Consider the following 437,500-nt stretch of genomic DNA (forward strand, 5'->3'; position numbering starts at 1 on the left):
CTACGGACGATGCCACGCCATGAATGACCAACCCCGCAGCCTATCCTCGACCCTGTTCTCGGTTGGCCTGCTATTAATAGCCATGTCGTCGATTCAGTCTGGAGCCTCCCTGGCGAAAAGCATGTTCCCTATTATTGGCGCACAAGGGACCACTACCCTGCGTCTCATTTTCGCTAGCGTGATCATGATGATAATACTGCGCCCTTGGCGGGCGAAGCTCACTGCGAAGTCCCTACGCACCGTCATCGTCTACGGAACGGCGCTGGGCGGCATGAACTTCCTATTTTATATGTCCTTGCAGACAGTGCCATTGGGTATCGCGGTAGCGCTAGAGTTCACCGGGCCATTGGCGGTAGCCATCTATGCCTCACGTCGCGCGATCGATTTCTTGTGGATCGCCCTCGCCGCTGTGGGCCTGCTGCTATTAATACCTACTGGTGCAACAGCGGCGAGAATCGACTTGGCAGGTACCGGTTATGCCTTGGGCGCCGGTGTTTGCTGGGCCCTGTACATTCTGTTCGGTCAAAAAGCCGGTGCCGACAATGGGATACCAAGCGCGGCACTGGGGGTAATTATCGCGGCCCTGTTCGTAGCCCCTATCGGCATCGTCCATGCTGGTGCAGCATTGCTGACACCTTCGCTGATTCCAGTGGCCATTGGTGTCGCCCTTCTCTCCACTGCTGTGCCTTATACGCTGGAGATGGTCGCGCTCACTCGAATGCCGGCCCGAACCTTCGGCACGCTAATGAGTATTGAACCTGCGATTGGTGCATTGTCAGGCCTGCTGTTCCTCCACGAGTACCTCGCACTGTCACAGTGGATGGCCATCGCGTGCATCATTCTGGCGTCCGTTGGAGCGACTATGACCATGGGGAGTACCGCGAAGCCTGCGGTCGCAACCGATTGATACAGGATTTGACTAGGGTCTGGTATTTAACGCTCAATTAGGCCATGTTTACGCCGAGATCCAGTGTCAGACATGGACTTTTCAGGAGAGGGATCTCAGAACGCGTCAAGCAAAAGCGAAAACAGGCAAACCCGGGCGCTAGATCCGGGGACGCTAATAAGGACAGCAATGAAACGAATTTTGGTACTGATCGCTGTATTGACCGTTGCGGGCTGCGCGGCGACATCAGATACGCATACGAAGCGTGGCAAGAAAGGACTTCATATCAACTGTTCCGGGCTGTCGTCATCCTGGGACAAGTGCTACTCCAGCGCAGCCGATTCATGTGCCCCCAAGGGATATAAGGTTATCGCCAAGTCAGGCGACGCTGTGGAAGAACCAGGCGATTATCCGTTTGGCCTCAATCCTGCCGGCTATACCAGCCGCAGCATGATCGTCATCTGCAAATAGGTTGTGCCGCCCTGTCAGGTTCGTGGACTTGAGATCTGGCGGCCAATCTCATCGTAACTGGACTTCAGCACCCTGCGCTGAATGTCCGGAGTGGCCAGCATTCTCGCTACCACCAATGCACCAATGCATTGCGACAAAATCGCCCAAGCCAGGCTGTCGCTTTCCAAAACCCGTGCCCAACTCTCCTGAAGTCGACAGATCCAGCTTTCCGCTTGCTGACGAACCATCACATCGGAGCGAGCAATTTCGGCGCCTAATGTCGGTAAGGCGCAACCGGATTCCGGGTGCTCGACATGAGCCATGGTCAGGTAGTGCTTAAGGCAGCGCTCGAGTTTGTTGCGGTCCTGGTCGGCCCCCAATCGAGCCAGGCTTTGGCCCAGTTCGCGCTCGACAATTGAAGCAAACAATTCGTCCTTCGATGAAAAGTGGCTGTAGAAAGCCCCTCCGCTCAAACCGATAGCCTTCATCAAACCGTCGACACCCACTGTCGAAAATCCGCATTTCTTGGCCGATACCGCACTGCTTTCCAGCAACTTCTCTTTGGTTTCCAGCTTGTGATTGGCCGAGTATCGCATTGCCTTGCCCTCAGGATTGTTCGCCTTGACGCTTGCCGAATCGTAGCATAACGTTCGTTTAGTTAACGATCGTTTAGCAAAGGGATCTACCGATGAATAATAAGAAGGTCGTATTGGTTGTCGGCGCTGGGGATGCCACAGGCGGCTCCATTGCCAAGCGTTTTGCACACGAAGGATTTGTCGCCTGTGTCACCCGGCGCAGCGCGGACAAACTCCAGCCGCTGGTAGATGCCATCAAGGCTGAAGGTGGCCAAGCCTACGGTTTTGCCTGCGATGCGCGAAAGGAAGAAGATGTGATTGCTCTGGTCGAGCAGATAGAAAGCGAAATTGGCCCCATCGAAGCGTTCGTCTTCAATATCGGCGCCAATGTGCCATGCAGCATTCTCGAGGAAACCGCCCGCAAGTATTTCAAGATCTGGGAAATGGCCTGCTTCTCAGGATTTCTCAATGCCCGTGAAGTGGCCAAGCGCATGGCCAAGCGTCAACGAGGCACGATCCTGTTCACCGGTGCCACCGCCGGCATGCGGGGTGCCGCGGGTTTCGCGGCATTCGCCGGAGCCAAGCACGGCATTCGTGCTCTGGCCCAAAGTATGGCTCGCGAACTGGGCCCGATGAATATTCACGTCGCCCACGTAGTCGTCGACGGAGCCATCGATACCGACTTCATTAAAGACACCTTTCCCGATAAGTACGCGACCAAGGATCAGGACGGCATCCTCAACCCCGAGCACATCGCCGAGAATTATTGGTACCTGCACAGCCAGCCCCGAGACGCCTGGACCTTCGAGCTGGATCTGCGCCCCTGGAGCGAACGCTGGTAAGCCCTCCCCCACAACAATCAGCAGAGCGTATCGACCATGAGCAAAACCGTGGAGTTCTACTTCGACCTCGGCAGCCCAGCCACTTACCTGGCCTACACCCAACTGCCAAAAATCTGCGAGCAGACCAACAGTCAGCTGATCTACACCCCAATATTGCTGGGTGGCGTCTTCAAAGCCACTGGCAATGCCTCCCCGGCGACCATCCCGGCCAAGGGCCGCTATATGTTTCAGGACCTGGACCGCTTTGCCAAACGCTACGGCGTACCGCTCAAGTTCAATCCGCACTTTCCCATCAACACCCTGATGCTGATGCGCGCCGTGACAGGCATGCAACTGCGCCATCCGGAACGCTTTCAGGCCTTTATCGACTGCCTGTTTCAAGCCCTTTGGGTTGAAGGCCGTAGCCTCGATGACCCGGCAATCGTCACGATAGTGCTGACGCAGAACGGCTTCGACCCCAATCAGATAATGGCCCTGACCGCCGATGAGGAGGTCAAAGCCACGCTCAAGAACAACACCGAGAAAGCCGTGCAACGAGGTGTATTCGGCGCACCGAGCATGTTCGTCGATAATCAACTGTTCTTCGGTCAGGATCGACTGGACTTCGTCCTTGAAGCCCTGCGTTAAATCTCGACGACCAATCGCCCCTGTGCTGCTCCGGACATAAGCAGCTCATGGGCGGCTTCGGCGTTTTGCAATGTGAATTGCCGAGGGTCTACCAACGGTTTCAACTTGCCCGCCTCGATCAATTGCGCCGTTTCTCGAAGAATTTGTCCATGATGCTCAAGCCCCTGAGCCTGTGGCGAACACCTCTGCACCCAACGCGCGAGCTATTTGCACAGCAACGTGCCCGACACCACCCGCGCCGCCATGAATCAATACTTTCTGACCCGCTCGCACCTGAGCCCGGTCTACCAATCCCTCCCATGCTGTGATCAGCACCAACGGCAACCCTGCTGCTTCGCGCAGACTCAGATTGCGCGGTTTACGCGCCAACAAACGGGCATCAACCACCGCGTACTAAGCCAGCGACCCCTGCGCACCGCCAATTCCGGTCGCCATCGCGTAAACCTCATCGCCCGGCAGCCATCCGCTGACACCCTCCCCCAACGCTTCAACAACGTCCGCAAGATCAATACCCAATACCGCGGGCAACGGCTGCCGTGCATGGTCAGCCTGGCCCGCACGAATTTTGCCATCCAGAGGATTCACCCCGCAGGCCCTGATCCTGACCAAAACCTGACCAACTGCAGGCGCAGGACGTTGGATTAAGGCCAAGCGTAACGGCCTGTTGGCTGAGTCAACAATCAGTGCGCGCGTGCTGGGGGGATTGGGGATTGCGCAGTCGCCGGTGTGGCTGTTCAGCGAGGATCTGAAAGCCGGTCGAGTGACGACAATTTTGCAGGACGACACCGCAGAGTCGCTGCCAACTCATGCCGTGTCCCCGGCCAATCGTCGCCAATCCGCCAGGGTCAAAGCCTTTGTCGACTACATGAGCCAGGCGCTGGAAACAGCGCCTGAACTCAAGCCGATCAGATAGCGGCGGTGCGAGTGTTGAGCCATTCAAGGGCTGCGCCATCGAGCAATGGGCTCAACCGTTCGCGCACTTCGGCGTGGTAGGCGTTGAACCACTGCTTCTCGTCCAGCGTCAGTAGCGATGGCTCCAGGCAACGAGTGTCGATCGGGCACAGGGTCAGGGTTTCGAACTTCAGGAATTCACCGAATTCGCTGCTGCCTGCCTCGCGGTTCAATGCCAGGTTCTCGATCCGCACCCCCCAACGACCCGGGCGGTAAGTACCCGGTTCGATCGAGGTAATCATGCCGGGTTGCATCGCGGTTTGCGGCGTCGCAGTGGCCTGATAGGCGATGACTTGCGGACCTTCGTGAACATTCAGGAAATAACCAACGCCGTGACCGGTGCCGTGACCGTAATCGACGCTCTCCGCCCAGATCGGCGCGCGAGCGATGGAGTCCAGCAATGGCGACAGAATGCCCCGAGGGAATTGCGCCCGGGACAGTGCAATCACGCCTTTGAGTACCCGCGTGCAATCGCGCTTCTGCTCATCGGTTGGTGTACCGACCGGTACCATCCGGGTGATGTCGGTGGTACCGCCCAGATACTGGCCGCCGGAGTCGATCAGCAACAGCCCGTCGCCTTCGATCACCGCGTGTTCTTCTTCGGTGGCGTGGTAATGCGGCATTGCACCATTGGCGTTGAACGCGGCAATGGTATTGAAGCTCAGCGATACATAACCTGGACGTCGAATACGCGCAGCCGTCAGGTGTTCGTCGATGGTCAATTCGGTGATGCGCTCACGCCCCAGCGCGGTGTCGAGCCAGGTGAAGAATTCGCACAGCGCTGCGCCGTCCTGCTCCATGGCCTGACGAATGTGCTCGGCATCGGCCAGGCTTTTCTGCGATTTGGCCAAGGTGGTCGGGTTCAAGCCTTCGACCAGATTCACGCCACTGTTCAGGTTATCCAGCAAACCCGCGGTGACCCGGGCCGGGTCGACCTGCAAGCTCGCCCCACTCGGTACCGCGCTCAAGGCTGCCGCCACTTCGCTATAATCGCGCAGGGTCACGCCGTCTTGTTCAAGGACCGCACGCAACTCGGCGTCGACCTTGCTTAGCGCCACAAACAACGTCGCCTGCTGCTGACTGATCAAGGCAAAGGACACGAACACCGGGTTGAACGACACATCAGCGCCGCGCAGGTTGAACAGCCAGGCGATGTCATCCAGGGTCGCGATGAAATGCCAGTCGGCGCCACGTGCCTGAAGTGTTTCACGTAGTTTGGCGAGTTTTTCAACACGGCTGACCGTTGCCTGTGGCGGCAAGTGTTGATAGATCGGCTCATTCGGCAACGTCGGACGATCACTCCAGACCTCGCTCAACAGATCGAGGTCAGTGCGCAGACGTGCGCCGCGCTCCTCGAGCTTGCCGCTCAACGTACGTGCCGACGCCACGGCCATCACCGCACCATCTACCGCAACGATGCCGCCTTCAGGGGTTTGCTCGGCCAGCCAGTCCAGCGGACCGGGCTGACCCGGTTGCAGCTTGACCAATTCGATGCCGCTGCCTTTGAGCTCCTTGCTCGCTTGCTCCCAGTAACGGCTGTCAGCCCAGACGCCGGCAAAGTCCGGCGTGACAATCAAGGTGCCGACCGAACCGTGGAAACCCGATAGCCATTGCCGCCCTTGCCAATAGCCCGGCAGGTATTCCGAGAGGTGCGGGTCGGCCGACGGCACCAGCAAGGCGTGAATACCCTCCCGGCTCATCAGTTCGCGGGTTTGCGCCAGGCGCTGGGGCACCGATCCATTGATCGAAGGCTGCGTACTCATCGTGTCTCCTGCTAACCACTTCATCATTATTGTTGAGTGCCGATACGGGTCGGCGCTTTAAGGCGCTACTGCCAGAATGCCGGAGCACTGGCGCAGGCCGCTTTAATCAGATCTACGGCTTGGTCGATGTCCTGCTCGGTGGTGAAACGTCCGAGACTCAAGCGAATGGTTCGACCGGCCGAGCGCGCGTCATGCCCTAACGCCAGCAGCACATGGGACGGCGCATTGCTCGCGGAGTTGCAGGCCGACGTCGCGGAAAACGCGATCGATGTGCTCAACGCCGCGGAATTGAACTCGCCTTCATCGAACGTCAGGCTCAGGGTATGGGGAATCCGCTGGATCGGGCTGCCATTGAGGCGAACGCCGGGAATGCTCAGCAGCTGTTCGAGCAAACGCTCACGCAGCCGCACAATCGTGTCTTTTTCTTCAACGAACAATTGCGCTGCCAACGCGAAAGCCACGCCCATGGCGACAATCTGGTGAGTCGCCAATGTACCCGAACGCAACCCGCCCTCGTGACCACCGCCGTGAATCTGCGCCTGCAAACGCTGTTGCGCGCGAGGGCCGACATATAGCGCGCCAATGCCCTTGGGGCCATAAATCTTGTGCGCCGAGAACGACATCAGATCCACCGGCCACTGAGCCAGGTCAATCGCCACTTTGCCCGCCCCCTGGGCCGCGTCGACATGGAACAACGCATCGCGATCACGCACCACTTGGCCGATAGCCGGAATGTCGTTGACGGTGCCCAGTTCGTTATTGACCAGCATCAGCGAGACCAGAAAGGTGTCCTCGCGCATCGCCTCGCTGACCGCTTGCGGGGTAATCAACCCCTCGGCGTCAGGCACCAGATAAGTCACCGTAACACCCGCGTCCTGCAGTTGTTTTGCCGTGTCGAGAATTGCCTTGTGTTCGATCTGACTGGTGATGATGTGGCCGCCGGAAATACCGCGAGCCTGGGCGACGCCCTTGAGAGCGAGGTTATTGGACTCAGTGGCACCAGAGGTCCAGACGATCTGTTCCGCTTGGGCACCGACCAGTCCGGCCACCTGACGCCGCGCGTGCTCGACCGATTGCCGGGCCTGTTGGCCGAACGCGTGGGAGCTGGACGCCGGGTTACCGAAGTTACCGGTAAACCCCAGACACTCGACCATGACCTTGATGACCCGCTCATCCACCGGCGTGGTGGCGGCGTAATCGAAATACAACGGGCGTTTATTCATAAAAGTCTCGCAGAGCTTGTTCCGGGATCAGGTGCTGGAAACCACCGAACCAGCAATACCCTGATCGGATGCGTTAAAGAAGTACGACTTCATTTCAAAGTGCGTAGGAACGCTCCTGAAGTCGAGCTTAACAGGCATCGGGCAACCGGTTGTAGCAATGCGTCAGCTAAAGCTTTCAAGCAACAACGGATACAACGAAACCACCAGTAGTGCGGCCATGCCCCAGTTGAACAGGCGCAACCAGCGGCGATCCTTCAGCACATTGCGCAATAGCGTGCCACACGCGGCCCAGACGCCGACGCTCGGCAGGTTGATCAGGGCGAACACCGCGGCAATTACGATCACGTTGGTGAAATAGCCCTGCATAGGTGTGTAAGTGCTAATGGCACCGATAGCCATGATCCAGGCCTTAGGGTTGACCCACTGGAACGCGGCGGCACCGAGATAGCTGATCGGTTTGCTCTTGCCTTCGTCACGGTCGGAAACCGGTCCGGAATGGGCGATTTTCCATGCCAGGTACAACAAATACGCCGCCCCGACGTAACGCAGCACGCTGTAGAGCAACGGATAGGATTTGAACACCGCGCCCAGACCGAAACCCACTGCCACGACCAACACAAAGAAACCGCAGGTGATGCCCAGCATATGGGGGATGGTCCGGCTAAAGCCGAAGTTCACGCCCGATGCCAGCAACATGGTGTTGTTCGGGCCTGGCGTGATCGAGGTGACGAGGGCAAACAGGGCGAAGCCCAGCAGCAGATCGAATGAGAGCGTCATAAGCGGCAGTCCATCAGGGTCAGTCAGGTATTGACCCTATCGCACGCCCTGCGGGAAACCCATGGACAGTTGAGTGAAAGTTCGAGCAGTACAGTCTCAGCTAGGGTGGCCGTGACGCTGTACTGCGCGTTCGGCGTTCATCTCGCCATGGTTGTCAAACGTGAACGACTTCTGCGGTTGACCCAGCAATTCGGCTTTTTTCGCCTCGTATTCGTCGAAGGACAAACCGCGACGATTCAGGTTCTCCAGTGCCAGTTCCCTGGTTTCTTCCGCGGTGTATGGCCGCAGTTCCGGTGAAACATGGCTCGCACATCCGGCGAGAACGGAGACCGCTAGCAGCAAGAAAGTGGCGAGTAGAGGTTTCATGTCTGGCGTCCTGACAACTGTGTTCGGGGCAATAAACACAGGCTACGCCGGGCCTTGGATCAGTAGAAATCAACGCGCTCGATAGTGGGTATCACGATCAAAAGATCGTAGTCAGCCGGGTTTTTATATTCATTTATGGTCTATTAATATTTTTTAACGATATTTTACGGAATAAGAGAGAGCCTTTATAACCATTCCGTCGTAAATCGCTTAAGGATTTCTTCATGAATGCTTTCTGGTTCCGGCCCCTCCCCACCAAAGCCACGGCCTGACAAATCGTCCCTGTGGGATCGCGCCTGCTCGCGAATGGGTCTGGAAGCCACCATGAGTGTCAACTGTGCGGAGGTCTTCGCGAGCAGGCTCGCTCCCACAATGGAATGCGTTTCCCTGTGGGAGCGAGCCTGCTCGCGAAAGCCGCGCCTCGGTCTCCCACAAGGATGATTTGTCAGGCGGCCACGAACCAGCCCCTGCCGATCCCGACTTTTTATTCATAGCCTTATTCATGGAACTTGCCCCATGCAACTGCTGACCTTACCGCCCTCGCCCGCACTGGCCACTTCAATCCGCGCCACGGCCCAGGTGTTCGAAGACCCGAAATCCCAGGCCTTGCTCGCGCATTTGCAGCAGGTCGCGCCGAGTGAAGCCAGCGTACTGATCATCGGCGAAACCGGCACTGGCAAGGAGCTGGTCGCCCGACATATCCACAACCTCAGCGCACGACGCAACCGTCCGTTCGTCGCAGTGAACTGCGGCGCGTTCTCCGAATCCCTGGTGGAGGCTGAATTGTTCGGTCACGAAAAAGGAGCCTTTACCGGGGCACTGAGTGCCAAGGCTGGCTGGTTCGAAGAGGCCGACGGCGGCACATTGTTCCTCGATGAAATCGGCGATTTGCCGATGGCGATTCAGGTCAAGTTGCTGCGAGTGCTGCAGGAGCGCGAAGTCGTGCGACTGGGTTCACGCAAGAGCATTCCCATCGATGTGCGCGTGCTGGCCGCGACCAATGTGCAATTGGAAAAAGCCATCAACGCCGGGCACTTCCGCGAGGATTTGTACTATCGCCTCGATGTGGTCAACCTGGAATTAAGTCCCCTGCGCGATCGTCCCGGCGACATCCTGCCACTGACCCGACATTTCGTCGAAACCTACAGCCAGCGCTTGGGCTACGGCAGCATTACCATCAGCAAAGGAGCTGAACTGAAACTGCGCGGCTACAGTTGGCCGGGTAACATCCGCGAGCTGGAAAATGTCATTCATCACACCCTGCTGATCTGCCGCAATGGCGTGATCGAGCGCGATGACCTGCGTCTGTCGAACATGCGCATCGAGCGTCAGGACGACTGCCAGACGAACATCGACGATTCAGCGCAAGCCTTGCTCGACCGCGCCTTTCAAAGACTTTTCGAGGAACAGGCCGGCGCACTGCACGAGAAAGTCGAAGATGCTCTGCTGCGGGCAGCGTATCGCTTCTGCCACTACAACCAGGTCCACACGGCAGCACTGCTGGGACTGAGCCGCAACGTCACCCGCACGCGCTTGATCAAGATCGGTGAGCTGGCGGTGAACAAGCGCCGCCCCACGGAAAATGTGCAGGGTGAGCGCTTGATGCAGTTGTCGATTTAACCCACCAGATTGCAGTGCAGCGCGTTGTCGTGGCTGCGTTCCAGACTGTGCAGTACCTGGAACGAGCCGAAGGTCACGGTTTTCGCCTGATGGGCGCAGATCAGCTGCCAGAAATCCTGCTCGCCGCTTTCAAAACGCTGAAACGCGGCGTCACCCGCCTCGCGAGATTGCCATTGCAGGTAGTTGAGCACTCGCCGGCCGTCGTCGCTGGCCTGAATGCTGGCGCTCAGAAAACCACTGTTGTCTTGGGCCAGTCGCTCAGTCTGTTTCGCTAAGGCCGACACCAGTTCAAGTTGTTGATGGGGTTCGATCTCGAATTCGATCAATTGGGTGAAGCTGCGATTTTTCTCTAGTAATTGCATGAATAGTCCCCACTCACGTGTAAGCCGGATCTTGCGATCCGAAGGCCTGCAGGGTAAAACCTCTAGTTAACTTGAGGTCAAGGGGCATTTTTGAAATGGTCACCTCGGAAAATTTGCATAAAGAACTCACCGTCGGCCAATTGGCCGCACGCAGCGGCGTGGCAGTCACTGCCCTGCACTTTTATGAATCCAAGGGCCTGATCAACAGTAATCGCAATCAGGGCAACCAGCGGCGTTACCCACGGGAAGTATTACGGCGGGTGGCTTTGATCAAGGTGGCGCAGCGGTTGGGGATTCCGTTGGCGGAGATTGGTGAGGCGTTGAAATCCCTGCCGGACAACCGGGCGCCAACGGCGGCGGACTGGAAGGTGTTGTCGGCGCAGTGGAGCCGGGAACTGGATGAGCGGATCAATCAGCTTGTGCTGCTGAGGGACCGGCTCAATGGCTGCATTGGTTGTGGGTGTTTGTCGATGGAGGCGTGTCCGTTGCGTAATTTTGGCGATGTATTGGGGGAGCGTGGGCCGGGGGCGCAGCTGTTGGAATCGGGAGTTGATCCGGAATAGCGGCGCGGCCATCGCGAGCAAGCTCGCTCCCACATTTGATCTGTGGCGTTCACAAATTCTATGTGGGAGCGAGCTTGCTCGCGATGGCGTCCTTAAGGCCGACCTAAGGTTAGAACCCCGGCGCAATCTGCCCTTTGTAGCGGGTCAAAATGAACTGCCGGACCTCATCGGAATTCAACGCCTTGGCCAGTTTCTGCAGGCCAGGGTCGTTGATGTTGTCCGGCCGTGCGACAAGGAATTCGATATACAGGCTCTTGCCCTTCTCGACGATCAACGCGCTGTTGGTGTCGATCCCCGCTTCCAGGGCGTAGTTGGCGAAGACAAACGCCAGGTCCACCTGGCTCACCGAACGGGCCAGCAACGCGCCTTCCAGTTCACGGATCTTCAGGTGCTTGGGGTTCTCAACGATGTCGCGCTGCGTCGCCAGGGTGTTGCTCGGATCCTTGAGTTTGATCAGCCCTGCTTCGTGCAAGAGCACCAGCGCGCGGCCGGTGTTCACCGGGTCGTTTGGGATCGACACGGTGGCGCCATCCTTGAGTTCAGCGATGTTTTTGATTTTGGTCGAGTACGCGCCGAACGGTTCGATGTGCACCCCGACCACCGGCACCAGATTGGTGTGGCGGGTCTTGTTGTAGTCATCGAGAAACGGACGGTACTGGTAATAGTTGGCGTCGAGGTTCTTCAATGCCAGCTGCTGGTTGGGCTGGATGAAATCGGTGAAGACCTTGATGTCCAGGTCCACGCCTTCCTTGGCCAGTGCTGGTTTCACAAATTCGAGAATTTCCGCGTGCGGCACCGGAGTGGCGCCAACGGTCAGTTTTTCGTTGGCCTGAACGCTCAACGACACAACGGCAGCCAGTATGGCCAGGGTCTTTTTCATGCTGTGCTCCTAGGCAGATTTGAGTGGCCGTCGTGGGGTGGACGTGGGGCCGATTTTTTTGGGTTTGAGTCAGGTTCAGTGATGGCTATAGCGCGCCACCCATCGGTCGCCGGTCATTTGCAGGGCCTGGACCAGGATCAGCAGAAGCACCACGGTCACCACCATCACGTCGGTCTGAAAACGCTGGTAGCCGTAGCGAATCGCCAGGTCACCAAGGCCTCCGCCGCCAATCACCCCGGCCATTGCGGTGTAATCCACCAGCACAATGGCCGTGACAGTGACGGCGGCCAACAGCCCTCCCCGTGCTTCGGGCAACAAGGTGTGGCGGATAATCTGCCAAGTGTTCGCGCCCATGGCCTGGGTCGCTTCCACCACCCCGCGATCGACTTCACGCAGTGCGGTTTCCACCAGCCGCGCGAAGAACGGCGTGCACCCTACCACCAGCGGCGGAATCGTCCCCGGCACGCCGAGCGAAGTGCCTACCAGCAGCGTGGTCAGGGGAATCAATACAATCAGCAAAATGATGAACGGCAGCGAGCGCAACATGTTCACGATGATCGACAGCACCCGATAAACGCCGACGGCTTCATGCAACTGGCGCTTGCCGGTGAGGAATAACACCACCCCCAGCGGCAACCCCAATAGCACGGTAAAACCGAGGGCGGCGCCGAGCATGCTCAGGGTGTCGAGACATGCCTGGGCGATGTCAGCCCAATAAATATTTTTCAGCAGTTCAGCCATGATCACGACCAGTCGTGGCGCGGCGGCTTCACGCCGTTGAGCAGCCAGTTGCCGACCATGTGGTACTTCCAGCGCACCGGATCGTGCAGGGTGTGAACCCGCGCGTTGCGCCAGTGGCGATCGAAGTTGTGCTTCTTCAGCGTCGAGCGAGTGCCGCCGAGTTCGAAGAGTTTGTTGCTGGCCTCGATGGCGATTTCGGTAGTCAGCACCTTAGCCTTGGCCACCGCCAGGGAGGCACGGGCGACATTGTCTTCATCCGGCGCTGGACGCGCCGCATCCAGGGCTCGACCCGCCCGTTCCAGCAAGGCTTCGGCGGCTTCCAGACGAATATCCAAGCCCCCGACCTGAATGATGGTCAGGGGGTCTTCGCTGGCCTTTTCCACACCCGCATCGATCCACGGCCGGGCAAATTGTTGAACGAAGGCAATGGTGTCGCGCAGGGCCGCCCGGGCAATGCCGGCGTCAATGGCGGCGGTGGTCAATTGGGCAAACGGGCCGGCCAGGGTCGGGCTTTCATACGAGCGATAGGTCGGGAACACATTGAACGCCGAGACGTGCAGGTCCTCGGCCAGCACCGTGCCGCTGGACGTGGTGCGCTGGCCGATGCTGTCCCAATCATCGACGATCACCAGCCCCCGGGTTCCGCGCTCGACGAAAGACAACTGGCCATTCTGATCCTCATCCAGCGCCAGCACCGCCAACCAGTGGGCATACAGCGAACCGGTGCAGTAACCCTTGCGGCCATTGATCACATGGCCGTCGCCATAACGGCGGAGGGTCGCCTGAATGTCCTGCACGTTCTTGCCGCCGGTTTCCGACAGGGCATTGGCAAAACGATGACCTTGCAATGCCAGCTCAAAGAAACGCGCCTGCTGCTCAGCGGTGCCCTGGAGGCGAATGTCTTCCAGCAGGCAATAGTGATTTTGCGGGACTTGCCCGAGCGACGGATCGGCTGCCGAGATGATGGCGATCACCTGCGCCAGCACCGCGTAGGACACCTGCGCGCCACCGAAGGCTTTCGGCACACTGATGCCCCACAAACCACTGTTGGAGTAGAAGTCGACGATCTCGGCAGGCACCTGGCGACTGCGATCACGCTCGGCATCGTGCTGTAGCAAAACGGCGGCCACGCGTTCGGCAACCTGCAGGGCTTCGGCTTCATCGGCGATTCGATGGGCGGCCGGTGGGTTGATTGGATAAACGGCAGATTCAGGCATACAAGACTCTCGGTACCAGTGTTTACGAGAAGTCATTGCAGCTTCTGTGCCTGACAGCCAGCGCCCCTGTTTGCGGGTAATTCAGCGCTATTTCCAGGGTTTATTAATGAGAAAGCCGAGCAATCTGTTGCTTCGCTGTTGATGGCTGAACAGCAGTACTGCTGCTCGTCGGTCACTCGGTGGCAAAAGAAGGGCTGGCCTATAGTTAGCCGACCGGAAAACGGCGAAGGAACATTTTTCACTCACGACAAGAACAGGGAGATCCATCATGAGCGTCAAACCTATTCCAGAGGGTTATCACAGCATCACCCCGTATCTGGGCATCCAGAAAGCGGCCGAAGCCATCGAATTTTACAAGAAGGCCTTTGGCGCGATCGAAGTCATGCGCCTGTCCATGCCCGACGGCGGCATCGGCCACGCTGAACTGCGTATCGGCGACTGCCCGATCATGCTCGGCACACCGTGCGAACAGGGGCCATTGAGCAATCCAAACACTTCACCGTCCGTGGGACTGCATCTGTACGTGACCGACGTCGATAAGTCCTATGCCAAGGCGATTGCCGCCGGTGGCACCGTGGTGTCCGAGGTCAAGGACCAGTTTTATGGCGACCGGTCCGGGACCTTGAAAGACCCCTATGGGCATCTGTGGTTTCTGGCCACGCGCAAAGAGGATCTGACGCAGGAGCAGATCGAGCAACGGGCGAAGGAAATGTTCAGCCAGGGTTGAGTGTTTGCAGTGAATGTTAAGGCCTCATCGCGAGCAGGCTCACTCCCACAGTAGATTTGTGTACACCGTCCAATGTGGGAGCGAGCCTGCTCGCGAAGGGGGCCAGACCATCAGGCTCAGTAAGGTTTTCCTGTTCTGGAAACGCATAGGACTCAGCCCCTTGATCCGCTTTCTATGAAGGGGGCGACAGGCCTTTGTCCATGGGAATGGCGTGGAGCCCCGCCACCCTGAAGGTTTGAGCACAGGGTCGGTAACCCAAATGACGGTAAAACGCTTCGCTGGTTCGGGTGCTGTTGAGTTGCGCCTGACGCAACCCCTGATTGATCAACCAGCCTTCGAGGTCCTGCACCAGCGCTTGTCCGGCGCCCCGGCGAAACCATTCCGGCTGCACGTAACAGAACGCGACCTTGCCGCTGACCGCGGCCATGGCGACACCGATCGGTTTGTCCTGCAACAGCGCAATGTTCAGGTACAACCGCTGGTCGGTCAGCCAGGCGCTGATGTGTTCAACGGATTTGTTGTGGACCCAGGCCGCTACGATTTTTGCATCGTTGCGGTGGTCGAGTGCGCAGCCGACACGGATGGAGCGCTCGACGATCCGGCTGATGATGCCGGCGTCGGCGGCAGTTGCCTTGCTGATGTAAATCGATGCATTCATGGCGCTGTTACCTCAATCCATTGAGAAAAAGCTGCCGGGGACGATAGCGCCGGTGGCGGCAGATACACCAGCGCAGAGAGGTTTCATTTGATGTGCAACGCAGAACCCAAATGTGGGAGCGAGCCTGCTCGCGATGACGGCGGCACATTCAACATCAATGTGGCTGACGGACCGCTATCGCGAGCAGGCTCGCTCCCACAGGGGTTTAGTGGGGTTTGTCAGGCCGGCTGCAACGGCATGGTCAGTTCAACCCGCAACCCATCCGGTCGGCTGTCGAAATGCAACGTGCAACCACAACGCTGAACAATCGCCTGAACTATCGCCAACCCCAGACCGCAGCCAGTGCTTTGGCCATTGCGCCAGAAGCGTTGGGTCAGGTGTTGCAGATCGTCTTCGGCAATGCCCGGGCCATGGTCGCGAACGACAAACCGCACCCGAGCGCCTGTCGTATCAAGGCTCAGCTCCACGGCCCCATCGCTTGGGGTATGTCGCAGCGCGTTATCCAGCAGGTTGCGCAACGCGGCGATCGACAGCACCGCCGGCATTTGCACCGGGGCATGAGACAGCGTTGGCGGCAGTTGAAACCTGATGCGCTGACGATCACTGCTGGCAGCATCCTGAATCGCCAGTTTCGCCACCTGTTCGGCGCTGCATTGCACGCCATCGTCGAACGACAGACTGCCCTCGACGCGCGCCAGCAACAGCAATTGCTCAAGGGTGCGATGCAGGCGATCGGCGCCCTCTTCGGCACGGGCCAGGGATTGATCCCGGGCCGCACCTTCGGTCATACGCGCCACTTGCAGGTGGGTCTTGATCGCCGTCAGCGGACTGCGTAATTCATGGGCCGCGTCACCGGTCAGCCGGCGTTCGCGTTCGATGGTCTTGCCGATGCGCTGCAGCAGTTGATTCTGGGTGTCCAGCAAGGGTTGCAATTCGCTGGGCAGCGGCTGGATCTGCAAGGGCTCCAGGGAATCGGCACTGCGGCGCATCAAGGCATCGCGCATGCGGTTCAGCGGCGCCAGCCCTTGCCCGATCCCCAGCCACAACAGACACAGACACCCGAGCAACGCCACGCCGACGGGCACTGAAGCGGCCAGCAGAATCGACATGTTCAGCGCCTCCCGCTCGATCTGTCGATCCGCCGTGGTGATCCGCAGATCACCACGCGCCAGGGTGAAACTGCGCCACGGCGCGCCGTCGATCATCTGATCGTGAAAGCCCACTTTCTCGGCTTCCAGGGTTTGCTGCGGATCGGAGTGACTGCGGGCAAGGATCTCGCCGCGCAACGAGCTGACCTGACAGGCCATGCCGCCGGGAATATTCAATTGTTCCGCGCTGAAATGGGTGCCCTCACCCTTAGTCGGCAACGCTGGCATCTGCTCCATCAGGCCGGCGACCATGCGCGCCGACGCCACCAGTCGCTGGTCAAGGGAAAACATCATCTGGTTGCGCAAATCGCTGAGCATCCAGGCTGCAGCCAGGGCCCAGATCAACGCAAATGCGGCGCCGAGTGTCAGGCTCAGGCGCAAACGCAGGCTCATCACTTCGATTGATCTCCGCCATCGGCCGGCCCCAGTCGATAACCCAGGCCGCGCACCGTTTCGACAATGCCATTGCCGAGTTTTCGCCGCAGGTGATGGATATGCACGTTGAGGGCGTTGCTCTCCAGTTCGTCGTTGAAACCGTAGACGCTGTCCTTGAGCTGCTCGGTGGACAGCACGCGGCCACGGTTATGCAACAGGGCCTGCAACAGCGACTGCTCGCGACGCGATAAATCGACCGATTGGCCGCCGAGCGTGGTTTCGCGGCTGCTTGGATCGTAAGTCAGAGCACCGTGCTCGATCAGATTGACGCTACGCCCGGCCACACGCCGCAGCAGGGTATGCAAACGTGCAGCGAGTTCGCGCAGGTCAAAGGGTTTGAGCAAGTAGTCGTCGGCGCCGGCCTGCAGACCATCGACGCGGTCAGTGACCGAATCGCGCGCCGTCAGAATCAACACCGGAATTTCCAGGCCCTGTTGGCGCAGTTGCTGAAGGAGTTTAAGTCCATCTTCGTCCGGGAGGCCAAGGTCGAGCACCATGACGTCGAACTCGGCCACTTTAAGCATCGCGCGGGCCGCCGATGCAGTGGCGACATGCTCTACGGTCAGGCCCTGGGCGGTCAGGCCGGCGACAATGCCGCTGGCGATCAACTCATCGTCTTCACAAACCAGTACGTGCATGGTTTTACCTGCAAATGCGTTGATTAAAAGGGCTGCCGATTAACCCCGGATTATGCCTGCGGGCAACAAGCGCTGTCCGGGCAAGCCGTCGATTAATGGCATGCAATAACGATGTACCGCACATCACTCGCCTCCACTCAGTAGCCTGTGTCGGGTGTTACTCCAATATTCGCTGACACCCTGTGTTAACACCCGGTTAATCGATGACCATCATCGTAATTGGCATCTGTAAATACCAAGGCGTTGCCGATGCGTTTTTTTTTCCTGCTTGTGTTTGGATTGTTTGCCGGACTGGCTCAAGCACAGTCCGGCAACAATCCGTTTGAAACCAAACCCGACTTTCTCCCCGTTGGCAAAGCATTCATCTTTACCTCTGAACGCCTTGAGTCCGGCGAAACCCAGCTCTATTGGCAAATCGCCGATGGCTACTACCTGTACCAACAACGCCTGAAATTCGATGGCTTGCCGACGGAGCACAAACCAGAGTTGCCCCAGGGTGAATCCCACAGTGATGAATTCTTTGGCGAACAGCAGGTTTATCGTCAAGGCCTGGAACTGAAGATTCCCGCCGAGGCCAATGGCCAGATCAAGGTAGGTTTCCAGGGCTGTGCCGATGCCGGTCTGTGTTATCCACCACAAACTCAAATCGTGAATCTGGGCGGCAACGCTGCCACTTCTGCGACAAACGAAGCGCCGGATCAAGCATTGGCCAGCGACCTCGAACAACGGACGCTTGGCTGGAGTCTGCTGGTGTTTTTCGGCCTGGGTCTGCTGCTGGCCTTCGCCCCCTGTTCGCTGCCGATGCTGCCGATTCTCGCGGGATTGGTCGTCGGCAGTGGCGCCACGCCCAAACGCGGTTTTGCCCTGGCCAGCAGTTATGTGGTCAGCATGGCACTGGTGTATTCGGCGATGGGCGTGTTGGCCGCGTTGCTCGGCGCAAACCTTCAGGCGCTGCTACAAAACCCTTGGCTGCTGGGCAGTTTCGCTGTGATTTTTGTGCTGCTGGCATTGCCGATGTTCGGGTTCTTCGAACTGCAATTGCCGGTTGCCGTGCGTGACCGACTGGAAAATGTTTCGCGCAATCAGCGCGGCGGCAGCCTCATCGGCGCTGGCGTATTGGGCGCCTTGTCCGGTCTGCTGGTTGGCCCGTGCATGACCGCCCCGCTGGCCGGCGCCCTGCTCTACATCGCGCAAAGCGGTAACGCGCTGCACGGCGGGTTGATTCTGTTCGCCATGGGTATCGGCATCGGTGTGCCGCTGCTGTTGCTGGTGACCGTCGGCAATCGCTTTCTGCCCAAACCTGGCGCCTGGATGAACCTGCTCAAAGGCGTGTTCGGTTTCCTGTTCCTGGCGACTGCGCTATTGATGTTGCGCCCGGTGCTGGATGAATCACTATGGGTCGGTTTGTGCGGTGCATTGTTGCTGATTGCTGCTTACGCCGCCTGGCGCCAGTCCGCCGGTTTCGGCCGGTCCACTCATGTATTCGGTGCCGGTTCGTTGTTGATGGGTTTGTGGGGCAGCCTGCTGGTCATTGGTGCGGCGGGCGGCAGTGATGATGTGTTCAAGCCGTTACAGGTCTACCGCACTTCAAATTCGAGCAATGCTGCTATCCCCACGGCTCATGACGCATTCACCACGATCAAGGACCCGAGCGCACTGCAGCGGGAACTGGACGAAGCGCAGACACAAGGCCAGTGGGTATTGCTGGATTACTATGCCGACTGGTGCGTGTCGTGCAAGGTCATGGAAAAACAGGTGTTCGCCAAACCCCAAGTGCTAGACGCCCTCAGCAATGTGCGCTTGCTACGGCTGGACGTCACCGCTGACAATGCCGCCAGCCGCGAGCTGCTCGGTCGATACAAAGTGCCGGGGCCACCGAGTCTGCTATGGATCGGTGCCGACGGCGAAGAACGTCGTAGTCAGCGCATCACCGGCGAAGTCGATGCCGACACGTTCCTGCAACGCTGGACCACTACCCGAGACGCCCGTTAATGCTGACTTTTACCCTCGGCACTTTTGCCATTGCGCTCAATCACCTGCTGCTGATCAGCGCCCTGGCGCTGGCGACTTTTGTCGGCTGGCGGGTGGCCAAGCGCGGTGGCGAGAATCCGGAGTCAGTGCTGTTCAGCCTGTTCATAATCGGCTTGCTGGCAGCCCGGGTCAGTTTCGTGGTGGTTTACTGGGCGCACTATCGCAATGATCCGTGGCAAATCATCGACCTGCGCGATGGAGGCTTCCTTGCCTGGCCCGGTGTAATTGCACTGCTACTCGCCACAGTGTATCGAGGCTGGCGTCGCCCTGGCTTACGCCGCCCCTTGGGCTTTGGCGTGGTCAGTGGCCTGGCATTCTGGCTACTGGCAACCTTCTCTCTGACGATTTACGAACAAGGCACGCGCCTGCCGGAAATCACCCTGCGCAATGCCGCCGGTCAAACTGTCCTGCTGGCCGACTATAAGGGTGGTCCGTTAGTTATCAACCTGTGGGCCACCTGGTGCCCCCCCTGTCGCCGGGAAATGCCGGTGCTGGAAAACGCCCAGCAACATCGCCCGGACCTGACCTTCCTGTTCGTCAATCAGGCTGAAAGCATGCAAAGTGTCAGCACCTTTCTGGAAACCCAGGGCCTGAGCCTGTCCAACGTACTGTTCGACGGCGGCGGTCGATTGGGTCAGGCCGTCGGTTCGATGGCGTTGCCGACTACCCTGTTCTATAGCCCCGACGGGCGCCTGCTGGGCAGCCATCTGGGGGAACTGTCGGAAGCCAGCCTGGCCCGTGCCCTGGAAAATTTTGATTCTCCCAATTCGGCCACCACGGCCACGCCTTCAAGGAAACTGCCATGCCCCGCCTCCGCCACCTGCTGACCCTGACGCTGGGCACTGCCCTGCTGCACCTGCCGTCGGTGCAGGCCGAAGAATTGCCCGAGGCGATCAAGAAGATTGAAGCCAAAGGCGCAAAAATCGTCGGCCAGTTTGATGCACCAGACGGTCTACGTGGTTATGCGGCGCAGTACCAGAATCGCGGCATGGCACTGTACCTGACGCCAGATGGCAAGCACGTGCTGCTGGGCAATTTGTATGACGCCGAGGGCAATGACCTGAGCAGCGCGCCGTTGCAAAAGCTGGTTTATGCACCGATGGCAAAAGAAGTCTGGGGCAAGATGGAAGCCAGTAACTGGATCGCGGACGGCAACAAAGATGCGCCACGCGTCGTCTACCTGTTCAGCGATCCGAACTGCCCCTACTGCAACATGTTCTGGGAGCAGGCGCGACCATGGGTGAAGGCCGGCAAGGTGCAACTGCGCCACATCATGGTCGGCATCATCCGCGAAGACAGCCCGGGTAAATCCGCTGCATTGCTGGCGGCAAAGGATCCGAGCAAAGCGCTGGAAAACCACGAGAAATCCGGCAAAGAGAGTTCGCTCAAGGCTTTGAAAGACGTGCCGCCGGCGATTCAGGCGAAGCTCGCGGCGAACATGCAGTTGATGGAGGAGCTGGAGTTGTCCGCCACTCCGGCGATTTTCTACATGGACGACAAGGGCGAGTTGCAACAGCAGCAAGGCGCGCCTTCGCCGGACACGTTGGTGAAAATTCTCGGACCGAAGTGAACTCCCCCATCGCAAGCAAAGCCGGCGCCTGTCATACCACGTTATCCATGATGGCGTGCCTTCAGGTCGCGGGCCAGATTCACACAAAACCGACAGTCAGTTTTTACGCCCATACAAACTATCAACTTACCATCACGGGTGTTTACCTTATTAATAAAGCGCAACAACCGCCCGCCCTGATCACTGCTGCACCCGCCCCGGCAGCCTGTTTATCTATCGATTTCGCTTAAGAACTCATAGAGCGTCTACAGGCTGCGAGGGAAACCAGTGCGTATGAATTTGCTTGAGCACGCCGTTAGCCTTTATGCGTCGATAGCCTTCGTCATACATCTTCAGTGCCCGCAATCCGTCCGGGTGACTCAGGCTAAAGCCTATGGTCGCGGTTGCCACCCCGCAATTGAAGGCAAATTGAACGGCATCTTCGGTACCGGACAGTTTGGCCTTCTGTTTTTTTGCTTGCAGATCATTGGTCACTATCAAGGCGGCAGATAAGTGCCGAGCAGCGAGTTTCCTAAGGTTCTGCACATCAGAGTCGGCGTTCTCGAATACCACCCCGGCAGACTGTAGCGCTGTAGCCTGGGGCGAATATTCGTAGCCTCTGACCGTGCCCACTACAGTGCCGGGCGGCAAGGTGCATGTGCCTTTCGGCGACTTCGGCAAGGGGGCTTTGATCGGTTCGAAAATATCATTATTGACCGTGTAGATCGGTTGCGAGGCCAGTTTGATCTTGCCCTCGAACTCGGGCAGCCAACTCATATTGAAGCAGGCCACGCTTGTGCCGTTGAGCACCATGTACTTGCAACGGGCGTAGGGCACGACTTTGAGTTGCACATCGACCGCCATTTCCTTGAAGGCGGCGACCACTACGTCGTTGGCGTAACCTGTGCCGTCATGCTCCGACCATGGGGCGGCCGCATCCTCGACCATGATCGTCATCGTCTCGTGCGTCTCCAGTGCAGCATCGGTGCTCGGAGCCAGCAGGAAGAGTGCGCACATCAGCAGTATCGGTGTGAACTGCCACATTCCGTGGTTAGTCTTTTGTTGATACATGCTTCCCCATTGAACCGTCGCTCCCTTTTGCAGATGGTCGATATCTAGAACAAATGTCCCCGTAGAATGTAGACCTACATCCGTGTGGGCGCTCAATAGACGCTTATGATTATCGGTTGAAACGCTCGGCCAGAGTGCGCTCGACGGTTCTACGCTGACGCGACTCAATCAAGTACCAGGCAACAAGGAGGCTAACCTCCAGAATCGCCATAGCCGCGGATTGTAGCAGCCAGAGATCGCCCAGTATTGACAACACATTTGCCACCAGAAGTGGCTGGCACCCTATGGTGGCCGAATTGACTAGCAGGACGCGAGCGGATGAACGTTGGAAAGCCAACGGCGCTTGAGAGTATTCGAGGGTAATTCACCTGACTGCTAACGGTACTGCTGGCAGCCGATGTCTTATTTTAGATGGTGATCGATAGAGTCGGCGATCACACCGAAGGCGACCGAGGAGGATGCGAGAACGAGGCGTTTGAGGTTATTCCTCATTAGGCTGAGCATTGCGCTTCGAGCCTATTACTTGCTGATGCATGAAGCGTCTTTAGTTATTTTCACGGGCTGAAACCGAAATTGCGCGCAAGCCCGCTCCTTACAGAAGCGGGCTCGCGCGCGATAGGGGCAAAAGGCCCCCTCCCCGATTACAGGCTAGGCAGCAATTTAGTCGTCACCAGCGCATTCAGGCAGCGGGTGGCCAACAACTCGCTCGCCGCATTGATGTCCGGGGCGAAGAAGCGGTCCTTCTCATAGAACGGCACTTCAGCCCGCAGAATGCCGCGCGCCTGTTCCAGCTTGGCCGAGGTTTTCAGACCTTCACGCAGATCCAGACCCTGGCACGCCGCCAGCCATTCCACCGCGAGCACGCCACGGGTGTTTTCGGCCATTTCCCACAGACGCTTGCCTGCCGCCGGGGCCATCGACACATGGTCTTCCTGGTTCGCGGAGGTCGGCAGGCTGTCCACCGAATGCGGATGGGACAACGCCTTGTTCTCGCTGGCCAGTGCCGCCGCGGTGACCTGGGCGATCATGAAACCGGAGTTCACGCCGCCATTGGCCACCAGGAACGGCGGCAGCTGCGACATATGCTTGTCCATCATCAGCGAGATGCGGCGCTCGCTCAGGGAACCGATTTCAGCGATGGCCAAGGCCATGTTGTCGGCCGCCATGGCCACCGGTTCGGCGTGGAAGTTACCGCCGGAAATCACGTCGCCTTCAGCGGCGAACACCAACGGGTTGTCCGAAACGGCGTTGGCTTCGATGGCGAGCACTTCGGCGGCCTGGCGGAACTGGGTCAGGCAGGCGCCCATGACTTGCGGCTGGCAGCGCAGGGAGTACGGGTCCTGAACCTTTTCGCAGTTCTGGTGCGAGTCGGACACTTCACTGCGCTCGCCCAGCAAATCGCGGTAAGCGGCCGCCGCATCGATCTGGCCTTTCTGGCCGCGAGCAGCGTGAATGCGGGCATCGAACGGCGAGCGCGAGCCCAGCACCGCTTCAACGGTCAGGGCACCCAGCGCCACGGCACCGGCGAACAGGTCTTCACCTTCGAACAGACCGCGCAACGCGTAAGCGGTGGACACCTGAGTACCGTTGAGCAGCGCCAGGCCTTCTTTCGCGGCCAGCGTCAGTGGCTTCAGACCGGCGACTTTCAGCGCCTCGGTCGCTTCCATCCATTCGCCCTTGTAGCGCGCCTTGCCTTCGCCCAGCAGCACCAGCGACATGTGCGCCAATGGTGCCAGGTCGCCGGAGGCACCGACTGAACCTTTCAATGGAATGTGCGGGTAAACCTCAGCGTTGATCAGCGCGATCAGTGCGTCGATCACTACGCGGCGAATACCGGAAAAACCACGGCTCAGGCTGTTGACCTTGAGCACCATGATCAACCGCACCAGCGCATCGCTGATCGGCTCGCCGACACCGGCGGCGTGGGACAGCACCAGCGAGCGCTGGAGGTTTTCCAGGTCTTCGCTGGCGATGCGCGTGGAGGCCAGCAGGCCAAAACCGGTGTTGATACCGTAGGCGGTGCGATTTTCGGCGAGGATCTGTTCCACGCAGGCAACACTGGCGTCGATCTGGGCCGAGGCGCTGTGATCGAGGCTGATTTTGACCGGTAGCTGATAAACATCACGCAGTTGGGCAAGGCTCAGTTGGCCGGGAATCAAGTTTAGCGCAGTCATTTCATGCTCCTTTAGCAGAGGTAATCATCGGCAGGTTCAGGCCCTGCTCTTTGGCGCAATCGATCGCGATCTGGTAACCCGCATCGGCGTGACGCATAACGCCAGTCGCCGGGTCGTTGTGCAGCACGCGAGCAATACGCTCGGCCGCTTCGTCAGTCCCGTCGCAGACAATCACCATGCCCGAATGCTGGGAGAAGCCCATGCCGACGCCGCCGCCGTGGTGCAGGGAAACCCAGGTCGCGCCGCTCGCGGTGTTGAGCAGGGCGTTGAGCAGTGGCCAGTCGGACACGGCGTCGGAACCGTCCTGCATCGATTCGGTTTCGCGGTTCGGGCTGGCCACCGAACCGGAGTCCAGGTGGTCGCGACCGATCACGATCGGTGCCGACAGCTCGCCGCTGCGCACCATTTCGTTGAACGCCAGACCCAGCTTGGCGCGCAGGCCCAGTCCCACCCAGCAGATACGCGCCGGCAGACCCTGGAAGCTGATGCGCTCGCGCGCCATGTCCAGCCAGTTGTGCAGGTGGGCGTCGTCCGGGATCAGTTCCTTGACCTTGGCGTCGGTTTTGTAGATGTCTTCAGCGTTGCCCGACAGTGCTGCCCAACGGAACGGGCCGATGCCACGGCAGAACAGCGGACGGATGTACGCCGGGACGAAGCCTGGGAAGTCGAATGCGTTTTCCACGCCTTCTTCCTGGGCCATCTGACGGATGTTGTTGCCGTAGTCAAACGTCGGCACGCCCATTTTCTGGAAGTCCAACATCGCTTTAACGTGCACGGCCATCGATTGCTTGGCGGCTTTGATTACGGCGGCGGGTTCAGTCTTGGCGCGCGCGCGGTACTGGTCCCAGGTCCAGCCGGCCGGCAGGTAACCGTTGAGCGGGTCGTGGGCGCTGGTCTGGTCGGTGACCATGTCCGGGCGCACGCCGCGACGAACCAGTTCCGGCAGGATTTCTGCCGCGTTGCCCAGCAGGGCGATGGAGATCGCTTTGCCTTCGGCGGTGTATTTGGCGATGCGCGCCAGCGCGTCGTCGAGGTCTTTGGCTTGCTCATCGACATAACGGCTTTTCAGGCGGAAATCGATGCTGACCTGCTGGCATTCGATGTTCAGCGAGCACGCGCCGGCCAGGGTCGCGGCCAGTGGTTGCGCGCCGCCCATGCCGCCCAGGCCGGCGGTCAGGACCCAACGACCCTTCAGGTCATCGTTGTAGTGTTGGCGACCGGCTTCGACGAAAGTTTCGTAGGTACCCTGGACGATGCCCTGGCTGCCGATGTAGATCCAGCTGCCGGCGGTCATCTGGCCGTACATGGCCAGGCCTTTGGCGTCGAGTTCGTTGAAGTGTTCCCAGCTCGCCCAGTGCGGCACCAGGTTGGAGTTGGCGATCAGCACGCGCGGGGCGTTGCTGTGGGTCTTGAACACGCCGACCGGCTTGCCGGATTGCACCAGCAGGGTCTCGTCGTCATTCAGGTTGGTCAGGCTTTCGACGATCTTGTCGTAGCACTCCCAGTTACGCGCCGCACGACCGATGCCACCGTAAACCACCAGTTCTTTAGGGTTCTCGGCGACTTCCGGGTCGAGGTTGTTCATCAACATGCGCAGCGGCGCTTCGGTCAGCCAGCTCTTGGCGGTCAGCTTGTTACCGCGGGCAGCGCGGATTTCGATATCACGGAAACGGGATGGGTTGCTCACCAGAAGTCCTCTTGAAAGGGCCTTTCAGCCTGATTATGGTTTGCCGTTACAGCTACAGATATACAATCATGTCTATACAACCATATGCAAGTGAAATTTCGGGCGCCACAACGCAGTGCTTGGCACGGCGGCGCAATGCTTTAAGGACTGCTTGCTGACGGAGATCAAACGGCGTGCCCGGTCGGCGGCGGTGGCGGATCGGGCGTTGTTTGATGTGCTGACGTTGTTATTTTGATGAAAACAACACTGACCCTGTGTCAGCACCTGGGCTTACAGGGACAATCTGCCGGGACGGCGGCTGGGTTGGATGTTGACGCATCGAAAAAAGGGGACACCCAATAGCCAGGCTCAAGGCAAGGCTAATGGGTGTCCCCTTTTCTGCTGAAGGCTAACGCAACGTGTACAGCAAAAAGGGCGTTCCTGAAGGAACACCCTTTTCCGTTATGTTTTCAGCTGGTTGGTGGCAGATCAGTCGTCATGCAGCAAACCTGAACTGTATTGGCTAAAGCTATTCCCAAGCGCACTGCCATGGAAACTCATTTTGTCGGGGTTGTTGCTGTGGCCCGGAGTAAAGCCTTCAGACGACTGGCAGTCTTCGGCATAGCAGTCATGGGTGCTCGCCCCCGAACAGGCGCTCAACAGCAAAGCACCGGCGATCAGGGCGACTTTGAGTACGTTTGAGATCACTTTTCAGATTCCTTATGGGAGGGCGCAGTGGCTTGACGTTGTACTTTCATCCTAGTCCATGGTCCTGCCGCCCATTATGAAATTTTGGTCAGTGACAGCGTTTGTTCAGGTACGGTGGTGTCCCAAATAAAAAGGACGGCTCTCAGGGTAATGCCGATCAGTTAAGAAAATTCAGCAGCAACACATACCCTGTAGCAGCTGTCGAAGCCTGCGTCCGGCTGCGCAGCAGTCGAAAACCCTGAGGGCGCGGTGAATCTGACGCACTGCATTGTCTGACATTACGACTGCTGCGCAGCCGGACGCAGGCTTCGCCAGCTGCTACGGGCATTAGCCTCCCAGGGGCGTCCTTCTCTTTATCACCGCCTAATCACGGTTGCCGACCGTACCTTCATACACTGCTGGGTGGGTCGACATTATCCAGTGCCCGATTCACCAACAGCTCCCCAACTACCGCCAACTGCTGAATCGACAATGCCAGACTGCGCGGCGAACCTTCGAGCTGACAAGCCAGATCGGTAGTAAGGACGTTTAGCGACGCTAGCGTTTCGCAGGCGTGACAAAGCAAGGTTTCAGTGTCGACGTTGGGCAGGATGGTGAAAACGTCTCAGATGGGATCGGCGTGATTCGGATTGCGTAGGCGTTTGCTGACAGCGCGATGGCTGGCTTCGGAGAGCTGGTCAAGATCGACGGTATCGGAAGCGGTTGGCGCTTCGGAAAAAAGGGGACGAAAAACGGAAAAAAAAGAAAAAAGGGGACAGATTTATTAATACATGCAGCCACGTACAAAAATAAATCTGTCCCCTGTTCTTCTTTTCTTTGAGGTAGTGTCCTAATGAGCTGCCACCAACATTACTTGTAGGCGATAGCAGCACTCGTTGGGCCGGCAAGATGGATAAATTCAAAACGTTTAAACCCGGCCTCGCTGCACCAGTTGCGGAAATCCGCCCCGGTGTAGTCGAAGGCATCGCCAAACTCAATCAGCATGTTGAGAGACATTAACAAACCAAACGCGTTTTCCCGTCTGGCATCATCAATTAGATTTTCTATTGCAATGAAGGCGCCCCCTTCGGGAAGTGCTTCGTATGCTTTCTTGATTAGCATCTTTTTATTCTCGAGGTTCCAGTCATGCAGGATATTACCCATCGTGATGACATCCGCCTTGGGGAAACCCTCTTTGAAGAAATCTCCGGCGACCGTCTTGATTTGTCCTTGCATCCCAGCCGCATTGATATGTTTCTGTGCAAGCGGTGCTACTGGCGGTAGATCAAAGCTGTTGAACTTCAGATGTTGATGACGTTCGCCCACAATTCTGGACAATAAAGCCAGTGCACCGCCGATGTCGCTTACAGTGTTGTATTTGGAGAATTCAAACTTCTTAGCCAATTCGGAAAAATTGGCTGCTTGAAAGCCGGTCATTGCATCGAGGAACTCGTTCAGCTGATCCTGATTAGCATAAAGCACCTCGAATATTGATTGGCCTCCTTTCTTTACTTCATTCTGCGGTTGCCCAGTTTTTAAGGCTGTGCCGAGATTATTCCAGAATCCGAACAAGCGTGAATTCAGCATCTCAGGCAAACCACCGATATAGGTGGGACTTTTCTTGTTCAAGAAAGCGGCTGTTTCCGGCGTATTTTTGTATTTCCCTTCTGGGCCATCTCCCTCTCGTTCGAGAAACTTCAATGCAACCAACGCATCGAAAAAATCATAAGTCCCGCGCGGGTGCAGCCCGAGAACCTTGCCCAGTTCGGGCGACGTCATTTTTTCGTTTCCAAGCACGGAAAATAAATCGAGTTCCACCGCCGTGAGCAAAACCTTGGATGCCCAAAATGCGGTTGCAGTTTGCATAATATGGCTTGGATCGAGTTGCTCTTTCATAATTTATTCTCTTTGGTTTTTTGTTTTTATTTCTAACTTAAAACAGGGGGAGGCACATCGTCACAGGTTGCGCCGCCTAGTCAGAGTGTAGCCACGCGAGCGTTTCGCAAGCGTGACAAAGCAAAGTTTCAGTGTCGACGTTGGGAAGGATGGTGAAAACGTGGCAGATGGGATCGGCGTGATTCGGATTGCGTAGTCGTTTGCTGACAGCGCGATGACTGGCTTCGGGGAGCTGGTCAAGATCGACGGTATCGGAAGCGGTTGGCGCTTCAGGAGGATCGGGCGTTAGGGTAAAACAGGTGTAAACCTATTTCAGGACTAGACACCGCGATTGGATTTTCTCCTGACCAAGTTCGACAAGGGTTAAAAACGCTAGGTCAATTGGTGCTGGCGCATCCACACCTTTTGGTTTTCTATGGAAGGCATCGCAAAGCCATCAGCCCTCCACCTGCAGAGGGGTCGGCCGCTAGAGGTGCAATTGGAAACAATAAACAATCCGGTCTGTAGTTTCTTCTCACGCACCGGGCTTATTAGTCTCATAGTCGATCGTCTTGGTGCTGAATACCAACCTTCTCACCTCGTCCTTGATGCAGATAACTACACCATGAATTCTGACGTTCTGGATGAATTCAAAAACATAGCTTTCTCTTGGACTCCCGATCGCCCGAAGGAAAGAGTCCCTGAATATCTGCTGAAGGTGATGCGCGACCCAGCTTGCACTCACCTGGTCTGGCTCTCTCGTCAGGCCATTGACTACACCGATGAATTGTTCACTTGGGTGTTGGCACATGAGTTGCGCCATGTGTATCAATCACGCCACCAAAACTCTGATCTATTCAGGCAGATTCGGAGGAAGGTGCAGGAGCTTCGCCGAAGCCCCGATTTCAAAAGCCTTCCAAACTCCATATTCGAACCCGCAGAGATAGACAGCGAGCTATGCGGTTTACGTACGTTAATGGCCATGTTCGGAGATGAGCACACTCAAGCATTTCTGTCCTCAACCCCTCTTCCTCGCTGCCCACTTCCCTCCTATGCGGATTTTCTTCAACGCATGCAAATTACAAGTTTGAATTGATCGTAAACCCGTGAAATGCCGTTACAAGGCGTGAACCCGCAGCGCATCGAAAAAAAGGGGACAGATTTATTTTCCATGCCGTTACGTACAAAAAAAATAAATCTGTCCCCTTTTCTTGCGAATCAGAAACTGCCCCGTCCGCGGATCGAACTGGCGCACAAAGTGAACGTCCCTGGAACCGAAGGGCTGATCGCTGAACCCGGGCCCCCTGATCACCTAGAAGCTGTTCATCCGGTGGATCGGTATGAAGTGCCGGTTATCCATTGGTACGAAATGCCGGTTGTCCATTGGCACGAAATGCCGGTTGTCCATCGGTACGAAATGCTGGTTGCCCATTGGCACGAAATGTTGGTTGCCCATTGGCACGAAATGCTGGTTGCCCATTGGCACGAAATGCTGGTTGCCCATTGGCACGAAATGCCGGTTTTCCATATGAACCGGGCCCCTGTGGAAATCGTGGAATTGCCCGCATTGCTGTAGCGGCCCACTGACCAGAACGGCCGGGTGAGGATTTTGACCGAGGCCGCCACTACTGATTGCCTCCAGGGAGAGGCTGCTTGCCAGAAGCCCCGCGACCAAGAGCAAGAACTGCTTGAAGATACGCATAACGCCACCTCCGACGGTCCCCCTACACTCAATTATAGTGCGCGATGGACCCCGGCCTGGCCTTGGCGCTGAAGTAGACATCTAGCCAAACGGCGGGTGAGCAGAAAGTAATAACCTACAAATTACCTTGTAATTCATTGCGTTATAGAAAAAAAAGGGGACAGATTTATTTTCCATGCTGTCACGTACAAAAAAATAAATCTGTCCCCTTTTCTCGTCTTTCTGGCCCTTCGAGGATTTAGCATCGAAAACGCAGTGCGTGCCCTTTCATTAAACACCGCCATAGGGTGCTTGTTTAAGCGCCTTTAAGCTTACTTCCTGAAAGCTACAAAACCTTGCGCCATTGCCTACGGGTACGCCAGAATCCGCCGGCTTGTGCGCCTTGGGCTTGCTCGGTAACTTGATTCGTGTCACTGCCCATCAGTGATCGGGTTTAGCAGCCCGCGATAACCTAAGTCGTACGACGCTTCTATCAGTCAGGTTTTTCGCCTGCATTTTGATGGTAGCTGTGCGCAGGGCGCCCTTGGGCGCGCCGGCTTCTTAGGTTTCCCGGTCTGCTAACCTGCGTGCAGCTGCCACCCTCTCGTTTAGCAGCAGGAGGGTTGGCACACCATTAGGAACCTAAGATATGTTCAAAGTCACACCCAACCCACCGGACACCGATCCGGTCTCCCCGTACGAACCCGACTCAAACAAACTCAACAGCGCCGCCGAACGGGCCCTCGATTTTCACTTCCCCTCCACTGCCGATATCAAAGCCAAACCGCGTACACCCAGCACTTTGTTTACCGTGGACCCAGAGGTCACGACCGAAACCCTGATGGTTTATCTGGTCGAGACCCTGGCCTCGGTCGATGTAATGGTCCATCACTTGGTGGATCTTCTAGAGGGTGGATCGCGCAATGCCCTGCTGGGCATTTCCAACAGCATCATGCTGGCGGAGATCACGGCTAACAGGGTGCTGGATCAGATTGATCCACCTGAATAGGCCGGGTCCGTTCTGACGAGGGGCTTGTCGGTGTTGGGCTGCTGTGAAGCGGCCACAACGCTGGGACTGCTGCGCAGTTCAACGGGGCGGTGCGGCGTTCCGACAAGCCCCCTCGCCACCGCTTCTCATCGCTTGTCTGTCGCTTATCCGGTGGGGTTTATCTCAGTCCCAAGCCAATCCTGATAAACTCCCCCACCTCCCAGCCTCACCGATTCCATATCCCCAATGTCCGTATCCAACGCCACACCCGCCCCGCTCTCCCGCCGTGTCTCCGTCGCCCCGATGATGGATTGGACAGACCGCCACTGCCGTTTCTTCCTGCGCCTGCTCTCCAAGCACGCGCTCCTCTACACCGAAATGGTCACCACTGGCGCGCTGCTCAACGGCGATCACGAGCGTTTCTTGCGGCACAACGAAGCCGAGCACCCGCTCGCGTTACAGCTGGGCGGCAGCGTGCCCTTGGACTTGGCTGCCTGCGCACGCATGGCCCAGGACCACGGTTACGATGAGGTGAATCTGAATGTCGGCTGCCCGAGTGATCGGGTGCAGAACAACATGATTGGCGCGTGCCTGATGGGGCATCCGCAGTTGGTGGCCGATTGTGTGAAGGCGATGCGCGATGCGGTGTCGATTCCGGTGACGGTGAAACACCGGATCGGGATTAATGGGCGCGACAGTTACGAGCAGTTGTGTGATTTCGTCGGCACGGTTCGGGATGCCGGGTGCACGAGTTTTACGGTGCATGCGCGGATTGCGATTTTGGAGGGGTTGTCGCCGAAGGAGAATCGGGACATTCCGCCGTTGCGCTATGACGTGGCGGCGCGGTTGAAGACGGATTTTCCGGAGCTGGAGATTATTCTCAACGGCGGGATCAAGACGCTGGAAGCCTGCCACGAGCATTTGCAGACGTTTGACGGTGTGATGTTGGGCCGTGAGGCGTATCACAATCCTTATGTGATGGCTGAGGTGGATCAGCAGCTGTTCGGCAGCACGGCACCCGTGATCAGTCGGGCCGAAGCGCTGGCGCAGTTGCGGCCCTATATTGCTGCGCACCTTGAGACGGGCGGTTCGATGCACCATATCACCCGGCATGTGCTGGGGCTGGGCACCGGTTTTCCGGGGGCGCGCAAGTTTCGGCAGCTGTTGTCGGTGGATATCCACAAGGCCAAAGAGCCTTTGGCGTTGCTGGATCAGGCCGCCGAGTTGCTTGAGGGGCGTTAAGCGCCCCGCTGTTGTATCAGCGTTTCGGCAACTTGATGGTCACGTTCAACCCGCCCCACTCGCTCTCCTGCAACAGCAATGCCCCGCCCCACGTGTCGACGATGTCACGCACGATCGCGAGGCCCAAGCCATGCCCGTCAGTCTGTTCATCCAGCCGTGTCCCACGGCTGAACACCTTATCGCGTTGGTCCTGGGGTATCCCCGGTCCGTCGTCTGCCACGCTTAACTCAAAGCTTTCTGTGGTTACCTTCACGTTCAATCGAACCTCGGCGTCCGCCCATTTGCAGGCGTTGTCCAACAGGTTGCCAAGCAGTTCCAGCAAATCCTCGCGATCCCACGGCAGTTGCAGTCCGGCGGGTGCGAGGTAACTGAGGTGCAGATGCTCGCCATGAATCATGTTCAACGTGGCCAGCAAGCCGGGCAATTCAGCGTCGCAATCGAACAATGCGCCCGGCAGTGCGTCGCCGGATAACCGGGCGCGATTGAGTTCGCGATTGAGTCGATGCTGGACCTGTTCCAGTTGTTCCTTGAGGGTTTTGTGCAGGTGCGGATGCGCATCGAGCTGCTCGCTTGATGCCAGGCTCAACAACACCGCCAACGGGGTTTTCAAGGCATGGCCGAGGTTGCCCAAGGCATTGCGCGAACGCTTGAGACTGTCTTCGGTGTGGGCCAGCAAATGATTGATCTGCGCCACCAGCGGCTCCAGCTCCACGGGCACCTGGTCATCGAGTTGCGAGCGCTGGCCCTGCTGCAACTGGGCGATCTGCTCGCGGGCTTTTTCCAGCGGACGCAATGCACGGCGAACGGTGATCCGCTGCAACAGCAGAATCAGCAGCAGCCCCGCCAGGCCCAGGCCAAGACCGATCTGTTGCATGCGCCGGAAGCTCTCACGCACCGGGGTGTAATCCTGGGCCACGCTGATGGAAATCGACTGGCCCAAGCGGCGATAGTCCGAGCGCAACACCAGCAACTGCTGTCCTTCCGGCCCCAGTTGCAGGTTGCTGTGCAGACCGGGATGGTCCATCAGCGGCAGCTCCCGATCCCACAGCGAACGGGAACGCCACTGGCTGTCGGCAAAATCGATACGGAAGTAATGCCCGGAAAACGGCCGCTGATAGGCCGGCGACAGGTGCCGCTCATCCAGTTGCACGCCCTGCGGTCCACGCACCAGTGCCACCAGCAGGTTTTCGCTGTCGTCGCGCAGCCCGGCTTCGAGGTAACGCTGCAAGCCCATTTCGAACAGCCATAGACTGGTTTGCGCCAGCACCAGGCCGACAATCACCATCACGCTGATCAGCCCCAGACTCAAGCGGCGCTGGATCAACCTCACTGGGCTTGCCCGCCGAACAGGTAACCCTGACCGCGACGGGTTTCGATCACGCTACGACCGAGCTTGCGTCGCAGGTGATTGACGTGCACTTCCAGCACATTGGAATCGCGCTCGGTTTCACCGTCGTAGAGGTGTTCGGCGAGGTGAGTTTTGGAGAGGATCTGTTCGGGGTGCAGCATGAAGTACCGCAACAGACGGAATTCAGCGGCGGTGAGCTGGATGTCGGTGCCGTCGCGGGTCACGCATTGACGGCCCTCATCCAGGTGCAACCCGGCTGCCTTGAGGGTCGGCTGATTGGCCTGGCCGTGGGACCGGCGCAACAACGCCTGTACCCGCAAATGCAACTCTTCGGGGTGGAACGGTTTGGTCAGGTAATCGTCCGCGCCGGCCTTGAGGCCTTCGATCCGTTCGGCCCAGGAACCGCGCGCGGTGAGGATCAGCACCGGGGTCGACAACCCGCCCGCGCGCCATTGGGTCAACACCTCAAGCCCTGGCAAACCCGGCAGGCCGAGGTCGAGGATGATCAGGTCATAGGGTTCGCTGCTGCCCTGGTACACCGCGTCGCGACCGTCGGCCAGCCAGTCCACGGCATAACCCTGACGGTTGAGCCCGGCCATCAATTCGTCGGCCAGGGGCACGTGGTCTTCCACCAGCAGCAATCGCATCGGTCAATCATCCTTGTCTTTCAATAAACGGCCAGTGGCGGCTTCGATGTGCAGTTCGCGGACCACGCCTTCGGCGGTCAACAACTCGACGTCATACAAGTAGGTGTCGTGTTTTTCTTCGAGATCGGCTTCCAGCAGTTTGGAACCGGGGTAGCGGTCCAGCGCCTGTTGCAACAGCTGCTCCAGCGGCAGGATCACGCCCTGCTGACGCAGGCGCAGGGCTTCGTCCTGATTCAGCTCGCGAGCCATGACCACCGAGCAAAAAGCCAGCAGCGCCGGGGTCAGGCAAGAATAAGAAAACACCTTCATTACGTATCCTGATGGTCCTTGTGAACCTGCCCGCTGACAGCGTCCATGTGTTGCTACGGTGCACCTTAGCGATAGGAACTTAACTGAAACTGAATTGCCATCATGGAGCAACGCAGTGTGCAATCACGGGCTGATTTTTTAGGGCGCCAGCACCTCGTCTGCCCGGCCGCCTTCCTGCTGTATCACCAAGTGAATGAAGTGCAGTTTGGCGATCACCGCAGGTGACAGGACAAACGGATAGAAATCCGCCTGCCCCATGCTGCGCGACAGTTCATTGAGCATGCCGGCCAGTTCGATCCACGCATTGACGAACGACAGGAACGCAGGGCCACCGGGATGGCGTGGATCGTAGAGGGTACTGGGCGGGAATGGCTGATAGTCGAAGTCCATTTCCCGGGCGCTCATGCCAAAACCCAGCGCGGTATCCACCGCGTCCATCATGTGCAGGTAGTGAGCCCAGGTTTCGGCCCAGTCCTCCCAAGGATGCATGGTGGCGTAGGCGCTGACGTAATGCGGTTGCCAGTCGAGGGGCGTGCCTTGCTGATAATGCCGGTCCAACGCGTCGGCATAACTGGCGCGCTCGTCACCGAACACGCCGCGAAAGTGCTCCAGCCACTGGCTGTTGGCGATCAATCGGTCCCAGTAGTAATGCCCGACTTCATGCCGAAAGTGCCCAAGCAACGTGCGATACGGTTCGTGCATCTGCACCCGGACCTGCTCGCGGTGGGCATCGTCGGCTTCCTTGATATCGAGGGTGATCAGGCCGTTGGCGTGGCCGGTGGTCGGCGGATTGCCTTCGAGGTCGACGCCGATGAAATCGAAGGCCAGGCCGCTCTCTTCATCCACGGTTTTCGGAATCACCTGCAAGCCGAGGCTGACTAACTGCGCGACCAGGCGACGCTTGGCGATTTCGACCTTGCGCCAGCGTTCGTGGTTTTCTGAAATGGATAGATCAGGGATGGTGCGGTTCAGGCTGCACGCGATGCATAAAGCATCGTGGTCGTTGGCAGGCAGTAACCAATTACACGCGGCGGGGGTATCGAGGTTGGCACAGCGGCGGAACACGCCCGCCTCGGGATCGGCATCGAGCAACCAGGTATTGGCTTGAGGGCCAGGCTGCAGTGAGGACAGGCGACTCTGGTCCGGCTGATAACCCAGCGCCGCCGAACAGGCCAGGCACTGGCTGTTGCGAAAAAACAGCGACTGCCCGCAGCGGCAATGCCAGACCTTGCTGTTGCGCGAGCTTTCGCCGATGAAAGGCGCGGCAATGCGGGAGCTGAGCTGTTCGAAGAAGCGGTGCATGGCGATCTCTCCCTGGGGCTTGCCAAGACTAGATCATGATTCGGTATCGATCGTTCCCGCTTTTTTGCGCAACGGCTAATGGCGCTTTCGCGAGCAGGCTCGCTCCCACATTTAACCGAGTTCTATGTGATCAAAGTGGGAGCGAGCCTGCTCGCGAATGGCATCACACGGAAATACCATGCTGGCTCAAAAACCCGACAAACGCCTCTTCATCCAATACCTTCAACCCCAGCTCATTGGCCTTGGCCAACTTGGAGCCAGCACCCGGCCCCGCCACCACGCAATGAGTCTTGGCCGATACCGAACCCGCCACCTTGGCGCCCAGGCTCTCGAGCTTGTCCTTGGCGACGTCTCGACTCATCAACTCCAGTGAGCCGGTCAACACCCAGGTCTGGCCAGCCAGCGGCAGGCCTTCGACGACTTTTTTCTCGCTCTGCCAATGCATGCCGAAATCGCGCAGCTGTTTCTCGGCGGCTTCGGCCACCTGGCGATTTTCAGCCACCGCGAAAAACTCGCGAACCGAATTCGCCTGTTTCTCCGGCAGCGCCTGACGCATGTCCAGCCAGTCAGCGCCGAACACGCCTTCGAGCGAACCAAACTTGTCCGCCAGCTTCTGCGCCCCGCCCGGTCCAACCGAAGGAATGTGCAGCTTGTCGAGGAAACCGCCCAACGTGGTGCTCGCCGCAAACTCGGCACCCAACTCGCCCTGATCCTGAATCTGCAGGCCGTGCTTGAGCAGATCGGCGATCACTTGCTGGTTATGCGCATCTTCAAAGAAACTGTGAATCTCATGAGCCACTTCCAGGCCGACATCCGGCAAGTATGTGAGCACTTGCGGCAACGCCTGCTGAACCCGCTCCAGCGAGCCGAGAGAACGCGCCAGCACCTTGGCCGTCTCTTCGCCGACATCGGGAATCCCGAGGGCGTAGATGAAGCGCGCCAGGCTCGGTTTTTTGCTGTCTTCGATAGCGCCCAGCAGGTTCTTGCTCGACAGCTCGGCGAAGCCTTCGAGATCGACGATTTGCTCGAACGTCAGGGCGTACAGATCGGCCGGTGAGCTGACCAGGCCTTCGTCCACCAATTGCTCGACGCTCTTCTCGCCCAGACCTTCGATGTCCATGGCGCGACGGGAGACGAAGTGAATGATCGCCTGCTTGAGTTGCGCACCACAGGCCAGCCGACCGACGCAGCGGTACACCGCGCCTTCACTGACGGTCTCGCGCCCCTTGCTGCGCTTGACCAGTTGCGTGCGCTCGACATGTGAACCGCAAACCGGGCACTGCTCGGGGATCTGCACCGGCCGTGCGTTATCCGGGCGGCGCTCGAGGACCACTTGCACCACTTGCGGAATCACATCGCCAGCGCGACGGATAATCACCGTGTCGCCAATCATCAGCCCCAGGCGCGCCACTTCGTCCATGTTGTGCAACGTCGCATTGGCCACGGTGACACCGGCAACCTTGACCGGTTTCAAGCGCGCCACTGGGGTGACGGCGCCAGTGCGGCCGACCTGGAATTCCACGTCGAGCAATTCGGTGAGTTCTTCCATGGCCGGGAATTTGTGGGCGATCGCCCAACGCGGTTCACGAGCGCGAAAACCCAGCTCACGCTGCGAGGCGATGCTGTTGACCTTGAACACCACGCCGTCGATTTCATACGGCAGCGCATTACGGCGCTCACCGATGTCGCGGTAGTAGTCCAGGCATTCATCGATGCCCTGCGCCCGCTTCAGCTCATGGCTGATGGGCATGCCCCAGGTCTTGAGTTGCTGCAAGTTACCAATGTGCGTGTCGGCGATATCCGCCGATATCTGGCCGATACCGTAGCAGCAGAATTCCAGCGGACGGTTGGCGGTAATCTTCGAGTCCAACTGCCGCAAGCTACCCGCCGCCGCGTTGCGCGGGTTGGCAAAGGTCTTGCCGCCGGTTTCCAGTTGCGTGGCATTGAGCCGTTCGAAACCGGCCTTGGACATGAACACTTCACCGCGCACTTCCAGGGTCGCCGGCCAGCCGCTGCCTTGCAGTTTGAGCGGAATGTTGCGCACGGTGCGCACGTTGACGCTGATGTCTTCGCCGGTGGTGCCGTCGCCGCGCGTCGCGCCACGCACCAACACACCGTCTTGATAAAGCAGGCTGACCGCCAGGCCATCAAGCTTGGGTTCGCAACTGTATTCCACTGCCGCGCCGCCACCGAACAAGTCGCCGGCCGGCAAGTCGAGACCTTCGGTCACCCGCCGATCAAACTCGCGCATGTCGGTTTCGTCAAAGGCGTTGCCGAGGCTGAGCATCGGCACTTCATGACGCACCTGAGTGAACGCCGACAGTGCCGCGCTCCCCACTCGCTGGGTCGGCGAGTCGCTGGTGATCAAGTCGGGATGGGCCGCTTCGAGGGCCTTGAGCTCGTGGAACAGCCGGTCGTATTCCGCGTCCGGGATGCTCGGCTCGTCCAGCACGTGATAGCGGTAGTTGTGCTGATCCAGCTCAGCGCGCAGCTCTAGAATGCGGTTTTTGGCGGCGGTCATGGGTGTTCTCTCATAAAGCAAAAGAGCAGCCGTGGCTGCTCTATCTCATCTCATCAAGATCAAAAGATCGCAGCCTCGTTTCACTCGACAGCTCCTACAGAGTGAAACGAGGCTGCGATCTTTTGACTTTAGCGCTTCTGGGTCAAGGCACGACGTTCAAATTCAACGATGCGCTGACGGTAGTGCTCAATCGTCTGGGCGGTCAGCACGCTGCGCTGGTCGTCTTTCAGTTCGCCGTTCAGCTCCTGGGACAGTTTGCGTGCCGCCGCCACCATCACGTCGAAGGCTTGCTTGGGATGACGCGGACCTGGCAGGCCGAGGAAGAAGCTCACCGCCGGCGTGCTGAAGTGGTCGATGTCGTCCAGGTCGAAGATGCCCGGCTTGACGGCGTTGGCCATCGAAAACAGCACTTCGCCATTGCCGGCCATGCTTTCGTGACGGTGAAAGATGTCCATCTCGCCGAAACGCAGACCGCTCTCCAGAATGTTCTGCAACAGCGCCGGCCCCTTGAAGCCAGCGGCGTCGCGGCAAATCACGCTGATCACCAGCACTTCTTCGGCTTGCGGTTGTTCCTTGTCGCTGACCTTAGGCGCGGACTTGGTGTCATCCGGGAAATCGTCGTCACGACTGCTGAAGCTCGGGCCGCCGTCAAGGTCCAGGCTGAGGTTCATGTCGCCCTGGGATGGCTCACCGTGACTACGCTTGCCGCGCTTGGAACCCGACTCACGGGGTTCACGCGCAGGCATGCTGACTGACGGCAGATCATGCTCGTCCAGTTGCGGTTCTTTGTGCGTATCCAGCACGCGGGGCGGGCCCAACAGCTCGGCGCTGGTGTCCTCGTCCGGCAGGTTGGACAAACTTCGATCAAGACGGAATTTCAGCTTTCCCTTACCGCCGCGCATGCGACGCCATCCATCGAAAAGAATACCGGCAATGACAATAATGCCGATGACGATCAGCCACTCGCGCAGACCGATTTCCATGTAATCCCGTGCCTCTATAAAAAATGCTGAAAAATAAGTGGTTTACAACTCGCAAACCGCTTTAAAACGTGGCGCCAACTCTATGTTCTGACAGGCGTTTTGCCCACGTATACGAAAAATTGACATTAAACTAGCACGACCAAAGGCAACTTTACACCGTCTGTCACAATGGCTTGAGCGAATATGTCGATTGGCCAGCAAGTAAAGAGTGCGTAATTAAACCTACCCTCCTTAAACACCTGCCTTACACGCGCCTGATCAGGCCTCCACCATCGCCATCGCCTCCTCGACATCCACTGCTACCAGACGCGAACAACCCGGTTCGTGCATCGTCACCCCCATCAGTTGATCGGCCATTTCCATGGCGATCTTGTTGTGGGTGATATAGATGAACTGCACCGTCTGCGACATCTCTTTGACCAGCCGTGCGTAGCGTCCAACGTTAGCGTCATCCAATGGCGCGTCAACTTCATCGAGCATGCAGAACGGCGCCGGGTTCAACTTGAAGATGGCAAAAACCAGGGCCAATGCGGTCAGGGCTTTTTCGCCACCGGAGAGCAAATGGATGGTGCTGTTCTTCTTTCCTGGCGGCCGCGCCATGATCGTCACCCCTGTATCGAGTAGATCTTCGCCCGTCAGTTCCAAATACGCGCTGCCACCACCGAAAACTTTTGGGAAAAGTGCCTGTAAACCGGCATTGATCTGATCAAAGGTATCTTTGAAGCGGTTTCGGGTTTCCTTGTCGATCTTGCGAATCACGTTCTCGAGCGTGTCCAGCGCTTCCACCAGATCGTCGTTTTGTGCATCCAGATAACGTTTACGCTCGGATTGTTGCTGGTATTCGTCGATAGCCGCCAGGTTGATCGCACCCAGACGTTGAATCCGTGCGGCGATGCGTTCGAGTTCTTCCTCGGCGTCCTTTTCGTTCGCCTCGGCCGTCAGCGTGGCGAGCACGCCGTGAAGATCGTAGCCGTCCTCGAGCAACTGATCTTCGAGGGTCTTGCGGCGAACGGTCAGGGCTTGCCATTCCATGCGCTGGTGTTCGAGCTGGCTGCGGATCAACTGGGATTGCTGTTCGGCCTGATTACGGCGTTTCTCGGCCTCGCGCAGTTCGCGGTCGGCGTCTTCCAGGGCGATCTGCGCAGCCTTGAGTTCTTCGTCGACAGTCATGCGCTTGTCGAGCAACTCTTCAAGTTTGAGGCGCAGCTCTTCCAGCGGTGCCTCGCCCTCTTCCAGATTGAGGCTGAGCTGTTCACGCTTTTCGGTCAGCCGCTCGGACTGCATCTCCAGCCGTTCCAGTGCCTGACGCGTCGAATCGTGTTGCGCCTTGAGCGAACCCAGGCGCACCGCCAATTGATGCGCGTGATCCTTGTGTTGCCGGGCTTCCTGACGCACGCGATCAAGTCGCTCGCGAAGGCTGTCGCGCTGAGCCAGCAGCAACTCTCGCTGCTCGGTGTCCAGCGCCATGGCATCCAGCGCTTCCTGCAATTGCAGGCGCGCTTCGCCGATCTGTTCGTGCTCCAACGCGCGCTGCTCACCCAACTCGGCGAGCTCTTCGTCGAGGCGCGTGCGGCGCAATGTCAATTGTTCTGCCTTGGCTTTGCCGGCGGACAGTTGAGCTTTTAATTCACCTTGCTGACGGGCTTCATCCTGCAGCAAGCGACGCAAATGTTCGCGACCGTTTTCCTGCTGACGTTGCTGCGCCCGCAGGTTTTGCAACGTGGTTTCCAGCGTTTCGACCGTGGCTTCGCGCTCTTCACGTTCCAGGCCCAGACGCTGGATTTCCTGACCACGGGCCAGCACACCGCTTTGCGCCTCGCTGGCTCGGCGCACGCGCAAAAAGTGCCGCCCGACCCAGTAACCGTCGCGGCTGATCAGGCTTTGGCCGGCGGTCAGTTGACCGCGCAGGGCCAAGGCCTGCTCAAGGCTGTCGACCGGTTTCACCTGGCCCAGCCACGGCGACAGATCGATTGGCGCGTCCACTTTATCGAGCAAGCTGCCCGGCATACGCACGCCATCACTGGCGGGGCTCACCAATCGCAGATCGCCTTGGGCAAACCCGGCCAGATCGAAGTCACAGAAATCGTCCACCAGCACCGCTTGCAGATCGGCGCCGAGCACGGTTTCCACCGCCAGCTCCCAACCCGCTTCAACTTTCAGGCCTTCCGCCAGACGCGGGCGGTCCGCCAGATGCTGCTCGCGCAGCCATTCAGCGGTGCCGGTGCCCGGATCGAGGGCGGCCTGCTGCAAGGCTTCAAGCGATGCGAGTCGACCGTTGAGGCGCTGCAAATCGCCGTGAGCCTGTTGCTGATTTTGCAGGGCCAACTGCAATTCCTGGCGCAGTTGCTCAAGGCGTTCAACCTGCGCTTCTTCGCTGGCCTGTAAATCTTCGAGCGTCGCTTCGCTGGCCGCCAGCTGCTCGTTGAGCTCCATGATCGCCGCGTCTTCCGGGTCCGCCGCGAGCAAGGCGCGCTCTTCGCCAAGGCGTTTCTGGCGATCAGCCAAACGCTCCATGCTGGTTTCCAGCTGCTGGATCCGCGATTGTTGTACCTCGGATTGACGTCGCGGTTCGGCGGCGGTGAGGTTGAACGTGTCCCACTGTTCCTGCCAGCCGTGCATGGTGGTTTCAGATTCTTCCAGCGCTGCGGCGGCTTCTTCGGCGGCGGCACTGGTGACTTCCTGTTCCGGCGTGAGCTGGTCGAGCTCTTCGCCGAGGGTCAGCAGCAAGGTGCGGTCATGGCCCAGGTGAGATTCGGTTTCCAGTCGCGCGCGCTCGGCTTCCTTCAAATCGTCCTGCAATTGACGCAGACGCTGCTGACCATGCTGGATGCTCTGCTCGACCCGGGCGATGTCGCCACCGACCGAATAGAAGCGTCCTTGCACCAGATTGAAGCGTTCTGAAAGGTCGTGATGCCCGTCACGGAAGCGTTCGATGCTCGCGTCTGCGTTGCGCTGCTCGGCGACCAGGGCTTCGAAGGTGATTTCCTGAGTGCCGATGATCGCTTCACGCTGACCGACCTGTTCGTTCAACGCCTGCCAACGCAAGGCCGACAGCTGGGCCTTGAGCTGACGCTCTTCGCCTTTGTATTCCTGATACTTCTTCGCCGCCTCGGCCTGGCGGTGCAAGCGTTCAAGCTGACGCTCAAGCTCTTCGCGCAAGTCGGTCAGGCGGGCCAGGTTTTCGTGAGTGCGGCGGATGCGGTTCTCGGTCTCACGTCGGCGCTCCTTGTACTTGGAGATGCCCGCCGCTTCTTCGATGAAGTTGCGCAGGTCTTCGGGCTTGGACTCGATCAGCTTGGAGATCATCCCCTGCTCGATGATCGAGTAGCTGCGCGGGCCGAGGCCGGTGCCAAGGAAGATGTCGGTGATGTCGCGCCGGCGGCATTTGGTGCCGTTGAGGTAGTAGGTGGTCTGACTGTCGCGGGTCACTTTGCGGCGAATGGAAATTTCCGCATAAGCGGCGTACTCGCCGAGCAGGGTGCCGTCGGAGTTATCGAACACCAGCTCGATGCTCGCCTGGCTCACCGGCTTGCGGCTGGTGGAGCCGTTGAAGATGACGTCGGTCATCGACTCGCCGCGCAAGTTCTTGGCCGAGCTCTCGCCCATCACCCAACGGACGGCGTCGATGATGTTCGACTTGCCACAACCATTGGGCCCGACCACTGCCGCCATGTTACTGGGGAAGTTCACCGTGGTCGGGTCGACGAAGGATTTGAACCCCGCCAGCTTGATGCACGTGAGCCGCACGCTTAAGCGACCGTCAGGGCGGAGACCACCAGATCGCAACTGCGCTGGGCGTAAGCCGTCAGCACCACGCGAATCTGCGGAAAGTCACGGGCTATCACGGCGGCCAGCAAGCGTTCGAACAACGCCAGGAACTCGCTCATCGAGGCCTTGCGCTGATCCAGGGCGAGAAAATACGCGCGGCTCATGGCGGGCTGCAGATTCTCGACGGTTTCCTGCAAGTAAGGGTTGTGGGCGAACGGGTACGCGGCGCGCATCACGTTGAAGCTGTCGTCGACGAAGGTCCGGATATCCTGGCACTCGTAGCTGGCGCTCAGGCGCTGCTGAATCTGCACGAACGGCGCCAGGTCGGACTGGGCTTGCCAGCTGGTGGCCACGGCGTTACCGAGCAAGATATAGAGCTCGCTCATAAGCGTGCAGAGGCTCTGCACCTTGTGGGCAGTGAGTTCGGTCACATGGGCACCACGTCGCGGCAGGATCGCGATCAAATGGCGGCGCTCGAGAATCAGCAAGGCTTCACGGACCGAACCGCGGCTGACGTTGAGGGCCAGCGTGACCTTCTGTTCCTGGATGCGCTCCCCGGGCTTCATTTCGCCGCGAATGATGCGTTCGGCGAGGTGGTGAGCGATTTGCTCGGCGAGGCTGTCCGGCGCCTTGAACGTCATGGTTGTTCTTCAAACTCTTCGATCTGCACAGGCGGCGCAGTGTAGCGCAATTGATACGCCATGGCCGAGTGCCCACGCGGCGGTTTTTGGCACGATTCAAGCTAAAAGGCAGGCTATCCCGTGAGGGTCAATACTAATGGAACGTACTGTTGATCGCTAAAACACGATTTCCTGACCTTTAAGTCAGAAAATCATTGACCGAAAAGTCAGACCTGATAAATTCGGCTCAAAGCGGTTAACAACAATAATGAGTCTGCGAGGCCTTCCGTGATCCAGTTTTTACTTAACCAGGAACTCCGTAGTGAGCATGCCCTGGACCCAAATCTGACCGTGCTCAATTATCTGCGCGACCACGTGGGCAAATCCGGCACCAAAGAAGGCTGCGCCAGCGGCGACTGCGGCGCATGCACCGTGGTGGTCGGCGAGTTGCAAACGGATGACGATGGCCGCGAACACATTCGCTATCGCAGCCTCAACTCGTGCCTGACGTTCGTTTCGTCACTGCACGGCAAACAACTGATCAGCGTCGAAGACCTCAAGCACCAAGGCGAGCTGCACAGCGTGCAAAAAGCCATGGTCGAGTGCCACGGCTCGCAGTGCGGCTTCTGCACCCCCGGCTTCGTCATGTCGCTGTTCGCGCTGCAAAAGAACAGCGATCAACCGGACCTGCATAAAGCCCACGAAGCGCTGGCCGGCAACCTCTGCCGCTGCACCGGCTATCGCCCCATCCTCGCCGCCGCCGAGCAATCCTGCTGCGGCAAGCAGCCGGACCAGTTCGATGCACGTGAAGCCGATACCATTGCCCGCCTGAAGGCCATTGCCCCCTCCGATATCGGCGAACTCAACAGCGGCGACAAACGCTGCCTGGTGCCGCTGACCGTGGCCGATCTGGCCGACCTCTACGATGCTTATCCACAGGCCCGCCTGCTGGCCGGCGGTACCGATCTGGCGCTGGAGGTCACGCAATTCCACCGCACGCTGCCGGTGATGATTTACGTCGGTAACGTCGCTGAAATGAAGCGCATCGAGCGCTTCGACGATCGACTGGAAATCGGCGCCGCGACCGCCCTCTCCGATTGCTACGAGGCCTTGAAAACCGAGTACCCGGACTTCGGCGAACTGCTGCAACGCTTTGCGTCCTTGCAAATCCGTAACCAGGGCACCCTCGGCGGCAACATCGGCAACGCCTCGCCCATCGGCGACTCGCCACCGCTATTGATTGCATTGGGCGCACAGATCGTCCTGTGCAAAGGCGAAACCCGCCGCACGATGGCGCTCGAAGATTACTTCATCGATTACCGGGTGACAGCGCGTCAGGAAAGCGAGTTCATCGAAAAGATCATTGTGCCCCGCGCCAGCGCCGAACAGCTGTTCCGCGCCTACAAGGTGTCCAAACGCCTGGATGATGATATTTCCGCCGTCTGCGCGGCGTTCAACCTGCGCATCGACAATGGCGTGATTGCGGACGCCCGCGTCGCCTTCGGCGGCATGGCGGCCACACCCAAACGCGCGAAGAGCTGCGAAGCCGTCCTGCTCGGCGCCCAGTGGAACAACGCCACCGTCGAACGCGCCTGTGCCGCCCTGGCCGAAGATTTCACGCCGCTCTCGGACTTCCGCGCCAGTAAGGAATATCGCCTGCTGAGCGCGCAGAACCTGCTGCGCAAATACTTCATCGAACTGCAAACGCCGCACATCGAGACTCGGGTGACCGCTTATGTCTAATCATCACGCCGTAGAGAAGACCCAGGCCGAATTGGCTGAACTGTTCGCCAAGGACCTGACCACCGGTGTCGGCCGCAGCGTCAAGCACGACAGCGCTGCCAAGCATGTGTCCGGCGAAGCGCAGTACATCGACGATCGACTGGAGTTTCCGAACCAGCTGCATGTTTATGCGCGACTGTCGGACCGGGCCCACGCGAAAATAATCAGCATCGACACGCAGCCGTGTTACGCCTTTGAAGGGGTGCGCATCGCCATCACCCACAAAGACGTTCCGGGCTTGAAAGACATCGGCCCACTGATGCCGGGCGACCCTCTGCTGGCCATCGACGACGTGCAATTCGTCGGTCAGGTGGTGCTCGCGGTCGCGGCGAAAGACCTGGAAACCGCACGCCGGGCAGCGATGGCCGCGATCATCGAATACGAAGATCTGGAACCGGTGCTGGACGTCGTCGAAGCCCTGCGCAAGCGCCACTTCGTGCTCGACAGCCACACACATCAGCGGGGTGATTCGGCCACTGCGTTGGCAACTGCAGAACATCGAATTCAGGGCACGCTGCATATCGGCGGTCAGGAACACTTCTACCTCGAAACCCAGATCTCTTCGGTGATGCCGACTGAAGATGGCGGGATGATCGTTTACTGCTCGACGCAAAACCCCACCGAAGTGCAGAAACTGGTGGCGGAAGTGCTGGACGTGTCGATGAACAAAGTCGTCGTCGACATGCGTCGCATGGGCGGTGGTTTTGGCGGTAAGGAAACTCAGGCCGCAAGCCCTGCGTGCCTCTGCGCCGTCATCGCCCACCTGACCGGCCAGCCGACTAAAATGCGCCTGCCACGGGTCGAAGACATGCTGATGACCGGCAAGCGCCACCCGTTCTATGTCGAGTATGACGTGGGTTTCGACAGCACCGGTCGCTTGCACGGCATCGCCCTCGAACTGGCCGGGAACTGCGGTTGCTCGCCGGACTTGTCGGCCTCGATTGTCGACCGTGCGATGTTCCACGCCGACAACTCGTACTACCTGGGCGACGCGACCATCAACGGTCATCGCTGCAAGACCAACACCGCGTCGAACACTGCTTACCGGGGTTTCGGCGGCCCGCAAGGCATGGTCGCCATCGAGGAAGTGATGGACGCGATTGCCCGTCATCTGGCCCTTGATCCGCTGGCGGTGCGCAAGGCCAACTACTACGGCAAGACCGAGCGCAACGTCACCCACTATTACCAGACCGTCGAGCACAACATGCTCGAGGAAATGACTGCCGAACTGGAAGAAAGCAGCCAGTACGCCGAGCGCCGCGAAGCGATCCGTCGCTACAACGCCAACAGTCCGATCCTGAAAAAAGGCCTGGCGTTGACCCCGGTGAAATTCGGTATCTCCTTCACCGCCAGCTTCCTCAACCAGGCCGGTGCGCTGATCCACATTTACACCGACGGCAGCATTCACCTGAACCACGGCGGCACTGAAATGGGCCAGGGCTTGAACACCAAGGTTGCGCAAGTCGTGGCTGAAGTGTTCCAAGTGGAAATGGACCGCGTGCAGATCACCGCGACCAACACCGACAAAGTACCAAACACCTCGCCGACCGCGGCCTCCAGCGGTGCAGACTTGAACGGCAAAGCGGCGCAGAACGCGGCAGAGATCATCAAGAAACGTCTGATCGAGTTCGCCGCGCGGCAGTACAAGGTCAGCGAAGAAGATGTCGAGTTCCACAACGGTCACGTGCGCGTTCGCGATCACATCCTGACGTTCGAATCGCTGATCCAGCAGGCGTATTTTGCTCAGGTGTCGCTGTCGAGCACCGGGTTCTACAAAACCCCGAAAATTTTCTACGATCGCAGCCAGGCCCGTGGCCGGCCGTTCTACTACTACGCCTTTGGCGCGGCGTGCTGCGAAGTGATCGTCGACACCCTGACCGGCGAGTACAAGATGCTGCGCACCGACATCCTCCACGACGTCGGCGACTCGTTGAACCCGGCCATCGACATTGGCCAGGTCGAGGGAGGTTTCATCCAGGGCATGGGCTGGCTGACCATGGAAGAACTGGTGTGGAACAACAAAGGCAAACTGATGACCAACGGCCCGGCCAGCTACAAAATCCCAGCGGTTGCCGACATGCCGCTGGACCTGCGGGTGAAGCTGGTGGAAAACCGCAAGAACCCGGAAGACACGGTGTTCCACTCCAAGGCCGTGGGTGAGCCGCCGTTCATGCTCGGCATCGCTTCGTGGTGTGCGATCAAGGATGCCGTGGCGAGTTTGGGTGACTACAAGCATCAACCGAAAATCGACGCACCGGCGACCCCGGAGCGAGTGCTGTGGGGCTGTGAGCAGATGCGGCAGTTGAAGGTGGCGAAAGCCGCCGAGGCTGAGCCGGAGTTGGCTTCGCTTTAAGACCGAGGCGCGGCCATCGCGAGCAGGCTCGCTCCCACAGTTGATCGCATTGCCTTGTGGGAATGGGCTTGCTCCCACAATTGATTGCAGTCCCTTCTGGGGATGGGCTTGCTCTCACAGTTGATCGCATTCCCCTGTGGGAGCGAGCCTGCTCGCGAAGAGGCCCGAACAGACAACAACGATGTCGAGGTGAATATGTACAACTGGATCGACGCCCTCGCCGACCTGCAATCGCAGGGTGAACCCTGCGTGTTGGTCACCATCATCGAAGAGCTCGGCTCGACGCCGCGCAATGCCGGCTCGAAGATGGTCATCAGCGCTAACCAGACGTACGACACCATTGGTGGCGGGCATCTGGAATACAAGGCCATGCAGATCGGCCGGGAGATGCTTGCCAGCGGCAAGCAGGACACGCATCTGGAGCGTTTCAGCCTGGGTGCCAGTCTGGGCCAGTGCTGCGGCGGCGTGACCGTGTTGCTATTCGAACCAATGGGCCAGGTCCAGGCGCAAATTGCCGTGTTCGGCGCCGGCCACGTGGGTCGGGCCCTGGTGCCGCTGCTCGCCAGCCTGCCCTGCCGGGTGCGCTGGATCGACTCGCGGGAAGCGGAATTTCCGCAACAGATCCCCCACGGCGTACGCAAAATTGTCACCGAAGAACCCGTGGACGAAATCGACGACCTGCCCGCCGGCAGCTACTGCATCGTCATGACTCACAACCACCAGCTCGACCTCGAACTCACCGCCGCGATCCTCAAGCGCAACGACTTTGCCTATTTCGGCCTGATCGGTTCGAAGACCAAACGGGTGAAGTTCGAACATCGCCTGCGCGAGCGCGGTTTTGACAGCAGCGTGCTGCAACGCATGCGCTGCCCGATGGGCCTCGGCGAAGTCAAAGGCAAGTTGCCTGTGGAAATCGCCATCTCCATCGCCGGCGAAATCATCGCCACCTATAACGCGAATTTCGGCCAGCACACCGCCCGCGCCGAACCGATTGCCAAACTGCTGCCTGCTTCACGCCGCAGCCAAGCCTCGAACTGATAAGCCTGACCACTGAGAGCTCCCATGTCTTTGACTCGCAAAGCTTACCGCGCCGCCATTCTGCACAGCATCGCCGACCCCGCCGAGGTGGGCATCGAAGCCTCTTATGAGTATTTCGAGGACGGCTTGCTGGTGATTGATAACGGCCAGATCAGCGCACTTGGCCATGCCAGCGAATTGCTGCCGACCCTGCCCGCCGATATCGAAATCACTCATTATCAGGACGCACTGATTACGCCTGGCTTTATCGACACTCACATCCATTTGCCGCAAACCGGCATGGTCGGTGCGTATGGCGAGCAACTGCTGGACTGGCTCAACACCTACACCTTCCCCTGCGAAAGCCAGTTCGCCGACAAGGCTCACGCCGACGAAGTCGCCGACATTTTCATCAAGGAACTGCTGCGCAATGGCACCACCACCGCGCTGGTGTTCGGCAGCGTGCACCCGCAATCGGTGAACTCGTTCTTCGAAGCCGCCGAACAGCTGGACCTGCGGATGATCGCCGGCAAGGTGATGATGGACCGCAACGCGCCGGACTACCTGACCGACACCGCCGAATCCAGCTACGTGGAAAGCAAGGCGCTGATCGAACGCTGGCACGGCAAAGGTCGACTGCACTACGCCGTCACTCCGCGCTTCGCGCCGACCAGCACCCCGGAACAACTGACCCTCGCCGGCCAGTTGCTCAGCGAATTCCCAGGTCTGTACATGCAGACCCACATCAGCGAAAACCTCAAGGAAGTCGAGTGGGTCAAAGAGCTGTTTCCGGAGCGTAAAGGCTATCTGGACGTCTATGACCACTACCAACTGCTGGGCGAGCGCTCCGTGTTCGCCCACGGCGTGCACCTGTGCGATGACGAATGCGCGCGCCTCGCCCAAACCGGTTCGGCGATTGCCTTTTGCCCGACCTCTAACTTCTTCCTCGGCAGCGGCTTGTTCAACCTGCCGATGGCCGAGAAGCACAAGTTGAATGTCGGTTTGGGCACTGACGTTGGCGGCGGCACCAGTTTCTCTCTCCTGCAGACGCTGAATGAAGCGTACAAAGTCATGCAACTTCAAGGTGCACGACTGAGCCCGTTCAAATCGTTGTACCTGGCCACCCTCGGCGGCGCACGGGCGCTGCGACTGGAGGACAAGATCGGCACCCTGCAACCGGGCACCGACGCCGACTTCCTGGTGCTCGACTACAACGCCACGCCGCTGCTGAGCTATCGCTTGAAGCAGGCGAAAAACATTGCCGAGACGTTGTTTGTATTGATGACGCTGGGGGATGACCGGACGGTATTACAGACGTATGCAGCGGGGAATCAGGTGCATCAGCGCTAGGGTTTTACAGGCACAAAAAATCCCCCGCAATCGATGGTTGCGGGGGATTTTTTTGATTTGTAGGAGCGAGCTTGCTCGCGATGAACCCGAGAACGCCGCAGTGATTCAGGCGCCCCGCGTTATCGTTCACGACCATCGTCGGATCGCCGCCCGGAGCAAGCTCGCTCCTACAATTTGGCGGTCGGCCGCCCGGGTTTCTTGGTCTGCAACAAATGCGAGAACACCGCGTGCAAATCATCCGACGCGCTTTCTTCGTCGAGGTTGAGTTTGCTGTCGATGTGATCCATGTGATGCATCATCAGGTTCACCGCCAGCTCACCGTTGCGCGCTTCGATCGCGTCGATCAGTTGGGTGTGCTCGTCGTAAGAGCAATGCGAACGGTTGCCACTTTCGTACTGGGCAATGATCAACGAGGTCTGGGAGACGAGGCTGCGCTGGAAGCTGATCAGCGGGGCATTCTTCGCCGCTTCGGCCAGTTTCAGGTGGAATTCGCCCGATAGACGGATGCCGGCACCGCGATCACCACGGGAAAAGCTGTCCCGCTCGTCGTTGACCATTTGGCGCAACTCGGCAATCTGCTCGGCGGTCGCGTGCTGCACCGCCAACTCAGTGATCGCTCGTTCCACCAGACGCCGTGCCAGGAAGACCTGACGGGCTTCCTCGACGCTCGGGCTGGCGACGACAGCGCCACGATTCGGTCGCAGCAGCACAACGCCTTCATGGGCCAAACGCGACAACGCGCGGCGAATGATGGTGCGGCTGACCCCGAAAATTTCCCCCAGCGCTTCTTCGCTCAACTTGGTGCCGGGCGCCAGACGCTGTTCGAGGATGGCCTCGAAGATATGCGCGTAGACAATATCGTCCTGGGTACCACTGCGGCCGGCTTTGCCTGCGCGTGGCTGTTTCTTTAGGGGCTGCAACTGTTCGTTCATGGGCACTCGAATCGGGAGAACTGCGGCGAATTGACCGTGACTGTAATACGGCACAGTGGGTCACTGGCAAGTATCGCTTAAAAAACACTGCGATTGTACACAATGGATGGTGGCAACACGACTGTACGGCTGTTTGTTGCCTCCGCTGTACTGCAACGACGGGTTACTTTTGAGTTTAGGCTTTAACGCAGAATCCGCGATCTCTGTGGGAGCGAGCCTGCTCGCGATGGTGTGTCAATCGACACCGATGTATCTGACACTCCATCGCGAGCACGCTCGCTCCCACAGGGTAATGCGGCGCTACGGACATCTTTATCTGAGCAAGGAACACCGCCGTCATGAATGACGCCACGCACACTCAACTGCGCCCATTGGCCGATACATCCCCCTCGGCCATCGTCGCCGGGTTCATCGCGATGATGACCGGTTACACCAGTTCACTGGTGCTGATGTTCCAGGCCGGGCAAGCGGCAGGCCTGACCAGCGGGCAGATTTCGTCGTGGATCTGGGCCATTTCGATTGGCATGGCGGTGTGTTCGATCGGCCTGTCCCTGCGCTATCGCACCCCAATCACTATTGCCTGGTCGACCCCCGGCGCCGCGCTGCTGATCACCAGCCTGGGCGGCGTGACTTACGGCGAAGCCATCGGCGCCTATATTACGTGTGCGTTGCTGGTGACCCTTTGTGGTTTGACCGGCAGTTTCGAACGGCTGATGAAAAAAATTCCGGCTTCATTGGCCGCCGCTTTACTGGCGGGGATTTTGTTCAAGATCGGCAGTGAGATTTTTGTCGCTGCCCAGCACCGCACAGGGCTGGTGCTGGGGATGTTCTTTACTTACCTCGTGATCAAACGCCTGTCGCCGCGTTATGCGGTGCTCGCCGCGCTGCTGATCGGCACCGCGCTGTCGGGGTTCATGGGTTTGCTGGACTTCAGCGGCTTCCACCTGGAAGTGGCAACGCCAGTCTGGACCACTCCGCATTTCTCCCTGGCGGCGACCATCAGCATCGGCATACCGCTGTTCGTGGTGGCGATGACTTCGCAAAACATGCCGGGCATTGCCGTATTGCGTGCCGACGGTTACACGGTGCCGGCCTCGCCGCTGATCACCACCACCGGCATCGCCTCGCTGCTACTGGCGCCGTTCGGTTCCCACGGGATCAACCTGGCGGCCATCAGCGCGGCAATCTGCACCGGGCCGCACGCCCATGAGGATCGCAACAAGCGCTACACGGCGGCCGTGTGGTGCGGGATTTTCTACGGGATCGCCGGGGTGTTCGGCGCAACGTTGGCGGCGTTGTTTGCCGCGTTGCCCAAAGAACTGGTGCTGTCGATTGCGGCGCTGGCGTTGTTCGGCTCGATCATTAATGGCTTGAGCATCGCCATGAGCGAAGTGAAGGAACGTGAGGCGGCGCTGATCACGTTCATGGTCACGGCATCGGGGCTGACACTGTTTTCCATCGGCTCGGCGTTCTGGGGGATTGTGGCGGGGGTATTGACGCTGGTGATTTTGAATTGGCGCAGGGTGCCTTGAAACACGCCCCTCTGTAGGAGCGAGCTTGCTCGCGAAAAACGTTAACAATGACGTGGGCCGCCTGAATGCACACGTTGTCTGGACGTCTTTCGCGAGCAAGCTCGCTCCTACAAAAAGCAGGCATAAAAAAACGGCGACCCATGGGTCGCCGTTTTTTTAGAACATCAAGCTACCGGATTGATCGGCTTTTCCGGGTACCAGACGTCGATCAGCGGGCTGACGGTTGCTTCGGTCAGTTCGCTGCGGCCTTTGAGCCACGCTTCAACAGCGACACGCTGCTCTTCGGAAACCGAGCCACGCTTCTGCAGGCAAACCAGACCGAAGTCGTCGCCGCCGACATAGCCCAGACCATTGGCTTCCATGGCTTCTTTCAGGAACGCGTCGAGGAAAGCATCAATGGCTTCATCAGCCAAATCTTCTTTGAAATCCAGGTTCAGTTCGAAACCCAGCTCTTGAAATTCATCGACGCACAGTTTTTTGCGCAGACGCTGGGAACGGTTAGTCGCCATTGGAACAATCCTCATAAGTAATAACGGGCGGCACTTTAGCAGTTTAAGCCGCCAATTGCCCGAATCTCTGGGCTTACGGGCCTACCATCTGTAAAAAAATAGCGCATTAGAGGGCCAGGGCACGGCACAAGCCGCTACACCTTGGGGCATAATGCCGACACTTTCGTGACCACTGAGGGAATTTATCTTCATGCCCTCGTCTTTTTCCCCTCGGCTGTAGGGTTTTATTTCAAATGATCAAATCTTTGCGTCCATTGTTGCTGGCCGGTTTTCTTCTCCCGCTGGCCCTCTCCGTCTCCGCTGAAACCATTAACACCGCCCTGTCGCCCAATGTCGAAAAAGCCCTCAAGGCCAGCAAACTGCAGGACAACGCCCTGTCGCTGGTGATGATCCCGCTCACCGGTCCCGGCACCCCGACCATTTTCAACGCGGACGTCTCGGTCAACCCGGCCTCGACCATGAAGTTGGTCACGACTTACGCAGCGCTGGAAATGCTCGGTCCGAATCACCAGTGGAAAACCGAATTTTATACCGACGGCACCCTGAGCGGCGGCATCCTCAACGGTAACCTCTACCTCAAGGGTGGCGGTGATCCAAAACTGAACATGGAAAAACTCTGGCTGCTGATGCGCGACCTGCGCGCCAATGGCGTGACGCAAATCACCGGCGACCTGGTGCTGGACCGCAGTTTCTTCGTACAGCCGCAATTGCCCGAGTTCAACGATGACGGCAATGACGAGAACAAGCCGTTCCTGGTCAAGCCCGACTCGCTGATGGTCAACCTCAAGGCCTTGCGCTTTGTGGCGCGCAACGATAATGGCCGAGTGCTGATCTCGGTAGAACCTCCGATTGCCAGCATCAACATCGAAAACCAGGTCAAAGCCATCAACTCCAAGCAATGCACCGGTGGCGTGCGGTACAACCCGGTGCCCCAGGCCGATGGCAGCGTGACCGTGACGGTTGGCGGTCAGTTGGGCGATGGCTGTAGCTCCCAGACTTACCTGTCGCTGCTCGACCATGCGACCTACACCGCCGGTGCCGTGCGGGCGATCTGGAAGGAACTGGGTGGCAGCATTCAGGGCAAGGATCGTCTGGCGCCGACACCCGGCAACGCCAAGGTCCTGGCTCGTGCCTTCTCGCCTGACCTCGCGGAAATCATTCGTGACATCAACAAATACAGCAACAACACCATGGCTCAGCAGCTGTTCCTGAGCCTGGGCCAAAAATTCCGCACCGACGCCGACGCCGACGACGCCAAAGCGGCGCAGCGTGTTGTACGTCAGTGGCTGGCGAAGAAAGGCATCACCGCACCGCACCTGGTAATGGAAAACGGCTCTGGCCTTTCCCGTGCCGAACGTGTGAGTGCGCGGGAAATGGCCGCGATGTTGCAAGCCGCATGGCACAGCCCGTACGCCGCCGAGTTCATCAGTTCGCTGCCGATTGCCGGTACCGACGGCACCATGCGCAAGCGCCTGAAGACCACTGCGATGCGCGGTGAAGCCCACGTCAAGACCGGCACCCTGAACACCGTGCGCGCGATTTCCGGCTTCAGCCGCGACGTCAACGGCAATACCTGGGCGGTGGTAGCGATCCTCAACGATAAAGCACCGTTTGGCGCGTCCTCGGTGCTGGATCAGGTGCTGCTGGACCTGTATCGCCAGCCAAAACTGCCGACGACCGCGTCGGCCCTGTAAAGCACCACCGATCCCTAATGTGGGAGCGAGCCTGCTCGCGATGACGGCGGCACATTCAGCAATGATGTGACTGACAGACCGCTATCGCGAGCAGGCTCGCTCCCACAGGGGTCGGCATGCAGCCCTAATTCAGCGCCCCCTCAACCCGATCCCGTCCTGCCTGCTTCGCCGCATACACCCCCGAATCCGCCCGCAACAACAGCGCATCCGCGCCCTCGCCGACGCGCCAACTGGCAATCCCGAAACTCGCGGTCACCGTCCCGACGCCGTCGATGGGTGAACTGCGCAAGCCTTGCCATAGTTGCGAGGCCAGGACGTGAGCGTGTTTGCCGTCGATATCCGGGCAAAGCACCATGAATTCTTCGCCGCCCAGACGACAGAACACGTCGGTGCGCCTCAGCCGATGACCAATGCGCTCACACACTGCCTGCAGCACCCGATCGCCCACCGCGTGACCGTGCAGGTCATTGATCCGTTTGAAGTGGTCGATATCGAGCATGATCACCGACAGCTCGCCACTGCCGCGCTCGACACGGGCCATTTCGGTGGTCAGCCGTTCCTGGAAATAGCGGCGGTTATAGATGCCGGTCAGGGCGTCGGTGACCGACAGCGCTCGCAACTCTTCTTCCACGCGCTTCAGGTCGGAGATGTCCGAGATATAGCCATGCCACAGCACACCGCCGCCGGGTAACTCCTCCGGGGTTGCCTCGCCCCGGACCCAACGCAGCCCACGCTGAGGCAGCTGCACGCGATACTCCTCCCGCCACGGACTGAGGGTGTCCGCCGAGGCCCGGATCGAGGCACGAAACCGGGTGGAGTCCTGAGGATGAATCCGGGTAAAAATCGCTTCGGCATTCAGCAGCAGTATGTCGGGCTCGAGTTCGTAGATCTCACGAATGCCATCACTGGCGTAGATCACACTGAAACGACCATCGAATTCCATCTTGAACTGGTAGATCCCGCCAGGCACATGGGCGCTGAGTTTCTTCAACAACAAGTCCCGTGCCGCCAATGCCTCATGGACCCGCTTGCGTTCGGTGATGTCGATACAGATCGCCAGGTGTCCGACCCACAGGCCTTGCTCATCGAGGACCGGGGTCGCCAGCATGTTCACCGCCAGGTGGCTGCCATCGCTGCGGACCAGCGTCCACTCTCGCGCTTCGTGCCCCCCCTTCTCGCCACCCTCGACCAGCATCGCCTGGCACGTCGGCACCGGCTTTCCATAACGAGCGCTCAACTCCACCGAACGTGCGACAAGCTCTCGGGGCAGATGCAGGTGTTCCAGGGTCATGTGCCTCACCACCTCAATGCTGGCGTAACCGAGCATTTGCTCGGCTCCGGCGTTGAAGGTGCTGATGACCCCGCGCAGGTCGGTGGCGATGATCGCCACTTGGGTCGCTGCATTCAGCACGCCGCGTAACTGGCCATGGGTGCCGCGCAACTCCTGTTCACGGGCACGCAGCTCCTGGGTCCGCTGTTCGACCATCTTCAGCGCCCGTTGTCGCTGGCTGACCAGCACATACAGCAAGGCACTGAGCAATAGGCTGAGCAAACCGCCCAATACCACCAGACTGCTCACCGAAGAATGGTTGGCTTGTACAAAGGCCTCGCTGGGTTGAATCTCGACCTGGTAGTCGTGATCGGCCAAGCGCAGCAGCCGGGTCGCGGCCAACTCACTGACGGCCGGTGTGTTGGGGGATTGATAAAGCACTTCGTGCTGATCGTCTGTGGATAAATCGAGAATGCGCACCGATAAATAGTCACGGTCCGCCTCTGGCAAACCATCTGCCAGCAACTGACGCATGCTGATGACCGCCATCACGTAACCGAACGGTTTCTTCGTCGTCGGTTCAGGGTTATTGCGAGGCATGACCGGCGCGACGAGTAGCACACCCCGGGCATAAGCGGGCTCGATACTGACCAGATTCATCGGTTGGGATACTGCCATGCCGCCATGCTGGTCGGCCCGTTCAAGGGTAGACCGACGCAGGGGTTGGGCCAGCAAGTCGTAGCCCAGCGGCGCGCCCAGTTTACTTTGTGTCTGGCTATACAGCACCACCACATACTCATCCCGCTCGGCCGCCAGTTGCAGTTGGCCACCGGCACTGAGCTCACGAAGGGTGAAATCACTCACCCCCTCGTCCCGCACCCGGCGCTCGAAAGCCCCGCGTTCGGCACCGCTTACCCGCTCAGCAAACGAGTACGCCTGAGTCCGGTGCAACAGCGGTTGGGTGTAGCCGTCGAATTCCGCTCGGGACACCGACTCGGAATTGACGAAGAACCGGCGCAGGCCATCGAGGCGCTGTTCCTGATCTTCGAAACGTTCTTCGATACGGCTGTAACGTTCACTGGCCAGCAGTTGGAAACGTTGCCGCAATTGATGATGAAAAAGATTCAGCGTCGACCAGGTGAGTAACCCCGTGAGAATCCCGCCGACGAGCAATACCAGGAGCGCGACCAGCCAGGCCGAAACGTCTTCGCTGATGAAACCCAGGATCTTCGGGCGCACGGCGTGCAACGACATAAGCGCAACTCAAAACGCCAGGTGCGGGAAGCCCTTTGGCCATGCGTTGAGTTATAGCTATTAGCCACTAATTTGACCAGCACCGTAACTGTAACTGTAGGAGCGAGCTTGCTCGCGATGGGCGATAACGATAACGCGTGCCTTCTGAATACACGCGGTGCTCTCGAGTCCATCGCGAGCGAACTCGCTCCTACAGTGCTAACCGTCAACGCGCCATGATTTTCCAGGCGCGGTGTATCTTGCCGTTACGGGAAAAGTCCGGGTCGATGGTCTGTGCGGTGATTTCCTCGACCGCGTAACGCTCGGCGAGGTTTGGCTCCAGCTCGAACTTGCGGAAGTTGTTGGAGAAGTACAACACCCCACCCGGTGCCAGACGCGCCATCGCCAGGTCGATCAATTGCACCTGGTCACGCTGCACGTCGAAGATCCCTTCCATGCGCTTGGAGTTGGAGAACGTCGGCGGGTCGATGAAAATCAGGTCGTACTCTTCACGGCAGGCGTCGAGCCAGACCATCACATCGCCCTGCTCCAGACGGTTCTTGTCCGAGAAACCGTTCAGCGACAGGTTGCGACGCGCCCAGTCCAGATAGGTTTTCGACAAGTCGACACTGGTGGTGCTGCGCGCACCGCCCTTGGCCGCGTGAACACTGGCGGTCGCGGTGTAGCAGTACAAATTGAGGAAGCGTTTGCCGGCCGCCTCTTTCTGAATCCGCATGCGCATCGGCCGGTGATCGAGGAACAGCCCGGTATCGAGGTAGTCGGTGAGGTTCACCAGCAGCTTCACGCCGCCTTCGTTCACCTCGACGAATTTGCCCTGTGCAGCCTGGCGCTCGTACTGTTTGGTGCCGCTCTGCCGTTCGCGACGCTTGACCACCACACGGCTCTTGTCGATGTTCAACGCCTGCGGAATGGCTGCCAGGGCATCGAACATGCGTGCCGAGGCCTTTTCCGGATCGATGGATTTCGGCGCGGCATATTCCTGGACGTGGACCCAGTCGTGATACAAGTCGATGGCCATGGAGTATTCAGGCATGTCGGCGTCATACACGCGATAGCAGTCGATGCCTTCACGTTTGACCCATTTGCCCAACGCCTTCAGGTTTTTTTGCAGACGGTTGGCAAACATCTGCCCGCCTTCGCTCAAGCGCGGTTGCTCGATCACCACCGGGGCCGGTTTGATCGGGTTGCCGTTCTTGTTGTACTTCTCGTATTTGCCCGGCGCCACATCGTTCTCGACGACGTCGACTTCAGCTTGAGCTTGCTCACGCTCGACCTGACGTTGTTCCGGGGTGCGACGTTCGCCGGTGACGAACTGATCCGGAGTGACCTTGATCAGCAGCAATTTGCACGGCAAGGCACCGTTCCAGAACGAATACTGTTTGTGGCTGCGGATGCCCATGCGCTTGCCCAGGTCCGGGGCGCCTGTGAAGACAGCGGCTTCCCAGTTCAGGCAGGCCTGACGCAGACGCTCACCGAGGTTCTGGTAGAGGTAGAGCAGGCTCGCTTCGTCGCCCAGACGCTCGCCGTAGGGCGGGTTGCAGATCACCAGGCCTTTCTGGTTCTGGTCCGGACGTGGTTCGAACGTCCCGACTTCGCCCTGGTAGATCTTGATCCACTCGCTCAGGCCGGCACGTTCAACGTTGTTACGGCCCGGTTGAATCAGGCGCGGGTCAGCTTCGTAACCGCGAATCCACAGCGGTGGCTTGGCCAGGCCGGCAGCGGCGCGTTCGGTGGCTTCTTCATGGAGCTTTTTCCACAGCGCCGGCACGTGGCCAAGCCAGGCAGTAAAGCCCCATTGCTCACGGCGCAGGTTCGGCGCCATATCGGCGGCGATCATCGCCGCTTCGACGAGGAACGTACCCACACCGCACATTGGGTCAGCCAGCGCGCCGCCATCGGCCGCAATACGCGGCCAGCCGGAACGGATCAGGATGGCCGCCGCGAGGTTTTCCTTCAGCGGCGCCGCGCCCTGCTGCAGGCGATAACCGCGCTGGTGCAGGCTATGGCCTGAGAGGTCGAGGGAGAGAATCGCTTCGCCACGGTCCAGACGCAGGTGAATGCGCAGGTCCGGGTTGAGTTTGTCGATCGACGGACGGTCGCCCTGCGGCGTGCGCAGTTTATCGACGATCGCGTCTTTGACTTTCAAGGCGCCGAAATGGGTGTTGTCGATGCCCGAGCCGTGACCGCTGAACTCGACGGCCAGGGTGCCGTCATTGAGCATGTGGTCTTGCCACTCGATATCGAGCACGCCGTGGTACAGGTCTTCGGCGTCCTTCATCGGGAAACGCTTGAGCACCAGCAGCACCCGGTTCGCCAGACGCGACCACAGGCACAGGCGATAAGCGGTTTCCATGGTAGCCATGCCGCGCACGGCAGAGGTGTGTTCACGCGCTTCTTCAAGGCCAAGCCCGACGGCTTCCTCGATGAGCAGGCCTTCAAGGCCTTTGGGGCATGTGAGGAAGAGTTCGAAACGATCGGACATGGGAATTCCAGAACCTTTAGCTGAGTGAACGGGCAACGCATTGCCGGTCCGGTTTTCAATCAGGCGCTTTTCTCGAAGAGCGCCCGCGTGGCACGAAGGTGTGCCGTTCCACCCCTGCTGCTCGGGTTAAATGAGCTTAGATGCAAGGACAGATAAAAAAGTTGATGCAACAAAATGTCACAAGTCGACCCTTCGTCGAATAGTCCCCCGGCACTACAGGGCCAACCCCACTGAAGGAATAGCCCCGCCAGCCAGCGGGGGGCCGATCATACCGGGGTTTGGTCAATAAATATGCGACAAACATCGCGTTACTTATGGCCATACCACCTAAATGGTTACGTTCTTATGACAAAACGATCATTCCCTCGATGTGACGCATTGGTTAGAACTCAATACAGGTTGGCGCCGCAATGACGCCAACACCTTGGCTCGCGACGCCGGCAGCGAGCCGCCAACGGCAGAATTTTTCTGCCAGACCTCGATTGAGGTCGACGCGATAAATACAGTCAACAAGTGAGGGCAACACCCTATGAGAAGACTTAAGCGTGATCCGTTGGAAAGAGCATTTTTGCGCGGATATCAATATGGCGTTGGTGGCAAATCCCGTGAGCTTTGCCCATTTACTCTACCGTCGGTACGCCAAGCCTGGATCAATGGCTGGCGAGAAGGACGCGGCGACAACTGGGACGGTATGACCGGCACTGCGGGAATCCATAGACTCAACGAACTTCACGCCGTCGGCTAATTACAGGGCTTATTCACTCCGACACGACAATCTGATGACTGAATGAATTAACCACGCACGTCCCATCCGGACGGCGGGCTCCGGCCCAGGGGCTCCTTCAAGGAGCCCTTTTTTATGCCCGCTTTTCGCCGAAACACAATTCCTGTAGCAGCTGCCGAGCCTGCGAGGCTGCGTTATTCCTGTAGCAGCTGCCGAGCCTGCGAGGCTGCGTTCGGCGGCGAAGCCGTCGTAAACCTTGCATGTAAGGTGTATCTGCAAGACCGCGGTGTCTGATTTTACGACTGCTGCGCAGCCGAACGCAGCCTCGCGAGCTCGGCAGCTGCTACACAATCAGCGCAGGGCGGCGATGGCATCCACGGATTCACGAATCAACGCCGGGCCTTTGTAGATGAAACCGGAATAGAGCTGCACCAGGCTCGCACCGGCAGCGATTTTCTCAGCCGCGTGCTTGCCTTCGGTGATGCCGCCCACGGCGATGATGGGCAAACGACCGGCCAACTCCGAGGCCAGCACCTTAACGGTGTGGGTGCTCTTGTCACGAACCGGAGCGCCGGACAGACCGCCCGCTTCATCACCGTGCTCCATGCCTTCGACGCCGACACGGCTGAGGGTGGTGTTGGTGGCAATCACCGCGTCCATGCCGGTTTCGATCAGCGCGTGTGCGACCTGAGCGGTTTCTTCGTCGGTCATGTCCGGTGCGATCTTGATCGCCAGCGGGACATGTTTGCCATGACGCAGCGCCAGTTCCGCCCGACGTGTGGCCAGGTCGGCGAGCAACTGCTTCAACGAATCACCAAATTGCAGGCTGCGCAGGCCCGGGGTATTCGGCGAACTGACGTTGACCGTCACGTAGCTGGCGTGGGCGTAAACCTTGTCCAGGCAGATCAGGTAGTCGTCGACCGCACGCTCAACCGGCGTATCGAAATTCTTGCCGATGTTGATGCCCAGCACGCCCTTGTACTTGGCCGCTGCCACGCGGGCCAGCAGGTGATCGACGCCGAGGTTGTTGAAGCCCATGCGGTTGATGATCGCTTCGGCTTCCGGCAGTCGGAAAATCCGTGGTTTCGGGTTACCTGGCTGCGGGCGTGGGGTGATGGTGCCGATTTCGACGAAACCAAAACCCAGTTGGGCAAAACCGTCGATGGCCGCGCCATTCTTGTCCAGGCCGGCCGCGAGACCCACCGGGTTCGGGAAGTCCAGGCCCATGACGCTCACCGGCATTTTCGCCGGGGCCTTGCACAGCAAGCCGTTGAGGCCCAAACGCCCGCCCGCGCCGATCAGGTCCAGGGACAGATCATGGGAGGTTTCCGGGGAAAGTTTGAACAACAGCTGACGGGCCAGGGTGTACATGGGCGGGTTTGACTCTGGGCTACGAAAAGTGGCGGCGATTATAGCCGGGGTTCACAGAGACAGGCGACCTCTTTGCCTTGGCTCAAGGCACCGCAGTCTCCTTCAGCTCGTAGAGGTTATCGGTGCGCTTGGCACTGCCAAAAACCAGTGGAAAGTAAATAATCATCGCCATCAGGGCCAGGCACCCGCTCATGACATGGCCCTGATAACCTTCTTCGATCTCGGAACTACTCAACAAAGATGCTACCGCGCCCATCACCAAACCGAAGGCGTGCCCCGCCGAGAGACGCAACGCCCCGATATTGAGTAGTGCATCCGCCAACTGTGTTCGAGTCGGTCGCTGAACACTGGCGCGCACTTCCAAAACCACTTGCTGCAACGCTTCCGGGTCAGAAAATACCGAGTCCATCCCCGGGTTGGGAGATAGCATGTGCAAACTCTTGCAAAAAATGGCGACGAGGTCGTCCACGACAACGCCAAAGCCATTCAATAGCCCCTGGATTGCGTCAGCGCCCAGACTGTAACCCAGTTCTGCAGCTGCTCGGGCCGCGCCGCTCAACGGTGCCAGCTGCCCCAGCTCCGCCAGTAAAAACTGAGCCACACCATAGGCAGCGGTCGCGACTCCGGTGGTCGCGGCGGTGGCGGGATTCGCGTTGTCATGCAATGGAATGAAGACGTTGGCCAAGCCTCTGGCCAGCGTATAAATCGACCCGCCGACCACCGCCGACAGTAACCTTTCAGACGCGCCAGTGAGATGCGCCGCAATCAGTGACCCCATCGTAATGCTGGCCATGCAAACACGCCCCAGACGTGACGCTAAATTAGCGGTCCCGTCACACTCATTTCGAATGGCCCCTACCAAGGTTAGCGCCGGGCCGATCATTGATATCGCGACCACTGCCCATGCACGGGAGGCCTCAGGTGAATCGCCTTCGCGCAGAGCGTGCTCGACGTTGTAAGCGACGATCTGGCGCAGCACCACCGTCAACGCGACGATCAACCCCGTACGTCCGGCGATATTCAGCAGGTTGAGCCCAGGCCCTTTGGCACCCTCAAGCCAATCCATGCCCGCCTGGAGCAGGGTGTGCATCCGGCTTTCACGGGTTTGCTCGGTATCTGCTGCATTCAACTCGGTGACCCACGCCTTTGAAACGCCGGCGCAGGTGTTCGACGAATACAAGTTACTGACCCGCGGCCGTGATCTGGACTTGTCCGGCCTCAGTCATGACCTGATTGACCTCCTAGGCCCCCAGCAATGGCCGTTCCCCGAGGGCGCGAGCGAAGGGACGGCGCGACTGTACCTGGACGGGGTTTTCCCGACGGCCAGCGGTCGAGCGCAGTTCGTTGCCGACCCGTATCGTGCGGCCAAGGAACAACGTGATGCCCGTTTTCCACTGACCCTGATCACTGGCCGCCTGCGTGATCAATGGCATGGCATGAGCCGCACCGGCACCGCCGCGCAGCTTTTCGGCCACGTCAGTGAAGCCGTGTTGAGCCTGCACCCGGATGAACTGCGCAGGCACCGGCTGCAATCGGGCGACCTTGTCAGCCTGAAAAGTCGTCGCGGCGCAGTGATTGTCGCGGTGGGCAGCGACGATGATGTGCGCCCTGGCCAGGCATTTCTGCCCATGCATTGGGGCGACCGCTTCCTCAAGGGCGGCGTTAATGCGATCACCCAACCGGCGTTCGATCCCTTGTCGAAACAACCGGAACTCAAGCACAGCGGTGTGCGCCTGGAGCCCGTGCACCTCCCCTGGCATCTGTTCGCCCTGGTCGAGGGCAATGTCCAACAGCATTTTGAGACGCTACGACCGCTTTGTGAGGCGTTTTCCTACGTAAGCCTCAGCCTGACAGGTCGGGAGCGCCCCGCGCTGCTTATACGCGCTGCCAGCGCCTCAGCGCCGGAGACCGAACTGTTGTGCGAGATCGATCATTGCCTGGGACTCAACGAAGGCCCTGTATTGGCTTACGACGACCCACGGCGTTCCATCGGCAAACGGGTACGCATCGAAAGCGGTCGAATCACCGCGATTCGCCTGGCCGGCGAAACCGTCGCCCAACACTGGTTGCAGAACCTGTGGATGGAAGGTCGCGCCGACGAACAACTGCGGCGCTGGCTGCTCGCACCGCTGAGCGCGCCACCGGGCAACATCGATACGCCGGTCGCCGGCAACAAAACCTTGTGTAACTGCAAGAACGTCAGCCAAACCGCAGTGTGCGCCGGCATCAGCCGTGGCCTGGACTTGCAGGGTTTGAAACAAGAATTGGGTTGCGGCACGCAATGCGGCTCCTGCGTCCCGGAAATCAAACGGTTGCTGGCTGCCACCGCGCAGCCCATCGCCGTCATCGCATGAGGAAAAGACCATGAGTGCAAAAGTCTGGCTGGTAGGTGCGGGGCCTGGGGATCCGGAATTACTGACGCTCAAGGCAGTACGGGCGTTGAGGGCAGCGGATGTGGTGCTGATCGATGATCTGGTGAATGACGCGGTGCTGGAGCATTGCACTCAGGCGCGAATCATTGCCGTGGGCAAGCGCGGGGGCTGTCGCTCCACGCCTCAGGCATTCATTCATCGCCTGATGCTGCGCTATGCCCGTCACGGTAAATGCGTTGTGCGACTCAAGGGCGGCGACCCGTGCATTTTTGGCCGAGGGGGTGAAGAGGCGCAGTGGTTGCGCGAGCGCGGGATCGACGTCGAACTGGTCAATGGCATCACCGCCGGACTGGCTGGCGCGACGCAATGCGATATTCCGCTGACCTTGCGGGGGGTGGCACGCGGCGTGACGCTGGTGACCGCCCACACTCAGGACGACAGCAGCCTGAACTGGCGAGCCCTGGCTCAAGGTGGCACGACGCTGGTGGTGTATATGGGAGTGGCCAGACTGAGCGAGATTCGCGAGCAACTGCTGGCCGGTGGGATGGCGGCAGATACGCCCGTGGCGATGATTGAAAACGCTTCACTGCCACATCAGCGCGAATGTCGGAGTGACCTGACAGGCATGGAAGAAGATGCCTGTAGCTTCGAACTCAAGAGCCCGGCCATTTTGGTCATCGGAGCTGTTGCGGCCGGTGATGCAACGAATTGTAGGAGCGAGCTTGCTCGCGATGAACCTGAGGACGCCACGGCATGTCAGGCATAAAGCGTTTTCGTTGACGACCTTCGCGAGCAGGCTCGCTCCCACAACCCAAATCGCAGACAAAGAAAAGCCCGGCCTAAGCCGGGCTTTTCTCGGAGCTGCGAGCTAATTAGTTAGCTTGAGCTTCAACCTTCGCTTCTACGCGACGGTTAGCAGCGCGACCAGCTTCAGTGCTGTTGTCAGCAATTGGGCGGGTTTTGCCGTAGCCAACAGACTGAACGCGGGAAGGCGAAACACCGTACTGGTTGGTCAGAACCTGCTTAACGGCGTTAGCGCGACGCTCGGACAGTTTCTGGTTGTAAGCGTCAGGACCGACGGAGTCAGTGTGACCTTCAACAGTAGTGTTGGTGGCTGGGTACTGCTTCATGAAGTCAGCGAGGTTTTTGATGTCGCCGTAGCTGTTAGGCTTGACGACCGACTTGTTGAAGTCGAACTTCACGTCCAGCTCAACACGAACAACTTCAGCAACTGGAGCTTCTGCAACTGGCTCTGGAGCCGGTGCTGGAACTGGAGCTGGGGCAACAGGCTTGTTGCCGCCACCGAAGTTCACACCCAGACCCACGGACGGGATGTAGTCCCAACGGCCGTTGTCCAGCTTGTAGTCAGCTTCTACGCCAGCACGGGCGAAGAAGTTTTCGAGGAAGTAGTACTTAACGCCAGCGCCAGCAGTCAGGAAAGTCGACTGATCGCGACCAGTGTGGCCGTCATCGGCTACGTTGGTCATGCTGCCGTGCTTAACGCCACCCTGAACGTAAGGACGCAGAGCGTCGCCAGCGTTGTTGAAGTGGTACTGAGCGTTCAGACCAAACTGGTCGCCACGGATTTTCTGATCGCCAGTGTTGTTGTCCGAACGGGTGTAGTCTAACTCGTTGTAGGTAGCGTTCAACGACACGTCGTCGGTCAAGAAGTAACCGATGGAGGCGCCAGGAGTGTAGCCGTTTTCAACGTCATTAATGCTGTCGTTGTACTTTTTCCCGTAGTTGAGCTCGCCTTCAACTGCGCCTTGGCCTTGTGCCAATGCGCCGAAAGAAGTAGCGGCAATAAGAGTACCAATGGCCAAGCCCAAGGTGTTTTTCAGTTTCATCCGTTAAATCCCCATCTGGTGATTGTAAAGCAGTCCCTCAAACAGGGACAACTCGGCGGCAAGTCTATCAGAACTTGCCTACACGTAAGAGATATTTGCGCCGAACTAAGTTTCGGCAATGCCTGCAAATTTCTCACGCAATTTGTCTAGAGCGCGTTTGTACCGCATTTTTGTTGCACTCAAGCCCATGTGCATGATGTCTGCGATCTCCTGAAATTCCAGCTCTGCGACAAATCGTAGCACCAGAATTTCGCGGTCAATCGGGTTCACATACACCAGCCAGCGATCAAGTCCACCTTTCTCCTCGGGTTTCGGCGCCTTTTCTTCGGACGCTTCCTCAAGGGGGTCAAGACTCAAAGCGTCCATCAAGCGACGCTTTCGCCGTTCCTTCCGATACTGTGTGATGCATTCGTTGTAGGTGATGCTGTACAACCACGTTTTGAACTTCGATTTGCCCTCGAAATTCTTCAGGCCGTACAACACCTTCAACATCACTTCCTGACAGACATCGTCTGCGTCGCGATCGTTCCCAAGATATCGTGCACAGACGTTAAATAATGTTCGCTGGTAACGCCGCATCAGTTCTTCATAGGCGCGCGTCACATGAAACAGCTCGGAATGCGAGCGCGCGACCAGCTCCTCATCAGAGAGCTCGCGGGGGTCGTAGCGCGTGGAGAGCGATTGAGCTTTATTCAAAACAAGTCGGGCCGACAGTCAGGTCAATGTCCGCCGCAGCCCATTCAGGGCATTTTGCGGCGGCATACATTAGCAGGGTTTGCCGGGTTAGCGGCTACTCACATGCTGCTCCAGGAGGATCCGATTGGAGAGAGAGACTAGCTCACCCTCGTCGGTCAGCAATGTGGTTTTAACCGTGCCGATCTCTTCGATCTGACCTTCGACCTCGCCAACACGTACTTGTTGCCCAACCTGGTACAACTCACGCACGTAAATTCCCGCAAGAATCTGGCCGGCAATGTCCCGGCTTCCCAATCCCATGGCCAATGCTACAGCCAGACCAACAGTAATCAAAACGATCACAATCACATGGTTGAGCAGGTCAGTCTTGACCTCCAACTGACTGATTGCAACCGAAATGCTGATGATGATGACCAGGCCCTGAGCAATTCGCCCCAGGCCAGCAGCGTAATCCAGCCCTACTCCCTCGGCTGCACCGCGCACCAGTCCATTGGCCAGCTGTGCGAGCAAAACACCTACCAACAGCACCAGCGCGGCACCGAATACCTTCGGCAAATACAACGCAAGCATGTCAAGCGTAGCTGATACTCGCTCAAGTCCAAGAGATTCCGCAGCAGAAACCAAAAATATTAGCAGAACGAACCAATAGACGATCTTGCCGATCAGTGTCGAGATCGGCACTTGAAGGCCGGCACGGGACAGCAACTTGGTCAGACCGGTGCCGCCCATCAGGCGATCAAGGCCCAGTTTGGCGAGTAACTTGGACAGCAAGGTGTCCAGCAGCTTGGCTACGACGAACCCCAGCAACAGCACGACCAGCGCACCAAACAGGTTCGGAATGAAGTTCGCAACCTTGGTCCATAACGCAGTCATTGCAGTGACGAGGCTCTGTGTCCAGAGATCAAGTTCCATATTCAATCAGCCTTATCAGCAGTGCGAACAGTAGGTTTACGGTGACGGGAAACCGGCAAGACATGGGCCGATCCGTTATTCAGGGCGATCATCAACGCGGGCAACCAGCGGCCCAGCAGGCTGAACAAATCGCCGGCGCCGACCTGGCGGTTGGCGGTTTTCAGTACACGCCCCAGGCACGCATCGTCGTCCCGGGTGGACGCTGATGCATTGAGCATGTCACGCAAAGACTGTTCAAACGGATCGTGCATACGCACCTCTCGTGATGTCTGTGAAAGACGCGGCCAAATTTGCCCGGGTCACATGATTCACCCTCAGACCCAGCGCAAACGTCGGAATAACCACCACTGCGCCAGTGCCACCGAGACCATCATCAGGCAGGCAATCAAGAAGCCATAAGGGTTCCCGGAGAACGGAATGCCGCCGACGTTAATACCCAGCAAACCGGTCAGGAAACTCATCGGCAAAAAGATTCCGGTGATGATCCCGAAGCGGTACATCGTGCGGTTCATACGCACGCTCAATCGCCGGTCTTCGGTCTCAAGGACCAACCCCACCCGCTCCCGGGTCAATTCCAGCTCCTCAAGATACCGAGTCAGGCTGTTGTTCAATTCGTTCCAGTAATCACCGTCGTCCTCAACGAACCACGGCAGTTTTATCCGCGTCAGCTGACCGAAAATATCCCGTTGCGGCGCGAGAAACCGCTTCAATCCAGCAGCCCTGCGACGGATCTGCAAAACAGCCCCATGCTCGGGTGTATACCGTTCGTCGGCATCCAGCTTTTCTTCTTCCTCATCGACCACTTCCGAGAGGCAACTGATCAGATCCTGCACCTTATTGGTGAGGTTCTGCGCCATATAAAGAATGAGCTCGGACGCTGTTTTCGGGCCTTTGCCTTCACCGAGCTGCACCAGCAACTCATCGGTGGCGCGCAATGGACGCAGACGCAGGGAAATAACCCGCTGCGCCGAGGCGAAAATCCGCACCGATACCATGTCTTCCGGTTCTGCACCCGGGTTCAGGTTGATCCCGCGCAAAAATAGCAGCAGTTCGCTGTCCGAAAGCTGTAGAAGACGCGGCCGGGTGTTCTCTTCGAGCAGCAGGTCACAACTGAATTCACTCAGACCGCTGGATTTTCGCAGCCAGGTCTGTGTTTGCGGGTGACTGCGATCCCAGTGCAGCCACAGGCTTTCATGCGCCTGCAGCTGCAAATCATCGAGTTCAGTCCGGGCTATCGAACGCGCACCGCCTTTACCGTCCAGCACCAGGGCATGTACCAGCCCCCACTGCGCGTTTTCTTCCTCGAACATCCTCACCCCGTTTTTGCCACGAAAATTCGCATCGACGCTTTATTCAGGCATCTTCAGCGGGCTTGGCGCGATGATCACGCCGTTGTTGTCCGCATAAATGTAATGGCCCGGCTGGAAGGTCACGCCCGCAAATGTCACCGCAACGTTCAGATCACCGATACCGCGCTTGTCGGTTTTCATCGGATGGCTGGCCAGGGCCTGCACACCGAGATCGGTTTGTGCAATGACGTCGACGTCGCGGATGCAACCATAGATCAACAGCCCTTCCCAGCCGTTTTTAGCGGCTTTCTCGGCCAGCATGTCGCCGAGCAACGCCCGGCGCAGGGACCCGCCACCGTCGACGACCAACACTTTGCCATTCCCCTTGAGCTCGACCTGGTCCTTGACCAGCGAGTTGTCTTCGAAACACTTGATGGTCACGATTTCGCCGCCGAAGGAATCACGACCGCCAAAATTGCTGAACATCGGTTCCAGCACCTGCACCAGTTCCGGATAGGCATCGCATAGGTCAGGCGTGAGGTAATGGTTCATCGAGAAACTCCTGTAAAGAGGAAGACAATCGAGGATGTCGCAAAGTGACCGAAAAAGCGCAACGCGTCATATCTTATCCGCAAGCCGATCAGAGCGAAATGCCCTTGATAGAGCGCCAGGCTCAGATTGCTGTGGCCAAATCCGGTTTATCACCGAGCAATGGCGTCTGCTGATCCGCCAGCCAGCGGGCCACCAGCGGCCAGACTTCGGCCTGTGCAGCTTTGCTGACAAGCATTTCCACATGACCAAAATTGTCGCCAAAACCCTGCTCGCGGCCCAGGTTGATGAATTGCTTGTGCTCGGAACCGATCTGATCGAACAGCTTGCGACAGGCCCAGGTCGGGTCCTGATGATCGCTCGCTGCGCTGACAGCCAGTATCGGCAACTTGACCTCGGCCAGCCCGGCCCACCAATCCTTGTCGGCATCGCCAAAGCGTCCGAACAAGCCATACCAGCGCATGCTTTCCAGGGCCAGGCCAATCGGCTCGTCCTCCGGACCGCGCTTGAGCCGTGAACCGGACAGCTGGGCAAAACGTTTGAGAATGAAGCGCCCGCTCCACTCCACCGGCGGAATTTTCAACGGCCAGTAGGTGCGGCTGACTTGCGTACCGAAGAACGCCGCGGACGCCACGACCGGCTCGCCGATGTACTCACCACCCAACGCCGCCGCCAGGGTAATACCGCCCAGCGAGTGACCGATCCAGTGCGGGACCTGGCCACTTTGCTCACGCACGAATGCACCAATGGCCGGCAGATCATAACGAGCGTAGTCGGCAACGCGGTTCTTGCGGTAAGTCTGGTTGCGCTGGGACAGGCCATGACCGCGCATTTCCGGGATCCACACATCGAATCCCAAACGAGTCAGATAAGCCCCCAGGCCCAGGCCTTTGGGCGAAAACCAGAACCTACGATTGGAAAAGCTGCCGTGCAACAGGATCACCGGCACGCCACGCACGGCAGGCTCGTCAGCCATGCCCAGGCGGGTCACGGCCAGTTCCACCGTGCCGTCAGGGCTGTTGCCGGGTTTCAAACGGTAAACGTCTTCGCTCAGATCGCCGCGCCGTTCAGCGCTGATCAGGGCGACAGGAAATAGGTTGCTGCTGCTTTGCATAATGCTCTTGCACAAAAAAGGGCGGCTTCCGGAGGAGCCCGCCCTACTTGAATCTCAAAACAGGCCGCTTACCGTGGGAGCGAGCCTGCTCGCGATGGACGCCGGAACAACGCGTTTATCCAGCAAACGCGCGTTATCGTTTACGACCATCGCGAGCAGGCTCGCTCCCACAGTGAGCGGCCCGTTCATACCATCAAGCCGAGGCTTGACCTTCAGCCAGGAAGAACCAGGTTTCCAGTACGGAATCGGGGTTCAGCGAAACACTTTCAATGCCCTGCTCCATCAGCCATTTGGCCAGGTCCGGGTGGTCCGAAGGACCCTGACCGCAAATGCCGATGTACTTGCCAGCCTTGTTGCACGCGGCAATGGCGTTCGCCAGCAGCTTCTTGACCGCCGGATTACGCTCGTCGAACAGGTGAGCGATGATCCCGGAGTCACGGTCCAGGCCCAGCGTCAGCTGAGTCAGGTCGTTGGAGCCGATAGAGAAACCGTCGAAGAACTCGAGGAATTCCTCAGCCAGAATCGCGTTGGACGGCAATTCGCACATCATGATGATGCGCAGACCGTTTTCGCCGCGAGCCAGACCGTTTTCGGCCAGTAGATCGATCACCTGGCTGGCTTCGCCCAAGGTACGGACGAATGGCACCATGATTTCGACGTTGGTCAGGCCCATCTCGTTGCGCACACGCTTGAGGGCGCGGCACTCGAGTTCGAAGCAGTCACGGAACGATTCGCTGATGTAACGCGAAGCGCCACGGAAGCCCAGCATCGGGTTTTCTTCTTCCGGCTCGTACAGTTTGCCGCCGATCAGGTTGGCGTATTCGTTGGACTTGAAGTCCGACAGACGCACGATGACCTTTTTCGGCGTGAACGCTGCTGCCAGGGTGCTGATACCTTCCACCAGTTTGTCGACATAGAAGCCGACCGGATCGTCGTAACCGGCGATGCGCTTGTCGACGCTTTCCTTGATGTCCTGCGGCAGACCGTCGTAGTTCAACAGCGCTTTCGGGTGCACACCGATCATGCGGTTGATGATGAACTCCAGGCGGGCCAGGCCCACACCGGCGTTCGGCAGTTGTGCGAAGTCGAAGGCACGGTCCGGGTTGCCGACGTTCATCATGATCTTGAACGGCAGATCCGGCATGGCATCGACGGAGTTTTTCTTGATATCGAAGCCCAGTTCGCCTTCGAAGATGTAACCGGTGTCGCCTTCAGCGCAGGAAACAGTCACGCCCTGGCCATCTTTCAACAATTGGGTGGCGTTGCCGCAACCGACCACGGCCGGGATGCCCAGCTCGCGAGCGATGATCGCGGCGTGGCAGGTACGACCGCCCCGGTTGGTGACGATGGCGCTGGCGCGCTTCATCACCGGCTCCCAGTCCGGGTCGGTCATGTCGGACACCAGAACGTCGCCTGGCTGGACTTTGTCCATCTCGGACACGTCCTTGATGATCCGCACTTTGCCGGCGCCGATGCGCTGGCCGATGGCACGACCTTCTACCAGCACAGTGCCGGTTTCTTTCAACAGGTAACGTTCCATCACGTTGGCCTGAGTGCGGCTCTTCACGGTTTCAGGACGCGCCTGAACGATGTAGAGCTTGCCGTCGTCGCCGTCTTTGGCCCATTCGATGTCCATCGGGCACTTGTAGTGCTTTTCAATGATCATCGCTTGCTTGGCCAGTTCGCTGACTTCTGCGTCGCTCAGGCAGAAGCGTGCACGATCGGCCTTGTCGACATCAATGGTCTTGACCGACTTGCCGGCCGTGGCGACTTCGCCGTAGATCATCTTGATGGCTTTGCTGCCCAGGTTGCGGCGCAAGATGGCCGGGCGGCCAGCGGCCAGCGTGCCTTTGTGGACGTAGAACTCATCCGGGTTCACCGCGCCTTGTACGACGGTTTCACCCAGGCCGTAGGCGCCGGTGATGAACACCACGTCACGGAAGCCCGATTCGGTATCGAGGGTGAACATCACACCGGCGGTGCCGGTTTCGGAGCGGACCATGCGCTGCACGCCGGCCGACAGGGCAACCAGCTTGTGGTCGAAGCCCTGGTGCACGCGGTAGGAAATCGCGCGGTCGTTGAACAGCGACGCGAATACTTCTTTGGCGGCGCGAATGACGTTTTCGACACCACGAATGTTCAGGAAGGTTTCCTGCTGACCGGCGAAGGACGCGTCCGGCAAGTCTTCGGCTGTCGCGGAAGAGCGCACGGCCACGGCCATGTCAGGGTTGCCGGCCGACAGCGTGGCGAACGCGGTGCGGATCTCGGCGTTGAGCTTCTCGGGGAACTCGGCTTCCATGATCCATTTACGGATCTGGGCACCGGTCTTGGCAAGGGCGTTGACGTCGTCGACGTCCAGGGCATCCAGGGCGGCGTGGATCTGATCGTTCAGGCCGCTCAGTTCCAGAAAATCACGATAAGCCTGAGCTGTCGTGGCAAAGCCACCGGGCACCGATACACCGGCACCTGCAAGGTTACTGATCATCTCGCCCAGGGATGCGTTCTTGCCCCCCACATGCTCTACATCATGGACGCCGAGCTTATCGAGGGAAACTACGTACTCTACCAAGGTGATCTCTCCACTAACTGTGTTGGAAAAGCTCAGAAGCCGGCTGCTCAAGAGAGCGTTTGCCAGCTGTATGGCCTGGACCTGGAAAATAAGTGAGAATGCGGGCCATTGGCGGCCGGCAAATCGCGCCTATCATATCCAAGATTCGTCACTAGCTTAAGGCCCAAGGTGCAAATGAAACGATCTGCTTTCTTTATCTCCGATGGTACGGGCATTACAGCCGAAACCCTGGGTCAAAGCCTCCTGGCGCAGTTCGAAAACATTACCTTCAGCAAATTCACGCGACCGTACATCGACAACGCGGATAAAGCGCGGGCCATGGTACAACAAATCAACAAAGCCGCCGAAGCCGACGGCTTTCGGCCGATTATTTTTGACACCATCGTCAATCAGGATATTCGTGAGATTCTCGCGACCTCCAATGGTTTCATGATCGACATTTTCTCGACCTTCCTGGCCCCTCTCGAACAGGAACTGACCGAGCATTCTTCCTACACCGTGGGCAAGTCTCACTCCATTGGCAGCAACTCCAATTACATGGAGCGGATCGAGGCGGTGAACTTCGCCCTCGACAACGACGATGGCGCGCGCACGCACTATTACGACAAGGCCGACCTGATCCTGGTAGGCGTGTCCCGTTGTGGCAAAACCCCGACCTGCCTGTACATGGCCATGCAATTCGGCATCCGTGCGGCCAACTACCCGCTGACCGAAGACGACATGGAGCGCCTGCAACTGCCCGCTACCCTGCGCGCCCACCAACACAAGCTGTTCGGGCTGACCATCGACCCGGATCGCCTCACCGCGATCCGCAACGAGCGCAAGCCTAACAGCCGCTATTCGAGCTACGCCCAGTGCGAGTTTGAAGTGCGCGAGGTGGAGAACCTGTTCCGCCGCGAGAACATCCCGCACATCAACTCTACCCATTTTTCGGTGGAAGAGATTTCGGCGAAGATTCTGGTGGAGAAAGGGGTGGAGCGGCGGTTCAAGTAATTCTGCGGCGCCTGTTACACCGCTATCGCGAGCAAGCTCGCTCCCACATTTGATCTGTGTCGGATGCAAATTTTGCAACCACCGGAGATCTCCTGTGGGAGCGAGCTTGCTCGCGATGAACGATTACACAGTCTCTGTTAATGCCAACGCCAGCGCGTCAAACCCCTGCAGCAACAACCGATCATCCCCCGCCGTATTACACACACTCGCCCTGATGAACTGCGGCACCGCCCCCTGCCCGACCGCAAACATCTCGGCAGTCGCCACCCGATAATTATTCTCCTTGAGCTCCGCCGCAATCTGCGACGCCCGCCACGGGTCGGGCACTTCGATCCAGAAGTGCGGACTGTAAGGATGAGTTTTGTACGCCAAGCCCTCCAGCAGTCCAGCAACCAAGGCCTTGCGCCGACCGATCTCGACCGTCTGCCGGCGCAACAACTGCTCCGCCGTACCATTTTCAATCCACAGACTCGCCACCTCCAGCGTCAGTGGGCTAGCCATCCAGCACGTCCCGCGCACCGCCGCGCTCAAGCGTCCGATCAACGGTTGTGGCGCATGCAAGTAGCCCACCCGCAATCCCGCCGAGACTGCTTTGCTGAGGCTACCGATCAACACCGAGCGCTCCGGGGCGAAATGGCTCAAGGGTAACGGTCGTTGTTGAGCCAATGCCGCGTGGGCTTCGTCTTCGAAGATCAGCAGATTGTGCTGACGACAGACTTCAACGATCGCCTCCCGCCTTGGGACGGACATCACTGCCGCCGTAGGATTCTGGATCGTTGGCGTGCAATACAGCGCTGACACGCGGTGGTTGCGACACGCCTCATCCAGGGCGTCCGGTATCAGCCCTTGCGCATCCATTGCGACGCCGATGAGCTTGATCCCGAGCAGGCGCGCGACGCTGATCAACCCCGGATAAGTCAGGTGCTCCGTGACTAACGCATCACCCGTCTTCAGCAGCCCCAACAAGGCACACAACAGGCCGTGCTGGCCGCCGTTGACGCAGACAATCTGCTCAGGATTCGCGACAAACTCATTGTGTCGTAGCCAATGCGCGCCTGCCGCACGATGGCGTGGCAACCCAGCCTCGGCGGTGTAGCCGCCGATGCGCTGCAACGCCTCAGGATCAAGGGCCAGTGCTTGCAAGCTCTGACTCAAAAATAGCCCTTCCTCCCCGGGAATCGGTTGATTGCGGCTCATGTCAAAAAACGGCTGCGGCTCATCACTCACATTGCGAAAGCCACTGTCACGCGGCCGCTCCATCCCGCGCTGACGGACATAAGTGCCGTCTCCTACACGAGCAACGACCAATCCCACACGTTCCAGCTCGCCATAAGCGCGACTGATGGTGCCAATGGTCACGCCGAGGCTATCGGCCAACAGTCGATGGGGCGGCAACTTGCAGCCCGGCTCGATTACCCCTTCAGAGATGCCTTTCTCGACAGCGTCGGCCAGGCGTTTGTATTTCACGCCCAGACCGTTGGCGAGGCCATCACGCAGGATTGACACCATGGCAATACTTACTTTGACAGTCATTCAAGCCCCGAATAGCGTGCTTAAAACAGGTTCAATCAGGGATAGACCTTTTGTAGATGAAGGTCAATTCCAACGATAAAAGGAGCTCGATCATGTCCATCGCCATCAGTGCATCGTCAAGTCATGCAAGACCCTGCCTAACCGCAGCGATTACCAGCGTGCTGTTCTTGATCGTTTGTCTCAGCTGGGGCACGACATGGCTGGGGATCAAGATCGCGGTAGAAACGGTGCCGCCGCTCACCGCTGCCGGCCTGAGGTTCCTGATCGCTTTCCCACTCTTCCTGAGCTTTGCGCTTTTACGGGGTGAACCGTTGTTGTTCCCGAGGCAAAGTCGCTGGTTTTTTGTCTTCGTGACGCTGTCCTATTTCAGCCTGCCGTACTACTTGCTCAACTACGGGGAAATGCACGTTTCATCAGGGCTCACGGCACTGCTGTTCAGCTGCATGCCGGTGTTCATCCTGCTGTTCTGCGCACTGTTTCTGCGGGAGAAAATCTATCCTTCCCAAGTGCTCGGCATCGCCATCGGCTTCGGCAGCCTGTTCATGATTATTCGTAGCCAAGGGCTGCACCTGGACGATGCGCAATGGTTCGGGGTGCTGGCGATTTTCTGCGCGGCGGTGATGCATGCGCTGTGCTACGTGGTGACCAAAAAACATGGCAGTGCGATCAGTGTGATCACCTACAACACCCTGCCGATCGGCATCGCCGGTTTGATGCTGTTTGTCGCGGGCCTGAATGCCGAAGCGCCGGTGTTTTCTGCGATCAGCCTGCGCTCATGGAGCGCCCTGCTCTATCTGGGGCTGGTGGCGTCGGTGGGCGGGTTTATTGTCTATTTCCTGCTGCTCAAAAGGCTAAGCCCAGTCATCCTGTCATTTGTTTTCATCATTTTCCCGGTGTTCGCCGTCGTGATCGGCGCCTGGTACGAGGGGCAACCCCTGTCCCAGGAACTGATGATGTATTCGGCGATTTTGCTGACGGGGTTTGGGATCACCAAGCTACCGGTCGAAAAATGGTTGAAGGCCTGACCTCGCACCCCTGTAGGAGCGAGCTCGCTCGCGATGGTCGCTAACGATGACGCGTGGCGACTGGATGGACGCGGCGCTCTTGAGTGCATCGCGAGCAAGCTCGCTCCTACAGGAAAAACAAGTCCATGAAGCGGTTGACCGGGGTCGCTTCAAGCGCCGTCTGATCCTTGCACAATGCAAATATCTCGGCACTACGCTGGGCCGTGAAGCGAGTCGCCAGGTTGGTTTTGAATTTTTCTTCCAGCAACGGGATGCCATCGGTACGCCGACGGCGATGACCGATGGGGTACTCAACCGCCACGTTTTCGGTGCTGGAGCCGTCCTTGAAGAACACTTGCACTGCATTGGCGATGGAGCGCTTGTCCGGTTCCAGGTATTCGCGGGTATAACGCGGCTCTTCGACGATGACCATTTTGTCGCGCAGCACGTCGATGATCGGATGCGCCTCGTGGAAGTCATCTTCGTATTGCTCGGCCACCAAATTGCCGAAGGCCAGTGGTACGGCGGTCATGTACTGAATGCAGTGGTCGCGGTCGGCGGCATTGGCCAACGGGCCGACCTTGGAAATGATGCGAATCGCCGACTCGTGTGTGGTGATGACGATTTTGTCGATCTCGTGCAACCGATTTTTGACTTGCGGGTGCAGGCTTACCGCTGCTTCGCAAGCGGTTTGCGCGTGGAATTCGGCCGGAAAACTGATCTTGAACAGCACGTTTTCCATCACGTAGCTGCCGTACTTGCGGGAGAAACTGAAGGTGCGCTTGCCTTCAGGCTTGAGCGCCAGGTCGTTGTTGGTGTGGCTGAACAGCACATCGTAGAAGCCCCACTGCCTGGCGCTCAGCACGCCGGGAACGCCCATCTCGCCACGCATGGCGATGTCCGCCAGCCGCACACCGCGGCTGGACGCATCGCCGGCCGCCCAGGATTTGCGCGATCCGGCATTCGGCGCATGCCGGTAAGTACGCAGCGCCTGGCCGTCGGCGAACGCGTGGGACAACGCGGACAGCAGCTGCTCGCGATTGGCCCCCATAAGCTTGGCGGTCACGGCGGTCGAGGCGACTTTCACCAGGATCACGTGATCGAGGCCGACACGGTTGAAGGAGTTTTCCAGTGCTATGACGCCTTGAATCTCGTGGGCCATGATCATGGCTTCGAGCACGGCACGAACGGTCAGCGGCGTGTCGCCATTGGCCAGGCGTTTTTGCGACAAGTGATCGGCCACCGCGAGAATGCCGCCGAGGTTATCGGACGGATGTCCCCACTCAGCAGCGAGCCAAGTGTCGTTGTAGTCGAGCCAGCGGACGATGCAACCGATGTCCCAGGCGGCTTTGACCGGGTCGAGGCGAAAGCTGGTGCCCGGCACGCGAGCACCGAACGGGACGACGGTGCCTTCAACGATGGGGCCCAGGTGTTTGGTGCATTCGGGAAAGCGCAGGGCCAGGAGGCCGCAACCGAGGGTGTCGATCAGGCAGTTGCGGGCGGTATCCAACGCTTCTTTGGATTCGATATTGAACGTCAGGACGTAATCGGCAATGTCCTGCAGGACCGTGTCGTAGTCGGGGCGGTTGTTCAGGTCGACGTTGGCGCTCATGTTCGATTCACTCTTGAAGTGGTTCGTTGATGGGACCTCGGTACAGGTTAAATCTCAGTCGGTGACACCATTCTTAATATTGAAATGCAGTCCACTGTGGGAGCGAGCCTGCTCGCGAATAGGGAGTGTCAGTCGACATCATATTTGTCTGACACACCGTTTTCGCGAGCAGGCTCGCTCCCACATGGGTTCACTGTCGGGATTAGAACGAATCGCCCGGCACACGAACGTAGCCTTCCATCAACACCCGTGCACTGCGGCTCATGATGGCTTTGTTCACGGTCCATTCACCGTTCACCTGGCTGGCTTCTGCCCCTACACGCAACGTGCCCGACGGATGGCCGAAGCGCACAGCATTGCGGTCGATACCGCCTGCCGCGAGGTTGACCAAAGTGCCGGAAATCGCGGCGGCGGTACCGATAGCGACAGCTGCCGTGCCCATCATCGCGTGGTGCAATTTGCCCATGGACAGCGCGCGAACCAACAGGTCGACATCACCCGCCGCAATCGCCTTGCCACTGGATGCCACATAGTCGGCTGGCTTGGCAACGAACGCCACTTTCGGCGTGTGCTGACGCTTGGCCGCTTCGTCCAGGTTCGAAATCAGCCCCATGCGCAGCGCGCCGTAGGCACGGATGGTCTCGAACATCGCCAGGGCTTTCGGATCACCGTTGATCGCGCCTTGCAACTCGGTGCCTGTGTAGCCGATGTCTTCAGCGTTAACGAAAATCGTCGGGATGCCGGCATTGATCATGGTCGCCTTGAAGGTCCCGACGCCGGGCACTTCGAGGTCATCCACCAAATTGCCGGTAGGAAACATCGAACCGCCGCCGCCCTCTTCTTCCGCCGCCGGGTCCATGAATTCGACCTGCACTTCGGCGGCCGGAAAGGTCACGCCGTCGAGTTCGAAATCACCGGTTTCCTGCACTTCACCGTGGGTGATCGGCACATGGGCGATGATGGTCTTGCCGATGTTGGCTTGCCACACGCGCACCACGGCGATGCCGTTCTGCGGAATGCGGCTGGCGTCCACCAGACCGTTGCTGATGGCGAACGAACCGACCGCTGCCGACAGGTTGCCACAGTTGCCGCTCCAGTCGACGAAAGGCTTGTCGATCGAGACCTGACCGAACAGGTAATCGACGTCGTGATCAGCCTTGATGCTCTTCGACAGAATCACGGTTTTGCTGGTGCTGGAGGTCGCGCCGCCCATGCCGTCGATTTGCTTGTCGTACGGATCGGGGCTGCCGATGACGCGTAGCAACAAGGCATCGCGGGCCGGGCCCGGAATCTGTGCCGCTTCGGGCAAATCTTTCAGGCTGAAGAACACGCCTTTGCTGGTGCCGCCACGCATGTAGGTGGCGGCAATCTTGATCTGAGGTGCGTGAGCCATGATGCTCCTTACTCCTTGAAAACAGACACGGGACTTGAAGTCCCGTGCCTGCACAGCCTGTGTTAGACGGCGACCGCCGATTCTTCGAGGAAGTCCTGGGCGAAACGTTGCAGTACGCCGCCGGCCTCGTAGATCGACACTTCTTCAGCGGTGTCGAGACGGCAGGTCACTGGCACATCGACGCGCTCACCGTTCTTGCGATGGATGACCAGCGTCAGTTCGGCGCGCGGCGTACGCTCACCGATCACGTCGTAGGTTTCGCTGCCGTCGATGGCCAGGGTGTGGCGATCGGTGCCCGGTTTGAATTCCAGCGGCAAGACGCCCATGCCCACCAGGTTGGTGCGGTGAATGCGCTCGAAGCCCTCGGCTGCAATCGCTTCCACACCCGCCAGACGCACGCCTTTGGCCGCCCAGTCGCGGGACGAACCCTGACCGTAATCGGCACCGGCGATGATGATCAGCGGCTGCTTGCGATCCATGTAGGTTTCGATGGCTTCCCACATGCGCATCACTTTGCCTTCCGGCTCGACGCGAGCCAGCGAACCCTGCTTGACCTTGCCGTTTTCCTGAACCATTTCGTTGAACAGTTTAGGGTTGGCAAAGGTCGCGCGCTGCGCGGTCAAGTGGTCACCGCGGTGGGTCGCGTAAGAGTTGAAATCCTCTTCCGGCAAGCCCATTTTCGCCAGGTATTCGCCGGCGGCGCTGTCAAGCATGATCGCGTTGGATGGCGACAGGTGATCGGTGGTGATGTTGTCCGGCAGCACCGCCAGCGGGCGCATGCCCTTGAGCGGACGCGCGCCGGCCAATGCACCTTCCCAGTACGGCGGGCGACGGATGTAGGTGCTCTTTTCGCGCCAGTCGTACAGCGGCGTCACTTTCGGGCCGGTGTCTTCGTGGATGGCGAACATCGGAATGTAGACCTGACGGAACTGCTCCGGCTTGACCGACGCCTTGACCACCGCGTCGATTTCTTCGTCGCTCGGCCAGATGTCTTTCAGGCGAATTTCCTTGCCGTCGACCACACCCAACACATCTTTTTCGATGTCGAAACGGATGGTGCCGGCGATGGCGTAAGCCACGACCAATGGTGGCGACGCGAGGAAGGCGTTCTTGGCGTACGGGTGAATCCGGCCATCGAAGTTGCGGTTACCGGACAGTACGGCAGTGGCGTACAGGTCGCGGTCGATGATCTCTTGCTGAATCACCGGATCCAGCGCGCCGGACATGCCATTGCACGTGGTGCACGCGAACGCCACGACGCCGAAGCCCAGTTGCTCCAGTTCAGTGGTCAGGCCGGCTTCATCGAGGTACAGCGCCACGGTTTTCGAGCCCGGTGCCAGGGACGATTTGACCCACGGCTTGCGCGTCAATCCGAGCTTGTTGGCGTTGCGCGCCAGCAGGCCGGCAGCGATGACGTTGCGCGGGTTGCTGGTGTTGGTGCAGCTGGTGATGGCGGCGATAATCACTGCGCCATCCGGCATTTGGCCTGGCACGTCATCCCACTGACCGGAGATGCCTTGGGCAGCGAGATCGGACGTCGCGACGCGGGCGTGCGGGTTGCTCGGGCCGGCCATGTTGCGCACCACCGAGGACAGGTTGAAGGTCAACCCGCGCTCGTATTGCGCGCCTTTCAGGCTGTCGGCCCACAGACCTGTGGTCTTGGCGTAATGCTCGACCAACTGCACTTGCTCGTCTTCACGGCCGGTGAGCTTGAGGTAGTCGATGGTCTGCTGGTCGATGTAGAACATCGCGGCCGTGGCACCGTACTCCGGGGCCATGTTGGAAATGGTTGCGCGGTCGCCCAGGGTCAGGGCCGAGGCGCCTTCACCAAAGAATTCCAGCCACGCGCCGACGACTTTCTGTTTACGCAGGAATTCGGTCAGCGCCAGCACCATGTCAGTGGCGGTGATGCCCGGTTGCAGTTTGCCCGTCAGCTCGACGCCGACGCTTTCCGGCAGACGCATCCACGACGCGCGACCGAGCATCACGCTTTCTGCTTCCAGACCACCGACACCGATGGCGATCACGCCCAGGGCATCGACGTGTGGGGTGTGGCTGTCGGTGCCGACGCAGGTGTCGGGGAACGCCACGCCATCGCGCACCTGGATCACCGGAGACATTTTCTCCAGGTTGATCTGGTGCATGATGCCGTTGCCCGGCGGGATCACGTCGACGTTCTTGAACGCCTTCTTGGTCCAGTTGATGAAGTGGAAACGGTCTTCGTTACGACGGTCTTCGATGGCGCGGTTCTTCTCGAACGCCTCCGGATCGAAACCACCGCGCTCGACGGCCAGGGAGTGGTCGACGATCAATTGCGTCGGCACCACCGGGTTCACTTGCGCCGGATCGCCACCTTGCAGGGCGATGGCGTCACGCAGGCCGGCGAGGTCGACCAGCGCGGTCTGGCCAAGAATGTCGTGGCACACCACGCGGGCCGGGAACCACGGGAAGTCGAGGTCGCGTTTGCGCTCGATGAATTGCTTCAGGGATTCGGTGAGCGTGGCCGGGTCACAGCGACGCACCAGGTTTTCCGCCAGCACGCGGGAGGTGTATGGCAGGGTGTCATAGGCCCCAGGCTGGATGGCTTCGACAGCCGCACGGACGTCGAAGTAATCCAGATGGCTGCCGGGCAGCGATTTGCGGAATTGAGTGTTCATCGTCAGGACTCGGTCACGGTAATTTCAAAAGGAGGGCCTGGCACTGGACTTGAAGTCGCCACAATCCACTGTGGGAGCGAGCTTGCTCGCGATGACTGAGTCCTATCCGACATTGATGTCGACTGACCCGCCGCTATCGCGAGCAAGCTCGCTCCCACAGGGACCTGGGTTTATTCAGATCCCGGTGCAGTGCCTCACCATTCAGCGTTGTTCGATTGGCACGAACTTGCGCTGTTCGACGCCGATGTACTCGGCGCTTGGGCGGATGATGCGGTTGTTGGCACGTTGTTCGAACACATGCGCCGCCCAGCCGGTCAGGCGCGAGCAGACGAAAATCGGTGTGAACAATTTGGTCGGGATGCCCATGAAGTGGTACGTCGACGCATGGTAGAAGTCGGCGTTCGGGAACAGTTTCTTCTGCTCCCACATGGTCTTGTCGATGGCTTCGGAAACCGGGAACAACACCGTGTCGCCCACTTCGTCCGCGAGTTTTTTCGACCAGCCCTTGATCACCTCGTTGCGCGGATCGTTGTCCTTATAGATCGCGTGGCCGAAGCCCATGATCTTGTCCTTGCGCTCGAGCATGCCGAGGGTGCCTTTGATTGCCTCTTCAGGCGAGCTGAAGCGCTCGATCATTTCCATCGCCGCTTCGTTGGCGCCGCCGTGCAGCGGACCGCGCAGGGAACCGATGGCCGCGGTGATGCAGGAGAACATGTCCGACAGTGTCGAAGCGCAAACCCGTGCGGTGAAAGTCGAAGCGTTGAACTCGTGTTCCGCGTAGAGGATCAGCGAAACGTTCATCACTTTGACGTGCAGTTCACTCGGCTTCTTGTCGTGCAGCAGGTGCAGGAAGTGGCCGCCGATGGACTGTTCGTCGCTCACGCAGCTGATGCGCTTGCCGTCGTGGCTGAAGCGATACCAGTAGGTCATGATCGCAGGGAATGCGGCCAGCAGGCGGTCGGTCACGTCGTGCTGCTCGGAGAAGTCTTTCTCCGGTTCGATGTTGCCCAGGAACGAGCAACCGGTGCGCATCACGTCCATCGGATGGGCGTCGGCGGGGATGCGTTCCAATACTTCTTTGAGGGCTTGCGGCAGGTCACGCAGCTTGCTCAGCTTGCTGACGTAAGCGGCGAGTTGTGCTTTGGTCGGCAGTTCGCCGTAAAGCAGCAAGTAGGCCACTTCCTCGAACTGTGCGTCAGCCGCCAGCTCGCGAACGTCGTAGCCGCGATAGGTCAGACCGGCGCCCGACTGGCCCACGGTGGACAATGCGGTTTGTCCGGCAACCTGGCCACGGAGCCCGGCGCCACTGAGTACTTTTGCTTCGGCCATTGCTGTCTCCAATCTTGAAATTATTAGGGAATCTGCAAATACGCTGGACGGGATTCACCCCGCCTCTGTAGGAGCGAGCTTGCTCGCGATGGTGGACGGCCCACCGCGTTGTATCAGGGGGCCCGCGTTAGCGTTGACGTCCTTCGCGAGCGAGCTCGCTCCTACAGGGTTATTTTTTTGCAGCGAACAACGCATCGAGCTTCTGCTCGAAGGTGTGGTAGTCGATGCGATCGTAAAGCTCCATGCGGGTCTGCATGGTGTCGATGACGTTCTGTTGCGTGCCATCGCGACGGATCGCGGTGTAGACGTTTTCCGCCGCCTTGTTCATCGCGCGAAAAGCCGACAGCGGGTACAGCACCAGCGATACATCGGCACCGGCCAGTTGCTCGGTGGTGTACAGCGGCGTCGCGCCGAATTCGGTGATGTTGGCCAGGATCGGCGCTTTCACGCGGTTGGCGAACAGCTTGTACATATCCAGCTCGGTGATGGCTTCCGGGAAGATCATGTCGGCGCCAGCCTCGATGCACGCGGCAGCGCGATCCAGGGCAGATTCCAGGCCTTCGACTGCCAGGGCGTCGGTACGGGCCATGATCACGAAGCTGTCGTCGGTGCGCGCATCGACGGCGGCCTTGATGCGGTCGACCATTTCCTGCAGCGACACGATCTCTTTATTCGGGCGGTGACCGCAGCGCTTGGCGCCGACCTGGTCTTCGATGTGAATCGCCGCCGCGCCGAACTTGATCATCGACTTTACGGTACGCGCGACGTTGAACGCCGAGGAACCGAATCCGGTGTCCACGTCCACCAGCAGCGGCAGGTCGCAGACGTCGGTGATCCGGCGCACGTCGGTCAGCACGTCATCCAGGCCGGTGATGCCCAGGTCTGGCACACCGAGGGAGCCGGCAGCCACCCCGCCACCCGACAGGTAAATCGCCTTGAAACCGGCGCGCTTGGCCAGCAGTGCGTGGTTGGCGTTGATCGCGCCGACGACTTGCAGCGGATGTTCGCTGGCGACCGCATCGCGGAAACGCTGGCCTGGAGTGTTCTTGTTGGAACTCATGACTCACCTCGTTCAGTGGCTGTCGGGTTAGCGCCGTCCTGGTAGTGACGAGCGATATTGCGTTTGGAGGCGCCGATGTGGCGGCGCATCAACAACTCGGCCAGTTCACCGTCACGGTCGGCGATGGCATCGAGAATTCGGTGGTGCTCGGCAAAGGCCTGGTGCGGGCGATTGGGCGTGGTGGAAAACTGGATGCGGTACATGCGCACCAGTTGATAAAGCTCGCCGCAAAGCATCTGGGTCAGGGTTCGATTACCGCTGCCCTGGATGATTCGGTAATGGAAGTCGAAATCGCCTTCCTGCTGGTAATAGCCTCTGCCGGCCTGAAACGCCTCATCACGCTCGTGGGTCTCGAGGACGCGGCGCAATTCGTCGATTTCTTCGACCGTCATACGTTCGGCGGCCAGGCGGCAGGCCATGCCTTCAAGGGATTCGCGGATTTCGTAGAGTTCCAGCAGCTCGGCGTGGCTCAGCGAAACGACTCTTGCCCCGACGTGCGGCACCCGAACCAGCAGGCGCTGGCCTTCCAGGCGGTGGATCGCCTCGCGCAGCGGTCCGCGGCTGATGCCATAGGTGCGCGCCAGCTCCGGCTCGGAAATCTTGCTGCCCGGTGCAATTTCGCCCTTGACGATGGCGGCCTGAATGCGGCGGAAGACATTCTCGGAAAGTGTTTCCGAATCGTCTTGCGTAATGACCGGGGGATCGAGTTGATCCAGCATATTGTCGACACCTTGAAAGCTGATGCCGCAAAAACTAGCGAATACAGGCCTGATAGTCAAAGAAAAAATACGTATTGTCGACAATCGGCTAAGAACCAACCGCGCCATAACGAAGCTGCACAGCTGTTTATAGCTGCCCGCCAGCGCTGGCGCCATAAAACCACCGTGCTAGAATGCCGCCCGCATTTGTTTGTGACATCGGCACTGCTTGTCACAAAGAGCTGTTAGGCATACGAGAGAGCTTGCGCAGCAATGCCAGGGCCTTGAATCGAAGTACGTACCGCTGCGCACCAGGATTTATGAGACTCAAGCCCTTCCCCACCTTCCTTTATCTTCTTTGCCTGCCCGGTTTTGCCACCGCGGGGGAAAAGACCGTATACGGCCTCAATGAGTACGCGTCCCTGGACGACATCGATCTGGAAGTCGCCGCCAAGCTCGACACTGGGGCAAAAACCGCGTCCCTGAGTGCCCGCGACATCAAACGTTTCAAACGCAATGGCGAGTCTTGGGTGCGCTTTTATCTGGCCATCGACGCTGCCCATTCGCACCCGATCGAACGACCGCTGGCCCGGGTCAGCAAAATCAAGCGCCGGGCCGGTGACTACGACCCGGATGAAGGCAAGAAGTACACCGCCCGCCCGGTGATCGAACTGGATATCTGCATGGGCTCGGCTTTACGCAGCATTGAAGTGAATTTGACCGACCGTAGCGCCTTTCAATACCCGCTCCTGATCGGCTCCGAAGCGCTCAAACGTTTCGATGCGCTGGTCGACCCCAGTCTTAAATACGCTGCTGGCAAACCCGCCTGCGCCACCGACGCTCATACCGCAGAGTAATTCCAATGCGCTCTCTTACTCTCCATCTGAAACTGCTGATCGCCACGCTGGTGATCCTGGGCATTTCAGTGACGGCCTATCAAATCTTCGTGCTCGGTATTCCCGTGACCGAAGACGCCACCGACGACTTGTGGAACATCGACGCCAAGGTCGAGTTCGTCGCCAGTGCCAAGGACCCGGTCAAGATCCAGATGTTCGTGCCACCGCTAAGCCGCGATTACGTCAGCCTCAACGAGAGCTTCATCTCCAATAACTACGGCGTGGCGGTGAATCGTGTCGACGGCAACCGCAAGGTGACCTGGTCGGCGCGTCGGGCCAAAGGCAACCAGACCCTTTATTACCGCCTGGTGCTGACCAAGCGCTACACCGGTGAAAAATCCAAGATCAAAGGCCCGACTTTCCGCGACAGCATTGCGGTGGAAGGCCCGGAAAAAATCGCTGCCGAAGCCCTGCTCGCGCCGATTCGCCAGCACTCGGCCGACGTTGAAACCTTCGTCGGCGAAGCCATCAAGCGTGTCAACAATCTCAACGACGACAATGTGAAACTGCTGCTGGGCGGCGATACCTCCACCGTGAACAAAGCCAAAATCGTCGAGTTGGTACTGTCCATCGCCCACGTGCCGGTGGAAAAGGTCCACACCATTCGTCTGGTGGCCGACCAACCGCAAACGCCGGAACTCTGGCTGCGCAGCTTTAACGGCACCGATTGGATGTATTTCAACCCGGACACCGGTGAACAGGGCCTGCCGACCGACCGCCTGCTGTGGTGGACCGGCGATGAAAACCTGATCACCGTTGATGGCGGCAAGAAAGCCAACGTGACGTTCAGCCTGAACAACAGTGAAATGAACGCCATTCGCCTGGCCAAGCTGACCGACGAAAACACCGACGCCAACTTCCTCGAATACTCGTTGTACGGTTTGCCCCTGCAAACCCAGCAGACCTTCATGATCATGGTGATGATCCCGATTGGCGTGCTGGTGATCCTGATCCTGCGCAACCTGATCGGTATTCAGACCCTTGGCACCTTTACCCCGGTGCTGATCGCCCTGGCCTTCCGCGAAACGCAGCTCGGCTTCGGCATTGTGCTGTTTACGATCATCACGGCGCTGGGGCTGTCGCTGCGTTCCTACCTTGAACACTTGAAGCTGCAAATGCTGCCGAGGCTGTCCGTGGTGCTGACGTTCGTGGTGGTGCTGATTGCGGCCATCAGCCTGTTCAGTCATAAACTTGGCCTGGAACGCGGGTTGTCGGTGGCACTGTTCCCGATGGTCATTCTGACCATGACCATTGAACGCCTGTCGATCACTTGGGAAGAGCGCGGTTCCGGCCATGCCATGAAAGTGGCGATCGGCACGCTGTTCGCGGCGTCCCTGGCGCACCTGATCATGACGGTGCCGGAACTGGTTTACTTCGTGTTCACCTTCCCGGCGATCCTGTTGATCATGGTGGGCTTCATGCTGGCCATGGGTCGCTATCGCGGCTATCGCTTGACCGAACTGATACGTTTCAAGGCGTTCCTGAAAAAGGTCGACGCCTGATGTTCGGTCTCTGGAAGACCTGGAAAGCCCTGGAAGCCCAGGGCATCATGGGGATCAATCGGCGCAACGCGGACTACGTGCTCAAATACAACAAACGCAGTCTGTACCCGATCGTCGATGACAAGATCATCACCAAGAAGCGCGCCATCGCCGCCGGGATCCATGTACCGGAAATGTATGGCGTAATTTCCACCGAGAAGGAAATCGACAACCTCAAGCAGATCATCGACGGGCGCAACGACTTCGTGATCAAACCCGCCCAGGGCGCGGGCGGTGACGGCATCCTGGTGATCGCCGACCGCTTCGAGGGCCGTTATCGCACGGTGTCTGGCAGGATCATCAGCCATGAGGAAATCGAGCATCAGATTTCCAGCATCCTGACCGGTCTCTATTCCCTGGGCGGTCACCGTGACCGCGCGCTGATCGAATACCGCGTGATCCCGGACCAGATCTTCAAAAGCATCAGTTATGAAGGCGTGCCGGACATTCGCATCATCGTGCTGATGGGTTATCCGGTGATGGCCATGTTGCGTTTGCCGACGCGTCAGTCCAACGGCAAGGCCAACCTGCACCAGGGCGCCATCGGCGTCGGTGTCGACCTCGCCACCGGCCTGACCCTGCGCGGCACCTGGCTGAACAACATCATCAACAAACACCCGGACACCACCAACGCGGTGGATGGTGTGCAACTGCCGTACTGGGATGGCTTCATGAAACTCGCCGCTGGCTGTTATGAGCTGTGCGGGCTGGGTTACATCGGTGTCGACATGGTGCTGGACCAGGAGAAAGGGCCGCTGATTCTTGAGCTTAACGCGCGGCCGGGACTGAACATTCAGATTGCCAATGATTGCGGGCTGACGTTGCGTACGCACGCAGTCGAAGCGCGACTGGAAGAGTTGAAAGCTCGCGGGATGACCGAGACAGCGCAGGAACGGGTCAAGTTTGTTCAGGAAATGTTTGGGCATATTCCTGCGGTTGAGGGTTGATCCAAGACTGAGTCGCGGCCATCGCGAGCAAGCTCGCTCCCACAAGGTTCGGTGATCACCTGTGGGAGCGAGCTTGCTCGCGATGGCCGCCTGACAGGCGCCACACCTCTCAAACCCTGCCCCCAATCAGCCAATTCCCGACATCCCCTCTAGGAGCAACTCCCCGAGGAGACTACAATCGCCACCCCGCCTCGATGTTTGATCTGCCCCGCCCATGCTGACCTGTTCCGTTCACCCGCTCCCCTATCGCGCCAACCCCGCCGAATACTTCGCGGCGATTCGTCATGCCCCCGGTGCCGTGCTGCTCGACAGTGGCCGGCCAAGTGCCGAGCGTGGGCGTTATGACTTGCTCAGCGCGTGGCCGCTGGAGCAACTGGCGGTAATGCCTGACGAAAGTGGTGCTGATTTCCTGCAGCGCCTTCGCGACAATCTGACACGACTCGGTGAAGCGTCTGCTCCTTTAGACCTGCCCTTCGCCGGTGGCCTGATCGGTTACCTGAGCTACGACTTCGGCCGGCATCTGGAAAACCTGCCGAGCCAGGCGCGCGATGACCTGCAATTACCTGATGCGCGTTTCGGGCTGTACGAGTGGGCGCTGATCAGTGATCACCAACGGATGACCAGTCAGTTGATGTTCCACCCGTCACTGATCGACAGCGAACGTCAGCGCCTGATCGCGTTATTTACACAGCCCGCACTTGAACCGCTCGAACCTTTCAAACTGAAAGCCCCGATGAGCGCCGACCTGAGTGCTGATCAATACCGACAAGCGCTAGAGCGTATTCAGCAGTACATCCAGGCTGGTGACTGCTATCAGGTCAACTTTGCCCAGCGTTTCCGCGCCGAGTGCCAAGGTGATCCGTGGACCGCGTACGTTGCGCTACGGGCCGCCTGCCCGACCCCGTTTTCCGGCTTCCAGAGCCTGCCTGACGGCGGCGCCGTGCTGAGTCTGTCGCCGGAGCGTTTCGTCAAAGTCAGCGAACGCCACGTGGAAACCCGGCCGATCAAAGGCACCCGCCCTCGGGGCCTAACCGCCGCCGAAGATGCAGCGAACGCCGCCGAACTGCTGGCCAGCCCCAAGGATCGTGCGGAAAACCTGATGATCGTCGACCTGTTGCGCAACGACCTTGGTCGTACCTGCCGCATCGGGTCCGTGCGGGTGCCGGAGTTGTTCAGCCTGGAAAGTTACCCGAACGTGCATCATCTGGTGAGCAGCGTGACCGGTGAACTGGCGGATAACCGCGATGCGCTGGACCTGATCGCCGGCAGCTTTCCGGGCGGATCGATCACCGGAGCACCAAAGATTCGGGCGATGCAGATTATTGATGAACTGGAGCCGACGCGGCGCGGGTTGTACTGCGGTTCGTTGCTGTACCTGGACGTGCGCGGCGAGATGGACAGCTCCATCGCAATTCGCAGCTTGCTGGTGAAGGATGGGCAGGTGTGTTGCTGGGGCGGTGGCGGGATCGTGGCGGATTCGGAGTGGCAGGCCGAGTATCAGGAATCGATCACCAAGGTGAAAGTGCTGCTCGACACCCTGCAGAGCCTATGACCCAAACCGCTCCCTGTATGTAGGAGCGAGCTTGCTCGCGAAGAACTTGAAGGCGGCGCTTGTTTCCAGACAGCACGCGTCATCGTTCAGGTTCATCGCGAGCAAGCTCGCTCCTACATACAGGGATCGGGTTTACAGGCTTAGTGCCCGATTCGAAGCCTTGATGAACTCCTGCTTCAAATCCTCAAAGCTGTGCACCGCCGGAAACTGCGGGAACTCACGAATCACGTTATCCGGCGCATGGAACAAAATCCCTGCATCCGCCTCGCCCAGCATCGTGGTGTCGTTGTAGGAGTCCCCCGCTGCGATCACCCGGTAATAAAGGCTTTTAAACGCCAATACCGACTGACGCTTCGGATCTTTCTGACGCAATTGATAGCTGGTCACCCGCCCGGAATCATCGGTAATCAGACGATGGCAGAGCAAGGTCGGGAAGCCCAACTGACGCATCAGCGGTTGGGAAAATTCGTAGAACGTGTCCGACAGAATCACCACCTGAAAGCGCTCACGCAACCAGTTGACGAACTCGATTGCGCCATCGAGTGGCTTGAGCGTGGCAATCACTTCCTGAATGTCAGTCAGTTTCAGGCCGTGTTCGTCGAGAATCCGCAAACGTTGCTTCATCAGCACGTCGTAGTCGGGAATGTCCCGGGTGGTCGCCCTGAGGGATTCGATCCCGGTTTTTTCGGCAAAGGCGATCCAGATTTCCGGGACCAGCACACCTTCAAGATCCAGACAGGCAATTTCCACAAGACACTCCCATTTGTAGTGATTATTGAGTCGAGCGAGCAAAAAGACTGCCGAACTCTAGCGACTCAGGCCATCCTGTGCAACGCAGAGGACGCACCAGTGGCCGCAGGATTTTGTTACCATCTGGCCTATATAGAGCGCCCAGCGCCACCGACCTGTAGGAAGCCGCCCTGATGAGCCCATCGTTCGATGTCGTGGAACTCGCCACGACCTATGCCAACAAATCCGCCCAGGACATCCTGAAACTCGCGTTTGCCGAGTTTGGCGATGACCTGTGGATATCTTTCAGCGGCGCCGAGGATGTGGTGCTGGTAGACATGGCCTGGAAGCTGAACAAGAACGTCAAGGTGTTCAGCCTCGACACCGGCCGCTTGCATCCCGAGACCTATCGCTTTATCGATCAGGTGCGCGAGCACTACAAGATCGACATCGAACTGGTGTCGCCGGACCACACGAAACTTGAACCGTTCGTGAAAGAAAAGGGCCTGTTCAGTTTCTATAAGGACGGTCATGGCGAATGCTGCGGCATCCGCAAGATCGAGCCACTGCGTCGCAAACTGTCCGGGGTAACCGCATGGGCCACCGGCCAACGCCGGGACCAGAGCCCTGGCACTCGCAGCGCCGTTGCAGTACTGGAAATCGACACCGCGTTCTCCACCCCGGAACGCACCCTGTACAAATTCAACCCGTTGGCGCAAATGACCAGCGAAGAGATCTGGGGTTACATCCGCATGCTTGAGCTGCCTTACAACAGTCTGCATGAGCGCGGTTTCATCAGCATTGGCTGCGAGCCCTGCACCCGCCCGGTGTTACCGAACCAGCACGAGCGTGAAGGCCGTTGGTGGTGGGAAGAAGCGACGCAGAAAGAATGTGGGCTGCATGCAGGGAATATCATCAGCAAATCCAAGGCGTAACTCCCTGCCTTGTGAATTCCCCCTGTGGGAGCGAGCCTGCTCGCGAAGGCGATGGGTCAGGTTCCATCGATGTCGGATGTGAGTCCGTCTTCGCGAGCAGGCTCGCTCCCACAGGTAATGTGTTCAGCCTCATAGAATGTGTACACACGACTGTCACCATAGGTGCCATTTGTGTGTGCACTTTTTGTTTCTGCGCCCTGAAAAGTTACATCCACCTTTCCTGACTTCCCCAGTCGACCTTCCGCACCAACTCCGCTTAAAAACAAATACCTGTTCAATCGGTCAATTTATATCGCCTTTTTTTCAGCGACTTATCGCTAATCGATAACCAAACGAAATCAGCGGCGAAATCTATAGATCGCGAGCTGGCATGGATCTGGCTTAAGTGCATACATGTTTTGTATACAATCAATTCAAAACATACACACACTTTAGATCCGCAAGCCTGAAGCGCCCTATCCCGTACAGGCTGCAGATGCCCCGTAACCAATGATGCTTTTTGCCCGCGACGAAGATTTGTCGAGCCCACGCTCAAGCACAGTCATCGCGACACTAAGCTTCAGGAGCCTGCCGGAATGCGTACTAGCCTCTCCAATAACAACATCGCGCTGGATCTGCCCTCCTTTCCACCCACCTCCGCCCCTCACGATCAAACGTATCAAGACCCCGTCGTGCTCAGCCCTCGCTTGCACAACAAAGACCTGGCGCCGACCAAAGCTGAGGGCCGCCGTTGGGGTCGCTACAGCATCTTCGCCCTGTGGACCAACGACGTGCATAACATCGCCAACTATTCCTTCGCCATCGGCCTGTACGCGCTGGGCCTGGGCGGCTGGCAAATACTCTTGTCCCTGGGGATCGGCGCGGCGCTGGTGTATTGCTTCATGAACCTGTCGGGATACATGGGCCAGAAGACCGGTGTGCCGTTTCCTGTCATCAGCCGGATCAGTTTCGGCATCCATGGAGCGCAAATTCCTGCATTGATTCGCGCCGTTATCGCCATCGCCTGGTTCGGTATCCAGACGTACCTCGCGTCGGTGGTCTTTCGTGTACTGCTAACGGCGGTTCATCCGGGGTTCGCCGAGTACGACCATAACCTGATCCTTGGTTTGTCGAGCCTGGGCTGGGTGTGTTTTGTGGCGATCTGGCTGGTGCAACTGGGCATCCTCGCCTATGGCATGGAAATGGTCCGCCGCTACGAAGCGTTCGCCGGGCCGGTGATACTACTGACCGTCGCCTCGCTCGCCGCGTGGATGTACACCCAGGCCAACGCGACCATTGCCTGGTCGATCCGCGAACCGCTGAGCGGCGGTGAGATGTGGCGCAATATCTTTGCCGGTGGCGCATTGTGGCTGGCGATCTACGGCACGCTGATTCTTAACTTCTGCGACTTCGCCCGCTCTTCGCCATGCCGCAAGACCATCAAGGTCGGAAATTTCTGGGGCCTGCCGGTGAACATTCTGGTGTTTGCCAGCATCACCGTCCTGCTCTGCGGCGCGCAATTTCAGATCAATGGCCACATCATCGAAAGCCCGACGGAAATCATCGCCTCGATCCCCAATACCTTCTTGCTGGTACTCGGTTGCCTGGCCTTCCTGATCGTCACCGTGGCGGTGAACATCATGGCCAACTTCGTAGCCCCGGCCTTCGTGCTCAGCAACCTGGCGCCGAAGTACCTGACGTTCCGGCGCGCCGGGCTGATCAGCGCGACCATTGCCGTGCTGATTCTGCCGTGGAACCTCTACAACAGCCCGCTGGTGATCGTGTACTTCCTGTCCGGCCTCGGCGCCCTCCTCGGTCCGCTGTATGGGGTGATCATGGTCGACTACTGGCTCGTACGAAAAGGTCAGGTCAACGTACCGCAGTTGTACAGCGAAGATCCCAACGGTGCTTATTACTACAGCCGAGGGGTCAATTTGCGCGCCGTAGCGGCGTTCATTCCCGCAGCGTTGATCGCGATTGCCTTGGCGCTGATGCCTGGTTTCCATAGCGTGTCGCCATTCTCCTGGCTGATCGGCGCCGGGATTGCCGGGATGCTCTACCTGATCATCGCCAAACGGCAGCCGCATTACGCCGACGTCAGCGGTGAAGCCATCGCGGTCGATAACGTCTGCCATTAATCCATCGCGGCCCAGCGCAGCCGGGCCGCAGAACCACCCCGTTTGTAAGGACCTCTCATGCGAATTCTCGTGGTCAACGTCAACACCACCGAATCCATCACCCAGGCCATCGCACGTTCGGCTCAATCCGTGGCGGCACCTGGCACCGAAATCATCGGCCTGACGCCCTACTTCGGTGCCGACTCCATCGAAGGCAATTTCGAAAGCTACCTGGCGGCGATTGCCGTCATGGACCGGGTGATGGCCTACGACCAACCCTTCGATGCCGTGATCCAGGCCGGTTACGGTGAGCACGGCCGCGAAGGTTTGCAGGAATTGCTCAATGTACCGGTGGTGGACATCACTGACGCGGCGGCCAGCACCGCGATGTTCCTTGGCCATGCCTATTCGGTGGTCACCACGCTGGACCGCACCGTGCCACTGATCGAGGATCGGCTGAAACTGTCCGGGTTGTGGGATCGATGCGCGTCGGTACGGGCCAGTGGGTTGGCGGTGTTGGAGCTGGAATCCGATCCTGAGCGTGCGCTGGAGGCAATTATTCGTCAGGCAGAACTGGCTGTGCTTGAAGACAAGGCCGAGGTGATTTGCCTCGGTTGTGGCGGGATGGCCGGGCTGGATGAACAGATTCGTCAGCGCACCGGCGTGCCGGTGGTGGATGGCGTGACGGCGGCGGTGACAATTGCCGAATCGTTGGTGCGGTTGGGGTTATCGACGTCGAAGGTGCGCACGTATGCGATGCCGCGGCCGAAAAAAATCATTGGCTGGCCGGGGCGGTTTGGCAGGTAGACCGCGTTATCGTTCTTCGCGAGCAGGCTCGCTCCCACAGTTGATTTGTGTCGCTCACAAGTCCCCTGTGGGAGCGAGCCTGCTCGCGAAGGGAGCGACTCGGTTTCAGATCTGGCTCAAACCGCACTAAACCGCTGCCCCAACCCCTGCTCTGCAAACTGCTCGATGACAAAATCCACAAACGCCCGGGTCTTGCCTGGCAACAATTTGTGCTCCGAGTAATAGATAGAAATGTTGCCATCGTCGACATACCAGTCCGGCAACACACGCTGCAGCGTCCCCGCCTCCAGATAAGCGACTGCGAACGGCATGCTCACCAGCGCAATCCCCAAACCCTGGGCTGCCGTCGCGCAAGCCGCTTCCGAATCACTCATGGTCATCCGCGCCTTTAGCGTCAACGGGCTGTGTTGCTGAGTGCGACTGGTCAACTGCCAGGATCGAACGCGACCGGTCTGCGGTGACCGAATCAGAATCCCGTCATGATGTTTGAGAGGGTCAGGTTCAACGATCGGCTCCCGCTCCGCCAGATAGTCGGCTGACGCCACCAACACCCGATGCGCCGGCGTCAGCTTGCGCGCCACCACGCCCGGAGGCAGTTCGAATCCGCCACCAATCGCCGCATCGAAACCCTGGGCGATCAGGTCGACCTGGCGATTATCGAAATGCCAATCGGGATTGATCGCCGGAAAACGCCGCAGAAACTCGCCGAGCAACGGCACGATGTAGAGGCGCCCAAACACCGTACCCATGCTGACTTTCAACGTGCCCGCCGGGCGTCCTTCGGCGCTGGCGAGGTTGGCCACTGCGTTCTGGATCGTGTGCAGGCTGGCGCTGACTTCGCCGAGAAACAGATGGCCGGCTTCCGTGAGGGTCAGGCTCCGAGTGCTGCGCTGGAACAAGCGCACGCCAAGTCGCGCCTCAAGCTTGGCGACGCTCTTGCCCACTGCCGCCGGGGTCAGGCTCAGGCGGCGCGCGGCTTCGGCGAAACTGCCGACCTCGGCGCTACGGACGAAGCATTCGATACTGCTGAAGGTTTCCATAGGCACGACTATAAACTTTTGGTTTACACAGACTATCGCAATTACCGGCTACACAGCCTGTAATCCTGAATCGATACTGGGCCCCATCAACCGAGACATCTCGCCTCGGGACGTTGGAGATCGATATGACTACTCAGAACCTCAGCGGCAAAGTGGCTTTGATTCAAGGCGGGTCTCGCGGCATCGGCGCAGCCATTGTCAAACGCCTGGCCGCTGAAGGCGCGGCTGTTGCCTTCACCTACGTCAGTTCCACGGCCAAAGCCGAAGAACTGCAAAACAGCATCGTCGGTAGCGGCGGCAAAGCGCTCGCCATCAAGGCTGACAGTGCCAACGCCGAGGCCATTCGCAGCGCCGTAACCGCAACCGTTGAAGCCTTCGGTCGCCTGGACATCCTGGTCAACAACGCTGGCGTGTTGGCGGTAGCACCGCTTGAGGACTTCACACTCGAAGACTTCGACCAAACCCTCGCCATCAACGTGCGTAGCGTGTTCATCGCCACACAGGCCGCAGCCAAACACATGACCGAAGGTGGTCGCATCATTAACATCGGCAGCACCAACGCCGACCGCATGCCCTTCGCCGGTGGTGGTCCCTACGCCATGAGCAAATCAGCGCTGGTCGGCTTGACCAAAGGTCTGGCCCGCGACCTCGGCCCGCGTGGCATCACCATCAACAACGTGCAACCGGGCCCGGTCGATACCGACATGAACCCCGCCCACGGTGACTTCGCCGACAGCCTGATCCCGTTGATGGCCGTGGGTCGTTACGGCAAAGCAGAAGAAATCGCCAGCTTCGTCGCCTACCTAGTCGGCCCGCAAGCGGGTTATATCACGGGTGCGAGCCTGACCATCGACGGTGGTTTCGGCGCCTGATACGGGTCAGTCAAACGCAAATCAAATGTGGGAGCGAGCCTGCTCGCGATGACGGCGGCACATCCAGCAATGATGTGACTGACAGACCGCCATCGCGAGCAGGCTCGCTCCCACATTTCCCGTCGTTAAGCCCATTCGAGCGCCGGTAAACCACAATCGCTCGGTATGAACGCTTTCAGCGTACGAAGAATGCCATCGGCATGTGCGTATTTTTCGTCGGCCATGGCCGCGTCGGGAATGGCAATCGCCGTCATCCCCGCCGCTTTCGCCGCCGTGACGCCGAACGGCGAATCCTCGAACACCAGGCAATCTTCGGGCGCAACGCCCAAGCGTCGCGCCGCCGTGAGGAAAATATCCGGTGCCGGCTTGGCGGCAGTAACTTGCGGGTCATCGGCGGTAACGATGAAGTCGAACAGCGCAAACCAGTCACGGTGCAAGGTGGTTTTCTGGCCGAACGATTGGCGCGAAGAGCTGGTGCCCACTGCAATCGGAATATTGTTGGCCTTCAAATGCCGAACCAGCTCCTCGGCGCCGGGCATCGCCAGTGCTGTAGGAAAACGCTCGCGCATCAGCGGCTCGCGGATAACCAGAAACTCTTCGGCGGTCATCGGCAAGTCCAGCGCCTCGACCACATAACGCGCCAGATCCTCCGCGCCACGGCCAATGATGTTCTGTTTGACGCTCCAATCGAACGTCCGACCGTAACGCTCGGCGATGATGGACGTGACCTCGGTGTAAATACCTTCGGTGTCCAGCAGCAAGCCGTCCATATCGAAAATTACAGCCTTGATCGGGCCGATTTCTTTCAGCGGTGCACTCATCGCATCTGATCCGTTTTTAATGACATCCCAGGCGGCTCAGGTACGGCCAGCTCCGTGATCGATTAAAGGTTTCAGCAGCATAGCGAGCGCGGCTGGCATAGAGCAACGGCCAGTGCCCGACGCCAACCAGGATTTTGCGATTCGCCCTACACCAAATACCACCTTTCCCGACTTCTTTCCTTGCAGATCCCCCGCACAGTCTCGCGTTCCAAATTGATCCGCGCGAGGGGCTGCGAATGTTCGTTCCTGACAAGGTCCTGGCCTTGAACAATGCCATCGGACTGCTGGTGGTCGCCGCCATGAACCCCGAGCAGCCGGATGTCGAAGCGCTGCTCCGTGACTTTCGACTCTGCCTCAATGACTACGATGCCTGGGCTGAAAGCTTCTGGACGGGCACGGCGCTGGATATCGAGCAAGTGTTCAAGGTCGGCAATGAAGTCCGGCTTATCGCGCCCAAAAACTCCACCACACCTGTGAGCTCGACCGTCACCTCATGTCCGGCCAGCGGTCCGTTGACGTTGGTGCACATGTTCGACGCTGCGCGTTTTGTACCGATTGGCAATACGCCGGTGATGCTCGAACCGTTGATTTCCGACGTGGCGGGTGAACAGACGTTTGGCGAGCCGAGGTATCACGAGATCGGCCCCAGCGGCATTCTGGAAATCTCCGATTGCGAACGCAACCGGCGTTATCGCATCACCTTCTTTCCCGACGTTTCCACTGATCACGTCAAAGCGCTCTATGCCTCGTATCAAGGCGTCATCAGCCACCTGGAAGGCTGGCTGCGTCACGAGTGGACGAGCGAATTCGAACCTTCATGGGCCGACTTCGCCGGGGCCGGTTTTACTGATCGCTACCGCATGCTGCAACGGGCCGACTGGCGTGGTTTCGAGAAGTCGCTGCACGGTGTGTGGGATGACGTGAAGCAGGTTTACGCCCTGGTGTCGGACCTGCAAGCCAACAGCGAAAAACTCCTTGAATACCTGACCGAGGTCGAACTTGAGTCATTGCTGAACGCTTCGTCTGAAGCCATCGCCAATGTGTTGCTGATGTTAAGCGACGAACCCTTGATGTTCATTCATCTCGCGGCGTTCACCAGTTGGCTGAACATGCTGCCGCCGCAATACATCGCCGAAGTCGTCGCGCAAATTCGCACAGAAATACTGATCAGCTTCCTGCTGGTGTGCCTCACCGGTCCTGCGGGTTTGAAGCTCGGCATGAGCGCCAAAGTGCTGAGCAAGATCACGTCCGTGCGAGCCCGGCAATGGCTGGCGGGCGCGGGTTCGCGATTGGCCGAACTGACGGCCAGGACTGACCTGACCGATCACGCCGCCGCGCTCAAGCCGTTGATGGTCAATGCCAGACATGCACCGCACAAACCTGCGCCTGTCATCCCGTTGCAAATCACGGCCGCTGACTCACCGGCCGTGCGGGTGAAAAATCCGCTGGCCATCGCTCGCACCAAGTCTGAACCCCAGACACGTCTGGCGCGGCAGGAACATCGCGACGATGCCTCGGAGCAGGCGAAAAACCCCAATGGCGACAGCGCCGACTGCGCACCGTTGACGTGTACCAGCGGCTGCCCGGTGTCGATGGTCACCGGCGAAGAACTGCTGACACTGACCGATGGTTCTCTGGACGGGATTTTGTCCTTCGATTTTACCCGGCTCTACCGCACCAGTGCGGCGGAGATTGATAGCGGCCTCGGGTTCGGCTGGAGTCATTCCCTCGCGCATCGCCTGGAAATCAATGGCAATACCGTCATCTGGATCGATCACGAGAACCGCCGGACGACGTTCCCTCTACCCAGTGTCGAGCGCCCGACGATTCACAACAGCCTGTCGCGGTCAGCAATTTATCTCGGGGGCGAACCTGAGGAACTGATCCTCGCCATGACGGGCGAGACTGCGCGGTTTTACCACTTTCGTACAGGACGGCTGACGGCAATCAGCGATGCCTTTGGCAACCGGCTTACGGTGCAAAGGGATTCCGTTGACAGGATTCAACGCCTCGACAACGGCGCAGGGCGTGCGCTGCGGTTGCGCTACGAGCGCCAACAGATAGTCGCCGTCGACTATCAGAGCTTTCAGCCGGCTGACACGCTGGAAGAGGCCTGGCGAACCGAGCAAACACTGGTTACCTACCGCTATGACGCTTGCCATCGCTTGGTCGAAGCGACCAATGCAGCGGGCGAAAACGAACGCTACGACTACGACAACCAGCACGTCATTCTTCAACGACAGCTGGCCGGCGGGGCTAGTTTTTATTGGGAGTGGGAACAGTCTGGCAAAGCCGCGCGATGCATCCGGCACTGGGCGTCGTTTTCTCAGATGGACACTTCCTACGCCTGGGATGACAAGGGCAGCGTTGTTGTTAAACACGCCGATGGCAGCAAGGAGGTTTACCAGCACGACGATCAGGCGCGACTGGTGCGGCGAGTCGAGCCCAATGGTGCAGAACACCACAAGGCCTACGACGACAAGGGCCGGTTGATTGCCGAACAGAGTCCGCTGGGGGCGATTACCCACTACCACTACGACGAGATCGGACGGCTGACCGCTCTGATTCCGCCCGAAGGCGAGTCGACATCCTACGAATATCGCAACGGTTTCCTACTGGCGCGGTATTGCGGCAAAGCAGTATGGAAGTATCAGCGAAATGCCCAGGGCCAGGTGATCGAGGCAATCGATCCCGAGGGGCACGTCACCCATTACCACCACGATGCCCAAGGGCGTTTGCTGTCGATCCGGCATCCGGACAACAGCCGCCACACCTTCGTCTGGAACGGGTTGGGCCAACGGGTCGAAGAAACCTTGCCGGACGGCGCTAAACGGCGTTTTTCCTACGATGTTTTGGGACGGCAAATTACCCGTCAGGACGAATACGGGGCCGTTTTCCAGTACCAATGGGATGCTGTCGGACGGCTGATCCAGACGATTTTGCCTACCGGTGCCAGCCGCGCCTTCAGCTACAACGCCTACGGCAAGATCACCGCCGAACGTGATGAACTGGGCCGCGTTACCCGCTTTGAGTACGCGGATGAACTGCACCTCGTCAGTCGCCGGATCAATCCCGATGGCACGCAACTGCATTATCGCTACGACAACGCCCAGCTAAGACTGACCGAGATCGAGAATGAATCCGGCGAAAAATATCAGCTGGACTACACGCCAAATGGATTAATCCGACAGGAAACCGGCTTCGACGGTCGACGCACCGCGTATGCCTATGACCTCAATGGTCATCTGCTGGAAAAAACCGAGTTCGGCGACGATGGGTCGCAGCTGATTACCGCCTATCAGCGTGACTCTGCGGGACGTCTGCTGGTTAAAACCCTGCCCGATGGCGTTAACGTCGAATACCGCTACGACAGCCTCAGCCGACTGGTCAATGTCGATGATGGCCACGACCATCCGCTGGAATTCGAATACGACACCCAGGATCGCCTGATCACCGAGCATCAGGGTTGGGGCACTTTGCGTTACCGCTACGATGCCTGCGGCCAGCTCAATCATGTGCGCTTGCCGGACAACAGCAAGCTCGATTACCGGCACGCCAAGGGCGGCGCCCTTATCGCCATCGACCTGAATGGCGCCCGACTGACGTCGCATACCTTTCTCGCCGGCCGCGAACAAAACCGCCAACAAGGCTTGTTGCTCAGTGACTACCAGTACGACGACCAGGGTCGCCTGAACGCCCACAACGTCAGACAAAACCGACAATCGCTGTATCGCCGCGACTATGCCTACAGCGCCAACGGCAACCTCGAGCACATTGCCGACACGCGACTCGGCCAACGCAACTACCAATACGACCCTGTCGGTCGCCTGATCCGCGTCCGCCACTCCCGCGATCACCAACCGGAAACCTTCGCCCACGACCCGACCGGCAACCTGCTAATACAGGATCGTCCAGGCCCGACCACCATTAACGGCAACCGCCTGCTGATGCAAGGCGATCGGCACTACGACTACGACGCCTTCGGCAACCTGATTCGCGAACGGCGCGGCACCGCTCAAAAACTCGTCACCGAATACCGTTACGACTGCCAGCATCGGCTGATCGGCGCCATCCTGCCCAACGGCAGCCAGGCAAGCTACCGCTACGACGCCTTTGGCCGCCGCATCAGCAAAACCGTCGACGGCAAAACCACCGAGTTCTTCTGGCAGGGCGACCGCCTCGTCGCCGAAAGCAGTCACGAGCACTACCGCAGCTACCTCTACGAACCCGGCACCTTCCGTCCCCTGGCCATGCTCGACGGCAAAGGCCCGCGCAAAGCGTGCCCGTTTTACTACCAACTCGACCACCTCGGCACCCCCCAGGAACTCACCGACTACAGCGGCGACATCGTCTGGGCCGCCCAATACACCGCCTACGGCCGCCTCACACGCCTCAACCGCGACACCTGTCAAGTACTTGATCAGCCACTGCGCTTTCAAGGGCAGTACTTCGATGCGGAGACGGGGCTGCATTACAACCGGCATCGTTACTACAATCCGGAGGTTGGACGGTACCTGACGCAAGACCCGGTCAAACTGGCGGGTGGGTTGAATGGGTACCGGTACGCGCTGAACCCGACGGGGTGGGTTGATCCGTTAGGATTGAGTGATTGCCCGGGGGTGGGTGGGTGTAAGAGGCCGGTGGATGGGAATCCGGCTGGGAAGGTGGGGGTTGATGAGGGGGAAGCTCAACTCCCATCATATCCAGAAGAAAAATATTTATATCGTGGAGACAATCGTCACCCAGATGAGATATTTGAATACGGATTCAAAACCAAGGGCGACAGCAATGATTTACTACTCCACTCCCTTGACAGTAACAAGCCTCCGAGCAATTTTGTTAGCACCACCCCCGTTAGAGAGGTTGGAATCGACTTTGCAACAAAATTCAACATGAGAAGCGGTTTTTTATACACCATTCGACTAATCCCCGGGAGAGATCTGACCACGGAATTAGGAAAAAAATATAAGTTTGGTAGTGAGCGAGAGTTGGCAATACAAGGTGGCATCAAAAGAGAAGATATTCTCGGCGTTACGCCCGTGGATGCTAATGGTCGATCTACTAGTCACACAACCTTAAACCCGAACAGGAAATAGAAAATGGATAACATTGAGATTTTGATAGTAAAAAATGGCATTCGACAACGTGTCGAATTAGTCTGCGACTCGAAAAACATAACAATTACGTTAGTTATGGAAAACGGGTATAGAAAATCGTATGCCGGAAATGATTTCTACGAATGTTTTGGCCATATCAGAGAAGACCATTGCGATATTACTTTCTTGTGCAAAGGTGCAAAAATAAACGTACATCCATCTAGTATGTCCTCACAGATGTCACTTGGTGCAAAAGCCTATGAACTGACATTGGGGAAACGGGCTTTTAGAAGTGATATTGTGAATATATTCGACTACGAGGAAAACAATCTGACAAACGACCCTAAGGTGCAAAAAGACTTTTTCATGCGTTGGGTCGAGTCCGATATTTCTGAGGAATGATGCTGGAAACTGAATCATCGACTAAACAGCCAGGATTCCGGCGCTTCAACTCGGCTCCCCCGAACAATTATCCCCAGCAATATCCGGATCATCCGGATCCGCCTCAACATCACCCCGCTTCACATCATCATCCGGCACCTGCTCCACCGCAGTGTCATCATCCGGCGGACGTTGATCCCGACTCAACGAATTGGTAGGTGACGGCAGCGGGTATTCCGGGGTGTCATCGATGTCGGTGTCTTTCGGATCAGCGTTCATAAGCACCTCTCGAAGGGCCTGAAAAGCAGACCTTGAAATTTCGAGGACCCAATCAGACGAGCGTTCGATCAAAGAGACGATCGGTCGACCTGAGCGTCAATCAGATCAATCTTCGTCTTCCTGGTCTTCTTCCTCCTCTTCATACTCGATGTTTCCGACATCGCCTGCGTCATCCGAATCATTAAGCGGCACAGTCGCGTCATCCATCAGTGAACCCGGATCTTCGTTGCCGGGGTCGTTGATGAATGGAAGCCCGCTTGGGCCTTTTTCTTCCTTGCCTTCGGTTTCCGGAGTCATGGCATGCCTCACAACATTCAGGGGTGTATTACGTTCGAGACGACCTGCGACCAAACGTTCCGACCGCGATTTGTAGCAGCAGGCTTCGCCAGCTGCTACCAAGAGCGTGTTTCGCCTGAGGTTTTCTTAACTGACTGGCATTTGGCGCTGGGCTGGGTTTTGGTGATCAGTCGATGTCGAGTTATTGATGTTTATATCCGTGTTTGTACTTATGTTTGTAGCCGCCGCCGGAGTGGGAGCTGCCATGGTCACTGCCCAGGTTGTTGCCGACCGCGCCACCCGCCGCGCCACCCAGGCCTGCGCCAATGGTCGAACCGGTTGAGCCACCGAGGCTATTGCCGATCACCGAGCCACCCGCCGAGCCTAACCCACCACCCACCGCCGCTTCTGTGCGACTGCCCTTTTTCGCACCCACTGCACTGCCGGCCGCGCCGCCCACGCCGGCGCCAATCGCTGCGCCGGTGCTGCCGCCCATTTGCCCGCCTACCACGTTACCCAGTGCACCACCAAGACCACCGCCCACTGCGGCGGTGCCATCACCGGCCGCCATCGAGCCCTGAGCAACCAAAAGTCCGAAAACAAACGCGGACAACGTCAAACATCGAGCACTTAAACTTTTAACTTTCTTGCTGTTGGCTTCCGGTGTCATGGTGGCCGCCTGTCTTCATGGGGTATATGGGATTCGAGGCGCTGGAGGTAGAAACGTTCATAAACCAAAAAGCCCGGCATCAACCCGTAATGCTGTTCAGTTAAGGATTTTGTAGGAGCGAGCTTGCTCGCGATGGACTCAAGAGCGCTGCGTTTAGCCTGTAACCACGCGCTATCTGTAACAACCACCGCGAGCAAGCTCGCTCCTACAGTGGATCACATCGCTTAAATGAACAGCATTACGGCATCAAGCCGGGCTTTTTAAGTCGATCGATCAAGATCAGTGACCCTTTTGACCTTTCGCCAGGTTGCTACCTACACCGCCGCCCAATGCGCCGCCCAGGCCTGCACCAATGGTGGAACCGGTCTTCCCGCCCAGGCTGTTACCGATGATCGAACCACCGGCCGCGCCGACACCGCCACCAATGGCTGCTTTAGTGCGGCTGCCTTTACGAGCTGTAACAGCACTGCCCGCCGCGCCCGCCACACCAGCGCCGATGGCTGCGCCCGTGCTGCCGCCCATTTTCTGGCCAAGCACATTACCCAACGCGCCACCCAGACCGCCACCCACCGCGGCGGTGCCGTCGCTAGCAGCCATCGCACCTTGAGCAACCAAAAGCCCCAAAACCAGAGCGGGCAGTGTTAAACGCATGACGTAAACCTCAAAAAAAGAGAAACCGAAAGGCCGGAAAATAAGTGCTCTAGATAAGGTAGCGTCCACAGAAAATCCGTCGCCGCCTCACTATTGGCGTCGATTGGACAGTTTTTTTGGAAAAGGTTTTATGACAGGCAAAAAAAAGCCCGCTGGGGAACGGGCCAGGTGTTGCTTTCTAACGGATGAGTTGAGCCTACGTAGCGCAGTGTGAAAAGTTTGTGAAAGTTGCGACCGTTCAACATGTCCAGTCACACATCCTTCAGGCTTGAAAAACCCCGCTCGATGGCGGGGTTGGTCTGGTGGTGAATTACTTCCTTGCAGGAGCCGCTACCTTGGGCAAAAATTTCGCCTTCGGCCCCTGGGGCGCCTTGGATTTTATCTTGCCGAGCTTGGCCTCATCATCACCAAAGCCCACCACATATTCGGTCTGGCCACACTGCACGCAATTGTTGATCGGAAATTCTGCCCCGTCGTCTTCGATATACGGATCAGCCATATTTCGCCCCTCTCAAAAGCGGAATCGATACCGGCAAGCCCAATTTGCCTGGAAAATATCGACCACCAAGCTTCTGAGACTAGCCGGTCATTACTGGACTTGTAATTCAGTTACCCGCACGCCCGACGAATGGCCTGCTTGCGACTGACCTCGACTGGCCTCAAGGCAACCTGGATAAATACTGAGCCAACGCGTCAAACGCAGGCAACGTAATGGGGTCGTTGGCCGAATTGCTGGCGACCGGATGGGAGGCGTAGCGAACAATCACCATCTCGGCCTTCGGGTCGACATAGATGCGTTGCCCATAGACCCCGCGCGCCATAAATGCCCCGCCCTCCTTGTTCGTCACCCACCACATCGAGCGGTAACTCCAGCCTTTTAGCCGCTCATAGCCAGCTTGGGCGAAGGCCTTTTTGTCACCGCCACGGCGTATATCGTCCACCACCGTTTTCGGCACGATTTGCTCACCGTTGAACGTGCCATCATTGCGCAGCATCTCGCCAAACCGCGCCAGGTCCCTCAGCCCTGTGTTCAACCCGCCACCCGCAAACGGAGTGCCGATGGAGTCCACCGTGAAATAGGCATCCTGCTCAGCCCCCAGCCGACTCCAGATCCGCTCCGATAACAACTGCGCAACGTTGCGTCCAGTGACACGAGCGATCACCCAACCCAATACATCGGTGTTCACGGTCTTGTAGCCGAACGCGCTGCCGTGTTGACCTTGCAGCTGTACCGTTTGCAAAAACTCGTAGTAACTTCGCGGCCCGGTGTAGTCCTTGGGCTTGGGCAAAGGGCTGCCAGCCTTGGCATGAGCCCAGACTTCAGCGTTCGGGTCCGCGTAGTCCTCGCTGTACTTGAGCGCGGTCGTCATATCGAGGACCTGGCGCACCGTAGCGCTACCAAACGCCGAAGCCGTCAGTTCGGGGACATAGTCGGCAACGCGCTTGTTCGCGTCGATTCGACCTTCAGCCACCAACATCGCCCCCAGCGTGCCGATCACGGACTTGGTCACCGACATCGCCGCATGCTGGCCTTCAGGTTTCAGCACGCCAAAGTAGCGTTCGTAGACAACTTTGCCGCGATGCATCACCACAATGCCGTCGGTGTAAGTGGCCGCGAGGGATTGATCCCAGGTCATCGACGCATTCGCCCCGAGCGGGGTAAAGCTGATGGCATCGATGTCTTTGCGCAGCGCCAACGCCAATGGCACCGGTGCACCAACGCCTCGAGAAACATTGATCGTTGGCATCAGTTGGCGGAAATTCGAGACACTCCAGCGCATCGCCGGGAACCGGAAATAGCTGCCATCTTCGAAGCGCACGGTGCGCTCGGCTGGCGGCGGAGAGCCAACCATCCAGCCTAGCGTTGCCGGGTCGCTGGCGGCGGCGTCGGGGAAAGTTGTAGAGGCGCTGACCAGTGAGGACATGAAGCCCATCAACAGTACGATCATGAGCCCGGTATCAAAGAGAGAAGCAGCACGGGACTTGGGCATGAAAGTCGATTCCATTCGAAGGGCTTCGGCAGTCTAACAGGGGCGCGGCAACTTCCAGTTCGGCCTGTTTCAAGAAGGTGATGGCTCGCCAAGAGGAATATGGCGGGTTACATAATTGATTAGCTTCTGCAGACTCGTCGTGAGCGGCTCATTGCTCGTATCAAGGGCCAGTTCGGGATGTTCCGGCACTTCGTACGGCGCGCTGACACCGGTGAACTCCAGAAGCTCGCCGGCGTGGGCCTTCTTGTACAACCCCTTGGGGTCACGGGCTTCGCAGGTCGCAAGGTCGGCGGCGATATGAATTTCATGGAACTTCGGGCCGACTGCATCACGTGCGCGTGCGCGATCCTCGCGGTAGGGTGAGATGAACGCGGTAATGCAGATCAGACCGGCATCGGCAAACAAGGCCGCGGTCTCGCCGACGCGGCGGATGTTCTCGGTTCGGTCGATGGCGCTGAAGCCGAGGTTCGCATTCAGGCCTTTGCGCACATTGTCGCCATCCAGCACGTAACAGGAATAGCCCTGCTTCATCAGAGCGACTTCCAACGCCATGGCCAAGGAGGACTTACCCGAAGCGGACAGTCCGGTCAGCCACAATACCGCACCGCAGTGGCCATAATGCGCTTTGCGGTCCGACGCGCTCAGCGCGTGCGGTACGGAAGTCAGGTTTTTATTCATCTTCAAGGACTCCAGGAACACGGCAAGAGGGTAGAAGTAACTCCGGCCAGCGACAAGCCCCGTCGCTTTCATGGCTCAGTCTGGACATGCGCTGGCGGCACCGTGATGTTGCCAGCGGCCCACGCGTCCTCGCGGCTGGCCAGTGCCGTGGCGATCGATTGCACCTGGGTCGATTGCACCTGATCCGGCAGCGGGTCGAGCCCAGCGCTGGCGAAGATCTGCCCGTACGCGTTACGCAAATCGGCGTACGACAGGTCGCGACGCAGGTCGGCTTGCAAAGTGTTCAGTTCGCCCTGGATCAGCTCCAACTCGCCGATACCCGCAGCTTGATGGCGGTTACGTAACTGGTCAAGAATCTGCCCGTCAATGTTCGACAGCTGCTGGTTGGTCTGGAACAACCTCTGCGGATGTTTGCGCTTGTACCGAGCACGCCAGAAAGGACAATCCATACACCCATCCACGAGAACACCGCATATCCGTAACTCCATGACGAATTCGCGGAAGTCTACGGCAGCGCAAATAAACGTCAAACCTATAGCCTCATACCTCCTGAGCACCGAGACAGCAACACAAAGCCTGCGTTCTCATTTGGCCCTTTTTCAGACGCCAGAAACCACAAAACCCCTGACTTCTTTCGAAATCCGCTCCCCCCTCACAGAAAAGCGCCGACCCGGTTTGTATCAAAAACTAGACAAATGTAAACGATTCTCGATACGATTAGCATCTTCACTCAAGCCACGCACAAGGAGTCCGACTTGACGAATGACGACAGCAGGAAGCCACAAGCATTGCTCGGCAGATGGAGCGAAGCGCTCGGGACTCCTCAGTTCCGGGCCAGGCACATCACCCTCGATTCCCTGATCAGCACCCTCATCCCCGCCGCCGAACGCAGCTTTCAGCGTTTGATCCAGGCACTGCTGCGTGAAGGTCTACTGGATGTCAGTACACGCACCTACGACGAGCACACCCGCTGCTGGCTGACACTTCCTGACCGAACCCGCCTGTGCTTCGATCACCTGCTCCCTGGACGCATGAGCAGTTGGGACCTGCGTGGCGATATCACGGCCTATGGCGATAATCATCCACCGCGCAAGATACAGTTTCCGTCTGAGCTGATGACCTTGCTCAACAACAGCCTTGAGTCATCTGCCGACGCAGCGGTGTTGCGCCGCCTCAACGAGGAGCTCGACGACAGCTTCGTCAACGACACCTTGTGCCTCGCCTTCCACGAGCAATGGACGCTACAACTGCACACGTCCATGGACGCGGTGCATCGCGACAATCTGCTGAGCTGGCTCAAGGATGAGCCTGGCGTTACCAATCCAACCTCCCTGCTTGAACAGTGGGGCACGCTAGGCCATCCGTGGCACCCCAACTACAAGACCAAGCTTGGCTTGAGTACCGATCAGGTCATCGATTTCTCACCCGAATTCGAAGCCCGCTTTGCGGTGATGTTGTGCGCTTTGCACCGCCAGTTTGCCCATGTCGAAAGGTTGGCCGACACCGCAGATTACTGGCAGTGGTGGCAAGGGCACTTCCCACAGGCCGCACAGAAGTTGAACGCTGAGCTGACTCGTCAGGGCCTTGAGCCCAGCGATTATCTGCCGCTGCCATCCCATTCATGGCAGGCACGCGAGGCGCTGCCTCAGATGTTCGCAAACGAAATCAGTGACCGGCTGCTTATCCTGACTGACATCGTTGCATTCACCGCCCACCCCACCATGTCGTTCAGGACCGTCCTGCCTGAAGGCCAGCGTGACGCGCCGATGGTCAAGTTGCCTGTATCACTGCGCCTGACCAGTGTGGAGCGCACCGTTTCGCCACGATCGGCGCGCATGGGGCCGCGCATTAGCCACTTGCTGCAAACAATTCTGAAACGTGAACCCACGATTCAGAAAGTGCTTGGCATCGTTCCAGAACGTATCGGCGTGCATTTCAAGCCTCAACCTGCAGACGATGAACGCTCCCGCCATCTGGCCGTGCTGTACCGGGACAACCCCTTGAGCCAGTTGCAACCGGGCGAAATGGCAATCCCGGTCGGCAGTCTGTTTGCCATCGATCAGCATGGCCAGCCGCTACTGAGGCAATGGGTCCGTCTGAGCAAAGGCAAGGACGATGCCGATGCCCTTCAGGCGTTCTTTCGAGACTATTTATCGATCGCCGTGCCAGGACTGCTCGGCATGTACTTGCGCTATGGCGTGGCGTTCGAGGCTCATCAACAGAACAGTTTCATGATCATGACCACAGACGGACAGTTGAGCCGCCTGTTGTTACGTGACTTCGGCGACATCCGTATCGACCGCAAGACCTTGCATGCCCAGGGTCTGGACATCGAACTTCACGATCCAAAGATGACCCTCTACGACGACGCCAGCTTTGTGCGCGACAAGCTGCTGCACACGGTTTTCATGTGCCATCTGGGTGAGTTGGTATTGCTCGGCGCACGCCACTTCGATGTCCCCCCGGCGCTGTTGTGGAATGAACTGGCAACACAGGTGAGCCAGTGCTTCGACGACTTGCGCAGCCAAGTCGATCCGCAGCGTTGGGCGACCGAACGAGAGGCGTTGCTGCAACAGGACTGGCCGGCCAAGTCGTTCATGCGAATGCGCTTGCTGGACAGCCACGCCGATATCGTCGGGCGACTGGCTAACCCGCTGAGCGGCGACGTTCATGACGGCTAACGGCACGCTGCGGCTACTGGTCGCGATTCAACTGGTGTCCATGGGGGCCATGGAAATGAGCGGTCCCTTTTGGCCGTTGCAGATCCAGAAGCTGCTCGGCACCGCCAATGCCCAGTACACCGGCCTGCTGTCTTCACTGGTGTACGCCGGACCGATGATGGCGGCGATGGCCCTCACCCCCCTGTGGGGGCGATTGGGTGACCGGACCGGCCATAAACCGATGATCATTCGGGCGCTGCTGGCGCTGGCGGTGTGTCAGGCACTGGCCGCAATCACCGTTGATCCCTGGCTGCTGGTGGGTATCCGGGTGGTGCAAGGTGCGCTCGCGGGCTTCATCGCCGCTGCCCAGGCCTATGCAATGGCCTGCTGCGTAGAAGGCGGGCGCGGGCAAATGCTTGCCCGGCTGCAATCGGCCACCGCCGTGGGTTCACTGGCCGGGCCGGTGCTGGGCGGCTGGCTGATGGATGTCTCAGGGTTCGCGTTGCTGTGCTACAGCGCCACGGTGATTTGCTTGCTGTGTGCAATGGCCAGTCTGTTTTTGCCCAGCGATACGCCTCGCGTGCAGCGCAAAAACAAGTCGGCATCCACCGCCCTGCCCAAGGGCTGGCTGGGCGCAATGCTGGGGGTCATCGTGCTGATTCAGGCCGCCAAGATGATGCCCCAGCCCTTTTATGCCTTGTACGTGGCGGACGTTTTACACGCGCCAGCGTGGCTGATTGGCGCCAGCTATGCCGCCAGTGCGGCCACCTTGGCGCTGTCTGCGCCGCTATGGGGTCGTTTGTTCGACCGGCATCAGCCCGCACACATTTTGCGGGTCGTCGAATGGGTCGCCTGGTCCTGTTTCTTGACGCTCGCCTTCACTGCCGTCGCCAGCGAATGGGTGGGGTTTCTTGCCAGTCGATTGCTCTGGGGGGTTTGGCAGGGAGCGCTGCTACCCGTCGCTTACACCCTGATCGCCAATACCGTTTCACCCAGCCAGCAAGGTTTCGCGCTTGGCCTGGGCAACAGCGCTGCCAAAGCAGGTGCGCTGTGCGGGGTCTTGATGGGGGGGATCGGCATGGGGGTCGTGGGATTGGCTCATAGCTTCTGGCTGGTAGCACTGACGTATGCCGTTGCGGCGCTTGGGATTCGAGCAATCCGCTCGTTTGCCCGAACGCCGGAAACAACCACTTTATCGACCAACACTTCTCACAACTAAAAAAAGACCCAGCAATGAAACCACTACGAATTTCAATCCTGTTGCCCTTCATTGGGTCGCTAAGCACGTCAGCCTGGGCCGATCAGACCGAGGACACGCAAACGGCACCCGCGCCCCTGCAATTGCAGGAAATGGTGGTTTCCGCCACGCGCAGTGAAACCAGCATCGCCTCGATCCCTGCCTCAGTCCAGGTGATCAGCGCCGATCAGATCAGCCAGCAGACAGGTGCCGGGCGACGGGTCGCGGATATCCTCGGGCAGTTGGTTCCCGGCCTTGCCCCCTCCACCGGCGGCATGAGCAACTTCGGCCAGACGCTACGCGGGCGTAATACGCTGGTGCTGATTGACGGCGTATCCCAGAACGCAACGCGGGACAACTTTCGTCAGCTCAACAGCATCACACCGGAAAGTATCGAGCGTATCGAAGTGGTCTCTGGCGCCAGCAGCGTCTATGGCGCCGGCGCGTCGGGCGGCATCATCAACATCATCACCAAACGCAACAAGGGTGAAGACCTGGCGTTCAGCAGCAAGATCGGAATGACCACCGGCAATAACCTCAATCAGAAAGGGTTCGCCTACGACGCGTTCCAAAGTGCGACGGGACGCAAGGATGCACTGGACTGGTACGTGTCGGCCAACACCGTGCAACGCAACGACCAATTCGACGGCAACGGCAACCGCATTCCCCAGGACACGTCCCAGGGGAGCAACATGGACACCGACACCTACGACCTGCAAGGTCGCTTCGGCTACCAGCTCGATGACGACAAAAAAATCAGCCTGTCACTGCAGGACTATAAGGACGAACAGGACACCGACTACACCAAGAACCCACAGATAACCAACACGGCCGTCGCGGTAAAAGGCCTGGAGCTGAGCGATCAACCGTACACCCACAACCAGGCCGTCAATCTCAATTACAGCGACAGGGATTTCCACGGCCAGGGTCTGCAGGTCGAAAGCTACTGGCGGCGTGCCGATGCCCTGTTCTTTCCAGACTTGTCACGAGGCCGGGCCGGGGTTTCCGACAACAACAGCGTGCAAAATGTCTACGGCCTGCGGGCGGCGATCGACAGCGCAATGCCACACATCGGCCCAGCGACCGGCAACCTGGTCTGGGGCTCCGACTATAGTCACGAAACGTCCCGTCAGCGCGGTGACCAGTACAACGTCAATGGGCTGACCTACACCAAGACCGGCACCACCTTTGAATTGGGTCCGGACATTGCAACCACGACCAAAGCGATTTTTGGTCAGCTGTCCTACGATATAAATGACTGGACCGTGCTGGGCGGTGTACGCCGCGAGTGGATCGACAGCGAAATTTCCGACAGCATCGCCTACGGCGAAATCGTCCAGACGGGCAATCGCGCGACGCTGCCCGGCGGCACGTTGAAATACGATGACACCCTGTACAACCTCGGGGTGGTGTATCACCTGAGCGAAAATCAGGATGTGTTCGTGAACTTCAGCCAGGGCTTTTCCCTGCCGGATATTCAGCGCTTCCTGCGTGACGTCAACAGCACCTTCGACATCCAGAAACTCAACGCCCAAGCCCTCAAGGTCAACAGTTATGAGTTGGGCTGGCGTGGCGACTGGGACAAGTGGCAAGCCAATGTCACGGCGTATGAAAACACCTCGGATGTCACCCAGTTCTACGATGCCAACGACCGTGTACTACGTCTGATCAACCAAAAAGAACGCGTGCGCGGCGTGGAATCCAGCCTGACGTATAACCTCACTGATCGATGGTCTGTCGGCGGCACTTATGCTTACGCCAAGGGCGAGACCAATCAAAACGGCAAATGGATCGACTTGCCCGCCACACGCATTTCCCCCGCCAAGACAACTGCCTTCGTAGGCTACGAGCGCGGCAACTACAACGTGCGTTTGCAAGGCATGCGCCTGTCCGACTATGACGCAGCGTTTAAGGATAACAACGGCCGCGATATCGAGGGTTATACGCTGGTCGATCTACTGGGTTCATTGGCGCTGCCTGTCGGTCGCCTGGAGGGCGGTATCTACAATCTATCCAACCGCAACTATCAGAACATGTTCGCCCAAGCTAACGCCCGCGCGCCCTACCCGAATGCTGAAGGTCGTACATTGAGCGTGAGTTACGCAGTCGATTGGTAATAGGCCCTTCAAATCTATTGCCCTCGACTACATAGCGGCTCATCGCTCCGGCTGGAAAAACGCGAAGCACGCCCAGCAGATATGAGCCCACCTGGTATCGCTTAAACTGGTTTCTGCAGGTCTTGGCAAAAACCAAATGTTACCGGCTGGCTTAATCAATAGAATCCAGGTCGATCCATGGGAAAACGTCGACTTGGATTCCTAACCGTTGGACACGTTATCCACCGATTGCAGCGGATAGTGCGACGGATACGGCAGGGTCGCTACGCCAGTCTCGATGGCAGCCTTGACCACTGCATCGGAGATCACGGTGATCAGACGCGCATCCATTGGCTTCGGAATGATGTACTCACGACCGAATTCCAGCTTGATGCCGCCGTACGCGTCGCACACTTCCTGAGGAACCGGCAGCTTGGCCAGTTCACGCAGGGCGTTGGCCGCCGCGACTTTCATTTCTTCGTTGATGCGCTTGGCGCGAACGTCCAGAGCACCGCGGAAAATGAACGGGAAGCCCAGTACGTTATTGACCTGGTTCGGGTAGTCCGAACGGCCGGTCGCCATGATCACGTCGTCACGGGTGGCGTGAGCCAGTTCCGGGGAGATTTCCGGATCCGGATTCGAGCACGCGAACACGATCGGGTTGGCCGCCATGGATTTCAGGCCTTCGGCGCTCAGCAAGTTCGGGCCGGACAGGCCAACGAACACGTCTGCACCGGTCAGGGCGTCTGCCAGGGTGCGCTTGTCGGTCGCGTGAGCGAAGACAGCCTTGTACTGGTTCAGGTCGTCACGGCCGGAGTGGATCACGCCGGTACGGTCAACCATGAAGATGTTTTCGATGTTGGCACCCATGCTCACCAGCAATTTCATGCAGGAGATGGCGGCAGCACCGGCGCCCAGGCAGACGATCCTGGCGTCAGCGAGGGTTTTGCCAGCGATTTCCAGGGCGTTGATCATGCCGGCCGCCGTAACGATCGCGGTGCCGTGCTGGTCATCGTGGAACACCGGAATATCGCACTGCTCGATCAGAGCACGTTCGATCTCAAAGCACTCAGGCGCCTTGATGTCTTCCAGGTTGATGCCACCGAAGGTGATGGAGATGCGTTTAACGGTGTCGATAAAGGCTTGCGGGCTTTCGGAGGGTGAAACCTCCCCGCTGGAACTTCGCGTAATCAGGGCCCTGCATCGGGCCCTAATGCTCAGGCCTGCTTCAAGGCGCCATCGAAAGCTGGCGTCAGCCCCGACAATTCCAGCTTGCGGACAAACTCGCCGAGTCGCTGATGCTTGTAGCCTTCCACGTCCATATCGCGGTAGTCGTAGAAGCCCTGACCGTCACGCAAGCCATTGCGGCCGTTTTGCATGTTGTCGGCAATCACCTGCGGCGACTCGAAACGCGGGGACAGCGCTCCACTCAGGTAGCGCGAGGCGTAGTAGAGGATGTCGCCGCCGCCCCAATCGATGAACTCAAGCAGCCCCAACACCGAGAAACGCAGGCCAAAGCCTACACGCACCGCGGTGTCGATATCTTCTGCGCTGGCCACGCCCTCCTCCACCATCCGTGCGGCTTCATTCATCGCCAGTGCCTGGATGCGCGGGACTATGTAGCCGGCCACCGGATTGCACACTACGGGCACCTTGCCTATCCGCTTAAGCAGTTGCAGCAGCCGCTCGACCACCTGCGGGCAGGTCGCTTCGCTGCGGCTGACTTCCACCAGCGGCATCAGGTGCGCCGGATTCAACCAGTGCGCGTTCACGAAACGCTTCGGTTCACTGACCATTTCGCTCAGCTCGGTAACCAGAAAGGTCGACGTGGTCGAAGCAATGATCGTCGACGCCGCGACATGCTCGCTGACCCAGGCGAAGGTCTCCTGCTTGACCGCGATGACTTCCGGCACCGCTTCGAATACCAAGTCGCACAGGCGCAACGTCGCCGAGGCCTGGGATCTTGATTGCACCGTCACCCGCGATAGCGCGATGTCCGCCTGTTCCACCTGGAGCACGCCGAGGCGTACCAGCATCTGCAGCTCGCTACGAATATTGTTCCGCACGCGCTCGAAGTAGGCGTGCCGCTCATCCTCGGCGCGGTCCTTGATGTCGATCAAGGTAACCGGCAGGCCCGCATGGATGAACGCCAGGGCAATGCCCTCGCCCATCCGACCGGCACCCACCACACTGACATGAGGCAGCGCAGCGTTCATCAGTTGCACCCCTTGGTCAGCAGCTCGGTCATCTGTACGCGGCTCAGCTTGGCCAGACCGAGGTTTTCCAGGGTGCGGCCTTCAGCGTAGAGGTCACGTGCTGCGACGACCGAGGCAATGCTCAGCAAGCCCTGCGCCACCGGGGTCGGCACACCGGCCCAGCGACCGACGGAAACCAGGAAGGACAGGCCCAGACGGGTATCTTCCAGCATGTATCGATGTTTCTGCAGGTCGATGTCTTCACGCCAGTCGCCGCTATCGGTCAGCTTGCCATGGGCACCGCGACCGTACATCCACTCGTCGCCTTCGGTGGTGTTGTAGTGGTCGGCCAGCGGGAAGTGCGGCGCGCCGTAGGTCAGTGCTTCGCGCACGGCCATGCGCTCGGCGTCAAGCTGGTTGGTCACGCGGCGGATTGACGGCTGGGTCCCCTCGTTGTGAATGTCCCAAGCCTCGAAATGCTCCAGTGGCCCGGCGTTCATCATGATCAGCGGCGGGTGGATGATCGGGCCTGCGTTCATCAACGCACCGCTCAGGGCGTCTTCAATCGGCTCGACGCTCGGGTAGGCCTCGCGCAATACCGCGAAGGCGTGCTCGGACAAGTTGCTCGGGAACACGCCGGTCGGCAGGCGGGTGGCGTAGCCGCTGATCACCAGGTCGCTGGCGCCGTGCTTGCGCACCAGGTACGGCAGCGTGCCGGTTTCAGCGAAGGCGACCTTGCTTTTGTTGCCCGCATCGGCCATGGCTTTGGCGAACACGTAGCTGCCGAAGGTGCCCGGCGGCAGGAACACCACCTGACCATCGTGCAGGTGCGGCGCGACGTGCTTAGCCAGGTCTTCGTGAGAGGTCGACGGTAGCGGGATGATGACCAGTTGCGCGTCGCCCAGGGCTTCGGCCAGGTCGTCTGTCAGCGACAGCTTGTCGCCCGGCTTGCCGACGGACAACTGGCGAGTGCCCTGGTAGTCCTTGATGGTCAGGCCGCCGATGGCCAGCAGCTCCTTGAGCGCTGCAGAGTCGCGACGCCACAGACGGGTCGGATGCCCCTTTTCAGCCATTTCGACAGCGGCGCCGTAGCAGCCGTGGCCACCACCCAGCACGGTAATATTCATGGAGATGCTCCTCTTGTAAGAGTCTCGATGCTATCGATCCGTACGGTCACACACTTATCCGAATGCGCAGCTGCCTTACGGATTACGCAGAAGTTTCAATGCGCTTGCCGCCGTAGGGTGTCCGACGGCAAGCAGCCATAGCGTTGCCGATAGACGCTGGAGAAATGGCCGAAGCTGTTGATACCGTGACGCAACAGGATATCGGTGACAGTTTCACCGGCCCTGCCCTGCTTCAACGACTCGTGGATCATCGCCAGGCGGCAGTCGCGGATGTACTCGACCGGCGACTGCTGGAGGAACTGGTTGAAGCCATTCTGCAAAGTGCGGACCGACACGCCACACAGCTCGCTCAGGGTCGCCAGGCTGATCGGCTCACTGAGGTGCGCTTCGATGTAATCGCGGGCCTTTTTCACGTGGTGCGGCAACGGCATGCGTGAGTCGATCAAGAGATCCGCGGAGTAGTTGTGCGGCAACTGGGTGAGTAGCAGCTGCATCAGGTATTCGGACAGGCTGCTGTCGATACGCGGGCCGTCCACGCCGCTGCCATAAAGCCGGCAGATATAGTCCAGGGTGTGATAAAGGCTGACGACGCCCGCGCCCAGATGGTCGACGCTCACATCGAAGATTACCGACTGCCGTAAGCTGCGGCCGAGCAGGCGTTGCAGTTGCGTCTCCAAGGCATTACGGTCGACGCGCAGAATCAGGTTGCGGCATTCGCCATCGGTGATGATACGGCTTGTTGCGAACGGCGAAGAAACGCTCAGGTAGCCCGACTGCATCGCGGCGCTACGTCGCCCATGGGCCACCTCGCAATGCCCCTGCAAGGTAATGCGAAACAGGTACTGATCGGCAATGTCGCCGATGGTGATCTCCACTGGCGCGCCATAGCGCAAGTCGAGCAGCGCCGACGCGCCGAAGAATACGCCGTTGAGTTGGGTGTAAATAGGCTCGTCACGCAATACGTTGAAGCTGTGCGGGCACAAGTAGTGGCTGACCTTGTCCTTGATCTCGCGGTAATCGGCCGAGCTAAGCAGGTTGTGCCGCTCCAGCAGGTGTACGTCATTCAACATCAAAGATTCTCCTGATCTAGAGCGTATCGGCCCCGCTCCGTTAAAACGGAGCGAGGCCGAGATGCCGATCATGGACTATTTATGTCAAGCCTGGGTCGGGTACTCCCGGGCATAGCTTTCGCAAAAACGGCGGCAACCACGCCATAGCAGAAGCACCGTTAATACCGACGCACCGCCGATCACCAGCGACATCGACGAGCCCACCGCTGCAGGCGAACCGAAGTAACGGTCGGTCAACAGCGCCACCAGCGTGGTACCCAGGCCCAACCCTAGCAGATTGCTGATCAGCAGGAACATTGCCGAGACTTGCGCGCGCACCTGATTCGGCGCGAGGATCTGCATCGCCGCCGTGGACGCCGGCATCGGGAACGAGGCGAAGAACATCGCCGGCACCAACAGGGTCACCGACAGCCACAGTTGATCGACTTGGGGGAATAGCACGGCCGGCACCGCCATGCCCAGGGCGCCAATCACTCCAGTGCGCATAGCGGCGTCCTGATAACCTCGCTTGGCCAGAAAGTCGGTGAGCCATCCACCGAATAACACCCCTGCGGTGTTGGCCAACAACAGCACGGTGCCGAGCATATAGCCCGCCTCCATCGGCGTCAGGCCATACTTGCGGATATACAGCGCCGGGCTCCAGCTCATCATGCAGAAAAGGGCCATGGCGTAAAACGAAAAGCCCAGGTAATGGCAGGCGAAGGTGGCGCGGTGGCGGCCGAGGAAGCGGAAACCGTCGCTCAGCGTGACCTTCTTGGCCCGACCCTGCGCATCAAACTGCAGGCCCTTGCGCGCCGGATCGCGCACGGTGAGCCAGATCAACAGACCTACCAGGATGCCAGGCAGGCCTACAATAAAGAACGCCAGCTGCCAGGCCTTCATCGCGCCGAGAAAGGCTACCTCGATGGTGTTCATGTCTTTGAGCAAGGAGATCACATAGCCGCCGACCAGGAAGGCCAGACCGCCACCGACGAACGAGCCTATCGAGTAAATGCCCACTGCGCGGCCGAGTTTCTCCTTGGGGAACAGATCGCTGAACATCGAGTAGGCCGAGGGCGACAGGGCCGCTTCGCCAACGCCGACGCCAATGCGGGCAAGGAACATGTGCAGGAAGCTCTTGCTCAAGCCGCAGGCGGCAGTCGCAAGGCTCCAGAAAACCACACCAACGGCGATGATCTTCGATCGGGAGAAGCGGTCGGCCAGATAGGCGATGGGCATGCCCATGAACGCGTAGAACAACGAAAAGGCCAGCCCGTGCAGCAAGCTGAACTGGGTATCCGTGATCTGCAGGTCGGCTTTGATCGGTTCGATCATCAGCGCCAGGATCTGCCGATCCACAAATGAAAACATGTAGGCAATCATGCACAGGGTCACCACGTACCACTCGTAAATGTACGTTTTCTTCTTCTGCAGGACCGCGTTATTGACCTGGGTATTCACTAGTGTTTGCTCCTCTTGGAATCCGCTCGGGTGCTCGCCAAAGCAACCGCTCACGCGCGCAATGCGCTCGGCGACGGTGCGCAGTGCACCGACTGGGAAGTTGCGGGGCAGATACCTGCCGCGGGCAGACGGATTGCAGGAGAGATGTATAGGACGATGGGTTCGAACATAGTCAGGCCTCTTATTGTTATGGGGTAAAACGCTAGGCGGGCTCCATGGAGCCGAGACGGTCATCGGACCAGCGCGATCCAGGCAAGGCGCAGTCGCGCCATTCGATAGTGCTTACCAGAACTTCCAGGTGTAGGTCGTGGCGAAACGGAACTCGTTGTAGTCGTAGCCGTACTTCTGTTTCACATCGATGTTGCGCAGGTCCAGCCCCAAGCCTTGCAGCACCCCACTCTGCACCACGTAGCTGAGCGTCAGATCGCGCTCGCTCTCCTGGTTGTCGCTCAGGTTACCGCCGCGGTTCCAGTTGGTGCCCTTGATATAGCGGCTGAAGAAATTCAGCCCCGGTATGCCCATCCCGGCAAAGTCATAGCCGTAGCGCGCCGACCAGGATCTTTCTTCCGGGCGGATAAACCCCAGCGACCCCCAGTGCACCAGGTAAGGTTGCGGGATATAACCATTCATGGTCGGGAACACGCTGTCACCGAGCATGCGCTGGTAACCGACGCCAAACGTGTGCGCCCCCTTGAGAAGGGTGAACAAGGCACCGTAGGCACGGTTATCAATTTCACCATCCAACGCCTTACCATCTTCATTGGTATTGAAGTAACGCAAGTCAGTTTTAAATTTGTAGCCATTACCCAAATCAGCCATGTTCATCAGGCCAAAATAGTGCTGCTGATAAATATCGTGCAACACGCCGTAGAAGTAGCTGGCTTGCAGACTCTTGGTAATATCGTAAGTTACCCCGCCAAAGTCCAGACCACTGCTGTCGAGATTATCGGTAGAGCCGAACTTGTACAGGTTCTCGTGGTTGGAAGATTCCCGTGTAACGGCAGACCAGAAACGGCCGCCGGTCATAGTCAACCCATCAATTTCCTTGGATTCGACTACGGCCCCCTGGTAAATAGTGTCCAGCTGTCGACTGGTGTCATCGTACGCCACTGGCAATTTCGGGCGAAGATCACCGACCTTCAACTCGGTTTTGCTGTAGCGCATCTTGAAGGTCGCACCGGCGCGGCTGTAGTCATCGGCCGTCTGTTGGTCGCTGACGCTGTATGGCAGCGAACCATCGTTGCCCGACGAATCCAGGCGCACGGCGTATTGCGCATCTACATCCAGGCCGATCGCCAAGGCCGTGGCGGTGTAACCGGAGGTGAATTGCGCATCAAAACCCTGAGACCAACTGCCCACTTCTGACACCGGCGCATTGGTGTTGGTGTAGTTGCGATTCAAGTAGAAGTTACGAGCATCCACGTTGAAGTGACTGTCATCAATAACATCGGCGTGCACCCATGGCGAACAGATCATTCCCAACACGCTGGCAATACCGAGCCCACGGCAAGTTTGCTTTACTTTATACATTTAACATCTCCACATCTGTATGTGCTTGGGCACTGTATTTATAGGAGCAGAACAAAACTAAAAATAAATAACGCCGGCAGCCGAACAGCGAGCCTTATTAAATCCACCAGGGTGCTCGTCTGAGCAACCGTTCACGCGCGCAGTACGCCGGTCGAGGGTGCACAGGTTGGCGACTGGGAAGTTGCGGGGCAGATACCAGCCACACTCAGGCGGATGGCATGGGAGATGTATTGGACGTTGGGTTTGAGCATTGTCAGGCCTCTTATTGTTATGGGGCAAAACGCCAGGCGAGCTCAATGGAACAGTCCGCTACGACGACACGCCTCTTGTCTATGCAAGGTAAGTGAGTAGACGCCGCACCGGTATCAAGATGAACAGCATCCGCAGGGGGGAAATCTTCAACCCGGCTAAAGGTTTCCCTTAGTCGACTCGCGGGGAACGAGCTGCGGATCGAAATGAACTGCGAGCCCCCCCACATCGCGGATACCAGCACCGACGTCGTAGTGGTTGTAATCGCCATCCACGGCAGCGCTCCCAATCAATACGTGGAAGCTGACGGAGTACCGTATGCCTATCGACTTCGGAGCGCTAAATACGTCGAAAACTGAGGGTCGCGAGGGTGGGCTGTGGAATCAGTGGGCGCAAGCGCGAATTACCTAAGTCAGCCATAGACGTTCGTAAGGGGGAAATGGGGACGGACCACGTTTGAATCCAAGAAGCGCGCCCCGCACTCTCAGGAAAAACGTGGTCTGTCCCCGTTTACACTGGGATTTCTATTGCACCAACAAACTGCCGAATTGGTCCCCAATAACCTCTGAATGGGGCATCAGGAGCAACTAATCTCCAAACAGCCCCAGAAACATTGCATTTGTACCAGACTTCATCGAATCCAGATCCGGCATAGGAGTCCTCAACAGACACAACCTCTACCCCGCCACTATCAACCTGACTCTCAATCCAGACACAAAAACGTCGATATTCTCCTGGTGATGAAAACTGTTCTATAACTTCCCATTCACACCTAGTCATTATTTCTGTACCCAAGAAGGATCAATATTAAAATCTTTCCACTAAAAAGGGACAGATTTATTTTCTACGAATGTCCATCAATAAATAAATCTGTCCCCTTTCTTGTCCCTTTCTTTTTTTATTCAGAGATAACAGGCGAGCTTTTTGGCTTATCGGTCGCAGCGGGTGCGGGGAGGTCTGCGCGTTGCCCCGTCTCCATATCACGAATTTCGTAATTCCACCACGCCTCGGAATTTCTCCAGTATATCGACGACTTGCCGTAAAGCTTAAGCCCGTATGTGTGACCAGCAACCAAATCGATAGTCCTCTCAATGGGTGACGTGTGAGCATATGTAGTGACGTCCATTCGAACTTGTATTTGATGTTTTCCTGCCCCAAGACGGTATACATTTTGGCGGCCCAGCCAATACAAAGTTTGATCGCCGTCGATGCGAATTATTGTCAGTGAGTTATCGAGCTGTTGGATCGTAGAAATTTCGGAATTTGACTTCCCTTCTGCGCTTTTGTGTTCGTAATGAATACAGCCCGCCAAAGTAAGACTGAAGAAAAAAATAGCGATGAAGCGCCAAAAAACACCATGTCGCATCTGTGCACCTCCGAAAATCAGATAATAAGACCAATTTAGATATTCTACTCGCGTCAACGCTGCGCCACCTTCTGAGGCTCTTTACTACAACTCGTTAGCCATGTCGACGACTTAGGCGCTCATACTCGTAGAAGTAGTATCACTCTCTACAAGGCCGTCATAGTGCGCTGTATCGACAGTCCCCCACTCATACCCCCAAAGTGTCTGCAATCCTTTCTCGTTAGCCAATAAAGGGGACAGATTTATTAATTATTATCCGATGACGGGACAGCCCCAACAAATAAATCTGCCCCCTTTTCTCTCATTTCTCGCAGCAAATAAATCCTTCCCCATTTCTCGATTTCACCCTGCTACGCAGCCCGCAGTAACGACTTCACCATCGTCGCTACGCGGGCCCATGAAGCCAGGCGTTAATGGATCACTTGATCAATATCAGCTTCGCACGGGTCTCGGGTGTCACCGAGTCGATCATTACCAGCTGCATGCCTTTCTGCTCCACGTTCTGGGCAACGGGTTTACCGAAATCTGCCGAGACCCCTTCTGGCAATTTGTACATAGCGCCAGTCAGTGGATCTACAATCAGCATGCCGATGACGCCACCCACCAAGAGGTTCCCCCAGTACCAACCACTCAGGCTCGAATCCAGTGTGACAACCTGGTCCGCATAGCCATCTTTTTTGAATTTCAAGGTGTAGGTCTGGCCTTTGAAATAGCCGCGACCGGATTTGAGGATGATCGAGCTGGGTGTATTCCCCGATTGAACAACCTGGCCATCTTTGTTGAGAATCTCAAACGAGGCGCCTGACGGGGAGCTCGTAACCGCGACGGGGTATTTGCTCTCGCCCACGATACTCGCACAGCCGGTAGTCAGAATAGCGGCCACAGCAAGGGCCGCACTAAGAGTTGTACGAATAAACATCAATATATTCCTTAAGTTAATTTTCTATTGGTCGCTTGCACTGTGCAGAGCGATACAATTCATTTTAGACACTGCCACACAGGCTCTATCAGAGCGCATGATCTAATGAGTACTTGGAATTCCAGGCACCGCCAATTTTTGGTGTTGCAGACAAACTAAAAATGGACAGATTTACTCTCTACGAATGTCCATAAATAAATAAATCCGCCCCCTTTTCCGACGATTTTTAGCCCTTCTACAAGGCCCTTTTCAACAGTATCTAAACGCATAATCATTGATTAGCCTTTGGCTGTGGCTTTAATGGCGTTGATACATTGGCACCTGTAGGCTCAATTACACTCTGGCATGATGCGCAGAATGGTCTCGTCGCACCAATATCAACAACTTTCAATCCGTTAGCGTTGGCATAATTAACAATGTCGGCCTCCGCGCGACCAGTTCCAACTACTACTTTTTCGCCTTCTTGCAAACTCACTCCAGGACGAAGATAACCGCGAGATTCACTAGTACTGACTAGAACAGAGCGAACACCATTCGCATCCTCCACCACAGCAATGCCCATAGTTATTCGGCCCTAGGAGTTTACAGGTATTTGTGACTGAATTTCACTTACACAACTTTGGATAAGGCTTGATGGATCATCGTAGGCAAGACCTTGCTCTACAGATAATGCGCCTGCCTCTTTTGCACCAAAAAATCAGCTATCCATCTATGTATGGCGATGTTTTTAACGTGTCCTCGACCTCCAGTTTAGCTGCCGACTCCCATTCGGGCTTTATCTCCCTAACCAACTGTATGAATTTTGAGAAATAAACTCTTCTTGTATCTACACCCTCCGACCTATTGTTTAGCTCGTATTTCATCGCCATCTGTCGCGCTGCCCTGCTCAAAATCCAATACAGCAACTCATCCAAGGAACGAGTCGACTTCCTGAATATTTGGTAGCCATGTTCAGAAGATACATAACTAAAAATATCTTCTTCAATTTCTACATACGGCGCCCCGTCATCAGCCGGAAGCGATCTAACAGACAGCAATGAGTTGGGGGTGTTTATTCTCCCCCCTAACTCATAAACAAGCGTTTGTATTTCACACATAGAGACAGCCATCATTAATTAACCGTCTTTATAAAATTATTATCAACAAGCCATTGCACGTTAACTCTCTCGGAGAGATTCGGTAGAATTTGTGTCCCCCCTCCTGGCTCGCCAAAAGATCCCTCAGGGACAGACCACGTTTAAATCTAGAAACGCGGCCCCCTCTACAGAAAAAACGTGGTCTGTCCTTGAGGGATCCTTTGATGGTGCTACCAACAAACAAACCTGCTTCTTACTTTTACAATTCATTTGCTCTTCAGTGTTTTAATGGGGTTAGGATTTACCCAAGTCTTTATTACTTGCCCAGGCTTCAATACCACATCATTAATCAAACTTGGATTCAACCCATCCAAAAACTCACCAACCCCCCCTGCAAGTTTTATATAAGAATCTAAGACCTCATGATCAGCAAAGTAAACACAACCATCTGTCAGATCAACTGCCACATAATTACCACCTTCGGCCCAAGCAATCGGTATAAACCCCTCCCTAAACTTGAACCTCTCAAGTTCCGAAACCACCTCACCAATAGGAATAAATTGATTCACCCCACTGCTATTATCATTACCAACATCAAAAGCATTTAACGCAGGCTCCCCACCATTAAAACTTTCAAAAAAAACTCTTATTGATCCATTCAAAATCTTACCAACAAAAAGCTCAACCGCCGTAAAAGCCTCTGGATCTATATTTTTGATTTTTTTTACTTCAATTTTCATTTATCAAACCCTCCATTCCGAATAACTGCTGAACCACCAGTATGCCTCGTAGAGTTATGCACATCTTGAGGTATTAGGAGCATCGTCTGTCCATCTTCAACATGATGCCAGACAAAACCATTGGGGGTCGCGACTAATCCAACCGCCAAGTTTGCTAGCTTAGAGTCCACTCCGTAATTCCCAGTGAGCCCCATAAGTTCTACACCGTGTGTAGCATAGGGGGAAAAGTCTGGAAAGCCCTGTTCAGTAAAATCCACTCCTGAAGGATGAGTACTTCCGGCATAGCTACTATTAATTGGAAGTCGTCCCCCAATAGTGGGAATGGCGCTACCAAGAGGCCCCGCACCAACATGAGGCCCTTGCATGATGTCGATAGGTTCGACCTTGCCAAGATCATCCTGCTCTTGCTGAGGGATGTGTTCCCCCAACATTTTCCTTAGCTCATAGTCCGCTTCCTCAACCTGGTGGAGTTCGTTGTTGTATTTCTCAGCAGTCCCACCAATCAGGCTGCCGGTATTGGGATCGCCACCAGCCAGTGCCCCCGAGATCAAACCAATGAGTTGCGCCGTGGTGATTTTGGCCTGACTGCCCGTATAGCTCAGATCGTTGGCGGCGAAAATCTTGCTGACGTAGTTGGACAACGCCGCATTGACCAGCGGCGTCAGCCCTTCGGCCACGCCACCGGCGATGACACCGCTGGCGAAATCCTGACCTGCAGCTTTCGAGATCAGGCCACCCAGCAAGGCGTGCAGCACCACTTTTGTCGCAAAATCATTCGTAAAATCACCGATAGCTTTGTTACCGGCTGCCGCACCGAAGTTAATAGCCTCGCTCAAGGCAGCGCTGCGCAGATTGTCGGTAAAACTCCCGCCATTGATCGCCGTTGATATCCCGCTATTGATTAAGACGTGCGCCTCACTGCGTAGGACGGTTTGCTCGACATTGCTCCAACTGAGCGCATCGTTGGAGTAACCCGTGTTCTGGATCGGGCCCGCGCTGGTGACGGTCGAACCACTGCTGCCGGCACCTGAAAACCATTGGGTATCGGCATAATTCAGTAATCCCTCCGTCAGTCCGGCGGTGGCGGCATTTTTTAAACTGCTCGAACTGAAGGTGTCCTTAAGTGCATTCCCCAAGTTGCCTTTGTCATCGATAACGCTCGTAACCGCCGTCGTGGCCAGGTTGATCTCAGCAGCCCCAATCGGTCCGCTTAATCCAAGCCCGGCGGGGCCCATGATCACCGACATCAGGATCGCAATGATCACTTTTGACGCCGGCCCCAGACCCGAAGTGTCGTACTTGAACGACTCGTGGATCTCCTGCACCTGCTGCCAGTTCACATCGCCACGGGCTTCGGCGTCCTTCAACCAGGCCAGGCTCGGGTCGGCCTGGACCATCGCGTCGATGGTCTGGCTCACGGTGTTCTGATCGATCTGTTTGATGTCGATGTTCAAGCCGTTGACGGCATTGATGACCGTCTGGCCTTTGGCTGTCAGTTGGCTTTGGCGCAAGGTTTCATCGGTGGCGCCCTGGCCGCTGGCCGAGACCCAAAACGCATTGTTATCGCTCTTGGTATGACTCTCCTGATGCAGGTCCTTCACCGCTTCAAAGGTAATGCTGCCGCCACTGTCCAGCGTCAGGTCGTTACCGCTCTGGAGCTTGGCGTTCTGATACAGCTGATCGCCGCCGCTGACCAGGGTCAGGTTCCCACCCGCGGTGATGGCACTGCCGATGTTGGTGACGTCAGTGACTTCATCGTGCTGGGTCTGCGTGCTGCCCCAGCTGCCATCTTTCTGCATGTCGTACTGCGAGTAGTCGCTGTTTTGCGCCGCCAGCACATTCAGTTGTCCGCCCGCCTTCAGGTAGGCGTCGCCCCCGGCCGTGACGTTGCTGGCGCTGAGTGTCAGGTCCTGACCGGCGTTCAACGTGACGTTGCCACCGGCATTGAGGGTGCTGCCGACTTGGCCGACATGGTCTTCCTGGGCCGTGACCTTGTTGTCCTGGTAGTACGAGTGCGTTTCGTCCGCCGCCGAGGCCAGGGTCAGGTTGCCGCCCGCCGCCAGGGTGACGTCGCGCTGGACGTCGATCTGGCTGGCGATGGCCGTGAGGTCGCGGCCGGCCTGGATGCTCAGGTCCTGCCCCGCCGTGACGCTGGAACCGTACTGGGTGATGCTTTGATCGCGGCGGTCGGGGCCGTAGTCATTGCTGACCGTTTGCTGGGCCGAGGTGAGGTTGACGTCGCGCCCGGCGCTGATCGTGGTAGTGGCACCACTGCTCAGAACACCGCCGGTGTTGTTCAGATCGCGCCCGGCGCTGATGGTCAGGTTGTTCGCCGCTTCGATGCGCGCCGCACTGTCGACCACGTCGGTCTGCTGGCTGTAGCCATCGGCGCTGCTTTGATGGCTGGTGACGCTGAGCTCATTGGTCACGTCGCCATTGACCGCCGTCAGGCTCACATCGCGCCCGGCGATGATGCCTCCGGCCTGGTTGGTCAGGTCGTTGCCCGCCAACAGGTCCAGACGATTGCCGGCTTGAATCAAGCCACTGTTGACCAAATCATTGCCAGCAATTGCAGACAGGTTATTGCTGGCGCGCAGGGTGCCGGAGTTGTTCAGGTCCTGGCCGGCGGTCAGGGTCACGTCGCTGCCCTGGATCAAGGCACCGTTGGGGGCCAGGCGGTTGTCGGCGTTGGCCAGGTACAACACCGGCACCAGCACGGTCTGGCCGTCGACGACTTCGCTTTCCATCCAGACGATGTCCTGGGTCAGCGCGGCAACCTGCTCGGCCGTCAGGCTCACGCCCACGGTCAGGTTCAGCGCGTTTTGGCTGGCGACGGCGTTGTCCATCAGGTACTTGAACTGCGCCTCGTTCGAGGTCTGACCATCGATGAACGCCTGCCCCGTGCCGGCCACCACCGCTTGCTCGACCAGCCGCTGTTCGTAGAAGCCGTCACCCAGGCGTTTGGCGCTGTCGTCGGGGTTGTAGCCGAGGGCCGCGAGCAGGTAGTCCGAACTCATGAACTGCTTGAGGTCGGTGAGGGCCGGGTTGGTTTCGATCAGGTATTTCTGCGGCTGCGACTGGCCGGCGCTGCTCGGCAGGCCTTGAACACGGGCGACACTGAGCGCACCCGGCGCAGCCGTCATGCCAGCCACACCACCCACCGAACTGGCCGTGGTCTGGGCGGTACCGCCCACTTGAATAGCGAGTTGACTGCCTGGCAGTGCTTGCTGACGCTGAGCATTGCTGATGCTGGCGCCGCCCAGGGTCCAGCTTTGCGGGCCGGCGCTGGTCTGCGCAGAACAATGGGTGTCCCCTTTTCCCTTCTACAGAAAAAACGTGGTCTGTCCCCGTTTACACGTGTCCCCGTTTACACGGTAAATGTGCCGTCTGCGTTGGCGATGTAGCCCTCGGGTACATCGCCCGCTGCATCACCTACACTTTTTGCACCAAATCAACCTACGACATTAAACCCCTCGATTATTTTTTTGGCCAAAAAAGCCGCATCCTTATCCATAGAAATGAAACATCCTTCAAATGACCCGCTCGTCAAAGTCAACTTATGCCCTTCATAAAAAACTGTAACCAACACTGAGTACGGGCCAAACTCACGACCTTCTTCCTTAGCACTTAAAATTTTTAATACAACATCCACAAACTCATCAAATCTCTCTTCCTCATAATCATCAAAAAAAATGAAATGATTCGATTCAGAACTCGACTCAGATACTCGACTCATACCATTACATCCCTAGCCCATTATTGACAGACGCCCGAGAAGATTGGGATTTTTCGATAACCTTCAGCCACAGAGCATCTCCTGACAACCCTTGATCCGAATATTTACTAACAATCTCGCCCCATGTTCTATTCGGATCACTTTTACTCAGCGAGTCAGCCAATGTTCTATTAGACATCAACTCTCTCGCCGTAGACCTCAAATCATTTCTCATATCAAAAGCCTGCTTAGCCTGCTCCTCCAAAGAAAGGTCACTGTTAATGTGTGCTGGAATTTCGGCCTCTTTAGATAAGTACCAGGCTCTAGCCTCTTGATCAGTTAAGCTATTGGGCTGCGCTAGATCATCCCACCATTTAGCATAGGCTGCAGAGTCGTCTACCGCTTTTGCACCATCAACTCCAGATGCTTCGGCTACCCCCTCATTCAAACCACCGTTGGCGCCCCCCAACCCCGGCGTCAACGACTGCACCGCCCGACACCTCCCCCGAAGCCGCAGCCCCCACACCAAGACCTTCCCCCGTCTCACTGAACATTCCCCCAATCTTGGCCATCAGACCTTCCGATGCCAAAAGCTCTGGAAACAACATGCTCAGGATCGCCAGTGACAACTGCGCCTTGGCTTCATCCAGCGCTGTCGAGTCGCCGTCGAGGGGGGCACCATTATCTTGGAACAACACGGTAGGGTCCTTCCACCCGTGGTCCCCTTGATCGTTGTATTTCTCCGCAGAGCCGCCAATCAGGCTGCCGGTACTTGGATCACCACCGGCCATGGTCGCCGAAAGCAAGCCAATGAGTTGAGCCGTGGTGATTTTGGCCTGACTGCCCGTATAGCTCAGATCGTTGGCGGCGAAAATCTTGCTGACGTAGTTGGACAACGCCGCATTGACCAGCGGCGTCAGCCCTTCGGCCACGCCACCGGCGATGACCCCGCTGGCAAAGTCCTGACCGGCGGCTTTCGAGATCAGGCCACCCAGCAGGGCGTGCAGCACCACTTTTGTCGCAAAATCATTTGTAAAATCACCGATAGCTTTGTTACCGGCTGCCGCACCGAAGTTAATAGCCTCGCTCAAGGCAGCGCTGCGTAGATTGTCGGTAAAACTCCCGCCATTGATCGCCGTTGAGATCCCGCTATTGATTAAGACGTGCGCCTCACTGCGTAGGGCGGTTTGCTCGGCATTGCTCCAACTGAGCGCATCGTTGGAGTAACCCGTGTTCTGGATCGGGCCCGCGCTGGTGACGGTCGAACCACTGCTGCCGGCACCTGAAAACCATTGGGTATCGGCATAATTCAGTAATCCCTCCGTCAGTCCGGCGGTGGCGGCATTTTTTAAACTGCTCGAACTGAAGGTGTCCTTAAGTGCATTCCCCAAGTTGCCTTTGTCATCGATAACGCTCGTGACCGCCGTCGTGGCCAGGCTGATCTCAGCAGCCCCAAGCGGGCCGCCTATACCAAGCCCTGCGGGGCCCATGATCACCGACATCAGGATCGCAATGATCACTTTTGACGCCGGCCCCAGACCCGAAGTGTCGTACTTGAACGACTCGTGGATCTCCTGCACCTGCTGCCAGTTCACATCGCCACGGGCTTCGGCGTCCTTCAACCAGGCCAGGCTCGGGTCGGCCTGCACCATCGCGTCGATGGTCTGGCTCACGGTGTTCTGGTCGATCTGTTTGATATCGATGTTCAAGCCGTTGACGGCATTGATGGTCATCTGGCCTTGAGCCGTCAGTTGGCTTTGGCGCAAGGTTTCATCGGTGGTGCCCTGGCCGCTGGCCGAGACCCAAAACGCATTGTTATCGCTCTTGCTATGGCTCTCCTGATGCAGGTCCTTCACCGCCTCAAAGGTGATGCTGCCGCCACTGTCGAGCGTCAGGTCGTTACCGCTTTGGAGCTTGGCGTTCTGGTACAGCTGATCGCCGCCGCTGACCAGCGTCAGGTTCCCACCCGCGGTGATGGCGCTGCCGATGTTGGTGACGTCAGTGACTTCATCGTGCTGGGTCTGCGTGCTGCCCCAGCTGCCGTCTTTTTGCATGTCATACAGCGAGTAGTCGCTGTTTTGCGCCGCCAGCACATTCAGTTGTCCGCCCGCCTTCAGGAAGGCGTCGCCCCCGGCCGTGACGTTGCTGGAGCTGAGTGTCAGGTCCTGACCGGCGTTCAACGTGACGTTGCCACCGGCAGTGAGGGTGCTGCCGACCTGGCCGACGTGGTCTTCCTGGGCCGTGACCTTATGGTCCTGGTAGTACGAGTGCGTTTCGTCCGCCGCCGAGGCCAGGGTCAGGTTGCCGCCGGCCGCCAGGGAGGCGTCGCGCTGGACGTCGATCTGGCTGGCGATGGCCGTGAGGTCGCGCCCGGCGCTGATGCTCAGGTCCTGCCCCGCCGTGACGCTGGAACCGTACTGGGTGATGCTTTGATCGCGGCGGTCGGGGCCGTAGTCATTGCTGACCGTTTGCTGGGCCGAGGTGAGGTTGACGTCGCGCCCGGCGCTGATCGTGGTAGTGGCACCACTGCTGAGGACGCCGCCGGTGTTGTTCAGGTCGCGCCCGGCGCTGATGGTCAGGTTGTTCGCCGCTTCGATGCGCGCCGCACTGTCGACCACGTCGGTCTGCTGGCTGTAGCCACCGACGCTGCTTTGGTGACTGGTGACGCTAAGTTCATTGGTCACGTCGCCATTGACCGCTGTCAGGCTCACATCGCGCCCGGCGATGATGCCCCCGGCCTGGTTGGTCAGGGGCGATTCACGACGGCGATCTACTGGGCGTAGTAAAGTGCCTCTTCCCGCGCTAAGATTTCAATTTTTCTGTAGCTTGAATCCCCTCCCGAAGCGCCTATCGTGGCATCGGCACACTCGACCTCTTCGTGCGATATTTACCATGGATGACCTACCTTTTTTGCATGAAGACCATGCCTGGCGTGGGCTCCAATCAGGCGAGGCCGATCTGGCCTTCGCCCTTCATTGCCACGTTCTGCAATTAGCCCCACCGGGTGTCGCTCGCGAGGACAGTCTCGATTATTTCGCCGGACATATCGAAACGCATGGCCGCGTTATTGGTTGCTTCAACGATGATGAGCTGATCGCCTATGGGGTACTTGGCTTAAATTCACCCATGCTCGAATACATGGGAGATCTATTGAAAACCGACGCAGAACGCCAGGCGCGCCTGTGCTTGCTCGACGGTGCCGCCTGCGCACCGGCGGCGCGTGGCCGCGGCTTGCATATGGAAGCCATTTCCTTGCGTATCGAGATGGCCCGGCAGCTGGGCAAAAGCCTGTTCGCGGCGACAGTCTCGCCAACCAACCTTGCCAGCCTGCGCGGGTTGTTGCGCCATGGCTTCGTGATTCAGAAGTTCGTGCAAGTCTATGGCGGGCTGTCGCGCCTGCTGCTGGTACGCGACCTGCACGCTGAGCCCGATGTCTGGCAGCACAATCTAATTGTCGCCAACACTGACTTGCAGGGGCACTCTGCAGCCCTGCAGTTGGGATTGACAGGCTACGGCTGCCTGCAGGATCAAGACCAGGTTTGGGGCATCGCCTACGGCATCCAGGCGACCGGGTAACCCCCGGCGAACTCAGCCTTTTCTCTTGCGTGCCTTGCCCAGCGAGCGCGAGCCGGCCGCGTCACGCTGCCGCTCGCGCTGGCGCAACACGTCGATCATTATATTGAAGGTGCGCGCCAACTGACCGACTTCGTCAATGTAGCGACCCTTGGGGACATCGATCCTGGCTTTTTCGAACTCGCCGTTGCGCAGCGCTTCGGTGGAAGCGATCATCCGCTGTACCGGACGCACGATACTCCTCGACAAGCCGAATACCATCAATACGAAAAACACGCCGACACCTGCCACGGTGTAGAGCATATTGATGAACAGGTGCTGCAGCGGCGCCTCGAAATGGCTCTCGGACTCGCTCACCGCAACAGTCAAGCCGATGCCGTTGACCGGCGCGTAGCCGGCGACCTCATCCACACCACTGAGCGTGGAGTGAAAGCTCAGGTTGCCTGACACCGATGCATGGACAAGGGCATCGCCCAAAGCAGGCATTTCCAGGTTTTCGAACGTGTTGCGGCGAAAACGCTGGTCGGTGATGAAGCGTTGCCTGGTATCTGCGGGCAGTGCCTGGAGGCTGCCATACAACCTGGACTGATCCGGGTAACTGACGAGGATGCCGTCGCTGTCCACCATCATCGGCACCAGGTTGCTGTGGTTCGACTGGATCTCGTCGAGAATCTTGTAGATGGACACCCCCTTAAGCCGCAGCACTACCACACCGATAACGTTGCCATCGGCATCCCGGACCGGGTTGGAGAAATACACGCCAGGCATCCCGGCCGTGCTACCGACCACCAGCCCGGAGCTGTAAGGCTGGCCAGCGATAGCTTCTTGAAAGTACTGGCGGAAGGCGAAATTACGGCCGGCGAGATCCAAATCACTGGAGACCAGCGCCGTGCCGTTGCGATCCAACAAGAATGCCAAGTGAACATCGCTGTTACTGCTGACTAGATCGTTCAGGCGCGCGAGCAGAATATCCCGCTTTTCGTCAGTGGGGTTTTGGAGATAATCGACAAAACGAACGTCGCTGGCCAAATACTTCGCAAAGGTGCGGCTGTCGGCTACCAACTGTGATACACGCCCTGCGGTACTCTGCGCGAGGCTTTCGAGGTTGTTGAGTTCGCTGGCGGTGACGTTAGCGCTAGACACGCGCAAGTTGTAGTAGGAAGTCACCAGCAGCGGGCCCATGGCGGCAAGCATCATCAGCACGGTCATCTTCGCCGTGAGACCCCAGCCGTCGGGGTGCAAGAGCCGCGATACTTGGCGCCAGGCGCTGCCCAGCCGGGTGTTGCGCTTGGGCGTTGCAGGTGCGCGATGCAACTTGTGGGTGCTCAGTGCATCCTGGAGGTTGAGCGAGCCGGCATGCTCGGCAAACAGCGCAGCCGCAAACTCGCGCACGGTCTTGGGACGTAGCGCAACTTCGGGCTGTAGTGCCCAGTCGATCGCTTCCAGGAAGGGCGTACCGTAGCGGTCGGCGCCCACGACCACGGCCGGTGACGTGACAGCTTCGCCGGACAGGCGCGCAGGTGCCGCATCCGGTTTTTTGCCGGCTACCATCCAGTACAGCGTCGCGCCCAAGGCGTAGATGTCCGTCCACGGCCCTTGGGCGCCGCCTTCATATTGCTCGGCCGGTGCGTAGCCAGGGGTCAGTACATCGGCGACGGACTGCTCGCCACCGACCGATAGCCGAGCGGCACCGAAATCCAGCAGTACCAGGCGGTTGCCGTCGGAGCTGGCGTAGATGTTGTCGGGCTTTATATCTCGGTGCAGGTAGCCAGACTCATGCACCAGTGCCAGGCCATCGAGCAGTGGCTGCAGGTATTCGACCAACCAGGATTCCTTGGCCGTGCGCGTCGGTTTCCACCATTGTTTAAGTGACTGGCCTTCTTCATAGTCGAGCACCATGTAGGCGGTATGGTAGGCCTCGAAGAAGCGCGCCACGCCAACGATATTCGGGTGGTGAAAGGTGGCCAGGGTACGCGCTTCCATGAGGAATGCTTCAAGGCCATCCAGGTAAAACTCTTCCGCCTCGGGCCAGCGCACCACCACCGAGTAGTCGCCCGAACGCGCGGCACAATGGCTGGGCAGGTATTCCTTGATCGCCACCTGAACATTCAGATTGACGTCGGTGGCCAGATAGGTAATGCCGAAACTACCCTGCCCCAGAACCTTGTCGATGCGGTATTCAAACAGGCCGAAGCCTTGGGGCAGCGAGGTCGAACTGGACGGGCCCACGTAATGCGGAACAGGCGCCGACCGTAGTGCGGCTGCTTCCTCCGCCAGCTTACGCAACTGCGATTGGCCACGGGTGGCATGGGAGCCATAGGTGGTCTGCGACCGGGAATGCGACACCGATACCGACTCAGTGGTCGAGTCTCCTGCTGCCGGGGTAGCGACAGGATTTGGCGCGGCCTGGGGTGCCACCCGATTCGCCGTCATGGGCGTCACCACCTGGGTGAACTCTTCTTCCCTTAGCGCTACGACCAGCGTCGAATCATCGTCACTGTCGCGCTTGAGATGTGTGCGGGCGACAGGGGGAAATGCCCCACCACTGGAGAAGAAGGACGCCGCCACGCTCACCGTCGAATCGGGATCGATAGGATGGGCCGGCCGGGTACTGTCAAGATCGCCTGAGGGGTTGTACAGATGATCCTGACTCATTTGTATTCCTGACAGTTTTGACTCATGGTTGCCCTGAATTTTTAGTAGAAAATCGCACTGGATCGGGTATCAGGGTAAACTGCCGCCACGATAGCATAGCGCCATAATGATGGCGATGAAGGGTGCCCATTTCACCCATATTCCGTCCCCGCTTTTTTCGCTGGTGGCAGCCTTGCACTGTAATGTTCAATGACTCCACACGCCGCGAACCACCCGATACCTTTGCCATGTCTAGGAATACCGTGAGGGCATTTTGATTACCACGATCCCGGTCTCCCTCATCCAACGGCAACGCTTGGGCATCGGGACAGCTTTCGGCGTTACCGATGTCGGTCTCGTGCGCCACAGCAACGAAGATAACTTCCTGATCGACAGTTCCCTGGACATGGCCATGGTTGCCGACGGCATGGGGGGCCACGCCGCTGGCGAACTGGCCAGCTCTGGGGCGCTGCAGGCGGTGCGCGAATTCATCTTGCACGCCAGGATGCGCTACGCCCAGGGCGCTGACGGGTCTGCCGCCCTCGACCTCGACGCTACCACTCCCCTTGCCGGCCTGCGCGACCCCGATGCGACCTGCGCGGATGCCAGCCTGATGGCAATATCGCTGATGTTTGATGCGATCGAATATGCCAACCGCACGCTGTACCAGCACAACCTCGCTCAGCATCGCTCCGAGGGCGGTATGGGCACCACGCTTACGGGCTTCTGTCGCCCCCTCGCGGGCGGCGAGCTGGTGTTCTTTCACGTCGGCGACAGTCGCCTCTACTGCAATCATAACGGCCAGCTGCAACAGTTGACTCACGACCAGACCCTGTATCAGCAGGCCGTGGATGCCGGCATGCGGGATAACCTGCCACCGCGCAATATGTTGCTGCAGGCCATGGGGCCCGGCGCTCATGTTCAGCCTGTGATTCGCACCTTGCCGCTGGAGCCGCACGACGTCCTGCTGTTATGCAGTGACGGGCTGTACGGCGCGGTGCCCCACCACCTGATCGAAGAAGCAATGGCCCATACCAACGAAGCCACGCTTGAGCAGGCCTGCCATTACCTGATCGACCTCGCCAAGAAAGGTGGCGGCCGCGACAACATTACCGTCCTGATGGTCACCTGCCCGCCATAGCCGGTCGGGTTACAACTGCCAGCCGTGCAGGGCCCATTGTCCATCGAGCATGGCCGTAAACTGGCCGGCGGTCGGCAATCCATTGCATTGCATCACACACGCTTGGATGCGCTCCGAGCCGTCGCTCCACCACAGGCTTGCACCCCGCGCAGCAGGCGCCAACGCCGGCAACGCTGCACCCAGCTGCGCTGTTCCTTCCAGCGGATAAATACGATTGCAAGTTACCCCTGTGCCGTTGCCCGACGTCACCGCGGCGCCGCGTGGAGTGCTGATGCGCAGCAACGCCTGATCGAATCTTTCCAGTGAAAAATCCGCCCCCAGCGACCACAGCCCCAGATCCTCAAGCTGTTCATACCAAGGCCCCGAGTCGCCCAGCCACTGCGCAGGCGGCATGCCTGCACTGACTTGCGCAGCGATGGTCAACGGAAAATGCCGCCCCACTCGGTCGACGCTTGGCATCAGCACCCCCGCCCAACCCTGCTCTCCACACACCCCGGGAGCCAACGCAAAGCGCCAGATGGGGCTGCTCAGGTAAGTGGCCAGCCACTGCGGCCCCAACTGTGCGCGACTGGTATTCAAGGCCGCTTGCAACCATACGTCCCACGAATGCTGGAAGGCATGGGGCAAGCGTCGCGCGACGAAATCGCCATGGCTGGTGACCTTGCCGAAGAAACCGGCACCCGCCGGCACTCGCGTATCCATATCAAAGACTCACAGGGCAACGGAACTGCAGCAATTCCTGACGACGGAAGGGGTTGATGACACTGTTGGCATCCAGTTGGTAGATCACGTTGCGCCCGTCCAGGGTAAAGGTCAGGCGGTAGCGCTCACGTTGTGCGGTGGTTTGAAGCGCGCCGTTGTCCATCATCCGGAACCACGCCCAAGGGCCCGCAGTAGTGTAATCAACCCGCAACGCTGGAATCGCGTCGAAGTGCACCTGACCGTTGCTTTGGCCGCTCGGCAACAGGATGGTGGCGGCCTGTGGCGCAGCATCGGTCGCATACGCCACCGGCTGCCCTTCGATGTCGAGCTGGACCTTGGTCAATGCCGCATCGGCAGACAGCGGCGTGAGGTTGAAGCGCAGCGAAGGCCGGGTACCGCCCGCACTGAAGAACATGTCGCGCAACTGTGCCGCCAGCTGGAATTGCTTGAGGACCGATTCGGGAATGCCCAGTGGCGCGCTGGCGCCTGCACGCCAACGCCAGTTGCCACCGCTGCGGTCGACATAGGCTGCCAGGTTCTTCGCAAAGAAGTCGTCCATCAGCCCATTGGGACCGAAAAACTTGCCGAAATCATCCGGTGTCACGTCTTTGTTGGCACCACGCACCAGCGGATACCGCCCGGCGATCGCCTGTTGGCAGAAGCCCGCGGCGTTCGCTGACCAGAGTGCATTCAGGCGCGCCCGCTCGTTGCCAAGGGCCAGGGCGCCGCCGCCACTGTCGATGTTTTTCAGCATGTCGCCCAAGGGCGCCGGCTTGCCGTCGGCGTCACGCTTGATGCGCGTCAACACGTCGCCGGCCGGCGGCGGTGTGCCACTGCGTCGAGCGCTGTCGGCGGCGTCGAAATACTGTGAGGCGTCTTTGAACGTCGCCAATAACTGTTCGGCAGGCATCGGCCCGGTGGCCCCTGGGGCGCCCACCAGTTTGTGCAGGTTGTCGAAGTGCTGATCAACCGGGTTGGCAGCCGGTTGATCATTGGCACTCGCGGCGTCGTCACCCATGGCAGCCTCCAGTCGTTTGCGGGCAGCCGCCAAATTGCCCTGCACGGCATCATCCAAGCCCCGCGCCATGGAGCTCTTGGCCTTTATGTCGGCCAACGTGGTTTCCCGTGCTGCAGCCTGCAGGAACGTCAGTAGCGGCGAGTCGGGTGCCGCCAGGGCGTTGGTCACCCGCGCGGCTTGGTCCAGGCTGGAGAACGACACGATGCGCACGCCGGCAAGAAAATCGTCCCATTGCTTGATGTAGTCCAGGTAGTAAAACTCCAGCACGACTTTTTTCAATGCTTCGTCGGCAGTGGCGCCCTGGGATTCCTGACGGTCCAGCACCCAGCTGTCCTTTGCGGCTTCGGCAACTGCCGGCCCAAGTGCCTGCTGCAGCCTACGGTAGCCTGCGACGCTGTAGATACCCGACACGCCACGGGTCAAAGGTGCACCGCTCTGCTGGGAGAACAGCAATGACACATCGCGGCCCACGGCAGTGCTGACACTGAACTCCGGCAGACCGGCCTGGGCCAGATCGCGCTTGAGGCGGTTATAGACCCGTTGCGTCACTGGCAACATCGCCAGTGCCAGGCGGGTCTGGCCGATCAGCGTGGAGTCGAGGGTAGGGGGCGCCGCGCTCTGGTCACCGTCGCGAAGCAACGCACTGGTATGGCCCAGCAACTGCTGCACTTGCGCCTGGGTCACCGGCGCCAGGCTGCGTGGCCAGTCTATCTCCAGCCAGGCCAGCAACGACTCTGGGTCAAGGTAGCGACGGTCACCCAGCATCAGATAGACGCGAAGCGTGGCATACAGATACTCCTGATTGTTGGCGTCGCCGCGACGCAAGGCGTCTTCCATGCGATTGATGATGCGGGGTAACAAGGTTTCACGAAGCAGGCGCTGATAGAGCACTTCGGCGCCTGTGCCCAGCTTGTCGTCCTGCGACAGGCCGAAGCGGCTCAGCCAAGGAACACCGGCAGAGTCGCCATCGTATCGCCTGGTGAGCTCGCGGGAAGCGTTGAGCAACGGCAGCAATTCGTCGATGCGTGCCTGTGGCGGCAGCGCGCGGGCCAGCTTGTCGACCTGAGCGGCTTGGGTCTTCACCGTGTCAATGTAATCTTGGTTACGCAAATAACTGGTGGTCAAACCGCCTACCAGCAGCGCCAGCAGTACACCGGTCGCCAAACAGCCCGCGAGCTGCAGGCGCTGGCGGCGGCGTTCGGAGCGCGGGTTACCCCCCGCCAAGCCTGCTTCCTTGAACACCACCTCGCGTAGCAACGCGGTAAGAAAATAGCTGCGCCCGGAGGCGGGGTTAGTGGGCAGAACCTTGCGGTCCAGACCAAATGCCCCCGCCAGCGATGCCATGACGCGGTCGATCGGGCTGCCTTCTTGCGTGCCACTGGTGAAGTACACGCCGCGCAGCATGGCTTGTTTCTCGTAGCGGGTCGGCGCAAAAACTTCGTTGAGGAAATCCCCCAGCACTTGGCCGATGCCGGCGAATTGTTGAGGGAAACGATAGAGCAGCGCCCGGCGTTGCAGGTCGCGCTCCTGCTGCACGCGTGGCAATACTCGCACCTGCAACTGACGCTCCAGAGTGGCGAACTCATCAGGGAAAGAGGCCAACGCCTGTTCGACGGAATCCGCGGTCGTCAGAGGGAAGGTCATGCCCCAGACCTGGGAGCGATTTTCGCGGCCCAAAGGCTCGAAAAACTCGACGAAGCCCGCTAGCAGGTCGCATTTGGTCACCACCACGTAGATCGGGAAACCGATGCCCAACTGTTCGTGCAGTTCCTTTATTCGCGAACGAACGGCTTGGGCTTGCAGGGCGCGGCCAGCGTCGCCTTGTTGCAGCAGGTCAGCGACGCTGAGGGCGACGATGACTCCGTTGATAGGACGACGCCTACGGTACTTTTTCAGCAGACCGAGAAAACCGTTCCAGGCGGCCTGGTCTACTCGCGCGTGGCTATCCTGAGTGGTGTAGCGCCCGGCGGTGTCGAGCAGCACTGCCTCGTCGCTGAACCACCAGTCACAGTTACGCGTCCCGCCCACGCCGCCCACAGCGAGCGGCCCGAGCGCATCGGCCACGGGAAACTTGAGGCCCGAGTGCACCAGCGCAGTGGTCTTGCCACTACCGGGCGCGCCCACGAACATGTACCACGGTAGTTGGTACAGGTAGTGCCCACCGCGGCGCTTGCCGGTCTTGCGCAACACGGCCAGAGCTTCCTGCATGCGCTGTCGCAACACGGCCAGCTCTTGGTTGGTTTCCCGCGCGCCGGGCTGCTCATCGCCGGCCATGGCCTTGGCCAGCTTGCGATTGGCCCAGCGCACGGCGCAATACTTCCAGATTAAATACAGCGCCCACAGCACGAACAGCACACCGATGCACTTCCAGCGCGCAGAATCCGTAGCCAGAGGCTCTTCGCCCTTGAACGACAGCAACGGCCCCTCGAACCATACTACGAGTGACAACAGCGACACGCCCAGCAACGACAAGACCCAGGGCTGGAGGAACCACATAAAGAAACGTTTCATAGGCTTTGGCCGTAGCAGGCAGCATTAAATTCGAATGTGACACGGCTCATTGCGGCACCACGGGACTCAAGACAGTAATTTCGACGCGGCGATTACGGGCGCGATTGGCCGCGGTGTCGTTGGCGACGAGCGGCTGGGTATCGCCGCGGCCTTCGGCGCTCAAGCGCTCACCCGAACCGGCGTTTGCTGCCAGCCGTTTGAGCACACTCACGGCGCGGGCCTTGGACAACTCGTAGTTAGACGGGAAACGCGCCGACACCCCCGGCTTGCTGCTATCGGTGTGGCCGATCACAAGCACCTTGCCCGGCAGCGGTTGCAGCGCTTCGCCGATACGATCGAGCAGTGGCAGGAAAGTGGGCATCACCTCTGCGCTGCCAGACCCGAACATGCCGTCGCCCATGAGGGTGATCACCGAGCGGTCTGCCGTTTCCACTACCGTGACTTTGCCAGCGGCGATCTCCGGCGCCAGGAAGCCCGCCATCCGCACAGGGGCCGGCGCCAGGGTTGGCGCTCGCGGCGCTTGGGGCGGTGGCGCCACATGGATCTGCGACAGCCCGTCATAAACCGGATCGGAAGCTCCGGCCAGGGACATCGCATAACCGATCTGCAGCGCCACGAGCACCATGGCGCTACAAGCCACCAGCACCCACAAGGGTATGCGCCGCAACGAGGACTTTGCCTCGGGTGCCGCAACGCGCCAGTTCAGCGATAGCTCCTGCTCGTAGCTGCCGCGCTGAACTGCGATCAGTTGCTGCAAACGTTCGCGCAGCACGGCCAACTGTTCATGACCACGGTCGACCAAGCGATAGCGCCCTTCCATGCCCAGCGTCAGACATAGGTACATCAGTTCAAGCAGGTCGAGATGGGAACGCACGTCCTGACTCAAGCGCTGCAGAATGAGGAAAAACTTCTCGCCCCCCGAGGCTTCATTATGGAATGCCACCAGCAAGCCGCGACTGCCCCAGACGCCACTGCCCCACGCGGTGCTGGCGATGGTTTCGTCCAATACCGTGCACAGCGCATAGCGCGCGCCGGCGATCGACTCGGAGTCTACGCCGGCCTTGCGCGCATCGCTCTCGAAGGTCTGCACGGCCAGCGCCAGGCGCTGACGCAGCTCTTCGATATCCGGCGGTTGAGTGGCGGTGCGCAGGGGCACGATCAGGTCCAGCAGCGGGTTGGCTGCGCGCACCAGTCGATTTAGGCCACGCCCAGGCAGATGCACGCACACCTCGCCGGCGGCTGGCACCGACACCGCGGCCTGCGCTGGCGCAGCGGGTACCGGGTTAGCCGCTGGCGCGCGGCGACCGCCCGGTGTCGGGATCAGCACGGTCACGTCCGAATCCTGCGCAGGACGGAAGGGGGGAGTCTGGCTCACGGCGCTTACCTTCTGATGGCCCAGAACTGCATCTGCAGACCCGGAAGATCACCTGCCACATGCATGGCGAAGCCAGCGGAGTTGCTCAGCGGCTGCCAATACTCGCTGCCGTTGTCGAGCTCGAAGTAGGTAAAGCCGGCATAAAAAGGCAACTGACGCGGCGCGACCGCCATCGGCCGCAACCCGATGCCGGGCAGTTGCAGATTGACCAGATCGCGGATCTGCTCGATCGAGCCAATCTTGACCTGCCCCGGGAAGCCGTTGCGCAACGCATCCGGTGGCACCTGAGCGCCCACCGCCAGGACGAAAGTGGCCGAGCGCAGCAGCGTTTTGTCGGCCAGCACGGCCACGCGAATACCGTATTGGCGCTCTTCCAGCGGGATCGGCACTGCTTGACTATCAATGACCATGGACAGCGATTTTCGCAAGTCGCCCATCAGCGGTGCAAAGCTTTCAATCAAGCTGTCGTGGCGATACAACGGATAGGCCGGCGCCCGCTTGCTGGATTCGGTGAAAGTGGACAGTTCCCCGGCCAGCTCCAACATCGCCTGGTACAAGGCTTCCGGATGCACATTGGCCAAGCCACTCAAATGGGTGAACAGCGGCTCGGAACGGTTAAGCAGCTGCAGCAACAGGAAATCGGCGATCTCCGCCGCACCGTTCGCACCCGGTTGCGACAGTCGCAAGGCAAGCGCCTCGCCGCGCTGGTGCAGCAATCCGACCAACTCGTTGGCGAATGCAGCGAGCCTCGGTGCGACGCGAAAGTTCAGGCAAGGTGCGCAGTAGTCCGTGTCCAGCACCACCTGATTGTCTGCACGTCGCTCAATGATGCGGGCTATGCCCAGCGTGGTGTAGGCATTAGCCACTTCGCTTTCCAGTGCCAGGCGTAGGCGAAGCTTGCCGACCTGCATCAAGGCGCTGCTGTCCAGGCCATTGCTGTCCCAGGATTCGTAATCTTCTCCGCGGTGGCGGGCAAAGTTGTCCGGGCCTTGGGTGTTATCGACTTCTGTCACGCCATGGCGGTGCAGCGGCAGCGCCAACACCACCAGCAGGTTGCGGGCATCGGCCGGTACGTCCAGCGGCAACGGCAAGTCGTCTTCGGCAGGCAGGCTGAATGGGGTACCGTCCGGCAGCACTCCGTTGCAGGCTCGCAGGCTGATCTTGCCAAGGGCCAATTGTTCTTCGTCGATGTGCAGTTCCGAAAAGCCCCAAGCGTAGGGACGCAATGCCGCGACACGAGCTTCCAGTTGGCTTTGCCAATAGCGATCGTGCTGTTGCAAATGCTGAGGCTGCAAAAGCATGCCTTCAGACCAGATGACTTTGTTCTTCCACGCCATGGTGCGTTGCCCCCAAAAAATGTGTTGAAAGCTGCTGCGCGTGATGGCTAGCAGCGCTGCGCCTTACTTGCCCCGGCGCAGCCGTTCTACCTGATCCTCATACGCTGACGAGAAACTGTCGCCGAACATGCCTTGGGCCTCGTCGATGTTCTGCGCAACCTGGGCATACGCCTCGACCATCTGTTCCCACATCCTGGCCTTGCGCGCGTTCCCGCCGTTCATTTTGTCGATAATCGAAGCCGGCACGGTGCGCTGCTCGATCACGCCAGGATTGAGACGCTCCAGCAGCGCGGCAAGGGCTGCCCGCATGCCGGCGATCACCGACAATTCGTGGGCGCGCAGGTCGTCGAAGGCACTGGCCATCGACTGCACCGGCGGCATGTAGCCGGCCATGGTGTTGCCTAGCAACTGGGTCAGGGCGCTGTCGACGTTGGGGAAAAACTTCAGCGGATTGTTGGAACGCACGGCCATCATTGTCATGTCCATGCGGCTTTCTTTTTTGGTCAGCGCACGGGCCATGAGCACGTCCATGGTGCCAGCAGTGGCTTCACGCAGCATGGCACCGATGTTTTCGGCGATCTCCACCCCGTTGCCGTCCAGCTTCAAGTCTGGCAGGCCGAGACCACGTAGCAGTGCTTGCAGTACTTGGCTGTCGCTGGCACCCGCGCCAACCGGCGTAATGCCTGCAACGACGGCCTGTGCCGGGAACGGCTGTGCCTGGCCTGCCGCAGGTTGCGCTGGGCTGGAAAACGGCTGCGCGAGTGGCGGCAGCGACTGGGTGGCCATTGAGTTATCCGGACCTCCCCTGGGCGCAGGCGACAGGAGATCGGCCAGCGGATCGTAATCGTCCGGGATCGCCCCGTTGCCGGCTCTGGTTGCCGCTGGCAAGGTGAAGGCTACGTACTCAGGGGAAAGGTGATCGCTCTCCGCTGCCCGCAACGCCGCCGGGGGATTCAGGTTGTGGGAGCCCAGCCCGGCCAGCGACGACGCTGCGCCCCCGGCAAACAGGTTCAGCCCCAACGGGTCTGCCTGGTTTGCGCCCAGCCCGGAATCACTGCCGACGTCCAACAGCCGGGCGCCTGCCAAAGCATCAGGCAGTGCCGCGGGCGCAGCAAACGGGGCACTGCTCGCCGCTGAAGGGAAAGCCGGTGGTGGCACGGGTAGCATGGGGGCCGGTGGCTCGAACAGCGGCAGCTCTGGATTATTCAACGGCGCTGGAGGGATGATCGGCGCAGTCGCTTGCGCGGCGCTCATAAGGGCTTCCAGTTGGTAGTCGCCGACGACGATACGATCGCCCTCCCCCAACGCGATTTCGCGACCTTTGCCAAGGGGGCGGTCGTTGATAACGCTGGGATTGCTTCCAAGGTCTTCGTAAAAGAACGCGCCTTCACGCAACGATACTTTTGCGTGGGTGCGTGAGATGTACTTGCTCGGGTCATCGAGCACCAGCGTGTTCTCGACGGAACGCCCTATGCTGCCGCCGTTTTCGCCAAAGGGCACAGGCGGCAGCGCCGGTACGGGCTGGTTGCGGTAGGAGTGTATGCGCAGGATCAGAGGCATAGAAAAGCCGACATCCATGGATCGCGGCGGCCACGCAAGAGAGGGGCGCCCAGCGACGGGGTTGAAGACATTGCCTCGTACGCCGCCAAGGGGCGGCGTAAAGGGGTTAAGGACTCATGGCCAAAAGCCAAGGGGTCAGCCACGACCCTTGCGGCGCACAGGATAGCAGCCATCAGTTGATATCCACCATGGCGCCCTTGATGATCATATTGCCGGTGGATTCCATATCGATCATCATTGACTTGATGGTGATTTTTTCAGGCTCGATCTTGATGCTGCTGCTACCGACTTTCAGCTCGATCGACGTTGTTGCGCTGATGACGATGGTGCTGCTGACGGTTATTTTCTGGTCGCCCGAGACGGTCACTTTCTGGTCACCGGAGACAGCGGTTTTCTGGTCACCCTCGACGGTGATCTTCTGGTCGCCCGAGATCGTCATCTTCTGGTCTTCGGTGACGGTCATTATTTGATTGCGCGACACGGTCATGGTCTGGTCACGGGAGACAGTGGTCTTCTGGTCCTGACCTACCGTATGGGTATCGTCGTTCTTGATATCGCGGGTGAAGTCCTTTTCGGCGTGCATGTAGACTTCTTCGGCGCCGGCCTTGTCCTCGAAACGCAATTCGTTGAAACCGGTGCTCTTGGGTGTGGAGCGGGTCTTGACGCCGCTCTGGGTCTGGTTGGCGGGCAGCGCGTAAGGAGACACGGCGTCGGAGTTGTAGACGCAGCCGGTAATCAGCGGACGGTCGGGGTCGCCTTCCAGGAAACTGACCACCACTTCCATGCCCACTCGTGGCACGAACAAGCCGCCCCAGCCTTTGCCAGCCCAGCTCTGGGCGACCCGTACCCAGCAGGAGCTGGTTTCGTCGTTTTTGCCCAGACGGTCCCAGTGGAACTGCACCTTGATGCGGCCGTAGCTATCGGTCCAGATCTCCTCGCCACTCTTGCCCACTACGATGGCGGTCTGCGGCCCCCGAACCACGGGCTTGGCGATGGTGCATTCGGGGCGATAGGCGTGGTCCTTGCCGATGGCGGTGAATTGGCAGTCGAACTCGAGGTCCTTGGCGTTGCTATCGGTGCCATAGCCCGAGGTGTGCAGGCTGTACTGGGCCGAGGTGAGTAAATATCCCTGGTTGTACTGCTCGCGAGGATGCTCGCTCAGGGTGAACAAACCGCCCGGAAACAAGCCACGGGCATTGCTCCTGGCTGTGACCACCTCGCTTTGCCCATGGACCCGTTCCATGCGGGCCAGGGCCAGGTCGCCGCCGTCGGTGGCAGTGTTGTATTTGCCCGGGTAGTCGAAAAGTTCGAATGCGGGCACGTCGAAGCCCGATGCCAGCGGCGCCCTGCTGAGCAGGCCCTGGTTGCTGCTGGCCGAGGCCTTTTCATAGTCGAAGTCGTTGAGCGTGTAGCTGCTGGCCTGGATCTCGCCTGCCACCGCCCAGGCTCCGACGGTTTCTCCAGTCCCGGCATTGCCCTGGCGGGTACCGACAAACTCGAGGCTCTGGTAACCACCAATCGGCTCATGGGCGGTGTAGGAGTCGGCCAGCATCAGGGTGTGGCGGTCCTTCTGGTGGGTGAAGAAGAAGTAGATGCCGGCATCTTCGAGCAAGCGGCAGACGAAATCGAAATCGGTTTCGCGGTATTGCACGCAATACGTCAGCTTGGGGTACTGGCCGCTAAGCAGTGAGTCGGACAACAGGCTCAGGCCGGCGTAGACATCGTCGTTGCATACCTGCCGGACGATTTCCGGGACGCTCATGTCCTGGAATATCCGGCAGTTCGATGAGCGTTTCAGCAACCACAGCCAGGGGTGTACCACGGCCTCGTAGCTGACAAAATCGCCCTCCCAACCGGTACAGGCAAAGCGCGTGACGATGCCGTGAAAGTAGCGCGTGCCCTCCTCCAGCAATGCCACGTTGACCACCAGTGGTTTGCCCAACAACGCCTTGGGGCTTACTTCTCCGTTCTTGCTCAGCAACTGCACGCGAAACTCAGACAGACGCCCGAGCTGCTCGGTCCCGCTCATGGAGTGGAACAACAGCTCGTCCTTGCCCAGGGCGGTGATAACACTGACCTGACGGTTGTCTTGGGTAGCAGTCATAAAGCTCTCTGTGGTGCGCTCGGGTACAGTGGAAATATGGGTGCCCGGCTACGGGATCATGGTCTTGACGGTGGCCGAAGTAACAAAACTGATCTCCCCGCCATAAATGCACTTGCAGGTGGAGACATCGTCCAGTGCCGGGAACTTGGCGATATTCACCGTCGCCGCGCCTGGCGACCAAGGCGCGGGTGTCGCCGGCAAGCAAGGCATAGGCGTCATCGCGCCCATGGCCGCCGCGGTAGCCATTGCCACCATCGGATTGCCGGAACAGCAGCACATCCCGAACGGCAGGATATTCACCAATGGAATGTGATCCATGATGTTCGCCGCAGGCGGGCCTTCGGCGTTCACCCGGTTGATGGGCAGCACCACCAGCGCCGAGGGTGCGGCGCCGTAGGTGCATTTCATCTGGGCGCCCATGGAGACTTGTTTGGGCAATCACGCTCTCCTTAAATCACATCGCGGACTAGGAACCCCGGATCAAAACCACGGTTACGCAGCACCTGGGAAAAGGCGCTGGATGATTTTCTTTTCTTCGCTGCCGGCAAGACAGTTGATCACCCGGATAGCCGTGCTCTGTGGCGCAATCACGCCATATTCGCTGGCGTTGGAAATAAGGGATTTGGCGACTTTATCTTGGGATTCAAACTTGATTTCATAGGCGCTCAGATATCTGGAGCTGTAGGGCATCAAGTGCTCATCGAGAAATTTCACACCCGCATCAAATTGCCCCGCTGTCGTGGGCACGCCGCTGGCGTTAAACATATTCAACCAGACCATTTTGCTGCCGCAACAACCGCTATTGAGCGCCAGCATGGCGACGACCGGAACATCGCTGACATAGGATTTGAACCAAGTATTGAAATCCTGTGCCCGAGCATGAAAAGGCTCAGGTTGTTCGCGCTCAGCCCACAACTGTTTGGCATCGGCAATAAAAGCTTTCAGGCGGGATTTCTGCCAGGCATTCAGCAGAATCTTGTAAATTTTCTCAAGGACGTCGGCGATCGTATTGGCCAATGAACCGAGGCCGGGAATGAAGCCGATGCCGCCTTTGACTGCCGTCAACAGGCCCTCGCCAATACTGCGGTTCATCGCATTCTTGATCGCTACTACAATGGTTGCCGGGGTGCCAGCCGAAATATCGACGTTCTTTTCAGCCTCCCACGCCTTATAGCGCGCATAGCCGCCGGTCACCGCCTCCACAACACCTTTAGCCACTTGCTCAATAGGTCCAAGGCTCTTGGATATGTTGAAAATCTTGGCCATCAACTTCTTCAATATCTTGAAGATGATCATGGGCAGCCCACTAGTGTTCATGTTGGTGTCAGTGTTCTCGCGAACATACTCCGCTACTTTTTCAAAGCCTTTCTGTGGGTAGCCTTTTATCGATTCCCAGCTGACTGCGTTGCGACCTTTTTCTATCGCCTTGCGGATGGAGTCGCGGATGCCGTTGCAAAATTTGACCAACGAATCCCAGATCTTCTGATACCAACTACTCTCTTCTGCACCCTTAAGCGCCGGCTCCTTGACGTCCTCGGGTTCCGGCTCCTCGCCCACGATAGTGGTTCTTGAAAACAGCCAGATAATGCCCAGGCGGCTATGAATATGATCAGCTTCCATGAAGCCGCTGCGCCCATAAGCTGCATCGGACGCCCGAGGGTTCGGAATCTTGGGCATCATGAAGCCGTGCCAGACATCAAGGGTGTCGTGCAGATCGACCATCGTGCCACTTTTGTTGCGTGCCTGTTTTTGCCAGCCCACGTGCTCACCTTCATAAGCATCCAGGGCAATGCGCATCTTGTTCAATACATTTTTGCGGTCAAATCCTGGCGTGGAAGTTTCGTATCGCTTGATCAGCGCATCGATGGCCTGCAGCTTTTCCCCTCGGGGAGCGAACGTGCCGGCATCGGTGTTTTTCTTCCACTCCTCAAACTTCGGAACGGGTTTGATTTCGTTCGCAGTTTTCATACTTGATCCCCAAAAAACAATGTGCGCTTGACCGGTAACTGGAACACAACCAATCACTCAAAGCTGTAGGCAAATTTTGCGTTATCGACGCTGACTGTGACCTGAGCAACAGCGGCGCCCTCCATCATCCGCACCAGGAATTCCCGACTGATATCCGGCAACATCGTATTGGTCAGAATCGCATCAATCATCCGCCCACCCGACTCCGCCTCGGTGCAGCGCGACACCACCAACTTGACCACCGCCTCTGTATATTGGAACGGGATCTTGTAGCGGGCTTCGACGCGTTTCTTGATTCGGTTGAGTTGCAACTTGACGATTTCGCCCAGCATGGCGTCCGACAGCGGGTAGTAAGGAATTGCCACCAGGCGACCCAACAGCGCAGGCGGGAATACCTTGAGCAGCGGTGCGCGCAGGGCCTTCGCCATGCCTTCAGGGTCGGGCATCAGCTCCGGGTCCTTGCACAACCCGGCGATCAGGTCTGTGCCGGCGTTAGAGGTAAGGATGATCAGGGTGTTCTTGAAGTCGATGAAGCGCCCTTCCCCATCTTCCATCGAGCCCTTGTCGAACACCTGGAAGAACATTTCGTGTACGTCCGGGTGAGCCTTCTCGACTTCATCCAGCAACACCACCGAGTACGGCTTGCGGCGCACAGCTTCGGTCAGCACACCGCCTTCGCCGTATCCGACGTAACCGGGTGGCGCGCCCTTGAGCGATGACACGCTGTGGGCTTCCTGGTATTCGCTCATGTTGATGGTGATCAGATTCTGCTCGCCACCGTACAGCGCCTCGGCCAAAGCCAGTGCAGTTTCGGTCTTGCCCACGCCCGAGGTACCGGCCAACAGGAACACGCCAACCGGCTTGTTCGGATTGTCCAGGCCAGCGCGGGAGGTCTGGATACGCTTGGCGATCATCTCCATGGCATGGTCCTGGCCGATCACGCGTTTGCTCAACAGCGAGGCGACATTGAGGATGGTTTCCATCTCATTGCGCGCCATGCGCCCGACCGGGATGCCGGTCCAGTCGCCGACGACTGCGGCCACGGCCTGGTAGTCTACGGTCGGCAGAATCAGCGGGGTTTCCCCCTGCAAGGCACTGAGGCTGGCCTGCACCGTCTGCAACTGCTGCATCAGCACTGCACGCTGCTCTGGCGCAAGAACGTCAGCCGGGGCGACAGCGGTCGCGGCAGCTTCCAGATTGCTGCCGGTGACGTCGACCGGCTGTGTGCCGTCGCGAAGTTGGGCGCGCAGTGCCAGCAGTTGGTCAACCAGCCCACGCTCGTCGCTCCAACGAGCTTCAAGGCCTGCAAGGCGCCCACGCTCCTGCACCAGCAATTGATGGGTATCGGCGGCACGCTTGGCAATATCAATGCCGATCGCGCCTTCGCGCTTGATGATCTGCAGTTCGGTTTCCAGCGCCTCGATACGCTTGCGGCTGTCGTCCACCTCGGCCGGCGTAGCGTGCAGGCTGACCGCCACTCGGGCGCAGGCGGTGTCGATCAGGCTGACCGACTTGTCGGGTAATTGCCGCGCCGGAATGTAGCGGTGCGACAGCCTTACCGCGGCCTCCAGCGCTTCGTCGAGGATTTGTACCTTGTGGTGTTTTTCCATGGTCGAGGCTACGCCGCGCATCATCAGGATCGCCCGCTCTTCGCTCGGCTCGTCGACCTGGATGCTCTGGAAACGACGGGTCAGGGCCGGGTCTTTCTCGATGTACTTCTTGTACTCGGCAAACGTGGTGGCGCCGATGGTACGCAAGGTGCCACGAGCCAGTGCCGGCTTGAGCAGGTTGGCGGCGTCACCAGTACCGGCCGTGCCTCCGGCGCCGACCAGCGTATGGGTTTCGTCGATGAACAGGATGATCGGCCTGGCGCTGGCCTGCACCTCATCGATCACCGAACGCAGGCGCTGTTCGAACTCGCCTTTCATGCTCGCGCCCGCCTGCAACAGGCCAACGTCCAGGGTCAGCAGTTGCACGTCTTTCAGGCTCGGCGGCACGTCGCCACGGGCGATGCGCTGCGCGAAACCTTCGACCACCGCGGTTTTGCCGACGCCGGCCTCCCCGATCATGATCGGGTTGTTCTGCCGGCGACGCATGAGGATGTCGACCATCTGGCGAATCTCATCATCGCGGCCGACGATCGGGTCCATCTTGCCGCTGCGCGCTTGCTCGGTCAGGTCGACGGTGAATTTCTTCAGCGCTTCCTGCTTGCCCATGGCGGCCGGGGCAATGGCGCCGCTGGCTTCACCCGGTGCCGCCCCACCACCGCTGAAACCGTCGGTGGCGACCATGTGTGCTTCGGGCGAGGTATCCAGCAGGCTGGCGAAGTTGTCGCTCAGATGCTCGATTTTGATCTTGTCGAACTGCTTGGACATGCCCACCAGCACGTTACGCAGCGCAGGCGTCTTGAGTAGGCCGATGATCAGGTGGCCTGAGCGTACTTGCGACTCGCCGAACATCAAGGTGCCATACACCCATGCGCGCTCGACGGCTGATTCCAGCTGAGAGGACAGGTCGGTAATAGAGGTTGAGCCGCGCGGCAGGCGGTCAAGGGCGGCCTGCAAGTCAGCGGCCACAGCGCTCGGGTCAAGTTCGTATTGCTTGATGATGCGCGCCAGGTCAGAGTCCTGCAGTTGCAGGATCTGATGCAGCCAGTGCACCAGTTCCACATAGGGATTGCCGCGCAGCTTGCAGAAAACCGTGCTGCTCTCGATGGCCCTGTAGCACAGGCTGTTGAGCTTTCCAAACAACGCGACACGACTGATATCGGCCATGGGATTTCCTTAGGGGTGGGGTGCAGGCGGCCTATGCGCGAGCTTGGTTCAAGTGGCTGTCGATCACGCTGCGGTTGATCAGCATCTGCGAGCAGTCGGCTGTTGGCGTTTTGCTGATCAATCGTGTAGTCCATCCCAGCCGCACACCGCTGCCCAGTTTCAGCGGTGGTATCTGCTGGCCGTGCAGGAGCAAACGCACGTCCCAGTCGAGGGTCAGGCCGACGTAGTTCTTTACCCAGGCCAGCAGCCGCCTGAGGCTGTCGCCCCCAGGCATGAAGCGCTGGTAGTCGTCATAGCCCATGGGGCCGATGACAATGCGAAACTTGTTTTGGCAATCCCATACGCTGCGTCCCAGCACCATTGAGGTGCCCAGCCGATTGCCCTGCTCTGTCGCACCGATACGGCTCTGAATTTCGGCAGGCAGGCGCATCCAATGGCCGACGAACTGCTCGATGTGCAGAGGCAGGCGAAAGTACTCGCGCAGGATGGTTGCCAGCCCCGACGCCGGACGCGACTTATTGGCCAGCAGGCCGGCGAAATGCAGCTTGGCGAAGTCGCCGATCTCGTCGCGCTCGCGCAATGCGGGCGTACCGATGCCGAACAGGCTGCCAACGAACACCGAGAAGTGATCGCCGTCCTCGCGGTCGAGATTGATAGCCGGCTCGGCGGCGGCGCGGGCGCGATAAAACAATGACACCATGCGGTGATGAAACACGTCGAGAAAAGCCAGCAAGGTACCGTCGCCGCCATTGCGCAGACGGTCGCGAACGTACTCGGTGAGGTGAATCGGCAGTGGCCCGTTGGCCCCCAGCAAGCCCATGAAATTCACCGCCAGGCGCGCGCGCGATTCGGCGCCGGCGGCGCGATAACTCTCCAGCGCGCTGGCATGGAAGATCAATGCCGGATCCTGGCCGAAACGCACGGCCTCGTCGCGCGGGCGCAGGGCCGTGCCGATACGAGGCAAGTGCGGATGGGCATTCTCGATCAAGCGCAGCACTTGAAAGAAATCCATGCGCGCGGCCTTGGCTTCCAGTTGTACGTCCAGCGTTAGAGAATCGCGCATTGCCCGCTCCTTGCCGGCCAGCGCATGATCTCGCCGCGGCCGAGGGTCTTGATGACGGTCTCGGTGAACGAGTTGACCGACACGTACTGCGCGAAGAAGTGCGCAAGCACTGCCCCCAGCACGAAGGCGCCGGTACCTTCGAAGGCCGCATCGTCCAAGGTGACGGTAATCTGCAAGCCTCGGCCGAAAGTGATCGGCCCTGGCGATGGCATGCGCCGGGTGATCGCTGCAGAACTCACCGAGCGCACTCCTTCGATCTGACGCTGAGCGCCCAGGTCGCCGGGGTGGCAATACAGGGTCAGCATCTCCCGCAAGGCTACCGCTCCTTGCTGCGGATCGCTGTCGAGCAGGCTCAGGTAGTTGAGCGACAAGTGATTGAGCAAGCGCCACGCCATGCTGCCTTCGGCGAATGAGGGATAGGGCTGACTGGGCGCGGTCACACATCGCGCGGCAAGCAACGGCGCTCCCGAGTCGACGATGAAATCGGTCTTGCCCACGCCCAAGGTCATCGCCAGGGGCAGATCGCGGTTAGTACACCAGACCGACAGGCCCAACTGGCGCAGTTCATTGCTGTAAGGAGCTTGCGCAGCGTCGACGATCGAGATAAACGTCTCACTCCCCAAGTAACTGGAGCGCGGCCCGTCACGGCGCTGGCGCTGGGAGATGACCCGCTGCTCGCGGCGAATCTGGTAGAAGGCCTTGCCTTGGTGATAGCCGCCCAGATCCTTGGCGTTGTAAAACGCCTCGAACACTTGCTCGGAGTCCGGACCGCTGCCGTAGCCAGTCACCGATTCGATCTGGAACACCTCGTAATCCATCGGCCGGGTGCGGTCCGGCAGCACGTGGTGTTCGAACTGTTCGTCGCTGATATTGATGCGGTCAGCGCGGCGCTTGAACAGGTTGACCACCGGCGAGCAATTGAGTGCGAAGTTGCCGCCGTCCAGCGACTTTTCCAGCACCGCATCGCCGCTGCGCAACAACAAGGTGATTTCTACCTCGGTGTCCGGGCACTTCGACAGGGCCGCTTGTAAACCACTGAGCTCGATGAAGTTGAAACGCGGCGCGAAGGCGAAGTATTCCTGCAGCAAACGATAGCCCTGGAACGTCCGTTTACCACTGGGCAGCAGTGCTTGCGCTTCGTCGAAGCCCTGGGCCTGCACACAGGTTTTCGGGAGCAGCCGGTGCCAGGCCGCTGGGCGACTGACCGGCGTCACCAGCACCCCCTCGATGCTGCCCAGAAGCTTCTCGTAGATTCGCACGGGCATGTCGTCGCTGCCGCGCAGGTGCAGGCTCAAACGGTCCAGCGCCAGGTCCTTGAAGGCCATGCCGCTGGTACGCAGGCGCAGGCGGATGCCGGCCTTGACGGTTGCAGGCAACTGCACCTCCAGCCCAGCCTGAGTGCCGGCGTGGGTGAAGCAACGCGCCTCGATCAGTTCTATCGGCCACAGCGTCACGGGGTGAGCGCTGCGGTATTCGCACGCGGTGTTCTCGCCCTTGCCCAGGACGCTGCGCAGGGCAGTGTCACGCGGCACCACGAAGCCTTGTTTGAGGCTGGGGTTGGTCAGGTCCGGCTGCAACTGCACCACCGCCATCGACGGCGTTGGTGCCAAGAAGTGCGGATAAACCAGTTCCGACAGGTGCTGGGTAAACTGCGGAAATTGCGCGTCGATCTTCATCTGCACCCGCGCGGCGAGGAAACTAAAGCCCTCCAGCAGGCGTTCGACATAAGGGTCTGTGCATTCGAAACTGTCCAGGCCCAGACGCCCGGCGATCTTCGGGTACTCGTTGGCAAATTCGCCGCCCACTTCCCGCAGGTGCTGCAATTCCTGGCTGTAGTAGCGCAAAAAACGCGGGTTCATGATGCGCTCCGGGCGGTGTTTTCAACCAGCGACACGGTGGCGCTTTCCAGGTCGAGTTCGGTCTTGAGGTACAAACGCTCCGGATACGGCTGTGCCCACAAGTCGGCCTCGATTTCGAAGGTCAGCTTGTTGTGGTCCAGCCCCCCTACAGCGACCGCCTTGACCACCACCGAAGCACGGATCAGGCGCGGCTCGAAATCCCAGATGGCCTGGCGGATGCTGCGTTCGAGTTGACCGACATTGAGGTTTGATACCGACACACCGGAGATGTCCGGAATACCGTAATTGACTACGGAACCGCTGACGTGGCTCAACTTGCTTTGACCCGCCACCGAGAACAGATTGGTCGTATTGAGCAGCCAGCCGAGGTCGCGCAGCACGGCTTGGCGCAAACTGCGAAATGACAGCACGCGGCGGTCGCGCGACTCGTCGGCCAGTTGTGGCTCGTCGTCGGTCAGGCGGTCGAGCAGCGATGGCTGCAGCCGCTCACGTTGGGCCAGTTCAGCCATGGTGGGCGACAAGCTCCGCAGCGGCGGCTGGGCGGGCGTCGAACTCGATCACGCGCACATCCATCAGCGGAAAATCGCCACCCTCCGTAACCAGCATGCGCTGGCCCAGGCCATTGCCGCTGGTTGTGTCCCACTCGGTCAGGCGCCCGAGCAACAGCATGTCGCTGTTTTGCTCCAGAGTGCCCTGATACCGGGTCGGAATCAGGCCGACGGTCTGTGCTTCGTTAGTCCAGGTGAACGACGCCGGGGTCCACACGCGGTCGCGCAGGTCCACCGGCCCATCCAGTTCGATTCGACTAATGCGCTCCATGGGCACCCAGAAATAACGGCCGTTGATCACCACTTCCAGCACCGGGCCCAAGCGCGGGTCGGCATCTGCAAGCCATTCGAAGCGCTGGCCATCGATGCTGCCGCCGCTGGCCTGGGCATCTGCGAACGCAGCATCACGAACCGACGCGGCGCTGGCGCTATCGCCGGCGGCGTCGAACTTCAGGCTTTGCAGCAGTTGCACTAGCCATGGTTGAGGTTCGCCAAAAATCAACGGGGCACGGGTGCCGCCGAAAATGTCGGCACGTAGCGCTTCGCACTGGATGGCTTCGCGGTAGGTCTGCACCATGGGCAGTGCCGCGGCGTCCAATTCGCCGACCACATTGAGTTGGGTCAGCGCGCGGTTCCATTGCCCCATCACGGCGAGCAACTGGAACAGGAAAATTCGGTGTTTCGCATTCGACGGGTCCTGACGAACCTGGCTTTGCAACGCGGCCAGCGCATCGCCCAGCTTGCCTTCATTGATCAATGCTTGCGGATTCATGAGGTGTCCCGTTGGCGAAATAAAAAAGGCGGCCGTCAGGAGGCCGCCCTGAAGCACGTTACATTGCGACGTTGCCAGTGATGTCCCAGGCGAAGTCCTTGACCGCGCCAGCGCCACCTTTGCTGGTTTGCGGCACGTATGAGTACTTGACCTTGGCGAAGTTGAGCGTGACGTTCTCGGTCAGACGATCTTCACCACCGCTACCGCCGGTAGAAACCGACGTCACCATCACTTCACTGAGGGTCACTTCCAGGTACTTCTGCTGACCTTCACCGGCCTTGCGTACCAGCAGCACAACGGTAGGAATGTGCGTGCCCTTGGCCAAGGCGATCATCAGGGCGTTACTCGACGAGTCGATGTACTTGGTGAAAGACAGGTCCTGGAAGTTGGCTTTACCCGCGCCGCCACCGCTACCCATGTGGGTAGTGCCGGACTGGGACATGCCCCAGCTCCAGGCCAGGACGTCGATGTCACCTTTTTTGCCCTGTACGCTATCGGCCGATTCACCTTTGATGTTGTCGCCCATGTTGATGAACATATCTAAAGCCATTTCTTTCTCCTGTGATGCCGGGCCGATGCCGACAGACGATGTACTAGCGGGCAAGTGACCTTGCCCGCCTGAGACGGGTAGTGAGGATTAGCCTTTGGCTGACGGCAGCGTGGAGACCAGGCGCAGGGAAACGGTCAGGCCTTCGAGCTGGTAGTGTGGGCGCAGGAAGAACTTGGAGGTGTAATAGCCAGGGTTACCCGGCACTTCTTCGAGTATCACTTCGGCGGCGGCCAGTGGCTTGCGAGCCTTGGTCCCTTCGCTGGAGTTGGTCGGATCACCGTCGACGTACTGAGTGATCCAGTTGGTCAGCCAGCGCTCCATGTCATCACGTTCTTTGAACGAGCCGACCTTATCGCGCACGATGCACTTGAGGTAGTGAGCGAAGCGGCAAGTGGCAAACAGGTACGGCAAGCGGGCGGCCAGATTGGCGTTGGCGCTAGCGTCCGGATCGTCGTACTCGGCCGGTTTGTGCAGCGACTGTGCGCCGATGAACGCGGCGAAGTCGGTATTTTTCTTGTGTACCAGCGGCATGAAGCCATTGGCTGCCAGTTCCGCCTCACGACGGTCGGAGATGGCGATCTCGGTCGGGCATTGCATGGCCACGCCGCCGTCATCGGTCGGAAAACTGTGCACCGGCAGGCCTTCGACGGCGCCGCCGGACTCGATCCCGCGAATGCGCGAGCACCAACCGTATTCCTTGAAGGAGCGGTTGATGTTAACGGCCATGGCGTAAGCGGCGTTGCTCCAGGTGTAGTTTTTGCTGTCAGCTGCCGAGGTGTCTTCTTCGAAATCGAAGGCTTCAACCGGATCAGTCTTGGCGCCGTACGGCTGGCGTGCCAAGAAACGCGGCATGGCCAGGCCCACGTAGCGCGAATCTTCAGACTCACGGAAAGAACGCCAGGCGGCGTGTTCCGGGGTCTGGAAAATCTTGGTCAGGTCGCGCGGGTTAGACAGTTCCTGCCACGATTCCATCAGCATGACCGAAGGGGCCGCTGCCGAGATGAAGGGCGCGTGGGCCGCCGCAGCGATTTTGGCCATGCTGGTCAGCAGATCGACATCCGGCGCGCTGTTGTCGAAGTAATAGTCCGCCACGATCGACCCGAACGGCTCGCCACCAAACTGGCCGAACTCTTCTTCATACATTTTCTTGAAGATCGGGCTCTGGTCCCAGGCAGTACCCTTGAATTTTTTCAGAGTCTTGCCCAGGTCGTTCTTCGAGATGTTCATCACACGGACTTTCAGCGTTTCGTCAGTCTCGGTGTTGTTGACGAGGTAGTGGAGGCCGCGCCAGGCACTTTCCACAGACTGGAACTCGGGGGTGTGCAGGATCAGGTTGATCTGCTCGGTGAGCTTCTTGTCCAGTTCGGCGATCAAGCCTTCGATGGTCGACAGCACATCGTTGGAGACTACGTTAGCGCCTTCCAATGCCTGCTGGGCCAGAGTACGCACAGCGTTCTCGACGGCTTCCTTGGCTTTGTCCGATTGCGGCTTGAATTCTTTCTGCAGCAAGCTGCCGAAGTCGCTCACTTCGAGCGTTGCAGTACCCTGCTGCAGTTCTTTATCTAATTGAGTCATGATCGATATCCCCGACTACCCAGATTATTCTTGCGGCTTTGGAGCCGAGGTCAGCGCCTGCATCAGGGCCGGTTCGCTGAGCAGCTTGGCGATCAACTCTTCAGCGCCTGTTTTGCCGTCCATGTAAGTCATCAGGTTCGACAACTGACCGCGGGCTTCGAGCAGCGCATTCAGCGGTGCGACCTTGCGAGCGATGGCGGCAGGGGTGAAATCGTCCATGCTTTCGAAGGTCATTTCGACGGCGAGATTGCCTTCGCCTGTCAAGGTATTAGGGACCTGCACCGCTACACGCGGCTTCATCGACTTGAGGCGTTCGTCGAAGTTGTCGACGTCGATTTCCAGGAACTTGCGGTCGGCAACCGGCGCCAGCGGATCGGCAGGCTGGCCCGACAGGTCGGCCATGACACCCATCACGAACGGCAGCTGGATCTTCTTCTCGGCGCCATAGACTTCGACGTCGTATTCGATCTGTACGCGGGGTGCGCGGTTACGCGCGATAAACTTCTGGCTACTTTCTTTGGCCACGATTGTCACCTCGATTATTGGAATACAGTTGCCGCATCAGTCGTATTGCGAACCTTCTGGATTGCCCTGAAATACCATCACCTGCTGCATGCCGTCAGGGGCAAGATCTTCCATGATCTCCATAAAGCTTTTAGGCACCAGGCGCTTGGCCCTGTCGAGCAGCATCGGCACCGGACTCGAGGGTTCGTATTGCGCGTAGTACTTGAGGATTTTGTCGAGCATGCGTACCACGTCGTCGCGGCTGGCGACTTCACTGCTGATCGGTGCTACGCGGGCCACCGCACGACTGCTGTCCGCTTCTGAGCCGGCATCGACCTCCCCCTGCTCTATCACGCCATCGGCCGCATCAGGCTCAGGTGCTTGCTCGAGCAGGAATCCATGGGAACGCTGCAACAGGCGCAACAGTGGTGAAAGGTTGAGCGCCTGGGCATTGCCAACCTCGCGCACCAGCAGTGTCTCGATCGCATCGACACTCTTGTGGGCACGGTCCAACGCAACGATGGTCTGTTTCAGCAAGGATTCGTCGACGTCATTCAGGGCCGCTTGCAGTGAGGCAACGGCAATTTTCTCCTCGCCTTCGCCTGCAGGTGTTTCGCCGTTGGCGACTTCAAGCCCATGAACGGTCAGCGGCCCGAAGCCTGGCAGGACGACCAGCGCGGTGGTCTTGATGTCTTGGATGACTCCAGTGGCGTCGGTCAAGGCGGCCAGCGAGTTGATCCGCAGCGTAGGGTCCATATCATCATCGGCATCCAGCTCGGGATGCACGGTATCCCAGCGCTCTTCGAGCAAGCGCTCGATCAGATACAAACCATCGGCCAAGCCCGAGATGCCATGGATGAACAGGTTGGCGCGCAATAAGAACATCGCCGGCCGCAGGTCACGACTGCGCTCTAGCAACTCGAGAGACAATTTTCTGACGACTTTCCAGTCAGGCGGTACCGCTTCGGTAATGGTGTCGCCGTATTGGACTTCAGGCTTGCCCTGAGCAACCCGCTCCAGCTCTAAGAACTGAGGGTCATATTCAAGGTTCGGACCACAAGGTGAACTTGAGTCCAGCTCATTCAGCAAGCCTTCGATTTCAAATGTACTCATCGGGCGACATAATTCCGAAAAACTGCAACGACCACTAAAAAATGCCTGCGCATCAATCACCTACGCGAAGCTATGTCTAATTATTTTTATAGCTCTCGCGGAGTCTATCCGAGCTTTATTGGTGCGCTTGACACTGCGTTGCAGTTTTTGAACTTTTTTCAAAGGGCTTCGTGCCGACATTACGGCGCCAATTATCAGGCAGTAAAACCATCGAAGAATAAGTTGCTTGAACGCGTTACAGCGTTGCCATATTCGCCCGGTGTTGATTTGTATTGGCATGATCCGTGCTGATGTTCGGGACGCCGTCAAAGAAGCCCCCCTATTCGTTGACGCAAATCTCTTATTCTGGTCGCCATAATTTGATGAATACCTTTCGGCGCGCCGTATCGGCTGAAACAGCAGCACTGCCCCACAACGCAAATCCACCCGTGATCAATCCTCATAACCAGCACCATTACGGGACTAACCTGGCAAATACGTTCACCCAGAACATTCTCCCCCTAGGGATATCCAGCCACGGGCCGCGACCTGCGGGGAAACTATGGGCCAACGTTTGCGATAGCCCCCTGCGGCTACGTCGCTCAATGGCACATATCGCGACGGATATCCGGCGCGATTACGTATTCCAGATCTACACCCAGGGCGGCATCGAATCGATCGAGGGGATAGGCTTCAAGCTGCGCGAAGCGGCACTGGCGCCTATCGTCGCGCTGGACATGGGCCAGCCCGTTACCCTGCAATGCACGGTTTGCCAAGTCTTGACCTTGAGTGCCCCACGAGAGTTGGTGGAAGCCACCCTCCCCCACGCCGAAGCACTGCATGGCTGCGTACTCGACATCGATGCGCGGCCTAGCCAGCGCCTGATCGAACACGCCAGGACGCTATCGACCGCCCTGCCAAAACTGTCGGTAGCGCAGACAGCCGCCGCCTTTGAGCACAGCCTGCGCCTACTGCTCGCGGCCTTCGGTAAACAGGGGCTCGTGTACGGCAACAGCCGCGCCGCCGGACGCTGCCGCATGTTCGGCGAAGCGCGGCGCTATGTGCAGGCCCATCTGCACCAACCCTGGTTAACGCCCGAGAGTTTAATGAAAGCTCTGCAACTGCCTAGGGCGACACTCTATCGGCTGTTCGAGCATGAGGGTGGCTTGGCCACTTACATCCGCACATGCCGATTACGCGAGGCTGGCGATCAGTTGGTCCGCCATCCCTGCCGTCAAGTCACCGAAATAGCCTACGGGCTTGGATTCAACAGCGCGTCGGACTTCACTCGGGCGTTTCGCCGCGGACATGGCGTGTCTCCGCAAGATCATCGCCAAGTAGCCCTGCAGTATCTGCGTGAACGTCATAACGAGCACTGGGTAACCGAGCGAGTCGCGCAGCCCTATAACTATCCATCGAACGTGGTGGAAGCAGGTGTTTATCGCTATTTTCAGTGACCAGCGAAAAGCTCTGGCGCTAGCGGGGATTCCAGCACGGCCGATATCATCCGCGATACGAACATGGGTGTGGATCAGCAGATACAGGGACTTGCATGCTCGACGAGTTATAATTTTGCCGACAGCGGCTTTCTAGCCGTCCTGATTTTGGCGGCCCCACGGGCACTCAACAACGGCACTTACTTCCACTTTGTACAGGCCGCTAGACTCCGGACATTTGCGTTACGACTACGACTTCGCCGCCGCAGGCCTACCCGGTTTGACCTTCATGACGGAAGTCTGACTTCCCACTGCGAAGGTCGATGCTAGACCGTCGCTTTCCCACCCGAAGCTACCCATCGCATGAGGCAGAAAGCGGACGATGATCAGCACGCCCATCTGCTGGATGAGCTCTATCACGGCGCTTATGACTTGGCGATCGGGATCAAAGAGCAGCTTTTCCATGCCAACGACGTTCCGTTTGAATCAATGTATTTCGTCATAATCCCTAGACCTTTGACGTTTCGCTATACACCGATTGCGCTGCTTGCCCTGCCCAGGCGTGAACTGATTAGAGGCGAGCCAGGCGACGCACCTCTGCATTCAATGCAATTAAAGGTAGCAGAGTAAAATCGCGCAAAAAGAGGAGGGGGAGGGGGAGGGGGAACAGATGGAGGAACAAAAACCCCAAAACGCAAAAAGGCCCCATAAAATGGGGCCTTTCAGTACAAATGTGGCGGTGAAGGAGAGATTCGAACTCTCGATACAATTTCTTGTATACACACTTTCCAGGCGTGCTCCTTAAGCCACTCGGACACTTCACCGTATCTCGTCAAACATATTCAGTCTGTCGAGGCGCGCTAATGTAGTCGAAAGCTTTTCTGATGGCAAACTTTTTTTTGAGAATTTTCATGCGGTTAGCGATTTAGTCGTTCCGGCGGATTCCGGGCCATGGCGAACCTGCCAATCTCTGGCTTCGCGTGCCCTTCTATATAGAGGGGAATGCGCGGCTGACGTGGCGGGTTACCCCTGGCAAGCGGTGAAAGTGTGACTGACGGGTCAGTCACGGCGCTTTACCTGGCCTACGGCGGTGGGTAACGTCTGCCCTACTTTACTGAAAGGAATAGCGTCATGAGTGAGTTGATTTCCTATCAACCCTCAGCATCAGCCATCGCTGGGCGAAGCCGTATATTCTGAGGGCCACGGAATATTGGCTGTCTATTTCTGAATAAATGATCGAGCGGCGTGGACAAAATGTGGACACTTAGCGCCCGACGGCTAGTGCCTATTCGTCGTCCAGCTCTTCAGGGCGAAACCGCCCGTCCAGCCGTACCGATACCCCATACGGACTAATACTCCCTACCATCGTTCCGTAGGGCTCCTTCCAAGGCCGACGCTGCAATACACTTTCTTTCGGTACGCTGACACACCTAGGCGTTCCGTAAAGATCAAGTCAGATAGCCGCTTTTCGCTAATGCGCACGCAGTGCGACGTGCTGGGCGCGCTTTGCCTTAACTCCGCTCGCTCTATGGGTGGCGGCAATTCGAAGCTCCTCCGGCTTTTCCGGCTGCAGCAGCCTGCGAAGTTTGCGAAGTTTGCGTCCATCTTTGGCGCAAAGGACATTGTCGCCTACGGCCTTGACGAGCATATGCGTCGTGTCTTGCAGGACGACGACGAATTTCGTACCGCAGTATTGACGTTGCTGGCCAACGGTTATCGATTGTCGCTTGGCGAACGACGACTCGAGCTGAACATGGGCGGCAAGGTGCCGAACAACCTGCGGGAATCCCTGTCGGATAATCTGGCGGTAGCGGCGGCTCGCCTTGAAGCCTTAACGGGCGGTGTGGTCAATTCGGAGGCCAGCGTTAGTCGTATTTGCACACCTTGGTTCGTGGCCTCAATCCTATCCGCTATTGCCTTCTTGGGCAGCCAACTGGTTTCAGGCCATTCTCTGTCCGCGTTTTCGCGTCTGCCGGCAATTGTCGCCGGAACGGTGCTCTTTTCGGCGGGAGTGATTTTTGCCCTGCGCGCATCCCTGAAAAAATATGCACTTGCAGGAGCGACCGCGTCCTGGATTTTGATGTTGGGTATCTTCAGTTCGGTGTTCTTCAGTGCCGCCGTATGTACTCTTTTGAACGACTACTTGGGAGTATGGGTATTGCCCGCTCAATCCCTCGTGGTCGACGGAACAGTACATATTACGCACGGGAGAGGCGGGTCCTGCTCGCTTGTCCTCAACAATTCGACTCCTGTTTTACTGGACGGCAAACGGGTCCGAACATTACCGATGCCTTGCTCGCTTGCCGATCGGAACAACAATTCTTCTGAGTACCGCTACGAGGTTCAAATCAATCCCGGGCTGCTAGGGTCTGCTTTCGTGCAGTCGTTTTCGTTACAGTGATTATTTCGATTAGCAAAAAAAGGTGACATGACCGGCAGAGAACGGCCAATAACGGCCGATCGTGTTGAAAAAATCGAACCGAGTTGACATCCCAAGGCGCGACCGATGCGAACTGTTAAAGAAACGCCTAAATGGATACGTTCACGCAAGTCCCACCGCTGCCAAAACTTTCACAGACAACCAAATGCATCGCCAACTTCTTCTAGCATTCGGGGTGATCATACGTTGCTCACCTCAGCGAGCCGATCTGCCAGACCGTTCGCGAACGCCCGCGCCTGCCCGACATAGCTGGGCGGCAGAGTTGCTGGCGGAATCTTTACTCCCAAGTAGCGATTCTTGGTGACACCCGTCGAGAGAAAGCTGAGCAGCGCCAGCATCGAATCGACTGGGCCACCGCCAGCAGTGAAGTGGCTGCCATCCACGTATTTGCCGCCTCGTTTGACGCCGAGCCGTTTCAGGATTTTCAAGTCATCTCGCCAATAGCGGTGGGCCACTGCAACGGCGGCAAAGCGCTTTCCGGCAAGCAGTGTCCCAGCGACGTCGGACTCGAGAAACGATCGAATCGGCATGCAGGGGTGCAGCCACCAAGTCGGCGATGCGATGCAAACCAGGTCGAAGTGGCTGTCGCGAGCCTCATCCGGGATAATGATCTGACCGGTCACACCCCGTAGTTGCGGGAGGATCATGCCGAAAATGTCGCGGTACACATGGCGCAGAGGAAAGCTGGAGAACCGGCCCGCGTACCGGGGGTCCGTGAACTCTAACCTGGCCAGTCGCACCTCGCAGCCTCGTTCGCGCAGAGCATCTGCCATGACCTCGACCACCTGCCGCGTCTGCTGGCTGTACGTGTAGTAAACAAACAGGACCGCCTTTCCTGCAAGATTCATATTGATTGCTCCGGGCTCGCGCCGCAGGTCATTCAACCACAACGCTGGCTATACTATTTCAGCCACTCAAGGAGCGACCGTCGAGGCTTGGAGGGCTAGTTGTTTCCACTTATATTGAAAGCAGAAAGGACGCGGGCGTGAGATTGGCATCGCGACTCCTGCGTGAAGATTTGAGCGTAGCAGTAGATTCTTGGTTGGAGGCCGTGTTGTCTTGCCCGTGTGCTGCGCAAGTGGGGTAGGTGCTTGGCAGCGGCATAAACTTAACGGGGTATAGGTGTCCTGTCTTTCATGGGGCTCGTTCAGTGATGCGCAGAGCCGCTGCACTTCTTTGCAAAACCTTGCACTCCGTGAAATAGCCAGATGCCTCACAGGCCCCGCAGCGGGCTTGGGCGCCGCCTTTATTTGCACCACCACCCTCTTTGCACATAAAAGTGACGCAAAGCCCGTCGGCGGGAGGGGGAAAAGTGCTTTTTCAGATGGTTTTTTCTTGGCGAGCACTTTTTTCGCAGATCCCGCCGTTGAACGGATTTCGACCCTATAACTGACTTGTTAAAGGGCCTCCCTTATTCAAGACTCATGCGCCGATTAATCCTTCTCGTAATCAATCCGCCGACGAATACAATCACCCCCCCCAGATGGGAAACAGGGTCCAATGCAACGTACTGTAAAAGATTTGGTATGACCCGATTCCCATGCCGATAGCAGCAAGAAAAAAACCAATCCCTGCTACAAAATTGCCGTTTCCGGAAGTCATCGCCGCTGACATCAGCAAGTCCAAAACAAAGGCGCATAGTACATGCACGATCATCGCGACAAATGCGCTAGCAAAAAAGGCAGCGACGATCTCCAGTGTCCCCCACCAAGGGCCCTCTCCGAAATCAAACTCAGCGGCTAACCATACCCATGTTGAACGAATATTGAGAGGATACTTTGGGAAACAGAAGCAAGAAATCTCCGCCGCAAGCTAATATCAAGAGTCCGAAAAAAGCACCCTTGGCTCCACTTTCGAAAGCTCAGAGAATGGCGGCATTTTTTTAATCCCATACTGTTATAACAGAGCTGGTCGCCCTTCGGGACTTTCGGCAGGCTCAGGCCATTGGGCAAAATTTGCAGAATGAACGGCTTGTTTGGCAGGCCGTAGGCAAAGCTGACCACCACGGTGGTGCCTTCGCCCGGGAAGCCAAAAAAGCCGGCCTCGTCAGCGCCGGCCGGTACGGGCAACGCCACGCCGAGCAGGTGCGGCAGGCCGGGTCGGGTTCGTCGTCCGGGCCCAACACTTCCAGGTCCACGGCATAGCGCGGGCGAAAGTCATCACACAGCCCACTGTGTGCCGGCGCATCGGAGACGCCCAGCACCCGGGCAAAGCGTGGCAGGTGGTAGTTGCCGGTCAACTCCGGAAAACGGCGCTCGACGATGCGGGTTACGGTTTCTTCCATTTGATGGCCATCTCGGTGCCGGTGAGGATCACGGAAGTGATGCGCTCGCTCTGGTTGATGGTGGCGCCGGGACGTAGGCCCGGGAGTGCGGCGACCGTGGCGCTGCGGTTGCCCTGATAGTTGTCGAACAACTCGACCGGCAGTTGCAGCGGCGGTTTATCGCCCCAGAAACTGTCGGCCCAACTGCCGACATAGACCTCGCCGTCACCCTGCTGATGCCAGATAAAGTCAGGAATCTGGAACACCTGGCCCAGGCTGTCCATGGTCTGAATGCCGGTGGCCAGCGAATAGAAGTACGGCGCCTTGGTCTTGGCGTAATCGGCGTCCGGCACCCGAAAGCGTAACCCGGTGTGCTTGCTGACCTCGAGCAGCACTTCGCTCAGGTTGACGTGGCGCAAGCCCATGGGCAACGGGTGGTGGAGGATGGCAGCGACTTCACGGCAGAGCAGGCTCTGCTCTAGCCTGTTGGTCGGGGCTTCAATGGGAGATGTGGCTGTCGAAGCGCTCACCCCCAGTAGGCTGAACAATCGGGTTAAAAATGACAGCGCGGACTCGTCATCGAGGGTCGCGGGTGTCAGGTCGTCCAGCTGCTCCACGTTGGCAAAGTGATTGCCGGTGCCGGCACGGCGGGAAAAGTGCAAGGGCTCGGTACCGAGGCTGGCCGGTTCGTCGGTGACGGCCATGCCGCAGAGGTAGGCTTTGCCGGTGTCGGCGAAGTTCGGCTGGATCTCCACGCTGCTGAAAATCTTCTGGCCATCCTTGTTCATGGACAGCAGGTACTCGTTCGGCTGGAGTTTGGCGAACAGCGCGATCTTGCCCCCGGCCACGTCTTCGGCTTTCAGCTCGGCGACGGTGCCCATGCTGCCGAAATAACGGATGTGCTCGTACCAGATCGTCGCGGTGTAGGTCGCCGGATCGTAGCTGTCGGCCATGTCACGCAGATCCTGCGCTTCGATGGTGCGACCGTCGGCGGTCTTGCCGCTGGTGGCGACACGTTTCCAGTCAGTGACGAAGGTGCGTGGCATGGGAGAAAGTCGCTCGGTTCGGGTGCAGTTGCCGCCACGATAAGCACCTGAAACACCCGGAACAAACGGTTCCCTTCGCGCCAAGGCGTGCTCTGTCCGGACGGCCAGTGGCGCAAGATCATCACCATTCACGATGCCATCGCCGGCGGCTGCGATCTGTTCGACATCGAGCAGCTGCAACTGGAAAACTCCGACGACCAGTTCGATCAGCTCTATTTGTGCCAGTTCATCGACAGCACGCAGAGCGCGTTCAACCTGACGGACCTGGAGCGCTGCTATTCCGATTTGTCCTTGTGGAAAGACTACGACCCGGACCCGAAGGCCGCGCGGCCGTTCGGCAACAGCCCGGTGTGGGTCGGCTACGACCCGAGCCGCACCCGCGACGACGCCACCTGCGTGGTGGTCGCGCCACCGCTGGAGCTGGGCGGCAAGTTCCGCATCCTGGAGAAGCACAGCTGGGGGGGGCATTCCTTCACCTACCAAGCCGCCCAGGTGAAGAAAATCACCGAGCGCTTCAACGTCCAGCATATTGGGATCGACATCACTGGTGTGGGCTATGGGGTGTTCGACCTGGTGCGCGACTTCTACGCCTGGGCCACGCCAATCCACTACAGCTTGGAAACCAAAAACACCCTGGTCCTCAAAGCCCAGGACACTATTCAAGGGCGGCGGATCGAGTGGGATGCCGGCTGGAACGATATTGCTTCAGCCTTCCTAACCATCAAGCGTGGCGCCACCAGCAGCGGTCAGATCACCTACAGCGCCTCACGCACCGATGCAACAGGTCACGCGGACATCGCCTGGGCGGTGATGCACGCGCTCGCCAATGAACCTCTCAACGTCAACAAAAAGCGGCGCAGCCGCTGGTCAACATTAGAAGGCAGCCATGCAAGAGCCAACACCGCAGGACAAAACCAAGCCCCACAAAGTGCAAGCGTTCAGCTTCGGCGCGCCCGAGTCGGTGCTGGCCAGCAATATGGGCGAGTACCTGGGCGTGTTCGCCAGCAACGACGGGCGGATCTATACACCGCCGGTATCACGCACCGGCCTGGCCAAGTTGCTGCGTGCCAACGCGCACCACGGCACCATCCCGCGCTTCAAGCGCAACCTGTTGCTGCGTGACTTCATCCCGTCGGCTGGGTGCAGTGCGCAGACCATGGGCCGCGCCGCACTGGACTTTATGGTGTTTGGCGATGCGTTTTTTCAGCGCATCCGCAACGTGATCGGCCAGGTGATTGAGTTGCAGCACCTGCCCGCGCTCAACATGCGCCGCAAAGTCGGGGGTGGTTTTGTCATGCTATTGCCGAGCAGTCAGGAACTGCACTTCGAAGAGGATGAAGTGGAGCATGTGATGGATTACGACGTGGAACAAAATATTTATGGCATTCCTGATTACCTGGGCGGGATGCATGCGCTGTTACTGAATGAATCAGCCACCTTGCTTCGTCGGCGTTACTACAACAACGGCGCACATGCCGGCTTTGTTTTTTATACCAATGATCCAAATAAGTCGGACGACGATGAAGCAAAATTAAAGGCTCAAATACAAGGTACAAAAGGTGTGGGCAACTTTCGCTCGATGTTTGTGAATATCCCGGGCGGCACGGATAAGGCGATACAGATTATTCCGATTGGCGACATTGCTACCAAAGATGAATTTGAGCGAATCAAGAATATTACCCGTAATGACGTAATTGCGGCCTGGCGCATGAATCCGGCACTGGCCGGCGTGATGCCGGAGAACGCCGCTGGCTTTGGGGACATCGAAAAGATCGATCGCGTTTATACCAACAATGAGATCCGGCCGATCAGTCAGCTGTTTACGCAGGTGAATGACAGCCTTCGAGCGGATCGGCGGATTGGTTGGCGAGATGCTGTCGTCGCCGAATGAGCTTCCCCACAACCTGTAGTGACTGAATAGTTATCGAAACACTATATGTTGTGTGGCAAAATAACCCCCTACGAGCGCGGTGAAGGTTGTGGCAATGCGAATTTACTGTAAGGAATGCGGCGGCAAAGCGCGGATCGCTTCGCGGGACGAGCTGTCACTGGTGTTCGCCAAGCTCTATTGCCAGTGCAACTCCGCGATCTGCGGCCACACCTGGGTGGCCAACCTCACGTTTTGCCATACCCTCAGCCCGTCGGCGCAGGTAGTCGACCGACTACTGCTCGACCGTCTGCGCCATATGCCTCGTACTGAGCAGCGAAAGTTATTTGATCAGTTGGGCGCGTCGCCGCCAGGATAGTTTTTCAGCATGTCCAGCGCTGTTCGAAATCTCTGAATGCTGGAAACTCCATATTCAATAAATGCTAGTCGCCCGTGCTCAGAGAGTGGTATCTCCGATGTGGATATATCCACGGCTAGGGCCAGCGAGTTCCTGCACGCCTCAAACTCTTCACGAATAATATTTAGATTAATAGCCGACTTGCTCATGCGTCCAACTCTTGTTTTTTGTAATTGGTTGACGAATTTTAGGCGCGCAAATTTTGGCTGGTCAAGGTGTTTAATGTTGGAGCTCTTACTATTTAAAGTTACAATTGATTTATTTTGTACTTTCGCCATCACGTCAAAACATTAAGTATGAAAAAGCAGGCGCCATATTTAGTGGGACTCAGCATCGATCAAAGTTAGATGAAACCGTTGATTGAGAGGTGGAACTATTTTTCGTACGGCTTGTGTTTCAGAGTTTAACAGATCGTATTGATCGTCCTAGGCGCTGTACGCACATTATCGCAAACACCGCATCGTGAAAATTTTGGACGAATCCGTCGCGCTGAAGCTTTTCGCTCGTTTGTCGTAGCCTGTGCAAATCTGCCGATACCGTTCCTGATTGTGTCCTGGAAGTGGCGAATTGAGGCTGGCTTGACTAAGGTTTGCTGGGCGCCGCCAAGAAAAGCGACCGCTTATTGTCATTAATCCATTTAATGAAGGATCTGATAATGAAGAGCAAACTAATACTTATAACAGCGTTGACGTTAACCGCCTGCTCAATGGCCATGGCCGCTGACAAAGCAAAGGAGCTTTCACAGAAACCTGTTTCACACTGGACCTGTGAAGACTTTCTTGCCGTAGATGAAAGTTTCCGACCAGACGTGGTGGCTGTTGGAGAGGTGATTAGCCGCAAAGGTAAGCCTGAAGATGCAGTAGTGGATGTTGATGGTACCCTCGCCGTTACCCCTATGTTGGTTGAGGTTTGCGGCCAGGAACCAAAGGCATCCTTTATGGAAAAACTCAAAACTGAATGGCCCAAAGCTAAAAAAGGTATGTAAATTCAAAAAAATCCACTGACAGGGTGAGATTTTTTCCCGCTGCACTCTCAAAACATGGAGGCAAACAAGGGCCTCAAAGCGCCCTTGTTTGGATATTTGTGCAGCCGGTGTTTAGGTCCTTAACCCATCGATCCGCACCAAGCCATAACGACGCTTACCTATAGTATTTTCGAACTCCGCCGCCACAAATCCATGCGGCAAAGGGATCTGCACCACACCGGAGCCGGTGTTGTGGTGCAGGAAGCGCGTGGCATCGGACAGAAAAAAGTCGCTAGGTAACTCCATCTGCTCACGAGCCTGTAGTTCCTGCTCTGCGCTGATGGCAATGATTTGACCGTCGATCAGCATGGGTTGTTTTTCCATTCTAGTATGAGGCTGTCGACGGCTTTTGGCCTGGTTCTTTTTCTCTGACCAAAATCATTCCTTGGTCGATTTTGTGACGGACGGAGCGTTCTGAGAGCCCAGCGCGACGCGCAAACTCATCAGGGGTCACGTATGGCGTGTCGATAACAATCTGCATTTGATACTCTCCATGGTTATATATTCTGAATAAGTTCCTATTTAGGATCCGTACTGGCTCCTATATAGGATCTTGTCAAGCGGAGGGATGATGGAGCTTGCGCAGAAACTTAAGGCCATACGGGTTCGGGAAGGGGTAACCCAAGCAGAGTTTTGTCAGGAGCTGGATTTCAGTATCAGCACCTACAAAAAGTGGGAAGCGGCGATGTTTGAAATGGGATACGTCCCCCTGTCGAAGATTACCAATCACCCTCGATTCAAGAAGTACACGCTCTGGTTGATGACTGAGGAAGCTGCCCCCGAGTGCGGCCAAATCAGCCCCTTGTAGCCTTTGGCAAGGAACATTTCGTGCCTTCTCACTCAATGCAACACGCGATCAGCCAATGTCTTTAAAGAAAACTGAAACCGGCGAATGGATTGTGGACTGCCGACCAGACGGGCGTGCCGGTGCACGGGTCCGAAAGAAGTTTCGAACGAAGAACGAAGCGATGGTGTTTGAACGTCGCTTGATGGGTGACGGTGCCAAAGGAGAGTTTGAGAAGAAGCCAAAACAGGACATGCGTCGGCTGTCGGACCTGGTATCGCTATGGTTCAATCTTCATGGCTGTAACCTGAAGAGAGGGGAAAAATGCCGGGCGTTCCTTGATCGGATGGTCACGAACCTGGGTGCCCCCCGCGCAGCCGATTTCTCAGCGAGCAGCTTCACTCAATATCGATCGGACAGATTGGCCGGAAAATGGGGCCGAGCGAAAATCGATCAAACCGGCAAAAGAGACGGAACCACTGCGCCCATCTCAGCCAATACAGCCAACCACGAGCTGAGCTACCTACGTGCCGTATTCAATGAGCTGGAGCGCCTGGGCGAATGGTCCGGTGAAAATCCGCTGTCCAAAGTTCGGGCGTTGAAGTTTGATCAAAGCGAAATGTCGTACCTTTCAAGCGAGCAAATAGCGCGCCTGTTGAGCCGGCTGGATCAGGAAAAGTCAGATGTAGGCGTTATAGCCCGAGTTTGTCTTTCGACGGGGGCACACTGGGCAGAGGCGGCAAATCTTGAGCCCAGTCAGGTGCGAGATGGTCGAATCTACTTCACACGCACCAAGTCATCAAAAAATCGTACCGTGCCAATCTCGTCGACGTTAGACGATCGGCTGACCGAAGCGATGCCGTTCAAATCGTCCTACAGGGAAACCTGGTACGCCTTGGCGGATGTCGTAAATGAGCTGGCCTTAGGGTTGCCGAAAGGTCAAATGACCCACGTATTGCGTCATACCTTCGCTAGTCACTACATGATGAACGGCGGAGACATCCTCACACTGCAGCGCGTGCTTGGCCACTCGACCCTGGAAATGACGATCCGCTATGCCCACTTCAGCCCAGGGCATCTCGCAGAAGTGGTCAATCTGAACCCATTAGCTGACGGCCGTGGACACTTTGTGGACAAAAAGCAACGACCAGCAATGCAAGTCGAACAGTCTTAAACCAACAATTCCCTTTAAAACAAAGGGCCATGACGAAAATACAACAAAAGGAATGCAACATGACCGAACTGATTTCATACCATCTCGAAGACGGTATCGCGACCCTGACCTTGAGCAATGGCAAGGTCAATGCCATCTCCCCGGACGTGATTGCTGCGTTTAACGCTGCGCTGGATCAGGCGGTGACTGATCGTGCGGTGGTGATCATTACGGGTCAGCCCGGGATTTTGTCGGGCGGTTATGATTTGAAGGTGATGACATCCGGCCCCAAGGAAGCGGTGTCGTTGGTGACGTCCGGTTCGACCCTGGCCCGTCGCCTGTTGTCGCACCCCTTCCCGGTGATTATGGCGTGCCCTGGGCATGCGGTGGCCAAGGGTGCGTTCCTGCTGCTGTCGGCGGATTACCGCATTGGTGTCGACGGCCCGTTCAGTATTGGTCTGAACGAAGTGCAGATCGGCATGACCATGCACCACGCCGGTATCGAGCTCGCGCGTGATCGTCTGCGCAAGTCGGCATTCCATCGTTCGGTGATCAATGGCGAGATGTTCAATCCGCAGAGCGCCGTGGATGCAGGGTTCCTCGACGTGGTGGTGTCGGCCGAAGAGCTGCAAGGCGCCGCGCTGGCGGCGGCTCGTCAGTTGAAGAAGATCAACATGACGGCCCACAAGAACACCAAGCTGAAAGTACGCAAAGCGTTGCTGGAGACGCTGGACAACGCGATCATTCTGGATCAGGAGCACATGGGTTAAGTCCCGGCGCGCTGTATGAAAAAGCCCGACCGTCTCGTCGGGCTTTTTCGTATGCGCCCCGTTTAAATTCCTACAAGCGCTCTTGAACGCGTCTGACCATTAAGTCGGAAACATGCGCTCAAACATCAGCTATCTCCTACCTCTATAGCGGCAATTGCCGAAGACAGTGCACATCCGTACACTGCGCCACCTTTTGTCCCGGTGGGGCCTGTAAATGCTGTTTGTGTTCCGTATGTTATTGATGAGCCTGCACTTTATTGTGGCCGGTGTGCTTGGGGTGATGCTCGGTCTGTGCCGACCGTTCAACCCGGACAACAGTCGCTTGTGCGCGCGCCTGTATGCGTTGCCGGCGATGTGCATTTTGCGTCTGCGGGTGAAGGCTGAAGTCGGGCCATTGATGGATAAACCGGACAGCTGCGTCATCATCGCCAACCACCAATCCAACTACGATCTGTTTGTATTCGGCAATGTGGTGCCCCGCCGTACCGTCTGCATCGGCAAGAAAAGCCTGAAATGGGTGCCACTGTTTGGTCAGTTATTCTGGCTCGCGGGCAATGTATTGATCGACCGCGGCAATGCGCATAAGGCGCGTCAATCGATGCTGACCACCACCCACACCCTGCAAAATGAAGACACCTCAATCTGGGTCTTCCCGGAAGGCACGCGCAACCTCGGTGAGGACTTGCTGCCGTTCAAGAAAGGCGCTTTCCAGATGGCGATTGCCGCCGGCGTCCCGATCGTGCCGGTGTGTGTCAGCAGCTACGTCAAACACATGCGATTGAACCGCTGGCGCAGTGGGAAAATTCTGATCCGCTCCTTGCCGGCGATTCCTACGGCTGGCTTGAGCCTGGATGACATGCCGCTGCTGATTGCACAGTGCCGCGAGCAGATGCGCGAGTGCATCGCGTCGATGGATCGGCAACTGCAAGCCGCCTGATACAGAAACTCGCCCTGTGCGTAATGCCGTTGTAGGAGCGAGCTTGCTCCGGGCGGCGTTCCGACGAAAAACCGGAGAGCGCATGGTTGCACCAGCCGGTCCGCGTCATCGTTAACGACCATCGTCGGATCGCCGCCCGGACCAAGCTCGCTCCTACATTGACGAACTCCGCAGAGTTTGCTGACTCTGAAGTAGCAGACAAGGCTAAGCTGAACATTGCCTACCACTGCTTTTCGTTAAGCGCCTAAATAAGAAGTGAACCACCATCATGGGTAGAGTTGTTGCTGCTGCGGTTTACAGCGCCGGTAAAAAAGTCACCAATATCACCCTCGACGAAGGCGCCGCCTGGGCTGCCAAGCCTGATCACTTTGTCTGGATCGGGCTTGAAGAGCCGAACGCCCAGGAGCTGGCCAATCTGCAACGCCAGTTCCACCTGCACGAACTGGCCATCGAAGACGCCCTGGAAAAACACAGTCGACCGAAGCTCGAAACCTTCGGCGATGCGCTGTTTATCGTCACCTATTCGCCGATCCGCCATGAAGGCAAGCTTGAGTTCATCGAGACCCACATCTTCGCCGGCAATGGCTACATCATTACTGCACGCAACGGTCACTCGGCGTCCTACTCCCATGTCCGACAACGGTGTGAGGCGCGTCCGTTGTTGCTCGATCACGGGGAAGATTTCGTGCTCTACGCCCTCCTCGACTTCGTGATCGAAAACTACCAGCCGGTGGGCGAAGCGATCCATGCCGAGATCGATGAGCTGGAACGCAATGTGCTGGGCAGCTCGTTGAGCGAACACGACATCCAGAAACTCCATAGCCTGCGCCGTGATGTGTTGCGTTTACGCCGCTACGCGGCACCGATGGTGGAGATCGGTGAAGAGCTGCAGAACCTGAGCTTTCCGTTCATCCACAAGAACATGCGCCCGTACTTCCGTGATGTGCAGATTCATGTGACGCGACAGATGGAAGACCTGACAACACTGGCGGACATCGCCAGCCAGACGATCGAGGTTGGGGTATTGCTGGAGGCGGCACGGCAAAGTGTGGTGCAACGCAAGTTCGCGGCATGGGCGGGGATTCTGGCGTTCCCGACGGCGGTGGCCGGGATTTACGGGATGAACTTCCAGAACATGCCAGAGTTGAGCTGGCAATACGGGTACTTTGCGGTGTTGGGGTTTATTACGGTGGGTTGCGCGGGATTGTGGGCGAGCTTCAAGAAGTCGGGGTGGTTGTAGTCAATACCGAGTCGCCTGTGAAATTCGCGAGCAGGCTCGCTCCCACACTGATCTCAGCAATATCAAAGATCTAATGTGGGAGCGAGCCTGCTCGCGAAGCTTTTAGCGTTAAACAGCTTCTGGCTTATGCGCCACAAATCGCATCATCCACTCCGCAACCGTCGTGCCGTGATGCTCATGTTCAAGGCTGGCCACACCTTTGGAGTAAACCTGTTCGCCCAGCGCTTGCTGGCGAATGTCCAGCAACGCCCGCGAATAATCGTGGATGAACTCCGGATGCCCCTGGAAGCACAGCACCTGATCGTTGATGTGGTAGGCGGCAAACGGGCAGAAATCGCTGGAGGCGATGACCGTGGCATTTTCAGGTAACGCCGTGACCTGATCCTGATGGCTGATCAACAAGGTCAGCTCCTCGCGCACCGGGCTCATCCACGGCGCCTTGGCCGCGAGTTTGTAGTTATGCGTGCCGACGCCCCAGCCTTGGGTCGCACGCTCACTCTTGCCGCCCAGCAACAGCGCCAGCAACTGATGGCCGAAGCACACGCCCAGCAGCTTGTCGCCGCGCTTGTAGCGAGTCAGCAGGTAAGTCTTGAGGGTTTCAATCCACGGGTCGGTGCCGAAGGAGTCGGCCTTGCTGCCAGTGACCAGGTAGGCGTTAAACGTCAGGTCATCACTAGGGTATTCGCCCTGCATCACGTTGTAGACGGTGAACTCGGCCGCGATGGGTTGCTGTGAAAACAGGCGCTGGAACATCTGCCCGTAACCCTGATATTGATCGACCAGTTCCGGACGCAGGATGTCGGTTTCCAGAATGCAGATGCGTAACGACATAAAAAATACCTGACACATGATGGGAATAATGCACACCCCAGAGCCTGCCTTGAAACACCGTGGCAAGGCAAGCCCCGGAACACGTCACCGGTCCCTAAAACACCTCCCCTTTAGCCGCTTTTTCCAGCAGCAGTGCAGGCGGTGCGAACCGCTCGCCGTATTGCTCGGCGAGATACTGGGCGCGGGCGACAAAATCCTTCACGCCATACTGGTTGATGAATTGCAGCGCGCCTCCGGTCCAGGTTGCGAAACCAATGCCAAAGATCGAGCCGACGTTGGCGTCCGCCGTCGAGGTCAGCACGCCCTCCTCCACACAACGCACGGTTTCGATGGCTTGTACAAACAACAGGCGATCACGCACGTCTTTCGGCGAAATCTGCCCGTCGGCCTTCTCAAAGCGGGTTTTCAGTTCAGGCCATAAATGCTTCTGTCCACCGGCCGGGTAATCGTAGAACCCCCCTCCAGCGGCCTTGCCCGGACGCTTGTATTGGTTAAGCAGCAAATCAATCACAGCGAATGCCGGATGCTCAATCAGCGGTTTCCCTTCTGAATGCAGGTCTTTGGCAGTTTGCTGGCGGATATGGCTCATGAGGCTGAGGGAAACTTCGTCGGAGATCGCCAGAGGCCCGATGGGCATCCCGGCCTTGCGGGCTTCGGTCTCAATCATCGGCGCACTCACGCCTTCGCCGAGCATGGCGATGCCTTCGTTGGTGAAGGTGCCGAACACCCGCGAAGTGAAGAAGCCGCGACTGTCGTTGACCACAATCGGGGTTTTCTTGATTTGCAGTACGAAATCGAAGCCGCGAGCCAGGGTTTCGTCACTGGTGTGGCGACCTTTGATGATTTCCACCAGCCGCATTTTCTCCACCGGGCTGAAAAAATGCAGGCCGATAAACGTTGTCTGATCCGGCACGGCAGTGGCCAGGCCGCTGATCGGCAGGGTCGAGGTGTTAGAAGCGATGACGGCGCCCGGACCGACAACTTTTTGCGCAGCCGATGAGACCTTGGCCTTGAGCTCGCGATCTTCAAACACCGCCTCAATGATCAGATCGCAACCGGCCAGGTCGGCTTCGCTTTCGGTGGTGCGGATCCGCGCCAGGATCGCCTCACGCTGCTCAGGGAGCATCTGCCCGCAAGTGACTTTCTTGTCCAGCAGCGCGGCCGAGTGTGCCTTGCCCTTTTCCGCCGCCACGAGGTTGATGTCTTTGAGCACCACCTCGATGCCCGCCGAGGCGCTGACAAATGCGATACCGGCGCCCATCATTCCGGCGCCGAGCACGCCCACCCGACGCGTGACGTAGGGCGCAAAGCCCTGAGGCCGCGAGCCGCCAGCATTGATCTCGTTGAGCTGGAACCAGAACGTGCCAATCAGGTTTTTCGAAATCTGGCCGGTGGTCAGCTCGGTGAAGTACCGGGTTTCAATCAGATGCGCCGTGTCGAAATCCACCTGAGCGCCTTCTACCGCCGCGCAGAGAATCTTCTCCGGCGCCGGCAGGCAGCCTTGGGTTTTATTGCGCAGAATCGATGGCGCAATGACCAGCATCTGCGCGACTTTTGGATTCGACGGCGTGCCACCTGGAATCGCGTAGCCCTTCACATCCCAACACTGCATCGCCGTCGGATGGGCAACAATCCAGGCCCGCGCCTTACTCATCAGTTCATCGTGATCATTCGCCAGCGCGTCGATCAAACCAGCGTGCAACGCTTGTTGCGGACCAATCTTTTTGCCTTCGAGCAGGTACGGCAAGGCTTTTTCGAGGCCCAGCAAGCGGACCATGCGCACTACCCCACCGCCACCCGGCAGCAAGCCGAGCGTCACTTCCGGCAGGCCGAGCTGCACCGACGGATTGTCCAGTGCAACCCGGTGATGGCAGGCCAGGCAGATCTCCCAGCCACCGCCCAATGCCGCGCCGTTGATCGCCGCGACCACCGGTTTGCCGAGGGTTTCCAGGGTGCGCAACTGGCCCTTCAATCTCAGCACCATCTCATAAAAAGCCTTGGCTTCAGGTTTGCCGACCTTGATCAATTCATTGAGGTCGCCCCCGGCGAAGAAGGTCTTTTTAGCCGAAGTAATGATGACGCCGGCGATGGCGTCCTTGTCGGCCACCAGGCGGGCGACACAGTCAGCCATGGCCTCGCGGTACACCGCGTTCATGGTGTTGGCGCTCTGGCCCGGCAGGTCGATGGTCAGGACGACAATCTGATCCTTACCTTTTTCATAACGAATGGCGTCGGTCATTAGATGTTTCCTTGAAGTCGGGGGCTCAGAGGCGTTCGATGATAGTGGCAATGCCCATGCCGCCGCCGACACACAGCGTCGCAAGGCCATAGCGCAGGCGCCGGGTTTCCAGTTCATCGAGTAGCGTGCCGAGAATCGCGCAGCCGGTGGCGCCCAGCGGGTGACCCAGGGCGATGGAGCCGCCGTTGACGTTGACCTTGTCCGGGTCGATGCCCATGTCCTTGATGAATTTCAGCACCACGGACGCGAAGGCTTCGTTGACCTCGAACAGGTCGATGTCTTCGACCCGCAACCCGGCCTTGGCCAGCGCTTTGCGGGTGGCCGGCGCGGGGCCGGTAAGCATGATGGTCGGATCGGTGCTGGTCACCGCGGTGGCCACGATTCGCGCCCGTGGCTGCAAGCCCAGTTCACGGCCCTTGGCCTCGGAACCGATCAGCATCAACGCCGCGCCATCGACGATGCCCGAACTGTTGCCCGGCGTGTGGACGTGGTTGATCCGCTCTACATGGCTGTAGACCCGCAACGCAGTGGCGTCGAAGCCCATTTGCCCGATCATCTCGAAACTTGGCTTGAGCTTGCCCAGGCCTTCCAGGGTTGACTCGGCGCGAATGAACTCATCGTGATCGAGCAGGATGATGCCGTTCTGGTCCTGCACCGGCACCAGTGACTTGTTGAACGAACCATTCGCCCGCGCACGCGCGGCCTTTTGCTGGGAGTGCAGCGCGTAGGCATCGACGTCCTGGCGGCTGAAGCCTTCGAGCGTGGCGATCAGATCGGCCCCCACCCCCTGCGGGGTAAAATGACTGTGCAAATTGGTTTCCGGGTCCAGCGCCCACGCCCCGCCGTCGCTGCCCATCGGCACCCGGGACATGGACTCGACGCCGCCGACCACCACCAGGTCTTCGAAGCCGGAACGCACTTTCATCGCCCCCAGGTTTACCGCCTCCAGACCCGAAGCGCAGAAGCGATTGATCTGGACGCCCGCCACGCTGACGTCCCAATCCGCGACCTGGGTTGCGGTCTTGGCGATGTCGGAGCCCTGATCGCCAATCGGGGTCACGCAACCAAGCACCACATCGTCAACCTGACGGGTGTCCAGAGAGGTGCGCTGCTGCAACGCCTTGAGCAGCCCGGCCACCAGATTTACCGGTTTGATGCTGTGCAAGGCGCCATCGGCCTTGCCTTTGCCACGGGGCGTGCGTAAAGCGTCGAAAATCAAAGCTTGGGTCATGACGTCCTCGAACCTGGGCGGTGAGCAAATTCACCGCTCCCACTCTTGGGCCGAGCCGCCATGGATTCAATGACCGCAGTGCTCACTGGCGTTGACGGACACGCTCAGACGGACGGTCGTGCGCTGCCGGATTAACCGTTTCAGGACAGCAAGCTGTCTAGCAAAAGGGCGCCAAAGAAGCTGGCAATAGGCCTCATGCCTTTTTAATAGCAATTAGGCGCAACACCATACGAAATGGATCTAAACCACGAGTGACGCGGGCTCTAAGGTGAAGTGGTACGAAGTTGTCGTCGGGTTTTGCCGAGGCGCTCGTGCAACAGGAAGTGAAACGCTCTGCCGTCATGGAGAAATGCAGGCAGGCATCGGGAAATAACAAAAAAGGCGGTCAAGCCATGTTTAAACATTCGAAAGTACGTCAAGCCGGGCTCATTCTATTCGCCACTACCCTGTTGTTGATTTTGCCGAACCTGACCAAGGTGATCGGCTAGTCGGTTATTAAAAATACGGCGCCAGGGTTTTAACAATCGCCTGATTAAAAATGTTGCTGGCTCGCTACCCGGGCCAGCGCGGGTGTGCCAACCTCTATGGCACTTCCACGACATGGACGGCGATCATTTGAAAGCGCTAATTCTGTTGGGGGCCTTGCTGCTCAGCAGGCCCCTTTATGCCGCACAGCTGAATCTGGAGCTGGGCGCGAGCAGTCGCACCTGGCAGACCGAGGAGCTGCTCAAGCATCCTCAGGTTCAGACCATCACGATTAACAACGACGTTTCTTACAAACGGGACATGAGCTATCGCGCCGTTCCCGTGGCGGCGTTGTTGACCGGCATCAAGCCTGGGGACCATCTGCAAGCGGTGGCGCTGGACGGTTTTGCCGCTGAAATGGCGGCTGCACCGTTGCTCAACGCCAAGGGTTCACGGGCCTGGCTTGCCATTGAAGACCCGGCCAAGCCGTGGCCCGCACTGTCTGAAGGCAAGCCGAGTGCCGGGCCGTTTTACCTGGTCTGGACGGATCCGCAGGCAGGCAATATCAGCCCCGAGCAATGGCCGTTTCAGGTCGCCAGTATCAAGCGCCTGGCGCCAGTGGCAGAGCGCTTCCCTGCTCTGCTGCCCGATCCAGCGTTAAAGGCTGACGACCCGGTCAATCAGGGGTTTGCACTGTTTCAGAAGAATTGCCTGGCATGCCATCGACTCAATGGCGCGGGGGATGCGCAGTTTGGGCCGGACCTGAACATTCCGTTTAACCCGACCGAGTACTTTGGCGCCGAGTTCCTCAAGCGCTACATCCGTGATCCGCAGAGTTTGCGGCAGTGGCCGCAGGCGAAGATGCCGGGATTCGAGGCGACGGTGTTACCGGAGGCGGATCTGGACATGTTGGTGGGGTATTTGAAGCATATGGCGGGGCGCAAGGTTAAGCCCTGATATCCACACCCTGTGGGAGCGAGCCTGCTCGCTCCCACAGGGTTTAGCAATGCCCAGGTTTACTGCTGTTGCACCGAGATCACTGGCATCGGCGTCGGCGACACAAACACCTTCGCATGCATCTGCTCGCAACCACCGCCCCGGCGCATGCCGCGCACCGGGCAGGCATCCAGGTAATCCAGGCCCACCGCCAATTTCAAATGCCGCTCGGGCCGAGCCAGTTCATTGGTGACGTCAAAACTGTACCAGGCATCATCGAGCCAGGCTTCGGCCCAGGCGTGACTGGCCAGGTGTTCGCTGCTTTCGCTGTACAAATACCCCGACACGTAACGCGCCGGAATGCCCAGGCTGCGGGTACAGGCCAGAAAGGCATGGGCGTGGTCCTGGCAGACGCCTGCACGCCCGGCGAAGGCCTGGGCGGCGCTGGTGTCCACTTCGGTGGAACCCGGCGTGTAGGTCATGTGCTGGTTCAGGCCATGCATCAAGTCGATCAACGCCGTGCGATCCCGGCGCTTTTTGCATTCCTTTTGTGCGAACGCGCGCAGCGCTTCGTCGGCTTCGGTCAGCCGGGTGAAACGCAGGAACGGCAGCGCCGACTGGCTCTCATGCTCTGCTTCACGCAGTTCGTCGATATCCACCTGGCCACGGGCGCCGATGATGATCGCCTCGTGGGGCTCGTCCATGGTCAGCACGTGCAGGATGTTGCCGAACGGATCGAGTTGCGCGCGCACCGGGCGCGGCAGGTCGAGCTGCCAGCTGAGCACATGCTGGCGCTCGCTGTCGTGGGGGGTCAGTCGCAGGTACTGGATGCTCGCCCGCACCTGATCTTCGTAGTGATAGGTGGTCTCGTGGCTAATGGAAAGTCTCATGCAGCCTCCAGGTAGGAACTGTGAATGGCATTGCCCAACTGGCGCACCAGCGGGATGAACTCGGTCAGCCAGGCATGCAGGCCTTCATCGAGAATTTCAGTGATGCCGGTGTAACGCAGGCGCGCGTCCATCTCCGCTGCCAGACGTTGTGCAGGACGTCCGTTGGCGCCCGGCAGCTGGGCCAGGATTTGATCGATTTCTTCGGTGCAGGCACGCAAGGAGCGCGGAACATCAGCGCGCAACAGCAACAGTTCGGCCACATGCCGGGCGCCGGGCGCATCGCGGTAGATCTCGGTGTAGGCCTCGAACGACGACAGGGCCCGCAACAAAGCGCTCCACTGGTAATAGGCGTGAGCCGTGCCGTCGCTGACCGCTTCGGCCTGATCACCGGCCATTTCGTAACGCGCATCGAGCAGGCGCAAGGTGTTGTCAGCCCGTTCGATAAACGTCCCCAACCGAATGAAACGGAACGCGTCGTTGCGCATGATGGTGCCGTAGGACGCGCCACGGAACAGGTGAGAACGCTCCTTGATCCACTCGCAGAAACGGCTCATGCCGTAACGACTCAAGCCCTGGTCGGCGATCCCGCGAATGTCCAGCCAGGTGGCGTTGATGTTTTCCCACATGTCGGCGGTGATTCGCCCACGCACCGCATGGGCGCTGGCCCGCGCCGCACCGAGGCAACTGTAGATGCTCGCCGGGTTGGCCGCGTCCAACGCAAAAAAGTGCAGCAGCCGTTCGGCGTGCAGTTCGCCATGGCGTTCCAGGTAATCGTCCAGCGTGCCGGTGATCAACAGCGGCATGGCCAGTTCATGCAAACCGTCACCGCGACCATCCTGTGGCATCAGTGACAGTGAATAACTGATATCGAGCATCCGGGCGAGGTTTTCCGCCCGCTCCAGGTAACGCGACATCCAATACAAATCCGAGGCAGTTCTACTTAACATGGCAGGCTTCCTTCAATCCTCGACCACCCAGGTGTCCTTGGTTCCGCCGCCCTGGGAGGAATTCACCACCAGAGAGCCTTGGCGCAGGGCAACACGGGTCAAGCCGCCGGGCACAACCCGGGTTTCGCGGCCAGACAAAACAAACGGACGCAGGTCGATGTGGCGTGGAGCGATGCCGTTTTCGACAAAGGTCGGACAGGTCGACAGGGACAACGTCGGTTGTGCGATGTACGCGTGGGGTTTGGCTTTGATGCGGGCGCGGAACGACTCGATTTCCGCCGCCGTCGCGGCCGGCCCGACCAGCATTCCGTACCCGCCGGAGCCTTGGGTTTCCTTGACCACCAGGTCTGGAAGATTGGCCAGTACGTGGGACAGTTCAGACGGGTTGCGACACTGAAACGTCGGCACGTTCTTCAGGATCGGTTCTTCATCCAGGTAGAAACGGATCATGTCCGTGACGAACGGGTACACCGACTTGTCGTCAGCGACCCCGGTACCGATGGCATTTGCCAACACCACGTTGCCGGAGCGATAGGACGACAACAGCCCTGGTACGCCAAGCATCGAGTCGGGATTGAACGCCAGCGGATCGAGGAAGGCATCGTCGAGGCGACGGTAGATCACATCGACGGCTTTCGGCCCGTCCGTGGTGCGCATGAACACCCTGTCGTCACGCACGAACAGGTCCGCACCCTCCACCAGTTCAACGCCCATTTCCCGGGCCAGAAACGCATGCTCGAAAAACGCGCTGTTGAAACGCCCAGGTGTCAGAACCACCACGCTCGGGTTATCGATCGGGCTGGAGCTTTTCAGCGTGTCGAGCAACAGGTTTGGATAGTGATCGATGGGCGCGATGCGCTGGGCCGCAAACAATTCGGGGAACAGTCGCATCATCATCTTGCGGTCTTCGAGCATGTAGCTCACGCCACTGGGTGTACGAAGATTGTCTTCAAGCACGTAGTACGTGCCGTCACCATCGCGCACCAAATCGACACCGGAGATGTGGGAATAGATATCCCGGTGCAAATCCAGCCCTTGCATCGCCAACTGGTACTGCTCGTTGGCCAGCACTTGTTCGGCCGGGATGATGCCGGCCTTGATGATGCGTTGCTCGTGATACAGATCGGCGAGGAACATATTCAACGCCTTGACCCGCTGGATGCAGCCACGTTCAACGATCCGCCATTCACTGACGGGGATGCTGCGCGGAATGGTGTCGAAGGGAATCAGGCGCTCTGTCCCTTGCTCATCACCGTAGAGCGTGAAGGTAATCCCGGCGCGATGAAATAACAGATCGGCCTCGCGTCGGCGTTGTGCCAACAGCTCGTCAGGCGTTTCGGCCAGCCAACGGGCAAACTCCCGATAATGCGGGCGGACCTGGCCGCCAGCATCGTACATCTCATCAAAATAGGTGCGGATCATGCCGTACTCCTTGTCACCCGGACATTCAGGCCTTCGCAAGGCCCGTGCCATCGGCAGAAACGCTTTGATATCAATCAGTTGGATTATCAAGCCGCTAGCACTGCACCAACCCTGTGCAGCAAACGCCCCAACCTGATCGCCCCCGCTTCATTGCAAGGCGAAGTTGTCGCCTATCAACAGCATAGTCAGAGTTGATTTCACTGCCCGGTTGTCGAGGCGGATAATCCGCACATCCGCTGTAATGGCTGACTGAACTTCCCTTTTAGCCGCCTGCCCAGGCGGCTTTTTTTTGTTTTCTGGAAATGTCATGAATCAAAAACAGGATCAAAAGATCGCAGCCTCGTTTCACTCGACAGCTCCTACGTTGGACTATGAAACGAGGCTGCGATCTTTTGCTTCAAACCGCAGAAACGAAAACGGCCAACCCTGAGGTCAGCCGTTGCTGAGTATTGTCGCTGTTCATAGTGTTATGCGAGTCGCCCTCGTACCTCCTGCTTGACGCCCCATCCTTCGATAATGCCGCCCAAAGGCTCAACCACGGCCTCGAAGCCCTGCTCAAAGTCACCGATGCCGTCATAGGTCGCGTACATCACTTTGCTCAGTTCCAGGTACCACGCACCGTCGTCGCGCACGCTGATTTGCGCATTCAAGGATTCACCACAGTAATGCCCTGCCGCCCTGCGTGCCCGCTCCTCGTCCGGGAAAATGGCGTAGAACTCGATGGGATGGAACCGTGAAAAGTCGAAACCGCCTTCTTTCATGCGGCGCAATACCGAGCTGCTGATGTCTTCTTGATAGGCTGTGCTCATGAAACGTCCTCCTCAAACTGATGGATAGACTTTCCGTACTCCCGGCGCCCGCAACCGAATGGTGAAGGCTATGCGACAAACACGTTGCCAATGGGAAACAAGCATGTAGCTGACAAGACCAGACCTTAGCGATCCGTTCGCTGATCTCGCTTGCAGAGTAGCCTCAAGTCAGAGGCGCTGCCAAGGTCTGGTTGAGAATGAGACAGGAGAAGTTCAGATTGGCGTGATGCCGAGGATTTGGATGCTGTTCTGGGCTTTAAGACTTTTGACGCTCGCATCCGCGGTTCGCCCTTCCAGATCATTCAGATCCAGTTCAGCGGCGACGGGAAGGAGCCGGGCCTTGATGAGTTTGGCGGCGTGCTCATTATCCGGGCACTCGTCGCACTCAAAGACCTCGTCGACTGTTTCACCGTGATCATCCACGAAAGTGATTTTCCACTTTTGCATCAGTGCCTCCTCGATCAAACCCGCAAATGGGCTTACATCTATCTGGACTTTTGCCCTGACTGATCGTTCAAACGGATTACAACACGCAGGCATGAAATAGACACAAAACCTGTGGGAGCGAGCCTGCTCGCGAAAGCGGTGTATCAGTCGATATCTCTATCAACTGGAGACCGCCTTCGCGAGCAGGCTCGCTCCTACAGGGAGGATGCGTAAATCTTTAGTCGTTGCTTGGCTTGTTCACGGCTTGCAAGACGTATTGCGGTAAGGCGAACGCACCGATGTGTATTTCCGGATTGTAGTAGCGGGTGATGATGCCGCTGCCGGTAAAGCGCTGTTGCAAGGTTTCACGGGACAATTTGCGATAGGCGGTATTGGTTGCGCCCCAGGCAAAGGTCATCGCACCACCGATGTAAGTCGGCACGGCGGCCTGATAGAAGTGCCAGTCCGGGAACAGGCTGCGCAGGCGGCCGGCGGTGGTTTTGACTTCTTCTATTTGCATGAACGGCGTGCCGTTCTGGGTCACCAGAATGCCGCCTTCGTTCAAGCAGCGACGGCAGGCCTGGTAGAAGTTCTCGGAGAACAGCACTTCGCCCGGACCGATCGGATCGGTGGAGTCGGAAATGATCACGTCGAATTTTTCAGTGGTGGTGGCGACGAAACGCATGCCGTCGTCGATCACCAGGTTCAGCCGTGGGTCTTCAAACGCGCCTTTGGAGTGGTTCGGCAGGAACTCCTTGCACATGTCGACCACGGTGCCGTCGATTTCGACCATGGTGATGTGCTCGATGCTGCGGTGCTTGGCCACTTCACGCAGCATGCCGCCGTCGCCGCCACCGATGATCAGCACGCGCTTGGCGGTGCCGTGCGCCAGGATCGGCACGTGGGTGAGCATTTCGTGGTAGATGAACTCGTCGGCTTCGGTGGTCTGGATCACACCGTCCAGTGCCATCACCCGGCCCATGCGCGGGTTTTCGAAGATCACCAGGTGCTGGTGTTCGGTGCGCACTTCGTGCAGCAGTTTTTCCATGCGAAAACGCTGGCCGTAGCCTTCGTAGAGGGTTTCCAGGTATTCGCTGTTGGGAGTGTTGCTCATGGGAAGTGCTCCGATGAATGCGGGTGGCAACGGACGGTTACCCGCCCATGATGGCCAATCGATCTGTTCGATTGACCGGGAAAGGCGCGCATTCTACGTCGCGGAAGATGACAGGTCGAACCTTCATCATTGAAGTACACACAGAACAATGTGGGAGCGAGCCTGCTCGCGATGACGGCGGCACATTCAGCATCAATGTGGCTGACAGTCCGCTATCGCGAGCAGGCTCGCTCCCACAGGGGGCAGTGCGTTTTCAGATTCTGACGTTGCCGCGAGGGCCGGCGATGGCCCAGATGATCAGGCCCAGGACCGGCAGCAACAGGATCAGCAGCATCCAGATGATTTTCATCCCGGTATCGGCGCCACTTTTCAGCACGTTGATGATTGCCCAGATGTCCAGGACAAGAATAATCAGGCCAACCAGGCCGTTGAACGTGGAACCCATGGTGACGCTCCCTAAGAATGGCATTCCCTCTTAGGATAGCCGGCCGTTGCGAGGGTTCCGTTTTATTAGCGTCCTTGAGGCTTCAGACGTGGATGGCCACTTTCAGGGCTTCCAGGGACGGCGCGGCAGCGATGCCGACTTCGGCGCACAATTGGAGCACGCGTGGCACGTCGTTGCCGTAGACCAGCACCACTTGCAGTTCATCGTCGAGCAACTGGCTGAAGTTCATCAGCACGTAGCCGCCGTTTTCCTTGTTCATGCTGCTCATCTGCACCTGAATGCGATTAAGCGCGGTCAGGGCTTCGGTCTTGGCCAGTTGTTTGGGCTTGATATTGAAGTCCACGCCGGGGCCGAACGAGGCGACGATCTGGGCAAACAGGTCCATGTAGGTGTCGGCCTGGAACAACACGGTTTCCGGCAGACTGCCGACGACCACCCACTCGCCCAGCGGCATCGGGAATGTGTCGTCGTAGTTGATGTCCGGATTGGCCGTCAGAAAAGCCCCTTGATCGGCGTAGGCCTGGGCCGCTTCGTCAGCGACTTTCAGGATTTCGTCCTCGCTCATGCACCCGGAGCTGATTTTGCTGATGAGTTCGACGAGTGCGGCTTTCATGGGGCGTAATCCTGTAGCGAGGGAATTTTGAAGGCGCGAAGGATAGCGCATTCCGCCCTGCAATTGCTGCGCGGGCGAGAGGCCGAGGACGTTGATCCACATCAAGAACCGAGGCGCTGAATAGCGGCACAATGCTGGCACCTTGCCAAAACTGTTTCCGCTATCAGAGAAGACCTCCATGGGTGCCTGGCTTAGCAACATCTCGCTGAAATACAAATTCTGGGCGGTCAACGCCGTCGCCTTCGTCACAACCCTGCTACTGGTGTTGTACGCCGTACAGCTCGAACAACAAGCCCGCAGCCACGCCTCCCAGGCGTCGGTCCAGGCTCAGGCGCGATTGCTCAGCGCCTGGCCCGCCGGACAACCGCTGCCAAAGGCCGATAACCTGCTGACGTTAAGTCGAGGGCAGGCACCGCTGCTGAACGGGCAGCCGGTATTGGAACTGACCGATACAAATGGCTGGGTCGATATCAACGTGATGCCGCTGTTCGGCGAAAATCCGTTGATGGGCGCTGAGGTGTTCACACGCGCCGACGGCCAACAGCTGGCGGTGATTGCCTATGGCCCAAGCCTGACCCAAGTGTTCGGCGAGCGTTTCGCCAACTACGCGGTGGCGGTATTTATTCTGATGCTGGCGATGCTGGGCGCTTCGCAACTGCTGATCCGCTTCCTGCTCAGCCAGCTCAACACTCTGAAAGACGTGATGCTGCACGTCGAGAAAACCGGTGACCTGTCGGCGCGTGTACCGCTGGCCTGCACGGACGAAGTCGGGCAGATGGCCAACGCATTCAACGCCATGCAGGCCGGTTATCAGCGGGTAGTCAACACCGTTGCCAGCACGGCACGGCAATTGGATGTCGGTGCCGCGCGGCTCGCCTCGAGCATGAACGAAGTGCGTCACGGCATGCTCGGCCAGCAAAGCGAAACCGATCAGGCCGCCACGGCGATCAACGAAATGACCGCGACTGTTTATCACATCGCCCAACACGCCGGAGCCACCCGCGACCTCTCGCAAACCGCCGATACCCTGGCCGGCAGCGGGCAGGCAGTGGTGAGTCGGGTGCAGCAGTCGATTGCCGGGTTATCCACAGGCGTTCAGCAGACCGCCGAGATGATTCAGCGGCTGGCCGAGGACAGTCAGAAGATCAACGGGGTGGTCAATGTGATTCACAGCATCGCTGAACAGACCAATCTGCTGGCCCTGAACGCTGCCATCGAGGCCGCCCGCGCGGGTGAAATGGGGCGTGGTTTTGCCGTCGTGGCCGATGAAGTACGCAACCTGGCCAAACGTGTGCAGACCTCCACGGACGAGATCACCCTGATGGTTTCCGCGTTGCAGGCCGGTACGCGCGATGCGGTGGACTTCATGCAGGAAAGCTCGTTCAAGGCTGACGATTGCGTACAGCAGGCACAAGAGGCCGGTGCAGCGTTGGCGGAAATCACCAGCGCGGTGGCGCAGATGCGCGAAAGCAACACGCAGATTGCGGTGGCGGCCGAGCAGCAGAGCCAGGTCGCGGAAGAGATGAATCGGGCGGTGGTGAGCATTCGCGACGTGACCGAGAACACTGTGCAGCAGACCGTGAATTCGGCGACCACCAGTAATGAATTGGCGGCGCTGGCGGGGGAATTGAGTAAGGCGATCGGGCAGTTGAAACTTTGAGGGCCCTTCGCGAGCAGGCTCGCTCCCACAGGTGATCTTCAGTGAACGTTGGTTTGGGGTACAACAGAAATCCACTGTGGGAGCGAGCCTGCTCGCGAAAGCGTCAGCGCGGCCAACATCAGTATTGACCATCAAGCCCTATCGACCCCATAGCCAACCTCGATTCGCCGCCCCCATCCGCCGGGCCTATTCTTCAATCATGTGTTCAACAGGGATCGAGGATTGGCATTATGGGCAAACGGCACCCCAACCTTCCCGCCTGGCAATGGCGGGCGTACCCGAACAATCACCAGCACCCGACCAATCTGGTGTTGCACCTGATTGCCGTGCCGCTGTTCATCGTGGCATTTCTGCTGCTTGTTTGCGGGGTGTTCAGCTTGAGCTTTGTGAACATCGCGATTGGCGTTATCGGCCTGTTGGCGGCTTTGGGCCTGCAACGCCACGGTCACAGCCTGGAGGCGCAAGTCGCCGAGCCCTTCAGCGATCGCAAAGACGCGGTGTCGCGCCTGCTGGTCGAGCAGTTTCTGACCTTTCCACGGTTTTTCCTGAGCGGCAGCTGGTGGCGCGCCTGGCGTGAGCGCCACCGTCGTCACTGATCAGGCGAAAATCGTCACCGTCTGCCGGCTCATGGCAATCAACTGACCTTGCGCACTCCACAGCTTGGCGGCCGCATGACCGTAGCCGTCGGCGGCATACTCGATTTCAACCAGGTATTTGCACCAGTCCAGCGTGCTCAATTCCAGCAACGGCTGGACGAACTCGATGGTCCAGGTCAGCGTGCTGCCCATCGCTGGCTGTTTCAGGTGCGGCAACAGGGCCGGTGGCCAGGCGTCCACCAGTGCCAGGATGTGTGATTCGCTGACCGCTTCTTCCTTCACATCCCCACGCAAGCGCACCCAGCCGCCCATCTCACGGGATTTGTTGCCCGTGAACGGCAGGCCACCGACGCTCCAGCGCATCGCCAGGTGCCGCATGAACTCCGGAGTCACGCCTTTGATGTAAGGCAGTTCCTGGCAGTCGTCCCAGTGCTTCATCTCGGGTGCCGGGAGCGCGCTCACCGCCACTTCGGACGGACGCGAGGCACCAAAACTGCCTTGAATCAACGTCACCACCTGGCCCTTCTGCATCGCGCGGCCCAGCACCTGGCTGACAGCCTTGCCTTCACGCAACACTTCGACTTCAAAGCTGACCGGCACTTCAGGCTCGACCGGGCCGACAAAGGTGATCGCCAGCGAGCGTACCGTACGATCCGCCGGGACGTTTGCGCGCATGGCTTCATATTGCAAGGCCGCCACCAGGCCACCGAAACTGGCGCGCCCCTGCGCCCATTCGGCCGGAATAGACAGCGCCTGCGGCTGGCTGCGGACGGCGTCGAGCAGATCGGAAAAACGCATGCAAACCTCAAAGGCAGGAAAAGGATGAACGGATCTTAACCAGCCTGTAATGACAGCACAGTGCCTGATTCGGCCAAATTGACTGACAGAAAGGCCGGATGCATACGCTCTATGTAGGAGCGAGCTTGCTCGCGAGGTTCGTCAACGATGACTCGGCAAGCCTGACACTCCCTCGTGTTCTCAGGTTCATCGCGAGCAAGCTCGCTCCTACAAAGGATCGCTAGGGTTTCAGGATTTGAAACAGGCGGCGCTGAGTTTGTCGAGAACCCGGTCGGCGCGGCCTTCGGCCTTGGTCATGGTGGTTTGCCAGACCGCGATACAGGGTTGCAAATCGGCTTCCTGCTCGGCCCTGGCCAGCCATTGCCAGCAATCGTGCCAATCGCCCAAAGCACCCTGGGCGGATTTGAGTCTGGGCATGGCTGGTTTCGGCAGCCGATCCAGTTCGGGATAGGCTTCGATGCCGTAGCGCACGCGCTTGATCAACAGGCGCAAGCGATGACGATCATGGGCCGGATCGTGCAAGGTCTGATCGAGTTTCTTCCATTGCTTGGCCAGGCGTTTTTCGATGCGACGACGCAATCCCTTAAGCAAGTTCTGACGCTGGGAGGCCCGCAAAAAACGCGGAAAGGCGTCGAGGATCATCAGCAACTGCGCAAGCTCGGGGCTCGCGGCCACGGCCGGATAAGCCTCGGCCATCTGCGCCATGCGCCGTTGCGCCGCCGCCGGTTGCTCGTGCTGGAGCAAGTACGCCGCCAGCACTTCGCGATCACGCAATGGCGTGGTCAGTTGGCCGACCCCGGACGCCGCTGCTTCCAGCTGTTCGACGCCAGGCAAGCCGCGCAAGGGTCGCAACAGGCTGCGCAAACGGCGAACCGTGGTGCGCAACTCGTGTAATGCTTCAGGGTCGGTGCGGGCACTCAACCGTGCCTGGCAGGCCAGCAAACGGACTTCAAGGCTCAGAACACGAGCCACTAATCGATCAACCAAGGCAGACATCGCTTGCTCCCTGAATCGAATTCCCTTGAGGCCTTACATCATGCCTCAACGGCCCGCGCGTGACTCACGAATGTAGAAACGTGCTTTTTCGGCCTTGCTGGTGCAGCCCTCGTAGGCTTCGAATTGCTGCTGGGTCTTGGCGCCCGTCAGCAGCGACAGGGCTTTGGAGTAACTGACTGTCCCGGCGAAGCCCTCGGCCTTGGCCAGGTCCAGCTCATGCCATGCGGCATCGATCTGGGTACCGCAGCTGTCGCGGTAAGCGGTTTTGCCGGCACAACCGGCGAGCGCCAAGGCCATCAAAGGCACACAGATCCAGGCTTTCATCAATAACACCTCAAGTCAGGTCAACAATAGTGCAGGTAAGACGATCTGGCGCGTGAAAAGTGCCTTTGATCGCCAGAGGAAACTATAGCGCCCACGAGAATAACCACGTGCAGCCATGGAATGTCGAAAAAACGACGTCCTGACCCACCGAACGACCTTAACGATTGAAGCACGCCCCTTGATGGGTGCATTGTTGAACCTTGTCAGACGAGGGCGATTCATGAAAAAGCGCGTCGCACTGGTGCTGGGCTCAGGTGGAGCCCGGGGCTATGCCCATATCGGTGTCATTGAAGAGATCGAACGACGGGGCTACGACATCGCCTGCATTGCCGGTTGTTCCATGGGCGCGGTGGTCGGCGGGATCTACGCCGCAGGCAAACTTAAAGAATATCGCGACTGGATCGAGAGCCTGGACTACCTCGACGTCTTGCGGCTGGTGGACGTCAGCTTTCGTCTGGGTGCGATTCGCGGCGAGAAAGTGTTCGGGCAGATCCGCAAGATCGTTGGCGAGATCAATATCGAAGACCTGCGCATTCCTTACACGGCGGTGGCCACTGACCTGACCAACCAACAGGAAATCTGGTTCCAGGAAGGTTGCCTGCACCAGGCCATGCGCGCCTCGGCGGCGATTCCCAGTCTGTTCACGCCGGTGATGCAGGGTAATCGCATGCTGGTGGACGGCGGTATTCTCAACCCGCTACCGATCGTGCCGGTGGTGTCGAGTCATTGCGACTTGATCATCGCGGTCAACCTAAACTCCACCAACCAGCGCCACTATAAACTGCCGGTGATCCAGCGCCCGGCGGCGTTCAAGAGTCGCTTCGACAACCTGATCAGCTCACTGGGCTCGAAATTGCCCTTCCGCCGCAAACAGGCAGAACAATTGCTGCTGCTGGAAAAGGAAGCGTTGATGGCAGAAGCGGCCGAGATAAATCCCTGGATCGAATCCGCCCAACCCGAAGCCCAGCAACCCGCGGCCGCCCCTGAACGCGACGGCGCGCCGAAGTCCGCCACGGGCTCGTTCATCATCGATAACGTCGGGCCCGCCTCTTTGCTGGACCTGATCAACCAGAGTTTCGAGGTGATGCAGACCTCACTGGCGCAGTACAAGATCGCCGGTTATCCGCCGGATGTTTTGATCAACGTACCAAAGCGGGTGTGCCGGTTTTTCGAGTTCTACAAGGCGCCGGAGCTGATCGCACTGGGGCGAGAGATTGCGCGCGATACCATGGACCGGTATGAGAATGAGCGGGAATCCTGAAGTGCTTGAGTGAATGATCGGGCCCCTTCGCGAGCAGGCTCGCTCCCACAATTGATCTTGGTGGATCACCTAAATCCACTGTGGGAGCGAGCCTGCTCGCGAAGGGGCCGGTTCATTCAACGCAAGAACTAAAGCCCCCCCTCACTCAACAACCGATACCCAACCCCAGCCTCGGTCACGATGAACCTTGGTTGAGTCGGATCATCCGCCAGTTTCTGCCGCAAATGCCCCACCACAATCCGCAAATAGTGGCTGTCTTCGGTATGGGTCGGCCCCCAAATATCCTTGAGCAATTGCTGCTGGGTAATGACTCGCCCCGGATGCCGTGCCAGTTGCGCCAGCACCGCGTATTCCTTGCGGGTCAACCCCACTTCAAGGCCGTCGAGCAGCACCCGGCGATACGCCAGGTCCACGGTCAACGGGCCGAACGTCAGCGCTGCTTGCTGAGCCTCGCCAACCGGGGCCTGACGTAGCAAGGCACGTACCCGGGCGAGGAATTCCTGGATGCCGAACGGTTTGGTCACGTAATCATTGGCGCCACCATCGAGCGCTTCGACTTTCTGCCCTTCACTGGCGCGCACCGACAGCACCAGCACCGGCACCGTCGACCATTCGCGAAACTCGCGCAGCACGTGTTGGCCGTCCATGTCCGGCAGGCCGAGGTCGAGCACCAGCAGGTCCGGTTTGTTCAGTGCAGCCTGCGCCAGGCCTTCGCTGCCGGTGCCAGCCTCCAGCACTTTGTAACCTTGGGAGACAAGGCTGATGCGCAGGAATTTGCGGATTTGTGGTTCGTCGTCAATGACTAAAATGGTCGCGGTCTGGCTCATGGTGTCTGATCGCTGCATGGGGGTTTGAGAAGGGTATCAGGCTTCACTTTCAGCGCTCGCCTTCAGCTTTCAAATTTCAAAGGCGGGCTGCTCCTGCAACGGCAAGTGCAGCGTGATGCACGTGCCGCGCCCTTCGATGCCGTCGGCAACGCTGATCCGCCCCCCATGAGCACCGACCATGCCCTGACAAATCGCCAACCCCAGCCCGGTGCCCTGCCCGCCACGATCACCCCGCGCGGCGGTGTAGAACATGTCGAAAATCTTTGCCCGCTCCTCCTCCGGAATCCCCGGTCCCTCGTCGCTCACCGAGAAAAACAGTCCGGTGTCATCGACCCCGGCGCACAGTTGTAAACGCCCGTGGGGCGGCGAAAACCGCGCGGCATTTTCCAGCACATTGACCAGCGCCTGTTCGATCAGCGCAGCGTGTACAAAGAGCAACGGCAATTCGGGCGGCACTGCGGTGCTCACCTGCAACGGCGCGAGCACCGCACGCAGGCGATTGAGCGAACTGCCGACGATATCGGCCGGCGACACCCAGTCCCGCGCCAGTTTCAGCGCACCGTGACCGAGGCGGGTCATGTCCAGCAGGTTTTGAATGTAGCGGTCGAGGCGCTCGGCTTCATCGCGAGTACCTTCGAGCAGCTCGCGGCGATCCTCCAGTGGGATCGCTTCGCCGAGGGCCAACAGACTGTCAATGCTGCCGCGCATCGAGGTCAGCGGCGTACGCAAATCGTGGGACACCGACGCCAGCAAGGCACTGCGCAGCTGCTCGGTTTCGCCGTGCAGTCGCGCTGCTTCGAGGTCCTCGGCCAGTTGCGCACGGGCCAGCGCTTGCGCCAGTGGCTGACTCAACGCTGTGAGTAAGCGCCGACGCTGCCCACTCAAGGTCTGGCCTTCTTTGGCACACACACCGAGCAACGCCAACGGCCCGTCTTCCACTGACAGCGGCCACCACCACCAACGCCCGAACGGCAGCGTGCCGGTGCCCGCGCCCGCGGGCTGATCGTGTTGCCAGGCCCAATCGGCGGCGGCGCGTTCGGCTTCGGTCAATTCCAGCGGGCCGCCGGTTTCGACTTTCCAGCCAGATGGTCCGTCGCGATTGAGCAGGCACAGTTGCAGATCGCTCCAGCCGTTCAAGTGTTGGGCGGCGGCGCTGACCACCGCCTGACGGTCGGTGGCGGCCGTGAGCTTGCGCGACAGGTCGAGCAGTTCGGTGGTCTCTTGCTGAGTGTCGCGCAACGCCTCTAATTGCCGCCGTTGACGTGCCGCGAGGTTACCGGTAAGCGCCGCCATCAGCAGGAAGAACAGCAAGGTCAGCACGTCTTCTTCGCGCTGGATGCGGAAGGAGAAATTCGGTGGAATGAACAGAAAGTCATAGGTTAAAAACGACAGCGCCGCACACACCAGCGACGGGCCGAGGCTACTGCGCACCGCCACCAGCAACACGGCGGCGAGGAACACCAGGGAAATGTTCGGTAGCGGCAAGACACTGGCCACGACCCAGGCCAACGCACTGGCCAACACCGTCGCCACAATGGCCAGGGCGTAGTCGAACCATACCAGCGAGTTCACCGAACGCTGACGCGGCGCAGACTGTTCGTGATCGCCGTCAAGGACGTTGATTTCCAGCCCGCGGGCATCGCGCAGCAAGCGCGACGCCAGTCCGCCGCCGAACAACCGCCGACGTAGACGCTGTCGCGACTGACCGACCAACACCAGGCTGGCGCGGCGCTCGGCGGCGTGTTGAATCAGGGTTTTCGCGACTTCACCCGCGCGCAGCAACACCACTTCGCCACCGAGGCGTTCCGCCAGTTGCTGGGCACTTTGCAGGCGCAGGCGGGACTGCTCGTCGCGCACGCTACCGTTGTCCACGTGCACCAGACTCCACGGCAAATGGCGGCGATGGGCGACACGACTGGCGTGACGCACCAGACGTTCGGCCTGAGCATCGCCATCGACCCCGACCAGCAAGCGACCACGCACCGTCGGTGCAGCCTGGCCGAGCTGGCGGTACCCTTGGGCCAGATCATTGTCGACCTGCGCAGCGGCCGTTTGCATCGCCAGTTCGCGTAGCGCGGTGAGGTTGGTCTGGGTGAAAAACGCGTCGATGGCCGCCCTCGCCTGCTCCGGCACATACACCTTACCGTCGCGCAGGCGCTCAAGCAGTTCACGCGGCGGCAGGTCGACCAGCAGCAGCTCGTAGGCTTCTTGCAGCACCCAGTCCGGCAGGGTTTCACGAACCAGTACGCCGGTAATCCCGCGCACTTTATCGTTGAGGCTTTCCAGGTGCTGGACGTTGACTGTGGTGAACACGTCGATGCCGGCAGCAAGCAATTCCTGGATGTCCTGCCAGCGTTTTAGGTGGCGGCTGCCAGGGGCATTGGTGTGGGCCAGTTCGTCCACCAGCACCAGTTTCGGTTTCGCCGCAAGCAAGCTGTCGAGGTCCATTTCTTCGAGCATCACGCCACGGTATTCCGAGCGCACCAACGGCTGTTGCGGCAAGCCGCCGAGCAGCGCCTCGGTTTCGGCGCGGCCATGGGTCTCGACCACGCCGGCGATGACTTTCACGCCCTGACGCAGTTGGGTGTGGGCCGCTTGCAGCATGGCGTAGGTCTTGCCGACACCGGGCGCGGCACCGAGAAAGACCTTGAGCCGGCCACGGCCATCGCGGGACAGGTCTGCTAACAGTGCGTCGGCGCGGCCGGAGTCGCTCATGCTTGAAGCTCTCTTTATTCAGTTGTTTATTCGGTGCCTGTGAGGCCGCTTTCGCGAGCAGGCTCGCTCCCACAATGGAATGCAATCTCCTGTGGGAGCGAGCCTGCTCGCGAATGGCGCCACCACCGATCTACAGGTTTTCCAGCGCGATATTCAACGCCAGTACATTGACCACCGGCGGCCCCACCAGCGGCTGCTCTGTGTGCGCAACAAGCAGTTGCTCAAGCGTAGACACCGGCAGATTACGCGCTTGCGCGACACGCGCCAGTTGATAGGCAATCGCGGCCGGTGGCAAGTGTGGATCGAGGCCGCTGCCGGAGGTGGTCAGCAACGCCAATGGCACGGGCCCCTGACCGGGAACCAGTAACTTGTTGGCGTCGTCGATCACCCGAGTGGCCAGGGCCGGGTTGCTCGGCGACAGGTTGCTGGCACTGCTCGATACGGTGGCGAAAGCACCGGCCGAGGGGCGTGGGTGAAACCAGGCGTCACCGACGAAATCCTGGGCAATCAACGACGAGCCACGCACCTTGCCATCGGCGTCGCGTACCAGGCTGCCGTTGGCTTGATCGGGGAAGGCGACCTGGGCGACGCCAGTGACGACCAATGGGTAGGCGACGCCGGTGATCAGGGTCATCAGGACCAGCAGGCTCAGGGCCGGACGTATCATTGTGGACATTTCAAAATCCTCGAAATTGGAAAACAATCTGTAGGAGCGAGCTTGCTCGCGATGGAATTGAAAGCGCCGCGTTTTGTCAGATAAGGCGCGTTATCGTTAACCACCATCGCGAGCAAGCTCGCTCCTACAGTTCGGGGTGTTCGGTCAAACCAGGTGCAACGCCGTCAACAGCATGTCGATTGCCTTGATCCCCACAAACGGCACCACTATCCCGCCCAATCCATAGATCAGCAGATTGCGCCGCAACAACGCCGCGGCACTCGCGGCCTGTACGCGCACACCGCGCAATGCCAACGGAATCAGCACCACAATGATCAAGGCGTTAAACACAATCGCCGAGAGAATTGCGCTCTGGGGACTGCTCAGGTGCATGACGTTGAGCACGCCCAGTTGCGGGTAGATCGAGGCGAACAGCGCCGGCAGGATCGCGAAGTATTTGGCCACGTCGTTGGCGATGGAAAAGGTCGTCAGCGCGCCGCGAGTCACCAGCAATTCCTTGCCGATCTGCACCACGTCCAGCAACTTGGTCGGGTCGCTGTCGAGGTCGACCATGTTCGCCGCCTCGCGTGCCGCTTGCGTCCCGTCGTTCATCGCCATACCGACGTCTGCCTGCGCCAATGCAGGGGCGTCGTTGGCGCCGTCGCCGCACATCGCGACCAGCCGACCGTCGTTCTGCTCGTGACGAATGCGCGCCAGTTTTTTCTCCGGCGTGGCTTCGGCCAGCACGTCGTCGACACCTGCCTCGGCTGCAATCGCCGCAGCGGTCAACGGGTTGTCCCCGGTCACCATGACCGTGCGAATCCCCAGTTTGCGCAGCTCGGCGAAACGCTCGCGGATGCCGGGCTTGACCACGTCCTTGAGGTGGATCGCGCCGAGCAGTTTACCGTCGGCGCAGACCAGCAATGGCGTGCCGCCGCTCTGGGCGATCTTGTCGATTTCACGGGACAGGGCCGGTGCGAGATCGGCGCGTTTCAGGCCGACGAAGGCCAGCAACGAATCCACCGCGCCTTTGCGATACACACGACCTTGATAGTCGACACCGGACAGGCGTGTCTCGGCGCTGAACGGCACCACCGTGAGCCTGTCAGCGGACGGCTCAGACTGTGGATGAAGCCCGCGCAGGTACTCGACGATGGACTTGCCTTCAGCCGTGTCATCGCCCAGCGAAGCAAACAACGCGCCTTCGGCCAGTTCCTTGGCATTGACGCCTGGTGCGGCATAGACCGCGGTGCAGCGACGGTTGCCGAAGGTGATGGTGCCGGTCTTGTCCAGCAGCAGGACGTGCACGTCCCCGGCCGCTTCCACGGCACGACCGGACTTGGCGATTACGTTCAGCCGTACCAGACGGTCCATTCCGGCGATACCGATGGCGGACAGCAGACCGCCAATGGTAGTCGGAATCAGCGTGACCAATAACGCCACCAGGAACACCAGCGGCAGACTGCCGTTAGCGAAGTGGGCGAACGGTTGCAGGGTCACCACCACCAACAGGAAGATCAGGGTGAGGCCGATCAGCAGGATGTCGAGCGCGACTTCGTTCGGGGTTTTCTGGCGTTTGGCGCCTTCAACCAACGCGATCATGCGGTCCAGTGTCGACTCGCCAGGGTTGGCGGTAATGCGCACCAGCAGCCAGTCGGAGACCAGTCGGGTGTTACCGGTGACGGCCGAACGGTCGCCGCCGGACTCACGAATCACCGGCGCGGATTCACCGGTAATCGCCGCTTCGTTGACAGCCGCGATACCTTCGATCACCTCGCCGTCACCCGGGATCATTTCCCCCGCTTCGACGCGTACCACATCACCCTTGCGCAGGCTGGTGGCCGGCACCACTTGAAAGGTGCCGTTTGTGGTTTTACGGCGCGCACTCAAGCCTTCGCTGCCGGCCTTGAGGCTATCAGCGCGGGCCTTGCCGCGACCTTCGGCCAAGGCTTCGGCGAAGTTGGCGAACAGCACGGTGAACCACAGCCACACGGCAATTTGCGCTGCGACGAAGGTCGGCACGCTGCTGTCAGGAATGAAGCAGAGCACAGTGGTCAGGATCGCGGTCAGTTCGACCACCAGCATGACCGGCGCACGTTGCAATTGCCGTGGGTCGAGCTTGACGAAGGCTTGCACCAGCGCTGGACGCCACAGGGCCGAGATCGCGGTCTTCGGTTGGTCCGGCGCCTTGACGACCACCGGTTTAATTACGGGCATATTCATTCATTGACTCCTTAGCTCCTTATTTAAAAGGCGGCCATGCTCAAGTGTTCAGCGATAGGACCGAGCGCCAGCGTCGGCAGGAAGGTCAGGCCACCCACGAGCAAAATGGTCACGGTCAGCAATGTCACGAACAGCGGGCCATGGGTCGGGAAGCTGTTCTGGCCGATCGGTGCGGTTTTCTTCATGGCCAGGCTGCCGGCCAATGCCAGAACCGGAAGGATGTAGCCGAAGCGACCGATCAACATGCCAAGACCGAGCATCAGGTTGTGGAACGGGGTGTTGGCACTGAAGCCGCCAAACGCAGAGCCGTTGTTGGCACTGGCCGAGGTGTAGGCGTAGAGCAATTGACTGAAACCGTGGGCACCAGGGTTACTCACCGCCGCGACCGGGCCAGGCAGGCTCGCGGCAATCGCACCGAGCACCAGCACGCCAATCGGCATGACCATCAGGGTCACCACCAACAACTGTACTTCCTTGGCTTGCAGTTTCTTGCCGAGGTATTCCGGCGTGCGGCCGATCATCAGACCGGCGAGGAACACCGCGATCAACACGTTGAGCAACATGCCGTAGAGCCCGGCACCGACGCCGCCGAAGATCACTTCGCCGACCATCATGTTGACCAGCGCGACCATGCCGGTCAGCGGGTTGAGGCTGTCGTGCATGGCGTTGACCGAACCGTTGGATGCCGCCGTCGTGGTCACGGACCACAACACGGTCGCGGTGGTGCCAAAGCGCGCTTCCTTACCTTCCAGCGGCGCGGTCTGTTCGACGGCGACATTGTTCAGCGTCGGGTTCGGTTGGTATTCAGCCCACATCGCAGTGGCGCCGCCGATCAGGAACAAGGCGAACATGCAGGCAACAATCGCACGGCTCTGACGCAGATCCTTGACGTAGTGGCCAAAGGTGAACACCAGTGCCACCGGGATCAGGATGATCGAGGCCATCTCGAACAGATTGCTCCACGCGCTCGGGTTCTCGAACGGGTGGGCCGAGTTGGCGCCGAAAAAGCCACCGCCGTTAGTGCCCAGTTGCTTGATCGCAATCTGGCTCGCGGCCGGGCCGAGCGGAATGACCTGATCGACGCCTTGCATCGTCACGGCATTCACGTACTGCGCGAAGGTTTGCGGCACGCCCTGCCAGACCAGGTACAGCGCCAACAGCAGGCACAGCGGCAGCAATCCGTAGAGGGTGGCGCGGGTCATGTCGACCCAGAAGTTGCCAAGGGTCTTGGTCGATTTACGACCGATGCCGCGACACAGCGCAACCAACACGGCCAGGCCGGTAGCGGCGCTGACGAAGTTCTGCACGGTGAGGCCGACCATCTGACTGAGGTAACTCAGCGAGGCTTCACCGCTGTAGGACTGCCAGTTGGTGTTGGTCATGAAGCTGACGGCGGTGTTGAACGCCAGTGTCCACTCCTGACCCGGCAGGTTTTGCGGGTTCAGTGGCAAGTGGTCCTGGAACAACAGGATCGCGAACAACAGCAAAAAGCCCGCGAGGTTGAAGGCGAGCAAGGCCAAGGTGTATTTCTGCCAGCTCTGTTCGGCCTGCGGATCAACGCCGGCCACTTTGTAACACCCACGTTCAACAGGCCCGAGGATCGGTGTCAGCCAAGTGCGCTGGCCTTCCATCACCTTGTAGTAGAACCGTCCCAGAAACGGTGCCGGGATCAGCACCGCGGCGAAGAAGGCGAGGATCAGCCAATAGTCATAACTGTGCATAGCCGCTCCTAGTTCCGGTCCGCGCGCAACAGCGCAACCAACAGATAAATGAACAGCCCCACTGCCAGCAGCAGTGACACCCCGTCCAGAACGCTCATGGAAGTTCTCCGTGTTACGGCGTATTGCCGCGTGTGGAGTCATTGTCGGAAGTTAGGCTGTAAAGGAGCGAGACCGAGGGCGTTGGCTGGGCATAAAGAAAGTGTAAAGAGTGGGTTTACGCGGGAGTTACAGCGGCGTCGGGGCGACCGCTATCGCGAGCAGGCTCGCTCTCACATTTGGAATGCGCTTGGCCAGGCTAAATTACTCCTCTATGGGAGTGAGCCTGCTCGCGATAGCGGCATAACAGAACTGACGGGGGCGATGGACCAAGTTGTAAACAGCACACATAGCGCTGTCATATCAGGCATAGAATGGAACCACTGCGAAATCCCATCGCTCAAAGTGGTATGCACTATCGATTGGCGTAACCCTCGCCAATCGCCTGCCCTCAAGGAGAGCCCTATGCCCTGGTATGCCTGGTTGATTCTGGTCGTTGCAATCGGCTCGATCGTTGGCGGTTTGATGATGTTGCGTGACACCGCCACCAAGGTCGATCTGACCGAGGAGCAACGTAAACGCGTCGCCGAACGCAATGCGGAAATGGACGCCAAGGAAGCGCAGGACCGCTAACTCAAAAATCGTCCGAAGGCTCGAACAGCTTTCGGACGATCAGGAACTCCATGTACCTTCAGCTTTCCGGGACCGGTACCACGGTGATTTTGTACGGCCCGAAAATCTTCAGCATCTGGCCGTTGTCGCGTAACCCTTTGAGTAACTGGCCGAATGCCTCGCCGCTGATCGGTGCCGCCGGGCGGAGGATGGCGTAGTGGTGATAGACCTGATCGATGCGCTCGGACACCAGTAACTGATCGGCAACTTTTTCGTTGCGCAAGTAGTAATCGCTCAAGTAGGAGCGCGTCACCAAGGCAATGTCTGCACGCCCGCGCAGCACCATCAGCAGGTTACTGTCATGGGAGTACGTCAGCGTGGCATTGAAATTTTGCGCGAGGAATTTTGGATCGGCATTGAAGTGGGCGAATTCGTAGTGATAGCCACTGAACAGCGCCAGGCGCTTGCCAGCGAGGTCGGCAAAATAGCTCTGCTGGCGATCCGGCTGGCGTTGTGCGACAAAAATTTCGGCGTCTTCCAGGCCCATGTCGACGCTGGTGTGGGGGATGTCCTTCCAGCCCCAGTCCGGGTTTTCGAAAATCGCCATGTCCACCCGGCCCTGCTTGAAGTCACCAAAGCGCCGGGGAATCGAAGTGGGGACCAACACGAATTTATAATTGGTTTGCGAGGCGTTGAGTGCCTCGACCAGCTGCGGCAGCAATCCCGTGTCGACACCGGATTCCGGGCGCACAGTGTAAGGCGGGAAATGTGCGGCGCCGATCCGCACCGTTTGTTCTGCTTGGGAGGGCAATACCCATAACGCCGCGAGCGTCGCCAGTAAAAGCTGCGAAGCCGTCCGAATTGGCGAAGACATCAATACTGCTTACTCCCCGAAAATACGCATCAATGCCATTCAAACCAGGCGGTTCTGCTCGCTTAGCCAGGTTCCCGCCGGCCTGCGCAACCTTAATACCGCTCTTCCAGCACCAGAATCAATGCCTCATCGGCTAATTGATCGAGGCTCATGCTGCCACCGGCGCGAAACCAGGTGGTGGTCCAGGACAATGCGCCGGTCAGAAAACGGCGGGTGATGAACACATCGCCGCGGATAAAACCGGCGCTCTTGGCCTCGCCCAACACCTGCAACCAGAGGTCTTCATAAATGTCGCGCAGCGCCAGTACCTGCGCCTGTCCGTCTTCGGACAGCGAACGCCACTCATAGACCAACACCGCCATGGCCTCGCCGCTGCCGCCCATAATCGACTGCAACTCGCAGCGGATCAGCGCCAATACCCGCTCGCGCACGTTGGTTGACTCGGCCAGGGCCGCGCGCATCAATGCTGTGTTGTAGCGAATGGTCTCTTCCATCACCGCCCGCAGGATCTCGTCCTTGCTTTTGAAGTGATGAAAAATGCTGCCCGACTGAATGCCTACGGCGCCGGCCAGGTCGCGTACGGTGGTGCGTTCGAAACCTTTATTGCGAAACAGGTGAGCCGCCACTTGCAGCAGTTTGCCACGGGCGCTGTCCGGGTCGGTCAATTGGCCATTGTCGACCAATTCGCGCATGACCTTCAGGGCTTTTTGCTCGTCCACCCGTTCTCTCCTACAGTCGATCAATCAAATGCGCCGCTTATGTAGGAGCGAGCTCGCTCGCGAAGGGCGTGAGGATGCCGCGTTGATTCAGGTTGCACGCGTCATCGTTAACGACCATCGCGAGCAAGCTCGCTCCTACAATTTCGTGGGGTTGCGCGGGCAATTTAAGCTGGCAATGGCAACCAAGCAAGCGCTCGGGAAGAAGATAGTCCAGCCATTTACAAACCAAGCGCTTGCTTGGTAGTCTCGAAACACTTCTGTCGGAGGTGGCTATGCAGTTGACTGTGCCTGAAACAATCCGCATCGGGTGCGCCAGCGCGTTCTGGGGCGATACCTCGACCGCCGCCGCGCAACTGGTGGAAGGCGGGCGCCTGGACTATCTGGTGTTCGATTATCTGGCCGAAATCACCCTGTCGATCATGGCCGGCGCGCGGATCAAAGATCCCCAGGCAGGCTACGCCAATGACTTCATCGAAGTCCTCAGCCCGTTACTGGGGCAACTCGCCGAACAAAAAATCCGGGTGATCAGCAACGCCGGCGGAGTCAACCCGCAGGCCTGCGCCGCCGCCCTGCAAGCCGCCTGCGACAAGGCCGGGGTGCAGCTCAACATCGCGGTGTTGCTGGGTGATGACCTGCAATCGCAGCTCAAACAGTTGAGCAGCAGCGGCATTCAGGAAATGTTCACTGGCGCGCCACTCCCACCGATGTGCGTCTCGACCAACGCCTACCTCGGCGCGCCGGGCATCGTCGAAGCCCTGCGTCTGGGGGCGGACATTGTGATTACCGGGCGCGTGGTCGACAGTGCCGTAGTCAGCGCCGCACTGGTGCATGAGTTCGGCTGGTCTTGGCGCGACTACGACAAACTCGCCCAAGCCGCACTCGCCGGCCACATCATCGAATGCGGCGCCCAGTGCACGGGCGGCAACTTCACCGATTGGCGCGACGTGCCGGACTACGAACACATCGGATTCCCCATCGTCGAAGTCAGCGCCGACAGCCAGTTCATCGTCAGCAAACCTGAAGGCTCCGGCGGGCTGGTCACGCCACTGACGGTGGGTGAGCAGATGCTTTATGAAATCGGCAATCCACAGGCCTATCTGCTGCCCGACGTGGTCTGCGATTTCACTCAGGTCAAACTCCAGCAACAAGGTAAAAACGCGGTTCAGGTGCACGGTGCAAAAGGTTTGCCGCCAACGGATCACTACAAGGTCAGCGCGACCTGGCCCGACGGTTTCCGCTGCATCGCCAGTTGCCTGATCGCCGGGATCGATGCGGTCGACAAGGCCCGGCGAGTCAGCGAAGCAATCATCAACAAGACATCGGAGATCTTCAGCCTGCGCGGCTGGGCGCCCTATAGCGAGGTGAACATCGAGTTGCTGGGCAGCGAGGCCACCTACGGCCCCCACGGCCAGCGCCAGGACAGCCGTGAAGTGGTGATCAAACTCGCCGTGCGCCATCCGGTCAAACAGGCACTGACGGTGTTCTCCCGCGAAATCGCCCAGGCCGCCACCGGCATGGCACCGGGGCTGACCGGCATTGTCGGCGGACGGCCAACGGTGTATCCGCTGATCCGACTGTTCTCGTTCCTGATCGACAAAACGGCCTGCACGCTGGAAATTGATCTCATGGGTCAGCGCCACTCGTGCGCCTTGCCTGCCCTCGATGTGCTCGACACCGCCGACTTGCCGGTGCCGTTCGAGCCGCCCAAGCCCAGCGACCTGGCCGACGCCAGCGTGGCGCTGATAAAACTCGCGGTGGCGCGCTCCGGCGATAAAGGAAATCACAGCAACATCGGCGTCATGGCCCGCGATCCCGAGTACTTGCCGTGGATCGCCGAAGCACTGAGGCCGGAGGTGATCGTCGACTGGATGAGTCATGTCCTTGACCCGGTCCACGGACGTGTCGAACGCTGGTATTTACCGGCCACCCACAGCCTGAATTTTCTGCTGGAAAACGCCCTCGGTGGCGGTGGCATGGCCAGCCTGCGGATCGATCCGCAAGGCAAAGCCTTCGCCCAACAACTGCTGGAAATCCAGATTCCGGTGCCTCAGCGCATCGCCGACCAGGTCAACTAGAGGACTGCCGCCGTGACTTACGATTCGATATTCAGAGCCTATTTGTTTGCTGGCCAAACCATCATCGTCACCGGTGGCGGCAGCGGCATCGGCCGATGCACCGCCCATGAGCTGGCGGCACTCGGGGCCCATGTGCTGCTGGTGGGGCGTAATGCCGACAAATTGAAAACCGTCGCCGCCGAGATTGCCGAGGACGGCGGCACGGCTGACTGGAAGACCTGTGATATTCGCGATGAAGACGCCGTGACGCATCTGGTCAGCGAACTGATCCGCAAGCACGGGCAGATCCACGGGCTGGTCAACAATGCCGGAGGACAGTTCCCGTCCCCATTGGCCTCGATCAATCAGAAGGGTTTCGAAACCGTAATGCGCACCAACCTGGTGGGCGGTTTCCTGATGGCCCGGGAAGTGTTCAACCAATCCATGAGCAAGCACGGCGGTGCGATCGTTAACATGCTCGCCGACATGTGGGGCGGCATGCCCGGGATGGGGCACTCGGGTGCGGCGCGCTCGGGCATGGATAACCTGACCAAAACGGCTGCGTTTGAATGGGGTTACGCCGGGGTGCGGGTCAACGCAGTGGCGCCCGGCTGGATCGCGTCCAGCGGCATGGACACCTACGAAGGCGCGTTCAAAGCGGTGATTCCGACCTTGCGCGAACATGTGCCGCTCAAACGCATTGGCACCGAATCGGAGGTCAGCGCGGCGATCGTTTTCCTGCTCAGTCCGGCCGCGGCATTTATCAGCGGCAGCACCTTGCGCATCGACGGTGCCGCCAGCCTTGGCGGGCGGGCGTGGCCGATCCACAAGGCGCAGAACAGCAAATCCTATAACGGCTTTCACCGTGCTTACCTTCCGGATGTGCTCAAGGACAAGGAATAGCCCATGCCGGTCATCCAGTCGCAAGTGGACTCCTTCAGCGAGCAGTTCGCCCGCAATCGTGCGGCGATGCTGGTGGGGATAGAACAGGTTCGCGAGCTTGAACAAAACCTGCTGAACAAGGCTTTTGAGTCCAAACCCAAGTTCGACAAGCGCGGGCAGCTACTGCCCCGTGAACGGCTGAATCTATTGCTCGACCCGGGTGCGCCGTTCCTCGAACTGGCGAGCCTGGCCGGCTACAAACTGCATGACGACAAGGACGGCAGCGCGGCCGGTGGCGGTTTGATCGCCGGTATCGGTTATGTGTCCGGCGTACGGGTGCTGGTGGTGGCGAACAACAGCGCCATCAAGGGCGGGACCATTTCCCCCAGCGGCCTGAAAAAATCGTTGCGCCTGCAACAGATCGCCATGGAAAACAAACTACCGGTGATCACCCTCGCTGAAAGCGGTGGCGCCAACCTCAATTACGCCGCGGAGATTTTTGTCGAAGGCGCACGCAGCTTTGCCAATCAGGCACGGATGTCGGCCATGGGATTACCACAGATCACGGTGGTCCACGGCTCCGCCACGGCGGGCGGCGCTTATCAACCCGGCTTGTCGGATTACGTGGTGGTGGTACGTGGCAAGGCCAAGCTGTTCCTGGCCGGCCCACCCCTGCTGAAAGCAGCGACTGGCGAAGTCGCCACCGACGAAGAACTGGGCGGTGCCCAGATGCACGCGCAAACCGCTGGCACGGCTGAATACCTGGCCGAGAACGACGCCGATGGCGTGCGCCAGGTACGCGAGATTGTCCGCCTGCTGCCGTGGAACGATCAATTGCCCCGGTTGCCCGAGCGGCGCTGGGAAGAACCGCTCTACCCCATCGACGAGGTGCTCGGGCTGATTCCCGACGATGTAAAAAAACCCTACGACGTGCGCGAAATCATCGCGCGGATTGCCGATGCGTCGAACTTCCTCGAATTCAAAGGCGAGTTCGATCAGCAAACCATTTGTGGTCATCTGCAGATTCAGGGCCGCGCCTGTGGATTGATCGGCAACAACGGACCGATCACGCCCAAGGGGGCGAGCAAGGCGGCGCAGTTCATTCAGCTCTGCGACCAGAGTCAGACGCCGCTGCTGTTTTTCCACAACACCACCGGTTTCATGGTCGGCACCGAGTCGGAACAGCAAGGCGTGATCAAGCACGGCGCCAAGATGATTCAAGCGGTGGCCAACGCCCGCGTGCCCAAATTGACCGTCGTCGTCGGCGGCTCCTATGGCGCCGGCAACTATGCGATGTGCGGTCGCGGCCTCGACCCGCGCTTCATCTTCGCCTGGCCCAACAGCCGCACGGCGGTGATGGGCGGCGCCCAGGCGGGCAAGGTATTGCGAATCGTCACTGAGGCGAAACAGGCCAAGGACGGGCGGATACCCGACCCGAAAATGCTCGACATGCTGGAACAGGTCACCGCACAGAAACTCGACAGCCAGTCCACGGCGCTCTACGGCAGCGCCAACCTGTGGGACGACGGGTTGATTGATCCGCGGGATACCCGGACCTTGCTTGGCTACTTGCTGGATATCTGCCACGAGGCCCAAGTGCGGCCGCTGCAAGCCAACAGTTTTGGTGTCGCGCGTTTTTAATCAGTGCGGGAACCATAGGGATCAGAGGGGAACAATAAAAATGATCTTCACCCAGGAACACGAAGCGCTGCGTCGCACCGTCCGCCAATTCGTCGATCACGAGATCAATCCGCACGTCGATGAATGGGAAAAAGCCGGGCGTTTTCCGATCCACGACATCTTTCGCAAGGCTGGCGAGCTTGGCCTGCTGGGTATTTCCAAACCGGAAAAATTCGGTGGCATGGGGCTCGACTACAGCTATTCCATCGTCGCGGCTGAAGAGTTCGGCACCATTCACTGCGGCGGCATTCCGATGTCCATCGGCGTGCAAACCGATATGTGCACCCCGGCGTTGGCGCGTTTTGGCTCCGATGAATTACGCGACGAGTTTCTGCGCCCGGCGATCACCGGCGAACAGGTCGGCTGCATCGGCGTCTCCGAAGTCGGTGCCGGTTCCGACGTGGCCGGGTTGAAAACCACTGCCCGCAAGGACGGCGATGACTACGTGATCAACGGCAGCAAGATGTGGATCACCAACTCACCAAATGCCGACTTCATGTGTCTGTTGGCCAATACCTCGGACGACAAGCCGCACATCAACAAGTCGCTGATCATGGTGCCAATGAACACGCCCGGGATCAGCCTCAGCTCGCATCTGGACAAGCTCGGCATGCGCAGTTCGGAAACCGCCCAGGTGTTTTTCGACAACGTGCGCGTTCCGCAACGCAACCGCATCGGCCATGAAGGCGCGGGCTTCATGATGCAGATGCTGCAGTTTCAGGAAGAACGTCTGTTCGGCGCGGCGAACATGATCAAGGGCCTGGAATATTGCGTCGACAGCACCATCGAGTACTGCAAGGAGCGCAAAACCTTCGGCAATGCGCTGATAGATAACCAGGTGATCCATTTTCGCCTGGCCGAACTGCAAACCGAAATTGAATGCCTGCGAGCATTGGTCTATCAGGCCACCGAGCAATACATCAAAGGCCAGGACGTCACGCGCCTCGCCTCCATGGCCAAGCTCAAAGCCGGGCGGCTGGGCCGCGAAGTCAGCGACAGTTGCCTGCAATATTGGGGTGGCATGGGCTTCATGTGGGACAACCCGGTGGCCCGGGCCTATCGCGATGTGCGGCTGGTGTCGATCGGTGGTGGCGCTGACGAAATCATGCTGGGGATCATCTGCAAACTCATGGGCATCCTGCCGGGGAAAAACAAATGAATACTTTGCCTGATTGCCAGACCTTGCTGCTCGAACCGCATAACGGCGTTCTGCACATCACCCTCAATCGCCCGCAAAGCCGCAACGCCATGAGTTTGCTGATGGTCGCCGAACTGCGTGCGGTGTTGTTGGCCGTGCGCGACGACCGTGAGATTCGTGCGCTGGTGATTGGCGGTGCCGGCGGGCATTTTTGCGCCGGTGGCGACATCAAGGACATGGCCAACGCCCGTGTTCACGGTCCGTCGGCGTACCGCGATTTGAATCGAGCGTTCGGCGCGCTGCTGCAAGAGGTGCAACACGCCCCGCAAGTGGTGATCACGGTGCTGCAAGGCGCGGTGCTCGGCGGTGGTCTGGGCTTGGCCTGCGTCAGCGATGTCGCCTTGGCTGATCATCAGGCGCAATTCGGTCTGCCGGAAACCAGCCTCGGTTTGCTGCCCGCGCAGATCGCGCCGTTCGTGGTTCAGCGCATCGGTCTGACCCAGGCTCGGCGATTGGCCCTGACAGCGGCGCGGTTCGATGGCACCCAGGCGCGGCGTATGGGGCTGGTGCATTTCGTCGAGCATGACGCACAAGCATTGGCCGAGCGTCTCGATGAAATCCTGGCCCATGTACTGTGCTGCGCACCGGAGGCGAATGCGGTGACTAAAAAACTTTTGCTGGCGAGTGCCGGACAACCTTCGGGAGGGCTATTGGATGAAGCGGCCGAATGGTTCAGCGAGGCGGTGACCGGGGCTGAAGGCATTGAGGGAACTCAGGCCTTCGTGCAAAAGCGTAAACCGGGGTGGGCGCCTTAAAAGCTTCGCGAGCAGGCTCGCTCCCACAAGTTTTGTGAACGACACAGATCCACTGTGGGAGCGAGCCTGCTCGCGAAGAGGCCATCACCTTCACCGCAAAATTTAAGGGAAGACCCATGCCCGCCCTCAAAAAAATCCTGATCGCCAATCGCGGTGAAATCGCCTGCCGCATCCAGCGCACCGCCCAGGCGTTGGGCTACCGCACCGTCGCAATCTTCAGCGAAGCCGACACCGACGCCTTGCATGTTCAAATGGCCGACGAAGCCGTCAACATCGGCCCGGCGCCGGTGCAGCAGTCGTATCTGAACATCCCCGCCATCATCGACGCTGCCCGGCGCACAGGGGCCGACGCGATTCATCCCGGCTACGGCTTCCTCTCGGAAAACGCTGAATTCGCCCTCGCCTGTGAACGTGCCGGTATCACGTTCGTCGGCCCCAGCGTCGAAGCGATCACACTGATGGGCAGCAAACGCCTGTCGAAACTCGCGATGATCAATGCGGGCGTGCCGTGTATCAAAGGTTATCAAGGAGCCGAGCAGGACGACGCGACCCTGAGCGGCGAAGCCGAACGCATCGGCTATCCGCTGATGATCAAGGCCAGTGCCGGCGGTGGCGGGCGCGGCATGCGCCTGGTGCACGACGCGAGCAATTTGCCGGAACAGCTGCGCACCGCACGCTCCGAAGCACTGCACGGGTTTGGCAGCGCCGAACTGATCCTCGAACAGGCGTTGATCGATCCGCGGCATGTCGAGGTCCAGGTGTTCGGCGACCAGCAGGGCAACCTGATCTATCTGGGCGAGCGCGACTGCTCGATCCAGCGTCGCCACCAAAAAGTCATCGAAGAAGCGCCCTGCCCGATCATGACGGTCCAATTGCGTCAGGCGATGGGTGAAGCAGCGCTCAAGGCGGGTCGGGCGGTGAATTACGTCGGCGCCGGCACCGTGGAGTTTCTGCTGGATGCTCGCGGGCAGTTTTACTTTCTGGAGATGAACACCCGGCTGCAGGTGGAACACCCGGTGACCGAACTGATCACCGGCCTCGATCTGGTGGCATGGCAGCTGCACGTCGCTGAAGGACGGCCGTTGCCGTTGCGACAGGAGCAGGTGCAGCTGACCGGGCATGCGATGGAAGTGCGCCTGTACGCCGAAGACCCGGCCCGGGGTTTTCTGCCTCAGACCGGACGTATCAGCGCATGGGAACCCGCGTTGCAGGCTGGCGTGAGGATCGACCACGGCCTGATCGAAGGCCAAAACGTCAGCCCGTTTTATGACCCGATGTTGGGCAAGCTCATCGCGCATGGCGCTACCCGCGAAGAAGCCCGACGCAAGCTGCTACGGGCGGTTCAGGACAGCGTATTGCTGGGCATCCAGAGCAATCAGCGCTTGCTTGCCGGTTTACTGGAACACCCGCAGTTCGTCAGCGGCGAGTTCAGTACCGGATTCATCCCGGCCTGTTTCGCTGACCATCCCTGCCTGCATCCGGTCGAGCCGAGCGCCGAAGAACTGGCCATCGCTGCGGCACTGTTCTATCGGGTCTCGGCGCTACATCACCACGCCCCCCTGGCGGGTTGGCGTAACAATGCCAGCGTGCCGTTGAACTATCGCATTGGCCTGGACGATCAGGATTGGGCGGTGGAACTGAACGCTGTGCCGGGCGAACCTTATCGGATTCAAGTCGGCGCGCGCACGCTGCAATTGCAGGTCATTCAGAGCGATGGACGCCGGGCAACCCTGATGATCGACGGCATCCGCCGATGCCATGCCTATCGCCTGGAGGCCGGGCAACTCTGCTTGTTCACCCGCCCTGGCAGCCTGAGGCTGGTGGATCGTACGCACGCCATGGTCAGCAGTCCGGCCAGCGTCAGCTCCGGCACCCTCAAAGCGCCGATGGACGGGGCGATCGTCGACGTACTGGTCAGTGAGGGCAGCACGGTCAGCAAAGGCCAGCTGCTGGTGGTGCTGGAAGCCATGAAAATGGAACACCCGCTGAAGGCTGGCATCGACGGCGTGCTCAAACGCCTGCAGGTCAGTGTCGGCGATCAGGTGAAAAACCGTCAGATTTTGCTGGAGGTCGAATAAGCCTCTAGGCGGATCCGTCGGGTTTGGCTACGCTCAAGCCCTATCAGGACGCGGATACCAGGAACCCTGCGATGCCTCATTGGTTGGTCATTGATCTGGAAGCCACCACCGATGAGGGTGGCTGGCCAGTAACGGAAATGGAAATCATCGAAATCGGCGCCACCCTGGTGGACCGCAAGGGTCGAGAACTGGATCACTTCCAGTGCTTCGTGCAGCCCCTGCGCCGACCGCTGCTGACGCCGTTTTGTCGGCAACTGACGCACATCACTCAGGCCGACGTCGATACGGCCCAGACGCTGAGCGAGGTCTGGCCGTCATTCGAGCAATGGCTCGGACAACATTATTTGCATCTGGAAGGTTGGGTCAGTTGGGGCGATTACGATCGCAAGCAACTGCTTCAGGAATGGCAGCACCTGCAAATCGACAGCGCTCTTGACCGCATTCCGCACATAAACCTCAAGCAACGCTTTGCCAAGGCGCGCCGGCTGGAACGCCCACTGGGGCTCAACGGCGCGCTGCAACTGGCTGGTCTGCAGTTCTCAGGGCAGCAGCATCGGGCGCTGGAAGATGCACGTAATACAGCGCGACTGTTGCCGCAGATTTTCCCCCCTCTGGAGAGGTGACGACGCGGGGCCCCTTGTGCATACTGGCCGGCCCTTTTAAGCCCTTTTCGAGGAATCGCCCATGTTTAAAGTCAACGAGTACTTCGACGGCACCGTCAAGTCGATCGCCTTTGGCACCGCTGAAGGTCCGGCAACCATCGGCGTCATGGCACCGGGCGAATACGAATTCGGTACCAGCCAGCGCGAAATCATGCACGTGGTGAGCGGCGCCCTGACCGTCAAACTGCCCGATAGCAGCGACTGGGAAACTTTCGCCGCCGGCAGCCAGTTCAACGTGCCTGCCAACAGCAAGTTCCAGCTGAAAGTGGCCGTCGACACCGCTTACCTGTGCGAATACCGCGGCTAACACCCTGGGTTTTCACAGCGACAAAAAAATGCCCGTGTCCAACGACACGGGCATTTTTCATGTGGGGGGCTTTTACTCGAGGATTGTCACCGGCATCCCGACTTCGAGCCGGCCATTACCGTCGTTGACCAGATTCTGGCCAAACATCGCGCCATCAGCCTCGGCACGGTACTTCTGCAAGGTCGCCAGCGGTTCTTTATCTTCGCTGCGTAATCCGGTCTGCGGGTCGATGGTGGTCAGAATGCAGCGCGAACACGGCTTGACCACACGGAACTCGATATCGCCGATGCGGATACGCTTCCATCCATCTTCTGCATAGGCTTCGCTGCCCTCGATCACCAGATTCGGCCGGAAGCGCAACATTTCCAGCGAACGGCCAACCTTCTGCGACAAATCTTCCAGCGACGCCTGTCCGATCAGCAGCAGCGGGAAGCCATCGGCGAATGCCACCTGATCGTCGTCCTTGCCATAACCGGCCTGCGTCATCCGCGCGCGGTCCAGCGGCACTTGCACCAAGCGCGTCGGTTTACCGATGAACTCACTGACCCAGGCCGCCGCCTCGTCGCCAGCATCGGGCACACGCAAGGTGTCGCGCCAGATGGTCACGCCACGCAGTTCAGCTTCGCGGGCTGGCAAAGCGACATCGATGGGTGAATGGCCAGGAGCCGTGAGGGTCAAGCCGCCGCTGGCATTCCACAGTGCCGACAACTGGCTCATCTGCGCCACCGCACGCTGGGTCAGAAAACGCCCGCTGGCCTCGTCCACCAGCATCCAGCGTCGGTCACCGTCGAGACCCAGTTTATCGAGGCCGACTTGTTGCAAGGTCTCGCCCTTGCCGGATTTCAACGGATAACGATAAAGCGCGCTCAGACGCAGCATGGCCAACTCCCTGGTGGGCAAAAACGCCACCCTATACGAGCTTGATCATTGAATCAAAGGCCAAAAAACTGTGGGAGATTCTATGTTGCAGGGGAACCCTGCAATCTCGAGTTTGGTGGGTATTCGCTGTGGTTTTTCATGACGGTGAATGCCCTCCGGCACACGATCTGTAGCAGCTGGCGAAGCCTGCTGCTACAGGAAGCGTTTTTATTTTGGCTGGGATTTCTTCTCGAGCAGGCTCACTCCCACAAGAGCTGCATCATTCTCAGGCAGGCACTTCGTCGAGCATCAGGCGCTGGCGCACCACGTCGACGAGTTTGTCCGGCTGGAATTTCGAGAGAAAGTTGTCGCAGCCGACCTTCTTGACCATTGAGTCGTTGAAGCTGCCGGACAATGACGTGTGCAACACCACATAAAGGCCACGCAGGCGCGGATCGTTACGAATTTCGGTGGTCAGGCGATAACCATCCATTTCCGGCATTTCAGCGTCGGTGAAGACCATCAGCAGTTTGTCGGTCATGGAAACACCGGTATCGGCCCACGCTTTGAGCATGTTCAGTGCCTTTAAGCCATCGCTGGCGATGTGCATCTTCACGCCCAATTGACCCAGCGTATCGCGCAATTGCGTCAGGGCTACGTTTGAGTCATCGACCAGCAACACTTCACGGCCACGGGCACGCTCCAGTACCGGATCTGCGAGTTTTTCGCGAGAGACCTTGGCGTTATACGGCACGATTTCGGCCAGGACTTTTTCGACATCGATGATTTCCACCAACTGGTCGTCAACCTTGCTGATGGCGGTCAAGTAATGCTGGCGGCCGGCGCTGGTCGGCGGCGGCAAAATGGCTTCCCAGTTCATGTTGACGATGCGATCGACGCCACCGACCAGGAACGCCTGCACCGAGCGGTTGTATTCGGTGACGATGATCGTACTGGTGGCGCTAGGCACCAACGGACGCATGCCGATGGCCTGGGACAAGTCAATCACCGGCAGGGTCTGGCCACGCAAGTTGACCACGCCGCAAACAAACGGGTGGCGCTGGGGCATCAGGGTCAACTTTGGCAGTTGCAGGACTTCTTGTACTTTAAAGACGTTGATCGCGAACAACTGCCGTCCCGCCAGGCGGAACATCAGTATTTCCAGGCGATTCTCACCCACTAGTTGCGTGCGTTGGTCTACCGCGTCGAGAATGCCGGCCATCTATGACTCCTGGTCTTGTTCTGGTGATTTCATTAAGTAAAGTTATCGGCTGTGTTTGCCGGACCTTGACCCTCGTACAAAATGCCACGCCCGGGCATTGATGTCACATTAACATCATGGTTTACTGGCCCTGTGATTTCATCTGCTTCATTTCCAGCGACGCGACCTCAGTTCGATCGTTTGGTTCCCCTGTGTAAGGGATTCCCCTAGCAACAGTCAGCCACAACCTGATATTCGCAATATCCAATAGCCATTAATGTGACGCCATTCTCATTGCATGAACGGAGTCAGGCTTTTGTGTGCGATCGCAGGTAAGTGGTCATCCACCCTCTCGTGTTCCTCTGCCTCTACACAGGCCGACCGACGCGCGATCTCAGGGCGAATCGGCAATACCGGGACATTTCTCGTCCTCGTCGACACACATGGCATTCCCTCATTTGACATGACGTGGTGGAGATAAGCATGCCGAACGACCGTAAAGAGTGGGCTCAACGGCTCCCTGAATTTCTCGTCGAGGCTGAAACACTCCTGGCCAAAACCGAGGAATGCCTGAGTCATTTGAAACTGATCAGCAATGACAAAGACGCCATCGACTGCATGTTGAGCACCCTCCTCAAACTGGCCAGCAAGGCTGATGCCCTGGCTCTGGCGGCTGTGTCGGAGTTTTCATTGCACATTCATGGCCTGCTGAACCATGCCCAGAACCACATGGAACTTCACGATCAAGCCCTGGATGCGCTCAAAGACTGTTTGACGCTGATCGCCTGGCAACTTGAGCTCATTGATCAGACCACAGGCCAGCTCAGCCTCGATGACAGTGAGCAGACCTCTTTGATCGAAGCCTTCGCCTTTCAGGTCGGGCAAAGTCAATTCCAGCCTGCGGTTAACTCCAAACCGTTCACGCTGGTTTCCTACTCGGGCAGGCAAGCTTAAGTTCCGAGAACTATGCCGTGCGCGGAGCTTTTATTGCCATGAGGCGCTGCAACTTATGCACCCTCATGTCGTAATTGAATATTTCATACCCGATGACGACAACTCTGAATAATTAATCAGTCCTGTCGACTGTTGAGTTTCTTTCGTCGCTAGGGTTTTGCCTGGTGGCAAAAAACTAAATCCCAATAAATATCGACATCTTCCAACGATAACAACCCGCCTTTTTCCATCTATGGAACCGTCTTCCAGAACGCCATCTTTTCTCGATAGTTCGGGCTTATACCAAACGCGACCAACGGTATCTTAAGTGGTACTATGCCGACCATTAGTTGACGTCAAATAATGGCAAAGTGATTCCAGATCGTGCAGCACGGTACGTTCAACCCTCGGGTTCTCGCACTGAGGTACGCCCACGTTGAAATCTGCCTCAAATAACAAGACAGAGACCCGTCAGCCAGCATGACCGGTCTGCCCGCAGCGAACATCCATTGGCTCCATCCGCTATGTACGCCAGCCTCAAGTCAATCACCCTATGGCCACCCTCCCGAGAAAACGCGAGCCGGTTTACGTTGCTGCTGTGTACCGCCTCGGCGCTGGGAAGCCTGCTGGTTTATAGCCTGTCCATTCGCCTGCCATTGAGCCTGCTGGCGCTCAACGTTGCGGCACTGATGTGTGTCTGGGCGAAGCATTGCCTGTCACGAAAATCGATAAAGTTTCAGCCCCAAGAGTTGGCCGACCGGCTGCTGGAGGTTCAGGAAAACGAACGTCACCGCCTCAGCAGAGAGCTGCATGACGACATTGGCCAGTTACTCACCGCGGCAAAACTTCAAAGTGACTGGCTCAAACGCCGAATGCCTGAAGAGCTTCAAGAGCAGTGTTCAGTGCTCTGCGACACCCTGGAAGAAACCCTGGCCAAAGTTCGTGATGTATCAGCCATTCTCAATCCCAGGCAGCTGACCAGCCTTGGATTGGAAGCCAGTCTGCGTGCGCATTTACTCAAGACACTGGCCAATACCCCGGTGCACTGGAGCCTGGAATGCCATCAACGATTGACCGGTATTCCAGAAGAAATGGCGGTGGCCGCCTTTCGAATCACCCAGGAAGCGGTGACCAATATCCTGCGCCATGCCGAAGCGAAAAACCTGCTGGTCCGCCTGCAACGTCTGCCTCAAGGCCTGATGCTGTTGATCAGCGACGACGGTCTGGGTTTCGCGCCGGCGAGCGACCCCGGTCGTGAGGGGCAACGCGGAATGGCCGGGATGTCGGAACGAATCGATCAACTGGGTGGCACACTGAGTGTTACCAGCGAGCTCGGCAAAGGCACTCAAATCGAAGCTCTTTTCCCTTGGGCACCCCGGGCGCTCGAACGGGCCAGTACGAATAAGGTTATGCATTGACTTGTAACTTACTTCTGGTGGATGACCACTCGCTTATCAGGGCTGGCGTGCGCGCTCTGGTGCTGGATATTCCCGGTTATGCGGTAATCGGTGAGGCCAACGACGGCTCGCAGCTGCTTGAAATGGTCGAGCAACTGTCTCCAGACATCGTACTCCTGGATATTTCCATGAAGGAAACCAGCGGCCTTGAAGCACTGCAACGGTTGAAGCGGGTACGTCCGCAGAGCAAGGTGCTGATCCTGTCAATGCACACCGATCCTGCACTCATCATGCAGGCATTGGAATCCGGCGCTCATGGCTATCTGCTCAAGGACACCACCGCCACCGAGCTCGAACACGCCCTGGATGCCTTGCGTAACAATGAACGCTACCTCAGCCCGGCTATCGCCCACACCGTCATCAATCAGGCGCTGACCCGAACCCAGAAAAACCAGGCGGAACTGACCGACTCGCACAATCTGACGGCACGTCAGTTGGAAATCCTGCGACTGATTGTCCGCGGAAAATCCACCCGGGAGATCGCTAACGGCCTGGGCCTGAGCATCAAAACTGTCGAAACCCATCGCTCGCAGATCATGAAGCGGTTGCAGATCTACGACGTGGCTGGCCTGGTGCTGTTCGCCGTGCGTGAGCAAATCATCAGCCTGGACGATTAACCGCTCCGGACGCACTCAGCAGCGGCGAATTTTCAGGCAAGTGCACCCGCAGTGCCGCTGCACGTGCCGAGAAACGCAAGCTGTCGCCCTCCAGAGGTTCGCCATCGAGGTTGATATAAAGGCCTTCCGAGACCTTGATCTCGACCCATGGCAAGCGCGCGCGCACAAACATGTTGTCGATGCCAAAGCCATCGCTCAGCAGGCTTCTCAATGTACCGACCACTTCCTGCGGGGCAGGCAGAATGCTGATATCCAGCAGGCCATCGTCAGCTAGAGCCTGCGGGCACAACACATGACCACCGCCCGCTTGCCGGCCATTGCCGATGCCCAACGCCAGTAACTCGCCACTCCACCGAAAATCCGGTCCTTGCAGCTCGCCATAGGCGGCGTGCAACTCACTGAACCGCGATAAACCGGTGAACAGATAGGCGGCGCCCCCGAGTATTTTCTTCAAATCCTGCGAAGTGTTTGCCGTGACCTGGCTGCCAAAACCGCCCGTGGCCATATTCAGAAATACCTGTCCGCCGACCTCGCCCAGGTCAATGGCGCTCGGCGTAATGTCGAGAAGTTCCAATGCCTGCGCAGGTTCAAAAGGCACGCCGGCGGCACGGGCAAAATCATTGGCGGTCCCCAGGGGCAAGAGCACCAGGCTGGCCTGCGCCGAATGCTCAGCCATGGCCTCGGCGATATCACGCAAGGTGCCATCACCGCCGCCAGCGATGATCTGCGTATAACCTGCCTCCAACGCTTCGTTTACCAGCCTCTGCGCATCGCCGGCCTCCCAGGTCAGTCGAACGGCCAGCTCCCAACCCTGTTCGCGCTTACTCTCGACGGCAGCACGGACCTCCTCGTTGGCCGCCTGCTTGCCATGCAGAATCAACAATGCCTTGCGTTCGCTCATGGTGGTGACTCCCCCTGAATGAATTCCGTATGGGAGATGTTGACCTCGATGCACACCCTAAAGGTCGCAAGAAATTGATTTATTTCAAGTCGATCAGTTGCAGCCCTACAAAACAGGACTTTTCTTACAAAACGTGAGGAATCGGCTCAATTGACCGCCCCCTTGTGATTGGTAAACCTTGGTGTTTGTGGTGATCAATCATTAGCAGGACATACACAGGGACGTGAAATGCAAAACCATACCGTCAGGTCGCCGGTCATTCCGGTGGCATCGTTCGCAGAAAAGCGCACGCAGCACCAAACCGAATTCAAAAGCAGCGCTAACCCCACTGGAGAAGTTGATATGGAACCTCGCGTCGTTGAGCTGGAAACACACCTCGAATACATCCGACGAGACATGGATGAGGTCCGCGGTGACGTCAAATCCATCAAGCACCGGCTCGCTTATTCAGCGGGTGGAACAGCCGTGGTACTCGGGCTTCTGGCCTGGATCGCCAATAGCCGTTTCGACCAGGTCGTGACACTGCTGGCTCATTAGGCGTGAGCCATAAACGCAAAACCCGGTTCAAACAACCGGGTTTTGCGTGATCAGCCAAGAACTTCGCTTAGTGGTATGAAGCTTACAGTGTCGCCTTCGATCAGCGTTCGATCCTCCAACACCTCCACCAGGCCATCGGCCCAAGCGGCGCTGCGCAACACACCAGAACTCTGATTCTTGTAGATGATTGCCCGACCATTCTCCAGGCGCCCGCGTAAATACTCGCGTCGATTGCCAGCTTTCGGCCAGGCAAACCCGGCCAGCACTTGAAACTTCAAGGGCTCAACCTCTTTTACGCCCTGACGGCGCAATAGGTAGGCCCGCGCCAGTAGTGCAAAGGTCACCAGTGTTGACGCCGGGTTGCCGGGCAAACCAATCACGGGTACACCGCGAAAGTGCCCGACCGTCAGCGGTTTACCAGGTTTGATGGCGAGCTTCCACAATGTCAGCTCGCCCTCTTCCCGCAAGGCAATGCCCAGGAAGTCAGCCTCGCCCACCGATACGCCCCCCGTCGAGAGGATCAGATCGACCCCCTTCAATTCGTCAAGACGAGCGCGCGTAGTATCCAGATTGTCCGGAAGAATACCGGCGTCGATGACTTCACAACCCAAGCGCTGCAACCAGCTGCAGAGCAGCACGCGATTACTGTTGTAGATCTGGCCCGGCCCTAGCGCCTGACCGGGTTCAATCAACTCGTCACCGGTGGACAGAACTGCAACGCGAACCTTGCGAATCACCTCCAGCTCTGCGCGCCCAAGCGATGCAGCCAGGCCCTGTTCAATCGGCCCCAGGCGGGTGCCGGCCGAAAGGATCAGTTCACCGACAGTGGTTTCCTGGCCTTGTGGACGGATGTTTTGCCCGCAGGCCATGGTTTCAGTGAAACGAACGCGGTTATCCGCCTGGACTTCGGCGTTTTCTTGCATCTCGACGCAATCGGCACCCGCGGGAACAGGCGCACCGGTGAAGATTCGTGCACAGGTGCCTGGCTTCAGAGGCTCGGGTGCCTGGCCAGCAAAAATCTTCTGACTGACCACCAACGGTTCTCCCGTCCAGTCGGCCATGCGCAAGGCATAACCGTCCATGGCACTGTTCGACCACGGAGGCAGATCGAGCGTCGAGACCAGGTCGTCGGCCAGCACGCGCCCCTCAACCAGGGCCAATGGCAAGCGTTCACGTTCACGGATCGGTGACGCCTCGGCCATTTCGAGCAGGCGTGCCAGTGCCACCTCGACAGGCATCAGGCTGCCAGTCTTGCCTGGCTTACCCACGGGATTCACAAGGCGCTGCCTGTTTCAGATGAGGAACGAAGTTGCACGGTCGGTGCCGCGAATCCAACTGCTCGGCAAGGATGCCATCCCAACCGGTGCGTACGGCATTGGTGGAGCCCGGCAAGCAACAGACCAGGGTGCCATTGGCCAGACCGGCCAGGGCCCGGGACTGGACAGTAGAAGTGCCGATATCCGCCACCGATATTTGTCGGAACAGCTCACCAAAACCATCGACCTGCTTGTCCAGCAGGCAGCTCACCGCTTCAGGTGTACTGTCGCGTCCGGTGAACCCGGTACCTCCTGTAATCAGCACCACCTGCACGACATCGTCGGCAATCCAGTTTGCAACTTGCGCGCGTATTTTGTAGAGGTCATCTTTGAGCAATATCCGGGCAGCCAGGTTATGACCGGCGGCGCTCAAGCGGTCGACGAAGACCTGGCCTGACGTGTCGGTTTCCAGGGTACGGGTATCGCTGACAGTCAACACCGCAATGTTCAGCGGGGCGAAAGGTACATCAGCCTTGGCTTTCATAGGCTCGTCCAGTTGTAGGAGAAACAGCCCGGTGTTATATCACAGCGCCCCATTTTTTCGCCGCCCCCCATGGAGATCTCCCATGACCTCGAATATGAATTTACCGCCCTGCTCCATTCTGCTCCTGGCAGGTGGCCGAGGCCAACGCATGGGCGGTCAGGACAAAGGGTTGCTGGAATGGCACGGCGAGCCGCTGATTGCACACCTGCATCGCAAAACCCGATTGCTGAGCGATGACCTGATCATCTCCTGCAATAGAAACCTGGAAAAGTACGCGCCTTATGCCGATCAGTTGGTGCACGACGACGAAAGCGACTTCCCGGGCCCCTTGGCCGGTATTCGTGCGGGTTTGAAGGCTGCTCGCCATAGCCATTTGCTGGTTTTGCCGTGTGACGTCCCGCGTATCGATGCCGCACTTCTGCATAGCATGCGCGAAACCGCCAGCCAGCATTCGGAGAAACCGTTGATGCTGCGCCATGGCGAACATTGGGAACCCCTGCTGTGCATGATCCCCGTGGCACTGCTGGCAGATTTCGAACGTGCCTGGGACGACGGTGAACGCAGCCCGGGTCGCCTCATGCGTAAATTGGGCGCTACTGCTTTGCAATGTCCTGACGACGACCCTCGCCTGGCCAACCTCAATACACCGGAATTGTTAAGCACCCACTACACTGTGTCAGACTGACACATGAAGGAACTTGCACGCGCTGCACACGTCTCAAGCTCAGCAACCACAAGAATTCATATTCGGAGACACACCCATGACTCAACGGACCCTCGGCACTTTCATGCTCGCATTGGGCCTCGCAACCCTCGCCGGTTGCGCATCGCCTACAGTGATCACTTTGAATGACGGTCGAGAAATCCAGGCTGTCGACGCGCCCAAGTACGATAAGGATTCGGGTTTCTACGAATTCGAACAATTGGATGGCAAACGCACCCGCATCAACAAGGATCAGGTACGTACCGTTAAAGAGTTGTAATCTTTACGGCAACAACCAGATTTAGAAAAGCCCGCTTTTGGCGGGTTTTTTCATGGCTGAAAAACGGCCATCACCACTGCAGGGTGATAGCGCTTTCGAATGCTCTTTCCTGGCCAGTGACCGGATCCACAAACCGTAGTCCCTGAGCAAGCAGTTTCAAGGGATTGGCATAGTCATCTTCAACATTCTTGAGCACCTGCGGATAGAACGGGTCATTGCAGATGCTCGCGCCCAGAGCAGTCATGTGCACTCGCAATTGATGTTTCTTGCCCGTCACCGGGTAGAGCGCGTAACGCCAGAGATCTCCATTCCTTTCCCTGACTTCGACAGCCGTTTCGGTATTGCTGGCGCCCGGGCCTTCCTGCATCCGGAAGAAAGGCTCGCCATCGATGAGCCGACTCTTGTGGACCAATGGAAAGGTCAGTTCAGGCAACGCTGGGGCTATTGCCTCGTAGCGCTTTTCTATCTGCCGTGTAGGAAATAACGACTGATAAGCCGAACGACTCTGAGGGTTGGCAGAGAACAGCACCAGCCCTGCCGTATGACGGTCAATGCGGTGCAAAGGCACTAGATGCGGATTATCCAGCCGACGGATCAACCGCCGTAACAGGGTCTGCTCTACGTATTCACCCGCCGGAGTCACGGGTAGAAAATGCGGTTTGTCCGCTACGACCAAATGCTCGTCCGCGTACAGAATCGACTCGACGACCGGAATCGGCTTTTCGTCTGGCACTTCCCGAAAATAGTGAATCCGCAGGCCTTCCTTATAAGGCAGGTCGCGGGCGATTGGAGTGCCTTGACCGTCGAGAACACGACCCCGTGCAATTCTGTCCAGCCATTGTTCACGGCCGATTGCGCTGAAGTGTTCGCATAGGCAATCGAGCACGGTCTGCCACTGGCCAGGCGGCAAGTAGAGCGTGCTGGCCTGGTTGTGTGCAGCAGAAAAAAATGAACTGGACATACGAAAGCTCTAACCCTCAATACAGGGCGGCATTATCCAACAGCGGCCGGAACGAACCTAGAAGAGAATCTTCAAGCCCGTATCGACTGCGTCTGCGCTGCCGCATCGGTAAACTCCTTGAGCCAGCGCAGCACGTCAACAGCCTCCCAGCGACCCGGATCATAAAGCGCATACAACAACCCTTGATAGCCCACGACATCCAGCTGCCGGTGATAGCCCGCGCGCTGAAACAAGGCTTCGATTTCAGCAAAACAGGTATTGAAATGCAGTTTGTTGAACGGGGTTTTTCCTTCCGTCACCAGGCCATCCAGACGCAATTCGACGACAGCCTCGCGGACCACGTCCGCCGACATACGGTTCACGCTGTTCTTCAATTGTTCGACATTGACCAAGGTTCGTCCCTCTGACTTCTGGGATCGCCTGCCCCAATCCGAAAAGGACAAAGCATGGCAGGCAATCGGAATAACTGTATACCCATACAGTAACCGAATAACCTGTTTTCCGCCAATTGATGAATCAAGGACTGCGACGGGTGGGAGCGTCGCCAGTAGTGTCGGGTCAGCGCAAGAACGCCACGACCTGCTCGGCATCGAACGGCCAATCGAGTTCAGCACCGGTATCAAGGCGCCGAAGTACTGGAATGCGCAGACCGTAGTCTTCGACCCAGCCTTCGTTTTCTGCGATGTCGACCAGCTCCACCAATAAACCGTGCTCAACCATAGGCATCAGTTCATCTTCGGCGAGTTCACAGAGATGGCAACCAAGGGTGCCGAACAGCTGACATTCAGGAGGCATGACCACCAGACCAGGCAAAGGAGAGGTTCATTCTAGGCGCGCGATCAAAAGCCGTCGAGCCAATCCCCTGCGCCTGAACCCTGGCCGATTTCCCGGTATTTCGCTAATACCCTGACGCCAATCATGGGTCCTGAATGCCGCTTGCACGACTAGTCCTGGCTCACCGCACCGATCTTGTGCACCGACAGGTCCGCACCGTAATACTCTTCTTCCTGACTCAGGCGCAAACCATGGAACGCCTTGATCACGCCATACACTGCAAACCCGCCGGCCAATGCCACGACCACGCCGAGCACAGTGCCAATCAACTGGCTGATCAGGCTCACACCGCCCAGACCACCCAATGCACTTTGGCCAAAAATTCCGCAGGCGACTCCGCCCCACACGCCGCACAGACCATGCAATGGCCAGACACCCAGCACATCATCGATATGCCATTTGCCTTGGGCGGCCGTAAAGCACCATACAAACAGCGCGCCCGCGATCGCACCGGTTACCAGAGCGCCCACCGGATGCATCAGATCGGAACCGGCGCAGATCGCCACCAGCCCGGCCAGCGGGCCGTTATGCAGAAAGCCCGGGTCATTGCGCCCGACGATCAACGCCGCCATGGTGCCGCCGACCATGGCCATCAGCGAATTGACCGCCACCAGGCCGCTGACACCCTGCAATGTCTGCGCGCTCATCACGTTGAAGCCGAACCAGCCGACGATCAGGATCCACGACCCCAACGCCAGAAAAGGAATGCTCGACGGCGCGAACGCCACCAGTCGTCCTTCTCGATAGCGGCCTTGCCGAGGTCCGAGCAACAACACTGCCGCCAGTGCGAGCCAGCCGCCCATGGCGTGGACCACTACCGAACCTGCGAAATCATGAAAACTGGCGCCGAAGCGATCCAGCAACCAGGCCTGCACGCCAAAGTTGCCGTTCCAGATCATGCCTTCGAAGAAGGGATAAATGAACGCCACGATCAGGGCTGTCGCACACAACTGGGGAACGAACCGGGCGCGCTCGGCGATGCCGCCGGAAATGATCGCCGGAATCGCCGCGGCGAAGGTCAGCAGGAAGAAAAACTTCACCAACCCGTAGCCATGATCGGCATTGATCACAGCCGCCGGCTGCAGAAAGGTAACCCCATAGGAAATCCAATAGCCTATAAAGAAGTAGGCTAGGGTCGAAATGGCGAAGTCGCTGAGGATCTTCGACAAGGCGTTCACCTGGTTCTTTTGTCGGACCGTGCCGACTTCGAGAAAGGCAAACCCGGCGTGCATGGCCAGTACCATGACCGCGCCGATCATAATGAACAACGTATTGGAGCTGTGGACCAGACTGTCCACAGCGCTTTGCAGATTTTCCATGGAATTGGCAGACCTGAAGGCTAAAAAAGCACCAAAGCAGTTCGCGCAGACAATTCATGCACCAAATTGCAACCTTTCAGGATCAGTACCTTGAGCCCGATGAGCTGCTTTGGCGCACAAGGTTGGAACCTTTGCGCGCGTTTTCGTTATTTGAGATAAGGTTTTGCTTGAATCATGCCCAGCAACAGCGCAACGGCGCGTGCCTGGCGCACCACGACACAGCAAAAGTTGTACCAGTGATTTGTACTGAACCTTCGCGCAAGGCTCATACTCGAACGCAACAGACGCCACTTACGGAGATCACCAATGGCCAGCATCAAGGCAAAGACTGCTCAAGAAATCCTGATGAACGATTTTCAGACCCTGGTCAACGACACCGAACGGTTGTTGGAACACACCGCAACGTTGGCAGGTGATCAGGCGGATGAGTTGCGCGAGCAAATTCACGACAGTCTGCTGCGTGCGCGTGAAACCTTGAAACTGACTGAAGACTCCCTGCGCGATCGCAGCAAGGCAGCCGTTACCGCCACAGAAGACTATGTTCAGGCCAACCCATGGCAATCGGTAGGAATCGCAGCCGGCGTGGGTTTCCTGATTGGTCTGCTGGCAACCCGGCGCTGATTATGGCGACCGGCGAATCCGGCTCGTCGGCGACGGGCACAAGCTCCTCATCGCGGCGCCTGGGTGCTGCGTTTCTTGGACTGTTGCACAGCCATGTCGAACTCTTCGGCATCGAATTGCAGGAACAGAAAGCACGCACCGTAAGCCTGCTGCTGTTTGCAGGCTTGGCGCTGGTGTTTGCGTTGCTGTTGCTGGTGGGTTTGTCGACGCTGGTGTTGATCCTGTTCTGGGACACCTATCGCCTGACTGCCATCATCGGGCTCTGTGTGTTCTATACCCTCGCCTGCATCTTTTGTGCGATGCGCTTGAGAGCGGCGATTTTCGATGAATCTTCACCCTTCCATGGCACCCTTGAAGAACTGGCCAACGACAGGGAGCGCCTGCTGCCATGAGCCTTCCTGAATTACCTCACAACAGCTCACGCACGGAAATGCGCAAGGCGTTGATCCGCCTGCGCATGGAAATGCATCGCCAGGAAATCCGCCACGAAACCACGCAACTACTGCAACCCTTGCAACGAGTGCGCGGGATGACGCAAAACCTGCAGGAGGGTTTCGGCATTAAGCATGCTCCGCTGTGGGGCGTGGCAGCCGTCACCTTGCTGGGCTTTCTGACCGGCAAGGGCGCCAAGAACGGTGGCATCAGCGGCCTGACTCGACTGGTTCGCCTGGGCGCAACGCTGGGGCCGCTGATCAAGCTGGTCATGCAAGGCTCTTCGCGCGACCACTAAGCCGCTATCTGGCTACATTCTTGCACTACCACCGAATGAACCTCCTAATCGAGAGGTTCATTCCTGCGCGCCTACCCGGTGACCAGGTTTATCCAGAAACAGCCTGACCAAGGAGGCCTCGTGATCGACGGGCAACCGCTCGCCTGCTTTCAACCCTTCATCGATACCGCCACAGGCCGTATCGCCGGCGTCGAGGCATTGGGGCGACTGCGTCAGGCCGACGGTCAACTGGCCTCGGTGGGGCCGCTGTTCGCCGACCCGCGAACCCCCGCGATTGCGCTGCGGCGTCTGGATCGGCAAATCCGCGATGATGCCCTGAGCCGTCTGCATGAAGCGCCATCAGACTGGTTTCTGAGCCTGAACATGTCCCCTCGCTGGATCAGTCGCTTACGCCCGGACCAAGCCTTGCCGAGCCTCAAACAACTGGCCCGGCACGGGGTCAACCCGCAACGAGTCGTCTTCGAAATCACCGAGCTGAATGGCGATATCCAGCGCCTGGCCCAGGTAGTGGCCCGTTACCGGCAAGCCGGCGCACGAATTGCCATCGATGACTTCGGAGCCGGCTACTCTCAGCTCGATCGTGTACTCGCCCTGCAACCGGACATTCTCAAGCTCGACATGCGACTGTTTCAGGCCGCTGCATTGGGTGGGCCGAGCAGCGATGTGGTCAAGGCCCTGGCACAAATGGCGGAAAAAACCGGTTGCTGGATCATTGCCGAAGGGGTGGAAACCGACGCTCAGCTGAATTTTGCCCTGGAGTGCGGTTCGCGCTATGTGCAGGGATTTCTATTTGCCGGGGCACACGCGGACTTCTTTGATACCGAGGCGTTTGTCGAGCGCTTTGCGCAACTGCGCCAGCGCTATGTTGAACAGAAACTGGCGGAACGAGGCCGCCTGATGGTCATGCGCCAGCAACTCAGTGAGCTGATGTCGATCCTGCAAGCCTGGGCCCAGGCCCGCGCCCCACTGAGTGCCTTGCCGCAACTGGACGCATTTCCCTGGTTGCTACGCTTCTATCAGTGCGACCGTCACGGCACGCAACTGACACCCAACCTTGAATGGCGCAACACCGGCTGGGAAGCCGACAACCGCTACCTGGGCCACAACTGGTCATGGCGCCCTTACTTCTATCACCTGTTGGCCGAGGGCTGGGATGAGCGTCGGCTCACGCTCTCCAACACGTACCGCGATGCCACCAGCAACCAGTATTGCCTGACCGCCGGGCAATTTTTCGATAATGGCGAGCGACTGCTGCTCATCGACATTGACGCTGCCGGGCTTTAGTACCACTTGCAGGTCCCGACGCGAACCCGGAAGCTAGACACTCATCAGTCACCTGACGGAGAGAATCAGCCTTGGATTGGCAAACCCTGCTTACCCGCGAGCGCCTCGGAAAGACGTTGCACAGCCCGGAAGAACTCGGCCGCAGTCCTTTCCACAAAGATCACGACCGCATTATTTTCTCGGGAGCGTTTCGTCGCCTCGGACGCAAGACCCAAGTCCATCCGGTCACCAGTAATGATCATATCCATACGCGCCTGACCCACTCGCTGGAAGTCAGTTGCGTCGGCCGTTCGCTTGGCATGCGGGTCGGCGAAACCATCCGCAGCACCCTGCCCGACTGGTGCGAACCCAGCGACCTGGGAATGGTGGTGCAATCGGCATGTCTGGCCCATGACATCGGCAATCCGCCTTTCGGTCATTCCGGCGAAGATGCGATTCGTCACTGGTTCCAACAAGCCGCCGGCCGTGGCTGGCTGGATGCAATGAGCGAAACCGAACGTAATGACTTCCTGAACTTCGAAGGCAATGCCCAAGGCTTCCGCGTGCTCACCCAGCTGGAATATCACCAGTTCGACGGCGGCACGCGGCTGACCTATGCCACGCTGGGGACTTACCTGAAATACCCATGGACGGCAAAACACGCCGATTCGCTGGGCTACAAGAAGCATAAATTCGGTTGCTATCAGAGCGAACTGCCGCTGCTGGAACAGATCGCCCTGAAACTCGGCCTGCCGCAACTTGAAGATCAGCGCTGGGCACGCCATCCGCTGGTGTACCTGATGGAGGCGGCTGACGATATCTGCTACGCGCTCATTGATCTGGAAGACGGTCTGGAAATGGAGTTGCTGGAGTACGCCGAAGTCGAGTCGCTGTTGCTGGATCTTGTGGGCGACGACCTTCCGCAGACTTATCGTCTGCTCGGTCCTGAGGATTCGCGTCGGCGAAAACTGGCGATTCTGCGGGGCAAAGCCATCGAACACTTGACCAATGCAGCCGCCCGCGCCTTTGTCGAGCAACAGGACGCGCTGCTGGCCGGTACGCTGCCCGGCGATCTGGTGGAGCATATGCACGGCCCCGCCAAGCGATGTGTATTGAATGCAAAGGACATGGCGCGCAAAAAAATCTTCCAGGACAAACGTAAGACCCTGCACGAAATCGGTGCCTACACCACACTGGAAATCCTGTTAAACGCCTTCTGCAGCGCGGCACTGGAACAGCACAACGGTCGAACCCCCTCTTTCAAGAGCCGACGTATCCTTGACCTCTTGGGAAGCAATGCACCCGATCCTCACGGCCCTCTACACAGCTCGTTTCTGCGGATGATTGACTTCATCGCCGGCATGACCGACAGCTATGCGAGTCAAATGGCGCAGGAAATGACTGGACGCTCAAGTTACTGATTAGAACGGGCTGATTGGCCATTACGACATACGAAATGGCCGATCATCAACCAAAAGGTCAACTACATTCAAACCTCGCTGAATCGCCCTACACCTCGCGCTGAGTAACCTGACCGATTGCTCGGTGGTCTCACGAAATAATGTCATCTCCCTCTGATCGACAGATGAAGCGTGAATAATCCTATGTTCAAAGACGATCTGCGCATCCTGTTGGTGGAAGATCATCCTTTTCAGCTCAGGGCGACTCAATACCTGCTTGAAAGTTACGGCTTCACCCAACTGACTACCACCGACAGTGCTGAAGGCGCCCTGCAACAAATGTTCAAGGCGGTAAAACCGTTCGATATTCTTTTGTGCGACCAATGCTTGCCTGACCTTCCCGGACTTGATTTGGTTGAACTCGCCAGCCACCAGGGAATGATCAGGCAAGCCATACTCTTAAGTAGTCTTACCTCTGCAGAACTGGACACACTTAAAAAACTGGCCAGCGAACACGGACTGCCCTTATTGGGGTATTTAATAAAGCCATTGAAACAATCCGAAATTTAGAAATCTGTTGACCTTGAGCACACTATAAAAATTCTCGCAAAAACACCAAATAAAACAATTTTCAAACTTGCAAGTTACAACCCTCAACCATCAAACCAAACACCAACAACTTTCACTCATCCTCATAAAAACCTACTTGGTACGTAGTCCTATTCTTCTTCGCGTGTAGGAATCATCCTATATTGCTGCTACAGGTCCGTCACTTCATGCGTCTCCTGAACTATCTGAGCTAAGGTGCGCGCTTTATTTGAGCTCGTATGGGATTTTATTATGAACTCCGTTTTTATTGTCGACGACCACCCTGTGATCCGTCTTGCTGTCCGTATGTTGTTGGAGCACGAGGGCTACAAAGTCGTTGGCGAAACTGATAATGGGGTCGACGCCATGCAGATGGTTCGCGAATGCATGCCCGACCTGGTCATACTCGACATCAGCATTCCTAAACTGGATGGTCTGGAAGTTCTCGCCCGTTTCAACGCCATGAGTACTCCCTTGAAAACACTGGTACTGACAGCACAATGTCCGACACTCTTTGGCATTCGCTGTATGCAATCCGGCGCTTCAGGTTACGTGTGCAAACAGGAAGACCTGAGTGAACTGATCAGTGCTATTAAAGCGGTATTGTCGGGTTACAACTATTTTCCGAGCCAGGCCTTGAATCCTGTTCGCAGTGATGACGCGCGTTACGCTGATCTGGAGTTATTCAAATCGGTCAACGATCGAGAATTGATGGTATTGCAACTTTTTGCCCAAGGCCGCACCAACAAGGAAATTGCCAAAGGTATGTTTCTAAGCAACAAAACTGTCAGCACTTATAAAAAACGCCTGATGCAAAAACTAAAAGCCAAATCCCTGGTTGAACTCATAGAGATGGCAAAACGTAACGCGTTAGTGTGAGAGAAAGGATGCCCAGTCGTATAAAGGATTACCTGATACTCATCGCCACCGGTTGGTGCCTGAGCCCCTCGGTGTCGGCTGCGCCGATTGCCAGCGAGAACTACGCCCTGCTCAGTCGCTCAGCGACCGGACATCTGGAAGTCCAACTGAATAATGCCCAGCGACAATGGATCAAGAACAAACATGAGCTGATTCTTGGCACGTCGGCACCGGATTACCCGCCCTTCGACCTGACAATCAGCGGTCATGAGTATGAAGGCTTCACTGCCGATTACGCGGGCATCCTCGGCAAAACCACCGGTTTGCCAATCAGGGTTCAGCGCTTCGCATCCCGAGGAGCCGCGATCGAGGCACTCGAAAACGGCGAGGTCGACCTGCTTGGCACCGCCAATGGATTCGAGGCTCACAATGCGGACATTGCGCTGTCCACACCTTACGCCGTAGATCAGCCGGTACTGGTAACACGCGAAGGCGAAACCCGATCACTGACCGAGGGCCTGGCCGGCCTGCGGCTGAGCATGGTGTATCACTACTTGCCACTGGAGGAGGTTCGCGCGCTCTATCCGAAGGCGATCATCACCTCCTATCCGTCCTACCAGAATGCGATCAACGCGGTGGCCTTTGACCAGGCTGACGTGTTCCTCGGCGACACCATTTCAACCCACTACATGATCAACAAGGGGTACCTGAATAACATTCGCATGGCCAACTTCGGCAAACACGAAGCCCACGGCTTCAGCTTTGCCGTGCATAGGAACAACCCCGAACTGCTCGGGATCATCAATGCGATGCTCATGGTCACTCCAATCAGCGAGCGAGAAAATATCGCCAAACGCTGGAGTGCCGGCAGTGACATTCTTCTCACCGATCAAAAACTGGAGCTCAGTTACAGCGAGGAACGCTGGCTGGCACAACACCCCGTGGTTCGCGTGGTGGTCAATGAGGCCTATGCACCGCTGACGTTTTTTGACAGCGATGGCAACTTTCGAGGTGTGACCGCCGATCTGCTCGAATTGATCAGATTGCGCACCGGTTTGCGCTTCGACATCCATCGCAGCCGAAGCGATGGCGAGATGATCCAGCAAATCATGGGCAATCAAGCCGACTTGATTGGCGCCCTGCTCCCCAGCGCCCAACGTGAGTCGAAGTTAAACTTCACCCGCCCCTACCTGCAGAACTCCTTCGTCCTGCTGACTCGAAAAGCCGCCGACAGCCCGACCAACCTTGATCAGCTCCAGGACAAACGCCTCACTATCGCCCAGGGCAATCCACTGGTCGGTTACCTGCGTCGCGAGTACCCGCGGATCAAGCTGATCGAAACCCCGGACACCTTCAGCGCCGTCGAATTGCTCGCCGAGGGCAAGGCAGAAGGTTCGGTCAACTCATTGGTGATTGCCAACTACTTCATTTCATCGCGGCTCTTTGAACACACCCTCCAGATCAGCACCACCATTGGCACCCGACAGGCCGCGTTCTCCCTGGCGACCGGCCTGAATTCCAAGGAGCTGAATTCCATCCTCGACAAGGCACTGTTGAGCATCGCGCCGGAGGAGCTGGGCATCATCAACAGCCGCTGGCGTGGCTATTCGGCGTCCTCGCAAAGTACCTGGCGCAATTACCACCGACTGTTCTATCAGATCGTCATCGGTGCTGGCGTGCTGCTGTTGATTTCCGTTGCCTGGAACGCTTACATGCGTCGCCAGATCAAACAGCGCCAGGCGGCGGAACGTGCGTTGAATGATCAATTGGAATTCATGCGATCACTGGTCAACGGGACGCCTCATCCGATCTACGTTCGCGATCGTCAGGGCTTGCTGCAAAGCTGCAATGACAGTTACCTCGAAGTGTTCTGCGCGAAACGTGAAGATGTTATCGGCAAAAGTGTGATGCAGGGCAACATGAGCAATGCGTTCGAAGCCCAGGAATATCAGGCTGACTACCAGCGTGTCGTGGCCGAGGGCATACCGCTGATTCTGGACCGTGCACTGCACATCGGCGGCCGCAGACTGACGATTTATCACTGGATTCTGCCCTACCGTGATTCGAGTGGAAAAGTGCAAGGCATCATCGGCGGCTGGATCGACATCAGCGAGCGTCGGCAACTGTTCGATGACCTACGAGCCGCGAAAGAACGCGCTGATGAGGCCAATCGAGCCAAAAGCACTTTTCTGGCCACCATGAGTCATGAGATCCGCACCCCGATGAATGCGGTCATCGGCATGCTCGAACTGACGCTCAAGCGAATCGATCACGACCACCCGGATCGCCCGGCCATCGAGGTGGCCTACAACTCGGCGAAAGACCTGCTGGAGCTGATAGGCGACATACTCGACATTGCACGGATCGAATCCGGGCGCCTGAGTCTGAGCCCGGAACGGGTCAATCCGGTTGATATCGTCGCGTCAGTCGTACGGATCTTCGATGGACTGGCTCACCAGAAAAATCTCTCGCTGCTGGTGGAGTTCCATCCTGCCACGCCGTTGTTCGATGTCCTGTTGGACCCGATGCGCTTCAAGCAGGTGCTGTCCAACCTGGTCAGCAACGCCATCAAGTTTACGGAGCGAGGTCAGGTCAGGATTGTCGTCAACCTGCACCCGACGAACTCCTCCGAGCAAGTGCTGATGCTGGTGCAGGTTCAGGACAGCGGCATCGGCATCAGCGAACAGGATCGGCAGCAGTTATTCGAGCCTTTCGCACAAGCCGAAAACTCCGGGCAATCAGACAGGGGCGGCGCAGGGCTTGGTCTGGTGATCAGCCGCAGCCTGTGCGAGGCGATGGGCGGCAGCCTGCAATTGAGCAGCCAGCCGGGCATCGGTACTCAAGTCCAGGTTTCGCTGCACTTGCCAACATTGCCACGCGTACAACTGCCGGAACCCGCTGAAGTGCACATATGCCACTCGACAGCCCCGTTGAATATTCTGGTGGTCGACGATCACCCGGCCAATCGCCTGCTCATGTGCCAGCAGCTAGAGTACCTGGGCCACCGATTCAGCGTTGCACCGGACGGAGCGGCAGGATTGGCAGCCTGGAAAGTCGAGCCATACGACCTGGTCATTGCCGATTGCAACATGCCGTTCATGAATGGCTACGAACTGGCCTGCGCCATTCGCCAACATGAACAACTATCGCACCGGCCGCGTTGCACCATTCTGGGTTTTACTGCCAACGCCCAACCGGAAGAAGTACAACGCTGCAAAGACGCAGGCATGGACGACTGCCTGTTCAAGCCCCTGACCCTGACTGCCTTGGGTCAATGGGTTGAAGGTATCCAGCCGACCGCCCGCGATCCGGCGTTCAGTCTGGCAGGGCTACAGGTTTTGACGGGGGGTAATCGGGCGCTGGACCAGCGCTTATTGGCCGAACTGCTGAAAAGCAACCGTCTGGACCGAGAGGAGCTGATGGCACTGTCGCCCTCAGAGGGTCTGCAGTCATTTCTCGACGTCGCCCACAAAATCAAGGGTGCCGCCCGAATCGTCCAGGCCTCCCGGTTGATCGACAGCTGCGAAGCGTTGGAGAAGGCTTGCCAGGAAGCGGTCCATCACGATGAGGTGACTGAACGCAGCAAGGCCATGGAGCGCGCCATGCTGGAACTCGAGCAAGCGTTGCAGCAACAAATTGGACAAAACGACAAGCGCAGAATGACCGAGCCTTAACTATGCTTGGTCGCTGAGCAGTGTGTTAAACATCATGGAGAGACGGCAATGCCCAGCCCACTGCGCCCGGATCCGCGGCGGTTTCCCCTGCACGTTCACATCAGCGTGATGTTCACCTTCCTGCTGTTGCTGACCGGCGTGGTCCTGGGCATTTTCAACTATCGGCATACCACACAGATCATTCTTTCCAGCAGTAAAAAGCTCTTCGACCGCATCGAGCAGGACGTTCGACAGGACTTGAACGCCACTTATGAGCCGATTCGACATCTGTTGAGCCTGTTGGCGGACAATCCGGCGGCGCAGGCACCCGACCTGGAGCAACGCCTGGCGCTGCTCAAACCCTTCAGCCAATCGCTGAAGGACAATCCCAACCTGGCATCGCTGTATCTGGGCTACGACAACGGTGATTTTTTCATGGTCCGCCCCTTGCGAACCGCAGACCTGAAATCCCTCCTTCACGCTCCGCAAACGGCGGCTTATCAGGTGTGGAGCATCGAGAAGAACAGTAGCAATCAGGTCCATTCACAAGCGTTGTTCTTCGATGAGGGCCTGGCCCTCATCAGTCGACTGGACACCCCCGAAGAAACCTACGATCCACGAGCCCGCCCTTGATACTCCAGCGCCAGCAGCGTCAGGGATCAGATCACCACCGAACCCTACATTTTTTTCTCCACTCACCAGATCGGCACTACGTTGGCCAGACGCAGTGGGGTACAAGCGGTCATCGGGGCAGACATGACCCTGGCGGAACTTTCCGCGACCCTGGCCAAACATGTCGTAACCCCCAGTACCGAAATCGTGCTGTACGATTCAAACAACGATGCCATCGCTTATCCCGACAGTCACAAACTGATCATCGACGACCAGACTGCCCGCCTGATCAAAGCAGCCGATCTGAGCCCCAGTATCGGTGCGCTGCTTAACCATCCGCCCGAAGGCAATCGACTGGAGGTCTCCGGGCGTCAATGGATCGTTGCCCGCAGCCACCTACAGGAAGGCGGCCCCAAGGGGCTGCAACTGGCGCTGCTGGTGCCGGAAGATGAATTGCTCGTCGATGCCTACCGCATGCGTTGGCAAGGCGCGCTGATTACCTTGGCCACGTTATTGCTGTGCCTGCCGTTGGGCTGGCTCACTTCAAGAATTCTGGTCAAACCCCTGCGTGCACTGGTGCGGGAAGCCGATGCGATACGCAGTTTCGATTTCAGCTTTCCGGCCGCGCGTCGCTCCCTGGTGCTGGAAGTCGACCAACTGGGCGTGTCGATGGCACGCATGAAGGACACCCTGGCGAGTTTTTTCCAGATCACCGACAGCCTGAGTGCCGAAACCCGTTTCGCCCCTTTGCTGGAACGGGTGTTGTTTGAAACCGTGAAAATTGGCGAGGCCGAGGCCGGTCTGATTTACCTGCGCGCAAATGATGGCGATCGGATGGAGCCGCAGGGTCTGGTCATCAATGGCACGTTCCAGGCATTGCCGGCATTCGATGTTCAAGGACACGAACTCCAGAGCCCACAGAGCCCGGCATGGCTGCAGCAGCTGTCGAATGCCGACAATGTTGTCACCAGTATCGGCTTCGAGCAGGCAGCGGACTTGCGTAAAGTGTTGCTCGCGATGGAATGCCCCCGCGTGCATCTGATCGGTATTCGGCTGCACAACCGACACAACGAAACCGTGGGCCTGCTGGTCCTGTTATTGGCCGACAGCGGCCTCCCAAGTGATCTGGAAAAACTTTGCCCCGACCGCATCGCGTTTCTCCAGGCCGTCTCCGGTGCAGCCGCCGTGAGTATTGAAAGCCAGCGGCTGCAAGCCAAACAAAAACAACTGCTGGACGCCTTCATTCAACTGTTGGCCGGCGCAATTGACGCCAAAAGCCCTTACACCGGCGGTCACTGCCAACGGGTCCCGGCGCTGACATTGATGCTTGCCCAGGCCGCCGCTGCCAGTCAGGCCCCGGCTTTCAGCGGTTATCAACCCTGCGAAGATGAATGGGAGGCGCTGCACATCGCCGCATGGCTGCACGATTGCGGCAAGGTCACCACCCCGGAATATGTTGTCGATAAAGCCACAAAGCTGGAAACCCTGAACGACCGAATCCACGAAATCCGCACCCGCTTCGAAGTGCTCAAGCGCGATGTCTGGATCAACTATTGGCAAGCCATTGCCCTGGGCGATGACGAGCAGCAATTGGCCGAGCGGCGCAACGCCAGTCTGGCGGAGCTCGACGATGACTTCGCCTTCGTTGCCCGCTGCAATCTGGGGGGCGAGGCCATGGCCGAGGCTGACCTGCAACGCCTGCGCAAACTGGCCCAACGCACCTGGACTCGAACGCTGGATGATCGATTAGGCGTTTCCTGGGAAGAAAACCGACGCCAGGCCCGAACACCCGCGCCGAGGTTACCGGTCAGCGAACCGCTGCTGGCGGACAAACCCGAGCATCTGTTCGAACGCGCCGAGAGCGAACTGATTCCGCAAGATAACCCCTGGGGTTTCAAGCTCGATGTACCGCGCTACAAATACAACCGGGGCGAGCTCTACAACTTGAGCATTGGCCGAGGCACTCTGACCCGCGAAGAGCGTTACATCATCAATCACCACATGGTGCAGACGATCCTGATGCTCAGCCATCTACCCTTCCCCGCTCACCTCAACAACGTTGCCGAGATCGCCGGCGGCCATCACGAAAAAATGGACGGCACCGGTTATCCCAAACAGTTGAAGCGTGAAGAAATGAGTCTGCCGGCACGGATGATGGCGATCGCCGATATTTTCGAAGCGCTGACCGCCGCGGATCGCCCCTACAAGAAAGCCAAGACCCTGAGCGAAGCACTGGGCATCATGGCCACCATGTGCCGTGACGCCCACATCGACCCGGAGTTGTTTGGGCTCTTCATCAATGCGCAAATCTATTTGCAGTACGCCGATCAGTTCCTGGACCCGCAACAAATCGATGCAGTAGATCCGCCAAGCCTGCTCGCCAAGGCAGGCTTGAGCGCGTGATCAGCAGTCGGTAAGACGCAGGAATATGGCCGCCAGCTGCTCGATCCCGACCTGATCGCGCGCGGTAAAACGCGCCAGTTTCGGGCTATCCAGGTCCAGCACGCCGATCAGTCGCCCCTCCTTGACCAGTGGTACCACCAGTTCGCTGTTCGAGGCGCTGTCGCAAGCGATATGCCCGGGAAATGCGTGCACATCTTCGACCAACTGGGTCTGCAAGGTCGCCGCCGCAGCCCCACACACGCCCCGACCGAATGGAATTCGCACGCAGGCGATCTGCCCTTGAAATGGCCCCAGCACCAGTTCTTCGTTGCGATTGAGGTAGAAACCGGCCCAGTTCAGATCATCGAGCTGGTTGTACAAGAATGCCGAAAACTGGGCGGCGTTGGCGATGAAGTCGCGTTCATCGGCCAGCAACGATTCCAGTTGCGCCTGCAACATACCGTAGCCTTCGAGGCCATGACCGCTCTTCTGTAAATCGATCATGCCTTGTGCTCCAACAGCTTGAGCCCGACCCAATAGCGGGCAAATTGATAGGCGCAACGCCCGTTGCGATTGCCTCGGCCCGTGGCCCAGCGTACGGCGAGGATGTCCAGTGCTTCGTCACGCTGCCAGGCCAGGCCGGCCTTGTCAGCCAGTTGACTAATCCAGTGTTCGACGACGTTGAGGTAGTGTTCCTGGGTAAATGGGTAGAACGACAGCCACAGGCCGAAACGGTCCGATAACGCGATTTTGTCTTCCACGGCCTCACTGGGATGGAGTTCGCCGTCGACCCTTTTCCAGTTTTCGTTATCGCTTTCCTTTTCCGGCACCAGGTGACGGCGGTTGGAGGTGGCGTACAACAAAACGTTGTCCGGCGCTTGTTCGAGAGAGCCGTCGAGCACACTCTTGAGCACGCGATAGTCCCCCTCGCCCGACTCGAACGACAGGTCATCGCAGAACAGCACGAAACGCTGGGGTAATTTTGCAATGTGTTCGACGACACGCGGCAAGTCTGCCAGGTGATCGCGTTCGATCTCGATCAATCGCAAACCGGCCTTGGCGTGCTCGGCCAGCAACGCGCGAACCAGCGACGATTTACCGGTACCTCGCGAACCCCAGAGCAGCGCGTGGTTGGCCGGCATACCATCGATGAATTGCTGGGTATTACGCCCCAATTGTTCCAGTTGCCGATCAACGCCAATCAAGTCGGACAAGCGCATGTCGAGGCTGACTTGCAGCGGCAGCAGAAAACCGCTGCGTCCCTCGCGCTGCCAGCGCGCGGCCAGGCAGTGGCTCCAGTCGATGGCTTGGCGAGGTGCGGGCAACAGCGGCTCGATACGGGCCAGAACAGCATCGGCGCGTTCAAGAAAAGCATTTAATCGGGAATCCACGTCTTCTCCTCGGGCACGTTCACGGTAATCATGGCGTTACAGCGACAAAACACAGCGTTCGGTGACCGGTTCATCCAGAGCACAAGGGCTCGCAGGAGCCTCGGTATCCATGCATGATCGACTATGCTTGAGCAGCGAAGGGAAACGGAAGTGGTTCAATCCCCCATGGATATCAAGTTCACCAACCGGCTGTCATATAAGCAAGCCAGGCTTACCGTGCTGGTCGGTTTTATGCTGGGCACGCTGCTTAGTCTGCTGCAAATAGGCATCGATTATGCCAGTGAAGACGCCTCTATCAACCGTGAAATACGGTCTTTACTGGAAATCAGCCATAACCCCGCCTCTCGCATCGCCTACAACATTGATGCCGAACTCGCTCAGGAGTTGACCCTCGGCCTGCTGCGTTCGCCGGTGATCATCGGCGCACAATTGACCGATAACGACGGTAACGTATTAGCCAACGTACAACGTCCCGGCTCGCAAAGCAGGTATCGGGCGATCAGCGACTTCCTGTTCGGTGCGAACCGGCCGTTCGAAGACCGTCTTTACCTCGACCACTTGCCAGCTGAATCCCTCGGTACCCTGCGCCTGGACGTCGACACCTACTCATTCGGTAACCGGTTTCTGCGCCGGGCCGAAGTGACGCTGATCAACGGCTTCGCCCGCAGTCTGCTGCTGACCGGCATCTTGCTGACCTTGTTCTACTTCATGCTGACCAAGCCGTTGGTACGGGTCATCCGCGAACTCAGTGCCCGCGATCCGCGCAGCATGGAACCCACGTCGCTGGAATGCCCGACGGGCCATGAAAATGATGAAATCGGTGTTCTGGTCAAGGTTACGAATCAGCACTTCAAAAACATCGCCACCGAAATACAGCAACGCCGTAACGCTGAAAACCGCCTGACCGACTACCTCGGGCAACTGGAACACATCGTCTCGGCCCGCACAACAGAACTCAAGGCCATCAACTCCAGGCTCAGCCAATCCAATCAGGAGCTGGAAGTTGCCCGAAGCACCGCCCTGGACATGGCTGAAGCACGCTCAACGTTCCTGGCCAATATGAGCCACGAAATCCGCACGCCGCTCAACGGTCTGTTGGGCATGATCGCGCTCTCCCTGGACGGCCCGCTCACGGCCGAACAACAGCAACAACTGTCCATCGCCCACGACTCTGGCAAAGTCCTGGTGGAACTGCTCAACGATATTCTCGACCTGTCAAAGTTCGATGCCGGCCAGCTCGAACTCGAACACATTCCATTCGACCTCGGATCGCTGATCGAGGACACCGCCAATCTGCTGTCGCAGAACGCCGCGCCGAGCGTCGAACTGACCTGCCTGATCGACCCGTACTTTCCGGCACTGGTGCTCGGGGATCCAACCCGGGTCCGGCAGATCGTCAGCAATCTGTTGTCCAACGCCCTCAAATTCACCCGTTTCGGTCGGGTCGATGTGCGTCTGTCAACGTTCGGGGACGGCGTCAGAATCGAAGTCTGCGACACTGGCATCGGAATCGCCCCAGACGCGCGGATGAAAATTTTCCAGCCCTTTACCCAGGCCGGTGCCGGCATCACCCGACAGTTCGGCGGCACCGGGTTGGGCCTGGCGCTGACGTATAACCTCTGCGAAGCCATGCAGGGACGACTGACGATCAGCTCGGAAGCGGGCTTCGGCAGCCAGTTCTGTGCCGATCTGCCGTTGCCTTGTCACACCCGGGCTTTCGCCCCGGGATCCTTGCAGGGCAACGTGATCGCGATCACCGCCGCCAACAGCGGTCTGGCGGAACTGTTGCACAGCCTATTGCCTGGCTGGGGGCTCGACTATCAACAGCGCTCGATCGGTGACTCGATGATCGGTCTGAATCCCGATATCGTGATCACTGATTGCCCCGAATGCCTGTTTGGCCTGCGCCCCACCTGTACTTCACCCATATTGCTGGTCACTGCTTACGGCAGTTTCCTGCCCAGCGAAGAAGCCAGTGACCTCGCCCCCTTGCAGCAACAAGCACGGCCGCTGGCGCGCAATGCGCTGTACCAGACACTGCGGCGAGTGCTCCAATCGGAGCTGAACACCCTCAACGATGCCCGCCTCGATACCCTCTCACCGCAACGGCGCGCACGCGTGCTGCTGGTGGAAGACAATCCGGTCAATCAATTGGTGGCCAAGGGGATGCTCGGAAAACTCGGTTGCGAAGTGATCGTTGCCGGCCACGGTGGTGAGGCACTGGATCAGCTTGAACACAAAGAATTCGATCTGGTGCTGATGGACTGCAACATGCCGGTAATGGACGGCTATGAGGCCAGTCGGCAAATCCGTCGTAGCGGGCGCTGGCCGCAGTTGCCCATCGTCGCCCTGACCGCCAACGCCATGTCCGAAGAACGGGAACGCTGCCGTGCGGCGGGCATGAGCGATTACCTGGCCAAACCCTTCCGTCGGGAAGAGCTCGCCGCGCTGCTCGATGTGTGGATTCCCGCTACGAAAGTGCCTTGATTTGCCCTAGCAAGTGATCGAGGCCATCGCGCAGGTCATTCAGACGATCCAGATCCACCCCGCTGTCGCATAACAGACGAGCCTTGAGCGGCCCGACCTGATCGCGCAAAGCCTTGCCGGCGGGCGACAGGCTCAAGTGCACCTCTCGTTCATCCCGCGCCGAGCGCTGGCGTTGAACTAATTGCAATTGTTCAAGACGCTTGAGCAATGGCGTCAACGTGCCCGAGTCCAGCGCCAGGCGTTCGCCCAACGCCTTGACCGTCGGCTGCTCCGGAGCGGCCTCCTGCCATTCCCACAACACCAGCATCGCCAGGTATTGCGGGTAGGTCAGGCCGAGCTGATCGAGCATCGGCTTGTAGGCGCGGATCACGGCCCTGGAAGCGGCGTACAGCTTGAAGCAGAGCTGACTGTCGAGCTTCAGAGAATCGACCGACAACGTGTTCATTTGAGCAGGGCTTCGATCTCGCGGCTCAGGTCCTGCGGCTTGGTCGCGGGAGCGAAGCGTTTGACCAGCTGGCCGTCCTTGCCGATCAGGAACTTGGTGAAATTCCACTTGATGCCCTGGGAACCGAGCACACCCGGTGCACGCTTTTTCAGCTGCACAAACAGCGGATGGGCGCCGGCGCCATTGACGTCGATCTTTTTGAACAGCGGAAAGCTGACGCCGAAGTTCAGCTCGCAGAACTCCGAAATGGCCCCTTCATTGCCCGGCTCTTGCTTGCCAAACTGATTGCAAGGAAAACCGAGCACCACCAGACCTTGATCCTTATAGGTTTGCCACAGTTCTTCGAGGCCTTTGTACTGTGGAGTGAAGCCGCATTTGCTTGCGGTATTGACCACCAGCACGGCTTTGCCCGCGTAATCGGCCAGGGTCTTTTGCTCACCCTTGATGGTGGTGCACGGAATACTCAGCAGATTGTCGCTCATGGTTCGGGCTCTGAATGAAGGACGATGAGGTAAACATAGCGAGCAATTGAATTGCGTGCAATTTAATTAACCAAACGCCGACCAGCTGTAGGAGCGAGCTTGCTCGCGAAGGACTTGAGACAACGCGTTTATTCAGGAAGAACGCGTTATCGTTAACGCCTTTCGCGAGCAAGCTCGTTCCTACAGGGCTCGCATTACTCGCGCGGTACCAGGTCCAGGCACACCGAGTTGATGCAATAACGCAGGCCGGTCGGCGGCGGACCGTCCGGAAACACGTGACCCAGGTGCGCATCGCATTTGGCGCAGACCACTTCGGTGCGGATCATGCCGTGGCTCACGTCTCGTATCTCGACCATGGCGCTGTCGCCGATCGGCGCATAGAAACTCGGCCACCCGCAGCCGGAGTCAAATTTGGTCTTGGCGTCGAACAGCGGCTCGTTGCAGCAGATGCAGTGATAAACACCGTCAGTCCTGGTGCCGTTGTATTTACCCGAGAACGGCCGCTCGGTGCCCTTGAGGCGGCAAACGTTGTACTGCTCCGGGTCGAGCATCGCCCGCCATTCCTCCAGGGTTTTCTCCAACTTTTCCATTGTCACACCTCAGCAGCTGAAAAAGCCCGATCTGTACCTTTTCCACGGATCGGACGGCACGTATGATTGCGCCTCGTCAAACGCCAGTCTGGCAGCCGCACCACGCGCATTCAAACGGATTTTGGATCGGCAAGCCAAGGCGTCAGGCCTGTGTGAATACGCAGGATTCCCAGTACGGTAGTTCATACGCCGCCTGGATCGTTCATTTTCAGGAACACATCGCCATGCAGGTCAGCAAATCGAACAAGCTCGCCAACGTCTGCTATGACATTCGCGGCCCGGTGCTCAAGCACGCCAAACGCCTGGAAGAGGAAGGCCATCGCATCCTCAAGCTGAACATCGGCAACCCGGCGCCTTTTGGTTTCGAAGCGCCGGACGAAATCCTCCAGGACGTGATCCGCAACCTGCCGACGGCCCAGGGCTACAGCGATTCCAAGGGCCTGTTCAGTGCGCGCAAAGCCGTCATGCAGTACTACCAGCAAAAGCAGGTGGAAGGCGTCGGCATTGAAGACATCTACCTCGGTAACGGTGTTTCCGAACTGATCGTGATGTCGATGCAGGCCCTGCTCAACAATGGCGACGAAGTGCTGGTGCCGGCGCCCGACTACCCGCTGTGGACCGCCGCGGTCAGTCTATCGGGCGGCAATCCAGTGCACTACCTGTGTGACGAGCAGGCCAACTGGTGGCCAGACCTGGCCGATATCAAGGCCAAGATCACCCCGAACACCAAGGCACTGGTGATCATCAACCCAAACAACCCGACGGGCGCCGTTTATTCGAAAGAAGTGTTGCTGGGGATGCTGGAACTGGCCCGTCAGCACAATCTGGTGGTTTTTTCCGACGAGATCTACGACAAGATTCTGTACGACGATGCCGTGCATATTTGCACCGCCTCCCTGGCGCCGGACCTGTTGTGCCTGACCTTCAACGGCCTGTCCAAGTCTTATCGCGTGGCCGGTTTCCGTTCTGGCTGGATCGCCATTTCAGGTCCCAAACACCACGCCCAGAGCTACATCGAAGGTATCGACATGCTGGCGAACATGCGCCTGTGTGCCAACGTGCCGAGCCAGCACGCCATCCAGACCGCACTCGGCGGCTACCAGAGCATCAATGACCTGGTTTTGCCGCAGGGTCGTCTGCTGGAGCAGCGCAATCGCACGTGGGAGCTGCTCAACGACATCCCGGGCGTGAGTTGCGTCAAGCCAATGGGCGCGCTGTATGCATTCCCAAAGATCGACCCGAAAGTCTGCCCGATCCACAACGACGAGAAGTTCGTACTCGACCTGTTGCTGTCGGAAAAGCTGTTGGTGGTTCAAGGCACGGCCTTCAATTGGCCTTGGCCGGACCATTTCCGGGTCGTGACCCTGCCGCGCGTGGACGATCTGGACATGGCCATCGGCCGCATCGGTAACTTCCTGAAGTCCTATCGCCAGTAAGTGGCCGGTCACCGTGCGACGCTTGCGCCGTCGCACGGTGACCCATTCAGCAACATATCTTTACGCCCTGCCGAACATAACCGCTTCAATCGCTGCCTGATTGCACATTGCGTGCTCGCGCCTAATAACGACGGGGGCCTGCGCGGGTATTTGGCTGACAAACACTTCCCGCATCGCCGTCGGAAATGCCCTGCAAGCAGCTAGACTGTTGCCGTAGGACACAGTTTGAAATAGTCACCCGGTTGAATAGCCCGGTGCAGCACCTTATATACCCCGCAGTACGCAACATCTTTAGCACAAGGAGATTTCTACAACCATGATGCGCATCCTGCTGTTTTTGGCCACAAACCTGGCGGTCGTGCTGATTGCCAGCATCACCCTGAGCCTTTTCGGCTTCAACGGGTTCATGGCGGCCAACGGGGTTGATCTCAACCTCAATCAGCTGCTGATTTTCTGTGCGGTCTTTGGTTTTGCCGGTTCGCTGTTCTCGCTGTTCATCTCCAAGTGGATGGCGAAGATGAGCACCAGCACCCAAATCATCAGCCAGCCGCGCACGCGTCACGAGCAATGGCTGCTGCAAACTGTCGAGCAATTGTCTCGCGAAGCCGGGATCAAGATGCCCGAAGTCGGGATTTTCCCGGCCTACGAGGCGAACGCCTTCGCCACGGGCTGGAACAAGAACGATGCACTGGTCGCGGTCAGCCAGGGTTTGCTTGAGCGCTTTTCACCCGATGAAGTGAAAGCCGTTCTGGCCCACGAGATCGGTCACGTTGCCAATGGCGACATGGTGACCCTGGCTCTGATCCAAGGCGTGGTGAACACCTTCGTGATGTTCTTCGCCCGGATCATCGGCAACTTTGTCGACAAGGTGATCTTCAAGAACGAAGAGGGCCAGGGTATCGCCTACTACGTGGCGACTATCTTCGCCGAACTGGTGCTGGGTATTCTGGCCAGCGCCATCGTCATGTGGTTTTCGCGCAAACGCGAGTTCCGTGCCGACGAAGCCGGTGCGCGCCTGGCCGGCACCAGCGCGATGATTGGTGCCCTGCAACGTCTGCGGGCGGAACAAGGTCTGCCGGTGCACATGCCCGACACCCTGAATGCCTTCGGCATCAACGGTGGCATCAAACAAGGGTTCGCCCGCATGTTCATGAGCCACCCGCCGCTGGAAGAGCGCATCGACGCACTGCGCCGCCGGGGTTGATTGCTCGGCACTAAAAGAAAAGGCCCGCAGCGATGCGGGCCTTTTTTTGTCTTTTTGAACGTTGTGACGCTCATTTTGGCCCCATCGCGAGCAGGCTCGCTCCCACATTAGACAGTGTCGGCCAGAACGACTCGGTCCACTGTGGGAGCGAGCTTGCTCGCGATGGGGCCAGTAAACTCAACACACCTTACCGGCTGGAAACCCGATACACCCGCTCTTCCAGCCGCGTGACGCCCGCCTCCAGGAACTTCCAACTCTCGCCCAGAACGTCCTGATCTTCCAGAATCTTCAGTGTCCACGACGCCCCAAACAACCGCTGCACTTCGTCATCCAATACGGCAAACGGCGGCCCGTCCATTTGCGCCTGGTCGTAATCCAGGGTAATCAGCAACCCCAGCGACTCTTTCGGCAAAATCCGGTTCAGGTGCGCGGCATATTGCTCACGCATCGGCGGCGGCAATGCAATCAGTGCGGCGCGGTCGTACAGGGCTGAGCAATCGGCTACATCGCCAGCGGTCAATTCGAAGAAATCACCGCACCACAACTCGATCGAACCCGCGCGATAGACCTTGAATGGCCCTTGCTCGCTGACGTCAGGATCAAATTGATGTTCGTTGAAGAAATCCTCGATGGCCTTTTCCGACAGCTCAATGCCCAATACTTCATGGCCTTCGCGTGCAAGCCACAATAGATCCAGACTCTTCCCGCACAACGGTACCAGCACGCGAGTGCCCTCTTCCAGGCCCAATTGTGGCCAGAACCGTTGCAGATAGGGATTAACTTCCGGCAGATGGAAGCCGATCTGATTCGACGCCCATCGCTTGTGCCAAAACTCCGGCTGCATAATTAATCCTGATAATTCGATCAAAAGACCCTAAAACTTATATTAGATTTAGATCAATGATCTGGCTAAAGATGGTGCCATCTTACTCCCAGGAGCTTATTCATGTTCCCCAGCCTTTACATCTCTCATGGCTCTCCCATGCTTGCCCTGGAACCCGGAGCCAGTGGACCCGCCCTCGCGCGCCTGGCCGCCGAGCTGCCGAAGCCCAAAGCCATCGTGATTGTATCAGCGCACTGGGAAAGCAATGAATTGCTGGTCAGCGGCAACTCGCACCCTGATACCTGGCATGACTTCGGTGGTTTCCCAAAGGCGTTGTTTGAGGTGCAATACCCGGCACCCGGTCATCCACAATTGGCTGCAGAGGTGGTCGAACTATTGAAAATAGAGGGTTTGCCGGCGCGCATCGATGCCGATCGTCCGTTCGACCATGGCGTGTGGGTCCCACTGTCGTTGATGTATCCGCTGGCGGATATCCCGGTGGTGCAAGTCTCGCTGCCCACCCGTGGCGGCCCGGCCCTGCAAACCCGCGTCGGTCATGCACTGGCCAGCCTGCGCGAACACGGCGTGCTATTAATTGGCTCCGGTAGTATCACCCACAATTTGCGCGAACTGGATTGGCATGCCGGCCCGGAAAGCGTCGAACCGTGGGCCAAGGCGTTTCGCGACTGGATGATCGAAAAACTCGCCGCGAATGACGAAGCCGCATTACACGACTATCGTCAACAAGCACCAAACGCGGCGCGCAATCATCCGAGCGATGAACATTTGCTGCCTTTGTATTTTGCCCGCGGTGCCGGAGGACATTTCAACGTGATCCATCAAGGGTTCACCCTGGGTGCCTTGGGCATGGACATTTACCGCTTCGGGTAACGCAAGGTCCGGAGCCTGCGGCGGCCACGCTCAGACCACATCGACCCCGACATGAATCGCATCATGCCGCCAAAACTCCAAATCACAATCGATCAGCCGCTCATGCTGATCGTAATTGACCCGAGCAATGCGCAGCCCGGGACTCCCCACCGACACCCGCAATGCTGCAGCCGCATCCACCGACAACGCCGTCGGCACAATCTCGAAACGAACCCGTCCATAGTGCAAATCGTAGTGCCGTGCATACAGCTCAGTAATCGATTGATTCAAGTCAAACTCCAGAATCCCCGGGAAAAACTGCGGATTCAAATAGTGCTCCACGTACAACACCAGGCGCTCATCAATGCGCCTGGCGCGGCAAATCTGAATCACGCTCGACAGCGCAGGCAACTGCAGCCAGGCGCAGACCGCCGCCGATGCAGGTTGCAACCGCGCCGAAATCACCTCGGTAGACGGCACACGCCCCTGAGCACTGACCATCGCGTGAAAGTGACTGCGCTGCATCAGGTTATAAGCCAGGCGTGGCGGCGATACGAACCAGCCACGTCGTTCTTCCCGATAAATCTGCCCCTGGGCCTCCAGCTGTAACAACGCCTCACGCACCGTGATCCGCGTGGTACCGAACAACTCACTGAGTTTGCGTTCGGCCGGTAACTTGCTGCCAGGCGCCAACAGGCCGTGGTCGAGCTGTTCCTGAAGAACCTGCCCGATGGCTGTCACCGCTTTGGTTGTCTCAATGCGCATCAACGTTACCTATCTGGACTAGACCAGCACTGTTTCGGGGCAGAACCACTGATCAAGGCGGCTCCTTCAACTGCCTGCAAGACTAGGCACTGCACATGACTGGCACATGACAGAGCTGCCGAACGGTTGATCCAGACACCTGCAATATCACGGCCAAGTCCTTCTATATCAGCCTTTTAGCCATGGTCTACGCTTATGCAGAAGCCTGAGCAGTGCCGCGCAAAAAATAGAGGCAGACCGGTCGTCGACATCAAAATGTCATCCAGGCCGCCTAGATTGGCTCAGGTATTGCTGACCTAGACCAACACAACCGCAATCGCAGCGTTGAAAACGCCCAAAGGAGCTTCGGATGAAACAGCTTTTCCTGGCATCACTGTTAGGCTCGACCATCGCCATGTGCACCGCCGCCATGGCGGCTGATGATTTGAAAACCCTGGAAGCCGCTGCGAAAGCGGAAGGCGCAGTCAACAGCGTCGGTATGCCCGATGACTGGGCCAACTGGAAAGGCACCTGGGAAGACCTGGCCAAGAACTACGGCCTGCAACACATCGACACCGACATGAGCTCGGCACAGGAAATCGCCAAGTTTGCCGCCGAAAAAGACAATGCCAGCGCTGATATCGGCGATGTCGGTGCAGCCTTTGGCCCGATCGCAGTCAAACAAGGCGTAGTGCAACCCTACAAGCCAACCACCTGGGCGCAAGTTCCGGATTGGGCCAAGGATAAGGACGGTAACTGGGCGCTGGCCTACACCGGCACCATCGCATTCATCGTCAACAAAAAGTTGCTGCACGGTTCTGAAGCACCGACTAAATGGGCCGACCTCAAAGACGGCAAGTACAAAGTCTCCATTGGTGATGTCAGCACCGCCGCTCAGGCCGCCAATGGTGTACTGGCCGCAGCGCTGGCCAACGGTGGCAACGAGAAAAACCTTGACCCCGCCCTGAAGATGTTCGCCGAAATCGCCAAACAAGGCCGTTTGTCGATGGCCAACACGACGATTGCCACCATGGAAAAGGGTGAGATCGAAGTCGGTGTGGTCTGGGACTTCAACGGCTTGAGCTACAAAGCCAAGATGGCAAATCCGGACGATTACACCGTGTTGATTCCGTCCGATGGCTCGGTGATTTCCGGCTACACCACCATTATCAACAAATACGCCAAGAACCCGAATGCCGCCAAACTGACCCGCGAGTACATCTTCAGTGACGCCGGCCAAATCAACCTGGCGCGCGGCAACGCTCGTCCGATTCGTGCCGAACACCTGACGCTGCCACCCGAGGTCAAGGACAAGCTGCTGCCTAACGAGCAGTACAAAGGCGTGACTCCGATCAAGGACGCTGATGCATGGGAGAAGACGTCCAAGGCCCTGCCGCAGAAGTGGAACGAAGAAGTCATCGTCGAGATGAAGTAATGCTGTAGCCCGCCATTCGGAGGGCTAATGGAGATCCCTGTGGGAGCGAACCTGCTCGCGAAAGCGGTTTTACCATCAACACTGTTGTTGACTGGCATACCGCCTTCGCGAGCAAGCTCGCTCCCACAGTGGACCGAGTGAATTGCGACTATCTGTTTTGCGGAGTCTTTGCCCCTATGAAGCACAATGTCATCCTTGTCGTGCTCGACGGCCTCAATTACGAGGTCGCACGCCACGCCATGGGGCACCTGCAGGCTTACGTCGGCGCAGGACGCGCGGCGCTCTATAAACTGGAGTGCGAATTGCCGGCCCTGTCCCGTCCGCTTTACGAATGCATCCTGACCGGCGTCACGCCGATCGACAGCGGCATCGTTCACAACAATGTCTCGCGCCTGTCCAACCAACGCAGCATTTATCACTACGCGACCGATGCCGGCCTGAAAACCGCCGCCGCGGCCTATCACTGGGTCAGCGAACTGTATAACCGTTCGCCCTTCGTGGCCGCCCGGGACCGTCACACCGATAACCCCGACCTGCCGATCCAACACGGGCATTTCTACTGGAACGATCACTACCCTGATTCGCACCTGTTCGCCGACGCCGAAAACCTGCGTCTGCGCCATGTGCCGAACTTCCTGCTGGTGCATCCGATGAACATCGACGATGCAGGGCATAAGCACGGCCTCGACACCCCGCAATACCGTAACAGCGCCCGCTCGGCCGACATCATCCTCGCCGATTACCTGCAAGGCTGGCTCGACGCCGGCTATCAGGTGCTGGTGACCGCCGACCACGGCATGAACAACGACCGCTCCCACAACGGCCTGCTACCCGAGGAACGCGAAGTACCGCTGTTTGTCCTTGGCGACGCCTTCAGTTTCAACGCCAGCGCCGCACCGAAACAGACTGAAATCTGCGGCACCGTCTGCGAACTGCTGGGTGTGGCCCACGACAAGCCTGTCTGCCGGGAGCTGCTCAAGTGAACGCTATGACACGCAGCAAATGGCTGGCAGCGCTGTGCCTGGTCCCTTTCGCGCTGTTCTTTATCGTATTCGAGATCGCCCCACTGATCTGGGTGATGATCAACAGCCTGCAATCAGAGGAATTTGGCTGGGGTATCGAAAACTTCACGAAAATATTCAAATCGAAGTTCTATTTGCAGGCAATCCAGTACAGCCTCGAGATCAGTTTCTGGTCCAGCGTGTTCGGCATCGTCATTGCGGTACTCGGCGCCTATTCCCTGCGCCGGGTCGACTCGAAACTGCGAAACTTCGTCAACGCCTTCGCCAACATGACCAGCAACTTCGCCGGCGTGCCCCTGGCTTTTGCGTTCATCATTCTGCTGGGCTTCAATGGCAGCTTCACTATCATGCTCAAGCAGGCCGGGATCATTCAGGATTTCAACCTGTACTCGAAAACCGGGCTGATCATTCTCTACACCTACTTCCAGATACCCCTTGGCGTACTGCTGCTCTACCCCGCCTTCGACGCATTGCGTGAGGACTGGCGCGAGTCCGCCGAACTGCTCGGCGCCAACGGCTGGCAGTTCTGGCGGCACATCGGTTTGCCGGTACTGACGCCGGCGCTGCTCGGCACCTTTGTGATCCTGCTGGCCAACGCCCTCGGCGCCTATGCCACGGTCTATGCGCTGACCACCGGGAACTTCAACGTGCTGCCGATCCGCATCGCTGCCATGGTGTCCGGAGACATTTCCCTGGACCCGAACCTCGCCAGTGCCCTGGCCGTGGTGCTGGTGGCGTTGATGACCCTGGTGACCATCGTGCACCAGCTGCTGTTGAAGAGGAGCTACCATGTCGCGCGCTGAACTGGGCCCCGTCGGTGTCTACCACCGGGTCGTGGTGTATTTGCTGTTTGCCATTCTGCTGCTGCCGCTGGCCGGGACGTTGATTTACTCGATCGCCAGCAGTTGGTCGGCAACCATCCTGCCCAGCGGGTTTACCTTGAAATGGTACATCCAGCTGTGGAGCGATCCGCGCTTTCTCCACGCGTTCGGGCAGTCGCTGTTGGTCTGCGTCGGCTCGTTAATTTTGTCGGTGGTACTGATTTTGCCACTGCTGTTTGTGGTGCATTACCACTTCCCGAAACTCGACGCGCTGATGAATATCCTGATCCTGCTGCCCTTTGCGGTGCCACCGGTGGTGTCGTCGGTAGGCCTGTTGCAGCTTTACGGTTCAGGGCCGTTCGCGATGGTCGGGACGCCGTGGATTCTGATCGGTTGCTACTTCACCGTGGCGCTGCCGTTCATGTACCGGGCGATCACTAACAACCTGCAAGCGATCAATCTGCGCGACCTGATGGACTCCGCCCAACTGCTCGGCGCCAGCACCTGGCAAGCGGCGCTCCTGGTGGTGCTGCCAAACCTGCGCAAGGGTTTGATGGTGGCATTGCTGCTGTCGTTCTCGTTCCTGTTCGGTGAGTTTGTATTCGCCAACATCCTTGTCGGAACGCGCTACGAAACCCTGCAGGTCTACCTCAACAACATGCGCAACAGCAGCGGCCACTTCACCAGTGCGCTGGTGATTTCCTACTTCTTCTTCGTGCTGGTTCTGACCTGGGCGGCCAATATCTTGAACAAGGACAAAAGCGAATGAGCTATGTCAGCGTCCAACACCTACAGAAAAATTACGCGGGCACCACGGTATTCAGCGACATCAACTGCGAGATCAAAAAGGGCGAGTTCGTCACCCTCCTTGGCCCGTCCGGTTGCGGTAAATCCACACTGCTGCGCTGCATCGCCGGCCTGACCTCGGTGGATGGTGGACATATTCTGCTCGACGGTGTCGACCTCGTTCCACTGAGCCCGCAGAAACGCGGGATCGGCATGGTCTTCCAGAGTTACGCACTGTTCCCGAACATGACCGTGGAACAGAACGTCGCCTTCGGATTGCGCATGCAGAAGGTCAACGCCGACGACAGCCAAAAGCGCGTCGCCGAAGTGCTGAAACTGGTGGAACTCAACGACTTTGCTTCTCGCTATCCGCATCAACTGTCCGGCGGCCAATGCCAGCGTGTCGCGCTCGCGCGCTCTTTAGTGACCCGGCCACGGCTTTTACTGCTGGATGAACCGCTGTCGGCCCTCGATGCGCGGATTCGTAAGCACCTGCGCGACCAGATCCGTCAGATCCAGCGTGAACTGGGCCTGACCACCATCTTCGTCACACACGATCAGGAAGAAGCACTGACCATGTCTGACCGGATTTTCCTGATGAATCAGGGAAAGATCGTACAGAGCGGCGATGCCGAAACCCTTTACACCGCACCAGTGGATGTTTTTGCCGCCGGCTTCATCGGTAACTACAACCTGCTGGACGCCGACAGCGCGACCAGGCTGCTGCAACGGCCGATTACCCATCGCATTGCGATTCGCCCGGAAGCCATCGAACTGAGCCTCAACGGCGAGCTTGACGCGCAAGTGCGCAGTCACAGTCTGCTGGGCAACGTGATTCGCTACCGGGTCGAAACCCGGGGCGTGGAGTTGGTGGTGGATGTGCTGAACCGCTCGGCGGCCGACCTGCATCCCGATGGTCGGCGCCTGGCGCTTTCCATCGATCCATCGGCCCTCTGTGAGGTAGCCTGATGCCCTTGCTGATGTTGAAGAGAGAACTGCACTGATGGCCCTGGCAATTTTTGATCTGGACGAAACCCTGATCCACGGCGACTGCGCCACCCTCTGGAGCGAACAGATGGGCCGGCTCGGCTGGGTCGATCCCGAGTCGTTCATGCGGCAAAACAACGAACTGATGGACGCCTACAGTCACGGCAAGTTGCGCATGGAGGACTACATGACCTTCAGCCTGGAGCCGATGATCGGGCGTACACCGCAAGAGGTCGACCATTTGGTTGGGCCATGGGTGGAAGACTTCATCGAGCCAATCATCTTCAGCGACGCTACCAAAGCCATCGCGGCCCACCGCAAGGCTGGCGACCGGATTTTGGTGATATCGGCGTCAGGCACACACCTGGTTCGGCCGATCGCCGACCGCTTGGGCATCGATGAAATTCTCGGCATCGAGCTGGAAGTGACTCATGGTGTCTATAGCGGCCATACCGTTGGCACCCTGACCTACCGCGAAGGCAAGATCACACGCCTGCTGGAATGGCTGGATGCCGAAGAGGAAAACCTGGAAGGCGCGAGTTTTTATTCCGACTCACGTAATGATTTGCCGTTATTGCTGAAGGTGGATTTCCCACACGTGGTGAATCCGGATGCGGTGTTGCTTGAACACGCTGAAAAGGCCGGCTGGCCGATCCATCTCTGGAAGTAACCAGGATCCCTGTAGGAGCGAGCTTGCTCGCGATGGACGTGAACGATAACGCGTGCTGCCTGGTAAAATGCGCCGCCTTCACATTCATCGCGAGCAAGCTCGCTCCTACAAGTTTCAGGTCAGGCTTTCGTCGATCACCAACACCAGCTTCCCCGCCACCTTATTGGTCGCCAACTCGGCAAACGCCGCTTCCGCATCCCTGATCGGAAAAGTCTTGGCCAGTTGCGGGCTCAATCGCCCTTCGGCAAACAGCGGCCAGACATGCTGACTGAGATCGCTGAACAAATCCGCCTTGAACTGGTCATCGCGGCTGCGCAGGGTCGACCCCAACAATTGCACGCGCTTGGCCAGCACTTGCGCCAGGTCCAGCTTCGCCTCACGCCCCCCCATCAGGCCGATCAATACCCAACGACCATCGCGGGCCAACAGTTTCAGATTCAGTGTGGCGTAGTTGCCGCCGACAGGATCAAGAATCACATCGAACGGCCCCAGGTCGCTCAAGCTTTCCAGATCCCCGGTACGCACTGCACCGCCCTGCGCTCCCAGCGCTTCGCAGTAAGCCAGACGTTCGGCGGAACCGACGCTGACCCAGCACGGGTTACCAAAGGCCTTGCACAGCTGAATGGCAGCTGAACCGATTCCACTTGCTCCGGCGTGCAGAAGCACTTTCTCACCCGGTTTGAGCGCAGCCAGTTGAAACAAATTCAGCCAAACGGTTGCGTACACTTCCGGAAGCGCTGCCGCCTCGGCCAATGACATTCCGTCGGGAACCGGCAATACATGCCGTCCGTCGACAACCACTTCCTCGGCCATCCCGCCCCCGGCCAGCAAGGCGCAGACCCGATCACCGACCTGCCAGGACGAGCCCGGACCCACCTCGCTGATCACCCCGGAACACTCAAGACCCAACACCTGACTGGCCCCCGGCGGTGGCGGATAAAGTCCTGTCCTCTGTAACAAATCGGCGCGATTGAGTCCTGCTACCGCCACCTGGATACGAACTTGCCCTACATCACACGCAGGACTCGGCTCTTCAACCCACGCCACTTGACCGTCAACGCCTTGCAATGCTTTCACAGTGCCTCCATAGTGAGTCTGGACTGAGCCCGAAGCTATAGCACCGGGCTTTTTGCATTATGCGACCGGCCCTTGTGGTACCGGCGACTTCAAAGACGGCCTAATATGCGTTATCAATTGTCCCCGCGTCGAATCAGCATGAAGCATCTGTTCCCAAGCACTGCTCTCGCCCTTTTCATTGGTATCGGCCTGATGCCGATGTCGAGCAATACGTTCGCAGCCAATAGCTGGGACAAGCTTCAGCCTGATCGTGACGAAGTGATCGCCAGTCTGAACGTCGTCGAGTTGCTCAAGCGCCATCACTACAGCAAGCCGCCACTTGATGACGCGCGCTCGGTGATCATCTACGACAGCTACCTCAAGTTGCTGGATCCGTCGCGAAGTTACTTCATGGCCAGCGACATTGCCGAATTCGACAAGTGGAAAACCCAGTTCGACGATTTCCTCAAAAGTGGCGACCTGAACGCCGGGTTTACCATTTACAAGCGCTACCTGGACCGCGTCAAAGCGCGTCTGGACTTCGCCCTTGCGGAGCTGAACAAGGGCGTCGACAAGATGGACTTCACCACCAAGGAAAACTTGCTGATCGATCGCAAGGACGCTCCTTGGCTCAAGTCCACCGCCGAACTGGACGACCTGTGGCGCAAACGCGTCAAGGACGAAGTCCTGCGGATGAAAATCGCCGGCAAAGATTCCAAGCAGATTCAGGAAACGCTGACCAAGCGTTACAAAAATCAGCTGACGCGTCTGGACCAGACCCGTCCGGAAGACATCTTCCAGGCGTACATCAACACCTTCGCGATGTCCTACGACCCGCACACCAACTATCTGTCTCCGGATAATGCGGAAAACTTCGACATCAACATGAGCCTGTCCCTCGAGGGCATCGGCGCCGTGTTGCAGAGCGATAACGACCAGGTGAAAGTCGTGCGTCTGGTGCCGGCAGGCCCTGCCGACAAGACCAAGCAGGTCGCACCGGCCGACAAGATCATCGGCGTTGCCCAGGGCAACAAAGAGATGGTCGACGTGGTCGGCTGGCGCCTGGACGAAGTGGTCAAGCTGATCCGTGGTCCGAAAGGCACCGTGGTGCGCCTGGAAGTGATCCCGGCCAGCAATGCGCCGAACGATCAGACCACCAAGATCGTCCCGATCACCCGTGAAGCAGTGAAACTTGAAGACCAGGCGGTGAAGAAGTCGGTCCTCAACCTGAAACAGGACGGCAAGGACTACAAACTCGGCGTCATCGAGATCCCGGCCTTCTACCTGGACTTCAAGGCCTTCCGTGCCGGTGATCCGGACTACAAGAGCACCACTCGCGACGTCAAGAAACTGCTGACAGAGTTGCAAAAAGACAAGGTCGACGGCGTGGTCATCGACCTGCGCAACAACGGCGGCGGCTCCTTGCAGGAAGCCACCGAGCTAACCAGCCTGTTCATCGACAAAGGGCCGACCGTGCTCGTGCGTAACGCCGATGGCCGCGTCGATGTACTGGAAGATGAAAACCCGGGTGCGTTCTATAAAGGCCCGATGGCGTTGCTGGTCAACCGCTTGTCCGCCTCGGCTTCGGAGATTTTTGCCGGCGCCATGCAGGACTACCACCGCGCGTTGATCATTGGCGGCCAGACCTTCGGTAAAGGCACCGTACAGACCATTCAGCCGCTGAACCATGGCGAACTAAAACTGACCCTGGCCAAGTTCTACCGGGTTTCCGGCCAGAGCACCCAGCATCAGGGCGTATTGCCGGACATCGACTACCCGTCAATCATCGACACCAAGGAAATCGGCGAAAGCGCCCTGCCGGAAGCCATGCCATGGGACACCATCAAACCGGCCATCAAGCCGACGGTCGATCCGTTCAAGCCCTATATCGCCCAACTCAAGTCCGAGCATGACGCCCGTTCAGCCAAGGACGCCGAGTTCGTGTTCATCCGCGATAAGCTGGCGCTGGCCCAGAAACTGATGGAAGAAAAAACCGTCAGCCTCAACGAAGCGGATCGTCGTGCGCAGCATGCCGACATCGAAGCCAAGCAATTGGTCATGGAGAATATCCGTCGCAAGGCCAAGGGTGAAGAACCGCTCAAAGAGCTGAAGAAAGAAGACGAAGACGCCATCGCGGCCGAGCCGGACAAGACCAAGCCAGAAGACGACGCCTACCTGAGCGAAACGGGCCGGATTCTGTTGGACTACCTGAAACTCAACTCCGCGGTAGCCAAGCACTAAGTTGTTACAAGCAAGGTGATGGCAATTTAATGCTGACGCTCCCCGGAGCGTCATCAAACAGTCATCATTCTGTCGTGAAATAAAGGACTGGGAGCTTTTTGCTCCCAGTCCTTTTTTTATCGCCAGAGAAAGCCATGACCACGACAGAACAGCTGAGTGCCTTGAGTTCCATATTGGCTCAAAGCGGCTTGCACAGCCTGTTCCAGCCGATCATTTCCCTCTCTGAAAGACGCATCGTCGGCTACGAAGCCCTCAGTCGCGGCCCGTCCAACAGTCCGCTGCACTCCCCTATCGCGCTGTTCGCTGTGGCCCGTCAGGCGGGACGTCTCAGTGAGCTGGAAATTGCCTGTCGCGAAAGTGCTTGCCGGCGCTTCAGTGAGCAGCAACTGCCCGGCAAACTGTTTCTTAACGTCTCCCCGGAATCGCTGCTTGAAGCCAGTCACCAACCCGGTCGCACCCTGCAACTGCTGCAGGATTTCGGCATACCGCCTAGCCAGGTGGTGATCGAACTCACCGAACAGACCCCGACCGATGATTTCCAGTTGCTGCAAAATGCACTGCATCATTATCGAGCGATGGGGTTTTCCATTGCACTGGATGATCTGGGCGCAGGTTATTCGAGCCTGCGACTCTGGTCCGAATTGCGGCCGGACTATGTGAAGATCGACCGGCACTTCATCGACGGTATTCACCAGGATGCCCTCAAGCGTGAGTTCGTCGGCTCGATCCTGCAAATTGCCAAAGCCTCTCGTGCGCAAGTAATCGCCGAAGGCATCGAGTTGCCAGAAGAGCTCACGGTGCTGACCGATATGGGCGTCGATCTGGTCCAGGGCTATTTGCTCTGTCGGCCCCAAGAGCATCCGCCCAGGGATGCCCGAAACCTGATGCCCAAACACGACAGCACCGCTGTAGCGCTGAACGAGGAAGGCAGCGACCTGAGCGCACTGCTCAACGACCAACCGGCGGTGCCTCGCGATACTCCGACCGCCACGGTGCTGGAAGCCTTCCGCCGTCAGGCCAACCTGAACTCACTGGCGGTGCTTGACGAGCAAGGCCATCCTTGCGGCATCGTCCATCGGCATTCGCTCTCTGACGCCCTGCTGAAGCCATTTGCAACCGACTTGTTCGCCCGCAAACCCATCAGCCGGTTGATGAACGATGACTTTCTTGCTGTCGAACTGAGTCAATCGCTGCAACAGGTCAGCCGCCTCATCACCAGTCGCGCTCGACAGTGCATCGAGGAAGACTTCATCATCACCCTCAATGGTGGTTATCTGGGATTGGGTCGGGTCATTGATGTGCTCAAGCTGATTACTGAATTGAAGATCCAGCAGGCCCGTTACGCCAACCCGCTGACCCTGCTTCCCGGTAACGTGCCGATCCAGCAATGCCTGACGCGACTGCTGCAACAGCAACGGGAATCGGTGATCTGTTACGTGGACATCGACAGTTTCAAACCCTTCAACGATATCTACGGCTACGGCCGTGGGGATGAAGTCCTGCTGTGTCTGGCGCAATGTCTGAATGACCGCGTCGATCCATCCCGCGACTTCGTCGGCCATATTGGCGGCGATGACTTCCTGCTGGTGCTCGGCCCGGAAGACTGGCACAAACGCTTGAACCAGTTGCTGGACGACTTCCAGAGCCAATGCCGACGCTTTTATCGCAGTGAACACCTGGAAGCCGGCTGCTTCATCGCGCCGAATCGCCAGGGTGTGCGCCAGGAATTCCCCTTGTTGTCGCTGTCGATTGGCGTGGTGCATTTGCATCCACAGGCCTGTGGACTGCTCGACGCGAGCCAGCTCGCGGAGATGGCCTCGCAGGCCAAGCATCACGCGAAGAATGTTCCGGGAGCTAGCGTGCATGTGATTGATAGTTTGGCGGTGCCCGCTTCTGAAGAGGTATTGATGGCCGGGCATCGGTGATTGCCGTTCACAAATATCGCAGCCTTCGGACGATCTTTTGATCTTACTCTTGCGCCAAGAGCACTTGCCCCCGCCGAGTTGCGAAGCAGCCCTGTAGCAGCTGGCGAAGCCTGCGTTCGGCTGCGCAGCAGTCGTAAACCCTGCACTGAAACACCGCGAGCGCTGATTTTACGACTGCTGCGCAGCCGAACGCAGGCTGCGCCAGCTGCTACAAAACGTGCGCCTCAGACAAAATTGCTTAACTGAATGGCATCTGGGAAAGCCACGGAAACTACTCCGAAGGCCTCACCCTCAACCGCCGCCCAACCACATCCAGCACATCACAGCCATCGCGAAGCGGGATGGCGCAAAGCAAAGCAAAGTCACTGAGAATGAAGGATTCGCACTCGATCGACCCCCGCATCGACAGGTTCTCAAGCACTTGGGTTACAGCGCGAATTCGATAGCTGGCCGCGTCATACAAAACATCGAGCGGCGCTTGGGTATCGACGAACAGGGTGGGCATGTGAACTGGCCTAATGATTTTGGACACCTCAATCGGGCGCTATGATGGCGCCCAAATCTGAGGTGTTTTGGATATGCGGAAATCTTACTCGAGTGAGTTCAAGCTCAAGGCTGCCAGCATGGTGCTGGACGAAGGACAATCGGTTCCCGAGGTCTGTGCCAGTTTGGATATTGGTCCCACGGCCTTGCGCCGCTGGGTCGATCAGGTTCGTAAGGAGCGCTTGGGTTCGACCCCGGTAGGAGCCAAGGCGATTACCGCTGATCAGCGAGAGATCCAGAAGCTTAAAGCGTTGCTCCGGCAAAAAGACCTGGATATCGAAATCCTAAAAAAGGCCAGTGCTCTCCTGCTTTTGGACGCCAAAGATCATTCTCGTTGATCTGCGAGCTGGACGAGCAGTACGGCGTTAACAATTGCTGCCGAGCGTTTGGCATCAATCGCAGCAGCTTTTACGCCTGGCGTCAGCGCCAAGGCAAAGTGAATCCCGAGCGGGAGAGGCTCAAAGCCGTGCTGGTCAAGCATCACAGGGCGTCAAGAGCCTCTGCGGGGTCGCGGACTCTGGCCAAGGAGCTGCAAGAGAAAGGGCACCGCATCGGGCGGTATTTGGCCCGCAGTTTGATGCGCGAAACCGGCATCACCAGTCGCCAGCGCAGGCGCCATAAGTACAAGTCGCCTGGCGTGGAGGCGTTGGTGGCGCCGCACGTACTCAAGCGCAAGTTTGATGTTAAAGCGGTCAATCAGGTGTGGTGTGGCGACGTGACATACATCAAGGTTGGTAAGCGGTGGCTGTATTTCGCGGCGGTTCTGGATCTGTACGCTCGTCGCGTTGTGGGTTGGTCGTTTTCGATGATCTCCGATGCTTCGCTGACCTGCGAGGCCTTACGGATGGCGGTTGAGCTACGAGGTCGACCCAAAGACGTGCTGTTTCACTCCGATCAAGGCTGTCAGTACACCAGCCATAAGTTCAGGAACGAGCTATTGGAGTATGGCCTGCGGCAAAGCATGAGTCGTAAAGGCGAGTGCTGGGACAACGCCCCTATGGAGCGTTTCTTTGGCAGTTTGAAATCAGAATGGGTGCCTGAAACCGGCTACGAATCGGAACATGAGGCCCGAGCGGATGTGCAGCGCTACGTATCGCGTTACAACACCACCAGGCCTCATAGCTACAACGATTATCGATCGCCAGTCGCTAGAGAGAGACTGGCTGCGTGAAACCTTAAACGGTGTCCAAGATTACTTGACCAGTTCAATGTCACTGCAATTGCTGGTGAGCGCCATGAAGCGGTTTTCGGGGTGGGGAATTGGTTTTTCGTAGGGTGGATCGGGGTGAAGTGTTTTCATTAGAGACTCCCAAAGAAGAATAGGAGCTGCCATCAGCCTTCCTACAGGCTAGGGTGGCAGCTACGCGCGAGGTAGGAATATCGAGACCTTTGGGAAAACTCGACCACGCCGAAGCGTGCCCGCGCATAGCCGCCGCAAATGATTTTACGGACACATGTTAACGGCCGCAAACCAAGCATTGACGCTATGAGCATCCCATCAGTCTTGAAGGGTTCCTACACCCTGCCACTGAATATGCAGTGACCACCAAAGCCTATCGACTGAACTCATTCCGCACCAGTTCATGGAAACCGCTACAACTTGAAGGAAACGTCCGACGACCTCGCCCAGAAATTCCGCTGCCTGTAAGACCGCCTTCGCGGGCAAGCCTCGCTCCTACAGGGTCGAGGCAGCCCACCAAAAATGCGGACGCCCCCAATCCTGTAGGAGCGAGGCTTGCCCGCGAATTGAGCGCGCGAAACTTTGCGGGGGATCAGTCCAGAAGAAATCAGGAAAGTAGGATGTGGCTGTAGGGTAAATGCCTAAATAACGATCATCGAATGACATGCAGGCAAAAAGGTAAACGTGGCGAGAGGTTTCCCTCACGTCACGTTCGTTTATCGGATAACGATGGGGCTATCGCGTCGAATCGCGAGCCGTCAGCTCTTTGAGTTTGATCTCGGCCAACGGATGCCCAGCCTTTGCGGCCATCCCCCAAAAACGCGCCGCTTCAGCCGGATCCGGCGCTTTGCTCGGTGTTCCGGCCAGGCTGATCACGCCCACTTGATACGCCGCTTTGCCATCGCCCGCCAACGCCGCCAGGCGCAGCAATCGGACACCTTCCTCACGAGCCCCAAGACCCACGCCGCGAAAGGCCAGAATGTGGCCATAGAAGCTTTGAGCGCCGACATCGCCCAGGTTTGCCATGCGCGCGAATTGGCCTTCAAGCCAGCGCCAGCCTCGGGGCTGGCGCACAAACCATGACCAATGAAACAACCGGCGGGCCAACCAGTAGCCAGCCCGTGCCTTGAGTCGTAAAAACACTCAGGCCTCTGCCGATTCCGGGTATTCGTATTCGAACACCCGCACCACTTCCGAGGCATGCCAGGATGCCGCGGCAACGCCATCGGACGGCCCGGAGAAACGCCCCAGGCGCTCGACGCACTCGAAGAACCCCGTGCGTGGCAAGCGGCTGGCGCCTTGGCTGATCACCAGCGAACTGCGCAAGGGCTGCTCGGCTTTGGCGTCCAGCGCGGCCAGATGCTCAAGGGCGGCAGTCAAGGTTTGCATGGCTGGCGTGGGCAACTGCAAACGCTCCAGCAATGCCCGGTAAGTCAGCAGATGGCGCTGGCGGCGCGCCTGATCAAGTTCTCCCAGTAACCCATCCCAATGTTGACGACTGATGCGTACGCTCACGATTCATCCCTCCACCCTGGCACCGTCAATTCCCAGGCCAGGCTTCGGCGAATCGCAGCGTCGGGTTGACGCTCGCCACTTTCGATCAAGGCCAGGTAAGACGGGCTGATGCCTACCGTGCGGGCCAGCGCCTCGATGGCGATACCCTTCCCTTCGCGCAAACTGCGTAGTTGATCCAGACCTGGAAGAATCTGGTCTGGTGCTGCCACGTGACGCTCTGGGGCGACCCGCGGCGGTTGCTCATTAATGCCTGCAGCTTTCAGTAGAGCCTGATACTGAGCCCACGGTAGAACCGCATACTCGGGCTCGCCTTCGCGTGTGATTATCTGAATATCCATGACTTCCCCGTAGGACAACGACACTTAGCGAGTCGGCACTTTTCCTTAGAAGTGTAATCCTAACAGCGGCCAAGGTCGCGGGGGGTATGAATATATGGACGTCTGCGTAAGGAAATCAGGTTTTTTTCGGCCCCTGTAGCTGAAGTTGCTGCACGGTATCGGGCAAGCGTTCGACCACGGCGAGCTTCTCCGTCAGCTGTTGATTGCGCCAGGCGCGGAACGCGTTGAGTTCGCCCTCGAAGACTTTCATCACCCAGGCCAATACGGCGATGTCATCGAGCATGCCGAAAACCGGAATAAAATCCGGAATCGCATCCACCGGACTGAGGAAGTACATCAGGCCTGCGACCACTGATATCAGCGCCTTCGGGCTGATTGCGCGATACTCACCACGCCAGTAAGCAAGGCACAACGCCTGCAACAAGCGTAGGTCGTCCTTCAGCTTGCCCAATCGGTTACCCTGGCTGGCACTTTTGCTGGCCACTGCGAACAGCAAGGCAGGCAATCGTCCACGAGCCAGCAGGCGTCCAGCCAGTGGCAGGAAACGAGCGAAATTCCACGGCGCTTTCATCATCCCTCCCGCTGAAATGTTATCCACACAAATTGTGGATAACCTTGTGAACAGAGCTGCATTTCATGGCTGAAAGCCCCGCTTCATAAGGGCTTAACTCAGATCGGGCGTTTTTTACTCACATAAAAAAACCCAAGATTTCATTGACTTGGCGCTCTGGCGCCGCTAGCACGAGGGTCCTCAATGGCTATGACTCCAGCCTACAGCATCCGTTCGCTTTGTTTACCCCTTGCCAAACGCCAGATGCAACAACGCCCCGCATAAAGCGAGGCGTTGTTTTTAGAGCAGATGCAAATTACTTGGCAGCATCGTCTTGTTTTGCCGGATCTTTGATCCCCAGCAGTTCCAGGTCGAATACCAGTACCGAGTTGGCTGGAATCGCTGGGCTTGGGCTTTGTGCGCCGTAGGCCAGTTCGCTAGGAATGTACAGTTTGTACTTCTCGCCAACGTGCATCAGTTGCAGACCTTCGACCCAACCCGGAATCACACCGCTGACGGGCAGATCGATCGGGCTGCCGCGCTCGACGGAGCTGTCGAAAACGGTGCCGTTGGTCAGTTTTCCGGTGTAGTGAACAGTCACGACGTCGGTCGGCTTAGGCTGTGGGCCATCGGCCTTCTTGACCACTTCGTACTGCAAACCGGAAGCGGTGGTGGTTACACCGGATTTCTTGGCGTTTTCTTCGAGGAATTTCTTGCCGGCGGCTGCCGACTCTTCACTCATTTTGGCCATACGTTCTTCAGCACGCTTTTGCAGTGCTGCGAAGGCTTCGACCAGTTCGTCGTCCTTCAGCTTCTGTTCTTTCTTGCCGACGGCATCTTCGATGCCTTGAGCTACGGCCTTGGAATCCAGGTCATCCATGCCTTCCTGAGCCAGGCTTTTGCCCATGTTCAGGCCAATCCCGTAGGAAGCTTTTTGCGCCGGAGTTTTCAGCTCTACGCTGGTCTGCGAATCACAACCCGCAAGTACCAGGCTAACCAGGGCTACCGCCGCCGCCAACCGATGCTGTTTCATGCTATTTCCTTGTTCATGCGCCTAAAGGGCAATCGAGTAAAGCCGCGAGCTTATCAGGCGGCCACGACCAATGGCTACCGGCATAAGAGCAGGAAACATCTGATAAGTTCAGGTGTTTTAACGCATTTGCGGAATCGGATGATGAAGCTTCTGTCAGCTTCCCCTCACAGAGACCGATCCCGCATCCCACAGCATATGGCGTAATGGCCACTTGCCGCACCTCTGGGGCTGAGGCATAAGAGAGCGACAATTCGACAAGGATGTTTATCTTGCGCCTCTTTTTCCGCGTGTTAGCTCTGATCGCTGTGCTGCTGGGACTCGGCCTTTTCGTGGTTCTTTACTTCGTCGCCAACCCGAAACTGCCGACCTGGACACCCGCGCAACAGGTGCATTACCTGGAGCAATGGAGCGCTGCCGACCGCCAGACTTACTATTTCACGCCTCAGGGCACTCAGGTCAAAGGCTTGCGTTACGACTGGTTCAACGCCCTCGAACTGCCCTTCTCGCAACAACGATTCGCCGCTCCCGAATACCTCGCACGCTTCGGTTTTCTGATTGACCCCAGCCAACGCCCCGCGCCGAACAACCCTGGAAACCTGCCTGTAGGGTTTGCCCGTCATCAGAATCCGGGCAGCCAGGAAGAATTTCTGGACATCACCTGTGCCGCCTGCCACACCGGAGAACTGCGTTTCAATGGCCAGGCCGTGCGCATCGACGGCGGCTCGGCACAGCATGTCTTGCCGTCCAGCGTTCCTACACTGCGCGGTGGCAGTTTCGGGCAAGCGCTGGTGGCCAGTCTGACGTCGACTTACTACAACCCGTGGAAATTCGAACGTTTCGCACGCAACGTACTGGGCCAAGACTACGACATCCGCCATCAGCAACTGCGCAAAGACTTCAAGGCGTCTCTTGATACTTTCTTGAAGGCGGCCTGGAACGACACCCATCGCGGACTCTACCCGACCGAAGAAGGCCCCGGCCGTACCGATGCATTCGGGCGTATTGCCAATGCCAGTTTCGGCGATGCCATTTCCCCCGCTAACTACCGGGTGGCCAATGCGCCGGTTGATTATCCGCAGTTGTGGGACATGTGGACCTTCGACTGGGTGCAATGGAACGGCTCGGCACAGCAACCCATGGCCCGCAACATTGGTGAGGCCCTGGGCGTAGGCGCCACGCTGAATTTCTTCGACAGTGACGGCCAGCCACTCAAGGGCGAGAATCGTTATCCGTCCAGCGTCCGAGTGCGTGACCTGCACCTGATTGAACAAACCCTGCAACGACTCAAACCACCTGCCTGGCCAGAAGAACTGCTGGGCGCAACGGACAAACCCCTAGCCGCCAAAGGTCGCGCGCTGTTCACCGAGAACTGCACCGGCTGCCATCTCCCTCGATCAATCGAAAGCAACGGACGCTGGGTGCAACCCTTGAAAATGCTGCCTGTGGCGTTCATTGGTACGGACCCCGGCGCGGCCGACAATATCGCTGACCATCGCTTCGACCTCACCGCCTTGCAATGGGATCCGGCAGAACTGGGTCAACTGGATGTGCAGTTGCAACCGGCACCCACCGAGCCGCTGGACTTGAGCAAGCTATCGTCAGCCAAAGGGTTGGCTTACATCACCGCGTTCGTCGAGAACCGCGCTTACCGTGACGCGAACATCCCCGTCGCCGAGCGACCCGCCATGGATGGCTTCGGCCTGCCCATCGGGGTCCGGGAATTGCGCGCCTACAAAGCCCGGCCGCTGGCGGGTGTGTGGGCGACCCCGCCGTTTCTGCACAACGGCTCAGTGCCGAGCCTCTATCAACTGCTCTCGCCCCAGGATGAGCGCGCGACCACTTTTTATAAGGGCACGTTCGAGTACGATCCAAGGCACTTGGGCTATCGCACCGAGGCCTTTACCAACGGTTTCGAATTCGACACGCGTATCACCGGCAATCACAACAGTGGCCACGAGTTTCGCGCTGGCAAGCTCGGCAACGGCGTGATCGGTCGCTGGCTACAACCCGAGGAGCGTTGGGCGCTTCTGGAATACCTGAAAGTATTGGGCGGCCCGCTGGAGGCACAATTGCCATGACTACACTGTGGATGCGTTTTGGCGCCTTCCTTGGCAAAACCCTGCTCTTGTTATTGAGTCTTGGATTGCTCGGCTGGGCACTGGCGTCCGCCTGGTTTGCCTGGCAGCACCGAGGGCCGGTGTCGGCTGAAGAACTGATTCCGGACGGCGAAGCAGCGATGACTCAGGACGTCATTCAGACCGCCGTGCGCATCGTCGATCAGCACCGTGAAGGCACTCGCTACCTGCGCGACGCACACGCCAAGGCCCACGGGTGTGTGAAGGCCGACGTTCAGGTACTGCCGGAACTGCCCGATGATCTGCGTCAGGGTGTATTCAGTGTGCCTGGCAAAACCTGGCAAGCGATGATGCGGTTGTCCAATGGCAACGCTTACCCGCAGTTCGACAGCATCCGCGATGCTCGGGGAATGGCGATCAAGTTACTCGATGTGCCTGGCAGACAACTGCTCGACGATCAAAAAAGCCGCGGCGAGCAGGATTTCGTGATGTTCAGCCATCCGAATTTTTTCGTCAGCGATGTCGCTGAGTATCGTCAGAACGTTTCCGCCCAGGCTGACGGCAAGACACTGATGGCGTTCTTCCCCGGTTGGGATCCACGGACCTGGCAGGTTCGACACCTGCTTATCGCGCTGGCGACCCTCTCCCCCGCCCCGGAAAGCCCGACGCGGACGACCTACTTTTCGGTTTCGCCCTACAAGTTCGGTGTAGCCAATGCCAAGTTCCGGGTAATGCCGGATCCTGACAGTTGCCCGACCTACGTCCTGCCGGCGCAAAACCTGAAGTTGCCGAACTTCCTGCGCAGCGCCCTGAACCAGCAGCTGTCGACAGATCGGGTACCGGCGTGTTTCGTCTTGCAGATCCAGCGGCAGGATCCGCGCAAGTACATGCCGATCGAAGACACGAGCATCGAATGGAGAGAAAGCGACGCGCCGTTCGAGACGGTGGCGCGAATCAATGTGCCGGCCCAGGACTTCGATACGCCAGCGCTTAACGTGCAATGCGACAACCAGTCGTTCAATCCCTGGTTCGGCCTGGAGGCTCATCGGCCCATTGGCGGGATCAATCGCCTGCGCAAAGCGGTATACGAAGCGGTCAGCGATTACCGCCACAGCCGCAACGCAGAGCAATAAGCAGGTCGATCTGTAGCAGCTGCCGAGGCACGAGGCTGCGTTGGGCTGCGCAGCGGCCCTCGACGGCGGTCCTGCGGACACGCAACGCAGCCTCGTGCCTCGACAGCTGCTACAAGGGGCGTATTTCGCCTGAACAGGTCGCTTTGCATGCGAAAAGCCAAATCCCAGACAGCAAAAAGCCCGCATTAAGCGGGCTTTTTCCGTGGTGACCTGGCGTTCAGCGTTCCAGGTTACCGAATATGGCGCAGCGGACGGGACTCGAACCCGCGACCCCCGGCGTGACAGGCCGGTATTCTAACCGACTGAACTACCGCTGCGCGTAACATTGAAAGTAATGGTGGGTGATGACGGGATCGAACCGCCGACATTCTGCTTGTAAGGCAGACGCTCTCCCAGCTGAGCTAATCACCCTTTACCTTCGTTGCGGGGCGCATTGTGCCACAGATTTTCATAACGTGTTGATTTAATTGATAAATTAATCAAAAAAATCTGAAAACCGGTAAAACAACACATCCCTGCAGGAACTACGGACAGAAAAAAACCCGCGTTAGCGGGCTTTTCCGTGGTGACCTGGCGTTCAGCGTTCCAGGTTACCGAATATGGCGCAGCGGACGGGACTCGAACCCGCGACCCCCGGCGTGACAGGCCGGTATTCTAACCGACTGAACTACCGCTGCGCGTAACACTAAAGCGAATGGTGGGTGATGACGGGATCGAACCGCCGACATTCTGCTTGTAAGGCAGACGCTCTCCCAGCTGAGCTAATCACCCTTCACTTTCGGTGTGGCGCGCATTCTACGGAGCGCCCCAACCTCTGGCAAGCACTTTTTTAAATAATTTTTTCAGGCCTTCCAAAGGCTTAGAGAAGGGTTGGCCTATGGCGCCGCTAAGAGAATAATGCCCCCCTTTGTATAAAGGAGAGACTCGCCTCATGTGGTTCAAAAACCTGCTTATCTATCGCCTGACCCAAGATCTGCCTTTTGATGCCGAGGCGTTGGAAACTGCACTGGCCACCAAACTGGCGCGTCCATGTGCAAGCCAGGAGTTGACCACCTACGGTTTCGTCGCGCCGTTCGGCAAAGGCGAAGATGCACCGCTGGTGCACGTCAGCGGCGACTTCCTGCTGATCTCCGCCCGCAAAGAGGAACGCATCTTGCCAGGCAGCGTCGTGCGTGACGCTGTGAAGGAAAAGGTCGAAGAGATCGAAGCCGAACAGATGCGCAAGGTCTATAAAAAGGAACGCGACCAGATCAAGGATGAAATCATTCAGGCCTTTCTGCCGCGCGCTTTTATCCGTCGTTCGTCGACCTTCGCCGCCATCGCGCCGAAACAAGGCCTGATCCTGGTCAACTCGGCAAGTCCGAAACGCGCAGAAGACTTGTTGTCCACCCTGCGTGAAGTGATCGGCACGCTGCCGGTACGACCGCTGACCGTGAAAATGTCCCCGACGGCGACCATGACTGAATGGGTCACTACCCAAAAAGCCGCGGACGACTTCTTTGTACTGGACGAGTGCGAGCTGCGTGATACCCACGAAGATGGCGGCATCGTGCGCTGCAAGCGTCAGGACCTGACCAGCGAAGAAATCCAGCTGCACCTGAGCACCGGCAAAGTGGTCACTCAACTGTCGCTGGCCTGGCAAGACAAACTGTCTTTCGTCCTCGACGACAAGATGGTGGTCAAGCGCCTGAAGTTCGAAGATCTGCTGCAAGACCAGGCAGAACAGGACGGCGGCGAAGAAGCACTCGGCCAACTGGATGCCAGCTTCACCCTGATGATGCTGACCTTCGGCGACTTCCTGCCGGCGCTGGTTGAAGCGTTGGGCGGCGAAGAGACTCCGCAGGGGATCTAAATACCTGTGATATCTACTGTGGGAGCGAGCCTGCTCGCGAAAGCGGAGTGTCAGACGACATAAGTGTTGAATGATAAACCGCTTTCGCGAGCAGGCTCGCTCCCACATTGGTTTTGTGCTGCTACTAAACAATAAGGATCAGGCCATGCGTGCGTTGGCTGCACTAAGTCGCTTTGTCGGAAACACCTTCGCTTACTGGGTGCTGATTTTCGCCATCGTGGCGTTTGTCCAACCGATGTGGTTCATCGGCCTGAAGGGCGCAATCGTGCCGCTGTTGGGGCTGGTGATGTTCGGCATGGGCCTGACTCTCAAACTCGAAGACTTCGCCGAAGTCGCTCGCCATCCTTGGCGTGTGGCTCTGGGCGTGGTTGCCCATTTCGTGATCATGCCCGGCGTGGCGTGGTTGCTCTGCCAGGCTTTTCACCTGCCGCCAGAGATTGCCGTCGGCGTTATCCTGGTCGGCTGCTGCCCAAGTGGCACGTCGTCGAATGTAATGACCTGGCTGGCACGCGGAGATCTCGCCCTTTCGGTGGCGATTGCCGCTGTCACCACCCTCCTCGCGCCATTGTTGACGCCGGCGCTGATCTGGTTGCTGGCATCAGCCTGGTTGCCGGTCTCCTTCATGGAGCTGTTCTGGTCGATCCTGCAAGTGGTGCTGCTGCCGATTGTGCTTGGCGTGGCTGCCCAGCGCTTGCTTGGTGATCGGGTTCGCCACGCAGTTGACGTTCTGCCACTGGTGTCGGTGGTCAGCATCGTGATCATTGTCACCGCCGTAGTTGCCGCCAGCCAGGCAAAAATCGCCGAGTCCGGTCTGTTGATCATGGCCGTGGTGATGCTGCATAACAGCTTTGGCTACCTGCTGGGTTATTTCACAGGGCGCCTGTTCAAGTTACCGCTGGCTCAACGCAAATCCCTGGCGCTGGAAGTCGGCATGCAAAATTCTGGATTGGGCGCCGCGCTGGCCAGTGCGCATTTCTCACCGCTGGCGGCAGTGCCTAGTGCGCTGTTCAGTGTTTGGCACAACATTTCCGGGGCGCTGCTCTCGACGTATTTCCGGCGGATGAGCGAGAAAGAAGATCGGGAGCTGGCGGCCAGACAAGCCACCGATTGATCCGAAACTTGATCCCCGGGTTAATCATCGGCACTCTATTGCGCATCGCGAGGACGACCTCGCGGCTCAATCGAGTCGTTAATCTGGGGACGACCCCGTCAATGGATGGAGGTCTCCCATGTCCTGGATCATTCTGTTTTTCGCTGGCCTGTTCGAAGTGGGCTGGGCCGTCGGCCTGAAATACACCGATGGTTTCAGCCGCCCTCTACCTACGGCATTGACTATTGCCGCCATGGCCATCAGCCTTGGCCTGCTGGGCCTTGCCATGAAAGAGCTGCCGCTGGGTACGGCCTATGCGATCTGGACGGGCGTAGGCGCAGTCGGAACAGTGATCGCCGGGATCATTCTGTTTGGTGAGTCCATGGCACTGTTCAGGCTGGCCAGTGTGGCTTTGATCATTGCCGGGTTGGTTGGATTGAAAGTCAGCGCGTAGCTTGAATGTTTAAGGCTGCAAAAAAGCCCGCGCCCCCGTCAATACAGATCGGAACGCGGGCTTTTTACATGGGGACGTCATTATCCGGATTAACGGATCAGCTTTCGGCCAGCGCCATGCGCTCACGCGCCACCGGTGCCTTCTCCGAATGCTCAATCTGCATGCAGCGTTCCAGGAACAGGTACATGTAGTCGTAACTTTTGCAGATGGCCTGGCGTAACTCGGTTTGCAGGGATTGGCTGGGGTTCATGCCCGCCAGCGTGCAGATGATTTCCAACGCTTCCCACGGATGAGCATCGTCATACTGGGCGTGCATCTTCAACCACTTCATGGCGCGTTTGCGATCTTCTTCGGGAAATGCTGCTGCGTAGACGCCGCTGGAACAGACGAGTGCCGACCACTCCCCCGTCGCACCCTCAATGGCGTAATTGGTGGCGGCAATGGCCACGATCAGCGAATCCGCCGAACTGGTGTGCCAGCACCAATGACTCAACGCGTGAAGCTCAGGAGGAACCTGTTGCGCCTGCAAATCTTCCAGGCTGACACCGTGAGCACGGCTCCAGTGCACCCAGTAATCGGCGTGGTTCAATTCGACGCGAATGTTACGCATCAGCCAGCGACGCGCCATGTCTTCGCCTGGATGGCGAGCAAAACGGGTCTTGGTCAGGTTCTGAGCCATGTATAACGCGAACTGCTCGACCACCGGCCAGCCACCAATAAGGTACTGACGCATGGTCTTGGCGCTGAGTTTGTTATCTCGCATGCGCTGATACAGATCGTGTTCGACAACCCGGCGCTTACTCTCGCTGCAATCCTGGACCAATCGCTGGGCCCAGGCGGGATAACTTGCAGCATCCATGAGGGGTCCGGTTCGGTTGAATGTGTCGATCACTGTCGAGCTCCTTTTGATTGTGATTGTTAGGATCAGCAAGAGATTTCAACGGAACGTGCCTGGCGCCTTGAACAACAAAGGCTGAGGCCTGGCAGGACGACTTTGTAAACTGTCGCAGGTAAACAGATGCGGGCGTTCAATGACATACCCTTGAGCGTAATCCACCCCGATCTCAAGGAGTGCCTGCTCAATCTGCGGTGTTTCAACAAACTCTGCAATCGTACGCTTACCCATGACATGACCGATGTGGTTGATCACCTCGACCATAGCGCGGTTAATCGGGTCGTCCAGCATGTCCTTTACGAAACTCCCGTCAATCTTCAGGAAGTCTACAGGCAAATGTTTCAGATAGGCGAATGAGGACATACCGGCACAAAAGTCGTCTAGCGAAAAGTGGCAACCTAAGCCTTTGAGCTCATTGATAAATCTGATTGCGCTTCCGAGATTGGAGATTGCGCTGGTTTCAGTGATTTCAAAACAAATCATTTCAGGTGGTATGGCGTAAGCATCGAACTGTTCACGCAGGAAGGTCAGAAACGCCTCATCTCCGATGGTAGTGCCTGACAGATTGATCGCACACATGGCCAACGGTCCTTTGCGCTTCTCGGCCATGCATTGGGCGATGATCTTGAAAACGTTCTGCACGACCCAACGATCAATGGAAGTCATCAGGCCATAACGCTCGGCGGCCGGAATAAAACTGTCCGGCAAAATCATGCGCCCGGCCTCATCATGCAGGCGCAGCAGAATTTCAATATGCCCGCCACCTTGCCCGCTATGACCAAGAGGCGCAATTTCCTGCGAGTACAAGCAGAAACGATCGTCTTCCAACGCCATGTGCAAGCGTTGCACCCAGGCCATCTCGCCGAAGCGCAGTGACAGCTCCGAATCGTCAGCATGATAGACCTGAACGCGGTTTCGGCCCTTTTCCTTAGCCATGTAACACGCCATATCGGCCGCACGCAGCGAGGTTTCGAGGGTCGTCGGGGCCTGATTGATATGAACCAGGCCGACGCTTACCGTCGTCACAAATGGCCGGCCTTTCCAGACGAAATGCAGGTTTTGCACGGTCTGGCGCAAGCTCTCGGCGATCTTTTCCGCCGCTTCCGGTGCACAGTTCTCCAGCAGAATGCCGAACTCGTCCCCCCCCAGCCGGGCCAGGGTGTCGCCTTCACGCAGGCCAGACTGCAACAGTGCGCAAATATGCCGCAGCATCTCGTCTCCCGCTGCGTGACCACAGGTATCGTTGACTAACTTGAACTGATCCAGGTCGAGGAACATCAGGGCGTGGCGCCCCGTCTGACGCGTCAGCTGATGCAGGGCCTGTTCCAGGCGATACTCGAACTCGCGGCGGTTGGCGAGGCCGGTCAAGGCATCGTGAGTTGCCTGCCAGGACAAGTTGGCGATGTATTGCCGCTCCTGGGTCATATCGTGCAGTACCAGCACGGTACCGCTGACTTTACCGGCGTTGCGGATCGGCGCCCCGACCAGGGTCACTGAAACCGTACTGCCATCCAGGCGCTGGATCAATTTGGAATGTTCGCTGCCACCACTGAGCTGACCACTCAAAATGTGCTCGATCAATGTAAAGCCATCGGTCTGAGCGTTCTCGTCCAGCAAATTGAACAGCGCCGCCAGTGGCAACCCCGTTGCCTGTTCGGCCTTCCAGTGGGTCAACGCTTCGGCAGCCGGGTTCATGTAGGCGATCGCCCCTTCGACATCCGTGGTAATCACCCCATCGCCAATCGATTGCAAAGTGATCTGGGCCCGGTCTTTCTCCAATTGAAGGGCCTCGGCGAACGCATGGCGCTGCTTGAGCAGTTTGTGAGTACGCAGCAAGGCCAGCGCGATCAGGCCAAGCGCGGTAGCGAGGTTCGTCACCAGCAGCAGGTGCAGAATCACCCGCGAGCCCTCTCCCAATGCATCGCTGAAGGCCTTCGCGGCCGGCGTTACGCCATCATTGATGGCAAATATCTGTTCCTTCCAACGCTTGATGTCGGCATCGGTAGTCTGTGTCGCGGTGATGTGCTGATGCATGTCCTGCGCAACGTCATTGAGTCGCACCAGGTAAGCATCACCGACCGTCCACAGATCAATGGCCTTCTCGAGGTAACTGAAGTGGCGGAAATTGAGGTACAGCCAGATCAAACTGGAGACGTCATCCGGGTGGTTGCCACCCTTGAGGATAGCCAGTCGTGCCGCCTCGATATTCGGTGGATGAAGGTCCAGCGCCAGACGCAATTCGTGGCCACCTTGAGGCACGGCAATGGCGTCCTGATATTTGAGAAAAATCGTTTCGTCGCGACTGTCGGCGTAAAGATTGAGGTAATAGATGGCGTCTTTCTGGCCCTTGGACCATAAGCTTTCACCCGCGACATAACCGCGAACTGCCGAGAGCACGTACAGGCTAACGCCGCCCAGCAGGGCCTGAAATAACACAACGGCGATAAATGGCCAGACGATGCCCAGCAACCGTGGCGTTCCGAGTGTCCGTGTTTGATTCATGAGATCCCTTGTCATAGCACTGCCAGATCATCATCCAACGTGATCGCTATAGCTAGACTAGGGTGCGTTCTTGATCCCGGCAAGCAAGAAGCCCGCTACGGTGAACAAGTCCATGTAAATAGCAGCTTTTTTCAACTCGCTGCTGGCAAACAGAGCGACAAACTGTTCTTCGGAAAAATACCCCCCGTCATATATCTATATACCGCCCCTCCCTTCTTTCTATCGCTTGTAATCGGACCAGCACTCCATCGCACTGGAGCGATGCGCAGATCAACCGACCATCAAGAGAAACTCGTTTATGCAAACGATCAATTCAAGCGAAAAGGGAGGCCTGTTCCCTCCCACAAACCCCACCGATGCTCAGCTACATACAGGCCAGCTGGAAGATTACGAACTCATGCTGACTGCAATGCGTGAGCCGCCAACAACGGTCGATCTACGCAATTTAATCCCGATAGGGCCTTTTTCACCGCTCCATAGGGTGAGCGAGGAAGGGCTCAACGCGTTATGGAAATTGCTGCGTGATCGAGACTACATCGACATGTGCACAAAACTCCAAATAAAGCATGGCGACCTGAGCGTCACCCTCACGGATGGCAACTATGTCTATCAGGCCTGGAATAATTCGGGGACCAGAGTCACGTTGGCATTGACGGAATTCACAAAATGGGAAGTGCTGAAACCCCAGATCGAACAGGCAGCCACTTTACTGGGAGGCCAACTCAACTCTAACCGTTTCATCAGCCTGGGCAAGATGTCCTGGTTTTACGGACTTGCACCATGGACCCCGCGTCACCCGCAGGAACATCCGAACGCAATACTTGCCCTTCAAGAAAAGATCGCCAGTCATCAATTGAAGCTGGAGGACGATTTCGACATTCTCGAGCTGCGGCGACGCCCCACCGATGAAGATCGTGCGGCCTTTCGAGCCAGCCGACGGCACTCGCCCACCCCCTCACAAGTCGACACGCACAAAGTGCATGCAGAAATCGTCCGTGCGGAAATTATTGCAACCGTGAACGAATTTTTGCCTGAAGAAGGTATGTCACCGCTGACTTACCTCGCCAACGACATTTTTGCCGCGGCAACCGTTGAACAAGTCAGAGCAACGCCGACGGTTTATCTGCAAAAAATCCTGCAAAGCGCTGAAGCCAAAAAACTGGAAATAGCCTTGCTGTCTGCGATGGATTGGTATGGAGGGGAGCCAGGCGAAGAAACCTCGCCCTACATCCGCATCAAACTGATCGCCAACGCACTGCAGCTATGGCTGGCCTCGCAAACCGCTGAACATCCGGGCGAGATTGCCGGGTACGCCTGGCAGGCCCGCTCAAACTGGGGGAAGAGCTATCAGGCCATTCGGGCCGAATTCGAAACCCATCTGCGGACTTCAAATCGGGCAACATCGGAAAAAGAGGCCATTGTCATTGCACGTTTGTTTCTGTCGCGTTTTCCACTGGAGTTCCGTGTCAGGGATATTCCGGAACAACTTAGGTACCGAAGCTCCGTGATCTGGGTGAACTTCCTTAACGGCGTAAACATCATCAAAGCAACTGAACCCGAGTTGCTGAACCGGCTGACCTTCCAACAGTTGGTCAACCTGGCGCTCCAGCAGGCCAAAGAGGCGAGCGAAGAGCAAATGACTCACATCGCGCTGGCCAGATTGCTTCCGGCACTGGACTGGGCGGAAACCCTCGGCGTTATTACCTCGAAAAAAAAGGACGACATCGATCGCGCGCTATCCGAACTGGATAAGCACACCAGTGAACTCAATAAGGCCATTATCGGAATCAATGAAACAGCGCCCAAACGACTAACCATTGCTCGAACGGAAATGGAGAAGCTCTTTGGAAAAGATGCCTTGATTTCGGATGGCCGAAAACTGGCAAGAAGCGACCCGGGACCGAGCCATTTTCGTGACACTCCCGTTATAGGGGGATATGACTATTACGCCTTCCTGGAGGTTCTGGCTGCCGGCAAATTCGACGATCAGAAAAAATGGCTGGTGACGGAGCGCGACGGCACTACCATTGGCAAACAATGGATTCGGATAGATGAAAAACGAACAATAAAGACTGAAGGGCCTTGGCCCGTACCTGGGCCTAAATGGGGCGGCATGCAGCCAGTCCTGCCGCCGACCACCAAGCTGCCGGACATAAAAGCCCTCTTCGACAAAGACTTTACGAGCTATCTGGCCAGGATCACAACTGCCTATGCAACGCTGATTAAAAGTCTGCTGGTGACGCTTCCAATTGCCGACCGTGAGGCTTTGGAGTGGGGCGAAGTCAGAATCTACAGCTTGCGATTGCAAACCCATCGCATGAAGGCCTCGGATGAAACACATGAAAAGACCTTACCGCTCAGAGCTCGTAACGGATTGATATTGCAGGCAACTCACAATAAGAAAAGCACCTATTACGAGATGTTGCCAAGGGCTGGACTGATACGCTGTCTCGAGAAGTTTGATCCAAAACTGATCGGACCCTATATCGGCGCTATTGCCACCCATCTCGATGGACAATACGTCGATCGCTTTCAGGACAAGCGTTTGCCCTTTGACTGGGAAGCTCGGTGGCGTGCCGAAAGAAAATGCCCACTGCTATGCAATCATCGATCAGTTGGGCACGCCTTTCGCCGCAGTGCCCAATGCAACTGAATACGCACCCGTGACATTCTCGTCGAGCCGCTTGACGGAAATCAGCGATTACATCGCGACCCAACTATTGTTCGTAGACCCGGTGGCACTTCGTCGTGCCGCCAATGGTCAGACCGTATTCGAGCGTGAAGAAGCTTACGGCGAAAAAGCTCTCGATACCGCAAAATTGTTCGTACCGTTCTGGGGCAGTATTGAAGATGTGATGTCAAACGACAAAGACCGTCGTGCCTTGGGTGCGTTCGGATTGTTTTTCGACGTGCTTTCATTCGGACTGCCCATTGGCAAATTTGCCGTGGGCTCGCTAAGACTGGTCATTAACGCTGGCCAATTGAGCATGCGCACCGCCCTTCCGTCCTTTACCTTGCTGACAAAGAAATTGGTGACTTCATTATTGAAGGCATTGAACCCGATCGACGGCATCCCCCAACTGCTCAAAGCGTTAGCAACCGGCCTGTGGAAATTAGCCAAGTTCGCCTTTCATCAATTCATGGAGCTGGCCGGAAAACTCCGTTACTACAATTACGTACGCAGCCTGTCTCGGTTGAACAATGCGGGTCGCTGGCTGCCTCAGACAGTCGGCGATCAGTTAGCCCGAGTTAAAGGTATTGACGATGTACTGGTGCGCAACCTGGCAACCTCTGGAAAATCTGACTTTCGCCTGATCGATCCGTTATCGACTAAACCCTACGGGCCGACACTGCCGACCAAGTCCGGCGAACTTTTGCCGGGACGATCCGGCTACCGCCCCCTGGCAAAGACCGACAACCACGTCACTGTCGAGCTTTCTGATAAAACCCTCGTGCGCGAGGTACTTGAAGCGGATGGGCGAACCACGCTGTTTCTCGACGATGTACCGTACCGGCTCGATGGCGACACATTGCGTCGCGCCGACCTGATCGATATCGATGACACTTTCAAAGCGATTCCCTGCCGAGTGCGTCGCGCACCCGGCCCCGAGTGTAAAACAAACTATGTCACTCGCAACCTGGCCCCCACCCCTGACATCGGTCACTTCGATGAAACCAAAGGCTGGGCCCCTTGGTTCGGAGACGTCATTTACGCCCCCGCTACTGGCAGAACACCGATGCAAACCGCTTCGCTCGCCACACATTCATCCCTCCATGCGACGCTGGAGTTTCAGAAAGGAATATATGGTCGGCTCATGGTCAGCGTACCCGAAGCAGGGCAAGAACTTGTCGATAACATACGCGTAGGCGCCATCCTCGCCGAATCAATGGATGGATCAAAACACTACGTGTTCACGCGCCTGAATGCGGGAGACTTTTTTGTTGCCGAGCGCGTAAAAGGGCAAAGCGTGTACGACTCGTTGACGCTCAAGAAAGCCAACACCCTTCCTGAGGAAATAAGACGCGAGTTAGAGAAGGTATACATCGGTTCCCTGAATGCCAACAACATGGCCAGGATTTATGGTGTCAATCGCGTTGAGCGAGCGCTGAAGGCCATGGATGACATCGCGGTGCCGATCGGTGGCCATGCCAATCCCCCCGAGACCCTGAAACATATCAAGGTGGATACCAGCCCCGGGGAGGCGGTTTTGTTTGATCACTCGACAAGGATGATTGTCAGATATTCCACCGATGGCGCTGCGACTTGGTCGTTGTCCAAGGCTGCCCCGGACAGTGTGCGCGAAACGACCGCAGAGGTCCTCAATACGTTGTTTCGCAAAACGGTCGTAACCGTGGAGTCATCGGTTCAGGGCGGGGCCAAGGCTTTAAAAATCAACAACGCGATGCAGGAGCTGGAAACACTCATAAGCCGGGCAAGGGGAAGATCGTCAGACAACCTTAGAAACATCGCGTTCGCCGAGATCAGGACGAAGAAAGGGGTGCGTGAAGTGTATGTCAGCGTTTCCGGCAGCCAGAACAACACGGATTTCCTGCCATTGTTCTCCACCAGCAGAAAAACGGACGAGGTGAAGGTCGGCAGTACGAGTTACTTCAATGTTGATCACGGCGCCAACTTTCAGCGTGCGTCACTCAGTGTCTCCCACTCCGGCAAGCTACGGGCAATCCCCCACACTATCGACAACATCGAAACCTATACACCTGTGCTCACTTCGCGCCCCACTTCACTGGACACCGAGAGCAAGCTCATCAGCGTGATACGCGGCAAATACCCGGATCCAAAAGAGCTTGATTCCATCACCATCGGTACCACGATGGCGCCTTGCGACTCATGTTCGGTTGTCATGAAGCAGTTTGGTTATGACGGTGACGCTGATGCGCTGAACGTCATCTGGAAGTAACGGCACATTTTGATCAGTGCTGCTGCAAATGCCCATAAAGCTTGGCGTACAAACCACCATCAGCAATCAACTGCTGATGGTCACCATCTTCGGCAATTTGCCCGCCATCGAACACCAGCACCCGGTCGGCTTGTTTCACCGCTGACAACCGGTGCGCAATGATCAGCGTGGTGCGGTTGCTCAAGAACCGCGCCAACGCCTGGTGCAGGTTGTATTCGGTGGCGGCATCCAGCGCCGAGGTGGCCTCGTCGAGGATCACGACCTTGGGCTCGGCCAGCACCATCCGCGCAATCGCCAGACGCTGGCGCTGCCCGCCGGATAACCGCACGCCGGAACGTCCGACGATGCTGTCCAGGCCGTTGGGCAACTCACGAACCGTGTGGTGCAACTGAGCAATCTCCAACGCTTGCCAGCAGGCCTCGTCACTGCGTTCGCGGCCCATGGTCAGGTTGGCGCGGATGGTGTCGTTGAACAGCGCCGGATGTTGCAGGACCACGGCGACATTTTCCCGCACGGTTTCCAGGCCGATCTCTTGCTGGGTCGAACCGCCGAAACGGATGGTTCCGGCCTGCGGCGTGTACAAGCCCAGCAGCAACTGCACCAGCGTGCTTTTGCCCCCACCGCTGGCGCCGACGATCGCGACCTTTTCACCGGGCGCGATCGACAGGTTCATCTGATTCAACACCAGTTCGTCGCCGTACCCGAAACTCAATCCCTGGACTTCGATGCCAACGGTTTCGCGACCATTGAACGGGTCGATACCGCCCGGGTATTCCGGCTCATCGGCCCGAGCCAGCAACTCGTTGATCCGCGATAATGCACCGCCGGCAGCGTAATAGGCGTATTGCAGATTCAGCAGCTGCTCGACCGGACCGATCATGAACCACAGGTAGCTGAACACTGCCAGCATCTGGCCGATGGACAGGTCGGAAAACAACACGGTGAGCATGGCCGCGGCGCGGAAAATATCGATACCAAACTGAAACAACAAGCCGCTGGCACGGTTCGAGGCATCGGTTTTCCACTGCGAGTTCACTGCGTAATCGCGGACTTCACGAGCTCGTTGGCCCAGGCGCCCGAGGAAAAAGCCCTGACGGTTGCCTGCGCGCACTTCCTGGATCGAGTCGAGGGTTTCGGTCAACGCCTGGGTAAAACGCGAGGTGCTGTCGTTCTCAAGTTTCTTCAGGTGTTTGACCCGTTTGCCCAACTGCACCGTGGCGTAGATCACCAGTGGATTGAACAACAAAATCAACAGCGCCAGTTTCCAATGCATCCACATCAGAATGCCGGCGGTACCGACCAGTGTCAGCATGGCAACAAGGAAACGGCTCAGGGTTTCGCCAACGAATTTGTCCAGCGTATCCAGGTCAGTCACCAGGTGCGTGGTGACCGTGCCGCTGCCCAGGCTTTCATACTCACCCAACGAGATGCGCTTGAGTCGTTCGATCAGGCGCACGCGAATGCGGTAGACGATGTCCTTGGCCAGCGCCGCAAACAATCGCGCTTGCACGACGTTGAACAGTAATGCAGCGCAACGCAGGGTCAAGGTCACCAGCAGCATCAAGCCAATGTAGCCTGCCGCCTGCTGCCAACCTTCGGGCAATGCATGGTTCATGATCTTCAGTGCGGCGTCGCCGTGCCCCAGTAGCACTTCGTCCACCAGCAACGGTAGAAGCAAAGGAATGGGGACGCTGCACAGGGTCGCCAGCACGGCCACGCCGTTGGCAATCCATAGGGATTTCTTGTGATGAAGTGCCAGCCGACGGATTTCCGCCCAGCTCAGACGGTCGACACGCTTGGGAGCTGGCGCGTCATCGGGCTGGTCATGCACAGGCAGCGCGCTCCAGCCAACGGCCGAGCAGCGGTGACAGTACGCTTAGAGGCTGATAGCCATTGGTCAACAACGCCAATTGACCATCACGTTCAGCCAACAAGGTCGGAAAACCGGCAATGCCCAGGTCTTGCACCCAGGTGAAATCGGCGGCCGTCGCAGCATGCTGGTCCGCACGGTCGAACGCAGCGGCGAATTCGATGCGTGGCAACCCGGCCTGCTCCGCCAGTTCCACCAGCACACTGGCGTGCGTGACATCGCGTCCTTCGGCGTAAAACGCGTGTTGAATCAACCCGAGCAGTTTCCACGCGCAATCGGGTGCCAGACTGCGCGCAGTCACCAGCGCCCGACAGGCAGGCTCGGTGTCGTAGACAAAACCCTCGGGCAAAGCGCCTTCCAGCTTGAATGGCTGACCGGTGGCCTCGGTGACCGCCTGCCAATGCTCAAGGATATAGCGTCGGGTGGTCGGCTCAATCGCCGCGCCACTGCCCGTGCGCAAACCGCCTACGACCAGATGCACGTCCACACCCGCCGCTTGCGCCTGCTCGACCAGCGCGTTGGCCACCGGCGCAAAGCCCCAGCACCAGGAACACATCGGATCCATCACATAGAGCAAGCGGCGTACAGACATGATTCAAGCCTCCGAAGGTGCTTTCTTGTAGTTGTAGCCGATTGGGTGCGGCATGTTGCGCGCCTTGGCCAGTTCGATCTGCTTTTGTCGGTCGATGGCGCTGCGGCGGGTCTTCTCGCTCAGCTTATCCCAGCAATGCGGGCAACTGATGCCGGCCACGTAATGCTCGGACGCACGGTCGGAGGCGCTAACCGGTGTACGACAGGCATGACATTGATCGTAGTCGCCTTCGCTCAGATCGTGGCGAACGGTGACCCGGTTATCGAACACAAAGCAGTCGCCCTGCCATTTGGTTTCTTCCAGCGGCACCTCTTCGAGGTACTTCAGGATCCCGCCCTTGAGGTGGTAGACCTCGTCAAACCCCTGGCTGAGCATGTAGCTGGAGGCTTTTTCACAGCGAATGCCGCCGGTGCAGAACATCGCGACTTTCTTGTGCACAGCCGGGTCGAAGTGTTCTTTGATGTAGTCGGGGAATTCGCGAAAACTGGTGGTCTTCGGGTCGATGGCGCCTTCAAAGGTACCGATCGAGACCTCGTAGTCGTTGCGGGTGTCGATCAACAACACTTCCGGATCGCTGATCAGTGCGTTCCAGTTCTGCGGGTCAACGTAAGTGCCGACCTTTTTGTTCGGGTCCACGCCGTCGACGCCCAAGGTGACGATTTCTTTCTTGAGTTTGACTTTGGTGCGATAGAACGGCTGATCGTCGCAGTACGATTCTTTGTGGTCGATGTCGTCCATGCGCGGATCGTTCTTGAGCCAGGCCATCAGCCCGTCGATGCCTTCGCGGCTACCGGACACAGTGCCGTTGATGCCTTCTTCGGCGATCAGCAGCGTGCCTTTGATGCCGTTGTCGACCATTGCTTGCAGCAGTGGCTCGCGCAGGTCGACGTAATCTTCCAGAGTGACGAACTTATAAAGTGCCGCCACGACAATCTGTTGTGTCATGGGTGATTCTCCAGGTGGCTACCCTCGTAAGGGGTGAACCGGATGCGAAAAAAAACGCGCCGGGTCAGCGGCGCGTTGCGGATTCTAGCAAAAAACGTGGGTTTAATGCTTGCTGCCGCCCGCACAGGTCGGCGAGGCCGGAGCCGCGTCGATCTGTGCCCATTCCTCTGGCGTGTAGGTATGCAGCGCCAACGCATGGAACTCGCCCATCAGCTCGCCGAGCGTGCCGTAGACTTTTTGGTGACGCTTGACGCGATTGAGCCCTTCGAACTGCTGACTGACCACCACAGCCTTGAAGTGGGTTTGCAACCCACGGCTGTGCATGTGGCTTTCATCCAGCACTTGCAGATGCTCGGGCTGCAACAGCCCCAACGTCGATTCGATGCGTTGCTGCATGGTCATACCAAACTCCGCTTAAGGCTTTTTCTTGGCTGGAGCGGCAGCGCCTTTAGGCGCCAGCTCGTTGGTCATGTCATCCAGCAACTTGTTGACCACAGGCACCGCGCTTTCCAGCTTGGCTTGGGTCATCTGGGCCGATTGCTGAGTCATCTGCGGCATTTTTTCCAGGACTTTCTTGCCCAGTGGCGACTGGTAGAACGCAACCAGGTCTTTCAACTCGGACTCGCTGAAATTGGCGGTGTAAAGCTTGACCATATCCGGCTTCAGTTTGTCCCAGCCAATGGCCGCGTTCAGTGCAGCGTTGGCTTTGGCCTGATACGTTTCCAGCAGGGCTTTTTTCGATTCAGGCGCTTTGGTCTGTTCAAAACGCTGAGCGAACATTTGCTGCACTTGCATGTACACCGGAGTGCCCAACTTGTCAGCGTGCGCCAGGGTCAGGAAAGCTTCGGCACTGGCGTTGTGGCTGGCGGTATCGGCAAAAACAGGGCCGCTGGCGCAAACCAGTGCAACCGCGGTACAGATGGCACGAAGACGAGTCATCGAGTTTCCTTTTCTAGCAGGCGAGGTCATACCCCAAGGGCGTCTATTCTGCACCTAAAAAAGTGTGTCACTCAACCCCAAGCCTTGTGGGGCCTGATTTAGAGGGGTTGAACGATCAAATTCCACATGGAAGGAACCACGGCTGCCGATCACGGCCTAAACTGCCCTATCAGACCGACAGGAGTGTGCATGATGAGCCGTATCGAAACCGACAGCCTTGGCCAGGTGGAAGTCCCGGATGAAGCCTACTGGGGCGCTCAGACGCAACGCTCGCTGATTAACTTCGCCATCGGCAACGAGCGCATGCCGCTGGCGGTGCTGCATGCCCTGGCGCTGATCAAGAAAGCTGCGGCACGGGTCAACGACCGCAATGGCGACCTGCCCGCCGACATCGCCCGACTGATTGAACAGGCGGCCGACGAAGTGCTCGACGGCAGCCACGACGACCAATTCCCGCTGGTGGTCTGGCAGACCGGCAGCGGCACCCAGAGCAACATGAACGTTAACGAAGTGATCGCCGGGCGAGCCAATGAACTGGCCGGAAACCCTCGCGGCGGCAAAGCGCCGGTTCACCCGAACGATCATGTCAACCGCTCCCAGAGTTCCAACGACTGCTTCCCAACCGCCATGCACATCGCCACCGTTCAGGCCGTGCAGCACCATTTGTTGCCGGCGATCGGCGAATTGTCCGGCGGATTGGCCGAACTCTCGGCACGGCACATGAAACTGGTCAAGACCGGCCGTACCCACATGATGGACGCCACGCCGATTACGTTCGGCCAGGAGATTTCGGCGTTCATCGCACAACTGGATTACGCCGATCGGGCGATCCGCAGCGCCCTGCCGGCCGTCTGTGAACTGGCCCAAGGCGGCACGGCTGTGGGCACCGGGCTGAATTCGCCGCACGGTTTTGGCGAAGCCATCGCCGCCGAACTGGCCGCGCTCTCAGGCCTGCCGTTCGTCACCGCGCCGAACAAATTCGCCGCCCTCGCCGGCCATGAGCCGTTGACCACGTTGTCCGGCGCGCTGAAAACCCTCGCCGTGACCCTGATGAAAATCGCCAACGACCTGCGCTTGCTGGGTTCCGGCCCGCGAGCCGGTCTCGCTGAAGTAAAACTGCCAGCCAACGAGCCTGGCAGCTCGATTATGCCCGGCAAGGTCAACCCCACCCAATGTGAAGCCTTGTCGATGCTGGCGTGCCAAGTACTGGGCAACGACGTCGCCATCGGCTTCGCGGCAAGTCAGGGGCACTTGCAATTGAACGTGTTCAAACCGGTGATCATCCACAACCTGCTGCAATCGATCCGCCTGCTGGGCGATGGCTGCAGCAACTTCCAGCAGCATTGCATCGCCGGCCTGGAACCGGATGCGGCAAAAATGGCTGAACATCTGGAGCGTGGTTTGATGTTGGTGACCGCGCTGAACCCGCATATCGGCTATGACAAGTCCGCGGAAATTGCCAAGAAGGCGTATGCCGAAGGGCTGACATTGCGTGAAGCGGCGTTGCAGCTGGGGTATCTGACGGATGCCGAGTTTGAGGCGTGGGTGCGTCCGGAGAATATGTTGGAGGCGGGTGCCAAGGGCTGATATCTGCGGTGACTGATAGTCCGCCATCGCGAGCAGGCTCACTCCCACAGGGATTTGAAGTGCGACATGGATCTCTGTGGGAGCGAGCCTGCTCGCGATGAACGATGACGCGGTCTAACTGGCCGCTATTCGAACGCGGCGAGCTCTGAGACCTGCGATAAGCGATGGCCCCAACGCCACCAGTGCCGATCCCAGCACCACCAGCACCGCCCCGCCATACCCCAAACCATTGATCGTCTCGACATGCACATACTCCGGCCACATCCATGCTGCGAACGCCACCGCAACAAAGGTCACCAACGGTGTGATAGCCAAGGTCGCACTCACCCGCGAAGCCTCCCAATGCGCCAGCGCTTCAGCGAACGCGCCATAGGCAATCAAGGTATTCAAGCAGCACGCCAGCAATAGCCAACCTTGCAGCGGGTTCAGTTGCAGCGCTTCCAGCGGGTGCACCCACGGCGTCAGCAACAGCGCGCAAAACAGGTAGATCACCATCATGACCTGCAACGAATTCCACACCGTCAGCAGTTGTTTCTGCCCCAGCGCATAGAACGTCCAGACCGTTGACGCCGACAGCACCAGCAAAACGCCCGCGGTGTAATCCGTCAGGGACGTGAGCAATTCAGTCAGACGCTGATTGAAAAAAAGCCCAAAGCCAATGAGCAGCACCAGCAAGCCAATGCCCTGCCCCACGCTAAACCGCTCCTTGAATACAAACAGACTGGCGATCAGCAGCATGATCGGCCCCATTTGCACCACCAGTTGAGCGGTGCCGGGGCTGAGCAGGTTCAGGCCCATCAGGTACAGCACGTAGTTGCCCACCAGACCGAGCACCGCCATCACCACCAGCCAGCCACCGCGCGGGCCGAGGGCTTTTCGACTGGGCAGACGTTTGGTCGCCGCCAGGTAAATGAACAGGCACCCACCGGAAACCATCAGGCGAAACCAGGTCACTGTCACCGGGTCCATCACCAGCAGCACTTGTTTGAGTTTGATCGGCAGGATTCCCCACAGCAGCGCGGTCAACAGGGCCAGGAACAGACCGTAAACCCAGCGACCCGATGAAATGTGCATGCGAACCCCAAGACCAGAAAACCAGATCCGTCATTCTAGGCGCAGAGTCGTGCGGCACACAGGGACAGTTTGCCGTTGGCCGCGAATGAAACTGTACAGGTCGCAACGTTAAATGGGCACGGCGCGGGAAATTCAGGCGTATATCGAGCGGATGCAGCATGTGAGTGTGAACCGTTAAACCGAGGCGCCTGCATCGCGAGCAAGCTCGCTCCCACAGGGATCTGTTTACACAATAAATCTCCTGTGGGAGCGAGCTTGCTCGCGATAGCGGTTAATCACGCAACACAAATCTTTCGGATTTAATGCACCGCTTCAAACAACCCCGTAGCCCCCATCCCGCCCCCCACGCACATGGTGACGATGCCGTAACGCAGTGAGCGTCGCTGCAACTCACGAACAAGGTGCCCGACCTGACGCGAACCGGTCATGCCGAACGGATGGCCGATGGAGATCGAGCCGCCATTGACGTTGTATTTCCCGTTATCGATCCCCAGTCGGTTACGGCTGTACAGGCACTGGGAGGCGAATGCTTCGTTGAGTTCCCACAGGTCAATGTCGGCAATCTGCAAACCTTTGGCCTTGAGCAGTTTGGGCACTGAAAAAACCGGACCAATACCCATTTCATCCGGTGCACACCCGGCCACGGTAAAACCGCGGAAGAAGGCTTTCGGCTTCAGGCCCAGCGCCAGGGCTTTTTCCAGACTCATGACCAGGGTCATGGAGGCACCGTCGGAGAGTTGCGACGAGTTGCCAGCCGTGACCGAACCGTCTTCGGAAAACACCGGTTTCAAACCCGCCAGACTGTCCAGTGTCGTGTCCGGGCGATTGCAGTCATCGCGATCGACGATGCCGTCGAGGATTTTCACCTCTCCGGTCGCCTTGTCTTCAACCCGATACTTCACCGCCATCGGCACGATTTCATCGTCGAACAACCCGGCGGCTTGAGCCTGGGCGGTGCGTTGCTGGCTTTGCAGGGCGTACAGGTCTTGCTCTTCACGGCTGACGTTGTAACGACGAGCGACGATTTCGGCCGTCTGGCCCATTGGGAAGTAGATGCCCGGCACCTGCTCTTTGAGCAGCGGGTTGATCAGGTTATCGGTGTTGACGCTTTTCATCGTGAGGCTGATGGACTCGACGCCACCGGCGACGATGATGTCGCTGCACCCCGAAGCGATCTGGTTGGCAGCAATGGCGATCGCCTGCAAGCCCGACGAGCAGAAACGGTTCAGGGTCATGCCGGCAGTACCGATACCCAAACGCGACAACACCGCGACGTTGCGACCGATGTTGTAACCCTGGGCGCCTTCGTTGGAGCCGGCGCCGATTATGCAGTCTTCGACACTGGCCGGGTCAATGCCCGTGCGCCTCAACAAGGCATCGACACAATGTGCCGCCATGTCGTCAGGACGAGTTTGGTTGAACTTGCCGCGAAAGGACTTGGCCAGGCCGGTCCGCACACTGTCGACGATCACCACTTCACGCATGGCATACCTCATTGTTGTTGTCGGTTGAGAGTGGACCGAGCATAAGTCCACCCCATTACCCACAGCGACAATCATTCACCCCGCGTATGCGTAACCATCGGCTTACCGCTTGCCTTTCAGCTTTTTCTCATGCTTGTCGGACTTTTTGAACGCCTCTTCCAGCGCACGGTTGATGGTGCGCAAGACCTTGACGCGCGCCCAATGCTTGTCATTGGCCTCCACCAGGGTCCAGGGCGAAATCTCGGTGCTGGTGCGATCGACCATGTCACCGACGGCGGCGCGGTAGTTGTCCCATTTTTCACGATTGCGCCAATCATCTTCGGTGATCTTGAAGCGCTTGAAGGGGATCTGTTCGCGCGCCTCGAACCGTTCCAGTTGAGTCTGCTTGTCGATGGCCAGCCAAAATTTGACCACGATCACGCCGGCATCGGCGATCTGCTCTTCGAAGTCGTTGATTTCACCATAGGCACGTAACCAGTCAGCCGGACTGCAAAAGCCCTCGATGCGCTCTACCAGTACCCGGCCATACCAGGACCGGTCGAACACGGTAAATTTGCCCCGTGCCGGAATTTGCCGCCAGAAACGCCAAAGGTACGGGTGCGCCCGCTCGTCCTCGGTGGGCGCAGCGATCGGCACGATGCTGTATTGACGCGGGTCCAGCGCGGCAGCCACCCGGCGGATCGCCCCCCCCTTACCGGCCGCGTCGTTGCCTTCGAACACCGCCACCAAGGCATGTCGACGCATGCGCTTGTCGCGCATCAGCCCCGAAAAACGCGCCTGCTCAGTGATCAGTTGTTCCTCGTAATCGTCCTTGTCCAGATGCAAGGTCAGATCGAGGCTGTCCAGTAAGTTCATCTTATCGACGCTGCTGAGCAATGGCGCCGCGCTGACTTTGTCGGGGTGAATCCTGGGACGACTCAGGGCAGCTTGCAGGCCTTCAAGCAAAATCTTGCCCACCGCCAGGCTGCGATAACGCGGGTCCATTCCGGCGATCACATGCCATGGCGCATAGTCACGGCTGGTGCGGCGCAGAATGCGTTCGCCATATTTCACAAATTTGTCGTAGGTCTGGGACTGTTGCCAGTCCAGCGGACTGATGCGCCAGCTGTGCAGCGGGTCATCCGCCAAGGCTTTGAGGCGGGCCTTCATCTGCTTCTTGGAGAGGTGGAACCAGAACTTGAAGATCAGCGCGCCTTCATCGCACAGCATCTTCTCCAGTCGCTCGGCGGCGTTAATGCCCTGGTCGAGCCGAGGGTCCTTGAACTCACCATTGACCCGGCCTTGCAGCATCTGGCTGTACCAATTGCCAAAGAAAATCCCCATGCGGCCCTTGGCGGGCAGCATCCGCCAGTAGCGCCACGCCGGTGGCCGCGCCAGCTCTTCGTCGGTCTGCTGATCAAAGGTGCGGACCTCAATCAAGCGCGGGTCCATCCACTCGTTGAGCAATTTGACCGTTTCGCCCTTGCCGGCGCCTTCAATGCCGTTGATCAAAATGATCACCGGAAAACGTTTTTGTTGCTGAAGCTCGAACTGTGCTTCCAGCAATGCTTCACGCAAGGCCGGCACTTCGGCGTCATAGGTTTCTTTGTCGATGGCGTGACCGATTTCAGCAGATTCGAACATGGACGACTCCCTTCCCAGATTGAGCAAGACTAGCGGATTGGGCCGACAGTCAGCAGAGAAAATTCCCTGTTGTGTGGACCTGTAGGAGCGAGCCTGCTCGCGATGGATGTTAACGATAACGGGTATTTTCTGAATAACCGCGCCGCTCTTGAGTCCATCGCGAGCGAGCTCGCTCCTACAGGGGCAAGCCACGGATCAAGCGCCTCGCCAGCAATCGGCTAGAATGGCCGCCTTGCCGTTACCGAGCCTGCCATGAAACCTGTATTGCCCCACGCCCAGCTCGACTGGGACGACGAAGGACTCCCGCGCTCGCGGGTGTTCGACGATGTCTATTTTTCGGACAAGTCGGGCCTTGATGAAACCCGTTATGTATTCCTCGAACAGAACGCCTTGCGTGAACGCTTCGCCGCGTTACCGGCGGGCGGTCGATTGGTGATTGGCGAGACCGGCTTCGGCACCGGGTTAAATTTTCTGTGCGCCTGGCAACTATTCGAACAGCACGCGGTGGCCGGTGCGCGGTTGCATTTTGTCAGCGTCGAAAAATATCCGCTGAGTCTGCCCGACCTGCAACGAGCCCTGGCCTTGTGGCCTGAACTCACCCTGTTTGCCGATCAGCTTTTAGCCCAATACGTGGCGATCCATCAAGGTTTCCAGCGCCTGGTGCTGGATAACGGCCGAGTCACCCTGACCCTGCTCATCGGCGATGCGCTGGAACAGTTGCCGCAACTGGACGCGCAAATCGATGCCTGGTTTCTCGACGGTTTTGCCCCGGCGAAAAATCCCGACATGTGGACTGCCGAGCTGTTTGCCGAACTGGCCCGCCTGGCCGCGCCCGACGCAACCATCAGCACCTTCACCAGCACCGGTTGGGTGCGGCGCCTGCTGAACGCGGCGGGTTTCAAGATGAAGCGCACCCCTGGCATCGGCCACAAATGGGAAATCCTTCGGGGCGTGTTTCTCGGTTGGCCGCAAGACGCCGCAGCGCCAGCCGTGGCCAAACCGTGGTTCGCGCGCCCGACGCCGCTGGCCGGCGAACGTCATGCGCTGGTGATCGGCGCGGGTCTGGCGGGATGCGCCAGCGCGGCGAGCCTGGCGGCACGGGGTTGGCACGTGAGCCTGCTGGAACGGCACGACGCTCTGGCGCAGGAAGCCTCGGGCAATCCTCAGGGTGTGTTGTACCTCAAGCTTTCGGCGCATGGCACCGCACTTTCGCAACTGATCGTCAGTGGATTCGGTTACACCCGACGCTTGCTCGAACACCTGCAGCGTGGCGTCGACTGGGACAATTGCGGTGTGCTGCAACTGGCGTTCAATGCCAAGGAAGCGCAGCGTCAGGCGCAATTGGCGGCCGCGTTCGCTCCAGATCTGCTGCACTTGCTCGATCAACCCCAGGCCCAGCTGCAGGCTGGTATCGCCCTGGAACACGCAGGACTGTTCTTCCCGGAAGGTGGCTGGGTTCACCCGCCAGCGTTATGCCATTGGCAGGCGTCCTCAACCAATATTCAGTGGCTACCTCATCGTGAAGTGCTGGACTTGCGCAAGGTCGATAACCAGTGGCAGGCCTGGGACGGTGACGTTCTGCTGGCCTGTGCCCCGGTGGTGATTCTGGCCGGTGCCGCCGAGATCAAGCGTTTCGCGCAAAGCGCCGAGCTGCCCCTCAAACGTATCCGTGGTCAAATCACCCGACTGGCGCAAACCCCGGAAAGCCAAAGCCTGGCCACCGTTGTCTGCGCCGAAGGCTATGTCGCTCCGGCTCGCCTGGGTGAACACACCCTTGGGGCCAGCTTCGATTTCAAGAGTGATGAGCTGATTCCTACCGTCGCCGAACACCTCGGCAACCTGGCCCTGCTGGAGGAAATCTCTCCCGACCTGGCCACTCGACTGCACGTTCAGAAGCTGGACCCGCAACAACTTGAAGGACGCGCCGCCTTCCGTTGCACCAGCCCGGATTATTTGCCAATCGTCGGCCCGCTGGCCGAACACGAGGCCTTCGCCAACGCGTACGTCGCGCTGAGCAAAGACGCCCGCCAAGTCCCCGACATTCCTTGCCCGTGGCTTGAGGGTTTCTACATCAACAGCGGGCATGGCTCTCGCGGCCTGATCACCGCTCCACTGTCGGGAGAGTTGCTGGCGGCTTGGCTGGATAACGAACCATTGCCGCTGCCACGAACGGTCGCCGAGGCGTGTCATCCCAACCGTTTTGCCTTGCGCCAACTGGTCCGAGGAAAAGTCTGACGCCCAACTTATAACTTATCGTGTGCAGCCTGTTCCATCGCCTTCGCGAGCAGGCTCGCTCCCACATTCGACCGCATTTCTCCTGCAGGAACTCGGTCAACGGTGGGAGCGAGCCTGCTCGCGAAGGCGCCAGATCAGGCGCCCATTTTTCCCCAGGCTAGCCGCAATCCTTCATTCGCCGTAGCATCGCGCCATTGTTTAGCCGAGGTACCTATGCTGATTCCGCACGACCAACTTGAAGTCGACACCCTGACCCGCCTGATCGAGGATTTCGTGACCCGTGACGGCACAGACAACGGTGATGACACGCCGCTGGAAACCCGTGTATTGCGCGTGCGCCAGGCATTGACCAAGGGCCAGGCGCTGATTGTCTTTGATCCGGAAAGCGAGCAATGCCAGTTGATGCTCAAGCATGATGTGCCCAAGCACCTGTTTGACTGAGATGTTCAGCGACCTTTGGCTTTTTCCCGTTTGATCTGGATGCGCTCATAGACTTCAGCCCGGTGCACATTGACGTTGGGTGGCGCTTCTACGCCGAAGCGCACACTCCCGCCGTTGACGGCCACAATGCGCACCGTAATGTTGTCACCGATGGAAATCAATTCGCCCACAACGCGGCTGAGTACAAGCATGGCATTCGTCCTTCTGGGTTACCGGACCTTGAAGATGCCCGGCGCACCGCGAGGCTTCAATGCGAAGCAGGCAATTCAGTCCCGCCCTACAGCGCCCAGCGAATCACCCTTTCGGAAACGTCTGACAAACCGGTTAAATGTAGGACAAGTCCGTCAGGAAGCGGAGAGGCGCGGACCGAAAAGGATGACGCTGGCCCCGATCACACACAGCGCCACGCCGATCCAGTCCGAGCCCAGCGGGCGAATCCGCTCGACCACCGCCAGCCAGCCAATTGACGCAATGATGTAGATGCCGCCGTAGGCGGCGTAGGCGCGACCGGCGTAAGTTGCTTCGACACGGGTCAGCAGCAACGCGAACAAGGTCAGGCTGAGCAGCGCCGGCACGACCCACCAGGCGCTTTTGCCTTGGCGCAACCACATCCAGAAAGCAAAGCAGCCGGCGATTTCAAACAGCGCGGCGAGGAAAAACCACAGGTAATTGAGCATGCAAACGTCTCGCGAGGATGGCCGGTTGCGGCCACCCTAACGACGGTGTTGCGTGCGGGCAAGTTCAGCCTGCGGTTTGTTTGGCCTTGGCGCGCATTTTGTCGGCCATGAGCGTCATTTCGTTGTAGAGCAGTTGCGGATTTTTCTGTTTGATCGCCCAGGCCATGCGGCCCTGTTCGTGGGGCAGAATCATGAATTCCCCGGCGCCGACGTGTTGGTAGATGTAGTCGGCAATGTCAGCGGCAGTAATCGGCGAACTCTCGAGCAGTTTGCCGACCTGGGCTTTCATGGCGGGCGTCGGGCCACGGAAGGAGTCCAGCAGGTTGGTCTGGAAGAACGACGGGCACACCACGTGTACGCCGATTTCCTGCTGCGCCAGTTCGATCAGCAGGCTTTCGGACAATGCCACCACGCCCGCCTTGGCGACGTTGTAGTTACTCATGGCCGGGCCTTGCATCAGGGCTGCCATGGAGGCGATGTTAATGATTTTGCCTTTACTTTTTTCCAGCAGTGGCAGGAAAGCCTTGCAGCCCTTGACCACGCCCATCAGGTTAATCGCGATCTGCCAGTCCCAGTCTTCCAGGGACAGTTCATTGAAGAAACCGCCCGAGGCAACGCCGGCATTGTTGACGATCACATCGATGCCGCCGAGCTTCTCTTCGCAGGCCTGGGCGAAGGCGGTCAGTTGACTGTAGTCGCGCACATCGCAACGCTGGATAAAACCATCGCCGCCGGCTTCGCGAACCCGCTTCAAGGTTTCCTGCAGGCCAGGCTCGCTGACATCCGACAACGCCAACTGCCAGCCTTCACGGGCCCAGCGCAACGCTATTTCGCGACCTAAGCCCGAGCCCGCGCCAGTGATCATCATGCGATTTTGCATAGCAAACAGCCTTGTTGTTCGGGGGAAGATGCGCCGAGTGTAGCGAAGGATATTGCCCGACCCACGCTCCATCAGATTGCTGAATGGCTCGAGCAAACCGTGGGAGCGAGAGTGTCAACCAGAACGAACAAAAAACGAAATAAGCCTTTCTTCAAAAAAACATTAAAAAACTTGGAATTTTCTTTCGTTCGCACCAGTCGGATTTTGTAAGCAGCTCGAATTAATTGCATTCCAGCTGATAGTTAAAGGCTAGGTCATTCCAGAACACTTCCAACAAGGAAATAGACATGGGCACAATTCTTATCGTTATCCTGATCCTGTTGCTGGTCGGTGGTTTGCCAGTGTTCCCGCATTCCAGAAGTTGGGGTTATGGCCCGTCGGGTATCATCGGTGTGGTGTTGGTGGTGCTGTTGATCCTGCTGTTGCTTGGCAAGATATAAAGAATTAGCAGGTAAAAAAAAGAGGCCCTTTTGATGGGCCTCTTTTTTTATTGCGCCAACCTTAGTCCGGTTTGCCGTCAACTACACCGGCGGTGTTGTCGAGCAGGCTTTTGGTCGCTGTTTGCAAGAACGACTCAAGTTTCTGCTTGAGGACTGCTTCGTCGCCCGATGCCGGAATAACCTCACCTTTCGGATTGGCCCCCAGCTCGTACTGATACAGCTTGGGCGGCATATCTTTGGGCAGTACCAACACTCGGTTCGCGGTCAGCAATGCGACTGTCTGATCATTACCCGAAGGTTTGATTACGCCGAAACCCTTGTCGCCTTCCGGAAGATTCAGCAGATCACGACCCCAGCATTGATGCACCACGTCGCCACCTACGCGCCCCATGATGGTCGGCACGATGTCGATCTGCGTGCCTACCGTGTGGTCACGTTGACCGAATTTTTCCTGGATGCCCGGCGCGATCATCAGCATCGGTACGTTGAAGCGGCCCAGGTCCATTTCGGTGATTTGCTGTTCGTCACCAAAACCGTGGTCGCCAACGATCACGAACAAGGTTTCGTTGAAGTACGGCTCTTTACGCGCCTTCTCGAAGAACTGACCCAGCGCCCAGTCGGAGTATCGCATGGCGGTCAAATGTTCGTTGAGGGTGCCACGGTCAGTCACAGGCTCCACCGGTAATGGCGTAGGCATCGCGTATGGCGTGTGGTTGGAGAGGGTTTGCAGCAAGGCATAGAACGGTTTTTTGTCCTTGCCATCGCGTGCTTTCAATTCTTCCAGACCACGGTTGAACATGTCCTGGTCGGACACGCCCCACGTGGGATCGGAAAACACCGGGTTAACGTAGTCGTTACGACCAATGAAGTTGGTCATGCCCTGGTTGCTGAAGAAACCCGACTGGTTGTCCCACGCAAAATCGCCGTTGTAGACGTACACGTTGTCGTAGTCACGAGCGCTGAGCAGTTGCGGCAGGCCAGACAATTTATGGCTGCCTTCCGGGGTCTGCATCAGGTACTCGAAACCTGGCAGGTTAGGGAAGCAGGCCATTGTGGCGAACATGCCTTGGTGGGTATGGGTTCCGTTGGAGAAGAAACGGTCGAACAACAGGCCTTCTTTCGACAATTTGTCGAAGTATGGCGTGACGTTGCCCGGACGCCCCAGAGCGCCCACCGAGTGACCGGCGAAGCTTTCCATCAGGATCACGACGACATTCTTGATCGGCAGGGTCTTGTTGGCGTCAGGTGTGTAGTTACGGCGTACCGCAGCGATGTCGGCATCGACCAGCTTGTCGCCCGGGATCAGTAACATGTCACGCACGGTCTGCTCGGCCAACGGCTGATCCAACGTCGCTTTCCAGATGTTGCTGCGTTCGTCCGACATCCGGCTCTCGGCCGCGGCAATCAGTTGCAAGGTGCCATTGAGGCCCAACTGGTTGGCGAAGTTGGAGTCAGTGGTATAGACGTCACCCCAACGCAGCGGCGGGCCTTGACGCAGAGTGCCACGAGCGGCAACCACGCAGATCACCAGGCACACCATGAACACGGCAACGCGCGCATACCACGGAGCGACCTGGCGCGTGCCGATGCTGCCGCCGCTGAATGGACCGCGAGGACGGGTGGCGCGGTCGGCGCCCTTGAACCCCAGCGTCAGAATAAAAGTGCCCACGGCCCAGGCCAGCAGGTAGCGAACCACCGGGAAACCGTACCAAAGCATGCTCATCACGGTTTTCGGGTCTTCCTTTACATACTGGAAGACCAGGCCGTTGAGGCGCTGGTGGAATTCACGGTAAAAATCCATCTCCATCAAGCCGAGGAACAGCGCAATGCTGGAGGTAACGGTCAGCCAGAAACGAAAGAAACCACGAGCCGCCATGGCCCGAGCGCTGAACAGCGCCAGCACCAGCGGAATGCTGAGATAGACCACAAGGCGCACGTCGAAACGCAGACCGTTGGCAAATGCCTCGAGAAAGGTCGAGGCGGGTGTATCGAGGATCATCGACCGGTTGTAGACCAGCAGCGCGACGCGCAGCAGGCTGAACATGACCATCATGACCAAGGCACACAGAAGCGTGTAGGCCAGGTGTGATTTGACGGTCGGTTGCAGCAGGCGGCTTGAAGCTCGATGCTGATTCAGGGCGTCCGGAATTGCCATGTCGTTTTTAGGACCCATTGGAAGTTGAAGTTTCAAAAATAAAGCTGCGCCCTGCCCTCTTTTGGCCATGACTCGGCCCCGTGGCTTGCGCGGTGAGTAAATGTTGCACGATCAACCGCAGCATTGCCATTGATTACTGCCGGGCATTGCTGACGCGGGCGGATTGTCTTGGAGGCTTTGTGAAAATTTCGTGCAACGTATAATTAGAAACAAATTAAAGCGCGGAAAGCAAAACGCCCCGAACAAGTCGGGGCATTTTATCAAAAGAACGACACGCTTACTTCTCGGCGCGCTCTCTCAGGGCTTTCAGGGTATTGAACGGCGCATCGACCACGAACTTGTTGGCCACCATCGACGGTATGCTGCCGCCCGGCTCGGTATGCACCTGATAGGTCACTTCAATCTGGTCGCCCTTGGGTACGAATTTCCAGAAGCCGTCGACCTTGGCGACCCGGACGAAACCTTTCTCTTCGGGAACGTACTTCGGTACGCCTTCGAGTTTGCGGGTCAGGCTGCCATCGGCGCTTTCGACGGTGGTGACATGCAGCACCGAATCACGCGGGGTGACCGGCCATGGGGTGTTGAACTGAGTGTACGTCCAGCTCTGATCGCCCTCATGCTTGAGCAGCTTCTGGGTCTTGCATTCGTGAATCCAGGCGCAGGCCCCCGGAACGTCTTCCTGCAACGCACGCAGTTTGGCCATGGTGGTTTTCATGACGGTGACGCCCCGGTAGGCCTTGTAGTCGGAGCCGGCGACTTCACTCAACGAAACCTTGATGCCGTCTTCGTCCTTGGCGGTTTTCCAGTCTTCAGCCTGAGCGACCGAAGTAGCCAGCACAACCGTCAAACCACATAGCACAGCCATACGATGCAGCGAACCCATAGTCTTATTCCTTGTTATTGAAGTTCCGTTCGTTGAACACATCACGCCGCCGTCATTTGCTCCCACCAACCAAGCAGCTTGATGGCTTCCTCACTGCTGCCTCCACACACCTCGACATCGGCTTCAAACGCCGAGCAAACCGCCGGGCGTTCCGGTTTTCCGAAAATACTGCACAGATTATCGACAGACAGTTGCAGGCAACGTTCTCCGGCCGCTTTGCCATTGGGCATTCCGGGAATCGGCGAACTGATGGAAGGGGCAATGCAACAGGCGCCACAGCCTTCACGGCATTTCATGACGACGAGCTCCTCGCGATGGGCGATGTGTTAAAGGACGTGGCACAGAGTAACCTTTAAAACAGTTGTTTAAAATTACCTGATACCGGGTTTTTTTGCTGAAACGGAGGTGACTGACCAGTCTCCGACAAAGTGTCTGGTTGGCGGGTCGTGGATGGACGGAAGGAATCAGTGCTTGAACTCAAATTCCAACGCGGCACCTTCGACCTCATGGCGCTCTACATTGCGCAGTTGCAACTGCATTTCGTTGCTGATCAGCCTTCCGTTGAGCTGATACGGCGAACTGCCGGCCTTGTCACCGAACATTTGCGGTAACACTGCATCGTGTCTGGGCAAAGGTACCGTACCGATCGGTTTCAACTCCTGGGCCATGTCCTTGGGCAGGCTCAAATCCAGATTGGGCGAAGGAAGTTGGGTTTTCACCACGTCGCTGGCCGGCATCGATTTGGAGGCAATCGGCGGGCGTTTCTTGACGGCTGCCGGTTTCTTTTTGACCGGCGCGGATTTTTTGGCGGGAGATGTTTTTTTCGGGGTGGAGCTTGCTGGCGGTTGTTCCTGAACGGAAGCCGCCATTACACCTTCGGCCTGGCAGGTTATCAACAGGCAGATCGACAGCCAGAGGGCAGGAAAAATCGGTTTCATGGACTCAACAGCGTTAACGGCAGAGGGCCATATGCTCGCTTGTTGCACGTCACAAGACAAGCGCGGACAGGAATAACCTGTCCGTTCTATCAAATGCCGCCGGCCGTCTCCTGGCAGAGCTGAGTGGCCAGCAGGCCAAGGGTCATCAAGGCTCGCTCGGCTTCACGGTTCCAGGGTATACCGCAGTTGAGCCGAATACAGTGATTGAACTGCTCGGTGTTACTGAAAATCAGCCCCGGGGCGATACTGATGCCTTGCTGCAAGGCCCGAACGTGCAGCTCCTGGGTGTTGACCCGCCCTGGCAGACTGACCCACAGAATAAAACCGCCGGTCGGTCGGGTCATCTGTGTTCCTTCCGGAAAATACTGCTGCACCGCCAGCTGAAAGGCGCTGAGATTCTTGCGGTATTCCTGCCGAATGTAGCGCAAGTGACGGTCGTAGCCGCCGTTCTCCAGATAAGCCGCGATGCCCATCTGCGTAACGCTGCAGGCGGAATGCGTACTGAAGGTTTGCAAGCGCTGGATCTCCTGCTGGTACTTGCCGGCAATCATCCAGCCGATCCGCACACCTGGCGACAGGGTTTTGGAGAAGCTCGAGCAATAGATCACCCTGTCCAGCCGATCGTAGGCCTTTAGCGATTTGGTGCGACCTTGTTCAAACATCAACTCGCCGTAGATATCGTCTTCGACAATCTGGATATCGAAATCCGAGGCCAGCCGCAGCAGTTGCTTCTGCCGTTCTTCGGGCATGGTGCCGCCCAAAGGATTGCTCAGACGAGTGGTCAGCACCAGCGCCTTGATCGACCACTGGTTAGCCGCCAACTGCAGAGCTTCAAGGCTCATGCCAGTGGCCGGATCGCTGGGAATCTCGATGACTTTGAGGCCCAATAAGTCTGCCAGTTGCAGCAGACCGTAATAGGTCGGCGATTCAGCGGCAATCAGGTCACCTGGCCGCGTCAGCACGCGCAACGACATCTGCAATGCATCGACACAGCCGTGGGTGATCACCACTTCCGACGGATCGACCACCACACCGGCATCGCGCATGCGAATCGCCACTTGTCGGCGCAACGGTTCAAAACCCGGGCTGAACATATAGCTGAACGCCCGAGGACTATGGAAACGGGTGACTTTAGCCAGTTGCTGATGCAGCGCCCGCACGGGCAGGTAATCGACGCTCGGCACTGCTGCGCCCAACGGGAACACGCCTTCGCGGCGGGACTCGACCAATACTTGCTGAATGATGCTGCTGCGAGTGACCAGACCCGGGCGCTCGACCCGGGCGATATCCGGCGTCGGCGCCGTCAGCGCTGGCGTCTGGTGCACGTAGTAACCCGACTGCGGGCGGGCACGGATCAGCCCCTGATCCTCGAGATTGGCGTAAGCCTGCAACACCGTGGCATGGCTGACATTGAGCTGCGAGCTCATCTTGCGCACCGAAGGCACGCGCTCCCCCGGTTGATAGACACCACGGCGGATGTCTTCGGCCAGTTGTTGAGCAATACGTTGGTAGAGCAAAAGATTGGTCATGACGCAGCACTCGATTTCACGGGCATTTTATTTTTGTATGAAACAATACCGGAACAGTTTAGAAGTGTACGGGGACAGTTGCCACAATAGTCGACCATACAGTGCGGTGTCAGCAAAATCTGTACTGTTTTTATGGATAGGGTGCGAGGTAATCGGCAGGCAAAAAAAACCCGGCGCTGACTGGCAGGCCGGGTTTTCCAGTAACGCAACCCTTAGCGGGCGGCGCCGAGCTGGCCTTTTTTGTCGGAGAACACAATTTCCACACGACGGTTCTGTGCACGACCCCGCTCGGAGGCATTTACGTCCACCGGATATTCGTCCCCGTAGCCTTCGACCTGAATGCGTTTTTCGTCGATGCCAAGGTCTATTAGTACATCCGCCACCGATTGCGCTCGGTCACGCGACAGCTTGAGATTGTCCTGTTTGCCGCCGGTGCTGTCGGTATAACCTTCGATACGCACCACACGTTTGGGGTTGAGCTGCAGGAACTGGACGATTTTCAATACCACTCGGTTGGCGGAGTTTTTCAATTCTGCTTCGCCGGTGTCGAACAGCACATCGCCCAGTGTCATCACCAAACCACGGTCGGTCTGAGTGGTGGCCAGCGCAACGATCTGTTCTTCAAGTAACTTGCCTTGCTGCTGCACGCTCAGCAGTTTGGATTCTCGCAGGGCCAGTTGCAGGCGCTGACGCTCTAGGTCGAGTTTGGCCGCACGCTCTTCGTTGAGCACCTGATTGGTGTGCTCCCGAGCGATTTCGCTGTAGCGTTGGCTCAGATAAGCGTAATGCAGCACGTCGGGCAACTGGACAGCCGATCCGCGCGGGCCAGGGATTCACCGGCGCGAATCACGTCCTTGGGTGCAATACGCAGCACATTGGCGTCTTCCTTGACCTTCTGGAAATCGGCACCGGCCTGCTGCAGCGCGGCCTCACTGTGCTGGCCGGCGCAACCGTAAAGACTGGCGAAACCGGCCAGGATCAAACCGCCGAGCACTTTGGATTTGAGGCTCATTGGGCATCTCCCAATTGCTTGCGCAGGCGAGTGATGCGGGTATTGAGCACGTTCAGCTGCTCCTCACTTTTGAGGGTCAGGACCTGGGCTTCGGCCAGACGCGCATCCAGTTCGGCCTGTTCGGCCCGCATGCGTGCGTGTTTGTAGGACTGATCGGCCATGTTGCCCTGGGCACGGGCGAATTTTTCTTCTGCCAGCTTCATCTCCGGCACGTCGTCGGCGTTGGCGCCCACGGCCTTGGCTTGTTCAAGTGCCTGTTCGGTCAATCGCATTTGTTCATTCGGCGCCGGATCGGCTGCACAACCCGCCAGAGCCAGAACGGCCAGGGCAGCGAAAAGAGGTCGAATACTCACTAAGAATCCCTACTGTTTTGGGGTACTGACGGGTTGTTGCTGCTGCGATCTCCAACGCTCGATGTTGCGTTGCAGGACGGCTTCCGTCAGTCCGGACGCTGGCAATTCTGTCATCTTTTTGGCCAGCTGTCCGCGCAACCATGGTTCGTTGCAGGCGGAGTTATGGGAAACCGCGAGGAACAGACCGGGTTTGTCGACCGGCTGCGAACGAGCAACCAGGTCGTTGGCCATGCTCAGTGCCTGCGCGGCCGCCATGCCCGAGTAGCGTCCGGCCAGCACATATTCCACCTCGCCCAACAGCAACTTCTGAAAGGCCTGGGTCAGATTTGGAGTGCGCACGAGGGTCAATTGCTGTTCGGCGAAGGTGCCGAATGCCGGGGTCATTCGAGACTTTTGCGACAATGCGCCGGAATGACCGTGAAGGTCCTGTGCTTCGTTGTAAACCAATGCCGAGTCTTTACGAGTCCAGACAAGGTAATCATTTTCCAGCAACGGCGGATGAATGTAATCCAGGGTTTCCAGCTCGCTGACCGTCAGTGGTGCATCGGCAAGCATGTCCATGCGCCCGCTGCGCACTTCGTCGAGGGCCTGGGAACGGCTGCCGGCATAAAGCAGCTCAACCTTTATGCCCAACTGCCCCGCTACTTGCTGTAACAGATCGGCACTGGCGCCGATCAGGTGCTTGGGGTTTTGCGGGTCTTGCCACAGATACGGGGGCGCATCCGGGCTGCCGGTCACCACGAGGCGTTCGCATTTTCCTGCTGCGATGGACAGGGCTGGCAACACCGTCAGCCCCAGCAACAACAACCAGCCACACACGCGGTGCAGATCCATGGCGACACTCTCCCACTCAAAACCGGTTAGACCCTGTAGGAGCGAGCTCGCGATGGACTTTAACGATGACGCGCACTCTGGATAAATGTGGCGCACTGAAGATCATCGCGAGCGAGCTCGCGCCTACAAAAGAAGAACAAAAAAAAGCCCGACCAAAAGGTCGGGCTCTTTATAAGTCAGGCCGCTGGATTAGACCAGCTTCTCGAACTCAGGGATGGCTTCGAACAGGTCCGCTACCAAGCCGTAATCGGCCACCTGGAAGATCGGCGCTTCTTCGTCCTTGTTGATCGCTACGATCACTTTGGAGTCTTTCATGCCGGCCAGGTGCTGGATCGCGCCGGAGATACCGACGGCGATGTACAGCTGTGGCGCAACGATCTTGCCGGTCTGACCGACCTGCATGTCGTTGGGTACGAAACCGGCGTCGACGGCGGCGCGGGAAGCACCGACGGCAGCGCCCAGCTTGTCGGCCAGGGCGTACAGGTGTTTGAAGTTGTCGCCGTTCTGCATGCCGCGGCCGCCGGAAACGACGATCTTGGCAGCGGTCAACTCCGGACGATCGGACTTGGCCAGCTCTTCGCCGACAAAGCTCGAAGTACCTGCGTTGTGAGCAGCAGCAACAGCTTCAACGGCAGCCGAACCACCTTCAGCAGCCACCGGGTCGAAACCGGTCGCACGCACGGTGATCACTTTCACGGAAGCGTTCGATTGCACGGTAGCGATGGCGTTACCGGCATAAATCGGACGCTTGAAGGTGTCAGCGCTTTCCACCGAGATGATCTCGGAGATCTGGTCAACGTCCAGTGCAGCGGCCACGCGCGGCAGGATGTTTTTGCCGTTGGAAGTAGCGGCAGCCAGGATGTGGCTGTAGCCCTTGCCCAACTCTGCAACCAGCGGCGCGACGTTTTCTGGCAGTTGGTGAGCGTAGGCGGCGTTGTCAGCCACCAGCACTTTAGCCACGCCAGCGATTTTCGCAGCGGCTTCAGCCACGGCGCCAACGCCCTGGCCTGCAACCAGAACGTGGATGTCACCACCGATTTTGGCGGCAGCCGCAACAGTGTTCAGTGTGGCCGGGGCCACTACTTTGTTGTCGTGTTCAGCAATAACCAAGATAGTCATTTAGATTACCTTCGCTTCGTTTTTCAGTTTCTCGACCAGTTCAGCCACCGACTTGACCTTGATACCCGCGCTGCGTGCCGCAGGCGCTTCGACTTTGACGGTCTTGTTGGTAGAGGCGGTGGAAACGCCCAAAGCGTCCGGAGTCAGCACTTCGAGAGGCTTCTTCTTGGCTTTCATGATGTTTGGCAGGGACGCATAGCGCGGCTCGTTCAAACGCAGGTCGGTGGTGACGATGGCCGGCAGTTTCAGGGAAACTGTCTGCGCGCCGCCGTCGACTTCGCGAGTCACGGCAACGCTGTCGCCGCTGATTTCGACTTTCGAAGCGAACGTGCCCTGACCGTAGCCGCTCAATGCAGCGAGCATCTGGCCGGTCTGGTTGTTGTCGCTGTCGATGGCTTGTTTGCCAAGGATCACCAGCTGAGGCTGTTCCTTGTCGACAACCGCTTTCAACAGTTTGGCAACGGCCAGGGAAGTCAGGTCTTCGGCGGATTCGACGAGGATGGCGCGGTCAGCACCCAGAGCCAGCGCGGTGCGCAGTTGCTCTTGAGCGGTAGACGGGCCGACGGAGACGACGACGATTTCAGTCGCAACGCCTTTCTCTTTCAGGCGCACGGCTTCTTCCACTGCGATTTCGCAGAACGGGTTCATCGACATCTTGACGTTGGCGAGGTCGACGCCGGAATTGTCCGCCTTGACGCGAACCTTGACGTTGTAATCCACAACGCGTTTGACAGCTACAAGAACCTTCATGGATTCCTCGTTACTCTCCGGTGAAAAGAAAGTCGCCTAGGCGAACCTGGCGGATGATGCTCATCGGCGCAAGGGCACCTCTAAAAACGCTGGCACAGGATCCGGTGAACGTGCTCACGACAGTGATGACCGTTCGTCAGCGATGACTGACGGGGCATTCATTATCGCGGCGTGTAAACTGCGAGGCCAAAGATCGCAACGCATTACCGGGTACTGCCATCGCCCTGTCTTTAGAGGTGCTCTTGAAACCTATAGTCAGCCTACGGCGAGCGCAAAACCGACCGTATCTTGACCGGAACGCCTATTCCGGTCAATACGGCAAAATGGCCGTTCGTAAGCCGCGTGACTTTGATTTATCTGGCCTGGAGCCGATTCAAACAAACGTTTGTATTGGACGCTGAGAGTGGTGTAGATATAATGCGCCACCCAAAGAGAAAGGTGGTTCATCGATTGTCCTCCCCCCCGCTCGCGCAGGGGTTCATGGATGCGACATCAAACCTCCAATTAGAAAAAAAACTGTTGAGCCTTGAGTAGGAGATAACCTGTGGAACGCGAATACATGGAATTCGACGTCGTCATCGTCGGTGCCGGCCCCGCTGGTCTTTCCGCTGCCTGCCGATTGAAGCAGAAGGCCGCCGAAGCCGGTAAGGAAATCAGCGTCTGCGTGGTCGAAAAAGGCTCCGAAGTCGGTGCTCACATCCTGTCCGGTGCCGTGTTCGAACCACGCGCCCTGAACGAATTGTTCCCGGACTGGAAAGAACTCGGCGCGCCGTTGAACACGCCAGTCACCCGCGATGACATCTTCGTGCTCAAGAACGCCGACAGCGCGCAGAAAATCCCTGACCTCTTTGTGCCCAAGACCATGCACAACGAAGGCAACTACATCATCTCCCTGGGCAACCTGTGCCGCTGGCTGGCCCAGCAGGCCGAGAACCTGGGTGTAGAAATCTACCCTGGCTTCGCCGCACAGGAAGCGTTGTTCGACGAGAACGGCGTAGTTCGCGGGATCATCACCGGCGACCTGGGTGTGGACCGCGAAGGCCATCCGAAAGAAGGCCTGTACACCCCGGGCATGGAACTGCGTGGCAAATATACGCTGTTCGCCGAAGGTTGCCGCGGCCACATCGGCAAGCAGCTGATCAAGCGCTTCAACCTCGACAGCGAGGCTGACGCCCAGCACTACGGTATCGGCCTCAAAGAAATTTGGGAAGTCGACCCGGCCAAGCATCAACCAGGCCTGGTGGTACACACCGCCGGTTGGCCGCTGGACATCATGGGCACCGAGAACACCGGTGGCTCCTTCCTCTATCACCTGGAAAACAACCAGGTGGTAGTGGGTCTGATCGTCGACCTGTCCTACAGCAACACTTACCTGTCGCCGTTCGACGAGTTCCAGCGCCTCAAGCATCACCCGGTACTCAAGCAGTACCTGGAAGGTGGCAAGCGCATCAGCTACGGCGCCCGCGCCATCAGCAAGGGCGGCCTGAACTCGCTGCCGAAAATGGTCTTCAAGGGCGGCGCGCTGATCGGTTGCGACCTCGGCACCCTGAACTTCGCCAAGATCAAAGGCAGCCACACCGCGATGAAGTCCGGCATGCTCGCCGCTGAATCGGTGGCTGATGCACTGTTCGCCGACCTGGACAGCACGCAAGAGCTGACCACCTACGTCGACGCGTTCAAGAAGAGCTGGCTCTACGACGAACTGTTCGCCAGCCGCAACTTCGGCCCGGCGATCCACAAATTCGGCGCTATCGTCGGTGGCGGTTTCAACTGGCTCGACCAGAACATCTTCGGCGGCAAACTGCCGTTTACCTTGCACGATACCAAGCCGGATTACGCTTGCCTCAAGCTCGCGGCCGACTGCAAGAAGATCGATTACCCGAAACCGGACGGCAAGCTCAGCTTCGATAAACTGAGCTCGGTATTCATCTCGGGGACTAACCACGAAGAAGAACAACCGTGCCACCTGAAGCTGACCGACCCAAGCATCCCGATCAGCAAAAACCTGCCGATGTACGATGAGCCTGCCCAGCGCTACTGCCCGGCCGGCGTGTACGAAGTGGTGACCAAGGAAGACGGCGAGAAGCGCTTCCAGATCAACGCCCAGAACTGCGTTCACTGCAAGACCTGCGACATCAAGGACCCTGCGCAGAACATCACCTGGGTGACCCCGGAAGGTTCTGGCGGGCCGACTTACCCGAACATGTAAGTCGAACGCCTGAACATCAAGGCTCCCGAAATGGGGGCCTTTTTGTTGCCTGCTATTTATGCCGCACCGCCCCCTCCTGTAGGAGCGAGCTTGCTCGCGATGGTGTGTCATTCAACGTTGATGTCGACTGACACTCCATCGCGAGCAAGCTCGCTCCTACAGGGGATCAAGGGTGTGTCAGGCAGCGCATTCGGCGCCAGGGTTATGCTGAAGATCTAAACCTTCGCGGCTTATACCTTCAAGCCAAGTTCCGCCGAGAGCCGGGCTGTTACCCCTTTGATCAGGGGAATCAGCTCGGCCATTTTTTCCAGTGGCATATAAGGCACGGTGCTGGCGATGCTGATGCCGGCAACGATGCGCTTGCTGGCATCACGAATGGGCGCCGCCACACAGCGGATCGACGGTTCGTTATCTTCCAGATCGAAGGCGTAACCACCCGCCACGTACTCGAGCATGCGCTGCTGGAACTGCTCCCAGGACTGCTCCGGGTGCTGCGGCCAGAATAGATTTTTCCCACCCGCTGGCAGGCTGACTTCGTACAACCGCTGCCACTCCTGCGACGTGTCATCGAGCATCAATGCCTTGCCGATCCCGGTGCGCGCCAACGGCATGCGATGACCGACCCGCGAACGCATTTCCGGGCCATTGCGCCCCGGATTCTTGTGCAGGTACAGCACTTCGTCGCCTTCACGGATCGCCAGATGAATGGTATCGCCGGTCAATGCCGACAACTCATCCAGGTAGGGCCCGGCAAGGGTCACCAGCGGCAACTCTTCGCGCGCCTGGAAACCCAGTTCGATCAGCTTCGGCCCCAACAAATAACCGACTTGCGGCACTACACGCAGATAACGCTCGTCCACCAGGCAACTGGCCAGACGATGCGTGGTGCTGCGCGTCGTGCCAATCAGCCGGGCGATTTCCTTGAGATCGCGGGCGCCACTGGCCACGGCCTGAACCACACCCAAACCACGAAGCAGTGTCTGGGTACCGGTCGGCGCGGCGTCCTTGGCGTTTTTTGGGGCGTTTTCCTGCATATCCAGCCTTTACCGTTGAGCGAGTGAACGGGCGGCATTATGGTCGCCCGACCGCTGCGACTACAACTTGACACGCTCGACCTTCCCGACCAACAGCACGTAGGAAAGTGCACCCATCAACGCCAGTGCCGCGATGTAGGTGATGGCGGGTGCAAACGAATCACCGGTGGCCAGGAAACCGATAACGATCGGTGTGGTAATGGCCGACAGATTGCCGATGAAATTGAATACCCCGCCGGTCAATCCGAGCAACCGTTCCGGGGCCAGCGTTGAAACCAGCGACCAGGTAATCGAGGCCAGTCCGTTGCCGAAGAACGCCAACGCGAGGAACGCAATCACCAACGGTGTCGACTCGACGAAGTTGGCGCCGATGATCGAGGTGGAAATCAGCAAGCCGCCAATGATCGGCAACTTGCGGGCAAAACCCACCGTTTAACCGCGACGGATCAAGAGGTCTGAAAAGAACCCGGAACAGAGCACCCCGACGAAGGCCGCGAGAAATGGCAGCGAGGCCAGCAAACCGGACTTGATGAAGTCCATCCCGCGATATTTCACCAGGTAGGTCGGGAACCATGTCAGAAAAAACCATAGCGTCGAATTGAGGCAAAACTGGCCGAGGTAAATACCCCACAGCTTGCGTTTGCTCAGAACAATCCCGAGGTCGGTCCAGATGTCTTCGATGTTGCGTGGGTCTTTGCCGATCAGGTAGTCGGACAATTCTTCGACGGCAGCCGCCACGGTGTGGGCGCGCCTTCGACCACGGGCTCGCCCCAACCGGTCACGCCCTCGTCGGTTTCAATCTTGAGGAAGCACCAGCGTGGCGGAACGATGAAGGTGGTCAATTGGGTAATTTTCATCTTTGTCTCTCTTATTAGGGGCAGCGCGCTCGGCGCCAAAATTCTTAACGCAGAGCCTTCCATGCAGCGACATACGCCTTGGCGTTCACGGCCACGTCTTGCGCAGTCATGCCCGGTTTGAACAACCCGGAACCCAGGCCGAAACCTTTGACACCCGCATCGATAAACACCTGCATGTTGTCCGGCGTGATCCCGCCGACAGGCACCAGCACGGTTCCTGTCGGCAACACCGCGAGCCAGGCTTTCACAACGGCCGGCCCCATCTGCTCGGCGGGAAACAGCTTCAGCACATCCGCGCCTTCGGCCAACGCGGCGAACGCCTCGGTCGGCGTCGCAACACCAGGTGACAGGAACAACCCTGCTGCCTTCGCGGCGCGCAACACCTTGGCATCGCTATGCGGCATGACAATCACCTGCCCACCCGCCACTTTCACCTGCTCGACCTGTTCCGGCGTCAACACCGTGCCCGCGCCGATCAGGCAATCGGCGGGCAAGGTACTGCGCAGGATGCGGATACTTTCGTACGGCTCAGGGGAATTGAGCGGCACTTCGATGACGCGAAATCCGGCGGCGTAAAGGACGTCGCCAATGGCGGCCGCTTCTTGCGGGCGCAGGCCGCGCAGGATCGCGATCAGACCGTTTTGCGCCAGTGCTTGCTTGAGCATGTCAGACCTCCAGTCAGGGTTAACGGGATGGGGTTTGTGTGATCAGTCCGGCGGCGACAGCCAACTGCCATAACCCGTGTTCGGTGGCTTGTTCGGCGAGCGTCACCCGAGCAAAGCCGCAGGCATCGAGGGCCCGGCTGTAGCGGGCGCAGAGTTGGGAGTTACCGATGAGGATGATCGAAGGCAGATGAACGCTGTTGCGCCGATGCCTCAAAACACTGGCCAGCGCCGACAGCTCATGACCGATCAGTAGACCGGACAGATAATCCACTTGAGCCGTGGCACTCAGTTCGCCGGTCAGCCCCAAACTGCGGGCACTGAACAGCGTCGACAGCGGACCGATCTCGCCGTCCGCGGACAACGCCACCTGCACGCCACGATCAAACGCTGTGCCATCAAACGAAGCTCCGCGCTGTTGGGTACGCCCCAGAATGCTGTGTTCACTGAGCACGGCGAACACTTCGCCGGTCATGAACGTATCGAAATGCACGATGCAGCCATCGGCCACTTCCACCCATTTCGAATGACTGCCCGGCAGCCCGATCAACAGATCAGCGCTCGCCCCGTACGGCAGATTCTGCAGCACGCCCAGTACCTGGGTTTCTTCGCCACGCATCACATTCGGCAGACGCGAACGCTGAATCACACCCGGCACGATATGCACATCGACCCCGCGCAGACTGCGAACGGTTTGTAAGGACGTTCCGAGGTTAGCGACGTTCGCCGGCGTGTCTCGGTAAGGCGCTTCGCGCCAGCCCTGCGCGCTGCCGACCATGCCACAGGCAATCACCGGCAAATCCGGTTGTGCGTCGAGCCAGTCACCGCAGGCCTCATCGAACGCCAGTTCAAAACCGTCAGCGCATTCCCCACCGGCGATGATTCGCGGCGTACGCGGCAACTGCATGATCCCCGACGACAGCGAACGCTGTTCGAGTACCTGGCCACCCGCGGCCAGTTTGTAAGCACGTAATGAGGTTGTCCCCCAATCGAGCGCGATCAATTGCGCCAGCATCGCTTCACCTGTTTTGTTGATGGGCAGTGAGTGAGCTGGACTATAAACCCGGAAGACGACAAATCTCAATATATAAATACAACTCCCATATATTGGGATTAAGTCAAAAAAAGATCGCAGCCTTCGACAGCTCCTACAGGTTCGTGTGCGCGATCCCATGTAGGAGCTGCCGAAGGCTGCGATCTTTTAAGGGTTCAATTACCCGCAGCAAACTCCCTTAACACTGCTCCATCCATCCGATACCGAACCCATTCTTCCTGAGGCTGCGCGCCGAGGGATTTATAGAAATCGATCGCCGGCTTGTTCCAGTCCAGCACGCTCCACTCAAAGCGTCCGCAATCATTGGCGCAGGCGATTTTTGCCAGGTGGCGCAGCAAGGTTTTACCGGCGCCGCCGCCGCGCTGTTCGGGGGTAATGTAAAGGTCTTCGAGGTACAGGCAGTTACTGCCCAGCCAGGTGGAATAGCTGAAGAAGAACACCGCAAAACCGATCGGCAGGCCATCGCGCAGGCAGATCAGGCCGTGGGCAGTGGCGCCTTCGCTGAACAGGCTGCGCTCGATGTCGGCGACGCTGGCAATGACTTCGTGGCGGGCACGTTCGTAATCGGCCAGTTCAGTGATGAACGCGAGGATTTGCGGTGCATCGCTGGGGGTCGCCGGGCGGATCTGGATGGTCATGGACGTGCCTTCGTCAAAAGTTGAAAACGCCATACTAAGACGGCGCTCGTCACATGGGAAATTATGGAGCATGTGTAGCAGCTGGCGAAGCCTGCGTCCGGCTGCGTGTAGGAGCGAGCTTGCTCGCGAAGATGGAACATCCAACACATTTTCTGTGGCTGAACGACCATCGCGAGCAAGCTCGCTCCTACACGCAGCCGGACGCAGGCTTCGCCAGCTGCTACAAGATGCTGCCACAAATGTTTTGAGCGCATTACTCCGCCCACCACTAACCCTGAAATCGATAACCTCAGACCTAACATCGGCGCCTTGCATGATAGATAGATGACACTCACCGTTATCGGGTCAAGGAACTGCGTCATGTCTACCGCACCACCGCAAGTCTCCAGCAGGTTATTCGGCCTGTTCTGTCTCGCCAGTTATTTGCTGTCACTGTCCTATGGCTCGACGTTTTTGCTGTCGCTGTTGATCGGCTCGCACGGGGGCAACGAACACGATGCCGGCAGCGTGATTTCGGCCGCGATGCTCAGTACGTTTGCGGCGGTGATTATCTCCGGGCACTTGTCCGATTGGCTCGGCGCAGCGCGCTCGATTGCCGTGTTTGGCGTGCTGCTGGTGGCCGCCAGCCTGGGCTTTGCACTGACACCGGGATTCGGCCCTGTGCTGCTGTTTTTCGGACTGCTGCTCGGGCTGGGTTGGGGCGTGTTCTACACTCTGGGGCCGATCATTGTGGCGAGCCTGGTAACGCCCGCTCAACGCGCCAAATACTTCGCGCTACTGTCGGGCAGCATGATGACCGGGATCGGCAGCGGACCATTGCTCGGCCGCGCGGCCAGTGCCTTCGGCTATCCGGTGACGGCAGCGTTTTACCTCGCAGCGCTGGCGAGCCTGATCGGCGTTTTGCTGTTTTGGCGACTGGATGCGCAGCTAAAAAAAGCGCCCTCGCCCACCGCCGTAGTCGCACGAATTTCCTGGCGCGCAACCGCACAGGTGCTGTCCTCCAGAGCGGTACTTCCCATCATCATGGTCGGCCTCGGCGGGTGCGTATTCGGTGGCCTGTCTAGCTTTCAAACCAGTTACGCGGCGACTCGCTCGCTCGACTACTCATTATTCTTTTTCGGCTTCATGGGCGCAGCGATCAGCAGCCGGCTGTTGATCGCCGGGTTCGTGGTCAAGCGCGATCCGCTGCGTGCGTCCTGTCTGCTGTCAGGACTGATGATGGGGTCGATTGTGCTGTTCGGTTTCGTCGTCGACGGCGGCTTGAGCTACGTACTGGCGGCGATGATGCTCGGCGTCGGATACGGGCTGACCTATTCAGTGATCAACGGCCTCGCGGCCAATGAAGCACCGCACGGCACCACCTCGCAATCCTTGCTGCTGTTCAGCCTGTCCTACTTTATCGGCGTGTTTGGCTTTCCATTGCTGGCCGGAAAAATCATCGTCGAACGGGGAATGGCGACGTTACTGCTCACGGTACTGGTGGTCGCCCTGCTGAACTGGCTGATCACCGTGGGCCGGCTGATCTGGCGCCGGGTCGCCAGTACCAATGCGTTGCAGCAGGCCTAGACCGTTCGTCGTTCATCAGGTACCAATCCAGATCGGGGGCGGACCAATATCAGGTAGGGACTCTATTAAATGGAGACGACACCATGATCACGTCCAGGTTGACCGCCCTCGCTCTCGCCACCTTGCTGTCCTCTACCGCCTTCGCCACTACCATGGCCTCCGGCACGGGCCCGACCGACCCGGTCGAAAAACCGAAAGCGCCCGCCATCCAGAGCGCACCGGGCATGAACACTGACGGTGCGGGCATCGACACCAGCCTGCCGCCGTCGACCGGCACTGATCCTCGTCTCCAGGGCAACGACATGGGCCGTCAAGGCGGCATGGACGTGCCGGACACCCAGACGCCCGATAACGCAGGCCCCGCCATCGGCTCGAAAACCACCACCAATGGTTCGGGTTCCGAAGGCGGTATCAGCCAGTAATCCGCCGACGCGAGCTGTACGCCAAACCTGTCCACATCCATGAAGAGGTAACCATGAACGTCGATAAAAACCTTGAGAAAGAAGTCCTGACCCGCCTGCTGCACGCCCACCCGAGTGGCCTGGGCAAGGAGGTCCTGGACAATTACCGGGGGGAGAAAGTCGTGGCCAGCACCCTCGCCACGCTGCAGGATCGTGGGTTGATTCAGCATGGCCATGTGATCTGCAACAAGGACGGCGAGCACTCGCTGCATATGCCGATCAAACTCAGTGCTGCGGGTGTTGAGGCAGCACGCAAGCTGAACCTGTAGAACCTGAAAAGCAAAACATCCCGAATGTAGGAGAAATCCCATGCCTCGTGGAAGCAAAGACAAATACACCGCCGAGCAGAAGCGCAAAGCCGAGCACATCGAAGAAAGCTACGAGCACAAAGGTGTCTCGAAGGATGAAGCAGAAGCACGCGCCTGGGCGACCGTGAACAAACAGTCGGGGGGCGGAGAACGCAGGGGGGGTTCCGGGCGCAAGAAACCGGCGAGCGCCAAATCTGAAGATCGCAAGGAGTCATCGCGGCGTGCGGTGGCCAGCCGTGAAGGTCACTCCCGTAACAGCAAGGCTTCGCGCGATATGCAAACCGTGGACAGCTTGAGGAAAGAAGCACGGGCGAAGAACATTCCGGGGCGGTCGGGGATGCGTAAGCAGGCGTTGATCGAGGCGTTGCGCAAGGCGGGTTAGCGGCCTAAATGATGGTGAGTTTGAGGACCTCATCGCGAGCAAGCTCGCTCCCACATTGGATCTATACCAGCAGCCGATACCGCGACCAACATAGATCAACTGTGGGAGCGAGCTTGCTCGCGATAGCGGTCGTTCAGGCGCCGAACGTCTTGCTGACCAACGCATCCACCTCAGCAACCCCAGGCGAAGTCGCCGGCCCCCATCGAGTGACCGCGAGTGCCGCCGCCGCATTTGCCCGCCGTGCCGCTTCAAGCGCCGACAACCCTTGCGCCAGCCCGGCCACAAACACCCCGGAATGCGCATCCCCCGCGCCGTTGCTGTCTACTGCCTCAACCTTGAAACCGGGCACCTGCTGACGGTCACCACGCTGGTTGATCCAACACCCTTGCGGGCCGTCGCGAACCACCATCAATACGTCGGCGGGTAGATACTCGGTCAATCGATCCAATGCCTGGGCAATGTTCAACGCCCCGGTGAAACGTAGCGCCTCAACACTGTTGCTGGTCCACAGATCAATGCGCCGCGCCAATGCCTGGATCAACGGTGCATCCGGCGAATCGACCAATGGACCTGGATCGAACACCACGTTGATTGCCTTCGGCAAACCGATTACCCACTCCACCAGCGCCTGAGCCTTGCCGCCATGCAGCAGGCTGTAACCGCTGACGTAAACGTAGTCGCCCGCCTCGGGTGGCACACTCGCCAAATCCTCGGCAGTCAACTCGCCTTCGGCGCCGATGCAGGAAATAAAGGTGCGTTCAGCCGATGCATCGGTCACTGCCACGCACACGCCCGTATCCCGCTCAGCACGGTGAGCGATGCCGATCCGAATGCCTTCAGCCTTCATGGCCTCGCGCGCCAGATCACCGAAACGACCGGAGCCATGACGACCGAGGTAAACCACCGGCAACCCATTACGCCGGGCGGCAGCCATTACATTGAAGCCGCCGCCGGCTTCAAAACTGGCGGACTGCGCCAGCACATCGCCGCCCGGCTGAGGCAGTTTATCCACGGCCATGACCAGGTCGATCATGACCTGGCCGGTGTGCAGCATCTTAGGCATGAGCGCTCTCGACCAATGCGCAGCGACGATCCTTGGCGCCGCCGAGTACACAATAAATCCCACCGGCCACCAGGAACGTCACGATCCAGCCGAGGCCGTTATGCCCCAGCCAGGAGTCGGACAGGAACCCGCGGAACCAGACGGTTTGTTCAGTGGTGCCGATGGTGGTGAAACTGAAGCCCAACACGATCGCCACTGCCCACGCCCCCAATGCGCGCCACTCAATGCCACCGTGATACCAATAAGCACTGCTCGGGCTGACGTCCAGCAGATCCGTGGGGCTGAAGTAATGACGGTGAATCAAGTCCACGACGAAGATCCCGACCCACGCCGTGATCGGTACTGCCAGCAAGGAAATGAAGGTAATGAACGGACCATAGAAACTGTCGGCGATCAGCATGAAGTAAATCGAACCGGCAAAGATGGCGACGATATCAACCACCACCGCGTAAACGCGCTTGACCTTCAGACCCAGGGTCAACGTGGTCAATCCGGCGGAGTACACCGACAGGTTGTTCGACAGCAGCAATCCACCGAAGGCGGTGATCAGGTACGGCACGGCCATCCAGGTCGGGAGCATGTCGCGGATCGCGATGATCGGGTCGGTGGCGGAGGCCAGGTCGTTATTACCCACCGACAGCAATCCGCCGAGGGTGATCAGCAACACCAGTGGAATTCCCGCCCCGAATGCCGCCGACGCCACCAGGCGCGCTGCTTTGACGCTGCGGTGCTGATAACGTGACATGTCCGCACCGGCGTTGGCCCAGCCAATCCCGGTGCCAGCTGCCATCGTGCCGACGCCGATGATCATGGCGCTCAACGGTGCGGGCGTGGCGTTGAACACCGCACTCCAGTCGATGGTGGCGCAGAGAAAACCGCCGACCAGAAGGTTCAGTGCGCCGAACACGTAAGTGGCCCACTTCTGGATGACCAGTAACGTCGCATGCCCGAGGCCGGACACCGACAAGGTCAGTAACACGAAAATTGCGATGAAGATCAGGGTCAATACCGGTGCGCTTTTGGCTTCCACCGGCGAGCCAAACAGGATCGAGCACAGCGACAGCAATACGAACGCTGCGGTGGTGGTGTTGACGGTTTCCCAACCCAGACGCGACATCAGCGAGACCAGGGTTGGCGCGATATTACCGCGAACGCCGAAGATCGCTCGCGACAGGGTCAGGCTCGGCGCGCGACCACGACGACCGGCGATGGAGATGATCCCGACCACTGCGAAAGAGCCGGCAGCGCCAAGTATCGCGACGATGATCGCCTGCCAGATTGCCAAGCCGCGAAACGCAACCAGCGTGGCGCCCAGCGGCAGGCCGAGGATGGAAATGTTGGCCGCGAACCAGACCCAGAACAGTTGCAGTGGATGACCGCTGCACTCGGCCTCCGGCACCGGTTCGATGCCACGGGTTTCCAATTGCCCGGCGGTCGATGAATTCATGTGATGCTCCTGTTGCCATTTTTGTGGTTGTGGGCAAGGGCGGAAGTTGACCTGTGTTTTCCTTTGCGGGTGAAAAATTCAAGTACGCGGCGCGCCATTCGCGAGCACGCTCGCTCCCACAGGAACAGCATGTACCGGACCTTGTGGGAGCGAGCCTGCTCGCGAAGGCGCCAGTGCTGTCAACGCAACGCTAAAAGCCCTTGTACCAACGGCTCCAGTTCCAGACCGTTAACGAGTTTGACCTTGTCGATCATCGCCACCGGCCAGCTCTCCAGACCCAGGCAGGCCCCGAGCATAGCGCCGAGAATCGCCGCGATGGTGTCAGTGTCGCCACCTAAACCCGCAGCCATGCACAGCGCTTCGAAGGCGTTCATTTCGCCGATGGCCACTTGTTGGGCCAAAGCAAACGAGACGACGACCGATTCCTGGGAGGCCACCGACGTGCCGATAACGTCATACATCAGGTCCGCCAGCAATGCCTTGTCGCTGTCGACGCTAACGGACCGCGCCCAACTGATGCGCGAGGCGATGCGTCCACCCGCGACCCAGTGTCCATGGTTTTCAGCTTGCTGAGCGATTTGCTGACCGAGGTTCAACGCCTCGCCCAGGTCCATACCGTTGATGCCGGCCGAGACCACCGCCGCCACCGCCGCCGCACTGGATATACCCAGCGTGGTGTTGTGAGTGACCTGGCAGGCCTGCACCACGGCGTTGATGAAGCGTTCAGGATGGGCGATATCCGTCGCTATCCCGACCGGCGTGATGCGCATTGCCGCACCATTGGTGGTGCCGTAGCGTCCCGCTTCTTCCGGCGAATGACCGGCGAGAATCAGCTCGATCGCGCGCTTGGTCGAAGGGCCGAGCAAGTCTTGCGAGCCCTTGGCCTGCATCCCGGCTTCCCATTCGATCAGCCGTTGGGCGAGTACTGCCGGCTCGATCCGGCCCTGGCCGTCGATCAGTAACTGTGCGACCAGAATCGCCTGTTCGGTGTCGTCGGTGATCGAGCCTTTGGGCATGTTGGCCGCAATGGGTTGGTCCGGGCCGGCATCTTCCAGACCGCTGATCTCACCGAAGCGCGCCTTGATTTCGGCGCGACTCAGCGATTGCGTCGGCATGCCCAGCGCATCCCCCAGCGCCAGTCCGTAGAACGCGCCGAGGGCACGATTGAGCGCCGTCATTGTGAAGTGCCAAATTGCAGGTGCAGTCGGAAGTGCACAGGGTCGAGCAAGCTTTCGACCTGCTCCATGAAGCGGTTTTTTCGGTCGTAGGTGGTGCGCAAGGCTTTGAGAAATACCGTGCCGACCGGGCGACCGAGCAACTCGGCGTCTTCGGCGTTCAAGGGTTCTGCGCCGATCCATTGATCGCCGCGCTCACCGATGTAGCCGTAGGCGGCCAGGGTAATGGTCAGGGAATTGTCGATCAGACCGACACGCGGCAGGCTTTCCAGACCTCCGGTGGCGGGCATCAACGAGCGTTCGAGAGAGACCAGCGTGCCGTCGTTGGAGCGGCGGCGACGGTCAAGGGTGATGAACTGATCCGTGCCACAACGCGACAGCAGGTCAGGACGGGTGACCGCCTCCAGCCGCAGCACTTCGGTATTGATCAGCGCCCCAGTGTCGGCCAGCGCCTGAGCCCAACCGTTGCGCTGATCGAGCACCACGCCGTCGAACGTGACGATGGAGCCGACACCACTTTGGGTCGCGATGTAGTGACGCCGTTTCAGTTCGGCCAGGGCTTCACGTAGCGTGCCTCGGCTGACTTTGAATTCTTGAGCCAATTGATGCTCGCCCGGCAACAGAAAGCCATCCTCCATGAGGCCGCTTTCGATGCGCCGGATGAGCTCGTCGACCACCCGTTGTTTCTTGTCAAATCGTACCTGTCTAATCATGTACAACGTGATAACCGAAACGGGATGGGGCGAGCAAGGGGTATTTAAGGGATGTGACCGAAGGGGCGGGATCAAAGCCCCCTCCTGTGAGAGCGAGCCTGCTCGCGAAGAGGCCATAACATTCAACATCAATATTGTCTGTCACATCGCCTACGCGAGCAGGCTCGCTCCTACATTAGATTTGTGATCAATTACGGCTCAAGACCGATGGGGAAAAATTCGCCACTGCTCCACACGCCAAGCCAGCTTTGCCCGTCGATTTCACGGGTCACGGCCAGCTCCACCAGCTGATAGAACACGTTGCGATGAATAAGGGCTTCGAGGTTGGTGCGCACATGCACATAAGGTGCAGGTTCTTGCGTCACTGGATCGATCACCACGCGAATGGGGTGTTCGACGCCTGCTTCAGCTGTCTCGTCAACATTAGTGGTAAAGCACAAGCGTTGAGCTTCACCCTCGCCTTCAACGTCCACTGCAATCGCGACAAAGGGCGCATCGTCGACCTTGATACCGACTTTCTCGACCGGAGTGATCAGGAAGTAATCATCGCCGTCGCGGCGAATGATGGTGGAGAACAGCTTGACCATCGGCTTGCGTCCGATTGGCGTCCCCAGGTAGTACCAGGTGCCATCGCGGGCGATGCGCATGTCGATATCGCCGCAGAAGTCAGGGTTCCACAAGTGGACCGGCGGCAAGCCTTTGGTTTTGGGGATTTGCCCCAACAAGTCGATGGCTTTTTCCGGACCGCTCATGTTGTTCTCCTTTGAGTTATTGGTCGCTGAGCCCCAGCAGGCTGCGTGCGTACTGCGCCAGCGGCGGGCCCATAAGGTCTTCGGGCTTGGTGTTGTAGAACGTCAGTAAACCGCCACGACCCTTGATACGCGCAGTATCAATCAAATACTGGGTGTTGGTCTCGATCAAACTGATCTGAATCACGCCGCTGTCGATCCCGAAACGGTCCACGGCCTCCTGATCCATCCATTCGTCAAAGGTACCGATACGATCGTCGGACTTGGCGAAACGGGTATACAACAGATAATGGGCACCGGCGGCACGGGCTTCAGCCATGGCCTGGTCGAGACCTTCCGGCACTCGGGCGCGACGCACCATCGGAAAATATTCGACAAAGCCTTCGAAGGCGACTTCAGCGATCACGTTAGGTCGCGGATAGATGACACTGCCCGGCGGAACGAAAGCACCCTGGGCGATGTAGACGAACGAGTCCGGCTGGATACGAAGATTGTTTATGCGGCGACTGTCGCTGTGATCCAGCAGCCCTACGTCGCTCATCTGGTAGCGAGTTTCTTCAGCCATATCGCTGACATTCATGCAGCCACCAAGCGCCAAAATGGCCAGCAGCAAAACCAGGCTACGCATCCTACCCTCCAGAGGCCGGTGACGGAAAACCGGCGAATGGCCAAGGAATGCAGCTTCCGCGCCAGCTCAGGAAACATCAGCACACTATAGAACGCTTTCGCGAGCAGGCTCGCTCCCACAGGTTTTGCGCCAACCTTGTGGGAGCGAGCCTGCTCGCGATGAGGCCGGTTTAGCCGCCAATGATCTTCATGATGGTTGCGCCACCAGAGAACGCCACTTCCTGCTTGTCGCCCAAGGCTTTCACCAGAAGTCGTTGCAAGGCCGGCAGCGCCTGATGACGAGGTTTGTCCAACAGATCGCCGACATAGTGACGGTTGCTCGATGACAGGCAGCCATGCAGCCAGCCCGTGGACGACAGACGCAGCCGCGAACAGGTTCGGCAGAACGGCACGCTCTCGTTGGCGATCACGCCGAAATGGCCTTGGCCCGGAATCTCGTAGCGCACGGCCGTCGCGTCTACCGGCGCATCGGCTTGAAGGTACTCATGGCGCTCGCCAATCAGGCTTAGCAATTGCTGAAGGCTGACGAATTGCTGGAGAAAGGCATTGGAGTCGCTGGCCAGATGGCCCATGCGCATCAACTCGATGAAACGAAGCTCGTAGCCACGCTCCAGACAGTAATCGAGCAGCGGCATCACCTGATCGAGGTTCTGTCCGCGCAACGGGACCATGTTGACCTTGATCTTCAACCCCGCAGCGCTGGCCTGGTCCATGCCGTCGAGCACGGTTGCCAAGTCACCGCCGCGAGCAATGCTACGGAACGCGCTGGCATCCAGGGTATCGAGGGAAACATTGATGCGACGAATGCCGGCATTCAGGAGCAGGGGCAGTTTTTTCGCCAGCAACTGACCATTGGTGGTCAGGCTGATGTCCTGCAGACCCATCTGCCCGACGGCGGTCATAAAGGCTTCGAGCTTGGGGCTGACCAGCGGCTCGCCACCCGTAATACGCAGGCGCTCAATGCCGGCGGCTTCGATCAAATACGCCACACCGCGCGCCATGGCTTCGGCCGACAACTCATCCTGCGCAGCCACCAGTCGCTTGCCGTTGGGCACACAGTAGGTGCAAGCGTAATTGCAGGCTGAGGTCAGACTGATTCGCAAATTGCGAAAACGCCTGCCTTGACGGTCAACGATCATGGATCACTCCGGCAATGGGAAATTCGAACCCGCAAAACTTGACTCACAAATCAAGTTTTAGCAAGTCCTAAGCCTGAGTATATTCCTGCGGTCCCGCGTCATATAGCGAAAACATTGTGCAATCAGGCAACTGAATGACTCAGCTGCTCGGGGTGTCGGTATCGCGCTTGCGCTTGTTGCCCATGCGCACACCGATATCCATCAGGAACTGGAAGAAGCCTTCCTGATCTTCCAGCACATTGCTCCAGAACGGCGAGTGATACAGCGCGACGGCGCCATGCACCAGCGCCCAGGATGCGCAGTAATGAAAGTAAGGCGGCACGTCTTCGAGCTTGCCTTCACTGATGCGACCCTTGATCAGCAGGGTCAGGCGTTCGAAGTTAGAGGCGCGAATCTTGTGCAATTCCTCGACCATCTCCGGCACCTGGTTGCCCTTGACCACCTTTTCTTCCAGGCGATCGAACAACCGATAGCGTTGCGGGTCGCGCATGCGGAATTCGAAGTAGGCCCGGGACAGCGCTTCCTTGTCCTTGTCGACATCGGCCGAATGCAACAGCTCATTCAGATCGCTCTCGTAATCGAGCATCAGGCGCAGGTAGATCTCCGCCTTGGATTTGAAGTGCTTGTAGATTGTGCCTTTGCCGATCCCGACGGCATCAGCAATCATCTCGACGGTGACACTGTCTTCACCTTGGTCGAGGAACAGCTTGAGCGCGGTATCGAGAATTTCTTGCTCGCGGCGACGAAACTCACGGACCTTACGAGGTTCTTTATGCATAAGAAAAGGTCTGTAGGGGTCAAAATTCGAAGCCGCGTATTATGCCTAACTTGCGCAAAAATGCACGGATCATCCGACCATATATGTGTTTCGTGATGAATTCCGACAGAGTTCTCAATCGATGAGAACGCTTCCGAAGCGGTCGTATTCCAAAATTGTTTAAAAATCGGGGCCGGTAAACTGGACTCGGCGCAATACTGATCAATACTTGAACTGTCGGCGGGACATCTCCCCCAAGTGTTACGCCGATATTGGTACCAACGGACGGCGTACCATTGTTTTACTCCTAATGGTCTTAACCCGGATTCACCCCCCAGAACCCGGGTTTTTTTTGCCTGCGATTTAACCTTTCACATGCGCCAACGGGAACAGCCGCTTAAAATTTTCAGTCGTCTGCTCGGCAAATCGCTCGTAGGACTCACCTCGCAACATTGCCAGAAATTCCGCTACGTCGCGTACGTACTGTGGCAGGTTCGGCTTTCCGCGATGCGGGATCGGTGCAAGGTAGGGCGAATCGGTCTCCACCAACAGGCGATCAGCGGGCACTTTGCTGGCGACATCGCGCAGAGCATCGGCATTGCGAAAAGTGACAATCCCCGACAGGGAAATGTAATACCCCATATCCAGCGCAGCCTTGGCCATTTCCCAGTCTTCAGTGAAGCAATGCAGCACACCCGCCTGCGGCAGCGCAGCTTCGCGCAGGAGGCTCAATGTGTCGGCGCGGGCGCCACGGGTGTGGATGATCACCGGCTTGCCTGTCTGCTGCGCCGCTTGCAGGTGCAGGCGAAACGAGGCCTGCTGCAACTCCGCCGCTTGCGGCTCGTAGTGATAATCCAGGCCGGTTTCACCAATCGCCACCACCCGCGGATGATTGAGCTCCTGCAACAGCCAATCCAGTGCCGGCGCGGCACCCGGTTGCACATCCAGTGGATGCACGCCAACCGAGCAGTCGACGTCGTCGTAACGTTCGGCCAGGGCTTTGACGTCGGCGGCATTATCGACGCTGACACCGATGCACAGAAAGTGACCTACCCCGCGCTGGCGCGCCGCATCAAGAGCGGCGTCCAGGGAACCGTCGTGGGCGGCGAGATCGAGGCGATCGAGGTGACAATGGGAATCTACGAGCATAAAAGGGCTGCAACTTACATCGTATGAGTGGGACGGTCGGACTTCATGGCTCCGGCCAGATGGGTTTCGATTCGACTGCGCGCTGTTGTCGCCTTCGTTGAACTGCCGTGACGCGGCCCCGGATTGACGACTTCATTCATGCTGAACTCCACTGCTGACGCTCAGAGTCTAAGCCCAGGCGGTCACTTCTGGGTAGGTAATCCCGCCCACTGCACCAACAGCGCCTCCAGCAACAGCACCCGATTCAGGTTGGCCTTGCTCATGACTTTCTGGCGCTGGGCGAGGATCCAGTCCTGAATAGCCAGAACTTTGTCCTGACTGGTTTTCTGCGCCAGGTATTGAATCACCTTGCGCATGTCCGCCAGCCCCAACCCTTCTTCATCCTGAGTCAGCTGATAGCGCAGGATCAGGCTCGACCAGTCGCAGAACCAGTCGAACAACAGCAACAACGGAATCGCATTCCAGCCTTCAGCCAATTGAGTCGGCGATTGCTGCTGCTTGAGCAACTTCTTCACGCCATCGACCACCAGCGCACGCTGTTCGCGCACACCCTGGGCCTGCAAATTGACCGCAGCCAGTGGCGAACCGGCAGCCAGGGTCAACAATTCGATGCGCTCTTCTTCCGAACAGTCCGGCAAAGCCTTTGCCAACCACGCAAGACTCATGGCCTCGCTGGGCAGTGGGCAAGCCTGCTGCACGCAACGGCTCTTGATGGTCGGCAACAGTCGACTGGTCTGGTGGCTGACCAACAGCAAAACAGTATCGCCGGAAGGCTCTTCAAGGCTTTTGAGCAAGGCGTTGGCGGCGTTGATGTTCATCGACTCGACCGGCTCGATCAGCACCACTTTACGGCCGCCCATTTGCGAGGTCTGGACCACAAAGCTGACCAGATCGCGAACCTGATCGACCTTGATCGCCTTATCGGCCTCTTCCGGTTCCAGAATGTAATTATCGGGATGACTGCCGGCCTTCAGCAACAGACAGGATTTGCATTCGCCGCAGGCGTCCTGAGCGGTCGGACGCTGGCACAGCAAACTGGCCATCAGTCGCTCGGCCAACGCTCGCTTGCCAATCCCGGCCGGGCCGTGCAGCAGATAGGCATGAGCATGTTGCTTGCGGCCCGCCAACTGCTGCCAGAGGCTGTCCTGCCACGGATAGGCTTCAGCCACGAGTCAACTCCAGCAGACGCGGCAGCAAGGCATCCAGAGACTGCTGAACCTGCGCCAGCGATTGGGCGGCGTCGACCAGGACATAACGCGCAGGATCCGCTTCAGCGCGCTTGAGGAAGGCACTACGCACGGCATCGAAAAAGGTTCGTCCTTCGAGTTCGAAGCGGTCCAGCCGTCCGCGAGCACTCGCCCGGGCCAGCCCCACTTCCACCGGCAGGTCAAAGATCAACGTCAGGCCCGGGCGCAGATCGCCCTGGACGAATGTTTCCAGCGCCGCGATGCGCTCCAGCGACAAACCGCGGCCGCCGCCCTGATAGGCATAAGTCGAATCGGTAAAACGATCACACAACACCACCGCGCCACGTGCCAGTGCCGGGCGAATCACCTCGGCCAGATGCTGGGCTCGCGCGGCAAACACCAATAGCAACTCCGTGTCCGGATTCATGACTTCGTCGACCGGCGCCAACAGCACCTCGCGGATCCGCTCGGCCAACGGTGTACCACCCGGCTCGCGGGTCAGCACCACCTCGATACCGGCGGCGCGCAGGCGCTCGGCCAGGTACTCGCGGTTGGTGCTCTTGCCTGCGCCTTCCGGGCCTTCCAGGGTAATAAACAAGCCAGTCACAGGCAGTCCTTAGTCAGAGTCATTGCGGGCTTTGCGGCGCTGCCGCATCCGGTTCGGGCACGGGCGCAGGTGCAGGTGCAGGCACGGGTTCTTTCGGCACTACAGGTGGCAGTTCTTCGGGCGCAATGTCAGGCGAAGCCGCAGGAATCGATTCCTGAGCTTCCTGAGTTTCCTGAGCGCCCGGCGCCTCTGGCGCAGTCGCAGGCGCCGGACTGGAACGGTAATCGGCGCGACGCTTGAGCTGGAACTCACGCACGGCATTATTGTGTGCCTCCAGATCATCGGAGAACACGTGGCTGCCATCACCGCGAGCGACAAAGTAGAGGCTGTTGCCGGCGACCGGATTCAGCGCCGCATGAATGGCTTCACGGCCGACCATAGCAATCGGCGTCGGTGGCAAACCAGAAATCATGTAGGTGTTGTAAGGCGTCGCTTCCTTGAGGTGAGCACGGGTCAACTTGCCACTGTAGCGGTCACCGAGGCCATAGATCACCGTCGGATCGGTCTGCAGCAACATGCCAATCGCCATGCGCCGCACAAAGACACCAGCGATTTGTCCGCGCTCTTGTGGCACACCGGTTTCCTTTTCCACCAGCGACGCCATGATCAACGCTTGATACGGTTCAGTGTACGGCGCATCAGCGGCGCGCTGATCCCATTCCTTGGCAAGGACCTCGTCGAGGCGGTCGTAAGCTTTTTTCAGCAGATCGACGTCTGTCATGCCACGCACGAAGCGGTAGGTATCCGGGAAGAATCGCCCTTCCGGAAAGACTCCGGTGTGGCCCAGTTTGTCCATCACTTCGCTATCGCTCAAGCCGGTCAGCGTTTGCTCAAGCTTTTCATCCTTGGCCAGCGCGGCGCGCACCTGATGGAAATTCCAGCCCTCGACCAGGGTCAGGCTGTACTGAACCATTTCCCCACGCTTCCACAAGTCGATCAGGCTCTCGACGGTCATGCCGGGCTGCATGCGGTACTCGCCACTGTGCAACGGCTGCCTGCTCAGATTGAAGCGCCAATACACACGCAGCCAAAAAGCGTCCTTGATGACGCCTTTGGCTTCGAGTCGATAGAAGGTGCGGGTGGGTGTCGTGCCTTTGGGCACATCCAGCAGTTCTTCCTGGGTGATGTTCAGCGGCTGTTCCAGCGCTGAATGGATCTTCCAGGCGGAAGCGCCCAAGCACAGCCCCGCCAGGACCAATCCGGTTTCCAGCAGCAGCAAGAATTTACGTCTCACGTATCAAGCATCCAGTAGCGCGCGGGCAATGATTTGGAGTTTACGGGTGAGCGGCCCAACCGGCCAGCTCAGTGCTGCATACGCGCGCACAGGCCAGACGCCATACACGCTGTTGCAGACAAAGACTTCATCAGCCCATTGCAGCTGTTCGAGGGTGATGTCGGTAATTTGCGTGGCAATCCCCAAGGACTCGGCTTGGAACAATAATTCAGCACGCATCACGCCCGCCACACCGCAGCGTTTGAGATCGGCGGTGATCAACACACCATCGCGCACCAGGAACAGATTACTGAACACACCTTCGATCACGCGCCCGGCCTGATCGAGCATCAAGCCTTCGGCGTGCTCGGTGTCTTGCCATTCGGAACGGGCAATCACTTGCTCAAGCCGATTGAGGTGCTTGAGGCCGGCCAGTAGTGGTTGCCTGGAAAGTCGTGTCGCACACGGAAACAGACGAACGCCCTGCTCCGCGTGAATAACAGGATAAGCGGCAGGAGGATTGCCCTGCAGAATGCGGCGCGCTTGCGCCGAGGGATCGGGCGCGTAACCGCGCAGGCTGTCGCCGCGCGTGACGATGAGCTTGAGCACACCCTCACCCAACGCAACGGCATAGGCCTGCAGTTCACTGCGGATCAACTCGTGATCGGCAGTGATAGCCAGCCGCGAGCAGCCATCTGCCAGACGCGACAGATGCCGGTCCAGCAATAGCGGCTGCCCGCCACGCACGGCAATGGTCTCGAACAGACCGTCGCCATAAGCCAGGCCGCGATCTTTCAGCGACAAAGCGTCAGCCGGCTGACCGTCGACCCAGCTGTCCATCAGTCAGCGAACCGACGGAACACCAGCGAGCCGTTGGTGCCACCAAAACCGAAGGAGTTGGACAGCACCACATCGATATCCATGTTGCGCGCAGTGTGCGGCACGAAATCGAGATCGCAGCCTTCGTCCGGCTCATCGAGGTTAATGGTCGGTGGCGCCACCTGGCTGTTGATCGCCAGCACACTGAAGATCGCTTCGACCGCGCCCGCCGCACCTAACAGGTGGCCGGTCATGGATTTGGTCGAACTGACCGCCAGTTTGTAAGCGTGATCACCGAATACCGACTTGATTGCACAGGCTTCCGCAAGATCGCCGGCCGACGTCGAAGTGCCGTGGGCGTTGACGTACTGAACCTGATCACCATTGATCTTCGCATCGCGCAGGGCATTGGTGATGCAGCGTGCAGCACCGGCGCCATCGGCGGGCGGCGACGTCATGTGGTAGGCGTCGCCACTGGTGCCGAAGCCGATCAGCTCCGCGTAGATGGTCGCGCCGCGAGCCTTGGCGTGCTCCAGCTCTTCAAGAACCAGTGCGCCGGAACCATCGGACAACACAAAGCCATCACGGCCCTTGTCCCAGGGACGGCTGGCGCGGGTTGGCTCGTCGTTACGGGTCGACAGTGCGCGGGAGGCACCGAAGCCGCCCATGCCGAGGCCGCACGCGGCCATCTCGGCACCGCCGGCAATCATCACGTCGGCTTCGTCGTACATGATGTTGCGCGCCGCCATGCCAATGCAGTGCGTACCGGTGGTACACGCGGTGGCGATGGCGTAGTTAGGTCCCTGTACACCCAAGTGGATGGACAGAAAACCGGAAATCATATTGATGATCGAGCCAGGCACGAAAAACGGAGAAATCCGTCGTGGGCCGGAATCATGCAGGGTGCGGCTGGTTTCTTCGATATTGGTCAATCCGCCAATACCCGAACCTATGGCCACGCCGATGCGCTCACGGTTGGCGTCGGTGACTTCCAGACCGGAGTTACGCACCGCTTGAAAACCTGCGGCCAGACCGTACTGAATGAACAGGTCAAGCTTGCGAGCTTCCTTGAGCGACAGGTATTCCTCGACATTGAAGCCCTTTACCGAGCCGCCAAAACGGGTGGAATAGGCAGAAAGGTCGGTGTGTTCGATCAGACCAATGCCACTGCGGCCAGCCAGAATGCCCTGCCAACTGCTCGGCACATCCGTGCCCAGTGGCGACAACATACCCATACCGGTGACTACGACGCGTCTACGCGACACAGCACTCTCCTTTTTCAAATGACGACTTTGCATCAGGCCTAAAGAAAAAACCGCACGCCGTGATGGCAGTGCGGTTTTTCCATGACAGCAAGCAACGATTACAAGCTATTAAGCCTGGTGGTTAGTAACGTAATCGATTGCGGCTTGTACAGTAGTGATCTTCTCAGCTTCTTCGTCAGGGATTTCGGTCTCGAATTCCTCTTCCAGAGCCATCACCAGCTCAACGGTGTCAAGGGAGTCGGCACCCAGGTCTTCAACGAAGGAAGCAGTGTTGACCACTTCTTCTTCTTTAACGCCCAGTTGCTCAGCAACGATTTTCTTGACGCGCTCTTCGATGGTGCTCATACCTTGTTTTCACTCCTAATGGACAAATTCAGGCAGCTGGCCAGTGGGTAAGTGTATAGAAAGCCTTTTCAGTTTTTCAACTGAAAGCTTCACTCCTCAAACCCCGTAGCCCCCTGCCTATAAATAGATTGCAGCTTTATAACGGATTTTAGACAGCTCGTATGACATTTTTTTGAAGCAATCCGTCACATTTAACTCATGTACATCCCGCCGTTCACCGGGATTGTAGCCCCAGTAACGTAAGCCGCACCGTCGGATGCAAGAAAAGCGACCACAGATGCGATCTCTTGTGCTTGCCCCAGACGGCCCAGCGGAATTTGCGCCTGCAAGGCTTCACGCTGTGCTTCGGGCAGTTCACGGGTCATATCGGTGTCGATGAACCCTGGGGCCACCGAGTTTACCGTAATCGAACGCGAACCGACTTCACGCGCCAGTGCACGACTGAAACCTTCCAGACCGGCCTTGGCGGCAGCGTAGTTTACTTGGCCTGCGTTGCCCATGGCACCCACAACCGAGCCAATACTGATAATTCGTCCCCAACGGGCTTTGGTCATACCGCGCAAAACGCCCTTTGACAGGCGGAACAGACTGTTCAGGTTGGTATCGACAACGTCATGCCACTCGTCGTCTTTCATGCGCATCATCAAGTTATCGCGGGTGATACCGGCATTGTTGACCAGGATCGCCGGCGCACCGAACTGCTCCTGAATGCTCACCAGAACGGTCGCCACGGACTCGTCGCTGGTGACATTGAGTTCCAGGCCAGTGCCTTGAATACCGTTTTCTTTCAGGGTAGCGGCGATGCGCTCGGCACCCGAGGCGGACGTCGCAGTGCCGATGACGATGGCACCCTGACGACCCAGTTCCAGGGCGATAGCCTGGCCGATACCGCGGCTCGCACCGGTGACCAGTGCAACTTTACCTTGCAGACTCATGCAAGCTTCTCCTGATTCAGACCAGCACTGCACGGGCGGCAGCGAACGCGTCTGGGGTATTGAGGTTAGATGTCGACACGCCTTCGGCGCAACGCTTGTTCAGACCGGCCAGCACTTTGCCCGGGCCGCACTCTACCAATTGGGTCGCGCCCTTGGCGGCCAGCGCCTGGACCGACTCAACCCAGCGCACAGGCTTGTAGAGCTGCTCAAGCAGATCGCGCTTGAGGGTTTCCAGATCGGCCGGCACGTTGGCGCTAACGTTTTGTACCACAGGAATCTGCGGAATTTGCCAGTCAATCGCAGCAATCGATTCGGCGAAACGCTCAGCCGCCGGACGCATCAGTTCGCAATGGGACGGCACACTGACCGGCAATGGCATGGCGCGTTTGGCACCACGCGCCTTGCAGCCTTCAATGGCGCGCTCGACCGCAGCCTTGGCACCGGCGATGACCACTTGGCCAGGGGAGTTGAAGTTGACGGCGCTGACTACTTCGCCTTGCGCCGCTTCGGCGCAGGCCGCCAGCACGTCGGCATCGTCCAGCCCGAGGATAGCGGCCATGCCGCCCTGCCCGGCCGGAACGGCTTCTTGCATCAGCTGACCGCGACGCTCAACCAGCTTCACTGCGTCGCCCAGACTCAGGCTGCCCGCCGCGACAAGGGCGCTGTATTCGCCCAGGCTGTGACCGGCAACGTAAGCCGGACGCGCACCGCCTTCGGCCAGCCACAGACGCCACAAAGCGATCGAAGCGGTCAGAATGGCCGGCTGGGTTTTATCAGTTTGATTGAGTTGCTCTTCCGGCCCTTGCTGGGTCAGTGCCCACAGGTCGTAACCCAGAGCATCGGAAGCTTCTTTGAATGTTTCGAGGACAACCGGATGTTGCGCGCCCAACTCGGCCAGCATGCCGAGGGACTGCGAACCCTGTCCTGGAAAGACGAATGCGAGGGAAGCAGACATGTAACAAGCCCCTAATGATCTTGTCGTCGGAGAATTGACGTCCCGCCTGAGGGACGCAAGAAACTGACAGTTGGATGGCCAATTGAATTGAGCGGTCACATTTAAGCATTGTCCGACGAAAACGCCTAAAGCAACAAATCCTCCAGACGACCGTGAATCCGTTCCGGCAGGTTTTCCTGTATCTCGATCAACGCTCGCGAGATCGCACTCTGAAACCCTTGAACCCCCGCTGAACCATGGCTTTTCACCACAATCCCCTGCAACCCAAGGAAACTTGCGCCGTTGTGCCGCGCAGGCGCCAGATCGGCTTGCAGACGCTTCATCAGCGGTAACGCCAGCGCGCCGACCATTCGCGACGCTACACTTTTCTTGAACAACGCTTCTATGCGCCCGGCAATCATGGTCGCCAGGCCTTCGCTGGACTTGAGCAGAATATTGCCAACAAAACCGTCACACACCACCACATCTGCCTCGCCACGGTACAGACCGTCACCTTCGACAAAACCGATGTAGTTGATGCCACGGGCAGCCTGCAACAACGTGGCCGCCAGCTTGACCTGCTGATTGCCCTTGATGTCTTCGGTGCCGATGTTCAGCAGCGCCACGCGCGGACGCACGATGCCGAGGGTTTCTGCCGCCACCGAGCCCATCACCGCAAATTGCAACAAATGCTCGGCACTGCAATCGACGTTGGCGCCCAGATCAAGTAATTGGCAGTAGCCCTTCTGCGTCGGAATCGCCGCCACCATCGCCGGCCTGTCAATGCCCGGCAAGGTCTTGAGCACAAACCGCGACAGCGCCATCAATGCACCGGTATTGCCGGCACTGACGCAGGCCTGGACTTTGCCATCACGCAGCAACTCAAGCGCCACGCGCATCGACGAATCAGGCTTGCCACGCAAGGCCTGGGCAGGCTTTTCGTCCATGGTGATCACTTCGGACGCCGGCGTAATCGACAGGCGCGAGCGATCCACAGCCGATTGGCCGCTGAGCAATTCTTCAAGAAGAGAGGGTTGACCGACGAGGGTCAGGTGCAGCGAGGGTGTAGCAGACAGACAAGCAAGGCTGGCCTGAACAATGCTGCGGGGACCGAAGTCCCCGCCCATTGCGTCAATCGCGATGACTTGAGCAGACAAGTGATTACTCGTCAGCGCCCTTGTCGATCACTTTACGGCCACGGTATACGCCTTCTGGCGATACGTGGTGACGCAGGTGAATTTCACCGGTGGTTTTTTCTACAGACAGAGTGCTTGCCGTCAGGGCGTCGTGCGAACGACGCATGTCACGGGCAGAGCGGGATTTTTTGTTCTGCTGAACAGCCATAATTGATTAACTCCTAAACGTTTGGGTCACGCTTTAACTGCGCCAATACACTGAACGGGTTGGACCGCGTTACCTCGTCCTCGCTCGGTTCGGGCTCATCGAGACCCGCCGGCTGCTGGCATTCTTCCGGATGATGAGCAGGCACAATGGGCAAGGCGAGCAGAAGCTCCTCCTCGATCAGTGACTGCAGATCCAAAGGATCTTCGCCCAGTTCCAGCACGTCATAACCTTTCGGCAACGACTGGGTATTCGCACCCTCCTTCACCACAGCATAACTGCATTCGCTGTGGATCGGCAGGGTGACCAGCTCAAGACAACGCTGGCAAACCATTTTGACCTCGGTGTCGATAAAACTGTGGATTACCACAGACTTACGTTCATCTCGTTCAAAAACGAATTTAGCCTGCACCGTACCGACAGTATCGGAAAGCGGGTCGCAGAGTCTCTCCAAATCGGCCAGCAGCAGTTCACCTTGAAGGGTGGTGCCACGATCAGCCAATTTGCGCGGGTCAACGTGAGGTGGAATCGGGTCATTCAACATAGGCGCAGCATTATAGGGATGCCCCCAGCCATGTCAAAGGAAATTCAGCCCTGTCCGTCACTTGGAAGCCTCGCTAGAATTCGCGCCTGCCTTTTGGAGATGCACATGCTGCCTTTATTACTCGCTTCAAGCTCGGTCTATCGCCGGGAATTGCTGGCCCGCCTGCAGCTGCCGTTCACGTGCAGCTCGCCGGATATCGACGAAAGCCATCGCCCGGACGAACCAGCCATCGAGCTGGTAAAGCGCCTCGCCGAAGAAAAAGCACGCGCACTCGCCGGCACACATTCCGCTCATCTTATCATCGGCTCCGACCAGGTCGCGGTACTCGGCGAGCAGATTCTCGGCAAACCCCACACCTTCGAAAAGGCCCGAGAACAATTGCTGGCGTCCAGCGGCGCCAGCGTGACCTTCCTGACCGGCCTGGCGCTGCTCAACAGCCAGACCGGACACTGCCAGGTCGACTGTGTGCCCTTTACCGTACACATGCGCACACTCGACGCGGCCCGCATCGACCGCTATCTGCGCGCCGAACAGCCCTACGACTGCGCTGGCAGCTTCAAAGCCGAAAGCTTGGGGGTGAGCCTGTTTCAACGCACCGAAGGCCCTGACGCTACCAGCCTGATCGGCCTGCCGCTAATCCGCCTGATCGACATGCTGCTGGCTGAAGGCGTGCAAATCCCCTGAGCACCCTTGTAGCAGCTGGCGAAGCCTGCGCCCCCCTGTAGGAGCGAGCTTGCTCGCGAAGGACGTTAACGATAACGCGTTCTTCCTGATCAAACGCGCTGCTCTCCAGTCCTTCGCGAGCAAGCTCGCTCCTACAGGGGGCGCAGGCTTCGCCAGCGGCTACAGAGACCGCGCAGACATAAAAAAACCGGCCACATAGGCCGGTTTTTTATGTAGCCAGAGAATCAGCGCAGCGACGGACCGTGAAAACCCATCCACATTGCCAATTGCTCCGCCACACTGGCGCCGAGCTTTTTCGAAAAGCGATCAAACGGCGATTCCTGAACGGTGAAATCCACCAACTCTTTCTCACCAATCACATCGCGAGCGACTGAACTGGCATTCCCCAAGCCATCGATCAAACCCAGCGGCAACGCCTGCTCACCATTCCAGACCAACCCGGAGAACAGCTCCGGATGCTCCTTATCCTTGAGGCGGTCGCCACGACCCTGCTTGACGCTGTTGATGAACTGCTGATGAGTGGTATCGAGGACACCCTGCCAGAACTGGGTTTCGTCAGGCTTTTGCGGCTGGAACGGATCGAGGAACGACTTGTGCTCGCCAGAGGTGTAGGTGCGACGTTCGACGCCCAGTTTCTCCATGGTGCCGACAAATCCGTAACCGGCGGCCGTCACGCCAATGGAACCCACCAGGCTCGCTTTGTCGGCATAGATCTGGTCCGCAGCACTGGCAATGTAGTAAGCACCGGAGGCACCCAGGTCCGAGATCACCGCGTACACTTTGGTATCCGGATGCAGGCCACGCAGGCGGCGGATCTCGTCATAGACGTAACCCGACTGCACCGGACTGCCGCCAGGGCTGTTGATCCGCAGGATGATACCCTTGACCTTCTCATCCTCGAAGGCCGCGCGCAGACTGCCGACGATATTGTCAGCGCTGGCTGGCTCCTTATCGGCGATCATCCCCGTCACATCGATCAGCGCGGTGTAGTTGGCACTGCGGGTCGCGGCTTTCTCCATGTCCATCAACGGCGTGAACAGAATCAGCGCGCCAAGCAGGTACGCAAACGTCAGCAACTTGAAAAAAATCCCCCAGCGACGGGACCGGCGCTGCTCCTGCACGCTAGCCAGCAAGGTCTTTTCCAGCAGTTCCCAGCTTTTCTCGTCACCGCTCTGCGCGCTCGCCTTGGCGGGCGCTTTCCATTCGTCGGTCATGACACTTACCCCAGCAAAAATCTAATTAGCCCGCTGACCCAGCCAGGCATGCAATTCTGAAAAACGATCAATGACCAAAGCAGGCTCGAACAGTTTCAACGCTTCGATCGATTGAGCGCCGTAACTGACCGCTACCGAATCCATACCGGCGTTGCGCGCCATCTGCAGGTCGAACGACGAGTCGCCGACCATCAGCGCTTGCTCCGGGCGAACCCCGCAATGCGCGAGGATTTGCTCAAGCATCAACGGATGGGGCTTGCTCGCGGTTTCGTCGGCCGCACGGGTAATGTCGAAATAATCTTCCCAGCCGTGGGATTTCAGCACCCGATCCAGCCCCCGGCGGGCTTTGCCGGTCGCAACCGCCAGGTGATAACCCTCGGCACGGAAAGCGTGCATCGACTCCACCACGCCTTCGAACAATGGCGAAGGTACGGCTTCCGAGGCAATGTAATGATCGGCATAGTACTCACGGAACGCGATCAGCCCGGCATCGCTTATCTCGGGATACAAGGTGCGGATCGCTTCCGGCAAGCCCAGACCGATGATGCCTTTGACGGCGAAATCATCGCGCAACTGAAAACCGGAACGCTCGGACGCAACGTGCATCGCCTCGACAATCCGACCAATGGAGTCAGCGAGAGTGCCGTCCCAATCGAAAATCAGCAGCTTGTAATCAGAGGGGTGCACTCAGGCGCTCCACGGTTTTAGCCCACATCTCATCGACCGGAGCCTGCAACTTCAACTCACTGCCATCCGGCAGCGGCACGGTCAGCATGTAGGCGTGCAAGAACAGACGCTTGCCGCCCAGGTCACGAATTTCCTTACTGAAATCTTCATCGCCGTACTTGGTATCGCCAGCGATGCAATGCCCTGCATGCAGGGTGTGGACGCGAATCTGGTGAGTCCGGCCGGTGATCGGCTTGGCCTCGATCATGGTCGCAAAGTCGCCAAAGCGACGCAGCACCTTGAATACGGTCACAGACTCCTTGCCCTCCTCCTCGTCGACCTCGACCATGCGCTCGCCGGAGCGCAGATTACTCTTGCCCAGTGACGCACGGACTTGCTTGATCGAGGCCGCCCAGTTACCGCGGACCAGCGCCATATAGCGTTTATCGACGCCATCGCCGCGCAATGCCGTATGCAAGTGACGCAACATGCTGCGCTTTTTGGCGATCATCAACAGGCCGGAGGTATCACGGTCGAGACGGTGAACCAGTTCGAGCTCCTTGCAATCCGGACGCAACTGACGAAAGGCTTCGATCACGCCATAGGTCAAGCCACTGCCACCATGAACCGCAATGCCGCAAGGCTTGTTGATCACGATCAGCGCCTTGTCTTCGAAGACAATCGAGGCTTCGAGTCGCTGCAGCAGGCCTTGGGCCAGCGGCACCGGCTCGTCGCGCTCAGGCACGCGAACCGGCGGCACGCGCACGATATCGCCCGCCTGCAGCTTGTATTCGGGCTTGATCCGACCTTTGTTCACCCGCACTTCGCCTTTACGCAAAATGCGGTAAATCAAGGTCTTGGGCACGCCTTTGAGCCGAGCGAGAAGGAAGTTATCAATACGTTGGCCGGCATATTCCGGCGAGACCTCCAGCAGTTGTACGGCTGGGGTCGAAGGGGTTGTAGTCGTCATGGTGCGGATGATAACAATTTTTTATGGAATTGAAGCACTTAATCATTGCTGCTATAGTCGCGAACGCCGCCAAAAGCGGCCTGGACAGCGGACCAACGGTCAAAAACCGGCCCTGACCAACGCAATTCACCAGGACGCGAGGCCGTCCTACGGGGCTTTCGCTACGTAACGGTGGAGTTTGCGGGTGTAACGAGCGCAGGTGACATGAGGCCTGAAGCATGCCGTAAAGCAGAGTTTTCACTCGCCTTGCGAGCAAATATTCACGGCCAGTTCACAAAGTGCAGTCAGCTGCAAACGACCCCGAGCGAACGCTTCGGAAACTACGCCTAAATTAGCCATGATGCGTGACCTCCCCTTTCGGAGCTCACGGTAAATGCCAACCCGCTGCGGATTCTGCGCGCGGCAGCACCCGAATTATCAGGGATACGTGTAGGGTGGAGATGCACAACCGCTGGACTGTGTAGCAATAGGCTTTATCAAGACGCTTCATCTCGTCCACAGCCGCTGGTTGATTCCTCCTCCTGACTGAGTGCTTAAGTAGCCACAGCAAGCAGGACGCGTACGTCGCGACGCCGGCCCAATTGGTCGGGGTTCGCTAGACACTGGAGTGTCCAACCACTCCTGACGCACCTGACACCGACCGTGAGAAGTCGTGTGTGCCGAACGCCGTTTCCGGCAGCCCGGAAACCGACGGTACTACATGAAAAGAATGCTGATTAACGCAACTCAACCCGAAGAGTTGCGCGTTGCGCTGGTAGATGGCCAACGCCTCTACGACCTGGACATCGAATCCGGTGCACGCGAGCAGAAAAAGGCCAACATCTATAAAGGCCGGATTACTCGCATCGAACCAAGCCTTGAGGCTGCCTTTGTCGATTTCGGCTCTGAGCGCCATGGCTTCCTGCCCCTCAAAGAAATCTCCCGCGAATACTTCAAGAAAGCCCCTGAAGGCCGCGTCAACATCAAGGACGTCCTGAGCGAAGGCCAGGAAGTCATCGTTCAGGTCGAAAAAGAAGAACGTGGCAACAAGGGCGCAGCCCTGACCACGTTCATCAGCCTGGCCGGTCGTTACCTGGTTCTGATGCCGAACAACCCGCGTGCCGGCGGTATCTCCCGTCGCATCGAAGGTGAAGAGCGCAACGAACTGCGTGAAGCCCTGAACGGCCTGGTTGCTCCAGCCGACATGGGTCTGATCGTTCGTACTGCCGGCCTGGGCCGCAGCAGCGAAGAAATGCAGTGGGACCTCGATTACCTGCTGCAACTCTGGACCGCCATCAAAGAAGCTTCGCTGGATCGCTCCGCGCCTTTCCTGATCTATCAGGAAAGCAACGTGATCATCCGTGCTATCCGCGATTACCTGCGCCAGGACATCGGCGAAGTGCTGATCGACAGCGTGGAAGCCCAGGACGAAGCCCTGACCTTCATCCGCCAGGTGATGCCGCAGTACGCCAGCAAGATCAAGTTGTACGAAGACAGCGTTCCGCTGTTCAACCGTTTCCAGATCGAAAGCCAGATCGAGACCGCTTTCCAGCGTGTCGTTGAACTGCCTTCCGGCGGCTCCATCGTTATCGATCCGACCGAAGCCCTGGTGTCCATCGACATCAACTCGGCGCGCGCCACCAAAGGCAGCGACATCGAAGAAACCGCCCTGCAGACCAACCTTGAAGCCGCCGAAGAAATCGCCCGTCAGTTGCGCTTGCGCGACATCGGCGGCCTGATCGTCATCGACTTCATCGACATGACCCCTGCCAAGAACCAGCGCGCCGTGGAAGAGAAAGTCCGCGAATGCCTGGAAGCCGACCGCGCTCGCGTGCAAGTCGGTCGCATCTCGCGCTTCGGCCTGCTGGAAATGTCCCGTCAGCGCCTGCGTCCATCCCTGGGCGAAAGCAGCGGCATCGTTTGCCCTCGTTGCAACGGCACCGGCATCATTCGTGATGTTGAATCGCTGTCGCTGGCAATCCTGCGCCTGATCGAAGAAGAAGCCCTGAAAGACCGCACCGCCGAAGTTCGCGCACAAGTGCCGATTCCGGTTGCAGCTTTCCTGCTGAACGAAAAACGCAACTCGATCACCAAGATCGAACTGCGCACCCGTGCCCGCATCGTCATTCTGCCGAACGATCACCTCGAAACGCCGCACTTCGAAGTTCAGCGTCTGCGCGATGACAGCCCGGAAGCCAGCATCAACCAGTCCAGCTACGAAATCGCTGCTGCCGCTGCTGAAGTTGAAGAAGTGCAACCCGCAGCTGCGACCCGCACCCTGGTTCGCCAGGAAGCCGCGGTCAAGACTGCGCCGGCCCGCGCCAACGCTCCGGTGCCAACCGAAGTCGTCGCCGCCGCTCCTGTTGTCGTACCCGTTGCCGCGCCTGAGCCAAGCCTGTTCAAAGGTCTGGTGAAAACGCTGGTCAGCCTGTTCGCGAGCAAAGAAGAGCCTGTTGCTCCGGTTGTGGTTGAAAAACCGGCTGCCGAGCGTCCTGCCCGCAACGAGGAGCGTCGCAACGGCCGTCAACAGAGCCGCAACCGTAACGGTCGCCGCGATGAAGAGCGCAAGCCTCGCGAAGAACGTGCACCGCGTGAAGAACGTGCCCCCCGTGAAGAACGCGCACCACGTGAGCCACGCGAAGTCCGCGAAGAAACGCCAGCAGTAGTAGCCCGCGAAGAACGCGCTCCACGTGAAGAACGTGCACCACGCGCTCCTCGTGAAGAACGTGCACCGCGCGCTCCTCGCGAAGATCGCAAGCCACGTGGCGATCGTGAAGAGCGTCCGGTTCGTGAACTGCGCGAGCCTCTGGATGCCGCTCCGGCCGCTGCTGCTATCGCTGAAGAGCGTCCAGCTCGCCAGCCACGTGAAGAACGTGCTCCACGCCCACCGCGTGAAGAACGTCAACCTCGTGCCGAGCAAGCCGTTGCCGCTGTTGCCGAAGAAGAACTGCTGACCAACGAAGAGCAACTGCAGGAAGACGGTCAGGATGGCGCCGAAGGCGATCGTCCACGCCGCCGCTCCCGTGGCCAGCGTCGTCGCAGCAACCGTCGCGAGCGTCAACGCGATGCCAATGGCAATGTGATCGAAGGTTCGGAAGAATCCGAGTCCGCCGAAGGCAACGAAACGGCCGAAACCAGCGCCGTGCCAAGCGCTGCCGATCTGGCCGCCGGCCTGGCGGTTACCGCAGCCGTTGCCAGCACCGTGATCAGCGCTCCAGCCGAAGCACAAGCCAACGAGCAAGCCGAACGCGCCACTGCCGCTACGCTGGAAACTGCTCCAGTTGAAGCGCCAGTCGTTGAAGCGACCACTCCGGTTGAAGTCACCGCGGCTCCGGAAATCGAAGTGGCGCCGGTTCGCCAGGCACAGCCTGAAGTCGAAGCTGCCGCTGAACCTGCCGTCATCGTCGAAGCGCCTGCAGTGGTTGCAGAAACGGTCGCTGAAACCGTGACTGAAACGGTTCGTGAAGTTCGCGAAGAGCAAACCGCGTTCAATTGGGTTGCTGAGCCAGCTGTTGCCGAAAAGCCAGCTCCAGCGCCAATTGCTGAGAGCGAGACGACTGAAGCCATGGTTTCCGAGCCAGTAGTGGCTGCCGCCGAACCTGCCCCGGTTGAAGCGCCGGTTGTCGCTGAAGTCGCTGAGCCGCAAGTCGAAGTCGCTGCTGTCAGCGCCCTGACGTCTAGTGGCCGTGCGCCGAACGATCCGCGTGAAGTGCGTCGCCGCAAGCGTGAAGAAGAGCGCCTGCAGAAGGAAGCTGAACTGGCTGCCGCTGCTGCTCCGGTTGTTGCTGAAGTCGCCGAGGCTGCTCCTGCCCCGGCTGCTGAAGTCGCCGCCGAGCCAGTTGAATCCGTGATCGACGAAGCACCGCGCTCCGTTCAGGAAGCGGTAGAGAAACACGAGCAAGCCCTGGAAAAAGAGCACGAGCCTAAACCACTCGCCTGATTCCATCGGCCACTAAAAAGCCCCGCCTGGTGATCCAGGCGGGGCTTTTTTATGTCTGCGGACATCAATGCGCCCCTTGTGGGAGCGAGCTTGCTCGCGATGACGGTTTAACATTCGAAATTGAGGCAAGCTGATCCACTGCTATCGCGAGCAAGCTCGCTCCCACAGGGGGGCTGGATCATGGCGACTTGAAGAGTAATTTCTCAGGCACATCCACATCCCACAACACCCCGGGATCATCCACCGCCACCTCGACCACTCTCGCCGACGCAAACAACGGTTTGGCTCCACGATCACCCGATAACGCCATCAACCCCGGGCCAAGATTTCGGCCTAACCCTACCGGATGCCCAAACTCGCTCTCATGCACGGGCACGCTAATAGCGTCATCCGCAACACCAGCCAGCACTTGTTCAATACTCGACGCAAGGATAAACGGCATATCCCCCAGCACAATCAACCAGCCACCGAGTTGCGGACACGCCGCTACCCCGGCCGAGATGCTGTCACCCATACCCGTCGACTCGATCAACACAATCTCGAAACCATACGCCTGCGCCATTCGGCTCACCTGCGGGCGATCCTCGGTGGTCACCAGCACACGTCTCTCAAGGGTGGCCGGTAAATTCACCAACACCTGCTCGATCACCGAACGAACAGCACCATCACGGCCAACACAGTCCGCCAGCAACTTGTCCTTCCCGGCCCCCGCCACCTGCCGGAAGCGACTGCCCTGCCCCGCCGCTAATACAATGACGCCAACTGGCTCACTCATTCGTCCTCCTGCAATAACTTCTTTTGCTTCAACTCGACGCCGTTCTTGATCGCGACAATTTCCGCCATCAGCGACAAAGCGATTTCCGCCGGGCTATGGCTGCCAATGTGCAATCCGATCGGACCGTGCAACCGCTCGATGGCCTGCGCTGACAAGCCAAGCAGCGCCAGATTGTCACGGCGTTTGAGGCTGTTGACTCGCGACCCCAGCGCACCAACATAAAACGCTTTGGAGTCGAGGGCCGTGAGCAGCGCCATGTCATCCAGTCGCGGATCATGAGTCAGCGCAACAATCGCTGTACGCTCGTCAGTCTGGATGTTCAACACCGCTTCATCCGGCATGCCGGAAACAAATCGCCCATGTTGCTCTTCCCAGCCGAAGACGAACTCGGTGCGTGGATCGCAGATCAACACTTCGAAATCCAGCAACCGCGCCATCTCGGCGACATAACGGGACAGTTGCCCCGCACCGATCAGCAATAAGCGCCAACGCGGCCCGTAGATGGCGCGCAAAGTCTGGCCGTCAAACGTCAGCATGTCGGTCTTGTTCGCCGATTGCAGAATCACTTCGCCAGTCGCGAGATCAAGCGAACGAGCCACGATTTCATGGGCCTCGCAGCGCGCCAACAACTCAGCGACCCACGCCGGATCACCCACCCGTTCTTCGGTCAAACGCAAGGTACCGCCGCACGGCAGACCAAACCGGGCGGCCTCTTCGCGGGTGACACCATAGGTGATCAACTGCACGGGCGGCCCCGCGACCGGAATGCGGCCATCGTGCAACCGCGCAATCAGATCGTCCTCGACACAACCACCGGACACCGACCCCATCACCACGCCGTCTTCACGCAACGCCAACATCGCGCCGGGTGCCCGGGGCGCGGTGCCCCATGTCTGGACCACGCTGTACAGAACCACTCGCTGACCGGCGAGGCGCCATTGCAGCACGCTGCGCAGCACGTTCAGATCGACGCTGTCCATCAGGCCTCAACCTTCTGCCAACCCTGCAGCTGATAACGGAGCGGCAAATTGCGGATGCGTTTGCCCGTGGCCGCGAAGATCGCGTTGCACAGTGCCGGCGCTATCGGCGGCACACCCGGCTCACCGACTCCGCCCAACGGCACGTTGCCCGGCGGCGTCACCAGATGCACGGCGACCTCCTTGGGTGCCAGGGACATGCGCGCCACTTCGTACATGTGGAAGTTATCCTGCTGAACCTTGCCGTCCTTGAAGCTGATTTCCCCCAGCACCGCGTTGCCCAGGCCCATCACACAGGCGCCTTCGAACTGCGAGCGGATCCGCTCAGGGTTGATCTGCGGACCGCAATCCACGGCGATGTCAGCCTTGTGCACGATCAATGTGCCGTCGTCTTTGACTTCGACCTCGATCACCGCGGCCACATACGTCACGAAGCTGTAATGCACCGCCAGCCCCAGGCCTCGCCCCTTGGGCAACTCACGCCCCCAACCGGCGGCTTTGGCGGCGGTTTCCAGCACCGTACGCAGACGAGCGGTATCGATCGGATAACGCTCGGGCGATTCGCCGTAGTTCCACTCTTCACTCAAGGTGCGCGGATCAATCTGACGGTCCGGACCGAGCAGTTTGATTTGATACTTGAGCGGATCCTGCCTGGCCTTGTGCGCCAGCTCATCGACAAAGCTCTGGATTGCAAAGCCGTGTGGGATGTTCGACACCGAGCGGTACCAGCCGACCCGCGTGTGGACCGTCGCTTCAGGGTTTTCCAGGCGCACGTTAGGGATCGCATAAGCCATGTTGGTGAACCCCATGCCCAACTCGAACGCCGCCTCGTGATTCATGCCGGGTGCAAATAGCGCGGTGATGCTCGGCGCGACGGTGCGATGCAGCCAGCCGGACGGCATACCGTCCTTGTTCAGGCTGGCCTTCAGGTACTCGGCAGACACAGTGTGGAAGTAGGAACAATGGATATCGTCTTCGCGAGTCCATTGCACCCGCACAGCCTTGCCGGGAAACTCCTTGGCAAGGATGGCCGCTTCAATGATGAAGTCCGGCTTGGACTTACGGCCGAAACCGCCGCCGAGCAACGTGACATTAAATGTGACGTTATCGAACGGAATGCCCAAGCGTTCGCCGATTCGTGTGCGGGTGACTTGCGGCGCCTGGCTTGGGCCCCAGGCTTCACACTCGCCATCCTTGAAGCGGGCGATGGCGACCATGGGCTCCATCGGCGCTTGCGCCAGGTGCGGCAAGTAGTAGGACGCTTCCAGGGTGCTGTCAGCGCTGTCCATGGCTTCGTCGATGTCACCGGTGTTGCGCACCACCTTGCCGGGTTTGAGGGACGCGGCTTCCAGCTCCTTGCGATAAGCGATCGAGTCGTAACTGGCATTGGGACCATCATCCCACTCGATTTTCAGTGCCTCGCGCCCCTTGATCGCCGCCCAGGTATTTCTGGCCACCACCGCCACGCCGCCCAGCGGCTGGAACTCCGATGGCAGCGGACGACCTTCGATTTTCAGGACTTTGATCACGCCCGGGACTTTCATCGCGGCGCTGGCATCGAAGGTCTTGACCTTACCGCCGTACACCGCCGGACGCGCAATAGTGGCATAGAGCATGCCGTCGAAATGCACATCGGCGCCATAGACTGCGCGGCCATTGACGATGTCCGCACCGTCGATGGCCTTGGTGCCTTCCTTGCCGATGTAGCGGAACTGCGAAGGATCCTTGAGCCGCACGCTGTCCCGCGCCGGTACTGCCAGCGCACCGGCAGCGGCGGCCAGAGCGCCATAGCCCAGTTCACGACCGGTCGGTTTATGGATGACTTTGTGCAGTTGCGCATGGCATTCGCTGAGCGGTACTTGCCATTGCTCGGCGGCCGCTTGTTCCAGCATGGTCCGCGCGGCAGCACCGCAACGGCGCATCGGTTCGTACCAGTGGCGCATGCTGCGCGAGCCGTCGGTGTCCTGGTTGCCGAAACGCACTTCGTCGCCCGGCGCCTGCTGCACCTTCACCATCGCCCAGTCGGCATCCAGTTCGTCAGCCACCACCATCGTCAGGCTGGTGCGTACGCCCTGGCCCATTTCTGAACGGTTGCAGATCACGGTCACGGTGCCATCGGCGGCAATACTGACGTAAACCTTAGGGTCATCGATCGCACCATGGGGCATGCCATCGGCGCCGAACTTCTTCTGTGTTTCTTCGGCAAACGCGTCTTGCCAGCCCCAACTCGCTGCCAGCACCAACGCGCTGGTGGCACCGACCCCCTTGAGGAAACCGCGACGACTGAGGTGGCTGAGATTGCTCAGTGCGAAATCATTCGGTAACCGACTCATGCCTTGACTTCCTTCAGGTGAGTGGAGGCCTGGCGGATGGCGATCTTGATGCGGTTGTAGGTACCACAACGGCAAATATTGCCGACCATCGCCTCTTCGATCTGCTCGTCGCTGGGGTTCGGATGAGTCTTGAGCAGCGCCGTGGCAGACATGATTTGCCCGCCCTGACAGAAACCGCATTGGGCCACGGCAGTGTCGAGCCAGGCTTGCTGGACGATTTGCCCGACCGGGTCGGCGTGCAGATTATCGATAGTGGTGACGTTCTGGCCGACCACCGAGCCGATCGGCGTGATGCAACTGCGCGCCGGGGCGCCTTCGATATGAAGGGTGCAGGCACCACACAGGCCCATGCCGCAGCCAAATTTAGTGCCGTTGTAACCGGCCACGTCGCGGATAGCCCAGAGCAGCGGCATGTCCTCCGTGACGTCGAGTTGATGGTCTTGACCGTTGAGCTTCAGGGTAATCATGGGCACGCCCGCATATTGGTAAAGTTATGGGGTCGAGCAATCTGCCGCCTGGGGAGTGGCGGTTGGCATCACGCAGATCGGCTCAGGCTAATGAGGCTCTCTTATGTGGACGATAATGTCTGCACCGGGCCTTTAGTGAAGCAAATGCTTGATCGTCAGGTGGCCAAGTTAACCCGGCATTAACAAAAAAGCCCTGCACAGTAGAAGTGTGCAGGGCTGGGGTGGTCAGTCCTCAAAGCGTAGCTTCAATACTGATTGGGCTCCATTTCCAGTTCGACATGGAAACGATCCAAAATGTCTTTCTGGATCCGCTGCGCCAGGCTCAGCAATTGCAGGCCCGTCGCGCCTCCGTAGTTGACCAGCACCAGCGCCTGCAACTTATGCACGCCAGCGTCGGCTTCACGGAAACCTTTCCACCCTGCCCGTTCGATCAGCCAGCCTGCGGCCAGCTTCATCTGCCCGTCGGGTTGCGCGTAAGCCACCACGTCCGAGTATTCGCCTTTGAGCTGTGCGACCAGCGCCGCTGACACCAACGGATTTTTGAAGAAGCTGCCGGCATTGCCAAGCACGGCAGGGTCGGGGAGCTTTTCGTTGCGGATGCTGCAAATCGCCCGGCTGACGTCAGTGGCGGTCGGATGATCGATGCCTTGCTCGGTCAGGCGCTGGCGCACCGGGCCATATTCGAGGTGCAGGTGCGCGGTGCGGTCGAGGGTGAAACGAACCCGCAGAATCAACCAGCGCCCCGGCTCCTGTTTGAACAGGCTGTCGCGGTAGGCGAAGTTGCATTCTTCCAGGCTGAAGTCGCGCAATTCGCCGCTCTGGCGATCAAGAGCGGTCAGGCCGGCGAACACGTCCTTGATTTCCACACCATAGGCGCCGATGTTCTGCATCGGTGCAGCGCCCACGGTACCGGGGATCAGGCTGAGGTTTTCCAGGCCCGACAAACCCTGTGCCAGTGTGTATTGCACGAATGGATGCCAAGGCTCGCCGGCCTCGGCTTCAATCACTACCTTGCTGCCATCATCGCTGAGGATACGAATCCCACGGGTGGCCATGCGCAGCACCAGCGACTGGATATCGGCCGTCAGTAGCAAGTTGCTGCCGCCACCAATCACCAGCAGTGGCACGTTGTGTTCCGCCGCATAGGCCAAGGCTTCGCGTACGTCGGCGTCACTGTGGGCTTCGGCAAACAGCCGCGCCTGAACGTCCACGCCAAAGCTGTTGAACGGCTTGAGCGACACCTGAGGCCGAACCTGCAAACTCATAGCCGTCCCTTCAGTTCGATCACCAGCAAATCGCTGGCGCGCTCAATCAGGTCCAGCACCTGCTCGAAGCCGTGTTCGCTGTTGTAATACGGGTCCGGTACTTCTTCGACCTCCAACTGGTACCGACGCAGAAACAGGTCCAGCTCGGCCTTGCCCTTGGCCGGTTGCAGGGCCTTGAGGTGGTGCAGGTTGCTGGTATCCATCGCCAGGATCAGGTCGTAGGTGTCGAAATCGGCGCGATCCACTTGCTGGGCGCGCTGGGCGGACAGGTCGTAACCCCGCCGTTCGGCCGCGGCCTGGCTGCGCTCGTCCGGCGCCTTGCCGACATGCCAGTCACCGGTGCCGGCGGAGGCGACTTCGATTTGATCGGCCAGCCCCGCTTCGCGCAATTTGTGCCGCAGCACACCTTCGGCCGTCGGAGAACGGCAGATGTTGCCCATGCACACGAACAGAACCCGCATCAGGCCTCCAGCAGGCGACGAACTCGCTCAAGGTCTTCGATGGTATCGACACCGGTGGGCGGCGCGATCAGTGCATCAGCCACGTGAATGCGTACGCCGTGCCACAGGGCTCGAAGTTGTTCCAGCGATTCGGTGTTTTCCAGCCAGCACGGACCCCAGCTGACGAAGTCATGCAGGAAACCGGCGCGATAGGCATAGATGCCAATGTGGCGGCGGTACGGCACGCCTTCCGGCAGCGCCTCGCGATTGTTGGCAAACGCGTCCCGCGCCCAAGGCAAGGTTGCGCGACTGAACGTCAGCGCCAAGCCATTGAGGTCGCTGACGACCTTGACGACATTGGGGTTGAACAGGGTTTCCACGTCTTCGATCGGCTCGGCCAGGGTGGCCATGCGCGCTTCGGTGTGGGCGGCCAGGTTGGCGGCGACTTGATCGATCACACTCGGTGGAATCAACGGCTCGTCACCCTGGACATTGACCACAATGGCGTCAGGCGCCAGACCGAGTTTAGCGGCCACTTCGGCCAAACGATCGGTGCCGGAATTGTGATCTTCGCGAGTCAGCACCACTTCGGCACCAAACCCGTTGCAAGCCTCGACGATGCGCGCATCGTCAGTGGCGACCACCACGCGTTGGGCGTTGCTTTTGCTCGCCTGTTCCCAGACATGCTGGATCATCGGCTTGCCGGCGATCAACAGCAGTGGCTTGCCCGGCAGACGGGTGGACGCGTAACGCGACGGAATGACGACGGTAAAGGCGGTGGTCATTTATCCAGACGCTCGTCGGTGGTCAGGGTGCGGGCTTCGGTTTCAAGCATCACCGGGATGCCGTCGCGAATCGGGTAAGCCAGGCCGGCGCCCTTGCTGATCAGCTCGGTTTTGTCAGCGCTAAGCTTGAGCGGGCCTTTGCAGACCGGACAAGCGAGGATGTCGAGCAATTTGGTGTCCATGAGCATTCCCTTGGTAAAAACGGATTTAAGGCAAAAGACGATCCGGCAACAGTCGCATCAGCTGCGTATCGAACCAGGCCACGAAGGCCGGTGATGGCGCCGCATCGACCGCCAGGTACCACCAATCGGCGGCGGCGAAGGCACGGCACTTCACCGCGTCCTTTTCGGTCATCACCAATGGCAATGACGGGGTGAAATTCAAGGCCTGGACGCTGTACTCGGCGTGGTCGGCAAATGCATGCGGGACTGGCTGCCAGTGTAGCGTTTCGAGGGTCGTGAAGAAACGTTGCGGATTGCCAATGCCGGCCACCGCATGCAGCGCCTGGCCTGCGGGGAAGTGATCGAGGGGACGTCGTTCGCCACTGTGCAGATTGATCAGTGCCGTGGGTTGTAGCTGGAAGGCAAAACCATCACCGCTATCTGCCGTGGCACCGTTGTAGAGCACCGCATCGACGCTTTGCAGACGCTCAACCGGCTCACGCAACGGCCCGGCAGGCAGGCAATGCCGGTTGCCCAGGCCACGGGCGGCGTCGATCAGCACCAGTTCAAGGTCTCGGGCCAGACGGTAATGCTGCATGCCGTCGTCGGAGAGGATCAAGTCCAGGGGCTCGCTCGCCAGCAATGCTTTGACTGCGCGGCTGCGGTCCGGGTCGATCATCAACGGCACGCCGGTACGCTGGACGATCAACAGCGGCTCATCGCCTGCGATATCGGCGCTTTGATCCGACTCGACGCGCCACGGCAATTGCGGCGGTTTGGCGCCGTAACCGCGGCTGACCACACCCACCCGCAAGCCGCTGCGCTGACAGTGTTCGATCATCCACAGAATCAACGGCGTCTTGCCGGTGCCGCCCACTGTGATGTTGCCGACCACGATCAACGGCACGGGGGGCTGATAGATCTGGCCCTCACCCGCCAGAAAACGCTTGCGCTTACCCATGACCACGCGCCGGTACAGCCATTCCAGTGGCTGCAACAGCTTCAGGGCCGGATGACCTTCGTACCACGCGGCGAGGAAGCGATCGGAGATGGCCATCAGGATGCGGGCGGTGCCGCCTCGACAGTGGTCATGCGCAGGTGGCTGAAACCGAGCTTGCCGGCGGCGTCCATGGCGGTGATGACTGATTGATGCTGGGTCTTGCCATCAGCACTGATGGACAGCGGCAGGTTGGTGTCGCCGTTGGATTCTTTCTGCAACGCGTCCATCAGGCTGGCCAGGTCGTTCTTGGGTAACAATTGGTTGTTCACCGAAAACACGCCCTCGGCGCTGATGGCGATGTCCAGTTGCTTGACCTGCTGGTCTTCAGCCGGCGAGCCGCTGACCGCTTCTGGCAGATCGACGCGTAATTGGGTTTCGCGGGTAAAGGTGGTGGTCACAACGAAAAACAGCAGCAGGACAAACACCACGTCGATCAGCGACACGAGATTGATGTCCACGTTCTCCCGTTGCTTGCGGCGGAATTTCACGCTTTGCCCTCAGCCAGATCAACGTCACGGTCGCCCTGCACCACTTCAACCAGCTTGATGGCTTCCTGCTCCATCCCCACCACCAGCTCATCGATGCGCCGTTGCAGGAACCGGTGGAAGAATACCGACGGGATACCGACGATCAGGCCCGAAGCCGTGGTGATCAAGGCTTTGGAAATACCACCGGCCAGCACTGCGGCATTGGTGGTCATGCCCGTGCCCATGAACGAACTGAAAATATCGATCATGCCCAGGACTGTCCCGAGCAAGCCGAGCAGCGGGGCCATGGCGGCAATGGTGCCCAGCGCGTTGATGTAACGCTCCAGTTCGTGGATGACCCGGGCGGCGGCCTCTTCGATGCACTCTTTCATGATCTCGCGACCATGCTTGGAGTTGGCCAGGCCTGCGGCGAGGATTTCGCCCAACGGCGAGTTGGCGCGCAGTTCCTTGAGTTTTTCTTTATTGAGTTGCTTGTCCTTGATCCACACCCAGACCTGCCCGAGCAAGTGCTCCGGGGTCACACGGCTGGCTCGCAGGGTCCAGAGACGCTCGGCGACGATCGCCATGGCCGCGATGGAACTCAGAATGATCGGCAGCATCATCCAACCGCCGGATTTGACCAATTCCCACACAGTGACAGTCCCCTCGAAAAAGTGCGCCACTCTAACATAGGGGGTCGGCGCACCGAAGACCGTGATGTCGCATCCGGTCGGGCATTAATAACTCGAGGTTATTGCGGCGAACGCCAGAAACGCCGCTCCAGACGCATTGTCGAGGGTGGAGTGAAGCGTCCAAGCTGCAGACGGATGGCACCTTGCTCGGTGCTGTCGTAGATCGCCATGCCGCGTTTTTGATACCGAGCGATCACCGTGGGATGGGGATGGCCAAAGGCGTTGCCCTGGCCGCGGGAGATCAGCACTGCTTTGGGTTGCAATCTATTAAGCAGCGCCATGGACGACGAACTCCGACTGCCATGGTGCGGCGCCTGCAACCAATCGGTAGACACGCCCAGCGGACTGTCGAGCAAGGCTCGTTCGGCTGCGCTGTCGATGTCACCGGTCAGCAGCAATCGCTCGCCATTGGCTTCGATTTGCAAGACGCAGGACTTCTGATTGCTGTCGGTGGCGGAAGACCATTGCCAGAGCTCAAACCGCACATCGTCCCAGGCCCATTGCTCGCCGCTCTCACAGGCCTCGGCTCGCAATTCGAGCGGCAAGGCCAGTGGATCGCCACTGAGCACTCGTTTTACCGCCAGGCCATTGGCGACCGCCAGGGCGCCGCCGGCATGATCGGCGTCGGCATGGCTGATCAGCATCAGGTCGAGTGCTTCCACGCCCAGCTTACGCAACGACGGCAGCACCACCCGCGCGCCCAGGTCGAAATCACCGAAGCGCGGCCCGGCGTCATACAGCAAGGTGTGATGGCGAGTGCGCACCAGGATGGCCAACCCCTGGCCGACATCCAACTGCCATACTTCGGCAATGCCTGGCGGCATGGATTCGCGCGGTGGAAAAACCAGCAACAGCAATAATGGCCACCCCAGCGGCCGCAGCGGTACGCCTCGCGGTAGCAGTAATAGAAGCGCCCCCAGCGCGCCGAGCGCCCAGACCCACCACGGCACTGCCGCTGGCACCCACGCCGGCAATTCACCGGCCAGTAAAGCCAGGCCCTTGAACAGCCCATCGATCAGGCCTCCCGCCAGCCACAGTAACCCTTCGCTCACGTAAGGCACTGGCAACAGCAGCGTCCCGAGCAAGGCTGGCGGCAATACCACCAGACTGATCCAGGGCACTGCCAGCAGATTGGCCGCTGGCCCGCTGATGCTGATCGGTAACCCGAGCACCAATAACAACGGACACAGTCCGATTGCGATCAGCCATTGAGCGCGCGTCCAGGTTTGCCACCAACGCCAAGGGCCCAACCGACCGCCGAAGGTGAAAATCAGCACTGCCACCGCCGCAAAAGATAACCAGAACCCCGGTTGTAAACTCGCCAGCGGGTCCAGCAACAAAACGCCATCAAGCGCTAACAACAGCGGCCACCAGGCGCCGAGGTGACGAAATCTGAGGCGCCACAACAGCATCAGACCGATCATCACGCAGGCCCGGCGCACCGGCACCTCGAACCCGGCCAGCAGCCCGTAACCGAGCGCCGCAGAGAATGCCAGACCACACGCCCAAGGCAGCCAAGGCAAACGGTTCGGCCACAGACCATATCGGGCTGCCCCTGCGATCAACAGATACACCAGCCCCGCGAGCAAACCGACGTGCTGCCCGGAAATCACCAGCAGGTGTACGGTGCCGGTGTCTTGCAACACCTGCCAGTCCTCGCGACTGAGCCCGGCGCCATCCCCCAGCACCAACGCCGCCAGCGCCCCCGTTCGCCCCTGGGCATCAACGGCCTGCAAGCGTTGGCGAATGCCGTCGCGCCAGGCCCATCGAGCCTCGGCAAGTCGCTGTCCATCCTTGACGGTCCCGGTAGCGCCGATGCGTTGCGCCAGCAGCCAGGCGTCGTAATCGAAGGCGTGCGGATTGAGCAGGCCCGCCGGACGCTTCAATTTCACTGCCAGGCGCCACCGCTCGCCACTGTTGACGGACGGTCCGTCATACCAGGCCAGGCGCATCAGTTGCGGCACCTTTGCCTGTCGCGACCGGGCGCCTGCCAATTCGAAACGAACAACCCCGTCGTTGTTCTGCGGCAATCCCACCACCCGGCCTTCGACCCAACGGGTTTCGCCATCGAGACTCACCTGCAGACGATCATCCAACGCCCGCTGCGCATTCGCGCACGCCCAGCTGAAGCCGAACAGAAAAAATGCCAACGGATAAGTCCTGAACGGCAGCAACATCAAACCGGCTACCGGCAGCAACAGCCACAACCAGACCGGCGGTAATACCGGCAAAAAACGCAAGGCCAACAGACCCAACGCCAGCGCCATCATCCCTGTGCGCATACGCCCGTCCTTGAGAGTCCCCTTTCTAGGCATAGCCGGCTCATTGCACAGCTGTCGTTATTAATTGTCACAAAGTCTGAATGGGCGCTTTATAGAATCCAGACATACTTGTCGCCTTAACCGACCGAGAAGCCTTATGCCCCGGCGCTTATTCAAACGCTACATGCCAGACCCGACGAGCATCAGGGAACACAAATCCTTACGCTTTCTCGGCAGTCTGCTGCATGACCCGAACCTTTGGCACCTCAATCGCCACTCCGTCGCCCGGGCCATGGCGGTCGGTTTGTTCGCGGCGTTCCTGCCGATCCCGTTGCAAATGCTAGTGGCCGCCATCCTTGCGATCATGGTGCGCGGCAACCTGCCGATTGCGGTGAGCCTGGTCTGGCTGACGAATCCGATCACCATGCCGGCGGTGTTCTACTGCACTTACCAGACTGGCGCCTGGATGATGGACGTCCCAGCCCGTCGTCTGCCGGACGAGCTGACCTGGGAATGGATCAGCGGTGAACTCTCTACGTTGTGGCAGCCGTTGTTGCTCGGTTCAGTGGTGACGGGGCTGGTACTCGGTGCTCTCGCTTATTGCCTGACCATGCTGTATTGGCGCTGGTGGGTGGGGCGGCAATGGAAACGGCGCAAGAAAAACCGGATGTGAGAATGCACAACGGCCTCTGCTTGGGAGGCCGTTTTTTTGCGGTAACGCGCGCTAGGGAGAGGATACATATCCGTTGCTGCGGTAACGGCGGCTTAGGGTTCCGCCCTTACGGCGGGTCACTTTCGAAAAGCGCGAAAGTAACCAAAGCGCTTTTGCCCCTCCATTCGGTGCCTCGCCTAGGCTCGGCATGCCCTCACTCCGGCATTGCTCCGGGGGCCCGCCGCCATCGGCCATCCATGGCCGGGGGCGGCTACCGCGGCATTCTTGCCGCGGTGCCCCCTGCACAACGCCTGCGTTCGGCCTCTGGGAAAGGGGCGGCAGATCTGAAGCCGAAGCAAAGCAAAGCAAAGCAAAGCAAGGCAAGGCAAGGCAACGGCAACGGCAACGGCAACGGCAACGGCAACGGCAACGGCAACGGCAACGGCAACGGCAACGGCAACGGCAACGGCAACGGCAAGATCAACAGATTCGCGAGCAGGCTCGCTCCCACAATGGATCGGCGTACAGCTTTTGCTTTTCACCATCCACACACAATGGATCGGCGTGCATCTTTTGCTTTTCACCACCCAGACACAATGGATCGGCGTACGGCTTTTGATTTACACCACTCATCAGGCCGAGCGTTAGCTCGCCTGCAGCTTTTGATCTTGAGGCACCGCCCCCTCGAGAGGCCGAGTGGAGGTTCTGCGCAGTGGGCAACCCGGCATGGATGCCGGGTTAGCCGCCCCCGGCCATGGATGGCCGATGGCGGCGGGCCCACGGAGCAGGACCGGAGCGAGGGCATGCCGAGCCTAAGCGAGGCACCGAACGAAAGGGGCAAGAGCGTTTGGTTACTTTACGCTTTTCAAAGTGACCCGCCGTAAGGGCGGAACCGCCCGCAGCCGCTACAAAAAAAACGAATATACCCACCATTAAATCCAGTCCGCCCAACCCTCAGCCTCAGCCTCAGCCTCAGCCTCAGCCTCAGCAAGCAAGCGCCGATCCAACAAAAACAATCAGGTACGCATCCCACGACCACTGACCAGCAACCGAACGCAACCAATGTAAAGCGCCACCGTCGCCACCAGCATAAAGGTGATCGCCACACTGATCTTGATGTCCGAAACCCCAAGAATGCCGTAACGGAAAGCATTGACCATATGCAGCACCGGGTTAGCCAAGGACACGGTCTGCCAGAACGGTGGCAGTAAAGTAATCGAGTAAAACACCCCACCCAAGTACGTCAGCGGCGTCAGCACAAAAGTCGGGATAATCGAAATGTCATCGAAATTGCGCGCAAACACCGCATTGATAAAGCCCAGCAGCGAAAAAATCGTTGCCGTCAGCACCACCACCAGCAGGGTCACACCCAGGTGATGCACCTGCAAATGGGTGAAGAACAGCGACAGCAGCGTGACGATAATCCCGACCATCAACCCGCGCAACACACCGCCCAAGGTGTAACCGATCAGAATCGTGTGCGGCGATACCGGCGACACCATCAACTCTTCGATGGAGCGCTGGAACTTGCTGCCAAAGAAACTCGAGACTACGTTGCCGTAAGAGTTGGTGATCACCGACATCATGATCAGCCCCGGTACGATGTACTCCATGTACGTGAAGCCACCCATACCACCGATCTGCCGACCGATCAGATTGCCGAAGATCACGAAGTACAGAACCATGGTGATGGCTGGCGGCAGCAGCGTCTGCGGCCAGATTCGGGTAAAGCGCCGAACCTCGCGGTAAACGATGGTATTGAGGGCGACGAGGTTGGGTTGCAGCTCGGAACTCATAACGCCACCTTCGACAGATTTTTCTCCACCAGGGACACGAACAACTCCTCGAGGCGATTGGTTTTGTTACGCAGGCTCAGCACTTCGATGTTTTGCTGCGCCAATTGGGTGAACAGCGCGGTGATACCCATGGCCTTATCGACCTGAACTTCAAGGGTGTGACTGTCGAGCAGCTTCGTCGGGTAGCCAAGCAACTGCGGCGCCGCGCTCAGGGTGTTCTTGAGGTCGAGCAGGAAGGTTTCCACATGCAGCTGGCTGAGCAACTGCTTCATGCTGGTGTTCTCGACGATGGTGCCGTGGTCGATGATGCCGATGTTGCGGCACAACTGCTCAGCCTCTTCCAGGTAGTGCGTGGTGAGGATGATGGTGATGCCTTTCTTGTTCAGTTCGGTGAGGAAGGTCCACATCGAACGACGCAGTTCGATGTCCACCCCGGCCGTCGGTTCGTCGAGGATCAGCAAGCGCGGTTCGTGAACCAGCGCACGGGCGATCATCAATCGACGCTTCATGCCACCGGACAGTGAACGCGACGGTACATCGCGTTTGTCCCACAGGCCCAGCTGGGTCAGGTATTGCTCGGCGCGTTCCTTGGCGACTTTCGGCGGGATGCCGTAGTAACCCGCCTGGGTCACCACGATATCGAAGGTCTTTTCGAACTGGTTGAAGTTGAATTCCTGAGGCACCACGCCGATGGAGCGCTTAAGTGCCGCAGGATTCTTGTCCAGGTCGTGACCGAAGATATTCACCGTTCCGCTGGTCTTGTTCACCAGGGTCGAGAGAATGCCGATGGTCGTGGATTTGCCGGCGCCGTTAGGGCCGAGCAAGGCGAAAAAGTCACCTTCGGCGACGTCCAGATCGATACCACTCAGGGCCTGGAAACCGTTGCCGTAGGTTTTGGTTAGCTGCCGGATGGACAGAGCGGAACTCATATCGGATTTACGCACCAAGAAGGGAGGAAAGGGATCAATAAGGGCGAGCGGCGAACAATGCAACCGCGGCGCACGAGCGCAATGGTGCTTGTCGCCGCCACACAAGTACAGTCAAGTGTGTCGATAGTGAGTATTAAGTCAACGCGGTCATGACCGCTTTTTGATACGCCGGACGCTGTTTAAGCCGCGCGTACCAAGCCTCCAGATGGGGCTGCGGCGCGCGCTCGATCGGCATCTCGAACCATGCATAAATGAAACTGCCCAAGGGAATGTCGCCCATGCCGATCTCATCGCCGGACAGGTATGGTTTGGTCGCGAGCGCCTGATTGGCCATGGCCAGTAGCTCGTCGCACTCTTTGATCGCGGCGTGAATGGCGGGCCAGTCCTGCTTGTCTGCCGGCGTGCGCAACACGCCCCAGAACACGGTGCGAAACGGGCCGGCGAAACTCGAAGTGGTCCAGTCCATCCATTTCTCGGCCGAGGCGCGGGCCTTCAGATCGGTCGGGTACCAGGCGGTGCCGCTGGCGTGGACGGCCATCAGGTAACGCACGATGGTGTTGGACTCCCACAGCACGAAGCCGTCGTCTTCAATCACAGGCACGCGACCGTTGGGGTTCATCGCACGGTATTCAGGCGTATCGACCACGCCAAAGGCGCCGCCCGCGTCGATGGCTTCATAGGCCAGGCCCAGCTCTTCGGCGGCCCACAAAGGTTTTCTGACATTCGACGAATTTTTCCGACCCCAAATCTTCAGCATGACCGCCTCTTTATGGATGAATGCGCAGGCAGCATACGCCGGATCAGGCGCGACTCAAATCGCTCTGCATATCACCCGCCAGCGGTGACAGTTGCTCACTGAACAGATGCGGATAGCACTTTTCCAGGTGCTCGAAAAAGAACGCTTCGGGCACGTCGCTGAACTGGCCATGGTCGACCAGGTACTCCATCAGTTTCTCGCCGTCTCGATTGAAAGGGTGAAACACGCTGTCGTTGATCCCGTCGAATTCCAGCGGCGCGACATTGAACAGTTCGCACAAACCTTGATTGAACGCCGGGGTGGCCTTGACCCAGCGATCGCCCAGATACAGCTCGGTGTAACCGTGCATGGCAAACCCTGTTCAACCGGCTCGCGACGGGCGCCGCGATGTTTTTCAGCGAACTCAACCACTGACGGGTGGTCACTATCGATGAAGCGGCCGGGACTCAGATACTCGTGCATGAGAACAATCTCCTGGGGGAGCCACGAGTCTAGCGACCGGTTCAGCACAGAGATAACGGCGTTTCGGCCAAACATGGACGCTTTGCCGCCCCTGGAACGAACGATTTCCGAGGCCCGCTTCATCCAAGGTTTCCCACGAATTCAAACACATCGCTCTGACCACCCTGTTTTGCGGATGCCGTCTAAGCTCTGAAGGTTGGTTTTGCCCTGGTTCACGGAGGATTAAATATGCTGTTGTTGTGGATACTGGTTCTGGTTGTCGGGATAGCCTATCTGGCCCACCGCCGCATCTCCCCACTGCCCGCGCTGGGGATCGTTGCTGTCTATATCGTTGCGATGGGTGCCTTCAGCCGCGCACCAGGTTGGCTACTGCTGATTTTCTGGGTGCTGATCGCGGCGGTCGCAGCGCCATTGTTGCTGCCCGACCTGCGCCGCAAACTCTTCAGCGCGCCTTTGTTCAACTGGTTCCAGAAAACCCTGCCACCCATGTCGCAAACCGAGCGCGACGCCATTGAGGCAGGCACGGTTTGGTGGGACGGCGAACTGTTCAGCGGCCGCCCGGACTGGGACAAATTGCTGTCCTATCCCAAAGCGCAACTGAGTGAAGAGGAACAGGCCTTTATCGATGGCCCGACCGAAGAGCTCTGTGCCATGGTCAGCGACTGGCAGATCGGCCAAACCATGGACCTGCCGGCGCAAGCCTGGAGCTACATCAAGGAAAACGGCTTCTTTGCCCTGATCATTCCCAAGGAGTTCGGTGGCAAGGGCTTTTCTGCCTACGCCCACTCCCAGGTGGCGATGAAACTGGCGACCCGCAGCGGCGACCTCGCGTCCACCGTGATGGTGCCTAACTCCCTCGGCCCGGCAGACCTGTTGCTGCACTACGGCACTGACGAACAACGCAACCATTACCTGCCACGACTGGCACGCGGTGACGACATCCCGTGCTTCGGCCTGACCGGTCCACTCGCTGGCTCCGACGCCAGCTCCATGCCCGACACCGGGGTGATCTGCAAAGGTGAATGGCAAGGCAAGGAAACCCTCGGCCTGCGCCTGAACTGGGAAAAGCGCTACATCACACTGGGCCCGGTGGCCACCCTCCTCGGCCTGGCGTTCAAGGCCTACGATCCGGACCACTTGCTGGGTGACAACGAAGACTTGGGCATCAGCCTGGCGCTGATCCCGACGGACACCCCGGGCGTTGAAATCGGTCGCCGTCACCTGCCTCTGGGCGCTGCGTTCATGAACGGCCCGAACTCCGGCAAGGACGTATTCGTGCCGTTGGACTTCCTCATCGGCGGCCAGGAAATGCTCGGCAAAGGCTGGATGATGCTGATGAATTGCCTGTCGGTCGGACGTTCGATTTCGCTGCCGGCGGTCGGCACTGGCGCAGCGAAGTTCACCAGTCTGGTGACCGGTCAATACGCGCAGATACGCGAGCAGTTCAACGTTCCACTCGCTGCGTTCGAAGGCATTCAGGAGGCCATGGCGCGTATCGGCGGCAATGCCTGGATGATGGACGCTGCGCGGATGCTGACCACCAATGCCGTGGACCTGGGCGAGAAACCTTCGGTGCTGTCAGCGATTCTCAAGTACCACCTTACCGAGCGTGGTCGCGAATGCATCAGTCACGCGATGGATGTGCACGGCGGCAAGGCGATCATCATGGGGCCGAACAACTACCTCGGGCGCAGCTGGAATGGCGCGCCGATCTTCATCACGGTGGAAGGCGCAAACATTCTTTCGCGAAACCTGATGATCTTCGGCCAAGGCGCGATTCGCTGCCATCCGTTCGTGCTCAAGGAAATGGCCCTCGCAGACCGCGAGGACAAGGATCAGGCGCTCACCGAGTTCGATGGCCTGCTGCTCAAGCACATCGGTTTCGCGGTGAGCAATGCCGCCAGCACCCTGGTGCTGAACCTCGGTTTCGGACACCTGGAACAGATGCCGGGCAACACGCTCAGCCAGGGCTACTTCCGTGCCCTCAACCGTCAGGCTGCTGCGTTCGCCCTGCTCGCCGACCTGAGCATGATGCTGCTGGGCGGTGAACTGAAACGCCGCGAACGTTTGTCGGCCCGCCTGGGGGATGTGCTCAGCAACATGTACCTGGCTTCGGCGGCGCTCAAGCGTTACCACGATCTCGACTCTGCGGAGCACATGACACCGCTGTTTACCTGGGCCATGGAAGAAAGCCTGGGTCAGTCCGAACGTGCACTGGATGAATTGCTGACCAACTTCCCGAACAAGGTACTGGGTTGCCTGTTGCGGGTGATCGTGTTCCCGTTTGGTCGCCGCCACAAAGGACCGTCGGACGCACTCGGTGCCGAAGTGGCTGCAGTGATCGGCCGCGCCAAGGGTGATCCAACCCTGGAGGAGTTGCTGGGTGGTTGCTACCGTCCGCAGTCGAGCGATGACGCCGTCGGCGCCCTGCAACACGCCTGCGACCTGTTGAACGCAGCGCAGCCATTGCAGAAGAAGCTGCATTTGGGACTCAAAAGTGGACAGGTCAAACCGGCTGCCGGGGAACATGTCATCGACGCAGCGCTTGAGGCTGGCGTGTTACAGCCCAGGGAAGCGCAGACCCTGCGTGAGGCAGAAGCGGCGCGACGCAAGGTGATCGATGTCGACGATTTCGACAAAGAGGCGTTGGCGCTGGCGCAAGGAAAGGTCCGCTGATCTTCTCTACCATGTAAAAACGGGCGCAGGAGCTTTATACTCCCGCGCCCGTTTTGCTCTTGAGGACTTACTCGTGTCCAACATCGTTGCCGATCATCTCGTTTTGCTCGACCACCTGCGCAGCATCCTGGTCGCCGTAGGTGAGGCCGATCAGGTTCCCGAAGAAAGCCATGCCTTGTTCCTGGAGCGCTTCGACGAACTGCGTGCATTGCTGCCGGTCGACCCGATCGAAAGCCAATACCTGGGCCAGGACATTCTGTGCCAGGTGATCACCCGCTATCCGCAAATCGCCCACCTGGTCCCGCGCGACCTGCTGTGGTACTTCGCCGGTGACTGCCTGCATTACATGCCCGATGATGAAATCGACCTGTATCAGGCGCTGGAGGAACGTCGTTTCGAAGCCGAACAGAATGATGAACCATTCGACTGGAATCAGGAAAAACAGCTGCTGGCGATGTCGAACGACGACAGCAAGCACTGATCTTCGATCAAAAATACAAAAGGCCCGCATGGTTGAACATGCGGGCCTTTTTTTGGCATTGCCGAATGATGTGGCGGTTCTAAGGCCGCCATCGCGAGCAAGCTCGCTCCCACAGGGGATCTCCAGCGACAACAGGTTTTGCATCCAGACACAAATCAAATGTGGGAGCGAGCTTGCTCGCGATGAGGGCCTTTAGAGCAACCCATCACTCTCGGGCAACTCATATTGCGCCGCGACCTTGCCCAATGCATTTGGCTTGCCTGGCTTACTCAAGGTCGGTTCCTTCTCCAGGCACTCCACCAGATAATCAATAAACACCCGTAACTTCGGCGGCAAATATCGGGTCGGCGAATGCAGCAACCAGGCGCCGCCGTGGTAGGAAGCCAGGAAGGTCCAGTCCGGCAGCACCTGCACGATCAAGCCCTGCTCCAGCGCATAACGCGCGGTGAAATACGGCAGGCTGCCAATGCCGATGTGTTGCAACACCGCGCCCAATCGGACGCCGGTGTGATTGGCGGCATAACGCCCGCGCACACCGACCGTCACGGCTTTGGTGCCTTTCTTGAATTTCCAGCGAGCATCACTCGGGGTTTCGCCCAGGTAAATGCAACTGTGATTGAGCAAATCATGGGGATGGGTCGGCGTGCCGTGCTCGGCCAGGTACTGCGGCGTGGCACAAAGCATATGGTCGATGGTCAGCAATTGCCGCCCTACCAGCCCGGCGGGTGGCCGATCAGTAATGCGAATCGCCAGGTCGACATTGTCGTCAATCAAATCCACCTGACGGTCTTCGAGCATCAATTCCACATCCACCTTGGGATAACGCCGAAGAAATTCGGGCATATGCGGATGTATCACGAAGCGCCCCACCGCCTTCGGCACGCTTACACGTATCAGCCCTTCCGCTTCCTGGGTGAACTGACCGCTGATTTCCATCACCGATTTGGCCGCGCTGACCATTTCCCGGCAACGCTTGAACACTTCCTCGCCACCGTCGCTCAAGCGCAGTTTGCGCGTCGTTCGTTGCAGCAGACGGGTGGCGAGTGCCTTCTCCAGACGGGAGATGCTGCGACTGACCGCCGAGGGGGAAGCGCCGAGCTGGCGCGCGGCCTCGGAGAAGCTGCCGGTCTCGACAACCTTGACGAAAATCGCCATTTCACCGAGCAGTGGCAGTGGAAGATTTATGCTCACAGCGCAACAGTCCTTTGAAGTTTGAACGGATTATCACGCAATTCCACCCTTCATATAATAAAAAATAGAAATTCTGATAAGGGCATGGAATATGACACTTCGCCTCTTTTTCCATAGTGATGACCTCAAGGCCAATGTCGAAGTCCTGGAGTGCACGCCCCATGAGAACGAGTTTGCCGTGGTGCTGCGCGCCACGTTGTTCCATCCCCAGGGCGGCGGGCAACCCTGCGATACCGGTCGGATCGGCGAAAGCCAGGTGCTGCGTGTGGTACAGGACCCGGACCGGATCATCCATTTCGTCGATCAACCGGTGAAACTCGGCATGAACCCGATCCGGATCGATGAACAACGTCGCCAATTCAATACCCGCATGCATTCCGCCGGCCATCTGATCGGCCACTTTGTCCAGGCCTTGGGTTGGATGCCGATCAAGGCTCACCACTGGCCGGGCGAAGGTCGGGTGCAGTTCAAACCGACAGATAGCGCACAAGAGATTGATGGCACGACCCTCCAGCACGGCATCGCGCAGTGGATCGCCGATGACTTGCCGCGTCTGACGTCGTTGCGCGAAGGTGCCCGGGAAATCGGTTTCGGTGAGCTGCCCGCCTATGGCTGCGGCGGCCCCCATGTACGTAGCCTGAAGGATTTGGGCACGGTCACAATCGCGTCGCTTTCACAGAAGAAAGGAACGCTGTCAGTCCAGTACAACTTGGACTGAACAGTTGGGCGATGTCATCGCCTGACGCCGGGGGAGCCCCCATTCGCGGGCTCCGTTGACTCTCTGATAGATGGACCTAAGACATGATGCTTGACGTCGAGCGTCTCGATGAGACGTGCATAAAAAAACTCGCCAATGAAGAAGTCCTCGCCATCCGCATCAGAAGCTTTCTGCCCCGGCCGTTGGCTGTTCAAATCGGCGACAAGATCCTCGCCCCTGGCTTCGAGGGTTACATCAACGCACCGAGTATCGGTCGCATCGGCATGGCGTTTTATGAAGCGGAAAACCAGCCGCTCCTGATCGAAGATTATTTCGAGCGTGCCACACGCAACATCGCGGAATTGCGCAACCGCTGCGCACCCTACTCGTCCCCCGTCGACACCCTGCGCTGCATGCTCGACGAGTCCTGGCCGGCGGGTGCGCACCTGGAAAACCTCTACGGTCGCAAGATGTACGTCGGGCTTTCACGGGTGGTGAAACCCGGAGTGTGCTTTCTGGCCCATCACGACATTTTCGCCAAGGATGCCCCGGACAGTTTCCAGGCGCGGAGTCTGGTGTCGCAGTTCGCCTGCAATGTTTACCTGAACATGCCAATCGAGGGCGGCGCGCTGCAGATGTGGGACGACGATATTTCCCCGGAGCAGTTCGATGACATGCGCGGCGACAGTTACGGCATCGATCCGTCCCTGCTCGGCCCGCCGGCCCTGGAGATTCGTCCAGATCCGGGAGATTTCATCATGTTTAATTCACGCCGCATGCACTCGGTGACACCGGGCGTGGCCGATCCGCGCTTGAGCCTGTCATTTTTTGTCGGCTATCGCGGCAATGCTTCACCCCTCACCTTCTGGAGTTGAGATGCAGTTTTCAAATTACCTGGGCGAGTTCCTGGCGCTGGCAACTATCCACTTTCTGGCCGTCGTCGCACCCGGACCGGACTTCGCGGTCACCATCCGCCAGAGCGTGCGTTTCGGTCGATGGGTGGGGATCTGTACGGCGTTGGGCATCGGTGCGGGCATTTCCGTGCATGTGCTTTACACCCTGCTCGGCGTCGGCGCGTTAATGCACACCACGCCTTGGCTGTTGACCGTGGCCAAGGTCGTGGGTGGCGCCTACATCCTGTATCTCGGCGTCAGCCTGTTGCGCAGCCAACCCAAATCGGTGCCGGCGGGTGAAAAAGATGCGGATGAACCGAGGGTCGAGCAAACACTGCTAAAAGCGTTCACCACCGGGTTTCTGACCAATGCCACCAACCCCAAGGCGACACTGTTCTTCCTGGCGATCTTCACCACGATCATCAGCGCCACGACACCGCTCAAGATTCAGGCGCTATACGGTGTCTGGATGTGTTTCGTGAACGCACTGTGGTTTGTCATCGTTGCGCTGTTCTTTTCCAGCAGCAGGGTGCGGTTGCTGTTCATGCGCCTGGGGCACTGGTTCGAGCGGAGCATGGGGGTGATCCTGATCCTGTTTGCGGGGCGGTTGATTTTATCGATGTGATAACCCAGGTCATGCAAAAGGCCCGCTCAGTCTGACTGGCGGGCCTTTTTTCTGCATCTGAGACAAATCCTGCGCACACAAAAACGCCGCTCAATGAGCGGCGTTTTTGTTAAATATGGAGCGGGAAACGAGACTCGAACTCGCGACCCCGACCTTGGCAAGGTCGTGCTCTACCAACTGAGCTATTCCCGCAAATGGCGTCCCCTAGGGGACTCGAACCCCTGTTACCGCCGTGAAAGGGCGGTGTCCTAGGCCACTAGACGAAGGGGACACGCTAACTGAAACACATGGTGTGTATTTCAGTGCCCAAATCCGCATCCGAAGATACCGGTTCTGGTTTCACTCAGCGCAGCCCGAAAGCAACACTGTTTAAAATTGGAGCGGGAAACGAGACTCGAACTCGCGACCCCGACCTTGGCAAGGTCGTGCTCTACCAACTGAGCTATTCCCGCATTGGCGTCCCCTAGGGGACTCGAACCCCTGTTACCGCCGTGAAAGGGCGGTGTCCTAGGCCACTAGACGAAGGGGACACACATACAACATTCACTCCCTACCGCGTTTCGCTGTGTGCTTTACGCTGTAAGTGGCGCGCATTCTATGGATGGATTGAGGGGTCGTCAACCCCCAGATATAAATTTATTTAAATCAACGACTTCGCCCTGCTTTGAGACGCCAATCCGGCTTTTCCGTGTCCCGGCGTTTGACGCCTATATTCTGACGCGTGCCAAGGCGTTATAGTCCAGCACGCCACAGATGATGGCAATGTGCACCGCACACAGCATTACTTATATAAGCAGGAACGCGGCCGATATAGACAGAACCCCAGCCGGTTCAACTTGCCCAGCGGCGCTATGCGCCCCAATGGCAAGCTACTACACTCGCATGCGAACCCTATAAAGAGGTCTTACCGGTGACACCACTCATGATCACCCTGCTAGTCGTAGCCGGGATCGCATTATTGATCGCCATTGGCTACATGAACCATGTGGTGGAAAACAATAAGCTGGAAAAAGCCCGCACCAAGGTAGAACTCAATGATCGCCTGCGTCGCTGCGGTGAAATCACCGAGACGTTCCCAGGCCAGTTGATGACGCCGGCGCTCAAGCTCCTGCTGACCCGTCTGGAACTGAACGTCTGCCAACGCTTGCTCAACCTGGAAAAGACCAGCAGCAACCTCAGGGCACGCATTAGCGAGCTGACGGCGCTGGCCGCCCAAGGCGAATCGATCCCGGTCAACAACCCGCCAGCGCCGATCCAGACCGAAGCCAAAGCCAAGGATGTTCGCTTCCTGCTCGAAGCGCTGCACGGCCAGATCACCCGCGCCGCACAGGACGGCTTCCTGCCGTCCAATGAAGCCAAACGCTGGGTCCGTGAAGTTCGCCACATCCTGGTCCTGTTGCACATCGAATTCTTCAACAACCTCGGTCAGCAATACCTGCAACAGAACCAGCCTGGCCAGGCCCGCCTGGCGTTCGAACGCGGCGTGCAATACCTGCGCAAACAGCAGGAACCGCAGGTGTATGCCGAACAACTGGAATACCTGGAAAAACTCCTGGCGCGTGCCAATGGCATGGTGATGGACAACATCGCGTCGGTTGAAGATGAAGCCAATCAGCTGAACGCGGGCCTAAAAGTGGTCGAGGCCGATGCGGACTGGAAGAAGAAAGTCATTTACGACTGATCCGCAAAAACAGGAAAGCCACCGGAAGGTGGCTTTTTTTGGGGTTTGATTTAACACGCGAGTATGGCCAGGAAATCAGGTCGGCTGTCAGGCCGCCATCGCGGGCAAGCCCGGCTCCCACAATAAACCAACGAACGCCTCAGAGTCGAAAGTGCCCCACCATCCCCTTCAACTCAATTCCCAACTGCGCCAACTCGATACTCGACGCCGCATTCCCCTGCATCGCCAACGATGATTGATCCGCGCTGGCGCGAATACTCGTCACGCTGCGATTGATCTCCTCGGCCACCGAGCTCTGCTCCTCGGCCGCTGCCGCAATCTGCTGGTTCATCTGCTGAATCAACGACACCGCCGCCGCAATACTTCCCAGCGCGCTCTCGGTCTGCAACGCATCACTCACCGCCAGCTTCACCAACTCGCCACTGCTCTGAATCTGTTGCACCGAAGACTGCGCTGCATAGCGTAAGGCACTGACCAGTCGTTCGATCTCCTCGGTCGATTGTTGAGTGCGCTTGGCCAGTGCCCGCACTTCATCGGCCACCACCGCAAAGCCCCGGCCCTGCTCGCCCGCCCGCGCCGCTTCGATGGCCGCATTGAGCGCCAACAGATTGGTCTGCTCAGCCACGCTCTTGATGACGCTCAGCACAGTGCCGATGTTCTGGATTTCTGCGCTAAGGCTTTCAATGCTGGAACTCGCCGAGCTGGCAGAGTCTGCCAGTTGCTCGATTCGCGCCATGCTCTGGCGCACGACCTGCTGACCGCTCTCGACTTTACCGTCCGCCGTCTGCGCGGCCTGGGCGGCCTCTTCCGCGTTACGCGCAACGTCATGCACCGTAGCGGTCATCTGATTCATCGCCGTAGCGACCTGTTCTGTTTCTTCCTTCTGGCTGCTGACTTCAAGGTTGGTCTGCTCGGTCACCGACGCGAGCGACTGCGCCGAACTGGCCAACTGCTCGATACCGGCCTGCAAACCGCTGACAATACTGCTCAGGCCCGCCCCCATTTGCTGCATGGCCTGCATCAATTGGCCGATCTCGTCACGACGGGTGACTTCAACCGTCGCACTCAAATCGCCAGCGGCGATCTGTTGAGCCACACGAATCACACTGCGCAACGGCGCCACAATCAACCGGGTAATCACCAACGCCGCGATCAGCCCGACCAGCAAAGCCAAAGCCGACGAGCCAATGATCAGCAGCGAGTTCTTTTTCAATTCCATCTGCATTGAGTGATCTTCGGCGACATAAGCCTGATCGACTCGCTCCACCACTTGAGCGGCACGCTGATGCAGCTGCTCATAGACCGTTTTTTCCTGCGCCAGAAGACCGGTGTACTCCGCGAGTTTTTCGCTGAAACTGCCGATGTGGCCTGCCACCTCATTCAGGACAGTCTGGTACCCCTCGTCCTTGACCGTGGTTTTTAACTGCTCGGCCTGGGTCAGCGCCTGGTCGGCCTGCTCAATCTTGCCCTGGCCTGCGCTGTCATCACCCTTACGGCTTTGGTCCAGACGCACATGCGCTTCGTTCATGGCTTGCAACATCAACCGTGACACCTGGCTGACTTGACTGGCTTGCTCGATGAATTGCGAACCGTCCTTGCCCTCGGACTGTTTCAAGGCATAGGCGCCGTCATCGGCGAGTCCGGCCTGCAATACATCGAGGTTATTGGCCACGCTAGATACCGACCAACTGGCCATTTCCAGCGCCAGGTCCTTGGCCTGGCTGAGCGAGACGAATTCGTCAAAAGCCTTGCGATAGGCCCCCAGGGACTGCTCGACGTCGTTCATTACCGGCACGTTGGCCGCAGACGCCGCTTTCAGCTGGGCCGCCAGGGCGATCAAACCATCAACGCCCTCGTGCAAGGCATCTGCGGTTTTCGGATTACCGTGCAAGGCGTATTCCTGCTCAAGCAGTCTCACCTTGAGCAACCCGCTGTTGAGCGAAGACATCTGCTTGAGCCCATCGAAGCGATGACTGATCGTTTGCAGGGACCATACGCCGATAGCTGCCACGACGGCGGTCAGCAGCAACACCAATACAAAACCGACTCCCATTTTTTTCGCCATACCGAGGTTGGCAAAACGTCCTTGCACGGCCGAAATCATTGCGCTTAGTCCCCTGCCATTGTGAGTTGACGCAGATTCGCAACGGGCCTGTGCCAACACAAGTCTCTGGCGTCTGAATAATGGCAATAAGCTACGCCAACGTCGTTTTCAGGACGCTTTAGGTCGATCCGGAGCGGTGGCCTGAAAAAACGCCCGGGCACGCGGATCACAGGCATAGGCCACATTGATACGCTGCCAGTCGCTGGCCTCACCCGTAGAGCTGAATGCCGTCGCAGAAGACAACAACACACCAAAGCGCTTTGCCTGGATACGCACCTGAGAGTAATCGGACATCCGTGATCGCGCCCAGATAAACAGGCCCCCGACAGGCTTGCCGAAGACTTCCCACTCGGCATCTTCGAGCACTTGCAACGCCGCTTCCCTGTCACTGCTCAACCGCTGACGCTGACGTTGCACCAATTTGCGATAGGCACCGCCGGCCAACAGGCATGCGAGCACCGACTCACAAAACCGTGAAGCGCCCATGCTGCTGATCATCTTGACCTCGGCCAGTCGCGAAACAACCTCTGCACCCGCCACGACAAAGCCGACCCGCAGCGAACTGCTGAGCGTTTTGGAGTAACTGCCGACGTAAATCACGCTGTCATCCAATGCGGCGAGTCGCGTACCGGGGCCGCTGTGCAAATCGGCATAGACGTCGTCTTCGATGACCAGCACGCCATGGGTTTTGGCCAGTTGCAGCACGCGCTGTGCCACCAGAGGCGTGAGGCTGCTGCCCGTCGGGTTGTGATAGAAACTGTTGATGAACAACCCTCGTGGCTTGTACTCCAGCAATACCGCCTCGAGCGCTTCAGTGTCCGGCCCGCGAGGGGTTCTCGGCACCTCTATCATCCTGACACCGTGCAGGCGCAGCAGATCGAACAGCAAGCAATAGCCGGGATTTTCCACAACCACGCAATCACCCGGTTTAAACAACGTGCGCACGATCAGGTCGAGCCCCTGACTGGCACCCGTCGTCGTCATGATGCAACTGTCGTCCACTGCGATATCCAGCTGTTTCAGGCGCTTGACGATCTGCTCACGCAACGCTGGCAAGCCCAGCGGCGTGCTGTAGTTGAACAGACCGACCATGTCGGTACGGGTGACTTGACGGATCGCGTAGCTCAGGTCATCGGTCTCGCGCCAGCTTTCGGGGAGTCCGCCACAGCCCAGCTTCAGTTCGCTCAAAAAACTGCCCTGGTTGCCCCCTGCGCCCTCGAACCGCAGTAACCCTTGTTGATCTTGAGCCGCCAGTGCCGAAGCGGCAACGAAGAACCCCGCCCCATGACGCGGCGCCAGCACGCCTTGAACCACCAGACGCTCACACGCTTCAACCACGCTGGATTGACTGAGTAAATTGATTCGTGCGATTTGCCGCACGGAAGGCAGTCGCGTTCCCGGCGGCACCTCGCTGCAGTGGAGCCAGCGGGTTAATGCGTCGACGATTTGCTGTACGACCGGCACCAATGCCTGTCGATCGATTCTCAACTCCATGAGCAAGCAAACTCCTGTTTGTTTGGCGGGGAACAGTTAATCACAGGAACGCTCGCCGGGATGTGCGACAACGCCGCCAAAACCCACGGTTCTAACCATTTGAAACATAATGCCTGGCCCTCTTCTAAGGCCTCAAGGCAAACGAAAAACCTGTGGGAGCGAGCCTGCTCGCGAAAACGGTGTGTCAGTCAACATTGATGTCGGCTGATACTCCCTTTTCGCGAGCAGGCTCGCTCCCACAGGTTCGGTGTTTTCTATGGATCAGTATCTGCTTTTAAAACGCCGTCACGCCCCCATCCACCGCCAACGAGTGCCCGGTAGTAAATGCGGCACCATCACTGCACAGATACAACACAGCGCTGGCAATTTCCTCGACCTTGCCGATACGACCCACCGGGTGCATGGCATTGGCGAACTCGGCTTTCTTGGGGTCCGCTTCATAGGCACGGCGGAACATGTCGGTGTCGATCACCGCCGGGCACACCGCATTCACACGGATTTTTTTCTTGGCATATTCGATGGCCGCCGATTTGGTCAGGCCGATCACCGCGTGCTTCGAAGCGGCGTAAATACTCATTTTCGGCGCCGCCCCGAGACCGGCTACCGACGCGGTGTTAACGATCGCGCCGCCCCCCTGGGCAAGCAGCAATGGCAACTGGTACTTCATACACAGCCAGACGCCTTTGACATTGACGCCCATGATTGCGTCGAACTCATCGGCCGTGCCTTCGGCCAGCTTGCCCTTTTCGATCTCGATGCCGGCGTTGTTGAAGGCATAGTCGAGGCGGCCGTAGGTATTCACCACTTCGTCCATCAGATTTATTACGTCACTTTCCAGCGTGACGTTGCAGCGCACGAAAGTCGCTTCGCCGCCCGCCGTACGAATCAGCGCCACAGTCCCCTCACCGCCCTCGGTGTCCAGGTCGGCGACCACCACTTTCAACCCCTCTGCGGCGAACGCCTGGGCCGTCGCGCGGCCAATGCCATTGGCAGCGCCAGTCACAACGGCGACCTGTCCGGAAAACGTCATGCTCATTGTTATGTCCTCGAAAAGAGAAATGCGGGGATCGCGTGCGCCCAGTCTAGTCACAGGGATCTGCAGCGCGGCAGCACTATCAGAGGGCCGGTTGAGCGCCCATGAGTTGCAGTGATAGAACCGCCCACCTGACTATCACCGTACTGGATAGAGTTGCATTCGCCGCATCAGCCAGACTTGCAGCCTCGATCATGAAGGTCTATCAACAAGGCTTCATTCATCTTGAGTGCCTGTCATGACTACCCAGACCAATCGCCAATTCCTGCTCGCCAAACGCCCGGTGGGCGCAGCGACCCGCGAGACGTTCACCTATCAGGAAGTCCCGGTCGGCGAACCGGCTGCGGGTCAGATCCTGGTCAAAAACGAATACCTGTCCCTGGACCCGGCGATGCGTGGCTGGATGAACGAGGGTAAGTCCTACATCCCGCCGGTCGGTATTGGCGAAGTGATGCGCGCATTGGGCGTAGGCAAAGTCGTCGCCTCGAACAACCCGGGGTTTGCAGTCGGGGACTATGTGAATGGTGCGCTGGGTGTGCAGGATTTTTTCCTCGGCGAGCCACGCGGTTTCTACAAGGTCGATCCGAACCTGGCACCGCTGCCGCGCTACCTGTCCGCCTTGGGCATGACCGGGATGACTGCCTACTTCGCCCTGCTTGATGTCGGCGCCCCCAAGGCCGGTGACACCGTGGTGTTGTCAGGCGCCGCTGGCGCAGTGGGCAGCATTGCCGGGCAAATCGCCAAGATCAAAGGTTGCCGCGTCATCGGCATCGCCGGAGGCGCGGACAAGTGCCGGTTCCTGATCGACGAACTGGGTTTCGATGGCGCTATCGACTACAAGAACGAAGACGTCACCGCCGGTCTCAAGCGCGAATGCCCGAAAGGTGTGGACGTGTATTTCGATAACGTCGGCGGCGATATTCTCGACGCCGTGCTGGGCCGCCTGAACATGAAGGCGCGGGTGGTGATTTGCGGTGCCATCAGCCAGTACAACAACAAGGAAGCGGTCAAAGGCCCGGCCAACTACCTGTCGCTGCTGGTCAACCGCGCGCGGATGGAAGGCTTTGTGGTGATGGACTACGCCGCACGGTTCGCCGCTGCCGGGCAGGAAATGGCGGGCTGGATGGCCAAGGGACAGCTCAAGAGCAAGGAAGACATCGTCGAAGGACTGGAGACGTTCCCGGAAACACTGATGAAGTTGTTCAGCGGGGAGAACTTCGGGAAGTTGGTGTTGAAGGTTTAACGCATTATTTGAAGTCACCGCAAAACCAATGTGGGAGCGAGCCTGCTCGCGAAGACGGTGTGTCAGTCGACATCAATTTGACTGACACACCGCATTCGCGAGCAGGCTCGCTCCCACAATTGGATCTTTAGTGGTTGATCAGGCCAGTTCGGCCACGACGGCGGCCAATGCCTTGGCCGGATCCTTCGCCTGGCTGATCGGACGGCCAATCACCAGATAGTCGGAACCGGCATCCAGTGCCTGACGCGGGGTCAGAATGCGACGCTGATCGTCCTGGGCGCTGCCCGCCGGACGTATGCCCGGCGTCACCAGTTGCAACGACGGGTGAGCCGATTTCAACGCATGGGCTTCCAGCGCCGAACATACCAGACCGTCCATCCCGGCTTTTTCCGCCAGCGCGGCCAGGCGCAGCACTTGCTCCTGCGGCTCGATATCCAGACCGATTCCCGCCAGATCCTCACGCTCCATGCTGGTCAGCACGGTCACGCCGATCAGCAGCGGTTTAGGGCCGGTACGCTGGTCGAGCACTTCGCGGCACGCAGCCATCATGCGCAGACCGCCGGAGCAATGCACGTTGACCATCCACACGCCCATTTCAGCCGCCGCCTTGACAGCCATTGCCGTGGTGTTCGGAATGTCGTGGAACTTGAGGTCCAGGAACACTTCGAAACCCTTGTCGCGCAAGGTGCCGACGATTTCCGAGGCGCAACTGGTGAACAGTTCTTTGCCGACTTTGACCCGGCACAGTGTCGGGTCCAACTGGTCGGCCAGCTTCAGTGCGGCGTCACGGGTGGGGAAATCCAGGGCGACGATGATAGGAGTCTGGCAGACGGACATGTGCGGGCTCTCAGGCAGGACGAAATCGGCGCGCATTGTAGCGGAACCAGCGCCGCTGCGGGACCCGATGATCGGTAAATCATCGAGTCCGCTCAAGCAAGACTAGCCCCCGTGGCGATTGTGTCGAGCCCGATACACTCACGACACGCCCTCAACACCCTTCCTCGCTACCTTCGGCAGCCGCAACACGTCCTTACAGCACTTCCCGCCTCCGGGCCGGACGCCTATGCTGAGGCCACAACCTTGCAGCCTATCTTTTGTGGTTGGCAGCCTACCTGGCAGATGAACGCACGCATGCACAACACCCTAGCAACCGTGAACGACGATCAAAAAGCGCCCGCCGATGACAAACGCTGGAGCATTCGCGCGCTGATCGTCGACGACGACGTCCCGATCCGCGAATTGATGATCGACTACCTGGCCCGGTTCAATATCCACGCCAGCGGCGTCACCGATGGCGCCGCCATGCGTCTGGTAATGCAAGCTGAACATTTCGATGTGGTGGTGCTCGACCTGATGCTGCCCGGCGAAGATGGTTTGTCTCTGTGCCGCTGGCTGCGCGCCGAGTCGGACATTCCGATCCTGATGCTCACCGCCCGCTGCGAACCCACCGACCGGATCATCGGCCTGGAACTGGGCGCAGACGATTACATGGCCAAGCCGTTCGAGCCACGCGAACTGGTCGCACGAATTCAGACCATTTTGCGTCGAGTGCGCGACGACCGCACCGAACAACGGGCCAACATTCGCTTCGACAACTGGCGCCTGAACAGCGTGCTGCGCCAGTTGATCGCCGCCGATGGCCTGGTGGTGCCGCTGTCCAACGCCGAGTTCCGTTTGCTCTGGGTGTTCATTGAACGACCCCGCCGCGTACTCAGCCGCGAACAATTGCTGGATGCCGCACGCGGTCGCTCCATCGAAGCCTTTGATCGCAGCATTGACCTGCTGGTCTCGCGCCTGCGCCAGAAACTCGGCGACGATCCGAAAGCCCCACAGTTGATCAAAACCGTTCGCGGTGAGGGTTACCTGTTCGACGCACGAGATATCGGCTGATGCGTGCGCGCTTCGATACGCTGTTCGGCCGCCTGTTTGGCGTGCTGTTGGTAGCGATTATCCTGGCGCACCTGTTGGCGTTTGCCTGGTTCCACCATTACGGCCCGCGGACGCCCCCTCCGCCGCCGGAGTTTGCCGAAAACTACGATGGGCAACGCCCTCCGATGGACCCTCGCTTCGAAAACCGGCCGCCTCGGCCGTGGTTCGGCGGGCCCTTGGTGCCACTGACCTTTCAGCTGATATCGCTGATCATTGCGGCGTGGTACGGCGCCAAACTGCTGAGCCGGCCGATCCAGCGCCTGAGCGATGCCGCCGAACGCTTGAGCGAAAACCTCGACAGCCAGCCTCTGGATGAGTCCGGCCCACGGGAAGCGCGGCAAGCAGCGCACACGTTCAACAAGATGCAGCAACGCATTCGTGAACAAGTACAGCAGCGCTCACGGATGCTGGGGGCGGTGTCTCACGACTTGCGCACGCCGTTGTCACGGCTAAAGTTGCGGCTGGAGCAAATCGACGACGACAAGCTGCAAGGCCAGATGCGGCAGGATCTGGATGACATGATCAGCATGCTCGACGCCACCCTGACCTACCTTCACGAACAGCGCACCAGCGAGGCACCACAGTGGATGGACGTGCAGGCGCTGATCGAATCCCTCTGTGAAAATGCTCAGGACCAGGGCGCCGATGCCCAGGCCAGCGGCCACTGCGCGCCCCTGCAGGTACAGCCGATGGCTTTGCGCTCGTGCATCAACAACCTGCTGGACAACGCCCTGCGCTATGCCGGGGAAGGGTTGATTACGCTGGAAGACCATCGCGAGCAACTGCTGATCCGGGTCATCGACCACGGGCCGGGGATCGCGACGGATAAACGTGAAGCGGTGTTTGAACCGTTCTATCGTCTCGAGGGCTCGCGTAATCGTAACTCCGGCGGTGTCGGTCTAGGCATGACCATTGCCCGCGAGGCGGCCGAACGGCTGGGCGGACAATTGAGCCTGGAAGAAACCCCTGGTGGTGGACTGACGGCAGTCATCCGATTGCCCCGATCCATGTAGCAGCTGGCGAAGCCTGCGTTCGGCTGCGTAGCAGTCGTAAATCCTGCCACATCGATCTTCCTTAATCACCGCGGTGGATGGCCTAGCGACTGCTTCGCAGCCGAACGCAGGCTTCGCCAGCTGCTACAAGGATCGTGTGTACCCATCGGTACAAACCTCAAATACCCACGACATCTTGCCCCTTGAGGCTGCATAAGCCGGTGCACCCACCGGTTTCCCATTCCAAGGAGTGAGCCCAATGATCGGTAGCGTCAGTAACTACACGAGCTATTCCAGCACCAGCGGTACCACAACCAACAGCGCCCGTAGCCAGCAATTTCAGAAAGAGTTGCTCGCCAAACTCGACACCAACGGCGACGGCGTGGTGGGTCAGGATGAGCTCAAGAGCGCCCTGTCGCAGAAACCCGACAGCGGTCTGCTGGCCAGCCTGAGCAAAAATTTCGCCGATCTGGACAGTGACGATAGTGGCAGCCTGAGCAGTCAAGAGATGGCCGCGATGGCCCCACCTCCACCACCGCCACAAGATCAGGCACCCAACACTGAGCTTGCCGATGCGATGATCAGCGCCCTCGACACCGACGGTAACGGCACCATCAGCAGCGACGAACTGAGTAATGGCCTGACCAGCGCCGGCAGCAGTGCCGATAGCAAGGACATCTTCTCGGCGCTGGACAAGAACAAGGACGGCACCGTCAGCAAAGACGAACTCGCCGCCAGCCTCGCCCCGCCTCCACCGCCGCCACAGCAGATGCCCAGCGACGCACTGTTCAGCCAGCTGGATGCGAACAGTGACGGCAGCGTCATTGCCACCGAACCAGGCAGCGCGGTACAGGCCAGCGACAGCGCCTCATCGACCAGCAGCGACACCAGCGCGGCGCTGTTCAAAATGCTCGATAGCGACAGCAGCGGCGGTGTCAGCAGCGACGAGTTGAAAGCCGCGCTACAAGCCGGTCGCGAGAAGAGCAACGACAGCTCAACCGCTCAGCCGAATGTTTCAGAAGCGCTGAACAAAATGATCGCCAACCTGAGCAAGCAGTATTCGCTCGACAAGGTGGCGAGCGTGGGCAAGTACCTCAACGTGGCCACTTAAGTCAAAAGCATCGCGAGCAGGCTCACTCCCACATAGGATCTGTGTAAGCCACCATCCAATGTGGGAGCGAGCCTGCTCGCGAAGAGGGCTTAAATCGCGGCAAAAATCTCAAGGCCGGCGATCTTCAACGCGTGCCTGGCTTTTGCTCCAGTCGGTCAACAGGCTATACGCCACCGCCAGCAGCGTCGGACCGATAAACAAGCCAATAAACCCAAACGCAATCAACCCGCCAAACACGCCCAACAACACAATCACCAACGGCAAATTCCCGCCACGGCTAATCAAATATGGCTTCAGCACGTTGTCGACGCCGCTGATTATGAACGTTCCCCAAATGCCCAGAAACACCGCCATCCCGTACTCGCCCTTCCAGGCCAGCCAGGCCGTGGCCGGTATCCACACCAACGGCGGCCCCATGGGAATCAGGCTGAGCAGGAAGGTCACGATGCCAAGCACCAATGCGCCAGGCACTCCTGCAATCAAAAACCCGATAAACGCCAGAACCGCCTGAGCCGCCGCCGTCCCGATCACGCCGTTCACCACCCGCTGAACGGTCCCCGCCACCAGCTCGATGTAATAGCCAGCCCGTTGCCCGATCAGACGCTCCAGCAACCCATGAACAAACGCGGCCAATCGTGGCCCGTCACGGTAGAAAAAGAACACGAAGACAATGCTTAACGTCAGTTCGAGAATCCCGCCGCCAATCTGCGCACTGCGCGCCAGCAACCAGTTACCGACCTGGCCCAGGTAGGGCTTGACCGCCAGCAACATCGCCGCGCCCTGCTGATCAATGCTGTTCCAGACAACCACCAACCGTCCGCCAACCAGAGGAACACCGGCCAGCCAGGTCGGCGCTTCAGGCAGACCGTCAACCTGCACATCCTTGATGAACGCCGTGGCATCGCGCACATGATCCGCCAGGTTGAACCCCAGCCACACCAGCGGCACCGCCACCAATAACATCCAGCCAAGCGTCAGCAATGCCGCCGCCAGCGCCTCCCGACCATTGAGCAAACGGGTCAGCAAGCGCATCAGCGGCCAACTGGCAAACGCCAATACGGCCCCCCAGAACAACGCCGACCAGAACGGCGCCATCACCCAAAAGCTCGCGCCAAACAGCACCAGGAGCAGGATCTGCACCAACAGCCGATCGTTATTGATCATCAAAGTCTCGAAAAAAGTCAGTTCGCAGAAGAGCAGGCGAACGCGACAAGCGCATTCGCCTGATGAAGCTTATCGCAACAGTTCCACGTGCAGGCCAGCGCCGTCAACGCTGCCGGTTTCCATCCGCGCCGCACGCACGCCCTGGCCAATCAACGCCTGACGCCAGGCTTCGGCGTTCGGCCCGGAAACGTTGACCCGCAGGGTCGTGTCCAGATTCAAGCCGCGCGAGAGCAAGCGCAGCCAGGTATCGTCAGGGGCATCGGTCAGTTTGGGGAAATCGAGCTCGCCGGTGCTTTTGAGCTGCCGCAACAAGGTGGCGGAAGTAGGCAGCAAATCACCCAGAGGCGCCGCGGCATCGAACTGCTCGACGTGCAGATAGGCTTTGCGATTACCGCGAGTGATGCTGTAAAGCGCCACCAGCGTACTGTCCTTTGGCGCGGCCAGACGCAACAGCAGATACGCCTGTTGATCATCAGCCCCGTAGAGTTTGGCGTTGCCGAAGACCTCGTTGGCCCACAGGCTGCTTTCGCCGCAATCACGGGCCTGGCACCAGAACAGCAACTCGGCGCCCTGTTTCTGCAACGCTTCGCGGGCGGCGGTGAAGGCTTCCGTGGACGAATGCTCCGGCGGCAGTTCGTAGGTTACCGAGGTGGTTTGCCCGCGGGCGCTGACTTGACCGTCGAAACGCAATTGACCGCTGATCTTGCGGATCGACCCCAGCGGGTAGATCCGCTCGAGCTCTACCGCCGGGCGATAGTCGACGATCTGCGCATCGACCATACGCGGCACGATCGGCAGGTCCTGGCTGCCCGGAACATCGGCGGCGAACAACACGGGACTGAAACAGCACAGCGCCAGCAAACTGAATGAACGCATGGATAGGCTCATCGTATCAGCATGGCCTGGGCGCCTTTGACGACGCTGGCATCATCGATGCGTTCGGGCACCAGCAAACCACGCTGCACCGCCGGACGCGCCTCCAGGCTCGCCATCCAGCGTTGCAACGCCGTCAAGCCATCCACCGCGACACCGGACCACTCGTGGCCACGAACCCATGGGTACGTGGCTATGTCGGCAATGCTGTACTCGCCGGCGAGGAATTCCACGGTTTGCAGGCGGGTGTCGAGCACCTCATAAAGGCGACGGGTTTCATGCTGATAGCGGTCGATGGCGCCCTGGAGTTTCTCCGGAAAATAGCGAAAAAACACGTTGGCCTGACCCTGCATCGGGCCGACGCCCCCCATCTGGAACATCAGCCATTGCAAAACCACTGAGCGCCCCTTCGGGTCCTTGGGCAGCAGCTTGCCGCTCAACTCGGCCAGGTAGATGAGGATGGCGCCGGATTCGAATACGGCAAAATCACCGTTGGCGCGGTCGATAATCGCCGGAATCCGGCCATTGGGATTGATCTTGAGGAAGTCCGGGGACTTTTGTTCCTTCTTGTCGAAACTCAAGGCGTGCACCGTGTAGGGCAGGCCGAGTTCCTCGAGCACGATAGAGACCTTGTGGCCATTCGGGGTCGCAGCGGTGTAGAGATCTATCATGGTTGTCTCCCATTTCAACCCGCCCAGCCTCGACAGTTGCCCGGCGCAAGTCAAGGAGCGGCGAAGAACCGATTGAAACAGTCTGCGACAAGGTCGGCACCGGATTCATCATTCAGGTGCAAATGATGGCCGCCAGGCAGCTGTTCACGGCTAAAGGGTAGACGCTCCAACAACTCAGGATGTTTGGCGAGCATGCCGTCAGCTGCAACCACCAGCAACGCAGGACAACTGACCCGCTGGACGAAGGCCATGGCCTGCTCGGTGGTAAGACGTAGCGGCGATGGCAGCGTGAGACGGTTGTCGGTGCGCCAGGTGTAACCGCCCGGCACTGGCATCAAACCGCGCTGGGCCAGGAGTTCGGCGGCTTCGCGACTGACCGCTACCAGACCTTGCATTCTCGCCTCGATGGCGCGGTCCAGTGTGTTGTAGACGGGTTTGCGCTTCTCGCGCAGATCCAGTTGCGCTTGCAGGGCCATGCCCATACGCTCGGCAGCGTTTTCGCCTTTGTCTGTAGGAGGGATGATGCCGTCGATCAAGGCTAGATGCGTCACACGCTCGGGCAGCGAGCCGGCGATGATCAACGAAGCGATCGCGCCCATGGAGTGCCCCATCAGCGCAAAACGCTTTAGCCCAAGCTGTTCGGCGACCTGCAATACGTCGTGGGCGTAGTCCCACATGGCATAACCGGCACCGGGTGGGCGATGCCCGGAGTGGCCGTGACCGGCCATGTCCAGCGCGATGATGCGCAAGCCTTTGAGCTTTGGCGCCAACCGGGCAAAGCTGTTGGCGTTGTCCAGCCAGCCATGCAAGGCGATCACCGGCAGGCCGTCTTCAGGGCCGAACAAGTGCGCCGCCAACTCGATGTGCGGCAGGCTCAGGCGAACTTCTTCAACGACATGGCTCATACGCATTCCTGCTGACGACGACTTTCCCAGCGGCTGAACAGGTTCTTCAGCAGCGTGGCTGTGTCCTGTGGTCGCTCGAGGGGAAACATGTGCCCACCGGGCATGCTCAGGGATTCGCCCTGCGGCATACGCCCGACCGTACGGGCGTGATGGCGCATGACCACGCGACTTTTATGCCCGCGCACCACCGCCAACGGCACTTTCAACTGCCGTGCGCGACCCGGGCTGGTATGGGGCACACCGCGGTAAATGCTGATTTCGGTGGCCGGGTCGAAACGCAGGCGCAGCTTGTCGCCCACTGTGTGCAAACCGTGTTGCAGGTAGGCGTCGAAGCACTCCGGATCGAAGCCACGAAACAGGGTCTTACCGGCGAAATATACTCGCGCAGCCTCCAGATCGGCGAACTCTTCGCGTCGCCCCAGCGTGCGGCCAGCCGGGGTCAGGCGGTCGATAAAACCAAAACGCTTGGCCGCGCGGATGACCCACTGATCGGTACGGGTCAGCACCGGCGAATCGAGCATCACCACGCCGCGGTACAGTTCGGGGCAACGCAACGCCGCGTGCAGGTGCAATACGCCACCGAAGGAGTGGCCAACGCCCCACACGGGCTCAGGCTGCTGCTCAAGATGATGAATCAGCTCGTCCACCAAATTGTGCCAATTGTCATCCGCCGGAAAACGCGGGTCATGGGCATGCTGTTCCAGATGTGTCACCTGATACTCGGGCGCCAGCGCCGCGAACAACTTGCCGTAGGTGCCCGAAGGAAATCCATTGGCGTGGGCGAAAAATATCTGTTGCGACATACCGGTCGATCCATCAACGAAAACGAGCGTTGATTGTCCGTAAGACAACGCCCTACAGCAATGACCGTAACTGCCAGGAATGATGACAGTCCGGTCAGGGGGATACCCATCCTTGTAGCAGCTGGCGCAGCCTGCGTCCGGCTGTAGGAGCGAGCTTGCTCGCGAAATACGTTAACGATAACGCGTTCATGTTGGATAAACGTGTCGCTCTCAGGTCTTTCGCGAGCAAGCTCGCTCCTACACGCAGCCGAACGCAGCCTGCGTCCGGCTGCTACACAGAGCGAGTCATTGCTCAACGCAGTGGTGGATTCTCACCCAACGGCACCACCGCCATGGTCAACCGCGACACGCAACTGGCCTTGCCCTCGTCGCTGGTCAAGCGGATATCCCAGACATGCGTGGTGCGACCAATGTGAATCGCCGTGGCCACCGCCGTTACCCGTCCGCTGCGCAATCCGCGCAAATGGTTGGCATTGATTTCCAGGCCTACGCAATAAAACTTGCTGGTATCGATACACAGGTAGCTGGCCATCGAGCCGACCGTTTCGGCGAGCACCACCGAGGCACCACCATGCAGCAAGCCATAAGGCTGATGGGTGCGGTGATCGATGACCATGCTCGCGGTCAGGGAGGCCTCGTCGAAAGCTTCAAAGCGAATATCCAGCACTTCACCGATGGTGTTTTTCTGGATCGCGTTCAACTGCTCGATGTTGGGAAGGGTTCGCCACAGACTCATCGCCAATTTCCTTGGTTGGTGTTGTTGGTGACTCAATCCTGCCACACGACTGCTTCGCTGCGCTCGCTCCATTCTTCGAACCGGGCCCCGTAAGCGGCTTCGATCATATTGCGCTTGATCTTCAGGGTCGGCGTCAGAAAGCCGTTTTCCACTGCCCAACTGTCCTTGACCACCACCAGCCGCCGCAAGCGTTCATGCTTGTCGAGGGCGCCGTTAACCTCCTCCAGCAGTTTTTCCAGGCTCGAGTGCAGGCCGGCGCGTGCCTTTGCGCCCGCGTCCTGCTGGCCGACCGCCGAAAGCACGCACAAGCCCAACGGCGCACTCAACCCATCGCCAACCACGCAGACCTGCTCGATCCGCGAATGCACCGCCAGCCGATTTTCGATGGGCGCGGGAGCCACGTATTTGCCTTTGCTGGTCTTGAAGATTTCTTTCAGCCGCCCGGTCAGGCGCAGGTTGCCTTCGGCGTCTTCCTCGCCCTTGTCACCGGTACGCAGGAAGCCATCCTCGGTGATGGTTTCGGCGGTTTTTTCAGGTTCCTTGAAATACCCGAGCATGGTCGCGCCGCTGCGCACCATGACCTCGCCGGACTCGGCGATCCGAACCTCGACGTCCGGGCAAGGCTTGCCGATCCAGCCCGGCTTGTTCTGGCCCGGCAGGCCAACATGCGAATAGCCGCAGCTTTCGGTCATGCCGTAGACCTCCAGCACATCCAGCCCCAGCTTGCGATACCACAGCAACAAGGTCTGCGGAACCGGCGCCGCGCCGGACAAGGCAATGCGCAAGGCGTCGAGCCCAAGCCCGGCAAGGACTTTGTGTCCAACCCGCTCGCCGATGATCGGCAGGCCGAGCAAAAAGTCGAGGCGCTTTGCCGGGATCTTGCTGTAGACGCCCATCTGGAACTTGGTCCAGATCCGCGGCACGCCAAACAATGCGGTGGGCCGTGCACGCTGCAAATCGGTGAGGAAGGTATCGAGGCTCTCGGCAAAAAACACCGTTTGCCCGCTGTAGATCGACGCCAGTTCGACGAACATTCGCTCGGCGACATGGCACAGTGGCAGGTAGGACAGCAATCGATCCGACTCGTTGAGGCCGAAAAGTTGCGTGCCACGGCTGGCGGCAAACCCCAGATTACCGAAGCTGTGCATCACTCCCTTGGGCAGGCCAGTCGTGCCGGAAGTATAAATGATGGTCGCCAATTGATCGGCGGCGGGTTTCGGATCGTCCTGGATCGGCGAGTTGCGCTGCAGGTCGGCCCAGCTGAAATCGAAGCGGCCTGGCGGATGCAACGGCAGGCTGATGGTGGGCAGTTCCGGCTTGACCCCACGGGACATGCCAGACCAGTCATCGAGTTTGCCGATGAAGACAAGCACGGCGTCGGAATGTTCGAGCACTTGCGCCACGGACTCGGCTGTCAGGTTCGGGTACAGCGGCACCGAGACATGCCCGGCCATCCAGATTGCCAGGTCGGCGATGATCCAGTGGGCACAGTTTTTCGAGATCAAGGCGATGTGGCTACCTTGAGGCAGTTCTCGTGCTCGCAGCCAGTGCGCAGCGCAACGGGCCTGATGACCGACGTCTTCCCAGGTCAGCGTCTCGACCTGTCCACCCCCCGTGGGCTGGACCAGAAAGCGCTGGCGGGGATGACGGGCTTCCCGCTCATAGAAGACGTCCAGCGGCAAACGCAACGCTGCAGACATACGACTCGCTCCTGTTTTTTTGGTCTGGAGCAAGCGTAGTCAACCGAGCAGTTGCTTGGTTAATTATTTGAGGGCAAAAAGCAGGATCAAAAGATCGCAGCCTCGTTGCACTCGACAGCTCCTACAGGGTAATGCGCAATCCTTGTAGGAGCTGTCGAGTGCAACGAGGCTGCGATCTTTTGCTTTTAAGGGTGTTTGATGCCGTTGAGCTTCATCGCGCCGGCCACCGGGCCGTCACCTTCAAGCTCGGCAAGGCTGGCGGTTTTCACCGTTTCCGGGTCCTGTACATGACCGTGCTGCAAATAACCCAGGAGGTTGCCCACCAACGGGTTATGGCTGACCAGCAACGCGTAGTCCACGGACACCAATTGCTCAGCCACCGCTTGCGGACGGTTGTCGGGGGTCAGCCATTCGACGGTGCGAATGTCCGGCTCGAAACCGAGGGCTTCTCGCACCAGCTGCGCGGTCTGCTGCGCTCGCTGGTAAGGGCTGGCGTAGATAGCCGTGATCGGCTGGCCGATCAGCTCGGCGGCGCTGCGCAGCACTTCTTCGCAACCGTGGGGCGTCAATGCCCGTTCGGAGTCTGGACGCGAGCCATAAGGCTCGGCTTCACCATGACGCAATACCCAGAGTTTCATAGCTTGGGTTCCTCATCTCGGGCCGGATGCGGGGCGGGCGCCACAACGTGCGGCGCTTCACCTTCCGGCGTACGCGGCGTCGGCCAGTCGGCGAACGGCCAGGGTTTCTGGTCGCTGTGGAAACTGCCGAAACGCCCGATCTGTGCCAGGAACTGACTCAGGCTGTCGCCGAAGTTCATCAGGCTGGCGCTCGGGGCGCCATAGATCAAACGATAGATCAACTGCACCAGCACCACTGCGCCAAGGATGAATTGCGCCACCTGCCAGACCAGCACGAAGACGATCATCCACAACACCCGCAGCAGGATGGATTCGTACTTGGCTTCTGTTTTCGGATCGTTCATGTCTCGCTCTCCTGCTCCTTATGGGAGCGTGCTCAGTTGAAACCGCTGGTGGAAATAAAGTCGACATCGGTTTTCGGTTCGCCGCGCATCAACAGTTCAATCACCTGATTAAGCGTGCGCCCTTCGAACAGGATCGCGTGCAGCCCGGCGACCAGCGGCATGTACACGCCAACCTCCTGAGCCTTGGCCTTCAGCACTTTGAGAGTGTTCACGCCTTCGGCGACTTCGCCCAGACGTGTCACCGCCTCTTCCAGGCTCAAGCCCTGACCGAGGGCGAACCCGACCTGATAATTACGGCTTTTCGGCGACGAACAGGTGACGATCAGATCGCCCACACCGGCCAGGCCGAGGAAGGTCATCGGGTTGGCGCCCTGATTGACCGCAAAGCGGGTCATTTCCGCCAGCGCCCGGGTGATCAACATGCTTTTGGTGTTCTCGCCCATGCCCAGTGCCACCGCCATGCCAGCGATGATCGCGTAGACGTTCTTCAGGGCCCCGCCCAACTCCACGCCGAAGCGGTCGGCGCTGGCATAAACGCGAAAGGTGCGGCCATGCAACGCGGCCTGGACGCGCTGGCAGAGTTCCTCGTCTTCGCTGGCGACCACCGTGGCGGTCAGCGCGTGCTCAGCGATTTCACGCGCCAGGTTCGGCCCGGACAGCACGCCGATGCGCGCTTGCGGGGCGATTTCTTCGAGAATTTCGCTCATCAGCTTGAACGTGTGGGCTTCGATGCCCTTGGTCAGGCTCACCAGCAGCTTGCCGCTCAAACGGTCCGCGTGCGGCATCAATACCGAGCGCAACGCGCTGGACGGCAGCGCAACGAAACACAGCTCGCAGGTGTCCAGCGTGGCTTGCAAGTCAGTGACCGGCTCCACGCCCGGAAGAATCTTGATGCCTTTGAGGTAGCGCGGGTTCTCGCGATTGACCCGAATAAACTCGGCCTGCTCAGGATCACGCATCCACTGCAGGACCTGATGCCCGTTCTCGGCCAGCAAATTAGCCACGGCGGTACCAAAACTTCCGCCTCCCAGGACCGCAATTGGGCGCTGTTCAGTCATATGCAATCCGTTAATCCATACCAGTGGCGATGTCGGCATTATACGGAGCGGCCCAGTGGCGGCCAGCCCCCGCGTCAATTACCGGCACGTGTAGAAAGAAGACCAACAAAACCGAGGAAAATGCCGGCATCGTGACTGGAAAAGTCGACCGTCTCGGTTAACATGCGCACCAGTTAATCGCGATCAAGGCTGCGTTGTGTCTCTTGGCTCTCCTTCAACCCGCTCGCCACTGGCACTGGCCGGTATGCTTGCGCAACGCTCCAGCGTGGAACGGGCGCTCTAAGATGCGTTATTCGTCATGGAGGACGCCAATCTTTGGCCGCCTGCTGGCCATGCTGTGCCTTATGTTTGCCGGCTTACTGAGCAGCCTGCCGACAGACGCCGCGGACATCCTGCTGATCGGCGCCGAAGACGGCCCCGGGGTGCGGTCTTTCGCCAAGGCCCTGGGCGACTTGCGTCCGGCCGACAGCGTGCGCTTCCAGTCACTGCTCAGCCTGCCGACTCCGGACAAACTACCCGCCAGCAGCCGCTTGATTTTGCTTGACCTGCCAAGCCTCGACTGGCGCCTGCAAGACAACCAGGGCCCGGCGACGCTGGTGTTGCGCATCAGTCGCCTGCAAGCCCGCCAGCATATGGGGGCTGCCCAGCCCCAACACTTCAGTCTGCTCTGGAGCGATCCGCAATTGGGCCGGCAATTGCGCCTGACGCGACTCCTGTTGCCGCAGGTCCGACGGATCGGTGTGCTGTACGACAGCCACAGCGAATTCCTCTTGAAAGAATTGCGTCAAGCCGCCCGGCCCTTGGGCTTTGAAATCGTCACCGAACGCTGGGACAACACCAATGACAGTCGACCGTTGCAGCACCTGTTGAAAAACAGCGACGTGTTACTGGGTCTCGACGATCCCGACCTGTACAACCCGAAAACCGCGAAAAATCTGCTGCTCAGCAGCTACGTGCAGCAACGGGCGCTGATCGGCCCCAACGCCGGGTTCGTCAAGGCGGGCAGTCTGGCCAGCACCTACAGCGATCAGAGCGATTGGCTGGCGATTCTCAACGAACTGCTCGACCGACCACCCGACACCTGGCCGCGCGCGCGTTACCCGCACCACTTCAAAGTCCTGAGCAACGCACAAGTAGCTCGTTCATTAGGGATTGAACAAACGAATGAAGCGTCTCTCGCCACACAGTTGAACGAAGGGGAACGCCGCCAATGACCTTCCGGCGCCGCTGGGATATCAATACCCGTACCCAAATCATCAGCCTCGGCCCGGCCCTGTTGCTGACGTTGCTGTTGATCAGCTTCTTCACCTTCGTGCGGATCCAGGACCTGCGTCAGGAACTCAACCACACCGGTCAGCTGATCGCCAATCAACTGGCACCCGCCACCGAATACGGGGTGATCTCGGGTAACAATGAAGTACTCGACAGTTTGCTCAAGGCTACCCTGGCCACGCCCAATGTGCGATTTCTGGAAGTGCAGGACAGCGCCAACCGGAGTTTGGTGTACGTCGAGCAGCCGTCGCAAACCCACGACCGCTCGCAACAGGTCGAAGTGTTCCAGGCCCCGGTGCGGTTGCAACGTATCCCGCTGCAAAATGATTTTTTCCAGAACAGCAAAGTCACTGGCAATGCGCCCGCCGGGGATTACCTGGGGCGAGTGATCGTTGGCCTGTCCAGCGACGCGTTCAGTCAGCGACAGCAGGAAATCCTGCTCAAGGCCGGCATCCTGGCGCTGTTCGCCTTGCTGTTTACATTCCTCGTGGCTCGGCGCCTGGCCGGCAGCCTGTCGCAACCGATCCGCGATATCGGCAACGCGGTCAAGGCGATTCAAGAGGGTGACTACAAAACCCCGCTGCCGATTGTCGATGACACCGAGCTGGGTGCGCTGTCGCAACACATCAATAACCTCGCCCAAGGTCTCGAACAAGCGAGTCGCGAGCAGCATCAGGCGATGGCACAATTGATCAGGACCCACGAAGAGGCGGAAAAAGCCAACAACGCCAAGTCCGATTTCCTCGCGATGATGAGCCACGAATTGCGCACGCCGATGAATGGCGTGCTCGGCATGCTGCAATTGCTGGAAACCACCAACATGACCGAGGAGCAGCTCGAATACGCGGCGCTGGCCTCGGAATCCACCGAACACTTGCTCAAAGTCATCAACGACATACTCGACTTTTCACGCATCGAGCGCTCGGAACTGGAGCTTGAACACATCCCGTTCAACCTCGTGGACCTGATCAGCAGTTGTGCCCAGTCCTTCCAGCACAGCGCCGCACAACGCGGGCTCGACCTGCAACTGCGTGTCCCTGAAGACATGCGCGCGTTGCAGGTACAGGGCGACCCGACACGGATCCGGCAAATTCTGGTGAACCTGGTCGGCAACGCGCTGAAATTCACTGAAGAGGGGCTCGTCACCATCGAGCCGCAGTGGCAGTCGCTGGATCATGAACTTCTTTGGTTTACCTGCACCGTGCGCGACAGCGGAATCGGTATCTCGCCCGAAAGCCTGGAATTGATGTTCAACGCGTTCCAGCAGGCCGACAGCTCGATTTCGAGGCGTTACGGCGGCACCGGCCTGGGCCTGCCGATTGCCCGTACACTGGCCGAACGAATGGGCGGGACCTTGCGTGCTCAGAGCGAAGAAGGTCGCGGCTCGGTGTTCACCCTGGAAATCCCGCTGGCACTCTATAAACAAACGCTGCCGGTACGGGTGCCGCGCGCACAGACCGGCAACGGTGTTGGTGAAGGGCGCAATGTGCTGCTGGTCGAAGACAACCCGGTCAATCAGACAGTCATCGAAGCAATGTTGCGCAGTTTGGGCTTTACTGTCAGCGTCGCCAACGATGGTGCGCAAGCAGTGCGCAGTGCCGAGAGTCTGATTTTCGAAGCGATCCTGATGGACTGCCGCCTGCCGATTATCGACGGCTACGAAGCGACAAGGCAGATCCGACAGCTGCCCGGCTGTGCAGACGTGCCAATCATCGCCCTGACCGCCAATGCCTTGCAGGGCGACCGCGAAGCCTGCTTGGCGGCGGGAATGAACGATTACCTGGCCAAGCCCTTCAAACGTAATGATCTGCAGCAAATTTTGCAGCGCTGGGTGCAGTAGTGCAGGCCTTTCGACCATCTGCGACTGGCGTGAAAGGCGAAAGTGCGGCAGTCTTAGGCACCCGAACAGGCCCGAAAACGGGCTTGAATAATAATTTCAGTGCACAAGTGTACATTCATGTCCTTGGTGCTGTGACTTTCACCACAACGCAATAGTCTATGAGTAGGCTGCTGACTCGAGGCATGAACGCTTCGATCGGCCGGGAAGATTCGCCCCACCCTGCCGCATGGGACTATTGAGGAGCTCGCATGACCCAACAAAACGCCTTTACTCGGGAAGACCTGCTGCGCTGCAGTCGCGGCGAGCTGTTCGGCCCAGGTAACGCACAACTGCCCGCCCCGAACATGCTGATGGTGGATCGCATCACCCATATCAGTGCCGAGGGTGGCAAGTACGGCAAAGGTGAATTGGTCGCCGAGCTGGATATCACTCCGGACCTGTGGTTTTTCGCCTGCCACTTCGAAGGTGATCCGGTGATGCCAGGTTGCCTGGGCCTCGACGCCATGTGGCAACTGGTCGGCTTCTTCCTGGGCTGGCAAGGCCTGCCGGGCCGTGGCCGTGCGCTGGGTTCGGGCGAAGTGAAATTCTTTGGCCAGGTTCTGCCGACGGCCAAGAAAGTCACCTATAACATTCAGATCAAGCGCGTGCTGAAGGGCAAGCTGAACCTGGCCATCGCCGATGGTTCGGTCACTGTCGACGGCCGCGAGATCTACACCGCCGAAGGCCTTCGGGTCGGCGTTTTCACCTCCACTGACAACTTCTAAGGGTTATCCGCATGCGCCGCGTCGTTATCACTGGTCTGGGCATCGTTTCGTGCCTGGGCAATGACAAAGAGACCGTCTCCGCTAACCTGCGTGCAAGCCGCCCTGGCATCCGGTTCAACCCGGAATATGCTGAAATGGGTCTGCGTAGCCAGGTTTCCGGCTCCATTGACCTTCCCCTCGAAGAGCTGATCGATCGCAAGATCTATCGCTTCGTTGGCCACGCGGCGGCTTACGCCTACCTGGCCATGAAAGACGCCATCGCAGACTCCGGCCTGACCGATGAGCAAGTCTCCAACCCGCGTACCGGCCTGATCGCCGGTTCCGGTGGTGCCTCCACGCTGAACCAGATGGAAGCGCTGGACATCCTGCGCGAGAAAGGCGTGAAGCGTGTTGGCCCATACCGCGTCACGCGGACCATGAGCAGCACCGTTTCCGCTTGCCTGGCCACCCCGTTCAAGATCAAGGGCCTGAACTACTCCATCGCTTCTGCCTGTGCCACCAGTGCTCACTGCATCGGTACCGCCATGGAACAGATCCAGATGGGCAAGCAGGACATCGTGTTCGCCGGCGGCGGTGAAGAAGAGCATTGGAGCCAATCGTTCCTGTTCGACGCCATGGGCGCTCTGTCCAGCCAGTACAACGAAACCCCGGAAAAAGCTTCCCGTGCCTACGACGCCAAGCGTGACGGTTTCGTCATCGCCGGCGGTGGCGGCATGGTCGTGGTCGAAGAGCTGGAACACGCTCTGGCTCGCGGCGCGAAGATCTACGCGGAAATCGTTGGCTACGGCGCGACGTCCGACGGCTACGACATGGTTGCGCCAAGCGGCGAAGGCGCCATCCGCTGCATGCAGATGGCCATGTCCACCGTTGATACTCCGATCGACTACCTGAACACCCACGGCACCTCGACCCCGGTCGGCGACGTCGCGGAAATGAAAGGTGTGCGTCAAGTGTTCGGCGACAAGGCACCGGCCATCAGCTCCACCAAGAGCCTGTCGGGTCACTCCCTGGGCGCCGCCGGCGTTCACGAAGCGATCTACTGCATGCTGATGATGGAAGGCAACTTCATGGCGGGCTCCGCCAACATCGAAGAACTGGACCCGGAAGTGGCCGACATGCCGATCCTGACCAAGACTCGCGAAGACGCCACCATCAACACCGTGATGAGCAACAGCTTCGGCTTCGGTGGCACCAACGCTACGTTGGTACTGAAGCGCTGGCAGGGTAAGTAATACCCCGCCGCTACGCAGCACACAAAAACGCCCCGACTCGTTCGGGGCGTTTTTTTGTGCCTGAAAAATGACTTCCACGCAGCTCCCTGTAGCAGCTGGCGAAGCCTGCGTTCGGCGACGAAGTCGTCGTGAAGGTGGCACACCGGTGTGTCAGGTAAACCAAATTCGCAGGATTTACGACGACTTCGTCGCCGAACGCAGGCTTCGCCAGCTGCTACAAATTGTGAGTCCGTAGCAAATTTCTTTTTCGCGAACATGAAGCTTTTGTCATACAACACAGCGCCCTGCGACCAAATGTCGCGTGTTTGGCGGGCTGCAGCACTTTTGCAAAATTCGCAATTGTTCATTGCCAAATCCGGCCATTTACTTAGCAAGCTAACAAAACATATAACAGAGTCCTGCACATGCCTTGGTGCAGGTAACTGAGATTGGAGCTAGCAGATGACTGTAAAAGTAACTGAACGCGACGATTCACATATGTCTCATGAAGGCGTAGCCGCCGGTATCCGTATCTGGGACGTGCATCAACAGGACCTGTTGGTCGGGATGTTCCACTCCGAGATTGACGCGCACAACTACAAAGCCGAACTGGAAACACTGGAGCAGAAACGTGAGTTACTTTCCGCCTAGGCGCGGAGCTTAGGCACGGAACCTAGGCGCGGAGCCTGAGCAACCACAGCATTGAAAACGACAAACCCCGCCATGAGCGGGGTTTGTCGTTGTTGTAGCCGCTAACGGCTTACCACATCAGATCGTCCGGGATCTGATAAGCCGCGTACGGATCGTCTTCAGCAGCCGCTTCTTCAGTCTGCACGTTCAACTGCACGATACGCTGTGGATCGCGCTCCTGGATCTTCAGGGCCGCTTCACGCGGGATCACTTCGTAGCCGCCGGCATGGTGCACGATCGCCAGCGAACCGTTGCTGAGCTTATTGCGCATCAGCGTGTTGACGCAGAGGCGCTTGACCTTCTTGTCGTCGACGAAGTTGTAGTAGTCCTCGGTCGTCAGCTTTGGCAGACGCGAGACTTCGATCAACTGCTTGACCTGTGCAGCGCGAGCCTTGGCCTCAGCCTTCTCCTGCTGCTGACGGTTGAGTTCCTGGTCACGCTTGACCTTTTCCGCCATCGCTTCCTGGGCCAGGCGCTGTTGGGTATCGTCCTGTTCGATCTGGCCTTTATGAACCAGGCGCTGTTGTTTCTGCTTCTCTTTGCCGACCTGCTTAGCCTGCTTTTGGTTGACCAGTCCTGCTTTGAGTAACTGGTCGCGAAGGGAAATGCTCATGGTGCTTATTTCTCACTTAGGCCACTGCTCAACCGCAGCTGGGCAAATTCTTTTCCTGACGTTTGGCTTCGCCCCACAAGGCGTCCAATTCTTCAAGGGTGCAATCTTCTATGGGACGGTGGGTGTCGCGCAATGCCTGTTCGATAAAACGGAAGCGTCTTTCGAACTTGCTGTTGGCTCCACGCAGTGCAGTTTCCGGATCGACCTTGAGATGACGCGCCAGATTGACCACTGAAAACAGCAGATCCCCAACCTCATCGGCAATCGCTACCGAGTCGTTATCGGCCATGGCTTCGAGCACTTCGTCGAGCTCTTCGCGGACCTTATCCAGCACCGGCAAAGCGTCCGGCCAGTCGAAACCGACCTGCCCTGCCCGCTTCTGCAATTTGGCTGACCGAGACAGTGCCGGCAGCGCCGCGGGTACGTCGTCGAGCAACGACAACTGCTGCGGTGCGGATGATTTCTCGGCGCGTTCTTCAGCCTTGATCTCTTCCCAGCGTTGCTTGACCTGTTCTTCGCTCAGATGCGGGACATCGAGCGATGCATAGAGATCACCGGTGGGGAACACGTGGGGATGACGGCGGATCAGCTTGCGAGTAATGCTGTCGACGACGCCGGCGAATTCGAAGCGCCCTTCTTCCCTGGCCATTTGGCTGTAATAAACCACCTGGAACAGCAGATCGCCCAACTCACCCTGCAAGTGATCGAAGTCACCGCGCTCGATGGCGTCGGCGACTTCGTAGGCTTCTTCAAGGGTGTGCGGGACGATGGTGGCGTAGGTTTGCTTGATGTCCCACGGACAGCCGAACTGCGGATCGCGCAGTCGGTTCATCAGGTGCAACAGATCTTCAAGTGAATACATCAATCAGTCTCTTTGCGCTCTGTGTAGGAGCGAGCGTGCTCGCGATGGACGTTAACGATGACGCGTGCAGTCTGGATGAACGCGTTGCCCTCTAGCTCTTCGCGAGCAAGCTCTCTCCTACAGTAAAGCGCTCCGTCTTATGGCGTACGGTTACGCCGGGCTTCAATGATGTTCGGCAACTGGGAAATCCGTCCCAGCAAACGACCCAATGCATCCAGCCCCGGAATCTCGATGGTCAGGGACATCAGCGCTGTGTTGTCCTCCTTGTTCGAGCGGGTGTTGACCGCCAGCACGTTGATTCGCTCGTTGAGCAATACCTGGGAAACGTCTCGCAGCAATCCGGACCGGTCGTAGGCACGGATGATGATGTCCACAGGATAGGTGAGCACCGGCACCGGGCCCCAGCTGACCTGGATGATCCGCTCCGGCTCGCGCCCGCCCAGTTGCAACACCGAGGCGCAGTCCTGACGGTGAATGCTCACACCGCGGCCCTGGGTGATGTAGCCAACGATCGCATCCCCCGGTAGCGGCTGACAGCAGCCCGCCATCTGGGTCATCAGGTTGCCGACGCCCTGGATCTGGATATCGCCGCGCTTGCCCGGTTTGTAACCGGTAGCTTTGCGCGGGATCAATTCCAGTTGTTCGCTGCCGCGTTCCGGTTCGACCAGTTGCTGCGCCAGGTTGACCAATTGCGCCAGGCGCAAATCGCCGGCACCGAGTGCGGCGAACATGTCCTCGGCAGTCTTCATGTTGGCCTTTTCGGCCAGCTTGTCGAAATCCACCGCCGGCAGACCGAGGCGATTGAGTTCGCGTTCGAGCAGGTTTTTACCGGCTGCGACGTTCTGATCCCGAGCCTGCAGTTTGAACCAGTGAACAATCTTCGCCCGCGCTCGCGAGGTGGTGACGTACCCCAGGTTCGAGTTCAGCCAGTCGCGGCTCGGAGTGCCGTGCTTGCTGGTGATGATCTCGACCTGTTCACCGGTTTGCAGGCTGTAGTTGAGCGGCACGATCCGCCCGTTGATCTTGGCGCCGCGGCAGTTGTGACCGATTTCAGTGTGCACGCGGTAGGCGAAGTCCAGCGGCGTCGCGCCTTTGGGCAAGTCGATCGCGTGACCGTCCGGGGTGAAGATGTAGACCCGGTCCGGTTCGATATCGACCCGCAGTTGTTCAGCCAGACCACCAATGTCGCCCAGCTCTTCGTGCCACTCGAGCACCTGCCGCAGCCAGGAGATTTTCTCTTCGTAGTGATTGGAGCCGGATTTGACGTCGGTACCTTTGTAACGCCAGTGCGCACAAACCCCCAGCTCGGCTTCTTCGTGCATGGCGTGGGTGCGGATCTGCACTTCCAGCACCTTGCCCTCAGGCCCGATCACTGCCGTGTGCAAAGAGCGGTAGCCGTTCTCTTTGGGGTTGGCGATGTAGTCGTCGAACTCTTTCGGGATGTGCCGCCACAAGGTGTGGACGATGCCGAGCGCGGTGTAGCAGTCGCGCATTTCCGGCACCAGCACGCGGACGGCGCGCACGTCGTAGATCTGGCTGAACTCCAGACCTTTGCGTTGCATTTTGCGCCAGATCGAATAGATGTGTTTGGCCCGGCCGCTGATGTCGGCATCGACGCCAGTGGCGGTCAGCTCATTCTTCAACTGGCTCATCACATCGGCGATGAAACGCTCGCGATCCAGGCGCCGCTCGTGCAGCAACTTGGCAATCTGCTTGTACTGATCGGGCTCTAGGTAACGGAAGGACAGATCCTCCAGCTCCCACTTGATGTGACCGATACCGAGACGGTGGGCAAGCGGCGCATAGATGTCGAAGACTTCACGGGCCACGCGATTGCGCTTCTCGTCGTCGGCAGTTTTCACCGCACGGATCGCGCAGGTGCGCTCCGCCAGCTTGATCAGCGCGACGCGCACGTCGTCGACCATGGCCACCAGCATTTTGCGCAGGTTTTCCACCTGGCCCTGAGTACCCAGTACCAGGGATTGGCGGGGGCTGAGGCTGGCGCTGATCGCCGCCATGCGCAGTACGCCATCGATCAGTTTGGCGACAACCGGACCGAAGCGCTGGCTGACCGCCGGCAATTCAATCTGGCCTTCGCGCACGCCACGGTACAGGACCGCTGCGACCAACGAATCCTGATCGAGTTTGAGGTCGGCGAGAATCTCGGCGATCTCAAGGCCCGTACGAAAACTCGAAGTCCCTTCAGACCACAGGTTCTTCGCCGCATTGGCTTGTTGTTCGGAGGTACGAGCGAACTCGCACGCGTCTTTCAAGGCTTCGCGATCCAGTGCCGGATCGACACTGACCGCGTGATCGAGCCAAGCCTCGAGATTGATACTGCCGTCGGTGTTGATCGGCTGGTGTGCTCTCACCTGTACCATCTTGCTTACCTTCCCTACGACGCAGATTCAATGCGTCAAAATCGCTGACCTTCGTTGCCCGTGAGCCCACGCGGGGCTGGTGCGCGGCTGCACGGACGGGCCAGTCGGACCAGACGAGCCTTCCTAGCTCGCTTCAAATAACGCCATGGCCTCGACATGCGCCGTCTGAGGAAACATATCGAGAATCCCGGCACGTTTTAACCGGTAGCCCTGCTTGACCAATTCAACCGTATCGCGCGCCAGCGTTGCAGGGTTGCACGACACGTACACCAACCGTTTGGCACCCAGGGATGCCAGTTTGCGCACGGCCTCGAAAGCACCGTCACGCGGTGGGTCCAAGAGTACCGCAGAAAAGCCTTCGCGGGCCCATTCGGCATCGGTCAAAGGCTTTGATAAATCGGCCTGAAAAAACCGTGCGTTATGCAGATTGTTGCTAGCGGCGTTCGCCGCAGCCCGCTCGACCATCGCTTGCACACCTTCAACCGCCACGACTTCACGAACCGCTTTGGCCAGCGGTAGAGCGAAGTTACCCAACCCACAGAATAGATCGAGAACGCGATCATCGGCTGCCGGTTTCAGCCAGTCCAGCGCCTGGGCAATCATTGTCTCGTTGACCCCGGCGTTGACCTGGATGAAGTCACCCGGCCGGTACGCCAGGTCCAGATCCCATTGCTCGAGTCGATAGCCCAGCGACTGATCGGCCTCGACCGGTTGCGGTTCGCCATCACCGTGCAGCCACAATTGGGCGTCGTGGACAGCGCAGAAATCCTTGAGGATCGTCATGTCGGCTTCAGACAACGGCGTCATGTGCCGCAGCAATACCGCCCGCGATGAGCCGCTGAACAACTCCACATGACCCAGCGCCTGAGGCTTGCTCAAGCGGCGGAGCATTTCCGGCAGGTGGGTCATGATCGGCTGCAAGGGCTGCACCAGCACTGGGCACTCGTTGATCGCAACGATGTCCTGACTGCCTGCCGCGCGGAAACCGACCTCGAGTTTTTTAGCTTTCATGTCCCAGCGCACCGCGATGCGGGCGCGACGACGGTAGCCGAATTCCGGACCGCTCAACGGCGCTGCCCACTCTTCGGGGTCGACACCGGCGACCTTCGACAGTTGCTCGGCGAGCATGCGCTGTTTCAGCGCGAGTTGATCATTGTGCGGCAGGTGCTGCACGCTGCAACCGCCACAGCGAGCGGCATGCGGGCACGGTGCCGGACGACGCAGTTCACTGGCCTGGAACACCCGTTCGGTGCGCGCCTCGACCACTTTGCCGTGAGCGCCCAACACGCGCGCCTCGACTTCTTCACCGGCCAATGCGCCGATGACGAACCAGGTGCGACCTTCGAAAAACGCGATTCCACGACCGTCATTGGCCAGGCGCTCGATGCTCAAGCGCTGCTTTTTGCCGGTCGGAATTTGCGGGGCCTTGCTGCCGCCGGTGGGCTGGAAGCGCAGGCCTCTCTCTTGCTTGGCCATCAGTTTGGCGCGTCGAAAATGCCGGTCGACAAATAACGGTCGCCACGGTCGCAAATGATCGCGACGATCACCGCGTTTTCAACTTCTTTAGACAAGCGCAGCATCGCGGCCACGGCACCGCCCGAGGAGACGCCGCAGAAGATGCCTTCTTCGCGCGCCAGACGACGGGTCACGTCTTCGGCTTCGCTTTGCGCCATGTCGACGATCCGGTCCACGCGATCGGCCTGGTAAATCTTCGGCAGGTATTCCTGCGGCCAGCGACGGATGCCCGGAATGGCCGAGCCTTCCATCGGTTGCAGGCCGATGATCTGCACGTTTTCGTTCCGCTCTTTCAAGTAGCGTGAAACGCCCATGATGGTGCCGGTGGTGCCCATCGAACTGACGAAATGGGTGATGGTGCCCTCGGTCTGGCGCCAGATTTCCGGGCCGGTGGTGGTGTAGTGCGCTTCCGGGTTGTCCCCGTTGGCGAACTGATCCAGCACCTTGCCACGGCCTTCGGCTTCCATACGCTGGGCGAGGTCGCGGGCGCCTTCCATGCCTTCTTCCTGGGTGACCAGAATCAACTCGGCGCCATACGCCGTCATCGCGGCTTTGCGCTCGGCGCTGGAGTTGTCCGGCATGATCAGGATCATTTTGTAACCCTTGATCGCGGCGGCCATCGCCAGCGCGATCCCGGTGTTGCCCGAGGTCGCTTCAATCAGCGTATCGCCGACGTGGATCTGCCCGCGCAATTCGGCACGGGTGATCATCGACAGCGCCGGACGGTCCTTGACCGAACCCGCCGGGTTATTCCCTTCGAGCTTGAGCAAAAGGGTGTTGCTGGTGGCGCCAGGCAGGCGCTGCAAACGGACCAGCGGAGTGTTGCCGACGCAATCGGCGATGGTTGGGTACTGCAAGGTCATGGCGTATTCGCAATCCAGACTGCGGGGGCGCCTATCATACCGGCAAACGTGCGCAGGCCATATCACGCAAAGTGTGGTGCTTATGGCTTATGGGAATAAGGGTGGGGTGTTCCCGGGCGGAACGGATTGCCGAACACTCGCGACGATGAGATGGAGGCCGCCCCGGTAGAAACGAGGCGTCCTGAACGGCAGGAAAATCCGCTCCAGATCGGCCTGTCACGCCGCCACCCTGATCTGATCCTCCAGCCAGAGATGCCTCGCCGGGCAGGGGGTGTACGCTCGGTGTCGAGTCCGGCCAGTTGCAGGGTGTCCCCAACCAATCGCTGCATGGGCAGGTCAGACCATTTCATCGGCGGCACTCAATACATAACCTTTGCCCCACACCGTGCGCACTTCCCGCTCGGCGTAGCCGATGTCTTTGAGTTTTCGACGGATCTGGCTGATGTGCATGTCCAGGCTACGGTCGTGGGCCGCATAACCGCGTCGCAGCACATGCTGATAAAGGAACGCCTTGCTCAAGACTTCATCACCGTTGCGATTCAGCGTTTCCAGCAATCGGTACTCGCTGCGGGTCAGGCCGGCAGCATGCTGGCCATAACAGACGTCACAGCGTTCATCATCAAAACGCAGGGTGTGCGCCGAAGCTGCAATCGGTGCCGGCGCTGGACGGCGATCAAGTGCCACGCGTCGCAGGATGGCTTCGATGCGCACCCGCAACTCCGCCATGCTGAACGGCTTGGGCAAATAATCATCGGCGCCCAGGCGAAAGCCGTTGATGCGATCCGACTCGGCACCGAGCGCCGACATCAGCAATACCGGGGTTGAAAGGCTTTTGCGCAGCGCTGTCAGTACCGACAGACCATTCAACCCTGGCAGCAGAATATCCATCAGCACGAGATCGAAAGCCTGCTGCCGGGCAATGGCCAGCCCTTCCTGCCCGTTCCGACACCCAGTCACTTGAAAACCACAGCCCCCCAGATACTCACGGACATCAGCACCCAGCACGAGGTCGTTTTCGATGGAAAGAATGCGGGGATGTCCAACAGAGATGGGAGCCATGATTATCTGCAAATAATTCTCAATTGACAATTATTCAAGATTGCTTCGCCAGCGGCAACCCAAGGTTTGCCAGCAAGGTAAAAGTGCTGGAACGATCGACGGATGACGACATCAATTTACGAAGATTGCCCGCAAGCAAATCGCTACACTGCGCAGGTGGTGCGTGCTGGACGTGCGCGCAGGTTATTAATAGCGGGATGCAGGAGAGATGCGTGCTCAAGAGACTGGGAATTAAAGGCCGCGTGCTGTTGCTGACCCTGTTGCCAACCAGCTTGATGGCGTTGGTTCTGGGCGGCTATTTCACCTGGATGCAGCAGTCCGACCTGCAAACCCAGCTCATGCAGCGCGGCGAAATGATCGCCGAACAGCTCGCGCCCCTGGTGGCCCCGGCGCTGGGCCACAAGGACGCTGACCTGCTGGAGCGCATCGCCACCCAATCCCTGGAGACGCCCGACGTGCGCGCGGTGACGTTCCTCGCCCCGGACCGAACCCCTCTGGCCCATGCCGGCCCCACCATGCTCAATCAGGCCCCGCAGGGCGATGGTTCGCAGATGCTGCGTCGCAGTGGCAACGATGCAACGCGTTATCTGCTGCCGGTGTACGGCAAGCACCGCAACCTGGCCGGCGACTTGATTCCCGATGAGGCCGACCGTTTGCTTGGCTGGGTCGAAGTCGAACTGTCCCACAACGGCATGCTACTGCGCGGCTACCGCAGCCTGTTCGCCAGCCTGCTACTAATCGGCGCGGGTCTGGCCGGTGCCGCACTGCTGGCATTGCGTATGGGACGCACCATCAACCGGCCGATCAGCCAGATCAAACTGGCCGTGTCGCAACTCAAGGACGGTCATCTGGAAACCCGCCTGCCGCCACTCGGCAGTCAGGAGCTGGATGAACTGGCGTCCGGCATCAACCGCATGGCCGGCACACTGCAAAACGCTCAGGAAGAACTGCAGCACAGCGTTGATCAGGCCACCGAAGATGTGCGCCAGAACCTGGAAACCATCGAGATCCAGAACATCGAGCTCGACCTGGCGCGCAAGGAAGCGCTGGAGGCGAGCCGGATAAAATCCGAGTTTCTGGCCAACATGAGCCATGAAATCCGCACGCCGCTCAACGGTATTCTCGGCTTCACGCATCTGCTGCAAAAAAGCGAACTGACCCCGCGCCAGCTCGATTATCTGGGCACCATCGAAAAATCCGCCGACAGCTTGCTGGGGATCATCAACGAGATCCTCGACTTCTCGAAAATCGAGGCCGGCAAACTGGTGCTCGACCATATTCCGTTCAACTTGCGAGACCTGCTCCAGGACACCCTGACCATCCTCGCACCCGCCGCCCACGCCAAGCAGCTGGAGTTGGTGAGCCTGGTTTACCGCGATACGCCGTTGTCACTGGTGGGTGACCCGCTACGGCTCAAGCAGATCCTCACCAATCTTGTGAGCAACGCTATCAAGTTCACCCGCGAAGGCACCATCGTCGCCCGGGCCATGCTTGAAGAAGAACATGAAGACAGCGTGCAACTGCGCATCAGCATCCAGGACACTGGCATTGGCCTGTCGAGCCAGGACGTGCGAGCGCTGTTCCAGGCGTTCAGTCAGGCCGATAATTCGCTGTCCCGACAACCCGGAGGCACCGGTCTGGGGCTGGTGATTTCCAAGCGACTGATCGAACAGATGGGTGGCGAGATCGGCGTCGACAGCACGCCGGGGGAAGGCTCGGAATTCTGGATCAGCTTGAGCCTGCCAAAAGCCCGCGACGACGCCGAAGACCTGCCCGGCCCACCGCTGCTCGGGCGCCGGGTGGCGGTGCTGGAAAACCATCAACTGGCCCGTCAGGCGTTGCAGCATCAACTGGAAGACTGCGGCCTCGCCGTCACCCCGTTCAATACCCTGGAAAGCCTGGCCAATGGCGTGACCGGCGCGCACCAGACCGACCAGGCAATCGACCTGGCAGTGCTCGGCATCACCAGCAACGACATGCCGCCGGAGCGCCTCAACCAACATATCTGGGACCTCGAACACCTGGGTTGTAAAGTGCTGGTGCTGTGCCCGACCACTGAACAGACGCTGTTCCACCTCTCGGTGCCGAACCCGCACAGTCAGCTTCAATCCAAGCCGGCCTGCACCCGAAAGCTACGTCGAGCCTTGTCCGATCTGGTCAACCCGCGCCAGCAGCGCAGCGCCCCCGGCGAACCCGTGTCGAGCCGTGCGCCGAAAGTGCTCTGCGTCGACGACAACCCGGCCAACCTGTTGCTGGTGCAAACCCTGCTGGAAGACATGGGCGCCAAGGTACTGGCGGTGGAAAGCGGTTACGCCGCGGTCAAAGCAGTGCAGAGCGAAACGTTCGACCTGGTGTTGATGGACGTGCAAATGCCGGGCATGGATGGGCGCCAGAGCACCGAAGCGATCCGTCAGTGGGAAAGCGAGCGGCATTGCACGCCGCTGCCAATCGTCGCCCTCACCGCCCATGCCATGGCCAACGAAAAGCGTGCGCTGCTGCAAAGCGGCATGGACGACTACCTGACCAAACCGATCAGCGAGCGGCAACTGGCGCAAGTGGTCTTGAAGTGGAGCGGCCTGGCACTGCGTAATCAGGGACCAGAGCGGGCCGGCGACCGCCACATCGGTACGCTGGAATTGCAGGTACTCGATCACGAAGAGGGTTTGCGCCTGGCCGCCGGCAAAGCCGATCTGGCGGCGGACATGCTGGCAATGTTGCTCGCCTCGCTGGAGGCCGACCGCGAAGCCATCCGCTTTGCCCGCGATACCGACGACCACAACGCCTTGATCGAACGCGTCCACCGCTTGCACGGCGCGACCCGTTATTGCGGGGTGCCGCAACTGCGTGCCGCCTGCCAGCGCAGTGAAACGCTGCTCAAGCAACAAGACCCGAAAGCCTACAGCGCACTTGAGGAACTCGACCGGGCCATCAATCGTCTGGCCGCCCAGGCCCGCATCAATGCGTGAAATACACCTGTAGCGTCCGCCTGTGGGAGCGAGCCTGCTCGCGAAGGACGTTAACGATAACGCGTTCATGATGGATAAACGTGTCGCTCTCAGGTCTTTCGCGAGCAGGCTCGCTCCCACAGACGGATGCAGGCTTCGCCAGCTGCTACAAAAACGTGAAATTTTCCAGGAGGACAGCATGCGCACGATTCTTTTCAGCAGCCAGACTTACGACCGCGATAGTTTTCTAGCGGCTGACCTGCCCCCCGGCATCGAGCTGCACTTTCAATCGGCCCGCCTGAGCCTCGATACGGTGGCGCTGGCTGCGCAGCACGAAGTGGTTTGTGCCTTCATCAATGATGACCTCAGCGCACCCGTGCTGGAACGCCTGGCCGCTGGCGGCACGCGTCTGATCGCGCTGCGCTCGGCCGGTTACAACCATGTAGACCTGGCGGTGGCAAAGCGCCTGGGGGTGACGATTGTGCGGGTTCCGGCCTATTCACCGCACGCCGTGGCCGAACATGCGGTGGCGCTGATCCTGGCACTCAACCGTCGCCTGCACCGCGCCTACAATCGCACCCGCGAAGGGGATTTCAGCCTCCATGGGTTGACCGGCTTCGACCTGGTAGGCAAAACCGTCGGCGTGGTGGGCACCGGCCAGATCGGCGCCACGTTCGCGAAAATAATGAATGGGTTTGGCTGCCAGTTGCTGGCTTATGACCCCTCCCCCAACCCGCAAGTCGAGGCCCTTGGCGCTCGTTACCTGAGCCTGCCGGAACTGCTGGCCGAGTCGCAGATCATCAGCCTGCACTGCCCGCTCAATGAACAGAGCAAACACTTGATCAACCGCGAGTCACTGGCGCACATGCAGCCCGGCGGGATGCTGATCAACACCGGGCGGGGTGGTCTGGTGGACACACCGGCGCTGATTGACGCGTTGAAGGATGGCCAACTGGGTTATCTGGGACTGGATGTGTATGAAGAGGAGGCGCAACTGTTCTTCGAGGACCGTTCCGACTTGCCGCTGCAGGACGATGTGCTGGCGCGGCTGCTGACCTTTCCAAACGTGATAGTGACGGCTCACCAGGCGTTCCTGACCCACGAAGCGCTGGGTGCCATTGCCACCACAACCTTGCAGAACATTGCGGCCTGGGCGGCAGGTGAGCCGGCGAATCGGGTGAAGGATGTCTGAACCAGATCGAAGGTCATCTACCCGCGCCATGCTGCGTTGATGTCCGTGCTAGCATGCCGCGCATATTTGGAGGACCCATGGTCGAACACGATTTCCGCTATACCCTGATGAACCCGCAACACACCCTCACCGAATGCCGCGCCCTGGTGCCGGGGCGTTATCAAGTCACCGGCAATGGCGGCTCGATTCGTAATAACGACGTGCTGGTAGTGACCCTAAAAGGCAGCAAGGACTTGTCCATGCGCCTGACCGTCGAAACGGTTCGACACTTGATCAACCCGCCCGGCCAATGGGTCGCGGTGGCCAGTGGTCCGGTGTTCGGCGAATTGGCGATCCATACCTGGAAAGTCAACTGTGACCGTTGCGCCAAAGAGCTGAGTTTCGAGTTCGCGGTCGACGCCAAGCTGGGTAACAAGGCTGAAAAGCCTGCCGCCAACGCGCGGATTGCCGAATTGGGCTGGACCAGCGTCGACGAGAAACACCTGTGCCCGAAATGCCAGGAGCCTGCGTAATGAAACACCTCGTTCTGACCGCAATGGTTGGCGCCAGCCTGCTGGGCTGCGCCGCTACGCCTGCGCAATTGCAACAGAACCGCAGCTACATTCTGGAGTGGATCGGCGAACGTCCGTTGATGGACTACAGCCACTTGACCATTACCCTCGGCGAAGACGGTCGGGCTTATGGCAACGGCGGCTGCAACCACTGGTTTGCGCCGTACACCCTGGAAGGCGACAAGCTGAGCTTCGGCAAAGTCGGCAGCACCCGCAAGCAGTGTGCGCCAGCGCTGATGGAACAGGAAAAGCGTTTCTTGCAGGCCCTGGAAAACGTGCAGCGCTGGGACGTCTCACCGATCGACCAGATGCGCTTCTGGCCGGCGGAAGGCAAGCCGCTGCGTTGGTGGCTTGAAGAGGGTTGACCGCCAAAAGATCGTCCGAACGCGGCCCGAACCTTCGGCCGCTCTTACATGGATTGACGTACACCTTGTAGGAGCGAGCTTGCTCCGGGCGGCGTTCCGACGATCTTCGTTAACGATAACGGTACAAACCTGACACCCACGGAGCTCTCAGGCTCATCGCGAGCAAGCTCGCTCCTACAAATTCTTTGCCTGCAATGCCTCAAGCTTCGCCATCACTCCCGCCGCCGTTTGCTCGCCCATCAACTGGTCCCGAACATTTCCTTTGTTATCGATGATGTACGTCACCGGCAACGCCTCGCTGCGCGGTAAATCAAACAGCTCGGCCGGATCCTGCGCCAGCACGGTGAACGTGATCCCCAGTTTCTCACTGGCGCTTTTCAGCTCGTCACCCTGCACATTGTCGAAGTTGACCCCGAACACACCGATCTTCCTGTCCTTGAGTTGATCGGCCAACGCGTTCAACTGCGGAATTTCGGTCCGGCATGGCCCACACCATTCGGCCCAGTAATTGAGCACCAGCCACTGTTTGTCCAGGCGCTCGGCGGCGACTTTTTGGCCGTTCTGATCAGTGCCATAGTCATTGCCACAGCCCCCCAGCATTAACGCCCCGATAATCGCCAATGCCACTGCCAGTTGTCTTGCCATGTCGTGATCCTTGTTCAAATTTGAATGCGCCTGCGACCCATCGCCTCCCAAGGTTCTGGATTGCGCGCTGCCCAGTTAGAATAGCCGTCACTTTCCGCAAGATGCGACCCGCACATGACCGATCTGACGCTTTATCACAATCCGCGCTGCTCGAAATCCCGCGGTGCGCTTGAACTGCTCGAAGCCCGTGGCCTGACCCCGACCGTGGTCCGCTACCTCGACACCCCGCTGGACGTCAGTCAAATTCAGAGCTTGCTGACCAAGCTCGGCATCAACGCCCGGCAACTGCTGCGTACCGGTGAGGACGAATACAAGACCCTCAACCTCGCCGACGCCAGCCTGAGCGAGGCGCAATTGATCGCGGCCATCGCTGCTCACCCGAAACTCATGGAGCGACCGATTCTTGAAGTCGGCGACAAGGCCATCATCGGCCGGCCGCCGGAGAATGTGCTGGAGTTGCTGCCGTGAGTGCGCCGTACATTCTGGTGTTGTATTACAGCCGCAGCGGCTCGACCAATGAAATGGCCCGGCAGATTGCCCGTGGTGTCGAGCAGTCCGGTATGGAAGCGCGCCTGCGCACGGTGCCGCCGATTTCGACCGAGTGCGAAGCCGTGTCGCCGGATATCCCTGACGAAGGCGCGCTGTACGCCAGCCTCGATGACCTGAAAAATTGCGCAGGCCTGGCCATGGGCAGTCCGACCCGCTTTGGCAATATGGCGGCGCCGCTCAAGTATTTTCTCGACGGCACCAGCAACCTGTGGCTGACCGGCGCGCTGGTGGGCAAGCCCGCCGGCGTGTTCACGTCCACCGCGAGCCTGCACGGCGGCCAGGAAACCACGCTGCTGTCGATGATGTTGCCGCTGCTGCACCACGGCATGTTGATCACCGGTCTGCCTTACAGCGAGTCGGCCCTGCTGGAAACCCGTGGCGGCGGCACGCCTTACGGCGCCAGCCATCACGCCGGGGCCGATGGCAAAAGCGGTTTGAATGAACATGAAGTGGCGCTGTGCCGGGCCTTGGGCCTGCGCTTGGCGAAGACTGCGCAACAGTTGGGGAACTGACGTGGCCAAGAAGCCGAAGATTCTGCCCTCCATCGACTGGCTGGAACCCCGGGTTCGGGCGATGCGCGTTATCAGTCTGCTGTGCTTTTTAGCGCTGGTGGGGTTGCTCTGCGTCTATTACCTGGTGGTCGCCGACCTGCATGGCGCCCGGCCGTGGGTGATTTTGCTGATCGAACTGGTGCCGCTGCTGTTGCTGGCGCCAGGGATGATTATCGGCAGCGCGCGTGGGCATTCGTGGATGTGTTTTGTGGTGAACCTGTATTTCATCAAGGGCGCATTGGCCGCGTACGACCCGAACCGGCAGTGGTTCGGGCTGCTTGAGATGGGCGCGAGCCTGGCGGTGTTCTGCTCGGCGTTGTTGTATGTGCGGTGGCGGTTTCAGTTGAATCGCAAGTTGGCGGGCGAAGGCGAGATCTCCGTCGCCTGATCTGACGCCTTCGCGAGCAGGCTCGCTCCCACATTGGATCTGTGTCGGTCACAAATCCCCTGTGGGAGCGAGCCTGCTCGCGAAGGGGTCAACTCGGTCTTAATGATTCACTGTGTAAGCCAACATCATCGAAATCTGGCTCATCGGCCGCCCACCGCTTTCTTCATGCCACTGATTGAACACGCCCTGGACCGTGGCCAGATCGCGCAAACTGGTCGGCACCTTGTCGACAATTTTCTGCGCATTCAACGCCGCCACCACGTCATAGCTCGGCACAAAGGTATCTTTGCCGACCATCCGCAAGAAGCGCGGTGCCGACAACCCACCCAGTTGATGGCCGCGTTTTTTCAAGTACGTCCACAACCCGACGATATCGGTCACCGGCCAATCGGCGATCAACGCGCCGAAGCTGCCCTTCTCATGCGCCACGTCCAGCACGAACTGCGCATTGCGCGGCACACTTTTGAGCTTGCCCAGGTGGCGGATGATCCGCGCATCCTGCATCAGGCGCTCCAGGTGCTCGGCGCTCATCAGCACGACTTTTTCCGGGTCAAACTTGAAAAAGACTTCTTCGAACGCCGGCCATTTCGCATCCACCAGACTGTGCTTGAGCCCGGCGCGGAACACGCGCAGGGCCATGGTCGAGAGGTAGCGATCGTCGCTGATCTTGCGCAATTGCGCCGGGGTCTTGGGAACGGGCAGATGGGCTTCCAGTTCAGCCGCCGAACCGAAGCGGTTCAGACAGTATTCGTGCAGCCACTTGTAATCGCGCATGCCCTCTCCTGAGGATTGAAATGAAAAACTGTGGGAGCGAGCCTGCTCGCGAAAGCGGAGTGTCAGCCAACATCAATGTTGAATGGCACACCGCTTTCGCGAGCAGGCTCGCTCCCACAATTTTGTTCAGAGATTTACAACATTAACGAAGCGCGAAGCCGCCGTTTCGTCGATCTTGAGGCTGGTGAAGTCGAACAGGTTACGGTCCGCCAGTTGCGACGGAATCACGTTCTGCAAGCTGCGGAAAATACTCTCGGTACGGCCCGGGGTCTTGCGCTCCCACTCCTGCAGCATGTCTTTGACCACCTGACGTTGCAGGTTTTCCTGAGAACCACAGAGGTTGCACGGGATGATCGGGAATTGCTTGAGGTCCGAGTAGGCCTGGATGTCTTTTTCGTTGCAGTACGCCAACGGGCGGATCACCACGTTGCGACCGTCGTCGGCGCGCAGTTTCGGCGGCATGGCCTTCAGCGAGCCGTTGAAGAACATGTTGAGGAAGAACGTCTCGACAATATCGTCGCGATGGTGACCAAGGGCCATTTTGGTCGCGCCGATTTCGTCGGCAAAGGTGTAGAGCGTGCCGCGACGCAAGCGCGAACACAGCGAACAGGTAGTCTTGCCTTCCGGGATCAGCTCCTTGACCACTGAATACGTGTCTTTCTCGACGATGTGGTACTCGATGCCCAGTTCCTTGAGGTAAGCCGGCAGCACGTCTTCGGGAAAACCTGGCTGCTTCTGGTCCATGTTCACGGCCACGATGTCGAACTTGATCGGAGCGACCTTCTGCAAATGCATCAGCACGTCGAGCATGGTGTAGCTGTCCTTGCCACCGGACAGGCAGACCATGACCTTGTCGCCGTCTTCAATCATGTTGAAATCGGCAATAGCCTCACCGGCCTGGCGGCGAAGGCGCTTTTGCAGTTTGTTCTGGTTGACCGTAAGAGTGCCCATGACGCGAATCCGTGAGGTGTGACAAAGGTCGGCATTTTACGCAAAAACGCTTCGGCGGCGAAGGGCCCGTTATCCCTCTGGGAGTGTGGTGACAGATCCTGCTGCGATTAGCGCTGTCTTTTACAGCGCGATTTGCTCTAAGTCCTATCACCTGCGCCGGTAAGTCCTTTCTATACTGCGACATAAGGTCGCACATATATCCAGACCTATTACTTACTTGGCCACTTTGGTCCGTAAGCGCTCCACTGGGGGGCGACGGTAAAAACAAGAGGAGTGACTGGCATGATCCATCACGTAGTGGGGCTGTTTACCCACCCTGACCAAGAATGGAAAGAGATTCGTGGCGATCAGGAAGAAAGCATCAGCCACATGTACCTGACGCACACGTTGATTCTGGCGGCGATCCCTGCGGTGTCGGCGTTTATCGGCACCACGAAGGTCGGCTGGGTCATTGGGAGCCGAGCGCCGGTCATGTTGACCCAGGAAAGCGCGCTATGGATGACGATCATGTCCTACCTGGCGATGCTGGGTGGTGTCGCGGTGATGGGCGCATTCATCCATTGGATGGCCCGTACTTATGACGCCAATCCAAGCCTGGCACGCTGCATTGCGTTTGCGACCTATACCGCAACCCCGCTGTTCGTTGGCGGCCTTGCGGCACTTTATCCACATATGTGGTTGGGGATGGTCGTCGGGACAGCGGCTATCTGCTACACGGTTTACCTGTTGTATGTGGGGCTACCGACGTTCATGAACATTCCATCTGACGAGGGATTCCTGTTTTCAAGTTCGGTGCTCGCCGTGGGCCTGGTGGTGCTGGTCGCTATCATGGCATTCACGGTCATTGTCTGGGGACTCGGCGTGGGGCCGGTCTATACAAATTAGCAACATGCCACCTAAAAACTAGATCTGCCAACACAGGCCGCCGCAAGGCGGCCTTCTAATTTTTCGGGACCGTACACAGCGACGACCATTCGGCGCCTTGGCGATTCGCAAGGCCCCGGGGTTGCGGCATACTCGACGTCTCTGGAGAGCCATCAAGCATGCCCGAGCAACTCAATACCCGCGTCGAAGACTGTTACCTGCAAGCCGAATCCTTTTTCAAACGAACTTTCAAACGCCCCGTGGTGAGCCTCAAGCTGCGCGGGCAAAAAGCCGGTGTCGCGCATTTGCACGAGAACCTGCTGCGCTTCAATCCGCAGCTGTACCGGGAAAACACCGAAGACTTCCTCAAGCAGACTGTGGCCCATGAAGTCGCGCACCTGATCGCCCATCAACTGTTCGGCGACCGTATCCAGCCCCATGGCGAAGAGTGGCAGTTGATCATGCGCGGCGTGTATGAACTGCCGCCCAATCGTTGCCACACCTATGACATCAAACGTCGCAGCGTGACTCGCTACATCTACAAATGCCCCTGCGCCGACAGTGATTTCCCGTTTTCGGCGCAGCGTCATGGTTTGGTGAGGCAGGGACGGCGGTATTTATGCCGCCGATGCCGCAGCACATTGGTGTTCAGTGGGGAGTTGCGGGTCGAGTGACCAGATTTTGGGTGTTTGATCTGGCCCCATCGCGAGCAAGCTCGCTCCCACAGGGATCTTTGGCGTGACATACATCCAGTGTGGGAGCGAGCTTGCTCGCGATGAGGCCCTCAATATCACTACACAACGACCTTGGCGAGCCGCAATTCTGCAATCCGCTCAGCACTAAACCCCAACTCCCCCAACACCTGATCCGTATGCTCCCCCACCGCCGCACCGATATGCCGCGGCTCAGGCAACCCAGCGGAAAACTTCAACGGGCACGCTATCTGCGCCTGAGTCGTCCCGTCACCCCGAGGCACCTCGGTCACCATCGCCCGCGCCTTCAACTGCGGATGCCGCACCGCCTCGCCTACACTCAACACCGGCTCGACGCACGCATCGACTCCGGCAAACAACGCGCACAGTTCAGCAAAATCATGCTTCTCGAATTCGATTTTCAACTCATTCTTCAGCGCCTGTTGCTGCTCGAGTTTGGGTGACAAGCCCTGGGCCGCCAGTTCCGGCCGCCCCAACGCCGTGCACAGTTGCTGCATAAATGCCGGCTCCAGGCTGCCCACCGACAACCAGCGCCCATCCCGCGAACGGTAATAGTCGTAGAAACTGCCGCCATTGAGCATCTGCTCTTCCCTGCCCGGCTCCTCGCCACAGGCCAGATACCCCGCGCCGGCCATGGCATTCAGGCTGAAAGCGCAGTCGGTCATGCTCACATCCAGGTGCTGCCCCTGCCCGGTGTGCTGGCGGGCGATCACCGCCGCCAACAGGCCGATGACCCCGTGCAACGAGCCACCGGCGATATCCGCCACCTGCATGCCCAAAGGCAGCGGCCCACTGTCGGCGCGGCCGGTGTAGCTCGCCAGCCCCGCGAGCGCCAGGTAGTTGACGTCATGGCCGGCGCGGTCCTTGAAGGGGCCGGTCTGCCCGTAACCGGTGATCGACACGTAGATCAGCTTCGGATTGATTGCCTTCAAGGCTTCATAGCCCAGGCCCAGTCGCTCCATTACGCCGGGGCGGAATTGCTCCAGCACAATGTCGTGGTCCTTGAGCAACTGCTTGACCACTTCCTGCGCCTCGGGTTGCTTGAGGTCCAGCGCGAGGCTGCGCTTGTTGCGATTGAGATAGGCATGGCTGGCGGAGACGCCCTGATCGTGAGGCGGCAGCACTCGCAGCAGATCCATGCGGGTCGGCGACTCGATGCGCAAGACCTCGGCGCCCATGTCCGCCAGCAACAACGAGGCGAACGGCCCCGGCAGCAGTGTCGAGAAATCCAGAACCTTGAGTGATGCCAGTGGACCGAGCATGAGCGTTCTCCTTAAACAATGCCCCAGCCTAGGCAGCCAGCGGCATCGCAGCAATCACCTTATGCGTCAGATGCGCTGACCGTTGCGCTCAAATCGCAGGCAAAAAAAACCCGCCGAAGCGGGTAGTGCCGTAGGAGCGAGCTTGCTCCGGGCGGCGTTCCGACGATGGTCGTTAACGAAAACGGGGTTTACCTGGCTAAACGCAGCGTTTTGAAGTCCATCGCGAGCAGGCTCGCTCCTACAGTTCTCTCAACAGCGAGTCTTACTTGACGTTGCTCGGGGTTGGGCCTTCGGCCACGCCCAGGTCGTCTTCAGCGCGCTCGTCGGAAATGCCGCGACCGCCGGAAGCCAGTTCCGCATGCATCACGTCAACGTCCAGCTCCTTGACCCACTTGGCCACCACCAGGGTGGCAACCGCGTTACCGACCAGATTGGTCAGCGCACGGGCTTCAGACATGAAGCGGTCTATCCCGAGGATCAGCGCCAGGCCAGCCACCGGCAAGTGGCCCACGGCGGACAGGGTAGCCGCCAGTACAATGAAGCCGCTACCGGTCACGCCAGCAGCGCCTTTGGAGGACAGCAACAACACCACCAGCAGCGTGATCTGGTGAGTGATGTCCATGTGGGAGTCGGTCGCTTGAGCGATGAACACGGCCGCCATGGTCAGGTAGATCGCCGTACCGTCCAGGTTGAACGAGTAACCGGTCGGGATCACCAGGCCTACCACGGATTTCTTCGCGCCCAGACGCTCCATCTTGATCAGCATGCGTGGCAACACCGATTCCGACGAAGAAGTCCCCAGCACAATCAGCAGTTCTTCACGGATGTAGCGAATCACTTTCAGCACGCTGAAGCCGTGAGCGCGAGCGATAGCGCCCAGCACAACGAGCACGAACACCAGGCACGTGATGTAGAAGCACGCCATCAACTGACCCAGTTGCACCAGCGAGCCAACACCGTACGCACCGATGGTGAACGCCATGGCGCCCAAGGCACCGAGTGGCGCGAGCTTCATGATCATGTTGATGATGTTGAACATCACGTGAGCGAAACGATCGATGAAGTCCAGGATCGGCTTGCCGTAGGCACCCAGGCGATGCAGGGCGAAACCAAAGATCACCGAGAACATCAGCACTTGCAGGATGTCACCGGTCGCGAACGCACCAACGATGGTGTTCGGGATGATGTTCAACAGAAAGCCAATGACGCTTTGATCAGCACCGGCTGCGACATACTGAGCGACTTTGGAGGCATCCAGGGTCGTCGCGTCGATGTGCATGCCGGCACCCGGTTGCACGACGTTGACCACCACCAGGCCCACCAGCAGGGCGATGGTCGAAACGACTTCGAAGTAGAGCAGCGCGTAACCGCCCGTCTTGCCAACCGATTTCATGCTCTGCATGCCTGCAATACCGCTGACGACGGTGCAGAAGATAATCGGGGCGATGATCATTTTGATCAGTTTGATGAACCCGTCACCCAGCGGCTTGAGGGCCACACCGGTCTGCGGGTAGAAGTGACCGACCAGGATGCCGATGGCGATGGCAACGATCACCTGAAAATACAGGGATTTGTACAGTGGCTGACGAGTCGTCATTGCAAAGTTCCTCAAGAGTGCCCGCCGACAACATCCATCTGTTGTCCCTGACACCTGAATTGCGAACCCTCCTGCACTGGAGGGATTTGTTTTTCGAGCTGCGCGTGGCAAGCATCTGCTCGTTGTATCGCAAGGCCCGTGCCACCTTTGCCGAACTGCCTGCAAGCCTTTCGACATCAAGGGTTACAGCTTATTCCTTGTAACCGATCGGTGACTGCGCAGTGGCGGATTTCCGCCTATCCGCCAAAACCTCTCCTGCAATTTGGCGGATATCCGCCTTGTTCATCGCCAGACACCACGTCTACTATCCGCCATTCAATGGACGGACCTGCCTGCTATGCGCGAACGCACCATCGCCAGTCATTTCGCCCGTGCAGCCCTAGGTGGCGCGCGCCGGCTGGGATACGACTATTCAAATCTTCTGCAACAACTCGGCATCAGTCCCGAATGGCTGGATGAGCCGCGTGCGCGGATTGCGCCTGAGCAGTTCACCCGATTGATCCAGGGGTTGTGGCTGGCGCTCGACGACGAATACCTTGGCTTTGGCCCGGCTCCGAGCAAAACCGGCAGCTTCGCAATGATGTGCCACGCCCTGATCCACTGCCGTAATCTGGATAAAGCGCTCCATCGCGGCTTATTGTTTTATAGCCTATTCCCCGACGGGCCGCGTCTGACCCTGACCTTTGAAGAGGACAGGGTCCGCCTCAGCCTGGACGATTCGCAGTTTTGCGACCCCGACCATTTCCTCACCGAAAGCCAGCTGATGGTGTGGCATCGCCTCGCCAGCTGGCTGATCGGCCAGCGCATTCGTTTGGAACAGGCCACTTTCAGCTACCCGAAACCTGAGCACGGCGCCGAATACGATTTGCTGTTCCCTTGCCCGATGGTGTTTTCGCAGGCGCAGAGCAGCCTGCTGTTTAACCGTCGCTACCTGGACATGCCGTTGTTACAGGATGAGCGGACTCTCAAGCATTTTCTCGAACGCTCGCCCGCCGACCTGTTGGCCCGCCCGGATGACGGCGACAGCCTGAGCAGCCAATTGCGGCGCCTGCTTAGCCGCGACAGTTCACGCTGGCCGGATCTTGAAGCGGTGGCCGCGCACCTGCACATCAGCCCGCAGACCTTGCGTCGGCATCTGCGAGAAGAGGGTTCAAGTTTTCAGGAGCTGAAGGATCAGTTACGCCGGGACATTGCGATTTATCACTTGGGGCGTGCCGACCTGTCGTTGCAACAGATTGCCGAGCAGTTGGGGTTTTCCGAGCCTTCGGCGTTTCACCGGGCGTTCAAGAAGTGGACCGGATTGACGCCAGGGGCTTATCGCGCCCAGGAGCACTGAGTTTTCGGGGGTATCGACAGGCCCCATCGCGAGCAAGCTCGCTCCCACATTTGATCTTCGGTGAACACACAATTTGTGAACACCCACGATCCAATGTGGGAGCGAGCCTGCTCGCGAAGGGGCCCTCAAGACCACCATCAAACCACCGGAAAATGAATCCGGAACGCCGCCCCGCCCAGAGGCGAATCCCCCAGGGTCAGTTTCGCGCTGTAGCTCTCGATGATGTCCTTGACCACCGCCAAGCCAATCCCCTGCCCCGGGTGCTGAAGATCAAGCCTTTCGCCGCGCTGAAGTATCCGCGCACGCTGGTCCGGCGGCACACCGGGCCCATCATCCTCGACGCACAACTCGACGCCGCTGAGCGTCTCACGCACGCTGATGCGCACTTCGCCGAGGCACAGGCGATAGGCGTTTTCCAGCAGGTTGCCCATCATCTCCAGCAAGGCGCCCTGCTCGATCGGCACGTAACACTGATCCGGCAGATCGAAAGCGACCTGCACGCGTTTGTCGCGATAAACCTTGTCCAGCGTTTCGCAGAGGCTTTTCAGCACCGGCTGCAAGCGTACCTGGTGGCGCACCAGGCCGCTTTTGCGCAGGCTGGCGCGTTGCAACTGATAGCTGATCTGTTGGCTCATGCGCTCGATCTGGGTTTGCAGCCTCCAGGCTTGATCGCGATTTTCGGGGCGCAGCGCCATGTCCTCGCTGACGCCTTGCAACACCGTCAACGGCGTTTTCAGGCTGTGAGCCAGGTCATCCAATGAATCCCGGTAACGGCTGCGCTGCTCGCGCTCGCTGTGCAGCAAGCGGTTGAGGGAACCGGTCAGGCGCAGCAGTTCACGCGGGTGTTGTTCACTGAGGCTTTCGCGGGTGCCGTTTTCAATCTCGTCGAGTTCCTGACTCAGCCGGCGCAATGCCTGCAAGCCCCAGGTCAGGCCGATCCACAGCAACGCCAGCAGCACCAGCAAGGCTGCGCCAAACCCCAGGTAGAGATTTTCCCGCAAACCTTCGAGGGTAGCTTCGTACTCACGCACCGGTTGCAGCGCGACGATGCTGAACGCCGCACTTTTGCCGCCCAGCAGCTTGACCTCGACGTCATAAACAAAGAATTCCTGGCCATTGGCCTCGCGAATCCTCGCAAACTCGTTACCGCGTCCGTCGTAACGCGGTTTGTAATTGATGTTCTCTTCCTGGGTGCCCTTCGAGCGCCAGACCAGTTGGCCTTCGCGGTCGTAGATGTAGCCGAGCAAACGGCTGTCGGTCAGGTTGAAGCGTTCATCGGGCAATTGCGTCGGCATCAGCAATTGATTGTTCTCCACCCGGGCGGCGGAGATCAGCGTGGTGACGTCCGACGCCAGGCGCTGCTCGATCGAATCCTGCAACGCCAGGCTGAACGCACCCTGCATCGCCGGGAGCAACGCCAGCATGAACAACACCGCCAGAAGGGTGGCGGCGAGCATCAAACGGACGCGAAGAGAACGAATCAAGTGCAGCGCTCATTGAACAGGTAGCCGAGGCCGCGCACGGTATCGATCGGCTTGAATCCGGTCGGGCCTTCGAGTTTGCGGCGCAGACGACCGACGAGCACTTCGATCACGTTTGGATCACGCTCGTCGTCGTCCGGGTAGAGCTGTTCCATCAAACGGTCCTTGGCCACCACTTGCCGGTGATGCCGCATCAGGTACTCGAGGATCCGGTACTCGTACGCGGTCAGCGCCAGCGGTTGTTCATCGAGAGACGCCTGCTTGCGATTGAGGTCAAGTAGCAGCGGCCCCGCCACAATCGTCGATTGGGTGAAACCACTGGAGCGGCGCAGCAAAGCATTGAGCCGGGCGTCCAGCTCTTCAAACTGGAACGGCTTGACCACGTAATCGTCAGCACCGGCGGCCAGGCCTTCGACCTTGTCCTGCCAGTTACCGCGTGCGGTGAGGATCAGAATCGGAAACGTCTTGCCCTGGGCGCGCAACTGACGGATCAAATCAAGCCCGCCCATGCCCGGCAGCCCGAGGTCGATCACCGCCAGGTCATGGTTGAACTGCTCGGTCTGGTACAGCGCCTCCTCGGCATTGGCCACGGATTCGACCACATGGCCGCTATCCGTCAGGCGGGTTTGCAGGTGATGGCGCAACAGCGCTTCATCTTCGACGACCAGCAGTTTCATAACACTCTCCCGGGTAAATCAACCTCTCCAAAGGCAACGGTGTACCCCGATGGCTAACAGCGCGATGATTCGCCGCCATCCACCAGTCAGGACAGATCGTAGCGACCCATGAGACCTTCCTCACGGAGTTTAATGCCATTGTGCGAGACAGACACGTTGTCGTAAGCAAGGTTACGCACCCGGCCCTGAACTCACCCTGAACGCACACTGAACCTAAGCTGAATCAGATCGACTAGGCTGTTCTGACGACTTCCTTGCAGGAGATTCAACCATGCGCGTGTTTCTCGCCCTCGTATTACTGGCTTTGAGCGGGCTCAGCCAAGCCGCGATCAAGACCCAGGAGATTCCCTACCAAAGCGCCGACGGTACCAAAATGATCGGCTACTACGCCTACGACGATGCCATTAAAGGTCCGCGCCCGGGTGTCGTGGTGGTGCATGAATTCTGGGGCCTGAACGATTACGCCAAGCGCCGCGCACGAGACCTGGCCGGGTTGGGCTACAGCGCACTGGCGATCGACATGTATGGCGACGGCAAGAACACCGAACATCCCAAGGACGCCATGGCCTTTATGCAAGCCGTTCTGAAGGACAGTGCCGTGGCCAGCGCGCGGTTTCAGGCCGGACTCGACTTGCTGAAGAAGCAGCCGCAAACCAATCCGGACAAAATCGCCGCCATCGGTTACTGCTTCGGCGGTGGAGTGGTACTGAATGCAGCCCGACAGGGCGAGCCGTTGGCCGGCGTGGTGAGTTTCCACGGTGCACTGGCGACCAATACGCCGGCGACGCCCGGCAGCGTAAAGGCGAAAATCCTGGTCGAGCACGGTGCGCTGGACAGCATGGTGACGGCGGATAATGTAGCGGCGTTCAAGGCCGAGATGGACAAGGCCGGGGCTGATTACAAGTTCGTCAGCCTGGATGGCGCCAAGCACGGCTTCAGCAATCCTGATGCGGATCGCCTGAGTCATGGCGATCATGGTGGGCCGGACATTGGTTACAACAAAGCAGCAGATGAGCGCTCATGGGCGGATATGCAGGCGTTCTTCAAGAAAATTTTTGGTTAATCCGTCAGACCGCGGCGCGGCCATTCGCGAGCAGGCTCGCTCCCACAGGGGATCTTCGATATGACTTCGATCCAGTGTGGGAGCGAGCCTGCTCGCGATGGCAACACCACTGACCGAAACCTTTGCACTACCCAGCCTGAAGGCAACCCGGCAAAATGCCCGACATGAATCCCGCCCCTGCCCTACCCGCCTGCTGCACCCCACTCGATGCCCATTGGCCGCTGCCCTTTGTGCTGCCCGATACCGTGCTGTTGAGTACCCACTTCGATACCTCGCAACTGGCCAGCGATGATTTTCAACGTAGCGCCATCGAGCCGCCTGCCAGCATCCAGCGCTCGGTCGCCAAGCGTCAGGCGGAGTTTCTCGCCGGTCGGATCTGCGCGCGAGCCGCGTTGCAACAGCTGGAAGGCCTGAGCCACAGCCCGGCCGTTGGTGAGGACCGAGCGCCCGTGTGGCCGCCGCACATCACCGGCTCGATCACCCACAGCACCGGCCGGGCCGCCGCGATCGTCGCAAAGAAATCCGATTGGCGCGGACTGGGAATGGACCTGGAAAACCTGCTCAATCCTGAGCGGGCTGAACGCCTGGCCGGGGAAATCCTCACCCCCCCGGAATTGCAGCGCATGGCCACCGGCCGTCGCGATCAGTTGGCCATGTGGGTAACGCTGACGTTTTCGGTGAAGGAAAGTTTGTTCAAGGCCCTTTACCCGATCGTGCAGCAGCGCTTCTATTTCGAACACGCCGAGGTGCTGGAATGGACCGAAAGCGGTCAGGTACGACTGCGGTTGCTGACCGACCTGTCCAGCGAATGGCGCTACGGCACCGAACTGGATGCGCAGTTTGGGGTTATGGATGGGCAGTTGTTGAGCCTGGTCAGTATCAAGGCCTGACCCTTGTAGCAGCTGGCGAAGCCTGCGTTCGGCTGCGCAGCAGTCGTAAACCCTGCATACGCGTTTTGCCTGAAACACTGCGGTGCCTGGCTTGGCGACTGCTTCGCAGCCGAACGCAGGCTTCGCCAGCTGCTACAAGTATGCCAAGCCTTACCGTTTTTCCTGATTCCTCGGCCAACTCAGGCTGAAACACGCACCACCCAGATTTTTGCTTTTGCTGATCAGCGCCCGTCCCCCGTGCCAATGAATAATCCGCCGCACGATGGACAACCCCAACCCATGTCCGCCCGAGGCGCGGGTCCGGCTGTCATCGAGACGCAGGAACGGGGTGAAGATTTTTTCCCAGGCATTTTCCGGCACGCCCGGCCCGTCATCCTCTATATCTACCCGACAGCGCTGCTGCCCCACCTGATAACTGACGGTCACCCGGGACGCCGCGTGACGCATGGCGTTACTCACCAGGTTCTGTATCGCCCGGTGCAAATAACGCGGCTCCGCCTCGACCCACGCGTCGTCGCAATCGGCAGCCGACAGACACAAACCGCGCTGGACCGTGACCTCGGCCCGAAGGGGCGCCAGCTCCTCAATGACTTGATTGACCAGTGCATCCAGATCGATCCGCTGGAAATTCAGGGCCGGCGAGCCCTGCTCCAACCGCGCATACGTCAGCATCTCGTCCACCAGCCGATCCAGATCCTCGATGTCGTGGTCCATGCCTTCGCGGTACTTTTCCAACGCTTGCGGCGTGGTCGCCGAGCCGATCATCTCCAGGCCAAAACGCAGCCGCGCCACCGGAGTGCGCAATTCGTGGGACACGGCACGCACCAGTTCCCGCTGGATCGCCAGCAATTGCTGCAAGTGCTCGGCCATGCCATTGAACGCCGAGGCCAAGCGCCCCACTGAATCCGCACCGCGTGCCGGCACGCGGGTTTCCAGGCTGCCCTTGGCGATGCGCGTAGCCGCGGCTTCGAGACCGCGTAATCGGCGTTCCAGTTGGCGCACCAACAGGTAAACGATCAAACCGATCAGGCTCAAACCAAGGGCCGCGATCAGCACCAGCCATTCCGGTGGATACGGGTTCATCTGATACAGCGGGCCGATTTCCAGCACCCATGGCGTACCGACCATCCCGGAGAACACCCGGATCGAATCCCCGCCCTTGCCCAGCGCCATCACCGTGTCGCCTTCGGACACCCGACGGCTCTGGTCTTCGTCCATGTCGGCCTCTTCGACCGTGACCAGTCGCAGATCAAAGCCAAAACCCTTCTCGTCCTTTATTTGCGCCAGACGCTTGGGCTGCTCGGCCACCGGTACTCGCACCAGCTCATCGGCCAGCAGGTAAATAGTGGCCCGGGCCAGTTGTTCGCTGATCTGTTGGACTTCGCCGGTGAGGACCAGCTGCTCCTTGTCGCTGACCAACCGGTAAACCTTCGCCGCATGCGGACCGGTCTGCTCCACCAGCGCCTGGCCCCGCAGCACTCGGGTGCGCTGGCTGAGATCGAGGTCGGTCTGGGCGAACGTCTTCAGCGCCAGAGGAATCCCCAACAATCGCTCCCACACCACCAAGGCACGATGGCGCTCGGTATCGCTCATCGGTTGCAGGTTGATGGCCATCAGCGAGAACGTACCGTGGGCCAGACGCTCGCGGTATTGCTCGCTACGCACCTGGTTGAGCATGTGCAAGGCCAGTACGCCGAGCACCGCCACCAGAATCAGCGCCGCGCACATGCCGCCATAGATGCGCAGAAAGATCGAGTTCACAGGGACAGGTCTGCGCAGGCCTCGGGAACAAACAGATAACCTTTGCTGCGCACGGTCTTGATCAGTCGCGGATGCTCCGGATCATCGCCGATCTTCGGCCGAATTCGCGAGATGCGCACGTCGATGGAGCGGTCCTGACCGTCATAGCCAATGCCGCGCAGCGCGGTGAAGATTTCTTCCCGGGACAGAATGCGCCCGGCATTTACCACCAGCAGCCAGAGCAGGTCGAACTCGGCGCTGGTCAATTCGATACCGACGTCATGCAGCCACGCTTCGCGCAACGCGTTATCCACCACCAGCGGGCCGAACTGTAAACGTCGTTGTTTTTCCGGGGCCACTTCCGGGGCTTCACTGCGTCGCAGCAGGGCCTGGATGCGTGCCAGCAGCAGGCGTGGACGAACGGGTTTGCACACGTAGTCGTCGGCGCCCAGATCGAGACCCAGGATCTGGTCAGTGTCATCGGTACGGGCCGTGAGCATCAGGATCGGTCCGTCGTAACGATCGCGGACCTTGCGGCAGATGCTCAGGCCATCTTCACCGGGAAGCATCAGGTCGAGGATGACCAGATCCGGTTGCTCGCTGAGAATGCGCGCCACCGCCCGCGCCCCATCGCCCTCGATCGACACGCGCAGACCATTGGCTTCAAGGTAATCGCGGGTCAGTTCGGCCAGACGCTGGTCGTCCTCCACAATCAATATCTGCCAGGAATCTTGCTCCACGGGTGACCTCTGCTTGCCAACAACACTTATAAGGAAGGATCCACCCGTCTTTTTGTAATGATGAGGGAGGATAAGGATGCGTCTGTACTGGCCGATTGTATAAACGCCGCTCGCCGAGAACACAAGCCTGCAAATGCGTTCGGACTCGCTGTTTTTTTGTGATAGGGTTCGCGCCCTTAAAAACTCGGCTGACTGTTTTCAATCAATGAAAATCAGTGAAAAACGGTCCGCTCCAGCTATGTCGCGGCCTACACGCCCGTTCCAACTTTCACACACAATTTACGCACAGGCTTATCCACAGGCAGTACGTTGCAACACCCTCAAAAACGCATTATCTTGTAGCTCGGCGCAAAAAAAACCCTACATGTAGGGTTTTTGCTAAAACGCCCAACCACATTTCAGACCAGAAACTCAAGCGCTTTATTGCCTGTTTATGGTTGAACCCAGCGTAATTTTACAAGCCCAAACCGCACTGCGGATGGCACCGTTTTTTCAGGCCAGAACGGCCAGAACGGTACGGGTGTTGCAGAGATTACTGCCACCCGGAATGGAATCCGGTTTCGAGCCCAGGCTCGCAGCCAAAGACTTCGGCAAGGAAGCGGCATCATTAGCCTTTTTCCTACTGTCCTGAAGTTGTTATGCCCGACGCCCGTCGGTTGTAGTGCTTCAGGACAGAACGGTGGGCACCGTGAAGGTGCCCAAACAAACATAGAGAATGTGGAGACAACCCCCCATGCAAACCGACACAACTCGCGAGAACCCGCAGGGTACCTTGCCGCAGGCCGCTGATTCGACTTCGGATCTGTCCGCCACCGCGCCAGGCCAGCTGCGTGTGATCAAGCGTAACGGCACTGTCGTTCCTTACACCGATGACAAGATCACCGTCGCCATCACCAAAGCGTTTCTCGCAGTTGAGGGCGGCACCGCTGCCGCTTCGTCGCGAATCCATGACACCGTTGCCCGCCTGACCGAACAAGTCACCGCAACCTTCAAGCGTCGCATGCCATCGGGCGGCACCATCCACATCGAAGAAATCCAGGATCAGGTCGAACTGGCCCTGATGCGTGCCGGCGAGCAGAAAGTAGCCCGCGACTACGTGATCTACCGCGACGGTCGTTCGAAAGAACGCGCCGCCCACGCCCCGGCCGCAGAAGCTGTCAACGCTCACCCGTCGATCCGCATCACCCGCGCTGATGGCACCTTTGCTCCTTTGGACATGGGCCGTCTGAACACCATCGTCACCGAAGCGTGCGAAGGCCTGGAAGAAGTCGACGGCGACCTGATCCAGCGCGAAACCCTGAAAAACCTGTACGACGGCGTGGCGCTGACCGACGTCAACACCGCGTTGGTGATGACCGCCCGTACGCTGGTCGAGCGTGAGCCGAACTACTCGTTCGTGACCGCTCGCCTGCTGATGGACACCCTGCGCGCCGAAGGCCTGAGTTTCCTGGAAGTCGCTGAAAGCGCCACTCACCATGAAATGGTCGACCTGTACGCCAAGGCCCTGCCTTCGTACATCGCCAAGGGTATCGAATTCGAATTGCTGAACCCGGTCCTGGCAACCTTCGACCTGGAAAAACTCGGCAAGGCACTCAACCACGAGCGCGATCAGCAGTTTACGTACCTGGGCCTGCAAACCCTGTACGACCGTTACTTCATCCACAAGGATGGCGTGCGTTTCGAACTGCCACAGATTTTCTTCATGCGCGTGGCCATGGGCCTGGCGATCGAAGAGAAGAATAAAGAAGACCGTGCGATCGAGTTCTACAACCTGTTGTCGTCTTTCGACTACATGTCCTCGACGCCAACCCTGTTCAACGCCGGCACCCTGCGCCCACAACTGTCGAGCTGCTACCTGACCACCGTGCCGGATGACCTGTCGGGCATTTACCACGCGATTCACGACAACGCCATGTTGTCGAAGTTTGCAGGCGGCCTGGGCAACGACTGGACCCCGGTTCGTGCATTGGGTTCGTACATCAAGGGCACCAACGGCAAATCCCAGGGCGTTGTTCCGTTCCTGAAAGTGGTGAACGATACCGCCGTCGCGGTTAACCAGGGTGGCAAGCGCAAAGGCGCTGTCTGTGCCTACCTGGAAACCTGGCACATGGACATCGAAGAGTTCATCGAGCTGCGCAAGAACACCGGTGATGACCGTCGTCGTACCCACGACATGAACACTGCCAACTGGATCCCTGACCTGTTCATGAAGCGCGTCTTCGATGATGGCAAGTGGACTCTGTTCTCGCCGTCCGAGGTGCCAGACCTGCATGACCTGACCGGCAAGGCCTTCGAAGAGCGTTACGAGTACTACGAAGCCCTGTCCGAGTACCCAGGCAAGATCAAACTGTTCAAGACCATCCAGGCCAAAGACCTGTGGCGCAAAATGCTGTCGATGCTGTTTGAAACCGGCCACCCATGGCTGACTTTCAAAGACCCGTGCAACCTGCGCAGCCCGCAGCAGCACGTCGGCGTGGTTCACAGCTCGAACCTGTGCACCGAGATCACCTTGAACACCAACAAGGACGAGATCGCCGTTTGCAACCTGGGCTCGATCAACCTGCCGAACCATATCGTCAACGGCAAGCTGGACACCGCCAAGCTGGAACGCACCGTGAACACCGCTGTTCGCATGCTCGATAACGTTATCGACATCAACTACTACTCGGTGCCACAAGCGAAGAACTCCAACTTCAAGCACCGTCCGGTCGGCCTCGGTATCATGGGCTTCCAGGACGCGCTGTACCTGCAGCACATCCCTTACGGTTCCGACGCAGCCGTCGAGTTCGCCGACAAGTCGATGGAAGCGGTCAGCTACTACGCGATCCAGGCCTCCTGCGACCTGGCCGATGAGCGCGGCGCTTACGAGACGTTCCAGGGTTCGCTGTGGTCCAAAGGCATTCTGCCGCTGGATTCGCAACAGATCCTGATCGAGCAACGCGGCCAGAAGTACATCGACGTTGACCTGAACGAATCCCTGGACTGGGCACCGGTTCGCGCCCGTGTACAGAAAGGCATTCGTAACTCCAACATCATGGCCATCGCACCGACCGCGACCATCGCCAACATCACTGGCGTATCGCAGTCGATCGAACCGACCTACCAGAACCTTTATGTGAAATCGAACCTGTCGGGCGAATTCACCGTAATCAACCCGTACCTGGTTCGTGACCTGAAGGCTCGCGGTCTGTGGGACTCGGTCATGATCAACGACCTGAAGTACTACGACGGTTCCGTGCAGCAGATCGAGCGCATCCCGCAAGAACTCAAAGAGCTCTATGCGACGGCTTTCGAAGTGGACACCAAGTGGATCGTCGACGCGGCAAGCCGTCGTCAGAAGTGGATCGACCAGGCTCAGTCGCTGAACCTGTACATCGCTGGCGCTTCGGGCAAGAAGCTGGACGTGACCTACCGCATGGCCTGGTACCGTGGTCTGAAAACCACTTACTACCTCCGCGCCCTGGCCGCGACCAGCACCGAGAAGTCGACCATCAACACCGGCAAGCTGAACGCTGTTTCCAGCGGCGGCAACCACGGTGACGACTCGGTCCTGGCAGCTCCAGCCGGCCCTGCGCCAGTGCCGAAGGCTTGCGCCATCGACGAGCCGGATTGCGAAGCTTGCCAATAAGCTGAGCCGGTAAGCGCTGCAAGGCGCTTACTCGAAACCCCCGACAGGCCTCTGGCTTGTCGGGGGTTTTCTTTTGCCTGTTGTAGGAGCGAGCTTGCTCCTACAAGGGCGCGAATCCCATCCACAAAAAAGCCCCTCTTTCGAGGGGCTCTTTGTGAAGCGTTATCTGCCAACCAGCATCAGGTCATCTGAATGAGGGTCTGCATGATCGTGCTCTGTGTCGAGATGGTCTTGGCATTGGCCTGATAGTTACCTTGTGCCTGGATCAAGTTGACCAGTTCGTTGGTCAGGTTGACGTTGGACTCTTCCAGGGAGTTGGAATCGATTGCACCCAGGGAGCCCGAACCCGGCGCGCCGTAAGCCGGGATACCCGAGGCATACGTTTCTTTCCAGTTGGTGCCACCTACAGCCTGCAGACCTTGCTCATTGTTGAAATTGGCCAGGGCAACCTGGCCGATGGCCTTGCTCTGGCTGTTGCTGAAGTTGGCGAACAACGTACCGGTGCTGTCGATGCTCAGGTTGGTAATCTGGCCAGTAGCGTAACCGTCCTGGGTCGGACTCGAACGAGCAGTATCCGCGTTGTACTGCGTGGTATTGGCCAGGGAGATGGTAACGCCAGCCGGGTTGGCGCTCGCACCATTAGCCGCCCAGACGCCATTGGTCACAGTCCCTGGCACCCAGTTAGACAACGTCAGGTTGCTGCTGATGACCCCCGGAGGGGTGCTGACTTGCACCAGTGAACCTGTGGAGCTGAAGGTGAGCGTAGACGCCGTTGGGGCGGTAACGGTTGGATCGCTGCCTGTAGCATCCGGATTGCGACCATCCACAAGGGTGTAGGTTTTCCAGGTATTGGCGCCAGTCTTCACCATGTACTCATCCATGGTGTGCTGGTTGCCCTGACTGTCGTAGATCGGGGTGCTGAATGACTGGGTGTAGGTCGCAGTATTGCTGGGGTCGAACTTGCCGGCCGGGACCGTGTCATCGATCACGGCAGCCGTCGAGTTCAGGTTGATTGTCGAGCCCACCAACGACGTGGGCTTCGGCGCCAGGTTCGAGGTGTCGATTTTCAAGTCGGTCAACACACCGTTGATGATCTTGCCATTGGCGTCCACACCGTAACCCTGCAGGCGGGATGTCTGATCGCTACTGGTGACGAAACCATTCTTGTCGACTTGAAACGCACCGGCACGCGTGTACGACATCGCACCGTTGTTGCTCAAAGTAAAGAAACCCGAGCCATTGATACCCATGTCCAACACGTTACCGGTGTTGTTGATGTTCCCTTGGGTGAACTGCTGGGAAACGGCGGCCAGCGTCACACCGCTACCGACGACTTGACTGCCGTTCCCCAGTTTGGTCGCCGAGTAGACATCTGCGAACTCGGCGCGCGAAGACTTGAAACCGGTAGTCGCGACGTTGGCGATGTTGTTACCAGTCACATCCAGTTGCTTGCTGGCTGCATAGAGACCGCTAAGGCCGATATTGAAAGACATATTCCACTCCTCTGTGCCGTGTTAGTCGGCTCTACATACCAATGGTTTGAACTTTGGATAGGCCGACTGGGCCCAGGCCTGCAAGATTGAGCGTCAATTCGCCGCCGGTTTGACTGATGGTCACACTATTGACTGTCGCCGGCAGGTAGGTCGTCAGGGCTGTCGCCGTGCCATTGATCGCAGCATTGGCATTGAAGGTATAAGTGCCCGCCGGAACCACGGCGCCACTACTGTCATTGCCATCCCACGTGAAGCTGGCGCTGCCCGCTGGCTGGTTGCCCAGACTGAGGGTTCTCACAACCGCTCCGCTTGCATCGGTAATAGTCACCGTGCCATCGGCGATGGACGATGGCACGCTTACCGTACCGGTCAACCCCTTCGTCGGGTCGCTGACCTGCGCGGTGCTGGTTTGCGTAATCACCGAGTGGCCAACCAGTGAAGACGCCTGCAAGGCCTGGGAAGAGCTGAAATTACTGGCCAAAGAGCTCACGGTCGTGTTGAGCGAAGTGATCCCCTCAAGACTGCTGAACTGCGCCAACTGTGCCACAAACGCGCTGTTGTCCTGCGGTGAAAGCGGGTCCTGGTTCTTCAGCTGGGTCACCAGCAATTGCAGAAACGCGTCCTTGCCCAGCGTCTGGCCGCCAGTCACGCTACTGGTTGCATCGGCAATGCCATTGGTAGCCGAAGGACTCGCCGTGACCGAAGAGTTCGCCAGGATGTCGTTCATGCTCAGGCTGTTGCTGGTATTGGTAACACTCATGGAAAGTCGCCCCTTATCACTGACCGAGGGTCAGGACCTTCTGCATCATGGTTTTGGCGGTGTTCATCATGTCCGCGTTGGTCTGGAACGAACGACTGGCGGAAATCATGTCAGCCATTTCCTCCACCACATTGACGTTGGGGTAATAGACGTAGCCCTTGGCGTCAGCCGCCGGATGATTCGGCTCGTAGCGTGCTTCGAGGTTGCTTTGATCTTCGACCACACCGAGTACCTGCACGCCCTGACCCGCAGCATCCTGGTTCTGGAACAGCGAACCGCTGCCACTGGACTGGCCACCCTGGAACATGGTGGCGAATACCGGGTGGCGAGCACGGTAGGTCTGATCGATGCTCGAAGAGACGGTTTCGGCGTTGGCGATGTTACTGGCGACGGTGTTCAAGCGAGTGGTCTGCGCACTCATGCCGCTACCGGCAATGTTGAAAACACTGGATAGAGACATGGCTTACTCTCCGCGCAGGGCTGACACCAGCCCTTTGAATTTGCTGTTGAGCAGGGTGAAGCTGGCCTGGAAGTTGACCGCGTTTTCCGCGTAGTTCGACTGTTCCAGCTGGGCGTCCACGGTGTTCTGGTCAATCGACGGTTGCATCGGCGTGCGATACAGCAGCGATTCGTCGCCATTGCCCAGGCCTTCGGCTTCGATATGACGGCTGTTAGTCATGTTCAAGGCGAAAGTGCCGTTGTTGGTTTTTTCGTTTTGCTCGGCGAGCACTTTCGAAAAGTCCAGATCCCGAGCCTTGTAGTTCGGGGTGTCGGCGTTGGCAATGTTGTTGGCCAGGACTTCAGCACGCTTGGAGCGAAAGCCCAGGGCTTGTTCGTGGATACCGAGCGCATTGTCGAAGCTGATGCTCATGTCGGGAAACCTTCGGGTGACCTGATTTTTCGTACGATGAACTTAGCAAGCGTCGTGCCAATTAAAAAAAGCCCGTAATCCGGGGCTTTGCGGGCAGGGGCGAGGTGGCAATGCCAGAAAAGCGGCAAACGGTTTCCGCTGGCTGCCGCTTTTCTGCCGCTTATCCCAGCCGAGAGCCCCCTATGACCCTGTGGGAGCGAGCTTGCTCGCGATGGCGTCGCGTCAGTCAACATCTTCGTCGCCTGTCACTCCGCTATCGCGAGCAAGCTCGCTCCCACAGGGGATGGAGGTGGTGTCCGGAAATTCTGCAGGCATAAAAAAACGGGAGCCCGTGAGGACTCCCGTTTTTTGTGTACCGCCGATGAATCACTTTGCCTGGTAAATAATCCCCGGGCTGCACTGGACCATCTGGTAATGATCCGGCAAACCGTTCAGCGCTTCGGAAGCGCCGAGGAACAGATAACCACCGGGCTTCAACGTGCTGTGGATGCGCAACAGGATGTCCTTCTTCACCTCGGCAGAGAAGTAGATCAACACGTTGCGGCAGAACACGATGTCGAATTTGCCGAGGCTCGCGTAGCTGTCCAGCAGGTTGAACGAACGAAACTCCACCCGGCTTTTGATCGGCGCCTTGATTGCCCAACGCCCCGGCCCTTTCGGGTCGAAATAACGTTGAAGACGCTCGGGCGACAAGCCACGACCGATCGCCAGGCTGTCGTACTCACCCGACTTGCAGTTGGTCAGCATGGTACCCGACAGGTCAGTGGCAACGATCTGCACTCCCATCTTCAACTGCCCCATGTTGACCCGCTCGAACTCATCGATGGACATCGACAGCGAATACGGTTCCTGACCCGACGAGCACGCCGCCGACCAAATGCGCAGACGCTGGCCGGGAGCGGCTTTGATCGCTTCAGGCAACACCTTGTTCTTCAAGACCTCGAACGGATAGGTGTCACGAAACCACAGGGTTTCGTTAGTGGTCATGGCATCCACCACCATCTCGCGCAAACCGCTGCGTGGCTGGGTCTGCATGCGCTGGACCAGCTCACCCAGGGACTTGATGCCCTGCTGTTCCATCAGTTTGTTGAGACGGCTCGAGACCAGGTACTGCTTATTTTCACCGAGCAAAATGCCACAGGCTTTTTCCAGGAATACCCGGAACTGTTCGAAATCCAAATTACCCGTAGACAATGATGCCGCCTCTTAAATCGTTTTGATCACCAGGGGCAGAAGGCCCCTAGCTGATGTCTGCTGCTTTGATCCGGTCGACTACCCGGGATGCCAGGTCATCAGGACGGAATTTGGCAAGGAAGTCATCGGCACCGACTTTCTTGACCATCGCCTGATTGAATACGCCCGACAATGAAGTATGCAGGATGATATGAAGCTTTTGCATGCGAGGGTCGTTGCGGATCTCGGCCGTCAGGGTATATCCGTCCATCTCCGGCATCTCAATGTCGGAAATCATCATCAGAAACTCTTCTTCCGGCTTCTTGCCTTCGTCGACCAGTTTGCGCAGGTAATTCAGCGCTTGCTTGCCGTCGTTCAACGCCACCACTTCGACACCGACCGTCTGCAGGCATCGGGTGACTTGCTTGCGCGCCACCGACGAGTCATCGACCGTCAGAACTTTCAAGGACAGCGCCTTGTGCTGGGTTTCGACATCCACCACGCCGACCGAAATCGCTTCCGGTGTCGGCGCCACTTCCGCCAACACCTTCTCGACGTCGATGATTTCGACCAACTGATTGTCAACCCGAGTCACAGCCGTGAGGTAATGATCGCGTCCCGTGCCCTTGGGTGGCGGATGAATCTCCTCCCAGTTCATGTTGACGATACGCTCCACCGACCGCACCAGGAAACCCTGGGTCTTGGTGTTGTACTCCGTGATGATCACGAAGGGATTGCTTTGGTCTTTCAGCGCACCGGACCCGGTGGCCATCGCCAGATCAAGGATCGGAATGGTCGCCCCCCGAATATTCGCCACACCGCACACGACAGGACTGGACTTGGGCATCAGGGTCAGCTTGGGGCATTGCAGCACCTCACGAACCTTGAACACGTTGATCCCATAGAGCTGCTGGCCGTCGAGACGGAACAACAACAGCTCCAGGCGATTCTGCCCCACCAATTGCGTGCGCTGGTTTACCGCATCCATTACACCAGCCATGCACAGACTCCTACACCAACGCTTAAGTGTGTTGCGACGCACCTTTATCACTAAACGGCACGGCGCTTGCTTTTTAACTCTTATGAACACAGAACCGACATTTTCCCGACGCCTGACATCAACCTTCCGCAAATTACTTTGCGCGATGTCGGCCGCTTGCCTGTTCAGCGCTGGCAGCCCCGCCCTTGCTGACGCAGTTACCTTGCCTGACATGCTTATCGGCGTCACCCAAGGCTTTCTTGAGTTCACCGTAGAGGACTATCTGGCGACCAGTCAAACAGAAGGTCGCTATGAAATCGAGGTCAACCAAATCGACCCGCGACTGCGCATGCCCATGTGCGACAAGGAATTGACAGCCTCACTCGAGAGTCCGGCCAAGCCGCTGGGGCGGGTAACGGTCAAGGTTCGCTGCGAGGGCGCATCCCCCTGGACCGTCTTCGTGCCCGCTCAAGTACGCCTGTTTCGCAACATTGTGACCACCACCCGCGCCCTGCGCCGCGCCGGCATTATCGAACCTCAAGATGTCACCCTGCGCGAGCGCGACATCAGCCTGATCAACCAGGGCTACCTGACGTCGGTTGAGGAAGCGATCGGACAAAAACTGACCCGACCAATGGTCACCGACCAGGTCATTACTCTGGTGCACCTGGAACAGGCGGAGGTGATTACCAAGGGGGATCAGGTGGTGATTACCGCCCGCAGTGGTACGCTCAGTGTACGCATGCCGGGCGAGGCGTTGTCCAACGGCGGCTTGCGCGAACAGATCCGGGTAAAAAACCTCAACTCAGAGCGAGTCATCAAGGCGCAAGTCACTGCGCCAGGCCAAGTGGAAGTGGCCATGTAGGGCACTCTGCTTGCGAAATTATGGCGCGACGCCCGACTGTTCCCTAAACTGTGCCCCATGCAAGGCAAGCGCTGACGCGCGCAAGCTCATTGATAAAGTGAGTCTAAAGTTTTTCCGGGTATGGCCGAAAACATGGCAAGCGTCCAAATACCCAGAGGTTTTTTTATCATGGTCATCGATTTCAGCCGGTTGAACAGCTCCTCGTCACTTACCGGTGGTACACGTACCAGCGCCGCGAAGGAAACCGCCGAAGCCGGCAAATCCGCGCCGCTGAATACCCCGGCCGAACAGGCCAGTACCGTCAAAAGCGGGGAATCGGTACATTTCAGCGATGAGGCTCAACAGTTGCAGAAGGTCACTGACAAGCTGCGCGATCAGCCTGCCGTCGACAACGCCCGCGTGGCAGAGTTGAAAGCAGCGATTGCAGATGGCAGCTACAAAGTCGACAGCAACCGTGTAGCCAGCAAACTGCTCAACTTCGAAGCCCAGCGCTAGGCCAAGGCCGGCGCCAGGCTTTTGGACGCTTAAACCCCAAGGCCCGCCATGCACGACACTAATTTACTGCAACTGATCACCGACGACTTTGCTCCATTGCAACAATTGATGGAGTTATTGCAGACCGAGTCCCTCGCGCTGCATGGTCGGGAGATGCAACTGCTTGAAGAAATTCTGGCGCAGAAACAGGCATTGATCATCTTGCTTGAACAGCATGGCCGCAAGCGCAGTGAAATTCTCGCCAGCCTTAATTTGCCCACCAACCGCGATGGATTGGAGCAACTCGCCAGCCAATCGAGCATCGGTGACCAGCTACTGGAACAGAGTGACGCGCTGGTGCAGATGTTGGCCCAGTGCCAAGCCATCAACGTTAATAATGGCCAGTCGATCCAGGTGCAGCAGGCCTCCACCGCCAATCAGCTGAAAATCCTCACCGGTGGCGAACCACCAGCGCTTTACGATGCCCGCGGATCAACCTCCAAGCTGGCAATGCCACGCCCGCTCAGTCAGGCTTGAGTCTGTCGATGAGCTTGCCCTATCAAGACGCGCCACATGCTGGCAATATTATGGCCAGCCGCAGTCATATTTTGTCTGGAGATTGATGAACCGTGTCCAATGCCTTAACCGCGGAAGATGCTCCGCAGCCACCCAAGGTGCTCTCGACGCCATTGGAGATCGCTGGCAACCTGCGGCAGCTGCAAGAAAGCCATGACCCGCTGATCATCACGTTCCACGAGCGCAACCAGCGCTTCCAGACCTATCTGGTGGACGTCGATCGTGAGCAAAAAATGATTGCCTTTGATGAGATGGTGCCCCGCGATGGCGAGCGCTATCTGCTGGCCGGCGAATCGTTTCGGATCGAAGGGTTTCACGAAGGTGTGCGCATTGCCTGGGAAAGCAACGGGCCACTGACCATCGACGAATCCGATAATGACCGCTGCTATCGTGGCCCTCTGCCCGACGAGGTTGTCTACCATCAGCGCCGCAATGCCTTCCGGGCTGCATTGAAGCTGGCACAACTGGTGGATGTCGAACTCGCGGGTGAAAAACTCAAAACGTCAATCAGCGGCAAGTTGTTGGACATTTCCGCCACCGGTTGCAAGTTGCGCTTCGAAGGCGACATCACTGGCAGCCTGCAACTGGGCCAGGTCTATGATCGCTTCATGGCTGCCCTGCCCTTTGGCAAAATGACCGCGCCGGTCGAACTGCGTTACCTGCACTTCGAAGAAAAAATCTCCACCACGTTTGCCGGCATACGCTTTCACAACATGAGCGGGCTGGTACAGCGTCAGGTCGAGCGTTTCGTCTATCAGCTTCAGCGTGAAGCGCGGCGCTTCGACAAAGACGACATGTAACACGACCCATCAATAAAAAACGGGCAGTCCCTTACGGTGACTGCCCGTTTTTTTATGCCTTGGCTTTATGGCCTGGCCTCGGTAAAGCTTTGCTCGCGCCCGGTATCAGGGTCTTCGGGAGACGGGCCGGTTTCGGTTTCGGTTTCGGGCGCAGGCTTTGGCTCTGGACTGATCGGGCTCTGCATCTGATCCTGCACCACCTGCTCGTCGACACGGGGGTCAAGGCAAGCCACCAGCGGTGAACTCGACATACTGTCCGGCATGGCCACGTGATGCAGCGGCGCATCGTCGACCTGATGCAGATTGGTGACCGCTTTCGGACGGATCCGCCACACCAGCACCAACGCGAAGAAACTGAAGAAGGCATAAAGCATGTGGCTGCCGAACAGCTTCATCAGCACCCCGGCCACCAACGGCCCGATACTGGCGCCGACACCGTAGGTCACCAGCAACATCGCCGTGAGGGACACGCGACGATCGCCTTCGACGTGATCATTGGAGAAGGCCACCGCCAGCGGGTACAGGCAGAACATGACCAGCGAACAAACGAACCCGGCGATGAACAATATCTCCAGTGGCACTTGTTGCATGATTGCCAGCGGCAACGCAGCCACGGCCAGGACTATCGCCACACAGCGGATCAACAACGCCCGGTCATAACGGTCGGACAGCCAGCCCAATGGCCACTGCACCATCAGCCCGGCGAAAACGCAGCTACCCATGAACAAACCGACCTGCTCCGTGGATAACCCTTGCTGAGAGGCATAAAGCGGCGCCAGACCGTAAAAAGAACCAATGATCAGCCCCGCCCCCAGCACCGTGCTCAACGACTGCGGCACGCGACTGATGAAAAATCGAGGCTCCATTGGTGCAGGATGCAGCGGTGCAGGGTGAATCCGGCGAGTCAGGGCCACTGGCACCAGGCACAGTGCGAAGCACAACGCGACCAGCATCAACAGTTCCAGGCCCAGCGCCGGGTGCATGACCAAAATCAGCTGGCCCAGCACCAGCCCCAGGTACGAGGCGATCATGTAGCCGCTGAACACCGCCCCGCGCTGCGAGGCTTCCGCCTGCTCATTGAGCCAGCTTTCGATGACCATGTACTGGCACATCATGCCGAGGCCGACGATGACCCGCAGGAATATCCAGGCAGGCAGCCAGTCGATCAGACCGTGGCCGAGCACCGCCGCACCGACAATCCCGGCGCAGGCTGAGTAGGCTCGAATATGCCCGACCCGGGCAATCAGACGGTGACCGATCTTGCCGCCCAGGACGAGGCCAAAATAGTTGGCCGCCATCAACGCACCCACCCACAGGCTGTCGACGTGATCAGCCGCCAGGCGCAAGCCCAGGTAAGTACTCAACAAGCCCGAGCCGATCAACATCATCAGCGAGGCAAAATAAAGCGCTCGAAAAGGTTTCCAGATTTGGCGCATCGGCGTTCCGAGCGGCTCCTTGCAGTGAGAAACAGGCTATCGGCAAAGATAGCTCGAAGACGACGTGTCGTCAGGCCTGGGCTGCTAAAACACGACGTTCCCAGGGAGTAATTTCATCTAAGAAGCTGGTCAACTCCATGGTCTTCGAAGCAATGTAACCTTCGATGAACTCCTTGCCGAACAGTTCCTTCGCCAATTGACTACGTTTCAGACGCTCAAGAGCGGCATGCAAGGTACACGGCAATGAAAGATTATCCGGCACTTCGATTTCACCCTGGATCGGATCGCTCGGTTCCAACTCATTCTGGATGCCATACAACCCGGCGGCCAGGCTCGCGGCTATGGCCAGATACGGGTTGGCATCAGCGCCCGGCAGACGGTTCTCGACCCGACGAGCGACCGGTGAACTGGCCGGAATGCGCAGACCGGCGGCACGATTATCGTGGGACCAACAGGCATTATTCGGTGAAGCGAACGGATGGCACAATCGTTGGTAGGAGTTCACGTTCGGCGCGAACAGAGCAGTGAAGTCCGCCATACCCGCCTGCTGACCACCGATGAAATGACGGAATGTCGCGGTCGGCTGACCGTCCTGATCACTGAACACGTTACGTCCGGTGCCGATCTCGACAATGCTCTGGTGAATATGCATGGAGCTGCCCGGCGTATGTGCCAGCGGTTTGGCCATGCAAACCACGGTCAGACCGTGCTTGAGCGCGACTTCTTTGAGTAGATGTTTAAACAGGAATGTCTGGTCGGCCAGCAGCAACGGATCGCCGTGCAACAGGTTGATCTCGAATTGGCTGACGCCCATTTCGTGCATGAAGGTATCGCGAGGCAGGCCCAGGGTGGCCATGCATGCGTAGACTTCACTGAAGAACGGCCGCAAGCCGTTGTTGGAACTGACACTGAACGCCGAATGACCCTCCTCACGACGACCGTCCAGGCCTACCGGCGGCAGAAACGGTTGAGTCGGGTCGGAATTGGGCGCAAAGATAAAAAATTCCAGCTCGGTCGCCACCACGGGTGCCAAACCGAGGGTAGCGTAACGAGCGATTACGGCCTTGAGTTGACCCCGGGTCGAGAGGCTAGAGCTTTCGCCGGTCAGCTCATCCGCATCGCAAATGGCGAACGCCCGTGGCTCCTTGCTCCACGGCAGGCGATGAATGTGCGCAGGATCGGGGACCAGCGCCAGGTCGCCATCATCACTGCCGTAAAAGCGCGCCGGCGGATACCCGCCCATGATGCATTGCAGCAGCACACCCCGCGCCATCTGCAAACGCCGCCCCTCGAGGAAACCCTCGGCGGTCATGACCTTGCCCCTGGGTACGCCATTCAAATCCGGCGTGACACATTCAACCTCATCAATGCCTGTCAATCGCTGAGCGAGTGAACCCTGGCCGTCGGTTTTCATGACGCAATCCTTGTTGCTGTACGAGCCGCGAACGGCGACCCGTACAAAATAGGCTTCGGCTGTTCAGAATTTCAAGCACCGCCTCACAAAAAGAACGTCAGGGCAGGTAAAGACTGAACACCCCACCGCCCAACGGGCCGCCATTGCTGATTTCGGTGCGGCCGCCCACGCCATTGCGCTGATGCAGCGCTGCAATACGTCCGGCGAAGTACAAGCCCAGACCCGTGCTGCCCGTGCTGTGGTTAATGCCCTGCATGTAATCGGCCTGACGCTCAATCATCTCGGGTGAGTAACCATCGCCATCGTCGTTGATGGTCAACACCAGCTGCCCGGCCTCATCACTGACGGTAATCAGTAGCGCGTGACGAGCATAACGAATAGCGTTATTGATGCTGTTGGCCAGCACCGATGCGACCAGCTCCCGGTCGAAGAACCCCAGTGGACTCAACGGGTCGACTTCATAGGTCGCGATAATTCCGCGGCTGGCGAATACTTCTTGATGAGCGGCCAGTTGCGCCTCGATGAAATCATCCAGTTCATGGTAGGCCGGCTGCAACGGCATCTGGTTGACGCCCAGTTTGTACAGCCCCAATAGCTGCACCAGCATGCCATTGAGATGAGCGAACTCGTATTCGATGACGCCCTGCTCCGGGCTGTGCTGCCCGGCGTCGGGCAAGCGTGCCAGCCAATCGCTATGAGCCTGTATCAACAGGGCGAGCGAGTTCTTCATGTCGTGCACGGTGGAGGCAATCACCGTTGAAAAATCCAATACCGGGTAGTCTTGGCTCATTCACCGAACGCCTTGATTTTCAGTTTCTGATAGCGCGGATAACGCGCGTCGGTGTCGGGCATCATGCCAACTTGTTTCAGGCAGGCCCGACATTCATCCATTTCAGCTGAAGGCACGCTGGTGTCAGCGCCATGGAGCAGCGACTGCGCCATGTTCAGCGCGATACTGATGTTTTTCGGCTGCAGGGCCAGGGCTTTGCGAAATACCGCCCGGGCCTCCACCAGGTTGCCGGACTTGTAAACCCGTACGCCCTGTCGATTGAGTTCGGCGGCCATGTTGCTGGAATTGAGAATCGCCGGGTCATCGGTCAATTTGGCAATCCCCTGCATCACCACAGGATCGTCACCATAAATTTCCGCGCAGTTTTTCAACATCGATGCGCCTGCGCTCGCCTGGCCAAGCATTTGCAACTGTTTGGCCACCAGTAATGCTGCTTCAGCGCTCATGAACTGCTCCATGCCATCGAGACGCATCATTGCCTGTTCGGTGAGTTTCTCCGCCGTTTCAGCGTCGTTGAGTAACAGACTGGTGGCCTTCATCAGCCGCGCACGAATCTGCAAGCCAGGATCGCTGGGATTCTCCTTGGCCACCAAACTGAGGGTTGTGTTGATTTCCAGTCGGGTCCGGGTATCCAGTCCTTTCTCGCTGCCTTTACTGATCAAGGCATGGGCCAGGCCCAGATTGCTTTCCGCATCCTTGAAACGAGACTGCGCCCCCTGCGACACGGCCTGACGAAAAGCCTTGGAGGCGGTGTCGAAATCTTCGTTGGTCATCGCCAGTTTGCCCAACAGCGCTTGCCTGCGTACCGCCAGGGGGGACAGGCGAATCGCCTCTTCCAAGACTTTCTGAGCTGCCTTGGTGTCGCCTTCGGCCATCAGCACTTCGGCCATGCCGTCGTACAGCGCTGGCATCATCGGAAACACTTTCAGGGCTTTTTCGTAGATGGCTTTGGCCTGGCTGATCTGGCCGCGCTTGATCAGCAACTGACCCAATCCGGCAAACGCCCATGGCAAAGGGCGATCAGCAATAATGCTGTCGTAGAGACGCTCCAGTGCTTCATTCTGATTCATGTCCCGCAACGCGTCCGCGCGGTAACGCAGGCAGAGCGGCGAATAACGAATGTCCTTCTTGCACAGTTCGATACAGGCGTTGAGCACTTCAAGCGGCTTGCCACGATCGAGGGCTTGCAGGATTGGCTTGAGCAAATTCTTGCGTTGCTCCAACCGTTCAAGGCGTTGGGCCAGCCCGGAACGGTTGAAGGGTTTTGTCAGGTAGGCATCGGGTTCATGCTCCAGGGCACTGAGCACCATGGCCTGGCTGGTCTCGGCTGTGACCATGACGAACACAGCCTCATGGCTGATCAGCTTCTCAATCATCAGGTCTTCAAGCACCTGCTGACCGTTCTTCTTGCCGTCGCCCAGATGGAAATCCTGCAGGATAAAGTCGTAGGCCTTCTGCGAGCACATTCGCAGCGCCTGTTCGCCTGTATCGGCAGTGTCGACGTCCTTGACGCCCAGTTCCCGCAGCATGGACCTGACGGAACTGCGGAAATCCGAGAAATCATCGACGATCAGAAAACGCTTTTGGTGGTACGACAGCATCGAAGATTTCCAGGCAATTTAAGTAGAAGACCATGACCGTTCGGGTTATCGGCCAGGAGTGCCGTTCCCTTGAGAACTCCTGTTGATCGAGTGCACTCTAAATATTTGAAGGTGTTATTGAAAAACGGGATTGTTCAGTTTTTTTGAACCGCAATTTCGGTATCCGCTTGATCTTGATACGCCCCTTGTCACCGGTAAAAGGCAGAAGAAAGCTCCCCCCCAAGCACTCGGCTGAAACGTCCGAGCGAAAGGTCCCGACTCCCAGCACTCTGGATTTTCCAGTGGTAGGGATTGGCGCGTCGGCGGGCGGCTTGCAAGCCATCAAATTGTTTTTCGAGAACATGTCTCACGACAACGGCACGGCGTTCGTGGTCATTCTTCACCTGTCGCCCGATCACCAAAGCATCGCTGACAAAATCATCCAGGAATCGACCCGGATGCCGGTTCTGCAGGTGACCGAAACGGTGCCCATCGAGAAAAACCATGTCTACGTCATCTCACCGGCTCACCAGCTGGCGATGAATGATGGTTTTCTCGAGGTCCGCAGCGACGACCCACATCAGGCGTCTTCGGATCGGAGCTTCAATCGCTCACGCGCGGTCATCTCCATCCGTCGCAACGCCAGTGTCGGCTCATGGACAATCACAGCCCCGAGCGTTAACCGTGCCCGGTGCGGTGCGACAAACGCTTGAGTGTCCGCTACCAGCTCCCTCGCCCGCTGGATCCCCCACTTCAGTGCGGCGCAGTAATACTCGCCAGAGCTTCTGTCGTGAGACTCCTCGCACATCGCCCAGCCACTCTCGGTATATAGGCCAATAAACACCTGAGAGACGCCCTCGTGATTGATCTGCACCTGCACTTCGACTTGCACCCCATTGCTGAGTATTTCTTCATGGGTGTGAAGAGGTAAACGGGTATTGGTCCATAACCAGAACTTTGCGCCTCTGCGTCGCATCGCTTAGCCCCCTGAGTCATGTCAGGGGTAAGGGACAGCACCGGCAGACTTTCCATGTAGATCGTCGGGTTGATCGGACAAAAGCCTGCGCCCAAGCCAACGCCCTGGTGCCGCCCCACTTTCCTGCGGGCAAAACAAAACCCCTACCTGCATACGCAGATAGGGGTTTCGGAATTTAATCTTGACGATGACCTACTCTCACATGGGGAAACCCCACACTACCATCGGCGATGCATCGTTTCACTGCTGAGTTCGGGATGGGATCAGGTGGTTCCAATGCTCTATGGTCGTCAAGAAATTCGGTAGCCAGGTCGTTCACCTTTCGGTTTACGCTCCAGCGAATGGGTAGGTGATAGAGCTTGGTGCTTTGTGAGCAGCTCGAACTTTCGGTTCGTTTCGTCTTCACACACCGCAATCTGGTGCTCTTTCGCTTTTCAGCTCGAAGCCTGCAAATTGCTTGGGTGTTATATGGTCAAGCCTCACGGGCAATTAGTATTGGTTAGCTCAACGCCTCACAGCGCTTACACACCCAACCTATCAACGTCGTAGTCTTCGACGGCCCTTCAGGGGACTCAAGGTCCCAGTGAGATCTCATCTTGAGGCTAGTTTCCCGCTTAGATGCTTTCAGCGGTTATCTATTCCGAACATAGCTACCCGGCAATGCCACTGGCGTGACAACCGGAACACCAGAGGTTCGTCCACTCCGGTCCTCTCGTACTAGGAGCAGCCCCTCTCAAATCTCAAACGTCCACGGCAGATAGGGACCGAACTGTCTCACGACGTTCTAAACCCAGCTCGCGTACCACTTTAAATGGCGAACAGCCATACCCTTGGGACCGGCTTCAGCCCCAGGATGTGATGAGCCGACATCGAGGTGCCAAACACCGCCGTCGATATGAACTCTTGGGCGGTATCAGCCTGTTATCCCCGGAGTACCTTTTATCCGTTGAGCGATGGCCCTTCCATACAGAACCACCGGATCACTAAGACCTACTTTCGTACCTGCTCGACGTGTCTGTCTCGCAGTCAAGCGCGCTTTTGCCTTTATACTCTACGACCGATTTCCGACCGGTCTGAGCGCACCTTCGTACTCCTCCGTTACTCTTTAGGAGGAGACCGCCCCAGTCAAACTACCCACCATACACTGTCCTCGATCCGGATAACGGACCTGAGTTAGAACCTCAAAGTTGCCAGGGTGGTATTTCAAGGTTGGCTCCACGCGAACTGGCGTCCACGCTTCAAAGCCTCCCACCTATCCTACACAAGCAAATTCAAAGTCCAGTGCAAAGCTATAGTAAAGGTTCACGGGGTCTTTCCGTCTAGCCGCGGATACACTGCATCTTCACAGCGATTTCAATTTCACTGAGTCTCGGGTGGAGACAGCGCCGCCATCGTTACGCCATTCGTGCAGGTCGGAACTTACCCGACAAGGAATTTCGCTACCTTAGGACCGTTATAGTTACGGCCGCCGTTTACCGGGGCTTCGATCAAGAGCTTCGCGTTAGCTAACCCCATCAATTAACCTTCCGGCACCGGGCAGGCGTCACACCCTATACGTCCACTTTCGTGTTTGCAGAGTGCTGTGTTTTTAATAAACAGTCGCAGCGGCCTGGTATCTTCGACCGGCATGGGCTTACGCAGTAAATGCTTCACCCTCACCGGCGCACCTTCTCCCGAAGTTACGGTGCCATTTTGCCTAGTTCCTTCACCCGAGTTCTCTCAAGCGCCTTGGTATTCTCTACCCAACCACCTGTGTCGGTTTGGGGTACGGTTCCTGGTTACCTGAAGCTTAGAAGCTTTTCTTGGAAGCATGGCATCAACCACTTCGTGTACCAAAGGCACACTCGTCATCAGCTCTCGGCCTTAGAATCCCGGATTTACCTAAGATTCCAGCCTACCACCTTAAACTTGGACAACCAACGCCAAGCTGGCCTAGCCTTCTCCGTCCCTCCATCGCAATAACCAGAAGTACAGGAATATTAACCTGTTTTCCATCGACTACGCTTTTCAGCCTCGCCTTAGGGACCGACTAACCCTGCGTCGATTAACGTTGCGCAGGAAACCTTGGTCTTTCGGCGTGGGTGTTTTTCACACCCATTGTCGTTACTCATGTCAGCATTCGCACTTCTGATACCTCCAGCAAGCTTCTCAACTCACCTTCACAGGCTTACAGAACGCTCCTCTACCGCATCACCTAAGTGATACCCGTAGCTTCGGTGTATGGTTTGAGCCCCGTTACATCTTCCGCGCAGGCCGACTCGACTAGTGAGCTATTACGCTTTCTTTAAAGGGTGGCTGCTTCTAAGCCAACCTCCTAGCTGTCTAAGCCTTCCCACATCGTTTCCCACTTAACCATAACTTTGGGACCTTAGCTGACGGTCTGGGTTGTTTCCCTTTTCACGACGGACGTTAGCACCCGCCGTGTGTCTCCCATGCTCGGCACTTGTAGGTATTCGGAGTTTGCATCGGTTTGGTAAGTCGGGATGACCCCCTAGCCGAAACAGTGCTCTACCCCCTACAGTGATACATGAGGCGCTACCTAAATAGCTTTCGAGGAGAACCAGCTATCTCCGAGCTTGATTAGCCTTTCACTCCGATCCACAGGTCATCCGCTAACTTTTCAACGGTAGTCGGTTCGGTCCTCCAGTTAGTGTTACCCAACCTTCAACCTGCCCATGGATAGATCGCCCGGTTTCGGGTCTATTCCCAGCGACTAGACGCCCTATTAAGACTCGCTTTCGCTACGCCTCCCCTATTCGGTTAAGCTCGCCACTGAAAATAAGTCGCTGACCCATTATACAAAAGGTACGCAGTCACCCAACAAAGTGGGCTCCCACTGCTTGTACGCATACGGTTTCAGGATCTATTTCACTCCCCTCTCCGGGGTTCTTTTCGCCTTTCCCTCACGGTACTAGTTCACTATCGGTCAGTCAGTAGTATTTAGCCTTGGAGGATGGTCCCCCCATATTCAGACAAAGTTTCTCGTGCTCCGTCCTACTCGATTTCATGACTAAGAGATTTTCGCGTACAGGGCTATCACCCACTATGGCCGCACTTTCCAGAGCGTTCCGCTAATCTCAAAGCCACTTAAGGGCTAGTCCCCGTTCGCTCGCCACTACTAAGGGAATCTCGGTTGATTTCTTTTCCTCAGGGTACTTAGATGTTTCAGTTCCCCTGGTTCGCCTCTTAAGCCTATGTATTCAGCTTAAGATAACCATCTTATGATGGCTGGGTTCCCCCATTCAGACATCTCCGGATCAAAGTCTGTTTGCCGACTCCCCGAAGCTTTTCGCAGGCTACCACGTCTTTCATCGCCTCTGACTGCCAAGGCATCCACCGTATGCGCTTCTTCACTTGACCATATAACCCCAAGCAATCTGGTTATACTGTGAAGACGACATTCGCCGAAAATTCGATTCTTGCTCATAAAGAGCATCTCACAAATTTTACCTTAGCCTGATCCGTTACCAGTGAAAGTAACGTCCAGTCTATCTTTCTATCACATACCCAAATTTTTAAAGAACGATCTAATCTTAAAGATCAGAAATCAACATTCACCA

378 protein-coding genes, 9 tRNA genes, 2 rRNA genes and 19 pseudogenes are annotated in these 437,500 nt (G+C 58.6%); 145 read left to right on the forward strand and 263 right to left on the reverse strand.

Going from position 1 to position 437,500, the window contains the following annotated elements; translation table 11 throughout:
• Nucleotides 1-19: 19 nt before the first annotated feature.
• Together rhtA and AC1MDT_RS13315 are read left to right on the forward strand one after the other, a co-directional pair.
• Complete coding sequence (gene rhtA, locus AC1MDT_RS13310; protein WP_480422447.1) at nt 20-907, forward strand: threonine/homoserine exporter RhtA; 888 nt, start codon at nt 20-22, stop codon at nt 905-907.
• A 168-nt stretch (nt 908-1,075) separates the two neighbouring features.
• Nucleotides 1,076-1,357, forward strand: coding sequence for a hypothetical protein (locus tag AC1MDT_RS13315; protein WP_480422448.1), 282 nt, complete (start codon nt 1,076-1,078; stop codon nt 1,355-1,357).
• A 14-nt stretch (nt 1,358-1,371) separates the two neighbouring features.
• On the opposite strand, the gene AC1MDT_RS13320 is transcribed toward AC1MDT_RS13315, so the two are convergent.
• Nucleotides 1,372-1,932 (reverse strand): TetR/AcrR family transcriptional regulator, encoded by a 561-nt coding sequence (locus AC1MDT_RS13320; protein WP_480422449.1) that lies wholly within the window; start codon nt 1,930-1,932, stop codon nt 1,372-1,374.
• A gap of 92 nt (nt 1,933-2,024) precedes the next feature.
• Here AC1MDT_RS13320 and AC1MDT_RS13325 point away from each other — a divergent pair, with 92 nt between their 5' ends.
• Both AC1MDT_RS13325 and AC1MDT_RS13330 read left to right on the forward strand, forming a co-directional pair.
• The gene (locus AC1MDT_RS13325; RefSeq protein WP_480422450.1) at nt 2,025-2,753 is read left to right on the forward strand and encodes an SDR family oxidoreductase; all 729 of its coding nucleotides are present in this window, start codon (nt 2,025-2,027) and stop codon (nt 2,751-2,753) included.
• A 36-nt stretch (nt 2,754-2,789) separates the two neighbouring features.
• Entirely contained in the window at nt 2,790-3,380 is a 591-nt protein-coding gene (locus AC1MDT_RS13330; protein WP_480422451.1) for a 2-hydroxychromene-2-carboxylate isomerase, read from the forward strand.
• Here the strand turns inward: AC1MDT_RS13330 and AC1MDT_RS13335 are convergent.
• Nucleotides 3,377-4,091, reverse strand: a pseudogene (locus AC1MDT_RS13335) (alcohol dehydrogenase catalytic domain-containing protein). The gene AC1MDT_RS13330 and the pseudogene AC1MDT_RS13335 sit on opposite strands and share 4 nt — an antisense overlap.
• Here AC1MDT_RS13335 and AC1MDT_RS13340 point away from each other — a divergent pair.
• Nucleotides 4,066-4,293, forward strand: a pseudogene (locus AC1MDT_RS13340) (LysR substrate-binding domain-containing protein); the annotation flags it as partial. The pseudogenes AC1MDT_RS13335 and AC1MDT_RS13340 overlap by 26 nt on opposite strands.
• Here the strand turns inward: AC1MDT_RS13340 and AC1MDT_RS13345 are convergent.
• The 4 genes from AC1MDT_RS13345 to AC1MDT_RS13360 all read right to left on the reverse strand — a co-directional run bounded on the left by AC1MDT_RS13345 (nt 4,286) and on the right by AC1MDT_RS13360 (nt 8,460).
• On the reverse strand, nt 4,286-6,094 hold the full coding sequence (locus tag AC1MDT_RS13345; protein ID WP_480422452.1) for an aminopeptidase P family protein: 1,809 nt from the start codon (nt 6,092-6,094) through the stop codon (nt 4,286-4,288). The pseudogene AC1MDT_RS13340 and the gene AC1MDT_RS13345 overlap by 8 nt on opposite strands.
• A gap of 65 nt (nt 6,095-6,159) precedes the next feature.
• The gene (locus tag AC1MDT_RS13350; RefSeq protein WP_480422453.1) at nt 6,160-7,317 is read right to left on the reverse strand and encodes a cysteine desulfurase family protein; all 1,158 of its coding nucleotides are present in this window, start codon (nt 7,315-7,317) and stop codon (nt 6,160-6,162) included.
• Between the two features lie 162 nt (nt 7,318-7,479).
• Nucleotides 7,480-8,094, reverse strand: a complete 615-nt coding sequence (locus AC1MDT_RS13355) for a LysE family translocator (RefSeq protein WP_480422454.1) — start codon at nt 8,092-8,094, stop codon at nt 7,480-7,482.
• Nucleotides 8,095-8,190: 96 nt separating this feature from the next.
• Nucleotides 8,191-8,460, reverse strand: a complete 270-nt coding sequence (locus AC1MDT_RS13360) for a hypothetical protein (RefSeq protein WP_480422456.1) — start codon at nt 8,458-8,460, stop codon at nt 8,191-8,193.
• A gap of 516 nt (nt 8,461-8,976) precedes the next feature.
• Between AC1MDT_RS13360 and AC1MDT_RS13365 the strand changes: the two genes are divergently transcribed.
• Nucleotides 8,977-10,080, forward strand: a complete 1,104-nt coding sequence (locus tag AC1MDT_RS13365; protein ID WP_480422457.1) for a sigma-54 interaction domain-containing protein — start codon at nt 8,977-8,979, stop codon at nt 10,078-10,080.
• Here the strand turns inward: AC1MDT_RS13365 and AC1MDT_RS13370 are convergent.
• Nucleotides 10,077-10,442: an antibiotic biosynthesis monooxygenase gene (locus AC1MDT_RS13370; protein WP_480422458.1), complete on the reverse strand. Its 366-nt coding sequence runs from the start codon at nt 10,440-10,442 to the stop codon at nt 10,077-10,079. The two genes, AC1MDT_RS13365 and AC1MDT_RS13370, sit on opposite strands and share 4 nt — an antisense overlap.
• Before the next feature lie 95 nt (nt 10,443-10,537).
• Here AC1MDT_RS13370 and soxR point away from each other — a divergent pair, with 95 nt between their 5' ends.
• Nucleotides 10,538-11,005 carry a redox-sensitive transcriptional activator SoxR gene (soxR, locus tag AC1MDT_RS13375; RefSeq protein ID WP_480422459.1) on the forward strand — a complete coding sequence of 156 codons (468 nt, stop codon included), beginning with the start codon at nt 10,538-10,540 and terminating at the stop codon, nt 11,003-11,005.
• A gap of 109 nt (nt 11,006-11,114) precedes the next feature.
• Here the strand turns inward: soxR and AC1MDT_RS13380 are convergent, their stop codons facing one another.
• The 3 genes from AC1MDT_RS13380 to AC1MDT_RS13390 form a co-directional block, all read right to left on the reverse strand.
• Nucleotides 11,115-11,885: a MetQ/NlpA family ABC transporter substrate-binding protein gene (locus AC1MDT_RS13380; protein ID WP_480422461.1), complete on the reverse strand. Its 771-nt coding sequence runs from the start codon at nt 11,883-11,885 to the stop codon at nt 11,115-11,117.
• Between the two features lie 75 nt (nt 11,886-11,960).
• The gene (locus tag AC1MDT_RS13385; RefSeq protein WP_480422462.1) at nt 11,961-12,626 is read right to left on the reverse strand and encodes a methionine ABC transporter permease; all 666 of its coding nucleotides are present in this window, start codon (nt 12,624-12,626) and stop codon (nt 11,961-11,963) included.
• A gap of 2 nt (nt 12,627-12,628) precedes the next feature.
• Nucleotides 12,629-13,843: an SfnB family sulfur acquisition oxidoreductase gene (locus AC1MDT_RS13390; RefSeq protein ID WP_480422463.1), complete on the reverse strand. Its 1,215-nt coding sequence runs from the start codon at nt 13,841-13,843 to the stop codon at nt 12,629-12,631.
• Between the two features lie 268 nt (nt 13,844-14,111).
• Here AC1MDT_RS13390 and AC1MDT_RS13395 point away from each other — a divergent pair, with 268 nt between their 5' ends.
• Nucleotides 14,112-14,570, forward strand: a complete 459-nt coding sequence (locus AC1MDT_RS13395; protein ID WP_480422464.1) for a VOC family protein — start codon at nt 14,112-14,114, stop codon at nt 14,568-14,570.
• A 172-nt stretch (nt 14,571-14,742) separates the two neighbouring features.
• Here the strand turns inward: AC1MDT_RS13395 and AC1MDT_RS13400 are convergent, their stop codons facing one another.
• From AC1MDT_RS13400 to AC1MDT_RS13410, 3 genes are all read right to left on the reverse strand, one after another.
• Complete coding sequence (locus AC1MDT_RS13400; RefSeq protein ID WP_480422466.1) at nt 14,743-15,228, reverse strand: GNAT family N-acetyltransferase; 486 nt, start codon at nt 15,226-15,228, stop codon at nt 14,743-14,745.
• A gap of 218 nt (nt 15,229-15,446) precedes the next feature.
• A complete protein-coding gene (locus tag AC1MDT_RS13405) occupies nt 15,447-16,772 on the reverse strand; it encodes an ATP-binding protein (RefSeq protein ID WP_480422467.1) in 1,326 nt (441 codons plus the stop codon).
• The gene (locus tag AC1MDT_RS13410; RefSeq protein WP_480422468.1) at nt 16,769-17,449 is read right to left on the reverse strand and encodes a response regulator; all 681 of its coding nucleotides are present in this window, start codon (nt 17,447-17,449) and stop codon (nt 16,769-16,771) included. Before AC1MDT_RS13410 ends, AC1MDT_RS13405 begins: the two co-directional genes overlap by 4 nt.
• A gap of 249 nt (nt 17,450-17,698) precedes the next feature.
• Here AC1MDT_RS13410 and dsbD point away from each other — a divergent pair, with 249 nt between their 5' ends.
• From dsbD to dsbG, 3 genes are read left to right on the forward strand one after another with little or no spacing between them, the layout of a single operon-like run.
• Nucleotides 17,699-19,441 (forward strand): protein-disulfide reductase DsbD, encoded by a 1,743-nt coding sequence (dsbD, locus tag AC1MDT_RS13415; RefSeq protein ID WP_480422469.1) that lies wholly within the window; start codon nt 17,699-17,701, stop codon nt 19,439-19,441.
• Nucleotides 19,441-20,307 (forward strand): TlpA family protein disulfide reductase, encoded by an 867-nt coding sequence (locus AC1MDT_RS13420; protein ID WP_480422470.1) that lies wholly within the window; start codon nt 19,441-19,443, stop codon nt 20,305-20,307. Before dsbD ends, AC1MDT_RS13420 begins: the two co-directional genes overlap by 1 nt.
• Nucleotides 20,283-21,050: a thiol:disulfide interchange protein DsbG gene (dsbG, locus tag AC1MDT_RS13425; RefSeq protein WP_480422471.1), complete on the forward strand. Its 768-nt coding sequence runs from the start codon at nt 20,283-20,285 to the stop codon at nt 21,048-21,050. The genes AC1MDT_RS13420 and dsbG overlap by 25 nt, the downstream gene beginning before the upstream one ends.
• 234 nt (nt 21,051-21,284) lie before the next feature.
• Here dsbG and AC1MDT_RS13430 read toward each other — a convergent pair whose 3' ends face one another.
• The 6 genes and pseudogenes from AC1MDT_RS13430 to AC1MDT_RS13455 all read right to left on the reverse strand — a co-directional run bounded on the left by AC1MDT_RS13430 (nt 21,285) and on the right by AC1MDT_RS13455 (nt 28,523).
• Nucleotides 21,285-22,100, reverse strand: a complete 816-nt coding sequence (locus tag AC1MDT_RS13430; RefSeq protein ID WP_480422472.1) for a substrate-binding periplasmic protein — start codon at nt 22,098-22,100, stop codon at nt 21,285-21,287.
• Between the two features lie 641 nt (nt 22,101-22,741).
• Nucleotides 22,742-24,274 (reverse strand): histidine ammonia-lyase, encoded by a 1,533-nt coding sequence (gene hutH / locus AC1MDT_RS13435; protein WP_480422474.1) that lies wholly within the window; start codon nt 24,272-24,274, stop codon nt 22,742-22,744.
• Between the two features lies 1 nt (nt 24,275).
• Nucleotides 24,276-25,961 carry a urocanate hydratase gene (gene hutU / locus AC1MDT_RS13440; protein WP_480422476.1) on the reverse strand — a complete coding sequence of 562 codons (1,686 nt, stop codon included), beginning with the start codon at nt 25,959-25,961 and terminating at the stop codon, nt 24,276-24,278.
• A gap of 468 nt (nt 25,962-26,429) precedes the next feature.
• Nucleotides 26,430-26,648 (reverse strand): hypothetical protein, encoded by a 219-nt coding sequence (locus AC1MDT_RS13445; RefSeq protein WP_480422477.1) that lies wholly within the window; start codon nt 26,646-26,648, stop codon nt 26,430-26,432.
• 388 nt (nt 26,649-27,036) lie between these two features.
• Nucleotides 27,037-27,408: pseudogene (locus AC1MDT_RS13450) on the reverse strand (DUF6124 family protein).
• A gap of 89 nt (nt 27,409-27,497) precedes the next feature.
• Nucleotides 27,498-28,523 (reverse strand): methyltransferase, encoded by a 1,026-nt coding sequence (locus AC1MDT_RS13455; RefSeq protein WP_480422478.1) that lies wholly within the window; start codon nt 28,521-28,523, stop codon nt 27,498-27,500.
• Nucleotides 28,524-29,001: 478 nt separating this feature from the next.
• On the opposite strand from AC1MDT_RS13455, the gene AC1MDT_RS13460 reads away from it, so the two are divergent.
• On the forward strand, nt 29,002-29,598 hold the full coding sequence (locus AC1MDT_RS13460) for a hypothetical protein (RefSeq protein ID WP_480422479.1): 597 nt from the start codon (nt 29,002-29,004) through the stop codon (nt 29,596-29,598).
• 216 nt (nt 29,599-29,814) lie between these two features.
• Here the strand turns inward: AC1MDT_RS13460 and AC1MDT_RS13465 are convergent, their stop codons facing one another.
• Nucleotides 29,815-30,204 carry a hypothetical protein gene (locus tag AC1MDT_RS13465; RefSeq protein WP_480422480.1) on the reverse strand — a complete coding sequence of 130 codons (390 nt, stop codon included), beginning with the start codon at nt 30,202-30,204 and terminating at the stop codon, nt 29,815-29,817.
• Between the two features lie 628 nt (nt 30,205-30,832).
• Here AC1MDT_RS13465 and AC1MDT_RS13470 point away from each other — a divergent pair.
• The gene (locus tag AC1MDT_RS13470) at nt 30,833-31,192 is read left to right on the forward strand and encodes a DUF6124 family protein (protein ID WP_480422481.1); all 360 of its coding nucleotides are present in this window, start codon (nt 30,833-30,835) and stop codon (nt 31,190-31,192) included.
• Nucleotides 31,193-31,417: 225 nt separating this feature from the next.
• Nucleotides 31,418-32,413 carry a tRNA dihydrouridine(20/20a) synthase DusA gene (dusA, locus tag AC1MDT_RS13475; RefSeq protein WP_480422483.1) on the forward strand — a complete coding sequence of 332 codons (996 nt, stop codon included), beginning with the start codon at nt 31,418-31,420 and terminating at the stop codon, nt 32,411-32,413.
• Between the two features lie 16 nt (nt 32,414-32,429).
• Here dusA and AC1MDT_RS13480 read toward each other — a convergent pair whose 3' ends face one another.
• The 8 genes from AC1MDT_RS13480 to AC1MDT_RS13515 form a co-directional block, all read right to left on the reverse strand.
• Entirely contained in the window at nt 32,430-33,743 is a 1,314-nt protein-coding gene (locus AC1MDT_RS13480; RefSeq protein WP_480422484.1) for a sensor histidine kinase, read from the reverse strand.
• Entirely contained in the window at nt 33,740-34,408 is a 669-nt protein-coding gene (locus AC1MDT_RS13485) for a response regulator transcription factor (protein WP_480422485.1), read from the reverse strand. Before AC1MDT_RS13485 ends, AC1MDT_RS13480 begins: the two co-directional genes overlap by 4 nt.
• Nucleotides 34,409-34,411: 3 nt before the next feature.
• Nucleotides 34,412-34,717 carry a PepSY domain-containing protein gene (locus tag AC1MDT_RS13490; RefSeq protein WP_480422486.1) on the reverse strand — a complete coding sequence of 102 codons (306 nt, stop codon included), beginning with the start codon at nt 34,715-34,717 and terminating at the stop codon, nt 34,412-34,414.
• 138 nt (nt 34,718-34,855) lie between these two features.
• Complete coding sequence (locus AC1MDT_RS13495; protein ID WP_480422487.1) at nt 34,856-36,019, reverse strand: zinc-binding metallopeptidase family protein; 1,164 nt, start codon at nt 36,017-36,019, stop codon at nt 34,856-34,858.
• Between the two features lie 163 nt (nt 36,020-36,182).
• On the reverse strand, nt 36,183-38,540 hold the full coding sequence (gene ligA / locus AC1MDT_RS13500) for an NAD-dependent DNA ligase LigA (RefSeq protein WP_480422488.1): 2,358 nt from the start codon (nt 38,538-38,540) through the stop codon (nt 36,183-36,185).
• Between the two features lie 128 nt (nt 38,541-38,668).
• On the reverse strand, nt 38,669-39,523 hold the full coding sequence (zipA, locus tag AC1MDT_RS13505; protein ID WP_480422489.1) for a cell division protein ZipA: 855 nt from the start codon (nt 39,521-39,523) through the stop codon (nt 38,669-38,671).
• Nucleotides 39,524-39,781: 258 nt separating this feature from the next.
• Complete coding sequence (gene smc, locus AC1MDT_RS13510) at nt 39,782-43,270, reverse strand: chromosome segregation protein SMC (protein WP_480422490.1); 3,489 nt, start codon at nt 43,268-43,270, stop codon at nt 39,782-39,784.
• A gap of 2 nt (nt 43,271-43,272) precedes the next feature.
• On the reverse strand, nt 43,273-43,932 hold the full coding sequence (locus AC1MDT_RS13515; RefSeq protein ID WP_480422491.1) for a GntR family transcriptional regulator: 660 nt from the start codon (nt 43,930-43,932) through the stop codon (nt 43,273-43,275).
• 267 nt (nt 43,933-44,199) lie between these two features.
• On the opposite strand from AC1MDT_RS13515, the gene xdhA reads away from it, so the two are divergent.
• The 4 genes from xdhA (at nt 44,200) to guaD (ending at nt 50,413) form a co-directional block, all read left to right on the forward strand.
• A complete protein-coding gene (xdhA, locus tag AC1MDT_RS13520; protein ID WP_480422492.1) occupies nt 44,200-45,654 on the forward strand; it encodes a xanthine dehydrogenase small subunit in 1,455 nt (484 codons plus the stop codon).
• On the forward strand, nt 45,647-48,046 hold the full coding sequence (xdhB, locus tag AC1MDT_RS13525) for a xanthine dehydrogenase molybdopterin binding subunit (protein ID WP_480422493.1): 2,400 nt from the start codon (nt 45,647-45,649) through the stop codon (nt 48,044-48,046). The genes xdhA and xdhB overlap by 8 nt, the downstream gene beginning before the upstream one ends.
• A 195-nt stretch (nt 48,047-48,241) precedes the next feature.
• Nucleotides 48,242-49,084 (forward strand): xanthine dehydrogenase accessory protein XdhC, encoded by an 843-nt coding sequence (xdhC, locus tag AC1MDT_RS13530; RefSeq protein WP_480422494.1) that lies wholly within the window; start codon nt 48,242-48,244, stop codon nt 49,082-49,084.
• Between the two features lie 24 nt (nt 49,085-49,108).
• Entirely contained in the window at nt 49,109-50,413 is a 1,305-nt protein-coding gene (gene guaD, locus AC1MDT_RS13535) for a guanine deaminase (protein ID WP_480422495.1), read from the forward strand.
• Nucleotides 50,414-50,580: 167 nt separating this feature from the next.
• Here the strand turns inward: guaD and AC1MDT_RS13540 are convergent, their stop codons facing one another.
• Nucleotides 50,581-51,345, reverse strand: a complete 765-nt coding sequence (locus AC1MDT_RS13540; protein WP_084318661.1) for a GntR family transcriptional regulator — start codon at nt 51,343-51,345, stop codon at nt 50,581-50,583.
• Nucleotides 51,346-51,683: 338 nt separating this feature from the next.
• Between AC1MDT_RS13540 and AC1MDT_RS13545 the strand changes: the two genes are divergently transcribed.
• Nucleotides 51,684-52,877: a benzoate/H(+) symporter BenE family transporter gene (locus AC1MDT_RS13545; protein ID WP_480422496.1), complete on the forward strand. Its 1,194-nt coding sequence runs from the start codon at nt 51,684-51,686 to the stop codon at nt 52,875-52,877.
• 164 nt (nt 52,878-53,041) lie between these two features.
• Here AC1MDT_RS13545 and AC1MDT_RS13550 read toward each other — a convergent pair whose 3' ends face one another.
• Nucleotides 53,042-53,386 carry a YggL family protein gene (locus AC1MDT_RS13550; RefSeq protein WP_046047888.1) on the reverse strand — a complete coding sequence of 115 codons (345 nt, stop codon included), beginning with the start codon at nt 53,384-53,386 and terminating at the stop codon, nt 53,042-53,044.
• 233 nt (nt 53,387-53,619) lie between these two features.
• On the opposite strand from AC1MDT_RS13550, the gene dacB reads away from it, so the two are divergent.
• Nucleotides 53,620-55,080, forward strand: coding sequence for a D-alanyl-D-alanine carboxypeptidase/D-alanyl-D-alanine endopeptidase (dacB, locus tag AC1MDT_RS13555; protein ID WP_480422497.1), 1,461 nt, complete (start codon nt 53,620-53,622; stop codon nt 55,078-55,080).
• Between the two features lie 124 nt (nt 55,081-55,204).
• Here the strand turns inward: dacB and AC1MDT_RS13560 are convergent, their stop codons facing one another.
• Together AC1MDT_RS13560 and rlmKL are read right to left on the reverse strand one after the other, a co-directional pair.
• Nucleotides 55,205-57,604 carry a sensor domain-containing diguanylate cyclase gene (locus AC1MDT_RS13560; RefSeq protein WP_480422498.1) on the reverse strand — a complete coding sequence of 800 codons (2,400 nt, stop codon included), beginning with the start codon at nt 57,602-57,604 and terminating at the stop codon, nt 55,205-55,207.
• A 205-nt stretch (nt 57,605-57,809) separates the two neighbouring features.
• Entirely contained in the window at nt 57,810-60,086 is a 2,277-nt protein-coding gene (rlmKL, locus tag AC1MDT_RS13565) for a bifunctional 23S rRNA (guanine(2069)-N(7))-methyltransferase RlmK/23S rRNA (guanine(2445)-N(2))-methyltransferase RlmL (protein WP_480422499.1), read from the reverse strand.
• Between the two features lie 529 nt (nt 60,087-60,615).
• Between rlmKL and rmf the strand changes: the two genes are divergently transcribed.
• Nucleotides 60,616-60,831, forward strand: coding sequence for a ribosome modulation factor (rmf, locus tag AC1MDT_RS13570; RefSeq protein WP_003223300.1), 216 nt, complete (start codon nt 60,616-60,618; stop codon nt 60,829-60,831).
• A gap of 330 nt (nt 60,832-61,161) precedes the next feature.
• Here the strand turns inward: rmf and AC1MDT_RS13575 are convergent, their stop codons facing one another.
• Nucleotides 61,162-62,181 (reverse strand): quinone-dependent dihydroorotate dehydrogenase, encoded by a 1,020-nt coding sequence (locus tag AC1MDT_RS13575; RefSeq protein ID WP_480422500.1) that lies wholly within the window; start codon nt 62,179-62,181, stop codon nt 61,162-61,164.
• A gap of 82 nt (nt 62,182-62,263) precedes the next feature.
• Entirely contained in the window at nt 62,264-63,271 is a 1,008-nt protein-coding gene (locus AC1MDT_RS13580) for a hypothetical protein (protein ID WP_480422501.1), read from the reverse strand.
• Between the two features lie 52 nt (nt 63,272-63,323).
• Between AC1MDT_RS13580 and AC1MDT_RS13585 the strand changes: the two are divergent.
• Together AC1MDT_RS13585 and cobA are read left to right on the forward strand one after the other, a co-directional pair.
• Nucleotides 63,324-64,535 (forward strand): annotated as a pseudogene (locus AC1MDT_RS13585) (nitrate reductase); the annotation flags it as partial.
• A 10-nt stretch (nt 64,536-64,545) separates the two neighbouring features.
• Nucleotides 64,546-65,319 (forward strand): uroporphyrinogen-III C-methyltransferase, encoded by a 774-nt coding sequence (cobA, locus tag AC1MDT_RS13590; RefSeq protein WP_480422502.1) that lies wholly within the window; start codon nt 64,546-64,548, stop codon nt 65,317-65,319.
• Nucleotides 65,320-65,425: 106 nt separating this feature from the next.
• Here cobA and AC1MDT_RS13595 read toward each other — a convergent pair whose 3' ends face one another.
• The 8 genes from AC1MDT_RS13595 to ppsA form a co-directional block, all read right to left on the reverse strand.
• Complete coding sequence (locus AC1MDT_RS13595) at nt 65,426-66,400, reverse strand: OmpA family protein (protein ID WP_480422503.1); 975 nt, start codon at nt 66,398-66,400, stop codon at nt 65,426-65,428.
• Between the two features lie 105 nt (nt 66,401-66,505).
• The gene (gene sigX / locus AC1MDT_RS13600) at nt 66,506-67,096 is read right to left on the reverse strand and encodes an RNA polymerase sigma factor SigX (RefSeq protein ID WP_026331741.1); all 591 of its coding nucleotides are present in this window, start codon (nt 67,094-67,096) and stop codon (nt 66,506-66,508) included.
• Nucleotides 67,097-67,183: 87 nt separating this feature from the next.
• Nucleotides 67,184-68,008, reverse strand: coding sequence for a mechanosensitive ion channel family protein (locus AC1MDT_RS13605; protein WP_429369237.1), 825 nt, complete (start codon nt 68,006-68,008; stop codon nt 67,184-67,186).
• 2 nt (nt 68,009-68,010) lie between these two features.
• Complete coding sequence (locus tag AC1MDT_RS13610; RefSeq protein WP_480422504.1) at nt 68,011-68,259, reverse strand: CrfX protein; 249 nt, start codon at nt 68,257-68,259, stop codon at nt 68,011-68,013.
• A gap of 63 nt (nt 68,260-68,322) precedes the next feature.
• Entirely contained in the window at nt 68,323-69,318 is a 996-nt protein-coding gene (locus AC1MDT_RS13615; RefSeq protein ID WP_480422505.1) for a zinc transporter ZntB, read from the reverse strand.
• A 39-nt stretch (nt 69,319-69,357) separates the two neighbouring features.
• Nucleotides 69,358-69,849, reverse strand: coding sequence for a ribonuclease E activity regulator RraA (gene rraA / locus AC1MDT_RS13620; RefSeq protein WP_480422506.1), 492 nt, complete (start codon nt 69,847-69,849; stop codon nt 69,358-69,360).
• 121 nt (nt 69,850-69,970) lie between these two features.
• Nucleotides 69,971-70,960, reverse strand: coding sequence for an alpha/beta fold hydrolase (locus AC1MDT_RS13625; protein ID WP_480422507.1), 990 nt, complete (start codon nt 70,958-70,960; stop codon nt 69,971-69,973).
• Between the two features lie 193 nt (nt 70,961-71,153).
• Nucleotides 71,154-73,529, reverse strand: a complete 2,376-nt coding sequence (gene ppsA / locus AC1MDT_RS13630; RefSeq protein WP_480422508.1) for a phosphoenolpyruvate synthase — start codon at nt 73,527-73,529, stop codon at nt 71,154-71,156.
• 174 nt (nt 73,530-73,703) lie between these two features.
• Between ppsA and ppsR the strand changes: the two genes are divergently transcribed.
• On the forward strand, nt 73,704-74,522 hold the full coding sequence (gene ppsR, locus AC1MDT_RS13635) for a posphoenolpyruvate synthetase regulatory kinase/phosphorylase PpsR (protein WP_480422509.1): 819 nt from the start codon (nt 73,704-73,706) through the stop codon (nt 74,520-74,522).
• A 123-nt stretch (nt 74,523-74,645) separates the two neighbouring features.
• Here the strand turns inward: ppsR and AC1MDT_RS13640 are convergent, their stop codons facing one another.
• Complete coding sequence (locus AC1MDT_RS13640) at nt 74,646-76,055, reverse strand: aminotransferase-like domain-containing protein (protein ID WP_480422510.1); 1,410 nt, start codon at nt 76,053-76,055, stop codon at nt 74,646-74,648.
• Nucleotides 76,056-76,147: 92 nt separating this feature from the next.
• Here AC1MDT_RS13640 and AC1MDT_RS13645 point away from each other — a divergent pair, with 92 nt between their 5' ends.
• Nucleotides 76,148-77,080: a DMT family transporter gene (locus AC1MDT_RS13645; protein WP_480422511.1), complete on the forward strand. Its 933-nt coding sequence runs from the start codon at nt 76,148-76,150 to the stop codon at nt 77,078-77,080.
• A gap of 106 nt (nt 77,081-77,186) precedes the next feature.
• Here the strand turns inward: AC1MDT_RS13645 and prpD are convergent, their stop codons facing one another.
• The 6 genes from prpD to AC1MDT_RS13675 form a co-directional block, all read right to left on the reverse strand.
• Nucleotides 77,187-78,671, reverse strand: coding sequence for a 2-methylcitrate dehydratase (gene prpD, locus AC1MDT_RS13650; RefSeq protein WP_480422512.1), 1,485 nt, complete (start codon nt 78,669-78,671; stop codon nt 77,187-77,189).
• A 202-nt stretch (nt 78,672-78,873) separates the two neighbouring features.
• Complete coding sequence (gene prpF, locus AC1MDT_RS13655; RefSeq protein ID WP_480422513.1) at nt 78,874-80,064, reverse strand: 2-methylaconitate cis-trans isomerase PrpF; 1,191 nt, start codon at nt 80,062-80,064, stop codon at nt 78,874-78,876.
• A gap of 62 nt (nt 80,065-80,126) precedes the next feature.
• Complete coding sequence (gene acnD / locus AC1MDT_RS13660) at nt 80,127-82,721, reverse strand: Fe/S-dependent 2-methylisocitrate dehydratase AcnD (protein ID WP_480422514.1); 2,595 nt, start codon at nt 82,719-82,721, stop codon at nt 80,127-80,129.
• A gap of 201 nt (nt 82,722-82,922) precedes the next feature.
• On the reverse strand, nt 82,923-84,050 hold the full coding sequence (prpC, locus tag AC1MDT_RS13665; RefSeq protein WP_480422515.1) for a bifunctional 2-methylcitrate synthase/citrate synthase: 1,128 nt from the start codon (nt 84,048-84,050) through the stop codon (nt 82,923-82,925).
• Nucleotides 84,051-84,219: 169 nt separating this feature from the next.
• On the reverse strand, nt 84,220-85,110 hold the full coding sequence (prpB, locus tag AC1MDT_RS13670) for a methylisocitrate lyase (RefSeq protein WP_480422516.1): 891 nt from the start codon (nt 85,108-85,110) through the stop codon (nt 84,220-84,222).
• Entirely contained in the window at nt 85,107-85,826 is a 720-nt protein-coding gene (locus AC1MDT_RS13675) for a GntR family transcriptional regulator (protein WP_414909645.1), read from the reverse strand. The genes prpB and AC1MDT_RS13675 overlap by 4 nt, the downstream gene beginning before the upstream one ends.
• Nucleotides 85,827-86,128: 302 nt before the next feature.
• On the opposite strand from AC1MDT_RS13675, the gene rloA reads away from it, so the two are divergent.
• From rloA to pabB, 4 genes are all read left to right on the forward strand, one after another.
• The gene (rloA, locus tag AC1MDT_RS13680) at nt 86,129-86,665 is read left to right on the forward strand and encodes a retropepsin-like aspartic peptidase RloA (protein ID WP_480422517.1); all 537 of its coding nucleotides are present in this window, start codon (nt 86,129-86,131) and stop codon (nt 86,663-86,665) included.
• 5 nt (nt 86,666-86,670) lie between these two features.
• The gene (rloB, locus tag AC1MDT_RS13685) at nt 86,671-88,206 is read left to right on the forward strand and encodes an osmotic stress tolerance membrane protein RloB (protein ID WP_480422518.1); all 1,536 of its coding nucleotides are present in this window, start codon (nt 86,671-86,673) and stop codon (nt 88,204-88,206) included.
• Entirely contained in the window at nt 88,206-89,192 is a 987-nt protein-coding gene (locus tag AC1MDT_RS13690; RefSeq protein ID WP_480422520.1) for an alpha-L-glutamate ligase-like protein, read from the forward strand. Before rloB ends, AC1MDT_RS13690 begins: the two co-directional genes overlap by 1 nt.
• Nucleotides 89,193-89,406: 214 nt before the next feature.
• Complete coding sequence (pabB, locus tag AC1MDT_RS13695; protein WP_480422521.1) at nt 89,407-90,744, forward strand: aminodeoxychorismate synthase component I; 1,338 nt, start codon at nt 89,407-89,409, stop codon at nt 90,742-90,744.
• A gap of 132 nt (nt 90,745-90,876) precedes the next feature.
• Here pabB and thrH read toward each other — a convergent pair whose 3' ends face one another.
• A complete protein-coding gene (gene thrH, locus AC1MDT_RS13700; RefSeq protein ID WP_109628821.1) occupies nt 90,877-91,494 on the reverse strand; it encodes a bifunctional phosphoserine phosphatase/homoserine phosphotransferase ThrH in 618 nt (205 codons plus the stop codon).
• Nucleotides 91,495-91,667: 173 nt separating this feature from the next.
• On the opposite strand from thrH, the gene AC1MDT_RS13705 reads away from it, so the two are divergent.
• The 3 genes from AC1MDT_RS13705 to AC1MDT_RS13715 all read left to right on the forward strand — a co-directional run bounded on the left by AC1MDT_RS13705 (nt 91,668) and on the right by AC1MDT_RS13715 (nt 95,311).
• A complete protein-coding gene (locus AC1MDT_RS13705) occupies nt 91,668-92,408 on the forward strand; it encodes a phosphoadenylyl-sulfate reductase (protein WP_223487587.1) in 741 nt (246 codons plus the stop codon).
• Nucleotides 92,409-92,983: 575 nt separating this feature from the next.
• Nucleotides 92,984-94,525 (forward strand): NCS1 family nucleobase:cation symporter-1, encoded by a 1,542-nt coding sequence (locus AC1MDT_RS13710; RefSeq protein ID WP_480422522.1) that lies wholly within the window; start codon nt 92,984-92,986, stop codon nt 94,523-94,525.
• 57 nt (nt 94,526-94,582) lie between these two features.
• A complete protein-coding gene (locus tag AC1MDT_RS13715; protein ID WP_480422523.1) occupies nt 94,583-95,311 on the forward strand; it encodes an aspartate/glutamate racemase family protein in 729 nt (242 codons plus the stop codon).
• A 116-nt stretch (nt 95,312-95,427) separates the two neighbouring features.
• Here the strand turns inward: AC1MDT_RS13715 and AC1MDT_RS13720 are convergent, their stop codons facing one another.
• Nucleotides 95,428-96,351, reverse strand: a complete 924-nt coding sequence (locus AC1MDT_RS13720; protein ID WP_480422782.1) for a LysR family transcriptional regulator — start codon at nt 96,349-96,351, stop codon at nt 95,428-95,430.
• A gap of 125 nt (nt 96,352-96,476) precedes the next feature.
• On the opposite strand from AC1MDT_RS13720, the gene AC1MDT_RS13725 reads away from it, so the two are divergent.
• On the forward strand, nt 96,477-97,223 hold the full coding sequence (locus AC1MDT_RS13725; protein ID WP_480422524.1) for a 3-oxoacyl-ACP reductase family protein: 747 nt from the start codon (nt 96,477-96,479) through the stop codon (nt 97,221-97,223).
• Between the two features lie 125 nt (nt 97,224-97,348).
• Here AC1MDT_RS13725 and AC1MDT_RS13730 read toward each other — a convergent pair whose 3' ends face one another.
• The gene (locus tag AC1MDT_RS13730; protein WP_480422525.1) at nt 97,349-98,044 is read right to left on the reverse strand and encodes an HAD-IA family hydrolase; all 696 of its coding nucleotides are present in this window, start codon (nt 98,042-98,044) and stop codon (nt 97,349-97,351) included.
• A gap of 236 nt (nt 98,045-98,280) precedes the next feature.
• Between AC1MDT_RS13730 and AC1MDT_RS13735 the strand changes: the two genes are divergently transcribed.
• Both AC1MDT_RS13735 and AC1MDT_RS13740 read left to right on the forward strand, forming a co-directional pair.
• Complete coding sequence (locus AC1MDT_RS13735; protein ID WP_480422526.1) at nt 98,281-103,140, forward strand: RHS repeat-associated core domain-containing protein; 4,860 nt, start codon at nt 98,281-98,283, stop codon at nt 103,138-103,140.
• A gap of 3 nt (nt 103,141-103,143) precedes the next feature.
• On the forward strand, nt 103,144-103,542 hold the full coding sequence (locus AC1MDT_RS13740; protein WP_480422527.1) for a hypothetical protein: 399 nt from the start codon (nt 103,144-103,146) through the stop codon (nt 103,540-103,542).
• A gap of 45 nt (nt 103,543-103,587) precedes the next feature.
• Here the strand turns inward: AC1MDT_RS13740 and AC1MDT_RS13745 are convergent, their stop codons facing one another.
• The 8 genes and pseudogenes from AC1MDT_RS13745 to AC1MDT_RS13780 form a co-directional block, all read right to left on the reverse strand.
• Nucleotides 103,588-103,800 carry a hypothetical protein gene (locus AC1MDT_RS13745; protein ID WP_480422528.1) on the reverse strand — a complete coding sequence of 71 codons (213 nt, stop codon included), beginning with the start codon at nt 103,798-103,800 and terminating at the stop codon, nt 103,588-103,590.
• 105 nt (nt 103,801-103,905) lie between these two features.
• Nucleotides 103,906-104,097, reverse strand: a complete 192-nt coding sequence (locus tag AC1MDT_RS13750) for a hypothetical protein (protein ID WP_480422529.1) — start codon at nt 104,095-104,097, stop codon at nt 103,906-103,908.
• A gap of 181 nt (nt 104,098-104,278) precedes the next feature.
• The gene (locus tag AC1MDT_RS13755) at nt 104,279-104,746 is read right to left on the reverse strand and encodes a glycine zipper domain-containing protein (protein WP_480422530.1); all 468 of its coding nucleotides are present in this window, start codon (nt 104,744-104,746) and stop codon (nt 104,279-104,281) included.
• A 279-nt stretch (nt 104,747-105,025) separates the two neighbouring features.
• Complete coding sequence (locus AC1MDT_RS13760; protein ID WP_480422531.1) at nt 105,026-105,397, reverse strand: bacteriocin; 372 nt, start codon at nt 105,395-105,397, stop codon at nt 105,026-105,028.
• Nucleotides 105,398-105,707: 310 nt separating this feature from the next.
• Nucleotides 105,708-105,896 (reverse strand): hypothetical protein, encoded by a 189-nt coding sequence (locus AC1MDT_RS13765; RefSeq protein WP_480422532.1) that lies wholly within the window; start codon nt 105,894-105,896, stop codon nt 105,708-105,710.
• A 160-nt stretch (nt 105,897-106,056) separates the two neighbouring features.
• Nucleotides 106,057-107,346 (reverse strand): serine hydrolase domain-containing protein, encoded by a 1,290-nt coding sequence (locus AC1MDT_RS13770; protein ID WP_480422784.1) that lies wholly within the window; start codon nt 107,344-107,346, stop codon nt 106,057-106,059.
• A gap of 111 nt (nt 107,347-107,457) precedes the next feature.
• The gene (gene cysC, locus AC1MDT_RS13775) at nt 107,458-108,066 is read right to left on the reverse strand and encodes an adenylyl-sulfate kinase (RefSeq protein WP_480422533.1); all 609 of its coding nucleotides are present in this window, start codon (nt 108,064-108,066) and stop codon (nt 107,458-107,460) included.
• A gap of 68 nt (nt 108,067-108,134) precedes the next feature.
• Nucleotides 108,135-108,467, reverse strand: a pseudogene (locus tag AC1MDT_RS13780) (TolC family protein); the annotation flags it as partial.
• 354 nt (nt 108,468-108,821) lie between these two features.
• Here AC1MDT_RS13780 and AC1MDT_RS13785 point away from each other — a divergent pair.
• Genes AC1MDT_RS13785 through AC1MDT_RS13795 form a run of 3 tightly spaced genes read left to right on the forward strand, consistent with a single transcriptional unit; the run spans nt 108,822 to nt 114,080 of the window.
• A complete protein-coding gene (locus AC1MDT_RS13785) occupies nt 108,822-110,747 on the forward strand; it encodes an IucA/IucC family protein (protein ID WP_480422534.1) in 1,926 nt (641 codons plus the stop codon).
• Nucleotides 110,737-111,945 (forward strand): MFS transporter, encoded by a 1,209-nt coding sequence (locus tag AC1MDT_RS13790; protein ID WP_480422535.1) that lies wholly within the window; start codon nt 110,737-110,739, stop codon nt 111,943-111,945. Before AC1MDT_RS13785 ends, AC1MDT_RS13790 begins: the two co-directional genes overlap by 11 nt.
• Before the next feature lie 14 nt (nt 111,946-111,959).
• Nucleotides 111,960-114,080, forward strand: coding sequence for a TonB-dependent receptor (locus AC1MDT_RS13795; RefSeq protein ID WP_480422536.1), 2,121 nt, complete (start codon nt 111,960-111,962; stop codon nt 114,078-114,080).
• A 201-nt stretch (nt 114,081-114,281) separates the two neighbouring features.
• On the opposite strand, the pseudogene AC1MDT_RS13800 reads toward AC1MDT_RS13795, so the two are convergent.
• The 14 genes and pseudogenes from AC1MDT_RS13800 to AC1MDT_RS13865 form a co-directional block, all read right to left on the reverse strand.
• Nucleotides 114,282-115,217: pseudogene (locus AC1MDT_RS13800) on the reverse strand (malic enzyme-like NAD(P)-binding protein); the annotation flags it as partial.
• Nucleotides 115,218-115,276: 59 nt separating this feature from the next.
• Entirely contained in the window at nt 115,277-116,275 is a 999-nt protein-coding gene (locus tag AC1MDT_RS13805) for a 3-hydroxybutyryl-CoA dehydrogenase (RefSeq protein ID WP_480422537.1), read from the reverse strand.
• Nucleotides 116,275-117,381 (reverse strand): NAD/NADP octopine/nopaline dehydrogenase family protein, encoded by a 1,107-nt coding sequence (locus AC1MDT_RS13810; RefSeq protein WP_480422539.1) that lies wholly within the window; start codon nt 117,379-117,381, stop codon nt 116,275-116,277. Before AC1MDT_RS13810 ends, AC1MDT_RS13805 begins: the two co-directional genes overlap by 1 nt.
• 95 nt (nt 117,382-117,476) lie before the next feature.
• Entirely contained in the window at nt 117,477-118,451 is a 975-nt protein-coding gene (locus tag AC1MDT_RS13815) for an AraC family transcriptional regulator (RefSeq protein ID WP_480422541.1), read from the reverse strand.
• Nucleotides 118,452-118,535: 84 nt separating this feature from the next.
• Complete coding sequence (locus tag AC1MDT_RS13820; protein ID WP_480422542.1) at nt 118,536-119,891, reverse strand: spinster family MFS transporter; 1,356 nt, start codon at nt 119,889-119,891, stop codon at nt 118,536-118,538.
• A gap of 282 nt (nt 119,892-120,173) precedes the next feature.
• Nucleotides 120,174-121,421, reverse strand: a complete 1,248-nt coding sequence (locus AC1MDT_RS13825) for an OprD family outer membrane porin (RefSeq protein WP_480422544.1) — start codon at nt 121,419-121,421, stop codon at nt 120,174-120,176.
• A gap of 1,147 nt (nt 121,422-122,568) precedes the next feature.
• Nucleotides 122,569-123,036: a hypothetical protein gene (locus AC1MDT_RS13830; protein WP_480422545.1), complete on the reverse strand. Its 468-nt coding sequence runs from the start codon at nt 123,034-123,036 to the stop codon at nt 122,569-122,571.
• Between the two features lie 418 nt (nt 123,037-123,454).
• Entirely contained in the window at nt 123,455-123,955 is a 501-nt protein-coding gene (locus AC1MDT_RS13835; RefSeq protein WP_480422547.1) for a peptidase associated/transthyretin-like domain-containing protein, read from the reverse strand.
• Between the two features lie 701 nt (nt 123,956-124,656).
• Nucleotides 124,657-125,067, reverse strand: coding sequence for an Imm63 family immunity protein (locus AC1MDT_RS13840; RefSeq protein WP_480422548.1), 411 nt, complete (start codon nt 125,065-125,067; stop codon nt 124,657-124,659).
• Between the two features lie 230 nt (nt 125,068-125,297).
• Nucleotides 125,298-125,771, reverse strand: a complete 474-nt coding sequence (locus AC1MDT_RS13845) for an SMI1/KNR4 family protein (RefSeq protein ID WP_480422550.1) — start codon at nt 125,769-125,771, stop codon at nt 125,298-125,300.
• On the reverse strand, nt 125,768-128,617 hold the full coding sequence (locus tag AC1MDT_RS13850) for a DUF637 domain-containing protein (RefSeq protein ID WP_480422785.1): 2,850 nt from the start codon (nt 128,615-128,617) through the stop codon (nt 125,768-125,770). The genes AC1MDT_RS13845 and AC1MDT_RS13850 overlap by 4 nt, the downstream gene beginning before the upstream one ends.
• Before the next feature lie 605 nt (nt 128,618-129,222).
• Complete coding sequence (locus AC1MDT_RS13855) at nt 129,223-129,507, reverse strand: hypothetical protein (RefSeq protein WP_480422552.1); 285 nt, start codon at nt 129,505-129,507, stop codon at nt 129,223-129,225.
• Between the two features lie 4 nt (nt 129,508-129,511).
• Nucleotides 129,512-129,976: a hypothetical protein gene (locus tag AC1MDT_RS13860; protein ID WP_480422554.1), complete on the reverse strand. Its 465-nt coding sequence runs from the start codon at nt 129,974-129,976 to the stop codon at nt 129,512-129,514.
• A pseudogene (locus tag AC1MDT_RS13865) lies at nt 129,927-132,296 on the reverse strand (DUF637 domain-containing protein); the annotation flags it as partial. The pseudogene AC1MDT_RS13865 and the gene AC1MDT_RS13860, both read right to left, overlap by 50 nt.
• 82 nt (nt 132,297-132,378) lie before the next feature.
• Here AC1MDT_RS13865 and AC1MDT_RS13870 point away from each other — a divergent pair.
• Nucleotides 132,379-133,062, forward strand: a complete 684-nt coding sequence (locus AC1MDT_RS13870; RefSeq protein ID WP_480422555.1) for a GNAT family N-acetyltransferase — start codon at nt 132,379-132,381, stop codon at nt 133,060-133,062.
• 12 nt (nt 133,063-133,074) lie between these two features.
• On the opposite strand, the gene AC1MDT_RS13875 is transcribed toward AC1MDT_RS13870, so the two are convergent.
• Nucleotides 133,075-135,714 (reverse strand): serine/threonine protein kinase, encoded by a 2,640-nt coding sequence (locus AC1MDT_RS13875; RefSeq protein WP_480422556.1) that lies wholly within the window; start codon nt 135,712-135,714, stop codon nt 133,075-133,077.
• 253 nt (nt 135,715-135,967) lie between these two features.
• On the opposite strand from AC1MDT_RS13875, the gene AC1MDT_RS13880 reads away from it, so the two are divergent.
• Nucleotides 135,968-136,834 (forward strand): PP2C family protein-serine/threonine phosphatase, encoded by an 867-nt coding sequence (locus AC1MDT_RS13880; protein WP_480422557.1) that lies wholly within the window; start codon nt 135,968-135,970, stop codon nt 136,832-136,834.
• Nucleotides 136,835-136,843: 9 nt separating this feature from the next.
• On the opposite strand, the gene tagF is transcribed toward AC1MDT_RS13880, so the two are convergent.
• The 17 genes from tagF to tssA form a co-directional block, all read right to left on the reverse strand.
• The gene (gene tagF / locus AC1MDT_RS13885; protein WP_480422558.1) at nt 136,844-137,536 is read right to left on the reverse strand and encodes a type VI secretion system-associated protein TagF; all 693 of its coding nucleotides are present in this window, start codon (nt 137,534-137,536) and stop codon (nt 136,844-136,846) included.
• 1 nt (nt 137,537) lies between these two features.
• Complete coding sequence (gene tssM / locus AC1MDT_RS13890; RefSeq protein WP_480422559.1) at nt 137,538-141,065, reverse strand: type VI secretion system membrane subunit TssM; 3,528 nt, start codon at nt 141,063-141,065, stop codon at nt 137,538-137,540.
• A gap of 46 nt (nt 141,066-141,111) precedes the next feature.
• Nucleotides 141,112-142,440: a type IVB secretion system protein IcmH/DotU gene (gene icmH / locus AC1MDT_RS13895; RefSeq protein WP_480422560.1), complete on the reverse strand. Its 1,329-nt coding sequence runs from the start codon at nt 142,438-142,440 to the stop codon at nt 141,112-141,114.
• Between the two features lie 5 nt (nt 142,441-142,445).
• Complete coding sequence (gene tssK / locus AC1MDT_RS13900) at nt 142,446-143,777, reverse strand: type VI secretion system baseplate subunit TssK (protein ID WP_480422561.1); 1,332 nt, start codon at nt 143,775-143,777, stop codon at nt 142,446-142,448.
• Between the two features lie 63 nt (nt 143,778-143,840).
• Entirely contained in the window at nt 143,841-145,337 is a 1,497-nt protein-coding gene (tagH, locus tag AC1MDT_RS13905; RefSeq protein WP_480422562.1) for a type VI secretion system-associated FHA domain protein TagH, read from the reverse strand.
• Nucleotides 145,338-145,509: 172 nt separating this feature from the next.
• Complete coding sequence (locus AC1MDT_RS13910; RefSeq protein ID WP_480422563.1) at nt 145,510-147,441, reverse strand: type VI secretion system Vgr family protein; 1,932 nt, start codon at nt 147,439-147,441, stop codon at nt 145,510-145,512.
• A 48-nt stretch (nt 147,442-147,489) separates the two neighbouring features.
• The gene (locus AC1MDT_RS13915; RefSeq protein ID WP_480422786.1) at nt 147,490-147,861 is read right to left on the reverse strand and encodes a DUF4280 domain-containing protein; all 372 of its coding nucleotides are present in this window, start codon (nt 147,859-147,861) and stop codon (nt 147,490-147,492) included.
• A 72-nt stretch (nt 147,862-147,933) separates the two neighbouring features.
• Nucleotides 147,934-149,409 carry a hypothetical protein gene (locus AC1MDT_RS13920; RefSeq protein ID WP_480422564.1) on the reverse strand — a complete coding sequence of 492 codons (1,476 nt, stop codon included), beginning with the start codon at nt 149,407-149,409 and terminating at the stop codon, nt 147,934-147,936.
• A 53-nt stretch (nt 149,410-149,462) separates the two neighbouring features.
• The gene (gene tssH / locus AC1MDT_RS13925) at nt 149,463-152,183 is read right to left on the reverse strand and encodes a type VI secretion system ATPase TssH (protein WP_480422565.1); all 2,721 of its coding nucleotides are present in this window, start codon (nt 152,181-152,183) and stop codon (nt 149,463-149,465) included.
• Between the two features lie 31 nt (nt 152,184-152,214).
• Nucleotides 152,215-153,246 carry a type VI secretion system baseplate subunit TssG gene (tssG, locus tag AC1MDT_RS13930; protein ID WP_480422566.1) on the reverse strand — a complete coding sequence of 344 codons (1,032 nt, stop codon included), beginning with the start codon at nt 153,244-153,246 and terminating at the stop codon, nt 152,215-152,217.
• Entirely contained in the window at nt 153,231-155,105 is a 1,875-nt protein-coding gene (tssF, locus tag AC1MDT_RS13935) for a type VI secretion system baseplate subunit TssF (protein WP_480422567.1), read from the reverse strand. The genes tssG and tssF overlap by 16 nt, the downstream gene beginning before the upstream one ends.
• On the reverse strand, nt 155,102-155,614 hold the full coding sequence (gene tssE / locus AC1MDT_RS13940; protein WP_480422568.1) for a type VI secretion system baseplate subunit TssE: 513 nt from the start codon (nt 155,612-155,614) through the stop codon (nt 155,102-155,104). The genes tssF and tssE overlap by 4 nt, the downstream gene beginning before the upstream one ends.
• Nucleotides 155,607-156,425, reverse strand: a complete 819-nt coding sequence (locus tag AC1MDT_RS13945; RefSeq protein ID WP_480422569.1) for a type VI secretion system accessory protein TagJ — start codon at nt 156,423-156,425, stop codon at nt 155,607-155,609. Before AC1MDT_RS13945 ends, tssE begins: the two co-directional genes overlap by 8 nt.
• A gap of 58 nt (nt 156,426-156,483) precedes the next feature.
• Nucleotides 156,484-156,975 (reverse strand): Hcp family type VI secretion system effector, encoded by a 492-nt coding sequence (locus tag AC1MDT_RS13950; RefSeq protein ID WP_480422570.1) that lies wholly within the window; start codon nt 156,973-156,975, stop codon nt 156,484-156,486.
• Nucleotides 156,976-157,062: 87 nt separating this feature from the next.
• A complete protein-coding gene (gene tssC / locus AC1MDT_RS13955; protein WP_480422571.1) occupies nt 157,063-158,550 on the reverse strand; it encodes a type VI secretion system contractile sheath large subunit in 1,488 nt (495 codons plus the stop codon).
• A 24-nt stretch (nt 158,551-158,574) separates the two neighbouring features.
• The gene (gene tssB, locus AC1MDT_RS13960) at nt 158,575-159,075 is read right to left on the reverse strand and encodes a type VI secretion system contractile sheath small subunit (RefSeq protein ID WP_480422572.1); all 501 of its coding nucleotides are present in this window, start codon (nt 159,073-159,075) and stop codon (nt 158,575-158,577) included.
• A gap of 36 nt (nt 159,076-159,111) precedes the next feature.
• Nucleotides 159,112-160,167, reverse strand: a complete 1,056-nt coding sequence (tssA, locus tag AC1MDT_RS13965) for a type VI secretion system protein TssA (RefSeq protein WP_480422573.1) — start codon at nt 160,165-160,167, stop codon at nt 159,112-159,114.
• A gap of 584 nt (nt 160,168-160,751) precedes the next feature.
• On the opposite strand from tssA, the gene AC1MDT_RS13970 reads away from it, so the two are divergent.
• From AC1MDT_RS13970 to AC1MDT_RS13980, 3 genes are all read left to right on the forward strand, one after another.
• A complete protein-coding gene (locus AC1MDT_RS13970; protein ID WP_480422574.1) occupies nt 160,752-161,603 on the forward strand; it encodes a helix-turn-helix domain-containing protein in 852 nt (283 codons plus the stop codon).
• A gap of 217 nt (nt 161,604-161,820) precedes the next feature.
• A complete protein-coding gene (locus AC1MDT_RS13975; protein WP_480422788.1) occupies nt 161,821-161,886 on the forward strand; it encodes an OprD family outer membrane porin in 66 nt (21 codons plus the stop codon).
• Nucleotides 161,887-161,945: 59 nt separating this feature from the next.
• Entirely contained in the window at nt 161,946-162,212 is a 267-nt protein-coding gene (locus AC1MDT_RS13980; RefSeq protein WP_480422575.1) for a hypothetical protein, read from the forward strand.
• Between the two features lie 104 nt (nt 162,213-162,316).
• Here AC1MDT_RS13980 and AC1MDT_RS13985 read toward each other — a convergent pair.
• Nucleotides 162,317-162,406: transfer RNA gene (locus AC1MDT_RS13985), tRNA-Ser, on the reverse strand.
• Between the two features lie 668 nt (nt 162,407-163,074).
• Here AC1MDT_RS13985 and AC1MDT_RS13990 point away from each other — a divergent pair.
• Nucleotides 163,075-163,983, forward strand: coding sequence for a hypothetical protein (locus tag AC1MDT_RS13990; RefSeq protein WP_480422576.1), 909 nt, complete (start codon nt 163,075-163,077; stop codon nt 163,981-163,983).
• 218 nt (nt 163,984-164,201) lie between these two features.
• Here the strand turns inward: AC1MDT_RS13990 and AC1MDT_RS13995 are convergent, their stop codons facing one another.
• The 4 genes and pseudogenes from AC1MDT_RS13995 to AC1MDT_RS14010 form a co-directional block, all read right to left on the reverse strand.
• Nucleotides 164,202-164,870: a flavodoxin family protein gene (locus AC1MDT_RS13995; protein ID WP_480422577.1), complete on the reverse strand. Its 669-nt coding sequence runs from the start codon at nt 164,868-164,870 to the stop codon at nt 164,202-164,204.
• Nucleotides 164,871-165,914: 1,044 nt separating this feature from the next.
• Nucleotides 165,915-166,306: pseudogene (locus tag AC1MDT_RS14000) on the reverse strand (hypothetical protein); the annotation flags it as partial.
• A pseudogene (locus AC1MDT_RS14005) lies at nt 166,291-166,767 on the reverse strand (hypothetical protein); the annotation flags it as partial. The pseudogenes AC1MDT_RS14005 and AC1MDT_RS14000, both read right to left, overlap by 16 nt.
• A gap of 132 nt (nt 166,768-166,899) precedes the next feature.
• Nucleotides 166,900-167,331: pseudogene (locus tag AC1MDT_RS14010) on the reverse strand (GPO family capsid scaffolding protein); the annotation flags it as partial.
• A gap of 84 nt (nt 167,332-167,415) precedes the next feature.
• Here AC1MDT_RS14010 and AC1MDT_RS14015 point away from each other — a divergent pair.
• The 3 genes and pseudogenes from AC1MDT_RS14015 to AC1MDT_RS14025 form a co-directional block, all read left to right on the forward strand.
• Nucleotides 167,416-168,453: pseudogene (locus AC1MDT_RS14015) on the forward strand (phage terminase large subunit family protein); the annotation flags it as partial.
• A complete protein-coding gene (locus AC1MDT_RS14020; RefSeq protein ID WP_480422579.1) occupies nt 168,389-169,222 on the forward strand; it encodes a phage portal protein in 834 nt (277 codons plus the stop codon). The pseudogene AC1MDT_RS14015 and the gene AC1MDT_RS14020, both read left to right, overlap by 65 nt.
• A gap of 94 nt (nt 169,223-169,316) precedes the next feature.
• On the forward strand, nt 169,317-169,577 hold the full coding sequence (locus AC1MDT_RS14025) for an ogr/Delta-like zinc finger family protein (protein WP_480422581.1): 261 nt from the start codon (nt 169,317-169,319) through the stop codon (nt 169,575-169,577).
• On the opposite strand, the gene AC1MDT_RS14030 is transcribed toward AC1MDT_RS14025, so the two are convergent.
• On the reverse strand, nt 169,550-169,894 hold the full coding sequence (locus AC1MDT_RS14030) for a hypothetical protein (protein WP_480422582.1): 345 nt from the start codon (nt 169,892-169,894) through the stop codon (nt 169,550-169,552). The genes AC1MDT_RS14025 and AC1MDT_RS14030 overlap by 28 nt on opposite strands.
• A 377-nt stretch (nt 169,895-170,271) precedes the next feature.
• Here AC1MDT_RS14030 and hdeA point away from each other — a divergent pair, with 377 nt between their 5' ends.
• Nucleotides 170,272-170,601 (forward strand): acid-activated periplasmic chaperone HdeA, encoded by a 330-nt coding sequence (gene hdeA, locus AC1MDT_RS14035; RefSeq protein WP_480422584.1) that lies wholly within the window; start codon nt 170,272-170,274, stop codon nt 170,599-170,601.
• 111 nt (nt 170,602-170,712) lie between these two features.
• On the opposite strand, the gene AC1MDT_RS14040 is transcribed toward hdeA, so the two are convergent.
• On the reverse strand, nt 170,713-170,949 hold the full coding sequence (locus AC1MDT_RS14040; RefSeq protein ID WP_480422585.1) for a hypothetical protein: 237 nt from the start codon (nt 170,947-170,949) through the stop codon (nt 170,713-170,715).
• Nucleotides 170,950-171,503: 554 nt separating this feature from the next.
• On the opposite strand from AC1MDT_RS14040, the gene AC1MDT_RS14045 reads away from it, so the two are divergent.
• The 4 genes from AC1MDT_RS14045 to AC1MDT_RS14060 all read left to right on the forward strand — a co-directional run bounded on the left by AC1MDT_RS14045 (nt 171,504) and on the right by AC1MDT_RS14060 (nt 175,524).
• Nucleotides 171,504-172,598, forward strand: a complete 1,095-nt coding sequence (locus AC1MDT_RS14045) for a phage integrase (protein WP_480422586.1) — start codon at nt 171,504-171,506, stop codon at nt 172,596-172,598.
• A 59-nt stretch (nt 172,599-172,657) separates the two neighbouring features.
• The gene (locus tag AC1MDT_RS14050; protein WP_480422587.1) at nt 172,658-173,347 is read left to right on the forward strand and encodes a crotonase/enoyl-CoA hydratase family protein; all 690 of its coding nucleotides are present in this window, start codon (nt 172,658-172,660) and stop codon (nt 173,345-173,347) included.
• 214 nt (nt 173,348-173,561) lie between these two features.
• Complete coding sequence (locus tag AC1MDT_RS14055; protein WP_480422588.1) at nt 173,562-174,284, forward strand: 1-acylglycerol-3-phosphate O-acyltransferase; 723 nt, start codon at nt 173,562-173,564, stop codon at nt 174,282-174,284.
• A 268-nt stretch (nt 174,285-174,552) separates the two neighbouring features.
• Nucleotides 174,553-175,524: a magnesium and cobalt transport protein CorA gene (locus AC1MDT_RS14060; RefSeq protein ID WP_480422589.1), complete on the forward strand. Its 972-nt coding sequence runs from the start codon at nt 174,553-174,555 to the stop codon at nt 175,522-175,524.
• A 108-nt stretch (nt 175,525-175,632) separates the two neighbouring features.
• On the opposite strand, the gene AC1MDT_RS14065 is transcribed toward AC1MDT_RS14060, so the two are convergent.
• From AC1MDT_RS14065 to AC1MDT_RS14075, 3 genes are all read right to left on the reverse strand, one after another.
• Nucleotides 175,633-176,355 (reverse strand): amidotransferase, encoded by a 723-nt coding sequence (locus AC1MDT_RS14065; protein ID WP_480422590.1) that lies wholly within the window; start codon nt 176,353-176,355, stop codon nt 175,633-175,635.
• A 94-nt stretch (nt 176,356-176,449) separates the two neighbouring features.
• Nucleotides 176,450-178,594: a 3-hydroxyacyl-CoA dehydrogenase NAD-binding domain-containing protein gene (locus AC1MDT_RS14070; RefSeq protein WP_480422591.1), complete on the reverse strand. Its 2,145-nt coding sequence runs from the start codon at nt 178,592-178,594 to the stop codon at nt 176,450-176,452.
• 25 nt (nt 178,595-178,619) lie between these two features.
• The gene (locus tag AC1MDT_RS14075; RefSeq protein ID WP_480422592.1) at nt 178,620-179,825 is read right to left on the reverse strand and encodes an acetyl-CoA C-acetyltransferase; all 1,206 of its coding nucleotides are present in this window, start codon (nt 179,823-179,825) and stop codon (nt 178,620-178,622) included.
• 600 nt (nt 179,826-180,425) lie between these two features.
• Here AC1MDT_RS14075 and AC1MDT_RS14080 point away from each other — a divergent pair.
• Nucleotides 180,426-181,247 carry a c-type cytochrome gene (locus AC1MDT_RS14080; protein WP_480422594.1) on the forward strand — a complete coding sequence of 274 codons (822 nt, stop codon included), beginning with the start codon at nt 180,426-180,428 and terminating at the stop codon, nt 181,245-181,247.
• A 59-nt stretch (nt 181,248-181,306) separates the two neighbouring features.
• Here the strand turns inward: AC1MDT_RS14080 and AC1MDT_RS14085 are convergent, their stop codons facing one another.
• From AC1MDT_RS14085 to AC1MDT_RS14120, 8 genes are all read right to left on the reverse strand, one after another.
• Nucleotides 181,307-182,116 carry a transglutaminase family protein gene (locus AC1MDT_RS14085; protein ID WP_480422595.1) on the reverse strand — a complete coding sequence of 270 codons (810 nt, stop codon included), beginning with the start codon at nt 182,114-182,116 and terminating at the stop codon, nt 181,307-181,309.
• Nucleotides 182,113-183,063: an alpha-E domain-containing protein gene (locus AC1MDT_RS14090; RefSeq protein ID WP_480422597.1), complete on the reverse strand. Its 951-nt coding sequence runs from the start codon at nt 183,061-183,063 to the stop codon at nt 182,113-182,115. The genes AC1MDT_RS14085 and AC1MDT_RS14090 overlap by 4 nt, the downstream gene beginning before the upstream one ends.
• Nucleotides 183,064-183,075: 12 nt before the next feature.
• Nucleotides 183,076-184,485 carry a circularly permuted type 2 ATP-grasp protein gene (locus tag AC1MDT_RS14095; RefSeq protein ID WP_480422598.1) on the reverse strand — a complete coding sequence of 470 codons (1,410 nt, stop codon included), beginning with the start codon at nt 184,483-184,485 and terminating at the stop codon, nt 183,076-183,078.
• 467 nt (nt 184,486-184,952) lie between these two features.
• Complete coding sequence (locus AC1MDT_RS14100) at nt 184,953-185,294, reverse strand: ribonuclease E inhibitor RraB (RefSeq protein WP_414909543.1); 342 nt, start codon at nt 185,292-185,294, stop codon at nt 184,953-184,955.
• Between the two features lie 213 nt (nt 185,295-185,507).
• The gene (locus AC1MDT_RS14105) at nt 185,508-185,741 is read right to left on the reverse strand and encodes a hypothetical protein (protein WP_201113511.1); all 234 of its coding nucleotides are present in this window, start codon (nt 185,739-185,741) and stop codon (nt 185,508-185,510) included.
• 217 nt (nt 185,742-185,958) lie between these two features.
• Nucleotides 185,959-186,834, reverse strand: coding sequence for a polyamine aminopropyltransferase (speE, locus tag AC1MDT_RS14110; protein WP_480422600.1), 876 nt, complete (start codon nt 186,832-186,834; stop codon nt 185,959-185,961).
• A 253-nt stretch (nt 186,835-187,087) separates the two neighbouring features.
• Complete coding sequence (locus AC1MDT_RS14115) at nt 187,088-187,279, reverse strand: PLDc N-terminal domain-containing protein (protein ID WP_480422601.1); 192 nt, start codon at nt 187,277-187,279, stop codon at nt 187,088-187,090.
• Nucleotides 187,280-187,361: 82 nt separating this feature from the next.
• Entirely contained in the window at nt 187,362-187,892 is a 531-nt protein-coding gene (locus AC1MDT_RS14120) for a hypothetical protein (protein WP_414909540.1), read from the reverse strand.
• A 178-nt stretch (nt 187,893-188,070) separates the two neighbouring features.
• Between AC1MDT_RS14120 and AC1MDT_RS14125 the strand changes: the two genes are divergently transcribed.
• Together AC1MDT_RS14125 and AC1MDT_RS14130 are read left to right on the forward strand one after the other, a co-directional pair.
• Complete coding sequence (locus tag AC1MDT_RS14125; protein WP_480422603.1) at nt 188,071-189,552, forward strand: methyl-accepting chemotaxis protein; 1,482 nt, start codon at nt 188,071-188,073, stop codon at nt 189,550-189,552.
• Nucleotides 189,553-189,782: 230 nt separating this feature from the next.
• Nucleotides 189,783-190,148, forward strand: a complete 366-nt coding sequence (locus AC1MDT_RS14130) for a terminase (protein WP_480422604.1) — start codon at nt 189,783-189,785, stop codon at nt 190,146-190,148.
• Here AC1MDT_RS14130 and AC1MDT_RS14135 read toward each other — a convergent pair whose 3' ends face one another.
• The 3 genes from AC1MDT_RS14135 to AC1MDT_RS14145 all read right to left on the reverse strand — a co-directional run bounded on the left by AC1MDT_RS14135 (nt 190,149) and on the right by AC1MDT_RS14145 (nt 192,266).
• A complete protein-coding gene (locus tag AC1MDT_RS14135; protein ID WP_480422606.1) occupies nt 190,149-190,946 on the reverse strand; it encodes an acyl-CoA thioesterase in 798 nt (265 codons plus the stop codon).
• 228 nt (nt 190,947-191,174) lie between these two features.
• On the reverse strand, nt 191,175-191,942 hold the full coding sequence (locus AC1MDT_RS14140) for a CHAD domain-containing protein (RefSeq protein ID WP_480422608.1): 768 nt from the start codon (nt 191,940-191,942) through the stop codon (nt 191,175-191,177).
• 45 nt (nt 191,943-191,987) lie between these two features.
• Entirely contained in the window at nt 191,988-192,266 is a 279-nt protein-coding gene (locus AC1MDT_RS14145; protein ID WP_480422610.1) for a hypothetical protein, read from the reverse strand.
• A gap of 220 nt (nt 192,267-192,486) precedes the next feature.
• Here AC1MDT_RS14145 and AC1MDT_RS14150 point away from each other — a divergent pair, with 220 nt between their 5' ends.
• Nucleotides 192,487-193,527: a patatin-like phospholipase family protein gene (locus tag AC1MDT_RS14150; protein WP_480422611.1), complete on the forward strand. Its 1,041-nt coding sequence runs from the start codon at nt 192,487-192,489 to the stop codon at nt 193,525-193,527.
• A gap of 128 nt (nt 193,528-193,655) precedes the next feature.
• On the opposite strand, the gene AC1MDT_RS14155 is transcribed toward AC1MDT_RS14150, so the two are convergent.
• From AC1MDT_RS14155 to kdpF, 6 genes are all read right to left on the reverse strand, one after another.
• A complete protein-coding gene (locus AC1MDT_RS14155; protein WP_480422613.1) occupies nt 193,656-194,354 on the reverse strand; it encodes a response regulator in 699 nt (232 codons plus the stop codon).
• A 69-nt stretch (nt 194,355-194,423) separates the two neighbouring features.
• A complete protein-coding gene (locus tag AC1MDT_RS14160) occupies nt 194,424-197,069 on the reverse strand; it encodes a DUF4118 domain-containing protein (RefSeq protein WP_480422614.1) in 2,646 nt (881 codons plus the stop codon).
• 130 nt (nt 197,070-197,199) lie between these two features.
• Nucleotides 197,200-197,745: a potassium-transporting ATPase subunit KdpC gene (gene kdpC, locus AC1MDT_RS14165; protein WP_480422616.1), complete on the reverse strand. Its 546-nt coding sequence runs from the start codon at nt 197,743-197,745 to the stop codon at nt 197,200-197,202.
• 144 nt (nt 197,746-197,889) lie between these two features.
• Nucleotides 197,890-199,947 (reverse strand): potassium-transporting ATPase subunit KdpB, encoded by a 2,058-nt coding sequence (kdpB, locus tag AC1MDT_RS14170; protein ID WP_480422617.1) that lies wholly within the window; start codon nt 199,945-199,947, stop codon nt 197,890-197,892.
• A gap of 23 nt (nt 199,948-199,970) precedes the next feature.
• Nucleotides 199,971-201,668, reverse strand: coding sequence for a potassium-transporting ATPase subunit KdpA (gene kdpA, locus AC1MDT_RS14175; RefSeq protein ID WP_480422618.1), 1,698 nt, complete (start codon nt 201,666-201,668; stop codon nt 199,971-199,973).
• Nucleotides 201,669-201,676: 8 nt separating this feature from the next.
• A complete protein-coding gene (gene kdpF / locus AC1MDT_RS14180; protein ID WP_007899818.1) occupies nt 201,677-201,766 on the reverse strand; it encodes a K(+)-transporting ATPase subunit F in 90 nt (29 codons plus the stop codon).
• A gap of 403 nt (nt 201,767-202,169) precedes the next feature.
• Here kdpF and AC1MDT_RS14185 point away from each other — a divergent pair, with 403 nt between their 5' ends.
• On the forward strand, nt 202,170-202,337 hold the full coding sequence (locus tag AC1MDT_RS14185) for a DUF2897 family protein (RefSeq protein ID WP_081744012.1): 168 nt from the start codon (nt 202,170-202,172) through the stop codon (nt 202,335-202,337).
• Nucleotides 202,338-202,395: 58 nt separating this feature from the next.
• Here AC1MDT_RS14185 and AC1MDT_RS14190 read toward each other — a convergent pair whose 3' ends face one another.
• Nucleotides 202,396-203,190 (reverse strand): substrate-binding periplasmic protein, encoded by a 795-nt coding sequence (locus AC1MDT_RS14190; protein WP_480422620.1) that lies wholly within the window; start codon nt 203,188-203,190, stop codon nt 202,396-202,398.
• A 92-nt stretch (nt 203,191-203,282) separates the two neighbouring features.
• Entirely contained in the window at nt 203,283-203,909 is a 627-nt protein-coding gene (locus tag AC1MDT_RS14195) for a TetR/AcrR family transcriptional regulator (protein ID WP_480422622.1), read from the reverse strand.
• A gap of 284 nt (nt 203,910-204,193) precedes the next feature.
• On the opposite strand from AC1MDT_RS14195, the gene AC1MDT_RS14200 reads away from it, so the two are divergent.
• The 8 genes from AC1MDT_RS14200 to ppnP all read left to right on the forward strand — a co-directional run bounded on the left by AC1MDT_RS14200 (nt 204,194) and on the right by ppnP (nt 213,525).
• A complete protein-coding gene (locus tag AC1MDT_RS14200; protein WP_480422789.1) occupies nt 204,194-205,984 on the forward strand; it encodes an acyclic terpene utilization AtuA family protein in 1,791 nt (596 codons plus the stop codon).
• 12 nt (nt 205,985-205,996) lie between these two features.
• On the forward strand, nt 205,997-206,866 hold the full coding sequence (locus AC1MDT_RS14205; protein WP_480422624.1) for an SDR family oxidoreductase: 870 nt from the start codon (nt 205,997-205,999) through the stop codon (nt 206,864-206,866).
• 3 nt (nt 206,867-206,869) lie between these two features.
• Nucleotides 206,870-208,486, forward strand: a complete 1,617-nt coding sequence (gene atuC / locus AC1MDT_RS14210; protein WP_480422625.1) for a geranyl-CoA carboxylase subunit beta — start codon at nt 206,870-206,872, stop codon at nt 208,484-208,486.
• A 40-nt stretch (nt 208,487-208,526) separates the two neighbouring features.
• Nucleotides 208,527-209,684 carry a citronellyl-CoA dehydrogenase gene (atuD, locus tag AC1MDT_RS14215; protein ID WP_480422626.1) on the forward strand — a complete coding sequence of 386 codons (1,158 nt, stop codon included), beginning with the start codon at nt 208,527-208,529 and terminating at the stop codon, nt 209,682-209,684.
• A complete protein-coding gene (locus AC1MDT_RS14220) occupies nt 209,681-210,478 on the forward strand; it encodes an enoyl-CoA hydratase/isomerase family protein (RefSeq protein WP_480422628.1) in 798 nt (265 codons plus the stop codon). Before atuD ends, AC1MDT_RS14220 begins: the two co-directional genes overlap by 4 nt.
• Before the next feature lie 116 nt (nt 210,479-210,594).
• Complete coding sequence (locus AC1MDT_RS14225) at nt 210,595-212,556, forward strand: acetyl/propionyl/methylcrotonyl-CoA carboxylase subunit alpha (protein WP_480422630.1); 1,962 nt, start codon at nt 210,595-210,597, stop codon at nt 212,554-212,556.
• A 71-nt stretch (nt 212,557-212,627) separates the two neighbouring features.
• Nucleotides 212,628-213,179: a 3'-5' exonuclease gene (locus AC1MDT_RS14230; protein WP_480422631.1), complete on the forward strand. Its 552-nt coding sequence runs from the start codon at nt 212,628-212,630 to the stop codon at nt 213,177-213,179.
• 61 nt (nt 213,180-213,240) lie between these two features.
• Complete coding sequence (gene ppnP, locus AC1MDT_RS14235; protein ID WP_007940055.1) at nt 213,241-213,525, forward strand: pyrimidine/purine nucleoside phosphorylase; 285 nt, start codon at nt 213,241-213,243, stop codon at nt 213,523-213,525.
• 72 nt (nt 213,526-213,597) lie between these two features.
• On the opposite strand, the gene AC1MDT_RS14240 is transcribed toward ppnP, so the two are convergent.
• A complete protein-coding gene (locus AC1MDT_RS14240) occupies nt 213,598-214,404 on the reverse strand; it encodes an MOSC domain-containing protein (RefSeq protein WP_480422632.1) in 807 nt (268 codons plus the stop codon).
• 265 nt (nt 214,405-214,669) lie between these two features.
• On the reverse strand, nt 214,670-215,605 hold the full coding sequence (locus AC1MDT_RS14245; protein ID WP_480422633.1) for a chemotaxis protein CheV: 936 nt from the start codon (nt 215,603-215,605) through the stop codon (nt 214,670-214,672).
• 462 nt (nt 215,606-216,067) lie between these two features.
• Here AC1MDT_RS14245 and AC1MDT_RS14250 point away from each other — a divergent pair, with 462 nt between their 5' ends.
• The 3 genes from AC1MDT_RS14250 (at nt 216,068) to AC1MDT_RS14260 (ending at nt 218,591) form a co-directional block, all read left to right on the forward strand.
• Nucleotides 216,068-216,538 (forward strand): hypothetical protein, encoded by a 471-nt coding sequence (locus AC1MDT_RS14250; RefSeq protein ID WP_480422634.1) that lies wholly within the window; start codon nt 216,068-216,070, stop codon nt 216,536-216,538.
• A 503-nt stretch (nt 216,539-217,041) separates the two neighbouring features.
• Nucleotides 217,042-217,935 (forward strand): sensor histidine kinase, encoded by an 894-nt coding sequence (locus AC1MDT_RS14255; RefSeq protein ID WP_480422790.1) that lies wholly within the window; start codon nt 217,042-217,044, stop codon nt 217,933-217,935.
• The gene (locus tag AC1MDT_RS14260; RefSeq protein WP_480422635.1) at nt 217,932-218,591 is read left to right on the forward strand and encodes a response regulator; all 660 of its coding nucleotides are present in this window, start codon (nt 217,932-217,934) and stop codon (nt 218,589-218,591) included. The genes AC1MDT_RS14255 and AC1MDT_RS14260 overlap by 4 nt, the downstream gene beginning before the upstream one ends.
• Here the strand turns inward: AC1MDT_RS14260 and yegS are convergent.
• The gene (gene yegS / locus AC1MDT_RS14265; protein ID WP_480422636.1) at nt 218,575-219,492 is read right to left on the reverse strand and encodes a lipid kinase YegS; all 918 of its coding nucleotides are present in this window, start codon (nt 219,490-219,492) and stop codon (nt 218,575-218,577) included. The genes AC1MDT_RS14260 and yegS overlap by 17 nt on opposite strands.
• A gap of 228 nt (nt 219,493-219,720) precedes the next feature.
• On the opposite strand from yegS, the gene AC1MDT_RS14270 reads away from it, so the two are divergent.
• Nucleotides 219,721-220,029, forward strand: a complete 309-nt coding sequence (locus AC1MDT_RS14270) for a hypothetical protein (protein ID WP_480422637.1) — start codon at nt 219,721-219,723, stop codon at nt 220,027-220,029.
• 50 nt (nt 220,030-220,079) lie between these two features.
• Here AC1MDT_RS14270 and AC1MDT_RS14275 read toward each other — a convergent pair whose 3' ends face one another.
• Together AC1MDT_RS14275 and moaB are read right to left on the reverse strand one after the other, a co-directional pair.
• A complete protein-coding gene (locus tag AC1MDT_RS14275) occupies nt 220,080-221,306 on the reverse strand; it encodes a molybdopterin molybdotransferase MoeA (protein ID WP_480422638.1) in 1,227 nt (408 codons plus the stop codon).
• The gene (gene moaB, locus AC1MDT_RS14280) at nt 221,290-221,829 is read right to left on the reverse strand and encodes a molybdenum cofactor biosynthesis protein B (protein ID WP_201113578.1); all 540 of its coding nucleotides are present in this window, start codon (nt 221,827-221,829) and stop codon (nt 221,290-221,292) included. The genes AC1MDT_RS14275 and moaB overlap by 17 nt, the downstream gene beginning before the upstream one ends.
• A gap of 82 nt (nt 221,830-221,911) precedes the next feature.
• Here moaB and mobA point away from each other — a divergent pair, with 82 nt between their 5' ends.
• Together mobA and AC1MDT_RS14290 are read left to right on the forward strand one after the other, a co-directional pair.
• Nucleotides 221,912-222,514, forward strand: a complete 603-nt coding sequence (mobA, locus tag AC1MDT_RS14285; RefSeq protein ID WP_480422639.1) for a molybdenum cofactor guanylyltransferase MobA — start codon at nt 221,912-221,914, stop codon at nt 222,512-222,514.
• A gap of 76 nt (nt 222,515-222,590) precedes the next feature.
• Nucleotides 222,591-222,812, forward strand: coding sequence for a YgdI/YgdR family lipoprotein (locus AC1MDT_RS14290; protein WP_480422640.1), 222 nt, complete (start codon nt 222,591-222,593; stop codon nt 222,810-222,812).
• Between the two features lie 70 nt (nt 222,813-222,882).
• Here AC1MDT_RS14290 and AC1MDT_RS14295 read toward each other — a convergent pair whose 3' ends face one another.
• The 4 genes from AC1MDT_RS14295 to AC1MDT_RS14310 form a co-directional block, all read right to left on the reverse strand.
• Complete coding sequence (locus AC1MDT_RS14295) at nt 222,883-223,773, reverse strand: pseudouridine synthase (protein ID WP_480422641.1); 891 nt, start codon at nt 223,771-223,773, stop codon at nt 222,883-222,885.
• Nucleotides 223,774-223,844: 71 nt separating this feature from the next.
• A complete protein-coding gene (locus AC1MDT_RS14300; RefSeq protein ID WP_414909510.1) occupies nt 223,845-224,165 on the reverse strand; it encodes a transcriptional regulator in 321 nt (106 codons plus the stop codon).
• A gap of 166 nt (nt 224,166-224,331) precedes the next feature.
• Nucleotides 224,332-224,568, reverse strand: coding sequence for a glutaredoxin family protein (locus tag AC1MDT_RS14305; protein ID WP_480422642.1), 237 nt, complete (start codon nt 224,566-224,568; stop codon nt 224,332-224,334).
• 149 nt (nt 224,569-224,717) lie between these two features.
• A complete protein-coding gene (locus AC1MDT_RS14310) occupies nt 224,718-225,926 on the reverse strand; it encodes an ammonium transporter (protein WP_480422644.1) in 1,209 nt (402 codons plus the stop codon).
• Nucleotides 225,927-226,232: 306 nt separating this feature from the next.
• On the opposite strand from AC1MDT_RS14310, the gene AC1MDT_RS14315 reads away from it, so the two are divergent.
• The 9 genes and pseudogenes from AC1MDT_RS14315 to AC1MDT_RS14355 all read left to right on the forward strand — a co-directional run bounded on the left by AC1MDT_RS14315 (nt 226,233) and on the right by AC1MDT_RS14355 (nt 238,054).
• The gene (locus AC1MDT_RS14315; RefSeq protein ID WP_480422646.1) at nt 226,233-226,547 is read left to right on the forward strand and encodes an ElaB/YgaM/YqjD family protein; all 315 of its coding nucleotides are present in this window, start codon (nt 226,233-226,235) and stop codon (nt 226,545-226,547) included.
• Nucleotides 226,548-226,549: 2 nt separating this feature from the next.
• Nucleotides 226,550-226,939 carry a phage holin family protein gene (locus tag AC1MDT_RS14320; RefSeq protein WP_480422648.1) on the forward strand — a complete coding sequence of 130 codons (390 nt, stop codon included), beginning with the start codon at nt 226,550-226,552 and terminating at the stop codon, nt 226,937-226,939.
• Complete coding sequence (locus tag AC1MDT_RS14325; RefSeq protein WP_480422649.1) at nt 226,936-227,277, forward strand: hypothetical protein; 342 nt, start codon at nt 226,936-226,938, stop codon at nt 227,275-227,277. The genes AC1MDT_RS14320 and AC1MDT_RS14325 overlap by 4 nt, the downstream gene beginning before the upstream one ends.
• A gap of 120 nt (nt 227,278-227,397) precedes the next feature.
• Nucleotides 227,398-228,561, forward strand: coding sequence for an EAL domain-containing protein (locus tag AC1MDT_RS14330; RefSeq protein ID WP_480422650.1), 1,164 nt, complete (start codon nt 227,398-227,400; stop codon nt 228,559-228,561).
• A 71-nt stretch (nt 228,562-228,632) separates the two neighbouring features.
• Complete coding sequence (locus AC1MDT_RS14335; RefSeq protein WP_480422651.1) at nt 228,633-229,961, forward strand: deoxyguanosinetriphosphate triphosphohydrolase; 1,329 nt, start codon at nt 228,633-228,635, stop codon at nt 229,959-229,961.
• Nucleotides 229,962-230,144: 183 nt separating this feature from the next.
• Nucleotides 230,145-230,538, forward strand: a pseudogene (locus AC1MDT_RS14340) (response regulator).
• A 242-nt stretch (nt 230,539-230,780) separates the two neighbouring features.
• On the forward strand, nt 230,781-231,407 hold the full coding sequence (locus tag AC1MDT_RS14345; RefSeq protein WP_480422652.1) for a response regulator: 627 nt from the start codon (nt 230,781-230,783) through the stop codon (nt 231,405-231,407).
• An 8-nt stretch (nt 231,408-231,415) separates the two neighbouring features.
• The gene (locus tag AC1MDT_RS14350; RefSeq protein ID WP_480422653.1) at nt 231,416-235,060 is read left to right on the forward strand and encodes a transporter substrate-binding domain-containing protein; all 3,645 of its coding nucleotides are present in this window, start codon (nt 231,416-231,418) and stop codon (nt 235,058-235,060) included.
• Nucleotides 235,061-235,108: 48 nt separating this feature from the next.
• Nucleotides 235,109-238,054, forward strand: a pseudogene (locus AC1MDT_RS14355) (HD-GYP domain-containing protein).
• Here the strand turns inward: AC1MDT_RS14355 and AC1MDT_RS14360 are convergent.
• Together AC1MDT_RS14360 and AC1MDT_RS14365 are read right to left on the reverse strand one after the other, a co-directional pair.
• Entirely contained in the window at nt 238,055-238,537 is a 483-nt protein-coding gene (locus AC1MDT_RS14360) for a GAF domain-containing protein (RefSeq protein ID WP_480422655.1), read from the reverse strand.
• Entirely contained in the window at nt 238,534-239,424 is an 891-nt protein-coding gene (locus AC1MDT_RS14365) for an ATP-binding protein (protein ID WP_480422656.1), read from the reverse strand. The genes AC1MDT_RS14360 and AC1MDT_RS14365 overlap by 4 nt, the downstream gene beginning before the upstream one ends.
• A 165-nt stretch (nt 239,425-239,589) precedes the next feature.
• Between AC1MDT_RS14365 and AC1MDT_RS14370 the strand changes: the two genes are divergently transcribed.
• Nucleotides 239,590-241,911 (forward strand): hybrid sensor histidine kinase/response regulator, encoded by a 2,322-nt coding sequence (locus AC1MDT_RS14370; RefSeq protein WP_480422657.1) that lies wholly within the window; start codon nt 239,590-239,592, stop codon nt 241,909-241,911.
• Here AC1MDT_RS14370 and AC1MDT_RS14375 read toward each other — a convergent pair.
• The 3 genes from AC1MDT_RS14375 to msrB form a co-directional block, all read right to left on the reverse strand.
• Nucleotides 241,895-242,356 carry a MarR family winged helix-turn-helix transcriptional regulator gene (locus AC1MDT_RS14375; RefSeq protein ID WP_038982224.1) on the reverse strand — a complete coding sequence of 154 codons (462 nt, stop codon included), beginning with the start codon at nt 242,354-242,356 and terminating at the stop codon, nt 241,895-241,897. The genes AC1MDT_RS14370 and AC1MDT_RS14375 overlap by 17 nt on opposite strands.
• Nucleotides 242,353-242,838, reverse strand: coding sequence for a glutathione peroxidase (locus AC1MDT_RS14380; protein ID WP_150635967.1), 486 nt, complete (start codon nt 242,836-242,838; stop codon nt 242,353-242,355). The genes AC1MDT_RS14375 and AC1MDT_RS14380 overlap by 4 nt, the downstream gene beginning before the upstream one ends.
• Before the next feature lie 194 nt (nt 242,839-243,032).
• On the reverse strand, nt 243,033-243,428 hold the full coding sequence (gene msrB / locus AC1MDT_RS14385) for a peptide-methionine (R)-S-oxide reductase MsrB (RefSeq protein WP_480422658.1): 396 nt from the start codon (nt 243,426-243,428) through the stop codon (nt 243,033-243,035).
• A 224-nt stretch (nt 243,429-243,652) separates the two neighbouring features.
• Between msrB and AC1MDT_RS14390 the strand changes: the two genes are divergently transcribed.
• Nucleotides 243,653-244,864 carry a pyridoxal phosphate-dependent aminotransferase gene (locus tag AC1MDT_RS14390; RefSeq protein ID WP_480422791.1) on the forward strand — a complete coding sequence of 404 codons (1,212 nt, stop codon included), beginning with the start codon at nt 243,653-243,655 and terminating at the stop codon, nt 244,862-244,864.
• A gap of 316 nt (nt 244,865-245,180) precedes the next feature.
• Nucleotides 245,181-246,068 (forward strand): protease HtpX, encoded by an 888-nt coding sequence (htpX, locus tag AC1MDT_RS14395; RefSeq protein ID WP_157711433.1) that lies wholly within the window; start codon nt 245,181-245,183, stop codon nt 246,066-246,068.
• A gap of 187 nt (nt 246,069-246,255) precedes the next feature.
• Here the strand turns inward: htpX and AC1MDT_RS14400 are convergent, their stop codons facing one another.
• Entirely contained in the window at nt 246,256-246,912 is a 657-nt protein-coding gene (locus tag AC1MDT_RS14400) for a thiopurine S-methyltransferase (protein WP_480422659.1), read from the reverse strand.
• 102 nt (nt 246,913-247,014) lie between these two features.
• Here AC1MDT_RS14400 and AC1MDT_RS14405 point away from each other — a divergent pair, with 102 nt between their 5' ends.
• The gene (locus tag AC1MDT_RS14405; RefSeq protein WP_480422660.1) at nt 247,015-247,782 is read left to right on the forward strand and encodes a DODA-type extradiol aromatic ring-opening family dioxygenase; all 768 of its coding nucleotides are present in this window, start codon (nt 247,015-247,017) and stop codon (nt 247,780-247,782) included.
• Nucleotides 247,783-247,812: 30 nt separating this feature from the next.
• Here AC1MDT_RS14405 and AC1MDT_RS14410 read toward each other — a convergent pair whose 3' ends face one another.
• Nucleotides 247,813-248,526, reverse strand: a complete 714-nt coding sequence (locus tag AC1MDT_RS14410; protein WP_056742457.1) for a UTRA domain-containing protein — start codon at nt 248,524-248,526, stop codon at nt 247,813-247,815.
• A gap of 349 nt (nt 248,527-248,875) precedes the next feature.
• Here AC1MDT_RS14410 and AC1MDT_RS14415 point away from each other — a divergent pair, with 349 nt between their 5' ends.
• The 6 genes from AC1MDT_RS14415 to AC1MDT_RS14440 all read left to right on the forward strand — a co-directional run bounded on the left by AC1MDT_RS14415 (nt 248,876) and on the right by AC1MDT_RS14440 (nt 254,226).
• Nucleotides 248,876-249,940 (forward strand): ABC transporter substrate-binding protein, encoded by a 1,065-nt coding sequence (locus AC1MDT_RS14415; protein ID WP_480422661.1) that lies wholly within the window; start codon nt 248,876-248,878, stop codon nt 249,938-249,940.
• A 176-nt stretch (nt 249,941-250,116) separates the two neighbouring features.
• The gene (locus tag AC1MDT_RS14420) at nt 250,117-250,923 is read left to right on the forward strand and encodes an alkaline phosphatase family protein (protein WP_480422662.1); all 807 of its coding nucleotides are present in this window, start codon (nt 250,117-250,119) and stop codon (nt 250,921-250,923) included.
• A gap of 5 nt (nt 250,924-250,928) precedes the next feature.
• Nucleotides 250,929-251,765, forward strand: a complete 837-nt coding sequence (locus AC1MDT_RS14425) for an ABC transporter permease (protein WP_480422792.1) — start codon at nt 250,929-250,931, stop codon at nt 251,763-251,765.
• Nucleotides 251,752-252,552: an ABC transporter permease gene (locus AC1MDT_RS14430; protein WP_480422663.1), complete on the forward strand. Its 801-nt coding sequence runs from the start codon at nt 251,752-251,754 to the stop codon at nt 252,550-252,552. Before AC1MDT_RS14425 ends, AC1MDT_RS14430 begins: the two co-directional genes overlap by 14 nt.
• A complete protein-coding gene (locus AC1MDT_RS14435; RefSeq protein WP_480422664.1) occupies nt 252,549-253,538 on the forward strand; it encodes an ABC transporter ATP-binding protein in 990 nt (329 codons plus the stop codon). The genes AC1MDT_RS14430 and AC1MDT_RS14435 overlap by 4 nt, the downstream gene beginning before the upstream one ends.
• Before the next feature lie 34 nt (nt 253,539-253,572).
• Nucleotides 253,573-254,226 carry an HAD family hydrolase gene (locus AC1MDT_RS14440; RefSeq protein WP_480422665.1) on the forward strand — a complete coding sequence of 218 codons (654 nt, stop codon included), beginning with the start codon at nt 253,573-253,575 and terminating at the stop codon, nt 254,224-254,226.
• 114 nt (nt 254,227-254,340) lie between these two features.
• On the opposite strand, the gene AC1MDT_RS14445 is transcribed toward AC1MDT_RS14440, so the two are convergent.
• Nucleotides 254,341-255,303: a zinc-binding dehydrogenase gene (locus tag AC1MDT_RS14445; RefSeq protein WP_480422666.1), complete on the reverse strand. Its 963-nt coding sequence runs from the start codon at nt 255,301-255,303 to the stop codon at nt 254,341-254,343.
• Between the two features lie 138 nt (nt 255,304-255,441).
• Here AC1MDT_RS14445 and AC1MDT_RS14450 point away from each other — a divergent pair, with 138 nt between their 5' ends.
• Complete coding sequence (locus AC1MDT_RS14450) at nt 255,442-257,523, forward strand: carboxy terminal-processing peptidase (RefSeq protein ID WP_480422667.1); 2,082 nt, start codon at nt 255,442-255,444, stop codon at nt 257,521-257,523.
• A gap of 134 nt (nt 257,524-257,657) precedes the next feature.
• Entirely contained in the window at nt 257,658-259,448 is a 1,791-nt protein-coding gene (locus AC1MDT_RS14455) for a bifunctional diguanylate cyclase/phosphodiesterase (RefSeq protein ID WP_480422669.1), read from the forward strand.
• 271 nt (nt 259,449-259,719) lie between these two features.
• On the opposite strand, the gene AC1MDT_RS14460 is transcribed toward AC1MDT_RS14455, so the two are convergent.
• Nucleotides 259,720-259,953 (reverse strand): short-chain dehydrogenase, encoded by a 234-nt coding sequence (locus tag AC1MDT_RS14460; protein WP_480422670.1) that lies wholly within the window; start codon nt 259,951-259,953, stop codon nt 259,720-259,722.
• 73 nt (nt 259,954-260,026) lie between these two features.
• On the opposite strand from AC1MDT_RS14460, the gene AC1MDT_RS14465 reads away from it, so the two are divergent.
• Nucleotides 260,027-261,162, forward strand: a protein-coding gene (locus AC1MDT_RS14465; RefSeq protein ID WP_480418219.1) for an IS3 family transposase whose coding sequence is annotated in 2 segments (ribosomal slippage) — nt 260,027-260,276 and nt 260,276-261,162 — 1,137 coding nt in all. Because the reading frame shifts where the segments join, the coding sequence is not laid out codon by codon here.
• Between the two features lie 744 nt (nt 261,163-261,906).
• Here AC1MDT_RS14465 and AC1MDT_RS14470 read toward each other — a convergent pair.
• The 5 genes from AC1MDT_RS14470 to bamJ form a co-directional block, all read right to left on the reverse strand.
• Nucleotides 261,907-262,314 carry an SEL1-like repeat protein gene (locus AC1MDT_RS14470; protein ID WP_480422672.1) on the reverse strand — a complete coding sequence of 136 codons (408 nt, stop codon included), beginning with the start codon at nt 262,312-262,314 and terminating at the stop codon, nt 261,907-261,909.
• On the reverse strand, nt 262,315-262,686 hold the full coding sequence (locus AC1MDT_RS14475) for a hypothetical protein (protein WP_003223109.1): 372 nt from the start codon (nt 262,684-262,686) through the stop codon (nt 262,315-262,317).
• Nucleotides 262,683-263,024, reverse strand: coding sequence for a helix-turn-helix domain-containing protein (locus AC1MDT_RS14480; protein ID WP_480422673.1), 342 nt, complete (start codon nt 263,022-263,024; stop codon nt 262,683-262,685). Before AC1MDT_RS14480 ends, AC1MDT_RS14475 begins: the two co-directional genes overlap by 4 nt.
• Nucleotides 263,025-263,139: 115 nt before the next feature.
• Nucleotides 263,140-263,595 carry a YkvA family protein gene (locus tag AC1MDT_RS14485; RefSeq protein WP_480422674.1) on the reverse strand — a complete coding sequence of 152 codons (456 nt, stop codon included), beginning with the start codon at nt 263,593-263,595 and terminating at the stop codon, nt 263,140-263,142.
• A 295-nt stretch (nt 263,596-263,890) separates the two neighbouring features.
• Nucleotides 263,891-264,607: a BamJ family beta-barrel-assembly machinery protein gene (gene bamJ, locus AC1MDT_RS14490; RefSeq protein WP_480422675.1), complete on the reverse strand. Its 717-nt coding sequence runs from the start codon at nt 264,605-264,607 to the stop codon at nt 263,891-263,893.
• Between the two features lie 269 nt (nt 264,608-264,876).
• On the opposite strand from bamJ, the gene AC1MDT_RS14495 reads away from it, so the two are divergent.
• Together AC1MDT_RS14495 and AC1MDT_RS14500 are read left to right on the forward strand one after the other, a co-directional pair.
• Complete coding sequence (locus tag AC1MDT_RS14495; protein ID WP_480422676.1) at nt 264,877-266,685, forward strand: di-heme-cytochrome C peroxidase; 1,809 nt, start codon at nt 264,877-264,879, stop codon at nt 266,683-266,685.
• Nucleotides 266,682-267,815, forward strand: coding sequence for a catalase family protein (locus AC1MDT_RS14500; RefSeq protein WP_480417821.1), 1,134 nt, complete (start codon nt 266,682-266,684; stop codon nt 267,813-267,815). Before AC1MDT_RS14495 ends, AC1MDT_RS14500 begins: the two co-directional genes overlap by 4 nt.
• 240 nt (nt 267,816-268,055) lie before the next feature.
• Here AC1MDT_RS14500 and AC1MDT_RS14505 read toward each other — a convergent pair.
• The 4 genes from AC1MDT_RS14505 to AC1MDT_RS14520 all read right to left on the reverse strand — a co-directional run bounded on the left by AC1MDT_RS14505 (nt 268,056) and on the right by AC1MDT_RS14520 (nt 268,586).
• Nucleotides 268,056-268,132, reverse strand: a tRNA-Asp gene (locus AC1MDT_RS14505).
• Nucleotides 268,133-268,150: 18 nt separating this feature from the next.
• Nucleotides 268,151-268,226: transfer RNA gene (locus AC1MDT_RS14510), tRNA-Val, on the reverse strand.
• A 189-nt stretch (nt 268,227-268,415) separates the two neighbouring features.
• Nucleotides 268,416-268,492, reverse strand: a tRNA-Asp gene (locus AC1MDT_RS14515).
• Nucleotides 268,493-268,510: 18 nt separating this feature from the next.
• Nucleotides 268,511-268,586, reverse strand: a tRNA-Val gene (locus tag AC1MDT_RS14520).
• A 160-nt stretch (nt 268,587-268,746) separates the two neighbouring features.
• On the opposite strand from AC1MDT_RS14520, the gene rdgC reads away from it, so the two are divergent.
• From rdgC to sugE, 3 genes are all read left to right on the forward strand, one after another.
• On the forward strand, nt 268,747-269,667 hold the full coding sequence (gene rdgC / locus AC1MDT_RS14525; protein ID WP_017340046.1) for a recombination-associated protein RdgC: 921 nt from the start codon (nt 268,747-268,749) through the stop codon (nt 269,665-269,667).
• 145 nt (nt 269,668-269,812) lie between these two features.
• Nucleotides 269,813-270,778 (forward strand): bile acid:sodium symporter family protein, encoded by a 966-nt coding sequence (locus tag AC1MDT_RS14530; protein ID WP_480417823.1) that lies wholly within the window; start codon nt 269,813-269,815, stop codon nt 270,776-270,778.
• A gap of 118 nt (nt 270,779-270,896) precedes the next feature.
• A complete protein-coding gene (gene sugE, locus AC1MDT_RS14535) occupies nt 270,897-271,211 on the forward strand; it encodes a quaternary ammonium compound efflux SMR transporter SugE (protein WP_008013928.1) in 315 nt (104 codons plus the stop codon).
• Nucleotides 271,212-271,308: 97 nt separating this feature from the next.
• On the opposite strand, the gene AC1MDT_RS14540 is transcribed toward sugE, so the two are convergent.
• Both AC1MDT_RS14540 and AC1MDT_RS14545 read right to left on the reverse strand, forming a co-directional pair.
• A complete protein-coding gene (locus AC1MDT_RS14540; protein WP_480417824.1) occupies nt 271,309-272,070 on the reverse strand; it encodes an iron-containing redox enzyme family protein in 762 nt (253 codons plus the stop codon).
• Nucleotides 272,071-272,148: 78 nt separating this feature from the next.
• Nucleotides 272,149-274,608: an EAL domain-containing protein gene (locus tag AC1MDT_RS14545; protein ID WP_480417825.1), complete on the reverse strand. Its 2,460-nt coding sequence runs from the start codon at nt 274,606-274,608 to the stop codon at nt 272,149-272,151.
• Between the two features lie 298 nt (nt 274,609-274,906).
• Here AC1MDT_RS14545 and AC1MDT_RS14550 point away from each other — a divergent pair, with 298 nt between their 5' ends.
• Together AC1MDT_RS14550 and AC1MDT_RS14555 are read left to right on the forward strand one after the other, a co-directional pair.
• Nucleotides 274,907-277,261, forward strand: a complete 2,355-nt coding sequence (locus AC1MDT_RS14550) for a hypothetical protein (protein WP_480417826.1) — start codon at nt 274,907-274,909, stop codon at nt 277,259-277,261.
• Nucleotides 277,161-279,527, forward strand: coding sequence for a hypothetical protein (locus AC1MDT_RS14555; protein WP_480417827.1), 2,367 nt, complete (start codon nt 277,161-277,163; stop codon nt 279,525-279,527). Before AC1MDT_RS14550 ends, AC1MDT_RS14555 begins: the two co-directional genes overlap by 101 nt.
• Before the next feature lie 13 nt (nt 279,528-279,540).
• On the opposite strand, the gene AC1MDT_RS14560 is transcribed toward AC1MDT_RS14555, so the two are convergent.
• The 5 genes from AC1MDT_RS14560 to AC1MDT_RS14580 all read right to left on the reverse strand — a co-directional run bounded on the left by AC1MDT_RS14560 (nt 279,541) and on the right by AC1MDT_RS14580 (nt 283,873).
• Nucleotides 279,541-281,358, reverse strand: coding sequence for an ABC transporter ATP-binding protein (locus AC1MDT_RS14560; protein ID WP_480417828.1), 1,818 nt, complete (start codon nt 281,356-281,358; stop codon nt 279,541-279,543).
• Nucleotides 281,351-281,989 (reverse strand): DsbA family protein, encoded by a 639-nt coding sequence (locus AC1MDT_RS14565; protein ID WP_480417829.1) that lies wholly within the window; start codon nt 281,987-281,989, stop codon nt 281,351-281,353. Before AC1MDT_RS14565 ends, AC1MDT_RS14560 begins: the two co-directional genes overlap by 8 nt.
• 3 nt (nt 281,990-281,992) lie before the next feature.
• A complete protein-coding gene (gene trhO, locus AC1MDT_RS14570) occupies nt 281,993-282,934 on the reverse strand; it encodes an oxygen-dependent tRNA uridine(34) hydroxylase TrhO (RefSeq protein ID WP_480417831.1) in 942 nt (313 codons plus the stop codon).
• A 102-nt stretch (nt 282,935-283,036) separates the two neighbouring features.
• A complete protein-coding gene (locus AC1MDT_RS14575) occupies nt 283,037-283,336 on the reverse strand; it encodes a BolA family protein (protein ID WP_052964137.1) in 300 nt (99 codons plus the stop codon).
• 12 nt (nt 283,337-283,348) lie between these two features.
• Nucleotides 283,349-283,873 (reverse strand): DUF2059 domain-containing protein, encoded by a 525-nt coding sequence (locus tag AC1MDT_RS14580; RefSeq protein ID WP_480417833.1) that lies wholly within the window; start codon nt 283,871-283,873, stop codon nt 283,349-283,351.
• A gap of 192 nt (nt 283,874-284,065) precedes the next feature.
• On the opposite strand from AC1MDT_RS14580, the gene AC1MDT_RS14585 reads away from it, so the two are divergent.
• Nucleotides 284,066-285,460, forward strand: a complete 1,395-nt coding sequence (locus AC1MDT_RS14585) for a class II fumarate hydratase (RefSeq protein WP_480422793.1) — start codon at nt 284,066-284,068, stop codon at nt 285,458-285,460.
• A gap of 114 nt (nt 285,461-285,574) precedes the next feature.
• Here the strand turns inward: AC1MDT_RS14585 and AC1MDT_RS14590 are convergent, their stop codons facing one another.
• From AC1MDT_RS14590 to pap, 3 genes are all read right to left on the reverse strand, one after another.
• Nucleotides 285,575-286,534 carry a DMT family transporter gene (locus tag AC1MDT_RS14590; RefSeq protein WP_480417834.1) on the reverse strand — a complete coding sequence of 320 codons (960 nt, stop codon included), beginning with the start codon at nt 286,532-286,534 and terminating at the stop codon, nt 285,575-285,577.
• A 299-nt stretch (nt 286,535-286,833) separates the two neighbouring features.
• Complete coding sequence (locus AC1MDT_RS14595) at nt 286,834-288,018, reverse strand: thiolase family protein (RefSeq protein WP_480417835.1); 1,185 nt, start codon at nt 288,016-288,018, stop codon at nt 286,834-286,836.
• Between the two features lie 102 nt (nt 288,019-288,120).
• Nucleotides 288,121-289,641, reverse strand: a complete 1,521-nt coding sequence (gene pap, locus AC1MDT_RS14600) for a polyphosphate:AMP phosphotransferase (protein ID WP_480417836.1) — start codon at nt 289,639-289,641, stop codon at nt 288,121-288,123.
• A gap of 252 nt (nt 289,642-289,893) precedes the next feature.
• Here pap and mnmC point away from each other — a divergent pair, with 252 nt between their 5' ends.
• Nucleotides 289,894-291,876: a bifunctional tRNA (5-methylaminomethyl-2-thiouridine)(34)-methyltransferase MnmC2/FAD-dependent 5-carboxymethylaminomethyl-2-thiouridine(34) oxidoreductase MnmC1 gene (gene mnmC, locus AC1MDT_RS14605; protein WP_480417837.1), complete on the forward strand. Its 1,983-nt coding sequence runs from the start codon at nt 289,894-289,896 to the stop codon at nt 291,874-291,876.
• Nucleotides 291,877-292,089: 213 nt separating this feature from the next.
• Nucleotides 292,090-292,317, forward strand: a complete 228-nt coding sequence (locus AC1MDT_RS14610; RefSeq protein ID WP_003199186.1) for a YheU family protein — start codon at nt 292,090-292,092, stop codon at nt 292,315-292,317.
• Between the two features lie 5 nt (nt 292,318-292,322).
• Here the strand turns inward: AC1MDT_RS14610 and csrA are convergent, their stop codons facing one another.
• The 3 genes from csrA to AC1MDT_RS14625 form a co-directional block, all read right to left on the reverse strand.
• Nucleotides 292,323-292,508 (reverse strand): carbon storage regulator CsrA, encoded by a 186-nt coding sequence (gene csrA, locus AC1MDT_RS14615; RefSeq protein ID WP_480417838.1) that lies wholly within the window; start codon nt 292,506-292,508, stop codon nt 292,323-292,325.
• 153 nt (nt 292,509-292,661) lie between these two features.
• Nucleotides 292,662-292,994 (reverse strand): YnfA family protein, encoded by a 333-nt coding sequence (locus tag AC1MDT_RS14620; RefSeq protein WP_480417839.1) that lies wholly within the window; start codon nt 292,992-292,994, stop codon nt 292,662-292,664.
• A gap of 64 nt (nt 292,995-293,058) precedes the next feature.
• Complete coding sequence (locus AC1MDT_RS14625; RefSeq protein WP_480417840.1) at nt 293,059-293,874, reverse strand: SDR family oxidoreductase; 816 nt, start codon at nt 293,872-293,874, stop codon at nt 293,059-293,061.
• Nucleotides 293,875-294,155: 281 nt separating this feature from the next.
• On the opposite strand from AC1MDT_RS14625, the gene AC1MDT_RS14630 reads away from it, so the two are divergent.
• Entirely contained in the window at nt 294,156-294,314 is a 159-nt protein-coding gene (locus AC1MDT_RS14630) for a DUF3309 family protein (protein WP_169858239.1), read from the forward strand.
• A 61-nt stretch (nt 294,315-294,375) separates the two neighbouring features.
• Here AC1MDT_RS14630 and AC1MDT_RS14635 read toward each other — a convergent pair whose 3' ends face one another.
• From AC1MDT_RS14635 to AC1MDT_RS14680, 10 genes and pseudogenes are all read right to left on the reverse strand, one after another.
• The gene (locus tag AC1MDT_RS14635) at nt 294,376-296,469 is read right to left on the reverse strand and encodes an LTA synthase family protein (protein ID WP_480417841.1); all 2,094 of its coding nucleotides are present in this window, start codon (nt 296,467-296,469) and stop codon (nt 294,376-294,378) included.
• Nucleotides 296,470-296,746: 277 nt separating this feature from the next.
• Nucleotides 296,747-297,352, reverse strand: a complete 606-nt coding sequence (locus tag AC1MDT_RS14640) for an START domain-containing protein (RefSeq protein ID WP_480417843.1) — start codon at nt 297,350-297,352, stop codon at nt 296,747-296,749.
• 41 nt (nt 297,353-297,393) lie between these two features.
• Entirely contained in the window at nt 297,394-297,648 is a 255-nt protein-coding gene (locus AC1MDT_RS14645) for a YkgJ family cysteine cluster protein (RefSeq protein ID WP_414909457.1), read from the reverse strand.
• A 168-nt stretch (nt 297,649-297,816) separates the two neighbouring features.
• Nucleotides 297,817-298,290 carry a translation initiation factor 2 gene (locus tag AC1MDT_RS14650; protein WP_480417845.1) on the reverse strand — a complete coding sequence of 158 codons (474 nt, stop codon included), beginning with the start codon at nt 298,288-298,290 and terminating at the stop codon, nt 297,817-297,819.
• 89 nt (nt 298,291-298,379) lie between these two features.
• Nucleotides 298,380-299,819: an aminotransferase-like domain-containing protein gene (locus AC1MDT_RS14655; protein WP_414909455.1), complete on the reverse strand. Its 1,440-nt coding sequence runs from the start codon at nt 299,817-299,819 to the stop codon at nt 298,380-298,382.
• A 212-nt stretch (nt 299,820-300,031) separates the two neighbouring features.
• Nucleotides 300,032-300,831: pseudogene (locus AC1MDT_RS14660) on the reverse strand (OmpA family protein).
• Nucleotides 300,828-301,184, reverse strand: coding sequence for a DUF4398 domain-containing protein (locus AC1MDT_RS14665; RefSeq protein ID WP_480417846.1), 357 nt, complete (start codon nt 301,182-301,184; stop codon nt 300,828-300,830). Before AC1MDT_RS14665 ends, AC1MDT_RS14660 begins: the two are co-directional and overlap by 4 nt.
• A 9-nt stretch (nt 301,185-301,193) precedes the next feature.
• Nucleotides 301,194-302,018 (reverse strand): substrate-binding periplasmic protein, encoded by an 825-nt coding sequence (locus AC1MDT_RS14670; protein WP_480417847.1) that lies wholly within the window; start codon nt 302,016-302,018, stop codon nt 301,194-301,196.
• A gap of 189 nt (nt 302,019-302,207) precedes the next feature.
• Entirely contained in the window at nt 302,208-303,137 is a 930-nt protein-coding gene (locus AC1MDT_RS14675) for an electron transfer flavoprotein subunit alpha/FixB family protein (protein ID WP_480417848.1), read from the reverse strand.
• Nucleotides 303,138-303,887 carry an electron transfer flavoprotein subunit beta/FixA family protein gene (locus AC1MDT_RS14680; protein ID WP_007945693.1) on the reverse strand — a complete coding sequence of 250 codons (750 nt, stop codon included), beginning with the start codon at nt 303,885-303,887 and terminating at the stop codon, nt 303,138-303,140.
• A 544-nt stretch (nt 303,888-304,431) separates the two neighbouring features.
• Here AC1MDT_RS14680 and AC1MDT_RS14685 point away from each other — a divergent pair.
• Complete coding sequence (locus tag AC1MDT_RS14685) at nt 304,432-306,096, forward strand: electron transfer flavoprotein-ubiquinone oxidoreductase (protein WP_480417849.1); 1,665 nt, start codon at nt 304,432-304,434, stop codon at nt 306,094-306,096.
• Nucleotides 306,097-306,326: 230 nt separating this feature from the next.
• On the opposite strand, the gene AC1MDT_RS14690 is transcribed toward AC1MDT_RS14685, so the two are convergent.
• From AC1MDT_RS14690 to AC1MDT_RS14710, 5 genes and pseudogenes are all read right to left on the reverse strand, one after another.
• Nucleotides 306,327-307,130 carry an IclR family transcriptional regulator gene (locus tag AC1MDT_RS14690; protein WP_480417850.1) on the reverse strand — a complete coding sequence of 268 codons (804 nt, stop codon included), beginning with the start codon at nt 307,128-307,130 and terminating at the stop codon, nt 306,327-306,329.
• Between the two features lie 60 nt (nt 307,131-307,190).
• Nucleotides 307,191-307,987: pseudogene (locus AC1MDT_RS14695) on the reverse strand (MFS transporter).
• A gap of 44 nt (nt 307,988-308,031) precedes the next feature.
• Entirely contained in the window at nt 308,032-308,652 is a 621-nt protein-coding gene (locus tag AC1MDT_RS14700; RefSeq protein WP_480417851.1) for a 2-dehydro-3-deoxy-6-phosphogalactonate aldolase, read from the reverse strand.
• Nucleotides 308,653-308,671: 19 nt separating this feature from the next.
• Complete coding sequence (locus AC1MDT_RS14705) at nt 308,672-309,664, reverse strand: 2-dehydro-3-deoxygalactonokinase (RefSeq protein ID WP_480417852.1); 993 nt, start codon at nt 309,662-309,664, stop codon at nt 308,672-308,674.
• A gap of 194 nt (nt 309,665-309,858) precedes the next feature.
• Nucleotides 309,859-310,341: an N-acetyltransferase family protein gene (locus AC1MDT_RS14710; protein ID WP_480422794.1), complete on the reverse strand. Its 483-nt coding sequence runs from the start codon at nt 310,339-310,341 to the stop codon at nt 309,859-309,861.
• A 360-nt stretch (nt 310,342-310,701) separates the two neighbouring features.
• Here AC1MDT_RS14710 and AC1MDT_RS14715 point away from each other — a divergent pair, with 360 nt between their 5' ends.
• The 4 genes from AC1MDT_RS14715 to AC1MDT_RS14730 all read left to right on the forward strand — a co-directional run bounded on the left by AC1MDT_RS14715 (nt 310,702) and on the right by AC1MDT_RS14730 (nt 313,058).
• Complete coding sequence (locus AC1MDT_RS14715) at nt 310,702-311,907, forward strand: MFS transporter (RefSeq protein WP_480417853.1); 1,206 nt, start codon at nt 310,702-310,704, stop codon at nt 311,905-311,907.
• 83 nt (nt 311,908-311,990) lie between these two features.
• Nucleotides 311,991-312,329 (forward strand): hypothetical protein, encoded by a 339-nt coding sequence (locus tag AC1MDT_RS14720; protein WP_480417854.1) that lies wholly within the window; start codon nt 311,991-311,993, stop codon nt 312,327-312,329.
• A 53-nt stretch (nt 312,330-312,382) separates the two neighbouring features.
• On the forward strand, nt 312,383-312,637 hold the full coding sequence (locus AC1MDT_RS14725; RefSeq protein WP_480417855.1) for a hypothetical protein: 255 nt from the start codon (nt 312,383-312,385) through the stop codon (nt 312,635-312,637).
• A 40-nt stretch (nt 312,638-312,677) separates the two neighbouring features.
• Nucleotides 312,678-313,058: a Rho termination factor N-terminal domain-containing protein gene (locus tag AC1MDT_RS14730; RefSeq protein ID WP_480417856.1), complete on the forward strand. Its 381-nt coding sequence runs from the start codon at nt 312,678-312,680 to the stop codon at nt 313,056-313,058.
• Between the two features lie 133 nt (nt 313,059-313,191).
• On the opposite strand, the gene AC1MDT_RS14735 is transcribed toward AC1MDT_RS14730, so the two are convergent.
• The 21 genes and pseudogenes from AC1MDT_RS14735 to AC1MDT_RS14835 all read right to left on the reverse strand — a co-directional run bounded on the left by AC1MDT_RS14735 (nt 313,192) and on the right by AC1MDT_RS14835 (nt 331,067).
• Nucleotides 313,192-314,121, reverse strand: coding sequence for a PfkB family carbohydrate kinase (locus AC1MDT_RS14735; RefSeq protein ID WP_480417857.1), 930 nt, complete (start codon nt 314,119-314,121; stop codon nt 313,192-313,194).
• Nucleotides 314,114-315,568, reverse strand: coding sequence for a purine-cytosine permease family protein (locus AC1MDT_RS14740; protein ID WP_480417858.1), 1,455 nt, complete (start codon nt 315,566-315,568; stop codon nt 314,114-314,116). The genes AC1MDT_RS14735 and AC1MDT_RS14740 overlap by 8 nt, the downstream gene beginning before the upstream one ends.
• A 179-nt stretch (nt 315,569-315,747) precedes the next feature.
• The gene (locus AC1MDT_RS14745; protein WP_480417859.1) at nt 315,748-316,746 is read right to left on the reverse strand and encodes an ADP-ribosylglycohydrolase family protein; all 999 of its coding nucleotides are present in this window, start codon (nt 316,744-316,746) and stop codon (nt 315,748-315,750) included.
• Nucleotides 316,743-317,456: a GntR family transcriptional regulator gene (locus AC1MDT_RS14750; RefSeq protein ID WP_480417860.1), complete on the reverse strand. Its 714-nt coding sequence runs from the start codon at nt 317,454-317,456 to the stop codon at nt 316,743-316,745. The genes AC1MDT_RS14745 and AC1MDT_RS14750 overlap by 4 nt, the downstream gene beginning before the upstream one ends.
• Before the next feature lie 191 nt (nt 317,457-317,647).
• Nucleotides 317,648-318,208, reverse strand: a complete 561-nt coding sequence (locus tag AC1MDT_RS14755) for a DUF1285 domain-containing protein (RefSeq protein ID WP_480417861.1) — start codon at nt 318,206-318,208, stop codon at nt 317,648-317,650.
• 16 nt (nt 318,209-318,224) lie between these two features.
• Nucleotides 318,225-318,833, reverse strand: coding sequence for a DUF4823 domain-containing protein (locus tag AC1MDT_RS14760; protein ID WP_480417862.1), 609 nt, complete (start codon nt 318,831-318,833; stop codon nt 318,225-318,227).
• Nucleotides 318,834-319,002: 169 nt separating this feature from the next.
• Nucleotides 319,003-319,971 carry a GTP 3',8-cyclase MoaA gene (locus tag AC1MDT_RS14765; protein WP_480417863.1) on the reverse strand — a complete coding sequence of 323 codons (969 nt, stop codon included), beginning with the start codon at nt 319,969-319,971 and terminating at the stop codon, nt 319,003-319,005.
• A 139-nt stretch (nt 319,972-320,110) separates the two neighbouring features.
• Complete coding sequence (locus tag AC1MDT_RS14770; protein ID WP_480417864.1) at nt 320,111-320,749, reverse strand: TetR/AcrR family transcriptional regulator; 639 nt, start codon at nt 320,747-320,749, stop codon at nt 320,111-320,113.
• 342 nt (nt 320,750-321,091) lie between these two features.
• Nucleotides 321,092-321,877, reverse strand: coding sequence for a TatD family hydrolase (locus AC1MDT_RS14775; RefSeq protein ID WP_480417865.1), 786 nt, complete (start codon nt 321,875-321,877; stop codon nt 321,092-321,094).
• A gap of 14 nt (nt 321,878-321,891) precedes the next feature.
• Nucleotides 321,892-321,982, reverse strand: a pseudogene (locus AC1MDT_RS14780) (PilZ domain-containing protein); the annotation flags it as partial.
• Between the two features lie 77 nt (nt 321,983-322,059).
• A complete protein-coding gene (locus tag AC1MDT_RS14785) occupies nt 322,060-323,046 on the reverse strand; it encodes a DNA polymerase III subunit delta' (protein ID WP_480417866.1) in 987 nt (328 codons plus the stop codon).
• A complete protein-coding gene (gene tmk / locus AC1MDT_RS14790) occupies nt 323,039-323,671 on the reverse strand; it encodes a dTMP kinase (RefSeq protein WP_480417867.1) in 633 nt (210 codons plus the stop codon). Before tmk ends, AC1MDT_RS14785 begins: the two co-directional genes overlap by 8 nt.
• A gap of 19 nt (nt 323,672-323,690) precedes the next feature.
• A complete protein-coding gene (gene mltG, locus AC1MDT_RS14795) occupies nt 323,691-324,905 on the reverse strand; it encodes an endolytic transglycosylase MltG (protein WP_480417868.1) in 1,215 nt (404 codons plus the stop codon).
• Between the two features lie 3 nt (nt 324,906-324,908).
• Nucleotides 324,909-325,724: an aminodeoxychorismate lyase gene (pabC, locus tag AC1MDT_RS14800; protein ID WP_480417869.1), complete on the reverse strand. Its 816-nt coding sequence runs from the start codon at nt 325,722-325,724 to the stop codon at nt 324,909-324,911.
• Nucleotides 325,724-326,968, reverse strand: a complete 1,245-nt coding sequence (gene fabF / locus AC1MDT_RS14805) for a beta-ketoacyl-ACP synthase II (RefSeq protein WP_480417870.1) — start codon at nt 326,966-326,968, stop codon at nt 325,724-325,726. The genes pabC and fabF overlap by 1 nt, the downstream gene beginning before the upstream one ends.
• A gap of 108 nt (nt 326,969-327,076) precedes the next feature.
• Nucleotides 327,077-327,313 (reverse strand): acyl carrier protein, encoded by a 237-nt coding sequence (acpP, locus tag AC1MDT_RS14810; protein ID WP_003442511.1) that lies wholly within the window; start codon nt 327,311-327,313, stop codon nt 327,077-327,079.
• 191 nt (nt 327,314-327,504) lie between these two features.
• On the reverse strand, nt 327,505-328,248 hold the full coding sequence (gene fabG / locus AC1MDT_RS14815; protein WP_480417871.1) for a 3-oxoacyl-ACP reductase FabG: 744 nt from the start codon (nt 328,246-328,248) through the stop codon (nt 327,505-327,507).
• A 16-nt stretch (nt 328,249-328,264) separates the two neighbouring features.
• Nucleotides 328,265-329,203: an ACP S-malonyltransferase gene (fabD, locus tag AC1MDT_RS14820; protein ID WP_480417872.1), complete on the reverse strand. Its 939-nt coding sequence runs from the start codon at nt 329,201-329,203 to the stop codon at nt 328,265-328,267.
• Nucleotides 329,204-329,328: 125 nt separating this feature from the next.
• Nucleotides 329,329-330,339 (reverse strand): phosphate acyltransferase PlsX, encoded by a 1,011-nt coding sequence (gene plsX, locus AC1MDT_RS14825; RefSeq protein WP_480417873.1) that lies wholly within the window; start codon nt 330,337-330,339, stop codon nt 329,329-329,331.
• Between the two features lie 4 nt (nt 330,340-330,343).
• The gene (gene rpmF / locus AC1MDT_RS14830) at nt 330,344-330,526 is read right to left on the reverse strand and encodes a 50S ribosomal protein L32 (RefSeq protein WP_008152339.1); all 183 of its coding nucleotides are present in this window, start codon (nt 330,524-330,526) and stop codon (nt 330,344-330,346) included.
• 13 nt (nt 330,527-330,539) lie between these two features.
• Entirely contained in the window at nt 330,540-331,067 is a 528-nt protein-coding gene (locus AC1MDT_RS14835; RefSeq protein ID WP_004371317.1) for a YceD family protein, read from the reverse strand.
• Between the two features lie 105 nt (nt 331,068-331,172).
• On the opposite strand from AC1MDT_RS14835, the gene AC1MDT_RS14840 reads away from it, so the two are divergent.
• Nucleotides 331,173-331,751: a Maf family protein gene (locus AC1MDT_RS14840; RefSeq protein WP_480417874.1), complete on the forward strand. Its 579-nt coding sequence runs from the start codon at nt 331,173-331,175 to the stop codon at nt 331,749-331,751.
• A gap of 224 nt (nt 331,752-331,975) precedes the next feature.
• Here the strand turns inward: AC1MDT_RS14840 and AC1MDT_RS14845 are convergent, their stop codons facing one another.
• Genes AC1MDT_RS14845 through rluC form a run of 3 tightly spaced genes read right to left on the reverse strand, consistent with a single transcriptional unit; the run spans nt 331,976 to nt 334,601 of the window.
• Nucleotides 331,976-332,965 (reverse strand): S49 family peptidase, encoded by a 990-nt coding sequence (locus tag AC1MDT_RS14845; protein ID WP_480417875.1) that lies wholly within the window; start codon nt 332,963-332,965, stop codon nt 331,976-331,978.
• 21 nt (nt 332,966-332,986) lie between these two features.
• Nucleotides 332,987-333,652 carry an HAD-IA family hydrolase gene (locus AC1MDT_RS14850; protein WP_480417876.1) on the reverse strand — a complete coding sequence of 222 codons (666 nt, stop codon included), beginning with the start codon at nt 333,650-333,652 and terminating at the stop codon, nt 332,987-332,989.
• A complete protein-coding gene (gene rluC, locus AC1MDT_RS14855) occupies nt 333,639-334,601 on the reverse strand; it encodes a 23S rRNA pseudouridine(955/2504/2580) synthase RluC (protein ID WP_480417877.1) in 963 nt (320 codons plus the stop codon). The genes AC1MDT_RS14850 and rluC overlap by 14 nt, the downstream gene beginning before the upstream one ends.
• A 700-nt stretch (nt 334,602-335,301) precedes the next feature.
• Here rluC and rne point away from each other — a divergent pair.
• On the forward strand, nt 335,302-338,520 hold the full coding sequence (gene rne, locus AC1MDT_RS14860; protein WP_480417878.1) for a ribonuclease E: 3,219 nt from the start codon (nt 335,302-335,304) through the stop codon (nt 338,518-338,520).
• Nucleotides 338,521-338,698: 178 nt separating this feature from the next.
• On the opposite strand, the gene AC1MDT_RS14865 is transcribed toward rne, so the two are convergent.
• The 12 genes from AC1MDT_RS14865 to AC1MDT_RS14920 form a co-directional block, all read right to left on the reverse strand.
• Complete coding sequence (locus tag AC1MDT_RS14865; RefSeq protein WP_480417879.1) at nt 338,699-339,295, reverse strand: nucleotidyltransferase family protein; 597 nt, start codon at nt 339,293-339,295, stop codon at nt 338,699-338,701.
• Nucleotides 339,292-340,275, reverse strand: a complete 984-nt coding sequence (locus AC1MDT_RS14870) for an XdhC family protein (RefSeq protein WP_480417880.1) — start codon at nt 340,273-340,275, stop codon at nt 339,292-339,294. The genes AC1MDT_RS14865 and AC1MDT_RS14870 overlap by 4 nt, the downstream gene beginning before the upstream one ends.
• The gene (locus AC1MDT_RS14875) at nt 340,275-342,605 is read right to left on the reverse strand and encodes a xanthine dehydrogenase family protein molybdopterin-binding subunit (RefSeq protein WP_480417881.1); all 2,331 of its coding nucleotides are present in this window, start codon (nt 342,603-342,605) and stop codon (nt 340,275-340,277) included. Before AC1MDT_RS14875 ends, AC1MDT_RS14870 begins: the two co-directional genes overlap by 1 nt.
• Nucleotides 342,602-343,072, reverse strand: a complete 471-nt coding sequence (locus AC1MDT_RS14880) for a (2Fe-2S)-binding protein (protein WP_480417882.1) — start codon at nt 343,070-343,072, stop codon at nt 342,602-342,604. The genes AC1MDT_RS14875 and AC1MDT_RS14880 overlap by 4 nt, the downstream gene beginning before the upstream one ends.
• A 245-nt stretch (nt 343,073-343,317) precedes the next feature.
• Nucleotides 343,318-344,337, reverse strand: coding sequence for a UDP-N-acetylmuramate dehydrogenase (murB, locus tag AC1MDT_RS14885; protein ID WP_480417883.1), 1,020 nt, complete (start codon nt 344,335-344,337; stop codon nt 343,318-343,320).
• Nucleotides 344,334-344,798: a low molecular weight protein-tyrosine-phosphatase gene (locus AC1MDT_RS14890; protein ID WP_480417884.1), complete on the reverse strand. Its 465-nt coding sequence runs from the start codon at nt 344,796-344,798 to the stop codon at nt 344,334-344,336. Before AC1MDT_RS14890 ends, murB begins: the two co-directional genes overlap by 4 nt.
• Nucleotides 344,798-345,562 carry a 3-deoxy-manno-octulosonate cytidylyltransferase gene (kdsB, locus tag AC1MDT_RS14895; RefSeq protein ID WP_480417885.1) on the reverse strand — a complete coding sequence of 255 codons (765 nt, stop codon included), beginning with the start codon at nt 345,560-345,562 and terminating at the stop codon, nt 344,798-344,800. The genes AC1MDT_RS14890 and kdsB overlap by 1 nt, the downstream gene beginning before the upstream one ends.
• Entirely contained in the window at nt 345,559-345,744 is a 186-nt protein-coding gene (locus tag AC1MDT_RS14900; RefSeq protein ID WP_007945752.1) for a Trm112 family protein, read from the reverse strand. Before AC1MDT_RS14900 ends, kdsB begins: the two co-directional genes overlap by 4 nt.
• Before the next feature lie 25 nt (nt 345,745-345,769).
• Nucleotides 345,770-346,780: a tetraacyldisaccharide 4'-kinase gene (gene lpxK, locus AC1MDT_RS14905; RefSeq protein WP_480417886.1), complete on the reverse strand. Its 1,011-nt coding sequence runs from the start codon at nt 346,778-346,780 to the stop codon at nt 345,770-345,772.
• Complete coding sequence (locus tag AC1MDT_RS14910; RefSeq protein WP_480417888.1) at nt 346,780-347,211, reverse strand: ExbD/TolR family protein; 432 nt, start codon at nt 347,209-347,211, stop codon at nt 346,780-346,782. Before AC1MDT_RS14910 ends, lpxK begins: the two co-directional genes overlap by 1 nt.
• Complete coding sequence (locus AC1MDT_RS14915; RefSeq protein ID WP_046031667.1) at nt 347,208-347,843, reverse strand: MotA/TolQ/ExbB proton channel family protein; 636 nt, start codon at nt 347,841-347,843, stop codon at nt 347,208-347,210. Before AC1MDT_RS14915 ends, AC1MDT_RS14910 begins: the two co-directional genes overlap by 4 nt.
• 98 nt (nt 347,844-347,941) lie before the next feature.
• Nucleotides 347,942-350,164, reverse strand: coding sequence for a DNA internalization-related competence protein ComEC/Rec2 (locus AC1MDT_RS14920; RefSeq protein WP_480417889.1), 2,223 nt, complete (start codon nt 350,162-350,164; stop codon nt 347,942-347,944).
• A gap of 136 nt (nt 350,165-350,300) precedes the next feature.
• On the opposite strand from AC1MDT_RS14920, the gene AC1MDT_RS14925 reads away from it, so the two are divergent.
• Nucleotides 350,301-350,816, forward strand: coding sequence for a DUF2062 domain-containing protein (locus tag AC1MDT_RS14925; RefSeq protein WP_480417890.1), 516 nt, complete (start codon nt 350,301-350,303; stop codon nt 350,814-350,816).
• A gap of 995 nt (nt 350,817-351,811) precedes the next feature.
• On the opposite strand, the gene AC1MDT_RS14930 is transcribed toward AC1MDT_RS14925, so the two are convergent.
• The 4 genes and pseudogenes from AC1MDT_RS14930 to AC1MDT_RS14945 form a co-directional block, all read right to left on the reverse strand.
• The gene (locus tag AC1MDT_RS14930; RefSeq protein WP_480417891.1) at nt 351,812-352,591 is read right to left on the reverse strand and encodes an ABC transporter permease; all 780 of its coding nucleotides are present in this window, start codon (nt 352,589-352,591) and stop codon (nt 351,812-351,814) included.
• Nucleotides 352,588-353,520: an ABC transporter ATP-binding protein gene (locus tag AC1MDT_RS14935; RefSeq protein ID WP_480417892.1), complete on the reverse strand. Its 933-nt coding sequence runs from the start codon at nt 353,518-353,520 to the stop codon at nt 352,588-352,590. The genes AC1MDT_RS14930 and AC1MDT_RS14935 overlap by 4 nt, the downstream gene beginning before the upstream one ends.
• 133 nt (nt 353,521-353,653) lie before the next feature.
• Nucleotides 353,654-354,277 (reverse strand): glutathione S-transferase family protein, encoded by a 624-nt coding sequence (locus tag AC1MDT_RS14940; RefSeq protein WP_480417893.1) that lies wholly within the window; start codon nt 354,275-354,277, stop codon nt 353,654-353,656.
• Between the two features lie 43 nt (nt 354,278-354,320).
• Nucleotides 354,321-354,739: pseudogene (locus AC1MDT_RS14945) on the reverse strand (hypothetical protein).
• Between the two features lie 228 nt (nt 354,740-354,967).
• Here AC1MDT_RS14945 and AC1MDT_RS14950 point away from each other — a divergent pair.
• Both AC1MDT_RS14950 and AC1MDT_RS14955 read left to right on the forward strand, forming a co-directional pair.
• On the forward strand, nt 354,968-357,415 hold the full coding sequence (locus AC1MDT_RS14950; RefSeq protein WP_480417894.1) for an acyl-CoA dehydrogenase: 2,448 nt from the start codon (nt 354,968-354,970) through the stop codon (nt 357,413-357,415).
• Between the two features lie 73 nt (nt 357,416-357,488).
• On the forward strand, nt 357,489-357,896 hold the full coding sequence (locus AC1MDT_RS14955) for a PA2817 family protein (protein WP_008032949.1): 408 nt from the start codon (nt 357,489-357,491) through the stop codon (nt 357,894-357,896).
• A 192-nt stretch (nt 357,897-358,088) separates the two neighbouring features.
• On the opposite strand, the gene AC1MDT_RS14960 is transcribed toward AC1MDT_RS14955, so the two are convergent.
• Nucleotides 358,089-359,087, reverse strand: coding sequence for a LysR family transcriptional regulator (locus tag AC1MDT_RS14960; protein ID WP_480417895.1), 999 nt, complete (start codon nt 359,085-359,087; stop codon nt 358,089-358,091).
• A gap of 91 nt (nt 359,088-359,178) precedes the next feature.
• On the opposite strand from AC1MDT_RS14960, the gene AC1MDT_RS14965 reads away from it, so the two are divergent.
• The 3 genes from AC1MDT_RS14965 to AC1MDT_RS14975 all read left to right on the forward strand — a co-directional run bounded on the left by AC1MDT_RS14965 (nt 359,179) and on the right by AC1MDT_RS14975 (nt 361,302).
• The gene (locus AC1MDT_RS14965) at nt 359,179-359,805 is read left to right on the forward strand and encodes an alanyl-tRNA editing protein (protein ID WP_480417896.1); all 627 of its coding nucleotides are present in this window, start codon (nt 359,179-359,181) and stop codon (nt 359,803-359,805) included.
• A gap of 83 nt (nt 359,806-359,888) precedes the next feature.
• The gene (locus tag AC1MDT_RS14970) at nt 359,889-360,659 is read left to right on the forward strand and encodes a 2OG-Fe(II) oxygenase (protein WP_480417897.1); all 771 of its coding nucleotides are present in this window, start codon (nt 359,889-359,891) and stop codon (nt 360,657-360,659) included.
• Between the two features lies 1 nt (nt 360,660).
• A complete protein-coding gene (locus AC1MDT_RS14975) occupies nt 360,661-361,302 on the forward strand; it encodes a LysE family translocator (RefSeq protein ID WP_480417898.1) in 642 nt (213 codons plus the stop codon).
• A 116-nt stretch (nt 361,303-361,418) separates the two neighbouring features.
• On the opposite strand, the gene AC1MDT_RS14980 is transcribed toward AC1MDT_RS14975, so the two are convergent.
• From AC1MDT_RS14980 to AC1MDT_RS14995, 4 genes are all read right to left on the reverse strand, one after another.
• Nucleotides 361,419-361,494: transfer RNA gene (locus AC1MDT_RS14980), tRNA-Gly, on the reverse strand.
• Between the two features lie 3 nt (nt 361,495-361,497).
• A tRNA-Glu gene (locus tag AC1MDT_RS14985) sits at nt 361,498-361,573 on the reverse strand.
• Between the two features lie 105 nt (nt 361,574-361,678).
• Nucleotides 361,679-361,754, reverse strand: a tRNA-Gly gene (locus AC1MDT_RS14990).
• A 2-nt stretch (nt 361,755-361,756) separates the two neighbouring features.
• A tRNA-Glu gene (locus AC1MDT_RS14995) sits at nt 361,757-361,832 on the reverse strand.
• A gap of 380 nt (nt 361,833-362,212) precedes the next feature.
• On the opposite strand from AC1MDT_RS14995, the gene AC1MDT_RS15000 reads away from it, so the two are divergent.
• Nucleotides 362,213-362,983, forward strand: a complete 771-nt coding sequence (locus tag AC1MDT_RS15000; RefSeq protein WP_480417899.1) for a hypothetical protein — start codon at nt 362,213-362,215, stop codon at nt 362,981-362,983.
• A 139-nt stretch (nt 362,984-363,122) separates the two neighbouring features.
• Here the strand turns inward: AC1MDT_RS15000 and AC1MDT_RS15005 are convergent, their stop codons facing one another.
• From AC1MDT_RS15005 to AC1MDT_RS15020, 4 genes and pseudogenes are all read right to left on the reverse strand, one after another.
• The gene (locus tag AC1MDT_RS15005) at nt 363,123-364,004 is read right to left on the reverse strand and encodes a methyl-accepting chemotaxis protein (RefSeq protein ID WP_480422795.1); all 882 of its coding nucleotides are present in this window, start codon (nt 364,002-364,004) and stop codon (nt 363,123-363,125) included.
• Nucleotides 363,984-365,087 (reverse strand): annotated as a pseudogene (locus tag AC1MDT_RS15010) (HAMP domain-containing protein); the annotation flags it as partial. The pseudogene AC1MDT_RS15010 and the gene AC1MDT_RS15005, both read right to left, overlap by 21 nt.
• A 108-nt stretch (nt 365,088-365,195) precedes the next feature.
• Nucleotides 365,196-366,581 (reverse strand): aminotransferase-like domain-containing protein, encoded by a 1,386-nt coding sequence (locus AC1MDT_RS15015; RefSeq protein ID WP_480417900.1) that lies wholly within the window; start codon nt 366,579-366,581, stop codon nt 365,196-365,198.
• Nucleotides 366,582-366,855: 274 nt separating this feature from the next.
• A complete protein-coding gene (locus AC1MDT_RS15020) occupies nt 366,856-367,617 on the reverse strand; it encodes an SDR family oxidoreductase (RefSeq protein WP_480417902.1) in 762 nt (253 codons plus the stop codon).
• Between the two features lie 235 nt (nt 367,618-367,852).
• On the opposite strand from AC1MDT_RS15020, the gene AC1MDT_RS15025 reads away from it, so the two are divergent.
• Nucleotides 367,853-368,857, forward strand: a complete 1,005-nt coding sequence (locus AC1MDT_RS15025; RefSeq protein ID WP_480417903.1) for an NADP-dependent oxidoreductase — start codon at nt 367,853-367,855, stop codon at nt 368,855-368,857.
• A 138-nt stretch (nt 368,858-368,995) separates the two neighbouring features.
• Here AC1MDT_RS15025 and pyrF read toward each other — a convergent pair whose 3' ends face one another.
• Nucleotides 368,996-369,694, reverse strand: coding sequence for an orotidine-5'-phosphate decarboxylase (gene pyrF, locus AC1MDT_RS15030; protein WP_480422796.1), 699 nt, complete (start codon nt 369,692-369,694; stop codon nt 368,996-368,998).
• Between the two features lie 294 nt (nt 369,695-369,988).
• Between pyrF and AC1MDT_RS15035 the strand changes: the two genes are divergently transcribed.
• The 3 genes from AC1MDT_RS15035 to xopAW all read left to right on the forward strand — a co-directional run bounded on the left by AC1MDT_RS15035 (nt 369,989) and on the right by xopAW (nt 372,889).
• Nucleotides 369,989-370,747, forward strand: coding sequence for a response regulator (locus tag AC1MDT_RS15035; protein ID WP_480417904.1), 759 nt, complete (start codon nt 369,989-369,991; stop codon nt 370,745-370,747).
• A complete protein-coding gene (locus AC1MDT_RS15040) occupies nt 370,747-371,799 on the forward strand; it encodes a sensor histidine kinase (protein ID WP_480417905.1) in 1,053 nt (350 codons plus the stop codon). Before AC1MDT_RS15035 ends, AC1MDT_RS15040 begins: the two co-directional genes overlap by 1 nt.
• 238 nt (nt 371,800-372,037) lie before the next feature.
• A complete protein-coding gene (gene xopAW / locus AC1MDT_RS15045) occupies nt 372,038-372,889 on the forward strand; it encodes a XopAW family type III secretion system calcium-binding effector (protein WP_480417906.1) in 852 nt (283 codons plus the stop codon).
• Nucleotides 372,890-372,997: 108 nt separating this feature from the next.
• On the opposite strand, the gene AC1MDT_RS15050 is transcribed toward xopAW, so the two are convergent.
• The 10 genes from AC1MDT_RS15050 to AC1MDT_RS15095 all read right to left on the reverse strand — a co-directional run bounded on the left by AC1MDT_RS15050 (nt 372,998) and on the right by AC1MDT_RS15095 (nt 381,781).
• On the reverse strand, nt 372,998-374,053 hold the full coding sequence (locus AC1MDT_RS15050; RefSeq protein WP_480417907.1) for an AI-2E family transporter: 1,056 nt from the start codon (nt 374,051-374,053) through the stop codon (nt 372,998-373,000).
• Between the two features lie 69 nt (nt 374,054-374,122).
• Nucleotides 374,123-374,929 carry a DUF4892 domain-containing protein gene (locus tag AC1MDT_RS15055; protein ID WP_414906758.1) on the reverse strand — a complete coding sequence of 269 codons (807 nt, stop codon included), beginning with the start codon at nt 374,927-374,929 and terminating at the stop codon, nt 374,123-374,125.
• An 8-nt stretch (nt 374,930-374,937) separates the two neighbouring features.
• On the reverse strand, nt 374,938-375,597 hold the full coding sequence (locus AC1MDT_RS15060; protein WP_480417908.1) for a glutathione S-transferase family protein: 660 nt from the start codon (nt 375,595-375,597) through the stop codon (nt 374,938-374,940).
• A 50-nt stretch (nt 375,598-375,647) separates the two neighbouring features.
• Nucleotides 375,648-376,502 (reverse strand): alpha/beta hydrolase, encoded by an 855-nt coding sequence (locus tag AC1MDT_RS15065; protein ID WP_480417909.1) that lies wholly within the window; start codon nt 376,500-376,502, stop codon nt 375,648-375,650.
• Nucleotides 376,499-377,305 (reverse strand): alpha/beta fold hydrolase, encoded by an 807-nt coding sequence (locus tag AC1MDT_RS15070; protein WP_480417910.1) that lies wholly within the window; start codon nt 377,303-377,305, stop codon nt 376,499-376,501. The genes AC1MDT_RS15065 and AC1MDT_RS15070 overlap by 4 nt, the downstream gene beginning before the upstream one ends.
• A 292-nt stretch (nt 377,306-377,597) precedes the next feature.
• Complete coding sequence (locus tag AC1MDT_RS15075; protein ID WP_480417911.1) at nt 377,598-378,041, reverse strand: hotdog fold thioesterase; 444 nt, start codon at nt 378,039-378,041, stop codon at nt 377,598-377,600.
• 32 nt (nt 378,042-378,073) lie between these two features.
• On the reverse strand, nt 378,074-379,741 hold the full coding sequence (locus AC1MDT_RS15080; RefSeq protein WP_480417912.1) for an AMP-binding protein: 1,668 nt from the start codon (nt 379,739-379,741) through the stop codon (nt 378,074-378,076).
• 185 nt (nt 379,742-379,926) lie between these two features.
• Nucleotides 379,927-380,379, reverse strand: a complete 453-nt coding sequence (gene sixA / locus AC1MDT_RS15085) for a phosphohistidine phosphatase SixA (protein WP_480417913.1) — start codon at nt 380,377-380,379, stop codon at nt 379,927-379,929.
• Nucleotides 380,376-380,723, reverse strand: coding sequence for a DUF4389 domain-containing protein (locus tag AC1MDT_RS15090; RefSeq protein WP_285433910.1), 348 nt, complete (start codon nt 380,721-380,723; stop codon nt 380,376-380,378). Before AC1MDT_RS15090 ends, sixA begins: the two co-directional genes overlap by 4 nt.
• A 32-nt stretch (nt 380,724-380,755) precedes the next feature.
• A complete protein-coding gene (locus AC1MDT_RS15095; RefSeq protein ID WP_480417914.1) occupies nt 380,756-381,781 on the reverse strand; it encodes an NAD(P)H-dependent glycerol-3-phosphate dehydrogenase in 1,026 nt (341 codons plus the stop codon).
• Nucleotides 381,782-382,065: 284 nt separating this feature from the next.
• Here AC1MDT_RS15095 and AC1MDT_RS15100 point away from each other — a divergent pair, with 284 nt between their 5' ends.
• The 5 genes from AC1MDT_RS15100 to AC1MDT_RS15120 all read left to right on the forward strand — a co-directional run bounded on the left by AC1MDT_RS15100 (nt 382,066) and on the right by AC1MDT_RS15120 (nt 387,519).
• Nucleotides 382,066-382,995 carry an ABC transporter substrate-binding protein gene (locus tag AC1MDT_RS15100; RefSeq protein ID WP_480417915.1) on the forward strand — a complete coding sequence of 310 codons (930 nt, stop codon included), beginning with the start codon at nt 382,066-382,068 and terminating at the stop codon, nt 382,993-382,995.
• Nucleotides 382,992-384,893, forward strand: a complete 1,902-nt coding sequence (locus tag AC1MDT_RS15105) for an ATP-binding protein (RefSeq protein ID WP_480417916.1) — start codon at nt 382,992-382,994, stop codon at nt 384,891-384,893. The genes AC1MDT_RS15100 and AC1MDT_RS15105 overlap by 4 nt, the downstream gene beginning before the upstream one ends.
• A 248-nt stretch (nt 384,894-385,141) precedes the next feature.
• Entirely contained in the window at nt 385,142-385,657 is a 516-nt protein-coding gene (gene fabA, locus AC1MDT_RS15110; protein WP_201113965.1) for a 3-hydroxyacyl-[acyl-carrier-protein] dehydratase FabA, read from the forward strand.
• Nucleotides 385,658-385,668: 11 nt separating this feature from the next.
• Nucleotides 385,669-386,889 carry a beta-ketoacyl-ACP synthase I gene (fabB, locus tag AC1MDT_RS15115; RefSeq protein ID WP_480417917.1) on the forward strand — a complete coding sequence of 407 codons (1,221 nt, stop codon included), beginning with the start codon at nt 385,669-385,671 and terminating at the stop codon, nt 386,887-386,889.
• Between the two features lie 441 nt (nt 386,890-387,330).
• Nucleotides 387,331-387,519, forward strand: coding sequence for a hypothetical protein (locus AC1MDT_RS15120; protein WP_480417919.1), 189 nt, complete (start codon nt 387,331-387,333; stop codon nt 387,517-387,519).
• A 109-nt stretch (nt 387,520-387,628) separates the two neighbouring features.
• On the opposite strand, the gene AC1MDT_RS15125 is transcribed toward AC1MDT_RS15120, so the two are convergent.
• From AC1MDT_RS15125 to AC1MDT_RS15150, 6 genes are all read right to left on the reverse strand, one after another.
• Nucleotides 387,629-388,171, reverse strand: coding sequence for a DUF2058 domain-containing protein (locus AC1MDT_RS15125; RefSeq protein ID WP_480417920.1), 543 nt, complete (start codon nt 388,169-388,171; stop codon nt 387,629-387,631).
• Nucleotides 388,172-388,199: 28 nt separating this feature from the next.
• Complete coding sequence (gene mazG, locus AC1MDT_RS15130; protein ID WP_480417921.1) at nt 388,200-389,033, reverse strand: nucleoside triphosphate pyrophosphohydrolase; 834 nt, start codon at nt 389,031-389,033, stop codon at nt 388,200-388,202.
• A gap of 137 nt (nt 389,034-389,170) precedes the next feature.
• Nucleotides 389,171-391,414, reverse strand: coding sequence for a GTP diphosphokinase (relA, locus tag AC1MDT_RS15135; protein ID WP_480417922.1), 2,244 nt, complete (start codon nt 391,412-391,414; stop codon nt 389,171-389,173).
• Between the two features lie 123 nt (nt 391,415-391,537).
• The gene (rlmD, locus tag AC1MDT_RS15140; RefSeq protein WP_480417923.1) at nt 391,538-392,890 is read right to left on the reverse strand and encodes a 23S rRNA (uracil(1939)-C(5))-methyltransferase RlmD; all 1,353 of its coding nucleotides are present in this window, start codon (nt 392,888-392,890) and stop codon (nt 391,538-391,540) included.
• A complete protein-coding gene (gene cysM / locus AC1MDT_RS15145) occupies nt 392,890-393,792 on the reverse strand; it encodes a cysteine synthase CysM (RefSeq protein ID WP_480417924.1) in 903 nt (300 codons plus the stop codon). The genes rlmD and cysM overlap by 1 nt, the downstream gene beginning before the upstream one ends.
• 336 nt (nt 393,793-394,128) lie before the next feature.
• Complete coding sequence (locus AC1MDT_RS15150) at nt 394,129-394,851, reverse strand: response regulator transcription factor (protein ID WP_480417925.1); 723 nt, start codon at nt 394,849-394,851, stop codon at nt 394,129-394,131.
• A 212-nt stretch (nt 394,852-395,063) separates the two neighbouring features.
• Here AC1MDT_RS15150 and AC1MDT_RS15155 point away from each other — a divergent pair, with 212 nt between their 5' ends.
• From AC1MDT_RS15155 to AC1MDT_RS15170, 4 genes are all read left to right on the forward strand, one after another.
• A complete protein-coding gene (locus tag AC1MDT_RS15155) occupies nt 395,064-397,817 on the forward strand; it encodes a response regulator (RefSeq protein ID WP_480417926.1) in 2,754 nt (917 codons plus the stop codon).
• Between the two features lie 178 nt (nt 397,818-397,995).
• Complete coding sequence (locus tag AC1MDT_RS15160) at nt 397,996-398,988, forward strand: 2-hydroxyacid dehydrogenase (protein ID WP_480417927.1); 993 nt, start codon at nt 397,996-397,998, stop codon at nt 398,986-398,988.
• A gap of 77 nt (nt 398,989-399,065) precedes the next feature.
• Nucleotides 399,066-399,500, forward strand: coding sequence for a hypothetical protein (locus AC1MDT_RS15165; RefSeq protein WP_480417929.1), 435 nt, complete (start codon nt 399,066-399,068; stop codon nt 399,498-399,500).
• Entirely contained in the window at nt 399,500-399,904 is a 405-nt protein-coding gene (locus tag AC1MDT_RS15170) for an META domain-containing protein (RefSeq protein WP_480417930.1), read from the forward strand. Before AC1MDT_RS15165 ends, AC1MDT_RS15170 begins: the two co-directional genes overlap by 1 nt.
• A gap of 174 nt (nt 399,905-400,078) precedes the next feature.
• Here the strand turns inward: AC1MDT_RS15170 and AC1MDT_RS15175 are convergent, their stop codons facing one another.
• Nucleotides 400,079-400,549: a TlpA disulfide reductase family protein gene (locus tag AC1MDT_RS15175; RefSeq protein ID WP_480417932.1), complete on the reverse strand. Its 471-nt coding sequence runs from the start codon at nt 400,547-400,549 to the stop codon at nt 400,079-400,081.
• Nucleotides 400,550-400,663: 114 nt separating this feature from the next.
• On the opposite strand from AC1MDT_RS15175, the gene arsC reads away from it, so the two are divergent.
• From arsC to AC1MDT_RS15190, 3 genes are read left to right on the forward strand one after another with little or no spacing between them, the layout of a single operon-like run.
• Entirely contained in the window at nt 400,664-401,017 is a 354-nt protein-coding gene (gene arsC, locus AC1MDT_RS15180; RefSeq protein ID WP_201114014.1) for an arsenate reductase (glutaredoxin), read from the forward strand.
• On the forward strand, nt 401,014-401,610 hold the full coding sequence (gene wrbA, locus AC1MDT_RS15185) for an NAD(P)H:quinone oxidoreductase (RefSeq protein ID WP_480417933.1): 597 nt from the start codon (nt 401,014-401,016) through the stop codon (nt 401,608-401,610). Before arsC ends, wrbA begins: the two co-directional genes overlap by 4 nt.
• A 1-nt stretch (nt 401,611) precedes the next feature.
• Nucleotides 401,612-402,037 carry a DUF2069 domain-containing protein gene (locus AC1MDT_RS15190; RefSeq protein ID WP_480417934.1) on the forward strand — a complete coding sequence of 142 codons (426 nt, stop codon included), beginning with the start codon at nt 401,612-401,614 and terminating at the stop codon, nt 402,035-402,037.
• Between the two features lie 99 nt (nt 402,038-402,136).
• Here the strand turns inward: AC1MDT_RS15190 and AC1MDT_RS15195 are convergent, their stop codons facing one another.
• Both AC1MDT_RS15195 and ttcA read right to left on the reverse strand, forming a co-directional pair.
• Nucleotides 402,137-402,811 (reverse strand): DNA-3-methyladenine glycosylase I, encoded by a 675-nt coding sequence (locus tag AC1MDT_RS15195; protein WP_462004455.1) that lies wholly within the window; start codon nt 402,809-402,811, stop codon nt 402,137-402,139.
• Between the two features lie 126 nt (nt 402,812-402,937).
• Nucleotides 402,938-403,762 carry a tRNA 2-thiocytidine(32) synthetase TtcA gene (gene ttcA, locus AC1MDT_RS15200; protein WP_480417935.1) on the reverse strand — a complete coding sequence of 275 codons (825 nt, stop codon included), beginning with the start codon at nt 403,760-403,762 and terminating at the stop codon, nt 402,938-402,940.
• A 282-nt stretch (nt 403,763-404,044) separates the two neighbouring features.
• On the opposite strand from ttcA, the gene AC1MDT_RS15205 reads away from it, so the two are divergent.
• Nucleotides 404,045-404,647 (forward strand): Yip1 family protein, encoded by a 603-nt coding sequence (locus AC1MDT_RS15205; protein WP_480417936.1) that lies wholly within the window; start codon nt 404,045-404,047, stop codon nt 404,645-404,647.
• A gap of 158 nt (nt 404,648-404,805) precedes the next feature.
• Nucleotides 404,806-405,300: a SprT family zinc-dependent metalloprotease gene (locus tag AC1MDT_RS15210; RefSeq protein WP_480417937.1), complete on the forward strand. Its 495-nt coding sequence runs from the start codon at nt 404,806-404,808 to the stop codon at nt 405,298-405,300.
• A gap of 119 nt (nt 405,301-405,419) precedes the next feature.
• Here the strand turns inward: AC1MDT_RS15210 and AC1MDT_RS15215 are convergent, their stop codons facing one another.
• Complete coding sequence (locus AC1MDT_RS15215) at nt 405,420-406,601, reverse strand: CaiB/BaiF CoA transferase family protein (protein ID WP_480417939.1); 1,182 nt, start codon at nt 406,599-406,601, stop codon at nt 405,420-405,422.
• A 262-nt stretch (nt 406,602-406,863) separates the two neighbouring features.
• The gene (locus tag AC1MDT_RS15220; RefSeq protein ID WP_480417940.1) at nt 406,864-408,198 is read right to left on the reverse strand and encodes a dicarboxylate/amino acid:cation symporter; all 1,335 of its coding nucleotides are present in this window, start codon (nt 408,196-408,198) and stop codon (nt 406,864-406,866) included.
• Between the two features lie 337 nt (nt 408,199-408,535).
• Between AC1MDT_RS15220 and AC1MDT_RS15225 the strand changes: the two genes are divergently transcribed.
• Nucleotides 408,536-409,534: an AraC family transcriptional regulator gene (locus tag AC1MDT_RS15225; RefSeq protein WP_480417941.1), complete on the forward strand. Its 999-nt coding sequence runs from the start codon at nt 408,536-408,538 to the stop codon at nt 409,532-409,534.
• Nucleotides 409,535-409,671: 137 nt separating this feature from the next.
• Here the strand turns inward: AC1MDT_RS15225 and AC1MDT_RS15230 are convergent, their stop codons facing one another.
• Entirely contained in the window at nt 409,672-411,018 is a 1,347-nt protein-coding gene (locus AC1MDT_RS15230; protein ID WP_480417942.1) for an ATP-binding protein, read from the reverse strand.
• Nucleotides 411,015-411,692, reverse strand: a complete 678-nt coding sequence (locus AC1MDT_RS15235) for a response regulator (RefSeq protein WP_480417943.1) — start codon at nt 411,690-411,692, stop codon at nt 411,015-411,017. Before AC1MDT_RS15235 ends, AC1MDT_RS15230 begins: the two co-directional genes overlap by 4 nt.
• Nucleotides 411,693-411,963: 271 nt before the next feature.
• On the opposite strand from AC1MDT_RS15235, the gene AC1MDT_RS15240 reads away from it, so the two are divergent.
• Nucleotides 411,964-412,755: a dienelactone hydrolase family protein gene (locus tag AC1MDT_RS15240; protein ID WP_480417944.1), complete on the forward strand. Its 792-nt coding sequence runs from the start codon at nt 411,964-411,966 to the stop codon at nt 412,753-412,755.
• Nucleotides 412,756-412,919: 164 nt separating this feature from the next.
• On the forward strand, nt 412,920-413,645 hold the full coding sequence (locus AC1MDT_RS15245) for a 4'-phosphopantetheinyl transferase family protein (RefSeq protein ID WP_480417945.1): 726 nt from the start codon (nt 412,920-412,922) through the stop codon (nt 413,643-413,645).
• A gap of 150 nt (nt 413,646-413,795) precedes the next feature.
• Here the strand turns inward: AC1MDT_RS15245 and AC1MDT_RS15250 are convergent, their stop codons facing one another.
• Nucleotides 413,796-415,406: an ATP-binding protein gene (locus AC1MDT_RS15250; protein ID WP_480417946.1), complete on the reverse strand. Its 1,611-nt coding sequence runs from the start codon at nt 415,404-415,406 to the stop codon at nt 413,796-413,798.
• Nucleotides 415,403-416,125: a response regulator gene (locus tag AC1MDT_RS15255; protein ID WP_480417947.1), complete on the reverse strand. Its 723-nt coding sequence runs from the start codon at nt 416,123-416,125 to the stop codon at nt 415,403-415,405. Before AC1MDT_RS15255 ends, AC1MDT_RS15250 begins: the two co-directional genes overlap by 4 nt.
• A 733-nt stretch (nt 416,126-416,858) precedes the next feature.
• On the opposite strand from AC1MDT_RS15255, the gene AC1MDT_RS15260 reads away from it, so the two are divergent.
• Nucleotides 416,859-419,753: a ribonucleoside-diphosphate reductase subunit alpha gene (locus tag AC1MDT_RS15260; RefSeq protein WP_480417948.1), complete on the forward strand. Its 2,895-nt coding sequence runs from the start codon at nt 416,859-416,861 to the stop codon at nt 419,751-419,753.
• A gap of 179 nt (nt 419,754-419,932) precedes the next feature.
• Here the strand turns inward: AC1MDT_RS15260 and flgE are convergent, their stop codons facing one another.
• The 6 genes from flgE to AC1MDT_RS15290 all read right to left on the reverse strand — a co-directional run bounded on the left by flgE (nt 419,933) and on the right by AC1MDT_RS15290 (nt 425,050).
• Nucleotides 419,933-421,246, reverse strand: a complete 1,314-nt coding sequence (flgE, locus tag AC1MDT_RS15265; RefSeq protein ID WP_480417949.1) for a flagellar hook protein FlgE — start codon at nt 421,244-421,246, stop codon at nt 419,933-419,935.
• Nucleotides 421,247-421,277: 31 nt separating this feature from the next.
• The gene (flgD, locus tag AC1MDT_RS15270; RefSeq protein ID WP_480417950.1) at nt 421,278-422,006 is read right to left on the reverse strand and encodes a flagellar hook assembly protein FlgD; all 729 of its coding nucleotides are present in this window, start codon (nt 422,004-422,006) and stop codon (nt 421,278-421,280) included.
• A 16-nt stretch (nt 422,007-422,022) separates the two neighbouring features.
• Entirely contained in the window at nt 422,023-422,466 is a 444-nt protein-coding gene (gene flgC / locus AC1MDT_RS15275) for a flagellar basal body rod protein FlgC (RefSeq protein WP_480417951.1), read from the reverse strand.
• A 3-nt stretch (nt 422,467-422,469) separates the two neighbouring features.
• On the reverse strand, nt 422,470-422,877 hold the full coding sequence (gene flgB, locus AC1MDT_RS15280; protein WP_480417952.1) for a flagellar basal body rod protein FlgB: 408 nt from the start codon (nt 422,875-422,877) through the stop codon (nt 422,470-422,472).
• Between the two features lie 366 nt (nt 422,878-423,243).
• Nucleotides 423,244-424,071, reverse strand: coding sequence for a protein-glutamate O-methyltransferase CheR (gene cheR / locus AC1MDT_RS15285; protein WP_480417953.1), 828 nt, complete (start codon nt 424,069-424,071; stop codon nt 423,244-423,246).
• A 46-nt stretch (nt 424,072-424,117) separates the two neighbouring features.
• A complete protein-coding gene (locus AC1MDT_RS15290) occupies nt 424,118-425,050 on the reverse strand; it encodes a chemotaxis protein CheV (RefSeq protein WP_480417954.1) in 933 nt (310 codons plus the stop codon).
• An 82-nt stretch (nt 425,051-425,132) separates the two neighbouring features.
• On the opposite strand from AC1MDT_RS15290, the gene flgA reads away from it, so the two are divergent.
• From flgA to AC1MDT_RS15310, 4 genes are all read left to right on the forward strand, one after another.
• Nucleotides 425,133-425,894, forward strand: a complete 762-nt coding sequence (gene flgA, locus AC1MDT_RS15295) for a flagellar basal body P-ring formation chaperone FlgA (protein ID WP_480417955.1) — start codon at nt 425,133-425,135, stop codon at nt 425,892-425,894.
• Between the two features lie 168 nt (nt 425,895-426,062).
• Nucleotides 426,063-426,389 (forward strand): flagellar biosynthesis anti-sigma factor FlgM, encoded by a 327-nt coding sequence (gene flgM, locus AC1MDT_RS15300; protein ID WP_480417956.1) that lies wholly within the window; start codon nt 426,063-426,065, stop codon nt 426,387-426,389.
• A 48-nt stretch (nt 426,390-426,437) separates the two neighbouring features.
• Complete coding sequence (locus tag AC1MDT_RS15305; protein ID WP_480417958.1) at nt 426,438-426,905, forward strand: flagella synthesis protein FlgN; 468 nt, start codon at nt 426,438-426,440, stop codon at nt 426,903-426,905.
• 92 nt (nt 426,906-426,997) lie between these two features.
• A complete protein-coding gene (locus tag AC1MDT_RS15310; protein WP_480417959.1) occupies nt 426,998-427,744 on the forward strand; it encodes a flagellar brake protein in 747 nt (248 codons plus the stop codon).
• Nucleotides 427,745-427,809: 65 nt separating this feature from the next.
• Here AC1MDT_RS15310 and AC1MDT_RS15315 read toward each other — a convergent pair whose 3' ends face one another.
• From AC1MDT_RS15315 to AC1MDT_RS15330, 4 genes are all read right to left on the reverse strand, one after another.
• Entirely contained in the window at nt 427,810-429,180 is a 1,371-nt protein-coding gene (locus AC1MDT_RS15315) for an MFS transporter (protein WP_480417960.1), read from the reverse strand.
• Nucleotides 429,181-429,250: 70 nt separating this feature from the next.
• Complete coding sequence (locus tag AC1MDT_RS15320; protein ID WP_480422797.1) at nt 429,251-430,492, reverse strand: glutamine synthetase family protein; 1,242 nt, start codon at nt 430,490-430,492, stop codon at nt 429,251-429,253.
• 199 nt (nt 430,493-430,691) lie between these two features.
• Nucleotides 430,692-431,384: a sensor histidine kinase gene (locus AC1MDT_RS15325; protein ID WP_480417961.1), complete on the reverse strand. Its 693-nt coding sequence runs from the start codon at nt 431,382-431,384 to the stop codon at nt 430,692-430,694.
• Nucleotides 431,381-432,985, reverse strand: coding sequence for a response regulator (locus tag AC1MDT_RS15330; protein ID WP_480417962.1), 1,605 nt, complete (start codon nt 432,983-432,985; stop codon nt 431,381-431,383). The genes AC1MDT_RS15325 and AC1MDT_RS15330 overlap by 4 nt, the downstream gene beginning before the upstream one ends.
• A 269-nt stretch (nt 432,986-433,254) precedes the next feature.
• On the opposite strand from AC1MDT_RS15330, the pseudogene AC1MDT_RS15335 reads away from it, so the two are divergent.
• Nucleotides 433,255-433,542 (forward strand): annotated as a pseudogene (locus AC1MDT_RS15335) (chemotaxis protein CheB); the annotation flags it as partial.
• A gap of 577 nt (nt 433,543-434,119) precedes the next feature.
• Here AC1MDT_RS15335 and rrf read toward each other — a convergent pair.
• Nucleotides 434,120-434,235, reverse strand: a 5S ribosomal RNA gene (gene rrf / locus AC1MDT_RS15340).
• Between the two features lie 173 nt (nt 434,236-434,408).
• Nucleotides 434,409-437,300: ribosomal RNA gene (locus AC1MDT_RS15345) — 23S ribosomal RNA — on the reverse strand.
• Nucleotides 437,301-437,500 lie beyond the last annotated feature (200 nt).

This window comes from Pseudomonas sp. ASL7 (assembly GCF_056680375.1).

Coding starts and splice junctions, on each gene's coding strand:
- AC1MDT_RS14055 (WP_480422588.1), top strand. CDS start 173,562: ATGCTGTTTGTGTTCCGTATGTTATTGATGAGCCTGCACTTTATTGTG.
- prpF (WP_480422513.1), bottom strand. CDS start 80,064: ATGGCTCACGCACCTCAGATCAAGATTGCCGCCACCTACATGCGTGGC.
- AC1MDT_RS13745 (WP_480422528.1), bottom strand. CDS start 103,800: ATGAACGCTGATCCGAAAGACACCGACATCGATGACACCCCGGAATAC.
- ppnP (WP_007940055.1), top strand. CDS start 213,241: ATGTTTAAAGTCAACGAGTACTTCGACGGCACCGTCAAGTCGATCGCC.
- dacB (WP_480422497.1), top strand. CDS start 53,620: ATGATCAAATCTTTGCGTCCATTGTTGCTGGCCGGTTTTCTTCTCCCG.
- sugE (WP_008013928.1), top strand. CDS start 270,897: ATGTCCTGGATCATTCTGTTTTTCGCTGGCCTGTTCGAAGTGGGCTGG.
- kdpB (WP_480422617.1), bottom strand. CDS start 199,947: ATGAATATGCCCGTAATTAAACCGGTGGTCGTCAAGGCGCCGGACCAA.
- AC1MDT_RS15235 (WP_480417943.1), bottom strand. CDS start 411,692: ATGAAACTGCTGGTCGTCGAAGATGAAGCGCTGTTGCGCCATCACCTG.
- flgD (WP_480417950.1), bottom strand. CDS start 422,006: ATGAGTGTTACCAATACCAGCAACAGCCTGAGCATGAACGACATCCTG.
- AC1MDT_RS15050 (WP_480417907.1), bottom strand. CDS start 374,053: ATGATCAATAACGATCGGCTGTTGGTGCAGATCCTGCTCCTGGTGCTG.
- AC1MDT_RS14770 (WP_480417864.1), bottom strand. CDS start 320,749: ATGCATAAAGAACCTCGTAAGGTCCGTGAGTTTCGTCGCCGCGAGCAA.
- ttcA (WP_480417935.1), bottom strand. CDS start 403,762: ATGGGCACTCTTACGGTCAACCAGAACAAACTGCAAAAGCGCCTTCGC.
- kdsB (WP_480417885.1), bottom strand. CDS start 345,562: ATGACCACCGCCTTTACCGTCGTCATTCCGTCGCGTTACGCGTCCACC.
- AC1MDT_RS14500 (WP_480417821.1), top strand. CDS start 266,682: ATGACTACACTGTGGATGCGTTTTGGCGCCTTCCTTGGCAAAACCCTG.
- AC1MDT_RS15305 (WP_480417958.1), top strand. CDS start 426,438: ATGCACGACACTAATTTACTGCAACTGATCACCGACGACTTTGCTCCA.
- murB (WP_480417883.1), bottom strand. CDS start 344,337: ATGAGTTTGCAGGTTCGGCCTCAGGTGTCGCTCAAGCCGTTCAACAGC.
- AC1MDT_RS14710 (WP_480422794.1), bottom strand. CDS start 310,341: ATGACCATCCAGATCCGCCCGGCGACCCCCAGCGATGCACCGCAAATC.
- AC1MDT_RS14060 (WP_480422589.1), top strand. CDS start 174,553: ATGGGTAGAGTTGTTGCTGCTGCGGTTTACAGCGCCGGTAAAAAAGTC.
- AC1MDT_RS13705 (WP_223487587.1), top strand. CDS start 91,668: ATGAGCCCATCGTTCGATGTCGTGGAACTCGCCACGACCTATGCCAAC.
- AC1MDT_RS14345 (WP_480422652.1), top strand. CDS start 230,781: ATGAACTCCGTTTTTATTGTCGACGACCACCCTGTGATCCGTCTTGCT.
- AC1MDT_RS14440 (WP_480422665.1), top strand. CDS start 253,573: ATGGCCCTGGCAATTTTTGATCTGGACGAAACCCTGATCCACGGCGAC.
- pap (WP_480417836.1), bottom strand. CDS start 289,641: ATGTTCGAATCTGCTGAAATCGGTCACGCCATCGACAAAGAAACCTAT.
- AC1MDT_RS14115 (WP_480422601.1), bottom strand. CDS start 187,279: ATGGGTTCCACGTTCAACGGCCTGGTTGGCCTGATTATTCTTGTCCTG.
- AC1MDT_RS14670 (WP_480417847.1), bottom strand. CDS start 302,018: ATGGATCTGCACCGCGTGTGTGGCTGGTTGTTGTTGCTGGGGCTGACG.
- fabG (WP_480417871.1), bottom strand. CDS start 328,248: ATGAGTCTGCAAGGTAAAGTTGCACTGGTCACCGGTGCGAGCCGCGGT.
- rhtA (WP_480422447.1), top strand. CDS start 20: ATGAATGACCAACCCCGCAGCCTATCCTCGACCCTGTTCTCGGTTGGC.
- AC1MDT_RS15260 (WP_480417948.1), top strand. CDS start 416,859: ATGCAAACCGACACAACTCGCGAGAACCCGCAGGGTACCTTGCCGCAG.
- AC1MDT_RS15055 (WP_414906758.1), bottom strand. CDS start 374,929: ATGCGTTCATTCAGTTTGCTGGCGCTGTGCTGTTTCAGTCCCGTGTTG.
- cysM (WP_480417924.1), bottom strand. CDS start 393,792: ATGACCTTGCAGTACCCAACCATCGCCGATTGCGTCGGCAACACTCCG.
- AC1MDT_RS13735 (WP_480422526.1), top strand. CDS start 98,281: ATGTTCGTTCCTGACAAGGTCCTGGCCTTGAACAATGCCATCGGACTG.
- AC1MDT_RS15105 (WP_480417916.1), top strand. CDS start 382,992: ATGACCTTCCGGCGCCGCTGGGATATCAATACCCGTACCCAAATCATC.
- AC1MDT_RS14700 (WP_480417851.1), bottom strand. CDS start 308,652: ATGCTCAAGCAAGCACTGGCGCAAAACGGTCTGATCGCGATCCTGCGC.
- AC1MDT_RS13640 (WP_480422510.1), bottom strand. CDS start 76,055: ATGACTGTCAAAGTAAGTATTGCCATGGTGTCAATCCTGCGTGATGGC.
- AC1MDT_RS13325 (WP_480422450.1), top strand. CDS start 2,025: ATGAATAATAAGAAGGTCGTATTGGTTGTCGGCGCTGGGGATGCCACA.
- AC1MDT_RS14575 (WP_052964137.1), bottom strand. CDS start 283,336: ATGACCATGCAGCAACGCATCGAATCGACGTTGGGGCTGTTGCAGCCC.
- AC1MDT_RS14065 (WP_480422590.1), bottom strand. CDS start 176,355: ATGTCGTTACGCATCTGCATTCTGGAAACCGACATCCTGCGTCCGGAA.
- trhO (WP_480417831.1), bottom strand. CDS start 282,934: ATGACACAACAGATTGTCGTGGCGGCACTTTATAAGTTCGTCACTCTG.
- xopAW (WP_480417906.1), top strand. CDS start 372,038: ATGATCGGTAGCGTCAGTAACTACACGAGCTATTCCAGCACCAGCGGT.
- AC1MDT_RS13315 (WP_480422448.1), top strand. CDS start 1,076: ATGAAACGAATTTTGGTACTGATCGCTGTATTGACCGTTGCGGGCTGC.
- AC1MDT_RS14310 (WP_480422644.1), bottom strand. CDS start 225,926: ATGGAAAATCTGCAAAGCGCTGTGGACAGTCTGGTCCACAGCTCCAAT.
- xdhC (WP_480422494.1), top strand. CDS start 48,242: ATGTACAACTGGATCGACGCCCTCGCCGACCTGCAATCGCAGGGTGAA.
- rloB (WP_480422518.1), top strand. CDS start 86,671: ATGCGCTCTCTTACTCTCCATCTGAAACTGCTGATCGCCACGCTGGTG.
- AC1MDT_RS13400 (WP_480422466.1), bottom strand. CDS start 15,228: ATGAATGCATCGATTTACATCAGCAAGGCAACTGCCGCCGACGCCGGC.
- AC1MDT_RS14415 (WP_480422661.1), top strand. CDS start 248,876: ATGAAACAGCTTTTCCTGGCATCACTGTTAGGCTCGACCATCGCCATG.
- rmf (WP_003223300.1), top strand. CDS start 60,616: ATGAGAAGACTTAAGCGTGATCCGTTGGAAAGAGCATTTTTGCGCGGA.
- AC1MDT_RS13945 (WP_480422569.1), bottom strand. CDS start 156,425: ATGAATCCGCAAGCATTGATCAATGAAGGCAAGCTGGGCGATGCGCTG.
- AC1MDT_RS15070 (WP_480417910.1), bottom strand. CDS start 377,305: ATGTCGCAACAGATATTTTTCGCCCACGCCAATGGATTTCCTTCGGGC.
- AC1MDT_RS14745 (WP_480417859.1), bottom strand. CDS start 316,746: ATGACGGCGCTCAATCGTGCCCTCGGCGCGTTCTACGGACTGGCGCTG.
- AC1MDT_RS13420 (WP_480422470.1), top strand. CDS start 19,441: ATGCTGACTTTTACCCTCGGCACTTTTGCCATTGCGCTCAATCACCTG.
- AC1MDT_RS14190 (WP_480422620.1), bottom strand. CDS start 203,190: ATGTCTTCGCCAATTCGGACGGCTTCGCAGCTTTTACTGGCGACGCTC.
- AC1MDT_RS13740 (WP_480422527.1), top strand. CDS start 103,144: ATGGATAACATTGAGATTTTGATAGTAAAAAATGGCATTCGACAACGT.
- AC1MDT_RS13485 (WP_480422485.1), bottom strand. CDS start 34,408: ATGCGATTGCTGCTGGTGGAAGACCACGTGCCCCTGGCCGACGAATTG.
- AC1MDT_RS13540 (WP_084318661.1), bottom strand. CDS start 51,345: ATGAACGAACAGTTGCAGCCCCTAAAGAAACAGCCACGCGCAGGCAAA.
- dusA (WP_480422483.1), top strand. CDS start 31,418: ATGTCCGTATCCAACGCCACACCCGCCCCGCTCTCCCGCCGTGTCTCC.
- AC1MDT_RS14970 (WP_480417897.1), top strand. CDS start 359,889: ATGATGCTTGACGTCGAGCGTCTCGATGAGACGTGCATAAAAAAACTC.
- AC1MDT_RS13725 (WP_480422524.1), top strand. CDS start 96,477: ATGACTACTCAGAACCTCAGCGGCAAAGTGGCTTTGATTCAAGGCGGG.
- guaD (WP_480422495.1), top strand. CDS start 49,109: ATGTCTTTGACTCGCAAAGCTTACCGCGCCGCCATTCTGCACAGCATC.
- tagF (WP_480422558.1), bottom strand. CDS start 137,536: ATGGATACGCGAGTGCCGGCGGGTGCCGGTTTCTTCGGCAAGGTCACC.
- AC1MDT_RS14135 (WP_480422606.1), bottom strand. CDS start 190,946: ATGCGTTTTTCCGATCTGCTCGACGCCGTCCGCAGCCAGCCGCAGGCG.
- AC1MDT_RS14230 (WP_480422631.1), top strand. CDS start 212,628: ATGCCTCATTGGTTGGTCATTGATCTGGAAGCCACCACCGATGAGGGT.
- dsbD (WP_480422469.1), top strand. CDS start 17,699: ATGCGTTTTTTTTTCCTGCTTGTGTTTGGATTGTTTGCCGGACTGGCT.
- AC1MDT_RS15075 (WP_480417911.1), bottom strand. CDS start 378,041: ATGAGTCTGTGGCGAACCCTTCCCAACATCGAGCAGTTGAACGCGATC.
- AC1MDT_RS15150 (WP_480417925.1), bottom strand. CDS start 394,851: ATGGCTCCCATCTCTGTTGGACATCCCCGCATTCTTTCCATCGAAAAC.
- tssA (WP_480422573.1), bottom strand. CDS start 160,167: ATGAGTACATTTGAAATCGAAGGCTTGCTGAATGAGCTGGACTCAAGT.
- AC1MDT_RS14880 (WP_480417882.1), bottom strand. CDS start 343,072: ATGATTACCCTGAAGCTCAACGGTCAAGACCATCAACTCGACGTCACG.
- AC1MDT_RS13455 (WP_480422478.1), bottom strand. CDS start 28,523: ATGAAAGAGCAACTCGATCCAAGCCATATTATGCAAACTGCAACCGCA.
- AC1MDT_RS14735 (WP_480417857.1), bottom strand. CDS start 314,121: ATGCCTAAGATGCTGCACACCGGCCAGGTCATGATCGACCTGGTCATG.
- AC1MDT_RS13345 (WP_480422452.1), bottom strand. CDS start 6,094: ATGAGTACGCAGCCTTCGATCAATGGATCGGTGCCCCAGCGCCTGGCG.
- cysC (WP_480422533.1), bottom strand. CDS start 108,066: ATGAATAAAAACCTGACTTCCGTACCGCACGCGCTGAGCGCGTCGGAC.
- AC1MDT_RS13365 (WP_480422457.1), top strand. CDS start 8,977: ATGCAACTGCTGACCTTACCGCCCTCGCCCGCACTGGCCACTTCAATC.
- AC1MDT_RS14565 (WP_480417829.1), bottom strand. CDS start 281,989: ATGTCTGTACGCCGCTTGCTCTATGTGATGGATCCGATGTGTTCCTGG.
- AC1MDT_RS14140 (WP_480422608.1), bottom strand. CDS start 191,942: ATGTCTGCCTTGGTTGATCGATTAGTGGCTCGTGTTCTGAGCCTTGAA.
- AC1MDT_RS15065 (WP_480417909.1), bottom strand. CDS start 376,502: ATGAGCCATGTCGTTGAAGAAGTTCGCCTGAGCCTGCCGCACATCGAG.
- prpB (WP_480422516.1), bottom strand. CDS start 85,110: ATGAGTTCCAACAAGAACACTCCAGGCCAGCGTTTCCGCGATGCGGTC.
- rlmD (WP_480417923.1), bottom strand. CDS start 392,890: ATGGCCAAGCAAGAGAGAGGCCTGCGCTTCCAGCCCACCGGCGGCAGC.
- flgA (WP_480417955.1), top strand. CDS start 425,133: ATGAACACAGAACCGACATTTTCCCGACGCCTGACATCAACCTTCCGC.
- atuC (WP_480422625.1), top strand. CDS start 206,870: ATGCCGGTCATCCAGTCGCAAGTGGACTCCTTCAGCGAGCAGTTCGCC.
- AC1MDT_RS13625 (WP_480422507.1), bottom strand. CDS start 70,960: ATGCAAAGCAGCAGCAACCTATTTCCTGTCGCCCTGATCAGCGCTGAA.
- AC1MDT_RS14130 (WP_480422604.1), top strand. CDS start 189,783: ATGGGCAAACGGCACCCCAACCTTCCCGCCTGGCAATGGCGGGCGTAC.
- rne (WP_480417878.1), top strand. CDS start 335,302: ATGAAAAGAATGCTGATTAACGCAACTCAACCCGAAGAGTTGCGCGTT.
- AC1MDT_RS14920 (WP_480417889.1), bottom strand. CDS start 350,164: ATGCGCACAGGGATGATGGCGCTGGCGTTGGGTCTGTTGGCCTTGCGT.
- AC1MDT_RS15170 (WP_480417930.1), top strand. CDS start 399,500: ATGAAACACCTCGTTCTGACCGCAATGGTTGGCGCCAGCCTGCTGGGC.
- AC1MDT_RS14025 (WP_480422581.1), top strand. CDS start 169,317: ATGCGAATTTACTGTAAGGAATGCGGCGGCAAAGCGCGGATCGCTTCG.
- rloA (WP_480422517.1), top strand. CDS start 86,129: ATGAGACTCAAGCCCTTCCCCACCTTCCTTTATCTTCTTTGCCTGCCC.
- AC1MDT_RS14245 (WP_480422633.1), bottom strand. CDS start 215,605: ATGGCCGGCATTCTCGACGCGGTAGACCAACGCACGCAACTAGTGGGT.
- prpC (WP_480422515.1), bottom strand. CDS start 84,050: ATGGCCGAAGCAAAAGTACTCAGTGGCGCCGGGCTCCGTGGCCAGGTT.
- AC1MDT_RS14690 (WP_480417850.1), bottom strand. CDS start 307,130: ATGCAGGAAAACGCCCCAAAAAACGCCAAGGACGCCGCGCCGACCGGT.
- AC1MDT_RS14950 (WP_480417894.1), top strand. CDS start 354,968: ATGCTGTTGTTGTGGATACTGGTTCTGGTTGTCGGGATAGCCTATCTG.
- pabB (WP_480422521.1), top strand. CDS start 89,407: ATGCTGACCTGTTCCGTTCACCCGCTCCCCTATCGCGCCAACCCCGCC.
- AC1MDT_RS14480 (WP_480422673.1), bottom strand. CDS start 263,024: ATGGATATTCAGATAATCACACGCGAAGGCGAGCCCGAGTATGCGGTT.
- AC1MDT_RS14485 (WP_480422674.1), bottom strand. CDS start 263,595: ATGAAAGCGCCGTGGAATTTCGCTCGTTTCCTGCCACTGGCTGGACGC.
- AC1MDT_RS15245 (WP_480417945.1), top strand. CDS start 412,920: ATGAATCCCGCCCCTGCCCTACCCGCCTGCTGCACCCCACTCGATGCC.
- AC1MDT_RS14595 (WP_480417835.1), bottom strand. CDS start 288,018: ATGCGTGAAGTGGTGATCGTCGACAGTGTGCGGACCGGCCTGGCCAAG.
- rluC (WP_480417877.1), bottom strand. CDS start 334,601: ATGACGACTACAACCCCTTCGACCCCAGCCGTACAACTGCTGGAGGTC.
- AC1MDT_RS13690 (WP_480422520.1), top strand. CDS start 88,206: ATGTTCGGTCTCTGGAAGACCTGGAAAGCCCTGGAAGCCCAGGGCATC.
- AC1MDT_RS14935 (WP_480417892.1), bottom strand. CDS start 353,520: ATGAGTTCCGCTCTGTCCATCCGGCAGCTAACCAAAACCTACGGCAAC.
- AC1MDT_RS15025 (WP_480417903.1), top strand. CDS start 367,853: ATGACTACCCAGACCAATCGCCAATTCCTGCTCGCCAAACGCCCGGTG.
- AC1MDT_RS13825 (WP_480422544.1), bottom strand. CDS start 121,421: ATGTATAAAGTAAAGCAAACTTGCCGTGGGCTCGGTATTGCCAGCGTG.
- pyrF (WP_480422796.1), bottom strand. CDS start 369,694: ATGTCCGTCTGCCAGACTCCTATCATCGTCGCCCTGGATTTCCCCACC.
- AC1MDT_RS14680 (WP_007945693.1), bottom strand. CDS start 303,887: ATGAAGGTTCTTGTAGCTGTCAAACGCGTTGTGGATTACAACGTCAAG.
- AC1MDT_RS13910 (WP_480422563.1), bottom strand. CDS start 147,441: ATGACTGCTACCCAAGACAACCGTCAGGTCAGTGTTATCACCGCCCTG.
- AC1MDT_RS14150 (WP_480422611.1), top strand. CDS start 192,487: ATGAAAAAGCGCGTCGCACTGGTGCTGGGCTCAGGTGGAGCCCGGGGC.
- AC1MDT_RS14320 (WP_480422648.1), top strand. CDS start 226,550: ATGGCGACCGGCGAATCCGGCTCGTCGGCGACGGGCACAAGCTCCTCA.
- AC1MDT_RS14845 (WP_480417875.1), bottom strand. CDS start 332,965: ATGACCGACGAATGGAAAGCGCCCGCCAAGGCGAGCGCGCAGAGCGGT.
- AC1MDT_RS13810 (WP_480422539.1), bottom strand. CDS start 117,381: ATGAATATTACCGTGCTGGGTGGTGGCCACGGCTGCTACGGCGCCGCT.
- rraA (WP_480422506.1), bottom strand. CDS start 69,849: ATGAACCATTACCTCACGCCTGACCTATGCGATGCCTATCCGGAACTG.
- AC1MDT_RS13870 (WP_480422555.1), top strand. CDS start 132,379: ATGGATGACCTACCTTTTTTGCATGAAGACCATGCCTGGCGTGGGCTC.
- AC1MDT_RS15210 (WP_480417937.1), top strand. CDS start 404,806: ATGCCCGAGCAACTCAATACCCGCGTCGAAGACTGTTACCTGCAAGCC.
- acpP (WP_003442511.1), bottom strand. CDS start 327,313: ATGAGCACCATCGAAGAGCGCGTCAAGAAAATCGTTGCTGAGCAACTG.
- kdpA (WP_480422618.1), bottom strand. CDS start 201,668: ATGCACAGTTATGACTATTGGCTGATCCTCGCCTTCTTCGCCGCGGTG.
- arsC (WP_201114014.1), top strand. CDS start 400,664: ATGACCGATCTGACGCTTTATCACAATCCGCGCTGCTCGAAATCCCGC.
- fabD (WP_480417872.1), bottom strand. CDS start 329,203: ATGTCTGCTTCCCTCGCATTCGTCTTTCCAGGACAGGGTTCGCAGTCC.
- tssF (WP_480422567.1), bottom strand. CDS start 155,105: ATGAACCCGCGTTTTTTGCGCTACTACAGCCAGGAATTGCAGCACCTG.
- htpX (WP_157711433.1), top strand. CDS start 245,181: ATGATGCGCATCCTGCTGTTTTTGGCCACAAACCTGGCGGTCGTGCTG.
- AC1MDT_RS13875 (WP_480422556.1), bottom strand. CDS start 135,714: ATGAGTCAGGATCATCTGTACAACCCCTCAGGCGATCTTGACAGTACC.
- tssH (WP_480422565.1), bottom strand. CDS start 152,183: ATGGCCGATATCAGTCGTGTCGCGTTGTTTGGAAAGCTCAACAGCCTG.
- AC1MDT_RS14420 (WP_480422662.1), top strand. CDS start 250,117: ATGAAGCACAATGTCATCCTTGTCGTGCTCGACGGCCTCAATTACGAG.
- AC1MDT_RS13595 (WP_480422503.1), bottom strand. CDS start 66,400: ATGAAACTGAAAAACACCTTGGGCTTGGCCATTGGTACTCTTATTGCC.
- AC1MDT_RS14240 (WP_480422632.1), bottom strand. CDS start 214,404: ATGCTGCGTCTGAGCGCGCTTTATCGTTATCCGTTGAAATCCGGCAAG.
- AC1MDT_RS15320 (WP_480422797.1), bottom strand. CDS start 430,492: ATGACCGCCGAGGGTTTCCTCGAGGGGCGGCGTTTGCAGATGGCGCGG.
- AC1MDT_RS15035 (WP_480417904.1), top strand. CDS start 369,989: ATGCACAACACCCTAGCAACCGTGAACGACGATCAAAAAGCGCCCGCC.
- AC1MDT_RS15165 (WP_480417929.1), top strand. CDS start 399,066: ATGGTCGAACACGATTTCCGCTATACCCTGATGAACCCGCAACACACC.
- AC1MDT_RS14545 (WP_480417825.1), bottom strand. CDS start 274,608: ATGAATCAAACACGGACACTCGGAACGCCACGGTTGCTGGGCATCGTC.
- AC1MDT_RS14725 (WP_480417855.1), top strand. CDS start 312,383: ATGAACGTCGATAAAAACCTTGAGAAAGAAGTCCTGACCCGCCTGCTG.
- AC1MDT_RS13845 (WP_480422550.1), bottom strand. CDS start 125,771: ATGAAAATTGAAGTAAAAAAAATCAAAAATATAGATCCAGAGGCTTTT.
- AC1MDT_RS15215 (WP_480417939.1), bottom strand. CDS start 406,601: ATGCTCGGTCCACTGGCATCACTCAAGGTTCTGGATTTCTCGACACTG.
- AC1MDT_RS14765 (WP_480417863.1), bottom strand. CDS start 319,971: ATGATCGTTGACCGTCAAGGCAGGCGTTTTCGCAATTTGCGAATCAGT.
- AC1MDT_RS14635 (WP_480417841.1), bottom strand. CDS start 296,469: ATGGCAATTCCGGACGCCCTGAATCAGCATCGAGCTTCAAGCCGCCTG.
- AC1MDT_RS13490 (WP_480422486.1), bottom strand. CDS start 34,717: ATGAAGGTGTTTTCTTATTCTTGCCTGACCCCGGCGCTGCTGGCTTTT.
- AC1MDT_RS14705 (WP_480417852.1), bottom strand. CDS start 309,664: ATGCTGGCGCAATTGATCGCGCTCGATTGGGGGACAACCTCATTACGT.
- AC1MDT_RS15175 (WP_480417932.1), bottom strand. CDS start 400,549: ATGGCAAGACAACTGGCAGTGGCATTGGCGATTATCGGGGCGTTAATG.
- acnD (WP_480422514.1), bottom strand. CDS start 82,721: ATGAACACTCAATTCCGCAAATCGCTGCCCGGCAGCCATCTGGATTAC.
- AC1MDT_RS13580 (WP_480422501.1), bottom strand. CDS start 63,271: ATGCACACCCTGCTCCAGGCGGGCATGGATTGGCTTGAGGGTGCCAAA.
- ppsR (WP_480422509.1), top strand. CDS start 73,704: ATGAAACGATCTGCTTTCTTTATCTCCGATGGTACGGGCATTACAGCC.
- AC1MDT_RS14900 (WP_007945752.1), bottom strand. CDS start 345,744: ATGGACACCAAATTGCTCGACATCCTCGCTTGTCCGGTCTGCAAAGGC.
- lpxK (WP_480417886.1), bottom strand. CDS start 346,780: ATGGCCATCTCCGATCGCTTCCTCGCCGCGTGGTACGAAGGTCATCCG.
- AC1MDT_RS15120 (WP_480417919.1), top strand. CDS start 387,331: ATGACTGTAAAAGTAACTGAACGCGACGATTCACATATGTCTCATGAA.
- tssE (WP_480422568.1), bottom strand. CDS start 155,614: ATGGCTGAACTGGCCCAACGTGAGCGGCTGCAGCCATCGCTGCTCGAC.
- AC1MDT_RS14030 (WP_480422582.1), bottom strand. CDS start 169,894: ATGGCGAAAGTACAAAATAAATCAATTGTAACTTTAAATAGTAAGAGC.
- AC1MDT_RS14040 (WP_480422585.1), bottom strand. CDS start 170,949: ATGCTGATCGACGGTCAAATCATTGCCATCAGCGCAGAGCAGGAACTA.
- AC1MDT_RS13730 (WP_480422525.1), bottom strand. CDS start 98,044: ATGAGTGCACCGCTGAAAGAAATCGGCCCGATCAAGGCTGTAATTTTC.
- AC1MDT_RS14455 (WP_480422669.1), top strand. CDS start 257,658: ATGACCACGACAGAACAGCTGAGTGCCTTGAGTTCCATATTGGCTCAA.
- AC1MDT_RS14930 (WP_480417891.1), bottom strand. CDS start 352,591: ATGAGTTCCGAGCTGCAACCCAACCTCGTCGCCCTCAATACCATCGTT.
- zipA (WP_480422489.1), bottom strand. CDS start 39,523: ATGGAAATCGGTCTGCGCGAGTGGCTGATCGTCATCGGCATTATTGTC.
- tssK (WP_480422561.1), bottom strand. CDS start 143,777: ATGGCGTGGAAGAACAAAGTCATCTGGTCTGAAGGCATGCTTTTGCAG.
- prpD (WP_480422512.1), bottom strand. CDS start 78,671: ATGAGCGCCAACGTCGACCTGAACAACCGCCCCGACTACGACACGGTC.
- AC1MDT_RS14625 (WP_480417840.1), bottom strand. CDS start 293,874: ATGCAAAATCGCATGATGATCACTGGCGCGGGCTCGGGCTTAGGTCGC.
- csrA (WP_480417838.1), bottom strand. CDS start 292,508: ATGCTTGTACTCAGCCGCGTTGTGGGCGAATTGATTTCCATCGGTGAC.
- rdgC (WP_017340046.1), top strand. CDS start 268,747: ATGTGGTTCAAAAACCTGCTTATCTATCGCCTGACCCAAGATCTGCCT.
- AC1MDT_RS14740 (WP_480417858.1), bottom strand. CDS start 315,568: ATGAATTCATCGACCGCCGGGCAATTGGAAACCCGTGGCATCGAACCG.
- AC1MDT_RS13750 (WP_480422529.1), bottom strand. CDS start 104,097: ATGACTCCGGAAACCGAAGGCAAGGAAGAAAAAGGCCCAAGCGGGCTT.
- AC1MDT_RS14755 (WP_480417861.1), bottom strand. CDS start 318,208: ATGAGCGGTCCGGAAAAAGCCATCGACTTGTTGGGGCAAATCCCCAAA.
- AC1MDT_RS15225 (WP_480417941.1), top strand. CDS start 408,536: ATGCGCGAACGCACCATCGCCAGTCATTTCGCCCGTGCAGCCCTAGGT.
- AC1MDT_RS14585 (WP_480422793.1), top strand. CDS start 284,066: ATGAGCCGTATCGAAACCGACAGCCTTGGCCAGGTGGAAGTCCCGGAT.
- AC1MDT_RS13720 (WP_480422782.1), bottom strand. CDS start 96,351: ATGGAAACCTTCAGCAGTATCGAATGCTTCGTCCGTAGCGCCGAGGTC.
- AC1MDT_RS13410 (WP_480422468.1), bottom strand. CDS start 17,449: ATGCACGTACTGGTTTGTGAAGACGATGAGTTGATCGCCAGCGGCATT.
- AC1MDT_RS13970 (WP_480422574.1), top strand. CDS start 160,752: ATGGCACATATCGCGACGGATATCCGGCGCGATTACGTATTCCAGATC.
- AC1MDT_RS13605 (WP_429369237.1), bottom strand. CDS start 68,008: ATGGAACTTGATCTCTGGACACAGAGCCTCGTCACTGCAATGACTGCG.
- AC1MDT_RS13760 (WP_480422531.1), bottom strand. CDS start 105,397: ATGCGTTTAACACTGCCCGCTCTGGTTTTGGGGCTTTTGGTTGCTCAA.
- AC1MDT_RS14255 (WP_480422790.1), top strand. CDS start 217,042: ATGTACGCCAGCCTCAAGTCAATCACCCTATGGCCACCCTCCCGAGAA.
- AC1MDT_RS15040 (WP_480417905.1), top strand. CDS start 370,747: ATGCGTGCGCGCTTCGATACGCTGTTCGGCCGCCTGTTTGGCGTGCTG.
- AC1MDT_RS13350 (WP_480422453.1), bottom strand. CDS start 7,317: ATGAATAAACGCCCGTTGTATTTCGATTACGCCGCCACCACGCCGGTG.
- AC1MDT_RS14370 (WP_480422657.1), top strand. CDS start 239,590: ATGGATATCAAGTTCACCAACCGGCTGTCATATAAGCAAGCCAGGCTT.
- AC1MDT_RS14580 (WP_480417833.1), bottom strand. CDS start 283,873: ATGACTCGTCTTCGTGCCATCTGTACCGCGGTTGCACTGGTTTGCGCC.
- AC1MDT_RS13320 (WP_480422449.1), bottom strand. CDS start 1,932: ATGCGATACTCGGCCAATCACAAGCTGGAAACCAAAGAGAAGTTGCTG.
- AC1MDT_RS14540 (WP_480417824.1), bottom strand. CDS start 272,070: ATGGATGCTGCAAGTTATCCCGCCTGGGCCCAGCGATTGGTCCAGGAT.
- AC1MDT_RS14775 (WP_480417865.1), bottom strand. CDS start 321,877: ATGCTCGTAGATTCCCATTGTCACCTCGATCGCCTCGATCTCGCCGCC.
- AC1MDT_RS14430 (WP_480422663.1), top strand. CDS start 251,752: ATGTCGCGCGCTGAACTGGGCCCCGTCGGTGTCTACCACCGGGTCGTG.
- AC1MDT_RS14290 (WP_480422640.1), top strand. CDS start 222,591: ATGACTCAACGGACCCTCGGCACTTTCATGCTCGCATTGGGCCTCGCA.
- AC1MDT_RS14675 (WP_480417848.1), bottom strand. CDS start 303,137: ATGACTATCTTGGTTATTGCTGAACACGACAACAAAGTAGTGGCCCCG.
- AC1MDT_RS13645 (WP_480422511.1), top strand. CDS start 76,148: ATGTCCATCGCCATCAGTGCATCGTCAAGTCATGCAAGACCCTGCCTA.
- AC1MDT_RS14315 (WP_480422646.1), top strand. CDS start 226,233: ATGGCCAGCATCAAGGCAAAGACTGCTCAAGAAATCCTGATGAACGAT.
- AC1MDT_RS15020 (WP_480417902.1), bottom strand. CDS start 367,617: ATGAGCATGACGTTTTCCGGACAGGTCGCCGTTGTGACTGGCGCTGCC.
- AC1MDT_RS14835 (WP_004371317.1), bottom strand. CDS start 331,067: ATGTTGAATGACCCGATTCCACCTCACGTTGACCCGCGCAAATTGGCT.
- dsbG (WP_480422471.1), top strand. CDS start 20,283: ATGCCCCGCCTCCGCCACCTGCTGACCCTGACGCTGGGCACTGCCCTG.
- AC1MDT_RS14965 (WP_480417896.1), top strand. CDS start 359,179: ATGACACTTCGCCTCTTTTTCCATAGTGATGACCTCAAGGCCAATGTC.
- AC1MDT_RS13380 (WP_480422461.1), bottom strand. CDS start 11,885: ATGAAAAAGACCCTGGCCATACTGGCTGCCGTTGTGTCGTTGAGCGTT.
- flgE (WP_480417949.1), bottom strand. CDS start 421,246: ATGTCTTTCAATATCGGCCTTAGCGGTCTCTATGCAGCCAGCAAGCAA.
- fabB (WP_480417917.1), top strand. CDS start 385,669: ATGCGCCGCGTCGTTATCACTGGTCTGGGCATCGTTTCGTGCCTGGGC.
- AC1MDT_RS13390 (WP_480422463.1), bottom strand. CDS start 13,843: ATGCCTGAATCTGCCGTTTATCCAATCAACCCACCGGCCGCCCATCGA.
- AC1MDT_RS13710 (WP_480422522.1), top strand. CDS start 92,984: ATGCGTACTAGCCTCTCCAATAACAACATCGCGCTGGATCTGCCCTCC.
- AC1MDT_RS14890 (WP_480417884.1), bottom strand. CDS start 344,798: ATGCGGGTTCTGTTCGTGTGCATGGGCAACATCTGCCGTTCTCCGACG.
- AC1MDT_RS15080 (WP_480417912.1), bottom strand. CDS start 379,741: ATGTCTGCAGCGTTGCGTTTGCCGCTGGACGTCTTCTATGAGCGGGAA.
- AC1MDT_RS13980 (WP_480422575.1), top strand. CDS start 161,946: ATGAGGCAGAAAGCGGACGATGATCAGCACGCCCATCTGCTGGATGAG.
- AC1MDT_RS15330 (WP_480417962.1), bottom strand. CDS start 432,985: ATGCTGTCGTACCACCAAAAGCGTTTTCTGATCGTCGATGATTTCTCG.
- AC1MDT_RS15240 (WP_480417944.1), top strand. CDS start 411,964: ATGCGCGTGTTTCTCGCCCTCGTATTACTGGCTTTGAGCGGGCTCAGC.
- AC1MDT_RS15315 (WP_480417960.1), bottom strand. CDS start 429,180: ATGCGCCAAATCTGGAAACCTTTTCGAGCGCTTTATTTTGCCTCGCTG.
- AC1MDT_RS14325 (WP_480422649.1), top strand. CDS start 226,936: ATGAGCCTTCCTGAATTACCTCACAACAGCTCACGCACGGAAATGCGC.
- hutH (WP_480422474.1), bottom strand. CDS start 24,274: ATGACTGCGCTAAACTTGATTCCCGGCCAACTGAGCCTTGCCCAACTG.
- AC1MDT_RS14145 (WP_480422610.1), bottom strand. CDS start 192,266: ATGAAAGCCTGGATCTGTGTGCCTTTGATGGCCTTGGCGCTCGCCGGT.
- AC1MDT_RS13715 (WP_480422523.1), top strand. CDS start 94,583: ATGCGAATTCTCGTGGTCAACGTCAACACCACCGAATCCATCACCCAG.
- AC1MDT_RS14460 (WP_480422670.1), bottom strand. CDS start 259,953: ATGCCCACCCTGTTCGTCGATACCCAAGCGCCGCTCGATGTTTTGTAT.
- AC1MDT_RS13395 (WP_480422464.1), top strand. CDS start 14,112: ATGAGCGTCAAACCTATTCCAGAGGGTTATCACAGCATCACCCCGTAT.
- AC1MDT_RS14650 (WP_480417845.1), bottom strand. CDS start 298,290: ATGAAACCGATTTTTCCTGCCCTCTGGCTGTCGATCTGCCTGTTGATA.
- AC1MDT_RS13615 (WP_480422505.1), bottom strand. CDS start 69,318: ATGTTCGAGGAAGAAAACGCGCAGTGGGGGCTGGTACATGCCCTGGTG.
- AC1MDT_RS15095 (WP_480417914.1), bottom strand. CDS start 381,781: ATGACTGAACAGCGCCCAATTGCGGTCCTGGGAGGCGGAAGTTTTGGT.
- AC1MDT_RS13855 (WP_480422552.1), bottom strand. CDS start 129,507: ATGAGTCGAGTATCTGAGTCGAGTTCTGAATCGAATCATTTCATTTTT.
- AC1MDT_RS14125 (WP_480422603.1), top strand. CDS start 188,071: ATGGGTGCCTGGCTTAGCAACATCTCGCTGAAATACAAATTCTGGGCG.
- AC1MDT_RS14730 (WP_480417856.1), top strand. CDS start 312,678: ATGCCTCGTGGAAGCAAAGACAAATACACCGCCGAGCAGAAGCGCAAA.
- tssC (WP_480422571.1), bottom strand. CDS start 158,550: ATGACTCAATTAGATAAAGAACTGCAGCAGGGTACTGCAACGCTCGAA.
- cobA (WP_480422502.1), top strand. CDS start 64,546: ATGAGTGCAAAAGTCTGGCTGGTAGGTGCGGGGCCTGGGGATCCGGAA.
- sixA (WP_480417913.1), bottom strand. CDS start 380,379: ATGAAACTCTGGGTATTGCGTCATGGTGAAGCCGAGCCTTATGGCTCG.
- AC1MDT_RS13465 (WP_480422480.1), bottom strand. CDS start 30,204: ATGCGTATCTTCAAGCAGTTCTTGCTCTTGGTCGCGGGGCTTCTGGCA.
- AC1MDT_RS14435 (WP_480422664.1), top strand. CDS start 252,549: ATGAGCTATGTCAGCGTCCAACACCTACAGAAAAATTACGCGGGCACC.
- AC1MDT_RS14390 (WP_480422791.1), top strand. CDS start 243,653: ATGCAGGTCAGCAAATCGAACAAGCTCGCCAACGTCTGCTATGACATT.
- AC1MDT_RS15205 (WP_480417936.1), top strand. CDS start 404,045: ATGATCCATCACGTAGTGGGGCTGTTTACCCACCCTGACCAAGAATGG.
- AC1MDT_RS14305 (WP_480422642.1), bottom strand. CDS start 224,568: ATGCCTCCTGAATGTCAGCTGTTCGGCACCCTTGGTTGCCATCTCTGT.
- AC1MDT_RS15060 (WP_480417908.1), bottom strand. CDS start 375,597: ATGATAGATCTCTACACCGCTGCGACCCCGAATGGCCACAAGGTCTCT.
- AC1MDT_RS13560 (WP_480422498.1), bottom strand. CDS start 57,604: ATGTCGTTGCACGCCGTGCGCCCGAAGATCCTGGGTTTCATCAGCGAA.
- mobA (WP_480422639.1), top strand. CDS start 221,912: ATGACCTCGAATATGAATTTACCGCCCTGCTCCATTCTGCTCCTGGCA.
- AC1MDT_RS14080 (WP_480422594.1), top strand. CDS start 180,426: ATGGACGGCGATCATTTGAAAGCGCTAATTCTGTTGGGGGCCTTGCTG.
- AC1MDT_RS13330 (WP_480422451.1), top strand. CDS start 2,790: ATGAGCAAAACCGTGGAGTTCTACTTCGACCTCGGCAGCCCAGCCACT.
- AC1MDT_RS15100 (WP_480417915.1), top strand. CDS start 382,066: ATGCGTTATTCGTCATGGAGGACGCCAATCTTTGGCCGCCTGCTGGCC.
- AC1MDT_RS13470 (WP_480422481.1), top strand. CDS start 30,833: ATGTTCAAAGTCACACCCAACCCACCGGACACCGATCCGGTCTCCCCG.
- AC1MDT_RS14720 (WP_480417854.1), top strand. CDS start 311,991: ATGATCACGTCCAGGTTGACCGCCCTCGCTCTCGCCACCTTGCTGTCC.
- AC1MDT_RS13360 (WP_480422456.1), bottom strand. CDS start 8,460: ATGAAACCTCTACTCGCCACTTTCTTGCTGCTAGCGGTCTCCGTTCTC.
- AC1MDT_RS13550 (WP_046047888.1), bottom strand. CDS start 53,386: ATGGCGACTAACCGTTCCCAGCGTCTGCGCAAAAAACTGTGCGTCGAT.
- AC1MDT_RS14100 (WP_414909543.1), bottom strand. CDS start 185,294: ATGAGCACAGCCTATCAAGAAGACATCAGCAGCTCGGTATTGCGCCGC.
- AC1MDT_RS13850 (WP_480422785.1), bottom strand. CDS start 128,617: ATGGACAACGCCGTCGCCAGCCAAAACGCGCTGAACCTGACCGTGGGC.
- AC1MDT_RS14530 (WP_480417823.1), top strand. CDS start 269,813: ATGCGTGCGTTGGCTGCACTAAGTCGCTTTGTCGGAAACACCTTCGCT.
- AC1MDT_RS13545 (WP_480422496.1), top strand. CDS start 51,684: ATGAATGACGCCACGCACACTCAACTGCGCCCATTGGCCGATACATCC.
- AC1MDT_RS13370 (WP_480422458.1), bottom strand. CDS start 10,442: ATGCAATTACTAGAGAAAAATCGCAGCTTCACCCAATTGATCGAATTC.
- AC1MDT_RS15195 (WP_462004455.1), bottom strand. CDS start 402,811: ATGCGCGATTACAAGTGGCTGCACGAATACTGTCTGAACCGCTTCGGT.
- AC1MDT_RS14640 (WP_480417843.1), bottom strand. CDS start 297,352: ATGGGTTCGCTGCATCGTATGGCTGTGCTATGTGGTTTGACGGTTGTG.
- AC1MDT_RS14715 (WP_480417853.1), top strand. CDS start 310,702: ATGTCTACCGCACCACCGCAAGTCTCCAGCAGGTTATTCGGCCTGTTC.
- AC1MDT_RS13515 (WP_480422491.1), bottom strand. CDS start 43,932: ATGACGTTCAAGGCGCCGGACAGCCTCGCCGAGCAAATCGCTCACCAC.
- AC1MDT_RS14405 (WP_480422660.1), top strand. CDS start 247,015: ATGTTCCCCAGCCTTTACATCTCTCATGGCTCTCCCATGCTTGCCCTG.
- AC1MDT_RS14645 (WP_414909457.1), bottom strand. CDS start 297,648: ATGAAATGCCGTGAAGGCTGTGGCGCCTGTTGCATTGCCCCTTCCATC.
- AC1MDT_RS13575 (WP_480422500.1), bottom strand. CDS start 62,181: ATGTACACCCTGGCCCGTCAGCTGTTGTTCAAACTTTCCCCGGAAACC.
- flgB (WP_480417952.1), bottom strand. CDS start 422,877: ATGAGCATCAGCTTCGACAATGCGCTCGGTATCCACGAACAAGCCCTG.
- msrB (WP_480422658.1), bottom strand. CDS start 243,428: ATGGAAAAGTTGGAGAAAACCCTGGAGGAATGGCGGGCGATGCTCGAC.
- AC1MDT_RS14865 (WP_480417879.1), bottom strand. CDS start 339,295: ATGAGTGAGCCAGTTGGCGTCATTGTATTAGCGGCGGGGCAGGGCAGT.
- AC1MDT_RS14350 (WP_480422653.1), top strand. CDS start 231,416: ATGCCCAGTCGTATAAAGGATTACCTGATACTCATCGCCACCGGTTGG.
- AC1MDT_RS15290 (WP_480417954.1), bottom strand. CDS start 425,050: ATGGCTGGTGTAATGGATGCGGTAAACCAGCGCACGCAATTGGTGGGG.
- AC1MDT_RS13430 (WP_480422472.1), bottom strand. CDS start 22,100: ATGTATCAACAAAAGACTAACCACGGAATGTGGCAGTTCACACCGATA.
- AC1MDT_RS13815 (WP_480422541.1), bottom strand. CDS start 118,451: ATGTTGAATGACGTACACCTGCTGGAGCGGCACAACCTGCTTAGCTCG.
- flgM (WP_480417956.1), top strand. CDS start 426,063: ATGGTCATCGATTTCAGCCGGTTGAACAGCTCCTCGTCACTTACCGGT.
- AC1MDT_RS14940 (WP_480417893.1), bottom strand. CDS start 354,277: ATGCTGAAGATTTGGGGTCGGAAAAATTCGTCGAATGTCAGAAAACCT.
- AC1MDT_RS14875 (WP_480417881.1), bottom strand. CDS start 342,605: ATGAGTCGGTTACCGAATGATTTCGCACTGAGCAATCTCAGCCACCTC.
- AC1MDT_RS13610 (WP_480422504.1), bottom strand. CDS start 68,259: ATGCACGATCCGTTTGAACAGTCTTTGCGTGACATGCTCAATGCATCA.
- AC1MDT_RS14410 (WP_056742457.1), bottom strand. CDS start 248,526: ATGCGCATTGAGACAACCAAAGCGGTGACAGCCATCGGGCAGGTTCTT.
- AC1MDT_RS14270 (WP_480422637.1), top strand. CDS start 219,721: ATGCAAAACCATACCGTCAGGTCGCCGGTCATTCCGGTGGCATCGTTC.
- AC1MDT_RS15160 (WP_480417927.1), top strand. CDS start 397,996: ATGCGCACGATTCTTTTCAGCAGCCAGACTTACGACCGCGATAGTTTT.
- flgC (WP_480417951.1), bottom strand. CDS start 422,466: ATGTCTCTATCCAGTGTTTTCAACATTGCCGGTAGCGGCATGAGTGCG.
- AC1MDT_RS13950 (WP_480422570.1), bottom strand. CDS start 156,975: ATGGCTTTAGATATGTTCATCAACATGGGCGACAACATCAAAGGTGAA.
- AC1MDT_RS14590 (WP_480417834.1), bottom strand. CDS start 286,534: ATGCACATTTCATCGGGTCGCTGGGTTTACGGTCTGTTCCTGGCCCTG.
- AC1MDT_RS15015 (WP_480417900.1), bottom strand. CDS start 366,581: ATGGAGTTGAGAATCGATCGACAGGCATTGGTGCCGGTCGTACAGCAA.
- AC1MDT_RS14225 (WP_480422630.1), top strand. CDS start 210,595: ATGCCCGCCCTCAAAAAAATCCTGATCGCCAATCGCGGTGAAATCGCC.
- AC1MDT_RS13770 (WP_480422784.1), bottom strand. CDS start 107,346: ATGATCGTACTGTTGATGGGCTTCATGTCCTCACTGGTCAGCGCCTCT.
- AC1MDT_RS14185 (WP_081744012.1), top strand. CDS start 202,170: ATGCCCTGGTATGCCTGGTTGATTCTGGTCGTTGCAATCGGCTCGATC.
- relA (WP_480417922.1), bottom strand. CDS start 391,414: ATGGTACAGGTGAGAGCACACCAGCCGATCAACACCGACGGCAGTATC.
- AC1MDT_RS14975 (WP_480417898.1), top strand. CDS start 360,661: ATGCAGTTTTCAAATTACCTGGGCGAGTTCCTGGCGCTGGCAACTATC.
- AC1MDT_RS14090 (WP_480422597.1), bottom strand. CDS start 183,063: ATGTTAAGTAGAACTGCCTCGGATTTGTATTGGATGTCGCGTTACCTG.
- tssG (WP_480422566.1), bottom strand. CDS start 153,246: ATGCGCGATTCTCTAACGCTGGACGTACAACTGGAAGCCAAGGCCGCG.
- AC1MDT_RS14750 (WP_480417860.1), bottom strand. CDS start 317,456: ATGATTAGACAGGTACGATTTGACAAGAAACAACGGGTGGTCGACGAG.
- AC1MDT_RS14425 (WP_480422792.1), top strand. CDS start 250,929: ATGACACGCAGCAAATGGCTGGCAGCGCTGTGCCTGGTCCCTTTCGCG.
- AC1MDT_RS14220 (WP_480422628.1), top strand. CDS start 209,681: ATGAATACTTTGCCTGATTGCCAGACCTTGCTGCTCGAACCGCATAAC.
- AC1MDT_RS14400 (WP_480422659.1), bottom strand. CDS start 246,912: ATGCAGCCGGAGTTTTGGCACAAGCGATGGGCGTCGAATCAGATCGGC.
- rpmF (WP_008152339.1), bottom strand. CDS start 330,526: ATGGCTGTTCAGCAGAACAAAAAATCCCGCTCTGCCCGTGACATGCGT.
- AC1MDT_RS13835 (WP_480422547.1), bottom strand. CDS start 123,955: ATGTTTATTCGTACAACTCTTAGTGCGGCCCTTGCTGTGGCCGCTATT.
- AC1MDT_RS14375 (WP_038982224.1), bottom strand. CDS start 242,356: ATGAACACGTTGTCGGTCGATTCTCTGAAGCTCGACAGTCAGCTCTGC.
- hdeA (WP_480422584.1), top strand. CDS start 170,272: ATGAAGAGCAAACTAATACTTATAACAGCGTTGACGTTAACCGCCTGC.
- AC1MDT_RS15005 (WP_480422795.1), bottom strand. CDS start 364,004: ATGCAGGCCATGCAGCAAATGGGGGCGGGCCTGAGCAGTATTGTCAGC.
- moaB (WP_201113578.1), bottom strand. CDS start 221,829: ATGAAAGCCAAGGCTGATGTACCTTTCGCCCCGCTGAACATTGCGGTG.
- AC1MDT_RS13915 (WP_480422786.1), bottom strand. CDS start 147,861: ATGGGCGCCCAGATGAAATGCACCTACGGCGCCGCACCCTCGGCGCTG.
- tssM (WP_480422559.1), bottom strand. CDS start 141,065: ATGAAACGTTTCTTTATGTGGTTCCTCCAGCCCTGGGTCTTGTCGTTG.
- AC1MDT_RS13495 (WP_480422487.1), bottom strand. CDS start 36,019: ATGCACCGCTTCTTCGAACAGCTCAGCTCCCGCATTGCCGCGCCTTTC.
- AC1MDT_RS14095 (WP_480422598.1), bottom strand. CDS start 184,485: ATGATCCGCACCTATTTTGATGAGATGTACGATGCTGGCGGCCAGGTC.
- AC1MDT_RS14655 (WP_414909455.1), bottom strand. CDS start 299,819: ATGACCAATCTTTTGCTCTACCAACGTATTGCTCAACAACTGGCCGAA.
- mazG (WP_480417921.1), bottom strand. CDS start 389,033: ATGTATTCACTTGAAGATCTGTTGCACCTGATGAACCGACTGCGCGAT.
- AC1MDT_RS14105 (WP_201113511.1), bottom strand. CDS start 185,741: ATGCAAAAGTGGAAAATCACTTTCGTGGATGATCACGGTGAAACAGTC.
- AC1MDT_RS13920 (WP_480422564.1), bottom strand. CDS start 149,409: ATGAAAACTGCGAACGAAATCAAACCCGTTCCGAAGTTTGAGGAGTGG.
- AC1MDT_RS13795 (WP_480422536.1), top strand. CDS start 111,960: ATGAAACCACTACGAATTTCAATCCTGTTGCCCTTCATTGGGTCGCTA.
- AC1MDT_RS13755 (WP_480422530.1), bottom strand. CDS start 104,746: ATGACACCGGAAGCCAACAGCAAGAAAGTTAAAAGTTTAAGTGCTCGA.
- kdpC (WP_480422616.1), bottom strand. CDS start 197,745: ATGTCCACAATGATACGTCCGGCCCTGAGCCTGCTGGTCCTGATGACC.
- AC1MDT_RS14610 (WP_003199186.1), top strand. CDS start 292,090: ATGCTGATTCCGCACGACCAACTTGAAGTCGACACCCTGACCCGCCTG.
- AC1MDT_RS14620 (WP_480417839.1), bottom strand. CDS start 292,994: ATGCTCAATTACCTGTGGTTTTTCCTCGCCGCGCTGTTTGAAATCGCC.
- AC1MDT_RS14070 (WP_480422591.1), bottom strand. CDS start 178,594: ATGACCGACGCCATTCGTTATGAAAAAGGTAAGGATCAGATTGTCGTC.
- AC1MDT_RS14160 (WP_480422614.1), bottom strand. CDS start 197,069: ATGAGCGACTCCGGCCGCGCCGACGCACTGTTAGCAGACCTGTCCCGC.
- kdpF (WP_007899818.1), bottom strand. CDS start 201,766: ATGAGCGTTCTGGACGGGGTGTCACTGCTGCTGGCAGTGGGGCTGTTC.
- AC1MDT_RS15220 (WP_480417940.1), bottom strand. CDS start 408,198: ATGACGACTCGTCAGCCACTGTACAAATCCCTGTATTTTCAGGTGATC.
- AC1MDT_RS14360 (WP_480422655.1), bottom strand. CDS start 238,537: ATGATCGATTTACAGAAGAGCGGTCATGGCCTCGAAGGCTACGGTATG.
- tagH (WP_480422562.1), bottom strand. CDS start 145,337: ATGCCTCTGATCCTGCGCATACACTCCTACCGCAACCAGCCCGTACCG.
- AC1MDT_RS14155 (WP_480422613.1), bottom strand. CDS start 194,354: ATGAGCCAGACCGCGACCATTTTAGTCATTGACGACGAACCACAAATC.
- AC1MDT_RS14380 (WP_150635967.1), bottom strand. CDS start 242,838: ATGAGCGACAATCTGCTGAGTATTCCGTGCACCACCATCAAGGGTGAG.
- xdhB (WP_480422493.1), top strand. CDS start 45,647: ATGTCTAATCATCACGCCGTAGAGAAGACCCAGGCCGAATTGGCTGAA.
- bamJ (WP_480422675.1), bottom strand. CDS start 264,607: ATGAAACAGCATCGGTTGGCGGCGGCGGTAGCCCTGGTTAGCCTGGTA.
- AC1MDT_RS13995 (WP_480422577.1), bottom strand. CDS start 164,870: ATGAATCTTGCAGGAAAGGCGGTCCTGTTTGTTTACTACACGTACAGC.
- AC1MDT_RS14250 (WP_480422634.1), top strand. CDS start 216,068: ATGCCGAACGACCGTAAAGAGTGGGCTCAACGGCTCCCTGAATTTCTC.
- AC1MDT_RS13790 (WP_480422535.1), top strand. CDS start 110,737: ATGACGGCTAACGGCACGCTGCGGCTACTGGTCGCGATTCAACTGGTG.
- AC1MDT_RS15090 (WP_285433910.1), bottom strand. CDS start 380,723: ATGAACGATCCGAAAACAGAAGCCAAGTACGAATCCATCCTGCTGCGG.
- AC1MDT_RS14840 (WP_480417874.1), top strand. CDS start 331,173: ATGCTGCCTTTATTACTCGCTTCAAGCTCGGTCTATCGCCGGGAATTG.
- yegS (WP_480422636.1), bottom strand. CDS start 219,492: ATGAGCGAACGCAAGGCATTGTTGATTCTGCATGGCAAGCAGGCGGCC.
- mnmC (WP_480417837.1), top strand. CDS start 289,894: ATGAAACCTGTATTGCCCCACGCCCAGCTCGACTGGGACGACGAAGGA.
- AC1MDT_RS14120 (WP_414909540.1), bottom strand. CDS start 187,892: ATGAAAGCCGCACTCGTCGAACTCATCAGCAAAATCAGCTCCGGGTGC.
- AC1MDT_RS13840 (WP_480422548.1), bottom strand. CDS start 125,067: ATGATGGCTGTCTCTATGTGTGAAATACAAACGCTTGTTTATGAGTTA.
- AC1MDT_RS13385 (WP_480422462.1), bottom strand. CDS start 12,626: ATGGCTGAACTGCTGAAAAATATTTATTGGGCTGACATCGCCCAGGCA.
- rlmKL (WP_480422499.1), bottom strand. CDS start 60,086: ATGTCCGATCGTTTCGAACTCTTCCTCACATGCCCCAAAGGCCTTGAA.
- atuD (WP_480422626.1), top strand. CDS start 208,527: ATGATCTTCACCCAGGAACACGAAGCGCTGCGTCGCACCGTCCGCCAA.
- AC1MDT_RS15125 (WP_480417920.1), bottom strand. CDS start 388,171: ATGAGCATTTCCCTTCGCGACCAGTTACTCAAAGCAGGACTGGTCAAC.
- speE (WP_480422600.1), bottom strand. CDS start 186,834: ATGAGCAACACTCCCAACAGCGAATACCTGGAAACCCTCTACGAAGGC.
- AC1MDT_RS14450 (WP_480422667.1), top strand. CDS start 255,442: ATGAAGCATCTGTTCCCAAGCACTGCTCTCGCCCTTTTCATTGGTATC.
- soxR (WP_480422459.1), top strand. CDS start 10,538: ATGGTCACCTCGGAAAATTTGCATAAAGAACTCACCGTCGGCCAATTG.
- AC1MDT_RS14295 (WP_480422641.1), bottom strand. CDS start 223,773: ATGTCCAGTTCATTTTTTTCTGCTGCACACAACCAGGCCAGCACGCTC.
- AC1MDT_RS13805 (WP_480422537.1), bottom strand. CDS start 116,275: ATGAACGCTGCGCTGCCTCATGTCAGTGTGGTGGGTGCCGGTCGGATG.
- AC1MDT_RS14085 (WP_480422595.1), bottom strand. CDS start 182,116: ATGAGACTTTCCATTAGCCACGAGACCACCTATCACTACGAAGATCAG.
- fabA (WP_201113965.1), top strand. CDS start 385,142: ATGACCCAACAAAACGCCTTTACTCGGGAAGACCTGCTGCGCTGCAGT.
- ligA (WP_480422488.1), bottom strand. CDS start 38,540: ATGACCGCCGCCAAAAACCGCATTCTAGAGCTGCGCGCTGAGCTGGAT.
- AC1MDT_RS14925 (WP_480417890.1), top strand. CDS start 350,301: ATGCCCCGGCGCTTATTCAAACGCTACATGCCAGACCCGACGAGCATC.
- AC1MDT_RS14075 (WP_480422592.1), bottom strand. CDS start 179,825: ATGACCCAAGCTTTGATTTTCGACGCTTTACGCACGCCCCGTGGCAAA.
- AC1MDT_RS13830 (WP_480422545.1), bottom strand. CDS start 123,036: ATGCGACATGGTGTTTTTTGGCGCTTCATCGCTATTTTTTTCTTCAGT.
- AC1MDT_RS14760 (WP_480417862.1), bottom strand. CDS start 318,833: ATGCGTAGCCTGGTTTTGCTGCTGGCCATTTTGGCGCTTGGTGGCTGC.
- AC1MDT_RS13355 (WP_480422454.1), bottom strand. CDS start 8,094: ATGACGCTCTCATTCGATCTGCTGCTGGGCTTCGCCCTGTTTGCCCTC.
- AC1MDT_RS14870 (WP_480417880.1), bottom strand. CDS start 340,275: ATGGACAGCGTCGATCTGAACGTGCTGCGCAGCGTGCTGCAATGGCGC.
- AC1MDT_RS14550 (WP_480417826.1), top strand. CDS start 274,907: ATGCAAACGATCAATTCAAGCGAAAAGGGAGGCCTGTTCCCTCCCACA.
- AC1MDT_RS14045 (WP_480422586.1), top strand. CDS start 171,504: ATGTCTTTAAAGAAAACTGAAACCGGCGAATGGATTGTGGACTGCCGA.
- AC1MDT_RS14050 (WP_480422587.1), top strand. CDS start 172,658: ATGACCGAACTGATTTCATACCATCTCGAAGACGGTATCGCGACCCTG.
- pabC (WP_480417869.1), bottom strand. CDS start 325,724: ATGGACAGCTGGGTCGACGGTCAGCCGGCTGACGCTTTGTCGCTGAAA.
- AC1MDT_RS15325 (WP_480417961.1), bottom strand. CDS start 431,384: ATGAGCCAAGACTACCCGGTATTGGATTTTTCAACGGTGATTGCCTCC.
- AC1MDT_RS13765 (WP_480422532.1), bottom strand. CDS start 105,896: ATGGCTGATCCGTATATCGAAGACGACGGGGCAGAATTTCCGATCAAC.